The 461,373-nt window shown below is 41.3% G+C and carries 341 protein-coding genes and 1 tRNA gene (1 of these 342 running past the window's edge); 132 read left to right on the top strand and 210 right to left on the bottom strand.

Annotated features, from left to right (window positions below):
* Positions 1-43: 43 nt before the first annotated feature.
* The 6 genes from ACK8HY_RS02450 to ACK8HY_RS02425 form a co-directional block, all read right to left on the bottom strand.
* Positions 44-793: a YoaK family protein gene (locus ACK8HY_RS02450; RefSeq protein ID WP_077436723.1), complete on the bottom strand. Its 750-nt coding sequence runs from the start codon at positions 791-793 to the stop codon at positions 44-46.
* Positions 777-1,277, bottom strand: coding sequence for a hypothetical protein (locus ACK8HY_RS02445; RefSeq protein WP_416132667.1), 501 nt, complete (start codon positions 1,275-1,277; stop codon positions 777-779). The genes ACK8HY_RS02450 and ACK8HY_RS02445 overlap by 17 nt, the downstream gene beginning before the upstream one ends.
* A complete protein-coding gene (locus ACK8HY_RS02440; RefSeq protein WP_416132666.1) occupies positions 1,264-1,782 on the bottom strand; it encodes a hypothetical protein in 519 nt (172 codons plus the stop codon). The genes ACK8HY_RS02445 and ACK8HY_RS02440 overlap by 14 nt, the downstream gene beginning before the upstream one ends.
* A gap of 129 nt (positions 1,783-1,911) precedes the next feature.
* Entirely contained in the window at positions 1,912-3,270 is a 1,359-nt protein-coding gene (locus ACK8HY_RS02435; protein ID WP_416132665.1) for an ATP-binding protein, read from the bottom strand.
* Between the two features lie 28 nt (positions 3,271-3,298).
* Positions 3,299-4,024, bottom strand: coding sequence for a response regulator transcription factor (locus ACK8HY_RS02430; RefSeq protein WP_416132664.1), 726 nt, complete (start codon positions 4,022-4,024; stop codon positions 3,299-3,301).
* A gap of 141 nt (positions 4,025-4,165) precedes the next feature.
* Positions 4,166-5,155 carry a helix-turn-helix transcriptional regulator gene (locus ACK8HY_RS02425; protein ID WP_077436719.1) on the bottom strand — a complete coding sequence of 330 codons (990 nt, stop codon included), beginning with the start codon at positions 5,153-5,155 and terminating at the stop codon, positions 4,166-4,168.
* A gap of 141 nt (positions 5,156-5,296) precedes the next feature.
* Here ACK8HY_RS02425 and ACK8HY_RS02420 point away from each other — a divergent pair, with 141 nt between their 5' ends.
* Positions 5,297-5,617 (top strand): ABC transporter ATP-binding protein/permease, encoded by a 321-nt coding sequence (locus ACK8HY_RS02420; RefSeq protein ID WP_077436718.1) that lies wholly within the window; start codon positions 5,297-5,299, stop codon positions 5,615-5,617.
* Positions 5,618-6,089: 472 nt separating this feature from the next.
* Here the strand turns inward: ACK8HY_RS02420 and ACK8HY_RS02415 are convergent, their stop codons facing one another.
* The 6 genes from ACK8HY_RS02415 to ACK8HY_RS02390 all read right to left on the bottom strand — a co-directional run bounded on the left by ACK8HY_RS02415 (position 6,090) and on the right by ACK8HY_RS02390 (position 18,495).
* Positions 6,090-7,220 carry a cytochrome-c peroxidase gene (locus ACK8HY_RS02415; RefSeq protein WP_416132663.1) on the bottom strand — a complete coding sequence of 377 codons (1,131 nt, stop codon included), beginning with the start codon at positions 7,218-7,220 and terminating at the stop codon, positions 6,090-6,092.
* Positions 7,221-7,285: 65 nt separating this feature from the next.
* Positions 7,286-8,842 carry a DUF6850 family outer membrane beta-barrel protein gene (locus tag ACK8HY_RS02410; protein WP_416132662.1) on the bottom strand — a complete coding sequence of 519 codons (1,557 nt, stop codon included), beginning with the start codon at positions 8,840-8,842 and terminating at the stop codon, positions 7,286-7,288.
* 141 nt (positions 8,843-8,983) lie between these two features.
* Entirely contained in the window at positions 8,984-10,300 is a 1,317-nt protein-coding gene (locus ACK8HY_RS02405; RefSeq protein ID WP_416132661.1) for a DUF4876 domain-containing protein, read from the bottom strand.
* An 18-nt stretch (positions 10,301-10,318) separates the two neighbouring features.
* The gene (locus ACK8HY_RS02400) at positions 10,319-13,084 is read right to left on the bottom strand and encodes a TonB-dependent receptor domain-containing protein (RefSeq protein ID WP_416132660.1); all 2,766 of its coding nucleotides are present in this window, start codon (positions 13,082-13,084) and stop codon (positions 10,319-10,321) included.
* Between the two features lie 391 nt (positions 13,085-13,475).
* A complete protein-coding gene (locus tag ACK8HY_RS02395) occupies positions 13,476-15,224 on the bottom strand; it encodes a RagB/SusD family nutrient uptake outer membrane protein (protein WP_077436714.1) in 1,749 nt (582 codons plus the stop codon).
* Positions 15,225-15,228: 4 nt separating this feature from the next.
* On the bottom strand, positions 15,229-18,495 hold the full coding sequence (locus ACK8HY_RS02390) for a SusC/RagA family TonB-linked outer membrane protein (RefSeq protein ID WP_077436713.1): 3,267 nt from the start codon (positions 18,493-18,495) through the stop codon (positions 15,229-15,231).
* 391 nt (positions 18,496-18,886) lie between these two features.
* On the opposite strand from ACK8HY_RS02390, the gene ACK8HY_RS02385 reads away from it, so the two are divergent.
* On the top strand, positions 18,887-19,147 hold the full coding sequence (locus ACK8HY_RS02385; protein ID WP_077436712.1) for a hypothetical protein: 261 nt from the start codon (positions 18,887-18,889) through the stop codon (positions 19,145-19,147).
* A gap of 86 nt (positions 19,148-19,233) precedes the next feature.
* On the opposite strand, the gene ACK8HY_RS02380 is transcribed toward ACK8HY_RS02385, so the two are convergent.
* Both ACK8HY_RS02380 and ACK8HY_RS02375 read right to left on the bottom strand, forming a co-directional pair.
* Positions 19,234-20,118, bottom strand: a complete 885-nt coding sequence (locus tag ACK8HY_RS02380) for an SPL family radical SAM protein (RefSeq protein WP_416132659.1) — start codon at positions 20,116-20,118, stop codon at positions 19,234-19,236.
* A gap of 15 nt (positions 20,119-20,133) precedes the next feature.
* On the bottom strand, positions 20,134-20,547 hold the full coding sequence (locus ACK8HY_RS02375) for a GNAT family N-acetyltransferase (protein WP_416132658.1): 414 nt from the start codon (positions 20,545-20,547) through the stop codon (positions 20,134-20,136).
* Positions 20,548-20,847: 300 nt separating this feature from the next.
* Between ACK8HY_RS02375 and ACK8HY_RS02370 the strand changes: the two genes are divergently transcribed.
* Positions 20,848-21,684 carry a cold-shock protein gene (locus ACK8HY_RS02370; protein ID WP_416132657.1) on the top strand — a complete coding sequence of 279 codons (837 nt, stop codon included), beginning with the start codon at positions 20,848-20,850 and terminating at the stop codon, positions 21,682-21,684.
* Between the two features lie 165 nt (positions 21,685-21,849).
* On the opposite strand, the gene ACK8HY_RS02365 is transcribed toward ACK8HY_RS02370, so the two are convergent.
* The 3 genes from ACK8HY_RS02365 to ACK8HY_RS02355 form a co-directional block, all read right to left on the bottom strand.
* Positions 21,850-23,616 (bottom strand): alpha-L-fucosidase, encoded by a 1,767-nt coding sequence (locus ACK8HY_RS02365; protein ID WP_217700069.1) that lies wholly within the window; start codon positions 23,614-23,616, stop codon positions 21,850-21,852.
* 33 nt (positions 23,617-23,649) lie between these two features.
* Positions 23,650-24,933 (bottom strand): Gfo/Idh/MocA family protein, encoded by a 1,284-nt coding sequence (locus ACK8HY_RS02360; RefSeq protein WP_077436708.1) that lies wholly within the window; start codon positions 24,931-24,933, stop codon positions 23,650-23,652.
* A gap of 174 nt (positions 24,934-25,107) precedes the next feature.
* Positions 25,108-26,784, bottom strand: coding sequence for an FAD-binding dehydrogenase (locus tag ACK8HY_RS02355; RefSeq protein ID WP_416132656.1), 1,677 nt, complete (start codon positions 26,782-26,784; stop codon positions 25,108-25,110).
* Positions 26,785-27,081: 297 nt separating this feature from the next.
* Between ACK8HY_RS02355 and ACK8HY_RS02350 the strand changes: the two genes are divergently transcribed.
* Both ACK8HY_RS02350 and ACK8HY_RS02345 read left to right on the top strand, forming a co-directional pair.
* Positions 27,082-28,065 carry an aldo/keto reductase gene (locus tag ACK8HY_RS02350; RefSeq protein WP_077436706.1) on the top strand — a complete coding sequence of 328 codons (984 nt, stop codon included), beginning with the start codon at positions 27,082-27,084 and terminating at the stop codon, positions 28,063-28,065.
* A gap of 8 nt (positions 28,066-28,073) precedes the next feature.
* Positions 28,074-29,051 (top strand): cyclase family protein, encoded by a 978-nt coding sequence (locus ACK8HY_RS02345; protein ID WP_416132655.1) that lies wholly within the window; start codon positions 28,074-28,076, stop codon positions 29,049-29,051.
* Positions 29,052-29,065: 14 nt separating this feature from the next.
* Here the strand turns inward: ACK8HY_RS02345 and ACK8HY_RS02340 are convergent, their stop codons facing one another.
* From ACK8HY_RS02340 to ACK8HY_RS02330, 3 genes are read right to left on the bottom strand one after another with little or no spacing between them, the layout of a single operon-like run.
* Complete coding sequence (locus ACK8HY_RS02340; RefSeq protein WP_416132654.1) at positions 29,066-30,127, bottom strand: Gfo/Idh/MocA family protein; 1,062 nt, start codon at positions 30,125-30,127, stop codon at positions 29,066-29,068.
* On the bottom strand, positions 30,111-30,596 hold the full coding sequence (locus ACK8HY_RS02335; protein ID WP_416132653.1) for a YdeI/OmpD-associated family protein: 486 nt from the start codon (positions 30,594-30,596) through the stop codon (positions 30,111-30,113). Before ACK8HY_RS02335 ends, ACK8HY_RS02340 begins: the two co-directional genes overlap by 17 nt.
* A gap of 32 nt (positions 30,597-30,628) precedes the next feature.
* Complete coding sequence (locus tag ACK8HY_RS02330) at positions 30,629-31,588, bottom strand: aldo/keto reductase (RefSeq protein ID WP_416132962.1); 960 nt, start codon at positions 31,586-31,588, stop codon at positions 30,629-30,631.
* A 233-nt stretch (positions 31,589-31,821) separates the two neighbouring features.
* Between ACK8HY_RS02330 and ACK8HY_RS02325 the strand changes: the two genes are divergently transcribed.
* The 3 genes from ACK8HY_RS02325 (at position 31,822) to ACK8HY_RS02315 (ending at position 36,231) form a co-directional block, all read left to right on the top strand.
* Positions 31,822-32,862, top strand: coding sequence for a sensor histidine kinase (locus ACK8HY_RS02325; protein WP_416132652.1), 1,041 nt, complete (start codon positions 31,822-31,824; stop codon positions 32,860-32,862).
* Positions 32,852-33,577, top strand: a complete 726-nt coding sequence (locus ACK8HY_RS02320) for a LytR/AlgR family response regulator transcription factor (RefSeq protein ID WP_416132651.1) — start codon at positions 32,852-32,854, stop codon at positions 33,575-33,577. The genes ACK8HY_RS02325 and ACK8HY_RS02320 overlap by 11 nt, the downstream gene beginning before the upstream one ends.
* Positions 33,578-33,702: 125 nt before the next feature.
* The gene (locus ACK8HY_RS02315) at positions 33,703-36,231 is read left to right on the top strand and encodes a TonB-dependent receptor domain-containing protein (protein WP_416132650.1); all 2,529 of its coding nucleotides are present in this window, start codon (positions 33,703-33,705) and stop codon (positions 36,229-36,231) included.
* 92 nt (positions 36,232-36,323) lie between these two features.
* Here ACK8HY_RS02315 and ACK8HY_RS02310 read toward each other — a convergent pair whose 3' ends face one another.
* The 3 genes from ACK8HY_RS02310 to ACK8HY_RS02300 all read right to left on the bottom strand — a co-directional run bounded on the left by ACK8HY_RS02310 (position 36,324) and on the right by ACK8HY_RS02300 (position 38,205).
* On the bottom strand, positions 36,324-37,034 hold the full coding sequence (locus ACK8HY_RS02310) for an HAD hydrolase-like protein (RefSeq protein ID WP_077436699.1): 711 nt from the start codon (positions 37,032-37,034) through the stop codon (positions 36,324-36,326).
* 100 nt (positions 37,035-37,134) lie between these two features.
* Positions 37,135-37,584: a hypothetical protein gene (locus ACK8HY_RS02305; RefSeq protein WP_416132649.1), complete on the bottom strand. Its 450-nt coding sequence runs from the start codon at positions 37,582-37,584 to the stop codon at positions 37,135-37,137.
* Between the two features lie 54 nt (positions 37,585-37,638).
* Entirely contained in the window at positions 37,639-38,205 is a 567-nt protein-coding gene (locus tag ACK8HY_RS02300; protein WP_416132648.1) for a Crp/Fnr family transcriptional regulator, read from the bottom strand.
* A 93-nt stretch (positions 38,206-38,298) separates the two neighbouring features.
* Between ACK8HY_RS02300 and ACK8HY_RS02295 the strand changes: the two genes are divergently transcribed.
* Positions 38,299-39,129, top strand: coding sequence for a helix-turn-helix domain-containing protein (locus tag ACK8HY_RS02295; protein ID WP_416132647.1), 831 nt, complete (start codon positions 38,299-38,301; stop codon positions 39,127-39,129).
* 83 nt (positions 39,130-39,212) lie between these two features.
* On the opposite strand, the gene ACK8HY_RS02290 is transcribed toward ACK8HY_RS02295, so the two are convergent.
* From ACK8HY_RS02290 to ACK8HY_RS02255, 8 genes are all read right to left on the bottom strand, one after another.
* Positions 39,213-40,799: a glycoside hydrolase family 16 protein gene (locus ACK8HY_RS02290; RefSeq protein WP_416132646.1), complete on the bottom strand. Its 1,587-nt coding sequence runs from the start codon at positions 40,797-40,799 to the stop codon at positions 39,213-39,215.
* Positions 40,800-40,960: 161 nt separating this feature from the next.
* Positions 40,961-42,481 carry a hypothetical protein gene (locus ACK8HY_RS02285; RefSeq protein WP_416132645.1) on the bottom strand — a complete coding sequence of 507 codons (1,521 nt, stop codon included), beginning with the start codon at positions 42,479-42,481 and terminating at the stop codon, positions 40,961-40,963.
* Between the two features lie 72 nt (positions 42,482-42,553).
* The gene (locus tag ACK8HY_RS02280) at positions 42,554-44,200 is read right to left on the bottom strand and encodes a RagB/SusD family nutrient uptake outer membrane protein (protein WP_416132644.1); all 1,647 of its coding nucleotides are present in this window, start codon (positions 44,198-44,200) and stop codon (positions 42,554-42,556) included.
* A 12-nt stretch (positions 44,201-44,212) separates the two neighbouring features.
* A complete protein-coding gene (locus tag ACK8HY_RS02275; protein ID WP_416132643.1) occupies positions 44,213-47,548 on the bottom strand; it encodes a SusC/RagA family TonB-linked outer membrane protein in 3,336 nt (1,111 codons plus the stop codon).
* 109 nt (positions 47,549-47,657) lie between these two features.
* Positions 47,658-48,719 carry a FecR family protein gene (locus ACK8HY_RS02270; RefSeq protein WP_416132642.1) on the bottom strand — a complete coding sequence of 354 codons (1,062 nt, stop codon included), beginning with the start codon at positions 48,717-48,719 and terminating at the stop codon, positions 47,658-47,660.
* A gap of 60 nt (positions 48,720-48,779) precedes the next feature.
* Complete coding sequence (locus ACK8HY_RS02265) at positions 48,780-49,328, bottom strand: sigma-70 family RNA polymerase sigma factor (RefSeq protein WP_416132641.1); 549 nt, start codon at positions 49,326-49,328, stop codon at positions 48,780-48,782.
* A 228-nt stretch (positions 49,329-49,556) separates the two neighbouring features.
* Positions 49,557-50,759, bottom strand: coding sequence for a transglutaminase-like domain-containing protein (locus tag ACK8HY_RS02260; protein WP_416132640.1), 1,203 nt, complete (start codon positions 50,757-50,759; stop codon positions 49,557-49,559).
* A gap of 255 nt (positions 50,760-51,014) precedes the next feature.
* Positions 51,015-52,013 (bottom strand): hypothetical protein, encoded by a 999-nt coding sequence (locus tag ACK8HY_RS02255; protein WP_416132639.1) that lies wholly within the window; start codon positions 52,011-52,013, stop codon positions 51,015-51,017.
* 578 nt (positions 52,014-52,591) lie between these two features.
* Here ACK8HY_RS02255 and ACK8HY_RS02250 point away from each other — a divergent pair.
* Positions 52,592-55,129, top strand: coding sequence for a TonB-dependent siderophore receptor (locus tag ACK8HY_RS02250; RefSeq protein ID WP_416132638.1), 2,538 nt, complete (start codon positions 52,592-52,594; stop codon positions 55,127-55,129).
* Between the two features lie 97 nt (positions 55,130-55,226).
* Here ACK8HY_RS02250 and ACK8HY_RS02245 read toward each other — a convergent pair whose 3' ends face one another.
* Positions 55,227-55,415, bottom strand: coding sequence for a hypothetical protein (locus ACK8HY_RS02245; RefSeq protein WP_077436693.1), 189 nt, complete (start codon positions 55,413-55,415; stop codon positions 55,227-55,229).
* 342 nt (positions 55,416-55,757) lie between these two features.
* Here ACK8HY_RS02245 and ACK8HY_RS02240 point away from each other — a divergent pair, with 342 nt between their 5' ends.
* Positions 55,758-56,498: a hypothetical protein gene (locus ACK8HY_RS02240; protein ID WP_416132637.1), complete on the top strand. Its 741-nt coding sequence runs from the start codon at positions 55,758-55,760 to the stop codon at positions 56,496-56,498.
* Between the two features lie 164 nt (positions 56,499-56,662).
* Positions 56,663-58,438 (top strand): family 43 glycosylhydrolase, encoded by a 1,776-nt coding sequence (locus ACK8HY_RS02235; RefSeq protein WP_416132636.1) that lies wholly within the window; start codon positions 56,663-56,665, stop codon positions 58,436-58,438.
* Positions 58,439-58,860: 422 nt separating this feature from the next.
* On the opposite strand, the gene galB is transcribed toward ACK8HY_RS02235, so the two are convergent.
* The 6 genes from galB to ACK8HY_RS02205 form a co-directional block, all read right to left on the bottom strand.
* Positions 58,861-61,377, bottom strand: a complete 2,517-nt coding sequence (gene galB / locus ACK8HY_RS02230; protein ID WP_416132635.1) for a beta-galactosidase GalB — start codon at positions 61,375-61,377, stop codon at positions 58,861-58,863.
* A 65-nt stretch (positions 61,378-61,442) separates the two neighbouring features.
* Positions 61,443-63,674 carry a glycoside hydrolase family 3 C-terminal domain-containing protein gene (locus ACK8HY_RS02225; RefSeq protein WP_416132634.1) on the bottom strand — a complete coding sequence of 744 codons (2,232 nt, stop codon included), beginning with the start codon at positions 63,672-63,674 and terminating at the stop codon, positions 61,443-61,445.
* A 73-nt stretch (positions 63,675-63,747) separates the two neighbouring features.
* The gene (locus ACK8HY_RS02220; protein WP_416132633.1) at positions 63,748-65,934 is read right to left on the bottom strand and encodes a glycosyl hydrolase family 95 catalytic domain-containing protein; all 2,187 of its coding nucleotides are present in this window, start codon (positions 65,932-65,934) and stop codon (positions 63,748-63,750) included.
* 589 nt (positions 65,935-66,523) lie between these two features.
* Entirely contained in the window at positions 66,524-68,452 is a 1,929-nt protein-coding gene (locus tag ACK8HY_RS02215; protein WP_416132632.1) for a right-handed parallel beta-helix repeat-containing protein, read from the bottom strand.
* A 58-nt stretch (positions 68,453-68,510) separates the two neighbouring features.
* On the bottom strand, positions 68,511-70,790 hold the full coding sequence (locus ACK8HY_RS02210) for a hypothetical protein (RefSeq protein WP_416132631.1): 2,280 nt from the start codon (positions 70,788-70,790) through the stop codon (positions 68,511-68,513).
* A gap of 37 nt (positions 70,791-70,827) precedes the next feature.
* Positions 70,828-73,056 (bottom strand): hypothetical protein, encoded by a 2,229-nt coding sequence (locus ACK8HY_RS02205; protein WP_416132630.1) that lies wholly within the window; start codon positions 73,054-73,056, stop codon positions 70,828-70,830.
* A gap of 450 nt (positions 73,057-73,506) precedes the next feature.
* Between ACK8HY_RS02205 and ACK8HY_RS02200 the strand changes: the two genes are divergently transcribed.
* The gene (locus tag ACK8HY_RS02200) at positions 73,507-74,388 is read left to right on the top strand and encodes an AraC family transcriptional regulator (protein WP_416132629.1); all 882 of its coding nucleotides are present in this window, start codon (positions 73,507-73,509) and stop codon (positions 74,386-74,388) included.
* Here the strand turns inward: ACK8HY_RS02200 and ACK8HY_RS02195 are convergent.
* The 16 genes from ACK8HY_RS02195 to ACK8HY_RS02120 all read right to left on the bottom strand — a co-directional run bounded on the left by ACK8HY_RS02195 (position 74,375) and on the right by ACK8HY_RS02120 (position 102,581).
* Positions 74,375-74,770, bottom strand: a complete 396-nt coding sequence (locus ACK8HY_RS02195; protein WP_416132628.1) for an L-rhamnose mutarotase — start codon at positions 74,768-74,770, stop codon at positions 74,375-74,377. The genes ACK8HY_RS02200 and ACK8HY_RS02195 overlap by 14 nt on opposite strands.
* A 139-nt stretch (positions 74,771-74,909) precedes the next feature.
* Complete coding sequence (locus tag ACK8HY_RS02190) at positions 74,910-76,469, bottom strand: SLC5 family protein (protein WP_416132627.1); 1,560 nt, start codon at positions 76,467-76,469, stop codon at positions 74,910-74,912.
* 23 nt (positions 76,470-76,492) lie between these two features.
* Entirely contained in the window at positions 76,493-77,665 is a 1,173-nt protein-coding gene (locus ACK8HY_RS02185) for an enolase C-terminal domain-like protein (protein WP_416132626.1), read from the bottom strand.
* Positions 77,662-78,558: an aldo/keto reductase gene (locus tag ACK8HY_RS02180; RefSeq protein ID WP_416132625.1), complete on the bottom strand. Its 897-nt coding sequence runs from the start codon at positions 78,556-78,558 to the stop codon at positions 77,662-77,664. Before ACK8HY_RS02180 ends, ACK8HY_RS02185 begins: the two co-directional genes overlap by 4 nt.
* Before the next feature lie 32 nt (positions 78,559-78,590).
* The gene (locus ACK8HY_RS02175; protein WP_416132624.1) at positions 78,591-79,127 is read right to left on the bottom strand and encodes an RNA polymerase sigma-70 factor; all 537 of its coding nucleotides are present in this window, start codon (positions 79,125-79,127) and stop codon (positions 78,591-78,593) included.
* Between the two features lie 261 nt (positions 79,128-79,388).
* A complete protein-coding gene (locus ACK8HY_RS02170; protein WP_416132623.1) occupies positions 79,389-81,233 on the bottom strand; it encodes a glycoside hydrolase family 97 catalytic domain-containing protein in 1,845 nt (614 codons plus the stop codon).
* Positions 81,234-81,346: 113 nt separating this feature from the next.
* Positions 81,347-82,960, bottom strand: coding sequence for a glycoside hydrolase 43 family protein (locus tag ACK8HY_RS02165; RefSeq protein WP_416132622.1), 1,614 nt, complete (start codon positions 82,958-82,960; stop codon positions 81,347-81,349).
* A gap of 24 nt (positions 82,961-82,984) precedes the next feature.
* A complete protein-coding gene (locus ACK8HY_RS02160; RefSeq protein WP_416132621.1) occupies positions 82,985-85,909 on the bottom strand; it encodes a glycoside hydrolase family 2 TIM barrel-domain containing protein in 2,925 nt (974 codons plus the stop codon).
* Positions 85,910-85,925: 16 nt separating this feature from the next.
* Complete coding sequence (locus ACK8HY_RS02155) at positions 85,926-88,451, bottom strand: beta-galactosidase (RefSeq protein ID WP_416132620.1); 2,526 nt, start codon at positions 88,449-88,451, stop codon at positions 85,926-85,928.
* 134 nt (positions 88,452-88,585) lie between these two features.
* Positions 88,586-90,943 (bottom strand): glycosyl hydrolase family 95 catalytic domain-containing protein, encoded by a 2,358-nt coding sequence (locus ACK8HY_RS02150; RefSeq protein WP_416132619.1) that lies wholly within the window; start codon positions 90,941-90,943, stop codon positions 88,586-88,588.
* Positions 90,944-91,114: 171 nt separating this feature from the next.
* On the bottom strand, positions 91,115-92,734 hold the full coding sequence (locus tag ACK8HY_RS02145; protein ID WP_416132618.1) for a RagB/SusD family nutrient uptake outer membrane protein: 1,620 nt from the start codon (positions 92,732-92,734) through the stop codon (positions 91,115-91,117).
* Positions 92,735-92,751: 17 nt separating this feature from the next.
* Complete coding sequence (locus tag ACK8HY_RS02140; RefSeq protein WP_416132617.1) at positions 92,752-96,093, bottom strand: TonB-dependent receptor; 3,342 nt, start codon at positions 96,091-96,093, stop codon at positions 92,752-92,754.
* Between the two features lie 128 nt (positions 96,094-96,221).
* Positions 96,222-97,319, bottom strand: coding sequence for a FecR family protein (locus tag ACK8HY_RS02135; RefSeq protein ID WP_416132616.1), 1,098 nt, complete (start codon positions 97,317-97,319; stop codon positions 96,222-96,224).
* 73 nt (positions 97,320-97,392) lie between these two features.
* Positions 97,393-97,971 carry a sigma-70 family RNA polymerase sigma factor gene (locus tag ACK8HY_RS02130; RefSeq protein ID WP_416132615.1) on the bottom strand — a complete coding sequence of 193 codons (579 nt, stop codon included), beginning with the start codon at positions 97,969-97,971 and terminating at the stop codon, positions 97,393-97,395.
* 124 nt (positions 97,972-98,095) lie between these two features.
* Entirely contained in the window at positions 98,096-100,543 is a 2,448-nt protein-coding gene (locus ACK8HY_RS02125) for a hypothetical protein (protein WP_416132614.1), read from the bottom strand.
* Between the two features lie 46 nt (positions 100,544-100,589).
* Positions 100,590-102,581, bottom strand: coding sequence for a DUF5054 domain-containing protein (locus ACK8HY_RS02120; RefSeq protein WP_416132613.1), 1,992 nt, complete (start codon positions 102,579-102,581; stop codon positions 100,590-100,592).
* A 303-nt stretch (positions 102,582-102,884) separates the two neighbouring features.
* Here ACK8HY_RS02120 and ACK8HY_RS02115 point away from each other — a divergent pair, with 303 nt between their 5' ends.
* Positions 102,885-104,975 carry a hypothetical protein gene (locus tag ACK8HY_RS02115; protein ID WP_416132612.1) on the top strand — a complete coding sequence of 697 codons (2,091 nt, stop codon included), beginning with the start codon at positions 102,885-102,887 and terminating at the stop codon, positions 104,973-104,975.
* 163 nt (positions 104,976-105,138) lie between these two features.
* Here the strand turns inward: ACK8HY_RS02115 and ACK8HY_RS02110 are convergent, their stop codons facing one another.
* The 5 genes from ACK8HY_RS02110 to ACK8HY_RS02090 form a co-directional block, all read right to left on the bottom strand.
* On the bottom strand, positions 105,139-107,004 hold the full coding sequence (locus ACK8HY_RS02110) for a RagB/SusD family nutrient uptake outer membrane protein (protein WP_416132611.1): 1,866 nt from the start codon (positions 107,002-107,004) through the stop codon (positions 105,139-105,141).
* A gap of 26 nt (positions 107,005-107,030) precedes the next feature.
* Positions 107,031-110,192, bottom strand: coding sequence for a SusC/RagA family TonB-linked outer membrane protein (locus ACK8HY_RS02105; RefSeq protein ID WP_416132610.1), 3,162 nt, complete (start codon positions 110,190-110,192; stop codon positions 107,031-107,033).
* 238 nt (positions 110,193-110,430) lie between these two features.
* On the bottom strand, positions 110,431-111,279 hold the full coding sequence (locus ACK8HY_RS02100) for a metallophosphoesterase family protein (RefSeq protein WP_416132609.1): 849 nt from the start codon (positions 111,277-111,279) through the stop codon (positions 110,431-110,433).
* Positions 111,280-111,302: 23 nt separating this feature from the next.
* Positions 111,303-113,054, bottom strand: a complete 1,752-nt coding sequence (locus ACK8HY_RS02095) for a RagB/SusD family nutrient uptake outer membrane protein (RefSeq protein WP_416132608.1) — start codon at positions 113,052-113,054, stop codon at positions 111,303-111,305.
* A 76-nt stretch (positions 113,055-113,130) separates the two neighbouring features.
* A complete protein-coding gene (locus ACK8HY_RS02090) occupies positions 113,131-116,385 on the bottom strand; it encodes a SusC/RagA family TonB-linked outer membrane protein (protein ID WP_416132607.1) in 3,255 nt (1,084 codons plus the stop codon).
* 618 nt (positions 116,386-117,003) lie between these two features.
* Between ACK8HY_RS02090 and ACK8HY_RS02085 the strand changes: the two genes are divergently transcribed.
* The 3 genes from ACK8HY_RS02085 to ACK8HY_RS02075 all read left to right on the top strand — a co-directional run bounded on the left by ACK8HY_RS02085 (position 117,004) and on the right by ACK8HY_RS02075 (position 119,821).
* A complete protein-coding gene (locus ACK8HY_RS02085; RefSeq protein WP_416132606.1) occupies positions 117,004-117,579 on the top strand; it encodes a Crp/Fnr family transcriptional regulator in 576 nt (191 codons plus the stop codon).
* Between the two features lie 115 nt (positions 117,580-117,694).
* Positions 117,695-118,390: a type 1 glutamine amidotransferase domain-containing protein gene (locus tag ACK8HY_RS02080; protein WP_416132605.1), complete on the top strand. Its 696-nt coding sequence runs from the start codon at positions 117,695-117,697 to the stop codon at positions 118,388-118,390.
* Positions 118,391-119,053: 663 nt separating this feature from the next.
* On the top strand, positions 119,054-119,821 hold the full coding sequence (locus tag ACK8HY_RS02075) for a DUF4382 domain-containing protein (RefSeq protein WP_416132604.1): 768 nt from the start codon (positions 119,054-119,056) through the stop codon (positions 119,819-119,821).
* 63 nt (positions 119,822-119,884) lie between these two features.
* Here the strand turns inward: ACK8HY_RS02075 and ACK8HY_RS02070 are convergent, their stop codons facing one another.
* Complete coding sequence (locus tag ACK8HY_RS02070; RefSeq protein ID WP_416132603.1) at positions 119,885-122,380, bottom strand: PIG-L family deacetylase; 2,496 nt, start codon at positions 122,378-122,380, stop codon at positions 119,885-119,887.
* A gap of 302 nt (positions 122,381-122,682) precedes the next feature.
* Between ACK8HY_RS02070 and ACK8HY_RS02065 the strand changes: the two genes are divergently transcribed.
* The 12 genes from ACK8HY_RS02065 (at position 122,683) to ACK8HY_RS02010 (ending at position 137,502) form a co-directional block, all read left to right on the top strand.
* Positions 122,683-123,714: a fatty acid desaturase gene (locus ACK8HY_RS02065; RefSeq protein ID WP_416132602.1), complete on the top strand. Its 1,032-nt coding sequence runs from the start codon at positions 122,683-122,685 to the stop codon at positions 123,712-123,714.
* Positions 123,715-124,066: 352 nt separating this feature from the next.
* Complete coding sequence (locus ACK8HY_RS02060) at positions 124,067-124,801, top strand: PP2C family protein-serine/threonine phosphatase (RefSeq protein WP_416132601.1); 735 nt, start codon at positions 124,067-124,069, stop codon at positions 124,799-124,801.
* A gap of 20 nt (positions 124,802-124,821) precedes the next feature.
* Positions 124,822-126,615, top strand: coding sequence for a serine/threonine-protein kinase (locus ACK8HY_RS02055; protein WP_416132600.1), 1,794 nt, complete (start codon positions 124,822-124,824; stop codon positions 126,613-126,615).
* A 35-nt stretch (positions 126,616-126,650) separates the two neighbouring features.
* Positions 126,651-128,378 (top strand): hypothetical protein, encoded by a 1,728-nt coding sequence (locus ACK8HY_RS02050; protein ID WP_416132599.1) that lies wholly within the window; start codon positions 126,651-126,653, stop codon positions 128,376-128,378.
* Positions 128,379-128,391: 13 nt separating this feature from the next.
* Entirely contained in the window at positions 128,392-130,293 is a 1,902-nt protein-coding gene (locus ACK8HY_RS02045; protein ID WP_416132598.1) for a hypothetical protein, read from the top strand.
* 13 nt (positions 130,294-130,306) lie between these two features.
* Positions 130,307-130,993 carry an FHA domain-containing protein gene (locus tag ACK8HY_RS02040; protein ID WP_416132597.1) on the top strand — a complete coding sequence of 229 codons (687 nt, stop codon included), beginning with the start codon at positions 130,307-130,309 and terminating at the stop codon, positions 130,991-130,993.
* A 4-nt stretch (positions 130,994-130,997) separates the two neighbouring features.
* Positions 130,998-132,719, top strand: a complete 1,722-nt coding sequence (locus tag ACK8HY_RS02035) for a hypothetical protein (RefSeq protein WP_416132596.1) — start codon at positions 130,998-131,000, stop codon at positions 132,717-132,719.
* 3 nt (positions 132,720-132,722) lie between these two features.
* Entirely contained in the window at positions 132,723-134,246 is a 1,524-nt protein-coding gene (locus tag ACK8HY_RS02030) for an Hsp70 family protein (RefSeq protein WP_416132595.1), read from the top strand.
* 155 nt (positions 134,247-134,401) lie between these two features.
* Complete coding sequence (locus ACK8HY_RS02025) at positions 134,402-135,373, top strand: hypothetical protein (protein WP_416132594.1); 972 nt, start codon at positions 134,402-134,404, stop codon at positions 135,371-135,373.
* Between the two features lie 7 nt (positions 135,374-135,380).
* On the top strand, positions 135,381-136,334 hold the full coding sequence (locus ACK8HY_RS02020) for a hypothetical protein (RefSeq protein ID WP_416132593.1): 954 nt from the start codon (positions 135,381-135,383) through the stop codon (positions 136,332-136,334).
* A 223-nt stretch (positions 136,335-136,557) separates the two neighbouring features.
* Positions 136,558-136,854 (top strand): hypothetical protein, encoded by a 297-nt coding sequence (locus ACK8HY_RS02015; RefSeq protein WP_416132592.1) that lies wholly within the window; start codon positions 136,558-136,560, stop codon positions 136,852-136,854.
* Positions 136,855-137,034: 180 nt separating this feature from the next.
* On the top strand, positions 137,035-137,502 hold the full coding sequence (locus ACK8HY_RS02010) for a ferritin-like domain-containing protein (RefSeq protein WP_416132591.1): 468 nt from the start codon (positions 137,035-137,037) through the stop codon (positions 137,500-137,502).
* A 96-nt stretch (positions 137,503-137,598) separates the two neighbouring features.
* Here the strand turns inward: ACK8HY_RS02010 and ACK8HY_RS02005 are convergent, their stop codons facing one another.
* A complete protein-coding gene (locus ACK8HY_RS02005; RefSeq protein WP_416132590.1) occupies positions 137,599-137,856 on the bottom strand; it encodes a hypothetical protein in 258 nt (85 codons plus the stop codon).
* A gap of 141 nt (positions 137,857-137,997) precedes the next feature.
* Positions 137,998-138,993 carry a hypothetical protein gene (locus ACK8HY_RS02000; protein ID WP_416132589.1) on the bottom strand — a complete coding sequence of 332 codons (996 nt, stop codon included), beginning with the start codon at positions 138,991-138,993 and terminating at the stop codon, positions 137,998-138,000.
* 158 nt (positions 138,994-139,151) lie between these two features.
* Between ACK8HY_RS02000 and ACK8HY_RS01995 the strand changes: the two genes are divergently transcribed.
* Both ACK8HY_RS01995 and ACK8HY_RS01990 read left to right on the top strand, forming a co-directional pair.
* Positions 139,152-139,838: a class I SAM-dependent methyltransferase gene (locus ACK8HY_RS01995; RefSeq protein WP_416132588.1), complete on the top strand. Its 687-nt coding sequence runs from the start codon at positions 139,152-139,154 to the stop codon at positions 139,836-139,838.
* 191 nt (positions 139,839-140,029) lie between these two features.
* On the top strand, positions 140,030-142,501 hold the full coding sequence (locus ACK8HY_RS01990) for a mechanosensitive ion channel family protein (RefSeq protein WP_416132587.1): 2,472 nt from the start codon (positions 140,030-140,032) through the stop codon (positions 142,499-142,501).
* Positions 142,502-142,541: 40 nt separating this feature from the next.
* On the opposite strand, the gene ACK8HY_RS01985 is transcribed toward ACK8HY_RS01990, so the two are convergent.
* Positions 142,542-142,928 (bottom strand): hypothetical protein, encoded by a 387-nt coding sequence (locus ACK8HY_RS01985; protein ID WP_416132586.1) that lies wholly within the window; start codon positions 142,926-142,928, stop codon positions 142,542-142,544.
* 124 nt (positions 142,929-143,052) lie between these two features.
* Between ACK8HY_RS01985 and ACK8HY_RS01980 the strand changes: the two genes are divergently transcribed.
* Entirely contained in the window at positions 143,053-144,306 is a 1,254-nt protein-coding gene (locus tag ACK8HY_RS01980) for a putative DNA modification/repair radical SAM protein (RefSeq protein WP_416132585.1), read from the top strand.
* On the top strand, positions 144,306-145,064 hold the full coding sequence (locus ACK8HY_RS01975; protein WP_416132584.1) for a TIGR03915 family putative DNA repair protein: 759 nt from the start codon (positions 144,306-144,308) through the stop codon (positions 145,062-145,064). The genes ACK8HY_RS01980 and ACK8HY_RS01975 overlap by 1 nt, the downstream gene beginning before the upstream one ends.
* Before the next feature lie 41 nt (positions 145,065-145,105).
* Here ACK8HY_RS01975 and ACK8HY_RS01970 read toward each other — a convergent pair whose 3' ends face one another.
* On the bottom strand, positions 145,106-146,302 hold the full coding sequence (locus ACK8HY_RS01970; RefSeq protein WP_416132583.1) for a GTP-binding protein: 1,197 nt from the start codon (positions 146,300-146,302) through the stop codon (positions 145,106-145,108).
* Positions 146,303-146,625: 323 nt separating this feature from the next.
* Here ACK8HY_RS01970 and ACK8HY_RS01965 point away from each other — a divergent pair, with 323 nt between their 5' ends.
* From ACK8HY_RS01965 to ACK8HY_RS01955, 3 genes are all read left to right on the top strand, one after another.
* Complete coding sequence (locus ACK8HY_RS01965; RefSeq protein WP_416132582.1) at positions 146,626-147,222, top strand: porin family protein; 597 nt, start codon at positions 146,626-146,628, stop codon at positions 147,220-147,222.
* A gap of 85 nt (positions 147,223-147,307) precedes the next feature.
* Positions 147,308-148,348, top strand: coding sequence for a sensor histidine kinase (locus tag ACK8HY_RS01960; protein WP_416132581.1), 1,041 nt, complete (start codon positions 147,308-147,310; stop codon positions 148,346-148,348).
* Positions 148,349-148,354: 6 nt separating this feature from the next.
* A complete protein-coding gene (locus ACK8HY_RS01955) occupies positions 148,355-149,083 on the top strand; it encodes a LytR/AlgR family response regulator transcription factor (RefSeq protein WP_416132580.1) in 729 nt (242 codons plus the stop codon).
* Here the strand turns inward: ACK8HY_RS01955 and ACK8HY_RS01950 are convergent.
* A complete protein-coding gene (locus ACK8HY_RS01950) occupies positions 149,080-149,991 on the bottom strand; it encodes a DUF6268 family outer membrane beta-barrel protein (RefSeq protein ID WP_416132579.1) in 912 nt (303 codons plus the stop codon). The genes ACK8HY_RS01955 and ACK8HY_RS01950 overlap by 4 nt on opposite strands.
* Positions 149,992-150,261: 270 nt before the next feature.
* Between ACK8HY_RS01950 and ACK8HY_RS01945 the strand changes: the two genes are divergently transcribed.
* Positions 150,262-151,497, top strand: a complete 1,236-nt coding sequence (locus ACK8HY_RS01945) for a hypothetical protein (RefSeq protein WP_416132578.1) — start codon at positions 150,262-150,264, stop codon at positions 151,495-151,497.
* A gap of 149 nt (positions 151,498-151,646) precedes the next feature.
* Here ACK8HY_RS01945 and ACK8HY_RS01940 read toward each other — a convergent pair whose 3' ends face one another.
* Complete coding sequence (locus ACK8HY_RS01940) at positions 151,647-152,594, bottom strand: hypothetical protein (protein WP_416132577.1); 948 nt, start codon at positions 152,592-152,594, stop codon at positions 151,647-151,649.
* Positions 152,595-152,627: 33 nt separating this feature from the next.
* Entirely contained in the window at positions 152,628-153,035 is a 408-nt protein-coding gene (locus ACK8HY_RS01935; RefSeq protein WP_416132576.1) for a hypothetical protein, read from the bottom strand.
* A gap of 485 nt (positions 153,036-153,520) precedes the next feature.
* On the opposite strand from ACK8HY_RS01935, the gene ACK8HY_RS01930 reads away from it, so the two are divergent.
* The 12 genes from ACK8HY_RS01930 (at position 153,521) to ACK8HY_RS01875 (ending at position 164,690) form a co-directional block, all read left to right on the top strand.
* Positions 153,521-153,853, top strand: coding sequence for an ArsR/SmtB family transcription factor (locus ACK8HY_RS01930; protein ID WP_077436641.1), 333 nt, complete (start codon positions 153,521-153,523; stop codon positions 153,851-153,853).
* Positions 153,854-153,927: 74 nt separating this feature from the next.
* Positions 153,928-154,401, top strand: a complete 474-nt coding sequence (locus tag ACK8HY_RS01925) for a DUF6428 family protein (protein ID WP_416132575.1) — start codon at positions 153,928-153,930, stop codon at positions 154,399-154,401.
* A 19-nt stretch (positions 154,402-154,420) separates the two neighbouring features.
* Positions 154,421-155,035 (top strand): low molecular weight phosphatase family protein, encoded by a 615-nt coding sequence (locus ACK8HY_RS01920; protein WP_416132574.1) that lies wholly within the window; start codon positions 154,421-154,423, stop codon positions 155,033-155,035.
* A gap of 3 nt (positions 155,036-155,038) precedes the next feature.
* The gene (gene arsB, locus ACK8HY_RS01915) at positions 155,039-156,085 is read left to right on the top strand and encodes an ACR3 family arsenite efflux transporter (protein ID WP_416132573.1); all 1,047 of its coding nucleotides are present in this window, start codon (positions 155,039-155,041) and stop codon (positions 156,083-156,085) included.
* Between the two features lie 458 nt (positions 156,086-156,543).
* Positions 156,544-156,687, top strand: a complete 144-nt coding sequence (locus ACK8HY_RS01910; RefSeq protein ID WP_343561748.1) for a hypothetical protein — start codon at positions 156,544-156,546, stop codon at positions 156,685-156,687.
* 100 nt (positions 156,688-156,787) lie between these two features.
* On the top strand, positions 156,788-157,171 hold the full coding sequence (locus tag ACK8HY_RS01905) for a hypothetical protein (RefSeq protein WP_416132572.1): 384 nt from the start codon (positions 156,788-156,790) through the stop codon (positions 157,169-157,171).
* Complete coding sequence (kdpF, locus tag ACK8HY_RS01900) at positions 157,168-157,245, top strand: K(+)-transporting ATPase subunit F (protein WP_077436998.1); 78 nt, start codon at positions 157,168-157,170, stop codon at positions 157,243-157,245. Before ACK8HY_RS01905 ends, kdpF begins: the two co-directional genes overlap by 4 nt.
* A gap of 92 nt (positions 157,246-157,337) precedes the next feature.
* Positions 157,338-159,026 carry a potassium-transporting ATPase subunit KdpA gene (gene kdpA, locus ACK8HY_RS01895; protein WP_416132571.1) on the top strand — a complete coding sequence of 563 codons (1,689 nt, stop codon included), beginning with the start codon at positions 157,338-157,340 and terminating at the stop codon, positions 159,024-159,026.
* Between the two features lie 22 nt (positions 159,027-159,048).
* A complete protein-coding gene (gene kdpB / locus ACK8HY_RS01890) occupies positions 159,049-161,058 on the top strand; it encodes a potassium-transporting ATPase subunit KdpB (protein WP_343561741.1) in 2,010 nt (669 codons plus the stop codon).
* A gap of 73 nt (positions 161,059-161,131) precedes the next feature.
* Positions 161,132-161,698 carry a K(+)-transporting ATPase subunit C gene (locus ACK8HY_RS01885; protein WP_343561739.1) on the top strand — a complete coding sequence of 189 codons (567 nt, stop codon included), beginning with the start codon at positions 161,132-161,134 and terminating at the stop codon, positions 161,696-161,698.
* A 129-nt stretch (positions 161,699-161,827) separates the two neighbouring features.
* Complete coding sequence (locus tag ACK8HY_RS01880; RefSeq protein ID WP_416132570.1) at positions 161,828-162,949, top strand: sensor protein KdpD; 1,122 nt, start codon at positions 161,828-161,830, stop codon at positions 162,947-162,949.
* Between the two features lies 1 nt (position 162,950).
* The gene (locus ACK8HY_RS01875) at positions 162,951-164,690 is read left to right on the top strand and encodes an ATP-binding protein (RefSeq protein ID WP_416132569.1); all 1,740 of its coding nucleotides are present in this window, start codon (positions 162,951-162,953) and stop codon (positions 164,688-164,690) included.
* A gap of 226 nt (positions 164,691-164,916) precedes the next feature.
* Here ACK8HY_RS01875 and ACK8HY_RS01870 read toward each other — a convergent pair whose 3' ends face one another.
* Complete coding sequence (locus ACK8HY_RS01870) at positions 164,917-165,837, bottom strand: helix-turn-helix domain-containing protein (RefSeq protein ID WP_416132568.1); 921 nt, start codon at positions 165,835-165,837, stop codon at positions 164,917-164,919.
* A gap of 411 nt (positions 165,838-166,248) precedes the next feature.
* Here ACK8HY_RS01870 and ACK8HY_RS01865 point away from each other — a divergent pair, with 411 nt between their 5' ends.
* The 3 genes from ACK8HY_RS01865 (at position 166,249) to ACK8HY_RS01855 (ending at position 170,097) form a co-directional block, all read left to right on the top strand.
* Positions 166,249-166,563, top strand: coding sequence for a hypothetical protein (locus tag ACK8HY_RS01865; protein WP_416132567.1), 315 nt, complete (start codon positions 166,249-166,251; stop codon positions 166,561-166,563).
* Positions 166,564-166,646: 83 nt separating this feature from the next.
* Positions 166,647-167,423: a GLPGLI family protein gene (locus ACK8HY_RS01860; RefSeq protein ID WP_416132566.1), complete on the top strand. Its 777-nt coding sequence runs from the start codon at positions 166,647-166,649 to the stop codon at positions 167,421-167,423.
* A complete protein-coding gene (locus ACK8HY_RS01855) occupies positions 167,404-170,097 on the top strand; it encodes a hypothetical protein (RefSeq protein ID WP_416132565.1) in 2,694 nt (897 codons plus the stop codon). Before ACK8HY_RS01860 ends, ACK8HY_RS01855 begins: the two co-directional genes overlap by 20 nt.
* 448 nt (positions 170,098-170,545) lie before the next feature.
* Here the strand turns inward: ACK8HY_RS01855 and ACK8HY_RS01850 are convergent, their stop codons facing one another.
* From ACK8HY_RS01850 to ACK8HY_RS01820, 7 genes are all read right to left on the bottom strand, one after another.
* Positions 170,546-172,072 carry a hypothetical protein gene (locus ACK8HY_RS01850; RefSeq protein ID WP_416132564.1) on the bottom strand — a complete coding sequence of 509 codons (1,527 nt, stop codon included), beginning with the start codon at positions 172,070-172,072 and terminating at the stop codon, positions 170,546-170,548.
* Between the two features lie 345 nt (positions 172,073-172,417).
* The gene (locus ACK8HY_RS01845; RefSeq protein ID WP_416132563.1) at positions 172,418-172,798 is read right to left on the bottom strand and encodes a response regulator; all 381 of its coding nucleotides are present in this window, start codon (positions 172,796-172,798) and stop codon (positions 172,418-172,420) included.
* 280 nt (positions 172,799-173,078) lie between these two features.
* Positions 173,079-175,121 carry a hypothetical protein gene (locus ACK8HY_RS01840; RefSeq protein ID WP_416132562.1) on the bottom strand — a complete coding sequence of 681 codons (2,043 nt, stop codon included), beginning with the start codon at positions 175,119-175,121 and terminating at the stop codon, positions 173,079-173,081.
* 11 nt (positions 175,122-175,132) lie between these two features.
* Positions 175,133-175,315, bottom strand: coding sequence for a hypothetical protein (locus ACK8HY_RS01835; RefSeq protein ID WP_346084839.1), 183 nt, complete (start codon positions 175,313-175,315; stop codon positions 175,133-175,135).
* Between the two features lie 346 nt (positions 175,316-175,661).
* Positions 175,662-176,012, bottom strand: a complete 351-nt coding sequence (locus ACK8HY_RS01830; protein ID WP_346084840.1) for a hypothetical protein — start codon at positions 176,010-176,012, stop codon at positions 175,662-175,664.
* A 709-nt stretch (positions 176,013-176,721) separates the two neighbouring features.
* Positions 176,722-176,895, bottom strand: a complete 174-nt coding sequence (locus ACK8HY_RS01825) for a hypothetical protein (RefSeq protein WP_175992046.1) — start codon at positions 176,893-176,895, stop codon at positions 176,722-176,724.
* A 52-nt stretch (positions 176,896-176,947) separates the two neighbouring features.
* Positions 176,948-178,510 (bottom strand): hypothetical protein, encoded by a 1,563-nt coding sequence (locus tag ACK8HY_RS01820; protein WP_416132561.1) that lies wholly within the window; start codon positions 178,508-178,510, stop codon positions 176,948-176,950.
* Positions 178,511-179,124: 614 nt separating this feature from the next.
* On the opposite strand from ACK8HY_RS01820, the gene ACK8HY_RS01815 reads away from it, so the two are divergent.
* The 3 genes from ACK8HY_RS01815 to ACK8HY_RS01805 all read left to right on the top strand — a co-directional run bounded on the left by ACK8HY_RS01815 (position 179,125) and on the right by ACK8HY_RS01805 (position 181,690).
* Positions 179,125-179,319, top strand: coding sequence for a hypothetical protein (locus ACK8HY_RS01815; RefSeq protein ID WP_346084844.1), 195 nt, complete (start codon positions 179,125-179,127; stop codon positions 179,317-179,319).
* A 25-nt stretch (positions 179,320-179,344) separates the two neighbouring features.
* Positions 179,345-181,096: a hypothetical protein gene (locus ACK8HY_RS01810; RefSeq protein ID WP_416132560.1), complete on the top strand. Its 1,752-nt coding sequence runs from the start codon at positions 179,345-179,347 to the stop codon at positions 181,094-181,096.
* Positions 181,097-181,330: 234 nt separating this feature from the next.
* Positions 181,331-181,690 carry a helix-turn-helix domain-containing protein gene (locus ACK8HY_RS01805; protein WP_416132559.1) on the top strand — a complete coding sequence of 120 codons (360 nt, stop codon included), beginning with the start codon at positions 181,331-181,333 and terminating at the stop codon, positions 181,688-181,690.
* 78 nt (positions 181,691-181,768) lie between these two features.
* On the opposite strand, the gene ACK8HY_RS01800 is transcribed toward ACK8HY_RS01805, so the two are convergent.
* The 18 genes from ACK8HY_RS01800 to ACK8HY_RS01715 form a co-directional block, all read right to left on the bottom strand.
* A complete protein-coding gene (locus ACK8HY_RS01800; RefSeq protein WP_416132558.1) occupies positions 181,769-182,974 on the bottom strand; it encodes a DUF4369 domain-containing protein in 1,206 nt (401 codons plus the stop codon).
* 43 nt (positions 182,975-183,017) lie between these two features.
* Positions 183,018-184,505, bottom strand: coding sequence for a RagB/SusD family nutrient uptake outer membrane protein (locus ACK8HY_RS01795; protein ID WP_416132557.1), 1,488 nt, complete (start codon positions 184,503-184,505; stop codon positions 183,018-183,020).
* 10 nt (positions 184,506-184,515) lie between these two features.
* On the bottom strand, positions 184,516-187,950 hold the full coding sequence (locus tag ACK8HY_RS01790; protein WP_416132556.1) for a SusC/RagA family TonB-linked outer membrane protein: 3,435 nt from the start codon (positions 187,948-187,950) through the stop codon (positions 184,516-184,518).
* 239 nt (positions 187,951-188,189) lie between these two features.
* Positions 188,190-189,371 carry a FecR family protein gene (locus tag ACK8HY_RS01785; protein ID WP_416132555.1) on the bottom strand — a complete coding sequence of 394 codons (1,182 nt, stop codon included), beginning with the start codon at positions 189,369-189,371 and terminating at the stop codon, positions 188,190-188,192.
* A gap of 126 nt (positions 189,372-189,497) precedes the next feature.
* Positions 189,498-190,124, bottom strand: a complete 627-nt coding sequence (locus tag ACK8HY_RS01780; protein ID WP_416132554.1) for an RNA polymerase sigma factor — start codon at positions 190,122-190,124, stop codon at positions 189,498-189,500.
* 134 nt (positions 190,125-190,258) lie between these two features.
* Positions 190,259-192,655 (bottom strand): PQQ-binding-like beta-propeller repeat protein, encoded by a 2,397-nt coding sequence (locus ACK8HY_RS01775; protein ID WP_416132553.1) that lies wholly within the window; start codon positions 192,653-192,655, stop codon positions 190,259-190,261.
* Between the two features lie 111 nt (positions 192,656-192,766).
* The gene (locus tag ACK8HY_RS01770) at positions 192,767-194,581 is read right to left on the bottom strand and encodes a RagB/SusD family nutrient uptake outer membrane protein (RefSeq protein ID WP_416132552.1); all 1,815 of its coding nucleotides are present in this window, start codon (positions 194,579-194,581) and stop codon (positions 192,767-192,769) included.
* Between the two features lie 13 nt (positions 194,582-194,594).
* The gene (locus ACK8HY_RS01765; protein ID WP_416132551.1) at positions 194,595-197,957 is read right to left on the bottom strand and encodes a SusC/RagA family TonB-linked outer membrane protein; all 3,363 of its coding nucleotides are present in this window, start codon (positions 197,955-197,957) and stop codon (positions 194,595-194,597) included.
* 254 nt (positions 197,958-198,211) lie between these two features.
* Positions 198,212-199,312, bottom strand: a complete 1,101-nt coding sequence (locus ACK8HY_RS01760) for a FecR family protein (protein WP_416132550.1) — start codon at positions 199,310-199,312, stop codon at positions 198,212-198,214.
* A 51-nt stretch (positions 199,313-199,363) separates the two neighbouring features.
* Positions 199,364-199,909 carry an RNA polymerase sigma factor gene (locus ACK8HY_RS01755; protein WP_416132549.1) on the bottom strand — a complete coding sequence of 182 codons (546 nt, stop codon included), beginning with the start codon at positions 199,907-199,909 and terminating at the stop codon, positions 199,364-199,366.
* Between the two features lie 446 nt (positions 199,910-200,355).
* Complete coding sequence (locus tag ACK8HY_RS01750; protein WP_416132548.1) at positions 200,356-202,605, bottom strand: alpha-L-fucosidase; 2,250 nt, start codon at positions 202,603-202,605, stop codon at positions 200,356-200,358.
* Positions 202,606-202,816: 211 nt separating this feature from the next.
* Positions 202,817-203,695, bottom strand: coding sequence for an SMP-30/gluconolactonase/LRE family protein (locus ACK8HY_RS01745; protein ID WP_416132547.1), 879 nt, complete (start codon positions 203,693-203,695; stop codon positions 202,817-202,819).
* A 104-nt stretch (positions 203,696-203,799) separates the two neighbouring features.
* Entirely contained in the window at positions 203,800-204,591 is a 792-nt protein-coding gene (locus ACK8HY_RS01740) for an SDR family NAD(P)-dependent oxidoreductase (RefSeq protein ID WP_416132546.1), read from the bottom strand.
* A 12-nt stretch (positions 204,592-204,603) separates the two neighbouring features.
* Positions 204,604-205,770, bottom strand: a complete 1,167-nt coding sequence (locus tag ACK8HY_RS01735) for a mandelate racemase/muconate lactonizing enzyme family protein (protein WP_416132545.1) — start codon at positions 205,768-205,770, stop codon at positions 204,604-204,606.
* A gap of 12 nt (positions 205,771-205,782) precedes the next feature.
* A complete protein-coding gene (locus ACK8HY_RS01730) occupies positions 205,783-208,689 on the bottom strand; it encodes a glycoside hydrolase family 2 TIM barrel-domain containing protein (protein WP_416132544.1) in 2,907 nt (968 codons plus the stop codon).
* Entirely contained in the window at positions 208,676-209,383 is a 708-nt protein-coding gene (locus tag ACK8HY_RS01725; protein ID WP_217700062.1) for an RraA family protein, read from the bottom strand. Before ACK8HY_RS01725 ends, ACK8HY_RS01730 begins: the two co-directional genes overlap by 14 nt.
* 22 nt (positions 209,384-209,405) lie before the next feature.
* Positions 209,406-211,037: a sodium:solute symporter family transporter gene (locus ACK8HY_RS01720; protein WP_416132543.1), complete on the bottom strand. Its 1,632-nt coding sequence runs from the start codon at positions 211,035-211,037 to the stop codon at positions 209,406-209,408.
* A 10-nt stretch (positions 211,038-211,047) separates the two neighbouring features.
* A complete protein-coding gene (locus tag ACK8HY_RS01715) occupies positions 211,048-214,014 on the bottom strand; it encodes a glycoside hydrolase family 2 TIM barrel-domain containing protein (RefSeq protein ID WP_416132542.1) in 2,967 nt (988 codons plus the stop codon).
* A 215-nt stretch (positions 214,015-214,229) separates the two neighbouring features.
* On the opposite strand from ACK8HY_RS01715, the gene ACK8HY_RS01710 reads away from it, so the two are divergent.
* Complete coding sequence (locus tag ACK8HY_RS01710) at positions 214,230-215,108, top strand: AraC family transcriptional regulator (RefSeq protein WP_416132541.1); 879 nt, start codon at positions 214,230-214,232, stop codon at positions 215,106-215,108.
* Between the two features lie 78 nt (positions 215,109-215,186).
* Here ACK8HY_RS01710 and ACK8HY_RS01705 read toward each other — a convergent pair whose 3' ends face one another.
* The 13 genes from ACK8HY_RS01705 to ACK8HY_RS01645 form a co-directional block, all read right to left on the bottom strand.
* Positions 215,187-215,738 (bottom strand): DUF5018-related domain-containing protein, encoded by a 552-nt coding sequence (locus tag ACK8HY_RS01705; protein WP_182331089.1) that lies wholly within the window; start codon positions 215,736-215,738, stop codon positions 215,187-215,189.
* Between the two features lie 31 nt (positions 215,739-215,769).
* Positions 215,770-217,638 carry a RagB/SusD family nutrient uptake outer membrane protein gene (locus ACK8HY_RS01700; protein ID WP_416132540.1) on the bottom strand — a complete coding sequence of 623 codons (1,869 nt, stop codon included), beginning with the start codon at positions 217,636-217,638 and terminating at the stop codon, positions 215,770-215,772.
* A gap of 13 nt (positions 217,639-217,651) precedes the next feature.
* Positions 217,652-220,837, bottom strand: a complete 3,186-nt coding sequence (locus ACK8HY_RS01695) for a SusC/RagA family TonB-linked outer membrane protein (RefSeq protein WP_416132539.1) — start codon at positions 220,835-220,837, stop codon at positions 217,652-217,654.
* A 253-nt stretch (positions 220,838-221,090) separates the two neighbouring features.
* Positions 221,091-221,753: a hypothetical protein gene (locus tag ACK8HY_RS01690; RefSeq protein ID WP_416132538.1), complete on the bottom strand. Its 663-nt coding sequence runs from the start codon at positions 221,751-221,753 to the stop codon at positions 221,091-221,093.
* A 254-nt stretch (positions 221,754-222,007) separates the two neighbouring features.
* Positions 222,008-224,404, bottom strand: coding sequence for a glycosyl hydrolase family 95 catalytic domain-containing protein (locus ACK8HY_RS01685; RefSeq protein WP_416132537.1), 2,397 nt, complete (start codon positions 224,402-224,404; stop codon positions 222,008-222,010).
* A gap of 45 nt (positions 224,405-224,449) precedes the next feature.
* A complete protein-coding gene (locus ACK8HY_RS01680) occupies positions 224,450-226,267 on the bottom strand; it encodes a right-handed parallel beta-helix repeat-containing protein (protein ID WP_416132536.1) in 1,818 nt (605 codons plus the stop codon).
* Between the two features lie 155 nt (positions 226,268-226,422).
* A complete protein-coding gene (locus ACK8HY_RS01675; RefSeq protein ID WP_416132535.1) occupies positions 226,423-229,089 on the bottom strand; it encodes a beta-galactosidase in 2,667 nt (888 codons plus the stop codon).
* Positions 229,090-229,106: 17 nt separating this feature from the next.
* Positions 229,107-230,507: a Gfo/Idh/MocA family protein gene (locus ACK8HY_RS01670; RefSeq protein ID WP_416132534.1), complete on the bottom strand. Its 1,401-nt coding sequence runs from the start codon at positions 230,505-230,507 to the stop codon at positions 229,107-229,109.
* Positions 230,508-230,644: 137 nt separating this feature from the next.
* Positions 230,645-231,112 (bottom strand): DUF5018-related domain-containing protein, encoded by a 468-nt coding sequence (locus ACK8HY_RS01665; RefSeq protein WP_416132533.1) that lies wholly within the window; start codon positions 231,110-231,112, stop codon positions 230,645-230,647.
* Between the two features lie 23 nt (positions 231,113-231,135).
* Complete coding sequence (locus tag ACK8HY_RS01660) at positions 231,136-233,007, bottom strand: RagB/SusD family nutrient uptake outer membrane protein (protein ID WP_416132532.1); 1,872 nt, start codon at positions 233,005-233,007, stop codon at positions 231,136-231,138.
* Positions 233,008-233,020: 13 nt separating this feature from the next.
* Positions 233,021-236,407 (bottom strand): SusC/RagA family TonB-linked outer membrane protein, encoded by a 3,387-nt coding sequence (locus ACK8HY_RS01655; RefSeq protein ID WP_416132531.1) that lies wholly within the window; start codon positions 236,405-236,407, stop codon positions 233,021-233,023.
* A 124-nt stretch (positions 236,408-236,531) separates the two neighbouring features.
* Entirely contained in the window at positions 236,532-237,725 is a 1,194-nt protein-coding gene (locus ACK8HY_RS01650) for a FecR family protein (RefSeq protein WP_416132530.1), read from the bottom strand.
* A gap of 53 nt (positions 237,726-237,778) precedes the next feature.
* Positions 237,779-238,360 carry an RNA polymerase sigma factor gene (locus ACK8HY_RS01645; protein WP_416132529.1) on the bottom strand — a complete coding sequence of 194 codons (582 nt, stop codon included), beginning with the start codon at positions 238,358-238,360 and terminating at the stop codon, positions 237,779-237,781.
* A gap of 417 nt (positions 238,361-238,777) precedes the next feature.
* On the opposite strand from ACK8HY_RS01645, the gene ACK8HY_RS01640 reads away from it, so the two are divergent.
* From ACK8HY_RS01640 to ACK8HY_RS01615, 6 genes are all read left to right on the top strand, one after another.
* Complete coding sequence (locus ACK8HY_RS01640) at positions 238,778-239,128, top strand: lipocalin-like domain-containing protein (protein WP_416132528.1); 351 nt, start codon at positions 238,778-238,780, stop codon at positions 239,126-239,128.
* 24 nt (positions 239,129-239,152) lie between these two features.
* The gene (locus ACK8HY_RS01635; RefSeq protein ID WP_416132527.1) at positions 239,153-239,491 is read left to right on the top strand and encodes a hypothetical protein; all 339 of its coding nucleotides are present in this window, start codon (positions 239,153-239,155) and stop codon (positions 239,489-239,491) included.
* Positions 239,492-239,927: 436 nt separating this feature from the next.
* Positions 239,928-241,022: a zinc-binding dehydrogenase gene (locus ACK8HY_RS01630; RefSeq protein ID WP_416132526.1), complete on the top strand. Its 1,095-nt coding sequence runs from the start codon at positions 239,928-239,930 to the stop codon at positions 241,020-241,022.
* Positions 241,022-242,272, top strand: a complete 1,251-nt coding sequence (locus ACK8HY_RS01625) for an MFS transporter (protein WP_416132525.1) — start codon at positions 241,022-241,024, stop codon at positions 242,270-242,272. The genes ACK8HY_RS01630 and ACK8HY_RS01625 overlap by 1 nt, the downstream gene beginning before the upstream one ends.
* Before the next feature lie 16 nt (positions 242,273-242,288).
* A complete protein-coding gene (locus tag ACK8HY_RS01620) occupies positions 242,289-242,993 on the top strand; it encodes an HAD hydrolase-like protein (protein WP_416132524.1) in 705 nt (234 codons plus the stop codon).
* 135 nt (positions 242,994-243,128) lie between these two features.
* Entirely contained in the window at positions 243,129-244,025 is an 897-nt protein-coding gene (locus ACK8HY_RS01615; protein ID WP_416132523.1) for an alkaline phosphatase family protein, read from the top strand.
* 99 nt (positions 244,026-244,124) lie between these two features.
* On the opposite strand, the gene ACK8HY_RS01610 is transcribed toward ACK8HY_RS01615, so the two are convergent.
* Positions 244,125-247,355 carry a sugar-binding domain-containing protein gene (locus ACK8HY_RS01610; protein WP_416132522.1) on the bottom strand — a complete coding sequence of 1,077 codons (3,231 nt, stop codon included), beginning with the start codon at positions 247,353-247,355 and terminating at the stop codon, positions 244,125-244,127.
* Positions 247,356-247,743: 388 nt separating this feature from the next.
* On the opposite strand from ACK8HY_RS01610, the gene ACK8HY_RS01605 reads away from it, so the two are divergent.
* A complete protein-coding gene (locus ACK8HY_RS01605; RefSeq protein ID WP_416132521.1) occupies positions 247,744-248,115 on the top strand; it encodes a nuclear transport factor 2 family protein in 372 nt (123 codons plus the stop codon).
* A gap of 123 nt (positions 248,116-248,238) precedes the next feature.
* Here the strand turns inward: ACK8HY_RS01605 and ACK8HY_RS01600 are convergent, their stop codons facing one another.
* From ACK8HY_RS01600 to ACK8HY_RS01555, 10 genes are all read right to left on the bottom strand, one after another.
* On the bottom strand, positions 248,239-249,273 hold the full coding sequence (locus ACK8HY_RS01600; protein WP_416132520.1) for an alpha/beta hydrolase: 1,035 nt from the start codon (positions 249,271-249,273) through the stop codon (positions 248,239-248,241).
* A 253-nt stretch (positions 249,274-249,526) separates the two neighbouring features.
* Positions 249,527-250,000, bottom strand: a complete 474-nt coding sequence (locus ACK8HY_RS01595) for a hypothetical protein (protein ID WP_416132519.1) — start codon at positions 249,998-250,000, stop codon at positions 249,527-249,529.
* 14 nt (positions 250,001-250,014) lie between these two features.
* A complete protein-coding gene (locus ACK8HY_RS01590; protein ID WP_416132518.1) occupies positions 250,015-250,638 on the bottom strand; it encodes a hypothetical protein in 624 nt (207 codons plus the stop codon).
* Positions 250,557-250,943 (bottom strand): hypothetical protein, encoded by a 387-nt coding sequence (locus ACK8HY_RS01585; protein ID WP_416132517.1) that lies wholly within the window; start codon positions 250,941-250,943, stop codon positions 250,557-250,559. The genes ACK8HY_RS01590 and ACK8HY_RS01585 overlap by 82 nt, the downstream gene beginning before the upstream one ends.
* Positions 250,944-251,006: 63 nt before the next feature.
* Positions 251,007-251,648 (bottom strand): DUF6266 family protein, encoded by a 642-nt coding sequence (locus tag ACK8HY_RS01580; protein WP_416132516.1) that lies wholly within the window; start codon positions 251,646-251,648, stop codon positions 251,007-251,009.
* A 403-nt stretch (positions 251,649-252,051) separates the two neighbouring features.
* Complete coding sequence (locus tag ACK8HY_RS01575) at positions 252,052-252,351, bottom strand: helix-turn-helix domain-containing protein (RefSeq protein WP_416132515.1); 300 nt, start codon at positions 252,349-252,351, stop codon at positions 252,052-252,054.
* A 64-nt stretch (positions 252,352-252,415) separates the two neighbouring features.
* Positions 252,416-253,180, bottom strand: a complete 765-nt coding sequence (locus tag ACK8HY_RS01570) for a LytR/AlgR family response regulator transcription factor (protein ID WP_416132514.1) — start codon at positions 253,178-253,180, stop codon at positions 252,416-252,418.
* Entirely contained in the window at positions 253,170-254,231 is a 1,062-nt protein-coding gene (locus ACK8HY_RS01565; RefSeq protein WP_416132513.1) for a histidine kinase, read from the bottom strand. The genes ACK8HY_RS01570 and ACK8HY_RS01565 overlap by 11 nt, the downstream gene beginning before the upstream one ends.
* Before the next feature lie 67 nt (positions 254,232-254,298).
* Positions 254,299-255,165, bottom strand: a complete 867-nt coding sequence (locus ACK8HY_RS01560; protein WP_416132512.1) for a hypothetical protein — start codon at positions 255,163-255,165, stop codon at positions 254,299-254,301.
* A 66-nt stretch (positions 255,166-255,231) separates the two neighbouring features.
* On the bottom strand, positions 255,232-255,372 hold the full coding sequence (locus ACK8HY_RS01555) for a hypothetical protein (protein ID WP_416132511.1): 141 nt from the start codon (positions 255,370-255,372) through the stop codon (positions 255,232-255,234).
* A 276-nt stretch (positions 255,373-255,648) separates the two neighbouring features.
* Between ACK8HY_RS01555 and ACK8HY_RS01550 the strand changes: the two genes are divergently transcribed.
* The 3 genes from ACK8HY_RS01550 (at position 255,649) to ACK8HY_RS01540 (ending at position 257,837) form a co-directional block, all read left to right on the top strand.
* A complete protein-coding gene (locus ACK8HY_RS01550; protein WP_416132510.1) occupies positions 255,649-256,593 on the top strand; it encodes a hypothetical protein in 945 nt (314 codons plus the stop codon).
* Between the two features lie 161 nt (positions 256,594-256,754).
* Complete coding sequence (locus ACK8HY_RS01545) at positions 256,755-257,327, top strand: MauE/DoxX family redox-associated membrane protein (RefSeq protein ID WP_416132509.1); 573 nt, start codon at positions 256,755-256,757, stop codon at positions 257,325-257,327.
* 213 nt (positions 257,328-257,540) lie between these two features.
* Positions 257,541-257,837, top strand: coding sequence for a hypothetical protein (locus ACK8HY_RS01540; protein WP_416132508.1), 297 nt, complete (start codon positions 257,541-257,543; stop codon positions 257,835-257,837).
* A gap of 39 nt (positions 257,838-257,876) precedes the next feature.
* On the opposite strand, the gene ACK8HY_RS01535 is transcribed toward ACK8HY_RS01540, so the two are convergent.
* Genes ACK8HY_RS01535 through ACK8HY_RS01525 form a run of 3 tightly spaced genes read right to left on the bottom strand, consistent with a single transcriptional unit; the run spans position 257,877 to position 263,789 of the window.
* Positions 257,877-259,244: a RagB/SusD family nutrient uptake outer membrane protein gene (locus ACK8HY_RS01535; protein WP_416132507.1), complete on the bottom strand. Its 1,368-nt coding sequence runs from the start codon at positions 259,242-259,244 to the stop codon at positions 257,877-257,879.
* A gap of 8 nt (positions 259,245-259,252) precedes the next feature.
* Positions 259,253-262,447, bottom strand: coding sequence for a SusC/RagA family TonB-linked outer membrane protein (locus tag ACK8HY_RS01530; RefSeq protein WP_416132506.1), 3,195 nt, complete (start codon positions 262,445-262,447; stop codon positions 259,253-259,255).
* Complete coding sequence (locus ACK8HY_RS01525) at positions 262,437-263,789, bottom strand: TlpA family protein disulfide reductase (RefSeq protein ID WP_416132505.1); 1,353 nt, start codon at positions 263,787-263,789, stop codon at positions 262,437-262,439. Before ACK8HY_RS01525 ends, ACK8HY_RS01530 begins: the two co-directional genes overlap by 11 nt.
* 997 nt (positions 263,790-264,786) lie before the next feature.
* On the opposite strand from ACK8HY_RS01525, the gene ACK8HY_RS01520 reads away from it, so the two are divergent.
* The 4 genes from ACK8HY_RS01520 (at position 264,787) to ACK8HY_RS01505 (ending at position 266,998) form a co-directional block, all read left to right on the top strand.
* A complete protein-coding gene (locus tag ACK8HY_RS01520; RefSeq protein WP_416132504.1) occupies positions 264,787-265,485 on the top strand; it encodes a hypothetical protein in 699 nt (232 codons plus the stop codon).
* A 154-nt stretch (positions 265,486-265,639) separates the two neighbouring features.
* Entirely contained in the window at positions 265,640-265,963 is a 324-nt protein-coding gene (locus ACK8HY_RS01515; RefSeq protein WP_416132503.1) for a hypothetical protein, read from the top strand.
* Between the two features lie 66 nt (positions 265,964-266,029).
* Complete coding sequence (locus ACK8HY_RS01510; RefSeq protein WP_416132502.1) at positions 266,030-266,746, top strand: hypothetical protein; 717 nt, start codon at positions 266,030-266,032, stop codon at positions 266,744-266,746.
* 99 nt (positions 266,747-266,845) lie between these two features.
* Complete coding sequence (locus ACK8HY_RS01505) at positions 266,846-266,998, top strand: hypothetical protein (RefSeq protein WP_416132501.1); 153 nt, start codon at positions 266,846-266,848, stop codon at positions 266,996-266,998.
* Positions 266,999-267,120: 122 nt separating this feature from the next.
* Here ACK8HY_RS01505 and ACK8HY_RS01500 read toward each other — a convergent pair whose 3' ends face one another.
* Together ACK8HY_RS01500 and surE are read right to left on the bottom strand one after the other, a co-directional pair.
* Positions 267,121-269,607, bottom strand: a complete 2,487-nt coding sequence (locus ACK8HY_RS01500) for a hypothetical protein (RefSeq protein WP_416132500.1) — start codon at positions 269,605-269,607, stop codon at positions 267,121-267,123.
* Positions 269,608-269,902: 295 nt separating this feature from the next.
* The gene (surE, locus tag ACK8HY_RS01495) at positions 269,903-270,646 is read right to left on the bottom strand and encodes a 5'/3'-nucleotidase SurE (RefSeq protein WP_416132499.1); all 744 of its coding nucleotides are present in this window, start codon (positions 270,644-270,646) and stop codon (positions 269,903-269,905) included.
* Positions 270,647-270,701: 55 nt separating this feature from the next.
* Here surE and ACK8HY_RS01490 point away from each other — a divergent pair, with 55 nt between their 5' ends.
* The 5 genes from ACK8HY_RS01490 to ACK8HY_RS01470 all read left to right on the top strand — a co-directional run bounded on the left by ACK8HY_RS01490 (position 270,702) and on the right by ACK8HY_RS01470 (position 276,519).
* Complete coding sequence (locus ACK8HY_RS01490) at positions 270,702-271,610, top strand: diacylglycerol/lipid kinase family protein (protein ID WP_416132498.1); 909 nt, start codon at positions 270,702-270,704, stop codon at positions 271,608-271,610.
* 147 nt (positions 271,611-271,757) lie between these two features.
* Positions 271,758-273,641 carry a serine hydrolase domain-containing protein gene (locus ACK8HY_RS01485; RefSeq protein WP_416132497.1) on the top strand — a complete coding sequence of 628 codons (1,884 nt, stop codon included), beginning with the start codon at positions 271,758-271,760 and terminating at the stop codon, positions 273,639-273,641.
* Between the two features lie 55 nt (positions 273,642-273,696).
* Positions 273,697-274,809: a helix-turn-helix domain-containing protein gene (locus ACK8HY_RS01480; RefSeq protein WP_416132496.1), complete on the top strand. Its 1,113-nt coding sequence runs from the start codon at positions 273,697-273,699 to the stop codon at positions 274,807-274,809.
* 90 nt (positions 274,810-274,899) lie between these two features.
* Positions 274,900-275,592, top strand: coding sequence for a hypothetical protein (locus ACK8HY_RS01475; protein ID WP_416132495.1), 693 nt, complete (start codon positions 274,900-274,902; stop codon positions 275,590-275,592).
* A gap of 21 nt (positions 275,593-275,613) precedes the next feature.
* Positions 275,614-276,519 carry a hypothetical protein gene (locus ACK8HY_RS01470; RefSeq protein ID WP_416132494.1) on the top strand — a complete coding sequence of 302 codons (906 nt, stop codon included), beginning with the start codon at positions 275,614-275,616 and terminating at the stop codon, positions 276,517-276,519.
* A 58-nt stretch (positions 276,520-276,577) separates the two neighbouring features.
* On the opposite strand, the gene ACK8HY_RS01465 is transcribed toward ACK8HY_RS01470, so the two are convergent.
* The 3 genes from ACK8HY_RS01465 to ACK8HY_RS01455 form a co-directional block, all read right to left on the bottom strand.
* Positions 276,578-276,910 (bottom strand): hypothetical protein, encoded by a 333-nt coding sequence (locus tag ACK8HY_RS01465; RefSeq protein WP_416132493.1) that lies wholly within the window; start codon positions 276,908-276,910, stop codon positions 276,578-276,580.
* 123 nt (positions 276,911-277,033) lie between these two features.
* Positions 277,034-277,462, bottom strand: a complete 429-nt coding sequence (locus tag ACK8HY_RS01460) for a hypothetical protein (RefSeq protein ID WP_416132492.1) — start codon at positions 277,460-277,462, stop codon at positions 277,034-277,036.
* A complete protein-coding gene (locus tag ACK8HY_RS01455) occupies positions 277,463-277,834 on the bottom strand; it encodes a hypothetical protein (RefSeq protein WP_416132491.1) in 372 nt (123 codons plus the stop codon). It abuts the gene before it with no gap.
* 349 nt (positions 277,835-278,183) lie between these two features.
* On the opposite strand from ACK8HY_RS01455, the gene ACK8HY_RS01450 reads away from it, so the two are divergent.
* Positions 278,184-278,414 (top strand): hypothetical protein, encoded by a 231-nt coding sequence (locus ACK8HY_RS01450; RefSeq protein WP_416132490.1) that lies wholly within the window; start codon positions 278,184-278,186, stop codon positions 278,412-278,414.
* A gap of 692 nt (positions 278,415-279,106) precedes the next feature.
* The gene (locus ACK8HY_RS01445; protein WP_416132489.1) at positions 279,107-280,168 is read left to right on the top strand and encodes a fatty acid desaturase family protein; all 1,062 of its coding nucleotides are present in this window, start codon (positions 279,107-279,109) and stop codon (positions 280,166-280,168) included.
* A 342-nt stretch (positions 280,169-280,510) separates the two neighbouring features.
* Here the strand turns inward: ACK8HY_RS01445 and ACK8HY_RS01440 are convergent, their stop codons facing one another.
* Positions 280,511-280,876, bottom strand: a complete 366-nt coding sequence (locus ACK8HY_RS01440; protein ID WP_416132488.1) for a response regulator — start codon at positions 280,874-280,876, stop codon at positions 280,511-280,513.
* Between the two features lie 1,109 nt (positions 280,877-281,985).
* Between ACK8HY_RS01440 and ACK8HY_RS01435 the strand changes: the two genes are divergently transcribed.
* A complete protein-coding gene (locus ACK8HY_RS01435) occupies positions 281,986-282,177 on the top strand; it encodes a cold-shock protein (RefSeq protein WP_416132487.1) in 192 nt (63 codons plus the stop codon).
* Positions 282,178-282,426: 249 nt separating this feature from the next.
* On the opposite strand, the gene ACK8HY_RS01430 is transcribed toward ACK8HY_RS01435, so the two are convergent.
* From ACK8HY_RS01430 to ACK8HY_RS01405, 6 genes are all read right to left on the bottom strand, one after another.
* The gene (locus ACK8HY_RS01430) at positions 282,427-282,549 is read right to left on the bottom strand and encodes a hypothetical protein (protein ID WP_416132486.1); all 123 of its coding nucleotides are present in this window, start codon (positions 282,547-282,549) and stop codon (positions 282,427-282,429) included.
* A gap of 278 nt (positions 282,550-282,827) precedes the next feature.
* Positions 282,828-285,050 carry a glycosyltransferase gene (locus ACK8HY_RS01425; protein WP_416132485.1) on the bottom strand — a complete coding sequence of 741 codons (2,223 nt, stop codon included), beginning with the start codon at positions 285,048-285,050 and terminating at the stop codon, positions 282,828-282,830.
* Between the two features lie 555 nt (positions 285,051-285,605).
* A complete protein-coding gene (locus ACK8HY_RS01420; protein ID WP_416132484.1) occupies positions 285,606-286,142 on the bottom strand; it encodes a cysteine hydrolase family protein in 537 nt (178 codons plus the stop codon).
* Positions 286,143-286,418: 276 nt separating this feature from the next.
* Entirely contained in the window at positions 286,419-287,831 is a 1,413-nt protein-coding gene (locus ACK8HY_RS01415; protein ID WP_416132483.1) for a DUF4932 domain-containing protein, read from the bottom strand.
* A gap of 361 nt (positions 287,832-288,192) precedes the next feature.
* Positions 288,193-288,960, bottom strand: coding sequence for a leucine-rich repeat domain-containing protein (locus ACK8HY_RS01410; protein WP_416132482.1), 768 nt, complete (start codon positions 288,958-288,960; stop codon positions 288,193-288,195).
* 89 nt (positions 288,961-289,049) lie between these two features.
* The gene (locus tag ACK8HY_RS01405) at positions 289,050-290,216 is read right to left on the bottom strand and encodes an ATP-binding protein (protein WP_416132481.1); all 1,167 of its coding nucleotides are present in this window, start codon (positions 290,214-290,216) and stop codon (positions 289,050-289,052) included.
* 100 nt (positions 290,217-290,316) lie between these two features.
* Between ACK8HY_RS01405 and ACK8HY_RS01400 the strand changes: the two genes are divergently transcribed.
* On the top strand, positions 290,317-290,670 hold the full coding sequence (locus ACK8HY_RS01400) for a hypothetical protein (protein ID WP_416132480.1): 354 nt from the start codon (positions 290,317-290,319) through the stop codon (positions 290,668-290,670).
* Between the two features lie 73 nt (positions 290,671-290,743).
* On the opposite strand, the gene ACK8HY_RS01395 is transcribed toward ACK8HY_RS01400, so the two are convergent.
* From ACK8HY_RS01395 to ACK8HY_RS01375, 5 genes are all read right to left on the bottom strand, one after another.
* Entirely contained in the window at positions 290,744-292,432 is a 1,689-nt protein-coding gene (locus ACK8HY_RS01395) for a discoidin domain-containing protein (RefSeq protein WP_416132479.1), read from the bottom strand.
* 32 nt (positions 292,433-292,464) lie between these two features.
* The gene (locus ACK8HY_RS01390) at positions 292,465-294,300 is read right to left on the bottom strand and encodes a RagB/SusD family nutrient uptake outer membrane protein (RefSeq protein WP_416132478.1); all 1,836 of its coding nucleotides are present in this window, start codon (positions 294,298-294,300) and stop codon (positions 292,465-292,467) included.
* Positions 294,301-294,316: 16 nt separating this feature from the next.
* Positions 294,317-297,640 (bottom strand): SusC/RagA family TonB-linked outer membrane protein, encoded by a 3,324-nt coding sequence (locus ACK8HY_RS01385; RefSeq protein ID WP_416132477.1) that lies wholly within the window; start codon positions 297,638-297,640, stop codon positions 294,317-294,319.
* 201 nt (positions 297,641-297,841) lie between these two features.
* Positions 297,842-299,017 carry a FecR family protein gene (locus ACK8HY_RS01380; RefSeq protein WP_416132476.1) on the bottom strand — a complete coding sequence of 392 codons (1,176 nt, stop codon included), beginning with the start codon at positions 299,015-299,017 and terminating at the stop codon, positions 297,842-297,844.
* Positions 299,018-299,101: 84 nt separating this feature from the next.
* A complete protein-coding gene (locus ACK8HY_RS01375; RefSeq protein ID WP_416132475.1) occupies positions 299,102-299,611 on the bottom strand; it encodes a sigma-70 family RNA polymerase sigma factor in 510 nt (169 codons plus the stop codon).
* 260 nt (positions 299,612-299,871) lie between these two features.
* On the opposite strand from ACK8HY_RS01375, the gene ACK8HY_RS01370 reads away from it, so the two are divergent.
* Complete coding sequence (locus ACK8HY_RS01370; protein WP_416132474.1) at positions 299,872-300,240, top strand: winged helix-turn-helix transcriptional regulator; 369 nt, start codon at positions 299,872-299,874, stop codon at positions 300,238-300,240.
* Positions 300,241-300,380: 140 nt separating this feature from the next.
* Here ACK8HY_RS01370 and ACK8HY_RS01365 read toward each other — a convergent pair whose 3' ends face one another.
* Both ACK8HY_RS01365 and ACK8HY_RS01360 read right to left on the bottom strand, forming a co-directional pair.
* A complete protein-coding gene (locus ACK8HY_RS01365) occupies positions 300,381-300,953 on the bottom strand; it encodes an isochorismatase family protein (RefSeq protein ID WP_416132473.1) in 573 nt (190 codons plus the stop codon).
* 68 nt (positions 300,954-301,021) lie between these two features.
* The gene (locus ACK8HY_RS01360; protein ID WP_416132472.1) at positions 301,022-301,669 is read right to left on the bottom strand and encodes an NAD(P)-dependent oxidoreductase; all 648 of its coding nucleotides are present in this window, start codon (positions 301,667-301,669) and stop codon (positions 301,022-301,024) included.
* Positions 301,670-301,878: 209 nt separating this feature from the next.
* Here ACK8HY_RS01360 and ACK8HY_RS01355 point away from each other — a divergent pair, with 209 nt between their 5' ends.
* Positions 301,879-302,340: a VOC family protein gene (locus ACK8HY_RS01355; RefSeq protein ID WP_416132471.1), complete on the top strand. Its 462-nt coding sequence runs from the start codon at positions 301,879-301,881 to the stop codon at positions 302,338-302,340.
* A gap of 142 nt (positions 302,341-302,482) precedes the next feature.
* On the opposite strand, the gene ACK8HY_RS01350 is transcribed toward ACK8HY_RS01355, so the two are convergent.
* A complete protein-coding gene (locus ACK8HY_RS01350; RefSeq protein ID WP_416132470.1) occupies positions 302,483-303,904 on the bottom strand; it encodes a serine hydrolase domain-containing protein in 1,422 nt (473 codons plus the stop codon).
* Between the two features lie 477 nt (positions 303,905-304,381).
* On the opposite strand from ACK8HY_RS01350, the gene ACK8HY_RS01345 reads away from it, so the two are divergent.
* Complete coding sequence (locus tag ACK8HY_RS01345) at positions 304,382-304,654, top strand: hypothetical protein (protein ID WP_416132469.1); 273 nt, start codon at positions 304,382-304,384, stop codon at positions 304,652-304,654.
* Between the two features lie 110 nt (positions 304,655-304,764).
* On the opposite strand, the gene ACK8HY_RS01340 is transcribed toward ACK8HY_RS01345, so the two are convergent.
* A complete protein-coding gene (locus ACK8HY_RS01340) occupies positions 304,765-305,661 on the bottom strand; it encodes a CorA family divalent cation transporter (protein ID WP_416132468.1) in 897 nt (298 codons plus the stop codon).
* Positions 305,662-305,920: 259 nt separating this feature from the next.
* Between ACK8HY_RS01340 and ACK8HY_RS01335 the strand changes: the two genes are divergently transcribed.
* Together ACK8HY_RS01335 and ACK8HY_RS01330 are read left to right on the top strand one after the other, a co-directional pair.
* Positions 305,921-306,700, top strand: a complete 780-nt coding sequence (locus ACK8HY_RS01335; RefSeq protein WP_416132467.1) for a TerC family protein — start codon at positions 305,921-305,923, stop codon at positions 306,698-306,700.
* Positions 306,701-306,842: 142 nt separating this feature from the next.
* Positions 306,843-307,151 (top strand): zf-TFIIB domain-containing protein, encoded by a 309-nt coding sequence (locus ACK8HY_RS01330; protein ID WP_416132466.1) that lies wholly within the window; start codon positions 306,843-306,845, stop codon positions 307,149-307,151.
* A 92-nt stretch (positions 307,152-307,243) separates the two neighbouring features.
* On the opposite strand, the gene ACK8HY_RS01325 is transcribed toward ACK8HY_RS01330, so the two are convergent.
* From ACK8HY_RS01325 to ACK8HY_RS01310, 4 genes are read right to left on the bottom strand one after another with little or no spacing between them, the layout of a single operon-like run.
* Positions 307,244-307,942 carry an ABC transporter ATP-binding protein gene (locus ACK8HY_RS01325; RefSeq protein ID WP_416132465.1) on the bottom strand — a complete coding sequence of 233 codons (699 nt, stop codon included), beginning with the start codon at positions 307,940-307,942 and terminating at the stop codon, positions 307,244-307,246.
* A gap of 5 nt (positions 307,943-307,947) precedes the next feature.
* Positions 307,948-310,122: a TonB-dependent siderophore receptor gene (locus tag ACK8HY_RS01320; RefSeq protein WP_416132464.1), complete on the bottom strand. Its 2,175-nt coding sequence runs from the start codon at positions 310,120-310,122 to the stop codon at positions 307,948-307,950.
* 27 nt (positions 310,123-310,149) lie between these two features.
* Positions 310,150-311,583 (bottom strand): DUF3526 domain-containing protein, encoded by a 1,434-nt coding sequence (locus ACK8HY_RS01315; RefSeq protein WP_416132463.1) that lies wholly within the window; start codon positions 311,581-311,583, stop codon positions 310,150-310,152.
* Positions 311,584-311,586: 3 nt separating this feature from the next.
* A complete protein-coding gene (locus ACK8HY_RS01310; RefSeq protein ID WP_416132462.1) occupies positions 311,587-313,002 on the bottom strand; it encodes an ABC transporter permease subunit in 1,416 nt (471 codons plus the stop codon).
* A 93-nt stretch (positions 313,003-313,095) separates the two neighbouring features.
* On the opposite strand from ACK8HY_RS01310, the gene ACK8HY_RS01305 reads away from it, so the two are divergent.
* The 4 genes from ACK8HY_RS01305 (at position 313,096) to ACK8HY_RS01290 (ending at position 320,809) form a co-directional block, all read left to right on the top strand.
* Positions 313,096-315,300 carry a peptidase domain-containing ABC transporter gene (locus ACK8HY_RS01305; protein WP_416132461.1) on the top strand — a complete coding sequence of 735 codons (2,205 nt, stop codon included), beginning with the start codon at positions 313,096-313,098 and terminating at the stop codon, positions 315,298-315,300.
* A gap of 200 nt (positions 315,301-315,500) precedes the next feature.
* On the top strand, positions 315,501-318,008 hold the full coding sequence (locus ACK8HY_RS01300; RefSeq protein ID WP_416132961.1) for a lantibiotic dehydratase: 2,508 nt from the start codon (positions 315,501-315,503) through the stop codon (positions 318,006-318,008).
* 9 nt (positions 318,009-318,017) lie between these two features.
* The gene (locus tag ACK8HY_RS01295) at positions 318,018-318,863 is read left to right on the top strand and encodes a thiopeptide-type bacteriocin biosynthesis protein (RefSeq protein WP_416132460.1); all 846 of its coding nucleotides are present in this window, start codon (positions 318,018-318,020) and stop codon (positions 318,861-318,863) included.
* Positions 318,863-320,809 carry a lanthionine synthetase LanC family protein gene (locus tag ACK8HY_RS01290; protein WP_416132459.1) on the top strand — a complete coding sequence of 649 codons (1,947 nt, stop codon included), beginning with the start codon at positions 318,863-318,865 and terminating at the stop codon, positions 320,807-320,809. The genes ACK8HY_RS01295 and ACK8HY_RS01290 overlap by 1 nt, the downstream gene beginning before the upstream one ends.
* A 48-nt stretch (positions 320,810-320,857) precedes the next feature.
* Here the strand turns inward: ACK8HY_RS01290 and ACK8HY_RS01285 are convergent, their stop codons facing one another.
* The gene (locus ACK8HY_RS01285) at positions 320,858-321,049 is read right to left on the bottom strand and encodes a pinensin family lanthipeptide (protein ID WP_120258748.1); all 192 of its coding nucleotides are present in this window, start codon (positions 321,047-321,049) and stop codon (positions 320,858-320,860) included.
* A gap of 655 nt (positions 321,050-321,704) precedes the next feature.
* On the opposite strand from ACK8HY_RS01285, the gene ACK8HY_RS01280 reads away from it, so the two are divergent.
* A complete protein-coding gene (locus ACK8HY_RS01280; protein WP_416132458.1) occupies positions 321,705-323,336 on the top strand; it encodes a hypothetical protein in 1,632 nt (543 codons plus the stop codon).
* Positions 323,337-323,471: 135 nt separating this feature from the next.
* On the opposite strand, the gene ACK8HY_RS01275 is transcribed toward ACK8HY_RS01280, so the two are convergent.
* From ACK8HY_RS01275 to ACK8HY_RS01255, 5 genes are all read right to left on the bottom strand, one after another.
* Positions 323,472-324,053 (bottom strand): hypothetical protein, encoded by a 582-nt coding sequence (locus ACK8HY_RS01275; RefSeq protein WP_416132457.1) that lies wholly within the window; start codon positions 324,051-324,053, stop codon positions 323,472-323,474.
* Complete coding sequence (locus tag ACK8HY_RS01270; RefSeq protein WP_416132456.1) at positions 324,050-326,761, bottom strand: GH116 family glycosyl hydrolase; 2,712 nt, start codon at positions 326,759-326,761, stop codon at positions 324,050-324,052. The genes ACK8HY_RS01275 and ACK8HY_RS01270 overlap by 4 nt, the downstream gene beginning before the upstream one ends.
* A gap of 13 nt (positions 326,762-326,774) precedes the next feature.
* Entirely contained in the window at positions 326,775-328,418 is a 1,644-nt protein-coding gene (locus tag ACK8HY_RS01265) for a RagB/SusD family nutrient uptake outer membrane protein (RefSeq protein WP_416132455.1), read from the bottom strand.
* Between the two features lie 4 nt (positions 328,419-328,422).
* Complete coding sequence (locus ACK8HY_RS01260; RefSeq protein WP_416132454.1) at positions 328,423-331,677, bottom strand: SusC/RagA family TonB-linked outer membrane protein; 3,255 nt, start codon at positions 331,675-331,677, stop codon at positions 328,423-328,425.
* Positions 331,678-331,765: 88 nt separating this feature from the next.
* Positions 331,766-332,794 (bottom strand): FecR family protein, encoded by a 1,029-nt coding sequence (locus ACK8HY_RS01255; RefSeq protein WP_416132453.1) that lies wholly within the window; start codon positions 332,792-332,794, stop codon positions 331,766-331,768.
* A gap of 367 nt (positions 332,795-333,161) precedes the next feature.
* Between ACK8HY_RS01255 and ACK8HY_RS01250 the strand changes: the two genes are divergently transcribed.
* Positions 333,162-333,758 carry an RNA polymerase sigma factor gene (locus ACK8HY_RS01250; RefSeq protein WP_416132452.1) on the top strand — a complete coding sequence of 199 codons (597 nt, stop codon included), beginning with the start codon at positions 333,162-333,164 and terminating at the stop codon, positions 333,756-333,758.
* A 157-nt stretch (positions 333,759-333,915) separates the two neighbouring features.
* Here ACK8HY_RS01250 and ACK8HY_RS01245 read toward each other — a convergent pair whose 3' ends face one another.
* The 4 genes from ACK8HY_RS01245 to ACK8HY_RS01230 all read right to left on the bottom strand — a co-directional run bounded on the left by ACK8HY_RS01245 (position 333,916) and on the right by ACK8HY_RS01230 (position 337,000).
* Positions 333,916-334,866, bottom strand: coding sequence for a bestrophin family protein (locus tag ACK8HY_RS01245; protein WP_416132451.1), 951 nt, complete (start codon positions 334,864-334,866; stop codon positions 333,916-333,918).
* Positions 334,867-335,288: 422 nt separating this feature from the next.
* Entirely contained in the window at positions 335,289-335,645 is a 357-nt protein-coding gene (locus ACK8HY_RS01240; protein WP_416132450.1) for a hypothetical protein, read from the bottom strand.
* Between the two features lie 149 nt (positions 335,646-335,794).
* Positions 335,795-336,550, bottom strand: a complete 756-nt coding sequence (locus ACK8HY_RS01235; RefSeq protein WP_416132449.1) for an SDR family oxidoreductase — start codon at positions 336,548-336,550, stop codon at positions 335,795-335,797.
* Between the two features lie 72 nt (positions 336,551-336,622).
* Positions 336,623-337,000 carry a helix-turn-helix domain-containing protein gene (locus ACK8HY_RS01230; protein ID WP_416132448.1) on the bottom strand — a complete coding sequence of 126 codons (378 nt, stop codon included), beginning with the start codon at positions 336,998-337,000 and terminating at the stop codon, positions 336,623-336,625.
* A 253-nt stretch (positions 337,001-337,253) separates the two neighbouring features.
* Here ACK8HY_RS01230 and ACK8HY_RS01225 point away from each other — a divergent pair, with 253 nt between their 5' ends.
* From ACK8HY_RS01225 to ACK8HY_RS01195, 7 genes are all read left to right on the top strand, one after another.
* Complete coding sequence (locus ACK8HY_RS01225; RefSeq protein ID WP_416132447.1) at positions 337,254-337,829, top strand: Crp/Fnr family transcriptional regulator; 576 nt, start codon at positions 337,254-337,256, stop codon at positions 337,827-337,829.
* Between the two features lie 64 nt (positions 337,830-337,893).
* On the top strand, positions 337,894-338,907 hold the full coding sequence (locus ACK8HY_RS01220; RefSeq protein ID WP_416132446.1) for an NAD-dependent epimerase/dehydratase family protein: 1,014 nt from the start codon (positions 337,894-337,896) through the stop codon (positions 338,905-338,907).
* A 526-nt stretch (positions 338,908-339,433) separates the two neighbouring features.
* Positions 339,434-339,997 carry an RNA polymerase sigma factor gene (locus tag ACK8HY_RS01215; protein WP_416132445.1) on the top strand — a complete coding sequence of 188 codons (564 nt, stop codon included), beginning with the start codon at positions 339,434-339,436 and terminating at the stop codon, positions 339,995-339,997.
* A gap of 88 nt (positions 339,998-340,085) precedes the next feature.
* Positions 340,086-341,192 carry a FecR family protein gene (locus ACK8HY_RS01210; protein ID WP_416132444.1) on the top strand — a complete coding sequence of 369 codons (1,107 nt, stop codon included), beginning with the start codon at positions 340,086-340,088 and terminating at the stop codon, positions 341,190-341,192.
* Positions 341,193-341,222: 30 nt separating this feature from the next.
* Positions 341,223-344,723 (top strand): SusC/RagA family TonB-linked outer membrane protein, encoded by a 3,501-nt coding sequence (locus ACK8HY_RS01205; protein WP_416132443.1) that lies wholly within the window; start codon positions 341,223-341,225, stop codon positions 344,721-344,723.
* 12 nt (positions 344,724-344,735) lie between these two features.
* Positions 344,736-346,139 carry a RagB/SusD family nutrient uptake outer membrane protein gene (locus ACK8HY_RS01200; protein ID WP_416132442.1) on the top strand — a complete coding sequence of 468 codons (1,404 nt, stop codon included), beginning with the start codon at positions 344,736-344,738 and terminating at the stop codon, positions 346,137-346,139.
* A gap of 10 nt (positions 346,140-346,149) precedes the next feature.
* Positions 346,150-347,622, top strand: a complete 1,473-nt coding sequence (locus ACK8HY_RS01195) for a TlpA family protein disulfide reductase (RefSeq protein ID WP_416132441.1) — start codon at positions 346,150-346,152, stop codon at positions 347,620-347,622.
* Between the two features lie 74 nt (positions 347,623-347,696).
* Here ACK8HY_RS01195 and ACK8HY_RS01190 read toward each other — a convergent pair whose 3' ends face one another.
* From ACK8HY_RS01190 to ACK8HY_RS01145, 10 genes are all read right to left on the bottom strand, one after another.
* Positions 347,697-348,716, bottom strand: a complete 1,020-nt coding sequence (locus tag ACK8HY_RS01190) for a hypothetical protein (protein WP_416132440.1) — start codon at positions 348,714-348,716, stop codon at positions 347,697-347,699.
* A gap of 31 nt (positions 348,717-348,747) precedes the next feature.
* Positions 348,748-349,452 (bottom strand): hypothetical protein, encoded by a 705-nt coding sequence (locus ACK8HY_RS01185; protein WP_416132439.1) that lies wholly within the window; start codon positions 349,450-349,452, stop codon positions 348,748-348,750.
* 33 nt (positions 349,453-349,485) lie between these two features.
* The gene (locus ACK8HY_RS01180; RefSeq protein WP_416132438.1) at positions 349,486-351,108 is read right to left on the bottom strand and encodes a RagB/SusD family nutrient uptake outer membrane protein; all 1,623 of its coding nucleotides are present in this window, start codon (positions 351,106-351,108) and stop codon (positions 349,486-349,488) included.
* Positions 351,109-351,118: 10 nt separating this feature from the next.
* Positions 351,119-354,256, bottom strand: coding sequence for a SusC/RagA family TonB-linked outer membrane protein (locus tag ACK8HY_RS01175; protein ID WP_416132437.1), 3,138 nt, complete (start codon positions 354,254-354,256; stop codon positions 351,119-351,121).
* Positions 354,257-354,445: 189 nt separating this feature from the next.
* On the bottom strand, positions 354,446-357,505 hold the full coding sequence (locus tag ACK8HY_RS01170) for a beta-L-arabinofuranosidase domain-containing protein (RefSeq protein ID WP_416132436.1): 3,060 nt from the start codon (positions 357,503-357,505) through the stop codon (positions 354,446-354,448).
* Between the two features lie 40 nt (positions 357,506-357,545).
* Positions 357,546-359,789, bottom strand: a complete 2,244-nt coding sequence (locus ACK8HY_RS01165; RefSeq protein ID WP_416132435.1) for a prolyl oligopeptidase family serine peptidase — start codon at positions 359,787-359,789, stop codon at positions 357,546-357,548.
* A 73-nt stretch (positions 359,790-359,862) separates the two neighbouring features.
* On the bottom strand, positions 359,863-361,284 hold the full coding sequence (locus ACK8HY_RS01160; RefSeq protein WP_077436376.1) for an APC family permease: 1,422 nt from the start codon (positions 361,282-361,284) through the stop codon (positions 359,863-359,865).
* Positions 361,285-361,304: 20 nt separating this feature from the next.
* Positions 361,305-363,077: a DUF885 family protein gene (locus ACK8HY_RS01155; protein WP_416132434.1), complete on the bottom strand. Its 1,773-nt coding sequence runs from the start codon at positions 363,075-363,077 to the stop codon at positions 361,305-361,307.
* Between the two features lie 38 nt (positions 363,078-363,115).
* Positions 363,116-363,313: a hypothetical protein gene (locus ACK8HY_RS01150; protein ID WP_416132433.1), complete on the bottom strand. Its 198-nt coding sequence runs from the start codon at positions 363,311-363,313 to the stop codon at positions 363,116-363,118.
* Between the two features lie 98 nt (positions 363,314-363,411).
* On the bottom strand, positions 363,412-364,275 hold the full coding sequence (locus ACK8HY_RS01145) for an AraC family transcriptional regulator (protein ID WP_077436372.1): 864 nt from the start codon (positions 364,273-364,275) through the stop codon (positions 363,412-363,414).
* Positions 364,276-364,494: 219 nt separating this feature from the next.
* Between ACK8HY_RS01145 and ACK8HY_RS01140 the strand changes: the two genes are divergently transcribed.
* The gene (locus ACK8HY_RS01140; protein WP_416132432.1) at positions 364,495-367,221 is read left to right on the top strand and encodes a DUF5695 domain-containing protein; all 2,727 of its coding nucleotides are present in this window, start codon (positions 364,495-364,497) and stop codon (positions 367,219-367,221) included.
* Between the two features lie 311 nt (positions 367,222-367,532).
* Here ACK8HY_RS01140 and ACK8HY_RS01135 read toward each other — a convergent pair whose 3' ends face one another.
* Positions 367,533-370,358, bottom strand: coding sequence for a PAS domain S-box protein (locus ACK8HY_RS01135; RefSeq protein ID WP_416132431.1), 2,826 nt, complete (start codon positions 370,356-370,358; stop codon positions 367,533-367,535).
* A 524-nt stretch (positions 370,359-370,882) separates the two neighbouring features.
* Here ACK8HY_RS01135 and ACK8HY_RS01130 point away from each other — a divergent pair.
* A complete protein-coding gene (locus ACK8HY_RS01130; RefSeq protein ID WP_139351123.1) occupies positions 370,883-372,052 on the top strand; it encodes a sensor histidine kinase in 1,170 nt (389 codons plus the stop codon).
* A 254-nt stretch (positions 372,053-372,306) separates the two neighbouring features.
* Here the strand turns inward: ACK8HY_RS01130 and ACK8HY_RS01125 are convergent, their stop codons facing one another.
* Together ACK8HY_RS01125 and ACK8HY_RS01120 are read right to left on the bottom strand one after the other, a co-directional pair.
* A complete protein-coding gene (locus ACK8HY_RS01125) occupies positions 372,307-373,431 on the bottom strand; it encodes an aldo/keto reductase (RefSeq protein WP_077436366.1) in 1,125 nt (374 codons plus the stop codon).
* Positions 373,432-373,733: 302 nt separating this feature from the next.
* The gene (locus ACK8HY_RS01120; protein WP_416132430.1) at positions 373,734-374,099 is read right to left on the bottom strand and encodes a hypothetical protein; all 366 of its coding nucleotides are present in this window, start codon (positions 374,097-374,099) and stop codon (positions 373,734-373,736) included.
* 194 nt (positions 374,100-374,293) lie between these two features.
* On the opposite strand from ACK8HY_RS01120, the gene ACK8HY_RS01115 reads away from it, so the two are divergent.
* The 7 genes from ACK8HY_RS01115 to ACK8HY_RS01085 all read left to right on the top strand — a co-directional run bounded on the left by ACK8HY_RS01115 (position 374,294) and on the right by ACK8HY_RS01085 (position 380,087).
* Positions 374,294-375,076 (top strand): NIPSNAP family protein, encoded by a 783-nt coding sequence (locus tag ACK8HY_RS01115; protein WP_416132429.1) that lies wholly within the window; start codon positions 374,294-374,296, stop codon positions 375,074-375,076.
* 94 nt (positions 375,077-375,170) lie between these two features.
* Positions 375,171-375,764: a hypothetical protein gene (locus ACK8HY_RS01110; RefSeq protein WP_416132428.1), complete on the top strand. Its 594-nt coding sequence runs from the start codon at positions 375,171-375,173 to the stop codon at positions 375,762-375,764.
* Positions 375,765-375,820: 56 nt separating this feature from the next.
* Entirely contained in the window at positions 375,821-376,141 is a 321-nt protein-coding gene (locus ACK8HY_RS01105; RefSeq protein ID WP_416132427.1) for a hypothetical protein, read from the top strand.
* Positions 376,142-376,153: 12 nt separating this feature from the next.
* Positions 376,154-377,011: a hypothetical protein gene (locus ACK8HY_RS01100; protein WP_416132426.1), complete on the top strand. Its 858-nt coding sequence runs from the start codon at positions 376,154-376,156 to the stop codon at positions 377,009-377,011.
* Between the two features lie 21 nt (positions 377,012-377,032).
* On the top strand, positions 377,033-377,710 hold the full coding sequence (locus tag ACK8HY_RS01095; RefSeq protein ID WP_416132425.1) for a response regulator transcription factor: 678 nt from the start codon (positions 377,033-377,035) through the stop codon (positions 377,708-377,710).
* Complete coding sequence (locus ACK8HY_RS01090; protein WP_416132424.1) at positions 377,707-379,032, top strand: sensor histidine kinase; 1,326 nt, start codon at positions 377,707-377,709, stop codon at positions 379,030-379,032. Before ACK8HY_RS01095 ends, ACK8HY_RS01090 begins: the two co-directional genes overlap by 4 nt.
* Positions 379,033-379,412: 380 nt before the next feature.
* Positions 379,413-380,087: a hypothetical protein gene (locus tag ACK8HY_RS01085; protein WP_416132423.1), complete on the top strand. Its 675-nt coding sequence runs from the start codon at positions 379,413-379,415 to the stop codon at positions 380,085-380,087.
* Positions 380,088-380,156: 69 nt separating this feature from the next.
* Here the strand turns inward: ACK8HY_RS01085 and ACK8HY_RS01080 are convergent, their stop codons facing one another.
* The 10 genes from ACK8HY_RS01080 to ACK8HY_RS01035 form a co-directional block, all read right to left on the bottom strand.
* Positions 380,157-381,608 carry an arylsulfatase gene (locus ACK8HY_RS01080; protein ID WP_416132422.1) on the bottom strand — a complete coding sequence of 484 codons (1,452 nt, stop codon included), beginning with the start codon at positions 381,606-381,608 and terminating at the stop codon, positions 380,157-380,159.
* Positions 381,609-381,652: 44 nt separating this feature from the next.
* A complete protein-coding gene (locus ACK8HY_RS01075; protein ID WP_416132421.1) occupies positions 381,653-383,434 on the bottom strand; it encodes a RagB/SusD family nutrient uptake outer membrane protein in 1,782 nt (593 codons plus the stop codon).
* Between the two features lie 23 nt (positions 383,435-383,457).
* Positions 383,458-386,919: a SusC/RagA family TonB-linked outer membrane protein gene (locus tag ACK8HY_RS01070; protein WP_416132420.1), complete on the bottom strand. Its 3,462-nt coding sequence runs from the start codon at positions 386,917-386,919 to the stop codon at positions 383,458-383,460.
* A gap of 142 nt (positions 386,920-387,061) precedes the next feature.
* Positions 387,062-388,099 carry a FecR family protein gene (locus tag ACK8HY_RS01065; RefSeq protein WP_077436346.1) on the bottom strand — a complete coding sequence of 346 codons (1,038 nt, stop codon included), beginning with the start codon at positions 388,097-388,099 and terminating at the stop codon, positions 387,062-387,064.
* Positions 388,100-388,184: 85 nt separating this feature from the next.
* A complete protein-coding gene (locus ACK8HY_RS01060; protein ID WP_077436344.1) occupies positions 388,185-388,751 on the bottom strand; it encodes an RNA polymerase sigma factor in 567 nt (188 codons plus the stop codon).
* A gap of 78 nt (positions 388,752-388,829) precedes the next feature.
* Positions 388,830-389,531 carry a lycopene cyclase domain-containing protein gene (locus tag ACK8HY_RS01055; RefSeq protein WP_416132419.1) on the bottom strand — a complete coding sequence of 234 codons (702 nt, stop codon included), beginning with the start codon at positions 389,529-389,531 and terminating at the stop codon, positions 388,830-388,832.
* On the bottom strand, positions 389,528-389,986 hold the full coding sequence (locus tag ACK8HY_RS01050) for a sterol desaturase family protein (RefSeq protein ID WP_077436340.1): 459 nt from the start codon (positions 389,984-389,986) through the stop codon (positions 389,528-389,530). The genes ACK8HY_RS01055 and ACK8HY_RS01050 overlap by 4 nt, the downstream gene beginning before the upstream one ends.
* A 20-nt stretch (positions 389,987-390,006) precedes the next feature.
* Positions 390,007-390,843 carry a phytoene/squalene synthase family protein gene (locus tag ACK8HY_RS01045; protein ID WP_077436338.1) on the bottom strand — a complete coding sequence of 279 codons (837 nt, stop codon included), beginning with the start codon at positions 390,841-390,843 and terminating at the stop codon, positions 390,007-390,009.
* A gap of 4 nt (positions 390,844-390,847) precedes the next feature.
* Positions 390,848-392,359 carry a phytoene desaturase family protein gene (locus ACK8HY_RS01040; RefSeq protein WP_416132960.1) on the bottom strand — a complete coding sequence of 504 codons (1,512 nt, stop codon included), beginning with the start codon at positions 392,357-392,359 and terminating at the stop codon, positions 390,848-390,850.
* 201 nt (positions 392,360-392,560) lie between these two features.
* The gene (locus tag ACK8HY_RS01035) at positions 392,561-393,202 is read right to left on the bottom strand and encodes a MarR family winged helix-turn-helix transcriptional regulator (RefSeq protein ID WP_077436334.1); all 642 of its coding nucleotides are present in this window, start codon (positions 393,200-393,202) and stop codon (positions 392,561-392,563) included.
* 296 nt (positions 393,203-393,498) lie between these two features.
* Between ACK8HY_RS01035 and ACK8HY_RS01030 the strand changes: the two genes are divergently transcribed.
* Positions 393,499-394,308, top strand: coding sequence for an AraC family transcriptional regulator (locus ACK8HY_RS01030; RefSeq protein WP_416132418.1), 810 nt, complete (start codon positions 393,499-393,501; stop codon positions 394,306-394,308).
* On the opposite strand, the gene ACK8HY_RS01025 is transcribed toward ACK8HY_RS01030, so the two are convergent.
* Complete coding sequence (locus tag ACK8HY_RS01025) at positions 394,305-396,749, bottom strand: TonB-dependent receptor (protein ID WP_416132417.1); 2,445 nt, start codon at positions 396,747-396,749, stop codon at positions 394,305-394,307. The genes ACK8HY_RS01030 and ACK8HY_RS01025 overlap by 4 nt on opposite strands.
* Positions 396,750-397,042: 293 nt before the next feature.
* Between ACK8HY_RS01025 and ACK8HY_RS01020 the strand changes: the two genes are divergently transcribed.
* Entirely contained in the window at positions 397,043-397,933 is an 891-nt protein-coding gene (locus ACK8HY_RS01020; RefSeq protein ID WP_416132416.1) for a flavin reductase family protein, read from the top strand.
* Positions 397,934-398,214: 281 nt separating this feature from the next.
* Complete coding sequence (locus ACK8HY_RS01015; RefSeq protein ID WP_416132415.1) at positions 398,215-398,592, top strand: nuclear transport factor 2 family protein; 378 nt, start codon at positions 398,215-398,217, stop codon at positions 398,590-398,592.
* A gap of 286 nt (positions 398,593-398,878) precedes the next feature.
* On the opposite strand, the gene ACK8HY_RS01010 is transcribed toward ACK8HY_RS01015, so the two are convergent.
* Positions 398,879-399,244, bottom strand: a complete 366-nt coding sequence (locus ACK8HY_RS01010) for a hypothetical protein (protein WP_416132414.1) — start codon at positions 399,242-399,244, stop codon at positions 398,879-398,881.
* Between the two features lie 348 nt (positions 399,245-399,592).
* On the opposite strand from ACK8HY_RS01010, the gene ACK8HY_RS01005 reads away from it, so the two are divergent.
* Together ACK8HY_RS01005 and ACK8HY_RS01000 are read left to right on the top strand one after the other, a co-directional pair.
* Positions 399,593-400,315 carry a ferritin-like domain-containing protein gene (locus ACK8HY_RS01005; RefSeq protein WP_077436314.1) on the top strand — a complete coding sequence of 241 codons (723 nt, stop codon included), beginning with the start codon at positions 399,593-399,595 and terminating at the stop codon, positions 400,313-400,315.
* Positions 400,316-400,336: 21 nt separating this feature from the next.
* Positions 400,337-401,170: a ferritin-like domain-containing protein gene (locus ACK8HY_RS01000; protein ID WP_077436312.1), complete on the top strand. Its 834-nt coding sequence runs from the start codon at positions 400,337-400,339 to the stop codon at positions 401,168-401,170.
* Between the two features lie 62 nt (positions 401,171-401,232).
* Here ACK8HY_RS01000 and ACK8HY_RS00995 read toward each other — a convergent pair whose 3' ends face one another.
* Positions 401,233-402,018 carry an anti-sigma factor domain-containing protein gene (locus tag ACK8HY_RS00995; protein WP_254846221.1) on the bottom strand — a complete coding sequence of 262 codons (786 nt, stop codon included), beginning with the start codon at positions 402,016-402,018 and terminating at the stop codon, positions 401,233-401,235.
* 50 nt (positions 402,019-402,068) lie between these two features.
* Positions 402,069-402,635 carry an RNA polymerase sigma factor gene (locus ACK8HY_RS00990; protein WP_077436308.1) on the bottom strand — a complete coding sequence of 189 codons (567 nt, stop codon included), beginning with the start codon at positions 402,633-402,635 and terminating at the stop codon, positions 402,069-402,071.
* 192 nt (positions 402,636-402,827) lie between these two features.
* Here ACK8HY_RS00990 and ACK8HY_RS00985 point away from each other — a divergent pair, with 192 nt between their 5' ends.
* Positions 402,828-403,313 (top strand): hypothetical protein, encoded by a 486-nt coding sequence (locus tag ACK8HY_RS00985; protein WP_416132413.1) that lies wholly within the window; start codon positions 402,828-402,830, stop codon positions 403,311-403,313.
* Between the two features lie 139 nt (positions 403,314-403,452).
* Here the strand turns inward: ACK8HY_RS00985 and ACK8HY_RS00980 are convergent, their stop codons facing one another.
* Together ACK8HY_RS00980 and ppsA are read right to left on the bottom strand one after the other, a co-directional pair.
* Positions 403,453-404,259, bottom strand: a complete 807-nt coding sequence (locus ACK8HY_RS00980; RefSeq protein WP_077436304.1) for a 3-keto-disaccharide hydrolase — start codon at positions 404,257-404,259, stop codon at positions 403,453-403,455.
* Between the two features lie 341 nt (positions 404,260-404,600).
* Positions 404,601-407,033, bottom strand: a complete 2,433-nt coding sequence (ppsA, locus tag ACK8HY_RS00975) for a phosphoenolpyruvate synthase (RefSeq protein ID WP_416132412.1) — start codon at positions 407,031-407,033, stop codon at positions 404,601-404,603.
* Positions 407,034-407,159: 126 nt separating this feature from the next.
* Between ppsA and ACK8HY_RS00970 the strand changes: the two genes are divergently transcribed.
* From ACK8HY_RS00970 to ACK8HY_RS00960, 3 genes are all read left to right on the top strand, one after another.
* Positions 407,160-408,077 (top strand): AraC family transcriptional regulator, encoded by a 918-nt coding sequence (locus ACK8HY_RS00970; protein WP_416132411.1) that lies wholly within the window; start codon positions 407,160-407,162, stop codon positions 408,075-408,077.
* A 117-nt stretch (positions 408,078-408,194) separates the two neighbouring features.
* Positions 408,195-408,276 (top strand) — tRNA-Leu (locus tag ACK8HY_RS00965).
* Positions 408,277-408,606: 330 nt separating this feature from the next.
* A complete protein-coding gene (locus ACK8HY_RS00960) occupies positions 408,607-409,053 on the top strand; it encodes a VOC family protein (RefSeq protein WP_077436298.1) in 447 nt (148 codons plus the stop codon).
* Between the two features lie 194 nt (positions 409,054-409,247).
* Here ACK8HY_RS00960 and ACK8HY_RS00955 read toward each other — a convergent pair whose 3' ends face one another.
* The 5 genes from ACK8HY_RS00955 to ACK8HY_RS00935 form a co-directional block, all read right to left on the bottom strand.
* Entirely contained in the window at positions 409,248-409,631 is a 384-nt protein-coding gene (locus ACK8HY_RS00955; RefSeq protein ID WP_077436296.1) for a hypothetical protein, read from the bottom strand.
* A gap of 179 nt (positions 409,632-409,810) precedes the next feature.
* The gene (locus ACK8HY_RS00950; RefSeq protein WP_077436294.1) at positions 409,811-410,779 is read right to left on the bottom strand and encodes an ROK family protein; all 969 of its coding nucleotides are present in this window, start codon (positions 410,777-410,779) and stop codon (positions 409,811-409,813) included.
* Between the two features lie 97 nt (positions 410,780-410,876).
* Positions 410,877-411,617, bottom strand: a complete 741-nt coding sequence (locus tag ACK8HY_RS00945) for an SDR family NAD(P)-dependent oxidoreductase (protein WP_416132410.1) — start codon at positions 411,615-411,617, stop codon at positions 410,877-410,879.
* Between the two features lie 166 nt (positions 411,618-411,783).
* Entirely contained in the window at positions 411,784-412,242 is a 459-nt protein-coding gene (locus ACK8HY_RS00940; RefSeq protein ID WP_077436290.1) for a hypothetical protein, read from the bottom strand.
* A gap of 184 nt (positions 412,243-412,426) precedes the next feature.
* The gene (locus ACK8HY_RS00935) at positions 412,427-412,864 is read right to left on the bottom strand and encodes a GNAT family N-acetyltransferase (RefSeq protein WP_077436288.1); all 438 of its coding nucleotides are present in this window, start codon (positions 412,862-412,864) and stop codon (positions 412,427-412,429) included.
* Between the two features lie 197 nt (positions 412,865-413,061).
* Between ACK8HY_RS00935 and ACK8HY_RS00930 the strand changes: the two genes are divergently transcribed.
* Positions 413,062-413,691, top strand: a complete 630-nt coding sequence (locus ACK8HY_RS00930; protein ID WP_416132409.1) for a hypothetical protein — start codon at positions 413,062-413,064, stop codon at positions 413,689-413,691.
* Positions 413,692-414,262: 571 nt separating this feature from the next.
* Here ACK8HY_RS00930 and ACK8HY_RS00925 read toward each other — a convergent pair.
* On the bottom strand, positions 414,263-415,516 hold the full coding sequence (locus ACK8HY_RS00925) for an outer membrane beta-barrel protein (protein ID WP_416132408.1): 1,254 nt from the start codon (positions 415,514-415,516) through the stop codon (positions 414,263-414,265).
* A complete protein-coding gene (locus tag ACK8HY_RS00920) occupies positions 415,513-416,091 on the bottom strand; it encodes an RNA polymerase sigma factor (RefSeq protein WP_416132407.1) in 579 nt (192 codons plus the stop codon). Before ACK8HY_RS00920 ends, ACK8HY_RS00925 begins: the two co-directional genes overlap by 4 nt.
* Positions 416,092-416,254: 163 nt before the next feature.
* On the opposite strand from ACK8HY_RS00920, the gene ACK8HY_RS00915 reads away from it, so the two are divergent.
* The 4 genes from ACK8HY_RS00915 (at position 416,255) to ACK8HY_RS00900 (ending at position 419,162) form a co-directional block, all read left to right on the top strand.
* Positions 416,255-417,103 (top strand): hypothetical protein, encoded by an 849-nt coding sequence (locus tag ACK8HY_RS00915; RefSeq protein ID WP_416132406.1) that lies wholly within the window; start codon positions 416,255-416,257, stop codon positions 417,101-417,103.
* 150 nt (positions 417,104-417,253) lie between these two features.
* Positions 417,254-417,649 (top strand): c-type cytochrome, encoded by a 396-nt coding sequence (locus tag ACK8HY_RS00910; protein ID WP_416132405.1) that lies wholly within the window; start codon positions 417,254-417,256, stop codon positions 417,647-417,649.
* Positions 417,650-417,661: 12 nt separating this feature from the next.
* Positions 417,662-418,210: a YceI family protein gene (locus ACK8HY_RS00905; protein WP_416132404.1), complete on the top strand. Its 549-nt coding sequence runs from the start codon at positions 417,662-417,664 to the stop codon at positions 418,208-418,210.
* 13 nt (positions 418,211-418,223) lie between these two features.
* A complete protein-coding gene (locus ACK8HY_RS00900) occupies positions 418,224-419,162 on the top strand; it encodes a DUF5777 family beta-barrel protein (RefSeq protein WP_416132403.1) in 939 nt (312 codons plus the stop codon).
* A 145-nt stretch (positions 419,163-419,307) separates the two neighbouring features.
* On the opposite strand, the gene ACK8HY_RS00895 is transcribed toward ACK8HY_RS00900, so the two are convergent.
* The 13 genes from ACK8HY_RS00895 to ACK8HY_RS00835 all read right to left on the bottom strand — a co-directional run bounded on the left by ACK8HY_RS00895 (position 419,308) and on the right by ACK8HY_RS00835 (position 442,104).
* Complete coding sequence (locus tag ACK8HY_RS00895; RefSeq protein WP_416132402.1) at positions 419,308-421,638, bottom strand: glycosyl hydrolase family 95 catalytic domain-containing protein; 2,331 nt, start codon at positions 421,636-421,638, stop codon at positions 419,308-419,310.
* Positions 421,639-421,682: 44 nt separating this feature from the next.
* A complete protein-coding gene (locus ACK8HY_RS00890) occupies positions 421,683-424,040 on the bottom strand; it encodes a discoidin domain-containing protein (RefSeq protein ID WP_416132401.1) in 2,358 nt (785 codons plus the stop codon).
* Between the two features lie 104 nt (positions 424,041-424,144).
* A complete protein-coding gene (locus tag ACK8HY_RS00885) occupies positions 424,145-425,353 on the bottom strand; it encodes a DUF4998 domain-containing protein (RefSeq protein WP_175992029.1) in 1,209 nt (402 codons plus the stop codon).
* 33 nt (positions 425,354-425,386) lie between these two features.
* Positions 425,387-426,565 (bottom strand): DUF5000 domain-containing lipoprotein, encoded by a 1,179-nt coding sequence (locus tag ACK8HY_RS00880; protein WP_077436266.1) that lies wholly within the window; start codon positions 426,563-426,565, stop codon positions 425,387-425,389.
* Between the two features lie 51 nt (positions 426,566-426,616).
* Positions 426,617-428,530 carry a RagB/SusD family nutrient uptake outer membrane protein gene (locus tag ACK8HY_RS00875; protein WP_416132400.1) on the bottom strand — a complete coding sequence of 638 codons (1,914 nt, stop codon included), beginning with the start codon at positions 428,528-428,530 and terminating at the stop codon, positions 426,617-426,619.
* 19 nt (positions 428,531-428,549) lie between these two features.
* The gene (locus ACK8HY_RS00870; RefSeq protein WP_077436264.1) at positions 428,550-431,912 is read right to left on the bottom strand and encodes a TonB-dependent receptor; all 3,363 of its coding nucleotides are present in this window, start codon (positions 431,910-431,912) and stop codon (positions 428,550-428,552) included.
* Between the two features lie 191 nt (positions 431,913-432,103).
* Complete coding sequence (locus ACK8HY_RS00865; RefSeq protein ID WP_416132399.1) at positions 432,104-433,279, bottom strand: FecR family protein; 1,176 nt, start codon at positions 433,277-433,279, stop codon at positions 432,104-432,106.
* A gap of 241 nt (positions 433,280-433,520) precedes the next feature.
* Positions 433,521-434,120: an RNA polymerase sigma factor gene (locus tag ACK8HY_RS00860; protein ID WP_175992028.1), complete on the bottom strand. Its 600-nt coding sequence runs from the start codon at positions 434,118-434,120 to the stop codon at positions 433,521-433,523.
* A gap of 475 nt (positions 434,121-434,595) precedes the next feature.
* Positions 434,596-435,945 carry a Gfo/Idh/MocA family protein gene (locus ACK8HY_RS00855; RefSeq protein ID WP_416132398.1) on the bottom strand — a complete coding sequence of 450 codons (1,350 nt, stop codon included), beginning with the start codon at positions 435,943-435,945 and terminating at the stop codon, positions 434,596-434,598.
* Positions 435,946-436,061: 116 nt separating this feature from the next.
* Positions 436,062-436,637 carry a fasciclin domain-containing protein gene (locus tag ACK8HY_RS00850; protein WP_416132397.1) on the bottom strand — a complete coding sequence of 192 codons (576 nt, stop codon included), beginning with the start codon at positions 436,635-436,637 and terminating at the stop codon, positions 436,062-436,064.
* 4 nt (positions 436,638-436,641) lie between these two features.
* Positions 436,642-438,015 carry a RagB/SusD family nutrient uptake outer membrane protein gene (locus tag ACK8HY_RS00845; protein ID WP_416132396.1) on the bottom strand — a complete coding sequence of 458 codons (1,374 nt, stop codon included), beginning with the start codon at positions 438,013-438,015 and terminating at the stop codon, positions 436,642-436,644.
* A gap of 9 nt (positions 438,016-438,024) precedes the next feature.
* Positions 438,025-441,117, bottom strand: coding sequence for a SusC/RagA family TonB-linked outer membrane protein (locus ACK8HY_RS00840; RefSeq protein ID WP_416132395.1), 3,093 nt, complete (start codon positions 441,115-441,117; stop codon positions 438,025-438,027).
* Between the two features lie 537 nt (positions 441,118-441,654).
* Positions 441,655-442,104, bottom strand: a complete 450-nt coding sequence (locus ACK8HY_RS00835; RefSeq protein WP_077436250.1) for a protein-disulfide reductase DsbD N-terminal domain-containing protein — start codon at positions 442,102-442,104, stop codon at positions 441,655-441,657.
* A 620-nt stretch (positions 442,105-442,724) separates the two neighbouring features.
* Between ACK8HY_RS00835 and ACK8HY_RS00830 the strand changes: the two genes are divergently transcribed.
* The 6 genes from ACK8HY_RS00830 (at position 442,725) to ACK8HY_RS00805 (ending at position 449,869) form a co-directional block, all read left to right on the top strand.
* A complete protein-coding gene (locus tag ACK8HY_RS00830) occupies positions 442,725-443,222 on the top strand; it encodes a DinB family protein (RefSeq protein WP_077436248.1) in 498 nt (165 codons plus the stop codon).
* Positions 443,223-443,825: 603 nt separating this feature from the next.
* The gene (locus tag ACK8HY_RS00825; RefSeq protein WP_416132394.1) at positions 443,826-445,361 is read left to right on the top strand and encodes a glycosyltransferase family 39 protein; all 1,536 of its coding nucleotides are present in this window, start codon (positions 443,826-443,828) and stop codon (positions 445,359-445,361) included.
* Between the two features lie 20 nt (positions 445,362-445,381).
* The gene (locus ACK8HY_RS00820; RefSeq protein ID WP_077436246.1) at positions 445,382-445,933 is read left to right on the top strand and encodes a putative glycolipid-binding domain-containing protein; all 552 of its coding nucleotides are present in this window, start codon (positions 445,382-445,384) and stop codon (positions 445,931-445,933) included.
* 263 nt (positions 445,934-446,196) lie between these two features.
* Positions 446,197-448,485: a family 20 glycosylhydrolase gene (locus ACK8HY_RS00815; protein ID WP_416132393.1), complete on the top strand. Its 2,289-nt coding sequence runs from the start codon at positions 446,197-446,199 to the stop codon at positions 448,483-448,485.
* A gap of 286 nt (positions 448,486-448,771) precedes the next feature.
* Positions 448,772-449,329, top strand: coding sequence for a hypothetical protein (locus tag ACK8HY_RS00810; RefSeq protein WP_416132392.1), 558 nt, complete (start codon positions 448,772-448,774; stop codon positions 449,327-449,329).
* A gap of 27 nt (positions 449,330-449,356) precedes the next feature.
* Positions 449,357-449,869 (top strand): GNAT family N-acetyltransferase, encoded by a 513-nt coding sequence (locus ACK8HY_RS00805; protein WP_416132391.1) that lies wholly within the window; start codon positions 449,357-449,359, stop codon positions 449,867-449,869.
* Between the two features lie 84 nt (positions 449,870-449,953).
* Here the strand turns inward: ACK8HY_RS00805 and ACK8HY_RS00800 are convergent, their stop codons facing one another.
* Positions 449,954-450,337, bottom strand: a complete 384-nt coding sequence (locus ACK8HY_RS00800; protein ID WP_416132390.1) for a winged helix-turn-helix transcriptional regulator — start codon at positions 450,335-450,337, stop codon at positions 449,954-449,956.
* A 210-nt stretch (positions 450,338-450,547) separates the two neighbouring features.
* Between ACK8HY_RS00800 and ACK8HY_RS00795 the strand changes: the two genes are divergently transcribed.
* Positions 450,548-451,231 (top strand): YceI family protein, encoded by a 684-nt coding sequence (locus tag ACK8HY_RS00795; RefSeq protein ID WP_077436238.1) that lies wholly within the window; start codon positions 450,548-450,550, stop codon positions 451,229-451,231.
* Between the two features lie 166 nt (positions 451,232-451,397).
* Here ACK8HY_RS00795 and ACK8HY_RS00790 read toward each other — a convergent pair whose 3' ends face one another.
* Positions 451,398-453,122 carry a tetratricopeptide repeat protein gene (locus ACK8HY_RS00790; protein ID WP_416132389.1) on the bottom strand — a complete coding sequence of 575 codons (1,725 nt, stop codon included), beginning with the start codon at positions 453,120-453,122 and terminating at the stop codon, positions 451,398-451,400.
* A gap of 310 nt (positions 453,123-453,432) precedes the next feature.
* On the bottom strand, positions 453,433-454,962 hold the full coding sequence (locus tag ACK8HY_RS00785; protein WP_416132388.1) for a DUF2931 family protein: 1,530 nt from the start codon (positions 454,960-454,962) through the stop codon (positions 453,433-453,435).
* Positions 454,963-455,163: 201 nt separating this feature from the next.
* Between ACK8HY_RS00785 and ACK8HY_RS00780 the strand changes: the two genes are divergently transcribed.
* Positions 455,164-455,733, top strand: a complete 570-nt coding sequence (locus ACK8HY_RS00780; RefSeq protein WP_077436232.1) for a GNAT family N-acetyltransferase — start codon at positions 455,164-455,166, stop codon at positions 455,731-455,733.
* Between the two features lie 205 nt (positions 455,734-455,938).
* On the top strand, positions 455,939-456,556 hold the full coding sequence (locus tag ACK8HY_RS00775) for an HPP family protein (RefSeq protein ID WP_077436230.1): 618 nt from the start codon (positions 455,939-455,941) through the stop codon (positions 456,554-456,556).
* A gap of 148 nt (positions 456,557-456,704) precedes the next feature.
* Here the strand turns inward: ACK8HY_RS00775 and ACK8HY_RS00770 are convergent, their stop codons facing one another.
* A complete protein-coding gene (locus ACK8HY_RS00770) occupies positions 456,705-457,109 on the bottom strand; it encodes a VOC family protein (RefSeq protein ID WP_416132387.1) in 405 nt (134 codons plus the stop codon).
* Positions 457,110-457,229: 120 nt separating this feature from the next.
* Complete coding sequence (locus tag ACK8HY_RS00765) at positions 457,230-457,658, bottom strand: hypothetical protein (protein ID WP_416132386.1); 429 nt, start codon at positions 457,656-457,658, stop codon at positions 457,230-457,232.
* A gap of 180 nt (positions 457,659-457,838) precedes the next feature.
* Between ACK8HY_RS00765 and ACK8HY_RS00760 the strand changes: the two genes are divergently transcribed.
* On the top strand, positions 457,839-458,222 hold the full coding sequence (locus tag ACK8HY_RS00760; RefSeq protein ID WP_416132385.1) for a hypothetical protein: 384 nt from the start codon (positions 457,839-457,841) through the stop codon (positions 458,220-458,222).
* Between the two features lie 11 nt (positions 458,223-458,233).
* Here the strand turns inward: ACK8HY_RS00760 and ACK8HY_RS00755 are convergent, their stop codons facing one another.
* A complete protein-coding gene (locus tag ACK8HY_RS00755; protein ID WP_139351118.1) occupies positions 458,234-458,755 on the bottom strand; it encodes a hypothetical protein in 522 nt (173 codons plus the stop codon).
* A gap of 310 nt (positions 458,756-459,065) precedes the next feature.
* On the opposite strand from ACK8HY_RS00755, the gene ACK8HY_RS00750 reads away from it, so the two are divergent.
* Together ACK8HY_RS00750 and ACK8HY_RS00745 are read left to right on the top strand one after the other, a co-directional pair.
* Entirely contained in the window at positions 459,066-459,809 is a 744-nt protein-coding gene (locus tag ACK8HY_RS00750) for a LytR/AlgR family response regulator transcription factor (RefSeq protein WP_416132384.1), read from the top strand.
* Positions 459,806-461,373, top strand: the 5' portion of a protein-coding gene (locus tag ACK8HY_RS00745; RefSeq protein ID WP_416132383.1) for a histidine kinase. Its footprint extends 352 nt past the window's final position; 1,568 of the gene's 1,920 nt are visible here — the first part of the coding sequence; its start codon is at positions 459,806-459,808; its stop codon lies beyond the right edge, outside the window. Before ACK8HY_RS00750 ends, ACK8HY_RS00745 begins: the two co-directional genes overlap by 4 nt.

Here is a 461,373-nt window from a genome sequence, read left to right as displayed (position 1 = left end):
ATACGCTGTTATGGTGGAGCTTGTTTTATTATCGTCAAGAGAGTTAGGCAACCAACTCCTCGCGATGACGTTTTACAAATTGTTTTTTAAGCAGATATAGTTTATAATGATCATATAAACCTATGATAAGCAAAACAAAACAAACTACATAAAATGTTTTATTAGACAAGTAATTAAAGGATATTCCACTGAGTAGTCCTCCCATTAAATAACTTGTGACAATGGTCAGTAACAAATGAAACTTATCCACTAAATCTTTATTGCTTCTATTGGCTTCTTTTGTGAACATGGATATTAGTATCGCTAGATCGGTCGTCAATCCAGTCAAATGGGTGGTTTTCACAACAGAATTGGATATACTTGCAGTAAGTCCATTTTGTAAGCCCATCGCAAATAATAATGCCCCAACCAATATTTCAGTCTCCTTAAGTGAATCTTCGTAGAACACGTCGAGATATATCCCGACAAACAAAATACTTAATATCTCCAGCACCAAGGGTATAGAATGGGTCAGGTATGCGCTGAACTTTCCCTTACCATGAATGATAATCAGGTTGGAAAACATGCTTCCAATGAGGAACAACAATATCCAAAACAAAACGACAGCACCTTGATACCAGTTTCCTTTCGCGATCTCCTGTGCAAAAACAGCATAATATCCTGTTACATTAGATGTAAAGGAAAAAAATACAATAACTGAAGCGACGTTGACCATACCGGCAGAAAATGCCGTTAGTCCGCCTAGTTTTATATTGTCTTGAATTGTCCTATGATTGCTATATTTTCTTAGCATATTCTTCCTTTCCTCCTTTTTTCAGTACGATACGTGCTATTCCCTTGGTCTGCATATCCAGATTGAGATGTAGAACCAGCTGATTTTTGTTCAGTTTCTGTATAACAAAACTTTCCACGAGTTCATTATTTTTTCGCAGCTCAAGGATATGTCCCCTTCCTTTCAAAAACCAGTTATACTGCTTATCCTTGTGGTGGGCCACCAAATTCTTTTGGCCTAATTTTTCAAAATGCCATAGGCCATCCTGTAATGGCGGCAAATGCGCGATGGCGGCATCTTTGATTCCTTCATGGATAATCGCCTGTTTTTTGAAGGTTGGTGATTTCTCCACCTTTTCAAAGTACCAGCCCTGTTCTTCCCACTCTCCCTCTAAAAGGCGTTCGGGGTTTTCATAAAGCATGACCATCGCTGATGCCCCAAAAAGCAACAATGCTAAAAAGACAAAGTTGAATCTTGCCAGTATTTTTCTTTTAATAGTTAACATCCCATTGTTTGTTAAAAAATAAATCCGCTAAGACATTTCCTCCGGTTTTGTGCGTTGCCGGTTTTTCGACAATGGCGACATGTTTACGCTTACTTTCATTGAGCCGTAACAAAGCCTGTCCAACATCAAAGAAATGTCTTGTTCTTTTTTCAAATTGATAATCTGTTGGAATCTTGATCTCGTCAATTCGCGCTCCACGCAGATAATGATGTAAATAATTGGAATTGTCGGCACCGATAATATCTGCATAGATATTCAGTTTACGGTTTTCATATCGGTGGCAGATCATTTGGCAAGCTTTCAAAAAATCCTCTGACTGAAGGTCATTGAGTTGATCCTCTAGTGTGATTCCCAATAATTCACTGATTGAAGTGCTACTTTTATTTCCATAAACCAAAATGACGTCAAGCTGCTCAGCTGTTGATTGCTCAATACTATGGATTACAAAAAAAAGTGAATCGATTGTAAAATCACTTGGAATCAATATTCGTTTCGCTTTTGCCATGCCCAATTATTTTTTAACAAAGTTAATGGGCGCACATGGCAACGGAATGAAGCTAGAATTAGCTTTTCATTAGAATTTTAAGAGACTTATTAAAATGGGATTAAAAATAACATGGAAATTAAAATGGCATTAAAACCGAATGTAGGTTGGCAATTCAATCTCTACCGTTGTGCCTTCCCCAACGACGGAATTGACTTTCAATGTCCCACCGTGGAGCTTAATAATATTTCTTGCTAAGGGCAGGCCAATGCCGTATCCGTCTATTCCATTGGTATTGGAGGCTCGAAAATAAGGATCATAAATATATCCTAATTCGTTTGACGGGATCCCAATACCTTTATCTTTTATAAGGATAAACACTTTATTGTTTAATGCGCCCAAGGCAATATATGCAGTCCTATTGGAGGAGTACTTACAGGCATTACTAATAATGTTGGATAACGCAAGCTGGAGTAAAATAGCATTTCCATTGACTTTGAGTCGCATACTGTCATCGGGCAGCAAACTAAAATCTGTCGTAATTTTAAATTTGTCATTGATGGCTTTAACAGTCAACTCAGCATCCATAACAATCTGGTCTATACGAACAGGATTAAATGTTGTCGAATTGCTCACAAAACCAGTGCGGGCCAACATCAAAAGCGCCTTGGTCTTTTTTTCTAAATGTTCCGCAGATTCTATAATTTTACATAAGGTACGTTGATACTCCTCAACTGTTCTTTCTTTGGACAGCGCTAAGTCAGCCTGCCCTATTATTGAGGTCAGGGGAGTATTCAATTCGTGTGAAGCATTGCTGATAAAATTTTTCTGGGTTTCAAAAGAGGTTTCTAAACGTGTCAACATGCTGTTGAATGTAAACGCAAGATCATGAAGTTCACCCTTATATTTTTCTTCATCCAGGCGTTTATCGAGATTCTCAGAACCAATCTGTTGAACCTCCTTCATCATGGTCAGAATAGGTTTTAGAAATGAACGTTTCATAAAGACAGAAACCACCAAAATAAAAAGAATACCCAAAATCAGACTAATAATAAGCAGATTACGCAAATAGGCCAGATGATGGGTATAGAAATAATTTTCCGCCGATGCACCGACGATATAATGCTTGTTGTTTTTTGTAAAATACTTTGTCGAATAAAATTGGTGACCTGCTTTAAAATTTGATGTTCCGGTCTTGTTTATTTTATCCCACAATTCAGTATAGAAGCCCTGGCTCTGAACAATTTTTCCATTCTTATCAAATTCCACCAAAAATTCATGCTGATTGTTCAGATTTTCTATAAAATCCAGGCTCCATTGATCTGTTTGCGAAGCAGATTTACTATTAAGGAACTTTTCTGCCGCAATATTTCTTCGCAGATCCAGCCGTTTATAAAAATCGGTGAATGCAAAGTTTGTGATGGAGTAAAAGATAAAGCCTACGAAACAGCTGACATATATTACTAAAATTGTTATGAGATAGATGAGCTTCCTATTGTAATTATTCATTTTAACCTATTCAGTATTCTTAATCTATTCAATCTTCGATTTTTAACACATACCCCATTCCGATAACGGTATGAATGGCTTTTTTGCTCGTTACCTTCTCGATCTTCTTCCGCAGGTAATTAACATATACATCAACGACATTTGATCCGATATCAAAATTAATTCCCCATATTTTATCCAGGAGCTCACTGCGCTCAAATACTTTCTTGGGGCTTTGGATAAATAATAAAAGTAAACGATACTCTGTGCTGGTCAGGTTAAGTTCCTCACCTTCACAATAGGCAACTTTCTTATAATCATCAATGGTTAGAAATCCATAACTGAATGTATCTTTTGGAGGTTGTGCTTCACGTTGGGCCGCCTGAACAATGGATTGCTGTCTACGGATCAATGAACGTATTCTGGCTTTGAGTTCGATTAATTTAAATGGTTTAGAAAGGTAATCATCAGCGCCATTGTCAAGACCAAGAACAACGTTTTCAGGGGTTCCGAGTGCAGTAAGCATCATAACAGGTAGATCAGTATAGCCCCATTGTCTGATCTGTTTACAGATGTCTAGTCCATTGGTCCCGGGCAAAAGAATATCCAAAAGAACAAGCGCTACATCTTGTTTGGCCAATAGTTGCTCAAGTCCTTCGGCACGCCCCAAATGAATGACCTTATAACCCTCTTCGCCCAATCCCTGTAAGATCAAATCCGCAACGTCTTGCTCATCTTCAACCAGAATAATTTTATGCTCCTCCATATTCATCATAATGTGTATTTCCCGTTATCGCGCATCGCCAAAGCATAAAAATACTGTTTTGATCCTACAGACACAAATCTCCGGTCTACGATAAACAGAATATATGCCAGATAAATCCGGATATCATAGGGGTCATGCAGGTCGGATAAACTAGCTGTATGTCTTTTTTAATTTACTTGGTGGAAATCCAAATTTCCGCCTAAAAGCATCTGAAAAATGACGCTGATTTTTATACCCAATGGCATCAGAGACTTCACCAATGGTCATGTTTTTGTCTAAAATGAGTTTTTTGGCATGTTCCATTTTTGCATCATTCCAAAAACCGAAAACTGTCGTACCAAACAACTCCTTAAAACCCTTCTTTAATGTAAACTCATTTGTTCCGACCAGATGGGCCAGGTTGACAAGCGTATTGTTTGAATCCATATTATCCAATAAAAATTCACGGACCGCATAGATTTTATCAACATCAGGCTTTCTGAGGGTCGTGTTCGAAACGCTATTGTCAGCTAACTGCTCCAACTGAAGCAGCAATAACTCCATGATCTTGGCTTCAAGATATATTTTTTTAAAAACACCCTTCCGTTCACAATGCATGATACTATCAATAAGAGCATACATTTCGGGGGTAATTCTTCTATTACTTTCCGCCATTAGGCCAGATTTCCCCTTTTCAATACTATTTCTAAAGTCATTAAATAAGATGAAATTATCGGGTAGAAATTTCTTAAAAAAATCTGGTGATAAATTGATCTCACATAACTGGAATTCTTCACGTTCCCATTGCATCTGGCCACAGATCGAATTGCCATAAAGGATATTGTGCTGGCAAGTTTCAAAATCTATGGTAGCGGCTAATGTCTCCCCAGCTGCCCGGCTTCTACCCTTCAATGCAAAATGCATTTCGACCGTCTCAAAGTCACTTTCAAAACGAAACAGTATCCGTTCATACAGATTTGCATGACCAAAGCCAATATGAATTCCATCAAAAAAGATCTCTTTGTAATAGCCATCACCAAATGGAGCACCCAACTGTGTGACACATTCCTGGATACCGGCATCGATTGAAAAGAAAGTCTGTGGATAGTTTTTTTCCAACAATAAACTAGCCGAATCAATATCATAAAGTCTTAATCCCATTCCATATTTCTTTAAGGTTCAACTATTCCTTCTCACGGACTTTTTACTCCTTATTACATACCCAACAATGGCACGATAGCTATTATCTTTGGCTAAATTACAAATTTATTTAGAATGATTCTTAATTATTTAAATAAGCACATGCAAAAGAAAAAAACTGAAACCAAGCTGTCATTAATTCAGGATATAGACAGCCACTTGCTCCCAGATAGCATTTATAATAATATCAAAATGGGCAATCCCCTCGCCAGTAAGTTGGATATTATACTCGCCGCAGAGAAAGCCATGGTACTGGACTTTGCTTGGGAGTTTCCGCATGGTATGGACACCTTTGTTCATGATGAGCGTTACCCACTTTCGGACGATCAAAAGCAACGTATCAATTTGGCCCGCATAATTTTAAGAAATATACGAAACACGACATCTGAAGCTAATATTTCGAGTTCTGATGTATTGCAGTGATCTAGCCGTTAGGAATCGAAAAGGATCTTACAACAAAACTAAACAGACTGGTTTTAGACCGTGGTTTGGGTTTCCTATAAATTAAAAAAAGCACATAAACGCAAGCACATTCAAACTCGTATAAAAGCCTCCTTATATGCCATTATTATACTCATAAAGCACATTTCGTTTTGTAACAAATTAGTACTTTATCTGTGCTTTATCTGTACTTAGCTCGTACTATATCTGTACTGGGGAATTGCTTCGTCAAACAGGGAATAATTTGATAATTTAGAAAATATTACAATAACTATAAGAACTATTTTTTTACCAAAATAGAACAGCAAAATTTAGCCCTATCTGAAAAGTCAAATGGGGTTAAATAAACCCTTTAAAGCTCAGGTCTATTCGGAGATTTTTAGCGGGAAGCGACGGCCAACCTACGACGACAGTCCATCTTATGATTCTTAATTACATTAAGCGCCTGTAGGCACTACCGAGGCAGGCTTTCGGGACGGCGCATTCGAAAAGATGTCGCTGTGATGGCATGTAAAAATGCTTCGATATCTTTTATTTCCTCTTTACTAAGATTCAAAGGGCGCATTAATGGATCTGTAACTGGATAAAGTGGATCTTTGGCCTTCTGATCTGGCTTCGCAGAGTTCATTTGCATCCCACTGTTATACATGTTCAACAATCCCGTCATATTCCAGAATAATCCATTGTGCATCCACGGATCGGTATTCATTACGTCCCGCAGTGATGGCGTCCTAAAACGTCCTACGTCAGCTGGATCTTTGGTAACCTCATACCTACCCAGATCTTGATATTTACGCTTGTAATAAGTCAGTCCGATGTTATGATACGCATCATCCGTAAAAAACTGGCCATTGTGACAATTCATACATCTCGCTTTTGTACGGAAGAGATGCAGTCCGCGTACCTCCTGCTCGGACAACACCTTATAATTACCATCCAAAAACTCGTCAAAGCGGCTACGTCTACTTGTCAAAGTCCGTTGGAAAGCACCTAAAGCCTTTAAAACTTCCGGCATGGAATAGTCTTCCTCACCAAAGGCTGCTAAAAACAGCTTGTTATAGGCCGGGATAGCTTTCAATTTTGGAATCAATTTGGTCAGCTCCATATTCATTTCATGATGTGCTTCAATAGGACCGAGCGCCTGCTCTTCCAGCGACTTGGATCTTCCATCCCAGAACAATTCTTTCCGCGCATACACATTCAGTAGTGATGGTGTATTACGCGTCCCCTCCAAATGATCATTGCCAACCGGAACCGTCAATTTATCAGCCCATGATGTTTGGGGATTGTGACAGCTGCTACAGGAAATCTGATTACTACCTGACAGTATCGGATCAAAGAAAAGATATTTTCCCAACTTGACATCCGGCTTTTCCATCAAAGAAAAATAACTTGAGTCAACCTTGGGCAGTGACTTAAATTCCTTCCAGCTGACACCAGCATCAATCGTCGGTTTAGGCCACTCGCTTATCGGTCTTCGATAAAGCAACTGCAGTTCTTCATAGAATGCTTTTTGTTGATCTTTCATAGATAATAAACCAACAAGTCCAATGATACTGACCAATACTGCAAAATGTTTTTTCATGATTATACAACCTTAAATATGCTCAAAAAATGCCTGCTGTTCCTTCACTTGGGGGTATGATTGCATCAGAAAATATACGCAACACCCAATTTGCCTAGAAACCTATCTTTACCGGGTAAGGCAGACAAGTCATAATTCAATGACATCAGATCGCCCCGGTGCTGATAATCCAACTGAAACTGTACACTCCAGTCTGTTTTGTCCCGATGGGTCATCCATACCCATGATGTTGTCCAAGTGCTGCTTGAAGCGCTCTCATAAAGGTAATCCCGATAAAGAATCTGCTTCGCAAAATTACCTGTATTCAAATCCGATACACTTAAATCGTTCGCGGGAGACCATTGCCTGAGATAATAGACAGAACCCAATAGATCAGATCGCTCATTTATCCGTAATCTGCGGTTTAGACCAATCCCTGCTTTGATCTGATCGACATCCATTGCATTGCCCGTCACTCCATCTTTTTTTCCAATAGTTCGTAGCGCTATACTCCCTTCGGTCTGAAACTGACGAAAACCAAACAAGCCCTTGATTTGCATCTGATTTTGCTGATAGGTATAATTATTGGATAAATAGGTATAGTTAAAATCTTTCCCTTCTTCAATCCGCCCCGTTAATGCCAGTTTCAATGATTTTTGGTTCTGCATCTGACGGCTCCATAAAAAATCTATTGAGCTGATATCCTTTGTATAATCATTTAGCAATAAATAAGTCTGTTTAGAATTATCATTTCTTCTGAAAGATTGCTTTTCATTTATATAGCGTCCGTTTAGGTAGATCTTATCCGCTCCATTAGGTTTTAGCAGCAGATGTCCGCCAATTCCAGTCCGATTGATGATATCATTGTAGTTGATCTCGCTTATCCTTTCGTGAGCATTTCCAAAACCGTTCATTATCCAATTGACATACAATGGATCTTCGGTATTTTTGGTATATTTTTCATTTTTATAGCCTACATTTACCCGTTCAGAACCGTAGCCCCAAATACCCGAAAGATGATAAGAAATCTTTGAGAGATTGTGTCCTACACTCAGTTCAAACTGTAAATTCATGTCTTTAACATCACCCCTCGGATCATTATTGGAGTAATGAGAACCTAACCTATAATCAATCGCCAAGGAAATGGGTAGCCGATTATTTAAGAATGGATGCTGAATCCCGGCATCCAATTTATATGTTTCCCGATTATATTTGTTTTTTTTCAGGGAGCCAAAATAAACCGGAGCGTCTTCATTCCATCGGGATTGATGACGCATGGCAGTGCTATCCTCCGAACTCCGGTCGTAGGAAAATCGTCCCCAAAAATTAGTCTTTTGCCATTGTGTTTTCCCTTCTGTATAAATGCCGGTCTGTTTTAGTTCATTGGCGCCCTGAGCAGGCTGAAAACTTCCTTTGGCAACCATCTGTTGAATCCCCAGTATAGAAGACTTATTCTTCATTTCCTCAGAAATCCACACCCTATTTCGGGCGGCCATATCATGAGATAGAATAGATGAAGGTTGGTACCAGTAAAGTGTCGCTGTCAATGAATCCACCGCTGCACTTGATTTCATCTGTCCTTGCACAGCAAAGGAGCTAAGGAAAAATACGATAGCGGAAGTAATAGTTTGAATACTTTTCATCTATTTCATTGTTTTATTGATGACCTTTTCAAGCTATAAGTGAGCGTTTAGATGGAAAATCATCTGGAACGGTCATCAGCTATTAGTTCAAATTCCATCCGCTTGACAGTAAGCAGATGGAATAGAATTGCATCGCACATTTTAATCCCCAAATCCGAATGGGTTTGCTTTTATGACAACAAAATCCGCTGTAGAATTATTCGTATCCTTCAACTTTCGAACGCCATTAGTGGTTTTATCGGTTTTTCGAATCACGGATTGTGATGAGTAACCGCCGAGTGTTACGAATGTAAAGCCTGCATCTAAAGCTGGTGGTAGTTTTTTAGGGATTCTTTCATCTGTAGTATTGGGTTGCACATCCACGGCATCCATAATCCAATTGACAGGCAACTGTCTATATTTTTTTACTGTAGCACCTGGTGGATTTATGGACGGTTCAGGGTAGCTAGGAAGATTCGTTACTGCGGCGCGATCAGCATGTTTAAATATCACGTAAGCATCCCGTCCTAAATTATCTAAAATCCAATCGTTGCCCACATAATCTAAAATTTGCACATTAGGGACCTTTAGGTTGTCAATATCAGACGCGAATGGTTTATTCCCTGGAATATCACCATAATATACTTCGAAGCTTGCGTTGCTCAGATCAACTGTCAGTTCAGGTCTTTTAATGGTCACTTCTTTTCCGTTATTTCCGACAAACGGTACTTTATGGTTTAAAGCATTCTGCGCAATCACAATACTTTTACCAGGTTCTACAGGATAACTTTTCCCATTTCCCGGAATCATAAACAGATCTCTTAAATAGACATAGTCTGTATTCGCGGTTTCGCCGACAGTCATCCCCATTGATTTACTCCAATCCAATTGTCCATTGTTCTGATAGTAAACAGCTTCGTTTGTATTCCGTTGTCTTCCCCACAGACGGCCAAAATAAAGGCTATCAGCATATAAAACCCGGTCGGTATTATTATAAACTTCAAAAAACTGATCTCTATAAAGAGCACCATCTTTATTATCTGATCCGGCATAATAGATCTGTTTTATAACAAAATTGCCCAGAAGGCCGGCAATTAGTTCAAGATCCAAACTCGAGGAGCTGGTTAGGTTCACTTTTTTTATCGCCGCATTAAATGTGACATCCTCAAAAATTGCTTCCCCCGTTGAGTTAAAATATTGGTCTTTTGGGATTGTAATGGAAGCATCTATATCGTATTCGCCTGACATAATGGATACCAGATTAACCACCCCTTGGGTCGGCGAATAGGTCATACTGGTCTTTGTCGACAGATTGGTCACTTTAACAACCACCTTGCTCAGATCTAACTTGCCATTTAGTTCCGCTGATGCGTATTTTAAATTTAATTTAATATCTAAGGGTTGTACACCGGGTGTATTATCTTTTTTACAAGATATAAAAGGCAAAAATAAAAGAGGAATCAAATAACGTGTTTTCATATTGTTTAGTTTTTGAGTTTAGAATTTATAGGTAACCTGCGCGCCATAGTTCGGCGACGAATTGGGGGCCTTTACTCCGGTCGCCCCTTCTCTGTAAAACCTCGGCTGATAATCCAGGAAATTATACACATTAAAAGAGAGATAGATATTCTTGCCTATCTCCTTGGCCATATTGAGATTAAAGTTCCAATACACATAATTATTATCGGCATTGACACGATCCGCGTCGACTTTTCTTTTCTCATAGAGTTCGAAATGTTTTGGATTCGTTATATCAAATTGATCAATCACATGATATTCATAGTCGCGGGTATAATATCCTACGGGTATAATATCCCTATAGGCAGTTTTGCTATAATTATACAATTCACAGTCGGCACTCAATTCGATAATCATTCGCAGCGCCGGAAAATGCGTTGAGCTCCGGAGCTGCGCTCTGCTCAAATAACTTTTAGTAGATGTAGCCGGAAAAAAACCGATTACAATATCATCCAATGCTGTGCTTTCGGAATTAAACGGTACACTGTTTAATGTCGAAGAACTTGCATTCGCAAACGTAAATGCAGCTGTTGCCGAAAAAGTTGTCATGAGAGATGAAATGCGAGGAGTTGAATACATGACCTCAGCACCAAAGTTGGATGAACTATTCCTATTGTCAAAGTATAAATTGGACAACAGATACCGCTTTGTCCCGGTCTCCCTGATAATTGGTTTAGCGCCCGGAACCGGGGTTGCCGAATATGCAGGTAAGTCTTTCACTTCATATTCAGTAGCGGTATTGATACTACGTGCATTTTTTTTATAGAAAAGATTAGTTCGTAAATAATGTCCATTTTTGTTCCAGGACAAGGAAGACTCTAAGGTCTGTCCCATACTGCTTTTCAAGTTGCTATTATCTTTTTCATACCGTCTCAGATAAATCCAAGCGGTACTCTCATCCTCCCTTCCATTATAAGCATTCAACAGAACAATCTCATCAAATGTAGGTCCGGGATACAATTGAGCTAATGCAGGAGATTTAAAAGACAGACCATAAGCCAGTCCAATGTGCGTGGATTTGGAAAGCGCGTAATTGATATTCGTTCGGGGGGAAAATGAAGAATGCCCATTCATTAGGTCCCAGCGAAGCCCCGCTCTTATGGTTAGCTCTTTATCAAATAATTTCGTGCGTGTAGCATCCTCAGCATAGAAACCGAAATTTTGTAGGGCATGCAACAACGAGAAGTCGTAATATCGATCTGATCTGCTTCCTAGGTCCTTTTTTGGCATAGAAGGATCCGCCAGACGCCCCCTGCCCCGATTAATATCGTAGCTATAATTTGCCCCAAAATTTATTTTGTGTGTCATATGCCCTGTGATTGCAAAAGCATTCGCTTCGAGCCTCCCATTTAAATTTAAAGGTCTATTGTCCACAGCATCTACTGCAGTGTATTGCCCTGGTGCATATTGTCCTTCCACAATTCCTGTTCGGACAGAATCGGTATAGAGCACAATGGCATCATTATAATAATGTTCCCTATAGGTGTTCTGTTGGCTGGAACTTATGCCTGCATTAAAATTGATGTTTTTGAGAAATCCATCATCCAATTTGTAACTTGTACGGCTAGCTGCATTCCATCCCCAACCACCAAATGAAATTGCATTGGACTGTGGATCATCCGGATCTTTGTTCACCCGGTCAATCACTTTATTGTAAGATCCTGAAAAAGTTTGTTTTAACCTTTTTTCGGTCCCAAAGTAATTTGTCCAGATCAATGTCCCATTCACACGGTCATATTGCTTCAACTTATCCCTATTATCCGCATAGGATTTGACATAACCTATATCCGTATTGATCGTCCCCAAGTTCTTCCCGAGGCTCATACCTTTGGATAATCCATAGGAGGTGGCATTACTACGAACCTGAAGCCGGAAAAAAGCAGGGGTCTTTCCTGCCTGCCTTTCAATGATTACAGCTCCGTTGGATAAATCACCATAACGTGCCGGTGCGACCCCCGATATTACCTCTAGGCGCTCGATATTTTCTACAGGGATCTGACGTAGGTCCACACCGCCAAAAACATTCTCACCGGAATAAGATTTTGTCGTTCCCGGACGCCCTGTCAATCCATAATCTGAAGGTTTGATCGAATTGGTTGCTCCTGACATTCCAAATATACCGGGGTTACGTCCTTGTATATTTCCATTATTTCCAAGGGTAATATCATCCATAACGATTGCAACTCCAAAAGCATTATTGAGTTCATCTGCATTCCGTGTGCCGCCAATAGTTTCTTTAAAGGCACCACGCAAAGTCAGCATTTGCATGTCCTGTACGGAAGGTGCTGTGTTTTTGCGGTTAGGAAGGCGGTTTAATAAATCATTTACACTTAAGGCGGGATACCTTTCGATCATTTCGCGGTCAAATACTAAGGAAGAATTACTTAGTTCCCCCTTTTTCGCCTGTACAGCCACCTCATCGAGCGCAAGGCTCATGTCTTGCAAGACAAAATTCTCAACCTTTTTTACTGAGTCCAATAAAATTGTCCGCTCTATCCCCTTTTTCCCTAAATAAGAGACCGATAAAATAATCGATTTCCCAAACTGCTCGGTTGGAATTTTTAGACTATACTCGCCTCGATTATTAGTTATGCTAGACAGATCCAGTTGATTCAACATTACGGTGCTTCCCGATAATAGACTTTTCCTACTATCGGTAACTTTTCCCTGAATTAAAACGGATTGCCCATACACATCCATAACAAGACAAAGCGAGGCAAAAAGAGTCCAATATTCCTTTTTCATAAGCACGAACAAAAACGCATTAAAAAATACGCTTGTTTAAAATCGTTCTAAACAGATGCAAATATATGCTATTTAAACGCACTTATTCAAATTATTTTTAATAAATCTAAATTACATAACACAATTTAAACCACAAACAAATACAAAAACGCATAAAAACGAACACACCAGCTGAACTATTCACTAATAGTTTATAAATGGATAATCGAAGGTAAATTAACGGGGGAGATTCAGTATTAAAGAAAGTCTTTTTGATGACAAAAGCAATCCGAAAACTTTGGCAAGAAAAAAATACCATTAAAAACGGGGACATCACAGGAAAAACACGATATACTTATCATCAAGTTAAAAAATAGGGTTGCTGATCAGCAACCCTAAAATATGGATATTCTTAATTCCCCCAGCCTGGGTTCTGCTTTAAGTTTGTATTCAATTGAAGTTCCTGTACAGGTATCGGATATAAATAGTCCTTATTTTCATCAAATACCTTTTTAATCAGCGGGTTGACAATCACATTTCCGCTATTTCCAAATTCCAGCGAAATCTCTGACCCAAGTTTCAGCAATTGTACTCCCGGAGCAGTAGGCTTTTCCCCTTCATAGATCCAGATATCATCTTTGCCATCATTATCCAAATCAAATTTGCCTGTCCCCGGAAAGTACATTCCTTTAAACTGCCTTGTCACTAATTTTCCGCTTTTCCAACGTAAGATATCATCCCAACGAAAAGATTCCATGACCAATTCTATACGGCGTTCCCTTCTTATTTCAAGTATCACACCTTTCAGATTACCACTTACATTTTTGTAATCTTCTTCCAAAAATGGGTCCGGTTTTAAATTAGCCTGTTCCATGTTCATGTTAGGCATACCCACCCGGTCACGTAGCAACTTGATTGACATATCTAAGTCGCTTTGGTTCAATTTCCCCAGTTCCGCTTTAGCTTCAGCATAGTTTAACAGCACCTCTGCATATCGAAATATAGGCATATCGTTTTCAGACCGGTTAAAATTATCGTATTTGACATCCCCTACAAATTTAATCAGTTGATAACCCGTAACCGAATTTCCAAAACTAGGTGCGACTGGTGCCGCACCACCGATACGTTTATATCCCGGAGTACGTATAGTCTGGCTCAAACGAGGATCGCGATTTTGCACTTCCTCTTTAAAGGTCATCGTCCGATAATTTGGTTTATCGGTGAATCTACTTCCATCATTCATCAGATAGGAATCCACTAAATTTTTATCTAGTCCCGGCTTTCCATAGGAAGCAGTAATCGTATAATAGTTGACATTATGCCAAATCTGCAAAGCATCCGAAAACTTTCGAGCAAGGATGATTTCGCTGGGAATACTATTCACACTATTGAACAGTGCGCCATAAGAATTCGTACCGGCACCATTATAAATACTATATTGTCCGCTTTTTATCACCTCCAATGCGGCATCTGCAGCTATTTCCAGTAATCCATTCGCCCCGGGCAAATTAAATTCAGTATGGTATTTTCTAAAGGTACCTTCAAAAAGAGCTACCCGGGATTTTAATGCCAGCGCAGTCCACTTCGTTGCCCGTTCCGTATTTGAATCTTTCTTTTCAAAGGGTAAATATTTAATAGCGTAGTCTAAATCTGCAATAATATTGTCAACGATCAGTGCCCGGGGATCACGGGGTTTCTTGAGTTGTTCCTCATCATCTTTATCTATGACCTTATCATACCAGGGTACATCACCAAAACGCTTCAATTTATCGAAATAGAAATAAGCCCGAAAAAACCTAGCTTCTGCGGCATAAGGCGCTGCAGCAGCCTCAGGAACAGTATTAAAACAGTTTTCCAAAAAATAATTAATGTTTCGAAGATTAGTCCAGGTCCATCCGCCGCCACTGATAGGTACCTGCCTTTTTCCTGTCAATTCGTCGTCCAATGTTGTTTTAACAATATTATCAACCGACTCATTATAAACCCCTTCGGCCGATGGCAGTGCATCGTAAAATGATTTTGTAAATAATGCCAGATCTTTTTCTGTTTTAAACGAATCTTCGGGCCGCACAGCAGACTCGGGTAAACGTTGCAGATAATCTTTCGTACAGGCTGTCATGCCTATACCCAACAAGATGTATATAAAAAATATTTTTTTCATGATATTAAAAAGTTAAATCTAGACCAAAAGAAAATGTTTTAGAGACAGGATAGGATCTGCCATTTGCTTCCTGTGCAGACTGTTCAGGATCTATGTATTTGGAGCGAAGCTTAGTTGCAGTCCAGATATTTTCACCCGAGACATAGATTCGTGCGTTGGCTAATTTCACACGTTTCAACCAAGCTTGGGGTACGGTATACCCTACTGTTAAGTTCTTGAGACGGATATAAGCCAAATCCTGCAAGTAGCGATCTGATTTTACATTTAGAGAGCCGCGATCATTCAAAGCGATATAACCCCTTAACAATGGAAAGTACGCATCCGTATTCTCAGGCGTCCATACATCATTTTCAAAGTCTTTAGGCACAAAAGAGTAATAAGGCCTAGAATAGGGTCCCCAGAATTTGTCTGCATTGGCACCAGGCCACCAATGCTGCCTGCCGATTCCCTGAAAGAATGCCGACACATCAAAACCCTGCCAATTTGCTCCCAGATTAAAACCAAAATTATAACGTGCCCTGCTGTTACCTATGATCACCTGATCCCCTGGATTCATCAGGGTGTTGTCACCTGCATCCACTTTGCCATCCGGAACACCGTCTTTACCCGAGATATCCAAAAACCTCAGGTCCCCGGGATGTAATTTCACCCAGTCTCCCGGTGCTGCTAACCTTTGTTTATCAACGTAGTCTTGATTGACCTTCCAACTATCAATTTCTGATTGGGACTGGAAGAAACCATCTGTTTTATAGCCCCAAATATCACCCAATGTCTGACCAACATAATAATTGCTCAATAGCATTTCTTTATTATCAAAGCGTGTGATCTTTGCTTTGGAATCAGACAGACCGATTCCGATATTATATCCAAAAGGTTTACCATCCAGTTCAACCTGATCTCGCCAGGCCACGGCCAGCTCCCAGCCCTTATTCCTTAAATCTCCGGCATTTGTTTTTGGCGACGCGGAACCATACACCGCAGGCAACGTTTTGCCCGGAATTAACATATCCAATGTATTTCGGATAAAATAATCCGCAGAAACCGTCAGCTTACTTTTAAAGAACTCTAGATCGGTACCGAAATTCAATGTATTTGTTCGCTCCCATGTCAAATCTGGCGAGATCGGCGTAGGCGCACTCAGATACTGTGTTTTCGTACCATTGGTTATATAATTGGATAGCCCTGAATTCAACAACAAGATGTAACCATATTCTGCTGCCTCCTGCGCATTTCCAAGCGCTCCATAGGATACCCTAAATTTTGCTTCGTTCAAAACCGGCTTCAAACCCTCCATAAAACTCTCTTCTGACAAACGCCAACCGCCGGAAAAAGATGGAAAAAATCCGTAACGCTGATTCGAAGGAAATTTAGAGGTACCATCATAACGACCATTAACCTCCAGTAGATACTTTCCTTTATAATTATAATTTAACCGTCCAAAAAAACCACGTAATGCCCATGTATTTGCTCCGCCGAGTAATTGCATTTGCCCGGTTCCCAGCGCGAAATCATTCAAATCTTCCAAAAGCAAATTATTGTGCGTCCCACCAATGCGTTTATAACCGGTAGTCTCCTGATTAAAGCCCAATGTAGCACCCAACTGATGATCGCCCAATTGTTTATTATAATTGGCAAAAAGATTCAGCGAATGTTTGGGCTTGTTTATTATGGTTTCGGTATATGTATCATTACCCAAGTAATCAATTTTGCCGGGAAAAATTGACCATGGTGCCACTGTTCTTCTATTCCAATTATGAATGGGATTGTGGGTGAAGGTGTAGTTTCCGGTGACTGTCAAATCCCTTGTCAGCTGAAATACGGCTTCAAACATGTTGATAAACTCATATTTATCCTCTCCCCCTTTTGATTTCCCATGCAATAAGTCTGCATATATTCCATCACCGATATTATAATTATTCAACTCGGTCCGGTACGTTGCTGTACCATCCGGATTCATCGGCACATAGGATGGCAGCGCATGCACCGTCGTTGAAATAAAATTATTGTTATTATCCGGATTAGTAGCCCAGCCTGGATAAGTATAATTTTGATAATTAAGCTGTGTATTGGCACTGACCTTTAACCAAGGTGTAACTTGTGCATTTATTCTCGACCGCACGTTGTAGGCATCAAATTTATCCTGATTTATTTTCATCAGCCCACCTTTTTCATAGAGTCGTCCGGAAATGTAATAATCAATTTTTTCAGTACCGCCTGAGAAGTTTAACGAATGCTCCATCGACGCCTGTGTCTTACGGTACATCTCGTTCCACCAGTCTGTATTTCCGTAGTATACATATTGATCTTTGCCCTTTCTGTTCTGAATCACAACAGAAGGCAAGGATGGATCGGTTTTCCTCTTTAACAGTTCTGCATAATCCTCTTCGGTATATCCAGTATAGCTATTACCTGTAGCCCGGATGAAAGCCTCGTCATTTAATCTGGCAGCGTCGTATCCACTAGTGATAAAATCGGTCCTGACAGTAAGTCCCGACCAACCGAAATTATTGCTATAATTGATATTCATTTTCCCAGCCTTTCCTCTTTTCGTTGTCACCAGCATGACACCGAATGCGCCTCTTGCACCGTAAATTGCCGCTGCGGACGCATCCTTTAAGACGGAAATTGATTCGATGTCCCTGGGATTGATGGTGTTGATGTTACCCGGCACCCCATCAATAAGAATAAGTGGCTGTGCATTCGCCGAATTGATCGAAGCGAAACCACGGATATTTACATTTCCTTCACCACCAGGTCTTCCGTTCGTAAATGTAATGTTCAAATTCGGAATTGCCCCCTGCAAGGCTTGCGTTGCATTCGCAACAGGTCGATTTTCAAGTATCTTTGAATCAATTTGTGTCACAGCACCCGTGAGGTTGACTTTCTTCTGTCTACCGTAGCCCACAACGATCACTTCGTCTAGCGATTGATCCGTCGATACCATTTTTATCGTCAATGCCGTTGATTCGATTTTCAGTTGCTGCGTTTCAAATCCGACGATTGATACTTTTAAAAGTTGTCCAATTTTTCCTTGAATTATAAAGGCACCACTAGCGTCTGTCTGGGTAGATTTTCCCGTAGACGTGTTCAATATTGAAGCTCCAGCGATAGGTTCGCCCGCTCCATTTTGTACAAGTCCACGGATAGACTCTTGAAATTTAGTGGGAATTTCGGCCGGAGGAAAAGCTGTCAGGAGGAGAGGCCTGCTCTTCGCCCATCCACTCAAAGACATTCCGATCATTACCGGAAGTAATAAATGTTTCGTTTTCATGGTTTTGGTTTTGTTTTTCTTCGGTTACAAAGAAAGGTTATTTAATATTTGTAAATTATTAATAAAGTATTACTAAACAATTAAATGACAACTGGTTATGTAAATGTTAAGATAATATATTTTTAACACAAAAAAGAGTACTACTTTTTATTTATCTCGATAAAATTTACCTAAAACAGTTAATAAAAAATATAATCACCTTAAAAACAGACACATAATTAAAATAGAATTCACAACTTAATAGCCGATGGATTCAAAATAAAATGTAACATATTTGACACAAAAAGAAATAAATACAAATAAAAAACAAACAAACCCGAAGCTATTAAAAATATTAAACAGGAAATTTAATAACATATTTATTTATTAACTTAGAATAGATAATCAAATTATGGACAAGTTCTTATTTGTGTTTACTCTCCCGCTTCTTGCAATCAGCAATAATTATGGCCAAAATATTCGGTTAAAATTTAAAGTTTATGCGGATACCTTACCCACATATAGTTACCTATTGATGGATGAGGATGTCTTCAAAACGGGAATTAAAAATGAAACTGGCGAGTTTGTAATAAACAAGATTCTTGATGAAAGGCATTACAATTCTGCACAATTAGCTCCTTCGCACAGCAGTACGATCCAATTTTCAGATTGATCAACTGCGTGCTATCTTAAATACGTTGTAGCTATAGTTATAGGAAACAGTAAAAAATGGAAAGCAAACTATAATAAAGTAGATTATCAAAACAGACTATCCCGTAATCCATATTGCAAACACAGCGATTTAGCTTTTTCTGCAAAAGCTTGCCGATAATAGTCCGGTAAATGGCCATCTGAGCCAAATAGTCGCTGATATTTTGGCAATAAATGTGGATAATGCCTTTCAATTGCCCGCATGACCAAGGCTCTGTTGTCCGCCGGATCACTTCCGTACAATGAAAGGGTGGCCGGAAAGATATAGCTGGCACCGATAGTCTGAAAAGTCTGAAATAGCAGTTCCAGGTTCGCTCCGGTATCCGATATATAGGGCAACAGTGGCATCAGACTAACTCCGCTATGGAGCCCCTGTTCACGTGCTTGCGCTAATGCTTTCAATCGCAGGGAGGGCGATGGAGCTCCAGGTTCAAAAATTCGCGCGACATGATCGTCTATTGTGGAAAATGAAAAGGTGACAAAGGTCTTATGTGTTAATTTTGAATGGAGATCTTCAGGAAGTATTGCTTCTGTATCAATCCGTTTCAACAAATCAAAATCTCGGGTAACTAAATCCGATTTCGTAATAATATGTACTGGGAAACGATAATATAGGATTACTTCCAATAATTGCCTGGTGAGCAATTCAGTACGTTCCATTTGGAGATAAGGATCTGTTACAGAAGAAAGAACAATAATGCCATACTGCTTTTTTCGCCCACGCAATGCGAGCTGTTTTTCCAGCAATTCGACAGCATTGCTCTTCATACTTAGCTTTTCAGCCATGTTGATCCCATACTTGCTTCCCCTGATATAGCAATATAAACAATTAAAAGAGCAACCACTATAAGGATTCAACGTATAATCTTCAAGAAACCAAGGATCTCTTCGTTTGGTCTTATTGAGGATTGATTTCGTAATTATACGGTGCATAATAGCCTATTCATTTTAAAACTTTCTACCCATACCTCTCGATGCGGGCCACACTTCTTTAAAACCATATTGCGCATAGAGCTTGAAAGCCGGACCATCAGCAATCAAACTGACAAAACAACTATCTGGCAGGTTCGAATTCATGTATTCATCAAGTTTCTGCATAATCAGTTTTCCAAGCCCCTTTTTCTGATGTTTGGGGAGCACACAGATGTCAACAACCTGACAATGGCAAGCCCCATCGCCAACGATCCTACCCATACCTCCTATTTCATTATCGTTGTCCTCATCCAAAATAGCCACACAGCATAGGGAATTTTCCATTCCTAGACGTGCAGCTTCCTCCGTTTTTGGAGATAACCCTGACTGTTCTCTTAAAAATTGATAGCGTTTATAATCTATCTTCTGATATACGGCTTGATAAGGCATAGTAGAATGATGAGTTTATTTGTTATGAAATTATTCATAATAATACATTTTTCAAAACCACATTGATGATACACTAACAAAAGACACATACATAGCTTTTGTAAAACTCGAATTCCAGTCAGGGATCAACAAGCTATTTGTCCATAAATCAATCAATTGACTTGTTTTGCTGTATTCTAACCGCCAGAAAATCATTTTAGATGAGCTAATGCCCTAAAAAATCTCTTTATTCATCGGATAATCGCAAATATTTAATTTTCAATGCCTAATAAATATTTTTAATTCACTACCTTTATAACATTGAAACAAAACTCAACATCAGCCATGTTTATCGGCGCTGTCAAATGGTTCGACAATAACAAAGGATTTGGTACCCTTGCGTTACCTTCCGGAGAAGAACTCTTTGTGCATATACGCAGGTTTAAAATTCCTCCAGAGCATATTATCCAGCCCGGTGAGGTTATAGTCGGAGACAAGAAACCAGATCCCAAACGGAATGGTTACTTAGCCCATAACTGTAAAATCCTCAAAAGGCCTGAAGACTGGAAATTTGTCATCTCCCTTCTTGAACAGGATCATATCATACTCATCCCCGATAGCCACGGGCACGAACAAAAACACAACCTCACCTCATTAGCAGCAAGACAATTACTACGAACCCAAGGCAGAGACAACGTAGTTTCTATGTTGACTTCTCACTTTGATTTCCGATTCAACTGTTCCGTATTCATGGCTTACGCCGAATTACTTGACAAAAGCATTTCAGGTACCTTCGAAAAAGAAACAGCAGCTATGCTTCTTTCTCAAGTATATAAATACTTCGGAGACCACGTCTCCCATCAGATTCTATTTCAGGTATGGAAGGAAAGAATGTTTAGATATATAGGCTATCCAGCTGATGGTGACTATGAGATCCCAGAAGAAGTGTTGAACCTGAATGCAACAGAAATCAACTATGATGATTTAGCACGAATCAAAGACTACAGTTTTGGTAAATCCTTCTGTAACGAATTTGTCGAAGCATTATTTGATGATTTAGAAACAATGGACAAAGAAGATATTGAGCCGCTGATTCCTTATATTGATTTTCTGGAAAACGAAGACTCTATTGAGAAGATCAATCTGATCTTGCAATAATAAAATTGAATTAAAGCAGCAATAATACGGCTATTCTAGCTGGCATTGGCCTAGGGTTTATTTTTTGGTACAGACTTAGGTTTACTTACCTTTAAAAACCATGGCTGGACTAATCCGGTCTTCGACGAGTAAGTACCGAAAGTAATACCCATCTCCGCCCTCTTCCTATTCTACATATTTAAACCGAAGCGCAGTCAGGCTCGCCTTATCACCATTGCCTTCGATCAACGAAACAGTTATTTTATATCTTCCAGCCTTCTCAAATTTCATCCAGCCCCAGGGATACCAGTTATAGACATGGGCCGACTCTTGTTGGTTTTGAACAAGCTCGCCCGCAGAATTTTCAATACGCCATACCATCCTTCCTTCGCCTGCATAATTCATGTCTACTTGATAATAGCCAGGCTTTTTGACAGCTATTTCATAGGAGAACTTACTTTTTTCTGTCCAATTACTGACCTGAACAACATGTTTCCATTCACCAAATTTCTCCATCCACGATTTTCCATCTTTATTACAGCCCTCCACCTCTCCAAAATCAACAGGGATAACGGTTTCCAGTGCTGGATCAACCCCCAGCATTTTTTCGACCTGAGGCGTACCGTTTAACTTAACCTCGATGACAGATACCATCTTTTCGGGGGCAATTTTCGGAATATCAATTTTAAGCCAGTCCTTTTCAAGTGTATAATTCAATTTTCCTTGCTCTTTCGAACCCCGGAGTTTAATCGACTGAACCCCTTTGGTCAAGCCCGGAACGTATAAGGTTCCATCTGCAGGCCAATGATAGACCAGTAAGGAAATGCGATCCCCTTGTATGGTAGCATCTCCCCAAGGCAAAGCATGCTTCCATGGTGAGGCTTGCGCACCATAAACCGTTTCGGGATAACGCTTGATCCAAGCACCTGCATTGCGCAGAGCCAAACCTGCCTGATCCGGAATAGAACCATCCGGCTTAGGTCCCACATTCAGCATATATGTTCCCCCACGTGCAACAGTTGACAGTGTGCGTTGCAGTATCTCCTGGCTACTCTTCCAATTGTTGTCATACCAGGCGTAGCCCCAGGAATCATTGGTCACATCAACAGTTTCCCAAATGCCATCCACATTCTCCCGAGGTACTTCCATGTCCCCGAGTGTAGAATAATCTCCCAACCCATGCCCTACCCTTCCAGATACATATGCTCCCGGTTGATTTTTATGCACCAGTTCAACAAGCTTCTGTGCATATTTTTTATCCATTCCACCCGGCGTATCAAACCATACCAGTTCGATAGGACCATAGCCTGTTGTAATTTGCTGTACCTCAGGATAGCATTTCTCCCAAAAGTAATCGTCAAAAGATTTCGCTTTACCCTGTGCATCAACCTTTGGCCCACCGTTTCCACCGGGATAAGTCCAATCCTGGTTTTGAGAATAATAAAATCCAAAACCGATGCCGCCTTCTTTACAAGCTTGCGCCAATTCAATCATTGGATCGCGTTTAAAATCCGTCGCATCGACAATATTGAAGGGGTTTACTTTCGAATGAAACATCGAAAATCCGTCATGGTGTTTACTGGTAATAACGATATAACGCATTCCGGCATCTTTTGCCAGCTTTACGACCGCTTTGGCATCAAAGTGATCCGGATGAAAGGAAGATGCTGCCAACTTATATTCTGTAGGTGGAATATTTGCCATGCTCTTGTTCATAAGCCATTCTCCGATTCCATAAAAGGTTTTTCCCTGCCATTTATTTGCTAATTGGGAATAGATCCCCCAATGAATAAATAGGGCATATTTTCCCTCTCGAAATAGCTTTCCCCTATTTTGTGAAACAGCACTTTTCCCGCCAGCACCATCCCACATCTCTTCCATGCCTTGCGCAAGGGCCTCATGCGCGCATAGCGCACTTATCACAGCCCCCAATACGACCGTTTTAAAACTCATTTATAAAAGCTTTTGATACATCCTGTTATGAGGTTACACTTTAGGCATGCTATACCCATTTTGATAACTTTTAGCCAGATAGCTGTCGGCATCCCTATCGTTGAAAGTTCGCTTATTTTTATCCCAGAATAATTTCTTCTTGCTGCGATAAGCTATATTACCCATTTGGGAGAAAATGGCAATGTGGGCACCTGCTTCGATCGGCGCGTGCAGCCCTTCACTGGATTTATTTCGAACTGCCGTTATAAAATTGACCATATGCTTATCGAGCCCATTATCTTTTGAAGGTTGGAAAGCAACAGCTTCCATACGTCCTTTTTCAGGAATGACCTCCCAACCTTCACGATTAACGACTAATGTACCGTTATTACCGATAAAAGCGACACCATGTGTTTTTTGATAGGGACCTAGATCTATTCCTGTTGCCTGCTCCCATTGCACATTGAATCCATCAAACTCATACACTGTGGTTAAACTATCCGGTGTTTCGGCTGCATCATCGGGATAAGCAAACTTTCCTCCGGCAGCCATAATGGATACCGGATCAGAAACCTTCATCCCGATCAAGGCATAATCCAACATATGGACTCCCCAATCTGTCATCAAGCCACCTGCGTAGTCCCAGTACCACCTAAAATTGAAATGAAAACGATTGGGATTGAAAGACCGCTTTGGTGCAGGTCCGAGCCACTTATCATAATGAACACCTGCAGGCACCGCAGCATCTGCCAACACAGGAATACTCTTCATCCAACCTTGATAAGCCCAAGCTTTGACCAAACGGATTTTACCCAGTTTTCCACCATGTACAAATGCCATTGCATCTCTGAAATGCTGTTGACTACGTTGCCATTGCCCCACCTGTACAACACGATTATATTTTTTCGCAGCGGCAACCATGACTTCACATTCCCGAATGGAGTTTCCAATAGGTTTTTCAACATATACGTCCTTGCCTGCTGCAACAGCATCTACCATCTGCAAGCAATGCCAATGGTCGGGTGTGGCTATGATCACAACATCCACATCATTCGCCCGGAGTAAATCTTTGTAATCAATATAGGTTTTGACTGTAATATTTCGTTTTTTTAATTCCTCCACTCGGTTGCTGAGTATATTTTCATCTACGTCACAAAGTGCTGTACATTGGACACCGGGGACTTTCAATATCGCATTTAGATTGGACCAGCCCATACCGTTTACACCAATCAGTCCAACACGGATAAGTTCAGATTGAAAACCGAAAACACGTGTATTGGCAAATAATGTTGAGGCAGTAAGAATCCCTGCATTACGGATAAAATCTTTTCTTTTCATTGCTTAGTTTGGTTTATTTTGATTTTGCTCTATTATCTTTTTAGTAAAGACGATTCATGCAGCACTTTCCCTAGAAATAACTAATATAAGATTTAATCTTGAAGATTAGGCAAAATAACGACAATCCTTGTTTCATCGTTAAGGTTTTGACGGCATTAACGAGAAACTACTGGGTTATGGGCGATTGGCTTTACCAGCAATATGTCTCCCCGCTTTCATGCCCGAAAAAATGCAACCACCTAAAAATGTCCCTTCCAGTGCTCTGTACCCGTGCATACCACCGCCTCCAAAACCTGCTACCTCGCCTACAGCATACAATCCCTTGATAGGATTGTCATCGACTGTCAAAACCTGCGCGTCAAGATTGGTTTTAAGTCCGCCTAACGTTTTACGCGTCAGCACATGGAGCCGTACGGCAATCAATGGTCCATTTTTCGGATCCAATATTTTGTGCGGAGCTGAAACCCGTCCGAGTCTATCGCCAAGATATTTCCGCGTACTACGGATATAATTGACCTGCGTATCTTTAGAGAATTTGTTATCCAATTCACTATCTCTCGCTACGATCTGTGATTCAATAGATTCATAATTTAACAGATCGTCACCGGAGAGGAGGTTCATCTTGCGTATCAATTCCGATAATGTGTCAGAAACGATAAAATCCACACCATTCTCCTTGAAGGCTTCAACTGGGCCTGGCGCCTTTTTACCAAAAATTCGTTTGAGGAAGAGTTTATAATCTCTATTGGTGATATCTGGGTTTTGTTCGGAGCCAGAAAGTGCAAATTCTTTTTTAATGATTTTTTGTGTCAGAATAAACCAAGAATAGGAATATCCACTATCTTGGATATGCTTTAGGGTACCTAATGTGTCAAACCCAGGTAAGAATGGTGCTGGAAGTCTATTTCCTTTTGCGTCAAACCAAAGTGAGGACGGCCCAGGCAGGATACGGATACCATGATTCGGCCAAATCGGATTCCAGTTCTCAATCCCCTCTGTATAATGCCACATCCGGTCTTTATTGATCATATGTGCACCGACTTCTTCGGCTATACCGATCATCTTTCCATCCACATAGGCTGGCACGCCTGAAATCATATGTGCGGGTGCTTTCCCCAATCGTTCCGGCCAGTTCTTCCGAACTAGCTCGTGATTGGCTCCAAGTCCGCCCGAAGCAATGATAACATCTGGAGCACGGTACTCAAATGTGTTGACCACATTTCTATTGGTCGCTGCTCCACGTTCCTGATTATCATCTTCGAGAATATCACCAGACACTCCTGTTACAGTGTTATTTTCCGTTATTAGCTTCATAACACGATGCCTGAATTTAAACTGTAATAGCCCTTTTTTTTCTGCTGCATAAGCCTTTTCTATAAATGGTTTAACAACACCTGTACCTGTTCCCCAACTGACATGAAATCTAGGCACCGAATTACCATGGCCATGAGCAGTACCATCTCCTCGCTCAGCCCAGCCAACCATAAACATGAATTTAATACCCAACCTGGTTACATAGGCGTATTTCTCATCAGCCGCGAATTTCAAATAGGCTTCTGCCCATTGACGGGGCCAATAGTCTTCGGTTCGATCGAATTCAGCAGTGCCAAACCAATCTTGTTGCGCCAACTCCAAAGAATCTTTGATTCCCATACGACGTTGTTGCGGTGAATTGATGAGAAATAAACCGCCAAAGGACCAGAATGCCTGTCCTCCGATATTTTTTTCAGTCTCTTGATCCAATAGAAGTACCTTTTTTCCAGCATTGGTAATTTCCATTGCCGCAGTTAACCCTGCCAGACCAGTCCCGATAATGATGGCATCAGGTTTAAATTCTTCTTCTATCCACATAATTTATTTAACAATGGGTTCGATTTTTCTTTACTGCTTCTTGTGCCTAAGTTCACTTTTGGTCCCTTTAATTTACCTTTTATCTTCTGATATACAAAGGGAAATAAAATTCAAGCTAAGAAAAAGGAGTGTAAACTATAATAATTATTATACATAAATGCAATTTAACTTATTTTAATAATAGAAAGAACACTTCTACCTTTGTTGCAATCATTCAAATCATTGGATTGGGGAAGTCACTCCTTTTTATTTTTATAAAATATGCGGAGGATAAACCAAAAATTAAAATAATAAGAAATGGAATACAGAAAATTAGGAAAAACAGATTTAGAATTATCAGCAATTACTTATGGCGCTTTTGCCATTGGTGGAAATATGTGGGGTGGCAATGAGAAAAAAGACTCTATCGAGTCGGTACGAGCTTCCATAGATCATGGTGTTACCACGCTCGATACAGCTCCTTTCTACGGTTTCGGTTTAAGTGAGGAGATGATAGGCGAAGCGATAAAGGGTTACGATCGTTCTAAAATTCAGTTGCTAACCAAATTCGGACTGGTATGGGACGGAAGTAATCAAGGTAAAGGTGAATTTTTCTTTGATGCTGAGGAAAATGGAAAAACGATCCCTATTTACAAGTATGCATCCAAAGCGAGCGTGATCAAGGAAGTGGAAGACAGTCTAAGACGGCTACAAACAGACTATATTGATCTATTACAAATCCATTGGCCAGACAATACTACAGCTATTTCTGAAACAATGGAGGCATTAGATCTCCTTTTACAACAGGGGAAAATTCGTGCTGCAGGTGTGAGCAACTACAGTGTTGAACAGGTTTCGGAAGCTCAGCATTCAATCCAAATCGCAAGCAATCAGGTCGGTTACAGCATGCTAAACCGTGGCATTGAGCAAGATCTTGTGCCTTATGCACAACAGCATGATTTAGGCATTATTGTGTATAGCCCAATGGAACGTGGCCTGCTTACAGGTAAATACTTTAGTGAAGGTAAATTGAAAGAAAATGATCATCGCAATGGCTATTTCCAGCAATTTGATCTCGCCAAAGTAAAAACATTCTTAGATACCATTAGCCCTATTGCTGTCGACAAAGGTGTCACTCTTTCACAGCTTGTATTACGATGGACTAGCCTGCAGCCAGCAATTACCGTTGTATTGGCCGGTGCCAGAAACGCAGAACAGGCCATAGCAAATGCACAGGCTGCAGCAATCGATCTGGCTCCAAATGAATTGTCATTGATCAACGACGCCCTATCAAAAATCTAAAAAACAAGATGAAAAAAATAAATCAGATCACAGCATTCCTTTTAGGAATGCTGTCCATAGCAGCCTTGCAAGGCAAAGCTCAAAAACGCTCACTTCTCATAGACCCCAATGATCATAGTTGGTATGAATCTTTCTATGGCAAAAGCGATGAAATAGGTGCGGCAAATTTAATAAGCAACGCTTCCGTTCTTCAAGCGGTTAAACTTGTTAAAAAAGGGATTACAGTACCTCTAGCTGTACCTGTTAGTAAACAACTACCCGCTTTTCGTCACCGTAGTTTCAATTTGTACAATATACAACCCGGAGAACAGGCCGGCACGACATTGGGCCGCAATAAATTCAGTTTTAATGATGAATTGGTTAATGCCTGGACGGGAGTAGGAACCCAGCTAAACGGCATCGGACATATCGGTATCGACAATGTTTACTACAATGGAAATAAGGCCCAGGATTTTGTTTCAGTGGAAGGAGTGAAAAAACTAGGCATAGAAAAAGTTCCACCATTGGTGGCCCGCGCAGTTGTATTGGATATGACAACCTATTATGGACAGAAAATTGTGCCGGGTGGTACGGAATTTACAGTTTCTGATATTCAGGCCGTATTAAAAAAACAGGGAATCCGTATCGAAAGAGGTGATGTTGTGCTGTTCAATACAGGCTGGCTCGAACTCATCGGGCATGACAATAAACAATTTTTGGAAACTGAACCGGGTATTGGCATGGAGGCAGCAAAATGGTTAGCGGATCAAGGCATAATAGCATTCGGCGGAGACACTTGGGCATCGGAAGTATATCCTAACCCAAAAACCAATGAAGAATTTCCAATCAATCAATTCTTATTGGCCAAGTGCGGAATATACAATCTCGAGCTGATCGATACGAGGGCATTGGTAAAAGAAGGCGTATGGGAATTTCTATTTGTTTTGGGTCAGCCTCTTTATGTTGGTTCTACACAGGTAAACGTAAATCCCGTAGCCATCTACTAATGGCGTCCTTGCATTTATTTGCGCGTATGAAATGGCTTAATTTCTTTCTTTGAGAAACAATCCATTATTTCCATTAGGGTCAAAGCCTCCTCCATTGAGGCAGGATTTGGCCCTTTACCCTCAAAAAAGGCAACTGTACTCGCGATCATTGGATATTGGATATGCTCAGGATGATCAAATACGAATTCTTTTTCTCCCTGATCAGATCTTAACAAAATGGAATTGCCAAATATCGAAAAGGTGATTTTTCCCTCGCTACCCACAATTTCACAGCGATCTATGTTATCTTCTGATCGGACATTAAAACACCAGCTCCCATTAAAGATGATCTGATTCTCAAACAAGATGGTCCCAGTCGTGTGATCAACAACACTACTTGCCCCGTCCTGAACTTGGCTAAATCCATCATAAGAAAGCGGTGTACCAAAGAAATACAGCATCAGATCCAATTGGTGTGGAGCAAGATCAAAAAAATATCCGCCTCCAGAGATTGTTGGATCTGTACGCCAATCTGCTGCGCCTGTAGTCACCAGTTCTGGTGATCGGCTCTGCCATAGTCGAAGCTGCACAGTTCGGATAGCTCCAATCTGTCCGACCTTCAGCAATTCTTTTACTTTGAGAAACATGGGCAATTGTCTGCGGTAATGCGCAACAACGAGTTTGCCATTTGTTTTTATAACAGCCTCCGATAACAATCTAGCTTCCTCCGCATTTAATGTAACGGGTTTCTCAACATAGACATTTTTCCCAGCTTTTAGCGCCTTCAATGCGTAGTCAAAATGCGAAGATGGTGGGGTCGCAACATAAATGGCATTCAACGTTGGATTGTCCAACAAGTCTTCGACCTTCGAGTACCAATCAGGAACCTGATGCCTCTGGGCATAATCGGCGGCTTTAGCGGCGTCTCTGCGCATGACAGCAAGCAATTGACTATCTTTAACTTTATTGAACGCAGGTCCACTCTTTTTTTCTGTAACATCCCCACAGCCAATGATTCCCCATCTTACCTTTGCTTTTTCCATTTTATTTTTGTTGTTCCAATCTTCCAATAAATTCTTTTTATAAAGGTTTTTCACGCCCAATAAATCTGTTGTTACCAAGCAAAAATCCGATTGCCTTTTCAATATTTTTACGTCGGCTGTCATCGGTCTTTAAAAAAGAAATATAACGGATAATCTCTTTTCTTTTAGATGGTGCCAAACGGTCAAAGACTGTTTTAGCTTCTTCATTTTCTACTAATGCCTGCTCTAGTTCGGGATGCGGAAGCAGACTTCGGTCTTCCGGATCAAAAACAACAGATAACTCCAAGATTTCACCGATTCGTTTAGGTGAATTTGGCAATATCTCCGTATTGATATACAATCGCCAAGCTCCCTGATAACGCAATAAAGTCTGTTTGTAATCTTTTCCATTTACTGTTCCTTTAATAGGGATATATCCCTTGTCGACCCCAGCTTCTTCAAAGAGCAGATGCAATACATCATCGGGGACAAAAACAAAAGGATTGATTCCTATTAGCTCCAGTTTAGCTTTAAACACCGACATACACGTTGAAATTTACCATCCATCAAAAAAAATTAAGTTGTAGTAAGAATAGCTTCTATCCGCTTAAGCTCCTCCGGACTAAAGCTCAAATTGTCGAGCGACTTTAATGAATCAGTCAACTGTTCACTGTTTCGTGCTCCAACCAGAACCGAAGTCAGGCGTTTATCCTTCAATAACCATGCAATTGCCATTTGAGCCAGCGATTGTCCGCGTTGCAATGCCAGTTCGTTCAAAGCAGACAATTTTGTTATCAGATCCGACGTAATTGCAGTACTCTTTAAAAAGTGTTCTTTTGAGGCCCGGGAATCGGTTGGAATATTACCTTGCAAATATTTATTGGTCAGTAATCCCTGTGCCAAAGGAGAGAAAGCAATCATGCCTACCCCTTCCTCGTCCAGCACGTCCAACAGGCCCTCCTCCGGGTTACGCACCAACATCGAGTACTTTGGTTGATGGATCAGACAAGGGCATCTAAGATCCTGCAATATAGCAATTGCTTTCTTTGCTAAATCCGCAGGGTAGTTTGATAAACCGACATAGAGGGCTTTCCCCTGCCGTACAATATCACTTAATGCCCCCATCGTTTCTTCAAGTGCTGTATGTGGGTCAGGTCTATGATGATAGAAAATATCAATATAATCAAGTTTTAGACGTTTTAAGCTCTGATGAAGGCTTGCCATCAAATATTTACGGCTTCCCCAATCGCCATAAGGACCATCCCACATGGTGTATCCCGCTTTGGTCGACAACAAAAGTTCGTCCCGATGTCCAACAAAATCTGAGCTCAGTATAGCGCCAAAATTTCGCTCCGCACTACCGGGAGGTGGACCATAATTATTGGCGAGGTCAAAATGTGTGATACCATTGTCAAAAGCCGTACGTAGGGTCTGCCTAAACACTTCTTTTTGATCGATATCGCCAAAATTTTGCCATAATCCTAAGGAAATAGCCGGTAATAGGATCCCACTTTTCCCACATCGCCTATAAGGCATTATCGTATATCGGTTTGGATTGAATTTCACCTTATCAAGTTTATGTATGCAAAATACAAAACTATTTTGAAGAGTCTATACAAACGCAATAATCAATGTCCCTAAATATTTCGAGACATAACAATTTAAACTAAAATTTATACCATTCCCTGCCATCGATATCGTATTACTATCGCAAATATTTTTATACTTTTGATTACATTCCAATAATAGCACAAATTGAAGAGCGCATCATGATCAGTAAATTCTTAAGAAAATTCTATTTACACCTAGTGATATGGACCATCCTGCTATTACTCCCTTTTATTACTTATCTATATCAGCCCGATAAAATTGCAGATTTCAAAATCTACTCAGCGCTATCACATCTCAGCAATATCGTCTTCCTTGCAAGCAACTTTTATCTGCATTGTTATGTTGTTGCACCCAAGTACTTCTTTGGTCACCGAAAGATTTTTATCCTATTCATCGCACTAGGTTTTGTGGCCTACGTCATGCTCAATTATGCCATCGTTTATTTCAACCCAAACGGAGAATTAGCACATTTTAAAAAAGAGAATATCCTATTTGTGCGACTTGTAGTAGGTCCAGGTATTATCTACTCTCTATGTATGATCACTTCGTCCATGATCTTCCTTTATAATGAACAAGCTAGACAGAAGGAACTTAATAAGCAAATTGCGTTAGAGAAGACAACAGCTGAATTGACTATTTTGAAACTCCAAATTAGTCCACATTTTTTATTCAACACGCTCAACAATATCCGCTGGCTGATCCGCAAACAGTCACCCGAATCCGAGGGGACAATTGTCAAGCTGTCTGAAATGCTACGTTATATTCTTTATGAAGTTGATGGGCCAAAAATCGAACTATTCAAAGAAATTGACCACATGCACAACTTCATTGCCTTGCAGACATTAAGGCTTCCAATTGCTGGTGAAGTTGACCTGCAAACCGAAAGTACCCTTAAGAATAGAATGATCCCGCCTTTATTATTTATTCATTTTGTAGAAAATGCATTCAAATATGGTGTGAATAGTAAAGATGCACCCTATATAAAGTTTCAATTCATCGATATTCAAGGTGGACTAGTTTTTAAATCGGTTAATAAAATATTACAGCATACCAAGCCTCCAACCAATGAAGGTATTGGATTGGCAAACGTAAAACGACGATTACAGTTGCTTTATCCCAATCGCCATGATCTCTCCATCAAAAGGACTGCGGATGATTATTTTGAAGTTGCACTCAGATTAATGACAGATGAAGATTAAATGTATACTTATTGATGACGAACCATTCGCGCTTAATTTGCTGGAGGACGATCTATTGAGTTTTGATCAAATTGAAATTCTAAAGAAATTTCATTCCCCTGTGGAGGTTGCTGACTACCTAAAAAATCATTCGGTGGATCTCATTTTTCTGGACATCCAGATGCCAGAACAACTAGGAACACAATTTGTCAGGGATCTGAAAAACCCGCCTTTAATCATATTTACAACTGCCTACCATCAATATGCTGTTGAGGGGTTTGAATTAAATGCAGTAGATTATCTTTTGAAGCCTATTTCAAAAGAACGGCTCACGGCTGCGGTTCGAAAAGTAGAGGATATGATGACGCTACGAAACAAACACCATGTCGAAAAAGACCATATTGTTGTGCATGTAGAGTATAAAAAAACCAAGATCTTTCTCCAGGAAATCAGTTATATCGAAGGTCTAAAAGATTACGTAAAAATCTATTTGATTGACCGGCCGGCTCCCTTGTTAACCCGAAGCAATTTACGTGGAATGGAAAAATTGTTGCCAACGGGAAATTTCCTCCGAATACACAATTCATTTATCGTCAACAAAAATAGGATCGAGCATTGCACAGTTGCAAAACTTATATTACCTGAAGTAGAACTGCCGATTGGCAAAAAATATGTCAAAAATATGGAGCAATTTCAGACAAAAGGGCCTGCGGGCAAAGATAACAGCATTCGATAACAGCCATTCGTCTACACATTAGACCCGTCGGTCTACAGATAATTGTGTAGAATAAAAATCATTTACAAATTTGCTTGGGGTCAATTTGTCCAACAACAGCTATTGATCCGTATAACAAAGAAAAAATGAAAAAAATTATAGCAGCACTCTTATTGGCAACCGCTGTTGCCTCATTACATGCCCAAACAGCTCCCGGTGGCCGTCCCGGCAGTTTCTCCGTTGCAGAAGGTAAACTCTCCGGTCAACTGATAGACCTTCAGGGCAAACCAATCGCACAGGCTTCTGTCAATCTGCTACGGGTAATCCCGGATCAGCCTACGGGCAAAGAGCGGGAAATCTTATTCAAAAGCACGAGTTCACTTGAAAATGGAAAATTTAGTTTTACCGCACTATCCCCCAAAGACAAATGGAAATTAAAAATAAGCTCGGTAGGTTACACCCCTAAGGATATTGCAGTCGAGTATGGATCTGATAGCAAAGTGCTGGATAAGAACCTTGGCACAATCACCTTGGAGAATGATAATCGAAAGCTAGACGAAGTCACGGTCACTGGTCGTAAAGCTTTACTTGAAATGGATATCGACAAAAAAGTCTACAATGTAGAAAAGAATATTGTAGCAGCGGGTGGTACTGCTATCGATGTCATGCGCAATATGCCTTCTGTACAAGTCGATATTGATGGGAATGTCAAGCTCCGGAATGCCGCACCGACTATTTTTGTCGATGGCAAACCGACCACACTAACGCCTGACCAAATACCTGCTGACGTGATCGAAAAGATCGAAATTATCACCAACCCTTCCGCTAAATACGATGCTTCGGGGAGTATGGCCGGAATTTTAAACATTATCCTGAAAAAGAATAAAAAAACAGGTTACAATGGTATGCTTACCCTTGGAGCGGATCGTTTTGGCGGGACCAATTTTATGGGAAGTCTAAATTTGCGTCAAAACAAATTCAATATATCCCTAACGGGAATGAATATGCGCATGCGGACGAATACCGAAGGTGATAGCTATCGGGAAAGTACAATTGATGGCGTTAAATCTACCGTTAATCAGGATATCGAAGGTAAAACAAAAGGAATGATCAGCTTCGGTAGGCTCGGGGTAGACTATGACCTTAGTCCCCGTACAACTGTGTCTGTTGCTGGTGTCCTAGTTCAGGGCAAATTTCGCCCCAATGAAAACACCATGATAAAGACGGAATCACAAGGCAATAGCAATAGAATTTCAGAATCCGAACGTAGTTTCAAACCTAGAGGTTTACAGGCGGGCCTTGTTCAGAAATTCAAAACCGAAGGTGAAGAATTGACCGTAGACTTTAATTATTTCGGTGGAACAAACAAATCTAACGGAACCTACACTACTAATTATTTAGAAGATAATAATGGAATTATTGGTTCTCAGATCCAAAAGAACGTTGGATCTGGCGACAATAAATTTATGACCGTACAGGCTGATTATGTTAAACCATTCAAAAATGGGATGAAACTTGAGACCGGAGTTCGTGCACAGATCAACAAGCTCAAAAATCTGAATAGCAACACGCTTAAAGCCCGCGATGAAGATGAGTATAAAGATATCAGTGCTGCGTCAGCCAATTACGATAATAAAAATACGGTCTATGCCGCTTATGCCTCAATTGGTGGCGACTTCAAGGACTGGGTATCTTATAAAGTCGGTTTACGTGTAGAAAATTCCACCTATGACGGTGAGCTAATCAATACAAAGCAAAAATTTCATAATAAATACCCGCTCAGTCTCTTTCCATCCCTATTCCTGAGTAAGAAACTGACGGAGAAAGATCAGCTACAGATGAGTGTAACACGTCGTGTCAATCGTCCTAACTTCTTTCAGCTAATTCCATTTGTTGATTATACTGACAGCTTAAATATTACACGTGGTAATCCTGATCTCGTTCCAGAGTTTACAACCTCGGGCGAATTGTCTTATAGCCGGACACAGGGCAAAGGCACCTTCTTAGCCTCGGTCTATTACAAAAAAACCACTAATCTGATCACCCGGTACCTGACACAGGAACTCAATCCCATTACAGATAAAATGGATTTCATCAACACCTATATTAATGCAAATTCTAGCAGGAACTATGGGGCTGAGTTTACCTATACCAATAATTTAAAAACATGGTGGGATCTGACAGCAGATCTCAATTTCTACAATTCAAAAATTGAAATCGACGACAAGACAGCAACAGAAGGTATGTGGACCGTATTTGGGAAATTGAATAATACGTTCAATCTCAAAAAGAACTGGAACCTCCAACTCGCTTTTGAATACCAAGGAAAAACAAATATGCCGGTCACACAAAATCAAACCTTTGGTCCACCGATGAATCAGGCCCAAAGTTCCTCTCAGGGGTACATTAAGCCTTTTTATGGAATCGATTTTGCCATCAAGAAAAGTTTCTTGAAAAACCAGGCCGCTTCCGTGACATTGGCAGTAAACGATATCTTTAGAACCCGTGGAAATACCATAATCTCTTCGGGCGATGGTTTCTACCAAGAGTATTACCGTCTCTCCAATCCGCAGCTTGTCAAATTGAACCTATCTTATCGTTTTGGCAAAATGGATATGAATATGTTCAAGAAAAATAAAAACCAGAATTCCATGGAAGGTATACAAATGCAATAGATGATCAAATTTGGATCGATCTATTGAAGCAGAAAGAGACCGGTTATCCGGTCTCTTTCTGCTTTATTTCATTTTATCCTTTCTTCATTTCCTTAAACCACCTGACTTGAGATATTGTATTTTTCTATAATGGGTACAATTTCCAATAGATCATCTATGATGTAATCCGGATTAGCTGACTTTAGCTGATCGGCATGATGGGCTCCTGTCGTAATACCGATACTTAAAGCACAACCAGCATTCTGGCCTTCCTTTATATCAATAATCGAGTCTCCTATTTTCACCACACCTGGGGAGTCTGCCATTGCAAAATTTGCTCTTGCAAGATCAATCATATCCGGATATGGTCTATTTTTAGGCACATCGGATGCCGTAATCAATGCATCAATATCTCGTCCGACAACCCAATTAAGCTTTTTCAAAAGGGATTCCGCTGTTTTGCGATCATATCCCGTGTTTAATACCCGAAGTATATTCATTTCCTTCAAAATCGCAAAAAGTTCATTGGCATTTGAATTCGGATAAATGTCTGCTACCTCATAGGCGTTTTCAAGTGCTTGCAAAAATGATTGGAACATCTGCTCCGCCAATCGGTCGTCAACAATATTGAGGCAATTTTTTAGAACGGTTTTAATGGCCTGTAATTTCTCTTTACCTGCCCCATGCTCCAACACTTCAGTCAATGTAAGTTGATAGCCACCGACCTTATTTATCGCCTGCTGAAGGGTTTTATAAACTATATTATCCTCATTTACAGTAGTACCTGCCATATCAAATACCACCATCTTAATCGCTTCTCTCATTATTCACCTTTAAATGTTTAGCAAAAATAAAACATTGTTAAATAAAACTAAACATTCTAATATTAATTTATTGCTATCTTTAGGTTAAGAGTAGCGTAAATTAAGGTAAAACAAAATAAAAAGTCCAGCCGATCAATAGCAATTGAAAAGGAATCCTAAACCATAGATAAGCCGGACCTCTCCCATCAAAAGTTGCAGTTTCATAGTTCAGGTGCCTCATAGTCGCATATATATTTGTCGGTAGTATCAATATAAAAAAGACAATTAAAAGCATCCCCGTAAGACGACTTAAAGATGGTATAAATAAACCGAAAGCTGCCATGACCTCCAATAATCCGGTCGCATAGATTAATTCCTTCTTTAACGGGATGAAATCAGGGAGCATCAACACCATACCCTTTGTGTAGATGAGGTGTCCAAGGGAAGTAAACAGCAATGTTATGGCAAGGGCTATTTTTCCAGCCAAATAGTAATCCATATCGCCCTTAGACTGTCGTATAGCGAAATTGCTGATGAGAAATACTGTAAGTAAAACAAAAAGTGGTTTCATAATCTTTTTTATTTAAAGTTATGAGCCTTTCTATTCCCTATCAATGAACAATTGTTAAGAAATTTCCTTCCTGATTCTACTCAGCGATTGTGGTCTGATTCCAATATATGAGGCGAGGTATTTTAATGGAATATTTTTAATCAGTTCAGGCTGCTCCCGCATTAGATTGAGATATCTTGTTTTAGCGGAATCCTCCAATAAGGTAAATTCGCGTTTCATTTTTTTCAAAAAGATATCTTCGATTGCCTTCCGCCCGATAAAATTTCCCACCTGTGTCGTTTTATATACCGTATCCAGGTCATCAAACGATATCCGCCACAAAACGCAATCTGTAATCGCCTCAAGATTATAGGACGATGCTGTTTGGGTCAGAAATGAATCATAGGCGCTCACAAAGGAGTTTTCAAAGGCAAAACCAAATGTAAAATCATAATCCAATTTTGGAATATTGAACCGGACAATCCCTTTTTCAATAAAAGATAGATAACGTTCCGTTTTACCCATTTCTAAAATTAATGAACGTTTTGGGAAAGCCACTTTAGTAAGTTTTGAAGAAAAAATATCCCAGTCCTTCTCCTCCATCGCAGTAAGTGAAGCGAAGTACGCCTTGATTTTATCCATGCTGTTCATATTTCAAAACAAGACAAAAATTTCCGACTAAACAAGAAAATTTATATACTTGAACAACATATAACCATATTTAACCCTAAAATAATGTTTGATAAAGGTATCATCAGAAAAAGTGGGGGGCCCAGAAAGGATAACGAAACCCGCTATAACGAATGGGAGGGGTTATGCCATAGTACGAAAAAGCTCCAGAGCAATGACTTTATTATCACGCTGTCCAAATCAAAGGGAGGCGCTCACTGTATTAATTCGGACAACTATATCATGCGGGAGCATCAATTGCATCTTGTTTTTCCCGGACAGCAAAGTCATTTCAATATTTTGGATTATACAGTTATCTATCAACTAAGAATTTCCAAAATAAATTTTGACAAGATTTGTTGTGCATTGCGTTTTAGCCAACATTTATATAGAAAAAATCCCATCCAGAATCTGACACAAACAGAATTTGATATAATTCGCTATGAGTTAATGACTATTGGGAATGAATTGGAGATGGATCGACCGCTACTTGAAATTATTTGCTCAAGAGCAAGAGTTATTTTACAAGAAATCAGTAGGATTTTAGAGAAGCGTATTAACGATATTAGCTTATTTATAATGCCATCTGTTTTATCTGATTTTTTGCGACTTGTAGAACTCAATTATAATCGGGATCGAACTGTTACCTACTATGCAAAAAAATTAAATGTGTCCTCAGATTATCTGGCTAGTCTGACGCGACATTATCTAAATGTAACACCAAAGCAAATCATCAGAAACCACATATTGGTAGAATCCATGCGCCTACTTGCTGTTGTCCCCATGACCATCAAAGAAGCCATGTATCAACTTGGATTTCAAGATCATGTCACCTTTAACCATTTCTTTAAAAGCTTGACAGGCATGTCACCGAGTGAGTTTCAAAAGAGGCAATAACATTTTAACAAAAAAAGGCCCCTGTAACAATTTTTATTCATCTATAGGAGCCTTTTGTTATTACCCAGTATATAAGCCAGCTCTTATTTCCTCTTTAAGGTAATATTGTCTAAATATGCCATCTCTTTACCTGTATTTGTAAAGGCGATTCGCAGTATCTTTTTATTCGGTTTGATTTCCAGACCGGTCACAAAGCTTATTTCGTGCTTTTTACCCTGCTTACCTAAATACTGGCTCTGTTGCTTTAGAGTTGACAGTTTCCCAGTCACTACTGTCACATCGTCCACTGCTACCGCTATACGATCGCCTTTCCCCCAATAGGAAAGGTTAAATTGTTGCTGTGGATCTAGATAAACATATTGTTCTATCTTTTTTCCCGGAGCGAGCACGAGCGCCTTACTTCCCTTTTCACCTAAGCCGTCTCCAATCGTCCCTTCACCTTCCCAGGGCATAAGACCAGATTTTCCTTCAAAATCCGGGTTCGGAAGTTCATTCCCTTCTCGCAAAGGCCAGTTATAGGCACGAATATAATCGACCTCCATATTCACTCCACCTTCCGATCCATATGCACCCAAAAACACATTCATAAAGTGATTGGGGGAGTAAATCTGGTTTTTATTGTTGTATTCTTTAATTAAATCACCATTGATATAATGCTTAATACTCGTTGGAGTCCACAGCACCCCATGGGTCACCCACTGACCGACATGTTCATAGCCCTCAGCAATATGAGTGGCCAGATTCCGTTGAAATACACCTTTCGCATCAACATGACCATGAATGACAAATTGTGCCGTGATATATTCAAACACATCTATTTCAAACAGTTGCCCTTTTGGACGTATTCCTTTTATTCCATCCACCTCAGTCCCTTCCTGCAGATAGTAACGAATATCAGGTCCTGGCGAGTCAAACCAAAATGCAGTATTTGTTCCTTTCGGATTGCCCTGACGATTGCGTCGCACTTTTACCTCAAAATAACCACCTTTACTATTGTCCAACAGATTTTCATTCGTTTTCCAATCATAAGTCTGAATAGACGAAATCTTTTGATTTCCACCTTCCGTAAAAATTCGCTTTGGAATGGTATCGTTTACGTAAAGATTAATTGCAGATCCATTGAGCGTATAGGCAGGTTGAGGTAATTTATCCTGCAACATCTCCTGCTTTGATTTATCATTTAAATAGTTAAGCGATGAAAAGTAATTGGTAGTCCATTTATTCCTGTTCAGCAACTGGTCATTAAACTCATCCTGCCAAAAAATTTCCATGCCAGGAGGAACAACGCCTGAACTTGGATTTCTTTTTACTTCTTGGAGTTCAGCCTCATCTAATACCCAGCTTTTGGAGGTATATGACTTTCCTTGAGCCAAAGGCTTCCCTGCTGCAGATTCTACCCAAACATAATAGGTTGTCTCAGGATCCACATGCTGTATATAATAACGCTCAACGACGTCGCTCACGACCTCATTGGCTACTGCAGGCTTTTTATTAGTTTTCGACCAAAAAATCCTCGCTCCCGCAAGACCCTTGTCTCCATCTTTCATATCAACCCGGATCCAACTTCTGGTACCCAACAATTGTAGGGATACATCAGTTTTGGTCGTTTGTGCCGGCAATAATAGAACAGACAGCATTTGAGCCGCCGCAATTGATATATATCTTTTCACAGTTTATCTTATTTAATTACTCATTTACTATAGTATACGATAATAATGAGAATTATTAGCATTGACAACTCTGATCAAAACGCAACCGTTTGTTCAATTTATCACTCCATACAGGTTTGCCCTTGTTTCAAAAGTAGGTTTGATTTTCATGCTTTTCGCCTTTATTGGGTCGCAACAGTATACTGTTGCCCGCTCGTTATTTTTAAGTCGATATAGCTATAAACGACACCATTTTTTTCTAAAATGCTGCTTTTTACTTTCCTACCATTACAATAAAGATAAGGATGAGAACCAACAAATCCTGCCCGCCAGGACGACACATGCTTTCGTCCCGTATAGGATAAAATGGATTTATGTCTGCCCTCTTGTTCCAGCTCATAAATCAAATTACCAATTTTGACATTTGACACTTTAATATGGCTTATCTCTTCTGGTAAATGAGAACAGGTCTCAATTCCATTTCGGTCTGTTATCGGACTTATACCAGCCATATCCTGTACGATATTTGCGACTAAAACAAAAGCAACTTCGGGGTAATCACCATTAGTACCTGTCAATGCAGCCATAGCATGCACCGTGTTAATTTTTGAGATGATGTATTTCATCCATTTCCAGCCACGCTCATTCTGCCCATATTTAAAAAATAGCTCCGGGATATAAGTGATTGCTTCAATATTCTCCGGCAGTCCTTCGGCGGAACTCAACTGATCATCGATATAATCAAGGTAGTTGCGATGTCTGTCCGAATGTACATCGGTGATTTCCTTTAGTGGCAGAAACCAAGAATTCTCTTTTCCCCAGCCTGATACCGGCTGATGTTTTATATCATAGCCCCGGTTGTAAAGTGCTGTATTTGCTAAGACTCCCCAGTCTGTATTGAAGTAGTCCCACAATTGTGATGCTTTTTGCGTATATTTTTTTGCGAGCAGCCTCTCGCCATTTAACTTTGCGAGCTTGGCGAAAGCCAGATATGCCTGATATTGGCTCCCGATCCCATCTCCGGCTTCAATTAAAGTTTGATCACGATGTTCATTGTATGTCGCAGTACCTTTAAATATATTACCGGAGCCATCACTCTCAGCAACACCGTTCGTTTTCTTTAAGTCATGCCACATAACAAAGTCACTGACCACCTTAGCATTGAATTGTCTTAAAATCGGGTCTGTCAGATAGCGTTGATCTTTCGTCCACTCATAAAGTTGCGCGTTTTTTTCGACCAGTTCAAAAACCGCCGGAATTTCGCGGACAAAATTATCATCACTTTTATAATCTAAGGTATAGGGAGTTCCGTCAAAATTAATCGCCCATAAGGGGAACCATTTTCGGTGAGCGCCAGCACTCGCGGCAAATGCACGAAGCATGGTAAAATTTTCTGCTTCCAGTCCCAATAAATGAGCTCCAATTGCCTGATGACAAAAATCACGTGAATAAAATGCCGTACGCAATGGATAACCAGCCCAATAACTAGGTACATAAGCAACCATCGCTGATTCCTGGTTTTTTTTGTGAACATTGACTGGACCTGTTTTTCCTGTAACAACAAAAGAACGCGCTTTTCGCTTGGCCCACACAAATATGTCGTTTAATGCTTTATGATCGGTATAGATGGAAATATCTTTTGTTTGCGCGAATAAGCTTACAGCATATAAGGTTTGTAGCGTAAGTAACAAGATCGTTTTCATTTGGAAAGCTTTTTTTTGGAACCCGGGATCCGCAAACGCAGATCCCGGGTAGTAAAATTGATTGTAGAATATCTATTTGGCACCAACCGGTGTATCGTAACCCGGATTTTGTTCCAACAGCGAATTACGCTGAATCTCACTTCGTGGAATCGGGAGTAAGTAATGCTGTGGAAAAAATTTTCGCTCCTGTATCAACTCAATCTTATAGGTTTTCTTTTTGGTCTGATCATCGCGGACGATTGTAATCTTCCTTGCTGGATTATTTTCGGTCTGTTGCGCTATTTTCCAACGTCTTACATCAAAAAAACGATGGTCTTCAAACGCAAGCTCGATCCTCCGTTCCTGTTGTATTTTAGCCAAAAGCTCCGGTCCACTACTGGTTATTGCTGGAAGCACGTTTGTCTTTCCGCCCCTCGCTCTTTCCCGGATCTTATTTAGATAGGTGCGAGCGATTTCTTCATTTTTCAACTTAAACTGCGCCTCAGCATAGTTAAGATAGATTTCGCCTAGACGAATGTAGATCCAAGGTTGTGCCCCCTTATCATTCCAGGGATTTCGAAGACTTTCATCCATAAACTTACGAATTGTATAATGCGTTTTTGATGCATTCCAGTCGTCTATACCAAATTCGCTATCCTTGCCACTATTCGCTTTGCTACCAGTGGAAGACACATAAAACTCAATCTCCCTTCCTCTAAATTGCTGACCATCACAAACGATGGATGCGTAGAAACGAGGTTCGCGATTTTGCCAAGGGTTGCCATCCACATATTGCTGTGGGGTAGGCATCGACCCATCTTCCATTTCATAGGCGTCAACCATATCTTGTAGCACACAGGTTCGCGACCAACCGGTGAAACCATTTGGGGAGTCAGTCCAATCAAATGAGTGGCCAAATTCCGAATTAAATTGCTTCATAAAGATGATTTCAGCACTCTTATTGCTGGTAAAAATCTGTTTGTAATTGGGATCTAACTGATATTGGTTCAAGTCTATGACTGCCTTTGCCGCATCCGCAGCTTTCTGCCATTTCACTTTATCATCAGTAGGATTCCACAAAGGGCTGGCGGCATATAGTGTCACCCGGGATTTTAGAGCCAGGGCTGCCCCTTTCGTTGCACGGCCAAAGTTTTTACCCTCATAACGCAATGGAAGTAAGTCGGCCGCCTTATCCAACTCTTTTACAATAAAATCAATACATTCGTCGTATGTATTTCTCGAAACCATCATATCACTGTTCAGGTCAAAGGTTTTTGTGATAAGTGGGACACCACCAAATCGCGCAACGAGGTCCGCATAAAAAAATGCTCTCAAAAAAGTCATTTCTCCAACCAACCGGTCTATCTGACCTTTTTCGGCTTTGAGCTGACCAATATTCTCAAAGAAAATATTGCAGTTCTTGATTCCTTCATAATACGCGTTCCAAGTTGAATGATCGCCAAATTGATCTGGCGTTAGCTCCCCCCGATTATAGAGGTAAGGATTTCCTGAGTTAAAGTTATGATATGCCTCGTCCGAAATATAGCGCAAACCAAAATTTCCAAACCCATCCCTTAATTCCGTATATCGCTTGTTTACATAGGCTTCCGTTAAATTGAAATCCGAAAATACAGCCTCTCCTGTAAAAGAGTCTAGAGGCTTGACATCCAAATAATCAGTGCATGATGTAAAACAAGCCGTAAAAAAAATCGCTATATATAGCTTTATCGTTGTTTTCATGTAATCTATCAATTAAAAACTTAAATTCATACCCACACTGTAAATCCGCTGTTGTGGATAATACATACCTCCGGCTTGTGTTCCCTCTGGATCCTGGATCTTGATTTGATCAATTGAAAACAGATTGAAGCCACTGATAAAGACACGCAGATTTTTCATCTTGATCTTTTCCAGCACTTTTGGTGACAGCGTGTAAGCCAGTTCAACATTTTTGAGTCTCAAAAAGGAAGCATTTTTCAACCAGAATGTTGAATTCATGGAATTAAACGTATCATCACGGTCAAAAGCTCTAGGGTATAAGGCGTTCGGTGTTTCCGTTTCGGATATCCATCTGTTTTCAAAATACGTCACATCTCGATTATAGCTCCCCGGTTTGATGATCTGCTTCGCCCGGCCTTGTCCAGACCATAGGATATTTAAATCAAAATTTCTCCATTTCGCCCCCATCGTAACACCATAGGTAATTTCGGGTATTGGGCTTTCGTAAATCCGAACCATATCATTACTAGTAATCTTTTTATCTCCATCCACGTCAATATACTTGATATCACCTGGTTTGGTGTTCAGCAAATGGGGCGAATCATCTATTTCGGCTTGATTCTGATAGATGCCATCGGCCTTATAAACCAGCCATGAATCTATGCTGTGATTTGTCCTACGCTGCCATTCCGGTGTATTTTGTGCTTCATCAAAGAAATGAATCTTGTTTCGTACAAAAGTGAAATTTCCACCAATAGAATAACTGAAATCATCAATCTTGTTGCGATATAGCAGACTGCTTTCTATACCTCTGTTTGAAATCTCGCCGATATTCTGATCCGGCAAAGTCAATCCTGTATATTTCGGTACCGAGGCTTGCTTCGGAGTTAGAATATCTGTCCGCATCGAATAAAAATATTGTAGGTCAAAACTTAGCGTATTTTTGAAAAAAACGGACTCAAAACCGATGTTTTTTGTATCTACTTTTTCCCAGGTGATATTCGGGTTAGCTAGTCTACCTACGGTAAAGCCTTTCCCACGCTTAGGGTCAACACCAAACATTGCTCCATCACCAAGGACATAGGTACTGATATATTGAAAGGGGTTTACACGGTCATTTCCCAATTTTCCCCAGGACGCTTTAATCTTCAATTCATTGACAAACGGAATATTTTCCTTAAAAAAATCCTCCTGAGAGATACGCCACCCTGCTGAAACACCGGGAAACCAACCCCAACGTGCAACATTGCTAAAGTTTTGCGAACCATCTCTTCTCAAGGTAAAATCAGCCAGATATTTATCTTTGAATCCGTAGCTTACACGACCAAAATAATTCTGACGTGCCGAAATCGTTGCTTTCCCGTCGTTATTTTTTTGATTGTCGCTTCCTGCAAAAAGATAGTCCACAGCATCACTTAGGAAATCGCGACGATAAGCAGAAAACCAGTCCCCTCTGTTCTTGCTCTGCTCATAGGCAATAAAGGCATTAATACTATGTGCGTCAAACTTTTTATCATAACCGATTTTGAAATTCCAGGTTTCGATGCGGTCATTGTCATTTCTTTCAGAAAGGTTTATGTTAACATCACCTGTTGTCTCCCGGATATTGTCATATCCTTTGGTTGCCGGGTTATAGCGATAAGCATCCCACATATTGTTCAGCTTCTTGTCATGTCGATATCTTGAATCAAATGCAGCATATCCTGAAAAGCTTAACCCATCCAACAACCAAGGAGTTTTAAGGTCGAAGCCTGCTTTCGTATTTATAAAATTATCTTTTATATGTTGATAACCAGTCTTTCCTGCAGCCAGGATGGTCAGATTATTCCCCCAAGACAGTCCTGGCCCCGGTAATCCATTGGGATAGTAGTCCGGTAAAAACGGATAAGCATGAAATGCTTCCCAAAAGAAGGTATTCATATCATAATTCGAATTATTGCGATTTTCCTGTCTTGTGGCAACTTCAATCAACACCGACAGATCTTTGCTGATCTTAGCATCGAGATTGGAGCGAAACTGTACAGTCCTGAAATTCAGTGCTGTATTTTTAAAACCTGGTTTCTGGTATAAGTATCCTCCCGATACATAATAGCGTACTTTTTCATCACCGCCGCGCAATGAGAGCGAATGCTGCGTCTGCGGAGCCGTTTTAAATACCGCCTTCATCCAGTCAGTATTTGCGTAAAGCAGCGGATCTATACTACCGTCCAGATACTTTCCTTTAATATCTTTATATTTTTCAACCCGACCAAAATGTGCATTGATTTCATCATCATAAACCATAAATTGGTAAGAATCCATCAACTTAGGGGTACGTGTATGCTGCGATAGTCCATAACTACCATCATAAGAAATTGTCGGTTTATCACCGTTTCCTCGCTTAGTTGTCACCAAAATCACACCATTGGCGGCCTGTGCACCATAGATTGCAGCGGAAGCATCTTTTAGTACCGAGATGCTTTCAATATCGCTCGGATTCAATCGTTCGATGCCACCCCGGTTAGCTACCCCGTCAATTACATATAGCGGACTATTATCGCCCAAAGAGCCCTTCCCACGAATAAATATTTCCGAATGATCACTACCGGGCTGACCAGAACGGTTGTTCGCCACTACACCAGGCATTCTCCCTGCAAGGGAGTTTGACAAATTAGGTGCTGGTGAGCGTTGTAGCTCGCTTCCGGAAACCTGACTGACCGAGCCCGTCAACGTTGCTTTCTTTTGAGTTCCATATCCGATAACAACCACTTCCTCCAATTGAGCAAGATCTTCCTGTAACACAATTGACATCCCCTGCCGTTGATAGGGAATTTCCTGAGAGAGATAGCCCAAGTAGGAAAATAATAACATATTACTTTCATTATCAACAACAAGCGAAAATTGTCCATCGCTGTTAGACTGTGTCATCTTATCTGTTCCTTTTACTTTTACTGATACACCCGCTAATGGTTTTCCCTGGCTATCTTTGACGGTACCTGATGCAATCTTGTCCTGTAATCTGACCGTCGAACGGATAATAATGCGATTTTCGCTTACGATATCCATCTCCAGCGATTCCTTTGCTAAAATCGGTAACAATAGCTCTGTCCATTTTTTGTTACGTACATCAATACGCTTTATTTTAATATTTTGAATACTATTGTCATTATAAATAAAGTTAACCTTAGTTTGCTCTTCAATAGAGATCAATAGATTTTTGAGTCGAACCTCTTCAAATCGTAAAGAAACCGTTTTCTGCGCTTTAGATTCTTTTGCCAAACCGGTTGCAACACATACGAATAAGAAAATGATTAAAAATTTGGCCATTAACAACCATTTTAGGTAATACGAGATAGGCACATGATAAAGTACATGTGATTTTTTTTTCATAATTTTGGTATTTAAGAATAATCGATTGGCATCTTACTTTCCTAGGGTCCGATGCCATTGGTTAGAACGTATGGGTATTGCTCACTATGAGGGATACCCTTTTTTTATTTTACTTTACATAAAGCGTATCATTTAGGGTATAGTAATTTAATTTTATGCCAGTTCGCTTGATCATATCCAAAAACTCTTCGCTGGTTGTTTCTTCAAATATCCCCGTGACATGCTGCTCGGCCAGTCGCTCTGTTTTGAGGACGACAGGTTTTCCAAACCAACGTTCCATCTTTCGGGCCACAACATTAAAATCGTCACCTTTAAGCACCAGCCGGTTCTTCATCCAGAGCGTTTCCGTAACCTCAGTATCGACTATATCTAACTTTTCAAAAGCGACCTGTTGTGGCTGCACAGCAGCAGCATTCTTATTCTTATAATGATTTGGCACAACAACCGGATTAATCACAGAGATTTTATTTCCCGGCAAGAGCTCATAGGTTTTTATTTGCTTATTCTCCACGACTTTCAGTCGTACCTTTCCTTCAATTAGAGAGGTAGTTGTGATATTTTCATCTGGAATCGCGCGGAGATTAAATTTAGTCCCCAATACCATGACTTCAGCATGAGCAGTCTTAATCGTCAAAGGCAAATTGGGATTTTTCGCGATCGAAAAATAACCTTCCCCTGCTAATTGAAGTACGCGGTCAGTTTTTCCAAATCCGTTTTTCAATCGCAGGGTGCTTTCATTATTGAGCCAAACTTCAGAACCATCACTTAATTTAATCGATTTACGTTCCCCCTTTCCCGTAGCAATGGTCTGCCATTCTGAATCCACTTTTTCTTCTTTAGCTGTCTTGACAGTCCAAAAGATAAGTGAGCCACATACCATCAAAATACTGGCTGCAATGGATATTATTTTTATCTTTTTATGATTAGGAAGTGGATGAACAATGGATTCCCTATCAGCGGTAAATCCTATCGGTTTTGATTTTTCGTAAATGACTTCAGCTTCAAGATCCTGCTGATCCTCTGGGTTATTTTCCAAAAAAGTGATCAGCTGCCTTCTGTTTTCATCAACACGCATTAAGTCATCTAAAATGCTGCGCTCCTCCGCTGTGAGTGTTCCCTCCAGTAGTCTATTGGCTAAAAATAAGAAGTACTCTTCATCAGATGAAAACATGTGCATTCGGTGTATTTGGGGTAGAGACACCGTGAGAATGCAAAATCCCCAATAAAAAAATTATTTTTTTTCTTTAATACAGGCCCATAGTTTTCCAAGGGCTATTTGAATATGTCTATCTACAGTCTTTTTAGATATTCCCATCCTTTCTGCAGTTTCCAAGTACGTTTTCTTTTCTTCCTTCACCAATTTAAAAGCTTCTTTTGTTTTGGGCGGCAAATCCTCTACTGCCTGCTGTATGCGTTGGATGCTTTCAGTAGATATCAAAATATCCTCAGGCGTGTTTCGATCGATTAATGTATCCTCATACGCCGTACTATCGCTCAACACCAACTGACGGATACGGAGTAAATTCAGACATTTATTTTTGATCGCCCGAAGGAGGTAACTTTCAACACTCGCAATATTCATCAGGTCTGGTCCTAAGTACCAGATTTTCCAAAGTACTTCCGAAACCACATCTTCGGCCAATTGTTTATCTTTAATAAAAGAGAATGCATTGTTCTTTAACAGTCCATAATTCGCCAAAAAATAAGCCTTAAAAGAGTTTTCATCTCGATTAATAGCAATATTCCTCTTATTTTCTTCGGATAAAGGTTTCAAATACATTGGTTGTGTCACAATTCGATTGGCAATTTAAACAAATTCAGTTTAAGATTGCAAAAAAAAAGTTACATAAAACGGATGTTCTCAGCTTTATTCGCAATTATACGGCTGTTTTTGTCCCAAAGAAAATACCAAAAATAATTCTTAGATAAAAAAACTCGCTCTCTTATCGGATGACCTTTTGATCTGATAAGAGAGCGAGTGCAATCTATAATTAAAAAGATTTTCTCTTTATTCAAGGAAAATAGTTACTGTCGTGGGCTCATTGTCTACTTTCACCTGCTTTTCCACTGTTCCTTGTTTATTATTATATTTAAGCGTATATATTTTGTTTTTTTCCACTGCAAACTGCAACCTGTCGTTTGCATCTTGTCTTGCATCTTTGGTTGAACCTCCCCCTATTTGATCCTTTCCTTGAAAAATATCAACATTACACTTTTTCCTATCTTCCGGTGTCGTTTTGTCCTTACTCTCATAAGCTATAACATAAATTGCCGTATGTTTATTATCTATGTTGATTTGTTGTTGTTGCTCCTTATACAAAGCTTTATAAGTAGGTGTTACATTTACTCCATTCACATATTTCAAGTTTGTATCCCAAGCTAATGGAAAGTACGTTTCTGCCGCTTTGAAAGAAGAAGCATAAATAGCATGCTCGCGATTACTTGCATCCGCTTTGCCGGCATCTGCCAAGAACCAAGAACGATTCAACTCTTTATCGGGATAATATTCTGTAAAATACCATTTCCCATCTATCCAGACCTCACACCAGTTGTGGTTTCCACGATTGTCAAACCAATTTAGAGTTCCAGCGACCCGGGAAGGGATACCGACCGCGCGAAAGGCGTCAGTCAACAGAATTGACAGGCCGCTACAGGAAGCCATTCCTTGGTCAATGGATTCGGAAGGAGATTGATCGGGTCGTTTTCTTTGCGTATTATAATCCACCCTGACTTCGTCACGAATATTTTTATTAACAGCGGCAATAGCCTCACGGAGCGTCTTACAAGACTCCACATACTTCGAAAACCTATTAAAGAGTTCTTCACGCCATTCATCCCGGTTTTCGTTAAGTACGGCATACGGCAATACCTCATTTAAAAAAATCGAATCCGGCAGTTGTTTTGTCCAGGGGAACTTCTCCTTTGCCCGATAAGCGAATTCGATATTACGCAATAAGAAATCACTACTCAAGGATTCCAAATCCCGTTGTGGCATATAGGAAATTAAGAAGACTGCACCTTCCTTCATATTTTCGGGCACGTCTTTGAGCACTTTTTCCAATGAAGCCCTATTTTTCCCCGCTTTGGAAAGGGCTATTTCAAGAAGTTTGTCATCCTGTTTAGCATTGGCACGCGTATCTGCAGACTGGGCTAGACATAAGTTAAACAGCGATACCGATAAGGCAAAAAATAAAGCGCGTAGTTTCATCATGATTCAAAAAAATAAAGCTACTAATTTTTACGGAGCTATTGTAATTCACAAACGTTTTAAAAATGGAACGAAATCTAAGTACGTTGTTGCCAACATCATAGGGAAGTAGTTCAGTATAACCAAGGAACGAAGACAGCAAAGCGGTTCAATAAATTATAAAAAAAACGATTCAGAAAAACAAGTAAGAAGTACTCCAAATCAAAAGGATAACATTATGGGAAACTGGGCAAAATAAAATTTTTGGACTTCGCTTTACTAATTGCCTTTTTCCTCACGAACAAGAAAATCATAGGAATACCAAAATTTCAAAAGTGAAAAATCCGTTAAACTTCTGAGCGAATAGCTAATTGGGAAATCAAATGAATTACTTTGTTTTTCAAACTCTTTTTTAAATTCTGCTATCAGATTCGTTATTCCTTGCAGCCCACTTTCGCGTCTGATAAAACTTTCCCTTTTACCACCACGGAGGTAGATAAGCAGATCCGAGGCGCTCAAGATAGATTCTTCTTTTTCAGTCAATGGTTTACCGTCCAACAATTTATCGATCGCATTCTTGAAATCGATCCGAGGATAATCGCTTTCTCCCATCATAATCAAATGCGTACCGTAATTCACGATATTGGTATAATAGGGTTTAAACCCAGCTTGTTTTAGCTGCGCCAAATCTTTGCCATCAAAGGCGGAAGAAAACTCATTGAATTGTGCAGTTAATGAAAATGCTATATCTTCACTACGCATCAAACAGCTATATGTCCTTTTGATTGTTGTTGAATCATGATGTTCAACAAGCTTTAAAACACTATCTACGTCCGAGCTATTATTGAGATGATAACGGATAGATTCATAATCAAAGAAATCAGTTATGGAAAAACCTGACATCGTGCGTTCAGTACTTTTATTTTTACGGGCATACGAACGAATACCGTCAAAACTTGGAAGGATCTTCGTATTTGAAACTGTGGAAGTAGTCGGTACAATTGTAATTTTAAACGGTCTATAATGCTTACGTAACGACATTAGTTGCACGGTAGGTAAAGTATCTTTTAATCCCCATACTGTCCCTAGATAAAAACTTTTGTCTATAGATTGATCCACATAGATCTGATTGACCGAAAAACCTACGGAACGACCAATAAATTGAAACTTCTTCGCTGCTGCAGTACCATCCATCTCCAAAGCATCTGGATCAGCTTCTTCCTTGTCACAACTGGACAATAAGAGTAGACCGAGCAATAGTGCAAAAAGATATTTCATAATTCAAAAATTACCCGTTCCCCAAAAGTTGATATCTCCAAGTTAATGGTGGAAGGCTAAAGGCTTTTGGTTCTATATCAAAGATAAAGAAAAATACCTTTCCAACCTATATAAAATTCAGAATAACAACGCAATAAAATAAGATGATCATTATTGGAGCATCGGGGCAGTACTGGTACTGCGTGCTCGGTAATAAAAAGGTTGATTTGCTTATTAATGGATAAAAAGCAAAAGCCGTTGGAATGGGGAATTCCTAACGGCTTTCTTCTAACCTAATGAAAAACAGCTATACCCTGATGGGTACATGTGTTGATCTCCTAATTCCAAATATATTAAGTCAATTTCTTCAGTATATCATCCATTTACAATCCGTACTTATAATTTACGATTCGTGAAGATATATAAAGCTGTAAAGGACCTAACGATACGCCCAAAATAACGTCATCTTGCAGTGACCTTAGTTCAACAAGGATTATATAAAAATTAAGGTGTTATTTTTTATTTTAAATGAGTCTAAATAACTGAAAATAATTGTATGTTTGCAGCGATAAATAATTTAGACTAATTCAATATTAACAATGAAAAGATCTTTTCTGGGACTTATTTTAAGTCTGGGATTGGTGGGAGCTACACATTTAGATGTTTCAGCTCAAAACAAAGGGGTATATGGTCGTGTCAAAACCAAAGATGGCGCTGCAATCGAGTCAGCTACAGTAACGATTCCTACACTAGGTAGATCTACGTCAACTTCCCACGATGGCAGTTTTCATTTCTCCAATCTTCCCGATGGGACCTATACCATTCGAATCAAAAGCATAGGCAACGCTGTTGAAGAACAAACAATAACTGTTAAAGATGGTAAAGCGCAAACAGTTATCGTAGCGATGAATATTTCAGAGTCGCAATTGGAGCAGGTTGAAGTATTTGGGTATAATTCCCATAATAATAAAACAGTCAATGTTGGCAAAGCTGGCATTATAGATAAAGACTTGCCACAAAGCGTACAAATTATTAATAAACAGATTATCACAGATCAACAAGTCAACAGATTGAGCGATGCACTCAAAAATGCGAACGGTGTGGCGATGGGCGCAAATCGTGGTGGTGTAAATGAAAACTTCTATGCGAGAGGTTACAGCTTGGGGGCAAACAATATTTTTAAGAATGGTGCACGCACAAACAATGGCGGTTCCATAGAAGCCAGTACCTTGGAATCCGTTGAAATTCTTAAAGGAAGTGCTGCTTTACTATATGGTGGTGTATCCGGCGGTGCGGTAGTTAATCTGGTTACTAAAAAGCCAAAGTTCTACTACGGTGGAGAAGCTTCAATGCGTGTAGGCAGCTATGACTTCTACAAACCTACAGTCGATGTTTATGGACCGATTTCAAATAAAGTTGCATTTCGCATGATAGGCACTTATGAAAAAGCTGGAAGCTTTAGAGATCAGGTAAAGTCAAAACGAACCTATGTAAACCCATCGGTATTGTACAAAATTTCTGAGCAAACAGATCTAAACTTCACATTTGATTACCTGAAAAGTGATTTTACGCCAGACTTTGGAATAGGCACCGTAGATGGCAAATTAAATCAATCTGTCGGAAGAAATACATTCTTAAATGTACCTTGGGCTTATAATAATACAAATACTTCAAATGGGCAGGTCAATTTCAACCATAGATTTAACGAATCCTGGAATTTAAATGCGATCGCAAGTTATCAAACCTATGATCGTGACTATTACGGATCCGATCGGATCCAGGCTGACAAAAATGGTATTGCACCAAGAAATTTGACAAGATCCAAATCAAACGAATTTACGGCCAACCAGCAGTTAAATCTAACAGGCACCGTAAAAACCGGTGCTATTAAACACAAGATTCTAGTCGGTGCCGATGCTGACCAATCACATGCAAATGCGTACGCATTTTTTATGGAAGGGATCAATTATTACGATAACAAAAATGTCTTAAAGGCGAATGCCTATGATTCGATTTACGTTTTCAATCCGGGCCAAACAGCACAGCATATGCCGACGGGCAAGGGATTGAGAACTGATATCCCTGAAGCTAATTTGTTGACAAAAACCACGACAGATATTTATCGGTACGGCGTGTTTTTGCAGGATTTAATTGAACTGAATGAGAAGTTTAAAGTTTTGGCCGGAATACGCTATTCGTACCAACGTACACCTAATTCAGAGCGATTGACTTACGCGGAAAATAAAACCGAAGAAGTTATTACAAAAGATGGTCAAGGGAATCCAATGGGAGCCAAAGTTGATAAAGCATGGTCACCGAAATTCGGCTTGATTTATCAACCGATACCTTCATCCAGCATATACATAACTTATGCGAATAATTTTACCTCAAACGCCGGTTACGATAGCAACTATCAACCTTTGGCGCCGTCCATCATCGATCAATATGAAGCCGGTATAAAGAATGATTTTTTCAATGGTCGTCTATCAGCAAATCTTGCCTGGTATAGAATCAATAACAATAAATTCGCTCAGCAGCTGCTATTGAAACCCGACGGCAGCGAAAACGGTGATGCCAACATGAAGGAGTTCTCCGGAAAAACAGCTTCTGATGGTGTCGAAGCTGAGCTAACAGGAACTTTATTACCTGGCCTGAATGTGACAGCTGGTTATTCGTATAACTATATGCGCTATACACATACAAATCCCATTTCGAGCTATACAACAACAACTGGGAATGAAACAAAAGTTGTTGAAATTTCAGGAAATGAGGAAAACGTACGCTTGGTGGGAACCACTGCACATACCGCAAATGGAACAGTATTTTATACCTTTCAACATGGAACTGTCAAAGGATTAAAACTGGGCTTCTCTTCTTTTTACACAGGCAGACGTAACGCAGGATGGAACAATAGCAAAATTAATGTTCGAGACGGTGTAAATCGTCTGATTTCCGTCAGTCCATTTACCACAATTGACTTTTCGGCTGGATACAGCTATAAAAATTGGAGCATACTTGGAAAATTGTCCAATATCAACAATGCATTTAATTACTATATCCATGAAAACTATAGTGTAAACCCTATCCCACCCCGCAGTTTTATGGCAACGCTTTCGTATAAATTCGAAAAAAGATAAGGTGAATTGTCCTATTTACACCAAAAAGGGAGCTTTTGGATAATAAAGCTCCCTTTTTCGCTCCTTCTAAAACGGTCTAATTTACATCTATTTTGTATTAAGCTTCATTTTTTCTATTTTTCGTCAGATCCCCCGATAGTAAAGCGGTAATAGTTGCTGCAATTAATGCCGAAATCCCCATATTCATCGTGCTAATTAACAGGTTATCAGCAAGGGAATGCTTGATGCTATAATAAGTAATCACGTAAGTAAGCAGATAAGTGATAAATGTTTTAATAATTTCCATAAATTAATACGTGGGATACAGCTAAAATAATTTCTATATACAAATATATAGTACCGCTTATAGCTGTCTTTCTACCTCTTACAATTCGTCACAACTGATTTATGATTCGTTGTTCTATCAGGATTTATTGCATTTAATTTTAACCTTACGAGTAAATAATATAAAATATAATACCTATTTTCAACTTAAATTAGAAACAAAACGATGACGTCATTCAAACATCAATATTCTCTTTTGTTATTGCTGTTAGCATTTGGTATGACTGCACTTTCTCAGAGCCGTTAGAGACAGTCCTATTTGTTGGCTGGCCAGAGAAAAAGGAAGGGAAATAAATTAATGAAAATGATACGAAAAAAGTTACTTCTGCTTGCGCTGATATCATTGACAACTTTCTGCTATTGTCAACGACAGCTTGAAGATGGGGGATTAGATGTGGAAAAGGTAAATTTTAATAGTTTTAACACAAAAAGTTTTTATGGAAATGCCTTAAAAGCCGAATGGTCAGATTATCATAAAAAGAGAAATGCCGGTGTAAAACCGATTTATTTTTTTAGGGCGGAAACGGATACCATAGACCGGACAGGACAAAACTTTAACATTGATACTGCATTTGCAATTCAATACCGACAAACTGGTATTGGTAGAAGTGACTGGGAAAAGGATTATACTGTGGGTTTTTTCCGAAATTTAAAGTTCAAGGAAATAAATGCCATTACAGACCTCGACAATAAGCTGCTGCTTTTGTCCGGGACAACAGACAGGATAGAACCCGAAAAATTGAACAGCTTTATCGTCGAATTAAATAAAGCATTTGGAAACGCATATTTAACAGATTTGTCAAAGGGCCTTTCTTCCTATCAACTACGAAAATGGGAACTTGGAGATCGCATCATCGTATTGGCCTCTGCTGGTGTAATAGATTACAAAGGGCTTGTCTTAACAGAGAAAGAGAAGGCATTTATAAAAAGTATCGAAAATGACAACTTACTATCCGCTACCCTTTTCAGCTGTAGAAAAGATGTCTACGATACTTTCAAACAGATGAGTATGCGTACTGGATTTATGACTTCCTTTGAAAAATGAAGAAGATTAGCAAATACGTCTTTTATATTTTCGTTTGATCGTTTTGATAAAAAGACTTTAGGGATAAAATACCAAAGATAGCCATCTTAAGAGATGGCTATCTTTGGTATTGGGAGATTTAGGGAAAGCCCCCTTTCAATCGACTTTATTAGAAAAGGAAAATTATGCGAAAGCCAGAATATCTTCCCATGCAATATCTAATTGCATCTCAGAATAAAAATAAGTTCAACAAGATTATCAGATCAGTACTTCTCCTTCTATTCTTTTGGTCTGGGCTTATCTACGGGCAACAATCCTCAAAAATCACCATCAATCCCCTAGCGCTCGAGTACCGTTTCATGCCAGAAAGTCCAAGCCGACGTGAAGCAGCAGACCCTGTCGTCCAACTCTATAAAGGTCAATACTATCTATTTGCTTCCAAATCTGGTGGATATTGGCGCTCTTCAGACCTAAAAGACTGGATTTACATTTCATGTAAAACTATCAAAAGCATAGAAGCTTATGCACCAACGGTACTGAGTTATGATGGTGCGCTTTACTTTCTTGCGTCAGGAGGAAAACCTCAGATCTATAAAACAGTCAATCCGGATGAGGATCAATGGGAACCTGTACCCACCAAATTTACCATAGGAATGACTGACCCCGCCTTTTTCATGGATGACAACCAAAAAGTCTATCTATACTGGGGATGTTCCAACGTAGATCCCATTATGGGTGTGGAGGTCGATCCAAAAGATGGGTTCAAACCCATTGGTGAGCCAAAAGTATTGATCCAACATCATGAAAAACAATATGGATGGGAAGTACAGGGGGAGCATAACGAACTAGGGACTCCAGGCTGGAATGAAGGTCCCTCAGTAATTAAATACAAAGGCATATACTATCTCCAATATGCATCTCCTGGGACTCAATTCAGGAGTTATGCCGATGGTGTCTATACATCGACATCACCCTTAGGACCTTTTCGCTACGAAACGAATAGTCCCTTCTCCTATAAACCGGGGGGATTTATTGCTGGAGCAGGTCACGGTCATACATTTCAAGACAAACTTGGCAATTTTTGGCACGTTGCAACCATGAAAATTTCGGTACGGGACTGGTTCGAACGGCGTATCGGTCTTTTTCCGGCATTTTTTGACAAGGAAGGTAAACTTTACGCACAAACAGTATATACTGATCTCCCCTTTCAGATTCCCAATACTAAAGTTAATCTCGAAAAGAAGGACCTTTCTCTTCCGTATAACCTGTTATCTCGCAATAAGCCCATTATCGTATCCAGTGCATTAAGTAAATTTCCACAAGGCAATGCGAATGATGAGCGTGTAGAGAGTTGGTGGTCAGCAAGATCAGGAGCCATCGGTGAGTACCTTCAAATCGACCTCGAGAAGAAAATGGCCATCAACGCCCTTCAGGTTAATTTTGCCGATCAGGACTTCGAACTTAAAGCTCCACAATCTTATAGTTATCAATATTTGATCGAATACTCCCTAGATGGAAAAAAATGGTCTCCCCTCATTGACCAGCGAAAAAACACAAAAGATCACCCACATGAATTGTTCTGCTTGGATCACAAAATTCTTGCACGTTACGTACGTATCACCAATAAGAAAAAGATCCCCGGAAAATTTTCACTCTATGATTTCCGCATTTTTGGCAATGGCCTTGGACAAAAACCAACAGCGATCAATGGCTTAGAAGGACAACGGGATACAAAGGATCCTCGTCGGATAACCTTACAATGGCAAGCAAGCCCAAATGCTAAAGGCTATATCCTACGTTGGGGCGTTACTGCCGAAAAATTATATAATGCCACCGTGATCTACGACAACAGATTTGAAGGACGTATTTTCAATAGCGCTCAGGACTACTATTTTTCAGTCGAGGCTTTCAATGAAAATGGGCATTCAAAGCAGAGTAAAAAATTGCTCCATATTGAATAACATATAGACCAAAATATCCCATTAAGTAGACGTCAAAAGAAATCCGAGAAGATAAGGTGCTGGAATCTTTTCAATCATGCACAGGTACACAACAAGCAGCAAATAAGGCTGGGGGCAAAACAGAGGAGTCTTCTCACCAGCATGACGAGAAGACTCCTTAAAAATTAAAATCTCGATCCGAGACCTTTACCAGACGGCTTACTTAATCACAAGCCAAGTTTGACTCTTCACCGGTATATGACCTCAAAATTGCTTCTGATGTGGCATTTAATGCTACTGTCCTACTATTTTGATCCTGTTCCAGCACTTCCACATTTCCTTTCGGGCTGCTATAGTATAAGTTGGGCTTGATTTTTCACTTTATCTGTCCTACCATCGGCTAGGCACAGGAAATAGATCTTCTTTTTAAGTATTTTGTCTTTTTATTTTGACAATACATTTACGGACGCGACTTTCAACCCCTTGCTTGATGCCTTGATCCGGATTGCACCCTGCTCTCCTTTTTTTGCCTTTACGATGACCAATGCCATTCCATTATATGCTTTACGCGAATGACTTTGGAACGAAGTAAAATCAATCGCATTCCCATTATCGGTAGAAACAATTTCACCCGCACCTTCGACCGAAAAATCAATCAACGCGTCCGATTGAGGCACTAAGGTTCCTTTTTTATCAGTCACTTTTACCGAGACAAAAACTAGCTCCGACCGTCCGCCATCGATTGTAGCACGATCCGCTTCCATCTGGAGCTTTTCGGCCTTTCCAGCGGTTTGAATTTCTGCTTTGGACCATTCCTTGCCGTCCTTATAAGCAATTACCTTTACCGTTCCCGGTTCGTAGCGCACACTATCCCATTGCAATCGAAAATCCTGTCCCGCAACCTTCTTCTTACGTCCTCGACTTTTTCCATTGACGAACAGTTCTGCTTCCGTACCCGAAGTATACACATGCACCGGTGTAATCTCCCCTTTTCTGCTTGCCCAGGTCCAATGTGGCAGGATATGCGTCACTGGCAATTCAGGTCGCCAATGGGATTGATATAGGTAGAACCGATCTTTTGGAAAACCGGCAAGGTCGATAATACCAAAATAGCTGCTTCTTGAAGGCGGATTCTTCTTCTTCAATTCTTCCAATGCAGCTTCCAGTTCAGCACGTTTTGCGGGATCCGTTCTAAAATTCAACAAATTGGTCTCCGCTGAATTATACGGTGTCGGTTCGCCCAGATAATCAAAACCTGTCCAAACGTATTCTCCCAGCAGATTTGGATATTGAGCCAATATCCGGAACTGTGCATCCGGTGAGCAGCCCCATCCCGGAGCAGCACGATCGTAAGAGGTGACCTGCCAGCCATCGTAATCGGTTCCAAAAAAATATTCTCCACGGGAAGAAACACAGGAAGAAGTTTCGCTACCAATCGTCGGCATGTTCCGATAACGCGCATCTTTATCCCAACGACCTTGTTGACTGAAGAAATAATTTACACCCATGATATCCAAAGCAGTTGCAGCCCCCGATTCGCGGCCGCCATCCGGGTCATTATAACCATTGGAAACTGGTCGTGTTGGATCTGCCCGGCGAATAATATCGGCCAGATGCCGAGTCATGTTGACATCCTGTTGTTCAAGCACCTCATTACCAATGGACCAAATGAATACCGACGGATGATTTCGGTCGCGATGCACCATAGCCAATAGATCGCGCTCATGCCACTCATCGTATAATTTATTGTAATCTTTTGCGCGCTTACCTGTTTGCCAAGCGTCAAAAGCCTCGTCCCAAATCAAAATCCCCATTTTATCAGCCAATTCCAATAGTTCCGGTGCTGGTGGATTATGTGATGTACGCAGGGAATTCATCCCCATGGTCTGTAACATTTTGAGCTGACGTTCCAAGGCTGTTTTATTAAAAGCAGCCCCTAATGATCCTAAATCATGATGGTTACATACCCCCTTTATGTCTACACGACGGCCGTTTAACTTGAAGCCCTCGTTCGCTGTAAACTCGATTGTACGAACACCGAAAGGACTATAATAAGTATCGCTAAGTTGACCGTCAACGATGACTTCAATTTTTTCTACATAACGGTTGGGCGATAGAATATCCCAGTGCTTCGGTTGATTGATACGCGTTTCAAGATTGAGTTTGCCACTTGCATTGGCGTGCAGATCAACAAATCCACGGGCAGTAGCCACCTGTTTTCTAGGCTTATCTTGCGCATCCACCTCGAAATAAGTAGCTTTAACCTCAGCGTGTACCGGAAGAAAACGGAAGTTATCCAATGTTACTTCATTCTTAATCGTTGCGTATTGGTCGTTGATCACCGGAGTTGTAATCGAGGTTCCCCAATGTGCGACATGTACTGCAGAAGTACGAACCATCCATACATGACGATAAATTCCGGCTCCGCTATACCATCTTGATTCCCAATTTTCCGTATCCAAACGTACCGCCAAAACATTCTCAGCATCTTTTTTTAGATGGGGCGTCAAGTCCATACGAAAGGAACTATACCCATATGGCCAAGTGCCCACATAGCGGCCATTTAACCAAATTTTGGCATTCGCCATGGCGCCATCAAAATCCAGATAAACCCGTTCTCCGGCTTGAAGATTTTCCAGTTTAAAATGCTTTCTATACCAACCTATCCCTTTATAGGGCAGCTTTCCAGATTCACTGGCCAATTCAATACGGAATGGTCCCTCAATAGCCCAATCATGCGGCAGATCTAATTTACGCCAGGAATCATCAGTAAACTCGGTCTTATACACGTCATTCGGTTCAGCCAATTGATTACCGTCCGCTTGCAAACCAAAGCGGAAAAACTTCCAATCCCGATCAAAAAGTTCAACACGCGCATTTCCCATGCGTGTAATTTCCTGCTGTTGTCCAAATAAAGAGAGGGATAACATGGCTAGGATCATTCCAAAAAGTACTTTCATTTAGTATTGTTTATTCGTTGATTAAATAAAGTTATGAATCTATACAAGCCTTTTTCTATTTTGTCTTAATAAGGTCGATACGCTGTTCCATGCATTGTAATTTCACGCTCGACACCCACAGATTTCCCTGGCTGACCACCACCAACATATATTTTGACAGTCCCACCTTTTTGTATCAGCTCCCCCTTTTCACTCACTAGGGCAAGATCTTCAGGTGTCAGTGTAAAAGTTATCTTTTGAGAACGTCCTTTTTTAAAAAATACACGCTGAAAACCTTTTAATGCACTATTAGGCACCTTATAGTTTCCTTCTTTTGGATGAACAACATACAATTGAACGACCTCATCACCATCACGCTCGCCGCTATTTGTCACCTGTACCGTGACCTCAAAGTCAGTGCCTGTTTCGACGGTCGTAGGTGCCTGCAATTGTTTATATTCAAAATTTGTATAGCTTAGTCCATAACCAAATGGATAACGTACCTCACCCGTAAAATAACGATAAGTCCGGTTTGCCATGGAGTAATCCTCAAAATCGGGTAAGTCTGCATCTCGTTTATACGTTGTCAACGGCATACGTCCTGCAGGATTATAGCGACCAAATAGCACATCTGTAATAGCATCTCCAGCCGCCTGTCCGCCATACCATGCCTGTAATAGGGCATCTACATGCTGGGATTCCCAGTCGAAACTCATCACCGACCCCGACATATTGATCAAAACAAGTGGTTTCCCTACTTTTTTCAACTCTTTCAGCAATGCGGTCTGTACTTCCGGAGAGGCCATCGTCGAACGGTCGCCATTGACAAACGCACCATAACCTGCCGCTCCGGCATCGCCCGCTTCACCTTCGTAGTCTGCCGTTATCCCACCAACGAAAACAATAACATCTGCTACCGCAGCCTTTTTAACAATTTCTTCAAATGAAGGGCCGCCATCAATTTTTTTCATGATTTCTGTTCCCGGAAGATAGTCTATCGCGATTTGCTTTCCATAACGTTTCTGTAAGCTGCTCAGCGGTGTGACAATTTCTGAGGGCGTACCAAAATAATTTGCTAACTGCGCATGTCCATTATTGGCATTGGGGCCGATCAAAGCAATTCTTTTTATTTTATTGGGATCCAGGGGCAGAATGGCATGCTCATTTTTCAACAGCACCATAGATTCCTGCGCCATTTTATAAGCATGGGCCTTATGCGATTTACTTTCGATCACTTCGCGACCTATCTTTGCATAAGGTACCAGTTCTTGTGGATCGAACATGCCCAATTGAAACCAGATTTGCAAAAGTCGGGCTAGCGAAACATCTATTTCCTTTTCGGATAATGTCCCTTGTTTTACCCCCTGTTCCAGCAATTGATAGAGATTACCACATTCCAGATCTGTTCCGGCCAAAACTGCCGCACCGACGGCCGCTGTATTATCCGGATGTGTATTATGTCCGCTAGCAAAATCATTGATACCCCCGCAGTCCGAAGTTACATAGCCTTTAAACCCCCATTGCTGCCTCAAAATATTATTAAGTAGCACATTATTCCCACAACATGGCATCCCTTCCAAACGGTTGTAGGCACACATGATCCCATGCACTTTAGCCTTGGTTACCAATTGCCGAAATGCAGGGAGATAGGTATCCCAAAGGTCATAAGCTGATACTTCCGCGTTAAAAGAATGTCGATTATGCTCGGGACCACTGTGCACAGCGTAGTGCTTGGCTGCTGCTACTGCTTTCAAATACTGCGGATCATCACCTTCTAGTCCGCGTACGATAGCTGTTCCAATCTGACCTGTCAAATAAGGGTCTTCACCATAAGTCTCCTGCCCCCTTCCCCAACGTGGATCGCGAAAGATATTGACATTCGGAGTCCAATAGGTCAGGCCCCGGTAACGTTTACCTGTTTTTCCAGCTTTGAGATCTTCATTGAATAATGCGCGACCTTCTGTTGCCGTGAAGTCCCCCATCTGTCTGACCGCAGCCGTATTAAAAGTAGCCGCCATTCCTATTGCCTGTGGATATACCGTGACTTTTTCTTCTGTCCTTGCAACACCATGCAGCGCTTCATTCCACCAATCGTATGCCGGAATGCCCAATCGTGGAATGCCCTTAAACTCGTGCTTCATCATCTGCACTTTCTCCGATAAGGTCAATCGCGCAATCAAATCTTGAATACGTTCTTCCCGGCTTCTTTTCACATCGCGAAAAGCGTAATCTTTATTTTGAGCTGTCCCCTGTTTTCCTCCACAAACAAACAGCAGAAGAAGAACATTCAGCCTCAAAAAACATCGGTTAACTTTCATTTCTATATTTATTTTTATCAGGTATATTTTCTATATCCAAACTTCATCTTGGCCAATAGCCTGTTATAATCTTTTAAACGCCAGCAACCAAGTAAACACGGTCGCCCTTTGTTGTCTTGATATGCAGACGATTTCCCTGCATTGTTTCCTTCATTTTACCATTCTTACGACAAGATACCTTTTGTCCAGGCCAAGGATTATCCAAGATCAAATTGCGGCCCTGTTCGCTTAAAATTTCAACATAAGCAACAGCTCCATTTTCAAGTTTTGAGGAGACTAAAAAAGCACCATCTACACGCAGATTGGCGAATTGTGCAGCTTGCTGTTTGTTCCATACCGGAAATAATTTTATCACCTGATGATGGACACCACACAGCATCTGGTTGATGGTTGTCGGTACAGTACTACAATTTTCTATACCATGTGGGTTATTCAGTTGAAATCCATTCGGGTAAGTATGCCGACTATATTGGTTCAAATGATACAAAATACTATCTACGTTATAACCTACGCGAACCGCTGCCGGGAAAAAACTATTGGTACCATTATTATCAGTCCAGCGCCCCATTTGACTGATCGTATTACGCGCAATGTCAATCCAATATTGGTCACTGCCGAGGTCAAGCTGCATCGCCGGAAAGATATGTTGTATACCCAGTGAATTATCGTTCCACCAAGCAGGCCCCTTTTCAGTATAACGGAAGACTGGTTGACCATCTCTTTCCTGAACCGGAAAAGTGGCAAGATTCTCCTTTACCTGTATCCAATTCGCCGCCAACTGACGGTCCAAATCCAAATAGTCACTCAAATCGGCAGCCAGCTGCAGTGTCTGCCTTACCAGTCCAAGACTTAGAATTGGATTACTATCCCCAACAGTACCTTCATGAATTGCATCGTTAAAAATCACATAACGCCCTTTTGCGTCTTTCTTTACATAATTGCTCCAAAACACAGCTGCGCCGCGCACATAAAGGTATATTTTTTGTGCATAATTGCGATCATAAGTCGTGTAAAACGCCGTTGCCATATTGGTTACACCATAAGACACATTACTTTTTTGACCAAAGAACAAACCTTTATGCTCCACCTGTCCTCCTTGGATATAACCACCAAATGCACTTTCCATGATGGCATTTTGACGGGTTGTTTCCATTCCTTTCGGACCTATTCCCACTGGATACAGCAATCCATCCGAAATCCCAGTTATTTCTTTTGAATAGAACTTTCCGCGTTCCATGAAATCGAGCAAAGGTTGCTCATACGAACCTGCTGCACCAAGATGATTGGAAGAGTAAAGTCCATAGTAAGGCGCCATATAGTTATAATTCAAATGATAATCACCATTCCAATTGGGAATCTCCTGGGTAATCCATGTTCCAAAAATGGGTGGGGCAAATTGCGGATCGCGGCTACAGGATCCCATCACATAGTGAGACAGGTAATATTGTTTTTCGATCACTTTATCAGGAATTTCAATATAAGACTCGGCCCAAAAATCTGCCCACCATTTTTTATGTTCGCGTTCGAGCAGTTTTACATTTTTTAGATCTAAACTAGCTATGGTCTTAAGCACCTTTTCTACACAATCTTTATTTTTGAAATTGGAAGATAAAGCACATACATAGGTTAGCGATTCGCCTGCATCTAAGTTGAAAGCAGGTTGCTGCTGTGTGATTATTTTTCCAGCGGCAGCAGCCTTTGTCGGAATATCTACCAACTCCTCAAAGCCCCTACTGATCAATATTGTTCCATTTCCTCTCGTCTCCTGCTGAGTGACAGCTGGAAACAGTGATTCAGCTGGTGGATTATTTTTAAATTGTTCATCGGCTGGGAGAAGCAGATTTATCTGCCCACTGATTTGTTGCTTCCCTTTGTTTTGAAATTGTAAAATCAAGCAGTCATCTTTAGCGGAAACAAAGGATCTGATCTCCATCAATGTATCTCCCGCCTGAAAGGTCGAGGTTGCAATTGCTGTATAAAGATCCACATCAACCTGATAACTCGTCTTCTTTAACATTGGAATAGCAACTTCTACTTTACCTAATACGGCAGGATAAGACTCATTAAATCCAGATTTTAAACGCCAAAAATCATTTCTTGCCAGGTAGTAGGTCTGCCTATCCGAAGTACCACCAATGGCAACTCCTGTACTGCCGTTCCCCAACAAAGGGGCATCCACAGCTGCTTGGGATGGTATCCGTACCGCTGGTCGATCGAATTTAGCAACATATTGCGATACGATAGCTTTACTTTTTTGCAATAATACTTGTTGTACGGCGTTTTGCTGAGCCTGACCTGGTAAATAAGAACTAAAACCAAGGAAACAGGTAAAAAAAACTAGCTTAAGATTTGGCGATTTCATCATGATGCTTTTATTAAAAGACGACTCACTACCACCGTTCCCTAGAACAATTGTAAGAAAATGATTCGGCCAGCTTTTTAGAAGAAATAAAAGTAATTCGGCTTAATCTACTACCGCACAACAGTTATTTTTTTGTTACATAAACGCAGTTCCTCCCTATTTCTCTTTTTAATTTTTAGTGGCAGCAAATTGGAATCAAAGAATAACCAAATTCGTCTTCTTGACATTACTTGTTCAGTGCTCGTTCAGTGTTTGTTCAGTGATGACTCAGTAACAACTGAATAACTAGTGACTGATTACTGTCTAATAATTGATTGAAAATTGTAATTAGATCAAAATTGGTATTAGGATGTTTCCCTTTTAATGTTTATCTTGATTATTTGTTATCTTCTGTTGGACTATCTAACTGTCTTGCCCATATCCGGACAAAACGCAAAAAAGGATGCTCAACAGCATCCCACACGACTTTAATTGTATTATTAGATTTCTATTCATAAATCAATGTTATTTTTTTATTCTTTTTCCCAGTATATTCAAACGGACCTGGCGACGGATTGGATTTTTTTCGAGCATGACCGAAATAGTCCCGGTCAATCCGCAAAGGTTGCCCATTTCGATCTTCAAATGGCAGACTTGGTATAGCAGTAGCTTGCAATGATCGTGATGTCACCAAATCTCTACTATGTTGCAACCAATTTGCTTGAAACGGAAAATCCAAATAGACCTTACCTTGCTTTTCCACTAAATTGACCAGAACAGCCTGGTTCGTATCAATCAATGCTTGTTGTTCCACCGCTCCTTTCACGACATAGGCTTTCATACGCTGTTCGGCATCGGCATGTACCTCGCCCATACGCGCATTCTCCTTGTGTGCTGAAATGCCGACACTACCTTTTAAGTAAACATTGCCATTCAACAATACCGGTAAATAGGCCTTACTATAATCACTAACATCCCCCCCTTTTGCAAAAATATTATTGATAAACTGTACATCTCCACCCGGATTATCCTTTAATGCCGTAATCCTTGTTCCATGCGGTTTCAAATAGGGTGTCAATCGGCTATCGTAGGCAACTACATCTATTTTTCCAGCAAAAAGGTTATGGGCAAAAGCAGCCCCCTGCGCGTTCATTAACAAACTTTTAGGAGAAAGCATAATATTATTGGCAACGAATGCTGGCCCATGTGTCACTTCAAGAAATACATCAAGATCGTTCTGATATAACAAGTTGCCCATAACCTCTGCTCCCTGAGCCATCCAGTCCAACCAAATTGCCTTATCTGTGCGAAAGATTCGATTATTTCGAATGCTAACATCTACAGCGCCATGAAATTTAATCCCTGCCATTTCCGCTCCTGTAAACAGGCGCTCGATATGGATATCATGGATGGTATTCTTGTCTATCGTACTGAAAGAACAGCCCATACTGCCCACAATTCCGGCCTGCTCACAATAGGCAACCTTATTGTTGCCCACATAATGACTACCGATGCTGTCCTTGTTCCATCCGAAAGCCAAGGCTCTCTTTATCGTACCGACATAACCTTCAGCTGACTCCGTATCTTTATTATCATAGGCATCACCATATTTTCCAAGCGAAATCCCGACACATTTGGAATATTGTATGGTATTGTTAATAATTCGCCACCCCTTACTCCAATGTGTTCCTAAGAGTCCTTCCTGCTCTGCAGTCGGTGGAGCCCAATTGGTCGCTGCCTGTTCCATGACGAAACCATCGATCGTGATAAAATTGACAAATGGACGATCGGGATAGAAAACCCTGCGCCGTACATTGATTTCGACATGTTCCTGATTGGGGTTGACCTGTGGGAATCGCGCCCATATAAAGGTATTTTCTTTGTCTACCGAAGCCCACCACCCTCCTTTTGGGGAACGGTCGGCCAACAACTGCTCTTTAGATGCAGCTTCCATTAGCCAATGACCATTTAGATAGACCGCGCCACGATGATATTTCCTTTCTTTAGGAGTCGGCCAAAACCAATCCCCACGGATCTCCTCAGCATAGGGATTGAATGTGCCAAAGAAAGAATTAGGCAGCTCCAACTGCCAAATATCGTCATGCATTAGCTTCCAGCCCTTTACTTCTTCCGACCCTTTGACAACTACTTTTTCACCTTTTGCTGCACGATAGGTGATGGGCTGTTTTACCGAAACGCCACCGCGTGGCGGAACAACACTTTCCCGGTACACCCCCTCATGGACTGTAATAATATCACCGGGCATCGCAAGCTTTGCTGCAGCCATAATGCTACGGAGTGGTTTTGCTGGAGTGCCGGCCTGCGTATCACTTCCAGTGATCGCGACATGATATTCCCTAGGCTTCGATTTCATCTGTGCCGACAAGGGTCCAAATCCCAAAAAGAAAATACAGGTTAGAAAAAAAGTAATTTTCATTTTAATCAATTTAATGCCATAAAAACTATATCCGGCCTAAATGGGCCGGATATAGTTTTTAATATCCTTTTGCTCTTGTCAATTTTGTTAATAGTTGCTTACCCGAACCATCTTTGTTGATCCGATAAAGATTCCAATGATCTTTATCCAATTCTTCGAGTCTAAAACTCTGCATAGGATCCACTAGATATTCTTTCACCCATCGCGGGAATGCATTTGCCGCACGGGCGTTTTCCCAAGTGCGAATTGCCTTAAAAATAGCATCTTTCTGCGGACAGCTTTCCACCTGTTTTTGATTCAGTTTTAAGCTGTAGGTCGATCCCGTACCCACGGACATGGCCTGGATATGTTCATATTCCTCAACAGTAGACTTTTCTGTAATAGGGAAATTCCCACCCATTCCTACAGGAAAGAAATTGGCTTGGCACACATCCCTTAGATCCTTCCCTTGACTTGTTGTACTACCCCATTCTCTTGTTTGCGCATCATATAAGTTTTTTCCCCCACCTACATTCCAGATACTTTGATAATGCCATGACCCCTCGGACAAAGTAGCCCCTGTAAATCGAATGTCAGCTAGCCCATGCTGCTTCGCGCGATCAAACATCTTGCGGAAAAAGCGTTTGGCCGAATAGTAACCATGACCATTATTGAACAAGAATTCCTGACCGTCAAAATCATAGTAGCCCAAACCATTGATTGCGCACACATCGGCGTAATATTCGGCAATTTTATCCTGCAACTGTATATTCGGAATCAGGCCATCATAACCATAGTCAATGGTAACCTGTAGTTTGTACAAAGTATCCTGTGCCTTATGTGCACTAGCTGTCGTTTTCCAATATCCTCTTTTCACGTTCAATAAGTGATAAGGTTTTGTGTCACTTACCCCGAGATAATGGATCAACTCCTTTCCAATTTTAATGATATTTAAACTCTTAACGTGTCCTTCCCAACTGCCAATTTCTTCCAGATGCGTCGGATCATCCACATAGATCAATGTATCCGTAGCACTGATTGCCTTAGCTAGCAAACGTTTTTGTTGATACCAGATACTATCGCTTGGAACCGGACTTGCATCTTTCGTGCCCGGAGCCAGGGCATTCGTTATCGGGGTACGACCGATAACAAGATTGTGCTTGGCTGCCAGCACCGCATATTCCTTATGAGAAAGTGCTTTCCCATCGGAGAATTTCAGCGGTTTATGCTCAAAGTTTTTACCGTCAATATAGCCTGCATTTCCGCGATCAGGCCGTAAAAATCCTTGGTCATACAAGCTGATAGCCTTAAATCCCAACAGGTCAGCATATCCTATCATATTGTCATATTGTCCACCCTCGGTCAATACATCAGGTACAAAGGCTGCTGGATCTTTGATCCATTTTCCATTGACGGTCGGATATGGCAAGCCCTCTTTTAGGACAATATCTTGAATCACATCCATCAAAGCCGTACTATCGGGACTTCCCCAAAGAGCTATCGACGAACCGATATAATCGACACCGGGCAAGGGTTGAACCTGCAAATGGTTTGGCTTGTTTGATGGCATATTGGGAATCAACGAATAATACACCTCACGCGGACTTCTACGGTCCCGAGATTGGTAGGTAATGGATATCCGTCCATTTTTATCCACCTCAGCTGCATTGCCGTACATAATCCGATAATAAGGTTCTTTGTGCGCATAGAAGGCAACATCGCTGATACCATTTCCACCTAAAGTAAATATTTGACCTTCATGCAGGTCATTTGGCAATGGAAAACGCGCAGCGTCCGGTGAATGGATAATATACTGAAATGGTGCTGCATCGCCTTGAATATCTGCTGTTCCGCCCAATGTATTGTCATTGAGTGCCAGCATACCAATCGCGTAGTTGACTGCCTTGCTCGTATCCCGGCTGACACCAATAATCTCGCCCAGTAAATTGGTTATATTGGTATGATATGATCCCCATTGTATAGCCTCAATTTCTTTCGAGTTTGTCAAAGAAAGAAGTTTCATCTTGAAGTACTTCGCCTGAGGTAAGATGCTTATGCGTGCAGTGGAACCGTTAGGATAAGCCAGAGTCATGATTTTATCGCTTGCAGAGTAGTTCGCCCGATTTGGGTAGGTATACAGCCTTTTCTTCGCATTATATAGTACCATCAACGGGGATGGTTTATCAGCGGGACTAAATTCCGGATTCGATTTTTTTGTAATGTTCTGCATGCTCGTGATGTACCCTTTTTGGTCGATCACAATTTTAAAATAATTGGTCTTTAATGTCGTTTGGCCATACCCCATCGTTGACAAGGCAGTCAATCCGAGACATAGCAGTTTAGCTTTTAGAAATTTCATTCCCTTTAATTTTAAACGTATCGTATTTAGTTCTCATTTATAGGTCAACAGCCAGGGATTCCCCTGCTTTTATGTTGACCTTGTTCTTCCAATCCCAAAAAGCATTCTCTCCCAGAGGCCGAGCAGCTTGGGCAGCATCTTCTGCCAATATTGTGATATGAGCGTCGTAGGCAGTTGGATTGTGAAGTGTCAAAGACAAGCCCCGAGCTGTTTTCTTTATCGTCTTGATAACAATATGATCAAAGGCATAAGCTGTCCCTTTGTCCTTGCGGACGTAAAGTCCAGGTATCTCTAGCGCCATCAATGCGCCATTGGTTTCATTCCATCCTGTTTTACCACCATCGCCACGTGATCCCCGACTATCTGCATCACAGTAGGTCAGACGTTCGGTGATCTTACCATTGGGTTGTACACCTTCGGCATGCGCATGGATAACGTCACGCATCAGGTCAGCATACAAGCTTACGCCGGTTTCCCGGAACAACTTGAAGAGGACGTCGCCAGACTGCGTACAGAATCCCGGGGCACCATGTTTGTTTTGTGTACTCGCCCAAACTGCCCCTGTGAGGTTGGCACCCAATTTTACCAAGGCTGTATTTTCAGGCAGCCGATACGGAAAAGAGACTGTCCAGGACGCCGTATAATTCGCTAGATTTCTAGCCTGATCCAAGTATTCGCGTTTGCCTGTTTGTTCAAAAAGTGTCATTAATGAAGTTGTCAATGCAATTGCAGTTTCGGAATCTGCATTCTGCAAAATATCACCACAGGCTCCCGAAGTAAATCCAACAAGCGCAAACTCATCATAATATTTTTTTGCAGCCTGCTTTGCAATTGCTAGATAATTATCATTACGAAAATAGGAAGCGGCCAATGTCAAACCAGCAACAGCCATCGCTCCGCCTGTTGTATTATAAGCTGCAACTTTACCTGATTCAACAGCCAAATAATTACCCCAGGTTCCTTCTTCTTGCCAAGTCTTTACAAATGCATCCGCAAGTTGTCGGGTTGAGTTTTCCCATTCTTGGGAAATCAAAGAAGATTTGCCCTGTTTTTTCAATAACATAAACTGTTTCACCATCCAGTACAGTACATCAGCATTTTTACGCGTCAATCCGATCCCTGGATTTAGTTTGGCACCATCGCGGTAAATAACCTGGCCATCTGCTCCCAATACATCATAGTAGTATCCGCTTGCTCCGCGCCCCTGTGGCAAAGCAAAGTTAAACGTATGACTTACGCGATTGAAATGGGCAGTATCTGCCAAAGCCAACATAGGATAGGTATTGATCAATCCGCCTACCCAACCATAAGACATCCAATCGGCATTTTCAGGACAGTAAAACCCAACCCCATCTTTTGCATAATAGCGTTCATCAATATTTTTTGCCATACGCTTAAAAACCTCGCTCATGGGCATCAGATTACGCGGAGTTGCTTCCATGACATGCGATTTTCGTTCTTGCATAAAACGTGTGTACAACTGTGAAACATCAGCTGCTTGAAACTCAATTCTTGTCACTCGAATCTGTAATTCATCCCCCCTAGCTACAGATATCCCGCGATCGGGACTTTCACTAAATCCAATAAACTCGGGCTTACGTGACCTTACTCCGGGAGCGCTAATGACAAAGCTGGCAAGACTCCGATCTCTGCTCTCTTCAATAATGAGTGCATGATCTTTCACTTCATTCTTCCATGTAATCCCTTGATCGGTAAAAAGAAAAACTCCCTTTTGGTGCTTCCGATCTAAATAGGCCATCAGTGGTGTGCTGGTATTACTGATGTTTACTTCTAATCGAGAATTCGCACCAAATTCCGGAGAAAGCTGTGGTATGGGGTTAGACGTAAGGGCCAGATCTTTGCGGTAATAATCTGTTTTGTCCAAACCCGTTGCATATTCCCGATTAACGATCCGTTGGCGATTGCCATTATAAACAACTGCGGGGATCATCACAAAGTTATCGCTCGACCAATCATAAGCATCAAACGCAACAGCCACTCCCACATCTTTCATGGCCTTTTTCGCCTTAAAAGTAAATCGATAGGTCACCTCATTGATCCCCTTCTTTTTTAGTACCTCCTGCTTAACATCCCAATTGTCCGAATTCGCTCCTATAGCAGAGCTACGCGTCAATTTCGCGCCCTCGTATTGGCAATCCAACAGGCGGAATAGAGATTTCCTATCCCGACGCTCTGGGAGCCAATCCTGCGAAAAGCTATTCAAAGCCAGTACACAAAGTAGAAAACTTCCTACTATTTTTTTCATTCCTTTACTATTTTACTTTTTCCATTGAATAGAAGAGTTGGACTGCTTAGACAGCCCAACTTTCACCACATTTAACAAATACACTAAATCACACTATGAATAAATCTAATTATTATTTTAAAGGTCAAAGGTTACATCCATTCTCCTATGCACTCAATTTTTGAATTCCCTTTCATCACTTGCTTTCTATAGGCATCCGCACTGTTTAACACGAAATTTGTTCATTAAGCTTCTCTATTATTTATAATTGATGGCAGGAATAAATTTCAACATTATAAAAATAGATAACCACCAGTAATTTGCTCTTTTGTAATGTTTTTTTGCATTAAACATTTTACATACAAGATGCGCCAATTTTATACTTTCATATTTTTTTTTCTTACCTTTAACTACATTATGCAACCGGTTGCTACAATATTATGATTTTTAAACCTATTTAAGGCTTTTATTATGATGCAGCATATTTATGAAAACTTTACTTTCCCACCGGATCAGTCGTTTACTGTCCGTAGTGAAGAATTGGAAATCAAAAAATACACTTCATTAAAGTCACATCTCAACTTTGAGATTGTCTTACTGGGCAACTGTATGGGGAAACGGTTTATAGGCGATCACATTGAGGATTTTGAAGGTGATGAATTGGTATTGTTAGGAAGCTATCTTCCGCATTGCTGGCAATATTACAATACAATCGATAAGGATAAGCCCGCTACGGCATCCATCGTGCATTTTTATCCTGATTTTTTGGGTAAAGATTTTCTGACCAAACCCGAAGCAATTCTTCTGAATCAATTGTTTATCAATGCTGCAAAAGGAGTGCTATTTTCTGGACCAATAGTTAGACAGGCGAAAGATATTCTCAATGAGATGTTGGTTGCCACCGGGCTATCCCGCGCAGTATTGATGCTACAGCTCCTAGACAAACTTGCCTTATCCAATTCCTATAGGACATTATCTTCACCATCTTTCAATATCATTGAAAATTCGACAGATGCCAATCGTATTAACCGGGTTTTCGACTATATATTCAAGCATTTTAGAGAGGATATAACGCTACAAGATGTAGCCTCTATAGTGCCTATGTCTTCCTCAGCCTTTTGTAGGTTCTTCAAAATGCAAACCAACAGGACCTTAGTGGATTTTATCAAAGAAATACGCATTGGTCATGCGGCAAAATTATTGATGGAAGGAAAGTACAATATTACAGAGACCTGCTACAAAAGTGGTTACAATAATATTTCAAATTTCAACAAACATTTTAAAGATGTTAAGGGGAGTTCACCCCGGGATTTTCTAAAGCAATATCGCACACCAGAAGCTATTTATGTTTAAATTCATAAAATAGATTCGTTTCGGCCCATTTTTGTCCGGCTGCGGCACCGCTGACACCTTGTTGATAGGTATCCATCAACGCGTTCCATTCGGCGCATTTAGGACTGTAGGATTCTGCAAGCTTACCCATCTGATCAAGGTTGGCACCCACTGGGGCACGAACTGTCATGACAATGAGCTTATCGAAACGATATAATGCGATCCGTTCATAGCCTGCTTTCTTAAAACCTGCCTCTACTTCTGGCCAAACATGACTGTGGTAAGTCAGATATTTCTTTAATTTTTCTGGATTGTCGACAATATTGACAACAAAGACATGCTCTTCATATTGCGGCGGTACATTGGGTTTTGACCCCTCCCCTTTGCACCTAACAAATGCCATTGAAGTGCATAATATAATTAAGCGAACCAACATTTTCATCTTCACTTTCGTTTAATATTTTTACTAAATGAGCTTTCTTCCATTCAATCTTTACTTCGCTATGTTATTCATTGGCTAGTGAAATTTTCCACGAATAAGGTCAATTAAAATAAATATAAATCATGATCATGACGAAGGCCAGTCCAGCCCAAGTCAACCAAACTGAGCGAGATTGACCAGACTCTTTTGCATTCGATCCATCGAATAAGGTCGGCAGCTCCGAATTTACAGTGGATTTGGTCAAGAAAGATACCACCACAATGATCAGACTCAAAGCTACAAAAATATAAAAAGAAAGCATCAGAAAATGTGGCCAGAAGCCTCGGTATGGATAATTTAGGACATGGCAAACACCCAGAATCAAACAAATTAGACCACCTCCATATAAGACAACTTCGGCTGCTGTCCCGTTAATTCCACGCCAGATCACTCCCCATAAAAAAACGACGGCCAAGGGTGGAGCCAAAATGGAAACCAAACCTTGTGTTAAGTCAAAAAAACCTTTTCCAGAATAAGAAAATAGCATCGCTATGCCAATTCCCACCAGCGCAATTATGACAGTCACCCATTTTCCCATACGTCGCTGCTGATTATTATCCAACACTTTAAATTGCGGAACAACATCTAACGTAAACACGGTACAAAATGAATTCAGACTTGATGATACCGTATCGACTAAAGACGCAATCAGCGCTGCTATGCTCAATCCCAAAAGACCATGTGGCATCAATTGTTTGATCATAGTAATGTAGGCATTATCCGGAGCAGTATCCTTAAATAATACGAAACACATGATACCTGGCAAAATAAATATAATCGGCATGATAATCTTAAGTGCACCGATAAATAAAGCGCCATATTGGCCCTCCTTTAAATCCTTCGCAGCTAAAACCTTCTGTACGATCGTCTGGTCAGCACACCAATAATATATGGCTACGACGGGATAGCCCAACACGATGCCAACCCATGAATATTCGGGATTTGAAGCAGGTAGAAATAATTTCCAATACGATGCTGGAGTTTGGTTGATCAACGCATCAAGATGACCAATCTTCTGAAAACCAAGGAAGGTCAAAATGATCGAGGATACAATAATGATAATGGACTGGAAGACACCTGTACGGACAACAGCTTTCAATCCGCCTATTGCAGTAAAACTTGTTGCAACGATACCAATAATGACGATTGCCGTAAATAACTGACAGCCGAAAATACCTGAGATAAGCAGCCCTCCCGCGTACAGGGCACTGCCCAGCCACACGACTAAAATGGAAATCAGACTATAGACGATCAGAAAATTATAAGACCTTTTGCCAAAACGGATCAATAAAAACTGCGGTATAGTACTAATCTTGGTTTTTAGATAATAAGGCAAGAAAACCATGGCCAATAACATCAGAAAGATCCAAGCCAATAATTCGAAGTTACTCGCAACAATTCCATGCGAAAAACCGATGCTGGCAAATCCGATTAACATCGTTGGTCCAGCATTAGCTCCAAAAATAGAGAATCCAATCTGCCACCATTTTAAGGAACGCCCCCCCAGAAATATATCCTGTTGATTTTTCTCTTTTCTTGAAAAACGAAAACCTACATATAAAAGAACTAAGGCATATATTGTTAAAACCAGGTAATCAATATAATTAAATGTTAAATTCATAATCAGGTTCGCTTTTTATTGTATTACATACTGACCAAAGGATTGTATCCCGGGACATCCTGCTTTAACCAAACCTGCTCCCTAAGCACCTTATTTTCCTTTAGGCAATAATCCCAATTGATACGTACGGGCAAACCATCCGATTCTGGTAAATGAAACTGTCCATTTTTCAACGATGGACGAATCAAAAAATACTTTTCCAAGCCATACATCAGTGAATAAAGGTATTCTATCATGCCGGTTTCTTTGGCTGTAGTCATTAAAAAGCTCGAATATAAGGAATAACCGCCAGAAGATAACTGCAAATTGCGATCCGCACATAAATCCCGTACCTCCATCCATTCTTTTATTCCACCAAATTGCGTCGGAACAGGCTGTAAATGTTTAATGCCGCAATTGGCCAGCATCGGAAATATTTTAGAGGTCCGCTCAGATTCGCCATAAGCTACGGGAACTGACGTACGCTTGCAAAGCTCTTCAATCTGATCATAGGCCGCTGAATGTAACGGTTCTTCGAGCCAAGCCAATTCATCCTCACCAATAGCATCCAAAAATCTAAATACCTCTTTGCAAGACCATATCTGATTGACATCCACCGCTACCCGCATGTCTTTTCCCGCCATTTTGCGCACATGTTTTACACGTTCGATGTCAGCCGCCAAATTTGTACCGAAGTCCTTTCCAATCTTCATCTTAAAGCAATCCACTCCAGCATCCAAAAAGAGCGCAACTTCCTTTTCCAGTTCCTGTAATGTATAGTTAGTTCCACCACCACTTCCATAGATTTTTACGCGGTTCCGATTGCCACCGATATAACGATATAATGGTAGATTACGACGCCTGGCTGCCAAATCATATAAAGCCATATCCACCTGTCCTAAAAGAGCTGATGCCGCACCTTTAAACCCTTCATTTCGAATAGACCAGTACAACTTAGGAAAGAATTCTGCATAGGTTAAACCTTCACAATGGAACAATATGGGAAATAGGCAGGTTTCCAAGATATTGGTATAACTATTATAAACAGGTGCTTCTCCTACAAATCCCTCAGCATCTTCGATGCGAATAACAGATATGCCAAAACTTGGAAATGGCCCCATCGTTGCATCCTGAAAAGGAGTTATGTTGGCTACAGGTTCCAAAACTCGAATACTGACTTTTTGGATATTAAAAATCTCCTGATCTATTCTATTCATTTATTATCATTAAACGTTTGAAGGATTTCGTTATAAATATTGACTGGCAGCATGCCTTGTTTGATTGCGTCTAAAGAATTCTGCAGTTGTTGCCTGTTAGCTGCCCCCAGGACTATTTTGAATACAGCATTCATATTCAATAAAAACCGTAATGCGAGCACTTCCAATGGTAAATTATGCCGTTCTGCAATAGCCTGAATTCGTCGCGCTTGCTCAACCGTCCCAACGTCGAGCCATTCAGGTATGCGCTGTGAAAACTCCTGAAACTTACAGCCTAAAAGCCCCATATTCAGCGGACTCGCCGCATAATATTCCGTTTGGGTCTGTCCGCATATCGGTATACTATTTTGGAGCGCCTCCATACTACATGCGTTCAGCTTATTATACTCCATCAGAATATCAAATCGACCTTCTTTCAGAAATGGTAGGAACCAACTAGGGGGATTTCCGCCGATGCCAATTTTTTTGGCCAATCCTTGTTCTTTAAAATGCTCTATAGCTGAAATTACCCTTTCAGCGTTATCTACCGTCAATACAGCAGGTTCATGTAAAAAAAGGACATCAACAGTTGATACCCCAAGTGTCTTTAAACTTTCGTCAACACTACGCTGCATGCCAGCAGTGGAGTAATCGTATTTGGCTTCGGTAGCGACATAACTTTTTAATCGGCCAACTTTTGTGCTAATTAAAGGTCTTTCACCAGTCCACAACTGTAGAACCTGCCCAACTATGGACTCCGCATCTCCATAAGCCGGCGCCGTATCCAAAGCGCGTATACCATGAGATAATGCTTCATGAATTGCCTGTATAGATTCTTCAGGATCTACGCCCCCCCATACACCACCCAATCCCGCTGTACCTAATATTATTTTATCTATTCCCAGATTACCCATCGCATTTTAGTTGTATTATAAGATCTAAATTACTAAGAAGCAACCATATAATCTTTAAGATTTACAGTGAGCACTTTTAGTGCTTTCGTAATATGATATTCCACCCCTTTTAGCGAAATTCCCATTTGTCGAGCAATATCTTTACCACTGATGTATTGATGCCGGCTCAGTTCAAAGACTTCCCGGGTCTTAATGGGCATTGTGTCCAACGCCTGCTCCGTTATTTTCTTAATTTCTTTCAGAAAAATTCGCTCTTCATTTATTTCATTGAGATTATCGATCTGCAATTGCAGCTCCCACTCGTTCCAACTATCTAATGGTTCTATCAGTTGACGATGGATTCGTTGGTGTTTCAAATAGTCTAAGGCCTTATTTTTTATGACTTTTAACAAGAAACATCTCGGAGAGAACAATGTTTCTTCTTGCATACGTTCCCATGTTGCCATTAAGGCATCAGCTGTAATATCTTCCGCAACAGCATCAATGCGAACAAAAGATTTGGCAAACAAAAAGGATCGTTGATGATACTCTTTAAATAATTGATCAAAATGCTGTACTATCTGTTTCATTACATAATTAGATAATAGGAAAAGTCAAATCATTTCCCATCTATTTTTATGTAAAGTTTAAAATCTACCAGCGACACAACTAGGTCAAATTTGACCATTATCGGTGTTTTATTTGCAAGGCTATTCTTCCATACGAGTTTCGATGAACAATACTCCTCCTACAAATATCACATCCATTCCAAAGAATAGGTAATGAAACAAAAACAGCTGCGAACGATAAAGTCCACAGCTGTTTTAGGTTGTTAAAGGTTGTAGGTTTTACTACATTTTATCCAGAATCAATACAGCACCTGCATTTGGTTCTAATGTCGTTGTAAAAACCTTGGACTTAAGTCCAAATTCTTTCTTATCAACCACATTTTTTCTGAGTCCCGGTACGTCCTGACCCCACAACTGCGCTTTGAAACGATCAGCTGTCTCAATAAAGGAAAGGTCTATCTTGATATCCTGTTTTACTTTTGCCCCAAGCATGGCAATATACCAGCGATTACCCGATCGACGTGCAATAACACCGCATTCACCAATGTCCGATTTTAGTACCTTTGTTTCGTCCCAAGTGACAGGTAGACCACGGTAGAATGCTACTGCATTTTCAGATTCGTCGATCAACGTTTCGTGCTCACCACCAGCGCCACCAGCTTTATGTGGCGCATCTAACGGACGATCGTACCAATAGATAAACTGCCAGGGACTATACAACATCACTGCTTTGGCCATCTGGGCAGCCTTTCCTCCCATTTTGGTATATACACGAACAGCGTGGTAACAGTTGGTGTAATCGCCTGCGCCTGCAATAGCACGTGTAAACATGGTGATCAGACTCTGTTCAGAACTCGGTGACTCTTCATCACCTCGAATACCTTCTTGGGTGATGAGATTGGGGAAAGTGCGTGAATAGCCCGTAGGGCGGTATTCATCGTGTACATCTACCATCAACTTATATTTGGCAGCCTTGCGGATCGCCTCGTGCAACCAAGCTGTAGCCTGTTGACTTCCCACATCGACAAATCCAAATTTAAGTCCTTTGATCCCCCATTTCTGATAGATCGGTAAGATTTGGTCCAATTGCGTTTCCAAAGCTTTTTTATTCACATACAGTAAGATGCCTATATTTTTCTTACCAGCATAGTCAATAATATGCTGCAGATCCAGCGGTCCTTTTGAACGTGCCGGATCAACATTTACGCCAGAAGCATCAGATGATATCGATTCTTCGGGCCCATACCATCCCGCATCAAACTCAACGTATTCAATCTGATTTCGGGCAGCGAAGTCAACGGCAGCAACCCCACCGGCAGTCGTTAATGTTACTTCACGTAACACTTTACCCGGTTTTATCCAAGAAGTATCTGCGATTTCGTTGGGCTTATTTAAATTAAGGATGAAGTAGTTGTTTTCAAGCAGTTCCCCCGCTGTCTTTCCAACCATAATATAACGCCATGGGCTCTCATAACCTGCTTTATCCAAGGCTACGGGTCCGGATAATGCAGATTGAACGGTATAACTTTTCGGATCACCTCTATAAGTAAATTTCATACGCGAAAAATCAACCAAAGCTGCTTCCCCAATCGCCATAAATAAATTTGGTGCTGGATTAACCACTAAAGGTCTTTCAAACTCTCCTTTAAGCTGGCTTAATGTCGTTTTTGTGTAAGCGCTTTGCGCTGCGCCAGCGATCCAAGTTGTGGCGTCACTGCCAAATTGGAAAGCCGTTTGTTCAGATCTGATAACAAATCCAGCAAAATCATCGGCGTCAAAGCCGTATCTTAATGCAATTCCTTCGTCGTACAAGCGAATATAGAGCTGCATTTTTTTATGATTTCCACTGGACTGTAATTGTAACTCAAGTTCATTATAGTTGTCTTTGATAGCGTTGCGTTCACCAAAAAGAGGTTTCCATTGATGACTTACAGTCCGTTTATCGCTCTTGATCAGCTGCCAGTTACCTTGAACTATATCTTCGGTCCAGTCAAAATTTAAGATCTTGATGTCCGTCAACCTTTGGGAGGCTGAAGATAAATGTATCTTATTGTTACCCGAAGCAAGATGGATCTCGGCCGATAGAACCTTATTCGGGCTTTCCAATCTTAATTTTTGACCTTGCACAATTATAGTACAGGATATAAATAAGGTTATTAAAATAAATCTAAACATACAATAGCATTGAATATATTGATGTACATTTCTAATAATAAAAGATTCTTCGTGTTAAGACATATTTACTTATTGGTAAATCTAAACCAATTAAAATCAGCATAACCATCTACTCCTTCTGCCGTTTTACTATAGTTGAACAATGCAAAACGATTTGCTGTCCAAGGTAGTCCTAACTGCATCTTTAAATCATTTCCAATAGCATAAAAGTTCTCTCCATCGGTGCTATAATAGAATTTTGCTATAAACCCCTTATCAGTAACACGTGCCCTTACCCACAGCTTATCACCTTCAAAGTTCTCTTTACTCTCGATAATCCTATCATCATTACTCATGATAATTTTACGTTTACCGTTGACCTGCTCCACAGCCACAAAAGCATATGGGAATTCAAAAACACCAAATCCAGCCACATTGCCATTTTTTAATCCTTTCAAATCGATTTCAACAGTGCCTTCGGAACTTGGTCCCTGCACCCGTTGTGACAAGGTATTGCGAGCAGTTTTTAAAGAATCTGCTCGAGAAGCGTGTAAACGCATATACCCTTTCCGTTCCTGAAGGGACCACTTGCTATTGTCAGGGTTGTGGTTCCATTGCCATTGTAAGCCCAGTTTTGTCCCATTGAACTCATCAGTCGTAGCCGGAGTTTTTATTGGGTAAGTCTTTCCGACATTTGGTTTCTTGTAGGTAATCACGTCCTTATTACCGGTTCCCAGCATTGGCCATCCATCCTCCCACTTGACAGGCAAAAGATGGGGAACCCGACCTATCGCACCACGATCTTGCATAATAATAAACCACCAGTCCCCGTTTTTCAGCTGTACCATACCACCCTGATGTAGACCGTTGTCAGGATAAGAACTGTTATCATTGAGAATCAATTTATGCTCATAAGGTCCATAGATATTATCTGAGCGTAAGCAGATCTGCCAGCCCTGTGTTCCACCTGCTGGACAGGTGATATAGTATTTGCCATTGATTTTGTACATATGCGCTCCTTCCATTCCAAAATGACCACCAAGTTCGTTCGCATTCTTGAAGCTGCCTTGCCAGATTTTGACTTTATCACTCTTGACCGATTTAACATCTGCATTCAGCTCTGTTAGGTATAATGTACCTTGACCATGTACCACATAAACTTTACCGTTATCATCAAAGAACAAACCCGGGTCATACAGATATTCAGGAAAGATTGTCCGCTTCCATGGCCCCTCAGGTTTATCCGCTTCGCAGATCGAGAAATTCCCCTTTTCACGTCCCCAACCATACGGCGTACAGAATCCAGCATAGAATTTCCCATTGTGATGCTTTAAGGTTGCTGCCCATGAACCATTGAGATACAATGTACCGCCCTCCATATTGTAGCGCGGATCTTCATCATAATGATTCACAGCATAACCGACCATTTCCCAGTTAACCAAATCTTTGGATTTCACAATCGGAGCTCCAGGCACATAATGCATACTCGTCGAGATCATATAAAAGTCGTCGCCCACACGGATTACATCGGGATCTGGCCAATCGCCCCAAAGCAAGGGATTGGTAAAGGTTCCATTACCATTATCAGGGCTCCATACCTGCTGTGCCGACGCCTGCCCCAAAAGTGATAGTGTCAATGCCAATGTAAGTCCCAATTTCATTGCTGACTTACGGTAGTGTTTCATTATAATCGTATTCATCTTAATTTAATTTCTTTTTATTTTTTATTGAAATAGGGTCACTTCAGCCAATCCTGCGCGCCCTTCCGAAACCTCCAAAATACTGACCCGTATAAATTTCAGCACCTTATCCAATTTCACGGGTTTAAACTCCCATCCCGTACATTCTTTTTCATACAAATCTTCCCATGTTGTTCCATCTAACGACCCTTCAACTTTATAGCGATATTTTGAGCTATCTTTCTGCAAACGGATACGAGTACCAAGCACTTTGGTTGCTTGGTCCAATTCAAAGGTGACAACCTGCGGAAGCTTATCCTGATCCGCAATCCACCACGAATAGTCGTCGCCGTCGGTCACCTGAGTGACTGGAAAATCAGGATGTGCTGACGTTGCTGTCACCTTTTTGAATTTTACCTTTGGTCGGGCCAACAGTTCTTTATCCCATTTTGTGGGTTTAATAACCGCATGATCTTCTTCCTTTCCGAGAAAGACCGCGTGATCACCATCAGGGATTTCGTTGGATGCAGGTCGGATCGATCTGACACCTTTGCTTCCGCTTTCCAAGCCTACAGCTGATGCACTGATATGAATTGTCCCGCTTTTTTTGCTGGTACGCACAAAAGCAAATCCAATACCGCCTTCAACAACCTGTGGGTTCACTGCGATACGCGCCGAACCATCCCCAATTAAGTATCCTTCACCTTTAACCTGAATACGGATCACTGTCTGTGCATCATGCAGCAGATTGCCCTCTTTGTCACAGATTTTAAAATATACTGGAATCATATCGGATCCATCCGCAACTGGCTGAATACTATATTCCGGTATCAGGACTTCAATATGATGAGCTGCACCGGCTGTATGCACGGCATGTTGTGCAACCACTTTACCTTTTACATAGGCTAATGCCTTCAGTTCACCGGCTTCATATCCACCTGCATCGAAAACAAAACTTGGACTTCCGCCTTTTTCCACGATGTACGGGTAGACCTTAGCCCGTTCATCACGGGTTTGCCGTCCGATGAATTTTCCATTCCGATAGAGTTCGACAGCTTCACAATTTGAGTAAACCGTAATCTCTGTACTTGATGTTTTCAGTTTTTCTGGCGAATTATAAGAGGCAATAGATACCATGGGACCTTTGAAAATCCCCTTTTGATCCAGCTGATAAGGACGCATACTTTGCATCATGTAATAGGCAAACTTAGGATATCGGTTTACATCGACCACACCAGAATACATCGTCTCTTCCTCGGCACCACGGGTATAATCGTTATAACTCCACATAAAGTGCCCACCCATACGCGGGTTGGCATCCAACATACACCAATCGAAATAGCCATTTCCATTCAGTTGATGTAATCGGCTGCGTCCCTGCCGCATCTGCTCATATTCGTTTTCGGTGAGACTTACCCTTGGCTTTTCCCCTACACCATCGCCCCATTCCCGGGTCAATAAGGATTTGACCGCGATTTGGTCCTCTAGATAATTACTCATCACATTACCATCTTTAGGGTATTTGGAAACCTGTTTGTAGAAAACATCATAATAAGGTTCTGTTTCTTCGTGACTAAAATAATCACCTGCAGTATAAAACTGATCTCCAGGGTATTCAGCATGTGCTGCTTCGGCAATGCGCTTCACCACCGACAGAGGGTAACTGGTTTCATTTAATGCGGTCTCCCAAAGAACAACAGAAGGTCGATTTCGGTCACGGCGGATCATACTACGCGTGATGGCTTCCAAACGATCTGCAAATTCGGGAGCCTTATTAAAATACTGCCATCCCGGTACACATTCGACAACCAAGAGACCGTGGCGGTCACAAGCTTCCAAAAATGCAGGGTCGTGTGGATAATGTGCTGCCCGAACGGCATTATACCCACCGCGTTTCATATCGATCACTTCCCGTTCCTGTACGGAATTAGATGCTGCATCACCGACATAGGGATAGGCTTGATGTCGGTTGGCTCCAACCATATAAAAATGTTCGCCATTAATAAAAAAACCACCATCTTTGGTATACCGAATCTGGCGGATACCAACCTGCTCGGTACGGCGATCCACTTCGACACCATCGGCAAGGTACACCCGATTTTCCAGGTTATAGCAGATAGGACGATAGGGATGCCACAATTGAGGATTTTTGACTTCTATCTGTTGGTCTATCCGCCGACGTTCTTGCGGTTTCAGCTCAAATGATACGCGCTGCTGACCCACAACTTTCCCTTTGGTATCTTTCAATAAGGTCAAGAGATACCCCTTCTTAGCCTTTTTATCCTCATTTTTTAACTCCGTATGTACAGCGACCGTGGCCTTGCTTTTATCCACCTTGGGATAATGTACAAAAACACCCGAGTTCTGGGTCGCATCCGGTTCCAGTTCATCGGTAATGCGCAAGGGATCGGAAACAATCAATTTGGCATCCCGATAGATTCCGCTATAATAATAAAAGTCAAGTCTATCTTGTGGCTTACCCGGAGGTGTCAATGGATCGTACTCAGCCGACACCCGAACAGTGATCACGTTATTTGTCTGATCAAAATGGAGCTGATCCGTGATATCCAACGTAAAGCCAACATATCCACCACGGTGCTTACCAACACTTTTTCCATTGACAAACACCTCACAACTGTTCATCACCCCTTCAAACTGCACAAAGACCTTCTTACCATGATACTGATCCGAGAGCTTGAAATAACGTCGATACCAACCTATCCCGTCATAGATAGCATCACCACCGTTGTGCTTCTTTTCAAGCTGCATCACATGTGGCAATACTGCCGGGATCCATTTGGAGTCATCCAAACCAATACTTTCACCACCCTTAATATCGCCGCGATAAAAGGCCCAATTCGTGTTTAATTGATACTCAATACGGCTCGTTGGCTTTTTCCCAAAGCTCTGGAGACAAGGTCCCCATACCAATAAAAGCAGGATTGTTAATGCTCTTAAAAACTCATTCATTCTTCATAAGTATTGATTATTTACTTTTTCTTACCTCAGCAGTATTAGGATAAGGTACGATCTCCAATGCGTGTAAAAGTGCTCCGTTTTCTGTCTGCCTCAGCCCAAAAGTGAGTACATTTTTCTTCGCACCAAAATTCAGCCAACATTCCGGAAGAAAAAATTCACGTTGAGGTCCTGTCTCCCAATGCCGTCCGATATTGTGTCCATTGAGCCACATATAACCGTTGCCCGAAGCATTAACTTTAGCCATCCAGGGCACCCATTGATTTTTAGGCAGTTTGTCCAGATTGAATTCAACACGATACCAGGTAACTAGACCGTCCTGTTTACCTTTAGGCTGTACCTGATTTCCCTTGCGTGGAATTTCATTCTTTGTTTCCAGAGAAACTGTAGCCCAGCTTGTATCATCAAAATCGGGTAAGTTCCAGCCTTGCTGCACACCGGCAAGATCTGTCGAAAACTCCCATTCCAAAGGATGCGTAAGCGCTGTTTCACTTAAGGAGAGTCCCGCTTGACGAATTCCTGCCAACTCTTCCATCGGTACATAACCATGTGCGTGCCCCAGGTTTTCATAAGCCACAACAATCTCATTTTCTCCAGCTTTCAATAGGCCGGCAACATCAAACCGGTTGTCGTATTCGTCCGCGCGAATACGCTCAAAGGCGTTGCGCGTTGTCCAGCTTTGCGCGTCGGCACGGTCTGGAAAAAGCCGCTTGGCAGGCTTTCCATTAACGAGTACCGATACAATATCCCGGGTAAACATATTGAACAGTAAATAATGTTCGCGTTCAGCTTGTTTCGCCGTCAGAACCACATGGCTGCGATAGCTACTATATCTAAAATCGTTGATGTCCATATCGGAAAGACTGACCAACTGTGGCATCGTGTTCCAATCGGCCTGCCCGATAGCGTCCTCAGCCTTACGGGCTGTACTGACACGAACTCCCGCCGGTATTTTGGAAGGTCGTTCAATAGCAGCAGCCTTCTTGGGCCACCAATCGCCCTTATTTGCCGATTGCCCTTTTGCCACAACCAATATTTTTGATTCCAAACCTGCAAGATCATAATCTACTTCAATTTTCTCCATTTGCTGAACCTGATTGACCAGCTGATCATCGGTTTTGATCAGTACTTTCTCGCCATTTTGATTGACATTATAGATCGGATCTTTCACAAGATTGACGCTGTTTGGCAATAGGGTTACTTTTCCCTTGATTGCTTGTTTAGGGTCCGTATTGTGCAGGAATATAAACTTTGTACCATCACTGGCCACTCTCACTCCTCCAAATAATGATTTTGGAGCACCTTGCAGTTCACAGGGTCCTCCTTCCGTGCGGACGAGTTTGGATTCAAATTTTTGGATGAATGCACCTATTTCTTTAGCAGCAAGGTATTTAGGGCCAATGGCTCCGCTTTCATGAATCGCTGCATTATAGTCATAACTTGTAGTCATACCACGTGCTCCCCAGCCATCTAAATGCGTCCCACCGAAAAACATGTAGTAATTGATTCCTGTTCCACCTCCTAACATGGTCATTAAACCAATAGCCTTGAAATGTCGATCGTCGGAATAATGCTCTTCACTCAATCTCCCCGTGACCAGCGAAAACCATCCACCTTGTAGTTCAGTCACAAACCCCGGAGCATCAGGTTGCTTTTTGCGTAGATCCATCATGCGATAAGCGCAGCTTGGCGCATCCGATGGGCCGCTTACATAGTAATTATCACAATCGAAAACCTGCGATAATTCAGGATCTTTGCTCCCTCTTGTTTCACTGGTCAAGCAGGTGAAAACCGGAATATCCATCCCACTTTTATGCACCGATTCATTGAGGGCCTTCAGCACTTTATCCTTTCCGGGACTCCAATGTGCATCATATTCATTTTCAATCTGGATCATGATAATCCCTTTTTTACCCTTTTCCTTACGTGTGATCTGCTCGGGGACCAGCTCTTTGCATACTGCATTAAACCAATGCTGCGACCATGCAATATGCTGTTCGTCATTGCCTCGCAACCAAAAACCTTCCAGATTGTTTGGACGGTATTTGGCCAACCATCTTGGGTAACCACCGCCAGAAAATTCAGCACAAATAAAAGGACCAGGACGAACAATAGTATAAAAACCAAACTCTTCCTGCGCCATTTTTAACCATCTTTTGAGGTCGGAAAAATCAAATTTGGATTGATCTTGCATATCCCTTGGAATATGACGTTCATGCCAATTCCAGGGCACATAAGTTTCTACCGTATTGAAACCTGCTTCCTTTATTTTTTGAAAACGATCACGCCACAATTCCTCTGGACAACGGAAGTAATGGAAGGCAGCACTATAAACATAAACATCCTTCCCCTCGATAGTCATACAGGAGCCGTCATAACGAATTCGTTCAGGATGGGTAAATTTCTTTATCGGCCTCGCCTTATCTCTATCTTGGGCAAGTACGATCGAAGTATAAAAAATAATGCAGCAGAAAAGTATATGACCTGTAAATAAAACCCCATACTTCCTCCTAAAAACTAACTTGAATATATTCATCTCTAATATAATACGTCTCTTTTAATGCTCATATGGAAAAGCCACATGAGTTTATTCTTAATTCCATTAGCATCGCATGGTTTGAACAGCGCTATTTTCTTTTTAAAGCACATCACTACCAAATATTCAATGGCTTATAAACGATTTAGAATTAATGGCTTCTTACCACCTAGTTTTACTTTTTTAATATGATCCTTGTACCGCAATTTGACTGTTGTATCCTCATCTGCAGTTAAGGTGACTGAAATTAAATTTCCCTGACTCCACTTCAGGTCAACGGTTAGTCCTTGACGGGCACGCAAACCTCTAATTTCACCATCGGACCAAATTAGCGGTAAAGCAGGCAATATATGCACCTCTTTATTATGGCTTTGGATCAACATCTCAGCAATTCCCGCGGTACCACCAAAATTTCCGTCAATCTGAAACGGTGGATGTGTATTGAATAAGTTGTTCAATGTTGTTTTGGCAAGCAATGCTTGCACATTTTTACCCGCTTCTTCGCTATCGAACAATCGTGCATAAAAATTAATCATCCAAGCCCTGCTCCATCCTGTATAAGAGCCATTGCGGTTATTTTCGTTTTCATTATAGAACCGACGGCGGGCAATCGTTTTTCGCGCGGCTTCAAACAGTTCCTTTTTATCCGAAGTAATCGACTTCCCCGGATAAAGCCCAAAAAGATGCGAGATATGACGGTGCCCCGGTTCGACCTCTTCGTAATCTTCAATCCACTCCTGTATTGTCTGATACCGTGGGCTAATTCGGATTGGGGGTAATTTAGCTAACACATGTTTCAGTTTTTTAGCAAAATCCGTTTCCTCTCCAACCATTGTGCCTGCTGTTAGACAAGCCTCAAATAATTCACGAATAATCTCGATATCCATGGTTGCACCGTAAGTCAATTGAAATTCTTTTCCATCGGCCATTCGATACCTGTTCTCAGGAGAATTGGATGGAGCAGTAACAAGGTAGCCCTTATGATCTTCCACGAGATAACCCAAAATAAATTCAGCAGCTTCTCTCATGGAGGGATAAGCTTCCTGTTTCAGGTAACGCTTATCGTTGGTAAATAAATAATGATCCCATTGATGAAGTACCAGCCATGCTGCGGCAATAGGAAATGTTCCCCAGCCGACACCATCTGCAATTGCTGTACGTCCAAATGGGTCCGTTAGGTGGTTCATCGTCCAGCCCGAGGAGTTGTAGGTTTTGCGGGCTGTTACTCGACCTGGTTCACGCAAAGCTGTTATCAAATTTGAGAATGGGACAACCGTCTCCGGGAGGTTACAGACTTCGGCCGGCCAATAGTTCATTTGGATGTTGATATTCGTATGAAAATCGGAACTCCAGGCGGCATTCATGTCCTTGTTCCAGATCCCTTGTAAATTGGCGGGAAGTACTCCTGGACTACGCGAAGAACCCATCAACAAATAGCGTCCATACTGAAAATAAAGACTGATCAAAGAAAGATCCTGGCCGCCTTCTTTTACTTTTTTCAGACGTTGGTCAGTTGGTAAATCCGAAGGCTGTCCCATATTGAAGACCAAACGGTCAAAAAGTTGACGATGATCGGCAATATGCCTGGAAAGAATCTGTTCATAATGCTGTTTTTGAGCCTGATCCAATAGTGCCCGACAGCGAGCCAACGGATCAATACGATGATCAAAGTTCAATTTTGACACATCATAATCTGTGGCTGCCGTAAAGTAAAAAAGGACTTCATCCGCATCTTTGACAAAAAAAGAATTTGCATTGGTTATCATGCTTCCGCCTCTGTGACTCCCCTGGACTAGTCCTGCAAATTTCATATGTGCACCTATCTCACCACCATCTTCCATTGGTAGATCCACCACCTGTCCCTGAATTTTCAGCTCATGGTCAGATAAGGGCGTCGCAACCGCATCCTGTTCACGTGAATAGGAGAACCGAAAGGTTAGCTTTCCGGGCTTATCTGCCGATAGACGAATCACAATCATATTGTCGGGTGCCGAGGCAAATACTTCCCTTGTATATTTTACGCCATTGATACGATAGCTCGTTGTTGCTAATCCGGTCTGTAAATCAAGATCACGACGATAGTCTATGACCTGTTCCCGCCAGAAGCCTTCTGTTCCAAAATCGATGCGAAAATTCCCGAACGATTGATAGGATCGTATACGCAGGGGATTGCTCTTGAGCTCCTTTTCGGAAAGCGCTGCAGCCTTTTCGATCTCTCCGGCAACAAGTAAGCGTTGAATTTCAGGTATCTTACTAGCGGCATCCGCATTGGCATCCACCTTGGTTCCACCCCATAGGCTTTCTTCATTGACCTGAATATTCTCCTTATTCCAGTCGCCATATACCATAGCTCCCAATCGTCCATTACCAACAGGAAGGGCTTCTTCCCAAACTTTCGCCGGTTCACGGTACCATAAAACGTGATCCTGATGCTGGGCTTTCAATTGCATCCCAAAGAGTACCATTAGACAGCCCAATAAATATACTTTCATTTACAAATCTATTATTAGTGTTTATGCTCCGCTACACAAATGTGCCTTCACCCCGTTTATTTGAATCATCATCATTCAGGTTTTTTAAGCCTAAATTCTGCTTAAAATTGATAGTAAGCACTTTAACAAAGTTTTACATCTTTTGATCGATGTAAAACTTTGCTTTAAAAATTAATTGTATCCAGGTGTTTGTGTCAGGTTCTTATTGAGATCAATCTGCTGCTGGCTAATTGGCAAATATCGATTGAATGGTTGAAATTGTCTCGTCTCCACTGAGATAGGTTCTCCAATCTGTGTTAATCGCTTGTCCTCATTGGGTTCGTTTGCGTTAACAACTCCCATCCAACTACCCTCGGCCTTGCCGTTCAGTACATTTTTAGCAAGATCCCAACGGATAATATCGGCTCTTCTCAATCCTTCAAAAGCAAGCTCTACGCGACGTTCACGACGTACCAATTCTCTTAATTTTTCTTTTGAAGCATATTTGATACGATTAACTTTAGGCATACCTGCACGCTCACGAACCATATCTAAACTTTGGTACATTTCCTCATCTAGCCTACCCAATTCGATCTTAGCTTCCGCAATGGTCAATAAAACCTCCGCATATCTGCTCACAATTAAATTCATACTTGTATTCCAAGGATCATCATATTGTGAAATCGGAGCCGTGTACTTTTTGAAAGAAAACCCTGTTTTAGATGCATTATTAGCACCATTAAAATAATCAGGATTGCTGACTTCTTTTCCATCCTCATTGATATTTTTTGCCAGCGGGTCAAAGACACGTCCATTCCAGTCCTGTCCTGGATAGAGAATAGACATCTTCAAACGTGGATCTCTATTGAGAAACGGGTATCTGGTATCGTATTCACCGGTTAATTTTGCTTCTTCGACCGTACTACCATCTTTCATCTCATAGGCATCGACCAAAGCCTTGATAGGCACAATCGATGACCAGCCTCCGTCGCCATTCGGGAACAAAGCTGCGATAAGCCAGTTCTCTAGATCATTTGCTTTATACTGAACATCAAGGATAACTTCTTTATTGTTCACATTAGCCAATTGAAAGGTTCCATCATATGTTGGAAACAATTGATATACATTAGATGCTTTGATCGCTGTAGCATCAGCCAAAGCAGCCTCATAGTTCCCCAGATAAAGATTAAAACGCATACGGATGGCCAAAGCGGCTCCTTTCGTAATATGCCCAACTTCGGCAGAACTATATTTTTCGGGAAGGACCGCAGCAACGGCTTTCAATTCCTCTAGAATAAATTTTTCTACATCCGCCTTTGGCGTACGTGTCAATCGTGCCTCTTCAATAGTCGCAAATGTTTTTGTTGTAAGTGGCACATCTCCATAATTGTTTATCAACAAGAAATATCGGTAAGCCCGGAGGAAACGGACTTCAGCCTTGTAACGCTCCTTTAAGTTTGTATCCTTAAAATTGACCGCATCAATATGTTCCAAAAAATCATTGCAACGATTGATCGTTGTGTAATCATACAATTCGGAACCAGGATCTGCAGAGCTCATACCGCCATTTCCGATCACTTGCCATCCCTCGTGCTTGTGGAAACTATAAGCGTTGTCAGATGCACAATCGCGATATAAAATTTCTTCTGATTCCCAACCCCGATAACAGCCTACTAAAGCAAGTTTGGCATCGGCTTCTGTTTTCCAAAATGTCTCCGGTGTCAATGCATCGCCGGGAAATTTGTCCAGGAAATCCGAGCATGACTGTAAACTAGCTGTCGCCAGCATAATTAATAAATATATCTTTTTCATTTGTATAACGCTCTAAACTAAAATGTAATATTCAATCCGACAGTATTTACCTTAACCTGAGGATAATAAGAACCAGAGCCAGCAGGCATTTCCGGATCGTAACCTTTCAAGAATTTGGTTATCGTCAATAAATTCTGTCCACTATAAAATAATTTGACCTTTGACGCTCCAATTCGGTGTGCCCAAACATCAGGAAAAGTATAACCAACTTGAAGATTTTTCAAACGTATATATTGTGCATTTTGTACCCAGTAATCCGAAACAATTCGATTTGGGCTACTTATTCCATTATTATTCTGAATACGCGGTACTGTGCTTGTTGGATTGTCTGGTGTCCAACGATTGAGCCAAAAACGTAATGGGCTTCCTGTATCACCGCTGAATTCGCCTATCCCCGACGATTCGACATAACCGTACACGCCCGATGCACCTTGGAAAAATGCCTGAATATCAAAACCACGGTATGCTGCACTGAGGTTTAATCCAAAAGTATATTTTGGGTCAGTAGACCCTAATATTGTACGGTCATCAGCGGTTACATTCTTATCTCCATTGCGATCAACGTAGCGCAGATCACCGGGCAATACTTTATTGCTTGCCATTTTATACTGTGCCCAGCTTTGGATATCTTCTGTACTTTGAAACAGTCCCGCTGTCTGATAACCATAGAATGAATTGATTGGCGCTCCAACTTGCTTGATTTTCCAACTTCCGTCCAAAAGGTAGGGATCCCCACCGAGATCAAGAATACGGTTTTTGTTGTAAGAAAAATTCGCTGTTGCACTAAAATCAACTGCACCTAAACGTTTTCGGTAGGTCGCAATAGCCTCGAAACCTTTATTTTGCATACGGCCTACATTATCAACATATCCACTTAGCCCATATGTCGCTGGAGCTAAAACCTCCATGAGGATATCCGTTGTTAAACGGTCATAATAATCAAAGGTAAGTGTTAGATTATTTCCGATACCAAGATCCAATCCGAGATCCCATGTACGCGTCTTTTCCCAAGTGATGCTGCGTTTATTGGCTTTTTTTAGTGTCGCTCCCGGATAAATCACGTTATTAAACGGATAGGCGTAATCTTTGCCTAAACCAATTACAGGTATTGAAGGATAGTATTCTAAAGCGCTCTGGTTCCCCAGACGCCCCCAAGATCCCCTAATTTTAATATTGCTAAAAGTCGATTTTGCAAATTCCATAAAGGATTCCTCTGAAAGTCGCCAACCTGCTGAAAAGGATGGAAATGTACCCCAACGATAACCTTCGGAAAAACGGCTCGAAGCATCGCGGCGAACATTCGCTTCGAAAAGATAAATACCTTTATAATCATAATTAATACGGCCAAAATAAGAAAGCATATTCAGATGTTTCGTATCACCTTTATTGGTTTGTCCATTTGTATCGCCGGCATCGATATCTGTGAGGTCGTTATTTGGAAAATTCTGCCGATACATCTCTCCATATTTGTAATCATATTGCTCGGCATGATAACCTGCCAATGCACCGATGTGATGATTCGCAAATGTACGGTCAAAATTTAAGGTAATGTCAGCGGTATACATGGTCGATATCGTTGTCTTCTCGAAGAGCTTATTTGGTCCCTGATATTTCGTGGGATTATACCAAATGTCTTTTCTAAATTCATGCGAATCATCCGTTGACGGCCTATAAGATCCCTGTGCTTTCAGAGACAGACCATCGATAAATTTATATTGTACACTACCAATCGCATTAAAGCGGCGTTGTACCTCATCGGTAGTTGCGCCCTGCTCCATCCATGCAATTGGATTTCCGTCACTGATTGTACCGTAATTGCCATTTGCATCTTTATAAGGAATCCATGGGGCCATCTGATTGGCTAGACGAAAGTATTGCCCCATACCACCAACATAGGGATTGGTAGGCTCTTGAAGTTTCCGATTCGATAGGTACATTGACAAACCGATATCCAGATTTTTTATTGGAGTCATATCCAAATTTGTACGAGCATTAAATTGCTTTTTTGAAGTCAACTTAATAATACCATCCTGACCCTGATAGCCTACGCTTCCCATATAACGCACTTTCTCGGCACCACCAGAAATATTGAGATTATGCTGGTGCTGGAAACCCGATCCCTTCAAAAGTAAATCATGCCAATTTGTATTTGGATATTTATAAGGGTCGCTTCCATCTTTAAAAGCCTTGATATCCTCTGCCGTAAAACGCTCCTTCTTTCCATCTAGTCGCAGGCCTTCATTGTACAACTCTGCATATTCCCACGAGTTCAGGCGTTCCGCCATATTCGTCGCATTTTGTTTTCCGAAGAAATTGCTATAGTTTATCGTGGTTTTTCCTTCTTTTCCTCTTTTTGTCGTAACAAGGATTACACCATTCGCTGCCTTAGAACCATAGATGGATGCCGAAGCAGCGTCTTTCAGTACAGATATCGATTCGACATCATTGGGATCGACATTTTCCATCGACGATTCTATTCCATCGACTAATACCATCGGATTGGAATTATTCAAAGTCCCAACCCCACGAACGCGAATTGTACCATTATCTTTTCCCGGTTGACCACTTCCCTGCGTGATTGTCATTCCCGGGACCAAACCTTGAAGTCCCGCAGACAGGGAACTAATAGGTCTATTTTCCAATTGTTTTGGAGAAATTGTCGCTACAGCACCTGTTAAGTTTACTTTCCGCTGTGTTCCATAGCCAACGACAACAACCTCCTGTAGATCCCCTATTTTTTCCGATAAGGTTACTTGATATACATTGCGATTGTCTATGGTAGTTACGTATTGGCCATAACCGATCAAATCAAACTGAATTTGATCTCCCTCCCTGGCTTGGATTTCAAATTCCCCTTTTTCATCCGTTGCTGTTGCCGTACCATTAACGACTTTTACCGTAACACCCGACAGTTTATTTCCTTTATTATCAGAAACCGTCCCCTTGACTATACGTTTCTGAATTTTGATAGCTTCATTGTCAGGCTTTAACACAGAACGATTTAGCCTTTCAACAATAATTCTATTATCGCGAATCATATAAGTTAATCCATTCTCCACCAACACTTTGTCAAGTGCTTGTTTTAATGAAACGTTCTCCAGTTTTAGTGAAATCTTATTTGCACTTACTTTAAGGTCTTCTTCTAAATACAAAAAGTGATAACCTGATTGTTTACTAATTTTAGCAAAGACTTCCTTCAATGAGGCCGTCTTTGTCGTAAGGCTAACCCGTTGTCCAAAAACATTGGCATTTACCTGACTGCTCATTAACAGCATGGTAAGCACGGTGACCTTAGTCTTATTGAGATACTTTAAAGCACAGTCATACCGATTGAAATATGTCCTATATTTTTTATTCATTTGATTTAGTTATTAATAATAATTAATTGGTTTTTAAAACTTTAAAATCGTCACAGTCCGTATAATAAAGGGAATATTCACGCTTGAATTCTACATCATCTGATCGATTTATGAAATAAGGAATTGTATTAGTTTATAATCTGCACCTCCTTTCCATTTATTTTAAACTCTATCCCACTGAGGAGCGTCAAATCTTTCAAAAAATCTACCAATTGGACATTTTTAGGAAATGTTCCGCCTATTTTTTTATTCTTGATCGGTACTTTCGCAACCACAGATATATTATACCAACGGGATACAGCCTTCATAACATCCACAAGATCCATGTTATCAAACACGAAATATCCTTCTTTCCATGACAGTAGCTTATTGGGATCAAATGATTGATAGGTTAATTTTTTGCTTTTGGTATCGGCGACAACCTCAACGCCCGGAGCCAATTTGTGTTCCTTCTGATCCACACAGAAAGTTACGATCCCTTCGATCAGCGAGGTCTTAACGACCTGATCTCCTTCGAAAGCATGTACATTGAATTTGGTTCCCGTGACTTTAACCTCCGTTCCTCCGACAAGTACAAGAAATGGATGCCTCTTGTCTGAAGCAACTTCAAAGTAACCTTCCCCATCGAGCACCACCTTTCTTGTTATCTGTTTATCCAGTGTCGTAGGAAATTTTAAGGTAGATCCGGCATTCAGCCAGACCACCGTTCCATCCTCTAGGATTAACTTAAACTGTTTTTGAGATGGAACTTTCAGGGTTATATTATTTTCTAAAGCAAGAGGATTTATGCTTTCTAATCCCAAATTATTCTTCAAATGCACAAAAGAGGCCGTATCCTGTAACTGTAATTGTTTTCCATTCGGTAAAATCATTAGGACTTTATCGCTCGTATAGGTTCTTGCTTGGGCAACGGGATAAAACGGACCATCTGCGTTCGGAGTTAAATAAAGATAAAGGAAGATAAAGAAACAGATCAACGTCGCCGCTATCGCTACAGCAATTCGGATATTAATCCATCTAATTTTTGCCTTTGCAGCACTATCTGCTTCAATCCCCGCTTTGATCCGTTCCTTCATAGAATCCCTGTGGGCACCATCTTTCCAGTCCCAAGGTTCGCCCGGAGGATGTTTTAGAATTAAGTGTTCTAGTTTTTTTGTTTCTCTTACAGACAGACGTCCTGCCGCATAGTCCGATAGAACTTTTTTAAGTTGTTCGTCTTTATTCATGATCTCTTCTGTCAGATTTTTTAGGTCTATATAGAAAAGAGCCTTGAACTTGCTTTAGGTAGTAGGGTAAAAATTAAAAAAGTAGATCTGTCAATAAAACAGCCAAAAGAAGAGGCTGGTATTCTTTGTCCACCTTGAGACGAATAAGCTTCAACGCATTACTAATCTGCTTTTTAACCGTTTTGTCAGATATATTTAATTTTTTTGCGATCTCCAGATGGGACATTTCAAAATGACGGCTGAGAATAAAAATTTCTTTCATTTTATTGGGCAGCTTTTCGATTTCTTTCTCAATCAGATCATCCAATTCTTTAAATACAACCCATTCTTCAATGAAGGAAGACGTTTCTTTATATTGACTGACATAAAACTCACGATAAGTATCGCTTACAAGTTTTCTTCTAAGTTTTTTAAAAGCCAAATTCCTTCCCATGATAAAAAGAAAAGATTTGACCGATTTGATTTCGGGAATCTTTTCTTTCATTTCAAGAAGATCCAAAAATGTCTGTTGCACTACGTCAGCAGCTTCATCCTCATCCAGGAGAATGCGCATGATTTGTTTGAAAAGGCTTTCCCAGTAATCGTTATAGAGTGCTGAGATGTCCAGTTCAACAGTTTCTTTGGCATTATCGGGAATGGTAGATATACGCATGCTGCGAATGAAATTTGTCGGTTATGTCACAATCTTAGCAAACTAAACGATCATTTCAAAATCAATTTTCATATTGGCCACTTAGAATCCTTCCCTCACCTACACCTTATTTTCATTCAAGCCTCTACTTTTTAACTAAATTCAATGTTTCCCCTTTCATACGCGTATTATATCGCACAATAACTTCGGGTTTTTCATCGCTATTTGTGTCACAAGAAAATGCTACTGCCGAGCCACCTTTTGGTAAAACCGCCGTTCCCTCTACAGATAAAACAGCTATTAAACGATAATTTTTATCCGTCAATATTGCATTTCCCTTATGATCTAATAAGATGTATTGATCCTTTTTCAGTTTACCAAGGATTTTGACAATTCCCTTATCCGTTTTAAAAGAGGGATTTTCAATGGTACCATCTCCTTCAATTTTCATACGTAAGGCAAAAGTGCTTTCTTCTGGCGACTCCCATGACCAATCTGCTCCCCCCGGTTGTCCCGGCTGCATCGAAGATAGGTCACAATGGTATTTTTTAGAGACAAATAATGGATATAACATAAATTTCGTCTCGTCAATCTTCTCCAAATGCCATTCGGTCTTTGGATCCTTCAACCTGAGTTTTTGTTCAGCCGTAAAAACATCGGCAAGCCGCAATTGATCCCAATTCTTCATGCTTTCTAATAACAGGTCTATCTGTCCATGTTGTTGCAAAGTCTTCATATCAATACTCATGGCGTATCCTGAGTCAAAACCTGCAGATTCGGAGAGCGCCCATTCGAGATCCTCGAGGGAAGTTGCCTCAAATTTACGATCCGCTAAACGTACCAAAAACCAACCCAGCATTCGCGGAAACAGATTCCGCTGAAAGTAATCCTGATTCTTGATTCGATTTTCCACCTGCCCTGCGCGCATTTCTTCTCCCCATGGCTCCCCCCAGTTCATTCGCGTATGAATATGCCATAGGTAATGATCGAGACGACTGGCATCGTTGATCAGATCAGCCTTGTTATCAAGTCCTCTATAAAAATCAGAAACAAATTTCCCCGTTGCATAGTAGTCCTGCCCCGTATACATACAACCTTCAAGACCATCAAACGAAATCTGTTTAATACCCGTTTTATTGAAAATAGCGGCTAATCGTTTAGCGTATTCATCTTGAAGCGTCAAATCAGGGAATAAAGTCTTATAGGGATAGTCCCACAATTTATAAACGACTTTTTCCACCCCATGACTTGCCTTATGGGTACCGAAAGCACCACGTACACAGTTGGTCAATACCCATTTTTCGCCTTTCTTCTCGGCCTTACCATATGTAATCAGCTCGTCTTCTATCTGAAGTGTATTGAGTGTCAAGGGCAGCGAAAATAACTCGGTATTCTCCACGATAATCTGCTGTTGGTTCTCGTCCAATGCAGCCGTAAGCTTTAATTCGCCTTGTTTAAGCAGATGCTTACTTGGGACTGGAGTCACATAAGGATCGTTTGTTGTCGTAAAATTTGACAAAGTATGGATACCGATATTGATGCCCTGTTGCCCGGCCCTATCCACCAGCTTTTTCATACCTGCGTCAGCCTCGGCACTTAATTCTTTGCGCCATTCAAAATGCCCCCAGTTCACGAAGGGATCGGGATGGTAGAGATTTTTAAATCCCGCACGTTTTGTTTTTTCCAATGCAAAATCCAGATTGTCAGCTGAGAAATTGGTGATCAGGTATGAACGCATGGCATTACGTGATACCTTAGCCCATTCACCGGCAATCATTGGATGAGGTAAACCCTGCTCAACTTCTACTCTTCCTATACGCGTTAAGATCTGGCTTCTTTTATCTCCGAAAAGCGCCACTTTGGCCCCTGCGATCAACCCATCGGCACCTTCGACAGGCAAAGTTACCATATGATTTAGGCCTTTGACATTTTGCACTTCTTTGGTATTTCGGATCTTGGCCGACAGCTGAAACACTGCTCCGTTCCCCGCATCCACAGCAGCAAAATGACCAAAAGAAATACTAGCTACCGAAAGATTACTATTCTGCCCTTGATAGTTGAATGCTTTACTATATGCTCCTATATAATCCTCCGGTATACCCGCAACAGTCTTTACATGCAGCGCCTGCATACCAAATGCGAGATCCTCTCCCTGCGCGACACCCACCACTTCACCCACTACCTCATGAAGTTTGATCTTAACCGGTCCAAACACCAACAACTTATAGGCAGGAGACAACTTGAGGACTTCATATGTTATGGCCTCCTTTTGTTGGCCCACCTTCAATTCCACAGCTTGTCCATCTTCCATCGTGAGGGAAAAACGATCACCATTAACCTTTAGCGCTTTCGGTTGTATAATTTTTTGGTCCTTATAAACTGATACGATTGGATATCGGCCCGATTCCAACAGCTCTTTGCCATCTACTTTGATCGAGGTATAAAAGCCTTGTTGATCAAAGCGCACTTGTGTTAAACTCGTTTTTAGATCCTGTGCCCATGTAGCGTTTCCAAATCCCGAAATCAATAGGCCAACTATACAGGCAATAGTTTTCATTGGGTATAATTTGATTGTATTTAAATTTCTATTCATTCATTTAATTTCCATTGGATGCATACTATCCTTTTACTTGACCTTCCTATGGAATCAACTCAACATCGAACCGATAGGTAACTGTCCCACCAAACCACATGCTAAAGTTTGTTCCCCAAACATTGTTATATAGACAAAAATGCAGGCCTTCACGTAAATCAGGTTGATCTGTGGAATAATTCAACAAATCCCGTTTGCCGATTGCTACCAGCAGCGCATCTTTGCTACGGATGCGAATTTTACCTGCGTTTGTTACAATATCCACATAGTGATCCAAGCCATGCAGCTGTCGATTACCACCTTCAACCACATCCAACACCCGAACGGGCTGCCCCAGCTTCTCAACAAGTATGTCCACAACCTGCTCCGGATAGAAACTTAACCAATAGGCTTCCGGAAGACGATTGGCCGGTTTGTCCACCAAGGTATAACTTAACTGAATATGATTCGTTTTTTCATTAACGTGATAAGTGCTATGGACATGTTTGGGCAGTACTGCCTGTTCAATCTTCCCTAGAGCAGTTAAGTCTAGTTGGCTATGGATTTCATTTTTGCTTTTAATATATTTAGACTTTTCAAGAGAGGCCACTAGCGTACGGCTTTCGGACATTTCGGGTGTTAAACCCGGTTTTCCAAAATCCCGAATTGCCCAGTCCACTTTTTGAGTGATATAGGAATCCCTAAAACGTTCAAAATCCTCAGTCGAAAAGCTTTGATAACTAAGTTCTCCCATTTTCATTCGAAAACCCTTTTTATTCAGCTGGAATGTCCCATCTTTACCAAGTTGTTGCGCAGCATCCACCCCTTCAAAATTAGGTTTAGGAATCGATGCCAATTGTTGTAAAACGTTCTCGGCCTCAGTACGCAGGTCTTTAGGCAGAAACTGTAACGATTCATTTATATGGGCTTCTTTTTCCGCCCATGACGCTTCTATTTTTTTAAATTCAGGTAAATTTAGGGCCTGATTGAAATCAGCAAAGCGATAAGTATCCCAATGTTGGAGGTGAGTTTTCACGTCCAGTCCCCAGGTATGTTCTGCCACCAGACCAAGATTAATGGCAAATCGAATAGCAGCATCGCTATTGGGATTGATACGTCCATCCTTAACCCAGGTTTCGTAACATCTAGACAACGCTCTAAAACGAGCCATCATCAAGGGTGAACTTCCAAAGCCATGAATCCATGTATCGCCAATTTCCTGTGTCATCAAAGGAAGTTTGTCCCTCATTGGACGCAATACATTAGCAACATCACTCAGCGTAGAAGCATGTAATGTAGCATTTGGATAACGCTTCTGAATCGATGCATAAATTTCCTTAACTTGTTGTACCGTATGTGGCCCATGATTATCTCCAGTAAAGGCAATGACCATGGCAGTCTTTCCGTCGGGCAGGATCATATCGCTACCATAATCTTTTTGGTACATTAATGTCACTTCACTGCCATCGGGACTCTTCCAACGACATAGTGCAGGGACATTAGGAACTTTACTTGCAGGGTTCACACCGATCTGTAGAAAGTCAATGCCATTATCCTTCAGTAAAGGAACAATGCCTCTTGTATGACCAGGGACATCAGTCATCTTCGCAGCCTTGGTTTGTTTACCAAACTGACGGTCCAATTTTCGTGACAGCTGCAACATTGTTCCAAAAAGAGCTTTGTTTAAGGATTCCGATTCAACAGTGTAAGGGATTGCATTCCACACAATATCTCCACGGCGGATTGCAGCTTCCAATTTCATCTTATTTTCTGGACTCGCCCGCTCCAGATAGGTGGCGATCAACCAAGAGCCCGTTGTCCAGACATAACGCTCTTTGGCTCCTGAATTTCGAAGCTCCTCAGCAACTGCGATGGCCTTTGGAATAAATTCGTGGATATAACGTTGTTCCACAACGGAACTAAGTTCGGTAAATCCAATATCCAGGTGCGTTTTAAAGATCAGGTGTACCTTTTGGACAGCATCATTTTGCAGCTGCCCAAAAGCAAAAAAAGAAGTCAGCACCAAGAGACAGGAACAATAAAATTTTCTATGTTTCATGGATAATAGTAGGTTTCTCTTATGTCAAATTATCGATTATTTTACTATGAAGACGATTGAACGCAGTGTATCCCTAAAAAGAAAATTAGAATAATAAAAAATACAACTTTTTCTATTGCAAATTATAGCTTCCCTAGGGATACACAGCACTCAAACGACTTAGTATATAAGCTTTAATATGAAAACAATCCTGGTATAAATCATTATGACACGCATCAAAATCTTATTTTTCTTATTTTTTTTTTGTGCCTTTTTAAGGCTAACGCACAAAGGCCTCCCCTGCACAAATTTCGTACAAAGTATATGGACTTGACCATTGATGAACAGGGCTACATTGTTAACATCATTGGGAAAACCACAAAAAAAGACTACGCCGTAAAAAAACATCCATCCCCTTTACTCACATTGGACAAACATGGGAAAAATCTGTTGCCTACGACCGCAAGCTATGCAGCTGCAAAAGGTTTACTCACATTAAACTATCCCGGAGCCTACACCGCAATTCTTAAGGTTGACCAAAAGGGCGATTATTTAAAATTCAAACTTCAATCGTTAAACCCTTCGGCAGATATCGATAATATTATATGGGGGCCTTATCAGACAAATATCCATAAAACTATCGGTGAGATTATTTCTGTCGCACGGGACGATGAATATGCCGTAGGAATCATGGCACTGGATGACAATACGACGAGTGGGCCTCCAGTAGCTGGAGATATGGGACAAGGTTCTTACATCATCCATACACCAGATCCCGTTAAATTTCCTATTCCAGCTTCACTGAAACCTGGCCAACGATTTCGTATCGGCGGCGATGGCATCAATGATGTAGCTTTCTATTCCCATCCCGAAGAATACTATCGGTTTATGAACGGTAACGGTGCGGAATATATCCCCGAATACGGTATCTCACTCACCTTACATGCGCGAAACCGACGTAAAAAACAGACTATCCTCTTCCCGCATTTCAACGATTTTCCGTCTATAAAAGCACCAAGACATATGGATGTTGACCCCATACCGGTTGATTTTAACAATTCAGGTATCGCCTTTTACGCTTGCCCTGATAAAAAAGGATTGGATGTGATCGAACAGATTGTATTGAATGAGGGGCTCCCTTACGTAACACGCAATGGAAATTGGATCCGCCGGCCGGAGAACTTCAAAGTTGATATCGCTTGGTTTGGCAAGCATGATAGTCTAGTTTCCTATACCAATCAATTAAATCTCAAAGCGGTGCAAGATGAAGGTTTGGGTGAATATTATGTCAATCCAGCTGATCCTTGGGCAGGCAAAAAAGTAACCCTATCCGGTAGAAAACAACCTATTACAGCTTTAACTGCGTTAACCAATCCGCATGGTATTGCCTATGGTTTGCATACATTAACAGAATTTATCCAACCACACAGCAGCGACGTGCATCCGTATGCCAATGATAGCCTCTGTACGGTACTTAAAACAACATTGACTGTTGATATTGGTGCTCATGATAGTTTAATCATCGTCAAAGATACCTCCTATCTCAATGAGCACGGTAGTTGGGACGATAATGGCACTAACGTACTAAAGATCGGTAAAGAACTATTGAAATACAAAGGAGTAACCCAGCATCCACCTTATAAGCTGATCGGAGTGGAGCGTGGTGCATACAAAAGCGTTGCGGCCGCACATCAACAGGGTGATACAATTGCCAAATTACAAGTTAACTGTTATTCCGGATTTATTCCCGACATGCGGCTCCAAGACCAGTATGCGTACTTTTATGCCAAACTGCTTCGCGATGGTGGCATGAACTATATCGACTTTGATGGTTTTGAGAGCTTCGTCTACACTGGACATGGGCAATACGCTTTCAAACGATTTATGCGTAAACTGTTCGACGATTTTAAATCTTTGGGCGGTGACTATCTTCAGGTCATGGGATCCTGTGTGTTTGAAGGTAACTGGCATTACATGACGACCTGTAATATTGGCGGTGGCGACCACATGTTCAACCCCCGTACCAACAAATGGGGAATTGAAGGGAAAGATATCCGGTATTCATGGGCGTCCAATTATTTTCCGCCGACTTTCGGCATCCAATACCTTAAACCAGATTGGACGGTACAGATGGTCGAAAACCTACAGGCAAAAGCCATCGCCTGGGATGCGACTTATATGTTTGGGATCAGTGAGGAGGTTGTCGAAAAAAATCCGCATAAAAAAGAGATTTTTACGGCATTCCGAGCATGGGAAAATGCACGTGAAGCAAACGTTTTTTCTCAAAAGCTTAAACTAGAAATGCAGAATGAGGAAAACCAATATCACTTGGAGCAGATTGGTGCCAAGGCATGGAAATTGTATTTAATCCTACCCGAAGGAAAAAAGCAATTTATTCAAACCTTAAAAAGGTAAATTTTAAATCGGAATTGCTATCGCTAGAACAGCTTTTAAAACGAAGATATTGAAATAAAGAAGGGCTTGCACAACTACCATGTACAAGCCCATTATTATTTTAAAATTTGATTTCTATGAAGCGATATCGAACATGTTCAAATTCACAAAAGATAAACCGTTGCTATTGTAATGGGTCAAAGGTTCCACCCCATTCTTTATTTTGCGGCAACTGATCTGGTTCAATCGAAATCTGTGCTGGGTTTAGCGAATTGAACCAATGATTGAGGCTAAGCTTATAGGATTGATTCGTAGAGCCCGTTTTATCCAAGTTTTGAATAAGGACGGCTGAGAACTTCGCTCGCACAGCAGCGTTCATAATGTTATCGGTGTTCCCCGGTAGCGCCTCCCCCTTATTTAACATCAATAATAGTCCTTTTCTCGTATTCTGGGCATTCAAAATGTCATAACGTTTCCATCGTCTCAAATCACTGTATCTAAACCCTTCAAAGGCAAGTTCAACTTGACGTTCATTGATAATTGCATTACGGATGTCACCTTGCCCAATTGCACTGATTCCATAATTTGTAGCTGCTCCCGGAGCAATTCCCGCCCGTTTACGAATAGCATACAATGCGTTTAAAGCTTCATTACTACGTCCCGTCTCGTTTGCCGTCTCAGCGAGGTTGAGTAGAAGCTCAGCATATCGCATTGGTGAAAACCAGCTTTTGGCGTTAGCAGCTACTCCAACAAGTGCATTTCTGTCCAATAGCGTATCTAAGCCTTTGCGTTGGAAAAATCCGGTTACACCATTTTCATCACCATTTTGAACCAATGGTGAAATTCCTGAAAACACATTCACATCTCTAGCTGGAAGCACCGTATTGGGTGTTGCTGTCGACTTCCAAGTCCAGGCTTGCCAATAGGTGCGCGATCGAGGTGCAGTCATTCCAAGCACATTAACGTCAGGAGTAGGGTACACGGTACCACCACACCAAATCGTCGCATAAAAACGGTCATCACGATTGGTATAAAAATCTGTTAAAAATTGCTTATTATAGGCTGGATCTGACAATTGATTTTGATCAAACTGCATTGGGCTACCATCTCTTTTGGGATAAGCAATCAATAGCGGTAATATAGGTTGATCATTATTCGTACTGCCATTCGTAAATGAGATAGGTCTAATTGGAGCAAAGTTCATGTAGTTATCTGGATAATAATACTGTTTGGTCATGATCTGCTCCTTATTTCGCGAATACCAAATTAGCCTATAATTCTCAAACAAACCAAAACCTGCGGCATCAGCTGCTTGCACGGCCGCTTTAGCCGCATTATAGGCATTGGTCCATCTCCCTTGATCATTTGTCGCATTAAATAATGGACTAGCGTACCATAAAAGAACTCTCGCTTTAAGCCCCAATGCTGCCGCACGGTTGATTCGTCCATAGTCTGCACCACTATAGCTGGGCGGAAGTACTGTAGCAGCCTCGTCAAGATCTTTTATAATTTGTGCCACACACTCAGATGTCTTACTACGCGGCACACGTAGTGAATTAATATCACTGCCGTCTTGGGTATGCAGAATCAAAGGTACCCCCCCTATTGAGCTGACCATTTCCCAATATTTCCAAGCCCTCCAAAATTTAGCTTCACCGGTCAGCCTGTTTTTTGTTGATGGGTTGAGGACTGACTCCGGCAAATCAACTAATTGATCCATAAAGTAATTAGCTTTATCAATATAGGTATAATCCAAGTTCGTAAAATTGGTTGCAACGTCGACTATACCCTGCTGAAAGCTACCTAGGTTGCCTCCAGATCCATTAATACCTTCGTCCGCACGGGCTCCACTTCCCAGTTGCCACCCCGGCATAAGACCGCCATAGATGTCATTCAAATAAGCTTTAATTAAAACAGAATCTGTCCATACATTTTTGGGATTTATAGCCCCTGTATTCTCATAATCCAGTCCCTTTGTACAAGAAGAAGCGCCTAAAGTAACCAGTAGAGCTCCATAAAAGACTGATTTAAATTTATTGATATATTTCATTTTGATTTCCTTTTTAGTGTTAAAATTTAGAATGTTACACTGACACCGGCATTGAATGATTTAACAATCGGAAAAGAAGTCCCTCCATCCATTTCAGGATCATAGAATTTCTTATTGAATTTACTGATCACAAAAAGGTTGGAACCCGACACATAGAATCGAATCTTATCCGCATACTTTTTATACCAATGTTGTGGAAGATTGTAGGCGATATTCAAAAATTTCAAGCGGACAAAACTTGCATCAGCCAACCAAAAATTACTTCCACTTGTGTTGACAGTCCTTACGTCATCATTTGCGCTATAACGATAAGGCAACCAAGCCTCTGTATTTTCAGGGCTCCAAGACTCATCTGCCCAGGGACGCCACATCCGGTTCCATTCTACGCCGCCACTCAAATTGTTAAACGACTTTTTATAACCCAATGAACCATTAAAATTAGCGGTAATACTTAGGCCTTTCCAATCCGCACTCAGATTTAGTCCAAACACTTTAGGATTATTGCTTTTATTCAATACCGTAATATCATTCTCGTTAATGGTATTATCTCCATTAAAATCTTTGTAGGCAAATTGCCCAGGTTTAGGAGCATTACCCTTAAAATTATATCCTGGATGAGCAGCTAACAATGCATCAACATCAGCCTGTGTCCGGAGCATATGATCTACTGTATAACCAGTAATCATATTTGCCGATCGACCATTACCGATCAAATTCTGATAGTCGTACGTTATATTTAAGTCTCGTATTGTATACCAAGAATTTCCATATGTAAAATTTAGCCCAACATTATAATTTAGATCTCCTGTCTGGTTAAAATAGTTTAAACTAAGATCTACACCATTGGCTTTCATTTCCCCATAATTGACGGACGGTAGCGGTCGACTGAATGTTGGTGGAGTAGACTGGATTCTTGTGCTTAGAATATCATAGGTACGCGTAGCCCAATATTCAGCCGTGGCATTGAAATGTTTTAAGAAACTAATATCAATACCGAAGTTTTTGTTCAGGTATTTCTCCCAAGTAATATCTACATTTGGCAGAACATCATATCTTATGCCGGGATTAAGTGTCGGTGTTTCACCGAAAAAAGCACTGTTTCCACTCACATATTTATCTTCATATTGCCAACGTTTGGCATTTGCATCATCTCTTCCTCCATTTGGGTCAATTGCGACGAAATCATTCCCCGTCAATCCGACCGAAGCCCTTAATTTCAAAGATTCAATACCGTTGACCTTACTAAAGAAATTTTCCTTGGAAATCACCCAAGCTGCAGAAACAGAAGGGAAAAATCCCCAACGTTTATCTTTTGGAAAATTGGCCGAGCCATCATAACGATAGGCAAAATTAGCGACATACTTATCTGCATAATCGTAGGCAAATTGTCCGATATAGGATTTACGTCCCACTGTCGGCAAAAAACCATACGTGTTACTAATACTCTTGGTAGCAGTACCATTTACAACTCCCGATCCCCCAGTAGAAGCCCACCATTGATCCGTCCTATAGATTGGAAAACCGTTGATGGATGCATTTATACCATCATAACTTCTTTCCTGGCGTTCATAAACCAAAGCTGCGTTAACATGGTGTTTTCCAAAATCCCTTTCAAAATTCAGTTGTAAGTTTGTCTGCTCCTCCTGATTCCAGGCAGCCAGCTTTTGTATACTCGCCGTATGATAGGTAAGGCGCTCCCCGACAATCTTATTTAAATCCCAAACAACAGGTTCTATTTGTGCCAACTGGTAATAGGTAAACGGATGAGAGTATATTTTTTGATTACTGTTATTGAAAGTTTTGATATATCCTACTTTAGCACTTAAACCTTCAAGAAACGGCATTTTATAAGTTAGGTTCAAATTTGCTATCGCTTTCAAGCTTTCTGATCTATTATACCCTGAAAGGCCTTGGGCCTCGCCAGATTTATTGGAAATCCAGAAGTAGTCTACCGGCAAACCAGTCGCAGTAAAGGAAGGCATATAGGGTTGCCATAACAATAATTTAGGAAACATATCTCCAGACCAATCTCCTTCAGGAGCATTGAATTTATTATTATTTAAACTTAAGCCTGCAAAAACTGAAAGATTTTTGGTCAGATTTCCGGTAATATTACTTCTGACATTGTATTTTTTTTCGTTTGTATTCTTAATAAAAGTTTCTTGATTTACGTAGGAGGCTCCAATAAAATATTGAAGTTTGTCAGTCCCTCCTGTGGCACTTAAGTTATGCGTTGTCGTAGAAGGATTTACATAGACATCTTTTAAGTGATCAAAACCATATCCCACACCGCCGCCAAAATCCGTATCCTTAAAATAGGCTTTTGCAGTTTCGGTCCAAGGAGTATTTGCTGGACCACCGGCTTCACCCCAGATTCTATTTTGAATCTGTCCCCATTCCATGATGCTGGTTAATTCCATATTTTTTCCGCGAACATCCTTACCAGTATTGACGGAATAATTAATGGCAACTCTCCCCGCTTTACCACGCTTGGTCGTCACTAACACCACCCCCGCACCTGCACGAGCACCGTATGCTGCTGTTGTTGCTGCGTCTTTTAAAATAGAAATCTCCTCTATTTCATTGGGACTTAGGTTATTGAATTCAGCAGCATCAATGGTTACTTTCCCATCAATCACATAGAGTGTTGGTGAGGCATTCCATGAACTCGCTGTTCTAATACGGATATTCGGCTGTTCTCCAGGTTTACCACTCGGTGTAGATACATATAAACCGGCCATACGTCCGGCCAATAAGTTTCCTACCGATGTTGTCGGAATCTCCGCATCTGTTTCCTTAAATTTAACGGAAGCCACCGATCCCGACAAAAGTCCTTTCTTTTGGGTTGTGTAACCCACAACTACCGTCTCATTTAATTCAATAGTAGATGCAACCATTTCAATAACGACACCTTGTCGGGCCGTCACTATAAGTTCCTGATAGCCAAGCATGGTTGTTTTGAGACTTTCGCCATCATTTACAGCGATTGTAAATTTGCCGGAAGCATCAGTTTTGACCGAACTACTGCTTTTCCCGACATTAGTAACCGTAGCGCCGACAAGAGGAGTTTTTAATTGAGAATCTACCACTATACCCGATATTCTAACTTGAGAAAGAACATGAAGGGATTGTAGTAACATGAAGACAATTCCGAGCAGCCGTAGATGCTTTTTGAAGTTTTCTTTCATAATTTTTAGTTTTTGGTTTTATCGGTCCATATTTCATAATATGTCCATCAAAACAAAGAAAGGCTGAATCTCTTTCCTAAACCACGCTAATCTTATCAAAGACCTATGTTTTTTTACCTACCATAATGCACACTATAAGCAGCACAATCAGTTTTGCAGGTGTTGTATAAAAAACGCCCACCACACATTAAAGTGGGCGGGCGATCATTTTAAACTACCTATCTAATATGATATCTTTTTATTTCCCTTTCACCGTCCAACCGTAATCGATGTATTCCCATTTAAACTGGTCGCCGTTGATATCAACCTTTAGGTAACCTTCCTGGGTACCGTTGAAGGCGCCGCCCCACCAACTTGCACAGATCGCTCCCGCGGTAATAAACTGTACACCTTTCACTTTGATTTCTTCATAGAGATGCTGATGTCCTTGCAAGACAAGCTTCAAATTGTGCCCGGCAAATAGATCCAGAATAGCTTTTTGATTGGTAAATGTATCGGCATCGGTATAGTATCCATCCAATACAGGATAATACAAAGACAAGAACGGCACGTGCGCAACAATAACTATAGGTTGCGTTTTTGGCGTTTCATCAAGCACCTGTTTCAGCCAGGCCTGCTGTTCCTCACTCACACAGTATTTGCCATTACATATTTCCGTAGAGTTTAACACAATAAAACGCCATCCCTTATGCACAAAGCTATGGTAGCTCTTTCCAAAAACCGATTCAAAAAGGCCGGCTCCATCTTTTCCGTCATAATGCCAGAAACGATCGTGATTGCCAATAGCATAATACCATTTCAGCTTAGATGCATCCACTTGGTCCTTATACTTTTGAAACATGCTCTTTGCTAAAGGCAATTGTTCGGCCTTATAAGCATCGACATCCACATTGTCTCCACCGTTTAGCACGAAGTCTACTTTTTTGCTTTTGGCATTTTGAATAGCTTTATCCAGTCCTTCAAAACAATGTGTTTCCGCACTGGTATTAAGGTGTAGATCTGTAAAGAATGCAAATGAAAATTTCTGTTGAGCATGTACTAAGACTGTTGTAACGAACAGACTTATTGTTAAAATAATTGATTTCATGTATATTATATGTTATTTATATATTACTTCCACCCAAATACCTGTTTTAGATTTGGATTGAGAATGATCTGCTTTGCTGGAACCGGACGATAATAATACATCGGTTCTACAAATCTACGGACATTGACATCTGTTACCATTGTTCCACCATTGACACCATTTTTAAGATAAACACCGGCATTACCACCAAAATTTCCAATGGTATAGTAGACAAGCGGTACGCCAAGTGAATTCTTTTCTCGATCGGTAGGAATGGTCTGTCCATCAGGAATCAATTTGATATCGGCAACACCATCCCCTGTCATGTCATAATTACCCACTCCCGGAAAATACATTCCTTCCGGAATACGTTCAAGCAGTTTACCCACATTCCAGCGCATAAGGTCATCATAACGTGAATTTTCAAAGGCAAACTCTACACGTCGTTCGCGTCTAATTTCAAAAATCACCCCCCGGAAGGCTCCCTTCACATTCGGGTAATCAGCGGCCAATTTAGGATCAGGATTTGCATTTGCAACATCCATTTTTAGATCGGGCATTCCTACTCTTCTTCGCAATAGATTAACGGACTTGTCGAGATCAGCTTGTGTCAGTGTTCCTAGTTCAGCCTTTGCTTCAGCATACATCAATAGAACCTCAGCGTAACGGTGCACTGGAAAATCAACTCCATTCATAATAATTTGATCAGATGAATTGACATAGCCTTTCAACTGGTGATAACCAGAAAAGTTTTTGTTCAGCTTTTGCACATAATTTGATTTATCAGGCTGTCTCAACCATTGCGGATAGACCAAGGTCTGCATCAGACGAGGATCACGATTTTCAAATTCCTGAACGTAAAGTTTCTTATCGTAATTAGGAATATCCGTAAAACGTGAACCATCTTTCATCAAATAGGTCTGTATCAAGTCACGTGAAGGCGATTGTTCATAGTCACCAAAAACATAACCGTTAAGCGCCTGTCCCCTATTTTTATTTTGATCAAAGGCATTCAACAAGATTACTTCTTTATTCTGGGAAAGATCCTGTGATTCAAATAATGCGGCATAGTCCTCATTGGGTTTACCGGTAGAATATATACTATATTTATTATTAGCGATGATTTGTGAAGTTGCTTTCTCTACAATGTCAAAGTAATTCTTCGCCGTTTTGTCCAAATCTAACTCACTGTGATACAATCGATACGTCCCTTCATGCAATGCAATCTTAGCCTGCATCAACAATACTGCATCTCTACCTGGTGTTCCGAGCGCAACTTGCTCTTTAACATTTTTTGTCGCGAAGTCCAAATCTGCCATTATGCTGTCAACAACCAATGTACGAGGAGATTGCCCGTCACGTAAAGCTTCGTCACTTGGGGTTAATGTTTTGCTATACCAAGGTACATCCGAATACTGCTTTACCATACCATGGTAAAAAATAGCGCGATAGTAACGTGCCAAACCTGCGTAGTGATTTTTAACATCCGCTGCTACATTTGCACGCTGATAGTTTTCTAAAAAGTAATTTATTGTACGTAAACGGCCCCAAGACCAATCTCCTCCAGCTGTTTCCGATGTTGGCTCTGTTTTGCTGGTCATCATTGTCTTAAGCGTTACCGCAGCTGTTGTGGCTGCATTGTCTGAACTCTGATCTCCTACATAAGTCCAACGATCATTCATACTCAGCATCCCATTGATATACAGTGAAAGATCCTCTTCGGTATTAAAGAAAACCTCAGGGGTAATCGAAGTTTGGGGAAATCGATCCAAAAAATCCTTCTGGCAAGCTGTCATTGTTAATATAAAACCGCCGCTTATAAGTCCCAATATTATTTTTGATTTGACATTCATCTCTGTGTACTGCTAATTGTTAAAAATCTAAGTTTAAACCAACTGAAAACTTACGTTGGAACGGGTAGGCCCAAGCGCTACCATCGGTTCCGTTGTTGATCGCTTCGGGATCAACATATTTTTTGATCTGTGAGAATTCAAATAGATTTTCTCCCGAAAAGAAAATACGCAAACGTTGAATTTTCCATTTTTCCAATAACGTATATGGTAAGGTGTATCCGAAAGTGATATTTTTCAAACGGATATAAGAACCGTTCAGCATATACTGCGTATTGGGAATAGCCAATCCTTTACCATCATTCACATCGGCCAACCAAGATTGCAATACAGGATATGCTGCATCATGATTAGCATCCGCCAAACCTGCATTCAAGTACGCCTGGGAGTGTTTTGCACGTTCTTCTGGTGTATCACTGGTTTCTCTATAAAAATCCAAATGCCATGGGTATATGTTTGCGTAAGGTTGCTGATAAGGTCCCCAGAACAAATAATGACGTGGATAGAAATCACGCTTTAATACCCCCTGTAGAAATACCGAGGCATCAAATCCGCCCCAGTTCATGTTAAGGTTAAAACCGATACGATAACGATCTGCAGAATTACCAATTACCTGAAGATCTTTCAAATTCGTTTCAGTCAGTCCTCTTTCAATTTTACCATTTCCGTCGATATCCTTAAATTTTGGCCAGCCATTCACAATATTCAACGCTCCCCAAGGTACTATACCTGATTCATCCAATGCTTTGATTTCATCAGCACTTTTAAAAAGCCCATCACCCTGCAAGCCGTAAATTGTGCCGAACTCATAACCGTTGAAATAAGTCGAAAGAAGACGTTCATCATTTTTGAATTTTGTAATCTTAGCACGGGAATCAGACAAAACTACCTTTGCATCAAAAGAAAAAGGTTTGTCAGCTAGTTCAAATTGATCCTTATAAGTCACCGAAAGTTCCCAACCTTTTGTACGCAAATCAGCTGCGTTCTGTCTTGGTACACTAGTTCCCAATACGCCTGGAAGTTCCTGGCCGGCAGTCAACATCCCTGTCGTATTACGAATGTAGTTATCATAACTAAAGAAGAGCTTATCATTGAATAAGCCTAAGTCAGCCCCGAAGTTCAATGTAGACACATTTTCCCAGGTATAAGAACTTGGATCAATCGTCAATGGGGGAGCTCCAGTTACGACGTATTGTTGATTTCCGTTGATAAGGTAACCGGATAGACTGGTTCCCATCGTTTGGATATAGGAGAAGTCGCCCACGCTCTGGTTTCCAAGACTACCATAAGAAGCCCGTAATTTCAGATTAGACACCTTAGGTTTCAACGCGTCGAAAAAAGATTCATTGCTCATTATCCAAGCACCGGAAACGGATGGAAAGAATCCCCAGCGACTTGCCTTAGGAAAACGGGATGAGCCATCGTAACGCCCTGTACCCTCTAAAATATAACGCTCATTAAATGTATAATTCAATCGCCCAAAATAACTTCGTGTTGCATAAGAACTATAACCCGCGTTAAGTGTCATTTCTCCAGTCGTCAATCCTAAATACGGCAATGTAGAAGAAATTAGATTATTTCGGTTGACATAAGTAGATGAATAAATATATTCTTCTTGATTATAGCCCACCATGGCACCAAAATTATGCTTACCTATTGTCTTATTGTAATTTGCATATAGATTAAACACCGTATTATTCAAATCAGTACGCGACTCATTCACATATCCCGTTCCTCCTTCTTCGCGAATATCATTAGGCCCAAAACCGATCTTAAACTTTTTAGCATAGCCATTGCTTTTGTAATACTCCCGCTTGACACTTGCATCTGCCGAAACTTTTAGGTCACCATTTAAGAATGTTCCAACTGCATTAAATGTATTTTGGAACCCAAAAGTATCCCCGTTGCTCTTTCCACCGTCGGACAAACGAGCTGCCAATCGCCCTGCATCGGTATTTGCCCAGGTACCATCTGGATTTTTCGCAACTTGAATAGGTGTTAAATAATAGATATCTGTTAAGCTCGCAGCTGGACTTTCACGGTGTGTATTATATAAGCTGGTGTTATTGTCCAGTTGGAGCCATTTGAACGGTGCAATATTGATCCGCCCACGCATGCCTTTACGAGTCCAATAATCGGTCGCTAATTTGCTTAAACCATTCTCTTTGGTATAATCACCTGACAAATAATATTTAAAAGGTAGTTCATTTACTTTAGCTCCACCCGAGAAGGTCAAATTATACGATTGGGAATGTGCAGAGTTATTTAAAAAGTACTTATTCCAGTTGTTGTTTCCCATATAAGCCCATCGCTTTGGATCTTTAGGATCTATGCGTACGTCCTCTAAACTTGGATTGTCCGAACGTTCCTTCGCCCATTGATAGTGCTCATCACTGTAATTGACATAATCCCAAGGAGTATTATTTGTCGATAATTCGAGGAGCTTCGAAAAGATATAGGGATCTATCACAGGGTCAGGCATTTCTGTTGGTTTTCCCCAAGCCGAATTCGTATTAAACGACACGGATTGCTTTCCAAGTTTGCCCGATTTTGTCGTAATCAAAATGACGCCGTAAGTTGCTCTTGCCCCATAAATTGCAGATGATGCTGCATCACGCAAGACCGTGTATGATTCGATGTCTGTAGGGTTTAAACGAATTAGATCATTTGCATCAGTCGCTGGAATACCGTCGATGACAAACAATGGGGATCCACCATTGATGGAAGTCGTCCCGCGTATATTAATATTTGGAATCCCTCCTGGTCTACCATTACCGTAAGTAATATTCAAGCCAGGGCTTACCCCTTGCAGACCTTGCATCACATTAGAAATAGGCCTAGATTCCAATACTTTGCCCGAGATCTGATCAACAGCACCTGTCAGGTTTTTCTTTTGCTTTGTCCCGAAACCAACCACAACAACCTCGTCCAAATTAGCCAAATCTTCTTCTAATTGTACATTCAGTTCTTTCTGCCCTTGATAGGTTAACTCTATACTTTTGTAACCAACTGAAGTAAATAACAGCACTTGATTTTTTTTGAGTTTACTCAACTCGTAGGTTCCTTTGTTTGACGTCGACATACCCGAATTCGGTGTGCCTTTAATGGAAATCGTCACTCCTCGAATGGGCTCTCCCTTTTGATCCGTTACCTTACCATGCGTTTCAAGGTCCTGTGCATGAACCACACCTGCAAAGCAAACCGATCCAACTACCAGCCCCAGCCGATACCTGAAATTGCGATTCCTCCCTAAGGATTGAAATTGTTGTTTTTTCATAAATACTTGTTATTATTAATTGAAAAGCAAAATAAATATACTAATATTAAATTAATATTAATCAAAGGTTATATATTGGTTTAAATTTAGTTTTCTACAGGTTATATTTAGTAGATCGACACCCGGGTCTACCTTCCTTAATTGAGTAGACGACTGAAGGACTGGCATCCCTAATCCGTTTTGTATTTATTTTTTTGTGTGACATACAAAAGAGTCCAGCAACGCTGTTCAAAAAATAGATGAACTACGCCGAATTCGTCCCAAAGAAAAAGGATGGGGTTATTTGTTGTTGAAATTATTTGGAGCTGTTCTAGGATCGTGGAGAAGATAAAAAACAATAAAAAAACACCCGATAGCATGGGGTACTCCGGGTGTTTTAGCCATATTATTAACCTATTTTATGAAAAGTGCCCTTGAATGGGCAACACTAAAATAGAAAATAACTTTGTATAAACAAAATAAAATTAAAAAAAATCAGATTTTTACTCTTCGCTAAACCGGTTAAACATCAATCTGACCAGATCATCTTATCTTCTCTACGCCTGCCAAGGCAGGTACCTAAATTAGGTTTAGATTAGGAGATTTTCCTTAATTTTAGACTATTAAATAAGATAAACTATGACCGGTCGCGAAATTCTTAGACAACATATCGATAAAACCATTCAGCTGAATGATGAACAATTTGATTATTTCTTTTCCTTTTTCAGACCGGTATCTTTTAAAAAGAAACAATCGATTATCACTGTTGGTGATACGGTAGACTGCGAATATTTTGTCCTCAATGGCTGCTTAAAAACTTTTGTGGTCAACGACGAACAAAAAATGCATATTCTGCAGTTTGCGACACAAACCCGGTGGGCATCGGATTATAATGCCTTACTTAACCATACGAAAGCGACGGTCAACCTGGATTGCATAAGTAATGCGGATACGCTTTGTCTATTTGATGAGGACCGTGAACGTGTATGTAAGGAAATCCACGAGGTTGAAACATTTTTAAGATGGCGTTCAAATAGAGGTTATATCGGCTTACAAAAACGGATTCTGTCTCTGCTCAACAATGACGCCCGCAGTCGTTATGAGGAACTGATGCTGCAATATCCCGAACTTTATAACCTTGTCCCCAAACATTTGATCGCAGCCTATCTCGGGGTCTCCAGAGAAACACTCAGCCGGCTCTATCATAGCAAATAATGTGATCTATATCACCAAAACAAACCATTCCTTAAAATGTGATGTATATCACATAAGGGTCTAATGATTTATACCCTACTTTGTGTTATCATTTAAACAGCTAATTTTTTTTAAAATGAAAAAAGAGAATTTAAAAGTATTGGTCGTTTTGACATCACATGACCAACTGGGAGATACAGGAGCTAAAACAGGTTTTTGGGTTGAAGAGTTTGCAGCTCCGTACTATGTTATGGCCGATGCAGGCATTGACATCACCATCGCTTCCCCAAAAGGCGGGCAACCACCTATAGATCCCAAAAGCGCACTTCCTGATTTTCAGACAGCGGCCACAAGACGCTTCGATGCAGATACGGAACTTCAGAACAAACTGGCAAATAGCCTGCTCCTAAGCACCGTTAAAGAGCAAGATTATGACGCGATATTCTACCCCGGTGGCCATGGCCCGCTTTGGGACCTTGCCAATGACAAAACTTCGATTGCATTGATTGAATCATTCTGGAAATACAATAAGCCTGTAGCAGCAGTGTGTCACGCGCCAGGTGTTTTCCGGTTTGTCAAGAATACCGATGGCAGTCCTTTTGTACAGGGCAAAAAAGTAACGGGCTTTTCCAATTCGGAGGAAGAAGCTGTACAGCTGACAGACGTCGTCCCTTTCCTAGTGGAAGATGAACTGGTCAGACTTGGTGGACACTACAGTAAAGGTGAAGATTGGAGCAGTCATGTAGTCAAAGATGGTAAACTGATCACAGGTCAAAATCCCGGCTCATCGGAAGAGACCGCAAAAGAACTATTGGCCCTATTGGAGCAATAACGCGCTATCAATTAATCCAATTTTGCCTTTTTAAGAGCTATAAAGCACTATTAGCTTATAGCTTATGCAGGTAACATAATTTGAAAATCCCATTTTTAGCTTATACAACGCCTAAAAATGGGATTTTTGCCTACGATCATTTCTTCCCATCACTTCGGAATATGAAATCATAAGCCGTTACATGAAGCATCAGTCACAAGACGACCAATATCTATCTAATGACCACCTTAAATTAAGTACCAATTCCCCCCCTTATTCCCAGGATTAAAACAGCGATAGCCATAGACAACCAAAATAGGGATAAGAAAAGCGCTAAATAGCCAACCCTTTTAAAGGTATATTTACTGTCGTCCCATGTAAATTATTTATAATTATGTTCTTCCAGTTCTATTGTTTTTATCTGGGACACCCCAGTTTTTAAAATTATTTATGATCATAAATAAAAATAACAATAGCCCAGTATTACAGCCCATTTAAAATCTGATAACACCATTTAATATTCGCAAAGATTAAGACAATTTATCAAACAGACGCCGCTCTTAGCCCCTCTCCCGGTCAACAGTTAATACATGTCCGATAGCCCCGAAGGACATAAGGTTTACTAATGTGGCATAACCTTTGTAAAGGCAGTTTATATAAAGTATATGTAATAAGTTACTAACTATGAAATCAAATTCAATTTTTGTTGCTTTGGTAGCCATAGGGCTACTAGGCAGCTGCAGTAAAGACGACAATCAGTCTACGCAAACGACCCCTGTAACCATCAAAATGACCGATGCCCCAGGTTATTATGATGCAATTCATTTAAACATCGATGAAATAGAGATTCGTACGAGCTCAGGTGTTGAGAGCCTGGACGTTGATGGTGACCCATTCAACATTCTGGAATATACAATGGGAAAAGATACTGTGATTGCAGGCGATGATGTTCCTTCAGGTATGATCCAGGAAATTAGACTGAAACTTGAAGATGAAGGCAATGAAATCTGGGTTGATGGCGTGCGTCATTCACTTAAAACGCCAAGTGGTCAATCTTCGGGTGTAAAAATCAAGGTACAAGATGAGCTAATCCCGAATGTTGCCTATACCCTTTTGCTTGATTTTGATGCATCGAAATCAATCGTACAAACTGGTAACGGTCAATACTTACTTAAACCTGTTATCCGTGCAATTCCGGTAGCAACCTCAGGAGCAATTACTGGTACCGTTACCCCAGCAGCCTCATTGGCTCATGTATTTGCGATCAATGGCGTAGATACCGTTGGAACTTTGGCAAATTCCGTTGGAAAATTCTATTTCCCGGGCATGTCTGAAGGCAGCTATAAAATAGTTGTTCAACCTTCGGTTGCCGGCTATCTGGACAAAACCATTGAAGACGTTCAGGTCGTAAAAGGAAGCGTTAAGGACGTAGGTACTATCTCCGTACAATAACTAACTTTGGTAAAAGAAGGAGCATAGCGAATATGCTCCTTTTTTATATAGCTATATTAAATCTTACAACACATCTTCTCTTACCGAAACATCTTCTCTTACCGAAATCTCCGATACACCTATTGAAAGCATATTGGCAAAAAGGCGATAGGCACCGGACACTGCAGCAGGAAGCTGTCTGAATAAGGAGAGACTGCTGTAAATGTAGTATCCCTTTCCTTTTCTACTGATAAGCAATAAGCCGTCCTCATCTCCTCTGTCGAAATTTTGGATACGTAAAACGGGCTTAAATTCACTATTCCAGGATTTAGGCAAAAACAGTGCACGGTCCTGTACCCAATTGGCGAAATCATGCTGTCTTATTTTATTTGGATAATTCAAGATCCGATGGTCGGGCTCCAGAAAGCTAACAACAGAATCCACATCCGTAATCCGTTCGCCACTCAGCGTTAAAGGATAAGCGCCCAACTCCTCTACAGATAAATCATAGGGTGTATTATACTGGGTGATCAGGACGCCACCAGCTTCAACATAGTTACGCAATTGTGTATGGAAATTCACCAGCTGCGGATCAGTATTGTAAATCCGGATACCCAATACCACAGCATCAAAAGCCGAAAGATCTGTATCTTTCAAGGCTGACACAGCTATAAGTTCGAGCTCATCCACCAGTTGTTCCAGTCCTGTTACCAGTTCATCCTTTTTATTGGCGATATAGGCGATTTTCCTGGCATTGTTAACAACCGAACTATTTAAAACGCGTAAACCGGCCTTAGGAAAATATAAAATATCCTCAATATGGGGATAGCTAAGCGATTTTGAACTCCATTGATGCACACCATAAGTACTTTCTATCTCAAAGCCAATCTGTTGTATTTGTTCAACGGGGGCTACGGAAGTTAGCTGAAAATGAATTTTTTCAGAAGCATTGCCCTGTAAGGTCAATGACTGTACTTCGGGAAACAGCTTTAACCCATCTGATCCCTTGATCCGTACCGTAACGGTTTCGGCAGTCGCTACATGGGATTGTAGGTCGATCGAGACAGAACGGCTGGGAGAATCTGTCAGAACAATAATATCGGTATGAAAGGTTCCTGTAATAGCAGGAGAAATAGTAACAGGCCTATGATTATTCAATACAGGTACATTGATCGCTATGGATAAACCTCCAAACTGTAATTGTAACTGTGCTCCGATCGGATGATCATTTTGGGCGAGTACAATATCGCTGAATGATTGTGGGGAATAATTACCGGAATCTCCTTCCTCCTTTAACCAGGCAGGAAATGAGGGTTCAATAGCCGGACTGAGCCGACCGGTAATCGGTATCCGTTCCGTATGTGCTAATTGAAGCTGTTGCTGATATACTGTTTCAAAAAAAGGAATTGTCACATGAGTCAATACCAGATCCGAATCTTGAGGTATATTTACCTGCAAAAATAAGTGTACATCAGTGCCGGGCACCCAACGGTCAACAGGTGAATTTATTTCAAAGGATACTGCAAGTGAGCGAAGCAAGAGAAGTTCGAGGTCAGCACGTTTTTCATGTATTATACTACTTGCGGGTACCGTCCTCATCCAGATCAAAACTGTCGCGATCGCCAATGAAAATTCACGGTTCCCCCCTTGTGCCTGTTTCAGAAGAAAACCGTCAACAAGTTTCTTGAAAACAGGAATATACAGATCTTCGGTTTCAGTTGAAGTAAACAGCAAATCAACAGTCTTGGCGTCAACAGGTTTTCCCTTCAATAATTCAAAATATTCAGGCGTAGGCTTATGTTGTGTTAAACTGGCCATCGCCTGAGAACGGTGTTTATTACGGCTTTCAGCCGCAATCTCACCATGATGTAAGCCCGAATAACGATTATATATGGGAATATTTACCGAAAAATGATGCGGCAAAGGCTTTACTTGCCCGCCGATATCTTTGACACCGCTCTCCTGATAAACATTCCAAAATAAGCGCTGCGTCTGCCAGACAGCTAATTCCTCCAATTGTTCAGGATAGGCCTGCGGATCCGCAGCAAGGTCATAGGCCTTTTGCGCCAGGATTGCTGAACTCTGGTGATGTCCATGAAGATCGGGAATATCCGGTGAAAACCGCGTGATCATAATATCTGGCCGAAAGTAGCGGATGGCCCATACGATATCGCCAAGCACTGCCTGTTCATCCCAACGGAGCATAGTTTCAGTTGCAGACTCTACAAATCCAAAATCTTTGGCACGTGTAAAAAATTGTTTTGTCCCCTCCGTCTTGCGGGCAGATAAGGATTCCTGTACGCGAAGGACACCAAGGTCGGCACCTTTTTCTGTACCTATAAAATTCTGCCCCCCTTCACCGCGCGTAAGCGACAAATAGGCGGTATCAACAAGCTGATCCTGGGCTAAAAAGGTCAATAACTTATTGTTCTCATCATCTGGATGGGCGCCTACGTACAAAATCCGGCCAAAAACCTTCAACTTGCATAATTCGCGCATAAAACCGTCGTGGTTATTTTGCGTTGAAATGCCGTTTATGAGTTGTTGCGGGGATGATTGTGCGAGAAATCTTAATGCCATATCCATTTGTTTTAATACCTGAAACGGTCAAATATAGCAATAATTTTCAAAAGACTACTAATTCTATAGATATTATTACAAACATAAAGATTCAAGCTTAAGATAAATCAGCCTGGCGGGTATTGATCGGGAACGTACAATTAGAAAGCCGATCCACTATTTCGTTACATTTGCCTTTCTTGAGCAGACTAGTCATAGTAGCGAAAGACTTGGGATTATATGTTAAACTTTTGGAATTAACACTTTTTAACCGATATATACCGTAGCTTAGCGCTTTATCAACAATTAGATCAACCCACAGAATGCCCTTTTTAGATCATGTACTCCAAAAACCCAGCTACGGATGGAAAGACGACAATGGAGACCTTATTAAACCCAGCTCAAAACAAATATTCAGCGAGTTTTTCAAAAGATTGAATGTTTTTAAGGACCAACGCAACTGGTTACCTTTTTTTAGCTGGCTGAAAGTAGCTTGTCTTATCCCTTTTTTCTTTGTCTTTCTATTTGCTCACCTTAGCTGGTGGACAGTGCTGGCTGCTTTTATCTACAGTATGATCGTTATGGGGACACATGGGACCATCTGGCACCATCGTTTTTCCACCCATGGTGCTTTTAAGTTCAGCAATCCCTTCTGGCGTTTTTTCACACAAAACCTTACGATCAATGTGATACCCGAAGAGATATATGTCATTTCGCATCACGTACACCATGCAAAATCAGATCAGCCCGGAGACCCATACAATGCGCAGGCTGGATTTCTGTATTGTTTTTTGGCCGATGTCAACCATCAACCTATAGCCAAAGATCTGACTGAAAACTCTTACAACCGCGTCAAGTTACTTATGAAGCATACCGGCGTTACTGCCAATACATATACACAATATCAAAAATGGGGTTCCTATGTTAATCCCACCCATGCAATCTTATCCTGGATATTAAATTGGTCATTTTGGTATGTTGTATTCTTTCTGATTGGTGGCCATGCCCTAGCCTGCTGTCTGTTTGGTGCGGCTGGTTTCTGGGCCATAGGTGTACGTACATTTAACTATGAAGGTCATGCCAAGGGCGAAGATAAACAACGGGAAGGAATAGATTTTAATGAAAAAGATAAATCTATTAATCAATTGTGGCCCGGTATTGTCGCTGGCGAATGGCACAACAACCATCATCTCTATCCCAAAAGTGCGCGAAGTGGATTCAAGCCTTATCAGATTGACCTTGCTTGGTGTTATATCAAAATGATGCACAAGTTAGGCGCTGTCAGTAGTTATCGCGATGACAAAAAACGGTTCGATGAACAATATCATAAGCCTTATCTTGATGCGAAAAAATAAACAGGGAATTTGATTCCTCAAATCAAACCAAATTGGTTATACAGTAAACAAAAAAAATAGCTAGTACTAGCTATTTTTTTTTGTTTTGGAACAAGTTATTTTAGCAACGCGTCCGAAAGAAAAAACTTTCATAAAGGTGCCTTGATAGTAAAAACTCACCAATAAATATAATATAATAGTCTATTGAGACTAATATTTAAATAAAAGTACAGAACAAAAAAACAAAAACTTATTTCACACGTTGTACAGGAAATTGGCAATTCGGGCAATCGAAAAGTATTGCACCTAAATTGCCTTTGAAAATCTAAGCATTTAGATTTAACCAGCTACCTATAATTTAAACATAACCAAGATGAACGCAATTTCAGCCATATATGCGCTCATAGAAAAGGGCAAAAGACAAAAGGTCGAGGACTATATCTTCCCTAGGCTCGGTACAGCTTTATTGACCGATCGTTTTTTTATTGTTTGCGACGGTGTTGGCGGCAATAGTAAGGGCGAGGTGGCGAGCCAGATTGTTGCGGAAACCCTTGGTAATGAATTGAAACAATCTCATTGCCCGTCCACGGTTCAAGCAATCCATCATGCGGTTTTGCGCGCAAGGACCAACCTACAAAACTTCGTCAATTTGCATCCTGAGGCTGAAAAAATGAGCACAACCCTCACTTTAGCTATTTTCGAAGGTAATAATGTCCAACTAGCCTGGTGCGGCGATAGCAAAATCTATCATATCCGTAAGGATCAAATCCGCTGGAAAAGCAAAGACCATAGCCTGGTCCAGCACCTGGTCGATACCGGTGAGATCGGTCCAGAAGAGATGTATACACACCCCAACAGAAATGTTATTCTACGGAGTGTCTCTATACGGGTCGAGACAGAAGATATCAGTTTGCATCATCTTGCCGGTCTTGAAAAAGGAGATTATATCCTGCTCGCTACAGACGGAATTTTTGAACATATTGACGATGAGATAATTATCACTATTCTTAACAACCATCAAACAGACAAATCCAACTTATTCTACCAGTATTGCGAAGGAAAGACAAACGATAATTATTCCATGTATCTCCTGCAGATTGATCAATAAACTATTAATCAAACAAGGCCATGCAATTTCAAGATCGCTATAAATACAATCCGCAGACTGACCTACTCGGTAAAGGCGGTTTCGCCCGGGTATACCGGGCCACAGATACCTTATTGGACCGCGTTGTCGCTGTCAAAGTATTCAACACGGCCGATAGCGGACATTATACCGTGTTGGAAGAAATTAAAAAGGTTATCAAATATGATCACTCCAATCTGCTCCGTTACTACGATGTCGCCATTCTCGAAAACACCAACGCATTTGGCGAAAAAGAAGTGTTACAGGTGGGGATTATGGAGTATGCAAATGCGGGTGATTTAAAGACCTTTGCCCAGAAAAACCCCGACTCTCCTATTCTTTATCAACTGCTGCAACAGGTCCTTAATGGTTTATATTTTTTGCATAATAAAGGAATTATCCACCGCGACCTTAAACCCCAAAACATCCTATTGAAAGAGGAGAACGGCATATTGACTGCAAAGATCTCTGACTTTGGAATCAGTCGGCTAATTGATTCCCAGACCAATAGTGCTTCCCTGACCATTGGAACCATAGAGTATATGGCTCCGGAGCAGTTCAGTCCAAACAAGTATGGTATTGAGGGCAAGATCTCATCGAACGTAGATCTTTGGAGTTTCGGTATTATGGTACATGAACTGCTTACCAACAAACCGCCTTTTGGACATCGCAGCGGAGATACCACCGCCGAACAGATTATGACCTCTATCCTTTCTGCAGACCTGCCCAAGGAGGTTGACGATATCCCCCAACCTTATCAATCTGTTATCAAGAAATGTCTGGTTGCAGATGCCCGGCAACGGATCAAAACCGCCAATGAACTTATCAGGTATTTCGAAGTGACAAATGATGGAGGTGCCGAAACCCAAGTTTTTGACCTATCGTCAAAAAATACTCCGACGGAATCTACTACAAACCAAAAGGATAACTGTAAAACACTGCCCCCAAACGATGAAGAAACCCGCGTGTTGGAAAAATTGCCCTCAGCAGCAGAAACACAGGTACTGGAGAAAAAGCCGATGCCCGAAAAACCAGTCGCTGCCACAAGGGATCGTCAAAAACAGCCGGTATCTGTATCAAATTCCTCAAAGAGTAACAAAATTAAACCCTTTAAACTTATTGGCATTATAGCCTGTGCGGTAATCGCTATGATTATCTTCGCCAATAAATATTATCCCCACTCTAATCCAAAAGATAGCCCTGAAGCTAAATTCTACACCAATGTCGAGCGCTTATACATCGAACATAAGCCCGATAGCATGCTCCATGAACTAAAAGATTCGGCCAATCTTCAATTACCTCAAGTCTCAGGTAAAGCGGTACGTTATTACACCCTTGCACTGATTGAAAAAGCGGATACAACGGCCTTGGTTCCTTACCTGCTGAAGACCCAGGAAATGGAGCTTCAGGAATTTTCCTATTTGATGGGCGAACTTTATTATGTTGGAAAATATGTGAAACAGGATTACCAAAAAGCGCGAACACTCTTTGAGCGCAACCCATATGATCCTCAGTCACAGACTATGCTTGGCCACATATTCTTTATGGGACTTGGGACAGAGAAAAACTATCCTAAAGCGATTGAATATTATAAAAGTGCATCTCAGCAGGAAAATACAGTTGCAATGTACGCGTTGGGTTATGCTTATGCCACTGGAGAAGGTGTGCCCAAAGATTTTGAAGCAGCCAAGCAACTGTTAAATGACGTAATCCGGAGAAACGATAATTATGACCTGGTCCAGGCTGCTGAAAGAACATTATTGGATTATGATCCCCGAGCTGTAGCTGCTCCTTAGTTGAAACAAAATTATTCACCTTAATACAGATAGCCATGTCTCAAACCCATGAAGAAGTATTAGCTGAATTGCAGCTGATCATGACAGAAGCAACAGAAATAAAAGATCGCATCCTCGCTATCTTACCTCAGACCATAGATGCACAAAATAACGTTTCTACATTCGAAATGCTGCTTAACGGCTATGCATCGGAGGCCAAGAGCAATGCTGATATTGCCAAACAAGCTGCTTTGGATGCTAAAAATGATGCCCAAGCCATCGAACAGAGCCGTCAAGATAGCTTGCAGGATGCTCAAGTTATAGAGAAAGCCAAACAGGATGCCCTACAAGATGCTGAGGCGACCGAAAAGGCTAAACAGGAGGCCCTACAAGATGCCGAAGCCACCGAAAAAGCTAAGGAGGAGGCCCTACAAGATGCCGAAGCGACTGAAAAAGCAAAGCAGGATGCCTTACAAGATGCCGAAGCGACCGAAAAAGCCAAACAGGATGCCTTGCAAGATGCCGAAGCGACTGAGAAAGCTAAACAGAACGCTTTACAGGATGCCGAAGTGACCGAAAAAGCAAAGCAGGAGGCTCTTGAGGATGCCCAGGCAACCGAAAAGGCCAAACAGGAGGCTCTTGAGGATGCCCAGGCAACTGAGAAAGCAAAACAGGACGCCCTTGAGGATGCCCAGGCAACCGAAAAGGCCAAACAGGACGCTCTTGAGGATGCCCAGGCAACTGAGAAAGCAAAACAGGACGCCCTTGAGGATGCCCAGGCAACCGAGAAAGCGAAGCAGGATGCCCTCGAAGACGCACAGGCAACCGAAAAGGCTAAACAGGATGCTCTTGAAGATGCCCAGGCAGCCGAGAAAGCGAAGCAGGATACCCTCGAAGACGCACAGGCAACCGAAAAGGCTAAACAGGATGCTTTTGAAGATGCACAGGCAACCGGAAAGGCTAAACAGGAGGCCATTGAAGATGCACAAGCAACCGAAAAGGCTAAACAGGAGGCCATTGAAGATGCACAGGCTACTGAAAAGGCTAAACAGGAGGCCATTGAAGATGCACAGGCAACCGAAAAGGCCAAACAGGACGCCTTGCTCCATGTAGAGGCTGCCGAAAAAGCTAAACAGGAGGCCATACAGGATGCACAAGCAACCGAAAAAGCCAAACAGGAAATCTTACAGGACGTAGATGCTACAGAGAAAGCCAAGCAAGAGGCTCTCAAAGATGCCGAAGCTGCTGAAAAAGCCAGACAGGACGCACAACAGGATGCAGATGCTACAGAGAAAGCCAAACAGGACGCACAACAGGATGCTGCCGCAGCTGAGCAAGCCAAGGTTGATGCCAAGCAAGATGCCACGGCGGCCGAGGAAGCAAAGAACAAGGCCAATAATGAATTAAAAGAAGCCGAGGATGCAAGCAATAAGGCGCAGCAAAGTGCCAAGGAAGCAGAACAGGCTGCAACTGAAGCACAAAAGTATGCCGCTGACGCAAAAGCCAGTGCCGACAATGCGGCAGCAAGTGCCTCCAGGTCCGAGCAGGAAGCCAATTTGGCGCGTGATAGGGCACAGGAAGCAAGTGCAGATGCCAATCAGGCCGAAACGTTGAAAAATGATGCACAGACAAGATACAATAGTGTCTCCGATATGATTGAGGATATTAAGGACTATGCACAGGAAGCCGCTGATAACGCCAGAGTAGCGGAAACAGCGGCCAAGGAAGCACAAGATTTTGCACAGGACGCCAGAACCTGCATGAATAGAGCATGTGGTTATTAAAAACGGATAGATTATGCCTACGCTGATACAACAATTAAATACCGCCAAGGATATACTCGAACGACTAAGAATTATCGAAAGTGAGCTTGCGGTCACCATAGCGGATAATCCCTTAAATCATCTGATTGATTACTACATTCAGTCAAAACAGGAGATGATAATTGCCCGACAGTTTGCACAACAAACAGAGCAGTTCCGGCAAGATGTTCTCCAGGATATACAACTGATTGAGCAAACTAAGCAGGAAGTACTTCGGGATACTGAAACGATTGAAAAAACCAAACAGGATAGTTTACAGGACGCCGAAGCAACTGAAAAGGCTAAACAGGAGGCGCTGCAAGATGCCGAAGCCACCGAAAAGGCAAAACAAGACGCACTGCAGGATGCGCAGGTAACTGAAAAAGCCAAACAGGACGCCATTGAAGATGCTCAGGCAACCGAGAAAGCAAAACAGGACGCTCTCGAAGATGCGCAGGCTACCGAAAAAGCCAAGCAGGACGCTCTCGAAGATGCGCAGGCTACTGAAAAAGCCAAACAGGATACCTTGCAAGACGCACAGGCAACTGAAAAAGCCAAACAGGATGCCAAACAGGATGTTCAGGAAACTGAAAAAGCAAAACAGGACGCCTTACAGGATGCTCAGGAAACTGAAAAAGCAAAACAGGACGCCTTACAGGATGCTCAGGAAACTGAAAAAGCAAAACAGGACGCCTTACAGGATGCTCAGGAAACTGAAAAAGCAAAACAGGACGCCTTACAGGATGCTCAGGAAACTGAAAAAGCAAAACAGGACGCCTTACAGGATGCTCAGGAAACTGAAAAAGCAAAACAGGACGCCTTACAGGATGCACAGGCAACCGAGAAAGCAAAACACGACGCTATCGAGGACGCGCAGGCTACTGAAAAGGCCAAGCAGGACGCCCTTGAAGACGCACAGGCTACCGAAAAGGCCAAGCAGGACGCTCTCGAAGATGCACAGACTGCCGAAAAGGCCAAGCAGAACGCTCTCGAAGACGCACAGGCTACCGAAAAGGCTAAACAGGAGGCACTACAAGATGCTCAGGCTACCGAGAAAGCGAAACAGGATGCCTTGCAGGATACACAAGCAAGCGAAAAAGCCAAACAGGATGCCCTACAGGCTGTACAAACAATTGAGAATATAAAACAGGATGTGCTAAAGGATGTTCAGGCAGCCGAAAAGGCCAAACAGGAAGTCCTACAGGACGCAGAAGCCACTGAGAAAATAAAACAGGATGTAATACAGGATGGCGCTGCTGTAGAAAAAGCAAAGCAACAAGTCCTACAGGATGTGCAAGAGATCGAAAAAGCTGTCCAAATAGCGCAACAGCAGGCTGAATCGGCCGAAAAGGCCAAACAGGATGCCCTGCAAAATGCACAGGAAGCCGCAGCAAAAAGACAAACTGCTGTTCAGGCGGCGAGTGAAGCGGGTAAAGCGAGTTCAGATGCTCAAGCTGATGCTACTGAAGCCCAAAATGCGGCCGAAAAGGCCAAGGCTTGTGTGCCTGAAGCTCAAAAAGCCGAAGACGCCGCGAGACAGTCCCTCGCTGAAGCAAAACGATATGCTGCTGAGGCCGATACCGAGGAGAGCAATGCCAAGGAGGCTGAAACGAAAGCAAGTATGCATGCCGACCAAGCCAGCAACGCCGCCCATCAGGCTAACATTGCTGTAGAAAAAGCGAGAACTGCTCTCACCGATCTTGAGCGAATCGAACAGGATACACGGCCGAAGCATACACAGGCCAATATGGAAAACGAGCGATGCCGAAATTATATGGTACAGGCAGATCAATATGAAAGCTACGCAGCGATAGCGCGGGATAATGCCTGCTCCGATGCATCTGATGCTGAGATCTGTCGATTATACCCCAAGAATAACTATTCTAATAATGGATAATATCTAATATATCATGAACAACCTCACCGCATATTTGGATTTTTTGGAACTGCCTTCCAATGCGACTCATGAAATGATTCTACAACGGGTCCAGGAGAAAGAGCATTTGTTTGCACAGCTTTTGTCAAATGCACCGAATGATTACCTCAAAAATATACATACACGCAATATCAATAAATTGGAAGAAATTAAAACCCTGATTAATCAAGGTTATGCCCGACAAGAAGAGCAGTCTGCCAATAAGAGTTATACCCCTCCAAACAGTCCAAGTATTCAGGTCAATGATAACGTTCGTACAGGACAGACAACGAAAACCGCGGCATGGCTTATTCTACATACGGAAAACAGGTCTCCAAAATCGTTCCCTTTGTTCAGTGGGAAAAACTTTATCGGCCGGATTAGTAGCCATCAGCAACACGAGATCCTGATTGATGATGACATCTATATCATCCGTAGCCATGCTTTTATTGAGGTGAAAAACGATAGTTGCATGATTGTAGATCAGGGCAGTAAAAATGGAACATATATCAATGGGCGGGATCAACGTATCAGCAGTAGTCCCCTCAAAGATTCTGATACCATTCAACTAGGAAATACCAAGCTTGTTTTTAAGACGGAAATCCACAAAACAATCGATCATTTGGTCGATGAAGTCGACCGTTCGGAGTATATGAAAACAATAGTCATTGATATCTTATAGCGCTATGGGAAATTATACCTTTATAACGGACAAATTTAGCCAGATCCAACGCGAAATCGGCATGACCAATTTTACGGGATTTTTTGAGATGGCTATCAATGGCCTTCCTAGCATTACGGAGCAGACCAAGCTTTCCATTGATGTATATCATGCTCACACCGCTTTGCCTGAGATCCGAAAAGCGGCCAAATCGCTTTCCAATAATGCACATTATATCATCAATAACATTGACGATCCCGCCCAGATTAGTATTGGTTCATTTCCCACACTACAGGCCGCTGTGGCATTACTCTTTATCGACGAAGATTTTCTGGAAGCTAATTTTCTGGAAGCCATACAGCTTTATAAAAAAGCCGACTATCGCCTTATTTTGTTTCGCAATTATAGTAATGACCCTGATAATGAAACTTTGTTAGCCCGATATTTTCCCGCTCCTATCCAGCTCGTTAATCTCGGAATCTTTGCCGATCAAAACGACGATCTGATGCTACAAATCGAGCAGGGTCTGAATACTGGCAATTATACATTCGCCAAGCTGCTTGATATTTCGATCGGCCAGAGTATTATACCCTTAGTCGAGGCATTACGAGAAATCATTGCAACAGAATCAAAAATTGCAGCCACCCAAAAACAACTGACAGTTCAGGACAATATCATTTTACGCAAAGAAGAACCCGGTTCGCTCAGTAATGAAATTAGTACAAGCACCCGTCAGATTCTTCAGAAAAATATCCTCGATACCGAAAAAGGCTTTAAAGCCAAATATGAAGAGAAAAACAAAGCCAACATCGGCGAGTTCTATCTGCAATCGGACATTTTTGCCAGTATGTTGTCTTTTGAGGATCTCCAACAACAGGATATCGCCGAAAAAAGTGAAAAGATCGAAACACAGATCAAGGAAAGTAAACTCACCGATTATAAAAAATCGATAGCTGCCAACCTGAGTTCGGAAATGCAACAGGATCTCGCCTTTTTAGACACCTCGGCCACAGAAACCATCGCAAAGGTTAATCGCATTCTACAGGACAAAGGGTTGAAAGCAATCGACCCTAACAATCTGATCAATCCAAGTATAGAAATAGAAAAAACAATTAGTGCTAATAACTACTTCCAACGCGGTTACATTGGCGAAGTAACAAAAAAAGGTGTGATGGAATACTTTGTTGCTTTACGGGATTACACCGGGATTATCATGGTTGTCGTAGGACTATTTGGTCCCTTGACCATGCTTTCATCAGTTCCGACCGATGAGAAAGAAGGTATATGGGCATTTCTGAGTGCTGCCAGTCTTTATCTAAAACAAGCCAAAACCTTTATCCAGGTCTTTACGATTATCACCATTTTCTTTATGATCATTTATGGAATCTTTGACCTGCGAAAAAGAATCCCTAGAAAACGACAGGAAGAAAAAGAAAGGGAGCTGAAAAAAGCCAGAGAAAACCTGATCCAGGAGGGTAAAAGAATATACACCGACAGCTCCCGTGATTGGGTAACGGCATTGGCAAACTATATTCGCGAATTTGCGCAGAATATTAGCAACGAAGTAGAGCAAATTCTCAAAGGTTCAGTAGCTGCCAAACAACAGGCCTTATCGGACAAAAGAAATGAATTTCAGATCAATCAACAGAGCATAGATCTCAAAAATCGGAATATTCAATTTGCGGAAAAAGAATACGACCTGCTTTATCGTAGACTCATGGAAACAAACAATAAATTAACCAGTTAAATCATGGTATTAGGCATAGATCTTGGTTCGAGCAACACAGTTGTTGCAACCATAGCAAAAGATGGAACACCAGTTATTGTCCCTGATTTTAACAGTAAAAGTGAGCAGTCCACCCCAAGTATGGTGATGCTCGAAAATAACAAGGCATTCGTGGGTACGATAGCGCAAAATCTATTTGAGCTCTATCCCGACCGGGAATTGCTCAGATTTTTCAAGCGAAGGTTTGGGACACAGTTACCCATCTGTACGGCCCTACAGCATAGCCCTTTTTTTAGTGAAACCGCTGCTGCTATGATATTGAAGAAAATTATCTTCGATGCCAAGCTTTTTGTCAACGAACCTATTGAGAAATGCGTTATTACTATTCCCTCTCATTTTAACGACGCCCAACGTCGTTCTGTACTAGAGGCTGCAAAATTAGCAGACCTAGAACTAACAACAATTTTGGATGAACCGATTGCGGCTGCTATACTCTATCGACAACAACTGCACAGCACAGCTGATGAGCTCATTATGGTTTACGACCTTGGCGGGGGCACTTTTGACCTCACTATCCTGACTAATGCCAATGATAGCATCCATGTAATTGCCAAAGGTGGCATCAGTAATCTGGGTGGAAAAGAATTTGACGAGATTATTGAAAGAAAGATCATAGATACCTATCATCTGTTATATGGCGAAAATATGAGAGACAACAATCTCAATAAAAACAAACTAAAATCCATCTCAGAGGAAATCAAAATTAAATTAAACGTCATGGATCAAGCAGGTTTTAGTACCTGGATCTACCTTGACAACCGTTTTTTTAAGTTATTTTTCGATAAAGCAGCCTATGCTGCACTTGCGAAAGCATTGATTGAGAAGACCGAGCAGGCAGTCAATAAATCACTGCGTTCACTCGGTTTGCAGTTGGCTGATGTCCACAAAATTGTTCTCATCGGTGGTGCCAGCAGCAGTCCACTGGTATATGATTACTGGAAACAAAAGATCGACACAGACAGGCAGACCATTATTTATCATCAGCCACTGACCAGCGTCGCCAAAGGAGCAGCGCTCTATGCCAATAGCATTTCCAAAAGTGCCGCCGGTTTTCAATCTTCGATCGAATTGAATAATGTCAGTACTTATCACATTGCACTGCAGGATATGAACACTGGTGAAACCGAAGTAATCGTCAGCAAGAATCTCCCGCTTCCCGTTACCGGCATCAAGCGGATTTATATCGCTCCGCAACAACATGTCGAGCAATATCAATTTATGCTAGTTCAGTTTTTTGATCAGAGCGAGGAAGTTCAGGAATTAGGCCTGATCAGTATCACCGAGATGCCCGTAAAAACGGCAGGTTATCAGTTGGAGATTATGGTCGAGAATAAGATTAACGGTACATTGGGGCTAAAGGTAAAGGATAGCCAAACCCAACAAAATATCAAATTTGAATTTACAAAAAAAAGCCAGTTGCATGAATACAATTTTGATGAGCAGTACAAACTGATCAATAGTTATTACATCAATAATATTTCGTCATGATAAAGCACCCAACCGTCTTTCCATTCGTTGTGATAATAGCGTACAGAAGCAATGCGCAAGACAAATCTCCAGCGAAAATCAATACTGGTCAAGTAGATCACTATCTGCTACCAGATGGTCCAAAACCCCGCAATATATGAACTATGGTGGCAGCTATGATCAAATATCTAACAGGTTGCATCCTTGTTATTAGCGCAATGACGATGAGCAACGCACAGGTTCTACCGAACTTTAAGAAAGCGGAACAGCAAAAAAAGGTTACTGTGTTGACTTCGAAACAGAAAAACACAGAAAATCGATCTGTCCACATACCAGAGAAAAAGGTATTTGTTACCAATGGTTATGTAAAGCATTATCCAATTAAAGATGATTCGGGTTATAAAATTTATTATACAGGTAATTTAGAAAACGGCCTTCCACATGGAAAGGGAAAATCCTATTTCCAAAATGGTATCCCCATATTTGAAGGCACGTTCGTTAACGGTGGCTATGATACCGGAACCTTTTATTTCCAATACGATGGTAGCAAATTAAAAACGGGGACATTTAGGAATAATAAACTGATAGAAGGTATTTACTATCAGGCTTCCCCCCCCGCTGGAAGAAAATGGAAAGAGGGTACGTTTAATGAGAACGAACAACTTCAAGGTTATGGAAAAATGTATGATGATGAAGGGAAGCTAAATTTGGAAGGAACTTTTCAGAATGGGGGACTTAATGGTACCGGAAAACAGTACTGGGATGATGGAATGTACGAAGGCGAATTTAAAAACAGTCGATCCCACGGTAAAGGTGTGTCAAAGTCCTTTTCCCATGGAAGTATATGGACTGGTGAATTCTACGATGGAGGTTGGCAATCTGGAGAAATACTATTTAAAGATGGCTCCAAATATGTAGGGCGATATATCGTATATATGAAGTCGGCCAATACAGGGCATACTGGAATATATTACTTTGCAAACGGAGACCGGTATGAGGGCGAATTCTGGCGTACCAAGATGCAGGGTAAGGGCACCTATACCTGGAAGGACGGCAGCAGTTATTCCGGTACATTTGACGCAAACCAAATCGAGGGCAATTCAAAACGGCCACTTCAAACGCCATTTATCGATCTTTTAAAAGAATAATAATCTAATGACAAAATTTTCAATCTCTTTCATATTTGCCATGACAATGGCGTATATGAGCAGCGCACAGGTTCTTCCGAACTTTAAGAAAGCGGAACAGTCAAAACAGAAGGTGGAAACAACAAACCGATCAACACAAAAAAAAGTAGAAAACGAATACAATAAACCAAAGAAGAAAAAAATATTAAATGGATATGTCAAAAATTATCCATGGAAACATTTAGGCTTAAGGGATGAAATTTATAGCGGCGAAATCGTAAATGGTATCCCCAATGGGAAAGGTGAATCAATTACATTAGATTCAATTTTCAAATTTGAGGGTCATTTTGTTAATAGTCGATTTATGTCGGGGACAATTTATAGATATTATCGTCACCATTTCAACAAATGGCAGGAAGGAACTTTCAACGAGGTATATAAACTTGAAGGCTACGGAATTGAATACGACTATATTCTTGACGGATTTATAAAGTACAAAGGACAGTTTGTGAATGGGATTACAAAAGGCTTAGGTACGTATTATGGAAGTTCGTCCCCATATAGGTATGAAGGATTATTTGACACTGCCTTTATAGAAGGCAGCATCTACTTTGATAATGGATGCAGATACGTAGGCAAACTTCAAGAACTCAAATATTCAACAGGCAAAGGGGCGACTGGGATCTATTATTTTACCAATAACGACAGTTATAAAGGAGACTTTCATAAACAGACTCCTAATGGACAAGGAATATATACATGGGCAAATGGCTCAAAATACAGCGGCAGCTTCGAATTTGGCAAAATAAACGGTCGGGGCGAATTGTTTAACGGATCTACGACCTATCGAGGGACATTTAAGACACTGCCGGATGGACGCTTAAATTTTGATGAAGAAGGCACAAAAAAACACCTCACGTTTAGCAAAACCGATGGTTCGGTTCCATTTCCGATTCAAAAAACAAAAATTTACGACCTCTAGTGGTAGCTGTAATCAGGTCATCAATACTGGCATCTTAGCGATGCCATTCTTCCCACAGCGCAAAAAAACGTTGTTTTGCGTGATATCTTGATTGGTGTTATCGCTGTTCCGATCGCGATATGATCTCGTACCGCAGTATTGTTAGGTAGAAATGCGAGAAATTAGGTATTACTTCGGTCAACCTTAAGCTGGCACGTTGGGTTCTATCTAAAAAGTCAATTGTATGAAAACACCCCATAAACAAAAAGATTTAGGTCCGGGAATACTCCTCTTTGTTATTTCTGCTATTCCCAATCCAGACCCGCGGGAACCGAGTCCCGATCTTACGAGATCGGATGAGGACGCTCTTTCTTCCGATGAAGACGATCTTCCATTGGATACGCGTGAAGATAACGAAGATCCTAATACGGATCTGTCGGGTATTAAAGACGACCGCACCCATGATCCCGAAGAAGCGCTGGACGAGCAACGGAAAAAAGATGATGATAAACCCGATCTCTCAGGCGATATTAACGTTTAAAATAGCAACTATGCAGCAGAATGAGTAATCAGAACTCGTATTAGCGTATGCCCTTTTTTAAATCTTCCGAATTTCCATCGGTAAAAATACGCACCATAGATTAAATACCTGAATCACATTTATAACAAACGAAGCAATCCATCGGACTGTTTCCTAGTTAGAAAACAAATCAAATTGAATATGGAAAATAACATCAATGATCCCGCAGTTATCAATGACATTATCAAAATCAATAACGATAGAATTGAAGGTTATAATAAAGCGATCGAACTTGCGCACAACCACGGTCTGCATGAACTGGAAGCGGATTTCAGAAAATATATCGAACAATCCGAATCCTTCATTACCGAGCTGACTCCGTACGTGAAATTGGAAGGAGAAGAGCCTACAGACAGTACCATGCTTAGTGGTAAACTATTTAGAACATGGATGGGTATCAAGGTAACGATCGCTGGCAATGATAAAAAGAGTCTACTGGAAAGCTGCGAAAAAGGTGAGGATGCCTTTAAAGCTACCTATAAAAAGATTTTGGAAGACGATGATGATACACTCTCGCCCAGTGTAAAAAATGTTTTAACCATCCAATTAAACAAGCAGCTTGAAGCGCATGACCATATTAAAATGTTGCGCGACAATGCTTCATTATAAATAAACAAAGCTGATATGCGCTATTGTCTTGTATATTCTTGACAATTTAAAAACCGGGAGCTTTCAGGTCCCGGTTTTGTTTTAAATGCACAAAAACTATTTTTCATTCAGGTTTCTGGATTTCAACTCATTGTCAAGGGCTTCATCCGTTTTCCGCCAGCGTGTAAAAGCCCAAGCTCCCAGCACGATAAGCATAAATGTAAAAACAGTAAACCCTTTATTTACAACACCATAAATTACAATCCCAGCACAAAACCCCACTAGTACAGCATTGATTAATTTACTGCTTTTTTGCTGCTTTTTTCTATCCAACAGCTCCTGATCGGTTAATTCGGTTAGTTCCTTTTCTTTCATAGTTTTAATATTTGGTCAGTTTAATATGGAGCTAATATACAAGCTAAAAAATGTAATTTGTAACGATTACATAAATGTATTGAAATATATATTATAAAATCACTGATATAACCGCGAGCAATCATAGCAATGGCAACAGTGTCAGATCTTGTCAAGTGCCAGCATAAGTGCTTTAAGATCCTGTTTCATCAGTGTAATGCTGGACTCCAGTTGGTCATACATATCCGCCCGGTTTTCCAGTTCATCTGTTGAGTACTTCCCGCCTTCACCAAAAAAGAGCGGTACAGATGATTTCTTCGGATCCAGGTTGATCTGACCAAGATTGGTCCATTTTTCTACGATCTGTTCTCTTAGCGATTTATTCTGACCAATAGATGGATTCTTGTAGTTGAGGTAATACCATACCAACGGCGGAAAGATTGCGGAAGTCTCCACATTGTCCCATACATCTTTTAAGGCATTTCGTTTGTGATAAAATTCGACAGATTCCTTATTAAAAAGCATCATCAATCCCAGGCCCGCTTCGCCAATACCCGCTGTAATCCCAATGGTATTGCTTACGCCCTCATTTTTAATCGCACCACCGGCAAGGATGGCACCGAGTGCTCCCACAACAATAGCTCCTTTTGTCAATTTGGACTCCCGATCTCCCTGTCTTCCTTTGAGGTAGTTGGCGACCTGACTTACTCTTTCCTCCTCACAGTCCATCTCCGAAGAAACGGCAGAAATCTCGATCGAGGCCGCATTTATCCGATGGTCGATATCCTGCTTGAGCTCCAACATACGTATTCGGCCATCCACACTGGTACTATCTCGCCTTGTTCGCAACTGCATATATTTATCCATCAGATTCAATATGCCTATGGCATTGGCCATATTAAGTGTATTATGGTCAAATTTTTCTGTGAGGCGCTTTGACAGCTGCTGTTGGTGCAGTGCCACCGGAAGTTGATCAGCTGTATAGCTATATAGGTTTCGTTGATTGCAAGTGCTATTGTATAGGGCATCCCGTATACCGGGATCTTTGATGCTCCGGCAGGAGCCCATTAAAACCACTCCAATCAGCAATATCCAAACGAACGGCTTCTGACCTATAGCCGGAACGACAAAACGCTCCCGATGAATTACTTTATTCATATACTTAAGTTGTCATGGTTTAAAATTTGCCTGGTTTATTTTTTCAGTGCAACTGATCCCTATCCTCTAATTTATGAAAAAATATATTTGTCTTGACATAAATTCAATCCTTTGTTCGGGATAATATGGATAAATTTGCAGCTACTAAAAGTAGCGAGATGATTGAAAGAATAGCAACTTATTGGAATGGAAGAAGTGCTTCCTGGCTTAAGGAAAGAAAAGAAGCCTGGTCTCATCCGGAGACAGAGCGATGGCTCGAGTTTTTTAAATCAATCCGGCAACTGGCGGTTGGCAATCGTGTTTTGGAGGTAGGTACTGCAACCGGATATTTTGCGAATATCCTGACACTCGCTGGTTTTGAGGTGACAGCCATTGATCTTTCACCGCAGATGATCGAAGCCGCAGCCCGTGTGAGTGAGGAACTAAAGCTAAACGTGAATTATCGTGTCATGGATGCCCAGTCCCTGCAATTCGAGGACAATAGCTTCGATCTCGTGTTTACACGTCTAATGACCTGGACTATCCCTGATCTGGAAAAATGCTACCGAGAAATGCAACGCGTGTTAAAGCCTGGCGGCAAACTGATTAATCTAGACGCAGATTTCGGAAAAACAGTTTTTAGCACAGACAGGCACGATGAATGCCCATCCGGAGCCATTGAAGAGGTAAACGCAATCAAATCGGCTTTAGAAATCAGCCGACACGAACGTCCAGCCAAAGACATCGACATACTGCAAATAATCGGATTCGATTCCGTTGAAGTCGACATCCATGCGCAAAACCGTATTCTAGGACTTCCCTTGACTACTGAAGGGCTTTTTATGTTGGAAGCAACAAAAAAATAAGTAGCTCCTCTGTCGAAGCAAATGCGACATGAACTAAAAAAAGCCGTATCAACCCCAGTAGTTCGATATGGCTTTTTATATAGCCACCATTGCACCTTTTGAAAATAATCTATTCATTTCTCTATTAATGAAACTATAAAACCTCCTGCTTTTTTGTTATTTTTACCCCTATCGAAACCCAATTTACTAGTATGAAAAGAAGGCATGCATTATTATACATTCCATTGATTATTTTGTGCTGTCTTAGGCCTATATTATCCATTGCTCTTACGGAACAAAGCGCTGCTGCTGATACAGTGAAAGGAAATTATGTATCCCGTATGCGGGACTTTTTTAGCAGATCAGCCAAGCAGAGTGTCATTGACTTTGAACAGGATCGTGCATCAATAAGGCGAAATCAGGTCTTTGAACAGTTAAAAACAGTATCTAGGCATGCAGGAGCTTTTTTAAAGAAAGGATTTGATACCGCAGCAGTCCGTACGGAATTAAAGGAGATCGTTCGTTGGCATCAACTATCAAAAGACGGTGTATTTAACAACCAGGGTTCCGCCCATTCTTCCAGAAATTTAACAACCACCTTTAATATTCTAAATACACTGACTACCGAAGTATCAACCTACAAAAGACGAGTAGACAGATATCAGGAGCAATTGATCAATTACCGCTTACAAATAGACTCACTCACGATGGATAAATCCCTCTTTGTGGTTTCAGAAGATTCTCTACAGCTGAGTCAGTACATGGGCAGGCTACATGTTTTATCCAGAGAAATATCGCCAGTGAGCAAGCAGCTTACAAAAAATATAGGTATTATTCAGACACTTCAAAATGAGCTGAATCTCGAACTAATGGCCTTGGACAATGATACGGAGGAGATACGCTATTATCAGCAACAGATTGCTGAAAAAACGTTTGACAAGGAGTTTGCACCGCTTTGGGAAGAAAGCACTTACAACAGGCCAATAGAGGAGATTATACAGCTCTCTGTCATCAAGGCAAAACTAGCACTTACCTACTACCTAAAAGGAAACTGGGGAAAGCTTTTATTATTAATCGCTGCAGTAACTTTGGCTGTTTATTATCTATCCGCATTGAAAAAAAGTTTAAAAGATCAGGGGCATATGCTTTCCGAATCCATTATGCTATTAACTCGACCCATCGTTTCGGGAACGGTCATTGCGCTAAGTGTTGTACAGTTTTTGTTTATCAATCCACCTTTTATATTTTCTACAATCTTTATTATTACCCAGGCCATACTCATCAGCATTATACTCCGCAAACATATTTCACGTTATTGGATGACGATCTGGCTGAGCTTATTGGGGCTATATTTCTTAGCTGCAGTGGATAATATGTTGCTGCAGGCCTCACGGTCAGAACGATGGTGTATGGTATTTATTGCATCATCGGCTTTTTCGCTGGGTATATTTTCATTATTAAACAGATCCCGTCATACCGAATTACGTGAGCGCTGGATACTGTTCCCTATCGGATTGATGACATTCATGGAACTACTGTCCCTCGGGCTCAACCTTGGCGGCAGTTTTAATATTGCCAAAGTACTGCTGATCGCAGGTCTATTGAATGTAGTGGTGACGATTATTTTTTTATGGGTCCTGCGTTTGGTTAATGAAGGGCTCACCTATGCTTCTTTGGTCTATAAGAAGCAAGAAAGAAGGCTCTTTTATATCAACTACGACCGTGTCGGCAAACGGGCGCCTTTATTTTTCTACCTTATCCTTATTGTAGGCTGGTTTGTATTATTCGGGCGCAATTTTTACGAATTTAGGTTATTGGCAGATCCCATACACGATTTCTTCTACAACACGCACAAATTGGGCAGTTATAGCTTTACAGTCATTAACATCGTTGTTTTTGTCCTGATCATGGTCTGTTCAACCATACTTTCCAAGATTGTCTCCTTTTTTGCCTCTGGACCTCAACCCCACCATACCGAACGCGACGGATCACAATTCCATCTTGGGAGCTGGTTATTGTTAATTCGCATTACAATTATTTTTTCTGGCTTTTTTCTGGCTTTTGCTGCTGCTGGCATCCCCATTCAGCAAATCACACTAATTATTGGTGCATTAGGCGTAGGCATAGGTTTTGGTCTACAGACACTGGTCAATAATTTGGTCAGTGGTCTAATTATCGCCTTTGAAAAACCGGTCAATGTAGATGACACGATTGAAGTCGGTGGACAATCCGGCCGTGTCAAATCCATCGGATTTCGGAGTAGTGTCATCGTGACTCCAGAGGGTGCAAGCCTAATTATGCCCAACGGTGACCTGCTGAGTTCACGTGTCATCAACTGGAGCCAGGGAACTGCCCGCAAGCGCCTAAGCGGCCATATTGAAGTCAAATATGGAACCGATCTAGACAAAGTAAAAAGCTTGCTGCTTGCAATTACGGAAAAGAATGAGCAGATCCTTAGCATCCCAGCGCCTATTGTACAATTTACCTCCGTATCTGCGCAGTCTGTTGCAATAGAATTCTTTTTCTGGGTCAAGACAAGCAAAGATACAGGTCAGATCAAAAGTGATATCTTGGTCGCTATTGACAATACACTTCGAAAAGAACATATTGAACTCGCATTACCAACACAGCAGCTGATCCTCAATAAAGAAGAGTCAGGTAGACAAACTAATCCAACAGACTAATCCAACAAGTCCCTATGTCAATAGCTTAGGCATCAAATAACTATTGACAATTCGGTATAGCGGTTAATACATCCAATGACATATCCATCGCTTTTTTGGACCATTTCTTTAAACTTTCCAAATCCGAAGTTTTCAATGCCTTGTTACCAAATGTAACGGCATTTAAAGCATAATTTTTAGCATTGGCACAATTGCAGTCAGGGAGAATACTGTAAGCAGCGGTTTCTTTGGCCTTGCTCACCGCATCTTTCAAAAAAGACTTAGCGTCATCGAGCGATTCCGCTTTGTACGCTTTTTTGAAACTGGCAAAAGCCATTTCTGCATAAGTTGACACCATCGCACAGCCATTTACTTTCTTTGTTTCTTGGGCCATGACCGAGAACACCATATTAGCCAGAATTACAATTAAAAAATATGTTCTTTTCATATCGTTATAACTTATGGATAGAAACATATACCGGTAAAAATAGTTTTCGATAGATCGGATAATTTTTAATACTATATTTACTAATAAAAATAGTAAATTTACATAATTTACTAAGATATTGATCATGATTGGATTTGATGATAAGTTGAAGATCTTAGCTGATGCAGCGAAATATGATGTCAGCTGTAGCTCCAGTGGCGGAAAACGAAAAAATACGAATGGCATTGGTGATGCATCAGCGAGTGGGATTTGCCATACCTATACAGAGGATGGTCGATGTGTCTCTTTGCTGAAAATTTTAATGACCAACTATTGTATCTATGATTGTTCATTTTGTGTCAGCAGACGTAGCAATGATGTTCAACGGGCGGCATTTTCAGTGAAGGAAGTCGTTGATCTAACGATGAACTTCTATCGCCGTAATTATATCGAAGGCCTATTTTTAAGTTCCGGTATTTTTAAATCCGCGGATTATACCATGGAAAGGTTGATGCTCGTCGTAAAAAAGCTTCGCACCGAAGAAAGATTTAATGGCTATATTCATTTAAAAGCTATTCCCGGAGCCAGCGAGTCACTATTAAAGCAGGCCGGCCTATACGTTGATAGGATGAGCGTCAATCTGGAAATCCCTACGGAGGAAGGTTTAAAACTTGTTGCGCCAGAAAAAGATCATCAATCCGTCCGCGAACCTTTGGCGATTATCAAAAACGAAATCCTTAACGTTCAGCAGCATAAAAAGATGGTTAAAAAACTTCCATTGTTTGTCCCCGCAGGCCAAAGTACACAGATGGTCATTGGAGCCACGCCGGAGACAGACCTACAGATTATGCAGACCGCGCATGAATTCTATAAAGTTTATAAGCTCAAGCGCGTTTACTATTCAGGTTACATCCCCATAAACGCCAACGATAGCATGCTTCCACAAATCGGTACCACTCCGCCGCTTGTGCGTGAAAATAGACTTTATCAAACAGACTGGTTATTGCGGTTCTACGGGTTCTCCTTGCATGAAATCCTAAATACCCAACATCAACAGCTTGAACTGGATATAGACCCCAAGCTCGCTTGGGCTTTACGTAATCCGCAGTTTTTTCCGATCGATATCAATACAGCGGATTACAGTTCAATTATTCGAATTCCCGGAATTGGTAGACAGTCCGCAAACAAAATCGTGCACGCACGTCAATACGGAAAATTAAAGGAATACCAATTGCGTAAGCTGGGGATCGCATTTAATAGAGCAAAATACTTCATGATTTGCCTAGATACTGTCATCAGTGCCGGGTTCCATTATCCGGAACAGATTCGGAAGTCTCTTCTGGGACATCAGCCCGGCACCAAATCAAACAGCATTCAAACCCAGTTAACATTATTTTGATGAACTATATTTTCGACGGGAGTTACCATGGCTATTTATGCTGCGTTTTCGAGGCCTTTGAACGAAAAGAATTTGACGCTATTCCAACAACTTCACAGCAGCTGGAAATCAATATCTTTTCACAGAAACGTCAGATCTATACAGATAAACTTAAAGCCATCCGTATTCTGACCGCGATGAATAAGCTAATAGGATTACAAAATGCCAAGATCTTTTACCACAATTTTCTAAGCGACAGTCCATCCGAATGGGCCAACGGATTCCGTCTGATCGTCGAGCTTTTCAAATCCGGAAAAATGGATATGCAGAACTACGGGCGACCTGATCTGTTGCGTATGCATCAAATGATAAAGAAAGTGAGCCGCGAAAGACATCGGATGAAAGCCTTTATACGCTTTGTTAAATCCAATACCGGTCTGTATACAGCTATTGTGGAACCCGATTTTAATGTCCTCCCATTGGTCATTGATTTTTTTAAGAACCGCTTTACTGACCAACAGTGGCTGATCTACGATATCCGACGAAATTACGGATTTTATTATGATTGCCACCACGTAGAAGAAGTAGCTAGCTGTGCTGAAAATGAACTTCATACCCACCAACGTTTGGAAATAGATCTGGACCCAAAGGAAAAAGAGTTCCAGCATCTCTGGAAAACCTATTTTAAAAGCACAACGATCGAATCCCGGAAGAATTTAAAACTTCACTTGCGACATGTTCCCAAGCGATATTGGAAATACTTGACCGAAAAACAATAGGAATAATCTTGCCGATCGTACGGCAATCGCTAAGGATTTGTTTAAAGATTCTTAGGAAACTCGTCTTTCCACCAGGTAAAGCGCCAATCATCGCTTTCCTCCTCCGTCAATAGGCAAGATTCCAATTCATCCAAATATTGCTCCTTGTTCAAATGCTGTCCAATAAAGACCAGTTCATTCTTCCGGTCCCCCCATTCACTGTGCCAGCGCATCAACAAATCGTCCTTCACTTCCGCATACATCGGATACTGCTTGCGAGTCGATTCAGGCATACTGCTCCACCAGACCCCAGCGCTTTCCATCCGCACACTTCCCCCCGCCTGACTAAAGCTAATCGCAACATCCGGACGGGAAGCCAACCAGAGAAGTCCCTTTGCCCTGATGATATTTGGTGGATATTGTTCATTTAAATAAGCGTGCAAACGCTGTGGATGGAAAGGGCGTTGTGACCGGAAAACGAACGAAGATATACCATATTCTTCTGTCTCTGGAGTATGCTCCGTATCGAGCTCACGTATCCAGCCAGCAGAAGCTGAGGCCTCCTCAAAGTTAAATGCACCAGTCCCCATAATCGCTTCCGGATTTACCTGCCCAAATTGTGTACGGATCAACTTTGCTCCCGGATTAAGCTTACCAATAGCGGACTCAAGAGTACCTATTGTCTCTTCGGCAACGAGATCCACTTTATTGAGTATGATAACATTGGCAAATTCGACCTGATCTGTTAAAAGATTGACAATAGCCCGGTTGTCACGATCATCGTCCGTCAATTCCCTATCCCACAAAGTCTCAGCACTGCCGAAGTCCTTCCCAAAATTCAAACAATCGACTACGGTAACCATTGTATCAATATAACTAAATGCGGATAGATCAATATTGTTGTTAGCATCCATGTAACTGAATGTCTGCGCTACTGGAATTGGCTCCGAAATTCCTGTACTTTCGATCAGGAGGTAATCAAAGCGATCTTCCTTCGCCAAACGTTCAACTTCGACCATAAGATCCTCCCGTAGCGTACAACAAATACACCCATTACTCATCTCCACCAGCCTTTCCTCTGTTCGCGACAATACATTTTCCCGTTCTACAGCCTGCACATCGATATTTACTTCACTCATATCATTGACAATAACGGCAACTTTCTTACCGTTCTTATTGTGTAGAATATGATTCAATAATGATGTTTTTCCTGCCCCTAAAAAGCCACTCAAAACCGTTACAGGTAGTTTTTTTCTCATCTTGATTGCTATTTAAATTTAAATTTTCGATCTATTCTCCTCTTTGGGTGCCAACTCACGCTAATCTCCACCCGCTCCCTCATCTCGACATTGTATTGACATTGTCTTGAACAAAACTAATAATACTATTTAATAAATGCAACATAGTTGCTTTATTAAATAGATCTATTTTATGTCAAAAGACATCCTACATCATTGAAATAGTCGTTAACACCATGGCTCCTCTTCATTTTTACTTTCGTCACTGCGAGTATACCGTTCGTCAAAGACTTTTCTGTATCAGCGTCGGCCTTCGTTTTTTTGTGCATATCAAAACAATAAAAATGAGCAGAAAAGCAATTTTATCATGCGTTGTACTCTTCGCAATGATGTTAAGCAAAATGGTATTTGCACAGGAACAACCCCTTATTCAGATCGGTATCAAAGGTGGAAGCAGCATCAACAAACTCAATACCGATCTGGCAGACCTGGACGACAAATATGCGCTGGGGCTCCATGTGGGTGGTATGGCCCGGGTCAATCTCGGAAGGGCATACCTTCAAGGAGAAGCACTTTTCAGTAAACGTAAGGCAGCAATTAAACCGCAGGGGCAAACCGAAACCAAACTCAAATGGAATGCTGTTGATATTCCAGTGATGGTCGGTTATAAAATCTACCAACAACAGGACATGAACTTTCGAGTATTTGCCGGAGCGGTGTATAATTATACACTGAATGACAACTTATCACCTTTAAAGGCCATCAAAGAGGGAGTCAAACATTTCGATAAGTCGAATGTACAGTTTACAGGTGGTCTTGGGATCGATATCCAAAAATTCAGTATTGATGTTCGCTACGAACGTGGGTTTTCGGACTTATCCAAATCTTTTAAATCCAAACCACAGGCCTTTTCCATTGGCGTAGGTTACTTTATATTCTAATACAACCCTTAACACAAAACACCTTTGAAGGCAATCCCGTGTTTGCTTTCAAAGGTTTTGTTATATATTTGATTATTTTTGTTCCATGTTGCTCAAAAAAAACTACGTCCATCGGCACCTCTTTCTCACACTCTTCTGGCTTGTCCTCTGGTTTGCCGTCTGGATACAAGTGAAGCAGGATATGGACACCATCAATGCGCTGATTCATAGTTCATCGGTCATGATCTGTTCCATCAGCATCTCGCAACTTCTGAGCGATAGTATTCTACCAAAAGCCATTAAGACACAGAAAATGAAGCCCTTTGTTTTCAAAGCCATCTTTTTTGTGCTTATTTTGGCCGTTCTGATCGGCGCAATAGATGCCTACTTTATTCTCCATAGCCAAGTTCTGTCGGAGGAAGATCGGGCCACGCTTTTGTTTGTGCAGAGCTATAAAGCTATTCCCTCTTCCGTTCTGATCAATGGTACTGCCTGTGGCATCCGGTTTTATCAGGAACATGCCAATATTCAGCAGGACCATAGCCAGTTGCAACAAAACTTTCTGGAAAGCCAGCTCAAAATCTTACAGGATCAGGTCAATCCGCACTTTATGTTCAATGTATTGAACCATATCCATATCCTGATGAAAAAAAATGTGGACATGGCCGATTTTTTACTGTTAAAATTCTCAGATATCCTACGCTACCAGCTCTATGAATGCAACCAATCGTTCGTATTGCTGAGCCGTGAACTGCAATATTTACAGAATTTTATCACGATTGAACAAATGCGCTGGGGAGACGAGCTGGAGGTTGACTGCAGCTGGTCGCAGTCAACAGAAGATCTACATATTGCACCGCTGATGCTCATCTGTTTTGTGGAAAATGCCTTCAAACATGTGGATCGGCTTCCGGATCAAAAAGGCAAAATCAGCGTCAAATGCGCTGAGAAAGACGGCTATTTTCAGTTTTATATCAGAAATAGTTATCAGACTTATCCCCTGCCGGCTTCAACAAGACACTCTGGCATTGGGCTGGAAAATGTCAAAAAGAGGCTTGAGCTACAGTATGAAAATCAGTACACGTTAACCATTGACAAGCAAGACGACAGCTTCTGCGTCAACCTGACAATCAATCTTAACTGCTAAACAAGTATGGAACAGACAAAGATGAAATGTATCATCGTAGACGATGAACCCCTATTACGGCAGCATATTGCCGAGATGACCGAACAGGTTGATTTTTTGGAGCTCGTCGCAACTTTTCCGTCAGCACTGGCGGCAACCTCCAGATTGCAACAAGGCGATATTGACCTTATTTTTTTAGATATCAATATGCCCTATCTCAATGGCATCGATTTTTTGGAATCACTTGAAAATCCCCCCTTATGCATCTTCATTACAGCTTATTCGGAGTATGCCCTGGAAGGATTCCGTCTCCAGGCCGTGGATTATCTGCTAAAACCGATTGTATTTCCGCGCTTTTTCCAGGCGGCAACCAAAGCCTTTCAGCAATTTGTACAGCGTAACAAATCGACACAGGAACCCAGTACCAACGATACCATGCTTTTTGTCCGGCAGGGGGACGCTTTCGTCAAAATCTCCTGGACTGATCTGCTCTACGCTGAAAGCATGCAAAATTATACCAAGCTACATTTTAAAGAACGGATTCTTACCATTCACCAGACCATGCTGGCGCTGGAAGTCGCTTTACCGGATAGCCATTTTTTTCGTATCCACAAATCCTATCTGGTCAACGTCAATCACATCGATATGATCTCGGGCGGAAGAGTATATATTGCAGCGCAAGAATTGCCCATATCTCGTACAAAAAGAGAGGAGCTTCTTCAAAACGTGGTTTTTAAGAAGCTCCTGAGCCGCTAGTAGGGCATATTCCATTTAAATGCTACTGAGGTGTAGAAGGTCGGTGAAAAGCGTGGGTCGGCCTGTTTCTTATCCTTGAAGAAGCTCTTTAACGATCGGTCATTTTCAACATACATCCTTGCGAGTGTGCTTCCCCCCGTTAGTTGCAATTTAAGGTTCTTACCGAGGTTAAATTGGGGTTGAAGACCAGCCGTCAACAACATAAATCCACCGAGTGTGGACTTGCCGTTCTTCTCCCGTTCGGCCGTCATCCCATCCAGATTGACTACCGCACGGAGATCCATGAACTTGTTGACCTGATAAGCAGCGGCAAGACCTTGTGGGAAGTTTACATTGAATTTGACCTTTCCATTGGTCTTCCAGTCAAAATATAGTCCCGGCAGGATCATAGGTACACCGAAACTATTGCTCAATACTGGTCCAAATCCGAAGGCCAGATTCGGTTTAAACCGTTTGATAAAAAGAGCTCCCCCCTGTCCCAGTACATCCTTACCGTTGACTTTGACCAGATCAGAATAGATGCCGACCGAAGCAAATGTCAGTAGCGACCAGTTTTTCTTCAAGGAAGTCAAATATTGCAGTCCAACCTCAGCGTTCAACATCTCGGTCGGAAAAAGCTGCTGTTCATAATCGCGGTTTTGCATCTTTGCGTATGCAGCTCCCATTTTCCAGGACCAGCGTTTGATATTACCCGCGGAATCCACTTTGGTCGATAAAGGTATTTCAAGATTGAATTGTATCCTCTTGAAATCACTTTTAGACCCAGTCTTTACACTGTCTTCCGGTCGGATATAGTTTGACAGGGGGACGTAATCGACAACAACCTGTCCGGATACTGCATTTTGGGCTTGCGCTGTCAGCGTCGCTAAGCTGCTGAACAGGATTGCACATAAAACTTGTTTCTTCATGTTTTTTCTGCAAAGGAAACCCTTGATTCCTTGAAGCAGCAAACATTTTGACGTACCGCTACTATCCATTGACCAAATGCAAAGCTATTGCGATCTTAAAAAAAATCGGAACAACTTTTCTTCGGATCATAAAAGATCTTACACGGATTGTAAATAGGTTTATTTTCTGTTTTATTTAATGAATAATTTAGTAATCAATGGGACTATCCAATTGGAATTGATAGTCGCCTGTTTCTGAAGGATAAACTGTAAGAACATTTTAACAGATATATGAGCAAAATATTTAAGATTGTTTTCACCATTTTGTTGATCACCAACAACAGCTGTTCCAATGGACAATCCAAGCAGGATTGTCAGGATATGCTGGACGATAACCTTGCTTTGCTTGAGTATCTTTTGAATAACGATAAAAATGTTGCCACAGATTTCAAAGAAATGCAGGCTGCCTTCAACAATCAACCCTATAAAAAAGAAAATAAGACCAAATTTGACGAAAGCTATCATTTTCGCCGAGGATATCCGCCCATAACGGAATATATCTATCCAAACACCTATATTAAATTAAAGTTCGACAGATTTAATATTGCCTATACATTAGACAGTGATTATCCTTTTACAATGGATTTTATCAATAATATTGATCAGGCGATATTTAAGTTGAAAAAAATCTACTTTATGGATGGAACAATCCAGGACCAAGAAATTAAAGTTATTGATAAAATCGTGTCAGCGGAGTTTGGCGACCAGACCCTAATTCTCCCGGGCACAAAGCCTATCAAGAGTTTCGACTATAGCATGGAAACCCATCTAAACAAAGAGGTGAGCTATGAAATTACCCAGGTGGGACAACGTATAGAGACCTCGGCGGGTCGCATTGAAGTGATACACTGTGGTGATGGATATGTTCGCATTAAAACTGCTGGGCCCATGCGGCATCTCGTAAAAATTTTGGCAATGGATGAAAAGGGACGCTTATTAACAACGGTATCAAACGAACAACGCAGTGCTTATAAAAAAGAAGACTTACGCATGCTTATCGCAAACATGGAGCAGGCTAAAGTTCTTTTGGACAAAGGCGAAATTACCGCTACGGAAGTCCATCAGCAGTTTTCATCCAAAAAACTGAATGCCGAGCTTGCGGGACTCACCGATTCGTTATTTCTGACCCAATATTTCGTCGCTGATTTCAAAAAAGCATCCATCGTATTTTGGGACAATGCCAAAGAGGTCAAACAAGTGTACGAACGAAATTCTGCAGACCAATCCCCCTCAAGACCTGAAGACTTTTACGAAGCATGCTCCTGTGCAATCGCCCAGGATAAAAAATCCGAACTGTACGGTCTGATTGGCTTGGATGGAAACTGGATTATCGAACCTAGATTTTTAGAGCTTAAAGCACAATGGGGAACTAACGGTCTTTTTTGGGCCCTTACTGATGCTGATGAGAAGTGGATTGAATATGTATTTGACAAGGAAAATAAAAAGCTTATAAAAACGCGCGAATAGCAAAAATGGTACCTGTTCCAGCAATTTTCGCTTTCTCCTCTCACATGACCGCATAGCATTGTGATTACTTTTGGGCTTGGCTTTATCATTTTTTTGGATCGGTCCGAGAGATTGGGCTTAACCTTCTGATCTGTTCTTTTCTGCGCTCGCTAGCAGGGAGACCACCAGTGTATAGATTGTGCTTTACCATCTTTAAAGTACATTCTAATATGACCATCCACAACTCCTTCATTGTCCTCCCGCAGTCTGATTACCCACAATCTTCCGGCTTTATCCATCCCCTGTCGTTCATTCACAGCTGTAGGGAAAAGCTGTTGTATATCTTCAAGGGTTGTATTGGCATCTATACGAATGCCATTGTAGCTGATAAAATTTCCATTCAGAAACCAGAAGTCTTCTATAGCGACACTATCCCCACTGGTTTCAAAGCGTGAACCACTTTTGTACAGGTATTTATCATCTGGCGCTTCGGTATCAAAAAGAGTGATACAGGGGGCTTCATCTTTCAACAGGTGGATACTATCGGGCCGGCCGAAAACCTTATCAAATTCACTGCGCATAAAAAACCTATCCAACTTACCGTTAAACTTGATATCTTTTTCCAGCATAACATCTCTTAATGCATATCCGTTGCCCGGTTTGTCATGGATAGTTGAAGCCCTACATAATGTAAAAAGATTATGTCCTTGGACTATCCCCTTGTCGTAGCGTAAGTTCACAGGATGTTCAGGATCGTTGGTTATATCTAGGAGCTGCCCGGTTCTCTGATAAAATTCCAGCCAGCCAACAGCATGTTCCACCAGTCTTTTTTCTGCGGCTGTTTCCGAAATGTCGTTGATCACATACAACTTGATGGTCAGCTTGTCCGGTTTTAGGTATGCTACCCGGGCTTGGACAAGCGAATCGCTAAATTGACTAAACGCGATCGCATTGCTCGACTTCACCAGCTGCGCAATCAGCTGCTCACAAGAAATAGTCTCATTGTCTGTAACAACAGCTGTAGCCCCAACAGTATCTACCTTCGGTTGTGCCTGTCTGTCCGAGTGTCTCTGGCACGAGAAAAGAGCTAGCGCAAAGAAGACGATTATTCTTGACATATTATCTATTAAATTTAGTTTGCAGCGGGATCCCTAATACTGGTCGGGAATACGTTTAAAAAATGTGGTCTCTACATTTCCTTTTTGCAAAATATTTCCATCGTTATCCCAAGTAATCCATCTCGCTCTTAAGTTCAATTTCCCTTTGACGACCTCCAGTTCTATCTCGTCATTAATACCCTGCTTGGCCGGAATAAACAATACCATTCCTTTCACCTGCGCCCGAAAAGTTCGTGGTGGAGCTTCTCCGCTGCCGATATCTTTAAAACTGGCATAATCTTTACCAGGTTCAAACCAAATGACGACAGTATTGGTTTGGAACCTGGTCTTATATCCCCAGGTCCCAGTAAAAGTAGATTTGATACGATCCGGGATCTCCTGGACCTGCGCTTCCGAACGTCCGATGAAGAGCAGGAATATGATAAATAAAATCGGTCTCATGTCTTGTTTCAGGCTAATTTAGTTTTCTTTAGTTATATGGCATCTCTACCGCAAGATCAATTTGATATTAACCTTTGCTGCTGTGTGATCTTATGGCGCATCCCCCCCTTTGACTTCCTAATCCGCATTACCTTAACAAAATTTCTGCCAAAAAAAAACAGCTTACAAACTATCGAATGTTCCAACTCCCTACCGATCCCAGCAAGGGCCTTGCAAGGCATGTACGGGCCAATTCGTTCACACTTTTTATTTTTATGAACAGATTTTTACAATACGTTCTACCGGCTTTGGAAAGGATAACAATGCATGTGTTGTCACCGGGACATTCGAAAACTTTCCAACAGCATGATTTGGTTCATGGATGATCCCTCCCTATTTAGGTTCCTATACAATTACCTATATATCATGTCTGATTGAAAATTTTACACAGATATTTGGATATTCAAAATTATCATCGTAATATTGCAATATAATATTAGCTCAATATGGGACTTACAAAGACAGAAATTTTCGCTGATGAACAGAATAAGCTTGCTGTAGCATTTAAAGTCTTAGGACACCCTGCACGTATAGCCATTCTTCAATATATCATAGACAAGAAAGCATGTATTTGCAATGACCTGGTTGATGAATTGGGTCTTGCACAGGCGACCATTTCCCAGCACCTCAAGGAACTAAAAAATACAGGAATAATCCAGGGGACAATTGAGGGCAAATCCGTCTGTTACTGCATTAATGAAATGGTCTGGAAACAAATGCAACAGGAGTTTAATGCATTTTTCAATCAGGATGTAAACATATCGAGTTGCTGTAAGTAGTTTTTTTTACACACATCAATCGTAATATTGCAATATATAGTTACATATAAATAAATAATAAAAATTAGTTTTTTATGAAATTATCAGAAATCAAAGAAATTTTAGCAACACTGGATCGTGTTGAGTTTCAATTGGAGAATGGCTCATTTGTTCCCGAGCACTTCCATGTCACTGAGGTAGGTCAGATCTCAAAAAGTTTTATTGACTGCGGCGGGGTCATCCGACACGAGAAAGTCGTCAACTTTCAGCTCTGGAATGCAGATGACTATGAACACCGACTAAAACCGGGCAAGCTATTACATATCATTAATTTATCCGAAGAGAAATTGGGCATAGAAGATGGGGAAATAGAAGTGGAATATCAAAGCAATACAATCGGCAAATATGATCTAGATTTCAATGGTAAAACCTTTGTATTGAAAAACAAGACCACAGCTTGCCTCGCTCAGGATGCCTGTGGAGTACCATCCCAAAAACCAAAGATCAATCTGTCCACATTGCCAGTTAACGGATCCTCTTGCTGCACCCCAGGTTCTGGATGCTGCTAATCATTTAATGCCCAATACGATGTATCAGAAAATAAAAGAAATATTCAACGCGATTACCAATGAATGGGATTTGACTGAAGAACGTAAGAAGCTATTGGTTCCGCTGATTCAATTTATTCAGGATAAGGTAGACCGCGGTCAGGTCGTGAACCTCAATTTTATCTGTACGCACAATTCCCGAAGAAGCCATTTCGCTCAGATTTGGGCTCAAGTGGCTGCATACTTTCACAATATTCCAGCAGTGAATTGTTATTCAGGAGGTACAGAAGAGACAGCTCTATTCCCCAAGGTAGCCGAGACACTGACTGCACAGGGATTTGATATTTTTAAAATAGCAGATACAGCTAATCCCATCTATGCGATCAAATATGGCGACAATATTCCGCCGCTTATCGGTTTTTCAAAAAAATACGATAGTCCGTTCAATCCAGCCTCTGCGTTTGCTGCAGTTATGACCTGCTCCCAGGCCGATGGAGGATGTCCTTTTATTTCTGGTGCCGAAAAAAGAATACCACTTACTTTTGAAGACCCCAAGATTACAGATGGCACCCCCGAACAGACTAGGGTATATAAAGAACGTAGTTTAGAAATCGCAGCCGAGATGTTTTATGTTTTTTCACATATTAAAAAATAGTCCATGCAATCGAAACTAAAATTTCTGGATCGCTACCTCACCTTATGGATTTTTCTGGCCATGGTTCTTGGTATTTCTTTCGGCAATTTCTTTCCCGATTCTGCAATCTGGATCAATAGCTACAACAGCGGTACAACAAATATACCACTTGCTATAGGGTTGGTTCTCATGATGTATCCACCATTGGCCAAGGTGCGGTATGAACAGATTGGAAGGGTTTTCCGAAATTTAAAGGTTCTCGGCACTTCCTTGGTCCTAAACTGGATCATAGGACCGGTTTTAATGTTTGTACTGGCGCTTTTATTTCTGAACGGATACCCAGAATATATGACTGGACTGATCTTGATCGGACTTGCCCGCTGCATTGCAATGGTGGTGGTATGGAATGAACTCGCAGACGGAAATAGAGAATATGCGGCTGGGTTAATTGCACTGAACAGTATTTTTCAGGTCCTACTCTATAGTGTTTATGCCTATATTTTTATTACCGTATTGCCGCCTCTTTTTGGTGTGAAAGGACTTTCGGTCAATATTTCCATTGCCGAGATCGCAAAAAGTGTCGCCATTTATCTGGGTATTCCTTTTCTTGCCGGAATCTTGAGCAGGTATGGGCTAATCGCTTTAAAGGGTGAAAACTGGTTTCAGAACCGTTTTGTACCTTTGATCTCTCCGCTGACTTTGATAGCGCTGCTCTTTACGATTACGGTGATGTTCAGCCTCAAGGGTGAAATGATCCTGCAATTGCCTATGGATGTATTCCGTATAGCAGTTCCTTTGATTATCTACTTTGCATTGATGTTTATTGTCAGTTTTTTCGCCGGCAAACGTGTAGGAGCAGACTATACACAAAGTACGGCCATCGCTTTTACTGCAGCAGGCAATAATTTTGAGCTGGCTATCGCAGTTGCAATAGGTGTATTTGGCATCAATAGTGGGCAGGCTTTTGTCGGGGTGATCGGGCCATTGGTTGAGGTACCCGCACTGATCGCTCTGGTCAATCTGGCATTCTGGATCAGAAAAAAATATTACCTAAAAGAACTTTCAGCGTAAATCTAGCTTGACAAGTAATGCAAAAAGCCATGTTAAACAGCATGGCTTTTTGCATTTCCAACAGATTCACACGAAAAATAGCCGCCGCCACAATTCTTCTTAATAATTTCCAACCAGATCCAATGGCCTTTCTTGGCTTTATTTAGCTTGTCACCGATCAGTACAGACCTTACATTCAAAATATCCCCCCAATTTTCATCATCGATGGGACAAATTTACTAGTTCGAGGTCCGAGCCGATCCCCGGCAGCGGCCCAAACCCCGTATTCGGTGCTGTTCAGCTCCACATTTGATAAAAACGGGAACCTCTCATTTTGATAATCCACCTTATCAAAATGAGAGGTTATTTGGATCCCAGCAGCACGGACAAAATAAGAAAAACACTTAAAATCAATTAATTATAATCGCAAAAAAGCTATTGGAATACATTTTGGCATATCGGATATAAAATAAATAAACATGAGCAAGACAGCTTTTAAATCGCAACAGGAACAAGAGACACGGTCCTTTCCAAAATGGTTAAAGCCCTATCACCTATTGTTCTTTGCAACAACGGTGGTATTGATTTTCGGTGCATTGATAAAACACTTTAGTACAATCTAATACATAGGAAAATGGTAACATGCATATTAACACTGGCCGGCCTAGCCTGCTTTGGCCTATTCATCAAATCAATAGACTTTTTTGATAAAATCTGATCGCAATGAATAAAATAAATGAACAGTCGGCAAGTCAATATCTTGCCGATCATTATGGTGAAATAAAAGAAGAAATCAACGATCTATCATCCCGAAGAAATTTTGCCGGAATCTTTCAGGCCATTGTAAATCATATCAATTATTTGCTTTCCAATGGTCAGGTCGAAAAAATCGGCAGCCGGTTAAAATATATGGGATGGCTTTACAGAAGAGGAAATGAACAGGTACGCAACATCATTGAAAATCTCTTTGTACGTTCCTTCCGGGGAATGAAAAGAAGATGCACCTCCGAAGAATGGATCTATATGTATCAGCAGATTCCTAAAAATCTTAAACAGATTTATCTGTTACAGAGCAACAACTATATCACTCAACAATCCTTTATATGACAGCACTATTTGTGGTAGCTATCGGTGTATTTATTTACATCTGCTACGTACTGCTAAAACCTGAGAAATTTTAAATCACTAGAGTCGATGAAAGATATTCCAACCTATAGAGGCAGGAGGATTTCATCAGACGGTTTTTAGAGACATTAAGTAATAATCAACAGAAATGAATACAGAAATTTTAGGAATAATCGTAATGTTCGTCTTAACAGTATTGCTTGCAATACCCTTGGGCAAATACATTGCAAAAGTCTATGGCGGTGAAAAAACACTGCTTGATCCGATTTTTAATCCCCTGGAACGGATCTTTTATAAAGTCAGCGGTATCAATCCACAGACGGAAATGAACTGGAAACAACAGATGGTGGCGATGATCAGTATCAATATGATCTGGTTTTTGTTGGGTATGCTCATTCTAATGACACAGGGCAGCCTACCCTTGAACCCCGATAATAATCCGAGTATGTCTGCAGACCTCGCGTTCAACACCGTCATTTCATTTGTCGTTAACTGTAATCTACAACACTATTCTGGTGAGACCGGACTCAGTTATCTGGGACAATACTGGCTGATGTTCCTACAATTTGTAAGTGCAGGTATCGGTATGGCGGCCGCTGTACTTGTATTCAGGGCATTCCGTGATCGTACAGCAAATACGTTGGGAAATTTTTACAACTATTTTGTAAAATCATGTACACGTATTTTGCTTCCCCTATCCTTGGTGGTGGCCATTATCCTTGCTTTTGAGGGAACGCCGATGACCTTCGAAGGAAAAGATACCATTACAACACTGCAAGGTGATACTGTAGCTGTATCAAGGGGCCCTGCGGCTGCCTTTGTAGCGATCAAACATATCGGAACAAACGGCGGTGGTTTTTTTGGTGCAAACTCCGTCCACCCTTTTGAAAATCCTTCCTACCTGTCCAACATGGTCGAAATGGTCGCCCAGATGATCATCCCTATAGCCATGATCTTCGCGCTCGGGATTTTTATCAAGCGGCGCAAGCTCTCATGGATGATATTTGGTGTCATGACAGCCGGTTTCCTTTTGCTCGTCATCCCTAATATTATGATGGAAACAAAAGGTAACCCCGCTATCGCAGCGATGGGAGTTGATCATACGCTCGGAGCCATGGAAGGAAAAGAGATCCGATTTGGAGCACCCGCATCCGGTTTTTGGAGTATCGTGACCACAGTAATCTCGACAGGCTCGATTAATGCCATGCACGACAGTACCATGCCCCTATCGGGTATGAACGAATTGCTTGCTATGATGATAAATGCCTTCTATGGGGGCTGTGGCGTCGGTATATTGAACTTCTTTATCTTCATCATCCTCGCTGTATTCATCAGTGGGCTTATGGTTGGCCGAACACCGGAATTTTTAGGAAAGAAAGTCGAAGCCAGAGAAATGAAAATTGCCATGATCATCGCGCTGCTCCATCCTTTTCTCATCCTTGTGGGAACAGCGCTTGCGGCAGCAGTTCCGCAATATACAGGCGCTACGCTCAATAATCCCGGATTTCATGGCTTTACTGAAATGCTTTATGAATACACTTCGTCGGCAGCAAATAATGGTAGCGGTTTTGAAGGCTTAGGCGACAACAGCCTATGGTGGAATATCAGTACAGGTTTTGTCCTCATACTGTCCCGCTTCCTGCCGATCATTGGCCCAGTGGCCATAGCAGGCCTGCTCGCAGAAAAGAAATATATTCCTGAGGGAGATGGGACACTAAAAACAGATACCGCAACTTTCGGCCTAATGGTATTTGCCGTGATCGCCATAGTAGCCGCATTATCTTTTTTCCCAGCATTGGCTCTGGGCCCTATTGCAGAATACTTTTCCCTTTATTAAACATTGATTAAAGACATTAGAAATGAATAAAAATACATCACTGTTTCAAAAAGACATGGTACAGGAAGCACTGAAACAGTCTTTTGTGAAACTAAACCCGAAAACAATGTTCCGCAATCCGGTGATGTTTACCGTATGGATCGGAACCCTGGTCATGCTTATTGTCAGTTTATGGACTTTGGCTGGCGCACAGGGACAGGGAAGTTTTGCCTATAATTTCGTCGTATTCGTCATATTATTGCTCACACTGTTGTTTGCCAACTTTGCTGAGGCTATTGCCGAAGCAAGGGGAAAAGCGCAGGCGGACAGCCTGCGCAAAACAAGAGAAGAAACTCCGGCCAAACTTAAAAATGGCCAGACCATCTCTTCTGCCCAGTTAAAAAAAGGTGATATTTTTGTCTGCGAAGCCGGCGATATTATCCCCTCAGACGGCGAAATCATGGAAGGACTTGCAACAATTGATGAAAGTGCCATCACCGGCGAATCTGCTCCCGTCATTCGGGAGGCAGGAGGTGACAAAAGCTCCGTGACCGGAGGTACAAAGGTCCTTTCCGATAAAATAGTCGTACAGGTCACCACACAGCCAGGTGAGAGTTTTCTTGATAAAATGATTGCGTTAGTCGAAGGTGCTTCAAGACAAAAGACCCCAAATGAAATCGCATTGACCATCTTACTGGCTGGTTTTACATTGGTATTTATTATCGTCTGTGTAACATTAAAACCATTTGCAGATCATGCCAATGTCGGTATCACCATCGCATCCTTTATCTCCTTATTTGTCTGCCTCATCCCGACCACCATTGGCGGACTGCTTTCAGCAATAGGTATCGCTGGAATGGACCGAGCCCTACGTGCTAATGTCATTACCAAAAGTGGTAAAGCCGTGGAAACCGCAGGCGATATAGATGTATTGTTGTTGGATAAAACCGGGACAATAACCATCGGTAACCGGAAGGCTACCCAGTTTCATCCAGCACAGGGGATTGATGAGCAGCAATTAATAAAAGCTGCAGTACTGAGCTCCATGGCTGACGAAACGCCAGAAGGTAAATCTATTATAGAACTGGCCGGTATCAACCCGATGAGTTATGAGATAAAAAATCCCGAATTCATCAAGTTTACGGCAGAAACACGAAGTTCAGGTGTAGACTATGACAACGTACGTATCCGAAAAGGAGCCACTGATGCGATTAAAAATCTTGTTACAGGAGCGGGCAACAGATTTCCGGAAGAGGTCGAAGAAAGCGTTAAGGCCATCTCCCAAAATGGAGGAACACCCTTGGTGGTTTCTGAAAATGAGATTGCACTCGGTGTAATCGAACTGCAGGACATCATCAAACCCGGTATCCATGAACGGTTTGAACGTCTTCGCAAAATGGGGATCAAAACAGTGATGGTCACTGGCGATAATCCATTGACTGCCAAGTTTATTGCCGATAAAGCTGGTGTAGACGATTTTATCGCTGAGGCCAAACCGGAAGATAAAATGAATTATATCAAAAAAGAGCAATCCGAAGGGCGTTTGGTGGCCATGATGGGAGACGGAACAAATGATGCTCCGGCTTTGGCTCAGGCCGATGTGGGTGTGGCCATGAATTCAGGTACTCAGGCGGCAAAAGAAGCGGGAAATATGGTGGATCTTGACAATGATCCAACAAAATTGATCGAGGTGGTCGAGATCGGCAAGCAATTATTAATGACCAGGGGGACATTAACCACCTTTAGTATCGCCAATGACGTTGCTAAATATTTTGCGATTATTCCGGCTCTTTTTATCAGTGCTATCCCAGCATTACAGGGGCTCAATATCATGAAATTGCACAGCCCCGAAAGCGCTATTCTGTCAGCCGTTATTTTCAATGCCATCATTATTCCGATGCTGATTCCGCTGGCGCTCAAAGGTGTCGCCTATAAACCGATCGGAGCAAGTGCTTTGCTGCGCCGAAATCTATTCATATTTGGATTAGGTGGAGTTGCCGTTCCTTTCTTAGGTATCAAGGTAATCGACATGCTCGTTGCTATATTCTTTTAATCCATAAATCAAAGGCACTGGATCCGGAGGAACTTGTTCCCCCCGATTTTATCGCCATAAAAATATAAATAAAATGAAAAAACACATTCTGCCAGCAATAAAGCTGACCATCATCCTGATTCTGTTCTTTACAGTTATCTATCCATTAACGGTCTGGGGGCTGGCCCAATTTTCCTCCAACGCGGGGAAGGGAAAAATAGTTGCATATGATGGTAAAAAATACTACGCGAATATTGGTCAGGCATTTACCGCCGACAAATATTTCTGGTCGAGGCCTTCCGCTGTAAATTACAATGCGGCCGGCTCGGGAGGCAGCAACAAAGGCCCTTCCAACGAAGAATACCTCAGCCAGGTGCAGGCACGTATTGATACCTTTTTAGTGCACAACCCCGGTATCAAAAAGTCCGAAATTCCTGTCGATCTGATTACAGCAAGTGGAAGTGGATTAGATCCAAATTTTTCTGTGCAGGCAGCCAAAGTTCAGGTCAAACGTATAGCAGCTGTGCGGGGGCTCGAAGAACAGAAAATAAATCAATTGATCGAAGACAATACCGAAGGTCCTTTATGGGGAATTTTTGGCCCTCAAAAAATCAATGTGTTAAAACTCAACATTGCCCTGGACAGGGCCTCTAGCAAATAAAAGGCGCTAGGCGTAACCTATCGAGTACTGTTTAAGGGTATTTTGGCTAAATAGAGCGGATCGATTAATAATTCCCCTTGACAATTTGTTTAAGGGGAATTTGTAAGTTTATAAAAGTTATCACATGCTATGGATGAAAGAAAAAGTGCAGCACATTTTTTAACTCTGATTCAGAAATCCCGAAGAGGTAAATTCAAGCTTTATATCGGGATGAGTGCCGGAGTGGGTAAGACCTTCCGTATGCTTCAGGAAGCACATGCGCTTTTACAGAGTGGTATCGATGTCAAGGTCGGCTATATCGAAACACACCAGCGTATCGAGACCCATGCATTGTTGGCAGGTCTGCCCTTTATCCCGAGGCGGACTTTGTTTTACAAAGGCAAGGAGCTTGAGGAGATGGATGTACAGGCTATTTTAAATCTCAGCCCGGAGGTGGTTATTGTCGATGAACTGGCACATACAAATATAGAAGGCAGCAAAAACGAAAAAAGGTGGCAGGATGTCATGGATATCCTTGATGCGGGCATCAATGTGATCAGCGCAGTCAATATCCAACATATTGAGAGCCTCAATGATGAGGTCCGGGCGATCACGGGTATTGACGTGCAGGAACGTGTTCCCGACAGCGTGGTTGCACAGGCCGATGAAGTGGTCAATATAGACTTGACGGCGGAGGAACTCATCAACAGACTGAAAGAGGGAAAAATTTATGAACGCTCAAAAGTAGCTTCGGCCCTCAACAATTTTTTCAAAAGTGAACATATTCTGCAGCTACGGGAACTCGCGTTAAAAGAAGTAGCCTCGCAGGTGCAGAGAAAGGTAGAAACGGAAGTTGTGCTCAGCCGAAATGTGCGAAAAGAACGTTTTCTGGCCTGTATCAGCTCAAACGAACAAACGGCCAAAAATGTGATCCGGAAAACCGCCCGCCTGGCCAACTATTATAACAGCAAGTGGTATGTCATGTATGTACAGGTCCCCAAAGAAAGTGTAGACCGGATCGCCCTGGATAAACAGCGGCATCTCATCAATAACTTTAAGCTGGCCACGGAGCTGGGCGCTGAAATTATTAAAGTGAAAGCCAACAACGCCACAAAAGCCATTATTAAAGAGTGTGAAGAACGTATGATCACGACAGTATGTATCGGTAAACCACATATCAATCTGATAAAAATCATACTCGCAACTGATACATTCAACACATTATTGAATAAATTGTCCCGGGAAAATATTGATCTCGTAATATTGTCATAAAATGAAAATCAAAGCAAAATTAACGTTTGGAGTAGGGCTCCTATTTATCTTGATAGTTGCCTTAGCTGTTATCAGCGGATGGTATGTTAATCAGCTCAAAAGAGATACGAATAATATACTTGTTGCAAATTACAACACCCTGCTCTATTCCCGGAATATGCTGCTCGCACTCGAAGATATCGGCAAGGATGCTGCGGCAATTGATACTTTTCAGCATAATTTAACCCTACAAATGGGCAACGTCACTGAAATCGGCGAGATCGAAACGACAAACCTGATTGTCAGACATTTCAGTTCACTAAAAAATAAACCCGGTGATGCTCAGCTAAGCTCATCCATCCGTAAAGATATTACCGAATTGATGCGGTTAAATATGGATGCGATCAGCAGAAAAAGTAATATTGCGGATGATACCGCACGCAGGGCAATACTCATTATCTCCTTTACGGGAGCCTTGTGTTTTCTGATCGCTGTCATACTGCTGATCAATCTGCCTTCCAATATTGCCAACCCCATCCGGGAGCTGACCGAAAGTATCAAGGAAATTGCGAGTCAAAATTATTCAAAACGTGTCAACTTCGGTGGACACAACGAATTTGGGGATCTGGCCAGATCGTTCAATACCATGGCCGAGAAGCTGGAAGAATACTCGGACAGCAAATTAGAAAAAATCCTCAAGGGGAAAAAGCGGATCGAGACCCTGATCGATAATATGCATGATCCCGTTATTGGAATCGATGAAAATAAAAAGGTACTGTTTGCCAACGACGAAGCCCTGAACATTTCAGGATTAAGGAAAGAAGATTTCATTGGAAAGGCTGTTCAGGATATCGCCGTAACCAATGATCTGATTCGGGATATTATAAAAGATATCTTTCTCCCACAGGCAAAGACAAACAAAGCAGAACAGCTAAAAATCTATGCCGATGGCAAAGAAAGTTATTTTGAGAAGGAAGTCATTGACATCAATATCGTACCAACCGGTGAAACAGATATAAAATTTATCGGTCAGGTGATCCTATTGCGTAATATCACGCCTTTCAAAGAACTCGATCTCGCCAAAACAAATTTCATGGGGACAGTATCCCATGAATTTAAAACACCGATTTCATCCATTCAGATGGGCGTACAGCTCTTGGAAAATGAAAAGCTAGGACAGTTAAACGGCGAGCAGAAAGAGCTGATTAACGGGATAAAGGACGACACACAGCGCTTATTGAAGATAACGGGCGAACTCCTCAACATCACACAGGTCGAAAGCGGTTCCATACAGATCAATCTGTTGCCGGCTGCGATCAAACCGATCATCGAATATGCGGTCAATGCGAATAAGTCTGCCGCTGACAATAAAAACATACAGATCGAGATTGAAATGACCGAGGATGCATTAACTGCTGTGACCGATAGCGAAAAATCAGCCTGGGTACTGACCAACCTTATTTCCAATGCCATACGTTACTCCTATGAACATGCCAAAATACAGATCAAAACAGAACTGGAAAATAATCGGGTCAAATTTTCAGTCTCGGATACCGGACAGGGCATACAGCCACAATATTTAAGAAAGATCTTTGAACGGTATTTCCGTATTCCGGGCACCAAAAAAGAAGGTACGGGTTTAGGCCTGAGCATCAGTAAAGAATTCATTGAGGCACAAGGCGGCGAAATCTGGGTAGAAAGCGAATACGGTGCCGGAAGTACGTTCTACTTTACACTTAATATAGATAAGAAAACGGTATAATCCGATCGGCAGGGATTATTTGACAATTAAGGCAGCGCGAAAGCTGTATCTACACATATCCGGTTTAGCACTTACTCTAAGACCTGGCCTATTTTAAATAAACGGGGCAGTCCTATCTTTTGAACTACCTCGTTTATTATTTATTTCAATGGTTTATCGGATACGCTGCCCGCTCTTTTCAACTATAAAATACCAGGCATTCGCTGATTTTTTCTGGTCGGCCGACTTATTCCTCGATCAGCGTTATCCCCGTTAAATTTGCTTCGTTATTCTTCAAGAAGGCGTAGGTCAGCCTGTCAACTTTACAATCCAAAAACTCCACTTTTTTAAATTTGCTATTGTATTTAAAAAAGGTATTCAAGATGGTGGCGCCCTGAAATTTGACTTTATAAAACCCACAACCCTCAAAATGACAATCTTCGATCCTGCCTTCAAAAATAACATCACTGATTCCCGTATTTTTAAATGCGGTGCCTTTTAAGACTGTATTGGTCATCTCATTGCTCTCAAAACAGCCAGTATCAAATCTGGCACCTGTAAAATCCGCACCGGAAAAATTACACTTTCCGATATTGCTTTTCGAAAAATCAGTATCGATGAACGAGCAATGGGCAAACTGATTTTTGAGTAGATTAGAAGAGCTTATTTTACTGCTTTTCAGGTCTGAATAAGAGAAGTCGCATAATTCAATATTGTTTTTACCCAGAATCAAGCCCGAAAGATCCGAGTTAGTAAACTTGCAATTTCTGATATTGGAAGAACTGAACTGCTCACCCAGATTCTTTAAGCCGGAGAAATCAGCATTTTCCCAATTGCCTTTTGACATATCCCAGCTGCGACCAGACTGATTTTCAGCCCTAGGCTCCCTATCAGCGTGATAAGCTTGTTCGTCGGATTCGTCGGATTCGTATGTCATTGCATTGACAGGCTCCTTATGAAAACTATCGGAAAAGTAATTAAGATCCACGGCGAGTATTTCTGCGAGCCTGTTTAAGGTCATGATATCCGGCATGGATTCACCCCGCTCCCATTTACCTACCGCCTGTGGACTGATTGAAACCTGCTGGGCAAGTTCGGCCTGTGAAAGATTTGTTTTCTTTCTTGCTTCAGCAATCTTATTGCCGATCGATTTAGAATTTAGCATCATGTTTTTATATTTTTTTGATACCACAAAGTTATTTTGCAGGCCCACTTGACTGCAAATAAACCGCGCTACCCTTAGTTGTATTTACGCTACTTATTGTTGTATTTGACAACAGCGGGTTGTATTTCTCCCTTTTAATAAAATACAGGCCTATTTTCCTATCATACTATCCCTGCAAATCAGTGATGATGCATACACGCCCACTGCGTTTGACCCCTACTAGTATCATTATTGTTGTCCTATGCTGCCCGATGTCCTAGCGAATAATAAGCCATGGGCTACGGATAATGAACGAGCTGATACGGATACCAAGTCAGTGTTTAACGAATTAAAACTGTCGGCTATTTTTACCGGCATACAATAACAGCATGCTTCAAAAACATGCTATGATTTAACACAAAATAATAAAAAACAATGAAAAAATTAATGATGAGTCTGGTGGCCCTAGCGGTGCTATCTACTGCAGCTTCAGCTAAGACAACGGAAAATGCATCCCACAAAAATGCAACAGCTAAAACTTCAACTTACCGCCTTCCAAAAACGAACACCAAGGTAAAGGTTACCGAAGAGGTAACAGAAATGCAGGGCGGGCTTAAACGCTGTGTTTTTGTGCTGACTTTTTTAAGTTCTGATGATCTACACGTTGTAGGTACACATACTTCAGAGACCTATACCAATGGTAGCTGTGGCGAATTCTTCAGAGCTTGCCGTCAATGGTGGGGTGTTTAATGGTGGTTTTTAAGGTCTAATCAGTGTTGGTAAACAGCTACTGAAGCGGAGGGCAGTCCTCCGCTTCTCCAAAACAAAATAACATGCATAAAAATTATATATTCTTTCTGTTTTTGTTCCTTTCAGGATCCTCTTTTGCGCAACGGCTTCATGCGGTATATGAATATATACCATCGGCTATGGCTACATTTAAGGAACAGGTTTATTATGACGGAACGGTCAAGATAGCCGTCCGTGATTCGCTGCCCAAGCGCAATCAAGATATCAACCAGGACGTCGATGGTGAGGTCGCATCCACATTTTCGATGACCATCGGCTCGGGCAAGATTTATAACAAGGTAGTGATCCAACAAAATAATGCTGCCGAGCAGCTCGAGACCGGCTCCATTGAAGGTGTCAATTACCTTGTAACGGACAAATTTCCGCCGCTGGTCTGGAATACCAACTATAATGATGTCGATACCTTGGGCAAATATGTGTGTCAAAAAGCGACAGCAGTTTACCGCGGCACCACCTTGGTCGCTTATTATACCAACGATATTCCCGTGCCCGTAGGGCCATCAAAATTTGGAGGATTGCCGGGACTTATTGTGATGCTTTACAACGAAAGTGCCAATCCCAACTACTGGTATCTGAAAGAGGTAAACTATCCTTTCGAAGGCACTTCACCCATCAATGACAGCTATATCCATTCTTTGCCTAAGCTGACACTGGAGGAATTCGTCAAGAAAAATGACCGCATTACCGAAGAGCAAATGCGCGTTTTGTATAGCAAAATACCTGTGATGGAAGGTGTGAGTGTAGCAGGAAAAAAAGTCCGTGGCGGTGTAGAACAAGTCTATGAATGGGAACATCAATAAGCGGATACTGGCCCTATTGGGGTTTTGTCTGCTCTGTGTAGCTGCTCAGGCACAGGTTGCGGTCCATGGAAAAGTCAGCTCCAATGGAAAAGCATTGGGTGGTGTGCGGATTGATTTAAAGCGCGACTCCGATGCCAAAATGCTGGCCTATACCTTTAGCGATGGCGAAGGGAATTATCACTTGCAAACAGCGCAAGGCGGCAAATTTACCATACTGTACAAAGCACTCAGCTTCGAGCCGGTCGCCCTGCCACTGACAGCGACACAGACGGATACGCTGATCAATGTGCAGTTGATGGCCGGCGGTGTGGAACGGTTGCAGGAAGTCATTGTCCATTCCAAACAGCCCTACCGTCGTGGTAGAGACACCATCGAACTGAGCGTGAAATCCTTTTTACAAGGCGACGAACGCTCGGTAGAGGATCTGCTCCGCAAGATTCCCGGCATCAATGTCGGTACGGACGGCAGCATCAAAATAGGCGATAAGGAAGTCGAAAAGGTCATGGTAGAAGGCGATGATTTTTTCGAAAAAGGTTATCGCCTATTGACACAGAATATGTCTGTTCAGCCCCTGGAAAAAATTCAGGTGCTGCAGCGCTATTCCAACAACAAACAGTTGAAAGGCATTGAAAACTCAAAAAAAGTCGCTCTAAACCTGCAGTTGAAGGAGGATAGCAAAGCACAATGGCTAGGTTCGGTAGACCTGCAGGGCACTCCCGTAGGCGCCGACAAATATTACCAGGCCAATGCCAACCTGATGAATTTCGGAAAGAAAAACAAATATTATCTCTTGGGCAGCGCCAATAACAATGGGGTCGATGCCGTGAGCAGCATCAATCACCTGATCCAGTCCGGTTCGGCCGATGAGCCCGGACAGATCGGTGTGGGAATAACCACCCCCACTTTGATTGACAATACCCCGAGCCTACCCGGATTTGACTATAGGAGAACCAACTTCAACAACGACAAATTACTGTCTCTCAATACGATTTTAAATCCAGCATCGACATTTAAAATCAAATGGCTGGGCTTTGCAAATCCAACAAAGAAATCATTCTACCGCAATACGGTACAAAGCTACCAGCTGCAGGATATTCAATTCTCCAATACCGAAGACTATCAGTTTACCCGCAATATTGATAATTATTTCACCAAACTGGAATTGCAGTATGAACCCAATGCGCACACTACGCTGAACTACACCGGGACACTGGGTTCGCTCGGGCAAAATGACCTAGGTGCCCTCCTCTTTAATGGTGACCGGAGTCAGGAGCTGACCAAAAGCAAGGGCTACCTGACCAACCACAACCTTAGCTATAGCCGCAAATTTTCGGAGCGGGAAGCGCTGGTCAGTTCCATCCGCTGGATAGATCAACAGTCCCCTATTGACTACAGTATCGATCGGTACTATTACGAAGATCTGTTCGGGAAAAAAGATATCGCAGCGGTAAAACAACATATTGAAAATAACCTGCACTACCTAGGGGCTACGACCCACTATCTAAACCGGCAAAAAAATGGCGACTTTTTTGAACTCGCCCTGACCGCGGCCTATCAACAGCAGCAACTGAACAGCCAATTGATGCTACAGGCCGAGCAAGAAAAGATTGGAGAGAGCGACAGCTATCCTGAGGGATTTTCCAATGAAATGGACCTGTCAGTATTCCAGACCAATCTTATTTTCAAATATACCTTTAAAGGAAATAAATGGGAATGGACTCCCCGTTTACAGATCGGTGTTGTGCAAAACAAGCTAACAGATTTTGGCAAACGCAGCCGTAAAAATACCCTGCAGTTTACGCCAGGCCTAGTCGGCAGATGGGCCCTCCACCGCAAAGGACGAATCGAAACGGAACTTTATTTTCAGCAGCAGAACGCTGGGCTCACTGAGCTCATCCCTCATTACTATAGCACAGGTGTTCGAAATTTTATAAAAGGAATGGCTGATATGGCCACTTTAAACAGCTCGGGTGCAACCCTGACATACACCTATGGCAGTATGACCGACCGTTTTTTTGCCAACCTCCACATCGGACATCAGGTTCTATTCGATTATGTAGGTACGGAGAACAGTCCGAATCCCAATTTCAATCTCGCACAGCAGGTACTGCTCAAAAACAAAAAAAGCAGTTTTTATAAAACCGACCTGAATTATTACCTGAAAGTATTCGGCGGAAATTTCCGACTGGACCTGGGGGCCAATAGTTCAGATTACGAAACGGTTGTGACCGGATTGGGCAACCGGCAGATCCATACAGAAACCTACGATTATGGATTATCGTTCCGAAGTGCGTGGAAATCCCGTTTAAATATTTATACCGGATATACAATACAGTCGATTACTTATCGCTCAGAAAACAAGAATACCCTAAAAAATAGCCAGGGATTCCTGAATATTTTTTTAAACATGGGTAAAAATATACAATGCAATCTAAAGAACGAGTCCTATCGTTTTGGCAGTATTATGGGACAAGATTCCAAAACCTATTATTTTTCAGATTTCTCCCTCTTCTATGAACTTCAACAGCAGCGGATGAGATTTAATATGACTGCAAAAAATATTTTTAATACCCGCTTTTTCAGAAATGCGGAACTGACCGATCTCTACAGTAGCAGCACAACGTATAGACTATTGCCAGGCTATATTAGCTTTGGTGTAGATTATAGCTTCTAGCATTTTATTCAGGGACTATAATCTGCTTTTTCACTTTCCGACCACAAGGTATTGTTTTCCCTAACTGAAGGTGGACTTACGCGCTGTGTTTTTTGCTCAGTTTTTATGATTATGATACCGCACAACTGCTTGGCATACACTTCAGAGACCTATACCAATGGTAGTTGCGGATCATTCTTCAAAGTCTGTCACGCATGCTGGGGTGATTAATTCCGATAGGTGGTTTTCAGACCGGTCAGGTTGAAACATTTTTTACACTTGGTCACTATATGAATTTGAGGAGTCTAAAAAGAGAGGTAAGTTTTCTGAGCATTAAATAACGATGCATCGGCAAACAAGAGCGTACAGTTATAACTAGCAAAAAACAGGGAGCTACCGTAAAAGGATAGCTCTCTGTTTTATAAGGATTTACAAAGGCAATCCTCAATTCGCTAGAAGAAATCTATTCCTAGCCGATGCCCTGAGCTTGATCCGAATAATCAGCCAAACCACGCATCCAATTATTAAAATCTGCATCCGAGGGAATATCAAATTTTTTGCGCAACCTATTTTTGCGGACCTGTACCGCCCTGACCGTCACAAAGGTATATTCAGCTATATTTTTTGTTGAAAAGTTGAGAAAAGCCATCGCGCAAAACTCCAGTTCGGTGCTTCTGAGATTTGAGTCACGTGATTTTAAGGCCTGGATAAAATCAGGATAGAGTTCGGTGAATAAAGCCAGAAATTCCGGATTATTACTTTTGGCCAGCTCGATCAGGTTATTGAATTTATTTTCGCCGATCTGCTCGGTCAGTTCCTTATTGATTATTTCGGTTTCCTGTAAAGCCTCTTGTTTCTGATCTAGAATCTTACGATTATGTCTGGATCGCCATACAAAAAATGAGATCGCGACAAGGAGCAACAATAAAGTAAATATTGAAATCCGAACTGATTTTGACACTTTAGCCTCTGATTCCTTATCTTTTTCGTTTAAAACTTGGTTGAGGACAACATCGATCATCTTTCTATTTTCCTCTTCCAAAGAATCATTAAGTAAAACGTATGCTAGTTCATATTCTTTTGTTTTTTCATTTCCTAGCTTATAAGTTCGACAATAATCAGCTAAAAACTTATAATCTTTCCTAATCTCTTCCCTATTCCCTACATCTTTGGCATTAGCCAAGCCTTTTTCATAATAATATAAGGCTTTTTCGGGTTTAAGTTTCTTTTCTTCCAAATTACCTAAAAAAGTATAGGTATTATAAAATATAGAAATGTTAAATTTTTCAATAAGCTCCAACGATTGATTAAGGTAATATTCCGCTTTCCCAAAATCGCGCTTCCTCGTATATAAATCCCCTAATGCGTTATACAACCCGAGGTACATGTACTTTTCTTCCTTTTTATCAAAATCTGATAAATATTCTAATTGAAATTGACAATATTTTTGCATTGAATCAAGCTGTTCCAGTTGATCAAAAGCAGTAATTAAATTTGCATAAGTATTCAGATTAGTTCTCTTTTGATGCATCTTATTCTCCAAATGCTTAGTACAAGCCAACTGCAAATAAAACTCACGGATTGCTTGCTGAGGTAATCCGAGCTTTAAATAAGTCCTGCCCCTAACCCAATGTATCTCGGTTTGCATGAGTACGTTTTCGTTATAATACTCTGTGGACTCAATACTTTTAAGATGCTTAAAGCCTTCTTTAAATAATCCTATATTTACGAGCGCATCAGCTGCAAAAAAATGAGCTTTTGCTATTCCTGTATCGTATTTCGAAGAATTAGCTATTTCGAGAGCCTTCAGGGATGTTTCCAACTGCGGTACAAATTCAGCTTGCTGGTGAAATTCTCTTATTTTAACCAAAAGTGAATCCACCATCTGCTGCTGACGATTCTGCGCAATTGTCCCAAAACTAAATAATAGTAAAATTATAAATAAAAGATGTTTTTTCATCAGTAGATAATCAGCTGTAATAGGTTTTTTGTTCATCAAATTTGCTCGAGACTCTCACAAGCCCAAAACATTTCATGCAAAAATAAATATTCTAAACTATTTAACTCCTATTAAATAATTTACAAATTGATCTTTTAGCTACTAACGCCTTAAGATTAATTAATAAATATCAATAAAAATTGCTTCTTCATTAAGTAGAACCTCGATAACTAGCGCGTTCCAAAGGTTATGTTCCATCGACGTTCTGTCAAGATATACCCACGCCAAATCTAACTATAATAAAAATGACCGAGCGATATAAAATTGCCTTTAAGCTATTTATACATCACCTATATCTACTATTGGTACAGCTTTAATTATGTTTAGATCGCAAAAATACTTTCATAATATCTGTTTAGAGTCGGAATTCAATACTTTATTTACAACAGCCAATAGTTCATTTATCTCAAAAGGTTTAGGCAGGAAATAGTCAGCTCCCGCACCCATAGCAATATCCCTGCCCGCATCGAAAGCTGAAATGCATAGGATAAAGAGATTATCAAATTCTTTGTGTGAACGAACCTGTTTGATAAGGCTTTCACCATTTAGTCCGGGCATCTGTAAGTCACAGATAAAAATATCAGGCTTTTCATTTATAATGTAGTTTAAAGCTTTAGAACTTTTACTTTCACTTACAACCTTAGCATCGGTGATACTCAGTATCAATTCTAAAGCCTCCAAAATGACCAGATTGTCATCACATAAAAAAATCTTTTTCTTCATTTTCTATAAACTATCCTAAAAATCTACCATAGCAATATTTCATTTCGTCCTGAATCACTGCACAACGAATCACTGATCTACTATTTCAGCAAAAAGTCACTTTTCGTTCAAAATCAATATCTTGATCATTACGAATACATGACAAAATAAGATTAGCATAAAAAATGAGATCAGGTAGTACGAACTGTATTACCTGATCTACTGTAAATAACAAGATTACAAAAGCAAGCACAATGGTTATGGTTAATAACTATGCCGTGATTGCTTACACTGTTATTTATTAAGGTGTTAATGGTGCAGGCGCATATTTCCAAGTACCAAAACCATCAAATTCAGAACGTTTTACTGCCCAATAAACTGCATTACCAAACAGATTGCTATTCCAGGCGTAATCTTGTCTTGTTGTATAACCATTTCCGGCAGTTCCATACAACCTAGGCTTTGGCCTGTTATCGTCATCTGTCCCAAAAGGACAGCGGTTGGCATCGTTAAAATTGTCCGGATTTGAAGTAAGCGCTCTTGGGTTAGAAATAAACCCACCGTCACCCACAAAGAACAACCCCTTCGTTTTATGCTTAAACATCGTTACATAATTATCATAAGCGGCAGTAGGCGTTCTGTTAATACCCCTACCGGAAGAGTAGACCTCAATCTGAGATAAAGTGGCAGGAGACATATTTCCCAACACCATTGTCTCTCCAAAATCTTCCCCCCAAAGCTTACCACGCAAATCTCCAAATACGCCATTGATGATTTCATCATTAACATTGTTAATACGGTACATTGTTCCGCCGCTACCGTAACCACTCTGTGCAGCTGTGATACCATTATCATTGAAGAATTGTCTCATAAAAGACTGAACAGAAGGTGCGTTGTCAGAGCGTTCGATCATCATTATAACCACACCCTTTCTATTGATATAATCTATTAACGCTGTCTGTGTGGAAGCAGACTCTATACCGGCGTTGTAGCCTATGATCACAACATCGGGATTTTCTGCCAATTTAGTACGGAATTCAGCTTGCGTATTTGCATAATTTGCGGATCCTGCGTTCGTAGATGTAGCCGTTGTACCATACCATGGTTTTTGTACCCTAAGTAAGCTATTTGCCGCTGTTCCAAAATTATTATCCGCATTGATAAATTTCCATCCTTCACCAGATTGTGCAGCATAGCCATATCCATTCGTTAAAGCTGTTGTTGTATAGTGCAGTATTCTCCTTTGCGTAGCTGTATAAGAAAGATTGGCCAATCCCAAAAGCCGTTGACCGGCAGCAGGAGAGGTAAAGTTAAAATTGAAAATAATGTTTGGTGCGGGCATCGTTGCATTGCTGTATGTCGCCAAGTTGCGGTTTGCCATACTTGGGTCTACATTATTAAATGTTACTGGCAAATCGGTAACTTTCACTTGAAATGAAGTTAGGGCCGCTGGATCAGCAGTATAGTAATTCGCTTCCCAAATATTTGTTGGAGAGGTTGTCGTGAAAATAGCTGTAGTAGGGACGACCTGAAGATTTCCCATGCTATTTCCTTTGATATCGAATGTTCCCTTTTTTAGATAATCATCTTGAACAAAATTCACCTTAATACCATTTATGGTGGCATATTTTGCTAATATACTGGCGTCAATCTTAACACTTACCTGCGCCATTTTATGCCGAAATGTTATCGCAATAGGATACACATGATGCTCGCCACTCGGCGTTACAGGAATACTTGTTTCGCCAGTAGCATACAATAAATCCTTATTCACAGGTGCATCAATAGACGGATTCGCCATGTTTGCTGGTTCTGGAAGAGTTTCTGCGTTATTGTATGAGTATGCATACCAAATGTAATTACTACCTTTTTCTACATCCAATTGAACCTCTGTCCCAGCTACAGCCTGAACCGTTTTCCATAATACACCGGTCTCCTTGTTATAGACCAAAATACGGTACGTAAAGTCTTGCGTCATAGGCTGCGTAGCTGCCATAGCCCCACTATTCCCCAATTTGGTTGCTACAGATTTAGCTAGGTTATTAGCAACACCTAGAGATCCTATAGCAGTTTGCTCCGCCATTGCCTCTACTGTAAAGCCACCTGCATGCTGCTTTAAGGATAGACCTGCCTGATTATTATTACCAACCGAAGCTGCCGCTTTAGTACTGATACCCTGGCCAATATCTGTTCCCAAGATCCCATTAACTTTTATAACCATTTTAGTACCATTCACTTCTGCCGCAATATTATTCTTGTCTTTTGAACATGAAATCACTAGAGATATAATTAATATGGAAATTATAGTGAAAGCACTTTTAGTATTAAAATATTTGTTATTCATAATTTCTAATTTTAAAAATCCCAAGTTTGCTGATCATTTGACTCAACGAAATCTTCAACTAATGGGGTGCCGCCTGCACCTCCTGGAGTAACCTGTGCAGAACCGGCAGCTATTCCTTCTTCCATTTCTACAATTGTAATTCTCAAAGTTGGAGGGATATAACCTTCCTTTTTCTTTTGATCTTTTGTTTTCATGACTATTAATTTTCTGTTAGTTTTTTATTTGGAACAAATCTTTCCAATCGCTGTTACGCTAGATTATTAACTTATTAAACCTTCACCCTACATCACTGTAAGCAATGGCAAGATCATTTTAACTATTGGAAACAAAGATTAACATTTTAAAAAACAAAAAGTGCACATACACCTATCACAGATATATCACAAAAAAAATAAACACTTATCTATCAGTCAATTATTTTCCATTCTATCTAGATAGAATGGAAATATTGGATTATTATTGCCTTTAAATTGTCTCTATGGTATGCTCTATTTTAATTTATGCCTTAAATTTTCTATAAACCTCTAATCAAGAATTTTACTATATACTCTCATCGGGGCTTTGCTCCTTTCCAGCCAGAGGATTTCTTTGAATCTGCTCACGCATCCAATTGTTGAAATCGATGTCAGAAGCGATATTTAGTTTTTTGCGCAATCTATTTTTGCGTACCTGTACAGCGCGTACTGTGACAAAAGTGTACTGAGCAATATTTTTAGTCGAAAAATTCAGAAAGGTCATCGCACAAAATTCCAGTTCGCTGCTCCGGATTTTAGGATTTATTGTCTTCAATGAGGCGACAAACTCGGGATAGATTTCATTGAACAAGGCCAAAAATTCAGCATTATTGTTCTTCGCTAAAGCAATTAAATGATTAAAGTCATTCCTTTCCATTGTATATCGTTTTTCAGTAAGTTTTATTCTTATATTCCGCTCCTTGAGCGAAATCTTTTCACTCAAAAGCCGATAATTATTTTTGCTTTCCAGAAGAAATGGGCCGTCTTTTTAATTTAAACCCGATAGGGCTCCATCTGCCCTATCGAGTAAATCCAAATATATTATCACGGACTTTTACGCATTAATCCGAGGATAATTCAATACGGCCAACAGTTAAAGGTGATAAGACAGTAGATTTGTGCTGTACTTTAATCCGGCAGCCTAGCTACTGGATGTCCGACCTAATTCTGCTTGACAAATATTTGCATTAAAAGAAAGAAACGAAAAAAAGCACCTTTCACATTAATATCACACTTTTTAAAAATCTGAAAAACAAGACATTACTATTACAAAATAAACACACCCTATGAAAACCTATAAACTAGAGATAAGTCGCATGTGCGTAAAATAAGAGACCGTATTGTAGAAAAAGACCGCTTATATTTCTTTTTTTCAATTAATGGTACCCCTAATTTGAAAGCGATCTATGTCGCCTGCTGCTTGCAAACTCTTGTTCTGAACACATGCTTTCAATATGCACGATAGTATTATATAATTTAACTTCTGGCGTTGAACAAAAAATCGATGCCATAAAAAACCCGACAGGAATTAATTTAAAACCTGTCGGGCGAACTCAGATGAATCAAACAATTTTGAACTGGAGGGATTACCAGTTGATTAAACGATTATCATCATCGGCATTATCCCAGGACTCCTGCGGGTCATTACTAATCGTATTTCCGGGAGCAGCAGAACCTGCTGCAATACCTTGCTCCAATTCGACATTCATCGCCTCTATCTTTGGGCTGACATATATATTTTTTGACTGATTTGTTTTCATATCTTATATTCTTATTAAATACGATTTCTATGCATTTAAAATTTGGTACTGATTATTGCGTACAGGCAACTTTCTTTCTTCCGCTTCCGGCACCAACCATTTTGGTTGCTCCTTGGACAACTTGAGTAATTTTGACATTATTGGTCGTAGAGCTCCAAGGCACCGTGTTGAAAGAACCTTGCGTCAATACCAAAGGATACAATTCGCCGCCATTGGCTTTGCTACCATACATAGACACTTCACCTGAGCGGCTAATCACCACACGAATTACCGGGTTTGCCGAAGTACCGGTCAAACTGTACACCTGAGGAACGGTGCCACCTTCTGTATTGGTTCCACCATAGAGACTGCCGTCCGCAAATTGAACATTTCGTGGCGCGATGGCAATACCTGCTTCAAATTGAATCTCCTGCGTTGCCAATTTAACGCCGTTTACCTCCATGTTAAAGGAATTGTCCAGTTGTTGGATATCAAACACGAATCCATAATCAGCTCCCGGAGCAGTAAGATCTTTGGTCACGACATATCCTGCCGGTTGGGCTGTTCCATCAACAACAGCGCCGGATCCAGAAGCAGGATAGCTCCAGTTTAGATCTGCTCCACCTGTTACGGGTTGTGTACAGGTTTTGAAGTTCAGGTTGAGGTTATAACGTTGTCCCGGAATAATATTTAAACCTGCTACAGATACGTTATTCTTTGTCTCACCGTCAATCGTGATCGATCCAAAGCTAAATACCCCATTTGTTGCACCCGGATGGATCAATAGGGTCGGATTACTTGAAACCGAACGTAAACCTGCACCTAAAGCCGGGAATTGTACCGCAGTACTTGTGGTATTGCCATTATACGTTATTGTACCATCCGCCAATTTTAGATTTGCACTCGGATGTGTAGGATCTATTGTTGGCGAAACCAAGCTTGTGATAGCTCCTGTCATTTCAGTTGCCATGCTCAGGTTGGTCGTCACTTCACTATACTGATGTTTTAACACAACAGCCAGATTGTTGTCTCCCGGCTGAACCGCTAAATCCTTCTTAAAATACATCAGATCCGCACTGATATTGTCCAGGCTGGCATTTGCGATATCAGCTTGTGCTGTTACTGCAGGAACAGTCGCGGTACTATTGACCGAATAAGCGACAAAAGTATAAGTCTGTCCCGCATCCAATGCGATTGCAGTAGTGTTGTCAACTGTATTGGTATAGGTCTTTTCTGTTACATAATCACCGTCGGCATTGTACACCACGATTTTATACTTGATGTTCGCTGCCAATGGCGTTCTTTCTTCGGTCACCGCAGCACGGCTTCCGGACGAGGCCCGCAACAGGTTGCCACTTGTTACGGACGGCTCGTTCGTTAATGTCGCCTCAAAAGAACTTGAGTTTGTCAAAGGAACCACTACAGTCTGGGCTGTCCCAGTAGCGTTACCGCCCTTACCTGCTTTCTTTGTGGTCACTATTGGATTTTCTACCCCCAATAGCTGAATATTCACGCTTGCCTTACCGCTCGCAGCTACACTGTCTTTGCTTTCCTTACAGGAATACAACGATCCACACACTAAAGCCGATAGAACGAATGCTCTCCAGCTTACCTTTGTCTGTGTTTGTAAAATCATTTTTTTAATTGTTTTTGTGATGATTAATAAACATTTTAATTAATTCGTCGCAAATATTGAAATATTTTCCTGAAAAGAAACAATAAGTACATATCACACATATATCACATATTAAAATCCATTCCGAACCTTAACAAACTACAAAAATGAAATATATTATCATTATAGAATAATAATGTTGTAACACACAAAAAAAAAACATAGATAGATGCAGTTTATTGGGTCAATAATTTTGATCGAAACTCAAAAAGATCACACAAAACACTGTTTATCAAAAAATTAATAATAAAAGTGAAATATAAGTGATACTTGTGTGATACATATGTGGTATATCTATTCTTTTTTTCTCAATTATCTTTGAAGCAACAATTAGGATCTATTTTAATGGATCGAGCTATATATCCTGAAATAATCACTTTTGTACGGCTAATTATTTAAATGAAGAGAAATTACATAGACAACAATAATATATTCATTAGACAAAAACAGTACTACAATTGGAATCCGACTAACAAAAAGCATTTATTTCCTTTATCCAGCGGCTTTATCCAGGATTAAACGCTGTGCTATGCCTAATAAATGTTAAGTATAAACCAAATAATAAATAAGATAACATGAAAAAGAGAACTGAAAAAAAGATTTACGTGAAACCCGTAATCGAGCAGTTACAGGTGGTTATGGAGGAAGGGATAGCTGCAGGATCGGTTGGATCAGGCCAGCCCGGAGGCGGAAGTGGCGTCAACGAAAATGAATGGAATAATGGTGGAACAGAAACCAAAGATCCGGATGGCGGAGAATGGTGGAACTAGCAACAATCAAAATTTATTTATGACAATGATGAAAACAATAACACAGATCACAAAGATAAAACTAGCCTTGATTGTTCTTGTAACACTAGCCGTTTCCTGTAGTAAGGAGAAAGCTGAACATACGGTTGGAACCAATCAAGCTGGTATCAAACTGGCTTTAACAGAAGCGCAATTTAGTGGAACTGACATTACTACAGCGAAAGCCTCCACAAAGGCCGGCGCGACTCAACCCCTTGCCTTAACGCAGGAAGTTCAGGCCGGACCATTTACGGTTACCGCAGAACTGACAGAAAATATAGCGGGCGGTACCGGACTTAAAGCATCCAACAGCAAAAAGGCCGCCTCAAAATTACTTTCACTAAGAGGTGCTGTAACTTATCGGGTAGTCGCTTATGAAACAGATGGTACTTATATCGACCAAGCTGTCGGAGACGCTGCGGATTCAACACAAGTATTTTTCGGGGATAAATTGATCGCAGGTAATAAATATACCTTTGTCATCTATTCATTAGGTTCTACAACAACCCCTCCACCTGCTGCTCCGGCGACAAATTTATATAGTGCAGGTGCAGTAAATTTCGATTTTACCGGCTTTGAAGAGAATGGAAGCGATTTGATGTACGCCATTGAAAAAGATGTCACTATCCTTGGTAACAATACACCAACGCCATTAACGGCCCCATTACAACATATGTTTACCCGTGTCACACTTCTTGTCGACAATAGCGATGCAACGGGCACATTTGGTACTGCCAACTACCTAAAAGGAGGATATCTTTCAGAGGTTCCGGTTCAGGCTGACTGGGTTTCACCTTTCGCTGACGCCACGTTCGATCTCGGTACCGGTGAAGTCCTAGCGGTTGTTAATGAGAGCAACGTCCCTCCTATTTCAAACCTCAATGCAACAGCCCGCACTTTTATCGTCAACCAGAATCGGTCAAACAGCTTTGCAATTGCGCTAAGCATACCAAGCGGTCAGATCAAAATCGGCCATGATGTCAATGCACAGGCGGTCAACTTTAATTTCTCCAATGCCGGTTTAGGTTTGAAACCAGGATACTCCTATACGATGAAATTGCGTTTTAACAGTGACCGCTATGTCAACGCGTCGAATGTTACCCGAAGTGCCACTGCTGCCGATGCACGCTATGCGGTCATCGCCGGCCACCGATGGGATCGTTATAATCTTGGTGTAACCGATGTAAATCCTACGACCAATAATCCGGATGCCAATCCTTCGGTACAGGCCTTATATGGAAACTACTATCAATGGGGCCGTCAATTGCCTGTCGCAAATGCTTATAGTGGCGATGGTGCGATTGCTGGATGGAATAATACACCTGCTCCAGATGGTTCCTGGAATAGTGGTACGGCTACCGTGCCTGTGAAAGCGCCATTAGATCCTTGTGGTACAGGAGACCGGGTGCCTAGCCCAGCTGAATATACACGTTTAGGAAATTACACCCGCCATACGTCGATCGGCAACTGGACGACTTTCACCGGCAATACAACCGTTGGACTATCAGACTTTACTGCGGCACATATTATGACCAGTAGAAAAAGCAGTGATATCAAATTAAGCTTCCCTGCGGCAGGTCATAGAAATCCGACAACTGGCGCCCAACTTATCAGACAAAGTTCAGCAATCTATTGGCTAAATATGGAAGTTGGCGGCAATAATAATGCACGACAAGGACGAGGTTTCCAAAGCTCCTGGGACACATCAACTTATCTTAAATATGCGGGCTATCCCGTACGTTGTATCCAGGATAAATAGCTGATAACTTATATTTTTATTTTATAGTTTTCATAAGTATCCCTACTTACTTAACAACACCTATCGGAAACAATAGGTATTTAAAGCTCGGCATGGTTTCCATCGCCGAGCTTTTCTTGCTCCTATCAATTCGGATAAGATCACCCGACCGGGATGGCATGTCCATTCCATTCATGCACAGCCGACCGGATATAGGATAGATAAGTCAGCATCAGAATAAATCCCCCATAAGCTATGAAAGCAGAAAAAAGAGCCACCCAGATCACGGATCAATATTTATTATTGTTAGACAAACACATTGAGGACCTGATACAAGGCCGTACGACAGCGTTTATGGAGATTAACCGGATCGCCAGTGAGCTGGCCATTTCACACAAACATCTTATTTATACGGTTCAAAAAGAAAAAGGAAATCATCCCAGTTATTTTTACAACCAGAAAATCATCGCCAAAGCAAAAGAATTGCTGATCCATTCGCCTTTATCCATCGCAAAAATTGCGTTTCTACTGACCTACGACGCTTCCAATTTCTCTAAGTTCTTTAAAAAATGGACCGGGGAGACACCAGGAAACTTTAGGAAGAAAATAAAATAAGACTAATCTCACGACTAGTCTTATTACTTTTTAGCGAGCCCTTTCAAACGCGCTTATAAAAAACATTCAAATCTACTGTTATCCGCCAAATAGCTCCGCCAGCTTTTTATCCAACTCGGTATCCGTTTCGGCTCCGCTTGCGTAGCGGCCAACAATAACACCTTCCGGATTGATCAGGATCTTGGTCGGTAAGGTACTGATCCCAAAGTGGACAGAGATGGATTTGGACCTATCGAATTCGCCGTTCTCATATTTCAGTCCGTTCAGTACATGTCTCCAGATACCGATTTTATCCTGGTCCACCGCTTTGCGCCAGGCAGCCTCGCTTCGGTCATCGTCTGCTACGCCGATAATTTCGAAACCCTTGCTTTTGTATTTTGTATACAGGTCTATCAGGTGCGGATTACCTTTGCGGCAGGGCACACACCAGCTGGCCCAGAAATCCAGCAATACATATTTCCCCTTGAATTCCGCCAGCGTAATGGCCTTGTCATTGATATCGGTGGCCTCAAATCCGAATGCTTTGCTCCCCGGCGAACCGTTTTTGATGCCCTGGATCTTTTCGGCGATCTCCCGGCCGTAACCACTGTTCTTGACACGCTCAGATAAACTGTTATATAAACCTTCCACTTTATTCAGGTCGCCTCCGGTTGTCATAAATTGCATCAGATAAGAGCTCGCATAGGAATCTGGATTTTTTTGGATAAATTCCACATCCAGTTTGCTCATGCGATCATTAAATGGTGTAAAATTTTCCCGGTAATCATAGGCTTCTTCTTTCAGCTTCTTTACTTTAGCTTCCAACTGCTTGAGTTCGGCATCCGCATCCATATAGCGCTTGTTTAAACGGCCATATTCCTCCAGCACCGGCGCCATTTCCTTCCGGATGACTTTCTTCTCCCGATCAAGTTTTGCCCATTCCTCCTGTGTCTTTGAACCTTTGATCAGGGCCTCTTTAAATTTGTCCTTTTCGAGACGGATGCTCATGTTCCTGGGCTCGAGATAGAAACTCAGTGCATTCGGGTCATCCACGCTCCTGCTGTTACGGTCCAGATAGAGATAGACCATGACCGGTTCCTCGATTTTACCCTTAAAAACAAACCTGTTATTTTCAATTTTTGCACTGTCCAGGATAGATTTACCCGCACCCTGGCTGCGATAAGCCATGTAGACCTGGGGCGATGTAATGTTTACGGTTTCACCCTTCAGTACAAAAGGCTGCTGCGCTAGGGCAAGCGACGATAAACCGGTCAACAATAGGGAACTTAAAATGTATTTTTTCATTTGCTATTCAATTTTAGAAAGATTAAAACCACTATTTATTCACTTAATTCTGAACCAGATTTGGATTCGCAATGATCTCTTCTTCCGGTACCTGCATGATTATTTTTTTGTCTGTAGGACCGATATTCAGTTCAGCCGAACCGCCCGATTTATAATTCCGGACCATAGGCAGCCCATTGCGGAATTCGTCGTAACTGGCATGTCCTTCAAAGGCCAGTTCAAGCTTGCGCTGTTTGAGGATTTCATTGATCAGCGCCCGGCCTTCAAGTCCCGCCAATGCAGTCAGTCCGGCCCGCTGGCGGATTATATTGAAATCACTTAAGGCATCAGCGGCCTTATTTAGCTTTGCATAAGCCTCTGCCCGGTTGAGATACATTTCGGCCAGACGTAGGTAACGGAAAGGTGAATTGCTGTAAAGTGACTGATACCGGATCATATATTTTGAAACCGCCCGGGTATCATCAGGATAGCCCGGTGTCACATTGTTGACATAAAAGCTATTCCGTTTGTCACCGGCCTCCAGCAAGGACAGCAAATAAGGGGAAGGCCGGTATAATCCGCCGGTGTAGTTGATCTGTGTGGGCATCGCAAAATAATTGCTGATCAGCCCCTGCGAATAATCTACATTCACCGCAAAGATGTCCTCTTTATTGTTGATATTGTTGGTCTTATAATAATCGATGTACGCCTGATCCTGCAGAAGCTGATAACCACCTTCTTTGATCACTTTGTCCGCATAGTCAGCCGCTTTCTGATTGGCATTTGCTACCGGATTTTCCACAGTGCCGCCCATGTACAGGTATACCCTTGACAATAGCGCATAAGCCGCATATTTGCTGCCATAGCTATTCGATTTCTTTTGCGTAAATAGCGGAGCCGCTGTTTCCAGGTCATTCACAATCTGGCTGTACACCTGTTGCACCGAAGCTCTTTTCGGTGCCAGTTCCGGGCTGACTTTGTCATCTAGCACAAGCATTACCCCCAGCGATTCTCCTGGGGATTGATGATAAGGTTTGCCATACAGACGGACCAGGTTAAAATAGACGTAGGCGCGCAGAAATAGCGCTTCGGCTTTTGCCTGCAAGATTTCAGGGTTGGTTTCACCTGCTTTCACATGGCCCAGGATCTTGTTGAGATGCAGCAGCACCGTGTAGCTGCCACGCCAAAACTCGTAGGTATGCGAACGGTCTTTGGTGCCAGAATTGATATAATTGAACACATCCGTATTCTTGTTGACCTCCGCATCCAGGGCCCTGATGGTATTGCCTTTTGCCTCTGAGAGGAAGATCAACATATCATTATAATTAAAGGAAGTTGCTACCGCACCACCAGCCACCAGGGTGTAAGCGCCTACCACTGCCTTGCTATAGCCTTCGGGACGTTCAAACTGAATATCCTCAAAAATAACATTATGCGGACGAAGCTCATCCAGCTGCTTGTTACAGCTGCTTGCCAATCCAGCGACAAGCATGCTGACCAGAAAATAAAGGCTTCGCTTGCTATGATATCGGTATATAGATCTGATTTTCATATGTAAAGATTTAAAACGTAACTTGAACACCCACTAAAAAACGTCGCGGATTGGCGAATCCAGTGCCTACACCGCCATAAGCGGTAGCACCGAGCACAGCCCCTTCCGGATCTGCACCGACAAAATCCTTGTCTTTAATGAGCAGCAGGTTGTCGCCGCTTATATAGACCGTCGCATTTGCCACTTTTACGGTTTTGAGCATGTGCTCTGGTAATTTATAGGCCAATCGTACATTGCGCAATCGGGCATGACTGCCATTTCCCCATATTCTGGAGGAGCGGTAGCTCAGTGCAGACCAGGCATTGGGATCCGTACTGAATACATCCGGATAGTTTGCCTCCGTATCGCCCGGTCCTTTCCAGACTTGCTGGTTGTCGCCAAACACGATATTGTTACGCCCCAGTCTTGGTGAAGTCGGACTCTGGAAATTATTGACAATACTCATCATCAGATAATTGCCATACTGAAACCACCATTCGGCACTGAGCGTAAAGGCCTTGTATTGAAACGTATTGGTAAAACCGCCAAAAAACTTCGGTGTTGCCGAACCAACGGTTTGCCAGTTGCGCAGGTCACTCGTGGTGCCGAGCCCCTGTACAATTGTTTTTTCACCATTGACAAAGTTGTAATGCTGCATATTACCGTTGTCTGGATTGATACCGGCGTATTCCACCGCCTTGATGACGTTGATATCCTCACCGATCTTGCGGTAGTAGGCACCCGAATAACTATCCAATAGCGAATCCTGGTATAATTTGGTGAGCTTATTTTTATTGAAGCTAAAATTAAGGCTGCTATGCCAGTTAAAATCTTTGGATTTGATTATATGCGCGTTGAGAATCAATTCAAGCCCCTTATTGACAATCTGTCCTACATTCTGATATTGTGCCAGCGACCCCTGTGCAGAGGGCAACAGTACATTCTGCAGCAGTCCGTCGCTACGCTTATGATAGATATCGAAGGTGATTCCCAGACGGCTAAATAATAGGGCATCCACCCCGATATTGGTATTGTATAGTGTTTCCCATGAAATCAGGGGATTTGCCAGTTGCGAAATGCGGACACCGGTATTGCCTTCCTGCTCGTACCGAAAGAGGCTGCTTCCTATTCCTGTCGCATAGAAGGTGGTATTCAGATAGCCATCCCCGAGGTCGCGCCCCGACGTTCCATACGAAGCGCGCAATTTAAGGGAATTGATCGCTTTGACATCTTTTAGAAAATCTTCCGCTGACAACATCCAGCCCCCGCTGAGGGAATAAAAAGTACCATACCTTTTGTCGCGTCCAAAATTGGTCGTTGCATCCGTCCGTACCGATGCTGAAGCCAGATATTTCTGTCTATAGGCATAATCCGCCTGCCCGAATACCGAAAAGGTCGCTCTTTCCCGATAGGCTCCCGTAGGCGAATATGGCAGTGAATATGCTAAATTTATCGCTGTGCCAAACCTTTTTGCCGCGCCCATATTCCGTTCGCCGGCAAGCATATCGTTCAAGCTGATACTGGATATCTCGGTGGTACGCTTGCCCCACTCCTGCCCGACCAGGACCGATAGATTATGCGGCCCCAGATTTTTTCGGTAGTTCAGCGTATTGGATGTCAGATAATCGACCATTTTTGTATCGTCCAGATCCAGGGTTCCATTGGGTACAGCCATCCCTGGCCGGAATAAATAGGGGAAGCCGCCGTACCGTCCCGAAAATGATCTTGGATCATAATAAGAATTGATATTGGTGCCCATGTAATTGATTGAGTTGGTACTCTGAATGCTCAGTTCCGGCAAGATATCATAGCGCAGGCGCAGGCTACCGAGGTGATTTTGCACATTCGTCAGGCGCGTATTGTCATAGTCCTTTTCGGCAAGGAAATTCTGCGTCCAGCTTGTCGTGGCCGGGCCATAGTTGTTCGACTGTCTTACGGGCAAGCTATCCAGCAAATTACCCTGCTCATCATAGGGCGACATAAAAGGCTGGATCATATACAGCTCGGGTATACCATTGCGTTTTGAGGTACGGTCCACGATGGTACTCAGGTTCAGGCTTGTGTGAAATTTGCGCGATACCGCATGGTCAATATTCACCCGTAGGCTCTTCCGGTCAAAAGAATTGTCATATAAAGCCCCGTTCTCTTTAAACCAGCCTATGCCGGCATAGAATTTTGTCTTATCGTTGCCGTTTCGGACACTGACCTCCGTATTCCGCAGATTACCCTTGCTATAAATCGCGTCTTCCCAGTTAAAATTGCGCGAGCGGTCTGCGTCGGTATACACGCGGCGTTCACGGATAAAATCATTGACATCCGGAAAAGTCTTGCGGATAGATTCGGTCTGTTCCCAGTAGCGGCGCATCTGCTGATCCATAAAACCGATCAGCTCGGTTGTATTCATAAAGCGCAGGTCGCGTTTTGGCTGAATCGTCCCATATTGGATATGGACGTCGACCATGCTCCTGCCCGACTGCCCCCGTTTTGTGGTCACGACGATCACGCCCTGTGCTGCCCGCGAACCATATATGGCTGTCGAGGAAGCATCTTTCAATATCGAAATATTTTCCACATCGGCCGGGTTGACCGCATCCTGCACGGCCTGATAATTGGTGATCACCCCGTCCACCACGATCAGCGGTCCCAGATAGTTGTTGGTAGGGGTAGTCATCGAAGACTGCCCACGTTCAACCACCTGGCCTTTGGCACCGGATTCGCCGGATGTCTCCGTGATATACAGGCCCGCGGTTTTACCCTTTAACATGGACAGCACGTTGGATGAGGTCACACTGCTGCGCAGAACGTCTCCGCTGACCTGCTGTACGGCACCCGTTACTTCCGAAGCTTTCTTATTTAGGTAGCCCACCACGACCAGCTCATCCAGGTATTGGCTCTGCTGCCGTAAGCGCAGTGTTCCAATATTTTCGGCTGCTTTAATCCGTTGGGGCAGATAGCCCAGCAAGGAAAATTCCAGGTAGCTCTGCTCGGGGACATGCTCGATGTAAATATCGCCGTTGCCGTTGCTGCTGGCATATTTCAGGATTTTGAGATCCGCCGAAAGCACTTTAACGGTCACTCCCAAAAGACCATTATTCAGCGAATCGGTCACCCGCCCCCGGACGGTCATACCCTCCTGCGCCAGCTGCCGTTTTCTTTCGGCTGCTACCGGCTGTTCTTTGATAATGATCAGCTTGCCGTCAAGTTCATAGGTCAGCGGCAATCCCTGTATAATGGATTGAATAGCTTCGCGCAGGGGCTGATTTTTAATGTTGACGGTGATGCTCCTGTTGCTTTCTACTTGCTGAGCGGACCAGATATAGTGGTAGCCGGTCTGCTTGTTGATTTCTTTAAAAGCGTCTTTGAGCGTAATTTTTGTTTGCCTGAGCGTCACCATCTGCGCCACCGTCCTGGCGCTGATATGGACCAAAAACAAACTGCAGATCATAGCGGTAATTGCTGTTTTCATAATACACGTTCTGGTTAGGTTAGGTAACCAATGTACATCTTTCCTGTTTATTTTATACATTTGTGTTGGTTGGTTAGGTATTAAAATGTGTTTTTCAAGAGCGTTTTGATCAGGGCCGACAATTGGATCGGGGGCGCCGCAAACGTCCCTGATTATTGCCTTTTTCGTCCCCTATCATTTTTCTTCTGTTGTTTTATTTCATAGGCCAGTTGTTTTTTGGGTTTATTTTCTATTCGGGTTTATTTTTTCCTGACATGCAGCAGCCTGCCTTTGAGTTCAAACCTGACCTCGCCGGTCTTTTCCAAAATTTTCAGCAATGCACCCAGATTGTCATAGCGGGGCACGATGCCCTCAAACTTCAGTTTCTTTAAACTGGGGTCAGCAAAGTCCACATCGATATCGTACCAGCGTGCCGCCTGGTTCAGGATCATATCAAGCGATTCATCCGAAAAGTTAAATGTGCCCTCTTTCCAGGAGACATAGTCCGAACTTTCGACATCTGCAATTGTGATCGTCCTTCCACGGACAACAGCCTGCTGGTTGGGTTTAAGATATTGCCGGTTCGATCCATCCGGTAGCGAGAGTTCGACCTTGCCTTCAAGCAGGGTTGTGCAATCCGGCTCACCACGGTATGTTGTGACGTTAAAGGAGGTGCCCAGCACCCTGATGGTCTGGTCGGCGGTATGTACCACAAAAGGCTGCAGCATTTTTTCCCTGCCTTTCGTTATATAGCGATGCGCGACCTCGAAATAAGCCTCTCCTTGCAGCTCCAGTTGTCGCGTTTCGGCCGCCCGATCCCCGATATACCGCAGCCGCGAATCCGCGTTGAGCCAGACTTTTGTGCCATCCGGAAGTACAATATTATAGGTTCCCCCTTTTGGGACATCAATCACTAGGTTTTGGCCGCCAAGCTGTTCAACGGGCAGTCCCTGCACAGCAGAACCGTCCGCATAGGTCAGCTGTTCGCCCAGTACGATTCCCGACTGCTTTTCGCTCAGGTTGACGCTTGTACCATCCTCCAGTCTGATTGTTGCTTTATTACCTCCCGGCGGCAGATTGACCTGTTTCGGTGCATTTATGTTGTTATTGCTCAGATAGCGTACTGCCAGCCCCAGTCCGGCCATAAGCAGCAATACGCCCACTAGCCGGATCCACTTTCGATGGAAGCTGACTATTTTTGCCGGTCTTGATTTTCGGATCGTCTGCAAGACCTTTTGCTCCAGCCCTTCCCATCCATCAACATTGGCATCAGGCTGCTGCTGGGCTGTGGGCTCATGTTTAAACTCCAGCCCGATCAGCTGGCGCAGCTGTTCATCATTTTGTTGATCCGCGATCAATTGCTCCAGCTCCAGCATTTCTTTTGGAGTCAGCGTATTCGCCAGATAGCCTTTAAACAATTCGGAAAAACGGGAATTTTGCATCGCTCTTTTTATTAGTAATACGAACGCAACGAAAAAACCAATGAAGCGATTTGAAAAAAAAGAAAAAAAAATGCTGGTGAAAGACGAGATCAGGACCAAAAACGGCAAAATCCTTCAAAAAGAATATTAAAATAGGCCAGATTTGATTGTATCGGGAGCAATATTCGCGAATAAAAATACAGTCAGTACCATGGAAGCCAATTCGGGATGCTGTATAAAATACGCTTTGATCGAAGCGTTGGCATTGGTGATATGGGAATTTACCGTGGCGACCGAAATGGACAAAAGCTGGCTGACCTCTTCATAGCTCTTGCCCTCTATTTTGCAGAGCTCAAACACCTTTCGGCGCTGTTCGGGCAATTGCTGTATACCGTGTTGCAGCACCTCGAGCATTTCCTTGCCAAAGATTCCCTCTTCGATATGGGAATAGGCTTCAATAATATGGGTGAAATAGTCTACCGACAGCCGTTTCTCACGTGCAGCTTTGCGCAAGCGGTCGTAAACCAGATTTTCTGCAATCTTATACATATAGCCCAGGTAGCGTTCGGTATCGAGGTTGGCCCTATTTTTCCAGATCCGCAAAAACAGTTCCTGCAGCAGCTCTTCGATATCCTCGCGCGACTTGATCAGACGCGACATGGATTGCGCAAGCGGGGCTTTATACCGTTGCATCAGTTCCTCCAATGCCAGTTCATCTCCTGCTTTCAGGCGAAGCAGCATCTCAGACTCGGTTTTATAAGCTGTGTTTTTCAAGTAAATGATCACGTTAGGGTTGCCTGCCCTAAAGTTAGCAATAACAACTTAAATTACCCTAAACTTTTATTCGGGTGTCCGCTCGCTTCGGACACCCGATAAAAAGTTCAATACGATAGTCGGGATTTATCTGTTCAGATTTTAGTCATGTTAAAACAATACACATTGCCTGCAAAATCCGCAACATAGACCTCATTCCCCTGAATAGTGACCTCGGCCAAAATCGGCGTACCGAGATTAATCTTTTGCACTAAAGTTCCATCCGGATTCAGGATATATAAGTAACCATCCGATCCACCAAAAAACAATTTTCCAGCCGCATAGCGAATGCTCGATTCAACAGTACTTACTTTTTTATGCTGATCCGGACTTGAGTAGGCAGAGGTATAGATCAGCGCTTCCCCGCTGCGAAAATTCCATTTTTCGGTTAAATTGCTGCGATCGAAGGCTTTTATTCCATTGGTTGCTGTCGGCATAATCAGCAATTCTTCGGTCAGGAGTGGTGAAGCCATCACCTTAAAATCATCCTGGCTCTGTGTCTTGTTGATTACGGCTCCGGTCTTTTGATCCAATTGAAAAAGGTTGTTGAGACCAGCCACATAAAAAGAAGTGTTATCAGCACTGGCTCCACCCGTTCTAAACCGCAAACCGTCCTCATTTTTCTTCCAAAGGAGTTTGCCAGTCCTGCGATCATGGACAAATAAGCTATTCCAGTTTGCGCCAGTAATGAGATAGTCGTTTTTGATGAGCAGTTCCCCGGGCATGCCTTCACCGCCATTCCAATCCTTATTTTGCCAGATGATGGTACCGTCGTCCGCTTTTATTGCTGACAGATAACTCCCCGCACCGGTGTAATAAATGCCGTCATGAACGACGCCAGCACTTACATATCCCGGGAGCCTACCGCCACTCAGATCCTTCTTCCACACGAGTTTACCATCTTCTTCGCTGATCGCATAGACCGTTCCCCCCATATCCGTCGCCAGGATCAATCCCTTACTATAGGCGAGTTTCTGTTTTACCGAATTTTGGGTCTGAAAGGTCCAGACGGTTTCTCCCGATTTTTTTGTCAGCGCCTGAATTTTACTTTTACCACCGATAGCATCATCCATACTGGCCACATACACCCGTTGTCCCTGTACCAGAGGAGAACTCTTCCATATATTCGCACCTATATTTTTTGACCAGGTCAATTGGAGCAGATCTGTCGAGGCAGGCTCCTTATTCCAGTCAAACTTCTTCAATGCCTGTGTACCATCGCCATAGTTGACTTCCAGCATAATAGCCCGCTTTTGATCGATATGAGCTGCGGCTGTCATCGTACCACGCCAGTTCCAGTCACTGGCCGGACTCAACTTCACAGTTTTTAACATAGTGCCCTGTTGATTTATCAGCGTAGCATATACTGAAACAATACGCTTTTCGGAGTGATATACACTAGCGCTAATTTCCAGTTTTTGCCCACTTGTAAGCTGTATCTGCTTAGTCTGCGGATAAATCAATGCGATGTGTTCCGCCAAATAAGGGTATTTGGGTGTTATTTTGCTTACCCCGTTTTTATCCACATCAATGACCATAAATTGCGCCACAGAATTGTCTATCCCACCTTTATTGGGCGCATTAGTGGATATAACCGCTACCCCATCCCTGCTACCAAAACTGTAATTATTGTGCCAGTGGCCATACAGGTATCCTTTTAGATTATACTGTTTTAAATCGATGGAATCGGTTTTGCCTTTCATGACAAAATCCTTTCCTACAATCAGGTCGTGATTGATAAAAACAAGTGGTTTTTCTTTCGCTTTCAGGGCTAGGTCCTTTTTGAGCCAGGCGATCACCTGATCCTGGTTGTAACTCGGCGCATAGTCACCACCGGGCATCGGTGTAACGACAAAGTGTGCTGGTCCGGCCTCAAAAGAATAATATACCGGGCCAAATAAATCTTCAAATAGCTTTTCGCCGTATTCACCTTTGACGAGATCATGATTCCCTACGGCGTAATAAGTCGGCACACCCATCAGTTCGCTGTTGACCTGTCGGGCATGAAACTGCATGCCCGGTTCGTAGCAGATATCGCCCGTATGCATAATCAGCGCCGCCTGCTGTTGTTGCGAAAATTTACGGATATTAGCTATCCATTCGCCATATAAGGGCGTTTCGGTATCTGTAATCTGGATAAAACGAAGCTTATCCCCTTGCTGCTTTTCATCCTGTGTCAGGCCAAAATCATAACGTTCCAATTTGGGGTCAATCTTTATATAATGGGTACCGCTCGCTTTATAGCCTGCCGGGATACGCACGAAGAGGAATTTTGCGTTCTCATTCCCCTTGAGGCTGAAGCTGCCATCAGCAGCAGTCGACAAGACTTCATATCCATCGGATATGACAACACCCGCCATTCCTTTTTCATTTTGCTCCATCTTTTTGTTCTTATCAAGATCCAAAAAGACATGTCCCTTATACTGTGCATACATCGTATTACCACATAGCAGTAAGAATGGGAGTATTATTTTTTGTATCGGTTGTCTCATGTCAAAATACTATCTATTCAAAATACACTATCTACTATAAAAGGAAAGATAGGATCATTCCGCTGATGGGATTCACCTATCTTTACCTTTATTGTCAAAAAAATCTATCAATTACCAGAAATTTGTCTGCACCAATTTGCTGCCATCCAACACCATTTGGCTATTGGCGATCGGATAATAGTAATACTTAGGTTTTTCAAATGTCTTCTTTTTATCTCTTGCTACCGTGAACATAATATGGCCACTGTTTCCATTTTCAAGATAGATGGACGTATTGTTACCGTTGGCATCCTTTAAATAATACAAGGAAATATTCTTCTTTTCCTCTTCGGTCAGATCTTTGATCGGAGCGGTATCTTTTGCGGATTCCAGTATGGCGATATCCACTTTTCCATCGCCGGTCACGTCCATTGCTCCCAACGCTTTTACATACATCCCCTGCTGTTGGTCAGCTAGGCGTTCGCCCACTTCCCATCGAAAGACATCTCTGTATCGTTGGCCTTCACAAGCCAGTTCGACACGTCTCTCTCTTCGGATCTCGAGGATAAGTCCCACATTGCCACCTTTTACATTTGAGTAGTAAGCTTGCAATACCGGGTCCACATTGGCATTCGCTTCTCCCAGCTGCATGGCCGGCATTCCCACACGTGCCCGCAAGAGGTTGATCGATTTGTCAAGATCAGCCTGGCTCGTGAGAATTCCCAGCTCAGCTTTTGCCTCCGCAAAGATTAATAGGATTTCGGCATAACGAAATACAAAAGCATCTGTATAGGCTGCTTCCCAGCTAATCATATCCGCTATTTCAGGATAAAACTTGATCTGATTATAGCCCCCCAATGTTGGTTTCAGGCGTTGTGGAGCTGATGCATTCACCGGCTGAAATCCGGGCTTCATAAAAGTCTGTTCGAGACGCGGATCACGGTCAACGAATACTTGGTCAATATTTTTCGTTTTATAACCTGCCTGAGCTGTAAAACGCTTTCCGTCTTTCATCAGATAAGTTTCCATCAGCGTTTGGCTAAGCGCCCATTCATAGTCCAATACCGTATGCGCATTGCGTCTTCTTCCCAGATCCTTATCGTAATCTATAAACAAGATGGTTTCGGGATTGGTCTGCAGGTTGAGGCTGATAAATAGATCCCGATAGGCACGATTGACACCACCGGCATTGCTGATCGAAAATTTGGACGATTTCATAATATCTTCGGCGGCAGAAACAGCCCGTTGAAGAAAGGTATTGGCCGATCCACTCAAGTTCAGATAAGTGTGATATTTACGGAACGTACCCTCCTGCAGGGCGAACTGCGCCAATTGCGCTAAAGCTCCCCACTTGGTGACGGTCGATTTGTGGCCGTCCGGTTTGATATTGGCAGCCGCAAATTCGAGATCCGCCATAATGGAATCCACCACGAGCGTCCGGCTGTCCTGCTTCTTGTTCAATAGTTCAAGATCTGAAGTCCCCATGGTCTTACCATACCAGGGCACATCACTATACTGATTGACTTTATCGATGTAAAACCGTGCCCGAAAGAATCTGGCGATACCGATATAATGGTTTACATCCGCGGCACTGGCACCTTTTACACGACCGGCATTTTCAAGAAAGAAATTGATATTTCGCAGGGCAGACCAGCTCCATACCGCTGCATTCTGAGGGCTTATTCCACCCCGCATGATCTCATCAATCGTGCTGCCCGAATTGTGATGTGCCAGGTTATCTGTTCCCAGATCCGCTATCGGTGAACTCAAACTACCATAAAAACCGTCTGTATATGTTTTCAGATCATTTACATTGCTAAAAAACACTTCCGGTGTAACCGATGTAGTGGGATACCGCTCCATGAAATCATCGTTACAGCTCATGATCAGGAATAAGGTCCCCAGCAACGCTCCAATCTTGCCAATTTGTCTTTTTATATTTTGCATGATAATAGTCATTTTAGAAATTAAAGTTTAAGCCAAACGAATAGGTCCTTTGGAAAGGATATGCCGTCCGGTCGCCGACAATTTCAGGATCGAGATAATCCATGAGTTTGGTAAACTCAAAGAGGTTTTCACCGCTGACGAACAGGCGCAACCGGTCTATTCCCCATCTATCTGTGATCAGTTTGGGAAGTGTGTAACCCAGGGTCACATTCTTCACCCTTAAATAGCCCGCATTCTGCAAATACTTGGTCTGTGTAGCAGCCAGTTCGATCCCACTTTGCTCAGCTACATAAGACTTGGGCCTTGGTAAATACGCATTTGGATTTTCAGGTGTCCAATGGTCCAGATTGAACTTGGTCAGACTCGCCCATGGCTGCGCATAAATACCCCAAAAATAATGGTCGCCCCCCGAAGGGTAGTAATTTCTTTTTCCGACACCTTGCAGGAAGACACGCAGATCAATGCCGTTCCAGCTTGAATTCAGATCTATACCGTAACTGTAACGCTGTCTGGAGTTACCAATAATCTTATAATCCCCATGATTGTCCAGGGTCCAGTCGCCACGGTTGATTTTTCCGTCGCCATTGATATCGGCAAACTTGAGGTCGCCCGGTTCCAAGCCTCTTGTGCCGGGATACGAAGTGACGTCATATTGATTGGCGTGCGCCTTGATCTCTTCCTGCGACTGGAAGAATCCCAAGGTCGTCAGTCCCCACATCTCACCCAATTCCTGGCCGACGTAATAATCGTTTAAGTTATTTTTGGGATTACTGTATTTGGTAATATACGCCCTGCTATCTGCGAGATTGATCCTTGCCGAAAATGAAAGCGGCTTACTGGCCACCATAAATTCTTTGTTGTAACCAAGAGTCAATTCCCAGCCGTTGGTTTTCAGGTTAGCTGCATTTTCCAATGGTACACCTGTACCGAGCACGATCGGCAGTGTCCGACCTGCTGTCAGCATATCTTTTGTATCACGGCGATAGATGTCAAATGAGCCAAAAAACTGATTCTTAAACAAACCGATATCCACCCCGAAATTGGATTGCGTAATAGTCTCCCAGGTCAGGGTCGAGGACACTAAGCCCGGACTGCCCACAATGGGCACGATCTTTCCATCCAAGATCGCTCCGCTTCCCTTGGACATATTGGCAATATAAGGGTAATAGTTGTCCCTGAGATCCTGGTTTGCCAAGGAACCGTACGATCCCCGTAGTTTAAAATTGGATACCGTTTCCTTCAGAGGTTGAAAGAAGTTTTCCTGCGAAACTACCCAAGCAGCGGATACCGAAGGATTGAATGCGAATCGATCTTTTTTAGGGAATCTTGATGAGCCATCGTAGCGGAGATTGGATTCAAGGATATACCTGTCTTTATACGAATAATTCAATCTGGCAAAAGCCCCCCGAACAGACCAGGCATAGTCAGATGCCCCTACAGAAGGCGTTTGACCTGTCGCGAGTCCTATTGTCGGCAGCGAATTGGAAATCAACTGATCCCGGGATGCCGAAAAAGATTCATAGATCCGTTCTTCCTGGTTGAAACCCAACATCACTGAAAAATAGTGATCGTTAAGTGTACGTTGATATTGCGAGTAGATGTTGTATACATTATAACGCGTTTCGTTACTTCCATTGGAGGCATAACTATTAAAGTTTTGCTTATTCATCACATTTGGACCTGTACTGTAGGCAAGCGGCAGCTGAAAGAAATGCGATTTTCCTGAAATCCTTCTGAAGGTTGCGTCACCGTTTAAGGTCCATACATTTTTGATGAAATCGATCTTTGCGCCGAAGCTCGTTTGAAAATCATTATTTCGGCTGATGCTGCGGCCACCTTCGGCTACAGCACCGATCATGTTTACCCCGGCCTCGGTATAGGTACCGTCCGGATTATAAACGGTATTTAGTGATGGCTGGCGGTTGACATTATGCCAATAGAGGTAGCCCTGATCGATTGCTGAAGGCTGATCATATTTATTATTTGTAAAGGTGGTGTTATTGGATAAGGTAAACCAGTCCGTGATTTTATAATCACCTTTTACCCTGAAGTTATAGCGATCATACGTATCCGGGCTGATGCGCAGCATACCATTTTGTCGATAATATTCGCCCGAAAGATAAAACGAGGAACGTTCATTCTTTTGAGAAATGCTGATATTGTTGGTATAGGAAGGCTGTATATCTTTATAAACTTCCTTAAACCAGTCCGTAGATCCCAGATAGATATAAGCATTTGGATTTTGTGGATCTACAATCACACGCGGCAATGATGGATTTTCGCTCAGCTGTTTGCCATATTCGAGCATTTTCTCATCATAAAGGTTGTACCAGGGTGCGGACATGATATTTCTGTATTTCATGACCTGATAAGGATCGTCCTCGATTTCTACCGTTCGGGTGATCGCCTTGGCACCAAAAATAGAGTTGGCAGTCACCTTGATATCCTTTGTTGTACCCGATTTGGTGGTTACCAATACAACACCAAAAGCTGCGCGGCTACCATAAATGGCTGCCGATGCGGCATCTTTTAATACCGTCACGCTGGCGATATCCATGGGGTTCATCCGGTTGAGTTCATCGTTGGTGGCTGGCACCCCATCGATCACGATCAGCGGCCCGCCCCCTGAGAGTGAGGTGTAACCACGCACATTGATTCCCGGCGAGCTATTCGCTCTTCCCGATGTCGGTGTAATGTTTAGATTCGCCATGGCACCCTGCAAAGCCGTTCCAACATTGGTAATGGGTCTACTTTCCAGAAACTTTTCGCCGATCTGGTCTACAGCCCCCGAGAGATTGATCTTCTTCTGTGTACCGTAGCCGACCACAATAACCTCTTCCAGGTGAGACTCCGCGGTTTCCATCGTTACATCCGCGCTATTTTTGTCCGAGACATTGACTTCGGCATCTTTATAACCCATAAAACGAAACAGGAGGATGGCCTTCTCCGGAACGCGAATGCTGTACCGACCATCCCGATCGGTCCTTGTTGATATTCCAGCTACCCCCAACACAGTCACATTCACTCCCGCCATAGGTCCGGAAGCATCCCTGACAATACCTGAGATCTCCCGATCCGTCTGCTTCTTTTCTTTAATGACGATGGTACTTCCCATGATATCAAAGACCAGGTTGCGTCCACGTAATGTTTTCGTCAGGGCGGCCCGCACATCGGATCCAGCCACAGAAATATCTACGCGCGAAGCATTTTCAAATAATCTTTCGTCGTAAAACAGCCGTAACCTTGTTTGATTGGAAATCTCTTTAAGAACAGTTTCAATCGTAGCATTTTTCAAGGATAGATTTACTTGTTGCGCATATCCTGATGCTCTAGCACCAATCGTAAATGCCAGCAGCAGTACACAAATCAACTTCATAGTCAATATGACTTTAATGCTTAGGGTATAAGAATGACTTCTCCGGTCCCCCCATGCTATTAATGGAGAAAAAAATTTCATAACTTTGAATTGTTAAGGGTTTAATAATCTATAGAATTCGCACTTCAATAAATTTGGCTCTTTACAACAGGGGATGCGTCAACATCCCCTTTACTATTGTATTGGACCTTTTGGTTAATTCGTCTGGTTATATCATATTTTATAAATTTAAATTGATAAAAAAATTAATTGTATTAATGAATGACTATACGCCGTCCATCGATCTCAAACTTTCGGTTTGTTGTGTACGACAGAATTTTCAAGACCTCCGAAAGTCTGGATTCCCTACTGAGTGTCCCATTAAACCGATTGTCTAGACCAATGCTCTCGGCATTGACAAAATCCACATTATACCATCGCGAAATCTGATTGATAATCTCTTCGAAGCTACTTCCATCCAATAAAAACTCACCGCGTTGCCAGGCCGTATTCTTTTGTATGTCTGCAGGCTGAACCCGTATTTTATCTAGACTGATGATCGCTTCATTTCCTGGAGAAAGATAAGCCTCGTGCCCGTGGCTTATAATTTTCACCTTACCTTCCACCAATGAGGTGCTGATTTCCTCTTGGTAGGCATTTACGTTAAAACTCGTCCCCAGTACTTCGATAACGGATTTTTCCACTTCGATGCGAAAAGGCTTGCTGGCATCTTTGGCCACCTGGAAAAAGGCCTCACCTACCAGTTTCACCCTGCGTTCGTCACCAGCAAATTGATCCGGATATTCTAGTTTAGAAGCAGCGTTCAGCCAGACTGTTGTTCCGTCACTGAGCACGACACTATAAGTGCCTGCGGCCGGAACCTCCAATGTGAGATTCCCTTTAAATGCATCGGATTTTACATTTTCGGGTTGCGTTTCTTTTCCCAATAACTGTGTTTCTCCACGTTCATTGGATAGTTTAGCAAAACGCCCCCCCGGAAGGATATCGTTTTTAAACATTCCGGAAGTATCTGCGGTAATTGCGGCAAGCTGTGTTACAGGATTTGTTTGTTTTTTTTGTTGTAGCAGTAGAAACGTTGTCGTTAATGCAAAGAGAATTGAAGCTGCAACAGCTATTGGTTTCCAGATAAACCTTCTTTGGGGCTTTACCTTATTTATCTCACCTTCAAGTGTGTGCATCAGCACATTTTTGGAGCGTGCCAATGCCGCCTCTTTTTCCGTGACTGGAACTGCTGGTTCTTTATCGAATGAAAAGAACCATTCGGTTACCAACTGTTCCTCATCCGGATTACATTCTCCCCTGAGATATTTCTTCAGTAATTTTTGAGCCTGCTCTCTTTGGTTATCTTCTGTCATATATTTATATAACCCCAGATAAACTGTAGAAGTACCGAAAAAAAATGATTTTTATTTTGTTTTTAGCTTTAAGCGACTTAATGCCAAGGAGATATTATTTTTAACGGTCTGTTCGGAGATGGAGAGACGGAAAGCGATTTCCTTGATGCTCAGACCTTCCACACGACTGAGATTGAATGCCGACTGCATGGTTGTAGGCATTTTGGCGATTTCATGATCCAACATACATGATAGCTCCTGCACCATGAGTTTCTCATCGCTATTACTTGCGCCGACGGGTTCATTTTCTAACGGCAGCACAAGCCGTTCGAAATGCGTGATCCGCTTTTGATCCTGGACCATCCAGTCAATTACCTCGTATTTGGCCGCCTTGAAAAGATAAGGATAGATTGAATCTTCGATTTCAATTTTATGGCGCCGGTTCCACAAGGAGGCAAAAACGTCCTGAAGGATATCTTCCGCATCTGAAATTGAGCCAATCCGTTTTAAGATAAAGCTTAGTAATGTATTGCCATAGCGATCAAACAACACCGAAAACGCCTGTGTATTGTCATCTTTTACAATATCAAAAAGTTCCTTATCAGACAGTTCTTTCATGACGCATTGATTATATGTCCGCGATATCGGATTTCCAAAGGATTTATGCAAAGTTATAATTGTGATGTTAATATAACATTAAATTGTACATCGTGCAAGATCAAGGAAAAATCTATTTTTCCACAGGACAGGGCTTTTAACAAAACCTTCGGGTTGCATGGCATTGAATTGAATGCGCAGTTATATCCGTTGATAAAGTCCGACTTGAGAGTACAGTTCACGAAACAGCCTTCGTATGCAATAGAAAAAGGCCAGAGCAATTTTGCTCCGGCCTCCAAAAAAACTATCCTTTAATTAACCTACTAATTCTTATCCATCTTTATATCTATTCAACCTACGAACAAGGCTGATCGGAAAATAGTTTTAATTATTTTTCTCCGGATAATATTCCAGTCGCAAGTTCTTCAGTTGGCCTACCAGCACTTTCAAAACGCTCCTACTCAAAATCAAGGCTTGAAAAAATCAAGCTCCGCTATGGCTAAGGATTTACCGTTTCCGGCAATCACCGTAGATGCTATTTTTACAAAACGTGCATTTTTTACACTTCTAAACCGGTATGTGCGTGTAGACGGATCATTGATCAAATTACCAAACTCGAAGCTCTCTGTATCTTCCCAATGCGTACCATCCCGGCTAACCGATATCGCTCCCGATTGCATCATACCTTCGGCATTTTTGCGTTGCGGTGTATAGCTAAATGCAGCTATGGAATAATCTGCCCCCAAATCGACCACCAGTTCTTGTGAGGGGCCAGTCGCCTTTGATAGCCAATAGGTATCGTCCTGCTCGTCAAAGGCTTCACGGCCGTTCTTGCCATCCATTGTACTACTTACCGACTGCAGTTGCCAAGCTAGTTTGGGAATCCCAAGTTCTTTCTGTGCAATTGCTCCTTTTTCTCCATCCTTATCAATTGCGACAGCTTTAATTAGATGCCCATTGCTTTCAAATTCAGCCATATATTTGTGCGAAGCTGCTGAAGGCACCGTACCATCCTCTGTATAGTAAATCTCAAAGGTGCTATTGAGGTTTTTGAGAACGTCCTCATGATGTGGTTTCCAGCCAAATTCACTTTTCGCAGGTGTTATAGCTATTTTACCTGCCTTATTCCTAGCGATGTGCAGTTCGGGCGGTCGTGTAGGCACATAATAAGCCCCTAGACTGCCCAACACTGGATTGGCGCGGCTCCCTAGCACGCGGAGTCGGATCCGACTTGTCTCTTGTGTCGGAAACCGCAAAATTCGTTTATATCCGACATTCGTGGCTGTCACGATCTGCTGCCAATGACCATCCTGCCAGATATCAAGCGCATGCTGTTCTATCCGTTCGCCACTGCTATGTACAGCCTCTTGAATCACAAACCGATTCAATTTAATTTGATGTGGCAACGAAATTATAAGCTCCCCAGTCGCCGCATGAAATATTTTATTTGTTTTATCATTATTATCCAAAAGAGATTTGTCGAGGTCGCTCCCACGGAGCAAGTTGTCTTTATAGCTCGATTGAATTCGCTCGCCCACGGCTTTCAATACGTTTACATCTTCATCCGAGAAACGTCCCTCACGATTGGGTGGAATATTTAGGAGAAAAGTCGAATTGCCACCTACCGAACGTTCATAGATATCAAATACATCATCTGCCGATCGTACTTTCTGAAAAACATCATCGCGATAAAACCAACCTTCTCGGATCGATGTATTGGTTTCGGCTTGTTGGTAATGTAAAAACTTCGCGTCAAACAATTTTTCCCTACTGCCTAGATCCTCCTCTGTCAGATCACGAAAACCTTCCATTTTAATGGGGTCTGCATCAAATGGAATCACATTCCATTCGGTACTGCGTGTTTTACCGGACTCATTGCCACACCAACGAATATCTTCTTTACCAAAAACAACCGCTTTAGGTGCCAAATTGGAAATCAAATCTCGCCAAGCCGCATAATTATATTGTTGACCACCCTTTGTTTTTGGATGCGCACCATCGAACCAGACTTCATGAATAGGTCCATATTCAGTTAATAATTCAAAGAGTTGATTCAGAAAATAGGCATTATAATCGTCCGCCTTATAGCGAAAGGTTCGCTTGTCTTTAAAGGGCCTGCCCGCTACCGGAGTTGGAAAAGTACGCTCCGTATAAGCACTTTGATTACCATAGAGCCCTTTCGCATCTTCAATCTGATAAAGATCGGCAGGAGAAAGATATACGCCCAGTTTAAGCCCATATTTTTTGCATGATTGTGAAAGCTCCCTTAAAATATCACCCCTACCATGCTGAAATCCCGTAGACATAATACCGTGCTTCGTATAGCGGCTTTGCCAAAGAACAAATCCATCATGGTGTTTAGCTGTGAAGATCACTTTCTTCATGCCAGCAGATTTCATAGCAGCGCACCATTGATCCGTATCCAGATTTTTGAGATCAAATATCTTGGGATCTTCCTTTCCACTCCCCCATTCCATTTTCGTAAATGTATTGGGGCCAAAATGTATGAAGGCGATAAATTCATCTTTCAACGCCTCATATTGTTTATCCGTCGGCACAATATGCACCGCCTTGGCGATAATATCGTTGGGACCATCATGGGGATTTATAGCATAAGTATTTTTAAACACTAGCGCAGGCGATTCGACTCGTTTCTGTGCGAAGACAGGTGTAAGAAAGCTACTTACACAAATTGCAAACATCAATTTCTCTTTCATAATTCAGTAATTAAATCTATATCATCTTCAAAAACAACTAATTGCCTATTGAAAAACCATAAATGAGTCAATGTTTTCAAAGATTACTATATGTTTAAAATAAATAAACTTTTGTTTACAGCTATACTAATTGGCGTAAAAATTTAGGATGTTGTGTAGCATAAAAAGAGAATTAGCTACTAATAATTGAACATTATCGACACTTATTAGACTATTTTCCCTCGCTTAAATTAAAATGAAATACTTTTCCACTGTCAGGAAAGGATTCCAATTGTTCGTTAGTCAGCCCCTCTCTAGCTGTGCTTATAAACACATCGCTACCTGTAGGGCCGCCAAAACAACAGGAAGTCACATGAGGTGCATCCACCTCTATTTTATTCAGCAATTCGCCCGTCTCAATATGCCATTTGCAGACTGCGAAACCGCCCCAATGCGCTATCCAAAGATGTCCATCAGGGCCTATACACATGCCATCCGGCATGCCTAGTTCCTCGGGCACCCGTAGTAAGGTGCTGAATGTGTTGCCCACTTTCCTAATCGTGTCAAGTGCGGAAGGCCGAGCATAACGACGTATTTCTCGCGTATAGGTATCTATAAAGTAAAAATAAGGGCTATTGTTGGGCCATACGATGCCGTTGGGAATCGTTACTTCCGGAATAACAGTCTCCAAGGTACCGTTGCGGAAACGCATCAGTTTTCCCTGACCGGACAGCGCTTGCATATGCATCGTTCCGAACCAAAAATTGCCCTCGGGATCTATTCCACCGTCGTTGGTACGAATTTGACCGTCCCTTGAATCCAGCTCGGCTACGACTGTCAAATCTTGCGTTTCCTTTGTCCAAACAGCCAGTCCCCGCTGCATGGCCACAAGAAATTTACCCGATCCGTCCGGCCAGGGTACAATCTTACTCACATAACTGGGCAAATCCCAACAGGCCGACTCTTTACTTTCCAAATGATAAGAATGGATACGCTTGTGCAAAATATCCACCCAATACAAACATCTTTCCCTCTTACTCCACATCATTCCTTCTCCCAGCTGGCAGGGAATATCCAATAAGACCCTTGCTTCTTTTAAATTCTTTTCCATCACCATTCTGTTATGCCTGACCTTATCGGCAATTTATTCTTGAGGTTTATCTTCTTGTATCAAAGCATCGCCACCATCTATAAGATCGGCGAGTTCACTTGGAGTTAATCTTCCTGCATCAATGCACTTCGTCCACCATCAATTAAGTAGGTAGTTCCACTTGCAAAGGAAGCATAGGTACTGGAAAGAAAAACACACCAGCCGCCAATCTCCTCGGGTGTTCCGAGTCTCTTGACGGGATGTCTGCCCACCGTCTTTTGTCTTTCGACATCAGCATCCGGAAAGCTGTCAAACCATTTTTGATTGCCGGGAGTGTCTATAAAGCCCGGCGCAAGCCCTACGGTACGAATAGTTGGGCCCCATTCGATCGCCATAGCCCTAACAAGTGAAAGGAGCGCTCCTTTGGTTACGTTATAAGGAAAACAACCTGGGATGGAGGCGTAAGCATGGTTGGAAGCCATGATAATAATCACTCCCGGTGAAGCTTGTGCCAGTAACGGTTTTAGCGCTCTCGCCAACAACCAATGAGATGCTAGGTTCAAACTGCTGTTCTGGTTCCAATCCGCTAGCGTGCAATTATCCAGTCCCTTAAAGATATTCTGTCCGGCATTCGATACAAGTATATCCAAACGGCCGTGCTCCTGTTGAAGGAGCACGACCAGTTCTTTAAGAGCTGTCTCGTTGGACACATCGGCTTTATAATAAAATGTACGTTGCCGATAAGGTTCCATTACCGAAACAAATGAAACCACAGCCTGATCATCGGCCGCCAATTCAGCACAGGCTATGACGGTCGCACCCGCCGCTGCAAATTGCAGGCTCGCCCCTAGCCCAATGCCCGAAATCCCACCTGTGATCAGGACAACCTTGCCTGTTAAATCAATTGTAAATGCCATTTAACATTAAATTTACACATAAAACCCCGGTCTAGGTTCCAATACCCCAGGATGTTTTAACATTTCTTCTTCGATCAAATCTACACCTAATCCCGGTCTTTCGCTCAAGACCAGGTGGCCATTTTTCACCATATCTTTAATCGAATGATCAATGACTTCGTCGCGCCAGGGCACATCATTGAACATAAATTCCTGTCTGAAGAAATTTGGTACTGAAGCACAGACATGCGCACTGGCCAAGGTGGAAAGTGGCCCATTGGGGTTATGTGGTGCCAATAATACATTATATGCTTCCATCATTGTTGCCATACGCTTCATTTCCGAAGGCCCACCGCAACGTGTAATATCAGGCATCATAATGTCACAGATATTTTTTTCCAATACCGGTCTAATCCCATGGCGGGTATAATGTCTTTCTCCTACGCAAATTGACACATTCGAGGGAATACGCTCCCTCATGGCACGCAAGTTATCCGCATTTTCGGGTCCTGCTGGTTCCTCATACCAGGTAATATTCAGCTCCGAGAGGCGCTGCGCCATTTGTACAGCTACACGGTAATTTAACATGGCATGTGTCTCGATCATAATGTCAAAATTGGGGCCTACCCCCTCACGAACAGCTTTACTCACTTCAAAAGCGAGATCTTGCTGTTCGGCAGTCAGGGTCAGATTTGCTGCCAGATCTTCCCCATAAAGGTAGTTTGTATGCGCAAAAGGATCAAATTTTAATCCTGTAAAACCGGCTTCTTTGACTGCTCGTGCTTGTCGCGCATAGTCTTCGGGATTATGTCCACCACCAGTAAACCAATAGTTGGCATACAACAAAATCTCTTTACGGAAAGCGCCCCCCAACAGTTCGTAACAAGGTACCCCAAGCACCTTACCTTTCAAATCCAATAAGGCCATGTCAATACCCGAAATGGCACACATACTTGCACCATAGGGTCCGATCCAATTGAGATCGCGGTAGAGTTTGGTCCAGATAAAATCTGTTTTCATCGGATCCAAGCCAACAATCCGCTGCCCCACATGTTTGGCCGCTTCATAAACTATTGGACTACCAGGCCAGTTGGTCGCTTCACCAACACCAGTATGCCCTGTATCGGTATAAATCTTTACTAAAGTCCAATTGTATTTTACGCCTTCAACCAACCAGACTTTAACGTCTATAATCTTCATTGCTCTACTATTTTATTTTATCTTAAGAATAATCTGTCCGCTTAACTTGTCGCCTTTTTTTAGCTTTTTACGCCCATAACTGTGTGGTGAGCCATAAAAAGGCTCTGAGCCATTATTCGAATAATTAGCTATCAACCATTGAATATGCTGATCCTGCTTCCAGGCCCGTGTATGCTGATGTCCATTAGATATCACTTTGATCTCTGCCATAGGGCTTTTCAAACTTGCCCAGTAAATATTGGTTTTAGTCGACCTAAAGTCGTTTGAACCCAATATATTGGCATCATCTTTCCAATCTTTCGCCTGAGGCTTGCCGTGCTCTTCCACTTCATACAGCGCTGCTGCGTGCAATGTCGCTTCGCCTTCATTACGTCCGATATGGTTGGCAGGATAGGTCGAAAATGTTCCATTCCGAGCCCAGGCGAGTTTATCATAAGATAAAGGCAGTTCCATCATCAATCCGGATTGATAGAGATCCATTTCTTTCCCCTGTTGATAGTTCATCTCATATTCCACCCGTAAAAGGCCATTTTTAAGGAAAATAAATTTTTGCTTTCCTGTTCCATTTTGGTAGGTTAGATCCACAACAACGCTTACGCTGTCGCCTGCCTGTTTGGCCTCTATGGCATTCGCAAATAATGTATATTGCTCATATTGTTTCAATGGGGCTATGTTATTCTGATACGTTTCCCCCGCCACGTTTGGTTTACCACCATCCTCGGCATTGGCTTCAATAAGTGCAACCGAAGGCCCTTTTGTCAAAATCAGCTCGCCATTTTTTCGGACGGCGAGTAATTTGCCATAGGTTCGGCTGAATGTATAATCTACCTTACCTTGCTTGACATAAATATACGCCGAATCTTGTTTGAGCTGTAGTTCCGTTGCCGAAAACTTTTCCTGATTTTTGACAACTTTCTCAAATAGCTCATTTTCAACCTCATTTTGCTGATTGTCCATAGCAATAATCCGCAATGAACTATATTCAGCTTGAATCGGTAATATTACCTCTCCACTTGTTCGCGGTTTGATTGGGGCCTTGAAAGGAATCTGTTTACCATCCACGATGGCAAACAGTTTGAGCTGATCAAGCGAAAGAAAATCGTATCTGTTTTCAATAGTGACCACTACTTTCCCATCCTTCAGTTTCGGTGTGCTGATCTTGACGGGCGAATAGGCCTTTTTCATGCCAAAATATTCAGGTTTAGGTCTACGCCAACCATCGATTGGACCCCAAGGGCCATACCCAACAATACGTCCGTCGGGAAGGTGAAAGCTATCATCGATACCGCTCCATATTGCGCCACCCAAGTTGGCCGAATGTTTATAGATTGAATCAACAAAAGTGACCAGGGGTGCATTATAAGCCTCACGGATACCGGGGTCGGTCAGCAGTTCACGCCTGTTGTAAGTGGACAAATGAGCGTATTCACCAAATAAAGTCGGTCTTGTCATGGTATCTGTCGCCTTAGGTCCGTTAATGCCGGGATAGTGGTAATTGGCGATATCAGCTTTACTCCCACCATTGTTAAATCCGCCCCAAGTCTGGTCATGAAAACTCGTCGGACGCGTTGGATCTAAGGCTTTCACACGCGCATTGACTTCGGCCCATAATGGGCTCCAATGCGATTCGTTGCCCAAAGACCAAAATAATATCGAGGGATGATTGCGGTTGCCCAGCACATTATCGATATTTGCGCCAAGCATGACAGGCAAGAAACGCTTGTCTTTATAATCCCATTTGCGCCAGATTGGTGAGGCATGATGCTGGATCCAGCTCAATGCCGCCTCACTCTCCACATACATACCTAACTCGTCCGCTGCATTCAAAAACTCTTCCGATGGTGGATAGTGCGAGGTTCGGATATAATTGACATTCGCCTGTTTAAAAAGAACGACATCCTGCCGATCAATTGCTGGATCAGAAGCCCTACCGTTCAACGGATGTACAGCATGCCTATTCACTCCTCTCAATTTGACGGGTTTACCATTCACCATCAACTGATTTTTGAGCACTTCAATTTCCCGAAATCCAACTTTTTGTATATTGGTCTGTACCCTCTTGCCATCCACCATCAGCGCTGTTTCCAAAACATAGAGATAAGGCGTTTCGGCCGACCATTGCATCGGTTTTTTCACTGCCAATAGACTTTCGATCTGTTTATGACTCCCTGCTCCAAGCTGAATCTCGCCCGACGATTTTTCAATAACTATTTTTCCATTGCCATCTTTAAGCACATAACGGAGTGAAACCTGTTGCTTCTGGTTAGAACTGTTTTGAACCAAGCCTGCAAGTCTGAGCGTTGCATGAATATATTTTGAGTCAAAATCTGTGACGGCCTGCGCATCCGAAATATGCACCTTAGGAACGGTAAACAAAGTCGCTTTGCGCAAAATTCCACCCACAGTATGTGCCGCATACTGAGATACACAGGAGAGAATATCACTGATGGTATTGGCCTGAATTTCTACAGTCAGTTTATTTTTACCCTTCTTAACTTTTCCGGTCAGATCGACCTGAAAAGCTACAAATCCCCCTTCATGTTCACCGACCAGCTGATCGTTAACTTTCACAAGCGCATGTGAACTGACACCGTCAAAGCGGATATATACTGGATTGCCCTCCCAATCATCAGGCATGTCAAATGAGCGTTCATACACTGCGGTTTCGCCCGGAGCAACATGTTGGCCTTGCATTTCCCATTCTCCAGGTACCTGAATGGCCACGGGTTTAGCGTCGGCCACCTTAAAATGCCATTGTCCATTCAAAAGAATGCGGCTGGTTTTAGTCATGGCCAATTGATCAGGCAAGGGCATCAAAAATTGTCCACCTTGTTGCGCAGATAGATTTCCTAAGCTGGAACAGGCCAACAACAGCGCCAACCAGCTTCCTTTGGATAATTTGACCTTACATAATTCCATATTTTTCAAATGCTTCTTTGGCACCCATGCCTTCCATAACCTTGTTCAATACTACTTTTTCAGCTCTGGCTTTTTCAAATGCCCGAGCGAAAACCTCCTGTTCATATTCGCGCGGTACCACGCAGACACCATCAATATCGCCGATCAGCATATCGCCATCCTTGATCAGGACATTTCCAAATCGGATTGGTACACGCCAGTCAATAACCTTGCCTCGCGGTGCCTGATCCTGCGCATAACAGCCCATGGAAAAACAAGGAAAATCCAACGCCAAGATCCCGACGGTGTCTCTTGAGTAGCCATTGACAATCGCGCCATGCGCACCCAATGCTTTTGCTCTTGCACTCATGATTTCACCCCAAAGCGCATAGTCCGGCGAAGAGCCGCTGCAAATGTAAACCTCGCCCGGGCGCAGATCATCCAAGGCTTCAAGCATAAATCCAAATGATTTTGACAGCACCGGATTTTTCGATTGCTCCTCAGCATTCCCGCAGACATCAGCTTCCAATACCGTCATTGCTCTGCCTATTAAAAACAGATCGGATTTTAGCGGTCTTATACTGGGTGGTAGAAATTGATGGAACAATCCCATTTTATCCATGACGTCCCCAATGACAGCTGTAAAAAGTTCCTTACGGATCAGCTCAAAGAGCTCCTCATCATTTGCCCATTCCACCAGATAGTTTTCTTTCATTTTTTATATCAATTAAATCATGTTACCACAAAAAGGCATACAGGGCTACCAATACGCCCAGGATGAATAAACTCACTAATTTGAAACCACTGGAGGTCACAAAAAGACTTCTATTCACGATTACTGTATCATTACGATAGTTTCGATTACCCAGCAGGCTGACCAATGCCATCGTTGCTACCGTACATACAAACACCACAAGAATGCGATTCATAAAGGGACTTTGATCTAACCAGAAATTTTTAAAGAGCAAAGAATAGGCAAATGTAGCAATGGCGCCAGCAAAGGCTGCGTTAGGTGTTGTCCACGTTGTGAAGATACCCATTAGAAAAATCGCCAATACGCCTGGTGTGATAAAACCGGTAAACTCCTGAATAAACTGAAAGCCCTGATCCAGATGCTGCAATAGCGGAGCCAAGGAGGCACCAATGACCAAGGCGATCAATACCGTTGATTTACCCAGCTTCACCAAGGCTGTATCGCTCACTGCGTCACCTTTTAAATTTTTATAGAGATCCAAAGACACAATCGTTGCTATACTGTTGACCTTTCCAGCCAGCGAGGCCACGATAGCAGCCGTTAAAGCAGCAAAAGCCAATCCTTTGAAGCCCGTGGGTAGAATCGAGAGTAACAGCGGATAAGCTTTATCGGGCTTCACGGTACTATCTTCAAGCATCCCTTGTGCAAAACTGAGATTCGAACCTTCTTTGTATAAATAATAAGCGGCAATGCCGGGCAACACCACAATCAAGGGCATAAACAGCTTCATCACGGCTGCAAACAACATCCCATTTTGGGCTGTTTTTAGATTTTTGGCTCCCAGTGCACGCTGGGTAATATATTGATTACATCCCCAATACGATAGATTGATCACCCACATGCCACCCAATAGAACCGACCATCCGGGCAGATCCATATAAGCATCGGTACCATCGGGTTTTATCATCTGTCCTTTTTCGATAAAGAGATGAAAATGCTGAGGCACCTCCGTTTTCAAGATAAGGAGTCCGTCCAGCCAATGTCCCATGCCCTTTGTATGCGCCACGAGATCGAGGGCGATATAGGTCGTCGTGAGCCCGCCTATAATCAACAAGACCACCTGAATCACGTCGGTGTAACCAATCACTTTCATCCCACCTAAAGCGATAATCAAGGCCAATACCGCCAACAGCCAAACAGCTACAAACAGGGGAATCCCCGCAATCGACTGAATGGCCAAACCACCCAGATAAAGTATCGAGGTCAAATTGACAAAAACATAGACCAAGACCCAGAATACAGCCATTACCATACTTACCCGTGGATCGAAACGCTTACGCAGAAACCCAGGCATGGTGAAAATCTTATTCTTCAGATAAATGGGTAAAAACACGACCGCTACAATAATTAATCCGATAGCAGCCATCCATTCATAGGATGCAATGGCCAGTCCCAGCGCAAAACCCGAGCCCGACATCCCTATAAATTGCTCTGCAGAGATATTCGAAGCAATAATAGAAGCCCCGATTGCCCACCAGCTTAAGGAACCTTCCGCAAGAAAATAGTCGTGCGGCAGTGAACCCGAACTGTGTTTGCGTCGATAAATGTAATAGCCATAACCACCCACAACAATAAAATAAAGCAGATAAATGAGTTGATCAATCCAAGCCAACATAGCGATATCATTAGAATTTTAAGGTAATAGCTCCCTGACAGGGTGAAGCTTCCAAGGTCTTGCAATAATTGCCCCAGGCAATTTCAGGATAATCCCATTTGTTGTTTACATACAAAACCAACTGTTCATTTTCCAGGCGATCCATACGACAAGCATTGTCGCCCAATGGAGAAACCACATGCATCAGGTTCTTTGCGCCACTACCCAAGGAGTAGTAGTATATATTCTCTTTCATTCCCTTCGCCTGCTGCGTTAGTGGATGCTGACTGCGTGCACCTTTATCTGCCCAATAGTAATAGTTGTGCGTATCCATGTACCATGGCTGCTTAGGCTCTTGGCCATACTGTGCGTTACCTACATAAGACAAGCTAGCCGACCCTTCATTGCCCGCAAATGATTCTTGAGGATAATCGTTCCAATAACCATTTCTGCTCCAGGTAATACGATCGAGTTCATTGCTGAGATAATACTTAATTCCGATCTCGCGCAGGTAGCCATTGGGCTCCCCCTGGGTATGATATAAAGTCTTCATTTCTCCTTTACCATCTATAGTTAGATCGAACTGGATGGATAAACTGCCATTTTTTCCCGTAATCGATACCAGGGCCAAATTGTCTTTGATGCGTACATCCAACTTGCTCAATTGCCAATTTTTATCTTCGAGCAGGTATTTGCTTGCACTTTTGCGGACTTCAGCACCAGTCAGATGATTGAGGTTAATGTCCATGTTTAAGAAAGGACCTTTTTGTATCACTACTTTACCGCCAATTGTTGCATTTTCAATCAAACCTGTTGTTTTTGAAATCGGGAAGTTAAAATCCTTGCCTTTAATCAGATAACGACCAGAATCTTCAACAAGCTGAATACCTCCATTTTGAGTCGATTCAGGCATTTTAACAGTGTGCTCTCCCAAATGATAACGGTAGCTATCCAGTATCATCCCTTTGCTATCCACAAAGCGCAAAGCCAGTTGTTCCCCCCGTTGCCAAGCTAAACCAGGTAGTTGAATATATCCTTTCTGATGCGGCGCAATATCCGGTAATCCTAGGGTATAGGTCTTTCCGTCATAGGTGTATTCCAATTTAATTTCCTGAAGCGAAGTATGATCAAATCGATTGTATACGGGAATCGTCAGTGGCTGAAAGCGGGCAAAATCAGGTATTATCTTTCCTTTCAACGTGACCAACACTGGAGATTGCGCTTTTTTTGTTGACCAAAATTCAGGTTTCTTGCGCCGCCAGACATCGACGATCCCCCATTCACCGTAACCTACCGCCTGTCCCTGAAAATCTTCAGGTTTGGCGGTACGGGAAAATTCCTTCCAAAAAGCAGTCCCTTTCTTCAGCTGCTGTGGAATCATAAATACCTCATCCACATAGCCCCATATTGCACCACCAAGGCCCCCTTGCTTCGGAAACAACCCGCCCCACATCATGTCCATGGAGATTCCCCAAAATTCACGGATATTCGGATCATCCTGTAAGGTTTTATACGTATAACAGGCCGGATGAGCCCATTCATCAAATAAAGCTGGGATGCCATGTCCCTCAAAGTTACGCGTGGTCTTGCCAAACTGAGTCAAGTTACCATACACGTCCTGATAATGCATGCTCAGGATTTCATAAATCTTAGGTTCGGTGGTTTGCGAGCCCGGATAACTCCAGATAATGGGTCTTGTCGGATCCATACGCTTCACCAAGTCGTGACTTTGCTTAAAATTGTCGCCATAGATTGATTCATTGCCGATGGACCAAAAAAGTACAGCCGGATGGCTTTTAAAGGTATTGACCATCTCGCGCGATTGGCTTAGGTATTGGTCCGTCTTTTTCGGATCGTTTTGTGAGGCGCCGGGTGCATAATTTTTTTGCCTGTAAGTATCCACAAAACAGATCGCAGTCTCTACTTCCACATAGATACCGTACTGGTTGCAATATTCGACGAAACGTTCTGTCGGCGGATAATGCGAGGTACGGATAAAATTAATATTGGCTTCTTTAAACAATTGAACGTCTAGGCTATCGTAATAGGCCGAAGCACTGCGTCCTAAGGTCGGGTGCATATCGTGCCGATTGGCGCCACGTAGCTTAACAGGATTGCCGTTTACCATAAGCTGGTCTTTAACCACTTTTACTTCGCGGAAACCGACCGATTTATGAAAGGCATACGTAGACCTCCCCTGCTCTTTCACTTCCACATCCAAGCGATAAAGATTTGGATGTTCGGCATCCCATTTTAGCGGTGCAGCTACACGGAACACATGGTTGTTAACTCCATCTACAATTGGTTTTTCAGGATTATCCAAGATAATACTTTTGCCGTTCGGATCAGTCAATGTATATTTAATCTCAGCCCCTTTGCCCACAAAACCGCCAAAATCCAATTTTAGCTGCGCATCGGTATACGACGCGTCAAAGGCTGTTTCGATGTTAAAGTCGGTCACAGGATTTGCCGCTGTTGCAAATAAAGTCACATCCCGCAAGATCCCACCTATCGGATGGTGTGCATAGCCCGATGCATACGAAATATCATCCAGTTGATCCTGTATTTCAAGCTCAATTTCATTCTGCTTTCCGAAAATCACATAAGGTGTAATATCTACTTCCCAACGTGTAAATCCACCATGATGACTTGTCACCGCTTTACCATTGATGCTCAGTTTGGCAAAGCTATACACACCATCAAAACGGATGATCGTCTTTTTTCCCTTATACTGACTGGGTACCAAAAATTTGCGTCTATAAAAAAAAGATTGGTCGTATTGAATACCATAGCCCTGCATGACAGCTTCCCCGGGAACCTGAATATTTTCCCAAGCCGAACCGCGATCAAATTTGAAATTCCATTGGCCATTTAAGGATTGTACAGGAGCTTTCAGACCAGTCACTTTAGCCGGCAACTGATAAGCGGTCTGCTGTGCCATTGCCCAGCTCCCCATTACCCCCAAAAAGGCCAACAACAGCAATTTTAGTTTTTTCATATCATAATAGGTTGTAATTCCACCCGATTGGAACGCAATATCACATTGTTACATTCTTTGTCAAAGATAGCGGCTCTTACACGGTAATACTACAACTGGTTATACAAAAACTAAAACTATTTACACCCTAATTACAACCATTAAAATATTATTAAGTGAATATTGTTTGATATCCCAGTAAATACGTATTTTTGCATTAACCAATGTAGCTATGTATGAACAAATTATCCAAACCTCAATTTATTGAGCTTACTCCACCCAGCGAAAAGACAATCCATGTCAAATTGGTCGATCAGGAATTTTTAAGCAATCCATTACACTTTCACGAGCTCTGTGAACTGGTGCTGATTGTGGAAAGTTTCGGCAAGCGCATTGTGGGCAACAATGTGGCGACCTTTACAGAAGGAGACCTGGTCTTGATGGGGCCCAATATTCCACATATCTGGCGCAACGACGACTTATTTCTGCAGCAGAGCAATGAATTGCGTGCCCGTGCCATAGTTGTCTATTTTCCGGCCGATTTCTTACTTCGCCTGACTGACGAACATCAAACCATCCAGGCCATGCAGCAATTTATACGCAAGGCCCAACGTGGACTTCGTTTTTATGGTGAAACACTCGATAAGGCACAGGTCTTATTGGAAAAACTCAGTGATAAGGAAGGGTTTCCAAAAATCATCGAATTCCTCAACCTTATTCAGTTGCTACAGGAAACCGATGAATTTGAAAGTTTAGCTTCTGAGGGTTATCGTCCCACTTTCAGTGAGCAGGAGACCCAGCGCATCAATAAGGTTTACCTTTATGTGATGAGCAACTTTAAGGAGGAGGTTAATCTACAAGCTGCCAGCGACATGCTCAACATGACGCCCAACGCCTTTTGTCGTTTTTTCAAACGCCATACCCAAAAACCCTTTTCTCGCTTTGTTAATGAGATGCGTATAGGTCATGCCTGTAAACTGCTGATGGACCGGACGCTTAGCATATCAGAGATTTGCTACGAATGCGGTTATCAGAATCTGACCAACTTCAATAAATTTTTTAAATCCATTATGAACAAAACACCACGCGAGTTTCGTAAAGAGATGGATCTGTAGGGCGTATAACCTTATCAAAAAGAAAGGCTGTACAAAAGTACAGCCCACTCCTACCAATTTACTGAAACTAACACCTGTTTAAAAACCCTTGATTGTTTTCAACGTATAATCTTGAGCGTCACCATTCGCTGCTGTCACCCGATACATTCTATCCTGTGAAAAATCGCCTGGTTTACCCAGTACCGGAGCTCCATTGAGCGGCGAAACCACCGAAACGTCCGACACAGTGATCGTAACCCACAGGTTAGCAAGTTGGTCTTTTTGAATCCGTTTTTTAAACTCATCAAACAACATCTGCTTGGTGACAGATCCCGAAGGCCCCGCCTTCTTAACCGAGTTGATATCGTACGAAATCGTAGACGTATATCCTTTTTGTCCATTCGTATCAAAAGCTACCGCGGTATTCTTAAAAACGACCTCACAGACCCGGTCAAGCTCAATCTCCTGCATTGGAGTTCCTTTCTGTATGGTATCATTATATAGAAAGCGGTATGAATAACTTACTGCAGTCAGTTTGTTGTCAGGCGAATTTGGCAGCTCTTCATAGCCCTTTTTTAGACAGCTTCCCATCGCAATGAGCGTTAGTGCGCCGAGCAAAATACGCCCTATTTTGTGATTTATTCTATGCATAATCAATTTCATTATATCTGTATTCCAATTTTTATTCCCATCCCGGATTTTGCTTCACGCCCGATTTCAAGCGGAATGTTTCGTTGATTGGCATCAAGTACCTTTTGGCAGAGAATCGAGCTTCCCCAACGACATTATTGTCTTCAAAAAAAGAATAGGATTTACCATCTCTCGAAATTCGAATTCCCCGTAAGCTGCCCTGCAATTCAGGAATAACAAATCCAGATCCTACATAAGCTCCATCACGCAGACCACCCGATGTGCGCATGCCCCAGCGTAACAGCGACCAATACCGATCGTTATTTTCGTAAACCATCTCCACATTCCGTTCTCTTTTATAGGCTTCAAAAAGTGAGTTTCCCCAATTGTTGCCCGAAAGTGTATTTAGATATTGGTTGACGCTACTTTCAGAAAAACCACCATGACGTACCATGGTCGGCAGCATGTATTTTTTTGCATTGGCAAAGTCTCCTTTCATGAGATAAGCTTCAGCCATATTGAGATAAGCCTCACCATAACGGAGCACCGAAAACACATAGTCCAATTTTTGGTCAGATGGTGAAGGCAGGCTCACAATGTTATCGTAAAAATACTTCACCATCGCATAGCCCGTACTGGAATTATAATTTTCGGTATTTCCTGACTGGTACCCATATTCCTGTACCGAACCTTCGTTAATCTTGCTATTGGCATTGCTCACATTTCCGTCCCTTCTAAAAAACACACGTACCTGATTGTTGAAATACATGCAGCTATCATAGAGTATCGTTGCATAAAAGCGTTGATCTCTTTTCTTGCTGTTGGAGAAATACATTTTCTCATCCACATTTTTACCTGTCGTGACATAACTGGCATTATTCCAGGTTTTCAACTGTCCATCTACATCCGAGACCAAATAGTCATCGACCAGGTCTTGCGTCGGCCATGAACCGCCATCCATTCCCCAAAAATTCATCGTGACGTTGATTGGAAAGTTAGCTTTCGCATAGGACGAAAACTTACCTGTGGACCAAAGTCCCTGATATTGCATAGGCACATCATAGAGGGAAGTATTTGTTTTGTTACGCTCACGGGTGAGAATAAACTCAGTGGCCGCAACTGCAGTTTCATAGGATCTAAACATATTGTAATAAGGACTAAGCTGTGTCCCGCCATTACTGAGCCCTAGGGCTTCTCCCGACTGTATTACCTTATCGTAGTAGCTGCTATTTGCAGTCCCGCCATCCAGATATGCAGCGGCCTGCAATCCTACACGCATGATTAAGGCATTTGCCGCATTCGATGTGGCTCTTCCTCTTTCAGAAGTCGCTGGAAGAGAAGAAGCTGCCCTTTGCAAATCTGCGAGAATAAAATCGTAAGTTTCCTTGGCTGAACTTCTCGGAATCTGAAGATCATCATCCAGTGTCAAGACTTTGTCAATCAATTGCAGTCCACCATACAGTTTGGCATACACAAAGTAGTGTGCAGCTCTTAAAAAATATAACTCCCCTAAACTCCTGTTCTTAAATTCACTCGAAAAAGTCGTGCTTGCTTCAATATTGGCAATTGCCGAATTAATACGCCACAAAAGTGAATAATTTAACCAACCATAATTATCTGATTTTAGCATGAGCTCGGCTCTTTCTTTTGTCCAAAAGGCACCGTTCAGCGTACCCACCATCACATTTTTAGTGGTTCCTTCCGACCTTGCCGAATAAGGATGTGCATATCCCGACATCCAGGCATCGGTACCCAATACATCAGCATATACCTGGTAAATATAGGCTGTTGTCAAATTTTCACTATTCCAGGTCTGCTCACCAGTAATCTTATCGTATGGCGTCGTTTCCAAAAACTTTTTACAGGAAGAGAAGAACATCACCGTCATGCCCAACATCCCTATTATCAAACGTTTTTTCATAATTTTTTTTTAATTAAAATCCCAATAAAAATCCTGCGGAGTAGGTTCGCATCATTGGATATGCGTAACCATCAAAAGTGTTGGATTCTGGATCAGCATATTTGACTGATGGACCAAATGCCAACAAGTTTACACCCGACACAAAAAGGGTCAAGTTGTTCATCCATTGCTGCGACTTCATGATCGAATGTTTAAAATCATATGATAGGGTTAAGGATTTCAATCGAACATAATAGGTCTTGCGGGCCCAGAAGTCTGAGGACGAATAGTTATTGTTATTGTTCAAACTCGCGTTGCCCGGTCTTGGCATCGTCGCATTAGGATTAGATGGCGACCAATTGTCGTTCTGAAACTGAAAGTCCAGGCGTCGTTCGCCTTCGGAGCCCATGGCCACATTGGAAAAGTAATTTTGTTTCATCCCTGTTCCCTGTATGGTAGATTGTACACTGAAGCCTTTGTAGCTTGCACCCAAGTCTACGCCATAAACGAATGTCGGGCTCGAATTATGTCCATAGCGCACTTGATCCTGCCCATCAATCTTACCGTCACCATTGACATCCTGGTACCAGAGATCTCCAGGTCTGAGGTCTGTAGAAGTTTCTCGTTTGGGATTATTCAGAATATCCTGTGGGTTCGTATAGAACTGCGCCCCCACATAACCAGTACCCACGTAGCCATAGTAATTACCCTGTTGACGAATCCGCGGATTAGCCAGAGTGACACTGTCCTCATTAGTTTTAAAGGCAAACGATTTATAATAGGTAAAGTTAAAACCGGCATTAAAATCGACGTTGCCAATCTTGTCTTTGTATTTGATAAAACCATCAAGTCCTTCTTTCCGGTCCTCGGCATCGGTCACCACCAGCGGAAGCGTATACCCGATGGGATCTGTATAGCGATAGGAATTATCGGCGGCGAGATAACCTTTGGTCTTTTCAAAGAAATAGTCCAATGCAGCATCGACCTTATTTCCAAATAGGGAAAAATCTGCTCCTATATTGTATTTCGAACGCGTATACCAGGTCATATTGATACTTGGCTGCGCACCAGGAGTAACCGTATTGACCAACTTCCCGTCCACCACATACCCATTTGTATTGTAGTTGTAGGTGGCGAGATAAGCATATGCCCAGTGATCCGCATCATTGAGGCCAATTTGCCCGTAAGAGCCCCTCAATTTCAAATAAGTCAAGACATTTTTGGCCTTTATATCTTTGAAGAAGTTTTCCTCAGAAAGCGCCCAACCAGCAGAGAATGAAGGGAAGAAGCCCCATCTTTTGGTTGATATAAAATTGTCCGAACCGTCATAACGTCCGGCAAAATCAAAAATATAGCGCTGTTTATAATCATAGTGAAACTTACCCACATAACCCATCCACGCCTGTTTGCCTTCGGTATTGCTCGCTGTGATCAACTCTGCATCACCTTTTTGGATCTGCTTGATCGCAGTGGTATAGAATCCTCGGGAGCCGGCATTTAAGGCATTACTATAATACTGACGCATGTTTTGAACCAGGGTTGCTTCCACATTGTGGCCATCACCAAATGTCCGCCGATAATCGGCTCTGAAATTGACGTCAAAATTTTGGGTCATATAAGAAGAGCGTCCGACACTAATGTTTGTAGGATCTTCTTTTGTTGCATTTCCCTGTTCATCGTAATAGGTAGCCGTTTCGACCCAGTCTACACGATCCTGAGATTCGATGTTAAAATTCCCATTAAATCCGAGGCTTAACCCTTCGATCCATGGCACGTTCCAATTGAGTGCCCCCGATAGTTGATTATACACCGTCTTTAACTTGATATAACCCGGGCTCAGCAAGGCCAATGCAGGGTTGTCAAACTGGTTTGATATCTGGCCGCTGGATGTAAAAGGTTTTTCAAATGGATTACGATCGCGCAGCCTACTATAGATCGTATAGGCACTTGCCGGAGGATAATCCTCATTTCGGATATATCCATTGACATTGAAATCGAGTTTCAGTCCGATTTTATCGAAGTTGCTCGACACATTGCTCCGATAGGTATACCGGTGATAATTCAGTGATTTGGCTTTATAAATACCCTCTTGACTAAATGCATTGAGGCTACCAAAGAAACGCAGTTTTTCACTACCCCCATTCAGTGAAAGCGTATGATCCTGTTGCGGTACAAACCTCCGCGTCAACTCTTTTTCCCAGTTGGTAAAGTTACTGAGATTGTTTTTGATATCCTCCATTTCTTCAGTCGTCTTGAAGGAGTTAATTCCCATTCCCAAAGCCTGATTAAGGTTGTTGATCGCTGTGGCATACTGATAGGCATCCATGCGTTTGGTTTGGTATGAAGGCGTATTAAAGCCAAAGTTTGCCTGGTAGTTGACATTGAGTTTACCCGAATCGCCCTGTTTGGTGGTAATCAGCACAACCCCATTTCCGGCATTCATCCCATACACTGCTGTTGAGGCCGCATCTTTCAAAATCGTCATCGATTTGATATCCGCTTTATTGAGGCTAAAAAACTGCTGTTGTGTAGAGATAAATCCATCAATTACATAAAGCGGTGTACCATTGCCACGAATGGAAATACTGGCGCCATTTTGTCCTGGTTCGGCCGAGCCTTGCTGCACGATCACTCCGGGAATTCTTCCCTGCAAAGCCGATCCCATGTCTCCAAAGGGTAAGTTTTCAATTGTTTTCGCATCAAAAGAAGCGATGGCAGTAGAGTTTTTCTTCACACTGGTCGTACCAAAACCAACCACAACGACCTGATCCAAGGCGATATCATTATCATCCAGAACAATTTCTACATTCTTTTGCGTCCCATGGACAGTGAATTCCTGATTTCTATAATTTACATGGCGAACAATCAAGGTCGAACGATCAGCCACCCGGATGGAAAAATGGCCCTCATCGTCAGTTTTTGTTCCGATTTTACTATCCTCTTTAGACAATATCGTTACACCAGCCAGTCGCTCGCCTTTTTTATTCCGCACGGTTCCTTCGATCAGAACCGGTTCTGCCTTTTGTGTTTTGCTATTCAGTCCGCCTTTGTAAGACCATTGGATGGTAAACATCTTTTCACTTTCGGGCCGCCCCTTGGCAAATGAATCCTGTCCATAGCAAATAGACATGGCAAGTATCCCTACTCCCATTCCAGCCTTCAACAGGTCAAAATTGCCCATACGATCCCTAGGCTTTTTATTGGTCAACAGTTCTTTCATAAATAATAATAAGTTAGTTTATAATTCAGCATCGGTAAACGACGGCACCATGGATTCGCCTCGGTCTACAGCGCTATTATTAACCAAAATTATTACAGATCGAATCGAGAAACTAAAACTTGGAAATCAATTATTAAAACTATTTTATCCCATATAAGATTCAGGTATCCAATAAAATACAGCAACAAAAAGCCACATCAAGCTTTGTTGATGTGGCTTTTTGTTTAGCCAAAGGAAGCGATGACTCTAGCCGCTATTTACTGTTTGCTTTCAGTATAAAATCTATAATCGGACTAGGATCTACCAGACAATGCGGATGATGTCCGACCTCGGGTTTATGGATGATCTCAATGCTGCCACCCGCGCGACGAATCTCCTCCGCAAATGGCAAGGCGTTTTCGGCGATAGGAACTACATCGTCCTTATCACCGACAACATGGAGCAATGGTATCATTCCTTCCATAGCCGATTTTTTGTTGAGCCCACCATCCTGTAACTTTCGGTAAAACCCATCCCAGATTGTCAATGCTTCTTCATTTCCAAAAAGCTCGGCGACATCACAGTATACCACGTGATAGCCATGCTCGAGCAGACCTATGTCTACCTGCGGTTCATGGCCCCAAAAGCGGGAGCGCCATACCCAGGGGTGTCCAACTGCTGTGACTTTTGGACGGATAATCTTGGCCTCACGTCCATGAAACGAAAAACTATAGCCCTCAAATCCGTGAAAATCTAAGTTTGAACCACCCAATTTCATATTTTGAGCTAAGTTAAAATCACTAGCTCCATTTTTTTCCAAGGTGACCCGGTCGGTACTCGCTTTGCGCTGCCCCATACCCGGCCCAGCGATAGTCGATAATAAAATAAATAAGCCGTACTGCAGGATACAGCTTAGGTAAGAAATTTTATATTTCATTTTTTTTTCAGGCTTATTTTAGGTTCCTAAAAAGTTCAATACCGTTGATTCCCTAAATTTAATTAAATTTGAGCGTTATCGATCCGTTCACCTGATCATTTCTTTTAAGCGGCCTATAATCTAATTCGGCATGCGAACTCAAAAAACCTTCTCTACCTGCAAGAACATAATCGGCAACCAAGCGTTTATTGGCGTCCGCATGGACATCCAGCCATGTACGAAGATGCTATTAGATGTCAAGGGCTAGCATTTTTTTAGAACGTCAACACATAACTTTTCCCCACTTGTGTACGGACTGTTTTCACTTGATCCTTATACTTGAGTTCGCAGGTTCCTCCTTTCCGGGCAAGTAGTTTTACCTCTTTTAACTGCCCCTTGTCCCAAGTAAAGTCAAGCACAAAATTACCCCGTGCCACAAAACCTTTGACTGCACCTGTCTGCCATTCCTCAGGAAGTGCCGGCAACAGCTCAATATAACCCTGATGACTTTGAAGCAACATCTCAGAGATACCTGCTCCACCACCAAAATTTCCGTCAATCTGGAAAGGTGGATGTGCACCAAATAAATTAGCGTAAACGCCCCCTCCGCCGTATTTAATGGCGGCATCTTTACCAACAAAGCGCATCAGCTTTTTAACAGCATCGTAAGCACGTTCGCCATTCTGCATCCTCGCCCACAAATTAATTCTCCAGGTGATTGCCCAGCCCGTTCCTTCGTTGGTCCTTAATTCAAGGGATTTACGTACCGCATCGGCTAACTTAGGCGTTTCCGCTGTTGTAATTGTGTAGCCTGGATACGCTGCAAACAGATGGGACAAATGCCTATGATGGGGTTCTTTATCCGTCCAGTCATGATACCATTCCTGCAAATTGCCAGCCTTTCCGATCTGATAAGGATATATTTTGGCCAAAGCCTGCTTTACTAGGGCCTGTAGCTTATGATCGATGTTTAATATTGTCGCTGATTTTAAATAGTCAGCAAATAGCTCCCTTATCATTGCCAGATCAGCGGTACTGCCATATAAGGTCTGTCCAACATAGCCCTTATCGGTGATATATACATTTTCCGGAGAGGTGGACGGTGCGGTAACCAAATAATCTTGTTTATCTGCGATCAAAAAGTCGAGGCAAAACTGTACCGCACCTTTCATTAATGGATAAGCCCGGTCCCGTAGGAAAACTTCATCTTTTGTAAAGGCGTAGTGCTCCCACAGATGAGTGCTCAACCAGACACCGCCCATCGGCCAATTGGCCCAGCAAGGATCCCCCTCGCCACTATTTCCCACCGGATTGGTCATCGCCCACATATCGCTGTTGTGATGGGCTGCCCAACCACTGGCATTATAGAAGTTGTGCGCAGTAATATGCCCCGGTTTTACCAATCTGGCGATAAAATCAAATAATGGCCGATGCATTTCCGGAAGGTTCGCGGCCTCCGCTCCCCAATAGTTCATTTCGGCATTGATATTTGTCGTGTAGTTACTGCTCCAGGGTGGACGTACCGATTCGTTCCAGATTCCCTGCAAATTAGCAGGAAGGCCTCCATCGCGTGAAGAACTGATCAAAAGGTATCGACTATACTGATAAAAAAGAGCGATCAGACTATTGTCGGTTTGCCCCGCAGCAAAGCGATTGAGCCTGTCTATGGTCGACAGTTTCTCGTTTTCAGTGTCACCTAGCGCTAGGGATACCCGATTAAAATATTTCCCAAAGTCAGCACAATGGGCTTTTTTTAAACTTTGATAATCAGGATTGCCGATTTCTGAAAGATAACCAGCCGCCAGTTTAGCCTCGGCTACCCCCTCCTTGCCCGGATTTTTATCAATACCGTTGTAGCTGGTCGCCATTGACAAGGCCAGCACAACTTCCGTAGCACCACTGACACTTAGCGTAGAATCTCGCAGCTGTTGTTTACCATCCGTTTTCAATACTTTGAGCATGGAAACAAAACGCATGGCATTTGTCGTATCATTGACAATCGCATTTGCAATATTCCCCCTATAGTTTGGTTCGGTATGCACTGGAGCCCAACCTTTCATCTGCAGCATCCCTTGCTTGACCAAACTTTTAGACAGCAATTTACTATCAAAATGACAGGAGAAATTGAGTTTATCCTTTCCTTGCGCAGTTAAGCGAAAAATAATCAGCTGTTGGGGGTGAGAGACAAAGGTCTCCCGGGTATAGCTGGTCTCTCCAATGCGGTAGCTCACCGTTGAAATAGCCTGCTGAATATCCAGCTCTCGGCGGTAATCGCTTACCTCGCCTTTGTTGGCAAAGCTGAAAAACAGATTACCCAATGGCATAAAGGCCTCCGAATAAGGCCCCTGCATAAAGTGTGCTAAGGAATCTGCTTTTTTATAATCTTCGGCAAATAATGCTTCCCGGATGGGCTGCAAATATTGCTTTGCATTAGGATTTACCTTCGCGGCGTCAATCGGGCCTCCGGACCACAAGGTGGCTTCATTCAAAGATATACGTTCTTTATCAGTTCCGCCGTAAACCATTGCCCCCAAGCGGCCATTTCCCAGCGGCATAGCCTCTTCAAACTGTGTTGCCGGTTTGGTATACCATAATTTCAGGGCATTGTTTTCCTGTGCCGTGGCAACAGTATAAACACATGCAATAAGCGCAGTAAAAAAAACTCTCATCATTAATTTAGTTATTCTATAAAAATCTGAATAAAAATCAGGAACTTCTTAGTTTAAATTTGGTATTTCAAATTTGATATCCGATTTCATATCTTCCTTCGCCATTCCGCGCACACGTATTTCAGGCTTATCTCCTTCAAATTTATTTCCCTTAATCTGTACGCGCGTACAATCGATGAGATTGAACGCTGGCCTTACTTCGCCACCAGAAGCACTATTCGATTTTTCTACCCGGTTATTGGCAACGAGCAAACCCATGGTACTTTTTGCGGACAACAGCGGCGAAGCCTCCAGTTTAAAGAAATTATTCACTATCCGGATGTTCTTGTGAACATAATAGTTTTTGATCCGTTCGCTATTTTCCGGATTGATCTTAATAGCATAGCTCTCGGGTGCGCTGTTATATCCACATGCTATAAACTGATTGTTACGAATCGTGACGTCGCTCACCGGACCCGACTCATACCAGCCCATGGCATCATTTTCTATCAGGATAGCATGCATGCCCGTACGATAGTACACATTGTTTTCGATCAGGACTTTTCGTCGTGTGGTGACCAGCGTTCCCCTGGAGATTGTACGTTCAAACCGGGAATTGGTTAGCGTAAGTGCAGGTGTCCAGCTGATATTTTCCAGTGCATCGTCCAGTTGAAGTTGGCTGGGGACAGGTTTTTCCAATTCGATCAGCATTTCACGGTCATTGACCAACTTAGCGGCCTTGATGACCCCTTGGCCGTAGATCTGCAAAGCCTTTGCATGCAAAAAAGCGACTGTATCACCTCTGGAAAATGCCATAAAACCATAACTTTGGTGATGCATAAATCGCAATGTCAATTGCGTTGGTGATATCATTTCCTTTACTTTTAGATGCGTACCATGCACATTGATCGGGTCGTCATGTAAACCGCTAAACCGGCAATTATTAATGGTAATCTGGCCTTTACAGCCCGAAAAATGCATCCCGTCAGCAGATGAAGCAATCACCCTGCCGCTGCCTTTCGCAGGTTCGACGTAGACACTGTCATAGTATAAATTTTCACAAAATTGAGATACGATACCCAAACCATGCATATTATTCATATGCACATTGTGCAGGCTGATATTTTTGCTGCGATTTTGAAACACCCCCACATAGTCCCGTATAGCATCGCGAAGTGTAAGAACATCCGCCGTATCCGCCTTAAATTTGGAAAAATCGCCTGTAAATTTAATTCCAAAGGATCCAATTTTTTCGGCTTTGCTCGCTTGAAAAGGAGCCCAGTTACTGTAAAAAATCTTATCCTGATAGGGATTTACCCGGGCCAAAAAGAAACCTTTGGGGTTCGGTATCCATTGCTCACCGTACCACTGTACCTTTCCGTCAATTAGCGTGAATTTGCTATCGGGATGGACAGCAACAATCACCTGTGTAGGGGATATTGATCGGATGGTCATTTCAGACATCCCCGGACGCTCATAATCCACCGTATAATTGCGCAGGCTTATATTTTCACAACTATCCAGCACCCAACTAATCATTTTACCATGAAATACAAAGATAGACCCGTTCCCCTCGAGCTTAAGGTTTTTAAGGTCTTTAAACAATAAACCCACACGTTGCCTTTTTACAGGGAATTCACTTTCCGACGAACTATTCGAAATAAAATAATTGGTTTCGGTAGCATGATCGGGCCAAAAATCATACCTCCCCTTAGGGAAATTTAAAATCACATCCGATTTTCCTTTGGCTGCTTCAATCGCCTTTTTTAGGGGCACAGTTGCATCAACAAGACTATTCGGACTGGCTCCAAACTCGGTCACATCAATGGTCTGCGCCTTCACCCAAAAATTTATCATTGCCAATAGGATCAAAATTACTATCCTCATCTTTTTCTGTTGAAAGTTTTATCAAATATTTACAATTATCTGCATTTTTTAGTACGCTATATTAGCTATTTAGACCACTATCTTGGCTTTTTTGTACATGCTAGGATCCGCATAAGGCAGAGTATATAAGCCTTAATCATTGTCAGGCTAATAGGTCAGTCAACTATATACGTATAGTTTTTTAGTATATTGACGGTCTTAATTGCTGGGTATTGGCTTTTTATCCGATCCACATTATCCTCCAAAAAAATATTTTGCGTATCCGCCCCAAATCCTGTGATGCGTACGATCAACTTATTCGTATTCAGTTCTTCCTTTTTACGGCTAACACCCAGTAGCCAAGGCGCGCCGTTGTTGTAGGTATCTGTAAATGGTTCATTGCCGATATAGGCCGTTGCTTTATCACCAAAGTAACTTAGCTGCAAACGCACATCGTCTTTGAATTGCATCAGATCAGGCAGATCAAAGACAAATAGCCCCAATCTTTCCTCGGCAGAATAATGAGCAGGCTTTGCTTTGCCACCATTGGCTCCCACTGGTTTATTTTCCTCGTTTAACCAGGTATCGTCCGTATTCCATACCTTGCGAACACCATTTTTGTAGAGGATTTCTACGCTTGCAATGAGATTCGCATCATTTCCCTCCGATTCAAAACGGATTTCATTGCTTCCCGAAAGGATATGAGCTTTAACATCGGCTTTTGCATACTCCCCGACAGATTTCGCGGAAACTTCTTTGCCATTCCAGCGCAGCTTCACATCTTTGTCCGAACTAAAACGCAATGTCGCTTCCGATACATTGGCCAAAGAAGTTCCATCAAATGTTTTCTTCAATACAGTACCTGTTTTCGTATGTATCCAACTGGCTTGATCCATTGGCCCCAATACCGTGACTGCCGCCTGCAACTGAGCTAACTTTTGTCCCTGATACAGTTTATTTTCAAAAGCTTTTAGCTTTAAGGGACGATATAAGCTAATTTGTTGGCTTGCCTCGTCTCCCGTTATTAATATCTTGTTGTCATCCACGGTCAGGCTTGAACTGGTCAATGCAACAAAATCCTTTTGCCCGTGCTTACCTTTCCAGAAGTCGTCAGATTGCTTTTCGGTAAGTGTCACTAGCTTGACCTGTTCCCCATTATTCCTTGTAATGGTAATCACAGACTCTTTTCCGGCCACAATACCAGAAACAAAATACCGATTCTTTTCTTTGGACACTTTTGCTCCTTGCCCATGAATTGTTTTGATACCCAACGCATCAATTAAATATTCTGCTGAAATTCCATCATCTTCAAAGAAAAAATAACTGGTTATTTTACCCTCACGATGACTTGTTATCGGCTGTACTGTGCCATATTTCAAATTGACACCGGCCATATCCAGGTTAAAAGGCCATAAGAAATAGGATTTATTAACGATATCGACCGGTTTTCTTGGAAAGGCCAGTTCTTCGTCCCTGAGTTGCAATTTAAATTGTACCTTCTCGTATGTTGGTCTGTCGTAGCGGTAAAGGTAATTGGATACAAAAAGAAAACCTGATTTTCCATCCGAACGCACAGCCCATTGCAAGTTGTCTTTGTTCTTGTTGCTCAGTGGCAGATACGCGAGCATGGGCGCTAATTGGGTTCCAAAATCATTTATGAAGTAATTGAGTTTTTTGGTCTCTTTCATCACGCCCCCCAATGTTCCAAACTCGCGGATTGGCGCCTGATAATCGTAACCGAAATAGGGTCCATTCCCGTAGGTATTCTTTTCACCACGTGGATTGGTACCTCCAACATACATATAGTAGCCCATGAGATTCACCCCTGTCCCCAGGCGCAGATTGATATTTTCGCCGGCCATTTCCTCAGGAACAACAGCCCTACGATGATAAAAAGTAGGTGCCCCTACCCCTACCTCGCAGGTAAAAAATGGAGAATCGTTTTTTGATCCGTCGAAAGATTCCACATTCCCTTCGACCTTGATGATATCTGTGCCAATATTATCCGATAGCCTATTGTACGTAAAGTACTCAAAATTTGTAGGTGGTGTAATTTTACCATTGTTGGTGACCCAAGGTGTTTCAATATAAAAGCCACCATAGGGTACGACCTCCCCTTTGGGGTATTCGCTATCCATCCAGTGTGTCATGGTATACAAAGGCACATCAAAGCCAGCATCTCTTGCCAGCTTTTTTAAGTTCATCAAATGAGAGACCACAAGACCTTTCTTAACGAATTCATTTTCCAGCTGTAAAGCCACAATTGGCCCGCCGTCTTTGTAAAGCAGTCCCCTGACTTGTTTATAAACTGACTGATACCATTTTTTAGAATAATTGAGGTACAAAGGATCATTGCTTCGGATCACCAATGCTTTATTATTTACAATCCACTCAGGCAATGCTCCATGCTGCATTTCGGCGTTGCAATAGGGGCCGGCACGAAGATGTACTTTGAGATCAAGTTCGGCACACAGCTCAACAAACCGTCTCAGGTCGTAATTGCCTGACCAATTTTGTTTCCCTTCGGTTTCTTCATGGAGGCTCCACATGACATAAGTTGCGACCATATTGATGCCCGATGCTTTCATTTTGAGCAGTGCATCGCGCCAATAACGATGATCCATACGCACATAGTGAAATTCCCCCATCACGGGAAGGACAGGTTTCCCGCCTTCTTCCATATAAATATTATTAATACGAATTTCTTTTCCTTTCGGTCCGATGCCCACTTTATTGAGATAGCTTAAAGGAACTTTTCCAGCATTTTTCAAATTCATTTCGTATTGTCCATGAACAGCAGTAGCATATAACAAACAAGCAAGGGCTATACAACTATATTTCATTTTTACTTTTTAAAATTTTATTTCATTCCAGTATTTCCGCCGCCTTTTAAGGTAAGCTCAATTTTAGGATTGCTGGCCCAAGCCCCTCTTGTAAAATCAGGGATGTCTACGCTATTCGACCTATTTTTAACGGAACGTTCACTCAGCGGAGCGATGACGCTCCACAGCGCAGCATCGTAGACATCTTGATCCAATGGCAAACCATTGCGAAGGCAATCAATCAGTCTCCAGTCCATCATAAAGTCCATTCCACCGTGGCCACCTACCTTTTTGGCCATCTCGCCTACTTTCAGTACAATCTCCGGTGTATATTGCTGTTCGAGCTTTTTCATCTCTTCGGCGGAGATCCAGTCATGACCAAAAGCAATCCTTTCGGGCTCGGGCCATTTTTGGGCCATTCCCTTGGTGCCACTAACCAGGTGTATACGTGAATAGGGTCTTGGGCTAGAGACGTCATGCTGCAACATAATGGTCCTGCCTTTCTGCGTACGAATAGTCGTTGTATTCATATTTCCGCGGAAGCTTCTGCCCGCATAGGGTTTATAAAAAGGATCATTGGCAGCCAATTCAAGGGCTTTGGCATGCATACTGAAATCATTGGACGACATCGAAGTCAAATAGCTCATTTTATCTCCGCGATTGATATCCATCAACTGAGCGATAGGCCCCAGACCATGCGTAGGATACAAATTGCCATTACGATAGTTTTCTTTGAGTCTCCACATATCATAATAGCTATCTTTTGCAAAATTGCTATCTAAGAGATCGTGCAAATATGCCCCTTCCCCATGCAGGATTTCACCAAATAAACCCTGCCTGGCCATATTCAAAGTCAAGAGCTCGAAAAAATCATAACAGCAATTTTCAAGCATCATACAATGCTTTTTGGTCGCCTCGGAGGTCTCTACCAGTTGCCAGCATTCATCCACGGTCGTTGCAATGGGCACCTCTACAGCGACATGTTTTCCGGCTTTCATCGCATAGAGCGCCATGGGCGTATGTAGATGCCAAGGGGTACAAATATAGACCAGATCAATATCAGATCGATCACATAATTTTTTCCATTCCTCTTCCTTGTCGGCATAAATAATGGGTGCTTCCCCTTTGACATATTTAGCTGCGCGTTCGGCGACCCCACGACGGATATCACTGATTGCTTTCACTTGCACTCCATCAATGTGCGCAATTCGGTATACCGCCGAAGTGCCTCTATTGCCGACACCGATAAACCCGATGCGTACCTTATCCATTCGGGGAGCGGCATAGCCACACATATTAAACTTTTGTTTTGGGGTCTCAAAACGATCTACAGCTTCAGGTGCTGATACCTGTTGAGACTTTGCGAATATTCCACTGGACAACACACTTAAACTGGAAAGTCCTGCCAGTTTCAAAAAACTTCTTCTTTTTGGATTCATTTAGCTCATCTTATAATTTATAAACGTGAAAGTTACCGCATCTGCAGCAGCGTTCTTACAGCATGCTCAGTTCTTAAAATATCGGATTATGCCTTCCCTAGTATCATAAAGGCATAATCCAATTTTTTTATAAAATTTTAATTTTTAAAGGTTATCACCTTGATGACCCAATCTTTCTTATTACCGTTTGCTGCAGTTACCTGATAACGAAGTTCTTTATTTAGGTCTGCCGGATCCCCCAGTTTTGGCGTATCTCCGATAGGAGCAATTTTAGCCGCCGTAGAAATATCGGTATACACCCAAAGGTAATTCTGTTGGACTTTCTTTCGAATTTCTTCGGTGAAAGAGCCCGAAGCAGCCGGTACTTGGATGTTCAATTCAATGCTGTTGTTGGAAGTATTGACTTTTTTCTCTACATCCAATCGTTTGTATTCGATGACGGGTTGACCATTCATTATTTTCCCACCTTCGTATCGGTACTCCACATAAACATTATCAATGTTATTCAGATCCCAGTTTTCATAATCAGGAAGATCTTTTTTCAAACAGCTGTTCATCGATACCACAAACAGTGGCAGCAATGCAATAAGTAGTAATCTTTTCATTTTAAATCGTTTCATAATCTTAATTACCATCCTGGATTTTGAGGGCCAAATTTGCTATTTCGGTCAAGATAACTTTGCGCTATCGGAAAGAGGTATCTCCGTTTAGCATCAAACTCCCGGATGTCATTGGATGAGAAAAAGGCACCCTGTACAACCGAAAAATGTTTTCTGTCTTTACTGATATCCATCACTTTAGGTAGCGTTGTCAATTCCGGAATGGTACCACCTGATGGGTTTCCGTGATTCGCATCACCACCATATCTGCCCCAGCGCAGCAAACTCCAGTAATAATCATTTTCCAATACAAGGTCAACTCTCCGTTCGCGTTTGTAATCGGTCCATGCTGCTGCAAGATCAGCTGCCTGACTCGGTGGAAGCTGACCATGTACCACTCTGGTTTTGTTCATCAACTCCAAAGCCTTAGCCAGATTTTTCTGCAAAAGGTAAGCTTCCGCCATATTGAGGTATACCCGTCCCAATCTGGTAATCACATAATGGTAATCGGTGGGAACGCCAACGTAAATTCGGGGATTCACATTATTGTAAACACTTTTCCGCCAGTACATATTCGTCAGGGATGTATAATAAGCAAAACCGTTCAATTTGAGCCAGCGCCCGGAGTTACCTTTCACATCCGTAGTAAGGGTTTCACCATAAAAAACGGCCGAAGAGTCGCTTAAAACGCTAGCATTCCAACGTGCGTCGCGATTTTGGTTGGTCAAACTCCAAATCGTTGCATTGCTACCGACCTTTATCGTCCCGCGATTTAACTCTTTTTCCCCGCTTGCTCGAGGAATTATGGTTGTGGCGATGGTAGCCTGTTCGTCAACGGCCTTTTTAAACTGCGAAGTTTTGTCCCAGCGTAGCGCCGTCTGCGGGTTCTCCGCATCAACGACAAGATAGTCATCGGCCAAATCCTGAGAAGGTCCATGATCGCCCCATGCTTCAAAAATCTTGATCGGAGATTTCAACAGTGGACTTCCCCCTGCCTGTTTTATATTGTCATTATTCAAGTTCGGAATCATCACCTGCATCGGTGTGCCATCACAAGAAGTATTGATTGCTTTCCGGTAAATTCCATAAATCGTTTCTTTTGAATAGGGCTTGGCTTCGTTAAATATTCCGCCATAATCTGCTTCCAGCTGATAGCCTCCGGATTGGACCAGTTCACCATATTCTAGCACCTTTTTCAACAGTGGGTTGGAGGGGTTGACAGTAATTGGTTTGGGATAATTTTCATATGCCAGTGCTTGTAGGCAAACTTCTGTTAACAATGCAGCCGCCACATACTTATTGGTTCTACCACCGATTTTTTCCGTAGAAAGACCGGCCACGGCTTCTTCAAGATCTTTAATGATATATTGGTAAGATTCACTTGGCGTAGCTGTACTTGGCAGGAGAAGCTCATCATCGGGCGTCAGTACTTTATCTATCCAAACAATACGACCAACTTTTCGCGCAATGTTGTAATACGACATACCCCGAAGGAACTTGGCTTCAGCAATTAGCTCCTTTTTGTCAGCTTCTGTAATCCCTGCTGAGCTTGTTACTTTAGCGATAATGACATTGCATCGTCTTATTTCAGCCCAATTATTAAAGCCCATATCCGATGTGCGATCAAGGCGCTCCGTGAAAACACCGTTCGCGCCGTTATAGGTACCGTCCATGCTGATCAGGTTCATCGTCCATGCGTCAGTAGCAGGTCCACCGGCGAAACTGTTCATGATGCCATAAGTACTATAGATAAAGGTTTCGGCATTGGCACGGCTGTTCCAGATGACATCTTCGCCGATTTTATCATAAGGCTGCGTATCCAAAACATCTTTACAAGCTGTAAAGGTACCTGCCACCATTAATCCAAAGGCTATATAGGAGAGTTTATTTAATTTTTTCATTTTTACTATCTACTTAAAATCCAACATTTACACCCAAAGAAATCGTACGTTGAATGGGATAATTCTCATTGTTCTGATCAGACTCAGGATCTACAAAAAATTTCTTTGTATTCGAGAAGGTCAATAAATTGGTACCGCTGGCGAACACACGGAATTGTTTGAATTTGGTGTTTTTTAATAGCTGAGCCTTTAAGTCGTAGCCAAGTTGGAAATATTTGAGTCTGACGAAGCGTGAAGGCAAAATCCAGAAATCGCTGGTTACGAAGTTATTGTTGCCGTTCACACCTGTTGTGGATACTTGTCTAGGAAATAATGCATCCGTATTATCCAAACGCCAATAGTCTTGCTGAAAACCATAAATCAATATATTTTGAGCACTTGATCCCTGAATCATGCTACCAAGGTAACGGTCACGATTGCCCGATCCCATAATCACCGCAGATAGGCTCCAAGCCTTATATCCCAAGTCGAAGGTTGTACCATAATTAATCCGGGGAAAGGAATTACTTCCAACACGGACCTGATCAGCACCATCCAGCTTACCGTCGCCATTGAAATCTTCATAACGCAGATCTCCGGCGATCACATTGATTGAGCTGATCCTTCGCGGGCCATACAGCAGGTCTCCATTGTTTTGATAATATCCCTGATTAATATAGCCACGTACTATCCCCAAATCAACAATACCGGTTTCCCTTGTATAAGGGTTTTTCACGGCAGCTTCGTCTTCAGCTGGATTACGTTCCCATAATTGATTGAAATAAGTAAAGTTTATGCCCACTTTATAGGTAAAATCTCCTTTTCTATCATTCCATGTTAAGTTAAATTCAGCGCCATGTCGACGGAAAGCCCCTGCGTCAAAATTTATTGGTGGGAGACCTATCCCCAAGGTTGCGGCATAGCGAGTGTCGGCAACAACATAGCCCGTCGTTCGTTTGTAGAAGTAATCGAATGTACCTGTGAGTCGGTTACTTAGGGAGGCAAAGTCCAGTCCAAAATTCCGTTCGCGTATGCTATACCAAGAGAAATTGGTACTTGGCAAACTGCCTGGTTCAGAGGATCCTTGCACGGGCTTGTCTTCTACAACCCATGTATTGGCGTTAATGCTATAGCCAGGCACGTATGAAAAAGGAGAAATACCTTCTGCACTCCCCACTAAACCATAGGACCCACGCAGACGGAGGTAATTTAAAATATTACGTTCGCGCAACGATTGGAAAAAGGATTCCTCCGAGATTGCATAACCACCGGAGAGCGCATAAAATGTTCCCCATTGTCTTTGCTTCGGAAATAGATCCAAACCGTCGTAACGAAGTGATCCGTCGAAAAAATATTTGGATTTGTAATTATAAGATAGACGACCTACATAGCCGGCGCGACCACTTTCAGATTCCGAACCACTCGCCAATTGATTAACTGTTGGCCCGGCTATAAACTGGTCAAATAAGATCTGATATTGTTGTCGAGTTGCAGAAACGGAGCTACTCAGATTTTTTGCCTGTTCATAAACCCCCGTAAAATCAAAGGAATGGTCACCGAATTTTTTATTATACAGCAAATATCCTTGCAATAATAAGGTACTCCCTTCTCCACGTGTTGCTGTCAGATTTGGTGGATTGCCCAAAATGGGCGTGGTACTATTATTTGCATAGGAAGGAGCGGTTAAATTCCACAGCTTATTTTTGGAGTTCCACATATTATAATTCCCATTGGCTTTTAAGGTCAGACCATCGAGAAACGGCGCATCGTATTCAAACGAAAGTATACTATTAAATATGCGGGAATTGGACTTATTGTAACCCGAGGCATCTGACAGTTCGACGGCAGGGTTATCGGTCGTATTGGAAGATGGAAGTCCAAATTCGTTATAAGCTAATTGCGAAGACCGCTTTTGTTGTATATGTTGATAAAATGCCGCATACGAAGATGCAGTAGAAGAACTCGGAAGAACATTATCTTCAATATAGCCATCCAACCCTGCCGTAACTTTTAAATGTACCTCTTTAAAGTTGCTAACTGTATTTAACCGATACGTAATGCGCTTGTTGTTATTATTATCAGTTCTTAGATTACTATTTTGGTTGTAATAAGATCCCGATGCATAATACGTTAACCGTTCAGATCCTGAAGTGATCGCCAAATCATGTCTTTGTTCAGTGGCATAATCTTTTAATCCTACTTTTTGCCAATCTGTATTGGGGTATTCATATGGTTTTTCCTGCGTCCTGTAATACTCCAATATATTATCTGGCGTCGGCTGTTGCAAGCCTTCAAACTTATACACCTCATTGATGGCTTTTAAGTTTTCATAGGAGCTGAGTTTCTTGGGGAAAATGGTCGGTTGGGAGAAGGTCTGATTAAAGGTATAATTGATATCCATAGCGCCCTCCTTTCCCCTTTTCGTTGTTACCAGGATAACACCATTTCCACCCTGCGCGCCATAAAGTGCTGTTGCTGCAGCATCTTTTAACACCGAATAGTTTTCGATATCGTTGGGATTGATATTTAAGAAATCATTCTGGGAGCGGATCACGTTGTCAATAACGTACAAAGGGGTACCTGCTCCGCGAATAGATACTGAACTTTTAGCCCCGGGCGCACCAGAGCTACTCGTTACGATTACCCCCTGAATCCTACCTGCGATACCATCGTTAATAGATTGGACAGGGATTTTAGCCACATTTCCCATATCCAATGTACTCACAGCACTATTGATATTACGCTTATTGCTTTGGCCATAACCGACCACGACAACTTCATCCAGGGATGCCACGTCTTTGGATAAACGAATGTTTAAGAAGTCACCATTGGACATTACCTCCTGAGCGACATATCCAAGGATCTTAATGGATAAGGTCGCTCCGACCTTGCTATCCTTTAAACTGAACTCTCCGGAGGCATCGGTTGTTGTTCCGTTTTTAGTTCCTTTTTCAACAATGGTAACCCCGGACAAAGGATTTCCCTCCTCGTCCGTTACTTTACCTTTGACCATGCGTTGTGGTACCGAATTTCCTGCTTTAGGAAATAAAGTAATCATATTTGCTTTGATTTTGTAATCAATAGGAAGGCGCTGACTCAGACTTTCCATGGCCTTTTCGAGCTCCATGTTTTCCAGTTTTACATCCAGTTTGCCCAGTTTTTCGACAAAATCGATGTTGTAAAACAGGTCGTACTTAGACTGTTGGCCGATCTGATCCAAAACCTCCTTTAAAGTTGCGCTTTTCAGATTGAGATTGATTCTTTGTGCATATACGGCAGCGTACGTATTCAACGTTCCCATCGCTGTCAATAAGACAATTAGTTTCATAAGCAGGATACCATAAATCAGGGGTCTACGCTTAATTTTTTTAAATCGGTAGACAAGGCAATACAATTGCTTGTATTGAATTTTAAAATTCATACTTTTGTCATGTTAGGTTCTTAGAAAATTTGTTTTTTACTCCTAGCAACGATCGGATGTGCTGGTACCACGTCCGATTTTGCTTTTTCCTCAGCCTGGTTTTTCTTTGTTTCTCATAAATTTATTATTGAATGGTTATTAGGTTATTCCTTTTGTATAATTTGATATTTGCTGTCTGGTTAATGAGTTCTATAATCTGATCCAAAGCAAAATCCTGTGGAATTGTACCCTGGAATCTCAGCTCTGGTATTTTATCCCAATCAATCAGAATATCAAAATCATGCGAGAGATCACGTAGTATAGTCTTTAATGCAACTCCATTATAATACCGCCGTCCGGTGATCCAGCCCCTGATTTCTTTGTCATTTTCTATTTCTGCTTTTTCGTTGCTGTGGCTATTCTTTGCCAATAGTAATTTTTTACCTGGCGTCAAGAAATCAGCCCTACCATAGGCATCTCCATGTCGCTTGCGAACGGATACCTTTCCTTCAAATAAAGCTGTACTGACGATATTTTCATCCGGATATTCGCGGACATTAAATTTGGTACCATAAACCTGGACCAGCTGTGTCGGTGTCTTGACGAAAAATGGTTTTTGTGGATTGTGTGCTATTTCAAAATAGCCTTCACCCAAGAGCTCCGTTTTCCGCTCTTGCGCAGCAAATTCCAAAGGAAATGTAAAGTGGGATGTGGAATTGAGCATTACCAAACTGCCATCTGCAAAACAGAGCTGCATACGTTTACCTTTGGCTATTTTCAATTCGAGCAGTTCATTTGTGAGTAGGCCACTACCCTTACCTATTATTTCGAGCCGGCTACCCGTTTTTTGCAGCAATTGAACTTGATCTTTTTCAAACAATAATTGGGGTGTTTTAATTTCCGAGGCTAAAAAGATAAGCTCACCATTGGGCAATTTTATTTCGGCCTGATTATCGGTCTTATTATTCACCAGGATGCTGGAAGGCTCCTTAAAAGGTGATTCTTGCCATTTTTGCCATCCGAGGAAGATTGCGCCAGACAGCAGTATGCTGGCAGCGACATAAGGCAGCCATTTTAAATAAGCAATTTTATGAGTTTTGGCAGGTTGTAAGATCTTTTTAGCGAGAAAATCATCCGTTTTTTCAAAAGCAATCTGCATCTGTTCCCTGAACTCTGTTGTCCAAAGTTCCTCTTCAACATCATGTTGACGCATCAGGTCAAACAAAAACTCTTCATTCTTTTTGTTACGAACAAATTGAAAGAAAGTATCGAGCTCTTCTGACGTACAATTTCCCGCTATATATTTTTCAAATAATTTTTTTAAATCTTCTTGATTCACCTGGTTTTTCTAATTGATTATCACCAGCACTACGAATCGTAAAGGAAAACCAACTATTGAAAAATATAAAAAAATAAAAAAAGATAGAAAACATCTGATTTCCAATTACTTTTAATTATACTCGTCGCTTTAACAATGTGATTATTTACGGTTGCGATGGAGATATTAAGCAATTTGGCGACTTCCTGATAACTTCTGCCCTCCAATTTACAGAGCACATACACCTGCCGGCATTTTTCCGGGATCATGGCGAGGATAGTATCCAGGTGATCCCGGACTTCTTTAAAACCAAGCATCTCCTCGATATTATTTTCGGATGCGGTGGCGTAAAACAATTTAAACGTTTCCAGTTTATTTCGATCTGAAGCTACTTTTTTATAATAGTCGTACACGAGATTTTGGGCAATCGTATAAAGGTAGCTTCGCACAGACTGTTCCGCATCAATCTGTTCGCGCTGCTTCCAGAGCCGGATGAAGATATCCTGAAATATCTCCTGGCTGACTTCGTGTGAACGGACAAGTTTAAATACATATCCATAGAGCTGAGGACGATAAAAGCTATAGAATAATTCAAAAGCTTTTTTGTCGCCCTGAATTAATGCTAACAACTTCTCCTTTTCTTCCGCTATATTCATTATGAATGGTACTTAACAAGAACAGCAGTAATTCCCATACAAAGGAGACGGGCATTACCAGCCAATTGATTTATTATTGTAAATTGGTTCAAGATATAAAAAAGAAATGTATATACAAATGTATAATGGTGACAAATACATGTAAAATATTATGAACACAGATATCGTATATATAAACTTTGTTTAGTTATAAAAACCAAGAAAAAGGTCGGACATAACAATTATTGCTTACAATACGATGAGTAATTGAATCTGGTTTAAAAAAACACTCCTGAAATACACCTCATTATACGATGTCAATTACAAATTAGTTTATGATAATTAATATCTCGATCACAGAGGTCAAACTTTAAATAAATCTTATTTGTACTGATTATTGCGAATACTCCGTAATTTTAGAAATATAAATCAAGCAAGATGAAAATAGCAGCAACACTTATTCTACTCCTTTGCACTTTTGCAGGTTACAGCCAAACCGCCAAAGAGCTTATCGGGAAATGGAAACTAGTCAAACAGACGAACGTTAATGGACAAGTTACGACTCCGAAAGATACCTATCAGGTTTTTATGGAGGACGGAAAATTTCAGGGCATCCACAATGGTGATTCCCGTAATGGAAAATGGAAATTGTCAGAGGACAATAAAACACTCACCATTAAAGTAAGTATTATCTCAATCAAATTTAAGGTAGAGTCTTTCGACGACAAAAAACGCGTTATCAGCAGCGATAAAACTGGTATTTTAGAATACGAAAAAGTCGCAGAATAGCTGGCTTACTTTAAACTGTTATTCATGTTAAAATTAAAATATGCTTTCCTAACAGCCTCCTTAGGAATTTTTGTAAGTTGCGGTAATGTCAATAAATCAGATGTTCAACAAAACTTGGATAGCAAGCGCGACTCCGGTCCAATCGATTCGACAAACTCGATTTCTTCAAAACCACAGGATACCGCCTATCTGAAGGAGACAAGCAATGCCATTTCTGCCAAAAGTTTAGCAGCTGTTTTACAGTCCTACCTTAAAGATGACATCAAAACTTTGCCAGCAGCTGACCGCAGCTTTTCATTTTATGAAATTGACCTCAATAGCGACAAGCAGAATGAGTATTTGATCAAGCTTCCGGATAAGTAACTTATCCACCGATCTACGTTGGCACAGCTGGCGATAGCGGCTGGAAAACACTGATTCTAAAAGGGAAGAACGCAAATAAATTTATTCACTTAAAGTGGAATAGCCAAACGAAGAAGTATCCATCCAACCCATCTCTTGTGGCAGAAAGTAATGAAGCTCCTACCCGAGATGCCTATATTATGTGGCAAGATGTAAAAAAAGTAAAAACATTCCAATTTTAATATTAAGACGGTAAAGGCTAGTTATAAGCTAGCCTTTATCTACAAAGGAAGTTCTTTGCAAACATTGGGATACCTCTCAAGCCTGTCTCCCCCCAGCCAAAAGACCTTTTAGGACGCTCATCCCGCCTATATTCTTTACAAAAACTTAATACCTAAAAAATATAGTATAAATAAACTTTGTTTAGTATTGTAAAACAAATGTATATTTATATCTGATGAAAAAGCTGGCAACATACTACGTATTTAACAGTGCTAATACTCCGCTGACTAAAGTGGATAAACTTCTCCCTGCATTAGGTGAAGGTGAAATTTTGGTAAACATCCGCTACACGACATTGTGCGGTAGCGACCTTCATACATACTGTGGTTTACGTAACGAACCCTGTCCCACCATTCTTGGCCATGAAATTGTAGGTACAATTGAAGAAATCTCCCCTAGTCATTGCGGCTTGGATGCGCAGGGCAACGAACTTCGTGTTGGAGATCTGGTTACTTGGACCGTGTTTTCAAGCGATCCAAGTACTCCAAGCTATCAGCCTGAAACTCCACAAAAAAACGAGCGGCTATACAAATACGGACATCGGCAGATTACAGCGCAGGACGACTTTCACGGTGGTTTGGCCACACATATTATCCTGCGTCCACATACATGTATCCGCATACTTCCAAAGAACATTTCCTTAGCCGTAGCAGCTACAATCAATTGTGCGGTTGCGACGTCTGCAGGTGCGCTTCGGCTTGCGGAAACGATAACAGCTAAAAATGTTCACATCGCAGGTATCGGACTATTGGGCCTAGTGACCATTGCGATGTGCCGCGAATTAGGTGCCAAGGACATTATTGCATCAGATATCAATCCCATACGTTTGCAACTGGCTAAGAGTTTCGGAGCAACACATGTACTCAACCTTAGCGAGAGCAAAAAGAATACTTTGCTCCAAGATATCGTAATCGACAGATTCATCGATATGAGCGGCTCACCCGAAGCGATGGAACTTGGCATCGAGACTTTGGGGTTGCATGGACACGCTGTCCTTGTAGGCGCAGTATTTAATCAGCGCCTTACGGGTATAGATGCAGAAAAAGTGATCCGTAAAATGCTCTCTATAAAAGGGCTCCACAATTACAACTATACAGACTTTTCGACCGCTGTAGATTTTATCATTACCAACTGGCAGAAATATCCCTTTGAGTCACTTATAGAGCGTGAATTTCCGCTCACAGAAGTCAATGCTGCCATAGATTATGCAATAAATCATAAACCCATTCGGGCAGGCGTATACATTCAACCTTCAACAGAACAGATCTAATGGAAAAGCATTTCAGAAGAGATCAGTGGAAGATGCTGTTTGTTACCATGTTTTGCTACCTATTTTTTTACACGGGTCGTCACAATTTTGGGTGGGCAGCCCGGGGTATTGCCAAAGAGCTCGACATCAGCTTTCAGCAGGTAGGCTGGATTAGTTTTGCCATGCTGATGGGCTATGCCATCGGTCAGCTGATCAACGGGAACCTTGCAGATCGTTGGAGCCCCAAAATGATGATTGTCACCGGCGGCGGATTTTCTATTTTATGTAATCTATCCATCAGCTTTGCGAATTCCTATATCGCTATTCTTGTCCTTTGGACATTAAACGGTTATTTTCAATCCATGGCCTGGGGCTCTGGCGGCAAGCTGATTGCCAACTGGTGGAACAGTTCTGAACGCGGTAAAGCCTTTGGATTTTATACCATGGCCGCAGGGAGCTCCTCGGTCTTAACCTTTTTCATGGCGTTGATCCTCGTCCAACAGGAGCAAAGCTGGCGTACACTATTCAGATATCCCATTTTATTTCTCGCCTTCGCCTTGCTGATTTTTCTGCTTGTTGCCTATAGCTCACCAGCAAAAAAAGGATATGCGAAGCAGGACGAGGAGGTATCTCCTCAAAAACAAAGTAACTGGAAAAAATCCTATCAACAGGTCTTTCAGAACCGCAACTTTATGATCGCGTCTTTTGCCATCGGATTCCAAAGCATGGCACGTTATGGTTTGATCTTTTGGGTACCCATCCACTTTCTAGGCAACAACTACAAAGACTCTGCTGGCAATATGTGGCTTACGCTCCTTATTCCAATAGGTATGGCTTTGGGTGCGGTTTCTTTTGGCTACATCTCCGATCTCCTTTTCAATAAAAACAGAAGTAAGTCCATTGCCACAGGTATGATCACCAGTAGCTTTATCGCCATCCTAATCTATTGCATACCTATTCATAACCATCTTTTGATTGGTATACTCATGTTTATTTCAGGTTTCGTCGTGTATGGTCCGCAAGCTAATTTCTGGACTTTATGTCCGGACCTATTGGGAACAAAACTCGTGGGAACAGGCATTGGCGTGATGAATATGTTTGCTTATGTATTTGCAGCCATCGGCGAACCCCTATTCGGTAAACTAATCGATTACACTGGCAATACAGCCAATATATTTCTATTTGTTGCCTTGATATGCGCCATATGTGCAACAATCATAAGCTTTGTCAAAACAAACAATTCTATAATTAATTGTAATGAGTTAAATTAAATTAGCCATTTTCGATATGGCCGGGACAACCGTCCAAGATAACCGTGAAGTTAAAAAATGTTTTTACGAAGCAATAGTCGCCACCAACCTAAGTATTTCTTCAGAGAAGATCAATAGTATGATGGGCTGGTCCAAAATATTGGTATTCGAAACGATCTGGAAAGATGAAATTGGTGAAAGCCATCCTTATTATCAAAATAAAGTGCAAGAGTCTTATCAATATTTCTGCAAGATATTAGAGGACCATTATCGTGCGCGTGGAGCCAAACCTTACGAAGGTGTATTGGATGTTTTTGAATTTTGTAGATCAAATGATATCAAAGTAGCGCTGACAACAGGCTTTTATCGCAAAGTAACGGATATCATCCTCCATAAACTGGGTTGGGATAATGGACTAAACAGCGATTATGTCAATCTGGATAAAACAGGAAACCATATCATCAACTGCTCTGTAACAAGTTCAGATGTGATCAACGGCCGTCCATCACCGGAAATGATTCATCTCGCCATGCAAAAGTGTGGTATCTCTGATTCCAAAGAGGTAATCAATTTAGGGGATACCCCTTCTGATCTGCAATCCGGGTACAGCGCAAAGGTGTATTGCAACGTCGGGTCATTATATGGTTCACACAATGAACAGGAATTGAGCGTATTGCCGCACGACAAATTGATCAAAGAACCGAAAGAAATTATCGAAATTATCCAACATATCCATTTATAAAAAATTAAATAACACAGCTACTGTCTACGCAGATATATTCGTCGACTAGGCTATATGTATCCATGGGTTTCAACAAAAAAATCAACTTAAACTATCCATCGCAATTATTAAAAACAAACATTTAATAACCTAAAAATGATAAAACTAAAATCTCTACTCTCGCTATTCTTGCTCGCTGTATGCTTGCATGTAAACGCCCAACGTATTATTGTCATCGGTTTGGATGGTTTCAGTACAGAAGGGTTTAATGGATCCAAACATCCCAATATTGATAGGCTTTTTGAAAAGGGACTGATCACCCTCAGCAGTAGACCTGTGATCCCCTCAGTGACCTTGCCCAACTGGACAAGTCATCTTACGGGGCAAGGTCCCGAAGAGCATGGAATCACAGCCAACAATTGGACCTTGGCGAAGCATCCCCTCAAAGCAATAGAAACTGACGCCAATGGTTATACCCCTTCTATATTTAAGGTACTGAAAGATAAACAGCCAAAAGCCAAGACTGCATTCTATTACAATTGGGCAGAACTCATCAATCCAATCAACACAAAATATCTTGACGAAGTTTCCTTTGAAGAAAATGACAAATATCAAAACAACTACGCAAAAGCATTAAAATTTATCAGCGACAATAAGAATGATCCCACTTTGGTCTTTTTATACAGTGTTCACGTCGACCATGCTGGCCACCAGCATGGTTGGATGTCACCGCAATACATTGCCGCGATAGAAGAAGTTGATGTCGAAATTGGTCGTTTTGTCCAACAGCTAAAAGACGATCATCTGTATGAGAACAGCTATTTCCTGTTGCTTTCAGATCATGGTGGTATTGCCAAAGGCCACGGCGGAGTGACAATGAACGAGATGCAAGTCCCTTTTGGTATCACAGGCAAAAAGATAAAAAACCTGGGCAATACAGCTGCTTTTTTTAACAGTAACCGAAATACCTCGTGGATCTTAGCTAAAATCTTTGGCCTCAAAAATATCCCTAAATCATGGACTGGTATCGCCCCTCCTGAAATTTTCAAATAAAAATAGCGCGAACAAATTGTTGTCGTACATATTTTTAATATTTCTACCGTTGCTGTGAACGGTAGAAATTTTAAATTCTTGCCAGATCTATATATTTTCTTAATCTACTTCCTCCGTCAAGGCTATCTTCGAAATCATTGTATTGGGTCCTTTTAAGGTATTCACTTTTAACTTTAATACCCCATCATTGGAATCTTCGCGCATCACATGCAATTTGATCCACTGACCATCTTTGTCGTGTCGGCCTAAGGTATACGGCCGTCCTTCAAATTCAATATCTGCCTGACGTCCCAAGTTATTCCAGTCATGGAAAAAGACGTAAAAAGTACCGATCATACCTTGTGGCACATGCATGGTCACTTCCATTTGTTTGCCCTGCCAGGCTGAAGAAACCTCGTCTTTCCAGACACCCTCTGCTTTGACGCTATAAGTCGTCGATTTATTCGCTTCATTCAAATCCACGGCAGAGGACCAATCGACATTTCGGTCAGTAGCTTGGGATTTTTTGCCGGCTTCGACATACAGCAGTGAATTTTTAAAGGCTTTTGGTACAACACTTTTTAGAGGCTCCACGAAGACAAACATTTTTCGTAATGAATCCAAATTTGGTTGGTAATCGGGATCGAAGTCATCAGAAACCATATACTTTTGGAGACTAGCTTTCAGCTGCTGGCTTACTGGATTTTTCTCATCTTGTATGTTAAAACCAGTCACCAATAACTTGCCTTTTCCAACCTTTAATTCAAAAATAGAAGCCAGCTTGTTGTTGCGATGAAAATCGTCTATTGGCTGTGCTATGGGCCTATAGTCCGCCGGAAAATTATTGATATAAAAGCCTTTTGCACCTTTGTAGATTGCTTGCCATTGCCAGTTGCTGTATGCATCTGTTGGAAATTCCTTGAATGCCGGATGTTTGTCGCGCAGTAATAGGCCTATCGTATTGATTCCCTGCCCCGGAAAAAAAGTAAGTGACCAATACAATGGGTAGAAGCTAATCATATCTGCCGTTTTCACATTGCCCAGATCAGAAGCATCCAACAAGACCTTTCCGCCGGCATTTAAAACTTGCTCTGCCTTAGCGTCAAACCGCTCTGTTACATACACCTCTTTTTCATGAACATTGACTGGTGGATATACCCAGATCTCCCAGCGATTTTTATTGGGCCGATCTTTCAATCCAACCTCCACGGTTAGCCTTGTAGCTCTTTTGACCTTGGAAAAATCACTGGTAAAGGATCCTATAATTTCTGAGCTCCCAGCCTGAAAAGTTTGGTTCGTAAAATCACCAGCGGAGAGCACTTTTGCTGTTTCATCATAAATCTTCCAGTACACCCCATCTTGGATATCAGCCTTACCGTAATGGGCAACCTGCACTTTGGCCTTGAAAGGCTCTTCTGTTTTCCATACAAATTTTGGAAGACGTAACAGCATCACTGTGGTATCATGGTGCATCTTGAATTTTTCCGGGGTAGTAATCCCTTTGCTATCATAAAAAGCATCCAGCCAACCTATTAGCGCTTCCCCTTGCCCTTGATAGTCCTGCATACTTAACAGTTGTATGCCTGCTGCCGAAGGTGTTCGAAGAAAGGATTCTATCTCATTTTTATACATCAGCTGGTTGAGTGCGCCAGAAGCCTGCACGAAAGCTTCATTTTGTGATTCGAGGTTGTTTTTTCTGGCTTGTTCGCGAAAAAGTTCAAGGTTTCTGGCTTTCAGTACGCCAGTGTATTTTTTTATTTCATCCCATCTTGGGTATACGGGCCATTGCCCAATTTCATGTGCGATAACGGGGATATTGGATTGACTATACACCTTTTCAAAATCCCAATCCGTTGTCGCACCACGTAGCCCTCTGGTCCCTCCTAATTTGTCAATATAATGTGTTGCGATAAACTGATCCAGCGCTGTTATCTTCCGTGCTGAAGAAACAGCATATAATCTTCTTGAATCTTTTGCTTTATAAGGTTTTAGCCAGGATTCCATGACGTCAAAGTCTGAATTCCCCAATTCATTGCCGATGGCCATTGTTACAAAAGAAGCATGGTTTCCATAACTGGCCAACATGGTAGCAATCTCTTTTTGTGCAAATGAATCCGCCGACGCATTGTGACCTAGCCCCTTCGGCCTGCCCTTTGTGTTCATTTCTTCACGTCCCGGATTGTCAACTGCCATCCACCAATCCAGCCAGATGACTTCAGGCTGAAGATAAAGCCCTATTCGATCTGCGGCAACAAATGCCGCTTCTGGTGGACACCAGGAATGAAAGCGCACATGGTTCAATCCATAAGCTTTATAGATACGAAAGATCCGTTCCCACTCTTCAACATCCATCGCCGGATAACCGGTTAATGGAAAATGGACGCAATCCAAATTTCCACGTAGAAAAACAGGGCGTTTGTTTACTAAAATCTTCGATTTGGAAGCGCTGATTTCACGAAAACCTATTTCCATCTCCTTCACTTCCAATTCGCGATCCTTATCATCCGATAACCTCAGCGTCAATGTATATAGATTCGGATTGATATCGTCCCACAATTGAACTAAATCAGTTACATTTTCAGTAATATCAATAGGTTGTTTTGCCGATAATAAAGTAAACTTCCGCTTTCCAAGAAACAGCTCGTTCCCACTCTTACGTTCCCGTAAGGAATAGGCTAGCGTTACGGAGCTTTTCTTGCCACTATTATTCAATAAAGTATCCTTGAGCTGAAAAGCCTTGGGTGCAATTGATGTGAAAACTTGTGGATTTAAAAAATGGATTGGATTCTTTGCTATGAGTTCAATTTTGCCGACTATACCATTCCAGATACTCTGAGTGTACTCTGTGTAAGCATGACCTTTGTCACCAATGTTGTAGATCATGTCATTGTTTATACGGATTGTCAGCCGATGTTTGCCCGGGCTAAGCGTCCCTAGTGCATACAGATGTGGCGAGTTTAATGCATCCTGCGACGTAAATTGTCGGCCATCCACGAAAAGCATAGATTGCCACATCACGCGTTCCAGGTTCAGGAAAATCTGTTTGCCTTTCCAGTCGGTTGGCACGGTAATTTCCCGCTGGTACCAAGCAGGTCCATAATATTTATATGCTCGGGTTAGGATACCAAAGTCAGATCCAGTTGTTTTTGTCCCATAGCTGGCTTCATCTGTCGTCCCCGGTAATTGGATTGTTTGGGCAAGATCACGTTCAAACCACTTTTCTTTCAGTCCACGGTTATTCTCGTCCAGACTAAAGCGCCAGGTTCCGTCCAACATATGTTTGTTCTGTGCAAATGAGTAAGTTGAGATAATCCAAAAGAAAACTCCGATAGAAAAAGATAACAGCTTCATAAATAATGTGGTATTAAAGTATTATTCAAAGAAACTCTTATTAACGGTATCCAAGATGTAGAAAAATAGTAAAAACATGTAAAATATGCCTTTTTGCTTTAACAAAAACAGGAGAACCCAACGTTCGCAAGAGCTTTTTAAATATTAAAATAAAATAGGCTAGGAAATCAACACCTAGCCTATAAAAATACAATAATCTAACCTGCCTGTGGTATTTGAATAACCATTTGCGACGCAAGAAGGTTTTGAAAATTAGCATATCCCATTTAACTTTAATTTTCTCCTGGTCTTTTAAAACCAAATGTTCCTGTCTACCGTTCCTATAGACCAGTCCATTCCAATTGATATTGGAAATTGAGTTGGAATTTTTACACAAAATTAGATTACCATGGAAACGCAAATTATTGAACTTGAAAAAGAATATTGGCGGGCAATGGAACATCGCGACTTTGAGACCATTAAACGTCTGACCCGTTTTCCCTGTATTGTGGCCGGGAAAAACGGTATACGCCAAGTTGATGAAGCCAGCTTTAAAAAAATGTTTGACTCCAGCGAAGGCATGCAATTAAAGGTTCAGGAAATTTTCTCCATCGAGTCAGAGGTCATTCAAGGGCATACGGGTATTATAGCCTATCGGATCACCATGGAGTATGTGGCCAAGGAGGGCAAAACAGCCCTTAACTGTGCCTGCACATCCACCTGGATCAAAGAAAATGATCAATGGGTCTGTGCCATGCATACTGAAACGGAATTGGTCTAGCCCAGTACTTGCGATTGTTCGGAAGTATCCAGTCCACACATCCAATTGTCGAAATCTGCTCCGAAGAGATTTACAATCCTGACCGCCCTCTGTTTAGTTAGCAGCATTTTTTTTGTAACAGCACTATTGCGGGTAATAGTGCTGCTGTATTGCCTTTAGCTGATCGACGATCAGTGTTGAGCTCCTTTCATTGGCAATGGACATCATTTTCTGAAAGAAAAGCTGCGTCGGGCGAAATTCGTGTCCCAGCTCAGCGGAGACCCTATCAAAATGCTGACGAATGACGGCAGGATCTTTTAAGGCATCCCGAAAGTTCCAACGATAAGACCCAAATATAAAGCGCAGGCCGTCGTTGTTGCCCGGTAGCGGTACGGTACCATGATCATCTTCTTCGTAGAAAGCATATTTCCATAGAAGATTTTTAAGCTTTTCTTTTTCCAGTAGGGTTTTAAATTTGGCGATCGCGATTTCATGTTCATCAACGCTCACATTCCGAAGGCGGGCATTATTGGCTTGCGCCAAAAAGAGGCGGATGCCTTTAAAGTCTTGTTGTGTCGCTTCGCTTTTTTTGATCAACAACTCATTATCCCACCAGAGGCTGGGGTCATTGGCAATGTAAGCGTTAAACAATGGATTTGTCACTAAGTTATTGATGGCAGTCAGCCCCCCAAAAGAATGGCCCACCAGCACTTTATAGCCATTGGAGCGATATGTCTTTTCGATAAAAGGAAACAGTTCCTTGCCTATAAAATCCATAAAGGCAGGATTTCCACCGCTGCGCTCAAAGCCCCGGGCACGTTTCCCAGAGTGCGCATTCGATCCCGAAACTGCAGTAGGTGTCAGATCCCGTGTGCGGTCCGTATTGGCAATGCCCACCAGAATAGCCGGTGGCAGAATGCCCGAGGGCTCACGGCTCAGATAATGGTATAAGCTGGCAAGATACTTAAAGTTGGTCTCGCCATCCAGTATATAGATGACAGGATATCGGGTTGCGGAATAAGTTTGGTAGCCTTCCGGTACCGATATTAGAATGGGACGGTCTTCGTTGACAATATGCGATCTGATGCTGGTCTCGACTCCGATAGTGACTTGTTGTCCCGCAACCCTGCCAAGGGGTAACAGCAGCAATAAACAAACAATAAAAGAATTAAATTTCATGTGATGAGCTAGTAAATGATTAAAAACAGTAAATACCTTTCAAACTTGCTATTAAATTCGCCATCAAATATACTATTATTTATATTAATTCTAAATAGCAAACACCTACAAAGTCTACTCGTCACCTCGTAATGAAAAATAATGGTATTCGGCTAGTACATTACTATTTATTTAAAGCAAGTGAACTTGAATAAAATGCCAGCTATTTCGCAACAGCTGGCCTCAACAAATAAATGTAAATAGACTGCTGCAGCTATTTTCGGGTTCCACTGCGCAGCGTAAAAATCCTTTTTAAAATTAGGCGGCACAGCAGTACAAGAATCATTAAGAGGAACAAACCCAGCAGCCATTTACTGGAAGCCGAAAACAAGCTTCTTTTTTCTTTTTTTTCGGTATCCAGGGTTTGCACATTGATATTGTTGACTGCGGTCGATGCTTCGTTTTGTACATGTGTACTTACACGGGCTTGATGATTAAGTAGCATGCCCGACTTTGCGACTAGACCACTATCCGGATGAAAGCGAAAGGTACTATCCGACCAAAAGAGCCAATACCCCGACTGACTGTCGCGCCGCATAACAAAGTGCAGATCCAGCTGATTGCTCTGCTGCTCTATTTTGTTATTCAGAACCCGGCTTTCTCGAACCCGGGGCTGGAAGATCTGGCAAGCTCCGGCAAACAGTACAAGAGCAGTCAGGATCGCTATATATTTCAGACAGGTTCCCATATCCCTCCTCCTTTTCAGTCCAACCAGTTTGAAAATGCATGGATTGTCGCTAAATGGCGTCGTTTACTAAGCACGCGATTATTCACGTTGCCCTCGACCGTCAGCAGCCAATTGCCCCCCCTTTTCCGTGCGATCCCCACATGGTTGATCCGCCCCAGCCTTGGGTTATAGATGGCAAATAGATCTGCTTCTCGGACAGCATCCTGCTCGACCTGTTCCTTTTTATAGCGCCGAACCATCGGAAAGAGCGCCGGACTCCAGGCATTGCGCGGTGCCGTCAGTCCCGCTTGGCTATAACACCAAGATACAAAAGCCGCACACCAAGCATGCCCTTTACCTAATCCTGTGTAAACCAGATATTCCTCTACTCTCGGGCCATCATTGTGCCCTGTGGCTTCCTGTACACCGATCTCTTGTACGGCAATGTCCACAATGCGTTGGCGCAAGTCTACTGATTGCACTTGAATTGCCTGCTGAACCGGATTTTCAAGTCGAAATTCAAGAGATGTAGTCCCACAAGTTGAACATCCGAACTGGTTTTCCTCCACGTCCCATGCTACAAGACAATTGCCAAAACTGCCAAGAAGGAGGATAACAACAGAAAGAATACCGAAAAGTAAATAATGCATTGTTGCCATGATGTCAATTGATTAAAGTGATCACTAAAATTTTCACGAAAGAATTTAAAAGGCTGCCAGAGGATGTCCTGCAACCAGTAGCAGCAGTAAATGGCCAGTATTCCGGCCAATACCCCAAAGAGCAATACCGAAAGGACACCGATGTCCAATATCCCCGCGGTTGGATCAATAACCTGTAATAATAGACCGGCTGAAATAAAAAATATAAGTAGACAGGCCAGTACGATGCCCAGCACCTGTCTGCTTGTTAAGGGCCAATAGATATCCTCGATACGATAGACCAGTTGTTTTTGTAATGTGTTCATTTTTGATATATTGAAAATAAGCTACAGTAGTAACAATCATTACTACCGTAGCTATTCATGTTATTAACTCAATGTAAGTTCACCAATGAATTCACTTGATGAGGTTTTAACACCATCGCGGTGCCCTGTAAATACCCATCCCACGATTGTATCTCCGGCATATACAGAAGGAAAAGTCAACGTTAATGTCTCGTCATCTCTTGTTGCCGATTCCATCAAATTAAAATATTTCTTATCTTTATTGTAGATCAGAAGAATTACAGAGTCATCGTTGTATCCCATTAGGTCGCTTGTCGATTTCATCCACGTCAACGTAATTTCCTGTGGGGCACTTTCGGTCCATTGTGGCACAAAAAGATTTGCCAATGCACCTCTACTAATACGAACTTTGCTGTAATCGATCTCGAAGTCAGGATACATTCCAGTGATTGCAAATTTGAGCACGTCACGCAATGCTTGGTTATAACCTGTCGATCTACCCTGTTGTACATCAGAGTATCCCAGGTTTAGAAGCTCCTTTAGGGGGCCTAAAAAAGCAGTTGATAATGCAAACTTCTCACGCTGTGCAAGTTGCTTTAAAGAAGCAGGTTTATTAGTTGGCCTCGCTACAGATCTAACATAATCAACTGACCGCCAATTACTTCCTATAATATTTCCCACTTTACCGCTATATGCGCCGTGGATTCCTTTTAAAAATGTTGCCATAATTACTATCTTTTAATTTTGTTTATACAATGTCCGCATGCAGGACTACTATGATATATCATTGGCTAAACTAATGCAGTTATCAGGCAACTAAAATTAAAGGGATAAATCGGGATAATTTGGGATATAAAAGGATAAGAAATGGGATAATAACCGTAACTTTCTTCGGGCGCTGTTCGGGAGTTTTTCGAGCTGTGTTTCCATCTCCTTCGAGACTGCTGCGGGAGCGGTTCGAGTATTGTTCGACTGTGCTTCGGCTACGCTTCGAGTCGTTCCCGAAGCACAGTCGAAGCGCTCCCACAGGATTGTCGAAGCTGTCCCGAAGCAGTCTGGGAGAAGTCCCGAAGGACAGTCGAATCCTTTCCGAAGGACTGGGGAAGAAAAATAGCATTAGGTGAGCGTTTTATAGTTTATCTAGACCACCACGTTCCCGATATTTCCGTTTTTCCAAAAGAGATTGGATATCATCCCGGCGGTGATAATGCTTTCCACCAATAATAATCGGGTCTAACCACTTGCGGTCGATCCAACGATAGTAGGTACTGTGTACTATCCCGAAAAGAGATTGTACTTCTTTGGATGTCAGTAGGTCTTCCGCCCGCAGTTTTTCTTCGTGGGGTGAATGGGCTCCATTTAAGAGCTTTTCCAAGATATTTTTAATCGTTTCAATTAGGAGTAATAATCGGTCAAATCTTTTCATCATACATTCAGATTAATTACTAAAACCGTATCGATTATTGTACTGCAACTGTCCGAAAGCTAATTCATCAGCATCTGTTCTTTTTACGGTATTTGTCGATATTTGCTTTAAAGCGTTTCCGATAAGTTTTCCCGATGGGCACAAATACATCGGTACTTTTGATCACAATATGATCTAAGGAATAGTGCTCTACATACGCCATATTCACCAAATAACTTCGGTGTACCCGTACAAATTGTTCTTTATCCAACAGACTTTCCAGCAAGTCCATCGTAATATTTCCATTTTTCGTAAAATACATTTTGTTGCCCACTCGGTTTGTATTCTCCTTGTAAAAGCACATTGTTTTATCCTCAATAACAGCTAACATCATACGCTCGGTATTTACCTGAATATGATAACCGGCAGATTTTGAGGTTTTTATATCTAAAATATTGTCATTCAGATCAACGAAATCTTGGGGGACATCGACAAATGCCTTGATCCGCTCCATCGTTTCATTAAAGGCCGCTCTTCCGATTGTTTTACGGATAAATGCCGATTGATAAGGTGATGTTTCATACACATATTCCGGGTGATTGGAACAGACGATGACTTGTGGCATTACCTTTAATGCTTCCAGGAGCTGTACCCCATTCAATGGCTGCATGTTCATATCCAATAAAAGTATATCTATTTCCTGCTGCTCCATCAGGCTTAATGCCTGAACCGGATCAGAAGTGCAGAAAACAATCTTTAAGCTGGAATCATCTGCTATGTATCGTTGGATCAGAAGCAGTTCGTCCAATTGATCATCAACTATTCCTATGCGGTATACCATGCTAGTTTCCATCCTGATCAAATTTATGCTGAACAAGACGCACAATAAATTCATTATCCGATTCTTCGATATGGAGTACACCGTATCCTTCCTCTTTGCACAGGCGTTGCTGCAAATTGCTCAGGCCAAAATTGGAGGACTTCATCATCGCGCGCTGCACAGGATCGAAAAAATTTCGGCATTCGAATACAAATCCGTAACGGCTCAAGACCAATCTAATAACGAGCGCTCCTTTAGATTGGAAAACAGCATACTTGATCGCGTTTTCCAGGATCGTCACCAGAGACATCGGAATAATCTGATGATGACATTTTTCCCAATCCATATCCACATACAACTCCACTATCGTATCTCCATATTTCCATTGCAGGATATCGGTCAAGTCAATCAAATAATCCCATTCTATTTTTAATGGAATCGTTTTCATACCAGCAATATCCTGATCCAATACATAGCGCAGCACCTGGTTAAAACGAATTAACATATCAACGCTTTCCCTACCTTCTCCCATTAAAGATCTGCCAATACCCGTGGATAAGATACTTTCAACAAAATGTGGATTGATATCACGCAACGAGAGCTGATAACGCAAATTGTCAATTTCATTTTTTGCATTATTATTATCAGCTTCCAATAAAGATTGCTGGCGTTTGCGTTTCCTAAAAAAGCCATTGCCTACTGTGAACAATAAGACGGAACTAAAGCTTGAGCCCACTCTTAATTTGAACTGTACCGTATCGAAATCTGAATTTATCTTAAAAAGAAAAATCCCGATATGTGGATAGAAATCATAAATGACCCATTTTGAAAAAGGGATATAAGTAAACAAAATAAAAAGGAACATCAATACCCCCACACCACGCTTAGACCAGGCTGAACTAATGACCATCCGGAGATTAAAGTCTAACAGCTTAAAATAGAAGACAAATAATAACATAATACCAATGATCTGCATGACATTTATTAACCGTTGATTACGTAGTAGATTGCCGATGATCAGGATGAGAACAACGCTGAAAAATAATATAATTGGCGATCGATATCTCTTTAAAACTTCAATCATAATCGGTTAAAGTATGGTTGTAATCATTAAATTACAAGTATTTTATTTAATAAATACAATTATAACCTTAAATAACAAAAATATTATAATTCAACCTATCTAGAATAAAAGTTTTCGATCCTTTCGTAAAAGCAAATGTATGCTCAGGGCTCAGCAAATCCCCCAATATATCCGCAGATTCTATTAAACATAACATTCCATTACGGTGTAGGTAATCCCAACAGGCCCAATCTGCCCATCGGTCGTTTAACCTATCCGACAATATATCAAAAAGTTGTTGCATGCATTGCTGGATGTAATCTGTGCGTGCTATTTCAAAAGAGGGGCAAATAGGCTGTTGAATATCTATCTTGACAATATCCGACGATAACTCATCCAGTATTGGATATACCGGCACCTTAAGCAAATGAGACATAAAAGCTATTCCTCGTCTTACGTACAGCAGTTCTTTAAAAAACGATACAGGGACAAGTAAGCCATCTGAATCATCGGCCCCCATATTACCATCCGCAAACAGCAGGATGTGCCTACCCGAATACAATGATCTCCTTATACGCAATAGCGTATGCCTATCTTCGGCAAAGAGAAAATTGAAATGTCGATCCGATACACCAAAAGCAGCCCTGTGTAAATTCAAACTATGTTGATACTTTTGATAAACCTTTTTACTGATCAAAATATCAAAGTCTATCCCCGCCCGAGCGAGATAAAGAGGCAAGAGCTCATGCTGGCCCAAGTGAAAGCCCGTCAGTATACCAGCCTGCGATAGCGTATTCAATCCCGCTATTGTAGGAGTATAATTCTCCGGGTTGCGCGCTATATGATACCTTTTAAATATTGAATACAGCTTATTGTGATCCTCCCAAGGTATCGCAGGTACATAGTGATGTAAATTGGCGCTGAAAAACGCAAAGTTCATTTGGCTATTTGTCATATCAAGTGGATTAAAAGCAATCCCCGGTCTAGTGACCGGAGATTGCAAGGTTAGTAGTTGCAGTTGTCAGAAGGCCCAGATTTCGCACTTGTCTTCGGCTTCATCCGTCCCGATTACAGAAAAGATGGCCAGAAAATCTGCCAATCTCACGACTTGCAGTTCTGTGCTATTCAGGACCAAAATTTTATTCGATACTATTTCAGTCATTGTTTACAATTTTTCAATTCTAAAAGTCCAAAGATCGCAGGGTTGGAAATCCCAGACTCTTGTCGACAGAGCTTGCTGAATCAGTACTACGAATATCCAATCGAACACACTGAAAAGTCGAATAAAAGTGTACTCAGCCTATTTTTGCGTAAACTTTCCTATTCGCGCCAGTTTTGCCATTCGCGCGACGTTCGCGCAAAAAATCGGCTGTCTACGATTAAATTCTTCCTATTGTTAGCTCTATTCCGATATTGCTCTTTTTATTAAAATTTGACCATGCAAAAGAGCCTATTTATTGCACTAGAGGAGCACTATACACCGATCAGCGGTACAGCGTTAAACCATATATTAGGCATTCAGCTTATGAAGATCGCTAAAGCCTCCTATTTCCAGAACGAAAACGGCGATGAGGCCTTGCTACAGGAATTCGATGGACTTCTTAGTTATTTGACTTCCTTACATCTCTTTGGGCAAAAGCGAAGTCTCATAAGGCTACAGATCGAACGAGGGGACCTGCATGCTTTCTATGTATTAGAGTCAGCCGGGCCTATTTTATTGCTAAAAGGTCATCAGCAGTTTGAGCTTCACCCCAAGCGAGGTTGTTATTGTTACCTTCCGCCGGGAGAATACATCTTGGAATTTCCTGAAGGACGTACCCAATTGTTTTCCTTTTACTTTCGTGGCAAAATGTTCCGCAAGAACCATGAGCGGCATTTTAAGTTTTTACAAGAGCTAGTAGAAGCTTTCCGCAATAAAACTGGTTTAGTGGTGCAAAGCATAGATTTCAGGATCGGTCCACGTACTCGAGTACTGATCGCACGCCTGCTCGAACATTTGCAGTTTATCGATCTGGATACCGAGCTATTTCTCCATCGTCAGATTCTCGAATTGCTCAAGCTTAGCAAAGAAAAAATTTTTGAGGAGTATGAAAAAGTATATGACGGTAGTATTTTAGCGCTCCAGGTACGGGAAGAAATACGGCGAAGCATAGCGATAGATGGTCAGGAATTTAGACTAGATGAGTTGCCTTCATTATTCAAAAAAAGCCAACAATATCTTGCGCGGGTGTACAAAGCTGTGTTTGGCCATACCATGAAGCAATGTCGCAAGGACTTTTTACTGGAACTGGCACAGGAAAACTTGTTAAAGCTATCCAACAGCACACAGGCGGCCTATGCCTGCGGATTTAATAGTGTGCAACAGTTCGACAAGTTTTTTTAAGAACGCCAGTGGGATGACACCCACTGATTACCTCAATAAGATCCGGGAAGAATAGCAAAGGTTTCGTTTTTGACAACAGTACTGTTTCCGGTTTGACACCCCTAAGCTCTTTTGCTGACCTAACTTTGCTTTACACAGTATATAAGTAAAAAAATAGCAACATGAACAGCACAGCAAAATATATCACTACACAAATCATCCGCATCTCTCTGATGGTATTTTGGTTGTATGTGGCTGTCGACAAACTACTCGATCTGAATGCTTTCCATTCAGCCTTACAACGCCAACCACTTACTCCGTTTGTAATTGACACATTTTATTGGCTTTTACCCTTTATTGAGCTACTTATTGGCTTGTTGTTTACCGGAAGATATAAACGTTACGCTTACCTGCTGTCAGCATTTCTATTACTCGCGTTTAGTATTTACATCGCTCTGGGACTCGTGGGTTTCTATCCCAAACGCCCATGTGGCTGTGCTTCCGTCTTTAGCAGCCTATCCTGGCCTTGGCATTTGGCAGTAAATCTTATCCTGTTGAGCCTGTCCATACTGGGATGGTACTTGACTGGCCCAACCAGCCCCATGCACAAAGAGGAACAACACGATAAAGAAAACGCCAGAGCTCCCCTCTTTTCTCTCCCGCTTTTGGTACCACTGTACCACTTCCTAATGGTGGTGAGGAAGCGATTTCCAGAGAAATTTGCTTTGTTCCCGGCTTGGCCGGTATCGCTTTAAATTATGATACGTGAGCTGTGCCACGTAAAAAGCACAGCCGAGATACGAATTGATCGGGACATCTCGTTAAAGCAAAGTACTGATCGCTATATATTAACACAAAGTTTTTTGAGGTAACCTTTTTTTGATCAAAACGCAATTTTTAAAAAACTCAATTGCGTAAAATAAAAGGCCATAAAAATGAGAACTATTCAGCTTATAAAAGATAACGCAATGCTTTTGATCGCAGGCTTAGCGATCGTAGGTTTCAGTTCATTTAAAATGATAGACAAGTTCGAGACTAAATCGGGTGCAGTTACAAAATGGTATCCCGTGGCTGCCAATGGTCAAACTATCGACACATCGAACCCGCAAGATGATCCACCTGCTGACAGTGAATGTCAAGAATCAAATCTTGGTAATACCTGTTTTATCAAGATGACTACGACAGCGTCCGTTCCGACATCAGTGAATGCTGCATTATCAGATCCTACAGTTTCTGATATTGAACAATATCATCGCGATGAATAATAAAAATGTGAAAGGCCCGATCAAACTCGGGCCTTTTGCTTATCGTTCATTTTGTGCTATTCCTGTTATCCGAACCACCTCATTCGGAATCGGAAACACATAACGCCTACTCTGAGGTGCCAATGTATAATCTTTTCCATCAATAGACCTTTCTAACACGATCTGCGTGTCGCTATGCCGATTATATCGTTTAAGATCCATCCATCTAATACCTCGAAAGAGCAGTTCCCGACGTCTTTCATCCCTTAGATAAGCTAAAAGATTGTCCTTTGATGCCGGAATATCCTGCTCATTTTTGAACCGAAATTTCGCAAATTGCTTAAAAGTCTTAATTGCATCCTGGAGCTTACCCTGCTGTGCCAAAGCTTCAGCCTTATTGAGCCAAACTTCGTCTACCGCAAGCCCTGTAAAAAAAGCGGCCGAACCATTATATGAACCTTTATATTTAAAGTCACCATCAGAAGCTTTAAAAAAGAGGTCCTTTCTTAGGTCATCTCCTTTATATAGCGCATGAAGTTCTTTTGACACATTCAGTCTGGTAGCGTTCAAAATCGCATAAATACTCATACTCGTATGGAAAATAACTTCCTTATTGAACAATCCAAAAGAATAATTCAACGAAGTAGAGAGGGAAGCATAGTCAAGGAGATCAGATTGCAACGCGAGACTTTCCGATGCCATTTTTTCTGACTGAGGATAGTTCTCCATGAACAGGTAAAACCGGGAAAGAAAGGCCAATGCAGCAGCTTTTGATGGTCGTGTTTTCACTTGAGGCAGCCCCTGCAAGAGATCTACGCTTTCCTTCATGTCGTTTTCGATCTGTGTCAACGTTTCCCGTACCGTACTTCTAGTTGTAGGTAAAGTAATGTCAGAGACCAATCTTAAGGGAATACCCAATTCACTCTCCCATGTGGATGGATCGTACAGTGCACCAAAACAATTGTATAATTCCCAAAAAGACCAAGCACGTATAAATAATGCGCTTCCCTTGATGTCATTAAATTCCTGAACATCATAAGGTTGTGTCACAGCCTTCAGACGCTCCAATACCAAATTACAATATAAGATACGCTGATAAGGAGCATTCCAATCGTCTATTCCCTCAAAATTCCCATAGATATCCCCAGCCCATGTATACATATTTTTTTGTTCAGGTCGAGATAGAGCCGTCCAAATATTCAGATTGACATAGTAGTCATCCGTTGACATCTCCGGCATACCATATCCTGCCAGTTTACTGATAATGGATGAGTTGTCCAATAGCGCCCTCAAATCCGCAAGGGTTGAAGGGATCGATCGGGCGCGATCTGGAATTGCATCCAAAAAATCCTTTTTACAGGCATTTGTTATTAAAGTGAGCAAGCCAAACATGGCGCAGCGAAAAATACATTTTATATATTTCATCATTCAAATCATTAAAAATCAACCCTTAAAAGCATTGACGCCTGTAAGGGGCGTGCATAAAAACTCAATGGCATATCCGGATCGATATGTTCCTTGGATTTGGACCAGAGGATTCCCAAATTTTTCACATTGAAACTTAAATCTACCTTTTTAAACAGCCTGTTTTTCCAGGGAAAAGTATAAGCAAACTGTATATCCTCCATACGAATATTTGCGGCTGATGTTATTGTCTGTTCACTCATCTGATAGACCATATCCCGCTGTGCCATCGACGCCAAGTCTTTAGGCATTCCCGGAACTGATGTGTGATTTTCGTCTCCCACTTGCTGCCAACGATCCTGCATCTCCATGTGTCCCATCCAGTTGTTCAGTAAGCTATAGTAAGATAGTGAAGGCCGGCGATACACATAGCCCGCTTTAAAGCTCAGCAGAAAACTGATGTTGAACCTATCAGTAATATTAAATGTGTTTCGCCACGAACCGAACCAAGTAGGCACTGTACTGCCTGCATACACAAGATCCGACAACTCCAATCCCTGCAGGTAAGCTGCATAATTTTTGGAAACCGTACCATCTTTCAAATAAACAACCGGATCCCCCTCGTTATCCAAGCCATTCCACTTGTAGCTGTACAGATAATTTTGAGGCTTACCGACTTGAGGGGGCGAAAACACCTGTTCCTGACCAAGATAGGAAGCAATAGCCCAGCCGTTCTGACCATCATCATATTGTGTAACTTTATTATTTACATAGCCGAGAATCACATTGCTCGTCCAACTGAATTGATTACGTTTGACCGCCTGTACAGTCAGGTCAACATCAAGACCTCTGGTCAAAGCATTCGCATAATTAATCCGGTTGCGTAAAATTTGATTATCAATCCCAGTTGTTGGATCCACTACCGCATCAGCGATCAGGTCACGCCCCCATTTATTGTAAAATTCAATCTGACCAACAATCCTGTTGTTGAAAAGGCCGAAATCCAGACCCAAATTGAGTGTCCTTATTTTCTCCCACTGCAGAGACGGATTACCTGTATTGGCTAGCGTTCCCCTCGTGAGGCCGTTAAAGGAATCATTGCTGTACGTAGCAATTGGATATGCCGTTAATGTCTTGTCCACATTGCCATTTTCGCCAATTGTAGCTCGTAGTTTCAAAGCTGATAGCAGATCGCCTCTGAACCAATGCTCTGCTTTCACATTCCATAGTAGGCCAGCCGACCAGAGAGGAACGCGCTTTTGATTGAAGTTTACACCAAACAGATTACTTTGGTCGACACGTATACTCGCAGTAGCCGTATACCGATGATCAAAGGTATAGCCCATATTTGCATAGTAGGCCTCATAACGGTCAGTTTTCAGCACCGATCTACTATCCGGGGCAGGGATATACCCCCAATTTCCCTGCGGGCTCATCTGTACCGGATTTTTATAATCAATTGATGACGCTCCCACCAATGTTTGATCATTGATACCGTACACTGTTATTGTCGGATTGCCCTCAATGATATTTTCATTTCTTTCCACTCCAGCAAACAGGTTCAGTTGGTGCAAGTCGCCGAAATTACGGTCAAATGAGAGAAAGAACCTGGTAGCATACCCCCTTTGCGAATCACCCGATACATTAGACAGACCACCTTTCGGTATCGCTCGCACACCATCAGGTGAAGTATACTGATTGACCAGATTTCTGCTCTCATAAGAATTGGACAAATAATACTTTCTCGAAGCAGAGCTGCCCACCGTATATAACTGTTTCAATCCGATATCCAGGCCGAAAGGAAATTTATAGCGCAAGCCGCCATTAAACCGGAATGAAAAGTCGCGGTCCCTGTTTTCCCGCCATTGATATTCCTGTTGCGGATAAAAGCGCCAATCCAGATAACCATTTGATTCTGCCGATTCAATATATCGTAGACTATAACGTCTCGGGATACCATATTCATCTCCAAAAGAAGCGTATGGCAGCAAGTAGGATTTACCCGTGGCAATGATGTTGCTCATACCCATGCCATCCGTTTTCATGACACTATGCATCACTTGGGTTTCGATATCCAGCGTCAGTGCACTGGTCAATCGGTAATCCATATTGGCTACGACATTGGTTTTCGCATTCGAATTATGACGGATGGTAGTTTGGTCTGACTGATGGGCAACTGAAAAGTAATAAGAGCCTTTCGCAAAGCCACCGGAGCTATTAACGCCATAACGCAACAAGACTGGCGTTTGATACAATTCCTTCCGCATTTCATTGATAAAATCCCGTTGCCGCATCACTGTAGCCCATGAGCTTAAATCCGTTTCGGATATTTTTCCATTTTTGAGATCAAATAGCCGATCTACATAAGGCGAATTCAGCGTCCAGTCATTTTGCTCATACCATCCGTTATCAAAGAAGGTCTTTTCCATATCCATAAATCTACCCGCATCAATATGATAAGGGGATCTTGTAAAGTCTGGTTTTGAAGCCACTTCAAGTCCTGTATAAAACTGGAAAGTCTGCGGTTTCTGACTACCTTTTTTAGTAGTCAATACAATCACACCGTTTCCGGCTCTCGCGCCCCAGATACTTGCGGCTGAGGCATCACGCAACACCGACACAGTGGCGATATCTTCCGGATTGATATCTGCAATACTTCCATTAAAAGGAAAATTATCGAGGATGATCAGTGGCGAGCCATCACCAAATATGGTGGTCATTCCCCGCAATCTCAGCTTGGGAGTACCGTCTCCCTCCCCGTTATTGTCCTTACGTATAAAGGCCAGTCCTGTCGTTATATTTTCCAGTCTATTAAGCAGATTGGCCGAATTGGAGCGCTCCAGCTGCTCCTTTCCCAATACCTGAAATGAACCTGCCGAACGTTCTTTGGAAATCGACTGATAACCAGTCTGTACCAATACCTCTTCGATCTTTCTGACAAGTGATTGAAGCACGATGGTCTTGTCCGCCAATAGCTGATTACCCGTAAGCGTATCCGTACGATAGTTTAAATGAGATACAACATAGCGATCAGCAGCCGCCACGGTTATTGTAGCGATCCCAGACTGGTCGGACAATACAGCAGAATGACTTCCTAATATTTTTAAAGAAGCCCCTCTTACCGGCCTTGCTTCATCATCTGTGATACGAATATTTAGCTTAGTCTGTGCAATACTACCTAAGAAAACTATTTGCAGGAGCAAAAAGACGATAGTCTTAATTTTCATCTGACACCTCCCTTCTTACCGTTGCAGATTGCGTGAGATAAACACTCAGCAAGGGGCGCTCACAAAGCCCTACCTGGATACCATGCTTTTTTAGGATAGCAAATACGCTGGGTAGGTCTTGCAGCGAACAGTCAAAGTCGATACTGTAAAGCTGATCAGTAAAGGCTTTATCCCAGACGATCGGTATAGGATTACGCTTGTTTTGCTCTGCAATAATGCCAAGGATATTTTCCAGTGAAATATTGACAAATCGGGCTTTTCGTGTGTTGGGATCGAAAAAATTTTCTGTTTTTAATCCTTCCACATTAAAAGCCTTATGGGATGACGATACAGTAATGAAATATTGTTTTCGCAGCAGGGGCTTCAAGGAGAAATCCACGCCAAAGTTATCCGATAAAAATGAACGCAGATCTTCCCGGAATATCGTCTTTGGATCAAGATCTGCAGTACTATCCAGATTAATAAATTCATAACAATAATAATGATCCTGTTTCCATTGATAATTCCACTTCGACCGCTCTGCGATCGGCATGCTGGCAAACTTCTCGTAATCGTAGCACAGGAGCTTCTTGACGGAATCAGGAATATCAAACACCAATCTGTTAAATCGGCCATAATGAGGTATATCTTTACTATAGAGATCGTAAAGCATATTTTCTATAGCCCCATTAAGATACCGTAAGTAAGATTTAGTTATTTTCAACCGCCCTATATGCCAATCGAAAGAGCGATAAAAAGCTCTATTTGAATCATATTTGGCGATGACATTAGCCTTAAGGAAATCCTGTAGTTTTATGCTGTCCTGATAATCGACTAATTCAGTTTTCTTAAATTCCTCTATAGGTTTCCCCTGAATAGCATTCAGTATATTACCATCTGTAATATAATCACTTGTGTTGGACATCAGGAGCTTACCATCCGCTATCCATATCGAATGCGGTAAGGAGTGACGCGGAAAGTACTTCTTTATAGTCTGATCCTCGTATACAGTAGATACTGGGCTATTGCTTCGGGCACTAAAGCTCTGTATCCTTTCTCTGGTTTCATCTGTTACAGCAAGTATCGCGATGTCCTGACCATACTTGGCACGATATTGATCCAGTTTGGGAAGCATCTTAATACAGGGGGCGCACCATGTCGCCCAAAAATCAAGAATAATTAGTTTTTTGCTTTTGAAGTCGGCAAGCTTAATCGTATTCTTTCCTTTGAGATCTTTTATAACAGCCAAGGGCAAGTCCCAAAGTGCTTCGGGAACCTTATCTCCTACCTTCAACGCTTTGATCATTTGAAGCCCATCGGCCCCGCTGTCCTTGCGGGGCGTCTGAGCTGATAAACTAAACATAGAAAACAAATAAGTAAGGACAAGCAAGGCTTGCGTATTCTTTATTACCTTTAAAAAACAATTAATAATATTCACCAATATATTGGGTCGGAAAAGGACATACCTCTCCCATTTGCATAAATTTTGCATTCAAAAAAGCGTTAAACAAAGACTAAGTTTAATCTCTGCGGTATACTAAAAAAATAAAATGCTTCCGAAGGCTGTCTCTAACTGGTTACAAGGCATCTACTAGGGGACATTATGACGCTTCTTATCGGAAAAAGAAAAAACTCGACATGCTTTTATTGTCTTACAACAAAAGGTTTATCTGCACTTATTTGAAAAGCCTGCTTTTATTTGCTAATTTTAGGTTTCGAATCAGTATTAACAAATTAAAAACAACAAGGCATTAAGTGTTCAAGCAGTCCATGGCGAGAAAACTATTAGGAATTAATGAACAATCTTATAACAATAGTGTAGCTTACTATCTTTCTGCTAAAGATTAGGCATTATCCGCTTTCTGTTTTTTTTGGATTTTAATAGTCGTTATTCTGGTGGCGATATAACGTTTTGGTATTGAAATAGAAGAAATCCCCATAGCACTAGATCATTAATCTTGCTGAGGAATTCATTGATGGTTGTAATTTTTGTTTTCATAATCTTTTTTGGTTTATGAAAACGAAAATCACTCGATTAAAGCAAGCGCTCTTTTGCTATTTAAACAATAGAGCGAATACCAATGCTTTGACTGTGGCACCGCAAAGAGCCCCCAAGACAGAGTCTTGGTTCCACAAAGACTAACATGGTATCCGCTCTATTGGAATATGTACAAAGATACATTAAATCCAATAGAAAGCGAATCCACGATCATCTCATGCGGAATTTTTGCGGTTTTCAGTCATGAGTGATTTCGTTTTTTGAGTGGTTATTGACACTCAACATTTCGCAATCATAATATTTACAATACAAATATAACAAATAAAAGTAAATAAAAGGACTACTTTTTTTAAAATAAATTATGGGACGAAAAAAGCTTGATGAGGTAATTAAAATTAATAGAATATCTGACGAACTTAAAAGATTAAAAATTTCCAATTTTCTAATCTCAATTTGGACAGGTGTTCATATTAAAACTGTCAGCTATTGGCGAAGTAATAATATCCAACCCAGTGAAGAAAATCTAAATCAGCTGGGAGAACTATTTGAAAGAGAAAATGCGCTATTAAAAGTAACAGGCCAAACCAGAAGAAATACCGGTCTTGCCAAGGCATTGGATCAAGAACTAAAACGCCTAATGAAAATCGAGAAAATCCCATTTGAAGTTGAGGTTGATAAAGAGGTCAAAAAAGGTGAAGCCAAATCTGAAAGCGATGCTGGAGCAGATGATACACAAAGTAAGAAGTCAACAAAAACCATTAACCCACTTCTGGTAAAGAAAATTAAAGCCTTTGCTGAGGAGTATAAAAAGAACAATCCTCCGGCGTTATTGACCTATTTTAATAAGCCCCTATCGAAAATTACCAAGGATGAATTAAAAGGTTTAGATTTATTTATATGCAATGCTACAAATAAACCTAGTTCAGTAGAACTAGCTTATCAAGTCTTACACTCTGTGAAAGATCAACCTCAAGTGATTGCCTGCTTTACCACACTCGCAGATGCCAAAAACTATGTTGATTTAATTCAGCGGGGCTATATTGAGTTGAGCGAGGAATAGATAAACAAAATTAAAACTGGCTCAGGCAAGATGAATTTATTTCAAAATTACATTACTAATAGCTATTTAGAAAATGAAATCAAATTGCTTCCGATAGATGTAAATGTGGCACCAAGTAACTCCAAACGAGGTATTTAATTACATTGACAAATGTATGACGGAATATGATGATTTCCAAGAAGTAATTATAGACGAATTAACATCTGAAATAGCTAGTATCAGTGGAAATACAGAATCTCTTAAAACCGATTTCAAAAAGGAATCCTACGACGCATTAAAAAAATATTACGACATCCATAAAATCAATAAAGCCTTTTCAAAAAGGAAATACAAAAATATACGAAAAATGGAAGTAAAATTTTTTGAACCTCGAAAAGGTCATACTCTTGAAACAGCGATAAGGCAGTTTATGCACTGGTATGAATTGGATCAGCATTCAAATCAAACACAACCTGAAGAGGAAACGATGACAGATTGATGTGGTTTATTTGATTTTAATTGAAATAAACTCAATATTAACTTGCAGAACTAATTTATGCTTATTATGGAAAACATCAATAAATGCAAAGAGCTCATTGGAAAAATATATGTGTTATATATCAAAAGTAAAATTGGATTAGCCCAAGCCCATATAACAAGAAGTCCGAAATTCTATTTTGAGAAGTTCAATATTCAAAATGACCCTAAAATTAATATCGAAATATTAGATTATCTCGTCACGAGTGAGTCGCCAGTCTACGCAGAGCTATCAAGAAAAAGCTGGGTACTCTTTGTTCTCGAAATAACGAAAATATTATCCAGATCAAAGGGTGAAAAATTTGGTATTGGAAAGCTTTATAATAAACTTTTAAACAAAGAATTCAAAGAAAACATTTCATTAGATTGCTTCAATGAGGTTCTAAAGGTGATCGAAGATAACGATCAAGATTCAACACTTAACAAGTTAAAATTGCTACGTGATAAATTTTACGCTCATACGGATAGCCAAATCAATATTATGACACAAGATCTGTTTCCCACCTACAATGAAGTTTGGGAATTAATGGATGTCATAGAGCGATTTTTAGTAGCAATCTACTCGGAATACGACGCTGGTATAGATTTACGAATTGATAGATTCTTGAATAAGTATGCAAGAGAGTTTGAAAAGACTTACAAATATTATCAATATACAACAGATTTGGCAGAGGTTTACCGCTTAGAAAGACATTTCAGTAAATTGGAAATTGAGGTTTTTAGAAAAAAACATCAGCATAAATAGGTTTATATATTTTCCAAATTAATTAACAAATCTATTTATTACAGGATACCATAAAAGATGTATTTCATCAAATCTTATTTTAGATAAAAACATTTTAAGATGGGAACAATTACAGCAATCAAACCAGGACCAAAGCCTAAGAAACAAGATGGCACTCCCGACAGAAGACAACGGGTAACACCCGACACTAAACCGAAGCATCCGGATCTGAAACCACACAAGCATAAACCATGGGATTCGAAGTTGGGTTAAAAAAGTTCAGCTATCTTGTTATAGCTGAACTCTTTCTTATTTTTAAGATTGACAATGCCCCCTATTAGAAACTCTCCTAAAGCCGAGAGAGCCGAATATCCTAACTTTAGTTTTACTTTCCCCTACCGAATAATATCCCCATTCTCATCTTTCAAAATCAGATAAAAATTATTGGACTGCGGGTCATAACAACTAAACCGAGCATATAAAGCTCCATCTGGAATAGCTATTTCCTGATTGCTGATAACCATATCCGTCTGCGGATAAGCTGATAGAAAGGCCGCAGCACCATTATTGCTATAAAATGCAATCCTACTGCCCTGATTACCAAATCGGCCATTGTAAAGGATCTTCTTCGCCCCCATCAGATCCACATAGCTACTGACACCCCAAAGGGCTGTTGCTGCTGAAGTAGTTCCCGACGCATTAATAATCGCAGACATTGTCAAAGAAGGGATCACCTTCGAAGGGCTCTTGTCAGCTGTCAATAAAACTTCTATATCTATAACCCGATCCGCATCAAAGGAATTAATAGAAAGCTCTTTGGTCTGAGCATTAAAAGCGATAGATCCCACTGGAGCAATATCCCCCAGCCTATTTACCAAAACACCCGATTTGATCTCACCGATATATTGACCATTGGCAGATTTTGAAGTTACAATAGCATTATGATCACCAATATTAAGCACTGAATTGGCAGTTTTACTTGGCCTCCAAGATTTAAGTGAACAAAGAGATACCAGTCCATCTTTTTGATTTGTGACAAAGAATTGCGCATTTGTCCCGTTTTCCTGAAAAGTTACTGTAGACTGATCCTTAAATCTGAACCCATCGACCGCAACAAGTGCAAGTCCGATAGCATTCGTTTTAAATGTATCCTGAATAGAAACAGACTGTGATTGTTTATTGAGTTCAGCCGCTAAAGCCGGATCGATAAAACCTGAGGCATGCTCAAGCACAGAGGTAGCCGTATTACCTGCCGCATGGAAATTTTTGATCCCCCGATAGTAATAAGGTGATTTATCCTGACGCTGGCTGTTGTCTACACTACAATTGATAATATTAACACCATTGGCGATGTAATCAGCTTTTGTATAGCCCGTCCAGCTATTCTTTACTTCGCCCGTTTCACTTCCGGTGCGCAAGATGGTTCCATTGACTTTATTTCGGTAGACCGAAAAACTACAGTTTTCGATATTGATATTTTTATAGACTTCCCAAGATCCGGCGACAGGCTCTTCTGGCAATGCCATCCGCATAAAACCAACAGCCATAGGTGTCCCGATATGCTGTACGTTTTTGATATACACATTCTCGGCATAGCCTCGAATACTACCAAATTCTTTTAACAGGGCTTTCGAAGCGGAAGATTGATTGATGATCTTGACATCCTCAATCCAGATATTCTTGACATAATACAATTGTGTATGCGACATAAATTTCCGCAGGTCGGCATATTCATCGGTGATAACCCAGGTGGTATTTTTGACTCTGATATTTTCTACAAGCTTATCATTGTCATAGCCCACAAACTTAAATCCATCTCCATTGACCGAATAAAGATTTTCGGCATAGACGTGGCTTGCCTGTACATAGATACACCGCTCAATAGGATTGATAGCACGGATATTGGTATACGTGGTAAAGCTCCCTGAACTCAGGACACAGTCCATTCCATAAGGCTCTGGAATGGTGGGTATATCCTTCTGGACAAAATTGGCACTTTGCTCCTGGGTATTGATCAATTCGATATTCTGGAGATAGCTATTCCAGGTATTATTTACCACACCCGAAGCCGCGTTGTAGAATTTGCAGTCTGTAATCAGCAATCCCTTGGAAAGCGACAGATTACCGCCAACATTTCGGTCAGTCGTTATGCTTGAATGGATGTTGTAGGTGATAATATTGCTGATCTCGCCACCCATTATGCCAGACTCTTCAATCAGTCCCATTGCACGATATGTCCCGTTCTCTTCGGGAACAATCGCCCGACAAATAATATTACGGTAATAGATGTAACGGTCAGCCTTTGCTCCAGTGGAATAAAATAGGGTGCGGCAGTTGTGCGCGGTGGTATTGGTACCCCAGTTATTCCGCAGTTCAATCTCAAGGTCGGTCATATGCAGGCGTTTGACATTGGTCGTATTGATCTGAACATTACCATCAACGATCAGTTTTGCCCCATTGATCGCCCTGAGCGAAGATCCGCCCATTGTAGCACGAGATCCTGTTGCCTGGACCAATGTATCGCGACTGAGTATCACTTCTTTTTGATATTTTCCGCCATAGACATTGGCAAAGTAAAATGCATCAAGGTCGTTGGTCAGCCCATCACAATAGGCTCCAAAATATAAAATATCAACTCCTTCGGTAAAATGATGAACAAGTTTATTGCCACTGACTACAATAACACTTCCTCCATCTTCCCCTCCTTGTTCGGTAGTCGACAGATAATAGATAATCGGCCTTGGAGTATCTCCTTTTTTGTAATAGCCCAATAGCTTTACCCCTGAATAGATGGTTGTGGTTCCCTGTAGTCCTGCTATTTCTTCTGCGGAGAGGTTCCTCATCTCCTGCATGGTGTTCTTAATTAAAATCTGATTTGCCATAGTTCTTTTTTCCTTAAAAGTGTATAGCAAAAGTAGGCGGGTTATTGGTGCTATCTGAGGGAAATAAGGTGTATGTAAGCGGTAACGGGCAGATACCGAAAAGTCTCTTTATTGCCATGCAAATGAATTTGACGATAGCTGAATATTTTTAGGAAGGATTATTTCCGGAGTCACAGGCGCTAGCATGTCGACCGCAATAGGTTTCCACTTTAATTGTTACCATTTTATATTCTGTTAACCTGCACCCGCAAGGGCTGTCTCTGCTAAAAATTTCCTTCTTTTCATATACCTGATGCTATCGGTCTAATTTCCGCCCGCTTTTTAGTCTGGTAGAAAGTTCATCATGTGCAGTCAAATCCAGCCGTAGCGGCGTAATGGATACCAGTTTATTTTCTACCGCCCAGCGATCTGTCCCTTCCTCCGCCGGTTCAAGTGGTATTACCGTGATCCAATAGTTTTTTCTTCCCACAGGATCCTGACCAGGTACTACATTGCCATCATAGAGCCGCACCGATTGCCTTGTCCATACAACTCCCTCTGGTTTTGGAGGAAAATTCACATTATATAGTGCAGGGCCTTTATCATTGAGCAAGATCTTGAGTACATCGGCGATCCATGGAGATAGTCCTTCAAAATCTGGCTCCGTCTTGCCGACTGGGGTACTCAGCGCGATACCGGTAATACCCAGGAGCATGGCCTGCTTTGCCGCAGCAAGTGTGCCTGAATGCCACATGGAATTACCAAGGTTGGGGCCCATGTTAATGCCTGAAAGCACAACCTGCGTATCGGGAAACATATGCAAGCCCAGCGTCACGCAGTCCGCAGGTGTCCCATTCACCCGAAAGGCATCAATTCCCTCAAATGAAATGGGGGAACTACGATAGCTCAGGGGGCGAGAATGAGTAATGGCATGTCCCATGGACGACTGCTCGACATCTGGCGCAACAATCCTAACGGTACCAAACTGCCTCGCGGTCTTTGCTAAAGCTGCAATGCCCGGCGAATAGATACCGTCGTCATTGGTGATAAGTATATTCATAATAATTGTACCTTTTCTATGAAAACCAATCTCACGCAGGCTTTGTTCAGCTGATATGAAAGAACATGGCAAAAAAGTAAGATTAGTACACAATCCAGCTGCGGGGGATGAAGACAATGGGGACAAAGACGAACTTTGTCAGCTTATTGAAGAACTGGGACACCATTGCACAGTAGTCGCTAAAAAAGATGCCGTCAAAAAGATCGATCCAGAGACCGACCTAATTGCCTTAGCAGGCGGTGATGGCACCATAAAAATGACTATTATGGCGCTCTTAGAAAAAAAGCTACGATTTAAAAGACCGATAGCAATCTTGCCCCAAGGGACAGCAAACAACATTGCCATTTCTTTGGGTATTCCTTTGGACTGTAAACAGGCTATGGGTCTATGGAGTCATTTCCAGCTTAAAAAATTCGATGTCGGGATGGTAACAGGTCTAGGACGCAAACCTCTACATTTCGTCGAATCGATTGGTTTCGGTGTATTCCCTTTACTGATGGAGAAAATGGATAAAAAAAACACGAATGCCGCCAGTGCAGAAGATGAAATTAGGATCGCCCTCGAACAGCTTCGAAAACTAGCACTTACATTTCCAGCCAAAGTGCTCAAACTCGTAACTGCTACGGGTAGCATTGAAAAAGAATGCATTATGGTCGAAGTCATGAACATATCCCGCATGGGGCCTAGATTGGTGCTCGCTTCGGACGCTGATCCGGGAGATGGACAATTTGATATCATCGTCGTCACCGCTGATCAACGCCAGGAACTGGTTGCTTATATAGATGGGTTATTGAAGAAAAAGAATGTGACATTTAATATTAAGCCTATTAGAGCAAGCCGCTTAGCGATGGAGTGGCAGGGAACAGAATTTCACATCGATGACGAGTGCAAAGGTTATACTGGGCAACGACTAAAGATTTCATTGCTCGATAGCTTGATAGAAATTATTGTAGAAGGGAATTGACGGTGTATTTAGGCGGTAGTGGCGAGATACTGAAAAGTCGGGGATTTTATGGCTTTTGTGATCATTTACGCAATTCATCAATCCGTCTGGATGGAGACGGACTGATTCAGCAAAGATCATTGCTAATTTGCAAAAAAGAAAAAGCTTATGATCAACTTAAAAACTTTCTATATCGCAATACTCATTGCAGTAAGTTATTTTACCGTAGCAGCACAGGTAAACTCCAAAACAATTTCCAATATCACCATAGCCCAGTTGCATAAACAGCTCGATACTATTATACGAAAGGAAAATATCCCAGGTCTGATGGTCTCGATTGTCAAAAAAGATAGCATGCTATACGTTGGCGGACTGGGCTATGCTGACCTTCAGAAACATCGTGCTGTAGATCAGCTCACCCAATTTCACTTCGCCTCTGTTACAAAATTTTTCGTGGCAATGGGGATCCAGCAACTAGTCGCCAAAGGAAGGCTTAAACTCAGCGACCGCATTCGCGATATAGCACCTGAAATTCCTTTTAACAATCGTTGGGAAGATACAAATCCGGTGAGGCTGATTCACCTTTTGGAACACACCGCTGGATTTGATGATGTACAGCTCAACAGTATGGTAAATAGCGGTGAAAAGCCTCTACTTGGTATCGAAGCGATCAAGGCCGTAAGCAATTCGCTGACCGTCCGCTGGAAGCCAGGAACGATGATGTCCTACTCCAACCCGGGTTATAATGTACTCGGTTATATCATCGAAAAAGTGACGGACATGCCTTGGGATAAATATTTAGAACAGCATATTTTTTTACCACTAAATATGAGTAATAGCTTATTTGACCGCAATGGAATACGTAGGCCTAACTTCGCCACAGGTTATGATTTTCAAGATGGTGAATTCAGGCCTATGCCGTTCTATCAGCCGGGCAGCAACGGAGCTAGCAGCGCATTGGTATCAAATGCCCATGATATGGCCAAATTTATGCTTTATCTGCTCAATGGCAGTGCCAACAGCGCACTACCAAATAATGCCTATTTAAAGGAAATGGAGACTATCCACAGTACCCTTGCCAGCCAGGCGGGATTACAGACTGGCTATGCACTGGGAAATGATCTATTTCCGAATAATAAAAAGGTTAGCCTGCGAGGCCATAACGGCAAAGGGGAAGGTTTTGTATCCTGGCTATTTTTTAATCGCGAAGCTGGTATAGCTTATGCCATAGCAGCGAACAGTGTAGTCAATATGTGGCCGATCTCGCAAGCAATCGAAGACTTTCTGACTAAAAACATATCCACGCCGAAATTGACCAGCTTACCGATAGATGAACAAAAAATAAAACCGCTATTAGGCTACTACCAATTTATGAATCCCAAAAATGACCGTTGGGAATTCTATAGGCGGATCTTTGGCAGTATTGAATTAAGGGGGATCAGCAGGGATCGGCTTCTCGTCAAAAAAGAAAACGGACAGGTGGATTCACTGATCCACATCGGCAATGGCTTATTCCGCGCAAAAGAGGATATTATTCCTTCCTTTGTATTAGCCAAAGATTCCATGGGCCAACCTTTCTTTCAGGGTTATGGCAATAGTTTCTATCGAAAAGTTCCTCGGGCTTCCATACTCATACAGAAAATCCCCATCTATCTAGGAATTAGTGCCATTTCGATTTATATGATTTTTAGTCTGGTAGGAATAGTGCTTACACTCTTTGGAAAAATGAAGCTGATGGACCTCGGAATTCCTTTATTGCCAACAGTAGGAACCTGTTGTTTTATTGCAGCCTATCGGCTCATGGGATTGACAGATGCCAGTCACAAGGAGTTGTTTACGTCTTGTAATGCAACAAGTTTTTCTATTTTCCTGGGCATGCTCTTATTTGCAATATTTGTTATCGTCAGTAGTTTGCTCCTCTATAAGCGTTGGTTTCAATTAACTCCGAGATGGTTGCGTCTTCTCTTAGCATGCTGTAATTTCTTTTTATGCTACTTGGTTGCGCTGCTGTCTCTAAATGGCTGGATCGGCGTGCCGATCTGGATGATGTAACTCATTTGGCCAATTATGTTTAAATTCACAGAACAAAGATAGGTTAATATAAACCATGGTCAACATACTCTATACTTTTCACGCTTTTTCAGCTGGTGCACTTTGGTTGCTCGGGACTTTAATCTTTATGGGGGTCAACAAAACAGGTCTCCAGGCTGACCGCTGGCTGGGCACATACTATTTTCTGTTGGCATGCTTATTTACCCAGCTCTTTCTCGAAGGTTTTCATATCGACAACGGAGCTTTGATCCATGTTCTTGAACTACCCCGCTGGGCCACCCTCCCCTGCTTTTATCTTGCTGTTCATCACATGGTCAAACCAACGACGCCGATTCGGTATTGGGGATTACATTTTGTGCCTTTCTTGGCTTTTCTGCTTTTTTCTGCTATTTACTTGATACCGGGACTTTTTAATAATTACATCCATCCCCCAAAATTACCGCAGTGGATCATATTTGCAGTTAAATATTTATTCTTTGCACAATGTATCTTTTACTGGATTGCCTGTTACAGACTCTTCAAAATACATCAAAAAAACATTCGCCAGCTGTCTTCCTATATGGAGAAGATCAACATGATCTGGTTGAAATATCTATTGATCGCACTATTATTTATGATCCTTGTCCGTTTGCTGGCGTTGGCTCATTTTGTATTTAACTCCTTTGCACCAATCCTATATTTTATGGGCTCATTGGCACTTGGGTACGCAACTTTAACACAGCGGTCAATATATGCTGTTGAATCTACCGATAATCTGATTGATGAAAGTGACCAACCAAAGAAAATTAAAACCGAGGAGCGGTTGACAGAACAACAGGTAGACACATTAAAAGAAAAAATCGTACAGAAAACAACAGCTGAGAAGTTATATCTGGATCCGGGCCTAACCCTCTCATCCCTCGCAGACCATATCGGCATCAATCCGCATGATCTTTCTTATATCATAAACAATGGCTTGGAGAAAAATTTTTACCAGTTTATCAACGAATTGCGCACGGAGGAAGCGAAAAGACTATTATTATCCGAAGAGGCCAAGCGACTTGATATGTTTGGGGTAGCGATAAGTGCAGGTTTCAATTCAAGAACAACTTTTTACAGCAGCTTCAAAAAGGCAACTGGTATTACGCCGACAGAATATATGAAAGCCCATAGTAAACAATCAACTTAAGGAGGAAAGTGAAGTTTGTTCGATTGCATCCATTCGGACGGTTAACCTATCGAAAAGACCTAATCTTGTATCATATCAACAAAAAAAATTATGATACAACAAATTAAACCAAGTATTCGCGCAAAAGCGATAAGCAAAATTTCCAAAGCAACATACGGTCTTCTAGTGGGAGCATGTTGCCTTTTAGCCTCGTATGATACACTTGCGCAGACCACCTCCCCAAGTGCCTCCCTCCAGCAAAATCAGACTCCGCTGAAATCATTTCAGGGCTATTACCAGCTCCCCAACAAAGTAGCTTTCATTGCTTTCGACGAGCAAGATAATACGCTGCATGCAACACAGCTATGGGATCAGAAAAAAAGATTTCAGCTCGTCCGCAAAGATGATACGCATTTTGAATCCAAAAACGAAGGCTATGCGATAGAATTCTTAAAAAATAGCGCTGGAGATTTTAGCCAAGCCAAGATCCTGGGCAGAATTGTATGCGAACGTGTACCGTTTGACCCCAATAAAATTGCGAATCTTACCGAATCTCAACTGAAACAACTTGCCGGAACTTACCTCATGGCCAACGACAACAATCTTAAAATTACCATTGAACCTTTGGCACAAGGCATAATCCTTAAACAAATGTGGGATAACAAAACAATTTCATTTACCCCTCGCTCTGAACTTTTCTTCCTCAACGAAGATGGGACCTTTCCTTTGACATTTTCTGTTGCCAATGGCAAAGTGGAGCAGATGACCTGTTTTGAAAAGGATCTTTGGTTGAAGGCTGATTAATAATCCTAGTAAAAAAATAGTATGAAAAGAATGATTGTCTGCTTATACTTTATTCTCCTGAGTATAGTGCAACTAAAGGCGCAGCAGGTAGCTGACGAACAGTTTCATTATCCCATTGCCGATCCGCACCATCGGATCGGTGATGGACCACTGCTCCTATTTGACGAGGCACACAACAATCCAGTTACTTTGAGAGGAACTTATGCCGCATTTTCAACTCTTCTGCAAGCGGACGGATATAGGCTTCGCAGTGCCAAAGAAAAAATTAATTTGGATAGATTAAAAGAAGCAAAAATATATATCAGTGTAAATGCAATATATGATCCAGAAAACTGGAGCTTGCCTGCCCGTTCGGCTTTTACTGATAAGGAAATAGAACTCCTTCGGCAATGGGTAAACGACGGCGGAAACTTATTTTTGGTCACAGATCACATGCCCTGTGGCGGATCGGTACAGGCTCTTGCCGCGGTATTCGGCATTCATGTTATGAATGGTTTTGCACTACGCAAAGATGGGCGGCCCGAAATTTTTTCAAGAGATAGAAAATCGCTTTTGCCCAATGAAATTACAGCTGGATCAAGTACAGAAATAGACAGTATCATGTGCTGGGGCGGCACCGGATTTACAGTCCCAGCAACCGCACAGGTTATTTCTTTGTTGGACGATGAATATGAAATTTATTTACCTACTGATGCTAATCTGATAAAAAGGCCTATACCAGACGATATACCCCGATTGCCGGGCAAAGGATTTGCAAATGGTGCATACCTTCGATTTGGGAAGGGAAGAATTGTGATATTCGGAGATGGCGCTCCTTTTTCTGCGCAACTCCATGGCATTAAAAGTGAAAAAAGGGGAATGAATCATCCTTCTGCTTACCAAAATGCGCAGTTTCTGCTTAATATCGTTCATTGGCTCGACCAATGAACGATTAGCAAATACCAGTAACACAATTTTCTAAGATCATTCATAAATAGAAGTCTTATCAACCTCGGTAATAAGATGGCAATCCTTCATAATCAAACACCGTTTTAACTGTACCTATTTTTGAGCAGGCATTTTCAAAATAGCCGTCATCCAGTGCCTCCTGAATAGCTTTACGTATCGTCAAATGGGATAAATCCGGCACGATAATCATATCGGGAGCCCAGAAATAGGAAGCCTCGTCACGTCGCATCAACATGGCAATATTGTTTAACGTAAATAAAGTAGCAACATATACGTCGTCATTACTTAGTATAATATGAATATCGATATTGTCATTAAAAATATCCGCTACTTGCTGAGTAAAAAATAATTTAAATTGCATTTCTCTCATAATGGTTATTGTCAATTTAGCTATCAAAAAATGAGGGTTAGTGTTTGTCTAATTTCAATAAATTATCAATTCAAGCCAAATTTAAAATAGAACTGATAGCAACGATTTACTTACATGATCATTCTACAACTCAACGATTAACGAGGCTGCAAATACCTTTAATTCAATCCCGCTATAAAAACCTATATAGTACAGCGATCGCACAGAGCCATCAAACTCAGCTAGCGCAGTTTCATTTTCAAACCGACCTCGATACATCAGGTCAATAGTCTTAAACTCATTGGAAACATCCTCCTCAAGAACAAATAAGCATTTCTCCATGACCGCATCAATAAATACGAGATCAACTAGACCATAGTTAGCGTCAGTTGCCAGATTGATTCGTTTAAATGTAAGACGAAATTCGTTATAGGCTGCCTTGTATGCCAATCGAATGCAGTCATAGTCATTATGTAGATCAAGATAAATACCATCCAGATCTATAGCTACAATATCTTTAAATAACTCAGATTGTGGTAAGCTAATCTTTCTCTTTATTCTTTCGCTAGCCATTTACCTGGTATTTAATTTTTTGGACTTGTACTCTTCCTGAATCATTCCTACAGCGGTATATTTAAGAGGAGACGCTTTGTATGTCACTTCTGCAAATTCCAACGCTTCAGAAATTGAAGAGAAAGTATTTATCACACCAAATGGCTCATCTGGATCAACCAACGAAAACGCATAGATGTCTAAGAAATCTTCATTTCCCTCATCAAAGGATTCAAAATAAGCCACAGAAAAGATTTCGTCGCTTTCCTTATCAATGCTCAACCATCTGAGTATGGTATAACCTGTTTCCTGAACAACACCCAACCATTGCTCCACAGATTTCCCAAGTCTCAATCTGGTTCTGATTTGATCGTCCGCTAAATACTTTGCCATAAAAATATCGTAATACATGAATTTAGTAAATTGCATTATGGAAAATAAAACATTTTGACATCATCTTTTAAATCATTCGTGCTATTTTATGAAAGTATACTTCAGTTCCCGCCTTCCAAGGCGGTGTTGAGGGATTTCATATCCAAATACTGATAGGTATATAACCTTCCAAACAGTTAGCCAGTCCCTTTTCGATAAACAAAAATCAATTTAGCTAGGCTGTACCATTAATTTTTTCCCTTTACCTTTTGTAAATACAGTTCGTATCTAGGAGATTTTGTATAAGACGGATTATATTATAAGAAGATCCATAATTTATTCCTATATTTATAAGAAAAAATGTCTAGAAATGAGCAATTTTAAAGTAAGAGGAACTGAAATAAAAATACAGCATTGTAACAGAGATAAAAAGGACGATGAGTATATTGAGATTGAATTCACTAAAATTTATACCTCTAAAGGAGATCTAGATAAATTTATGAATTCAAATGGTTCAATTAATGAAACTCTTTTAATAGAAACGTTTTACCAAAAAATGATCGATCCAAACGTAATGAATAAGGATGATTTAAACATTTAAAAATAAAGTTTGAGATACTTTTCCAGTCACAAAATCACAACATCGATTAATATAAAATCAGAGAAAAATTAACGTAGTATTGATAATTACATCGATATTAATGGGTTTAGTCCTGATCTATTTCCCAGTAAAATATCTAGCCATGGTAATTCAACACAATCAGCCCCAGGCTATCCAATGGCAATGTTTATAATGAAACCTTATGCGTAGTTGATACTATTTCAAAATTCAATAAGCATAATGAACTGAAAGTCAATTATTATCCTTACCTTTAACCGAAAGTTCTGCCACTTTTTTAACTCTATTCAGCAGATCACACTTGAAATAGAACATGTTGTTTTATCCTGAAATTTTTTAGATTGCCCTGTCACGATCCCTTCTTTTTAAAGCAAATAACATTTTTCAAATAACAAGGCAGATTATTGGCCTGTCTAATGTAGGGCCCATTCTGCTAACTGCCGATCATAGGAAATGACTGGCAAACAATTAAAACGAACAGTATGAAGTACACCTACAATGAGTAAAGATCAAAAAAAAAGCAAAAAGTACGAAAGAGAAGTCACAGTCTTACTATCAACAGGAAAAAGATTCGACTTCAAAAGAAACAACACCAAATGTGCTCAGCAAGAAAAAGAAATAAGCTCATAAACTGAGCTGTTCTTATCTTTTTTAGCACTCTTAACAATTCCACAATGTCACCATCTATAAAATTCAGCAATGTAAATACATTCTTTTCAAAATCGCTCAGAGTAAGGGTAAACGAATATTTTAAGGTTAGCGGTAAATCTAAAACAGGCGATTGGAGGGTAGGTTTAAAGGCAGCCATTCTATTTACTTCATTTATAATCCTTTACACGCTACTTGTATTTATACAACCTTATTGGCCAATCAGCATCCTATTGTGTTTGTTCCTTGGCGTCAATTTTGCAGCAATCGGCTTCAATATCATGCACGATGCCGGTCACAATTCTTTTTCACGCAATACGAAGATCAACACCATACTCTCGTACTCGTTGAACCTTGTCGGGGGCAATATATACTTCTGGAAACTTAAGCATAACATCGCGCACCACACGTATACCAATATCGAGGGAGAGGACCATGATATTGAGATCAAGTTCATGCGTGTGCACCCCAATCAGGCACTCAAAGGTTATCACAAGTGCCAGCGATACTACTTTATCTTCCTATATGGCTTATCTTACCTCGCTTGGATTTTCTATCAGGACTATGAAAAGTACTTTCGGCAAAAGCTTGGTAAAAACTCCGAAAGATTTGCTTTTCCGCTTAAAGAGAAAGTTATCTTTTGGATCAGTAAAGTGTTCCATTTCGGTATATTTATAGTCATACCTGTGATCGTTGTCGGATGGTTGCCGACCTTGATCGGTCTATCGGTGACGGGATTATTATGCGGAATCTTCTTGGCAACCGTCTTCCAGCTTGCACACGTGGTAGAAGAAACGGAATTCAAGTCCATAGGAACCAACAAGCTAGAGGAAGAATGGATGGTACATCAGGTGCAGTCGACAGCTAATTTTGCCACTAGGAATAAGGTCTTGACCTGGCTGCTCGGTGGATTGAATTTTCAGGTGGAGCACCATCTTTTCCCAAAAATCTGCCACGTGCATTATCCTGCAATCAACAGGATCGTAAAGGAGACCTGCAGAGAGCTCGGTATCAAGAATGTGGAATATGAGACCTTTCGGGAGGCATTCAGATCCCATATCCAGGTAATCCATAGCATGTCCCGTTAGAAATCCTTCAATTCCGGCTACTCAGGAGAAGAAAGTTATGGTCCAATTGAGGTCTGCTTGCCGATCGGCTGATTAAGTATAACAAGTGTTTCAAGATTGAACCTCCTCTTACTTTTTCTTTTCCAAGAACCCAAGCTAAGGTAAGGAAAGAGATCGTCATCTTTACATCGTTTAGACAAAAGCTTTCCTGAATAGATAAGCTCCATTGGCTAGTAATCCATCATATTGCAACATCTAAAAAATAGGGTATCCATAGCTAAACGAGATTACCATCCATACTTTGAGTTATTATAAAAAGTAATACATCTTTCGGATCGCTTCCACCCGAATTCGATATTAAGACTAACTTTCATAAACAAATCTTCGTATATAGTTTTCCACGTCGGAAAGATCTAAAGGTTTAGCTAAAAAACCGTCAGCTCCGCATTCCACTGAAATACTCCGTCCATCGATATGACCTGAAATCACGATGACAGGCAACTTATCGTGTTTGGGTGAACTCCTGAGATCACGCAGTACTTGGTTTCCGTTCCGAGCGGGCATATGTATGTCCAAAAAGAGTATATCAGCAACTATACTATCCAACACTTCTATCAGAACTAAGCTGTTCGCTACAGTTATAACTATCGTATCTTGATCCTCCAATAGCATAGAAAATGCATTTAGTATTTCTATATCATTATCACACACCACAATTTTCTTTTTCATCTTGAGTCTTTTTTTAATTTTATCGATCTGAGATACATTTTCGGAGATCATCATTTATAAAAATGGATGTTACAGAAATAGGATCCATCCGTTTTTTTGTTTAGTGGCTCTGAATTAGCTTTTTAATCGAGGATGGTATTCACCATGGTAGTTAAATCAGAATCACATTTCTTTTTCTCTGCAGAGTTTCATGTAAAAGCAGAATGGCCTCATTGTATTTCAAGACTTTAGCGAATGCCAAATCGGATGCGATATATTTTTTTTGTATGGTCTGTGGATTGTCTGGTCACCGTTCCATTTCCTGAACTTTCACTTGCGCCACTTTTAGTTGTTGTTGCCATGTTTAGAAAGTTTTATTGCACTAGAACTTTTGAATTGGAACATCCATCGAACATTATTAGTTCTACTGGTAAAGCAATCACTTGTATTTCACGTGTATATTCCAACGAAGACGTATAAAAACGTCTTTGCGTATTGAAAATCAAAGTTTTTTTTAACGGAATAAGTGTCTCCGATTAGGATTCACCTCTCTCTCACGCGATAAGATTCTAAAAACTGATAAACATAAGCGTCTATTTTCAATAATCTATTTACCCCCCCTGTTGGAAGAAAATAACAGAAAGAAGGTGGCTGGGATTGGTTCTTTATATTTCAAAACAGATAATCACCCCACGTAAGGGTGAATCGTGTAAAATGCCTTGGTGGAAAGATGATATTCACTCTTTGGATCCCAATACAATGATATTTTGATCATAAATTGCATAACTATTTTTGAAGAACGGATATTTTTATACTGCTTATCTAAAATAAGAGAAAAATAAAAATATAAATCTGCTATATTCCATTATATTATACTTACATTTGATTAATAATCAGGCTCCGCCTTTGCTCTTCTGAATCGTTAAGCATTTTCTTTTCCCTCAGTTTTAGCATTTCAGAAGCTTATTTTGTTGTCAAAACAATAGGTGCAGTATCGTTAAACTTGATCCCATCAATCCTCTTTAATATACAAATACATCTTTATGCTAACAAATAGATTACTAGCGTACTGGTTATAATACCATTACTATAGATATAACGTATCAATACTTTAAATAAATAATAATACAATGCAAGAAGGAACAGTAAAATTCTTTAATCAAACCAAAGGTTTCGGTTTTATTACACCAGCAAATGGTGGTGACGATATTTTCGTCCACGTAACTGGTTTGTTAAATGATGTGCGTGAAAACGACAGCGTGACATTCGATCTAGAGGATGGAAAAAAAGGCGTTAATGCAACTAACGTACGTAAGGCATAATTAAGTAGAATAGTCTATTTTGGAAGATGACTTGTCTATCTTCCAAAGAGCATAACAGGAAACTGTTATGCTTTTTTTGTGAGAATTCTTGACAACTGTACCTGATATAGGTACAATATCTTATACTCCAACTCAGTTTTGTTAAAGAAAAAAGCGGGCAAAAAACTGGTCTAATAATCCAGCCTTCATACCCGCCCCAAATTAATCTACCTTAGTGCAAGTGCATATTATAAGCTATTTTTAAATCGCCTATTTTCTTTTTTTACGGAAGACATTATCCGTTAAATCTTTAGAGACAGTATCCTTTTCTTTTTGATAGGATGATTGCGTTTTCTCTTTTGTGCTTTTTTCCTTTTTTGTGTCTTTACTCATGATGTATGGATTTTATAGTGTGTATGATCCTTTCTCCTTTTCAATGTTTATTCTTGATCTGGAGGAATAATATTAAGCCAAAACGTTTTTCTCCCTGAGGTACGCTAGCTGCTAGTTGTTGAACTAAAAATTTCCGAGATATATTGTGGATAATTTAAAGATAAAACAAGTGTTTTTATCATATTGGATCTACGGAATGAGGTTATATGAAATAGTAGATCCTAGTATTAAATATACAAATAATAATTGACAATGAAACATTTACTATTCAAAAGAAACTATCTCACAGGTTCTTGTGTGTAATCCTTCATCTTAAGCCTTGCCATTAAATAGCTTATGGTAGATTCCGCTCCTTGATTGATATTGACAGCATGCTCTTCTAGACCATCAAAACAGCCTCCGGTAATGGGATTATAAACGATCTGTCTAATATGATTCCGTCCCAAGAACCAGTCGAATACTATTCGGATAGTCTTCTTATATTGCTCATCTTTTGTAAACTTATAGAATCTATCTAGTGCAATAATGGTATAAGCAACATCAATGGGCTGCTCTCCGCCCCTTGACTGGGTTCTCAACTGGCCACGCTGTGCCCACCCTTTGTTGGAAATCACATGAATCTCATCATCGACAATAATCCTGTTCAACAAGAAATCAAAGGATTGATAGCCGATATCTCTATATCTGTTATCCCCAGTTGTCTCATAGGCGATCAACATGGCTTCTGGGATAACACTATTGCCATAGGTCATGTAAGATTCATACCAATGCCAATCTGTAGAGTTTTCATGTTCAAACATGGCTGCCAAACGATCTGCTAGGACTTCTATGATAGCTTTATAATTTTTGCCCTTCATAAAACTCAGGCCCTTAATGGTAAAGGCCATCGATCTTGTCGAATAATACACTAATGCATGCTTAGATGCCCGCTCCAAAAGCTCTATCGCAAGTATTACTATCCTTTCAGGTAAAAGATTGGCCATGCCCACTACTTCACCCAGAGCCCAGACAGCTCGGCCATTGGCATCTTCAAGATTCTCCTGTTTATTTTGTATCGTAAAATTGCCGTCCCTGTCTACATAATTCAGAAATGTACCATCTCCTTGCATACAATAACCTATAAAATCCAAGTATTTCTGGATCAGATCAATGGTTTCATAAGATTCATATATTTTGTAGTGATGTAACATGGCTATAAGCGCTCTTGCATTGTCATCCAACGCATAACCGCTTGCAAGGTCCGGCATGGAAATATCCGCAAATTGAACAAATCCACGCCCCTCAGACATCCGAAAAATATGATCCAGGTTGAGGGGGGGAACTGAGTATCTCATTTCTCTCTTTTTATCTATCAGAAGCTCAAAAAGATAAACATGGGCTATAGCAACATTTTGCCAGGAGGTTTTGACCATCTCTTGAAGATTCACACGGTGGATTTCGCTTAATTTAAGTTCATCATCCAAAATTTGATTGACTGCAGCCGCAAGCTGCTCAGAATCTTCAAAATCAACTATGGTCCCCATATCTTCCTTTAATACCTCTTTCACATGAGGGATTGGCGTCGACACAATGGGGCAGCCAGAGCTCAACGCATAAGAAAATGTCCCACTAACCGCCTGTAAGGGGTCTTTTGACGTAAAAAGATACACATCGGTGATCGATAGATAGGCCAATAAGTTTTCTGTTGAAAGAAATTCATTAACAAAGCGGACATGATCTGAAATGTGATATTGATCTATTATTGTCTCAAGTTTGTTTCTATAGGTCTCTCCTTCATATCGTAAAAGATTGGGATGTGTCATCCCTAAAATAAGAAACATTACATTTGGATTCTGTTCGATAATAGCGGGCAGTGCATAGAGTGAAGTCTCTATGCTCTTGCTAGGCCCCAGTAAACCGAATGTACTGAGAATTTTCTTGCCCACGAGACTATACCGCTCAAGAATGGTGTGTTTATCCGTCGCCGGAGCTAAATGCGTGCCATGCGCAATTACGGTTATTTTACTGGTAGGAATTTTATAAGTACCTGTAAGGATATCGGCGGACCCTTGTGTCATCACGATAATTTGCGAACAATTATAAGCAATAGCATATACATTTTCAAGCATCGTGCAATCTGGCGCTGGGAGCACCGTATGGAAAGTCAGGACAATAGCAAGTTGTGCTGCATTAAGATCCTTGAGAAAAGTTATGAACTTAGTTTCTTGACCAACGAAAAGGCCAAACTCATGTTCGATACAGATCAATTTAATATCCTGATCAAACAGAATATTTTCAAGAATAGTATCGAAAGAACATGGGTTTGCTATATCTAGTTTCCCTAGTGGGCCATCTTCTTGAGACGTATTATCATCTATGATCGGTATAGGAATTAGTCGATAAGACTCTTCAAATTTACTCGAAATAGCCTTCATCAGATCTGTAGTGTAGGTTGCAATACCGCAGGCGCGTGGAGGATAAGTGGATAGGAACGCTATTCCTCTTTTTGTTGCTGAAATCATTGTTGGTTGTTTAAGTGAAGTCCTTGCATACGATCTTCCTGTATCTTTGACAAGGTGCTGCACGTAGGGAGGTTTATAAATATACAAAAATAAATTGAAAGAAAATTATTATTCTGAAGATAACAAGAGTGATATATACCCGATAATTCAGAGATATTAGAATTTAACATACTGGAAACAGCCATGTGGAGCTGTACATACTACCTGTTTTTTAATAAAAACATGACGCAGGTAGGTAGACGTTACGATCAATGATATGGGGATTGTATCTTCCTAGAGTGAATCCTTCTTATTTATAGGTTGTTGAACTTTGGAGACTCTGGATTACTCCATTAACATTTGCTTATTTTTCCATTTCATAAGATCTGAATCCTCTTTTAATCCAACTGTAGTCTCTTGGATAACTCGGATAGCTATATTTTCGACATTTTCCGCGGCTATTTATTATTAGTGGTTTTCAGTTGACGACTTGGAACAAAAAAGTAAGCACAAGTAATTGCCCGAATGATAATTTTTTTTCTGCAGCGTACTACAGAGAGTATATTCACTCAATACTTAAGTCTCTAAAATAGCTTGACAGGATTTAACGTTGATCATCCCTTGCGTCGCTGTTATTTCTGACCATAACCAATTGAAATAGGTTATCACCTGCTTAGCGGGGATCATTGGTCTGTCAGCGGTGGTATGCCCATCCGAAGCTATGGTGATAGAATAATCTCTTGCTATCGCTGATTTTATCGTAGCATCCACACAGAAATCTGTAGCACATCCGGTCACAATCAGTTCCTTCACTCCCCTACGCTGTAATATCGTCTGAAGATCAGTTTTATAAAATGAATCATTCGCTGTCTTAGAAACAAATATATCTTCAGAACCTCTGACCAATTCGGGCAATAATGCCCAATCTTCTGTACCGGGAAGGAAACAGTTCTCCTTTGTGCTGTCATGTTGTATAAAAATAACCGGGGCACCGCTCTTTCTGAACTGTTGAGAAAGTCCATTGATCCGATCAATGACACCCTTGGTGTCATACCGTAGTGTATAGGGCCTAAAACTGCCCTGCTGCATATCTATAATTAATAAGGCCTTCATCCTAAGTTCACCTAGTGATAATCTGATGGATAAATATAACGAATGTTTATTATCAAACAGCGGCTATCTCGCTGATGATCCCCTGTAAAGACTAGGCTGAAATAGACTACTACTTTAAGTAGGATTTGGAGCAATATGTCCATTTCAGTTAGGAAGTAGCATTGCCACCTTTATTATTGATATATCAACAATACGGGTGAATTTGATAATCTGCTACAATGCTGCTCATAATCACGAATCTTTCCATGCAAATACATTTTATAAGACAACGGTAAATTACTTTGTACTGAATTTTAGATAATGGTCTTTCATCGGTATCCCATCTGCGGTCCGGAAGGCATTCCCTGTGATGAAGATCTCATAGGTTTTGTTTGGTTCAAGGTCCCAATCTATGATAACAGATTTCTTATCTGGGGAATACCGATGTCCTTTTATCATCGGAAAACTTTCTTTGGAGATTCCCCTAAATGACCGCCCCTGTCCTAATAGCGGCTTATCGAAATTTATCTTCAACTGCCCTATTGTGCTGTTGACAGTGTTTTGTCCATCCTCGATTCCCTCAAAAGAAATAATTTTTGGTCTTTTTTCGTCAAAGGCCGCATCTAAAGAAAAAATATCAGCAGCATAGGATTGATAAGCCTTGGCAAGGACAGGCATATAGTTTTCCAAAGTGGGATATCTGTCGCGCTGACGGTCAAAGTTATCAAGTTCATCAACGAGTTTTTCAATCCAAAGAAATCCCCTATCTAACTGTTCATTGGTTTCCCTTGAAATCTCTTCGGAGCTGAAATTATGATCTTTTTGATATTTAATAACCGCAGCTCGAACCAATGCCTCATTCAGCGTCGTTTGCCAGCTCCCATATGCCTGCCGGTTCATTTTTTCCTTTACGACGCTATATAATTTTTCGCCACTATCTCTAAAAATTATGGTGTCTTTTTCTAATAAATAATTAACAAAGGAGTGATTAAACTCGTGAAGTAAGGTGGGGAAATAGCTCTGTAAAGGAAATTCAGCCATACCAAGACTATCCATACTCCATGTCCCCATAATAGCGTAGACTTCTTTATATCCCCGCGGATTTTTAATGGATACCCCATAATTACCACCACCATTCCCCAATCCGTTCACAATCAAAAACTTTTCGGATGGTTCCTTACCATAGAATTTAGGGTACCAGCCCAAGTCAATATGCTCATAAATTGGAAGAAAGCGTTTTTGTACCTCGTTGTACAGTGCCTGGTTTTTCTGAAAAAACCGTTTACTATTACTGTCCCTGTAAAACTTCTGTAACAGTGTTGCAAACTGAACCGCATTATCTTTACTCCATCTTTTGTCTAGTGTTTCTTCGCTATTTTTTTGTTTAAGATTGAACTTGTCATCCAGATGTATGGCCATACTCATTACGGCATCATAACCTATACCATTTTCATTTTTAACCTTTTTGACAAAGGTGATCAGTTCGTGTTCTTTAAAGGGACCATAGTGTTCATTGACCCGATCAATGTAGCGCTTAAAAACATCTGAGTTGTATTCTTGATTGCCGGCTAGCCTAAATACTATACTAAGGATCTCGATACGCTCGTCAACTTTGGGTCTATCCATAATTTGAGTACGCTGTCCATAGGTAAACATTAATGACAAGTTGAATAGGACAATCAATACATATTTAGAAATTTTTTCGAACATAGCGGAAATAGGTTTTATTATCTTTAATTCGTTCTATACTTTTAATGGAGCTACCAAATGTTTTGCCAAAAAAATAACATCCTATTTGACAGTGAAATACAAAAAAAATCCTCTTTGAATACTGACCGTTATCGAACACCAGCGTTCAGTATTGAACAGGATGCCAGCTGTTTTGTATGTTCTTATTCGCTCGTATTAGTGATAGCACGACATCCAATAGACACACAATGGCACTAGAATCAATACCTGCAATCCAGATCTAGCTACAATATCTTTAAATAACTCAGATTGTGGTAAACTTATCTTCCTCTTTATTTTCGTAAACTCGAAAGCGCGGTTTGGCAAATCCTTGTTCGACGTATTATTTTTTAATTGTAATTTCTTTCCCATTCACATTATAATGCATTGTTTTGTCAATAAGCCAATCTTTAATTTCTTCGAATACTTCTTTTCTGCAACCAATTTGGTTAAGGCTTGGAAGCTTTTTTAATACATCATAATTGTTAGTACCACAATCTATGTCCCAAATACATTTTAGTTTTTTTAACTCGGATAAGAAATTTAGATTTTCAATATCATTACCACGAATGTCGATTAGTGTAAGATTTTTAAGTTTTGAAACTGTTTCTAAATCAATTGGTTTTTTACAGTAGAATGTATAAAGTTTAGAGAGTTTGTGTATGCTAGTTAACGGTTTCCAGTCTTCAATATCTGTTTCCGATATATTAAGTTCAGTGAGTGAAGGTAAACTAAGCAATGGCTCAATATTCTTGATCTTTGTTTTACTTATACTCAGTTTTTTCAGCTTTTTCAGAGAAGTAATCCAGTTCAGATTGTCAATATCTGTATTAGCTAATCCTAACTCTTTTAAATTCTCACATTTACTTAGGCTTGTATAGTCTATATTTACCCTACCAGACAAAAATAAAGCTTCTAAATTGGGAAGGTGTAATAATGGTTCTAGATTAGAGTGCTGACATAAATACAAAAGTTTTACCTTATTAAGTTCTTCAAATGATACCGGAATTTTGCCCCGTAGAGAATAATCATTACCTAGTCCGTGAGATAGATCAGCTTTCCAAAGTTGGCTTAAGTCATTCCAAAAATCTTCAAAATCAGTATTTTTCATTTAGCAGCAGTTTGGTTGGATATATGTCGGATAACGTTTCGGGGCTTTGCGTTCGGGCGGGATTTGGAAGCCGAAACATAGTACTAATACTAAAATACAAATTTAAATAGCAATACAAAACTTGAATATTGTACTTCAACACAGCTGAAATATTCACGAAAATTGTATGATTTACATTTCCTTCTGATCAGCTTCAACAGGATTTTTATCTCTGTTCCCTGACCGGGTTCGCTAATTATATTAATCTTTCCACCTGCCTGTGTAACTATCGTGTTCACCAAATATAGGCCTACACCAGAACCATCGACCAATTTGGTAGCCCTCCGAAATTTTTCAAAAATTGTTGCCCGATCTTCGGCCTTCATACCGATCCCATTATCCTTCACGGAAATAGCAAGATAACCGTCTTCTTTGAACGAGCAGATCAAAATTTCTGGGCGGCGTGATTCAGGTGTATATTTGATCGCATTATTAATCAAATTATAGAGCACGCTACGCAACTTACGGCGTACAAAAGTAAATTCAGAAACCTTTAAATCTTGCTTAATAATTGCATCAGTTTCGATCAGCTGGGGAGCTAAACTCAAGCGTACGTCCTCCAGAATATTTGGAAGATCTATCAGTTCAATGGATGCCTGATATTTTTGCTTTCCCCAACGGCTTTCCGTAAGATCATCTATTATCTTTTTTATTTCCACCAAACTTTTCTCATGATTCTGCATCAAGGGCAAGAACTTAGCTGAATTTTTATCCTTTAAATCTTTCATTAAATCAAATGAAAGATTAAGGGCCAATAAGGGATTTTTGATATCATGAGCTAATGTATCAAGCAGCAATTCATGTTCCAGCACAAGCTTCTCTTGTTCTTTAAGATCCTTCACCCTGGGCGTAATATCCACAAATGTAACGATGACACCATTCGTACGGTTTTCATTACGGACGTGATAAGGAAGTATATTCATCTGATACCACCTTAAATCCGTTGTCTGTATTTCTTTTTCCAGAATTTTACCTGTTGCGATCACTGTATTTATATTACTGATAAACGTAGGAAATCTAAAATTTTCCTTGATCTCGTCCAGGGGCTTTCCTATGAACTCGTCCTTAAGGTCAAACTGCTTCATCGCCGGCGGCGTAAACTTTCTCAATATGAAGTTGGCATCCACAAATAACTGCGGAATGATCGTATTGCTAAAGTAATTTTCTAGGTCTTCGTTGAGTTGAGTTAAATCACTTATTTGCTCATCTTTATTCATAGAGGGATACAGTATTTAATTATAAAAACAAGATAAAATAAACATTGTTTTGAAGATTAAAATCTTCAACAAAGCTCAGCGTTCAGATGAGAAATGACTGGTGAGAAATCGCAATACCATTGAACTCTTAGGTTTTTGGAAAAGTATTCAAAACCCTAATTCTAAACCTCTCGAATTCGAGGGGTTTAGAAAACAAGCTGGTCTCAATAGTTTTGTGATGCCCCCTGGATTGACAACAAAAGAATGGAGAGATTCAAATCCTGATAAGAAAGGTAATATTCGAGACTATACTAATATAGAACCATTGGTGGTATTAAGCAACATGGAAAGTATAAATGCGCTATTAATACAACAAGGTTTATCTCAAAATGAAAGACTTAAGCAACTCAATAAGCTTGCTACGACACAAATGAGATCACTCATAGAAAATAAGGCTGTTAAGAAATTGAAATAAAAAAGCTAGGTGCCCCATTAATTAAATAGAAAGGCCACCCAAAAGGAGCATTAGGTGGCCAAAATTTTAAAAATTAATAAGTAGCGATCTCAGCCAAAGAACAGTTATTTTCATTGGTTCCATACGAAGATAGAACAACTACTTTTAGATAACGCGCTTGGAAGGTCGTACCGAATCCCACATTTTGTTGTGCCCCTACACTAGCCAGGGTGGTAGTTTTGGTCAGTGACCAATTTTGATTATCTGTACTCGTGTAAATCTCTATATTCTTGGAATTTCCGGCAGATGTGCCTTGGCGCTGCCACAAGCTCACTCCGTGCAGTGTGCGACTAATGCCAAGATCAATGGCAATAAAATGTGGATGTGAGGATGCCGGCTGTTGCGACCAGTTCGAATGCCAGTATGTATTGATATTACCATCAATAGCTCGAACAGCATATCCGGGATAGGTAGCACTGATCTCCTGGCTACTAAAACCGACGACCTGCCAGTTGCTCTTATCATGGAATGTCTTATCGCCAAAATCTATTTGGGGTGTCCCATTTTGAAATTGGTAAAGATAGGGGTATTCTTTAACGACTCCGTTGGCATGAACAAATTTAAGCTTTGCTTCGTAGGTCATTCCATCCGACTTCTCTACCAATTCGTTAATAGGCATTTCGATATAAAAACTATCGACCCCAACTGGTTTTGTCGCCCAGGCGATAGCATTGTAATCCTTATTTACACCAGTGCCTTCATTGTTTACATTCGGATCATTAAAGCACAATACATTGGTAACGACTATGTCGGAAGCGTATTTTCCACTCAGGACAATAGCCGCTTTCGTCTGATCATAAACCGCATTTAATCGTTGCAGCGTAGTATTCACGCTTCCGTAATATATTCCATTGTCACTATTGAAAACCTGATTTGCATTCAAAACCGCTGCGTCAGCTCCTGTTAGAAATGTTGGTGAAAGACCTAGCGTAGAATTACCAGCCCACATCAGCGCCATTCCTTTTTGGGGATCATTACCTTCCGAAACTTTCTGTCTATTATGGGGAAGATTTAATCCATGCCCCAATTCATGTACCAATCCTCCAAACCAGGTAATGAATGCCTGGCCAAGTGCTGTCTGATTCGTCCCCATATGCATGATATCCAAATCAGCATAATCCAGCGCAAAACAATTTCTACCCAGTCCATAAAATGGAGGACCGATCGGACCGCCTCCGGGAACACCATTAGACTGTGTATAAAAGCTTGGAAGAATAATCAGGTTATGATCTCCAGTTTTTAACTGCGGATTGGCCGTATAAAATTCGTTTATCTCGGCAATCACATTGGATGATCCATTGTTGTAATCATATTGGGTCTTATCTTTCTTACCGAATATAATATTAAAACGTACATTGTCACCCGCCGCATTTGTAAAAAGCCCAAAGGTCTTATTCGGATACCCATTGGCTGTCATCTGCTGTTTATACCAATTTTGGGTCCATAACATCAGTTCGCTCAATCGCTTTTGGAAGTTTGCAGCTGGCTGTACATCATTTGGAATAAAATAGACAATATTTAAATTGTATTTCTGTGCACTTTGAAAGTAACCTGCGGATGCGCCCGAAATTCTGTTTGCTAGATTTACATTTTGGATACTATCATAATAAGCCACACTATCAATTTGAGGTAACGTGACAACCTCTTCATTCGATAAGCTCTTGCTACAAGAGGTAGCGCATGCAAATAGCAATGCGATATACAGATATAATATTGTTCTCATATGAATTAAGTTTTATTTTTTAAGTATTAAATTTACCAGCCTGGATTTTGGACCAAGTTGTGGTTAACATTGATATAATCTTGCTTTATCGGGGATAAGTAACTTTTTTTCTCGAAAAAGAAAGGTCTTCCGACAAGTATGTAATCTTTATAAAATTCATCCGCTGTCTTACCTTGTGAATATAGTCCCCGCATACCATTTTTGTCTGCTGCAAAATATCTTTCACCTTGTTTCCAACGTTTAATATCATACAGTGAATGCCCCTCGAACATAAACTCGATTAATTTTTCCCGATGGACGACTTCAATCAGCTCACCTCCACCAAGACTACCAAATGATTGGCTCAGGCTCGGTATTCCGGCACGGCTTCTGACCGCGTTGATATATCTTGTCGCATCGGCATCCAATGTTCCACTATATTCAGCGCAAGCTTCCGCATAATTTAAATAAAGTTCTGCCAATCGTATGATCGGGAAAGGATATGCGACCACTGTAAACTGCGTCGACGTAACGTTTGAATTCGGGTGTATTCCCTTTTTGATCGCATAGCCAGAATAAAGCTGGTCGCTATTGAGGTTGACCATACCATTGAGTTCGCCAGCCCGTAACATCAGCTTCTTAGTCACTCCTCCAATTTCATAGTCTCCTCGATCATAACCAATATAGGCGTAAAATCGAGGCTCACGATTACGGTGTAATTTGATAGTTTCGTCTCCATCCGCGATCTTAAACCGGTTGTTCCAGTCAAACGACGGATCTTTTTCCGGAGGGAGTCCGTTTTTTGAATAAAATCTTTCTACAGCAGACAAGGTGGCTCCTACCCCACCATATGGAGCTCCTGTTTTCCAACCCCTAGGAATCGCATGCGCTTGAAAGGAATTGCCCCAAGATGCGGTTTCTTTTGTACCCGTATAACCCCAAATCAATTCCGAATTTATGGGATCAACCATTTGCCAGCGTGTATTCATCACCGCCTGTGTAAAAGGATCCTGGATAGCTGTCTTTGTATAGGTATATAATTTACCGCCACCGGATTCGAAAAACTCGATGGCCTTTTTTGTTTCGTCCATTGCCTTTTTCCATCTCTCTTTATCGAAGTTCTGCGGAATAAGAACAGTACCATCTTTATTGACAAAGTCAGCATAAAACTCTTTATTGCCATTAAAAAGTGGACTTGCTGCAAAGAGATACATACGTGCCTTTAGCGCTTGTGCAGCAGCTTTGGTCGGTTTGCCCTGTTCGGAGGCAGGATAGGAAAGCGGCAAATCTTGCTGCGATTGGTCAAACATCCCCGCTATAAATGCTACACATTCATCATAGGGTCTTCTTGCAGCAAACATCTGATCGCCAGATGCATTGGAAGGAATTTCTTCCTTCACCAAAACAATAGGGCCATAATTTTGCAATAGGACAAAATGAAAGTAGCCGATCAGGAACTTTGCTTCAGCAATCCATCCCTTTTTCTTAGTGGCAAATTCCGACTCGCTTATGGTTAACGGCTTAACTGATTCAATGTTTTTCAGAAAAGTATGACACTGACGGATACCTTTATAACACTGTTGCCAGATATCCAAAACAGGCTCGGAAGCACTGTACATACCTTGCTGCACACGTAAGAAAGAAAAATACTGCACACCCCAATGATATGACCCTACCGTTTCATTGGACATTAGCCACGAAAAATTGGTACGGGCGTCATTGACTACGGGGATATAACTATAGCAAGAATATAAATATCCCTCAGCTGTGTTCTCATTCTTGAATGCATCATCCAGTTTTGGGACATCAGCAGGTACCACTTCAAGGTATTTACTACAGCTGCTGGCAATAAATACAAACATGATATAAAATATAATCTTTTTCATCATTTAGTCGTTATCGAATTTAAAACTGAAATTGTAGACCAACGGATCCTACGCGTAAATTGGGATAGCTCAAGCCGCTTCCACCTCCAAGCTCTGGATCCCATAATTTGAATTTAGAAAAGGTTAGGAGGTTCTGACCTGACAGATAAATTCTTGCAAATTTGTAAGTAAAGCCCAACTCCACATTTTTTAGGCGGATAAATGACCCATCACGCATCCAAAAGGTAGAAGTCTTAAAGTTATTGTGTTGGTTGACACTGCTGATAAGACGGGGATAAGCTGCATCCGTATTTTCTGGCGTCCAGTAATCCTGTGCGATAAAATCCAGCAGACTCGATTGATCAGAGTTAAAAGGATGAATGCCAGAGATAACTAAACTTGTCTTCGCAACTCCCTGAAAGAAGAACGAAAAATCAAACTTCTTATATTGAGACGATATCCCAAAACCGTAAACTATCTGCGGTACAGAAGGGTTACCGAACTGCATCCTGTCGTTATCATCAATTTTATTGTCACCGTTTAGGTCACGATATTTAATATCTCCCGGTTTGAGATCATTGTTGAAAGTTGATTGTGGGCTATTTGCTACATCCGCTTCGGATTGGTATAAACCGTCGGCGATCAATCCGAAAGCACGGTTTAAGGGCTTTCGAAGTTCAGAGAGGTATGCATAGGGAAGCTGAGGCTCATCTCTGTCCAGAAGGCTATTTTTGGTATAGGTGAAAGTTCCTCTAAAATTAAGATAGAAGTGGGGGCTAAACTGCTGTTGATAACTTAGTTCCCCATCGAATCCACTATTTTTCACTTTACCAATATTGGCATAGGGATTGGTCCCTACTATACCAGATTCTGCAGCAATCACCCGACGTTGCATAAAAATCTTCTCGCGGGTTTCGGAGAAATAGTCTAAGGTTAAATTTAGTTTTTTCAAAAGGCCAAGATCTATACCTAGATTATATTTACGTCCTTCCTCCCAAGTAGCTCCTCTGGCTCCAAAGCGTGTGATATTGGCCCCTGTAGCGGAGGTCTGCCATTCGTTTCCAAAAGTGTAACTTCCGGTAGCCAGATTAACTTCATCCAGATAGGGAAAGCGTGCTCCGGAAATCTGGTCATTTCCGACAATACCCCAAGATCCCCTGATCTTTAAGCTATTGATAATCGGGGCTATAGGCTTCCAAAAATCCTCATTTGAAATCATATACCCAGCAGCAAGGGACGGAAAAAAGCCAAACCGATGTTTACTTTCGAAGTTATCTGAACCATTGTATCCAAAATTTCCTTCGAAGAAATAGCGTGATTTATAAGCATAGGTCACCCTTCCGGCAAGGCCTTGGTTACGAAAAGGTAATAAAGGGAATATGGCGGTTCCTCCAGCATTGGTGGTGTAATCCCGGGACAAATAAGCTAGCATAGCGGAAACGTCGTGATTACCAAAAGATTTCAACCAATCAGCCACTAAGTTGATTGTCATTAATCGATCTCCACTGGAACTCGAAGTAGTAGCCAAAGCTGTCGTTCCACGAGTTATTGATTTGTATTCATATTCATACTGCTTATTATCATTGACACGAAACGAATTCACACCATAGTAAAATGGGGTAAAAGATCTGGCAATCGAATTTGTTGAGTAATTTTTATAAGATATCAAACCTTTTAGGCTTAACCCATCGAGGAGGAATTTCATATTTTGGTTCAACTCAAAACTTGCGGTATTAGTGACACTGAAGCGGTTAGTATAGCCGCTTACCATGCGGGCATAGGGATTTTCATAGATCCCATCTCCGGAAGTCTGGGGTATCGGTCCGCCCGCCATATTGCCAAAAAGGATATGATCCTGCTGAATGGCACTCGGCAATACAGGAGCAAACAAGGCTGGTGGAGCATAAAAAATTGAATTATAAATGGTGCCCGTACTGGAAGATGAGCCCGAATAATCTGCCAGTTGGGAATTGATCCGTACCACGGCCTTCGTAAAATTGGAAAGGTTGACCCCTACGTTTGCAATAACATTATACTCTCGTTGGCGAATATTATTGTTGAACTTGTTCAGGGGGTCTTTACGAAGCATTCCATTATCATTATTAAAGGTTCCACTGATAAAATAATCTGCCTTCTTACCGCCTCCGGTCACATTTATATTGCCATATTGGTTTGTTGCAAAATCTTTGAAAAGATAATCCTGCCAATCTACATCTGGATATGCGATCGGATCTAGACGATCCCTCGTCCCTTGAATTTTTTCTTCTGAAAAACGTGGAGAAGCATTTGGTAGCCTATTTAGAATTGCGTAATTATAGGCTGTCATGTAATCTACGGCTCCTGCCATTTTCACCAATTTAGTCGGTGTGGAAAATGTATTGTCCAAGCGAACGTTGATCCGGGCTTTATCCATGTCTCCGCCCCGCTTTGTTGTGATCAGCATCACACCATTTGCCCCACGGGCACCATAAAGCGCTGTAGCAGAAGCATCTTTTAAAACCGAAAAATTATCGATTACCTCCGGAGCTAGATTATTCATATCTCCAATGCTCGACTCAATCCCATCGATAAATATCAATGGATTTGTCCCGCCCGTGAAAGTAGAAATTCCACGTATCCAAAAGTTCGAACCATCAGCACCGGGCTCACCACCACGCTGTACAGCGATAACACCAGCAATTCTTCCTGCAAAAGCATTGCTCAATGTGCTCGTCGGCACTTTTAGCGCTTTGGGTGATATGGATGATATCGCCCCTACTACACTTGCCTTTTTCTGTTTACCAAAACCGACGACGACCACCTCGTCCATCTCTGCAGCGTCAGTTTCCAATGTAACGACCTGTTCTGTCGCAGTGTAAGGAACATCAACAGACTTAAATCCGACGGTAGAGAACCTTATTTTGGAATTTAGCATAGAGACTTTCAAAACAAATGCACCTGCTTCATTGGTTTGTGTCTGATTACTTGTACCTAATTCACTAACGGTGACGCCCGGTAATGGGTCACCTTCACTACTGACCACCTTTCCCCGAAAAACGTGATCTTGTCTGCTCATGGTAACTGGGATATTGACTTTTCTCTTAATTACAGTAGTATTCTGGAATATTTTATATTCGAATTCACTTGTGTTAAAGAGTCTATCGAGCACGTTCTTCAAACTTTCCTCCTTAGCCGAAAATGAAACTTTTCGATTTGAGAACATTCGTTTCTCGTAGACAAACTGTGTTCCCGTCTGCTCGGTAATTTTTTTTAACACGGTCTCTATTTCCGTATTACGCGCATGAAGGCTAATTTTATTTTGTGCCAAAGTTGATGCAGATGCTCCAAAAAAAGATAGGATGATCAGAAAACATGCTATTTTCATAATAAGTAGGATCTTCAAAGCATTTTTTGGCCATAAAGGGCACAACAAACCCTTTGAATAAAAAAAATTATTCATAAATTGGGACTGAATTAATGGTTAGTAAAACGTTAATTTATTTTCTGCAGAGGTATGCCAGTACCTCTGCTATTTTTCTCATAATGTTAGGTTTATTTTAATTCATAGTAGGTTCTCCTTTCCTCTTTATTTTGGTTTTACAATGAGTTTGTTTTGTTCTATCACATACTTATAGCCCGTCAGATATGAAAGCGCCTCACATAAACTGGCCAGTGATACATCTTTTTTCATCCCCCCGTCATATTGTCGCTGCGCGTTTACCCCTTTTTCAACAACAACAGTGATACCATACCAACGCTCTATTTCATCCAGCGTCTGCTTCAGATCCTTGTTACCTAAATAGAAATACCCATTTTTCCAAGCCGTGATTTCTTCCATATCCCGTATCTCATAAACCGACAAGCGTTTATTTTCCAATCGAACCTCTTTACCCGCCAGTATGACTATATCTTGATCAGAGGAGGAAATTTTGAGTTTTCCTTCCGTTAGTGCTACTCTGGAATTGTTTTGATAGCTGTTGACATTAAATTCTGTCCCCAAAGCCTGCAATCTCAGTCCGGCACTTTCAACTATAAAAGGTCTTACGGCATCGTGCGCGATATCAAAATATGCCTCGCCTTTCAAATGTACCCGGCGCTCTTTTTCATCAAAATTGGGATGATATTCTAGCTCCGATTCGGAGTTCAGCCACACACGGGTTCCATCCGAGAGTCGTACCTGAAAGATCGCACGCGATGGAATCACTAATTTATGTTGAGTCATATCTTCAGATTGGATGGAAGAGCCATAGACCAACTGGTTATTTGCGACGTTTACCCCTTTAAGGTCAACCGTAGGATGTAGGGAATCCAGCAGTACCTGCCGTCCGTCACCTAATTGCAAAATAGCAGCATTGCTTCCTGGCAGTACATCGTTCAATTGTCCGTAGTACTTATCTTTAACAATATAAGCCGGTTGATTTCCATTGAAATATAACGTCCAAAATGTATAGAAGCCCACTAAAAACAGAAGCGATGCGGCCACCCCAATCAACCACGGTCTAAACATCAGGGTCTTTTTGCCTTGTATACCAGAATGACGGATGTGCTGAAATGCAGTCCATTGGTCATCAGTATTAAATTCTGCCCAGTTTATATTGGATTGAATCTTTCCTTCATCCAATAACTTATGAAACAAAAGCTTAGCCTCCGGATATTTATGCAATAGCGCTTTTAGCTGCATATCCTCCTCTATGGTTAGCTCTTGCCCCCGAATTAGGGCAGCGATTAATTCGCCCAAAAGTATCTCTTCTGTATTGATCATAATTTCTCTTTAGTCGTCCGAAAATTAAAAAAGGGTGACAAGGTTTAAAAAAAATAATTAAAACCCTGTAAATTAAGAATATATTTATATAAGAATGGAAAAAAGTAGACTCAAAAACTTGTCCCGCAAAGCTTTAATGGCTCTCTGCCGCTGTGTCTTGACGGTGTTAATACTTATATTCAGTTCCTTCGCAACTTCCTCATATTTTTTTTCCTGAATATAAATGAGTTCGCAAATGTTCTTACAGGCCTCAGGTAATTTATTTAATTCCTTATGCAGTTCACCTACGATCTCCGCGCGAATGAGCGTTTCGAGATAATTGCTTTCATCAGCTGCATCTGCCGTATCCTCGGTTGCTTTTATTTCCCGCAGTTTAGAATAACGATAGGCATCAATACTTTTATTTTTGACTGTCGTGTACAGAAAGCTCTTGATCACAGGAAATGGTTTTTCCAGAAGATCAGGTTTCTCGATCAGGACCAAAAAAGCATCCTGTACAACATCCTTTGACATTTCGTCCGACCTTGTCCATTGGTAGGCAAACTCACATAATTTCACAAAATTATCTTTGAACAAAGATTCGAATGTTTTCATAAGTTATCAGAAGCCGCTATAATCAGGCTAACAATTGTTGGGACAATTTAGGAAAATAATTTCTTTCCCAACAAAATAACAATTTATTGTGAGCCATTTAAACCAATTCGCCAGCTATTTTCAATTTCTAAATTTGCATGCTTGAAGTCGTCCTATATTGAATGTCGTCAAAATGTATGATATAATTTAATGCTCTTCAGTTACCAATTGGTAATTGCGTAAAAGATAAAATCAAGAATTTGTTTTGTAATTTTATCTGGATGAGAAAACAAGGTATTCCAATTGATAAAGATTGCCGGTCGCAAATTCAGGGTATACGAGATACAATGGATATTTTAAGTGGTAAATGGAAACCGCATATTATAACTGCACTTTATAACAATGGATGTTTCAGATTTATGGATCTTGTCAGACATATTGATGGAATTGCGCCAAAAGTATTATCCAAGGAATTGAAAGATCTTGAAATAGATAAAATTATTGATAGGACCGTACTCAGTACGATGCCACTGACCGTCGAATATGAACTCACAAAAATTGGAGAAAGCCTCTATATCTTACTTAGAAGTATGTCAGAATGGGGCATCGATTATCGGCAAAATGTTTATAAAAGCCGTAATCAGATTTAGACCAATAATAGCTCATCCGATTTTATTTGCATGTAAATTTAGAAATACTACAAACCGGTAGTTAAAATTGACCGTTAACTCTTTGCAGGAATAACGGCCAACACTTAAACTAATTAATATGTTTAGTTTAATTATACATTTTAATTATCCAAAAAACGGCCTAACGTACGAAACATTAATGCGAACCTTGGATCATCTGTAGTTGGAAGTAAACTACTTAAGAAGACTGCAACACTTGATAAAGTAACGCCAACCCCCTCCAGCTGTTTAAATGTTGCCTTTTCGGTTCTTTCACTCAAACCACCACATACATCTGTAAGTAGATGGACATCATAGCCAAGCCTACGGGCTTCCAACGCTGACTGAACAACAACCAATTCGGACGCTACTCCCCCGAGAATAATCGTAGACCTCGTTTGGGCGGAAAATTTTTCGAGGCTGGGGCCATCGTCAAATACATTAGAAGTGGAACGAATTGTAGGTACGTACATGCTAATTTCATCTATAACGTTTGGATAAAGATCGGGGTGCAAAGACACTACTGATATAAAAACAGGGATATCTAGAATCTCCGCCCCTTCTACCAATATTGATACGGATTTACGCAAATCCTTCTCAGCTAATGTTCGATTAGCCGAAGCAATTATTTCTGGTTGCAAATCGGCCAAGACAATGGTGATATCATTGACATTTAATCTTTCTAGAGTTTTCATACTATATTGTTGTGTTAAATATTATCTAATTGAAAACATATTTTGAATCTCGATATATGATCACATTATTAGTAGGCTGCTGTAAATCTGTTTTTAGAAAATGTCTTATTTTCTATCTCATCTGCTATAACTACCGCCAGATCTTCAACAGACAAGACACTTCTATTACTTTCGTTGTAAACTGGCGTGCTATTCCCCAGACGATATTTACCAGTTCTACCTATTGTAATACCTTTATGCATTTCAAATGGAGGGCAAAATACAACCCAGTCTAAGTTCTTTTCTTTTTCCAAAATTTTATAGTAATCTCTAGCTGCTAATGCTCCATTATAAAACTCTTTAGGAAAATCAGGAGTATCAACAGCTTGTACCCCATCTGAAACATAAAGGCTACCAGCACCGCCTATAACGATAAAACGATTGATACCTGCCGTTTTTACAGCTTCTTGGACTGCTTTTGATCCTGAAAGAAAATCCTCATAAAGATTCGGGTTATCCCAACCAGCGTTAAATGCACTTATTACTATTTCACAATCTTTTAGTGCTTTTGTTAGCTCCGCTAAATTTAAAATATCAACTTTGATATAGGATAAATGTTCCTCATGTGAGATTTTAATTTCCTTTGAAATTCCTATCACATCATAATCACGTGATAAGAGTTCGTTTGTTATATGGGATCCAACAAATCCCGAAGTTCCAATTACAGCTATTTTCATTGTATTCAATATATTATACACCAAAAGTATGCACTTTTAAGTATAAAAAACACCTATTAAACTCATGGGTAACTAGTTACCAATAGGTAATGAATAAAATTCATTTCTTACCCTATGCCAAGTCGATCGAAGAACAAATCTTTTAAATTTGAAAGACAGTAAATTACCAAATTCAAATAAGGTGACAATAACCAAAAAAATATAAAGCTATGCAAAAGATAATTCCAAACCTTTGGTTTGACAGAAACGCGAAGGAAGCCGCGGAATATTACCTATCGGTTTTCAAAGATGGCACAATCATCAATATCACGTATTACCCAAATTCAGAAGCCGAAGGACTGGCTGATTTCCAGCAGGATTTTGCCGGAAAAGTGCTTACCGTAGAATTTGAGATTCTAGGAATGCGTTTCATCGGGATTAATGCCGGACCGGAATTCAAATTTAATGAAGCTATTTCCTTGATGATCCCCTGCAAAGACCAGGCTGAAATTGACTACTACTGGGAAACACTTACATCGGATGGAGGACAGGAGAGCGTCTGTGGATGGCTGAAAGACAAATACGGATTAAGCTGGCAGGTTTGTCCTGAAAATTGGGCGGAACTCAACAAAAGACCCGGCGCATTCAAAAAAATGATGGGAATGAAAAAGATCATTATTGCTGATTTCTAAAACAAGGTAATGACCAAGTCCATGTCCCAACACTGGTGTAAACCGGAAAAAGTAAATGTCCCGAATCATTGTTTGGCAAAGCAGCAATGGTCGGGACATTTCAACCCAAGGTGCCTATATGTCAATATAGGGTCTAGTTACACTATAAGCAATCTTCAAATATCGAAAATCCAATAGCAGTGACATCTAAGGCAGCATTGGACAGAATAACAATGGCTTTTTGGGATCTATCATCAAATGCAACAAAAGACCTAAATCCACCTGTACCTCCAGAATGATGAAATATATTCTTATTTCCTGCTTTTTTAATACGCCAGCCCAATGCCATAGTTTGATCTTCATCTGCAAAAGTTATCTGATGAGTCAATTGGATGGCTTTTGTCAGTTTATTTTTGGAACCTAACTGTGCCTTCATAAAAAGGATCATATCGTCCAACGTAGATCTAATGGCGCCAGATCCCGCCAAAGATGCTAGATGCCAATACGACGTAGGCCTGCCTTTTTCATTGTACCCTTGTACCAACCCGACATCTTCTAGTGAAGTATTTTTCATTCCTAAGGGCAAGCAAATATTGTCAATGACCAACTGTTCAAAACTTTTGTTATTACGGCGTTCTAATGCCCCCCCCAACACGCCCGCTCCTAAATTTGAATAAGAGAACTTGACACCGGTCTGAGACGGAACTTTATATTTTTTCAGATAATGGAAGAGTGAATCGACCTTATAATGGCGATATGGATCCGCCAGAACGGCATCAGTCGTAAAAATATTCTCCGGGAGCCGAGGAAATCCAGCGGTATGATTTGATAATTGCATAAGTGAAATGGGATGAGCATGCCACGCTAAACGAGGAATAGAATCGGGCAAATATTTGCTGACCGGATCCGCTAAGTGCATATTGCCACCAACGACTTCCTTGGCCAATAAAAGAGAAGTGAAAATTTTTGTCACTGAACCAATCTCAAAAATACTTTTGGAAGCGTTTGGAAGTTGCTTACTTGTCTTGGCAATCGAGCCATAACTATATTTTCTCTGCTGCTTTCCATCGATTATCGCTAACATAATGCCCGCGGTAGCACCCTTTTGAATATATGGCCTGACGAATTTTTCCACCAGTAAATCTATAGAGTCTTTTAATGGATTATTGCTTTCTACTTTGAAATCCTTATCTGCTATGAAAAATGGTAATTCCTTAAAATTCATTCTTAGAACCTGTTTCTCATGATCAAGCAGAACAGAAAATAATTGGTCGGAGTTTTCAAATTTAATGTTATAATTATATCCACTGGTAGTCGAATCAACAAAAGAAAAAAGTTGCATTAATCCCACATTTGCAACAAACTTCCGCATACCCAGCGAAAACTTTTCTTTTGAAATTTTTGCTTGATAGACGGCGGACGATCTTCCGTAAATTGCATCCGATTTTTTCTCATTAAAGAGTCTTTGAAACTCCTTCATAAAATAATCGTAATCGGAACGGACAGCCTGGGCAGGTAAGTACCGAACTGAGAACAGAAATAAAACGAGGAGACTGTAAAACTTATAATTCAGTTTAATTATCATTTTTATGTATTTCGGGTCTTATGCCATGATCAAAGAATCATTTAATCTGAATTTCTGATGAAACACTCCCCCCTATCAGCAATCTTTTCTGTTTATTCCACTAAACCTCTCTCTTTGAGGTTCTGAAATTCAATTTAGATATAATCTCTTGACATGGTAGTTAGACAAAAACAACTTACTTTACTCAACCAATTCATTAACCAAAAATATAAAAAACTTATAATGAACAAATTAAATATATTAGAAATGTTCAAAATCGTACAACTTATGTTCATTTATGAACAAGCTAAACATACTTGGATAGCGTCGCCATCCCAACTGATCACTAGGCTCAACGGTATCGTTAATTCCTAGTCAATATCTTCTTCGACATGCTTAGGAAGACCCAACGATTCATAAATCTTATCAAGCGAATTGTAAATCCATTCATAAACAAATCCAGACCGCTATATATTTGAGATTAAATTAAAGACGACTATGTTGAGCAATTACCAATTTAGTAAAAATCCATTACATTATATTTATGCCCTGATCTGGTTGGGTGTATTCGCTACCTTTGCTTTTTACCTTTTCACAGGGGCGATGTTCAAGCCGGAAAACGGCAAGATTCATATCGTAGCAATTCTGATCGCTTGGGTGGTGGAATATCTTGGTCTTACACTGACTTGCCTGATCATACTGCTTTTAGGGATATACAAAGCATTGCGAACTGTGATGGATAAAAAAGAAATTGAATCTGTAAAACCATAAAAATTATTATGATCCCCTTTCAACTATAAAATAATAACCCATTTTAGCGTTACTTGGCTTTCCTTACATACGCAAAGCCGGATTTAATTGAGGTGACAGAAGAAGAATTATTATAGCCAATTCTTCTTCTTAAACCACAGATAGATCACCACAGTGACGACAATCATGACTACCATTACTGCTGGATACCCATATATCCATTTCAATTCCGGCATGTACTCGAAATTCATTCCGTAGATCCCCACAATAAAGGTTAAAGGCATAAAAAATACAGAGAAAATGGTTAATATACGCATCGTCTCATTAGTCCGCTGGGATGTTGTTGAAAAATAGATATTCAATAAATTGTGACTATTCTCCGAGAGATAAGATGACAAGTTTTTGAGTCTTATAAAAAGGTCTTTTGTATCTCTTGTATATACATTTCCTGAATTAGTGTCTAACGCATCAATTATTTCCTGAGAAAGCTCAACCATCCTTTTTATCAGGTCAACTTTCCGTTTCATATGGTAGAGCCCCTTAAGCAAGGGTATATTTTTGGGACGAAGAAATATAACAGACTCATAATAATCAATCTCTGCAGACAACTTAGATAATGCAGGCTGATAGGTATCCAGACATTCAGCAACAAGAGAATTGACAAGCATCATGACATTTTTGTAGGGCTTATTCTCTCCCATGGCAATAATACGATCGACTAATGGCTGTTTATGACGGTGGATTGTGATAACAAATGTTTCGCTATAAAATATCGCAACCTTGTGTGTTAACTCTTGTACGGTGTCAACATTTTTTAGATTACTTTCGCTATGCACCCTAAAAATAATAAAGGAGTAGTTTTCCATCTCTTCATGTTTAGGTAGGTGATCAGGTTGGAGGCAATCCTTTATAAGCACGGGGTGTATCTTATATCTTTCGGCAACTTCCTGCAATTCCTCGCTCGCAGGAGCATATACATCCAGCCATGTGAAACCTGGCGTTATCTGTCCATTAACTTCGATTGTCATAATTATCCTTTCTAATTTATGGATTCTAAAATAGAGAAAAATATACTTTTTCTCCCGCATATTCTGCGAAACGCACAATAGCAAAATAAAACTACAGCTGTCTGTTAAATCGTAGCAAAGGATGCAATTTTGTCAGCAAATAGGTCTGAGACCATACGTGTTGAATTTTATAAAAACCAAAACATTCTGTGTATGATTCTGCTTATAGATATAATCGCCGACTTTTATTGAAATTAATAAAATAAAAAAATCATCAACTATGGAATGGATTACTGACCCACAAATTTGGATCTCATTTTTTACTTTAACTGTGCTGGAAATTGTTCTGGGCATTGACAACATCGTATTTATTTCAATACAAAGTAGTAAGCTTCCGGTCGAACAACAAAAAAAGGCTCGGCAGTTAGGCCTCGCATTGGCATTGGTGATGCGCGTAGCGCTCTTATTTTCGATTAAATGGGTCATGGGCCTAACCGCTACAATAGTGGATATTGCAGGCTGGTTCAACACGGATAATCCGGCAATAATCAGATACCTTTCGCTTTCAGGACGGGATCTCATATTGTTTTTTGGAGGGATGTTCCTTATTTATAAATCCACAACCGAAATCCACCATCGTGTCGAAGGGCATATCGAAACCGGCACGACAAAACTCAAAAAGGTAACTTTCGCTAACATTATTATCCAAATACTTATCCTTGATCTTGTATTCTCCCTCGATTCGGTGATCACAGCAGTAGGAATGGTCGATCGAATCGGTGTTATGATCGCCGCAGTAATCGTAGCTGTAGCGATTATGATGTTCTCGGCAGAACCTATTAGCAGATTTGTAAATAACCATCCATCGGTTAAAATGCTGGCTTTAGCATTTCTACTGCTTATAGGTGTTTCTTTAACAGCAGAAGCCTTCGACCAGCATATTCCAAAAGGTTACATCTATTTTGCGATGGCATTTTCTGTCCTGGTTGAATTTTTAAATATACGATCGGAAAATAAGGCATTAAAGAAAATTTCAGATTCAAACCCTACTAACATATAAATCTGATATGATTGTTCATAATTATATAATTCCGAAAATTGACGACTGAAATCATTACGTTAAAATTTGCTAAATAATAAGGGGACGAGGTAAGTGGTTCTATAATTTTAATTATATTGTAAATTCATTAATATTCAAAAATATGAAATGTCCAAACTGTAACGAAACCCTACTGATGACGGAACGTCACCGAATTGAAATAGATTATTGCCCAAACTGCAGAGGGGTATGGCTGGATAAAGGTGAACTGGATAAATTACTGGAACAAGCCAGCAATAATATCGACAGTAGCCAAGCGCACAATAACGATAGGGATTACAATAAGTACGAAAGAGAAAACCATCAAACACAGCAGCACTACCGTGATCATGACCGCTACACGGACAATCACAAATATCCACATGGGCGAAAAAAGAAATCTTTTCTCTCCGACCTCTTTGATTTTGATTAATGACAGTCTAAAAGAGTTTTAAAATAAGAAGCCTGATCTGCATCAGGCTTTTTGTTTAGTTATCACTTTAGAGTGCCCAGCGCGCTGGGCGGTCAGCTTCGCATGATGGCTAAATAGATCTTTTCAAGCTCGCTGGCCGAAACCTCATCTGCGCAAAGCGTATGCACCAGACTTCCCTGCTCCATGATGCCGATACGTGCACCGCTGTGGACAGCACTATAAATATCGTGCGTGGCCATTAAAATCGCCTTTCCGGCCTCCCGCATCGCGTTCACATTTTCATTAAATTCATGCATCGCCTGTGGATCCAGTCCGCTGGTGGGCTCATCCATCAATATCACTTTCGCATTTTTAGCCATGGCAATTGCAATCCCGACCTTTTGTCGCATGCCTTTACTCTGCAGCCCCAATCTTTTTTCAAAAGCCTCCGGCTGCAGTCCCGCCTGCCGCAGGTAATTACAGAGCTCCTCTTTCGTATACCTGAAGCCCGCAAGCCGACTAAAAAAATCCAGATTTTCCAGGCTGCTCAAATACGGATAGAGCGTCACCACTTCGGGAATATAGGCGACATTCGTCTCCCTTAGTCCGGGGGACACCAATTTCCCGTCAACCCTGGCCTCCCCAGAGCTGGCCGCAATAAAACCAAGGAATAAATTAAGAGTTGTGGTCTTTCCAGCGCCATTCTGGCCCATGAGGCAGAATACCTCACCTGATTCCACCTGCAAGTTGAGGTGATCCAACACGATATGGTCGCCATATTGTTTTGTTAATTCAACTGCTTCTAACATCATATTCGTTAAAATTTAAAACCTACTACTGCCCTGATATTAAAGGGATCGCCATCGATGTAGTAATAATTACGTCCTTCATAAGGGTATGATGAAATGATATCCCCAGATGCCATATAGCGTCGATTGGTCAGGTTATCCGCAATAAGCTGGACCGAAAACTTATTGTGCATGTAGTTTAATCCAGCATCAAATTTGGTAAAATCAGGAATAAACAGATCTTTTTCGGAGGTGCTGCGTTTGATAAGCGTACTTTGGCCGACGCTAAGCTTCAGTACAGCATTATTTTTCAAGGAAAAACCATATTGTATCCAAGTATTTATGATCTGCTGTGGCGTCTGCGGCAGCTGTTTGCCAATCAGGCTTTCATCGCTATTTTTAGTGACCACTGCATCTACAAATGTATAATTCGCAACTAGGGACAGCGCGTCCGTAACATGACCGATCAGGTCAAGTTCGATCCCTTTGCTGACTACCTGACCAAGTTCTTTGACAAAGCCCTCATGCTCGAGGTCAGTGATAATACCGTTGCGTTTGACCGTTCGAAACATGCTCAAGCCTGTATACAGCCGCGAATTGAAAAAATTGCGCTTCACTCCCAGTTCCATATTTGTTCCATATTCGGGATTGACAGCTTCAGAGCCCACCACTTCATTCCCTTCATTTACAATCGCTTTTTGCCCCGTCTGCGGGATAAATGTTTCATCATAGAGCAAGTAAAAGGTTGTAGCCTTATCCATCAGATAAGTCAATGCCACACGTGGCGATAAAGCCTTCTGATGGTATGTATTGGCACGAACAACCCCTTTGGCATTGATGGATTCCTGACCGCTTTTGTACCAGGTATATCGCGCGCCGAGTGTGAGTCGAAATTTTTCCAGCAGATCAATATTATCATAGGCATAAACCGATTTGAGGAAGGTATTTCGATCGAGACGCGAAGCCCTTAGCGTCTTACGCACTGCCGTTGCATCGACCTGATTATCCGGTTTGCTTTTGAGGTAGACAAACTGCTCCGTTCCATTGTTGAGGGACAGGGAATCCTTACTATTGATGTAATCGGCTCCAAATACAAGCTGATGTTTTATTACTCCTGTTGTGACCGTTCCATTGGCAAATAACTGGGTGGAGAAGGTCTTCCCCGCACCCATTGTCAGCGAACTACGCCGGCGTGTGGTATCGCCATCCCTAAAATTAACCAGACTTCCTGCAGATGTCATATTCCAGGATTTATAAGGCGACCAGAGAAAGGAAGACTGGGAAGTCAGCTGCCAGGATTTATTGAATTTATGAACACCAAACAACCGTGCGGTCTGATTCTGGGCATAACTTCGTGGCAGACCAAGCCCCGCACTGTAATTCAAAGCAATCGGTCCTTTGAGTTTATCTGCTTCATTACGTACTTTGACAATTGCTGTTCCATTTTTTGTTTCACCACGCACCAGATTATATTCCGCCAGCATATAGGTATTGGGGCTGAAATTGTATTGGATTACCGGAGCCAGGGTATATTTATTTGTTTTTAAATAGTCGAGGTAAGAATTACGGTGCTGATAAGCCAGGTTTAAACGATATGAAAGCCCTTTATCTTTTACCGCAGACCCCAGATCGGCCGTGGTACGGAAGAAGTTAAAGCTACCCAGTGACTGACTCACATTCAACAGTTTATGTTTGGGCGTTTTGGTCACAATATTGACCGAACCGCCGGGCTCACCAAAAGAATTCAAAAAACCGGCCGGCCCTTTGACGATTTCAATGTTTTCGATCAGCGCTTCATCGTCGATTGCAGCACCATAGTTAAAACGTCGGGACATTCCATTCAGGGTCGTATATCCCATAAAACCCCGCATCTGCACGGTTGCCGAATTATCGAATGGTGTACTGTTGTAACCAAAGTAGACGCCACTTACATTCCGTGCCACGTCCTTCAGTTCGAGCGCTCCCTGGCTTTGTAGTAATCCCGAAGAGATGCTGATGATATTTTGGGGAATTTCCAATAGTGGCAGCTGCAGCTTCAGGCTATTGGACAAGGTATCTGATTTTACTTTCGTGTTGAGCAACTGCTGGATGCGCACCTCTTTTAGGTTGTAGCTCCGGAATATAGTATCTTGCTTTATCGTTTGCGCATAGCCAGCAAGCTGATACAGTGCGAAAAATGCGAAGAGGGAGTGCTTTATTTTCATGTTTATTTTTATTGAAATGGTTTGTTATTAATCGTTTTTTCCAATCGGTCGCATCGTAACTGCAGCGCCCGAGACAAATAAGGTGAGTAAGAGTATACTTCCTATTTTCCAGCCAATTAAGCGCAGTCTTCCCGAGTCAGCTGATCTAGAAAATTGTGGAAGTACTTTGAGATCTTCTTTGGAAAGTTTGGCATCACGCAGCAAAAAGCCATTCATATGCAGTACCCAGCGATGCTGAAAATGAGCGACGTCGCGCTGATAATGCAGGTAGCTGGCTAATCCCGTTTGGGCAATTTCATTGAGCAAGGATTGCATCTGGGTGACAGGATTGAACCAACCTGTCCTATCGAGCAAGTGCTGATGCAGCTGGACCCCTTGCTGGTAAATGCGGATATTTTTATCCATTCTTCGTCCCAGAAGGTCGTAGTAGGCTACAAATCTTTTATTTCCATATCGTGCGGTATCCGTCGGTTTGCGCAACTGTACATACTGCGGATTATTGCTGTAAAACTGTTCGATAAGCTCAGGTATGGGCATCTCCCAGGTCTCGAGCATCGTCGCTCTCTGCTTGGAAACCAATTCTGTACGCAGGGGCAAAGGCTGTCTTAGCCCGACCAACCGATTGCAAAGTGCAGGTAGCACAATCGTCAGTCCCAACCAGCAGCCCAGTAGTAGCAGCGCGCTTTTGCGGGATGAACTTCCATAAAGTATCATCAACCAGGCCAGTGCACACCAAAAAAGCAGATAGCTCAAGGTCGCCAAGTTCCAGAGCAGAAAATCAGTCCCATCATTTGGTATGCCCCTAGGTGCCATCATAAAGCCTATACCGTTCAATGCCGTTAGCAACAGGCACAGCAGTCCGAACCGGAAAAGGAGCTTATACAAAAGAATACGCCGCAGGCTTCCTCCATGCAGACGCAACAAGCGATCTGTCTGTTGTTCCTTTTCCCGGGCAAATAGGTCGTAGGAAAGTACAATGATTAGCAGTGGGATCAAGTAGACCAGTACAAAAGAAAGATCGAAATTGCCTGCAGCCAATTTTTCGGGATTGGCAATGGCTGTATTTGGAGGAGTAAAAAAGTCCCTTTTGCTATTGACCACATCATAATATGGTAGGATATCCCGTTGTCCGATGGCCATCATCGCCAGTGCAGACGGGGGATTTGTCGCAACTGGTGATGCCCGGTATTCGACCACTTGTGGTAGCCCGGCCTGCGCAGCCAGATTTTTGCCTGTCACACTATTGGTATCACTTTCAAACCGCTCCATCAATTCGAGGCGCTGCCGCTGCTGATTTCGTTGTAGGGTATCTAGCCCCCTGCATTGCTGCTGCACAAAATGCTTCCCGGTATACAGGCTGTATCCTCCGAGCAACAGAAAGAAAAATAGTAGTGCAAGTTGCAGGGGCTGCGCAATAAACTGCTTCCATTCAAAACGAAATATAAGTTTAAGGAGATTCATAGCCTAATTTTTAAGAAATTTCAGACAGAAGACCAATAAAAAGGCCAAGAGCCATGGCCAAATAAGGAGCGCAAAAAGAGGGGTCGCCTCCCGCCACAACAGCAGGGAAAGCGTCGGAAAGCGGTAGTGAAAAGCAGGGAGCAGCGTCGCAGCTGAGCTCATGTGCAGTTCCGGCTGTTTCGTTCTTTGGGCGACTTCTGTATTTAACCGGCGGATAAAGGTATTTCGATAATCCTTGGCCTGTTGGAAAAACTGCTGATGGTGAAAAAAATCCGTTCCCGACAGTGCCATAGACAACCTCTTCAAAGCGACAAAAGGGTTCAAAAGTGCCATACCGGACAAGCTTTGCTGCTGCTGGTCAATTATTTTTTCGACGTTGGCATAGTAATAGTCAAATACTTTTTGCTGATAATTCTCATTGTACTGCAAAACCAGGCCATCTACGTTCAGAGGCAGGTCTTCTAATTTTTTGACGCCATATTGGCTGCATACCCGGTCGAGATATTTTTCCACACGCAATCGGCTGTCACCGTCCCCATTGATCCCCTTGAGGTAGCCCTGGCGGACCTGATGATTGAATTCGGCCCTTGATATCAAAGGATAGCGCTGATCAATGAGCGTTGTTCCGATCTTTGGCAAAACGATAGCTCCCAGCAGCCAGATTCCCAGAACAATCTGTATCGCTGCGCGCGATGAACGACTATACAAAGACACCAGTGCAGCGATCAGGGTCAAGGAAAAATAAAAAACCAGATAAGCCAGCAACAATAGACCATACCTCCCCAGCATCAGATTCCCAGAGTCAAAGAAGCACAATAATACCAGCATGCCTATAAAGACCGGCAACAGCCAGAGGACGGCAAACATATAGTAAGCGATAATTTTTGACCATAGCAGCCTGGAAAGACTGGTACCATGTGTCAGCAACATCTTGAGTGTTCCCTGCTCACGCTCCTGTGTCAGCATCGTGCAGCAAATCGTTAGGTAGAGCAAGGGAAGCAATACCTGTAAAATCAACGTAAGGGTTAGGCTTCCAAAACGCAATTGTGTATCGGTACCCTCGGCATTGCTATAGTCCACTTCATGTTGTACATGTGCTTCCACCCGGTAGCTCGTTCCGAAATAATCATTTAGTCCGGGATCAAAAAACGTCAGCGGGCTCAAGGGTTTGAAAAGGTAAGTACCATAATGAGCCACATCATGTGCATCCGCATGAAATGCCCGCAGCTCGCTGCTGAATTTTTTATTGCTCTGCTGACGGCTCTGAGCATCCTGTTGGTATTGCAGTATCCCCAAAAGACCACTTAAGCTCAGCAATACAAATACGATGCACGTAAAAATGAAGATCGTCCGATCGCGGTAAGCAACCTGAAATTCCTTTTTGATCAATATAAAGCGAAGAGCGAATGACTTATTCATCGTAATTAATCAATTTATTAATGCATCAAAGTTGCAAATAAATAATAATATTTGCAACTTTGATGCATTAACACTTAATAAAACTGTTGATTTATGATCCTGTCCTTTCGACCAAAGCGTAGATTTCCATTTTATAAGCAGCCTGACGCCATGGATTGTGGTCCTACCTGCCTCAAGATCATCACAAAATATTTTGGAAAAACATTTCCTCTGTCCCATTTCCGAAGTCTGTGCCGCATCGGCAAGCAGGGCACGAGTTTTCATCAGCTAACGGAGGCAGCGCAGCAGCTCGGTTTCAAAACTTTGCCCGCATCACTTTCTTACCAGGTACTGAGTCAGCAGGCACCACTCCCCTGCATACTGCACTGGGAGCGTGAACATTATGTGGTACTTTATCGAATCACGGACAAATATGCCTACCTTGCAGACCCTGCCATGAACGGTAAGGTAAAGATCAAAACGGTGGACTTCCTTCGTTCGTGGGAGACCGTAGCAGGTACAGGAACCGGTCGGGCCCTGCTGCTGGAAACGACCTCCGATTTTGAAGCTCAGAAGGACATTCCCGATCCATCCACATCCATTTGGTCCCTGCTTCCCCTGCTTAAAGAGCATCGCAAAAAAATGATCCCCATCGTTATCAGCTTACTGATTGCCAGTCTGATCTCCCTTTCAGTCCCCTTTTTGACACAGCTCACGGTAGACAAAGGCATCGCCTATAAAAACACCCATCTGCTGCTTTTAATTTGCCTGGGGCAGCTGATGTTATTCTGCGGCAAAATGCTCATGGATTACCTTCGGGCGAGACTCCTGTTTGCTATCGGCGCCCGGACGAGCATCAAGATGCTCAAGGAGTTTCTCGCCAAACTGATGGAACTTCCCTTTTCATTTTTTGACAACAGGCAGGCCGGCGACAATATGCAACGCATCAATGACAATCAGCGTGTCGAAGATTTTCTGACCAATTCACTGATCAATTTTATGCTATCTGCCATCACGCTGCTGGTTTTTGGCTCCGTTCTTTTTTACTACAACTGGAAGATTTTTACCATCTTTCTGATCGGTGCGCTGCTGAGCGTACTCTGGTCCAATTCCTTCCAGCATAAAAGAAAGGTGATCGACCAGCGTAAGTTTAAAGTGCTCTCCGCCAATCAGCAATTGCTGTTGGAAATCTTTTATGCAATGCAAGAGATCAAGCTGACGGGCAGTGAGCAGGAGAAACAGCAGCTCTGGGCCAATATACAAGATCAGTCCTACGGTTTGAAAATGGAATCCCTACAGTTGGACCAGCTCATGCAGGGTGTCGGCTTTTTTCTCAACGAGATCAAAAATGTACTGATCACCTATGCGGCAGCAATGCTGGTGATTGAGGGGCAGGTAACCCTCGGTGGCATGCTGGCCATCACTTACATCTGCGGCCAGTTAAATGGACCCGTAACCCAGCTGATCGAATTTGCCCGCGTGTCTCAGAACACCAAATTCAGCTTGCAGCGCATGGCCGAAGTACATCAGGAGAACGCCGAAGATCAGGATATTCCCAAAAAACCTATTGCTGCCAATCCGCAGCCCATCTACATTAACAATCTAAATTTTCAGTATGATACGGACAAAACAGAGGCTGTGCTCAAAGATATCAACCTTCATATTCCCGCCGGCAAAATCACGGCCATTGTAGGGACCAGCGGCAGCGGTAAAACAACGCTTATCAAGCTGCTGCTCAAATTTTACCGAACCGCCCCGGGATCCATCATCATTGGCGATACCCCACTTGACCGGCTACATGCCAAGGCCTGGCGAGACCGTTGTGGTGTTGTCATGCAAGACGGCTACATCTTTATGGACACCATTGCCAACAACATTTACGCCGGCGCGGCGGTCAAAGATGATAAACGCCTGCATGAGGTCGCACAATTGGTCAATATGCACCATTTCATCCAAACAATGCCTTTCGGCTATCAGACCATTATAGGTCGGGACGGTTACGGACTGAGCAGCGGCCAGAAGCAGCGTTTACTGATTGCCAGGATGATCTACCGCAATCCACCCTATATTTTCCTCGATGAGGCGACAAATTCACTTGATGCCCACAATGAGCTCCGGATTGTCAATAACCTGAACAATTTTTTCGCGGAAAAGACCGTAGTGATCGTGGCCCATCGCCTCAGCACCGTAAAAAATGCCCATCAGATAATCGTGCTGGATCAAGGAAGCCTTGTCGAACAAGGCAGCCATCAAGAGCTGATCCAGCAGAGGGGCAACTACTATGAACTGATCAAAAATCAGCTTGAGTTAACAAATTGACCCTCGTCACAATTTTACTAAATCCATGCATCATGATTGAAATCCTTCCCTATTCCCTCGTCCGTTATGCGAGTCTGCCCGTCGTTACTTTTGCCCCATTTCAGCTGACAGACCTGGAGCAGCGCCTTCAACGTATGCGCGCCATGCAACTTGGGCGTTCGCTGCTGCAGACGGCCATCTGCGATAGCCTGTACGAATTGGTGCAGACGGCGCCAGGCGATGCCGAACGTGTCAATCTGATCCGGCTCAAACGGATGATCTATAACAACAAAACCATTGATGATCGATTACTGGCCGACTGTAGCCCACTGCTGCCGCCGGCATTACAGGCAAAACTAAGCAGGCTCTTTGATCTGATGACCGCTATAAATATTGCCGAAAATGACCAAGAAACACATTACCAACAACATCTTAGCAACAGCCATCGCCACCTCCAACAGCTGGCAGGCAACCCCTTATTACAAAATGGACTCCTGTTGTCCAGTCCGGTGCTTTACAGCCAGCTGCCCGACTATATCACCAAAGATCCCAAAGAATTTGGCCCGAAGGAATGGCGGCTGATCTTCAGCCTGCTGCGTTACCTGACACGAATGGTCTTTAAAACCTCGCCATTTAGCAGCTTCACCTATACTGGACAGGCACAGTTTACCGGCCCTGACAACGAAGCTTTCGGCAGCGAAGCCCCTTCGATCCGATCTGGCATCCGCCTCCATAATGGATTATTTGAATACATTAAATCCGTCCTTCACCAGCATCCGGTCCTCAACGAATATCTGCTCGTGCAACTCAACAGTACCGTTAGGTTAGAAGAAAATAAGCTCTCCTTTTTGTTTAACCACCATAATATCGAATCCTTCCAAAAACTTCCTGCTGCAGGGCTGCAGCGCTACATTTTTGAACAGCTGCGGACCGCGGGCACTTGCAATATGACTTTTTCCGCGTTGATTCAGACACTGGAATCTGTGGTTGCTCATGCAGACCGGCCCCAGTTAAAGCAACACCTTATGCAATTGGTGGATACAGGTTTTCTGGAACTAAGTACCGACATCTCGGCGATGGACCACCGTTGGAGCCAGGCCCTGCTGCGTTTTCTAACGGCGACAAACTGCGACCACCCCGATCTACAGCTGCTTATCCAGCTGCTCAACAACCTTGCTGAGGTTCTGGCAGCCTACCCCGATGCCAATGTAAAGCGAAGAAAAGATCTGCTGGAAGCCGCGGAAAAAGAAGTCAACAGCGCGCTTAAACAGCTCCAGGTTGAAACAGGAGCCCCCGACACAGCGATTACTGCCAACAGGGCAACAACGCCATTCAAAAAAACAAATCCCGGCCCTTTACATTTTTCGGGACGACAGCTTATTTACGAGGATTGCTACACCGACACAATAGACAGCCTTTCGGAAGCCCCTGTCCGCCAGTTTATCGAAAAAACAGATGCACTGCTGCAGTACCTTCAACCCATTGAGGCCATGGCTCCTGAAAGAGAAAAAATGCTTTCCTTTTTCAAACAGCATTATCCTGTCGGGGCCAGCGTCAATCTGCTGGATTTCTATTTCGACTATTACTCCACTGTCAAAAAGCAGGAAAAAGAGGCCGGCCCATCGCAGGCTATAAGTTCCAGTCCATGGATAGAAAACCTTGACCGGCACCTCAAAGAAATTGTGGTTCCCGGCCAGGATAACCTCAATCTTGATGCGCATTTTTTCGACACCTTGCCCCAACCTCAAAATGGCAATCAAAAAAAAGGATACTCGCGTGCTGTATTCGTCCAGTTTAACACGGAGTCTGGAGATCGCGCTTCCCAGAGCCCCCTTACTGGAGTGATCAATGCCGTCTTACCCGGGATGGGAAAAGTCAGTGGCCGCTTTCTGCACCTATTCCCCCCTGCCATGAGCGATAGCATCCGCAGGCATAATGAGCGGCTCCATCCTGCCGTGCTGAAAGCCGAACTGAGCGATGGTTCATTTTTTAACGCCAACATCCATCCCCCCTTGCTATTCCAGGAATGCAGCCTTTCGGACGAACATCGACATTATCCCCCAGAAAGACAGATTCCTGTACACGAGTTAGCTGTTTGCCATATCGAAGGAAAAGATTTTCTATCCTTGTTCTATCAAGAGCAGGAAGTATTTGCTTACGACCTTTGTCTGGAATCGTTTTACAACCGATCCAATTTCTATCAGCTCATGGCACATTTTAACAGCGAAGACAAAGTCTACCTGCAGCCTTTTATAAACTGCGTCGACCGATATTATCTCCCTGAGGATCCTACCACCAAGCCCGTGATTCTGCTGCCACGTATGGTGTATGCCAAAACAGTCGTTATCCGGCGCAAAACCTGGTGCATCCAACGGCAAGCCATCCCTGTACCTCAAGGTAGGGAAACCGCCGCACAGTATTTTTTACGGCTCAACAGCTGGCGAGCGGATGCCGGCATACCCGCTGTTGTCTTTTTATTTTTACGGAAAAGGGCCTTTGTGCTTGACGAAGTCGTCTCCGCCCAAAACGCCCAGAAACTTTCGCCCGACGATTACAAGCCCCAGTACATCTCGTTTGAGCAACCGATCCTGGTCGATCTTTTCATCCGTTTACTGGCCCGTGCCGGCCAGTACCTTATCCTTGAAGAAGTGCTTCCTGACCTCGGTCCGACAGCAGAGTCAGCACAGGATCAGGTTAAAGAATATCTTATCCAATGGTATAACTACTAACAAAAAACAATGAAAAGCCAATGGTTATCTGTACACCTTTATAGTGCTGTGGACCTGGACCTGCTCCTGCTCCATATTGTCAGGCCCTTTCTAGCACGCTATTTTGCTCCTTCCTCCGGAAATTGTTTTTTCTTTATACGTTATTGGGATGAAGGAAGCCATATCCGTTTGCGCATGAAGGTGCCTCCCGTTATGGAGTCTGTTCTTCTTTCCGCACTCAACCAGCAGATCCGGTCAGTGCCATCACTGGGCTGCAGGCTCAAGGCCGTTGCTTACGAACCCGAAATAGACCGCTACGGCAATGTGGATACGATCCATTTTGCCGAGCAATATTTTTTCCTTTCCTCCCGCTATATTTTAGCCCATATTGTACCAAAACCGCAGCGTGGCTCCCCTTTGCCTGCGGCCATAGAGCTACAACTGATCCTGCTCAAGGCACTCGGTTGGGAAATCCCCCAGCTAAGCCAATTGCTCGATCATTTTATCGCCGGATGGATACGCCGCCTGTTCGATCCCTTACAGGATCCCGAGGAAGAACATCGGTTTTGGTCAGCCCAGTTCGAAAAAAACTTCAGTCGCAAGGCTGCAGCCTTTAGATCCACTATCGCTCAGCTCTGGAGCGATCTCGACCGTAAAGACAAACTTGATGACAGGACGGACTTCTTAACTACAAGTGCACAGCTGCTCCGTACCTATATGGCAGCTGTCGATCATCCCCAAAAAAGGATTGCTATATGTGCTAGCCTGATTCACATGAACAACAACAGAGTTGGCCTGTCCAATCTGGATGAGGCCTATGCTTCCTATTGTCTTCGGCATTCTTTACATACTATTTTATCTTCCCAAAACCCCTGATGAAAATGCTTTTTCACAACCTCCAGCGGCAACGGCTGAACGAACATCTTGAACAGGTAACCCAAGATATCCTCCAGGCCTGCCATCAGCATGAAAAGGGACTGTATTGGTTGAGTCCATATTATACCAGTGCAACGACCTACGATTTTAAAGTCACCACCGACCTTTTTCAGGGCAATAGCGGTATTGCCCTTTTCTTCCTCGCCCGCTATGCTTATAGCGGGTCCCAAGCCGATCTGCATATCGCCCAACGGACGATGGATTTTGTCACTGATCACCTCGCGCAAAACAGCCCGCAGGCCTTTGGTCTATTTACAGGACTTTCGGGAGTAATCTATACCTATATCCGATTGTTCGAACTGGGGAGCGACCCTCAGTATCTGGATCGGGCCCATGCGCTAGCCCTGACCTATCAGGATCAACTTGTGCGGCAGACCATTAAAGCCGATCTGCTCAGTGGCTACTCGGGCAGCCTATTTGTGTTTACCCTGCTACAGCATTATCGTCCCGAACCTGCACTGATCCAGTTGATCCAGCAACTGATCGATCGCCTGGTCCAGGAAGCACGTCCGTCCGAAAAAGGCTTAAAATGGGACTACAACCAATCCAAATCCGCTTACGATAGCCTTACCGGATTTTCCCATGGAGCCTCAGGCATCGCTTACATGCTATTGCAAGTAGCCGAATATTTTGATAATAAGGCCCTGTTGTACCTTGCTGAAGAGGCACTACTCTACGAAATGCAATATTTCCATGCTGATTTTGACAACTGGCTCGATCTACGTCTCGGAAGTCATCGGCTCCAAAGCGCCAATGTACAGCAATGGGAACTAAAAAACTTTCTTCCCCACATTCAGGAGCTCAATTCCTGGGCACATGGTGCCGCCGGAATCGGTCTGGCCCGGCTCGCAGCCTGGCGGGCAACGGGTAAGGCAGCATATCTGGATCAATGCCGCAGCATCGCCAAAAAATGCAGCGCCGATATCCTCCGGGGTGACCGACAGGACTATACCGTTTGCAGTGGGTACACCGGTCTGCTGTCCTATATGCTCCACTATCCCCATACCACACAGGAATACAGTGGTGAGCTATTCCTGCATGTCATTGATAAAGCGCAGCAGCAGTACCAGACTACCGGCAGTTACAACAGCTATATTTCTGCTGGCCGTGAAGACTATGGCCTGCTTTCGGGCGCGGCCGGCATCGGGTACAGTATTCTGCAGCTGCTCAACGACAGGATGTCCACCGTCCTCTGTCCGCGTCTACCAGCCGCCCCGAAATCGGCTCAACAAGCCTTTCAATTAAGCCTTTCAGAGCTGCAGCGCGGGCTTTTGGAAAAGTACTACCCCATGACCCTACAACAGTTAGAGGAGCAACCCGCCATGCGCAAGATCCTTGATCAGGTGAACGGCATCAACGATTTTGAAAATAGCTTGAACGAGCTACTGCTGCAGGCCGGTCAAGCCCCTAAATTGTGGGCCGTTTTCGCACTGGAACAGGCCAGAAATAAAAAATGGAAAAAACATAAGGGCCACCTGTGTTACAGTAGAAAAAATGCCTATATCAAAAGTAAGATCCAGCAGTTAGCCCGCTCCAACGTCTCTGATCTGGCTGAGCATTACTTTGTACTGGCCGACCACGTCAGCCTATATCTACTTAACGAAGACCTACGGAAAGTACTGGCGCTCAATGCAGACAGGCTGGCGGTTCTATTTATAGCTGACGAATGGGGTGTCAGCAGCACCTACATTGGAATGATCAGTACACTGCTTGTACAAGAGGTGGAAGACAGCCCCTTAATAGGATCCGAATTGAATGATCGGGTCAGCAACAAGCTAAGATCCCGGATAGGCAAACAAAATGATTATAGTTCCCTGCAGGCCCACATATCCGCTCAGATCCGACTGCTGTTTGAAAGTGGTATACTGATCACGACAGAACTATAAGCAAGGAAGTCAGGTACTCGACCTGACTTCACTATCCTTATAATTGCATTAACAGATTACCGTAGTACATCTAACCGGAGGGTTATGATGATCGTCTGTGGGCTCGGTATGAGTCGGTTCGGACACATTACCCAAACCACCGGACAGGCGTTTTGCCACCTCGCTATCGATACTTGTTACAAAACTTTCTAATTGGAGATCCTCCAGATTTAATTTGATTTTTTCTACTGAATCTTTCATGACTACTAAGTTTAATTGTAATGCCTACTATGATAACGGGTTTTCAGCTTATCCCCGGTTGCAACAGTACTAAGTTAATACTATTGCAACATAGTTGCAAATAATTTTAAGATCAAATTATTTTCTTTGAAAACGTTAGATACTGGCTTAAGATTCTAAGAAGCACATCAGTAGATTCACCCAACAATTTTTGCCCCATTGTCGAAAAAAGGACGGGCCTATTTGTAGCGATACAGCTACAGTAATCTTACTTAAACTTAAATACAATAATTTTCAATATAATTTCCTTTAAATTTGTTTTACAAGCCATTAAATTAAACTCCAATTAAATAAAAATTAACACAAAATTAACAATCACAACATGGACAAGAAAAACAACAAGCCGACACCAACCTGTAATTCAACTACTTATGAACCACCTCGCCTCCAAGTGCAACAACTCGCCTTAGAGCACAGTATTTCCGCTGGCTCAGTTCAGAATACGGTTACCGAGTCCTGGGAAACCGAAAAGCAGATAAAGGAATTGGAATGGTAGCAGCTTATAGGGGATCCTGCCATTTAACGAAACAGCAGCTGTCTTGGAAAGGGCTGCAATTGGTTTAAACTGGATATAAAGTAGTAGAATTTAAGATTGTTTTTTAAGAAAAGTAGAAATATGAAAAGTAACCTAAGGTATAGTTGTATTAGCCTTTTATTTGTTTTGGTTATACTAATCAATGCCTGTAATAAAAAGAATTCAGATATTACCGGAACAAACGGTTCCACGGTACGATTAAATATAGGACAGACCTTTGCTTTGCAGAGTGGTAATAGCAAGGCCGCTGCAACGGAACGAGGCATCAGCGAGGCATCGCAGTCTAGAGAAATTCCTTATAATGACCAATATACACTCGTCGCTACGCTAAGGGAGGTAGGAATTGCCAGTTCCTCTTCCAAAGCTTCCAAAACCAAAGCAGAAGTACGCGCGACAAGTGAACAGAAAGCACTAAAAGAAGGCACTTCTTATTATGTAGCAATTTTCGATGCTTCAGGTGAATACCTAGAAACAAAATCATTTAAACAGGGTGAAGGCGCTAAGGATTTTACAATAGACAACGGTAAATATACCTTCATCATCTATGCTTCTGGGACAAATACTCCCTTGCCCTACTTAAATTCGGGAGCTACATTGAATACCGCAAAGTTTGAACAGCTGAGCGCCGATCATGACCTGATGATCGATCGGATTCCTTTTGAGGTAAAGGATGGCCAGAATGAACTTAATGCAACATTAGCTCACCTTTTTACGCAAGTGACGTTGAAGTTGGATGCTTCAGCGGTTGGCGAGATCAGTATTGGCGGTGGAGCAATAAGCCCTTCACATGCCAAAGGATCCATTGATGTCGCACTTGCCGAAAGAACCGTCTCTTATCGTGGAGCCGTAGCGTCAGTACCCCTCGTATTCCAAAACAAGAGCGGCAAAGTTATTTATTCAGATTCGACATTTATTGCAGCTGCTGCAACAGTAGATGGCACAATCAAACTAAGTAACCTATCTGTCAATGGCAGTACCCCTAAAGATGTGGTTCAAGCTGGCTGGAATCTCCGTCCAGGGGTAAAGTACGAGTTAGCGATTAATCTGAAGGCACCAGTTGCTCCCGTTATAACAGTAGCAGGCACCGATTGGAGCATAGGCGATCTAATGTACAGCGATGGGGTCTATCAATTCGCAGCGCCCAGTGACGAAAGTATTTACTATACTTGGTCGCCATCACCGGAAGATCAGACTGAAGCTTTTTGGTATATGGATTTTGACGATAGCGTCAAAGGCATGCGGATGTACCGTGTAAACGGGTCCTATGCACAAGAGCCTCTAGCGGTAGCCAATCAGGATCCCTGTACATCAGTAAAACCATTAAATTCTTGGCGACTGCCTACCAGTGACGAAATCGTTAGACTGATGTCCGGCAATACCAAAATATATCACGCACGATATGATACACAAACTAATAGTTATCTGCATACAGGTCTGTTTTTTGGTATTGACTATCAGCCTGAAAAGTCCGAAATGGATAAGTACCTATATTTTCGTTCTTTCTACTTTATATCCGCTGGGATGTATCGTTTTGCACCAACGCCACAAAGTGCCTACCTGCTGGCAGGAAAAAAATACCTCTCCTTTCAGCAGCCTTATAGCGACGACAAGCGGACGACTTTAGGTGATTATGAGATCAAGCCACTGACTTTTAGGCCGAGCGTATCAGCCCCTAGCGAAGCTGTTAGAATACGTTGTGTTAAAAATAAATAGTTCAAAAATGAGGCGCTTTTACAAAGAAGCGCCTCAAACTAACAAAACCACCCAATTTATGTCAATTTATACATAACTCCATTAGCAGTGCTACCAGTTCTGGGGTGAACAAGTGGCTGTTGCACTTAACAAGGATTAATTATTTTTTGCATTTGCCATCCGCTCCCGCAAAATTTTCTCGCGACTGGCATCCCAGTATTTACAGTCTAGTTCAATAAAGACTGAGCTATACGGTATCAAGGATTCCGTTTTCAACACAATAACCTGAAAAAGGGAGGCTGCTTGATCCATTTTGCGAAAAACTTCCTCATGGATCAATGGCTGCGGTTTAATGTGATTAAATAGGGTATCCAAGCTAGCTTTATAATCTTTTAGGCCTGGTGCAATATTTTCATCTAAGTACTGCAATTCTTTATCAGCATAGAAAATAGGGCTGACATGAGCTTGCTGATTGATCAATCCGACAACCCCACCCAGGACTTCCGCCATTGGTTTTTCTGTGTCAATAACAATCATATTTTCTCCTGCTGGAGCTGGATAGGCTTTGTCCACAACCAACACCCAATTGCGGTGGCCCAGCAAGGGGAGCTTTTGCGAAAATGCTTCATACCAGTCTTGCTTTGGAACCGGATCCCCTAAATGACGGGAAGATGACTTACAGCCAATAAGCATACAGAGAGAAAAAATCAAGAATAAATTACCTAGCTTTATTTTCATAACCATTGTATTTTTAATTTATCGCCTTTATTCATCGTCAGCTTATCCTTGAAAATAACAACCAAACGTTCGTTTGTACGTTTTAACTCGGCAACAGCAATGGACTTGTCGTTCTGCAAAACCTCTACCTTTTTCTTATCCGTAGCCAGATCAGCGGAATCTCCTAAATGGAATTCGTTGAGGACCAACTGTCCATAATGTAATGTCAACTGACACTCACACTTACCAGCTTGTTTTTGTTGCGAATAAGTTCCCCAGCCCATGGCTGTTGTAAAAGGTGCTTTAAAGTCAGCTGCCCCAATTTTGGGCGCAAAACCAATCCGCCCTTTCGGGCCATGGTAAATGAAACCACAGGCGTTGATAAATGTACCATAACTTGCCATGGCCCGTGCATAATGATCACTGCATTCTATTTCATTAAAAGGGTTTCGTTTTGCTGCATGATAGCGGTCATGTATTACTCTTGTCAATACAAGACTTTCATCAATCATACCCTCCGCCATCATATGCGCGGCAACCTGATGCTCAAATCCACTCATACATTCGTGGAAATAGCCCAGTTGCCAAGTGGTATTATCACCATAGGCTTTTTCCTCATTTTTAGGATTAGTGTTCATCACCATTCCTCCCTCCCCAGCAACTGCATAAGGTCTGCCACCAAGATGTGTCTTAATATATGGCCCCACGTCCATTGTAAAATTATATTTCCATAGCGCTTTTAATGCGGAACGTGTTTTTTCCTTATTATTGATACGTGGCATATCAACCTGAAAGCACCAAGCCTGCCCATATACCTGATCGATGTGACAAGTATTATACGACCCTAATTTCTTCCTTCCGAGCACAGCGTCCGGACGATGGATATAGTACTCGCCATTAAAGAGCTCCTTATCCATATTTGCTGATCCTTTTTTGACATAATCCAAACAGGTCTGCTCAAATTTTTTATCGCCTACTTCATTAGCCATATACGCAGCGGACTGTACGGCCGCTAGACAAAGGCCCACAATCCAGGCAATTTCACCTTCCCAAACCGCATCCAAGGTATTTTCTATTGGTGTATCAGTCATTCCATCAGCATTCTTATCCTGATTAAGAATAAACTGGACGGCCTGCTTCAGCTTCGGCCAGTTCCGTTGTAAAAACGTACTGTCCTTGCTGGTTTGATGATCCCGATAAAAACGCAGGATAACGCCAGCCTGCCCATCGATGGCGGGTCTTTTTTCGTATTCTGCCCGGAAGATAATTGCACCGGTTTCTGCCTGAAAGCCCACTCCCAGATCGGTTACTTCGCGTAAATTGCGCTCAATATCAGGAAATATACGTCCCATAGACTGTCCATACTGCCAGACATGGGTACAGGTGCCCGCGCAAGCGCCGACACCCTCCCAGCCCCAAAATCTTCCGGAAGCAAAACGCATGGTATTTGCCGTAGCCAGCGTACCAATATTGACAAATGTTCGATCCATAAACCAATGGGGCAGTGTTGTATTATTCCAGGTCTGTTGCCAAGCCAACGTTTCTGCATCAAGTTTTCCCTTATTTGCGAGATAATATGCTATCACCGCCGCTGCATCTTTAAATTTTGTACCATACCAATAGCCATCTTTAGCATCTTTGATATGTTGCTGCAATTTTGGATGAGGATTATTAAAGTGCCAGGAAATGGCAAAGGAAATCTGACTATTTTCTTTCACCTTAAGTGTACGCTTTACGGTAAAAGCACCTACCTGAAAATCCGAAAAGTCCACCACTGAATCATTATTGTCAGGTTGTAAGTTTTGCGGTGCAATTGGCCAGTCCTTGAGTCTCGTCACGGCTTCGGCCCGAGGGTCTATACAGGTAAAGGCCATTGTCCCGTAATCTCCCGCCTGTTTGGCACTATCAGGGACTTGATCGCAACTGTAGCTGAGCACTTTAAAGACCGATTTTTCTACGACTTGTGACACTTTTTTTACCGCATTAAAATCTTTCCGCCCTTTGTGTACCCCATTTTCCATCCATCCCGTAAGGACGACTTCAATGGCTGTCTCGACTTTGTTGCGCAGTTCGACGTGCAAAGTTGTCAGGGGTAAGGAAGAATTGTCTTGATCCAGAGGAATAAACGGTGAATAAGCGGTGAGCACAACATCCACAGGGAAGTCAGCACTCATGTAGGTTATACGACAGGTCGGATAAGTAGGTTCGAAAAGAACTTCGTCCCAATGATTTTCTCGCAATTCTTTGACGACATGTTTGCCGTTCAAAAGAACGGAAACAGCAAATCCTTGTTCCATACTACGGAGGTTGTCCGCAATAGCTGGCTCAACATAGGCCGAACCGTCGCGTGGCCGAACACGCACAAGCTCCTTGCCGTTATTCCATAGCACATTTTTAGGCTCGATACCCTCCTGTTCACCGTCATAAGCTGTATTAAATAGCTGCCATAACCATAAACGCCCATCGCCGCCGATATAAACTGTGCCTGCATGCAGACCACCTATAGGCATACCAATATATCGTAACTCGTTTTTACTCTTTTTGTAGACAATCTTCTCGCCTCTTTCATATAAAGAGGCGAGCCATTTTTTATCAATATTTTTTTCCTCCGGAATGTTATGTATGGGATTATCCCAGGCAAACATGGAGTTTGACCATACCGGAAACCTACTCGCTATCACAGCTAAGCCAAGCAAGCCGGTTTTTTTAAAAAAGCTTCTTCTATCCATTTGTTCTATTGAATTACCATCCAGGATTCTGCGGAAGTAAATTTTTGTTTCTGTCTATTGCACTCTGTGGAATTGGCCACAGATAATTTTTATTTTTATCAAATACGCGTTTCTGTGCGAGGAAACGCGGTTTCGTCCAGTCTCCAATGGCATCGTTCTGATTGCTGTTGATTCCTTCAGCCGGCTTGCTCAGAATATCTTCGGCTATTTTCCAGCGTAAGATATCAAAATATCGTTTATGTTCAGCAACGAATTCATGCCGCCGTTCCTCTCGGATCAATTGACGCATTTGGACTTGATTTCCCAGTTCGGCCGCAGTCACAGCGGGTAATCCTGCCCGTTTCCGAACTTGGTCAACAGCAGCCTTGATCTGCACGTCGCCAGGACTAAATTCATTCAAGGCTTCCGCTACGATCAACAAAGCCTCTGCATAGCGATAAATCGGCCAATTAGCAAATCCCTCACTCGGTTTTGTATATTCCGGCTCGTTAAATTTTAAATACATATATCCTGTAATTCCGCCTCCTTCACTATTGATTTTTTCACTTTTATTAAAAGCCGGATGTGGTTGATAGGCTACATATTGCCCATTTGGACGCAGTACGGGAACACCAGGTAACATAAAAGTCTTTTTCAACCTAAGATCACGTTTCTCCCAGGGATTAGCAGGATCGTACTGTGACGATTCACGGATACCTTTTCCATCTGTACACAGGTAAGAATCAACAAGATCCCTTGTTGGGCAAAAACTCGCCCAACCATTTCCGGTAATCCCCGTCCCTGAAGGTGAAGCCAATACAGGGGTCATATGGGTAATCTTATCTGCCACATATTGGCGCGCAAGAATTACTTCGGTCGTATTTGCATTATTCGCCTGTTTAAATACTTCGGCATAATCGTCTACCAATGAATAGCCCAATTTTTGTACCTCCACAGCCGCCTCATAAGCCTGCCGCCAAAGCGCTGTTGCCGGTCCGTTTTCATGAAACTGTTTGATACTGGCTTGATACAGGTAGATATTTGCTTTTAGCAAATAGGCTGCGGCCTTATTGATTCTTCCTTGATCGGCTCCCGTAAATCGTGTCGGTAAATGATCAATGGCAAACTGCACGTTTTCGAGTGCATATTTCAAAACTTCTTCTTTATCAGTTCTCGGCAAAGCACTTTCGTCAATGGCAACTGGACTTTCTTTAATTAGGGGAATATTACCAAAGTGCTGTACCATACGCAGGTATTTCATGCTCAGGACGAACCTTGCCTCAGCTTCAAAACGTTCTTTTTTTGCTTGATCAAAGCTCATTCCTCGCAACCTTTCCAAAAAATAGAGGCATTTACGAATATCATCATAACGCCATTCTTCGGAAATATATCCCGTAGCTGCATTGTGATTTCCCATGCTGATATAGCCTAATCCATTCTCGCCCCAAGCGTTAGTCATTGCTGAATTATCACTTTGACAATCCCGCCAAAAATCCCGTGCAGTCGGCAATGCAGTATATACTGCATTTAATCCGACCAATGCATCATTTTCCGTCTTCCAATAAGTGGTTTCGGAGGCTTGAGAAAGCGGCTCGCGTTCAATAAATTTTTCGCAGGCAGAGGCACTGAAGAGAATGCCCAAGCATACAGCTGATCTAAATATATATTTGTTAAACATTGTATTAAAATTTAAGATTTACACCAAAAGAGAATGTCCTTGAAATCGGGTAATACGATCCTTCTGGATCAAAGCCCTTATAATCAGTAATCGTGGCTAAGTTTTGTGCCGACACAAAAGCACGCAATCCTGCAATTTTCAAACTCGACAACAAATTGGTGGGAAACGTATAGCCAATCTGTGCATTCTGAATCTTTAAATAATTGGCTTTCCGTAACCAATAATCGGAATATTGAGTGTCGTTTGACGTATATTGCAACGAAAGACGAGGATAACTTGCATTTGGATTATCTGGAGTCCAATTATCCAAATGCATTGGCCTGGCGTTCTGTGTCAGGAAAAAGGCCCAACCTTCATAGCCGCTGATGTATCTTGCATTCTGTAGGGCACCGTACATATTGACTGATATATCGAGGTTTTTCCAGCCCAAGCCCAAGTTTAACCCGTAACGGATAACCGGTTTATCGCGCAAGATTACTCGATCGCTACCGTTTATGACACCATCGTCATTTTGATCTTTATATTTGATGTTGCCAGGAAAAACATTTGCTCCCTGTGAAGCACTATTCTTAATTTCATCGTCGGATTGGAATAAGCCCTCCGCTTGGTATCCATAGGGTAAATTATAAGTATAACCTACATCTGTAATTGTCTGGCTGCCAATCCATGGTCCAGTGCCAGCAAGATCTTTCACCTTATTTGTTGAAAAAGAAGCATTTGCGTCAATAGACCAATACCAGTCATTTTTACGATCATTATAAGCAACCAAAAATTCCATCCCTTTACTCCGCATGCTCAGTAAATTAGCTAACGGTCCAGCCAGACCAAATTCTGTCGGAACTGGTGGAGCATATAAAATATTATCACGGTTATTGACAAAATATTCGGCCGTAATATTGATTTTATTGATTAAGCCCAGATCAACGGCAAAATTGGTCTGTTTGGATTCTTCCCAACTGATAGTTGGGTTGATCGAAACATTATTCCAGGCACCAGGAACAACTACACCATTAAATCCGTACATGGCCGGGTCATAGGTCAAGACCGCGGCCGTAGCATAGTAGCCTACCTTTTCAGCATCTCCTAAAACACCCCAGGATCCTCTTAACTTAAATGTGGTTAAAAAATCGGAACTAAAGAACTCCTCCTGATGGATATTCCATCCGGCGGAGAAAGACGGAAAGACGCCCCACCGATTGCCTTTGGCAAATCGGGAAGAACCATCTGCCCGAACATTCGCCTGAAATAAATATTTACCTCTATAGTCGTAATTCAAACGGGAAAAATAAGACTTGATCGCTACGTCACTTGCATCACCTGTGGAGCGCATATTGGTTTGCGCACCGCTATTAAGCACGTCGATTGTCGGAAAAGGTAAATTATCGCGGAAAGCCGTAAACCCAGATGTATTAAAATATTCTTGGGAATAACCGCCCAATAACTTGAGATGATGATCGCCAATAGTTTTTGAATAGGTTCCTGTAAATTGTAACATATTACGGTAATTGCTACTCGCTCCGTCTGTTAAATTTGTTACCCGATTTTGCACTGATACTATATTTCCTTGATCGTCGTAAAGGTTGTAGCTAAGCACGCGATTTTTACTCCAGTTATCAAAAGTATAGCGGGAAAAGCTTCCTTTAAATTCTAAATCAGAAATTGGCTTATAAGTCAACTCAAAAATACCCAGCAGCTCTTTGTACTTTTGTCTATTAAACCCCGATTCATAGACTCCGGCAATGGGGTTATTGACCATGGAAGAACCAGGCCCAAATTGGCCCAATTTGTTTCTTATAAAATATATTGGAGCTACACGGGTAGCCTGGCTTTGCCAAACCTCTGTTCCCCCTTGCGGCGCATCGATATAGGTTTCTGTAAATTGAATATTGGCTCGGGCATCAATCTTTTCTGAGATATGGAATGTCATATCCGGTTTTAAAATAATGCGATTATACTTATTATTGGGTAAGGTACCATTTTGAAAATCATGGGAGGCAGAAAACCGATATTTCAGGCGTTCGTTGTTTCCTGAAAAGGATAGATAATTATTATTGATAATTCTATTTTTCTTATAGATTTCCTCGTACCATTTTACATTAGCATATTTTCCATCTCTTAAGTCCTGAAGTCCTTTTCCTCCATACAGAGCCTGCTTTCCATCATTCGTAAGTGCCTGATCCCATAGTTTCATAAAATCTTCGGAACCAACAAAATCAATATGTTGCTGTGGGGCCTGAATACCGATACCTGTATTGATTTCAATTGCCAATTTATCTGATGCCTGGCCACTCTTGGTAGTGATTAGAATAACGCCGTTTGCTGCCCTGGACCCGTAAATAGAAGCAGATGATGCATCTTTGAGCGTAGAAATACTTTCGATATCATTTGGATTAAGCGTATTGATATTTCCTGGGACTCCATCAATAAGGACGAGGGCACCGGAACTTCCGCCAATTGTTGAGGTACCTCGTATATTTATTGAAGCACCACTCCCTACTGCACCGCTTCCTTTGGTCACATTTAGTCCGGGAATTGTTCCCGCCAAAAGTTCCTGAACATTCGTTACAGGCCTTGATTTTAAAGATTTACCAACATCAACTATCCCCACTGATCCGGTCAGATCGGATTTTTTCTGGGTACCATAACCAACAACAACGACTTCTTCCAAATTAGTTATTCCTGTAACGAGCTGAATAGCCATAACCTCCTCCGACTCCACCTCTTTTGTGACTGTCTGATATCCCAGTAGGTTGAATTGGAGCATAGTTCCTATAGGAACGTCAATACTAAACTTCCCATTTTCATCTGTTCTGACAGCGGACTGTCCGTTCGTGGTTTTTACAGTTACTCCAGATAGTGGTTTGCCAGCTGAATCCGTAACTGTTCCCTGTATGACCGATTGATTTGGAGAATGCTGGCTATTGGATTGCTTTCCCTCATCAGCAAGGGCTGCATTTCGCGCTATTTTTTCAATTACATACTGCCTGTCTGAAATCTTTACCATTCGAAGGTTAGCCTTAGCTAGGATTTTAGGCAATGAGCTCAATTGTACTGCATGGGGGTTTATCTCTTCAATAGAAATTTTTTCGATGATCTTGTCTGCATAGGCAAAATAGATTTTTTCCTGTTTGGAGACGATTCGTAGAACTTCGGCCACCCGCATAGCGCGTACTGCGATCCTGTCCTTCTGTTGGCTAATAGACAATGCTGCAAATTTCGTGTTCAAGCTCAATTCTGAAGCTAAAATAGTATTGCTCATTGAACACGATGACAAACCTAGCCCTGCCCAAGCTAGTTGTCGGATCCATTTGTTTTTCATAATCTAGAGGTATAAGTATAATTGTTATTTATTTCAGCGTTGAAATTTCAAAGTGATCTTTTTGTTCCGAAATACGGATATGGTATAGGTTTCCCAATGATTTTAATACATTTTGTCGCTCGGACAGATCAATCTGCCCACTCACCGTTGAATCCATTACATCGGAAGGCAACTTGCCGACAATATTCATCCGGTAGGTAAATTGCAACCAGATCAAAATCTCATTTAAAGAAGTTTTATTTAAATCTAAAACTCCCGTTTGCCAGCTATTGACTAAATCAGACTGAATTGGCAACCTTTTCAATACGCCTCGGTCGACGTTGACAACCTCGCCAGGCTTCATCAGCATATTCCGACCTTCATAAGCCGCTCGTACACGCCCTTCATCCAAAGCAACCAATTTAGTTTTGGCGGTATTAATTATATTAAAACGCGTTCCCAACACTTCTACTTTTAAACCATCGTGTTCAACGATGAATGGCCTTTTTCGACCATTGTTAATCTGTTTTGTGACATGCAGATATCCCTCACCTCTTAGATCCAGTCTGCGGCCGGAAGCATCTTCCTGATAATTTGCTGTACTATATTTATTGAGCCATAACTTACTTCCATCGGGTAAAGTAAACTCCTGTTTGCTCGTGGAGGTGGCGTAACTTTCCCCAAATACTTTTGTCGTTTGTGCCAAATAAATCCACAAACCGAATGCACAGGCAGCAATAAAAATTGCCGCATATTGTAACCATTGCTGAATTTTTATTCCTCCCAATCCACGTCGGGCAGCTTTATCTGGATGACTGTCCAAATGCGCTACAATTCCTTCCCAAACTTCTGAACGATATCCTTCTGTTACAGAGGTTGTAGATTCGAAGTACTTCAATTCATAAAGTTTTCTAGCGATCAAGCTGACTTCTTGAAATCTCGGATATTTATCAAACCAAGAGAGCCATTGCGTTTCGTCTACTAAACCCTCCTGCGCAGTTAACTGGATAAAAGAGGGGTTGCTAAACAATTCCTGCAAAAGCTGGTCATCCCCATACATTTCGGTGTGTGTAGTCATCTAAAAATAATTCGGTTTACTTATTCTAAAGACACGGTTTTCTAATTTTGTCACCCATCTAAAAATATAAAAAAACCACAAACACCTGATAATGAGACAAAAAAAATTAAATTACTACCACATTCCCATTTATTGTCAGCGCAAATTTCCTCAATCATTCTGACACCAATAAGCCGGAGCAAATGTCAGCATCCTGAGTCTCCGTAAAATTTAAGTATGCGCAAAAGTCGAGCATAGATATTCAATTTTTCCCCCATGAAAAACCGGAAATTCAGGGATATTTTTATCGAAATAGAAAATGTTTTTTGTTTTTTTGAAGAAAAAAAGTTTAGCTTTACAAACATTATTGATAGCCAGTCATATCTAGATGCATAAGAAAATTGAAATAGATTGGAAAAAGTTTTTGGCGGGAGACAGAGATTCTTTTCAAAATATTTATAATGCCAATTTTAAAAACCTATTCCTGTATGCACTTCGTTTTTCCAAGGACGAAGAGACCATCAAAGACGTAATCCACAATGTTTTTATAAACTTTTGGGAAAAGAGAGCTTCAATTAAAAACGAGAAAAACCTGTTAGTTTACTTACTCCGTTCTACTCGAAATGAATTACTGAATTTAAAAAGGCAGCATAACAAATATCAACACAGCAATTTAGAAGAGGATACCTATTCGTTTAGCTTCGAATTGCCGGTTGAAGCTAATATTATTGAAAAGGAAGTATTAAAAGAGAATCGCAGCCGTTTAAATTTGGCATTTGCCCACTTAACTGACCGTCAGAAAGAAATTTTATACCTCAAATATGTAAAAGGCTTGTCTTTCGAAGAGATTGCTCAAACCATAGGTGTCACATTAAAAGCATCTTACAAATTACATGCTAGAGCTATTCAATCCATTAGAAATAATTTTGGCAATACAGGTTATTCCATTGCATTCCTCATTTGCCTTTATTTTACGAAAGCATAACATTGAAATAGGGGGACCGCGCCGAGTGTGATCGCGCATCTTTCAAATTTACCCGAGCTGCCTTCTTTGTAGCCGCGCTATTTATAGGCATCCCTGTCGTGATCATAAGTAGTTGGTTAACAGCATCAATAGTTCCATAATTTACTCGTATTAATATTTACATCAAAATATTATTCTGCGCCACAATTGCGGGCGGGAGATCCTTTTCTCCCAACATTTCGCGAAGGTCGATTTCTATATTTCTGCTTATCTGTGTAATCGGAATATCGTTTGCATTTCCCTCAAATGGGTTTTCCGTACTTTCGCCGATCTGTTCCAGAACCAAAAACACCCAGCCCAGTAATACACTAAAGGGAATAGCAAGCCAAATTATGCTATCACCGAATCTTTCGGTCATCTTGGAGAATTCCCCTATAAAACCCAATGGCATTAGAAAACACAGCGCATTGGTGAAATATAAGTTGATACTCGAAAACTGTCTCGGATAAGGGAAATTCTTTAGACGCTCACATTTCCCCTGTTGGTCATACAATTCTTTGAGTTGATTCTCCAATGCAGTATAATTATAGTCTGCTATTTTATTGTCCTCATTCAGTTTTTTTAGCTGGAAGGATTGCGAACTTATAATTTGTGTTGCACGGTTTTTTGTTGATAAAATGAATTGAAGCTCTTCTTTACCCATAAATTCCGCCAGTTCTTTATCCAAACTGCTTTCCCACTCCGGAACCTTGTAATATTGAAGATATTTGCGATTATAACTTTTAGTTTTCACGTTCTCCCAACTTTTAATTTCCCTGAGTTGAAACCGTAGCGCAGTGAGCCAGGCAAAATGACGATAAATAATTTCCTGATGCAGTTGTTTTTCAAGAATCTTATCCTCTGAGCGGATAAAATCTTTTACCATAATTCCAAAAGTCCGGCTATTGTTAATAATAGCACCATACACTTGTCGCGCCTCCCAGGTACGATTGTAGGTCTGGGTATTTTTGAACCCTGATATGAAAGCTGTAGCCGTTCCCAGCAAAGCAACCGGAACCCAGGGAATTGCCAGCCACTTCCAGTCTAGAAAATAAAACAACATTGTCGGAATGATACTTAATAAAAGCATTTTATATATTTTAGAGCTTGTCCAGGGAATAAAATGCTTAAGCTTATAATGAGAGCTTATATTCATATTGATTTAATTTTTTGAGGAAAATTTACTGATAATACCTACCAAAACTACCGTATAAAACTGGCCTGCAATACCTATAAATGCTGTTAGTAATTTGGTGGTAGTTATTTGCCTGTCCTATTTCCTACCTGTAAATTTTGCCGTCTGAATCAATGCTAAACTTAAAATAGGTTTTAAAATCCCCCCATCTTTCTGTATGGAAATTTCCAGTAACATCTTTTCCGTTATTTTCCACCTTTTCTATCGCGGTAAATCTTTCATGTCCACAGGCTTCTTGGACAAAGCTTTGGAAATTGCGGGACTACCGTCATCATAAAGCTTTGCATCCGGTAATCTCATCATTGACAATTTACTGTTTATAATAAGCTTTCTTTCAACGGATGCTGCAAATAAATAATGATAAGATTCAGCAAAAGAAATGGCAATTCTATTGCCATGCCTTTCAAATCTCTATCAAGCAGGTGAAGGCAGATGATCATTAAAATACCAGCTGCCATTAAGAAATTTCCCCAAATAAAGGTTTTTGGAAAAATAATAAGCAGTGCACTTAGCATCGTTGCAGCTCCGATAACCATCAATCCTGTTTTTCCGATGTTCCATTTGCTAAACATCGCAATCATTTCTGATTTGCCGGAAAGCATTGCCCATCCTTGTTTAAGCCCCATAAATATGGCCATAATCATCAGTGCAGCATTAATAATTTTTAGTGTCATATTGTATTTTCTAAATGGTTAATTTTGTGGTTATAAGATAAGGATTCATAATCCAGTAGATTAATTTGCATACCAATAATACAGCAGTATAATCAATGGTAAAATAAAAAAACCAGCGGTATTTTTATAAACAGCTGGTTTTTCATTGACTACCTAGTGGTATAACCACCGTTTGCGAAAATTGTTTGACCTGTGATCCACCAGCCATCAGTAACCAAAAATTCGACTAGTGGGGCGATATCTTCTATTTTTGTTAATCCACCGAGAGCGGATGCTGATTTATGATACGCTACAGCATCTGGAGTTTCCTGACCATAGAAGAAAGGAGTATCCATCGGGCCAGGCGCAACAGCCGTAACAGAAATCCCTCTTGATCCAAATTCTTTAGACGCAGCTCTTGTAAAATGTTCAACAGGAGCTTTGGCACCTGCATAAGTAGAATATAATCCTGTATATGCAGCCAATAAAGATGTAACTATCGTACAGATCTTGCCATTGTCATTTAATTTTTTACCAGCTTCCTGAAGGAAAAAATAGGCTGATTTTGAATTGATACCAAACATGATATCATATTCTTCTTCTGTAGTTTCAGTAAACGGCTTTTTTAATACCATTCCAACCGTATTAATTGCGATATCAATTCCTCCAAATTTAGCTATTGCCGCATCGAAAAAATGACTTACATTTTCAACTTTCGTTAGATCGCCCTGATATAAAAATGCCTCTGCTCCTAGACTTTGAACTTCTGCCAAAGTTTTTTCGCTTTCCGCCTTTGAGCTTTCGCTGTTGTAATGTATTGCTAGCTTTGCTCCTTTTGAAGCAAAATCCCTGCTTAATAGTCCTCCAAGGTTCTTACCGCCACCAGCGATCAAAACAACCTTTCCTTTTAAATCATGTGTTGACATAGTAAAATTTTAAGATTACAATACAAAATTCAATATTCGGGTTGATATCTATATGGTGAACTTTTCGGAAGATTAGCTTTCCAAAAAATTATTTTGCCTAAAATCCCCAGGCGTCATGCCAGTCCATTTTTTGAAGAATTTGGAGAAATTAGATGGATCATAGGTTAATGCCGCTGCAATTTTTGCAATGGGCAACTGACTGTGAACAAGCATTTCTTTTGCCCTTTCAATAATCTTTAGATCGTAGAAATAACATGGATGATTTCCCATCTCCAGTTTTACGACATCTGTCAAGTGGGTATGTGATATGGCCAATTCTGATGCAATCTCATTGATTTCTAAAAATTCTATTTTACGACCGGCTATCACATCGTTGATGTGATTGTCCAAGAAGACCAGGTAATTTTTACAAATTTCCTTGTTTCGTGTGATATTGTCTTCGGTATACATATTCCATTACATTAATAGACTTAAAAGTACAAATATTATTTTTCTTTAGTTCAGCCCTAAATGCAAAATAATTCATTCAAACATTAATAAAACAATATATGGTGATAAAAATTTTATTTACAATACTGCAATAGCGCTGTGTAATCTATTCGATAAAAATCTTTAGGGTCCTTATAGCGAACCCACAATAAGCAGACTATTTTTAAGGTTGGATGCCATGAACTTGTGTAGCAATATTTTTTATATTTGCAGTATGCACAATCGGCTTATCCAGCTAATTACACAGAGCACTGTACTTTCTGATCTAGAAAGAGATATGTGCATAAGCTATTTTGATCCTGTGCCATATCCAAAGAACAGGATATTGGAAGAAGAAGGAAAAATTCCTGCATATCTGTATTTTGTTGTATCAGGTTTCGTTAGGCTGTTCCATTACAATGATAAGGGTGATGAAGTAACCACACACATCAATTGTCCACCAGGCTTTATTACTTCTTATACAAATTTTGTCAATCAGACCAAATCAGAGGAAAATCTCGAGTCTATTACTGAATGTGAACTTTTACGCATCTCGAAAACAAACCTTGATTTGCTGATCCAGCAAAGTCCTGCATTTAAAGAATTCAGCTTTCGGGTATTTCAACAATCATTATCATATAATGAAAAACGGTCTAAAGAATTGGCTACGCTTAGTGCGGAACAGCGATATTTGAAACTCATGAGTGAATATCCCCAAATCCTCCACAATGCCCCCATGCAGTATATTGCATCTTTTCTCGGAATGAATCCTAAAAGTTTGAGCCGTATCCGTAAACAGGTCATTAGGTAACATTTGTGAAGTGGTTTTGATTGAATAAGGCTGAACTTTGCCCTATCATTTAAAATCAACGGATATGGCAAATAAAAATTTAGTATTGGTGTCTGGTGCAAACGGACATTTGGGTAATAATCTTGTAAGGTTACTAATCAAAAAGGGATTTCGGGTCAGGGCTTCTGTACGCAGTATCAAAAATAAAGAATGTTTCAAAGACTTGGACTGTGAAGTCGTTCATGCAGATATTACGGATAAGACTTCATTCCTTAAAGCTTTGCAGGGAGTAGAAACATTTTATGCAGTAGGCGCAGCCTTCAAATTATGGGCAAAAAATCCCAAAGAGGAAATCTACGACGTAAATATGGACGGAACACGTAACACCATAGAAGCTGGGGCAGAAGCTGGCGTGAAAAGAATCGTCTATGTGAGCTCCATCGCGGCACTAGATTATACGTGTCTTCCGACAAAAGAAAGCAACGGTTACAATCCCGACCGAAGAGATATGTATTACAATTCTAAAAATGATGGCGAAAAACTAGCTTTTCAGCTGGCTAAAGAATTGGGGATTGAACTTGTATCGGTGATGCCCGGAGCAATGATTGGCAGTGAGGCATTTCTACCTTTGAATGTTTCCTTCGGAGTTCTCAAAATGATCTTGAAAAAGGAAATTCCGGTAGACACCAAGATAACACTCAATTGGGTAGACGTAAAAGATGTAGCTGAAGGTTGTTACCTGGCCGCAGAGAGAGGACGCTCTGGCGAACGTTACATTCTTGCAAACGAAAAATGTATGACCATCACGGATACGACCAAACTGGCTCAAAAACTTTATCCAGAACTAAAACTCAAAATACCTAGCTCTGTTCCCAAATTTCTTCTGTATGCTATTGCTGGACTTATGGAATTTTCAACGAAGTTAAGTGGTAAACCACCCGTATTGTCAAAAAAGGAAATTGCAATGTTCTCTGGATTACAGCAGGATTTTGATATCTCCAAATCAAAAAAAGAATTAGGTTTTAATCCAAAAAAACCAGTACAAACAGTTAAAGAAGCCCTGGATTACTTGATGAAAAACAGGAATTTACTAGAATAACTGCCTAAATCTTTAAATAAGCAGCGACGCTGTCTTTTCTATGGCTACATACATAAGGTTAGTGATTAATATAATCCCGCTATGAAGATTTTATGCGTTATAAAGATGTGTATCTAATATCGCACTGTTGTTATAGAATTAAATGGATCTGTAGAAGGAAAGACTCTTTAAATGCTACTTTAGTCATATATTTTAAGGATAGACTCCACATAGTCGTTATCCAAATTCTGTAATTTCTTTGTAGATCCCCTTCGGTATAATGATATCCAAAACTTACAACCGTCACCAGAAATGTAAATACAAGACCGACAAAAACCATTCGTTAGAAAACTGGACGCCAGGAAGAATCGAACATACCGACAATGTACCCATTCCCACATAACCCAAGCAATATAAAAAGACAATTCTCTTTCTTTTGTGTACAGCATTGGTACTGTTGAAGCAAGCGGGTGTTGAACTTTCGTTTTTTATTTTTGCGAACAATGTCCTAAATTAGCTTTACAAACTAATAACAAATCAACGCCGGGTGCAATACGATTACCACAATTTAAAAGAAGAAACCCTCTTCCAACTTGTAAAGACTAACGACGCGTTAGCCTACAAGGAATTGTTTGATCGTTATAAAGAACTGCTGTTTCGCCATGCCTATCGCATGACACAGGACAGCGAGCTAAGTCAGGATATTGTTCAGGACGTTTTCCTTGTCCTCTGGAATAAAAGGGCAATTATAGAAATCAGCCAATCGCTCGAACCGTATTTGATCAAATCCATCCGCAATAAAATACTGGACTATTTTAGCCATCAGGAAGTGGTAGAAAAATACCGGGAGGATGTTTTATCCTTTGTCGAGGAGGGTGTCCGTTATACGGACGACTTGCTGTTGGAAAAAGAACTTGCTGCCATGATCGAACACGAAAAGAGCAAACTGTCGCCCCGTACAAGGGAAGTTTTTGAACTCAATCGCGAGCAGGGACACAGTTATAAAGAGATCAGTGCGCTCTTATCCACTTCCGAAAAAACAATTAAAAAACAGGTCCATAACGCCTTACGCATATTGCGCACGAAATTTGGCTCCTTCTTTTTTTTCTAATCATTTTTTTATTTTTTTTAATACTCCCTTTTCCCTGTTCGACCGTCATTACTATTAGATAGCCTTCTTATGGCTATCAGCCTAAAGAATGGAGAAAGACACATTACAGGAACTATTCCAAAAATATAAAGCGGGGACAGCGTCTCCAGAAGAACTGCGGATCATTCATAGCTTCTATCTGCATAAAGCAAAGCGTGCATCCACGGAGCTGGACGATCAATTTATCCAGGAGCAGCTCAATGCAATGGATCGGAATTTATTTCCGCGAAAAGCCAACTATATTTCGATATGGAAATATGCTGCAGCAGCGATCGTCATTTTCAGCGTAGCATTTGGACTCTATCAGTATTCACAGCAGCAGCGTGCTGAAAAGGATGCTCAACAGGCGACCGAACTGTTTGCTGCCATAAAACCAGGGCATGACCAGGCTACACTTCGCCTGCCCAATGGCGAGGTCATCGCATTGGGTCAACAGGACAAACTGATCAATAAGAATGGCTTCGTGCAGCTGAATACAGGCAATATCGATCTCAGCAAAGCTGGGGGTAATCAACTGATCACGCTGGAAACACCGCGTGGTGGACAATTTCAGGTACAGCTCGAAGATGGAACCAAAGTATGGCTGAACGCCGGTTCGACCATCAGCTATCCAGCCCAATTTGTCGGTAACGAACGGTCCGTCGTTTTAAAGGGTGAAGCTTATTTTGAAGTCGCACACAATGCGAAGAAACCATTTAAGGTTAACGTCGGAAACGATGAAATCCAGGTGCTGGGCACAGGATTTAACATTCAGAGCTACGCAGACAACGCCACACCAATCACCACACTGGTCCATGGAAAGGTAAAAGTGACCCGCAAAAATAAGCTGCAGCAATCACTGATCCTACAGCCTGGACAGCAAACCTTAGCACAAGCAAATCTACAAAAGGCAAATACGGATATAAGCGGTATTACTGCCTGGAAAAATGGACTTTTCAGCTTCAGACGGAGTTCGGTAAAAAATATTGTCCGCGAATTGGAACGCTGGTATAATATTGATTTTGTCGTTGACCAAACCGCAGCCGAAAATCGCCTGATCACAGGAGAGATCCCTAGAAACGTCAATCTTGACGATGTCATGCAGATCCTTTCTTATTTTGACATCCAAGGCCACATGAAAAACAATAAAGTGTATTTAACCATCAAAAAACAATAGCATAAACAGATAACTTAACCCAATACCTATATGAAACAATCCTATTCGTCCAGGCTGAACAAAAAAGCCAGGGCCGTGCTACTCTATGGCTTTTCGGTACTGTGCAGCTCCTACAGTTTTGGCCAGATTAACATCCAGGCCAACAACGAATCAGCACTTGCTGTCATGAAACAGATCGAAAGACAATCGACCTATCATTTTGTTTATGACGAGGCACAGCTGACAATTCCCAAAGTTAAACTTCATCTCAAAGATGTAACGCTCAAAGAAGCACTGGATGCGACCTTTACCGCCAATAACATCCAGTACAAGATTGTCAAAAACACCATTTTGCTGAAAAATGCAGCTACCGGAAGATCTACTTCCACAGCGCCCTCAGCGCCCAGCCAACAATACAAATTGCGTGGCAATATTTCCGATGCCGAAGGGAAGGCATTGAACGGTGCCACCGTCACTATTAAAAACAGCAGTACCTCTACAAAGTCTGATCAAAATGGACAATTTGAATTGACTTCCCCTACACGTGGCGCCGTGCTGACCGTTTCCTTCTTGGGTTACGAAACCCTTGAATTTAATGCCAATGATGAACCTGCTCTGATCGTACTCAAGCCAAGCAATACCAGTCTTGCGGCAGTTGATGTGACCATCAATACGGGTTATCAGACCATTGCCAAAGAACGTGCTACAGGAGCCTTTTCGAGTCTATCGAAAAACAGCCTGCAACAGCAGCGGCTCAACAACTTAGAGAACTTGCTCGAAGGCCGCATTGCGGGATATCATGATGGCTTGCTTCGCGGGACAACCTCCATGAGAGGAGTAACCTCGCCCTTGTACGTGATCGACGGTTTCCCGGTAGATAATGCAACCATGGATTTCAATGGTCGTGTAGTTGAAAATCTGCCGGACCTCAATCTGGAAGATATTGAATCTGTTACCGTCCTAAAAGATGCGGCTGCAGCCTCCATTTACGGTGCCCGCGCGGCCAATGGGGTTGTCGTTATCGTCACCAAAAAAGGAAAAAATAAAGGCACTGAAATCAATGTATCAGCTACTTTGACGCATACGCCTTATTATTTTAACACCGACCGCTTAGCATCGGCCGCGGACATGATCGCCATCGAAAGGGAATGGGCAGCGAAAAACCCTAATTTGAAAACAATGACAGCCGAGCAGGCAAAAAGTACTTTAAACGATATGTCTTACCAAAGTCTCGGTATCCGCAGCATCCTTAAAAAATATGCCGGTCTGATCGATGAATCCGAAATGAATGCCGAGCTGGACCAACTCTCCCAGCAAGGCTATCGTTTTTATGAGGATATCGCCAAGTATGCCAAGCGCAATCCCTTTTCACAACAGTACAACCTGAACCTTTCCAACGGTACGGAAAAAAGTAAATTCTATTTTTCGACGACCTATAAAAAGGATCTACTGGAAGACCGTTTCAGTAAAAACCAGAATCTCGGCATCAACCTACGCAATATCACCCAGGTCAACAAGTGGTTAACAGTCGAGATGAGCTCATTTCTCAATTATGTCGATAATGACAGGCAAACCTATGATGTGCTAAAACCCGGTTTTTCTTTTCTGCCTTACAATAGGCTAAAAAATGACGACGGCAATAATTATACGGCGTATATGGCCGATTATATGAGCCTGGCAAATATCAACACGATTAAACAATATGGCCTGAATACACTGGACATCACGCCATTGGACGAGATAAAAAACAATATCGAACAGTCAAATGGTTTTTCGAACCGAAGTTTCCTAAAATTGAATGCGAAGATTGCAGACTGGCTCAGCTATTCGGCCTCTTTTCAGTATGAAATCAGCAATAAAAAGTTTGAGCTTCTCTATGGTAAAAATTCGTATTATACACGATCGAGAGTCAATCAGTTTGCATTAATTGCTGATGGAAAAGCCAAACTGATGATGCCCAATGGGAATATCAATAAAACAACAGATCTCAAGAATAATGCGTTCAATTTTAGGCAACAGGTCAATATCGACAAGGATTTTGGCGAAAAGCATAGCCTAAACGCCATATTGGGCAGCGAGCTTAAAAACAACCGCATGCGTTCTCAACTTCAAAATCTCTATAATTTTGATCCCGATGCGCTTACCTATACCATGCTAGATCCAGCCATAGGAACTGTGGGTTCTTTCAACCAAAATTATGATAATGCCAGTCAGTACGAATCCATCAACCGTTTTGTTTCCTTTTATGGGAATGTCGGCTATGCCTATTCGAAGAAATACCTCCTTACCGGAAGCTTGCGCTGGGATAGGTCCAATTTATGGGGAACAAGTTCAAAATATCAGAACAAGCCAATCTGGTCCATCGGTGCCGGATGGAATCTGCATGAGGAAAATTTCGTGCAGCTGGACTGGCTAGATCAGCTTAAGCTACGCACTTCCTACGGTATCGGTGGAAACATATTGCAGAATGTAGCCCCCTTTATGACAGCTTATTATAACACGAACTCGCATGTAGGGGGAACCCAAGGCACGGTCTCGGACCGCCCCAACCCATCACTTTCCTGGGAAAAAACAACGACCACAAATATCGGATTGGATTTTGGTTTGTTTAGAAACCGTATTTCGGGGAGCTTGGATTATTATAGAAAACAAGGAAAAGACCTCTTTGCCTCCACTATGGGCGTACCTACCGAAGGCTTCGGCTATTCCACCTACGCCATAAACAACGGAGAGATGACCAACCATGGCCTGGAACTGACGCTGAACGCCAATATCCTCCAGAAAAATGATTTTAGCTGGAACAGCAGTGTCCTATATGCCTATAATAAAAACAAGGTGACGTATGTCAATGTCAAAGCGCCATTTTATATCTTACAATTGGATTACCCTGACGCGTACCCCCGCATAGGAAATCCATACCAGGCGATTTATGCCTACAAATGGGCTGGACTCGATCAGCAGGGCATACCACAGGTATATGATGAAAATGGGAACAAAAGCACGCAAACGCCAACAACATTGGAGTCCATTGTCTATGCAGGAACAAAAGTGCCTACGCATACCCTTTCGTGGACAAATAGCCTCTCCTACAAAAACTTCGATTTTTCGATGATGCTCACGTACGAAGGCGGACATAAAATCAGAAATAAGGATCTGCCTTATATGGGGATCGGCAACTATCTGACATTCACGACCCTTGCTCCGATGAACAAAGACATCCGTAACCGTTGGCAACAGGAAGGCGATGAATCGAGAACCGATATCCCCCGTCTCGTGTTTCCTGAAGAGACAAATCTTTACAACTCGGCAAGTGGCACCGTCTACCAATACGCCGATATCAATGTGCTCGATGCGCGCAATGTACGCATCCGTAATATCAGCCTTGCCTATCGGCTACCGTCCGACTGGATAAAAAAGATGCGACTGGCCCAAGCACGGTTGCAGTTCAATGCTGAAAATGTGGCCATGTTTACCAAATCCAGCAATGCAAAATTTATGCTGGAAGGCTATCGTGCACCGAATTATGTTTTTGGCGCTTACCTCACTTTCTAATTTAAAATTCTTATGAAAAAAATAATTTACCTCCTTGCGATCACTCCCCTGCTGTTCTTCGCATCCTGCAATAAATATTTGGACATATTGCCCAAAGGAAAGAAAATCCCACAGACCTATGCGGATTTCGAAGCGCTTTTGCGCGATGAAGCAACTGTTCATCAGGTTCCTATCCCCCAGGCTATTATTTTGCCCAACGATCGTTTTGTTTCCACAGCGAACCTTAACTATTATAAATTATGGGATATAAACTATAACTGGAAGGAACAGGAAGACCGCAAAATCTATAACAATGCCGATGAAAGCACCTATTACAATGCCTATTCGAGCATATCTGTCTGCAATCTGTTTCTGGAGCATGGGCCGGCAATGACCGAGGCCACAGCCCAACAAAGGGATGAATTGATGGCTACCGCCAAGGTACTCCGGGCCATCAGTTATTTTACCTTAGCAAATTATTATGCGGCGGATTATGACCCTAAAACGGCAGGCCAATTGCTATCGGTTCCATGGATTGAAAGTGCTGATATCGGTGCCCCTTCAAAACAGGTTACGATTGCCGAAATATATGACTATATGATCAAGGATATCAAAGACGCGCTCCCAAACCTGCCTACGACAGGACTAACTATCCTGCATCCGGGCAAAGGAGCAGCTCATGCGCTGTTGGCACGTATCTACCTCCAAATGGATAACTATCCGGATGCATTGGAAAATAGTGAAAAAGCACTGGGATACAACGATAAACTATACGACTGGACTGCCTACTATACGGCCAATAAATCACAGATCGAAGATCCGAATAATTATACCTTGAAGAGGACACCCATGGATTTTACCTATGTCGAAAACTACTACTTCAGACATGGTCAATCGCCAAACTACACCGCTGCGGAATTATCCCTGCCGGTAGAACGGGCAGCTCGATTTGAAAAAGGGGACAGTAAATTCGCCTCACGCTGGAAATTGCGTACCGTCGTGCCCAACACCTATTTTGCGAGCACAATGACCGGATTCTATAATAGCCAGGGCTTGACGACTGTTGAAGTCTATCTGATTGCTGCAGAATGTCAGGCAAGACAGGGAAATATCCAAAAGGCAATGGATCTCGTCAACAAGGTCCGTAAGACAAGGATCCTGGCTGCAGACTATGCCGACCTGACCGCACAAAATGCCACGGATGCCATCAAAAAAATACAACAGCTCAAACAGAATGAACTGATTCATTCCATTATTCCCTTTACAGATTACAAACGCCTCAATCAAGAAAGTGCTTTTGCGAAAACACTGACAAAGACGATCGAGGACAAGACGATCCAGTTGAGCCCAACATCACATCTCTGGATTATGCCTTTTCCATTAGGAGCAACCGAGAATCCTGGCAACGGAACCATCAAACAGAATGTCGAAAAATAAAAACAAAATAATGAAAGTAAAAGCTTTAACACTAGCACTGCTACTGGCAAGTACGGTCAGTTATGCGCAACAGCAAACCGCGAATAGATACCAACAATACCTTCCAATTATTGAGAAAGGCACATTGGCACAAAAAGACTCTTTGGCCAAAGCATTAGTCACAGAAATAAAAACCTACAAAACGGAAGCGGACTATCGTGAGACAATCAATATCCTCCGTTCACTGGGCAAAGAAGAGGAAATGACCAGCGTCGAAAATAGCGCCAAGAAAAAATACCCAAAGGGCACATTAATGCGGGATGCCTTTATTACGAATGTCTTCTACAATGCAGAAACGTCAACGGCGAAAGAAAAAGCCTATACGGAACTGATCAAAAAATGGCCCGTCAAAAATTTCAGCGAAGAACCACTGACTTATGATTACGTTTTAGGGAGTTTAGCGGTGAGTTTTGCCAATGAAGGAAATGCCCAAAAGGCTGTTCATTACCTGGGTGAAATGAAAGAACGGTTTTGGCGTGGCAATGGTTATATTCCAGTTGGTCAAGCCCTTTTGCAAGCAGGTGACACGACGACTGCTGCACCACTTCTGAAGGCTGCCATGGATGATAGTTATTATTACCTCACGCTGCCTGAAGAACAGAAGGACAATAAGGCCCGCTTTGCAGCCATGGGCTTTGCCAGTTCGATGTCAGCCTATGTGAATATCCTTGTTGCGCAGAAAAAATATGCTGAAGCACTTGGTTATATTGAGAATGCCCTGAAAGCAGCACCGGAACAAGCGGATGGACTTGCAATGGTTTATTATAAATCGCTGCTCGGAACAGGCAGAAAGCTTGAAGCGTACAATATATTGACAAGATTATATGCTAAAGGGCAGTTTGCGATCGAAAAAGATCTGAAAAAATTATACACAGAATTGAACATTTCAGCTCAGGGCTATGAGAACTTTAATGCTTCCCTAAAAACGGAGTTAACCCAAAACATCCGCAATCACATCAAGGATATGGCAACCTTCAAACCAGCGCCCAACTTTGAATTGTTCAACCTAAAGGGTGAAAAAATATCCTTGGCGAGTTTAAAGGGAAAAGTTGTTGTCCTCGATTTCTGGGCGACCTGGTGCCAGCCTTGCGTACGCTCATTCCCGGGAATGAAAGCTGCACAGGAATCGTATGCAAATGATAAAGACGTCCAATTCCTGTTTATGAATACCTGGGAGCGCGATAAGAACTACAAAGAGAATGTCGTTTCTTTCCTTGCAAAAAACAACTACCCGTTTGAGGTGCTTTACGACGATCAAAAAGATCCGCAAACCGGGGAAGTCATGGCAGCCAAATATGGTGTAAAAGGTATCCCGGCTAAATTCGTCATCGACAAGGAAGGAAATATCCGCTATTTTCTAACTGGATCCTCGCCAAATGTGGACTATATCAAATTAGAAATGAAAGAGCTCATAGAAGCCGCTAAAAAACCTTATAAAGGTTAATGGTACTAATCAATGCTAGAAAGTCTGCCTCTGGGTCGAGGCAGACTTTATTCCCTATCTTTCGTTATACCTATTTACAGTCCTGTTGCTGGTGGTCCGGATGAGTTTATTGCAGCCACATTTGTCAGCTTTACTTCGACCTCAAATGTGCCCTCCATCAGTACCCGAAAGCCAAAAACAGGGTTGATATTGTGATTGGGGTGGCCATCCATTGCTGCAAAACGCATCGGTATACGATAGTAAATATTGTAATCCCAATTTGTCTTTCCGTCATTAAATTTTGTTAGCGGAAAGGGGGCCACTTCATAATCGCAAACCAATGCTGTGTTTGTGGCGACGACCGGATTAAAACGTACATGTGATTCAAAGGTCGGACGATCACCACGTTTAATTACCTCCCCCGCTTTGGGATCCCATGCCCGGCCATTTTTGTCGACAATTTTCAGGATCACACGCGCCCCCTCATCAGAAACTTTGGTGCAGGTCAGTTTAATATTACTATTGTACGCTGGCGTAAAAGTCTCGGCAGCATTAGACCCAGTCAATGAAGCATAGGTCAACTCGAAGACATCCTCCAAAAAAGGTTCGATGACATGAATCTCCGCAAATGAGGGATATATTTTCGTTCCCTTGCGGTTCGTTGCCTGCAAATCAAAGGTATAGATCCCCAGTGGCAAATTTGCAGATGCCCGATTAAAACTAATCTGGCCACTGACCGCGTTAAATTCCATGGGCATGACCTGCTTAGTTTCGCGCTTTGCTTTCAGCAACGCAACCGTGGTGTCTGTTGCCGCATTGAACGTCATGCCTTCCTTAAAAACTTCAATTTCATACATTTTTGTGAATTCCTCAGGCGCAGGCTCACCCGTCAGCTTGTTCCGCAGGTTTAACATCTTAAATTCGAATGGCGGAGTCGATCCATCTGCATTTATCCGATCCGAAAGGGTGAGTGTCATCCCTCGTTTACAATAGATTACACTGTCACGATAGCGAATGGTATCACTTAAAAAACCTTCCTCAATTTTTTCACAGGCGGATAGGATTACACCGATCACTATTCCTAATAGTACCGTGTAAGTGGTTATAATATTCATTTTCATTAGCGTATATTTTCTTGACTCCCTATCAATTAGAAGCCATTTTCTCCTTATTAAAAAATAAACGATGATCACCGTGCAGCACATGTATGACGCCAGTAGTCGTGATAATTCCTGAGGTCTGTACGTCTACCCGCGCATCCCGCTCCGCTTCCGGGATCGCATTTTGGTTTGGTTCTTCCGAATCCAGCGTTCCATTGACTTTCGTGTAATACAAATAATCAACATAATCGACGTAGGAACTATAATCTCGCGTTCGTCTCAGCCCCAATTGAAATCGAACCCAAGGGATAGAACCAAACAAACTGCTAAAGTATGCCCCATTCAGATCCAGCTTATCCCGTTCTACTTTTCCTTTGAACATATATATCTTTAAAGAATCCAGTCTTTTCGGATCAATATCATCAATGTCAAAGGAAATATTTTCATCACCGACCTCCGCAATACGCTGTTGTTTTTTGGCACTCACATAATCTGCAACACCCCAATTTGTTGTCGCATAAAAAGTGATATCACTGTTCACCAGCTCTTTTAAATTGGCACGATCAATGATCCGCACCAAAGAATCAAACTTTGGATGCGAAGCCAGATAATCATAGGTTGTCATATTTACTTTTGCTTGATGGACGCCGCCATCGTTGATATAATCGTTTTTCGAGCATGAGGTCAGTAGCTGAAAAAACAGCAGGGCAAATAAGGGATATGCACCGGCTTTTTTTATGATTGTAGTCATTTTTTCTAAGAATTTAAGTTGCTAACGATGTCATTAAATCTTTCCACGCCAGTATTCGGTTTGAACTAAAAGTCTATTCTCACTAAATAAACGCGGGTCTACCGGCCAGAAAAAGCCACCTTGCTTAAACCGGGCCTCGCTTAGCCAAGCGATATGGTCCGAATATGTGCGTGTGCGGATCATGTCAAAAAACAGATGACCCTCCAGATAGAGTTCTTTTCCACGTTCGATCATATATTCTTTCATCACTTCTGTTTTGGTCAAGCCAGGTTGTAACAGGCTTGAAGGATCAGCACCGTAGCGCGTCCTTGAGGCATTGATGATACTGATTGCACGACTGGGATTATTTTGGTAGAGGGCTATTTCGGCCTGTAATAATTTGATATCGCTCAATCGAAACAAAATCAAATTATTGCTATTATAGGGTTCAAGCTGCTGGCCTGGATTCCGAAAGACGATGTTGCTATATTTAATACATACGGGTTTATCCGACGTATAATTAACAAAATTATTTTTGAAACGGATGTCCAACGTATCAAGTCCCCGGGATTGTACTGTTTCCCAGACCCATTGCCTGATATCTTCATGCCAGACCCAATCTTCCTTCTCTTCGATCTTGTAAAAGTGACTACTTAGGTAAGCCGGTTTGGTAAAAAAGTCAGCAGTTGCGGCATAGGTTGGAATATAGCTACTATTCAAAAATTTCATCCCAATATGGGCACTTGATCCTTCTAAAGTATTTTCACTGACATTTAATTCAAAAATTCCTTCGCTCGATCTTCCTTTAAAAACATCCGCATATTTGGCGGTATCTGCCAGTGTATAGCCCCCTTGCGCGAGCAAGGTGTTGATGGTCGTGTCAGCACGCGTGATATCATCCATGATCGGTGTATTTGTGGTTAGGTCCGTAGTCGTTCCCCGCCATAGGTACAGGTGTGCCAAGAGCGCATACGCCGATCCTCTGTTGGCTGTGACAGCACGTTCTGCAACTGTTTTATACCCCCAACTCAATAAGTTTATCGCATGTTGGCAATCCTCCTCGATCTGTTTCATGACCGCAATGCGGGAGGTGCGTCCCAGATGAGGCGCATTAATCGGATCATCATAGGCCTCGGTAACGAGGGGCACATCACCCCAGATTTTGGTCAGCATGAAATAAGAGAAAGCCCGAATAAAATAGGCTTGTCCCATAATTTTTTTGCGAAAAGCCTCGGGATCCGTCTGTTCTAAAACCAAGATATCATCCGAAACCAAAGGCATTTCTTTAAGAATGATATTGGACATCGCTATGGTTTTATAAAATACGGTCCAATTGCCATAAGACTGTGCAAAATAATTGCTGGTCCAATTGCCTTTACCTATTTCTGGATGACTGTAGCTATCCCGGTTGATCCCGATATAAATATCCGGTGTCATGTCCCCGTAAATGTAGTAGCGGTTTCCAACGCCATAAAAACCATCCATCAGGGCATTCCTCAACAGCGCATAATTACCTGCGATAGCACTTTCTCCGGCTTTTGGATCTTTCCAATAGACCTCCTTATAGGTGGAGTTTCGAGGCTCCTCTTCCAAAAATTTGTTGCACGACGCGGTACTCAAGCCGATAGCCACGAGAAGTACCCACTTCCAATAATTGATTATAAATAATGTTTTCATGATGCACTAATTAAAATTGTAATTCAACACCAAAGGTGAACTTTCTGGGGATCGGATAACCATTCCCTTCATATTCACCATAATAATTTACAGCCTCGGCATCTGGCAATCTTTTCGAACGCTGGAACATCAGTAGATTATCCAGGATACCGTACATGCGGATGCTTCTCATCCCCCAACCTGTTACCAGGCGGTTGGGCAGACTATAAGAAAGGCTCACACTTTTCACCCGGAAATAATCTCCCTGATCTAAGAAAAAGGTCTGGCCAGCAACGGTATAGTAGCGCCAAGACCCCAAAGGATAGGCTGGATAATCGGCACGGTCACCCGGTTGGCGCCAGATATTGATCTTACTAAAATCGGGTGTCGCATACCGCGCAAAATCATAGGTTGAATTGGTCGCAGCACCATTCTCAAAGAGATCGGATTGATAGAGATTGAGCACATCCCTATCGAACAAAAAGGTGAAGAGTACGCCCAGATTGAAATTCTTCCAGGTCACATTATTTGTCCAGCCACCCGTAAATTTAGGATTTGGATCACCGATAGGTAGTTTGTCCGGATTGATACCATCATTGAACGGATCGATCATGTAATCTCCATCTACATCCCTAATCCACATATCTCCAGGTGCATAAGGGCTTCCACCAGCATTGTAGCGGTCACCTGTCAGGGGATTGATCGGAATATCGTTCAGTGTTGAATAAATGCCTAAGGTTTGGTATAAATAGAACGTATTGATCGGGCTTCCCACCGATAGGATATGGGCTTTATCAAAACGGGAACCGGCAACCACTAGATCGCGACCCGAATTGGGAAGATTCATTATTTTATTTCGCACATAGGAGACATTCAGGCGGCTAAACCACTGCACCGGGCTTGTCTTTGGAAGCGGATTGGCCATTAACACGACCTCAGCACCATAATTACGGACACCCACCGAATTGGTCAAAGCGCGGTCATATCCGGTGGTCACAGGCAGCGCCACATCAAATAAAGATTGTTTATTTTCCTTGTTAAAAACGTCAAAGGCAAAAGAAAAGCGACCGTTGGCAATCTCGCCATCCAGACCGATATTCCATTGCATCGAACGCTCCCAGCTGATATTCGGTTGCGCCACCCCATCCACGAGATTCGGAGTTATGGCGGTGACGCCGTTGTACGAAGTGGCGTTGTCATTTCCCCAAAAATTTCCGGCATTGACCCGGTAGAGATTGTACTGTAGGTAATTATTGCCCGGCAATCCACCGGTTGTGCCTAGACTGGCCCGAAGTTTTAACATAGAAAATGGGGACTGGCCCTCTTTCATAAACGATTCTTCGGAAACGAGCCATGCCACTGAGGCAGCAGGAAAATAGCCCCATTTATTACCCACCCCAAAACGAGATGAACCATCTCCGCGTATGCTGGCTGATACCAAGTACCGGGAATCATAATCATAGGCTAACCGCGAATAAAAAGAAGCCATACTATAAGCCTGATAATCGGAAAAAGCAGTAAGATAACGTTGCTGAAATCCCTGTATGACTTTGATCTGGTCCGAAGCACCATTGGAAGCTCCCGCCCCTACGGAACGGTATTGATTATATTCCAGGTCACTTCCCAAGATCATGCTCAGATTATGTTTATTAAATTCTTTATTATAACTGAAATAATTAGAAGACAAAACGTTGACCTGGTTGTCTGAAAAGACGTCTTGTCTGTTACCGGTAAAATTAGCCACTGAAGAAGGTGTGCTTACATCCCGTCTGCTGTTGGAATAGATATAAGAAGTCTGAGACGTAAATTTTAACGCTTTTGAAAAGTCGTACCCTAGATTCAGGTTGAATGTAAATTGATTTCCCGTATTTACATCGGAATCATCGTTATACATCCCAAGGAGATAATTTTTTCGCGTCTCGCTCAGGTTGAAATAAGATGCGGGCGTATATCTTGCCGTGACCCCGACTCCACCACCGCCAGCCCGGGTACGTTCCGTGCGCGAATAGGCTACTATCGGATTGATCATCAAACGTTCTTTCAGCGCTTTGGACATGAGGTTCAACCGTGTTGAATAGCGCTTGAAGCCCGTCGCTTTGACAATTCCCTGCTCATCGTATAATCCCGCACTGAAACGATAATTGGATCCCCCTGGGCCGCCCCCACTCAGGCTCAGATCCGCATTGTTCACCATACCTTTGCGGTAGTACATGTCCTGCCAATCGGTTGATCCGTTAAAAGCCGGATTTAAACTGTCGGTCAGCAAAAAAGATATATTCCTATTTTCAATATCAGGACGATATTGCTGTAACTCTTCCAAGAGGCGCATCTTTTGCCTACGTTCTTCAGCCCCCAAAGCCACATCGCGCAACTCTGGCCGTTGTGTCAACCCGGTATAGGCCGAAACCATCACCTGTGGCTCCCGGCTGATGCCTTTTTTGGTCGTAATCAGGATCACACCACTCGAAGCTCTTGATCCATAGATGGCAGCAGCAGAGGCATCTTTCAGCACATCAATGCTTTCGATGTCCTGCGGATTTATTCCAGCTATAAAATTTGTACCTGTTCCCGTTACTGGGGAAGTGTACTGTTGTGGTGGCTGCGGAACGCCATCAACGACATATAATGGGGCATTTCCTACACTAAATTCATCGTACTCCCGGTTTAAGCTAGTGTTTCCGCGCACTTGAACAGTAGGTGTTGCTCCAGGCTCGCCGGTAAAGTTCTGTACATTAACCCCCGATAAACGTCCTTGCAGAAGCTGGTCAAAACTTGCCGCTGGCAGATTCGCCAGTTCTTTTCCTGAAATACTGGAAATCGCTGCGGTGGCTTTCTTTCGGGAGATTTTTTGATAACCGATGACAACGGTTTCGTCCAACGTGGAAAATGTGGCGTTCAATTGAAAATTAAGCCGCGATTCCGAACCCACCGTTAGCCGCTTTGATTCATAGCCAAGCAAGCTTGCTTCGATAACGTCGCCTGATTTTGCTACCATCGTAAACTCACCTTTGCCATTCGTTTGCGCACTTATCTGCGTAGACAAATTTCGTAGCGTAGCTCCTACCATTACACTCCCCGAACCATCCTGCACTACGCCTGTTACCTGTTGCGCAAATAAATCGAATGAAAGGAGAACCACTAGGACTATTAAAAGACCTGCGTTTTTCATAACTGATTAATTTGGTTAATTGATATTAGTTGTTAATAGATAACCGAAGTTAGCTTAGAATCAGGTCTGATTTCAATCCGAATTTAACCAATCGCGCTTCGATTGTGACCAAAACCCAGCATTGGAAGAAAATAATAAAGGGGTACTTTGCTTGACAAAGTACCCCTTTATTGTTGGCCTATCGTACCGTTATTTTAAAGTAACATCCAGGTAAACGGAGTGTCGTCCGTAGCTATCATAGAATGGCTTAAAATCAACTCCATCAATCTTGAAAGCCAAGCGTTGCGGATCACCTGTGATAGATTTGCTGATATCTTGCGCGTCAAGCGTCACTTTACGCCAGTCTTTTCTAGCCTCAGGCTCTTGAGCAGCCAATAAGATCGGTCCATAAAATAAACTTGCAATATTTTGTTGATCCATGACCGGATCCAGGTGAAACTGAAATGGCATTTTGAGCCTAATACGATCGCCATTCTTCCAATTGCGACTCAGTTTCAAATACGTACCGGGCTGCGCCTGTACCTGCTGGTCTTTCCCATTAATAGTCACATAAAATCCCTTGGTTGCCCAGCTGGGCACCCGAACATGCAGATCAAATTTGCCATTCCCCTTTATGGTCAGCTCCGTCTCGTCTTGCTTTGGAAAGCTAGTAGTCTGCTGCACAGTCAGCTTACGTTCTGTCCATTCCAAGGTTGAGGGAATAAATAGATTGACGTATAAAGCCTGATCATCCCGGCTTTTAAAATAAATACTATGCTGCAATTTGGTGCTACTCTCAATTGCGGTACCGTTACAACAGGTAAAGCCAGTCATATTGGGATTTCCAAATTGCTTTATTGCTCCAGGCCGCAGTGGTACATGGTAGGTATTAGCCGGCGTATTTTCAGCAACCGAAGCTAAAATATGGTTATACAAACCGCGTTCGTAGTAATCCATATATTCGGCGCGTTGATCAAAAAGAAACAGGTCGCTTGTTAATTTCAGCATATTGTAAGTTGCACAAGTTTCATTCTGTCCACCTTCAGAAAAACCATTTTCATATAGGGTCGCTGGTTCTGCCGTAAAAACCTCTGCATTGGCGGGATTGCGTGCCCCCGCTACACCGCCAATGCTATACATGTAATCATTGACTGCTTTATACCAGAAATTGTCTGCCACCCGGTAGTATTCCGGCAGATTGGAAACCTGGTAGAGCTCGATGCTGCCCACTACCTGTGGAATATGCTGATTGGCATGCAATCCACGAAATGTATCGACATTCTTGGCCAATCCATGTTCATGATTCGCATTACCAAAGAACATATCGATGTTATCAAACAACTGTGCGGTTTTCAAATAATGTTCCTTTCGGGTGATGCGGTAGAGATGTGCCATCGCCTCATTCATTCCGCCAAATTCGCCAGCAATATATGTGTTCCACATTTGTATCAGCGTTTCCTTGGGCAGCCGGCTAAGGCGTGCATGCACCCAGTCTGCCATCCCTGTGGCTACCTGTAACGCCTTTTGATTACCGCTCACTTCGTAAATATCAATTAATCCGGCCAAAATTTTATGCAAGGTATAATAAGGCGCCCAAACCTGGGTTTTCTGTCCACCATACTTCGCTCCTTTTTCCAGCATAATAAATTGATCTGGCGGATAAGCGCTGATATAACCGACACCCCAATTCCAATAATCCGTCCGGATCCCTTCGCGGCTCAGATCCGAGTCATAAGCTGATTTGCCGGGTCCATAAGGTACGGCAGTTGGATCAGCTGTAGCCACAGCACTTGCTTGCTGCGGTTTACCCGACAATTGAGCCAGTTCGTACAAGGTATTCACCATGTAGGTCATTTTCTCGGCAAAATTAGCCTGCAACGTTTTATCATAGCTTGTACTCGCATAAGCCTGCGCGATCGCAGTCAGATAATGCCCCGTTGCGTGGCCCCGGAGCTTGGTGTCCTGACTATCCCATACCCCCAAAGGCTGGGCTCCTTCGGGCTGCGGTTTCCCAAATGCATCGCGAAACATATATAGAAACGAGTTGGGGTCAGTCTTTGCTAAGGTGTTGATAAACTTATCGCGATTTTCAATAAATTTTGTTTGCTGGTTATCTGCGTCTGCTTGTAAGGAGACCTGATTCAGTGCAAAAGCCGCCAACTTCAGCGCCGGTGCCGAGGGGGCCTTGCTGGCCTTTACAGTCACGATTGCTTTAGGCTGTATAGCTGTTCCCGGAACCCGGCCTGTAATGGTATACCGTCCAGCTTCCAGGACGGTACTGTTATCATGGGGCGAAGGCCACAATACCCGCACTTTGGGTCCAACAATATTCTCTTGATATATTCCCGGCACATAACTTGGTAAGCGCGGTAAATCGCCTAATGCCGTTTCCACCTGCAAGTCTGGCACCGCCACTAAGTAAGCATTATAGAGTTGCGCCCGGGTAATTGGAAACTCTGGCAAATTATCCTCCACCTTGGTTACATTTACAGCCCGATTACTAACGCCGCGCTGCGAATTGGTATAAATTCCAGTCAGCTGATTTTTAGTCAGCGGAACACGGTAGATCCGAAAATCATGCAACATGCCATCCAATGTCGATGATCCCGTCAGCAGTGATTTTCCGATATATAATTTGTTTTTTTCGCCAGCAGTTCCAAAAACTTCTGTCAACTCACGCGGGATCTGTTGCGATTCTGCGACAGGTATAGCATCTACATAAGTCCGCATCGTTTTAGCCGGAATATCCACCACAATGGTCAGATAAACCCACTTATTCAATTGCAATGATGGAGCAACAGCTCCTTTTTGATTATTTTTACCTGTAGTCATTAAACTTTGGAAGCCAGCCTGCGTGCTCGTCCCGAAAGGAGCGGCAAAGAAATGTTTATGCCCATCCTTTCCAAAGTCAAAAAAAACCTGATCCTTTTTTTCCGAACGCAGGTAAATCCAGCCCGATATACTCAAGGATTCCATATCGGTCAATGCATCAGCAGGTATCTGAACAAAATCATTTTTTTCACCCGATAATGACAATACTTTGCCAAAGCGCTTATCGTTGATAAATGTCGCATTTTGGCCAGCTGTAGCGTGCAGGTTGTTGCGCGACCAATCTTTCAGATCGCCATTAAAGACATATCGCGCGATCATGCCCGTCTCGCCGATTCCATCCAATATTTGATCCCCGCTTTGTGCCTGTAACTGGCTCAGCCCCTTCGTTAGGACCATGGCCATGAGGATAATACGTAAAAGAACTCTGTAACTTTTCATCTCTATCTCTTTATGAGCTCAAAAGCTCGATTATTGTTCGTTAATAAGCATTCCATGCTGGTGGTTCGACACCAAGTAGGTGTTTGACAAAATAATCGCGACGTTTCTTTTCTCCGAAATCACCACCGGAAGCATGTCCCATACCCGGAACCATAATAAAGTCGTGATCTTTACCATGCTTGATCAGCTGATTGACAAATTGATAGGTCGAAGCAGGATCCACATTATCATCCAGCTCCCCCACGATCAACAGCAGCTTGCCTTCCAGTCGATATGCGTTTTCGATGTTAGAACAGGCAGCATATTCAGGCCCGATCGGCCAGCCCATCCATTGTTCATTCCACCATATTTTGTCCATCCGGTTATCATGACAGCCACAGGAGGAAACTCCGACCTTATAAAATTCGGGATGAAACAACAGGGCTCCGGCAGCGGACTGTCCACCCGCAGAAGTCCCGAATATGCCAACTTTTTCAATGTCCATATAGGGATATTGAAGTGCTGCAGCCTTCATCCAGGCAATACGGTCTGGAAAACCAGCATCTTTTAGGTTTTTCCAGGCGACATCCTGAAATGCCTTCGAGCGGTTGGACGTGCCCATGCCGTCAATCTGAACAACGATAAAACCCAGTTCAGCCAGCTCGACAAGCCCTGCCGGATTAGCAGAAAATGATTTCGGGACAAAGGCGCTATGTGGACCGGCATAGATATACTCAATTACCGGATATTTTTTGTTCGGGTCAAAATTTCTCGGCCGCACAATGATGCCCCAAATATCGGTTTTACCATCCCTACCCAGCGACTTAAACACCTCAGGCTTGCGCCATCCGCTAGCTTCCAGATCCGAGATATCCGCCTGTTCCAGCTTCATGATGATCTGTCCATCTGTCACCCGACGTAATACCGCCTGTGGAGCTTGGTCCACACGAGAGTAGAGATCGACAAATAAGGAATGATCCGAATTGAATGTTGCCTGGTGATTAGCTGCTTCTGGAGTAAGTTCTTTCAAGCCCTTCCCATCAAGACCAATCGTATAATAATGGATTAGATACGGGTCCTCGCCCTTGTGCATGCCACTGGCTTCAAAAATAATATTTTTGTTATCCTCATCCACATGGACGACCTTACGCACCACCCAATTCCCCTTTGTAATCTGACGCTTCAAAGCACCAGTTTTGGCATCGAACAGATACAGATGGTTCCATCCATCGCGTTCCGAAGCCCAGATAATATCCGCCGATTTTTTAAGATCATAGCGATATTTTTTTCCGCTATAATCAATAAATGTGGCGCTTCGCTCGGAGATAATTGCTTGTGTTTTGCCGTCTATGGCACTGAGTTCCATAACGTCGTAACGTTGGTGACCACGCTGATTATATTCAAAGGTGATCCCGCTATTGTCCGATTTCCAGACGGGTCCAGACAGTGAAAACTGATTGGCGACCTGGGCAGGATCTACCGACATCAGCCGCCCATCTACTACATCAATAATAGTTGGATAATATTGAGACAATGCATCGCCCGGTTTATTATAATCCCGAGTTTGTAACTTAGGCTGTAATTGATCGGTTGGCGAAGATTCCAATAAGGTCAACTGTCTGATTTCAGCCTTTCTCACTTTTGACACCGCCAACCTTTTTGAATCATTGGACCATAAGATACGTGCACTATAATACTCTCCGGGGCTTCCATCAAAGGTCAACTGCCGCTCAGTTTTTGCATCCGATTTTTTACTGCTGTATACATTATTATTTTTGATATAGGCTGTATAGACTTTATCGGGCGACTCTACCGGTTCACCTTTACTATCATCCCAGCGCGCTCCCCAATAGCCCCCCGATCTACGGTCTGTGCCCGTTGAAGGAATATCCCGCAATTTGCTCAACTTATTTTCCACAGTATTCCACTTCCAGACCGCTTTCTCTTCCGTGAATTCCACTTCGTTCGCCGTCAGGACTTTCAAATCCCTTCCCCACAAAACTCCCAATTCTACCGCTTTGCCTGACAGATCTGACAGCTGCTTTTCAATGGCAGCAACATCAGTTTCTATTGTTTTCTTCGTCGCTACATCCACTAGATATAAGCTTCGTTTCCCATCTTTGCGATTCACGCGATACGAAAAGCGATCTCCTTTTTCAGACCAGATCACCTGTTGTGGCACCTGATACACCTTAGCAAACGAACTTCTGATCTCTTTGGCACGTTTATAATCCTCCACTGTCCCCTGCGCCATCCCTGTAAGCTGCAATAGCAGTAATAAAACAGCCGTAAATGTTGACTTCATATGTATTGTTTTTTATATCGTATATATTAATCTGCCGTTCATCGCACCCAGGCAGCATTGAAAATCAGCGAGCTTACGTCTTCAGGTTTTTCTGTTTCACAACATAATAGAGTGGTATCCCCAATAGCGTGATGATAATACCGGGCCAGGTAAACTGCGGTTTATAGATCACCAACAAAATAATAAACGAGATGCCCATCACAATATAGATGGCCGGAATAAAGGGATAGCCAAAAGCCCGATAAGGCCGCGGTACATCCGGACGTTTATGTCTTAACCAAAAGATGCCGATGATACAGAGCACATAGAACATCACCACCACACAGGTAATCATATCCAGCAGGTCACCGTATTTACCGGTCAGACACCATATCGATGCAACGACTGCCTGCAACCACAGGGCGTAAGCTGGTACCGCATGCTTATTTAACCTTGCTGTTTTCTTAAAAAACAAACCATCCTTAGCCATGGAATAATAGATCCTTGCACCAGCGAGGATAAGTCCGTTATTGCAGCCAAAAGTGCTGACCATAATCATAATCGCCAGGACGGCTATGCCCAGGGGACCAAAAATTTCCTGCGCTACCAGCATGGCCACGCGGTCTTTTGGTGCGCTGGCCATCTGCTCGATTGTTAATACACCCGTATACATCAGATTGGTCAAAATATAGATCACTGTTACAACCAGTGTACCCAGCGCCAGGCTCAATCCAATGTTGCGTTGCGGATTCTTGATCTCGCCTGCTACCGCAGCAGAGGAATGCCAGGAGTCACTGCTGAACAATGCCCCGACCAATGCAGCAGATACGGCGCCAAATGCACCAAAAGTGGCATAAGCGGCTGTCGATCCGTCCACATTTAAATGCTGTAGATCCCATCTGTTCGATGTGGACCAATTTTGGTTCCATACCTCCAGATCGAAAGCCGCAAAACCGAATATGACCAATAAAACTAAACTTAATATTTTGATCAATGTCAGCACCGTCTGAATTGTTTTACCATGCTTTACACCGCCGGTGTTGATACGGGTGAGCAGTAAAATAACAGCGATAGCCAACAGCTGCGCCGATGAAATATGATAGTCACCGATGAGCAACAGGTAAACATCCTCATCAAGTACAGGAAACAAATAAGCTGTAAACTTGGCAAAAGCTACTCCCACAGCTGCAATCGTCGCCGTCTGGATGACCGCAAAAAAAGTCCATCCAAACGTAAAACTGACCACTGGACCGTAGGCTTCTTTGAGATAAATATACTGCCCACCGGCTTTCGGAAACATGGCACTGAGTTCGCCATAACTCAAGGCTGCAGCTAGGGTCATAAATCCGCAGATCACCCATACCAACATCAGCCAGCCGGCAGAGCCCGTATTTCTGGCGATATCCGACGATACAATAAAGATTCCCGAGCCGATCATACTGCCGGCAACGAGCATTGTGGCATCCAACAGTCCCAATGACTTTTTGAATTCCTGCCTATTTTGTTGACTACGCATAATTTAGGGTTAGGTTGCGCTTACTTAAAATTGTAGAATTTCCAAGTTGCCTGATGGTTAGGTTCGAGCTTTTGGTCTGTTAAGATGGCCCTTAGCATCTCCATGGGCAAGTAATTTTCCTTGATGACCCGGTCATGAAATTCGCTGTAGGACATTTTACCCGATCCCACCAATTCATCACTGATACTCAGTAACTGCAAACCGCCGATCAAATAAGCCAATTGATATAAGGGGTCGTAAGCACCTTCGAAAGACCGCTTCACTTCACCATGTGCGTTTGCAGGCTCATGGCCGACCTGATCAACTAGATAATCAATACATTGCTGGGGTGTCCATTCACCCAAATGAAATTTGATACTGAAGGTGATCCGCGCACAACGGTGCATCCTCCAAAATAACATACCGATACGTTCTTCGGCTGTCTTTGCAAATCCCATCCGATAGAGCAGCAATTCCCAATATAAGGTCCAGCCTTCGGTCCAGAATGGCGTATTGAAATTTTGCTCGCGGTAAGGCTTGTAGCGTTTGTTCATAAAGTACTGCAGATGATGCCCCGGATTGAGTTCGTGCTGCACTGTACCTAACGAAAAATGCGGATTATTCCCTCGCATACTCATCATCTTCTGCTCATAGGTCATCGTGTTGGTCGGATAGGAAATACTGATCTCACGTCCGCCCGTAAAAAAAGGATTGACTAATTGCCGTTCAGGCGTCATCATGATCATTCCCCAGGTTTCATCCGCCAGTTCCGGAATATCGATCAGATCATGCTGTTTGATGAATGTCTGGGCCCGGTCATATAATGCATTGATCAGAGCGGGCTGCTGGCCTTCGGGTACATAGGTATTTTTAACTTTTTCCTGCGCTGCTTTCCAATCGTTGCCAAACCCCATCTCATGGGAAGCTTTTAACAGCTCCGACAGGCACCATGCCCACTCCTTGTCAGCAATGCGCAATAACTCATCCGCATCATAAGCGATCATTTCCTCGCGCAATTTTTTATTGAGCGCCACTTTTCCAATCGGCTGCCCACCAATATTACTACCATCATTAAACACTTTCCAGTTGCTCTTTGCCTGCAATACGTCTTTGTATTGGATCAACTTTTCGTTTAAATGTTCATAAGATTTGGGCACCCACCAGGTAAACAAGGGGTCATAGCCATTATAAAAATCGTACGCGCTCTCCAGACGTAACCGCAATGACTCCACCATGTTGACCAGAAAATTGACATCCGTTGATTCGATCGCAGCAACATTGGCTAACTTTTGGGTCGCCGCATCCACCTGCTCTGCCGTTTTCTCGAGTATGATAGCAACATCCTTTCCCACAACAGTGGCACCTCTACGACGTTGCTGTTCAAATTGAAAGATATTGTCGGCAAAGGGCAAGTAGAGTTTTAGTCGATTGTAAGAAGCTAATGCTTCTTTGAGTTCATCCTGATGTCGCCGCACTTTTTGGTTGAGCAGAATATAATCGACCTGGCCATTGGTATTTAAACGTGTATAGTCAAATTTTTTAAGTTCGGCCAGGTAACCATCGTCTATCTTGACTAGCCTATTGATCTGCTCGGGCGAGGCTGCCGACTGCTGAAATCCCCAGTTTTTAGGCATCGGGCCGTAAAAATAATTGACCGCTTCCAAGTCTTGGCGATACTGGATGATATAAGGTTCAATAGGTGTTGTGTGTTGATACAAATCCATATTTTGGGCATCTGTTAGCGAAGAAGCCGTGCAAAGCACGCCAATGACTATAAATTTCTTTACGTTAGGGTCAGTGTTGTTTCTCTTCATCTTTTCGATTTATTGTTGACTATTGAAACCAATCTGTACTAAATGCCGAGATATTTGCTGTTCAAATCCATTTCACTCCTTACGCTACCGGATGCTGCCAATCGGGTAAAATGACTCCGCACGATCATTCCTACATTGTCATAGGAACAATTGTTCTGTCTGTCAGCCTGCTCTGAAATCTGAACTTCCCGGCCATCCTGTAAGAGGTAATACGTGCTGCAATAGTTGGTCTTCAATTGAGTAATTTATAATTTTCTTATTCAAAGAAAGCAACTCTACAAACAGCAAACTAACCAGCTTTTAATCATTACTTACTGGATATTGACATTTACAATTATTCGTAAAGTAAATGCCTGTAATTAGCGATATACATCTTGGGTGAGATGCCGAGAATGCTTCTAAAAACCCGGTTAAAATTAGTGACACTATTAAATCCCGAACTATAAGCAACTCTTGAAATACTATCATAATCTTCCTTGCCCAATAAGCGACAGGCTTCTCTTACCCGCAATTCGTTTACATACGAAACGAAAGTTTTACCGGTACTTTTCTTGAAATATCGGCAGAATGCCTGGGGGGTAAGATTAGCCTTTTCGGCGATTTCATTTAAACTAATATGCTCCTTATAGTTGTTATCCAGAAAATCACATAACGATGTTATCCTAAAGGAGCTTCCAGTTCCAAAATCAGCAGTCGCCACTCCTGTAAGAGGTTTAAGTTTGAACGAAAGCCGGTTTAACGATTTCAACAGGTAAAAGAAACTTACGAGCTGACCTAAACTATCCGCATTCTTCAGCGATTCTATCCTCCGGCTTACCTGAGCCAGATATGTTTTAGGAACCTGAAAACCACGACCATTTTTATCGATAAAATCCAGTAGCATACTTAATTCAGGCAAATTTAAAATCCCCGATAAAGTGCCTTTTAAATTGAAGAAGACAGAAACAGATTGTACAAACCTATCCATAGAATCATTTTTAAAGACGTGAGCCTGATTCGAACCTAATAAGAAAATATCGCCATGTTCAAAACAATGCACATTATCATCGACCAATAGCTGCCCTGAGCCCTCCTTAATCCAAATCAACTGATACTCCTCGTGACGATGCATATAAGGATAAAATTTATCCAACAAATCCTCCTGAATAAAAACAGTCCTATCCTTAGGAATAGGAACTTGGTATTGAATTGGTTTCATAAATTAGAATCGTTAAGTTGAAATGATTTTCAATAAAGTGTCATTTATACATTAAATTTACTATTTAGCTATTTACAAAACAATCCGTTCATGTAAAATATCAAAAATGTATTAGCTTAGGTTAAAATCTGGCAATTAATAGAGATCCTAATCAATCAAATTTGTAGTAATTCACTTTATAGTCCTATTATAGAATTATAAATTGCTAAACCTGACAATATGAATTTAAAAAATAGTTACTATATCCTCATTACCTTACTTTATATCCTACTGACCAATGCTGCATTTAGCCAACAGGAGGAGCACCCCGTATGGAAAGCTACTAAAAACCAGCCGGCGACTTTGGGTATTGATCAAGGAACTAAAAGCTTCACTTTAGCGCAGCTGAAAATAAAGGTATTCAATCACTCACAGACGCTATCAGCCTTTCAACAGGTCGATGGCGATGCTGCTTTCGACTATACACCGGTGGAAATGTTAGCCAAGCGCGACCGTAACGGTTTCTTTCATATCGGTGACATCAACATCAGCTTGAGACGTCGCGGAGAAATGCAATGGTCGAGTTATTCTTCGGCTAAAGACCGCAAAAAGGTCATCGCATTGCCTCAGTCCAAAACGATCTTGGCTGCTGCTGACATCAGTCCAACATTAGGGGACATTCCCTTACAGGTCAAGCGCAGTTGGGAGAATGTAGGGGGTGATCTTGTCCTGAAATTTCAACTCAGTAATCCGACCGATCAAGCGATTGAAATCGGGGCTTTGGGAATTCCACTTCCATTCAATAATAATATGGACCGGAAGGATCTGAATCAGGCACATGCACAAAATGTATTTTTCGATCCCTATATCGGAAAAGATGCGGGCTATCTCCAAGTAAACCATCTGCATGGAAATGGACCAAGCTTATTGGTAATCCCTTACAGCAATGCCGGATTTGAAGCCTACAACCCTTTACTTGATGACCCTACGCCCAGAAGTATTACTTTCGAAGGCTTCCATGAGTGGATGATCCATAGCAAAGCACTTGCCGAAACGTCCTGGAAGGGCATAGAACAGTGGAATATCCCGACCTCGACGCTCCTACAACCAAAACAATCCAAAACTTTTGCCCTCAAGTTTGTCTTGGCTCCGGGCATTAAAGAAATTGAGCGTACCCTGTTAAAGAATCATAGACCTGTGGCCATTGGTGCTCCCGGCTATGTCGTTCCCTTGGATAATCCGGTTAAATTGTTTATAAAACATAACAAGGCGATTAAAAACATTGCGGTCTATCCGGAAGGCGCTCTAAGCGTTAGCAAGCTAAAAGACAGCCCACAGCAATGGCATCACTTTGAGATCAAAGGTCAGCGGTGGGGACGTGCACGTCTGACTATTACCTATCAGGATGGCATCGAACAAAGCATTCATTACAAAGTCATTAAGTCCGAAAAAGATGTGGTCAATGATCTTGGACATTTCTTGACGACTACCCAATGGTTCGAAAATGACAAGGACCTGTTTGGCAGGTCACCCGCTGTGATTAGCTACGATTATGAAGAAAAGAAATTAGTCACCCAAGAGCCACGCGCTTGGTATGCCGGTTTGAGCGATGAAGCCGGGGCTGCCAGCTGGCTAGCAGCCATCATGAAGCAGATCTTGCAGCCCAATCGCACCGAGATCGCAAAATTGAAACGCTTTGTGCATGAAACGATGTATGGCCGAATCCAGCACAAGAAAGGTGATCAAAAATACGGCGTTGTCAAAAGCTTATTTTATTACGAGCCTGATTCCATGCCGGCAGGCACCTACCAAACAGACATCAACTGGAAGACCTGGTCGGCATGGCCTAAAAAAGAGGCGGATAACATCGGTCGTTCGTATAACTATCCACATGTCGCTGCTGCCCATTGGGTCATGTACCGACTCGCCCGCGATTATCAGGATCTTATCCGGGAAGAGCGATGGAATGTTTATCTAGACCGTGCTTTTCAAACCAGTATGGCGATGATCGAGAAAGCACCTTATTATGCACAATTTGGCCAAATGGAAGGCAGCATTTTTTTGCTTATCCTCCATGATTTGCGCCGTGAGGGAATGACAGCTGAAGCGAATCAATTGGAAGCAGTGATGCGCAAACGGGCCGAACATTGGAAAAGCCTCGCTTATCCCTTTGGAAGTGAAATGCCCTGGGACTCTACTGGACAAGAAGAAGTCTATTTATGGTCCCGGTATTTTGGTTTTGACGACAAAACCCGGGTTACCTTAAATGCCATCCTCGCCTATATGCCTACCGTCCCCCATTGGGGATACAATGGTAGTGCCCGCCGCTACTGGGATTTTGTCTATGGCGGAAAATTATCCCGGATCGAGCGTCAGCTGCATCATTATGGTTCAGCCTTAAACGCAATCCCGGTATTGACGGAATACCGTGACCATCCAGATGATTTCTATCTGCTTCGTGTAGGCCATGCTGGTATGATGGGCGCATTAGCCAATGTGACTGCAGACGGCTTTGGCCCGGCTGCCTTCCATTCTTACCCATCTACCCTAGCCAACGATGGTATTTCGGGCGACTACGGCACTGGATTTTATGGATATGCTGTCAATTCAGGCACCTATATCGTCGACCATCCAGAATTTGGCTGGTTGGCATTTAGTGGAAATCTTAAAGAAAATCGGGATACCATCGAAGTGGATATAAAAACAGCTTCTAAAGGCCGTATTTTCTTAGCAAAAGAAAATTTGTGGCTGACCACGGATGCCGGAGAAATCGAAACCCTGACCTACAATCAAAAGGATAAAAGCATAGTCTTACAATTTAATCAATCCGTACTCCTACCCCATATATTGCTCAATATCAATCCAGAGAGTGGGTATATCGTTGAAGGCCTCGAAAACAAAGACAGATTCAACCGATATGAAGTTCCATCTTCCACAAGCAGTCTAATCCTTAGAAAAACAAAATAACGTATACTTCTTGTGATTCCTACTTCCTCATCTTTAAAAATGCCCTTCTGGTCGAACAAAACCCATATCGCGGAGCATATCAGCTACCGTAGGATCCAAAGGGCATTACCATTGTCTCCATGTTAAAGACATTGGCATTCAACGTGCGCTCTAATTCAGTCGGATAGACTAAGTCCAAACTGCTGCAGTTCAGAACTAAACTCCTCCAGCTCGGATAATTAGGATTACAGCCAAACATTAACGTGATAGACCGTAAGGCATCGAAGGAGGAATTACTTATTCGAGTTGGCACTTAAACTATTTTCACTTAGCTACTTTGGTAATTGCTCCCTGTGAATATCGGTCAGTACCTGATAAAGATCCTCAGGTTTAACAGGTTTTAATAACCATTGCTTAATTTCCAATGACTCACAAACAGCGACAACATTGCTCTCCTGTGGATCAAATATGGGAATAATAGGCTGTATATATTTTTCATTAAAAATCTTTTCCCGAATCTTCTTTATCGTGTCTATGCCACTCATAATAGGCAAGTCGTTCATCATGAGAATTGCTCCATAGCGGCTGCCGCGCATCAAAAGTTGCAAGACTTCGAACCCATTCTTTGCCTGTAGCACAGCGATATTTTTTTTTGTCAATAGCTGGACCAAGCTTTCCCCTTCCCATTCATCATCGGCAACGACCAGGACAGTGCCAATAGATGCCAGCTCCTTCCAATCTTCTGTTTCCCAAATAGAACGTAAGTCAAGGTCGAAAAAGAAATGGCTTCCGACAGTAACCGTACTTTCCAACTGCAGTTCACTGCCCATCATTTTTAGCAGGCGATTGGAAATCGTGAGCCCCAGACCTGTACCCCCATAGCGTTTGGTCATTGAAGTATCCTCCTGCGAAAAGGCTTCAAAGATCTTTGCCTGCTTATCTTCGGGTATACCTATGCCGGTATCCCGAACGCTGAAACGCAGTACAGCAGTTTCGGCCTTACGGGACAGAACGGAGATTTTAAATGTAATGTTTCCTTTCGCGGTAAATTTGATGGCATTGCTCATTAGGTTCATCAGCACTTGTTTGATACGAAGTGCGTCTGTCCAAATATAACTTGGCACCTCGGGTGCGATATCTAAATAGAATTCCAGGCCTTTGCCTGCGATCTGAACATTAAAAAGTTTATTCAGCTGATTGATAAGTTCATTAAGGTCGGTTTGCTCAATTTCCAATTCCATTTTACCGGCTTCAATTTTGGAGAAATCCAGTATATCATTGATAATGCCTAACAATAATCCGATCGACTGTTCGACCATCCCTAAATACTCGCGCTGTGTCGCATCGAGATTGGTTCTGGTCAATAAATCGGTAAAGCCTACTATTCCATTCAGGGGAGTGCGTATTTCGTGGCTCATATTGGCCAAAAACTCGGACTTTGCCATACTTGCCTGCTCAGCAAGTCCTTTTGCCCTTTCAAGCTCTTTATGCTGTTGAATAATTTTGCTGATATCTGTAGCTACACCAAGATATCCGATGACCTTCTCCTCGATGTTTCTGATAATGGTCACGGCTAAAGAAACAAACAATTGAGAGCCGTCTTTGCGGATGTAAGTCCATTCACGTTGCTCCGAACCATACAGTTCAGCTTTTTCCACAAAAACCCTGAATCCTTTGACAGGGTATCCCAGCTCTGTGGATAGCTCAGTTTCCCTTGATGCTAACTCGCTCTGTAAATGAAAATGTACCGGACTTAATTTACCGATTATTTCTTCGCTGGCATAGCCCAAAAGATTTTCGGCACCTTTATTAAACAACGTTATTGTGCCTTCGATATCTGTGGCGATAATGGCAACCGCAGAAGTGGCCTCGAGGATATCCTCAAATAGTTTTTTTGAATTTGACGACTCCGCTTCCATTCTTTTACGTCTGTCAATATCCTGGAAGGTACCATAAAGCCGTACACAGACACCGTTTTCAAAATCAGCATTGCCCAATGCACGTATCCAAAGTGCATGCCCTTTAAAGGTGATAATTTCCAGTTCAAGATCCCAGGGCTCTCCAGTGGAAATAGCCTGCTCAATGGCCTGCTGGATTTTATTCCGGTGCACTCCTTCCTTGTAAAAATTCAGCGAGCTTGCAAGATCAGGCTCATAATCCTTTTCGACTTCATGGATCTCTTTGGTAATCTCGGACCAGATAATTTTTCCATTCTTCAGATTGTACTCCCAGCCACCGACCCGGGCAACCCGACCAGTCCTTGTCAACATTGCTTGGGTATGTTTTAGATCCTTCTCCAAATAATGCTGCTCAGTGATATCAACCGCATTACCAATTACATAAGCCTTCTTATTTCCGTTGGCCTGGAGAATATTATTAAACATCCAAATACGCATGCCCCCAGCACGTGTGACCGTACGCATTTCGCCTTTGACAATTCCTTTTTTTACAATTTCAACCAGGTAATCCCTAAGATTTAAATGGCCTTCCGCTGGCACAATATCAAAAAGCGAAAGCTTTTCTATTTCCTCTTTTTCATAGCCTAACAATCTGGCTCCAGCCTCATTCACGGTAATAAAATTGCCCTCGAGATCATGAGTACACATGAGACTCTGCGAGTGATCAAAAAAAGCTTTCAGCTTCTGCTCATTTTCTTTATATTTCTCCTTTTCTCGTCGATTGGTAATAAGCGTAACCACCTCATCCCGTAGCAGGGATAGGATGTGTTTCTGGTTTTCGTCGAGTTGCCTGGGCACCCTGTCAATAACGCATAACGCACCCAAAGAAAATCCATTGGCATCAACCAAGGGTAATCCAACGTAGTACCGGATATGAGGATCCGCCGTTACGAGCGAATTGAACTTAAACCGCTCATCTTCAGCAGCGTCCCGAACCTCCAATAATCGATCTTCTGTAAACGTATATTGACAAAAAGATAAATCGCGTGGCGTCTCTTCCACGTCGAGTCCAACGCGTGATTTAAACCATTGCCTTTCTTTGTCTACCAATGAAATTAAAGAGATAGGCATATCACAAACGCGTGAGGCGATCTCCGTGATACGATCGAATTCTGCTTCCGCAGCAGTGTCCAGAATTTCATATTCGTGCAGTGCCTGAATCCGTTGCGACTCATTCTTTGTCGGTGATTTTCCATCCATAAAATCACAAATAAAATTTATAAAAACAAGTTAAATTTCTACACCTTCATAACAAAAACACCAACAATCCTCCTCTCCCATCGGCAATTTACAATAACAGACAGTATAGACTAAACTCTAAACTAATATCGATTAATATATATAATATAGTGACTAACAAATGGTAGATAAAAATAGTTTATTAAAAAATAATGTTTCTTGAAACATAAGAACTAAGTAACGCAAAATGGACACTCGCTAAAACAAAAAAGTTTTCATTAAAACACATTTTTAACTACTTAAAAAATACAAGCTAAAGACGATTGATCACATAAAAATTACTTATTCCATTATAAATATAAAATTATGAAACGATCTGGGTCTATTTATTGTTGTTCAACATAATTGCTATCAACAAGAATATTATAAGAGATTTATTGAACATAATCACAATCTTATTTAATACACATTTGGGTAATTAGCATTCGTCATCATAACCATCAGGTAGCATAAGCGCTTGTCGAACAAATAAAACAACACAAGAAATGACATTCCAGAATAAGGTAAATCAAGGGAACAAAAAATATAATGACATGGGCGGGATTAATCCTAACCAAAGAATTCTGGAAACGATGTGTAGTCATATCCAAATGAGGTATGGGTTGATACGCAAAAAAAAAGGTAATAAATGGGATAATTATTGTTTTTATGACTACCAGGCTCAACAGATCATCGTTCAGGATAGTAACACCTATGTAAAAATATATCGGGAAATAAGAAAAGGTTTTGAACCAATTTATATTGACAATATAGACCGATGTACAAAACAGCAATGGGGCGAGCTTCTTCAGGAATTTGGATTAAAAAGCTATATTTCCTATCCCATACTTAATAAAAACAACACTATTATTGGCCACTTAAGTTTTATGAATGATGAACCGGTTAAGTTTGACCAGCCTAAATTGGAAACGCTATTCCCATTCTGCAGTGATCTTATTGCTACTGACTTTAGCACAACAACTGAAACGCTGCATCTCCAAAATATACTCGAGCAGGAACGCATTTATTCCAAAAACAGAGATCTTATTTTATTTTCTTTGGCCCATGACTTAAACAATCCAGTTAGTATAATTAAGCTGTTATCTCAATATCTAGGACAGAGTCTAAATGGAGCGCAACAAGTTCTGGCAAAAAAAATAGAAAATGCTTCTAGCCGGATGAAGGGTGTAATCGATGATATTTTAGATTTTAGCAATACCCGGTTTGGACGTGAGGCTGAAAGTTATACAGACCTTGTGAATATGGAGCCGTTAATCAAACAGGTTTTGTCCGAATTTGAAGTGATACATGACAGAAAAGTCTTAACACATATGAGGCTTCCCCTCAATGTGCATTGCGACAAAGCCAAAATGGGAAGAGCCTTTGTTAACCTGATCAGTAATGCGATAAAGCATGGGGAACCGCATCAAGAAATTGAAATAAATGCTTTTATAGAAAAGGACAATTTTATATTCAGTGTAACAAATCAGCTCTCTGCTGCCCATCTATTAAATACTTCGGATCTATTTAAGCCATTTGTTCGTGGCTCGGGTAGCAAGGGGCTCGGTCTGGGACTGTATGTGACCAAAGAAATAGCGAAGTCCCATCAAGGGGATATAGAAGTAGTAATAGAAGACAGGAAAATTACGTTCAAACTCTTGATACCTATAAACTAGTATATTTCTTTTTAATGTTGCTCCAGTAGTACTGAATGTTGATTCAGAAAGTTCACTTTCCTTATCATAGGTATCCTCGCTCCTGCCTGCTTGTGAGCCGAGTCCTGATTTCATAAAAGAGCAAGAAAACGGCACATCGACCGAAGAAAATGAAGATTCAAATACGGACTTATCACGTATAAAGAATGACGGTCCAGACGACACGGAAGAAGGACAGGCTAACGTGAAGAAAGATGTTGAGGATGAAATAACTATTATGCTTTTGGTACCGGTGCATTCGCTGCAATTAATTTTTCATGCTTTAATTCTTCCCAAAAATCAGCGGGAATTTTAGCCTTGAGAGACTCGGCATTTTGTACCGCCTGCGCGACCGTATGTGCTCCGGGTATAACCCCTGAAACTTCACTTGGTGCAGCAGCAAATTGTAATGCTGCTGTCCGTAGGTCTACGGCATGATCGTCTGCCACTCTTTGTAAAGCATTTAATTTTTCTTTAACCCCAGCAGGAAACTTGCCATCATACAGATAGCGGTCTTTGCCTGACAGAAATCCAGCACACAGGGGTGCACCTACAACAATGGACAAGCCTCTTTCAGCGATTTTTGGGAATACCTTATTCAGATCATCATCATGTTTGATTAATGAATATTGGCAGGCTGAGAGAAAAATATCGGGATCCGCCACATCCAATGTTTGCAATATCGGTTCGATGGTATTGACACCTAGCCCCCACCCTTTTATTATCCCCTCCTGCCTCATTTTAGTCAGCTCAGGCATGGCTCCTTTCGCCGCTTGCTCGAAATAACTAGCATAGCTATCTTTCATATCGCCATTGTCGGGTGAAAGATCATGGATATATACGATATCTATGGATGATACACCCAGGCGCTGTAAGCTATCCTCTACGCTTTTTCTGACACCGGCAGCACTGTAATCATATCGATAACTAAAATTCATTTTACCCTTCCATAACAACTGCTCCATTGTAAAACCCTCTTTAGGTGACAAGAGTCGTCCTACTTTAGTCGAGAGCGTAAAACTGTCCCGTGGCTGATCTTTTAAAAATAAGCCCATCCTACGTTCGCTGATGCCCAATCCGTACCATGGAGAAGTATCAAATAATCGTACCCCTGCATTCCAAGCCGCTTCCACTGCTTGGAGGCATTCAAGATCTGAGTGTTGCTGAAAACCGTTTCCTAATGCCACACCGCCAAAGCCGGCTTTTTCATTGGGACGAAACCTCTTATGTTGATCTAAATTTTCAGGTTTTACCATCTTATGTTCTTTAATTGTTGTTGTCAAAATATCTGGTGCTGCTGCGCTCAAGATTAACCCCGATCCTGCAAGGCCTGTCTGCACTAAAAATTTTCTTCTTTTCATACGTTCAACCTTATCTAAATTCCCTTGCCTGTGATAAAGTTTTTTTGTTACGGCCAGCTAGATCAAAAATTTAGCGTGAACAGTACCATCAGGAATCTTGCATAAAAAACCAATCTCAAACCTACTTTGTTTTAAAAGATCAGTAGTGGAACAGCAAGCGCTTCAGCTATTACCCGAATTCGATCCTATCCGCCATACTTGATGCTATATTTTGGTCGAAAATGGCGAATCGGGTCACGGCGAAGAGAAAGTGTATGCCCCTAATCATATCTCAGGTGAGCGTTAATGATAGACAGTCCAACTTAATCTAAGGCGGGTTCATATTCAATGCCATTTATTCCATCAAGAACACCATAATTGATTTTGGCAGTAATCGTGCAAATTTCGTTAAATCTATTTTTCACTTGTAGATCAATGTATACCTTGGTCAGAAAACGCCCATTGACATCCCTAAAACTCCAATAATCCTTCAACCAGTGTTTTCTATGTTCAAAATTGCCTAATGACCGGTTTAAAACCTGATGTGCTAACAACTCGAGCTTTTGCTGTTCTAAATCAAAGCTTATGTATTCGTTCATCGCAATACGAACAATTTTCTTTCGCTGAAAATGGCCGTAAACCGACCAAGTCCCTGCTGTAATAGCCAAGAAAAAAACTAATATGTCCATAATCCGTCGTATAGATGATAGGACGAAAGGTAGCAAATTGTATGATAGAAAAAGAAAACACTGGTTTTATTTTTTGAAAGTGTATTTCTGGTTCGAACATCTATATTATAAAAAAATCTTATTTTTAATCTGTATTTTTCTAATGATAAGAAAACAAAAAATATAATCTAAATCTATAAAACTAAATGTTAAACATGATCAAGCCTATGAATCCGGGACAGTGGATGTTAATTCTGTTGATTTTTATAAGTAGTCAATCCAGCAGTTTTGCCCACGCAGCAACCACTTATTTTCAATTAAAAGTTTATCACTTCCAAACCACAGAACAAGAACAGGTGATCGATCGTTTTCTTGAAAAAGCCTATTTGCCGGCAATGCATAAATTAGGATTTAAAGAGATTGCCGTATTCAAACCGATTGACAATAAGGATAAAGCGGATAAATTGGTTTACGTCTTCAGTTCATCAACTAAACTTGAAAAATATGTAAGTCTTGATGTCGATATCTTAAAAGATAAACGGTATTTAGAATCGGGAAAGGAATACCTCGATGCCGCACATACCCATCCGCCTTACTCAAGGATTGAAACGATTTTAATGAAAGCCTTTGAGGGTATGCCATTTCTTACTCTCCCCAAATTAAACGGGGATAAAAGTGAACGCGTTTACGAATTGAGAAGCTATGAAGCTCCAACCGAAAAGTTATCTGCAAATAAAATCTCCATGTTCAACAATGGTGAGATCGATATCTTCAACAAGTTAAATTTTAATGCCGTTTTCTATGGTCAGGTTATTGCAGGCAGCACGATGCCTAATTTGATTTATCTTACGACCTTCGAAAACATGAACGAACGGGACGCGCATTGGAAAGCGTTTGGCCCTTTATATAAACCAATGGCGGAGCTGCCCCAATACCAAAATAATGTTTCTAAAAACGTAACTACCCTTTGTCGGCCAACACAGTATTCAGATATTTAATCAAATTGAGTCCCACTGAGATTTTTTGTTCAGATTAAAGATTTCATTTTTTTTTCATAATCGGCGTTTAGCTTTGATAAACAAATTATAAAAAATGAAAATTTTGGGATTATTAGCCATCGGCTTGTTGCTAGGTACAACAGGGATGGCACAGGAAACAAAATCTAAAGTTCATTCATCGCAAAGCGCAGAAACTACCTTGAAGAACAATAAATCAAAAAAAACTGCAACGTTGAAAGCGGAAGGAAATGGGGTGGTCGAACAAGAAATCAGGGGCAAACAAGAAGTTGCTCAATCAATAGATGCTGCTGAATCAAAAGGCAAAACAGCGGTAAGCCAATTGACAAAAACGGTATCCGGAGCTGAAACAGGCAAAGCTGTCAGCGAATTAGCCACAGCTGGTAAAATAGATGCAAAAACCGAGCATCCGGATAATCATGGTGCTGCTGTAAGCACTGTCGCTAAATCAGATATTGCATCAGATGTTAAAGGAAGTACAGTAAGCACTGTCGCCTCTTCCGTAGGGCAGGCTCACGCTGCAGTAAAAACAGTGGATGTTGCTACACAAGCGGCGGTCAAAAGTACCCCCAATGTAAAGGCAAACGTCAATGCCAAAACAAAAATTGACGTAAACTCAACCAATGTGCGTACAAATACGAAAATTCGTACCGGCGTGGGTATTAAATAAGCAGATAAAATCTAACTTTGAGCTGAAGTCATTAGTTCAAAGTTAGATTGATCAGAATGAGCAGTATGTTTCACAAGGCATGGTTTACAGCTTTACTAATTTTCGCTATACGGATCGGCGTCGCTACAGCAGCTATCCCACAGGATACTATTGCACAGTCGGCATCCTCAAAACAAAAGCACGAGGAAGTTAATCGGCCATCAAGTCAGGCTAAAGAAACTGTTAGCCAAACAAAGGAAAAAGTGATAAAGTCTGTACCTAAAGCGCGCAATCAACAGATTCCCCGCCCTGTTATACCTCGAATTAATTCTGTGAACCCTGATGTTCGGGTAAAAGTGAAAACAAAGATCAACACAAACATTAGAATAAAACTTTAAGCATCTATTTCCATGAAAACGCTATATTTTTTGATAGCAGCTTTTGCCAGTACTCAACTATTCTGCAGCGTAGCTTGTTTTGCCCAAGAGCCTGACAGTACAGCCCAGAAAACGACGTTTACCTGGACTACATTGCTGAGCAACAATGCCAATTACTATGGCCAAACCGCATCGGAAAAACTTCCCTTTGCTTATACAGACCTGCGTATGCTAACGACTTCGGGGTGGCATATTTCCGCAGGTGGCTACCAGCTGCTGAAAGAAAACTCCGCTCCTTCCGAGCTTCATGTGGGGACTGGATTTGAATTTAAACTGAACAAAGCCTTGTCCCTGGACATTGGTTATACGCGTTCTTTTTATCAGAAAGAGTCTCCCCTGCTACAAGCCTCCAATCCGAACAATGTTTCAGCTGAACTGGGATTCAGCCATCTCTTTCAGACCGATCTGGAAGGTGATTACAATTTTGGTAAAGAAAACGATGTATTCGTAACGCTGACCAATAGCAAAATCGTGAATATCCATAGTTTTACGTCAAAAGATCTCCTCTATATCAAACCGAATATCGCCTTGACCACCGGTACACAACGTTATTATACGACATATCTGGAGGAGAAAGAAAGGAGGCTTGGTCTTCCAGGATTTTTGGATGACAAATTACCACCTGTCAATCAAAAGCCGGAATATGAGGAAACGACTGTTGAGTCAACCGGGTTCAAAATGCTGTCTTATAATTTTCAGCTTCCCTTGATCTGGCAATATGGCAATGGTGCATTCTTACTCTCCTATCAACTCTCGGTACTGGGAAAGAATGCCGCGGCGGAGCAAAAACATAATTCGTTTTTTAATGTGGGATATTTTTATCAATTTTAATTGAAGCTATTTGCAAAGGGTATGAAGGTACTTATCGTAGAGGACGAACCGGAATTGGCCCGGGAAATTACCGATTTTCTCCGGCTTGAACAATACGATTGTCAGGTTTGCTCAACCCTAGCAGATGCGATACGCGTACTTAGGGATCGTTTCTTTGATGCCATAGTCCTTGATCTAAGCCTGCCGGATGGAGATGGCATGAACCTATTGGATATGATCAGAACGGATCACCTGGATAGCGCTGTCGTGATTGCCTCCGCGCGTGGTGCTCTTGAAGACCGCATACTGGGATTAAAAAATGGTGCAGACGACTACCTTCCCAAACCTTTCTCCTTGGCCGAACTGCACATACGCCTATTCGCTATCTATCGACGCCGTTTGGGCCATACCGCTCAGCCACTACAGGTGGGTGAATTTAGTATTGATATTGAAAACAGGGCTGTTTATTACCAGGATCAAGAAATCGTCCTCTTCAAAAAGGAATTTGATATCCTGACCTATCTTCTACTAAACAAGAATCGCCCCTTGAGCCGCTCGCAATTGTACGAGCATGTGTGGGGAGACCTGAGCTTTCCGAATACGGACTCAAATTACATTGATGTCCATATCAAAAATATCAGGAAAAAAATGTCGGTGTTTGCACCTGTCCCCTGGCTACAGTCGGTTCGGGGAATCGGCTATAAAATTGTATTGCCGTGAAACTGAACACTAAATTTACGCTCTATTTTGCTTTTTCGAAACTGCTGATCTTTGGCTTTTTCTTATGCATCTTGCCGATAGTCTTCAGTTGGTATACGCAATACTCCATCGATAGATTCCTACATGGCCAAGAGACCAAAGTATTTGACAAGATCCGTGAAAACGGCATGGAATACTATCTGCAAGGGGAACAGAACTACGGCAGTTATACCATGCTCAAAGAAGATTATATTGCCATTCAGACGGCCAGGGCTGACTCTTCCGATTTAGGCCCGTCACATATAGACAATCAGCGGCGCATTGTGGAAAGCGACACCTTAAACTACCGGATTTTGCATCGCTTTTTTGAAGCGGATGGAAAAATGTACTTATTGGAAATTGGTAGATCGCAACATAGCATCTCACTTTATGCGGCTATCCTGCAACAGGTCGCACTCGTTATTTTAATGGTATTGTTTTTACTGACCATCTCCGTGGATTATTTTTATGGACGCCATCTGTTGAGCCCGTTACAACGAATTATTCGCTATCGGCTTTCCGAACAACAGTTTCCATTTGACCTGGAATTTAAAGCAATCCCAACGACGACAACAGACTTCCGCCTGCTGGATGAACACCTTTGCGACCTTATGCAAAGGGCTACACACGCTTATACACGTGAAAAGGATTTTACCGCCAATGCTTCTCACGAACTGCTGACACCAATCAGCATCCTGCGAGGTAAAATAGAGAATATGCTGATCCAGCCGGACCTTAACATGGAATTGCAAGAAAAGCTACTTTCATCGCTACAAACACTGGATCGCCTGAATGGAATCGTCAAAACACTGCTCTTTTTGGCCCGGGTCGATAGTGGCCAGTACCAGCGTACTCAGGAAGTTTTTATCAGGCCTTTGCTAACAAAAGTAACGGAGGAGCTTGAACCACTTATGGCCGAAAAACAGATTCACCTGTCTATTGATGTCCCTAAAGATCTTGCCTTAGGCCATCAACACGAAGAGCTTCTTTTCCATTTGTTCCATAATTTGGTCAATAATGCTATTATATATAACCGTCCACAAGGCAGGATCAGCATTACGCATAATTTTGATGGAACAAATCATCAAATAATAATTTCGGATAGTGGAATGGGAATGACTGCGACCGAATTAGAGAATCTTTTCCAACGTTTCAGGAGTAAATACTCAAAAGGAAATGGACTGGGCATGTCGATCGTAAAAAGCATTGCGGATTTCTTGCAGATCAACATACAAATAAATTCTACCCCTCAGGAAGGCACCAAAGTCTATCTTCACTTTCCTTCAAAAGAACGAATCGATTAAATTTCCTCAATAACAAACTTATCCGCGTCTGGAAAATTATCATTTTTATCCTGATCCACTGGAATGTGAACCTTATTGGCTATATGGGAGCAAAAAAGGATATTTATGCCTTAACATATTCACAATAGAAGTAAATTTTAAGCTAGATTACGATGATCCATCACAATTTACAAAAGTTTAAATAGGTTTATAAGTTGGCTGCACAAAATAATGGATATTAAAACAAGATCAGATACAAGGAAAATACCTAGTGCTAGGTATTTTTTTTTGATCAAGGCCTAGATAAATTTGCTTTATCAATACGAAGCTATAAGAAAGGGTTTGTGCCAATCTCGAGAATATACAAATTCATCATACGTTAACCCTAAAAAATTAATCCTATGAAAAAAGTATTATATCTATCGTTAGTAGCTATCTTAGCAGTGGTAGCGCTATATGCTTGCACACGCGAGGACGTAGTGGAAGAAAACAATACAGGAACAGTTTCCTTTTTTACAAAGAGCGATCTGGGTAATATAGATATATTTCTCGAGGGGAAAAAAGTAGGTACCATCAGACATTATCACTCTGGAGGTGTTACCTGTGGGCAAGCCGATGTAAACGTCAAAGAGTATGAAGGTACCCGTTCTTTTACCGCTACATCTACCAATGGAACCACTTGGGCAAGCAGCGTAACATTTACTGCCGGTGTTTGTAACACCATGGAACTCACCGGTAGCAATGGTGGAGGCGGTGGTGGAGGCAACACCAATTGCAAACAATATAGTCTGGTAGGCAAATGGCTAAGAACCAATTCATCAACACATCCCGAGTGTGTTAGAAATGAAGTGACAACTTTTGATGGTTCAACAGGTACAATCACATCGTCAACAGGATGCTGCTTCCCTGTGGGAGAGGTAAAATGGAAAAGCTATGACCCCAACAATTGTACTATCTACACATTTAGCAGAGGCATAACAGATTGCTCAGCGGGCAGTTATAGTCAAAAATCCGTTATTTTTTCAGGCAATAATTATGTCGCTATCGGAGAAGTTGGTTATACAAGAGTACCATAGATAACAAGGAATGAAAAATGAAAGAAATTGGGGCCGTATCAAAACACCTATTTTGACACGGCCCCTTAACTAGCGTTTATCCACCTTACTGGTTAACGGGAAAATAGGACTTTCAACATGTGCCTGATCAATCAAACGCCCCAATTCCTTTACTTTTCTGGGATTAGCTTCCGCAATATTATGCTGCTCTTTTGGATCTTGTTTAAGATTATACAACTCTGTTGTAGGGGATCCGCTCCTAACTTTCTGCAAAATAAGTTTCCAGTCTCCTCTACGAACAGCCTGACGTCCACCATCCTCATGGAATTCCCAATAGAGATAATCATGTTGTTTTTGCTTTTTATTTTTGCCTAACAGGGTCGGAACAAAGGAAATTCCATCTGTATATCTTGGCTTATCAGCCTTTGCCAGTTCGACCATCGTTGGCATGATATCCCAAAAAGCGCCCAGATAACTGGATGTTTTACCTCCGGTGATCTTACCCGGCCAGTACGCGATGAACGGAGTCTTTATCCCCCCTTCATAAAGGTCACGTTTTGTCCCTCGCAATCCGCCCGAACTATTGAAAAAGCCGGGATCTGCTCCGCCTTCCTTATGCGCCCCATTATCGCTGGTAAATATAATAATGGTATTATCGAGCAAGTTATTTTGTCGTAATCGCTCGACAATCTGACCGACATACGCATCCATCCGACTTACCATACTGGCGTACATCGCGTGGGGCTTTTCGACACTGGCGTACCCGGGAACTGTTGCCCGTGGACCGTAATCGTTCCCCCGATAAGGTTTTTCATCAAACTTGTGGGCATATTGTTTGTAATACTCATCCTCCGGTCCAGCGAGTTCAGCATGTGGTAGTACCGTGGGGACAAAAAGAAAGAAGGGTTTATCTTTGTGGGCATCGATAAACGCAAGGGTTTTCTCCTGAATCAATGCCGGAGCATACTGGCCCCGCGCCATCAATCCATTACCATCAAGTTCTATCTTTTCCTTATTATGCCAAAGGTGTGTAGGATAATAACGATGGGATTGACGCTGACAATTGTATCCATAAAATTCGTCAAATCCCTTTTGGTCGGGCGCACCTGTCGTATGAACCATGCCCAGTCCCCATTTGCCAAATGCGCCGGTGGTATAGCCAGCCTTCTGCAACAGCATCGCGATAGTCTGTACTGAATCGGCTAATGGTTCTTGCCCCTCGGGTTCGATTTCTTTATTGCCTCTGACGTGGGTGTGTCCTGTATGCTGTCCTGTCATCAGTGATGAACGTGATGGTGCGCATACAGAAGTACCTGCATAAAAGTTATCAAACTTCATACCCGCACGAGCCAATGAATCTATATGCTTGGTTTCAATCTTGGTCTGTCCATAAGCGCCCAAATCCCCATAACCAAGGTCATCGGCCATAATAAAGACAATATTCGGTCTTTTATTCCCACTCTGGGCAAAAATGCTCGTTGTTGCGAATAGAAGAGCAGCCAAGACTGCTCGTTTTAGTACGATCAATTGTGATGCTTTCATATGTTCTAAATTACTGCTAAAAAAGGAAGATTAGTACGATGTGACTACCATCCTTCATTCTGTTTTAAGTTTTTATTCTGTACCAATTCTGCCGCTGGTATTGGATATAAATAATAATATTCAGGAAACGGAGATGGTGCTTTGCCTTCGTAAGCAATATAACCTTTTGCCTGTCCATTTTCGACCGGTATAGGGGCATTCGAAGGAACGTCTACGCCCTTGGTAATATACCGACCTAATTTCTGAGCGACAGCATAATCCATTTTTTTCCATCTTCTGAGGTCGTCAAACCGGAATCCTTCGCCCATCAATTCAATAGTACGTTCCCGACGAATTTCCCATAGCGCCGGGCTTACAGCCTGATCACGGGTAGGATCCTGCGGGATAGCGGTCAGCTGCAGCGGAGCCACTCCGCCGCGTGCTCTCAATCTATTTACCGTTTGATCTATAATTTGTTGGTTGATTTCCCCAAGTTCATATTTTGCTTCTGCATATCCCACCAACATTTCCCCAAGTCTGAATATCGGAGCATCGTTAATATCCACATTTTGGATCCGATTGATCTTATTGCTGAATTTGTAAAACCTGTAGCCTGTATAGCTCACACTAAAAGGTTGTCCATTGGTGAAATCTACATAATGTGGTTCCTCTTTCAATATCAGACCTTCCCAGTTCATCCACGGTAAAGTTTTATGTTTCTCATCTGAAAGTGTAGCCATCAGATCGATATATTCCCGATCCTTGGGCTCATCCGTAAACTCCCAAAGCATATTTGTTTTTCCCATTTTAACTTTATAGGGCGGGGAAATCGTAAAATATAAACGGGTATCCCGATTCCGGAATTCATCGTATGCATTTTGATCTCCATCAAATGTCGAACTTATCCAACGCGTTTTTCCATCTTTCATCAGGTACATATCCACAGCTTTCTTTGTGAGATCCCATCTGCCGGATGAATTACGAGCCAGAGATGCTAAACTATGGGTAATCTGATTCAATTCATACTGTTTGTAAAGAAAAACTTCGGCGACATTCGCCAATGATTCACTGTTGAACAATAAGTCATAATTACTCAATAACGGTATCGTACTGGATAGAATTTTTTCGGCCGCTGCTGTTGACAATCTTAGGTATTTTTCGGCGTCTTTAAGTTGGTGATATTTTCGCCATGTCCCCTCCCGCAAGCCAAACCGAGCGGTCAGCGCCAAGACGACTTTACGATTTATGGTATTGGGGCCGTCACCGTTTTCCTTGATATTTTCTCCGGCATAGCTGAGCATTTCTGTGATGTGTGTGGCGATCTCGTCACGGCTAGCCGGAGTGCCGTACAAAATATCGGTGTCTCCGTCGTTAATGGTGCGTTCTACCCAGATCGCCTGACCAAATTTGTTCAGGAGATCCATATATTGGTAGGCCTTAAAAAAGTAGCCAATACTACGGATATGCTTCTTTTCCGGCTCAGACAATTGGCCTGCCTGCTCAATATTATCCAAAAGTACATTGATAGCGCGTATCTGCACAAATGGATTGCTGTAATCGCTACTTGTTGAGGGAACTACTATCCGCTGCCAAGCCCAGTCAGAAGTGGCGTTTGCCTGCGCTTTGGCAAATAGGTCGCTGTGAACCTCAGCATCCGGCACAGCATTGCTGTAGCCTGGAAACGTACCATAGAATTGCCAAGCATAGGAAATAAAGTTATTATAGTTTGTGAACGTACTTTGTTCGGTCAATGTGCCTTCCGGATCGAGATCCAGTAAATTGCTGCAGCCTGTTAGCGATGTGGCTAGCCCTAGGCAAAGGATATAGTGGATAAATTTCTTTTTCATGATATTCTGCGGTTTTTGAAGATTTAAAACGTGACATTAACGCCGAAACTGTATTTTTTCAGGAACGGATAAATACCTCCCGACCCTATGTTTTCACCATCGGCTTCCATCCCTCTCGGCATATGATCAGCTTTAAATAAATTCTCACCCGAAACAAATACCTTGATGTTGTCAATCACTTTGCTCCGTAAGGTTTTATTGTCAACAGTATATCCCAATGTAATGTTCCGTACCCGAAGATACGAGCCATCAGAAAGATATTTGGTCTGTGTTCTTCGATTTGAGGCGGTATTTAAGCCTGCGTTGGCATATACCCTTGCGTAAGTAGCATCCGTATTGTCTGGAGTCCAGTAGTCCAGATTATTCTTATAGATCGTACCAAATTCGTTATTATACGGCCACATCAAGAAATTGCTCAACCATAGATCCCGCTTTCCCACGCCTTGGATAAATACGCTCAAGTCAATATTCTTATACGAGAAATTACTATTCAGACCAAACTGAAACCGTCTATTACTATTGCCTATAACCTTCATATCGCCAGGATCGGATACGGTACCCGTGCCACTGAAAATAATACCGTCAGCATTTAAATCAGCATATTTAATATCTCCTGGATTCTGCGCTACACCTTTAAAATACGGAATTCCCTCTTTTAGCTTCCCGTTTTGCAAATTGGGATTTAAACTATTTTCCTGAAAATCATCTATCGTATAATAACGGTCTGTGACATATCCCCATATTTCGCCGAGTTCTTTTCCTTTGTAAAAACCATCGATCAACCCAGCACTATTATTGATTTTGGTAATGAAACCTCTATTATCTGAAAGATTGAATGTAAATGAATATTTAAAATCTTTGATCTTGTGTCTCCAGGAAAGTTCCAGCTCCCATCCTTTTGATTCAAGATCCGTAATATTCTGGAATGGAGGTTGAGCACCCAGAACAGCTGGTAAGTCAGCGCCCTGGTAGAGCATCCCTACGGTCTGCCGTCTAAACCAATCAAAACTTCCGTTCAATTTGCTATTGAACAATGCGATGTCAACTCCAATATTTAAAGTACGCGCTTTCTCCCAGGAAAAAGTAGAACTGATTAAATTAGGCGGATTGATTGTCAGATAGCGGATACCAGTATTCGGATCAATCCAATTGGCATTTCCCGCCCCCATTTGAGGTATTGCAGGAAAATAAACTTGATTTTTATTGGTATCAAATACGACCTGATTACCGATTTCCCCGTAAGATCCCCTGAATTTTAATAATGGAATACTGTTTTTTAGCCCCTCCATAAAATGCTCCTCGGTGATATTCCAACCAGCGGAAACTGATGGAAAAAAGCCAAACCTGCTCCCCTTGAGGAATCGGGAGGAACCGTCTAGCCGACCATTCAACTCCAATAGATAACGGTTCTTATAATCATAGTTAATCCTGCCGAAATAACCTAAAATAGCATATTGACTAAAACTGTCGGATGTATTTTGTGTTCCTGTACTTGTGCCCAGAGAAGGTGAACCCGGACTTAAAATTCCATATCTTGTTGCTGAAAATGATTCTGTATAACTTTTTTCATAATTTGTTCCCACGAGCATTTTTAGATTATGATCATCCAATGCCCGACTGTAACTTGTATACAGGTTTAAAGCATTATAGTCGGTTAGGGAATTTGATCGGGTATAAAAATCTTGATTGAACAGGTATTCGGTATTAAAGTTATTCGGATTCATATACCGATTTCTGTTCTGTGCATTTTTATTGTTTAGATTATTCTTACTAAAGGTATATTCTGCAGTAATATTCCAGCCCGGTAAAGGATTATATTCCAATTTTCCAAAGAGCCTCAGATTTTCCTCATACCTGCGTGAAGCATCTTCATATTTCAGATAATTGTTTGGCGTGCCGTAAGGAATGGATTTTCCGTCGCTATCCGTAGTTTCCCCGGGATTAAGGTATGAACCGAAGGTCAGTGCCCGATAAAACATCTCACCCATATTGGCGGGAGTCAAACGATTATCTTTTTTATAAAAGACATTGACACTCGCATTAAAGTTCTTGAACAATTCGGCATTCACATAGGCATTGAAATTATATCTACTATAGCTATCTTTTTTGGTAATCATAATACCATCTTCATTGCTATACATACCAGAAAGTCTATAGGCTATTTTTTCCGAACCACCTCTGATGGAAAGATTATGCAAGTGCTCAAATCCGGTCTGGAATACCTCATTATACAAATCGTATTCTTTAAGAGGATATTTGGTATTATTGACTTCAGCTATTCCATCGGCATACTTAGCCGGATCCGTCTGGTAGTCTTTTAATAGATCAAGCCAGGTATCCACATTTTGTCCTGCCCAATTTGAGGTATTGCCGAAGTCTTTTAATGCCTGTACAAACTCGAGGGGGCTCGCCTTCTCGGGAAGTGTAGATGGCCGGCTCCAAGTCAAATTACTGGAATAATTGATGCTGGTCGGTTGATTTCGAGATCCTTTTTTTGTGGTAATTAGGATAACACCAAATGCTGCTCTGGCACCGTATATAGAAGAGGCCGCAGCATCTTTCAGTACAGTGAGATTTAAGATATCTTTGGGATTGATATCGTCCATATTCATAGGGACGTTGTCTACCAATACCAACGGGCCGCCGCCATTGATGGAAGTGGCTCCACGAATGTTGAGTTCGGTGGAGGTTCCGGGACGCCCACCCCCAAATGTTACCTGTAAACCAGGCAAAGCCCCCTGCAAGGCCTGGGAGCTACTGCTTACAGGTCGATCTCCCAGCACTTTCTCCATATCAACGGAGGCAACGGATCCGGTAAGGTTTGCCTTTCGCTGTGTACCGTAACCAACAACGACGACTTCTTCTAGGGAAGTCAGATCCTCCTGTAGGATCACATTCATAAAGGTTTGACTAACCGGAATCTCCTGACTGATAAATCCCACATTACTGACAAGTAAAATCGCATTTGGACTGCTTACTTTCAAAGTAAACTCGCCTTTATCATTTGTACTTGTACCACGATCCTTATCCTTTTCAACCACCGTGACTCCTGACAAAGGTAAACCCTGACGGTCTAACACCCTTCCCTTAATATCAAGCCCTTGAACTTCTTTGTTATTCACGGTGATCACATAGGTGCTTCCATTCATATTTTCCATCCTGAGTTGAAATCTATTCAGCAATGGAACTAGGGCATTGTTCCAGTTTTGATTTTCAACAGAAATATAAGGAAGGCTTTTATTGGCTATTACATTGTCAAAATAGATGAATTTGACTTTTGTCTGCTTTTCAATCGTCTTTAAAATGGTCTTAAGATCGGTATTTTTTATTTTTAGTGATACCTTCTCCTGTGCTTTGGTACTTATTCCGAAGACCTTAACGGTAAATGCAAAAGTGAGCGCTAGGGTTAATTTTGTCATTAATGCATATTTAATGGTACCTGATTTTCGTGCAAAAAATACCTGACCATGTAAATTTTTTTTCATAGTTTTAAATTGATTATGGAACCATAGAGTGCTTTATCTTTCTCAGGGACTTCGCACTCTTATTTCATGAACTTGAAGGATACATCAGTAGGTGTATCCTTTTTTGGAATTTTAGGTATAGTCTTTCATCATCGTTTTAAGGTTAATATAAAATAATTGATTCGTTTTCTTCTCTGATATGTAGCGTAGGATTAGCTGTCAAAATGGTCTTTAAAGCCATCTCCAGGCTGTAATTCTCCATTGTCCCCGTAAAGGTGATTTTCTCCAATTCGGTATTATCGATTACGACATTTCTGTTATACCATTTACTAATTTTGGAAGCAACAATACTCATTGGATCAGCTTCAAAAGCAAGTTTGTTTTCCATCCATAACGCTTCGGAGGGCATTTTTTCTCCAGTCTGTACGGTAAGAGCTGTACGTTTTACCATAATTCTACCGATCTTGTCTTTCGCTGGGTGGACTATTCCGTTGCTTGCTATAGTGAGCTTCTCTCCAGGTACCATCCGATAGGTTTCGCCATTCTTTTTGCTTTTCAGTTCAATAGCACCCTCCACAAGTGAGGTTTGTGTTTTGTTCTCATCCTGATACGCTCTGATATTGAATTTAGTACCCAATACCTTTACCTCTGAATCATTATACGATACGATAAATGGATGTTGTTTATTTTTAGCGACAGCAAAGAATCCCTCCCCCACTAATTTGACCCTACGCTCCTTTTTATTAAAATCTGCTGCCAAATAGAGTTTACTGTCTCCGTTTAACCACACGGTACTACCATCGGGTAAATTGAGGATACGTTTCTCCCCTTTACCACTACTGTATTGTATTTTATATTCAATACTACTCTCGCGGGATGAATACCACCATATGCCTGCAAGAAAGAAAATCATCAGACTGGCAGCTAGTAAATAAAGGTGATAGCGACCCTTAATGGCGTCTCTTTTTGGGACAGGACCTGAAGCATCTGTATCTTCTAGCTTATGCCATAGCTGATCAAATGCCTTATCGGCTTTTTCGTTGGTAGATGGCTGAGTTCGATACTTATTTCTGATAAAATGATAAAGGACTCCGTTATCAGGATTGTCAGTGGTCAACCGCTCCAAAAGTAACCTCTCTTCGGCGGTCAGTGTTCCCTGAATCTCTTTATTTAATAATTTTAGAAATTGATCTTGATCCATCTTAATTTTGAGTCTTTAAAATAAGAGCCAAGAACCGACAAATATCACCAATGGAAAGCAGAAATAAAAAACAATAAACTGATTACTAGTTATTTATTTTTTTTAGAATTATAGAATCTCTCAAACGTCGGAGGGCCAATTGTATATGTCGGTCGACAGTATTTGTAGAAATCTCCATAATGGCAGCTGTTTCATGATAGGTACAGCCTAATTCCTTTACTAAAGTAAAAGCCATCTTACATTTGGAAGGTAATTCCTCAATAACCTGCTGAATCATCTTTAGTTTTTCACTAGAAATGTATTCTTGTTCTACGCTAGGATATTGATAGTTAAAGTCAATAATTTCTGAAATATCAACATGGGCATGTTGCCTTTCAAGATATTTTATGGCATTATTTCTCACAGACCTAAAAAGATAGGTCTTAATATTCTCTATTTCCATTAACTTATCTTCCAATAACCACAATTTCATAAAAATCTCGGAGATAATATCTTCCACAGGTTCGGCCGACTTAATAATTGCGTAGCCAAATTCATATAAATCGGAGTAAAATGTTTTGAACAAAGTTTTAAATGCCAGCTGGTCCCGATTGAATACAATTGCGTAGCGCAATTCAATCCATAAAAAGGGTTCTTGATCCAACTTTTGCATTTATATAAATCTATGAAATGGTCTATTAGAAATAAAGATATCAATTTTTGCAAAAATATAAGAATTTTAAAAATCGCATTACGACCCGAGCCTGTGTCGCTTGCTTTGAAATTTTTTAAAAAAGTAAAGAACCAGCAGAAATTGTGTATATCCATAAACTGCATCTTCCACTGGAATCGTAAGTATCCTGATTCCCATAAATTCAGTTGGATTGTAGTTGACTATCGCTGACTCCAATCCTGTACCGGTGAGTAAACCATTGACAGGCAAAAACCCTAACATAAGCAAGGTAAAGACTAAAGAGGCCTGCGTAATCCATTGTACCCGGAGAACAAAGTGGAACAGCACGAGTGTCACGATGGTCACCGTTGCGGTGAGGACTGTATAGATTCTGTCCGCATAGCGAAGTGCTACCACAGCACATACGATGATACTCACAAAGACTACGATATTGTTAAAAGCGGAAAGAGACTGTAATCTGAAAAATTTATCGATACAGAAGTAAGTAAATATACAGGAAAAAGGGATGAAGAAAAAGAACAGCCACTCTTCCAATGGCAATCCTGCCACAAGCAGCCCCAAAGTATATCGTGTATCAAACCACCATACCCCCTTACTGGTAAACCAGACATCCCAGGCGATAAAAAATAGGGCAACAAGCGCCGCTGCCTTTAAGAAAGGAACAAACTCACGGTCGAATCGTAGCCGCTTGTCGAAGGATGCGACAAAACAGATTATGACCGTAAAAAATAAGATAAGCGAATAAGTATATTGCATCATTTTTTGTCATTGTTATTATACATTTTAAAATACTTCATCGGAACATATAAAAAGCCGAAACATTCGCCCTCGTCCTTGCCCAAATGTTTATGATGTTGTTTGTGGGCACGGCGAAGCGCCAAAAAATAACGATTATTTGTTTTGCTCAGTAATTTGAACCGCTGGTGAATAAATATATCATGTACAAAAAAATAGGCCATGCCATAAAGCATAATCCCTAAACCAATGTAAAACAAATAATTGTAATCCCTTAACGAGCCGAAATACATCAACGCAATGGTGGGTAGGGCAAAAATGACGAAAAAGTAATCGTTCTTTTCCAAAAATCCCTCGTTGCTATGATCATGGTGATCTCTATGCAAGATCCAAAGGAAGCCATGCATAATATATTTATGAATCAGCCAGGTAGCGCCTTCCATGGCGATAAATGTAAACAGTATAATAATTAAGTTCATATCATGTAAAGCTGAGCAAGTTATAGATAAGCTGTTTTATAGCGCAGATAGCTTTTAAATGCGACATAAGCTTTCTGGATATTGGGTATTCTGATCCTATTTTCCAGAATTTCCTTGGAAGATTTCTTCCGGATCTGTTCAAACAGGGAGAGGTAATATTTATACGCTAAATAAACGCCAAACTTAGCCGATGCTGGTAACTTTTTGATGCCCAGCAATGCTTCCCTAAATTCGTCATGAATTTCATCTTCAATCCGGCGTTTCATTGTATTATCAAAGCGGGTCATATCCAGGTTTGGAAAATAAGTACGTCCAAGTACCTGATAATCGTCTTTAAGGTCCCGCAAAAAGTTGATTTTTTGAAAAGCTGAACCGAGTTTCATCGCATAGGGCTTTAACTCTTCATAACGCTGACGGTTGCCTTCGGTAAACACCTGTAAACACATCAAGCCCACGACCTCTGCGGAACCATAGATATATTCTTTATAGCGTTCAGAATCGTACTCAATCTTATTGAGGTCCATTTCCATGCTATGAAGAAATTGATTAATAAGAGCAAGGTCGATATGATATTTATGTACGGTTTCCTGAAAGGCCTGCAAGATCGGATTTAATGAGATACCTTCTTCTAATGCACTGTTGGTTTCCAGGTAGAGACGCCCCAATAACCGTTGCCTATCATAGCCGTGAAAACTATCTACAATTTCATCAGCCAGCCGCACATAGCCGTAGATCGCATAAATACTGGCCCGAATGCTGGGCTTGAGTGCCAAAATACCGAGCGAAAAACTTGTACTATACTTTTCAGTTGTTTTTTTGCTTACTTCATAAGCGAGTTCATCAAATAGCTTTTTCATGGTCTTATGTTTTACGATATAATTCAATGGCTTCTTTGGCAACAATTTTACCCGATATAATGGATGGCGGTACCCCGGGACCAGGTACGGTCAGTTGCCCCGAATAAAAAAGATTCGGAATTTTATTGTTTCTGATCTTGGGTTTCAATACCGCTGTTTGTTTTAAAGTATTTGCTAATCCATAAGCATTTCCTCCATAAGCATTATAATCGCTAATAAAATCGCGCACGCAGTAACTTCTTTTGTATGCAATCTGTTCGTATAGATTTTGCGTACCGGTATGCTTTTCCAGACGTTTTAACATGTGGATCAGATATTCCTCACGTGTTTCTTCGTCATCTCCAATACCTGTTGCCAGGGGCATCAACAAGAAAAGGTTCTCACCGTCTGAAGGAGCCACCTGAGGATCTGTTTTGGATGGACAACAGGCGTAAAACAAGGGATTTTGCGGCCATTTTTTTTCACCATAGATGCAGTCAATATGATCGTCCAGTGAGTGCTCAAAGAACAGTGAATGATGTGTCAAATTAGGAATGGATGATTTCATACCTAGGTAATATATCAAACTGGAGGGGGCAAAGGTTCTGGTCTTCCAATAGTCTTCATCGTAGTTTCGCAGTTCCTGAGCTAATAATGTTTCGATATGGTGATAGTCGGCTGATGCGACCACAAGATCAAACGCATGATAGGCGCCATTAATCTGGAGTGAAGTGATCCTATTCTTTTCAATATTGAATGCCTCCACATTATTATCGAAATGGAAAGTGGCACCTTGCTTCTCAGCAACCTGCTGCATAGCCAGCACCAATTGATAAAATCCTCCTTTCGGATAATAGGTACCCAGTGCATAACCGCCATAGTTCATCAGGCTATATAATGCAGGGATATCTTTGGGTGAAGCGCCCAAAAATATAACGGGAAACTCCATCAGCGTCCGTAACCTTTGATCCTTAAAGTATTTTGCGACATAGGATCTGAAATTGGAAAGTAAATCTAGCTTAAAAGCGCTAAATGCAATCTTTGGAGAAAGAAATTCACTCCAATTGTGACAGGGTTTATTGACAAAATCGCGCATACCAACTTCATACTTGAATTTTGCTGATTCCATAAACCGATCCAATTGTTTACCAGCCCCAGGTTCGATCTGTTCGAATAATTGTTTCAATTCCTGATAGGATTCAGGTATACAGATCCTTTCGGAATTAAATATCATTTCGAATTGTGGATTGAGCGAAACGAGCTCAAAAAAATCGGCTGTACTGCATCCAAAATCCACGAAAAATGACTCAATAATGTCAGGCATCCAGTACCAACTAGGCCCCATATCAAATTTAAATCCCTCGGTTGTGGTAAACTGCCTCGCCCTCCCTCCGGGCTGCGCATGTTTTTCAAAAACATGTACATCATATCCTGCCTGCGCGAGATAGGCCGCCGCTGAAAGCCCCGAAAAACCTGCACCAATAACCGCTACCTTTTTTTTCATTTTTGTTGATTTAGCTACTTCTATATGAGTAATCCTACGATGTATTTATCCTGACGTTTTCCCGTCTGCTCTTTCCTTACGGCATTGTGCTGAAATCCATTTTTACAGATCAGGTTGAACATCTAGGGCTAGGCTACATCTAGCCAAGTTCAAAATATGGCCACACAATTGATCATCAGATTTCGCCAATACAGTCAATCCACAAAGCTGTTTTCTTTTACCCAATTGTGTCAATTATAATTTAACTTCCGCCAACAATTTATCCGGTGTGACATTTCTATCATAGATTGCCTGATGAAATTTGCTTAATTTATCCAATAGACCGATCAGTGTTATTTTTTCACTGTAGGTCAGATCACCCGAAACAATCTGTGTAGCATGCCGTATTTTACCCATCTGCCGATCCAATGCCAATAAGCCTTTTTCGGTAATATAAAGCACCTTACTTCGCCGATCCGATTTTGAACCTTGTTGACCGATCCATCCTTGTTTGATTAAACGGTTTATAATAGCCATTCCGGCTGGCTTTTCATGAATATTCCTTCTGATCAATTCCATTTTTGTCATCTCACCAAATGACCGTAGTGTAATAAGATAGATAAACTCCTCTTGTGTGGAAAAATCAGATTCCCAAATAGCAGCTTTTGAATAACTTTTTGCAAACCTATTCATATGCACTATTAAAGTGCTGATGACACTCTCCGCACTACGACCATTCTCCTTGCCTTCCCAGGAAGGTTCAACGCAACTGCCGGTTTCCTTTGTTACTATCCAACGTTTAAATCCATCGACGTCCGCACTATGGCTACCGCCCAGGTTATCCCGCTCATACTGCTCCAGCAATCCGATGACTTCTTTTAAAAGCTCATACTTCATATTTCTAAATTAGAACATAAATATACCATATAAAGTTTTATTTATTTTAAAAAAGGATAAATTTAGTATAAAAATAAACAATAAAAAGGATTAACATTACTATTTAGCCTATGCAAACTTGAATCAACTGTACAGCAGTTAGTATTTTACTTCACCTTCAGTAGAGCTCACTGACATAGAACTATTTCATTCACTTCAATGTACCATCTTTACTACAATCAAATAATTTAACTAACCATTAGTTTGTCTGTCCATTACCAGGATTTATTTTATTTTTACTTCTCTAAAGTACTTACATGGACAGCAAAACAATCGCAATAAAGAATAAACTCGAGCCAAAGAAATTGTTAAAGGTCGCGGCATTTGACAATTCAAAAGCTGTAACCAAACCGCATCGACACAATGGATACCTTGAGCTTGTATTTTTGTCGGATACATCTGGAAAGCACGTAATTGATGGTAATGAAAGTCCTGTCAGAACGCCATGTGTTCTGATCATTCGAAAGGATTCTGTACATCATTGGGAATTGGCTGTCCCCATAGCGGGATTTGTCCTCCTAGTCAAAAAATCATTTATAGATCAGAGCTTAGATCTTGAAATCGCCAGGATGATCGATGAGATCAGTAAATCAGATACCATATATTTACAAGAGAATGGGATAATACCAGTCCTCCTCGAGCTATTGGCTCAAGAAGAAAACAAAATATGTCAGGAGGGATTGTTTAGATCATTATTGGCGAAGATACTCGAAAATACAGATAAGATGGAGCAATCCTCCTCGATATCCAATGACCTATATTTCCGATTTATCGAATTGTTAAACACAGAATCAAAAATCGTAAATAATGTCGCTTACTATGCAAATCTGCTACATACGAGCCCTCAAAATTTGAGTGCAGCCTGCAAGAGAAACGCTAATAATACAGCCTCTCAGATACTGGCTGCCTATATTATAAAAGAAGCGAAAAGACTTATTTTCTATACCAACAACTCGATCGCTGAAATTGCTTTTTCATTGGGTTTTTCCGATAAATCGAATTTTTCCAGATACTTTAAACGGTATACAGCCTTCACCCCTTCTGAATTCAAGAAGCAACAGGGCTAAAATTCCTTCTCGCCAAACTCACTCTTAGGTAGTTTAGAAGATTGATTTAGCTTGTGCATATTAAAATTGAGGTTGAGCATCAATACATTTTTTTCGTAAATATAGTTGGTCGTTGTAAAAAAGTCAGTTGCTGATGTCGTAATACGCTGCTCATTGACTCCCCAATTACCAAGTTCGATAAACTGCCATTGAAGCTGCGCTTTGATCGCGCCTTTCAAAAAGCTCTTACTCAAATTGAAATGAGGGGTTACAAAGCGGGAATCCTTCCCTTGTACAGTAGGCCTTGCAGAGAGGTAGTTTACCTGTAAACCCGTACTCCAATCTCTGGCGAAATCGGCCTGAATCCCAGCGTTCAGGGAATAGACCCAATCGCTGTTTGTATTTGTTTCTTCATATGTCAATACCTGTCCTGATATTTTATAACGATACAGGTTCAGTCCACCATTCATTTTTAGCCAAGGGAGGATCTTCCCTTCCCCACCTATTTCGCTCCCCCATCGAGTTGCATAATCTGCATTGGTGAATACCCGATTGAGGATAGTATCTGCATATACTGAATTAACGCGTTGAATCGGGTTTTTAAGATGTTGGTAATAGCTATTAAAAAATACACTTCCCTTGTTGAACTTTTTCACGACACCGGTCTCGATATTGGTTGTAAACTCTGGTAATAAGGTTGGGTCTCCCTGTTCCAAGGTCTCTGAGTGCTCTCGCTCGGGTATAGGATTTAGCTCAAAGTTATTATTTCGTTGAACCCGCCGGGAAGCAGCGAACTTCCAGGACCAGTCCTCGCTCAGCTGATGCATCAAATTGAATGTAGGATACAATTGATGAACCGAGTATGGATATTCTACTCCAGTATTGAGCAAAAGGACATCCCGTTGATAATATTCGTAACGAAGCCCAAGTGAAAATTGGGTTCGTTCAAGTTTATGATCATATTGGCTAAAAATAGCATGCACCGTATTATTTGCATTTAACTTTCCTGTAAATTCGGGAATAAGTTTCATCGCTTCACCCGGCTTCTCGGTGGCGAAATATTCAAAGTTGCCTTTCTGCCGGTCATTTCTCAATTGGTAACCGCTCAACAGCTCGCCCTGTGGCAATTTCCATTGGTGTTGGACCGAAATCCGTAGTCCACGTAAGGGGTTGGTATAATTATTATTTGTCCATTGAACAGTATCGGTCCCTCGTTCGATATTCGCATTTTTGGTCGATCCATATATATTGGCATATTCATAAATTGCAGCAGCCTGCAATAAATGCGCTTCGCTGAGCTTATATTGATAATTGAAATCGATAAGATAGAATTCCCCTTGCTTATTCTGAAGATTAGAGTTAAAATAATTTATTGCTGAAAGCTCCCTGCCTGACGAAGGCTGGATCGTGCGGTTTGTATAATAGATATCCGCTAGACGGTCTTGAAATTTCCGCGACGCCAGCAGCCCCAAATTAATCTGCTGTTTCTTTGACAGTGCATAAGCACCGTTCAATCTGATCCCAAAATTGTACTTGTCGAAACTCCTTTCGCCTTTGGATGGAAAGAACGTCTGCCGGTCTCCAATAATGGTATAGACATCACCTTCCCGAAATCCTGCATTGTCATTACGCAGATAATTGGCCGAGCCGTTCAATTCAAGTTTATTTTTTTTGAGCTGGAAAGAAATATCTCCACCAAAACGCTTTTGACTCTTATGATTTCCATAATCATCTATACTGGGCAATCCTCCCTGAAGATTGAGTATCCATGCAAAACCATTCGATACAGCTTTTTTTGTCCTAAGATTGATAATTCCCCCTTTACCATCAGGATCATATTGGGCCGAAGGGCTGGTAATATACTCGACGTCCGTCACATCGTTCGCTGCAATCTGGCTTAAAATTGTCGCAGGGTCTAAAAAGGAAGGCTTTCCGTTAATAAGTACTATAATGCCTGTATTTCCCCGCATACTAATATTACCATTTCCATCAACAGAAGCTGAAGGTAGATTTTTCACAATATCCAAAGCGGTACCACCGACCGCATTCCTATACTGACTTGCTTGATAACGCTGCCTGTCACCACTATGTTTCTGCGCCGAGGGCTCTCCGGTTACCGCCACCTCATTCAACCGCTGATCCGTGCTCACAAGCGCAATTTCAGCTAGATTGATCTGACTTCTGCCATCGAAATCCACGGCAACCTTTTTTTGGCGATAACCGATAAATTTAACCACAAGAGAATAGCGCCCTTTTTTCAGATCGAAAAAACGAAAACTACCGACCGAATCTGCAACCATACCATCGATAACACCACCCTGCGGATTGAGGATAGCAACGCTCGCAAAAGAGATCGGCGAACCTGTGATGGAATCCTTTATACTTCCAAAGAGTGTAGATTTTTGCGCATGCAGCGTTGTTAATATTAATAAAAGGTAGAGTAGGGTAAAAAGTCTTTTCACTAGGATCTAAGTTTATCCAAAAATAGCAAAGTTAATTACTATCCCATATTTACGTTGAAATTATACCACAGTATTTTCAAATCGACCATTATAGATTCGTCTATTCTTTTGCGGTCTGCATCCGTTAAGTATGTTATCCATAGCAGTGGAATATCAAATCTAAATAATCAACATGTATTCAAGTAACAATGAAGAATGTTTACAAAAATTTCTGTAATTTCATCGATAGAAGGCAAGCCGCCCCCTACTCTTTACACTTTTCTTAATCCGAACTCACATAAATAAAAAATTGAATGAGCTTAAAAACAATTGATATATCATCGGCAACAGCATCCGAAATACAGGGTTATCTACATGCCGCCATTGCGCCACGACCGATATGTTTTGCATCCACGATCGATAAAAACGGAACAGTCAATTTAAGTCCATTTAGTTTTTTTAATGTGGTCAGTGTCAATCCACCGATATGTGTTTTTTCGCCTACAACCAGGGCACAGGATAACAGCACGAAACATACGCTTGAAAACGTCCTGGAAATACCTGAATGTGTAATTAATATCATTAGCTATGAGATGGTTCAACAAGCATATTTAACAAGCGCAGATTATCCAAAAGAAGTAAACGAGTTCTCGAAAGGCGGATTTACTGAATTGGCATCGGAGACGATAAGACCACCTCGGGTAGCGGAATCGCGCATTCAATTGGAATGTGTAGTAAATGACGTAATATCACTGGGAAAAAACGGTGGAGCTGGAAATTTGATTATAGCAGAAGTGAAACGGATGCATATCAATGAAGCTATTTTGGATAACAATGGCAAAATAGATCCGCATAAACTAGATCTAGTGGCACGTCTGGGTGGCGACTGGTACTGCAGGGTGACGAGTGATAATTTATTTAAGATTGCTAAACCGGCAGAAAAGTCTGGAATAGGTATCGGTATAGATGCTTTTCCTGGTGAAGTCAGACACTCCACTGTATTAACCGGAAATAATCTAGGACTATTGGCTCTTGTTCATGCGCTACCCTCCAATGAAGAAATAGAAGCCTTTCGTAATACTGAAGAGATAAAAGAACTTCTTGATCCAAGAATCGAAAACCGCATTACGCAACTGCATTTAAAAGCAAAGGATCTGTTAGAACATGGCCGCGTGATGGATGCATGGAAGGTGCTGTTGATGTAGCTTGCCAGTAGTTGCCTTTCTTAAATTGGACATTTAAGAAAGATAACCCGCAAAAAAACTGTTTAATGTCGTCTTCGCGAGCCCGCCAAATACCTCAATATAATTCAACAAATATCACTATGCTATACCATTCATTATCTGAAGAATAGCTATCATTTGATATTAAAGCGAGATACTGTCTTGATTGGGGCTAGCTTTCAAAAAAGAATTTGTAAAATTGACATAAACCAATAATGATTTATTATTTTTAAAGTAAATGTTATTCATAATAGAATCAGAACATGAACAAAATCACTAAAGAAGACGTCGCCGAAGCGGAAAATCAGCTTTTCCTTGCCCAAAAGACAAGCAATGTGGATACACTTGACCAGCTCTTATACGATAATCTCATAGCGGTGACCCCGACAGGAGAAATGCTAACGAAAGAAATGGATTTGAATGCACATCGGTCGAAATCCATGATTATAGATGAAGCTTCAACACAAATTGACGATATAAACATTATTGGAGATACTGCACTTTCTGTTGTTACGATGACTGCAAAAGGCAAAGTCATGGGAACACCATTAGCAGGAAAATTCAGATATTTTAGAGTCTGGAAGCATATTGACGGTTCACTAAAAGTTGTTGGCGCGAGTTTCATGCAATTGCCTGCATAAAAAAACATTTACAGGCCGGAGCGTCCTGTGGATAACCGAGCAAGTCCGGAAATAATACAGCATCTTCGATGCTCTCACTTAGGAATAATACACAATTATTACATTTTGGATAGAATCGATTGGATATTGAAAAGTTTCAATTGTCCGAGGGACTTTCGACGATTTACTTCGAAAGTCCTGTATAATATTTAAATGTGGAGGTTGGCTTAATGCATTGAACTATCCGTAGTTGTTATGAAATTCCATATAGAAACATCAAAATCCAAGTGCAAGAAAGGCACTGAGACTAATTCCTAAGTAGCATATTGTACGTAGCTGAATAATAATCATCAATCAACTGCAAAATCAAATTATCTTTTTTGCTGTCTATAGCAAAACCTACCCAGTTTTTGGTCGGGAGATACTTACTTCGGATCCATTGAACTGGCAGCTCCTCCTGTTTTTCTGTGCGCAACCACTCCAATCCGCTCTCGTTAAAATAAATCTTTTCGTTGGATAAATCCATAACGATAAATGGTCTTCTCTTAAAATAAAAAATACTCATATCGAGATCAGCGAACTCATTGATGCTGATATATTTTTTTAGATGCATATAGGCATTGATTTCAGTTAACATAATGGTCTGTTTGTCTTTATTGGTTCTTAAAATCATCCATAGACTTCCATCAGCGATCACATTTGATTGATTGATTCATCAGTACAAATTAACCGCTGGTTTCGTTCTTGGAACTTGGTTTATATTTCAGTTATGAGTCAAATCTACTAGAATATGCGCTCGAGGTTGGGGTAAATTTTGGTCTATTAGGTGGAAAAATAGTTATTCTATTCAATTAATTAATATCAAGTATAAAGCGCGAACTGGATTTTTGATTAAAATGGTGATATTCTTTAATTCAATTTTTCAGGATTAAAAAAAATATAAATTTCCGCAATCCAAGCAATCGAAAAAGTCGTAAATGCTTATAAGTACAGAAAAATTATAAACTAAAAAATTTTTGTTATGAAAAAGATAACATCAAAAACCGCCTTAACATCAATCTCCGATAGCGAAATTGAAAAAAAGGATTTCAGACGAAGAGACTTTCTGAAATTAACAGGTGCTAGCATAGCATCAATTGCCATACTTGGTATGACAAGCTGTAAAAAAGACCATGATAATGACATGGACAATAGTGGTAAAGGCATGTATTTTGGCAGTGGAGATATTGCCATATTAAATTATGCATATGCATTGGAACAACTTGAAGCTGCATTTTACATCCACTTAGTCAATAATCCTTATTCCGGTATTTCGGAAATGGAAAAAGCTTTCTTTACAGATCTCCGCGATCACGAGATTGCTCATCGCGAGTTTTTTAAAATGGCCTTAGGGGCGAAAGCTATATCTAGTCTTGAATTCAACTTATCAGGTATTAATTTTAGCAGTCGAGCGTCAGTCTTGGCCACCGCCAAAACATTTGAAGACCTGGGTGTTTCAGCCTATAACGGTGCGGGATGGTTAATTAAAGATCCAAACTATCTGTTGTTGGCGGGCAAAATCGTTTCGGTCGAAGCCCGGCACGCCGCCTGGGTCAGGGATATGATCGACAATGGTAGTTTTGCGAATCAGGAAGTTGTCGATTCCAATGGACTAGATCTAGCCAAGAGCCCAAGCGTTGTTTTGAGTGCTGCGGCACCATTTATTAAATCAAAAATAGATGTTAAGGATCTACCAACTTATTAATTCACCTAAAATCTGACAATCATGAATCTTTTAAACGTTTTTGAACAAATAAATACTGTAGATCCTGAATTTAGCGATCGAATCAGTCCTCGTCGTGAAGCTATTAAAAATCTTGCTTCTATAAGCAAAAAAATCACTTTCGCGACGCTCCCTTTTTTTGTTAGCGAGCTCTTTAAAAAGGCTTACGGTGCTACTGCACCCACTGACGTCAATGGCGTGTTAAATTACGCGTTGACGTTGGAATATCTCGAAGCGGAATACTATACAATGGGGGTAGCTAAAGCGGGCCTTATTCCATCAGGAAAGCCCCTTGGTGCCATCACCAACATTCGAGACCACGAAATTGCCCATGTCAATTTCCTCAAACAGGTGCTCGGTAATAAAGCCGTCTCTAAACCCACATTTGATTTTACTGCTGGTGGCACTTTTGGTAATGTCTTTAGTAATTACGACACGTTTTTAGCTGTAGCGCAAGCATTTGAAGATACTGGCGTGCGGGCATACAAAGGACAGGCTGGAATACTCCTTGGCAATCGGGTCGTACTTACAGCAGCCTTACAGATTCATTCGGTCGAAGCGAGACATGCCTCACACATCCGTCAGATGCGACGTGCCCGCGGAGGCGCCGCAGCTGATCAAAAACCGTGGATCACAGGAAGCAACGACACCGGTATTGGTGCAGTTGTAGACCCTATATATGCTGGTGAAAACAATATTATCCAAGCTGGAGTGGATATCACAAGCCTCTCTGGTCATATGGGAAAAATTTCATCAAATGCCGCTACTCAAGCATTTGACGAACCACTTGCTGCAGAAGCTGTACTTAATATTGCAGGTTTATTTATTAAAGCATAACAAAAAAACGTAGTTTATCTGTTTAGCATGTCCTGATTTGTTTATCGAATCAGGGCATTTTTTTAGATCCCGCCCATGACACAAAGTTCACTAAGCGTAGGCACATCTTTGCCACCTTCATCCTCGAGTGTAATCGCAAAAGCTTGCGCTTTGGGGATGTCTAGCATTTTGCTTGCACCATCTGTTTTTGCATCCAATGGAAATACACCAGCATTCACCGGCTTACCGTCTACCATCGCCCACAATTGATATTGCTTACCTTTTGGTGCGGTAGGCATCTGCTCAAGACTTAGGTAAACTGTTTTGGAGACCTGGTCCCAAAATACCAATGCTTGGAGATTAGGTTTATTTTCGACTCCTTTTAGCGGGATTGTTTTGATGGCAGGATTTTGTACTAGACGCCATTTATCCTGTAAGATAGCTAAGTTTGCTTGCTGTTGGTCAAACGACAAATTTGTTTGAGTCAATTGGTCCTTCACCTCATTAGTTTGCCGATAAAACAGTACATTCACACCAACACTGAGCACAAGTAATACACTTGCAGCGATTGCCCATCTATAGGACTTCAAATGTAATGTTTTATTTCCCTGTGCATTGCTGACCAGCCGTTCAGTGTTATTGTCCAATCCGTTTTCCTGTCCCTCTGAAGAACCATCGGGAGCAACTAGATTTTCTGCATTTAGCCTATTCCAGATATCCTGTTTTAAAGATGCAGGCATAGTCATCGCTTGGATATCAGCCAAATCTTCAAGCGTTTTCTCCGCTTCGGCGATGGCCTGTTCCACTTCGACATTATTTTTTCGAATACAGTTCAAGATGCTCACTTCCTCTTCCGATGCAAGCCCCAAAACATATGATTCAATAATCCCTGACGATATGTATGCTTTAATATCCAAAACTAACGATACTCCTTTAATAATTGTTGTAGCTGTAAAAATGCAGCTCTGGTACGTGTTTTGACCGTTCCTAAAGGGACGTCAAGCTGTTCGGCAATTTCCTGTTGCGTATAGCCTTCATAGTATGCCATTTCAATTAAGATACGCCATTCAGGCCTTAATTTATCCAAAATATTTCTGAATCCAATAAAATCTGCTTTGACATTTTGTTCGATTTGAGTCTGATCCAGTTCTTCCTTACTATTTACGATATTTGAAAGCGGTTGGTTTTTCTGTTCGTTTAGCACAGCCTTGGATTTTCGGTAGTCTAATGCAGTATTTCGGGCGATATTGATCATCCAGGTATAGAGCCTACCTTTTTCAGCATCAAAAAGATCAACGTGTTTCCAAACCTTTACAAATACATCCTGTATGACTTCCTCCGCATGTTCAGCCGAAGTTACAATACGGCACACAACTCCATAGAGTGCTTCTGAATAGTTATCATAAAGATAACTAAAAGCCTGTTGGTTCTTTTTTTTCAATAAAAGAATCAGTGTCTCTTCGGGAAGGTTATGTAATGGACTCAAATTTTACGTTTATAACTTAATAAAGATGGAAATTATAAGTTTAAAAATCAAGCGATTCAGATAAAACAAGTTAAAATACCTGATGAGCCAAATAAATACCTAATCCATGTCCTGCTTTTAAGATTTATTGATCTCCGATTGGGCAGTGTGTACGACGAATACTTTTCAAAATATTATTTAAAATCGCCTTATTTGAATAATAATTACTCAACTTTGTATAAGTTGAATTCAAAAAAGAAAATGATGTTACATAAAATTCTTATTTTGAGCTTAGGAATCTACAGTCTGATAAGTTGTACTTCGCAAAAGAATATTAAAACAAATGATAAAGCTGCCGAGCGTATAGAGCTATCTGAAGGCCAACAAAAAATGTTGAAAGGATATCCTTTGCAAGTTAAGTTCAATGGTATTTTAGAAGAAAGCCGTTGCCCTAAAGGGGTAGACTGTATATGGGCAGGTGTTGCAGTTGCCGAAATTGAAATATCGGAAAAGGCTACCAAGCCTGTAATCCTGAGTCTTGCGACAACAGATATGCAAGCCAGAGGATACCAGAAGGAGACTAACGTCAACGGGCATACCGTTGCATTACAAAATGTATCTCCTTACCCTACAGCAAAACATGGAGCAAAAGAACTGAAAGGGAATTATAAGATTGTTATCACAGTACAAAAAAAGTAAAAAAGACGTGTTTCACACCATATGGTGAATCAACTAGTTCTATATTTCTTAAGAGTTCACTGATAAGCATCCTTCTAAGGGATATACATCCTGCGATCATTGGAATACATGATTGATAAACTCATCCAGCAGATGGAGATCACTTCCTCGCTGATCCGGGCAGTTCTTTGATCCAGATATTCCGAAAGTCTACTGGTTGGCCTTCGCTCTGTAAGGCGATAAAGCCACTGCTCAACAACTTACCGTCAATTTTCATTTTAGGGTCGTAACCGTTCGCAACCCCGCCTCCGATTTGCGGTTTTGAATATTCAAGAACAGTGTCACCATTAATGATGTGTTTGATCAGTGAATCGCCCAATACAATTAATTCGCCTTTAACCCACTGATCACCATCATAAGTTTTGGAAGTCGAATTTAAACAATGTGAGGCGGCTATCTTACCTTGATAAACAACATTTGTCCCAGGCGAACACATATTACCCGTAGGTCGAGGCTGGCCATCACCCAATCCACCCAAAAGTTGCATTTCTACAGAGATGGGCCAATCTTGTTCTTTCAGCATCGTTCGGGGATCTTGTGAATGAAACATAATACCACTATTGCGTAGCGTGTAGGAAGGAGCTCCCTTATGAAGGTCTCCTACAAACCTATACTCAAATTTTAAGTGATAATACGAAAAGGGCGTTTTATAATATAAATGACCAAACTGATCATTGAAATCATCGTATTGATCGTACCTGATCTTGATAATCCCATCTTCAACCCTAAAAGTATTACCAAAGTTAACACCTACTTCATGGTGATGAATTTTGACAAACCAATCTTTAATATCCTTACCATCGAATAATGGTTTCCAACCTTCGTTACTATCCCGATTCCCTTTTATTCCTATGCAGCCCTCCAATAACAGAATAACTGCTGAGATTATATAGATCAGTCTTCTCATTTAATACTTATTTGGTTTAAATTGTATAGCAAGATACGATATATTCCATTAAGCTTCATCGTTAAATTGTTAATTACTATGAGCAATAGCACAGAAAACTTCGAATGCCATTTTCATTCGGGAAAGTCTTTTTATAAAAAGCAGTGATAGTCTCATAATTTAGAACAATGCTGTAGCTGAGCACCTGTCAGGATCATCGCTGTTCGATCAACCGATTAGGTCGCTTCAATTTAACAAAGATTGTAAATCTAGAAGGCTCCTTGAAACATTGAAAGAATTCGCTGCAGAATATTTTCTACATAAAAATGCTCCCGAGATTATAATCCCGGGAGTTTTTTGCATTAATAGGCGACCAATCTTTCTTCGATCTCTTTGACAGCTTTCACAGTTTTCATAAAGGAATCGGGGGTAACGGAAATTGAATCTATCCCTTCTTCGACCAGAAACTGGGCAAAATCTGGATAATCGGATGGGCCTTGACCGCAGATGCCTACCTTGACTCCTTGCCTCTTTGCCGTGCGAATAAGGTTCGCAATCATGATTTTTACCGCAGCATTGCGTTCATTATATAGACCGGAAACCAAGGCTGAATCGCGATCCAACCCAAGTACCAGCTGGGTAAGGTCATTCGACCCGATGGAGAAACCGTCAATATGACGAGCAAACTCTTCAGCGAGGATAATGTTCGAAGGAACCTCCGCCATCAGATACACTTCCAGTCCGTTTTGCCCTCGTCTGAGACCATGTTCCTCCATCACCTGATAGACCCGTAGCAACTCATCTACCGTACGGCAAAATGGTATCATAACCACCACATTGTCGAGTCCCATTTTTTCCCGCACTTTTTTTATCGCTTTACACTCCATCCCAAAGGCCTCTCTATAGGCCGCTGAGTAATATCTCGAAGCTCCCCTCCAACCGATCATCGGATTTTCCTCTCCGGGTTCAAAGTACTTTCCACCGGGCATATTATAATACTCGTTGGTTTTAAAATCTGAGAAACGAACGATTACCTTATTCGGATAATATGCGGAAGCGATTTTTCCTATTCCATAGGATAGTTTTTCAATAAAATATTGTTCTTCGTCCCCGTAACCGGCAATAAGCGAACTAATGTAGTTGCTCAATTCCATATCATTCAGTTCCCGATGTTTTAAGAGCGCCATCGGATGAATCTTGATATAGTTGTTGATAATAAATTCTTCCCGCGCCAAACCTACTCCTTTTGCAGGATACTCTGCATATTGAAAGGCAATGTCCGGCGATCCGATATTCATCATTATTGGCGTCCCCACATCCGGTAAGTCCGAGAGATCATGCTCATGCTTACTATACGGAATTATTCCTTTATAAATTATCCCTGTATCACCTTCAGCACATGAAACAGTTATTTCCTGTCCTGTAAGCAATGTTTCGGTCGCTCTATCACAGCCCACGATAGCCGGTACCCCCAGTTCACGGGCAACAATAGCGGCATGACATGTCCGCCCACCTTTGTTGGTAATTATTGCAGCTGCCTTTTTCATAATCGGTTCCCAATCGGGATCGGTTATCTCTGCAACCATAATATCACCTGTATTAAAGTTGATCTCTTGTATATTTTGTTTATCGATACCTTTGAAATTATGAACTCTCCCCGAAGCAACCTTGTCTCCCACCGCGGTACCCTTAAGTAGAATCTGAGATGATCTGTTTTTTGCATTGATCCTATATTCTGTGATGCAGCTGGATCTTTTTAATGAATGAATAGTTTCAGGTCTGGCCTGAACGATGTATAGATCACCTTTCAGACCGTCAAGGGCCCATTCTATATCCATAGGACACCATTTTCCTTTGAGTGCTGTATAATACTCTTCAATTATACACACCCATTTGGATAACAGAAGAATCTGCGCATCACTTAGACAAAACCGTTTTGCGCTTTCCTCTGGCGTATCGATCACTTTCACCTTCTCCCCTTGCGAAGTACTGTAGATCATCTGTAACTGTTTTCCTCCCAGTTTCTTTTCTACAATCGATGCATAACCTCTTTTCAGCAAGGGTTTATATACAATAAATTCATCCGGATTCACTACGCCCTGAACAAGGAGTTCTCCCAAGCCATAAGATCCATTTATAATCACGGCTTCTTTGAAACCACTTTCTGTATCAATAGAAAAAGCGACTCCCGAACTCCCCAAGTCGGAGCGCACCATCTGTTGTATGCATACAGAGAGACCTATATTAAAATGGCCAAAGTTAAATGCTTCCCGATAACTGATCGCCCTGTCAGTGAATAGCGATGCAAAACAATTTTTAATCGCCATCAACAGATCTTGTTGCCCCCTAATGTTTAAGTAGGTATCCTGTTGGCCAGCAAATGAGGCGTCAGGCAGATCTTCTGCGGTGGCAGACGAACGCACCGCGACACCGAAGTCGTATTCATTCTCTAAGCCGATAAGCTTTTCGTAAGCTGCCAGAATTTCCTTTTCCATTGCTATCGAGAAAACACCTTGCTGAATCAATGTTCTTATCCTCTCCCCACAACTGGTCAGCTCACGTAGGTTTGTACTGTCAACACCCTGCAGTATGTCCTTGATCTTCTGATCGAGTTGATTTTCCGTGATAAATTGAAAGTAGGCCTTACTGGTCACAATAAATCCATCCGGAATATTTACCCCTAAAGGTTTCAAATGCTGTAACATTTCGCCTAGAGAAGCACTCTTCCCTCCTACCAGATCAATATCCCCTATAGAGGCTTCAATCAGGCGCATTGTAAATCTGTTGTCGTTCATTATACAATAATTTTACACGAAGTTAGGCCTCATTTTTTGAAGTCATTTGTTAAATATTAAGACAAACTGATATTATTTTAATAATTTTATTTACAACACAATCATATTCGTATTTATATTATATAAATGGAAAACTACTTCGGACAGACAATCCTAACGAAAAACTCAATCTTCACCTTGGCAACCGCCGATGTTTATCATGCTTCTAACAGCTTCCATAGCCATCGGGAACTTGAGCTGATTTATATCGTCTCCGGACAGGGAACTTTTTCGATAGGTCAGTCTTCCAAAAGAATTGCTAGTGGAACAATAATCCTCATTGGGGCTAATACGCCGCATATGTTCAAATTCGAAACGAACCGCTATTATGATTATGCAATGAAGCACGGCAGAACGCCAGTTCCTCTCAAACTATTAACCTTACATTTTGATCCTTACAAATTAGGGCAAGATTTTCTCAATCTTCCTGAAAACAACCCGCTCAGTAAGTTGCTAACAGCTTCAAAGGTTGGATTACAGTTAGAAGGGCGAACAAAAACAAGCGCGATAAGGAAGCTCAAACGGTTAGAAAGCTGCGAAAGCTACGAACAGCTCCCCTTGTTGCTATTGCTCATCAATGAAATCAGTGCCAGCCAGAATATACCCCACAGTGATGCAAGTGATGATATTAAACCTTTTAAGAAAATAGACGAGACACGCCTGAGCAGAATCTATCTGTACACAATGGACAATTTTTACAAAGACATCAAATTAAGTGACATCGCGGGCATTGTCTATATGGTTCCAAATGCATTTTGCCATTATTTCAAATCGCGTACTGGACGAAGTTACTTCGATTTTCTTATTGAAGTCAGAATTGAGCATGCCTGCAAGCTCCTACGGGACGGAAATGAAACTGTCTCCGCTATCTGCTCAAGCTCAGGGTTCAATAATATCTCGAATTTCAACCGCTACTTTAAACAGTTAACAGGAAAATCCCCGATCGTCTATCGGCAGGAACACAGGCCTTCCGATTCGTCTAGCTTTTACCCATTAAATGGATAAAAGGAGCTATTTTGAAAATATCTAGCTCATAATGTGCCCCGTACAACGAATATCGACAGAATATTTGCAAGATAACGGTTAGGTTTATATATTTGCGACATCAAAAGAAATCCTAATGCGGAAGTGGCGTAATTGGTAGCCGCACCAGACTTAGGATCTGGCGCCGCGAGGCGTGGGGGTTCGAGTCCCTTCTTCCGCACTGAGATCCTCCTGAGCTTAAAATCGCAGGAGGATTTTTTATATCCCCATTAAACGAGCATTTCGAATGACAAAAAGGAAAGGATAAATTATTCAGTAATGCTTAGTCAATTATATACGCTAATCTTTATCACCAACAAATAGTTTCACAAATAACAAAAAACATCTTTTGCTAGCCGTTGTTTTCTTTTTGAAGGTTATAGGCTTCATATAGCAGCTGACCGAGACGAAAAGGCCACAAGCATGTTGATCATAACTATTTTAGAGCTATTGACAGACAGCTGTCATCGTCGAATTTATCTTTGGGGTATTCAACTAAAATTATATAATTATGGCACTATTGCACGCGTATCTAAATTTCAATGGTAACTGCGAAGAAGCATTTGACTTCTACAAAACAGTTTTTAACACGCCACTAATCGGCGTTCATCGTTTCGGCGACATGCCTGCGGATCCCGAACATCCTATTGCAGAAGCTGATAAGGATAAAATTATGCATACTGCACTCAATATTAACAATTCGGTTATGCTAATGGGCTCAGACTGTCTGGAGAGTTTCGGCCAGAAAGCGACCTTTGGAACTGGCAGTTATCTGATGTTGGATGCACAATCTGCGACAGAGGCCACAGAACTTTACAATAAGCTTTCAGTGGGCGCCCAAAATATAGAAATGCCTTTGGGCGAACAGTTTTTTGCTGAATTATTTGCATCCTTTCAGGATAAATTTGGCATTGCATGGATGATCCATTTTGAAGGCAATAAAAAAATGAAAGGGTAACATCCGCTCCGCTTACAGGAAACGATGGAACAGCTATTTTACACATGCAGTGGGATGAAAGCCCTTTTCGGATATTGATATGCAGACGGAATAAATCTTGAAACGGGTCTTGGCACTTCGCAAAAAAGGTCAGCACGGATCTTCCATGCTGACCTTTTTTGTAGCGATTAACAAATTCGAGATTGCTGTATCACCTAAACCGACCAATCAAATGGTTTGGTACAGGGATCGCACTCAAATTTTAATACCTTGCCTAAACTTTTTGCTTTATTGCCTTTTTTCACAAACACATAGGCTAGATCTAAATATTCTTCGACATCCTTTCCATTTTCATCTCTACCCTTTAATATGACAGAATAATATTTCCCATCATTATCTTTTTTAAAAAACACCTCATTAACAGTGACTTTTTTGGGAGTCTCATTATCACAACAGCTGCACCATAAAATAACAACCGCTTCTTTTTTAAGATACCCAACGGCTTTCTCTGCCTGTGCCTGAGTTAACGCTTGGAGCTGATCTGCTTTTGAAAAAAAAGCTGTACAGAGCAATACAAAAAGTAAAATAACCTTTTTCATCTATTTAAATTTGTTTTTTAATTGTTCAGAACTATTCAATTTTTAAAGATTACGTTCAGCAAATACTATGCCTTTTGATTGCGTTTCCCATACCTCCTGCAACAAATTAAAAAATACTGTTCCAATCACGGACCTATTGACTCGCCATCTCCCACTCTAAATCCTCCGCATTTACCCACTTACTTTTCCCAAACCAAAGCACTCGCTCCAAGAATAGCGGCATCCGCTTCTTCCAGTTCACTGAAAACCAGTTTTACCTTATTTCTGAATAATGGAAAGAGATTTCTTTCCATATGTAATTTCGCAGGTTTTAAAATGAAATCACCCGCCTTTATTACCCCTCCAAAGAGGAGAATAGCTTCGGGAGAAGAGAACATGACAAAATTTGCCAATGCCTCACCTAATTTTTGTCCTGTATAACGAAAAACTTCAATAGCTATCGGATCACCCTGTACCGCACATTCATGAACAGTTTTTGAATTAATGGCATCTTCGGGATACTGATTTAGCATCGATTCAGGAAATTCAGCTCTCATTTTTTTTGCTGTAATTGTGATCCCTGTCGCAGAAGCATATGCTTCCAAACTTCCCTCCGAACCTGTACTCCAATGTTTCCTTCCTCCAGGTTTAACAATCGTATGGCCTAATTCCCCAGCAAACCCATCATGTCCATAAATGAGTTTTCCACCGGCGACAATACCACTTCCTACACCTGTTCCCAGAGTGATCATAATAAAATCCTTCATTCCCCGTGCTGCGCCAAAAAGCATCTCACCATAAGCCGCCGCATTCGCATCGTTGGTAATGGTACAAGGAATATTAAACTTAGTAGTCATTAAATCACTAAAGTAAATCACACCTTTCCATGGAAGATTGGGAGCGTGATCTATTGTTCCCGTATAGTAATTTGCATCGGGAGCTCCCACACCGATTCCATCAAAGTTCTCTTCACCACCAAACCTTCTGATCAAAGGATAAGCTTTTTCATGCAAAGCATCAATGAAATCTTCAACATGCTCATAATCATCTGTTCTTAAACTTCCTTTTTCAAGAACCTCACCCCGATGATTGACCACTCCAAATTTCGTATTGGTACCCCCAATATCTATTCCTAGCGCTACGCGTTTTGATAAATCTATTAATGACATTGTTATTCCTTGTTTCTTAGTTCTAATTTTATAAAAAAGATACTGTTTTATGAGGAATTAAACAAGAGATCAATATCAGTTTACATATTAAATAACTTTAGTTGGTATTGTCGGCATAGTATAAATCTGAAAAAATCTTTGCTAATTTCGAGGGATCTTCGCTCCAGGCCTTGTACATCCCCTGTCCCATTACATCAGGAACAATATCAAGCATACCCTCCGATACATATCCCAAAATTTTCAGAACTGTGCTATCCGCATCCGGCATATCCCAATCACTTCCTTTGTTCATATCCGTATCAATTGCACCTGGATTCACTGCATAAACAGCAACTCTATCTTTAGCCAGTTCTATTCGAACAGATTGTGTTGCAGAAAAAAGTGCTGCCTTTGAAGCTGCATATCCGGCGATAGAGGGTAAAGGTGAATAAGCTGCAATTGAAACAATATTAATCAATTTTGACGGTTTATTTTTTTTCAGAATAGGTTTAAACGCGCGCATCATTTTTATTGTTCCAAAATAATTTACATGCATATCATTCTCCATTCCTGTCAGGTCCCCCTCCAAAATATTTCCCGCGCTTAAAGCTCCCGCATTATTGATCAATATTTCAGTGTCCTGCGCGATCGACGCAATCATTGAGATCTGCTTGTCGTCGGTAATATCAAGAGGCAAAATAACGACTCTATTGTCATCAAATGTGGGTATCGTATTCAAATTTCTACAGGTAGCATAGATTTTTTTTGCACCATTGTTCAATAGAGCTTTTACAAATGCTTGGCCTATACCTCTATTGGCACCCGTAATGAGGATGACTTTATCTTTAAAAATCTGCATATCGCTTAATGTTTTAGTTAACACAAAGCTATCTGAAGAGAGGAAAAGATAAAATCCGAAACTTGCTACATTTGTCACTCTTTATTTGAGGTCATAGAAATTTTCCCAAGAAAAATCGAGCATTAAAGATCACCGCACCTGTATTGGTTATCAGCATTTTGCGTCCCTATTTTTTAAAGGTCCATACCTGTGTTTTTGTATCGTATTGTCCCGCTTTATCATTTTGCCTCAATTCCTTTAGTTTATAGTCTCTACAGGGATCACTTTCGTCGATTTTTGCTGTATAGCTTATTCTATCAATCACATCTGATTTGAGCCGTATATAGAATGTTCCATTTTCCATTTTTTCTAAATTAACAGCAATAAATTTTTGCGAGCTGTTTATTGTAAAAGAAAGCGGAATATGTTGGTCATTTGGCGCTATTTTATATATTTCGATTCCTTCCACCGGATAAAGTGGATTGTCACTAAATATCAAATCCTTTCCATTTTCATTTACATAATTTATATTACTTACCATTGGAATATAAATCTCGGCACAAAACACATTATCATCGTTGCTTTTACAGGCTCCAACAGCAATAAAAATAACGGAAAGGGCAAATAATTTAAAGTAATTTATCATAATCTACCTATTTGATTAGCATAACATTAAACGGAAGTCCCATTTGATTCGCTACAACATCAAACGGGGGATGGATTTGCACGGTCAATAGAAATGTTCGAAATAAAGTTGATAGGAAAGACATCTTAGAAGACGAAGTCGGTTGGGTCTATTAACTTCGCAGATAAAACAACAGAACTGTAACTTAGTAGCTATTTGCTTCCAATCCCATATGTAAGATCGGATATTCTTTACCCTGTCCGTCCAATGGGGACCTTTTAAGCACTTTAAATCCGATATGCTTGTAGAAATCCACAGCTTGGATATTTTGTTCATTTACATCTACATTAGTCACTTTCAAATATTTTATAGCATGGTAAATAAGTTGTTTTCCAATTCCTTTACCACGATAATCATTGTGAATGAATAACATCTCAAGGTTTTCTCCAGAAATTCCCATAAACGCTACTAATACGCCATTTTCCTCATAGCCCAACAACACCACATGTTCAAAATAGGTTGGAATTTGCTCCTTATAATAATTAAAATCCGCCTCTTTCAGAAAATCGTGCGTGTTCAATACGGAACTCTCCCATATTAGAATCAGATTTTGATAATCGCTCGTCTCAATTTTTCTAATCATTGCCGTAAATTTTAAAAGACAAAAGTCTGATTTTATTTGCACATTATATTGCACAAGTAAAAAAATCAACCAGTTTGTCGAATTGTAAAAGGGTTACCACGGATTGTAAATACAAAGGATTTAATCTTACAGTAGTCATTAATTTTAGATGGATAAAGGCTGATGTTATTTGTTCAGCCCCTTAGACCTTAGACAAAATGACAACAGCAAACAACGTTCAGACAATTGCAGAAAAAGTTAAATCTTTCGCGATGGGATTTATTGGCGCATTTTTTTTGGCTCTTGGAGTCAGTTATTTCAGTGAACAATCATCTTATAGGGTCCCAAGGATATTACTTCCTGTCTATGAATTTTTAGGAAATATAGGTTTAGCGATCGGTTTGCTTATATTGGGAGGTATACTTTTATATTATGCTTACATCAAATTTAAAAAATATGGTGGTAGACCAGTTATTATGCTGATTGTTCTACCCTTGTTTACACTACTAGCTTTTGGCATAAATACATTGTTCAACAATAATCAGTCTGGCAAAAGTGCGCAAAATAGACAAGCAACAGAACAGGTTGGAAATGCAAATCGTCCCGAGTTAAACAACGAGAAAGCTGAAAAATATTTGGATAAACTGGAAAACCTATTCGCTGAAATGACCAAGGCTAAAGAGCGTGCTGATGAAAATAGGTTTAAGCTTCTTGAAACACAGTTTTTAGATTTGGGAACTGAATTAGCCATTATTATCCCAGAATTGGCTAAAACAGATCAATATCCAAGTTTCATAGAGTATAACGCCTATGTTTCCAACAAAATCCAAAAAATGCGAATAAACTAACAGACTCCAGCATAACAATCGAAACGGATAGTCTTCCCAACAAGGGTCCTAGCGCTTTCAGTTGAAGAATAACATTTCCCTATGCTCCCGAAAAGGATAAGAGAAATGTGCTACACATCGCATTCATTTCTGTTCTTATTATAAATAAAAGGGCCTTACATTAAAATTAGAGCCAGCGTAGGATTTTTTTCGCTAAATAGAATTGAAAGAAAAGTAGACAATGAAATTGATTATTAAGCAAACAGTACATAAACAAAAAAGGTTTTCAAACGGGGAGGATGAAAACCTTTAAATAACCAATTATAAACCTAAATTATGATAGGACAAATATAAACATTTAAAAGTATAAAAGCAAAAATATCTACCAAAATAATAGACTTTTTTTACTTTATTTCTGCACATGTCAATTTTGAACAGCCGCCCTGCTCAGGCATTCATAGATATACTTCCCAAATACGTCCAAAGCTCCCATTATTTTTAATCCGACGATAGAAGCTCAACCCCGCTCCCGATAGGATGGTTCAGCTGTAAACATGAACAGCTTGATACTCGATTGTATATGCTGATCGTATCATAAACTCAGCCCCAGTGTAACCGCTACACCTTTTGACTGTAGGTCCACATTCCCATATCCTATTCCTGTCAGAGGTATCTTAACAAAGGGCTTTACCCCGATATTGACCTTGTTGCTGATTTTCTTTTCAACTGATATTGAAAAATCTGCTACACCAAAAATATGCTGGTTCTCTCCATTGACCTCATAGGTTGCACTTTTTTTATCTCCATAACTTCCTTTGGGTTCATAGACTGCCCCCTTTTTACCGCCATGGCTGCTTTCGGCTTCATAGTCAAACGTATATTTTTCTTTCAGCATAAAATAACTGGACAGACCAGCGCTGACATTAAATTTTACTTTTTTACTTTTCAATACCGTATAATTTGCTGTCAAGGGGACATCGATCACATCGCAAACGGCACTGACTTGGCTAGGCAATTGTGTCGATTGGGGAGGATTTGAAGGCGCATAAAAGCTGTATGCTGACTTATAATTCTTCTTGGCATAGATCGCACCAACAGAGACACTCAACCCTTTAGTCAGTGGATAGGAATACGCCAGACCAATGTTCTGGCTTAAGGAAGATTTGCCGGCGCCCTTTACACTCGTTAGGTCGGGTCCTGCTAAAAGTGTTAACACCGACGGCTCCCTTTTTTGTACACGGAGCTCCTCAACTTGCTTTTGATTATACAACGCGGCTAAGCGATCTCCTGTTGTTTCAACCGGATCTATGGATAAGTTAAAACCTGGTAGTTGCCCAACTTTAGTTTTCATTTTCGGAACGGTAAAATCGGTTTTTGTTTCAATACGTCGCAGGATACCACTATTTGCTTTTGGAAGCGCTCCTATTGTACTATTTTGTATCAGCTCCCCACCAGTTTTTTCCCCAAGACTAAAGTCAACATCCTCTTTCAACGCGGATTTTATATTTTCCGTTTTCCTTTGCGGTGTTACTCGTGAAAGGTCATCTTGAATGATCGTATCACCTACCTGCTTCTCAGACCTATTTATAGCAGCGGATTCACCAGAATTATCCATTTTTTTGCTTCCTACCGGCACATCCTTATCCCAAATAAAGAAAAGAGCGAGAACTGCAGCTGCTGCCATAGATAATGCTGTAAGGAAATACAATGTTGACTTTCTTTTATTCCGATCATTGTTCAATCGAGACTCCATCTCCTCCCAATGCGATTCCTGAAAGTCAAAATTGGCTTCATCGAGACCTTCTCTAAAGATCTCATCAATCTTGTTCTTGTCCTTTTCCATCATGTATTCTCCCCAGTTTTACCTTTTGTCTCCTCTTGGTTTTTCACCATTTCAGCTAGCCGTCCGCGGGCTTTATGCAAATTGGACTTTGAAGTTCCAACGGCAATACCCAACATATCACTGATCTCCTCATGTCCGTAGCCATCAATCGCATAAAGATTAAACACTGTACGATAGGCCGGCGGAAGCCGATGTATCATCCCTAGCAAATCCTCGTAATTCAGTTTTTGAGTTATCGTGTCGTGATCGGCAATAGCATGTTCAACCACAGCAATATCCACCAGATAACCCTGCCTAATTTTAGCGCGATAAAAATCTATTGCCGTGTTTGTCATGATTTTTTTGATCCAGGCAGATAATGGCTTCTGATAATCATATTTGATTATATTCTTAAATACTTTAAAAAATCCCTCATTTAAAATACCTATTGCGTCTTCTTTATTATCGGCATATCGTAAACATATACCCAGTGCCAGCGCATAATATGTGGTATAAAGATCTTTTTGGGATCTCCGGTCCTCATTTATGCATCCCTTAATAATATGGATAGATTTTTCGTCAACTTCTGTTATCGCCACTCGATATTGTTGCTTTTCTTTTGATAAATATAGTATAAAATGTCGTACGATGAGCTAACAAAAAAGGTTGCCTGCAATGAAAAAAAAAATTTTTTTTCATTGCAGGCAACCTTTTCCAGAACATGTCCGTAATGGCTAATATCAACAATTAAAACTCAATATTATGGAACTCAACAAAAAAAATGTAAAAACAGCCCTAATGGCCTTCTTCATGTTATCCCTATTGATATCTTGTTCTAAAGATGAGGATAAAGCTCCTGAAGATAAAAAGAAAGGAATACAAACAGCATCAAATGTTCAATTTGGTACTATCCTAACGGATGCCAATGGAAAAACGCTCTATTTCTTCTCGAACGATACAAAAGGTGTGTCTACATGTACGGGAAATTGTTTAGCAACCTGGCCGATTTATCATACCAATGAGACTAGTTCCGATATGAAGATCGACAAAAGTCTTCTGGGCGAAATTACGAGAGCCGATGGTAGCAAACAAAGTACCTACAAAGGTTGGCCCTTATATTATTATGCCGGAGACAGCCAATCTGATCCTGTAAAAGGAGATGCCGTAAATAAAATTTGGTATGTGGCGAAGCCCGATTATCTACTGATGGTTGTCAATGCACAACTTGTCGGGCATGATGGGAAAAACTATTTGGGAGATTACACAGAAGGTACGGGCAGCACCTTGTATTTAACCGACGACAAAGGTAGGACGCTCTATGCCTTTGCACCTGATAAATTCAATAAAAATACCTTTACCAAACCTGATTTCAGCAATGATAACGTCTGGCCGATCTATCAAATGGACAAAGGAGCCTTACCATCCCTCGTAAAATCGGCAGATATTTCGGTGATCGATGTTTTTGGTAAAAAACAATTGACTTTCAAAGGATGGCCTATGTACTATTTTGGCCAGGATCAACAACGTGGTGACAACAAAGGAATTAGCTTCCCCCGCCCTGGTGTTTGGCCAATCTTGAACGACAAAACAGCTACCGCACCTACCAGCTAAATTATCGTTTAGGAAGCTATCGTGACTTATTCCCATACACGACCCACTGCAACCTGAAACTTTTAAACCAGGTCCCGATCAGTGATCACTAATAAAAATGTGCAAAAATAAAGCTGATAGCTTCATCCACTTCGAGAAAAAATAATACAGATGAAAAAACTAAAAATAGCTAGACCGCTCGTCCCGAACAATAAGTTCATGTTGACTATTATTGTAATAGCGATTGCACTTACAGGATGTACAAAAAAACAAGCAGCGGAACTATCTCCTGAACCTTCGGGGCCAGAAGAAGTTACCGTAAAAAATGTATCCTATACAAATTTTGCAAAAGCACTTTTTGAAACCAAATGCAGTTCATGCCATACCGCTGGACGACCTGCCAGTGCGCGCTGGGAATTTAACGGATATAACTCTGTCAAAAATCATATAACAAGAATTAACAACGTCGTATTGGTAACCAAGACGATGCCCATCGGGGGCACGCTGACAGCGAAAGAAATTGAATTGTTGGATGCCTGGATCAAACGCAATACGCCGGAAAACTAATGCAAAACTCATATGAATAAGATACATATCTATAGTATACTCCTGTTATTGCTCGGGAGTAAAGCGACGTTCGCTCAACAGACAAATTCTTTAGTCTCCAAAGCTGCAAGCATTTCTTTTTTCAGCAGCGCCCCTTTGGAAGATATAGAAGCAAAAAGCAGCTTAGCAGGGTCTGCCCTAAATATCAAAACAGGAGAGATTATCTTTCGGGTAAAAATTACCTCATTCCAATTTGACAAAAAACTGATGCAGGAGCATTTTAACGAAAACTATATGGAGAGCGATAAATATCCGCTTTCTGAATTTAAAGGTAAGATCGAAGACTGTGAAAAACTAACCAAAGATGGTACCTACAAATTGAATGTTTCAGGTACTTTACAAATCCACGGTGTCGGTAAACCCTATTCTACTGCTGCAACTTTCAATGTAAAAAACGGTACAATAAAAGCTATAGCAGCATTTGACGTCAGACTTGCAGACCATAAAATCAGTATCCCCTCAATCGTCGGAAAGAAAATTGCGGAGGTCGTGAAAGTAAAAATAGAAGCTGCTTATAACTAATAATTATTCAATTATGAAAAGTATACTAGGCATAATGCTATCTATTATTTCGCTGAAAGTAGTTGCACAGGAAGATCTCGATAAAATGATCAAGCTTGATGGGCCAAAGAACGAAAAAGTTACGGCGACATTTAAATCAGGCAACTTGATCAATCTCAAAACCACCGAAACCATTCATCGAAATGAAATGGACTTCAGGGTGGATCACAGGTTTGGTGATATTGGAGGAAGTGCCGGTGGAGCAAAAAATTTCTTCGGTCTTGACAATTCGACAGATATCAGGATCGGTTTTGATTATGGTTTAACGGATAATATCAACATTGGAATCGCTAGAGCGAAAGGTGCCACAGAAGTCAGACAACTCTATGAAGGTAATATCAAATACCGCTTTGTTGAACAAACAATAGACAACAGTGTACCTGTTTCGATCGCCTTTTTTGGAAGCACAGTCGTGTCGGCAATGAAGGCTTCGGAAGAAAAACATTCAGCGGCAAGTTTCGAAGGGTTCAGCGACCGTCTGACCTATGTGACACAATTGATTATTGCCAGAAAATTCAGTTCGAGTTTTTCTCTTACTGTTGTCCCTTCCTATCTTCACCGTAATTATACAGCCTATAATGACCAGAATAACATGTTTGCTATCGGTATTGGTGGTAGGGCGAAAGTCAGTAAAAGGATAGCACTCGTTGCCGACTATTTCCTTCCCTTCCGTCAATCCTCGAAAAAGAAATACCGCGAAGAGCTAACTGGCCAGCGCTACTACAATGCGCTGGGAGTTGGTTTGGAAATGGATACCGGTGGGCATATATTTCATCTCAATTTTACAAATGCAACAGCGACACAAGAATCACAGTTTATCAGTGAGACCAACAGTTCATGGGGAAAAGGGCAATTTAGATGGGGATTCAGTATTGCAAGACGTTTTAATTTTAACAAAAAAGATAAAGGATAAAATCAGTAAACACACGGTGCTTATTGGTTTGATATCAATGATATTAATCGTTTAAAGCTGAACTATTATCCCCTCACCTTTATCGGTAAGGGAGATAATAGTATTTTTTAAAATGCACATGAGAGGCATTTTTTCAAACAGCTACTTAAATATTCTTAACTGTGGTATACCACTGGTAGCCACCATTTAGTCTGATTTTTATTTTCTCCGGCTTCGCGGAGCGTATGGTATATTTGATCAATTTACCGTCTTTCCATTTCATGTCGACCGTATAATTGCCCCTCGCTTTGAGGCCTTTCACCTCGCCATTTTTCCATGCATCAGGTAGAGCAGGCAACAGATCTATACAGCCATCATGACTCTGCAACAGCATTTCTGCAATACCCGCTGTAGCACCGAAATTGCCATCGATCTGAAATGGGGGATGTGCGGAAAATAGATTTGGATAAACACCACCACCACCGCCCATATTATTGGGATCAGCTACCGGTTTCAACATTTCCCGGATCAATTTGAACGCTCTGTTTCCATTATGAAGTCTTGCCCAAAACAAGGTTTTATAAGCAATAGACCAACTCGTACTATTATCTCCCCTCACTTCAAGTGTCTTCTTTGCAGCTTCCGCAAGGTCGGGAGTAGATAAAGGTGTGATTAATGGAGCCGGATAAACCCCATATAAATGAGAAACGTGACGGTGGGTAGGTTCGATTTCTTTATAATCTTCCAACCATTCCTGTATACGTCCATCTTTGCTGATCACTCCAGCCGGAGGTATCGTTTGCAGCAAATGCTCCAAATCCTGTCTAAATGCGTTATCAATTCTCAGCTTTTTGGAGGCGGTGATCACATTAGTAAACAGCTCCCGCACAATCTGATTATCGATGGTAGGTCCCATACAGATACTTGCGGTCTTTCCGTTAGCCATAAAGAACGTATTCTCCGGCGAAACTGAGGGGGAAGTAACCATCCAGCCTGTTTTAGAGTCTTTCACTAATACACTTTTATAAAATTCAGCCGAACCTTTCAGCACAGGATAGATATCCTTTAGATAGTTTAAATCATTGGTAAAAGCATAATGATCCCATAAATTGCTACAGAGCCATCCAGAGCCCGCATTTGATGCTCCCCATGATGCATTCTCGCCGGGCTCTGTAAATCCCCAGACATTGGTAATGACATGTGCTATCCAACCATCAGCATTATAGTAAGCCTTAGCCGTTTTCGTTCCCGGTTCAACAAGACCTTTCACCAATTCCGCAAGTGGCAAATTAAGTTCAGATAGATTGACCACCTCCAGAGGCCAATGATTCATCTGTACATTCACATCCAGGTGATAATCCCCATTCCAGGGTGTGTTGATCTCCTGCGCCCAAAGGCCCTGCAAATTTGGAGGCAACAGTCCTACCCGCGTGCTGCTGATGCTCAGGTATCTCCCATACTGAAAAAACAACGTAGCGAGTGACGGATCGTTATTGAAATTATTGTAGAAATTGGCGATCCGGCGGTCTGTTGGTAAATCTGCTGCTGTCCCTTCTCCAAGATCAATATAAGCACGTTTAAAGAGCTTGCTGAATGCAGCTATATGATTGCGTTTTTGCAGATCATAACTTTTTTTCATCGCCGCAGACAACAATTGACCTGTCTTTTCTTCAAAGTCAAAGCCCTTGAAATCAGTTCCAGCAGAAACGTAAATCAATACCTCAGTAGCATCTTCAATAACCAGCTTATTATTTTCCGGACGGATAGTCCCATCCTTCAATTCCGCCTGTACCCGAGCCAGATATTTCATGCCATTACCATCGGTACCGTTATTGAGTTGGCCAGACATCTGCAGTTCGTTGCCCACCGTTTTGACCTGATAACGTTCAGGCCTATTCATCGCAATACGACAATTGAGCTGCCCTGGCTTATCTGCTGTCAACCGAATAACATCGACATCATCGTCAAAACTTGTAAAATACTCTCGTTTATAATTTACACCATTACGTGTAAATGTACAATTCGCAATGGCTTGGTCCAATAGAAGCTCGCGACGGTAGTTTTTAACTTTTTGACCATCTCCCTGATCCTCCTTATAGGTGAAATCGATTTGCAATGCACCCATGGTTTGGAATTTACCCCACCTTTCTCCCGCTGAGCCTTCACCTTTACAGACAAAATTGCTGTTTACCAATGCTTGTGCTTCATCATTTTTACCTTCTAAAATAAGTTTCCGAATGGCCGGAAGGCTTTTATAAGCCTCATAGTTATTGGCATCCTGTGGACTTCCAGACCATAAAGTAATATCATTCAGGACAATGCGCTCCTTTAAGATGCCGCCATCGGGTGTCATTCCCAATCGGCCATTGCCCAGCGGTAATGTGGCCTCCCAAATTTCCGCTGGTTTGTCATACCACAATTTTAAGGGTTTTTGCTGGGCAGATACAGTTGTAAGAGCGAAGCAGCAAAAATAAAATACAGTTAACAGTTTCTTCATGATATATCGTGTTTCAAATCCCTCATTATATTGTGGAAAGCTAGTTAATCTCCATAAACTTTAAATTCATAGATATTGGCAATAGTCTTATCTTTTGCAGGTAACACTGTCAATCGTACCCATCTTGCGTTGGCATTGCCCTCATCAGCAAAACATGGAATTGATATTTTAGCGTTGTTGGTTTTATCTGCAAAAACAGACCATTTTACATTGTCGGCGGAATACTCAATTTTGTATTGTGCTCCTTTATCCACAAAATCCGTAAAGGTTTCACATCTTTTGATTTTCTGTACAGAACCAAGATCCACGACCAGATGCTGCTCGTTACCATCAGCTTTTGGACTCCATTTGGAAAGGCTATTGCCATCAAATGCACCAATCAAGCTATGTCCCACGGGATCAGCTGGAGAGGTAGCTGGTTTCCATGCGGACAACAATTGACCTGAAGCTGGCGTGTAGTTAAGGACAAGATTGTCGAATCCAGCAAAATTAAAGCCCGATACGTAACCGGCTGCGCCAATTGAATAGGTATCATCCTGTACATCGACAACGAGTTGACCATCTATATAACCTTTGATATTGTTTCCTTTGCCGGTCAACTTTAGTTTATGCCATTTGCTGGCATCCACATTTCCACTTGCAAGTATATTTTTCTTTGTCTGAAGTTTCCATGTACCATCTTTATAGATATTAAAGCGATAGCCGAAAGGAATATTTGATTGATTGGCTTTATCATAGGCGCCTCTCAAAATTAGTCCGGCATAGCCAACTCCATTAAAGGCGTCGTTTTCGACAAAAACATCAGAAGAAATCTCGCCCTGCTCCCATTCTGTATTTTGCGCAACGAAAGTATATGCACATTCATCCGGAATCCAGTGGGTGATATCGTTTACGAGCAATTGTCTTAAGTATTTATTATTCCCTTCGGATTGTGCTAATTCAAAAGCTCCCGAGTTGTCATAAAAATATTTTGGCGAAAGCGGCGCTCTTTCTAAGGAGTAATTATCAAAATTATCACTGTATTTTGTTGGGAAGGCTTTTTCTTTAGGGATATTGTGCGCTCCCTTTTGCTGACCTGTCGTTGTCGTAATCGTATAAATACTCTCCGGATCAACAGCTAATGTAACTTCTCCGTTGACTACAGAAACATCTTCCTGTTGTACAAATTGGCTTTTACTGTCCGACTTCCACACATGCAACTTATCTTTAGGAAGATCAGCGATATTGAATGTTAATTTCTGCCCCTCTGAACCACTGACCACCACAATACTATAATCATTGCTGCCATCCATGTTTTTATAAGTACAGTAAGCACCGTCACCACTGAATTCCCCACAGCCACTATCGAGGTACTTCCACCCCGGTTTGGCAAACTGGTTAAAATGCGCTACCGCCCAGATCGTTGGCCACACCTCATAATATCCCGACCAGGGCGTAGTCCCTTTCATCAAGCCTACATTCGAAAAACAGGAAATATCGGGCATTGAAGCAATCGGACACCACATGTTTACTTTCACTATTTTCCATTTGATGTAACACTTTAGAATGTTCTTGGCTAGATAGGTCGTGTTTCTCCAGGATGCTCCAGGCAATGAAAAATCCTCACCAGACCATAGAGGTAATTCTGTCAAAACAGAATTTGGGTTTGGTTCTTCACCTCTATATCCCCACATATAGGAGTCCGGATAATGATAGCTGATCGATGAAATTGTGTTTCTGAATACAGAGTCTTTAACCAGCAAATCGCTGATTTCCCATGCTTTGCCAGCCCCTTCGGGTGCATTTATTTTAATGTCTTTAAAGCCATTTCGATCGAGTGTAGGTCTTAACACATTGACAATCCAATCCCTGTTATAATCGCGTTCATTCCAACAACCTGAAATATACTTCATCTTGAGTCCCCAGTGTTTTGCACCTTCAATAAACTTGACCAGGTAGTCAGCGTTATCCTGTGACCATACCCCTTTAAACCATCCGGGCATGCTCCATTCCAGGGCATCAAGTTCGATATTCGGATTTCTATTTGCGGCTTCACGCATCAGCCAGTACTCAAATCCACGATTGTAATGAGGTTTTTCCATTTCTGCCCTTGTTCGCGCAAAACTTGGTTCCGAACCACAGGTGGTATTACCATCCCCCCCAATTTCAGTCTTAAGGTAAGTAAAGCCCGCACCAAAGTTCGGTTTGAACAGGTAATCTAAAATATCGCTTCTGGATTTATCGGCATAATCTATCAATAATCTTGATGAAGAGCCTGCACTCACAGCGCCGACCCCGTCAAAAAGCCGTCCGCTACCATTTCCGTCGATCTTAATTAGTTTAGATGAACCAGCATTTGTCTGCGCGAAAGCCGCACTGACTGCAAGAGCTAAGTAAAGTGTTGTAATTGTGTTTTTAAACATAGTTGATTTCATTATATATACCTGTTTGAATTTTGCATAAATTTCAGGGTAAAAATCAGACGGTTTTACCCTGAATATTCTTTTAGCGGGTACCAAAATGGTTTTTATTTTACGATCCGATCACTTGTCCAGAAAGTCAGTTCTCCCATGGTGATAAATGTACCTCCACCCCAAGTTTCCAGCACTTTAACTCGGATATACCTCGTTTTAGGCGTTCCCGGAGGAAGTACAAATTCTTCGCCCGCTTTTGCGTAGTTGATGTCTGCGTCTGTTGTTTGTCCGACCGGTAATCCCGAAGGTTTTATGGACTGACATTCGGCCAATTTTGTCCAGCTTGCCCAAGAACCATCTGGAGCCGGATTATTACTGCCCCAGATTTCGAATTTCTTCACATTCTCAGCTTTAAAGATACGGTCAGCAGCCTGCCAGGTTTTAAACCTGCTAATAGAAACAGATTCCCCCATATCAAAAGTAAACCATTGCGAAGACCCTTCAGTGGAAGCAAAGCCTTTGCCGTCATAATCTTTATTCCAAAGATATTCCATCAGCCAACCCCAATTATCCCGAACATCTGTTGGAAGCGAATATACCTTAAAGTTTGCCTTATCCACTTCGCGCTCGAATGCTGGAAGTGCGACCTCACTCGGTGCTACTGAGAACTCATCTATGGCCTTGGGTTCAGGTAAAAATATAGATTTGTAAATAAGCTTAGTACTGCTCTTAAAGCCCGAAATCTCCGTTTTCAAACTTCCACCGGGAACCACTATGGTTTGGGTAGTACCAGTTTCAGTAGTATATTTTAATTCGATGGACTTTTCACCCTCCAATGGAGAATTCCAGTCAATAAAGAGCTTGCTTCCATCCAATGAGTAAGTTAAAGTCTTCACCGTACGGTTAGATAATACCTTTAGATAATTATCCCCATACACCATACCAGTTCCTTGTTTTACTATTGATTTAGCTTTAGACCCGGTATACGTATATACATCAAAAGAATAGGTGCCTTGAGAAAGATTATTGATTAGCATATCAACAGTATCTCTGCCAGTTGTTTTTACAACGTCAACTTCGGCTGAGTCAGCATAATTATTCCAAAATGCCTTAACTTTGGTTATCAATGGATCGTTTCCCAAAACAACCTGTAATTTAATTCTATTATTACCACCATGGACGAATACTGTATCCGCTCGACCTGGGTAATAAATTTCGCCATCCTTTGTTATTTTTTTATACTCATCTTCTTTGGTACAGGAATTCATATATAATCCTACGGTGACAAGGAAGAAACAGGTCAGATATTTAGTCATTTTCATATTTTCACTATTAATTATCATTATAATAAATTCCTATTGTGGGTTTCCCCACACAGCTAATTCAGTGAAATTCACATAAACTCCATCTGACCAATTGCGCAATGTTTTAAATCGGATATACCTTACTGCGGGAGCATCCACGGGGATATTTACGGTCTCTCCTTCTAGCGCCGCTTCAATATCAGCATTAGAATTTTGCCCTGGAGGCAACCCCGATGGTTTAATCTGCTCGTGTTCGGCCAATAATATCCAATTAGTGAAACTACCGTCCGGGCTCGGATTGTTTGAACCCCATATTTCCACTTTTCTCGGATTATGAAGATGAAAATACCACCCTTGTCTCATAAACCAGACTAAACGGCTCAACTTAGCAGTTTGCCCCATATCAAAGGTAAACCATTGGGGCATACTTACCGGATCAATGGTATGATAAGCTGTTTTATTACTTACATCACCATCAAAAAGATATTCCACTTCATTTCCAGGATAATTCTTCGCATCTGTACCATTTATATTTATTCCTTTCATTTTTGTTCTATCCAATTGTGCTTCAAAGAAAGGCTTTAAAGTCACATAAGTAGTATCAGATAAATTACCCCAGCGATCCCGTACCATCAGTCCAAATCGGGTTTCTACTGAAGCGAGATTTCTTGCACCGAAAGTCCCCGTTTTTAGCTTGGTATTCAGCGTTTTCAATGGCACAAAATTGCCAAGTTTATCATTTGCTAAAATAACTATGGCGACATCCGATTCAGTTACATTCTGATAACCAACATCCAAGCCGCCAAAAGCGGCACTAGCGACTAGTTTTTGTTTAACAAGCTCAAAAGGCGGTGTTTTGGGTTGTACTTTGACTACTAATGGGACAGAAACATTTTCACTTTTATCCACAGCATATAGCCTTGCCTCGTAAACATCTGTATCGGCAAAACCCTGTAAAACAACACTATCCAAATACCTACTAACCTTTGTGTTCCTAACGACCCCTTGTTTCGTGGTATACTCAGCCCTTATATACAATAAGTCATCATCTTGTGGTAAGCTATAGGTTATTTTGGCGGCTCCATTTAAATTCTCAACCTTGGCATTGCTCACAGGTCCCGGAGCCTGCGTATCACTTTTGTCTATTGTCCCTACCTCCGTTTTACGACAGGAACCGATTGTTCCGACGAACAACAGTCCTACATACAACATATATATTAATCGTTTCATTTTTGTTCTTTTCTAATGATTGATTTTGAATACTAAGTTTTATCTAGCTTTTTACCAGCCTCCATTTTGAACCAGATTCGGATTTACTAAGATATTATCGTCTTTTATCGGCCAAAAATAATCCCTCGGACTGTTAAAACTTTGATTGAATAATAATATCCTTCGGTTATAATCGACATATTCTGACCGAATCACATCCCAGCCATAAATAGGCTGATTCAGGATCTCTCCAGCTTTTTTCCAGCGTCTGAGATCCCAAAAACGGCTGCCTTCAAAGGCCATTTCAATTAAACGTTCCTGCTGTATAATCTCTCTTAAACCATTTTTATCGGTATATTTATTTGGATTCTTAGAAAAGTTAGCCCACGAAGACTCAACGGATTTAAGCCCTGCCCGATCTCTTACCTTATTCACATATTCCAACGCCAGAGTCTTATTATCCGTTTCGTTTAATGCTTCTGCATACAGCAAATAAAGATCTCCTAGTCGCACCACAGGCCAAGGGTAGCGCTCAACAACTACATTTATCGGTGTTGCGACCATTTTCCAGTTCACCAGTTTCTTGGTATAGTAACCTGTTACTGAATATATACGAGTTTGCTTTTTCCCGGAATGCTGTCCCGATTTGGCCTTAATGTTAAAATTCCCATTTTCCATATACCATGTCGACCCATCAAATGCCATATCCGCATAGAAGCGCGGCTCTCTGTCAAAGTGCAGTCCAACTGACTGATAGCCATTCTGTATCCCATGATCCGCAGCTGTTGCAGTCCGCAGCTGAAATCTATTGACATAGTCCCAAGTTTTATCCTCTGTAATAGGAACACCATTTTTTGTATAGAATAATTCAGCCATTTTCAAGGTAGGTGCCAGCTGCCCCTTTAAGCTCGGATTGGCTACATTCGGATCAAGCTGTGGACTAGCATAAAGTTGCAAGGTCCAGGTGTCGTCCGGCTTGGTGGTTGTCCCCCAGATCAGCTCTGTATTCCATTTTTCACATACGGCATTTCGGATGCTCATTTCCGTTTTCGTGAAATCATCAACGGGGTTCCCTGGTGAATTAAAGCGATACAAACCGATATTGGCTTTTTCGGCGGCAGTGATGGCTAGTTTACATGCCTCTACGGCTCTATCCCATTTTTTTTGATCATAAGTTGCATTAAATAATGTTTTTCCATCGCGGTTCTTAATATTTGCAAAATCCGGATTTCCATTGAACAAGGGACTTGCAGCAGTAACCAGTATTCTGGCCTTAATTGCCAAAGCAATCGGTTTGGTTATTCTCCCAAGCTCTGTACTTTGGTCCAATATTTTTTCTGGTAAACCAACACTTCCCTCACCGGCAGCGGCTTCATCGAGTAGACCAACGATATAATTTACAACATAATCGGTAGACTGACGACTTACCTTTACTTCGTCAGGCGAGGCATTAATTGGCAAATTTTTATCAACAACAGGTATAGGGCCATACATTCTGAATAAATACCAATGAAAATAAGCCTTCAAAAATTTTGCTTCAGCAATCCAACGATCTTTCATATAAGGTTCAACATCTTTGACTCGATCGATATTTTCAAGGAATATATTACAGTTCCGAATTCCATTCCACATAGACTTCCCGTCAAAACTATCCCAATAATTCATTTCTGGCTGGTTTCTATTTTGAAGTCCCCTGGCAATATTATACGGAGATAGGGTCGAATAATCTTCACTGCTATGCATTGGCCAATAAATCCAAAACTCATCGCCCGTGTTCATACCCGGATTCATCTCCGGATGTCCCTCTCTAGGCAAGCCGTCATAACAGGTAAACAAAAACTTCTCAGCTTCATTCCGGTTTGAAAAAGCATGGTCGATGGTAGAGACATTGTCCGGAACCACATCTAGAAAATTTTTCTTACAGGAATTCATCATAAATAGCAGCAAGGCCGCCGAAAGGGTCAAACGAATCGTATATCTTTTCATATTGAATTTCTTTTTTGTATTAGAATTGGACATTTAATCCGAAATTGTAGACTTTTTGAAGCGGGTATCTGAGGCCATTACCGCCCATCTCCGGATCCCAGAGATTAAAGCTACTTTTAACGAACAGGTTACTGGCATTTAAATAAAGTCTGATTGGCCCTACCCCCATTTTATCAAGCATTTTGCTCGAGAGGTTATAGCCCAATTCCACTGTTTTTAACCGTAAAAATGAGCCGTTACGCATCCACCAACTGGAAGATTCAAGATTATTCCGGTTCAGATTCGGACTCAAGCGAGGCCAGAACGCATAAATGTTCCCGTTCTCTTCTGACCAATGATCGTCGGCAATGGCTTGTAGTAAACCATGCTGATAGGGGCCATTCATAACAAAAGGACTTGTTTTATCCGGGTCAATCCAGAATGATGACCTGCCAGAGCCCTGAAAGAATCCACTAAGATCAAATTGCTTATAACCGACAGATAGTCCAAAACCGTAGATAATTTCAGGTACTGTAGGCAGCCCCAACGGAACATAATCCTGTGATGTAATTACGCCATCTCCATTCATATCTCGATATTTAATATCACCTCCCATGACCTCCCCAAAATTCTGAACCGGAGAGTTTTTCACCTCTTCATTATCGACAAATAGCCGTTCGGCGATCAGTCCATAGCCCTGACTAAGCGAACGACCGATTCTGGAAAGGTATGCTAAATTGGATGGGTAATTAGGTTCTTCATTGACAAGTAATTTACTCGTCGCGTAGGTAAACGTTCCTCTTGCCTGGATCCACATATCGCCAAAATTCTTATTATAATCTACGGAGAGGTCTACACCTTTTCCTTCGGCCTCGCCCACATTAGCCCGTATACCAGCTGATAAGCCCATTGTTGTAGGAATATAAGACCGGTTCATTAGAATATTTTTTCTATGCGTTTTATATGCATCCAGAATAATATTGACACTATTAAACAGGCTAAGATCCATCCCCAGATTGACAGTCGATGCTTGTTCCCAGGTAATCGCTTCATTTGCATATCTAGAAATCGTCACCCCAGGTTTGCTGTAGATATAATTGGTACCAAAAGACGATCCGTGAGCACCATCTTTCAGATTTACATCCGATAAATAAAAGAAACGGTCATTGCGATCACCTATCTGGTCATTACCGATCAATCCATAAGTTGCTCTGAATTTTAGCTTTGTTATTGCCTGTCTTAATGGTCTAAAAAACTCCTCATTGGAAGCATTCCAGGCCACACCGATCGAAGGGAAGAAGCCATAACGATGATTTTTCGCAAAACGTTCAGAGCCATTTAATCCAAAATTTGCTTCGAGCAGATATCTACCGTCATAACCATAAGTAAACCTTCCCGAAAGTCCCTGATTTCTATAAGGCAGCGAATTTTGAAGCTTATCTGCATCACCTGATACAAAACTCCGCAGTTGGGTAACTAACAAACCACCGACACTATGTTTTTCTGAGAAAGTGTGATTATAGTTAACCGCGGCCTCTAGATAGGAAACTGTATTTGCAACCTTCGTTCCAGGCTTAAAATCCAAATACTCTGTTGCATCTTTCTCATTCAACAACTCCAAAGTATATTTATCACCCTCCGTGCTGGTTGCGTTTGCACGATAATAAAAAGGAGTATATCTCCTACGCACATCAAAATAAGAATAGCGTTGTGTATAAGCCATAACTCTTGCACTCAGGCCCTCTGTCAGGAATTTAAAATCCTGCTTAACTTCGAGCTGTACATTTAATGTCGAGGAATTTGATTGCTGAAATCCTGAAACCATCTCCGCATAGGGATTGAAATACATCGCCTCTGTCTGTCCGTTAATTCTGGCGTTTCCAAATAAAGGATGTTCAGCAAAAGGCATATCAGATGCCGGAAAAACAGCTGGAAAATTAACAGGATTTGCCGCTATTGCGCCCTGAAAGATATTCCCCCCACCGCCAATTGGTCCTTGATAATCATCAAAACTCCCCGAAGTTCTCACAATCCCTTCTGTTGTAGGTGTCAGTTTAACATTGACATTCGAACGGATCTGATAGCTTTTCAGGTTAATATTGTTATCGAACTTGTTTTTATGGTCGGACTTTAACACTCCATTATCTACATTATAGGTTCCCGCAATATAAAACTGTGCATTTTTCCCGCCCCCGCTCATATTCATATTAAATCGCTGATTGATCGTATAATCTTTGATCAACAAATCGATCCAATCATTATTAGGATAAAGAAAAGGGTTATCTCCTGCTATAGTACGATCAATCTTATTCTGACTGTAAGGTAAGTCTTCAAGCGCATTTCTAGTCAGTACAGCTTCATTCGCCAATTTCATATACGTAATGTTATCGGCCAATTTGAAATTTTGTGTATTCGATGAAATCGAATTCTCTGCACGTACATTGAACTTTGTTTTGCCTGTTACGCCGGATTTTGTGGTCACTAATACGACTCCATTCGCCCCCCTGGCTCCATAAAGCGAGGATGCCGCCGCATCTTTTAAGACGGAAAAACCGGAGATATCATCAGGTTGCAACCTTGCCAAATCGTTAGATGTGGATTCCATTCCATCAATCAAAATCAATGGATCTACCTTCCCACTTCCAAATGTTGTGATCCCACGGATAAAAAACTGTGCATTATCGGCGCCAGGTTCACCACTCCGCTGAAAGGCAACGACCCCAGAAAGTCTTCCTGCAAGCATCGTCGTCAGATTGCTGGTCGGCCCCTTCAATTCTTTCGGATTGATTGTTGTAATGGAACTGACCATACTCTCTTTTTTCTGCTGTCCATAAGCGACAACGACCACCTCATCCAATTCGCTCTTATCCTCCGTTAATTGTACATCTATCTGTTGAAGCCCATCAATCGGCACTTCTTTTCTCGCATAACCAACAATAGAAAAGATAAGAACTCCCCTAGGGTTGGATACTTTGATACTATAATTTCCATCAACATCTGTTGTCGTTCCATTGCTTGTCCCTTTTTCCACAACAGATACACCCTGTAATTTTTTATCTCCTTCTCCGGAAACTGTACCTTTGATCGAATGTTGAATGATCCGGTTCTCTTTTCTTTTGGAGATGATAATCATTCTATCTTCTATCGCATACGCTAGACCTAAATTAGTTGTAACTTCCTTCAACGCATCCTCAAGTGTAGCGTTCTTCACTCGAAAATTTGTCTTTTTCAAGGGGCTGATCAGATCGATATTATAGAACATATCATAGCCCGATTGTTTCTTGATCTCTTTCAGCACAGATTCTACCGCTGCATTTTTCAACTCGATATTGATACGTTGGCCATAGCCTTCCGCAAATGCCGAAATTGAACATAAAAATGTAATTACAAATGTTAGCTTCATTATGATTAGATGCTTGCGAGTACATATTGCAGGCCAAAATAGGCGCTGTAATAAACAATACAAATGCTTGTATTGAACTTTTAAATTCATACTTTTGTGATGTTAGGTTTTTAGAAAATTTTGTATTACCCTAATGTGTGCCGACGGTATGGCAGTACTGTCGGCTTCTTTGCTTAAGTTTTTTTCCCCATCTATTTTTCAAATTTTAGTGTAGTTCCAATTCGGTTAATCTTGATATTTGCTGTTCGCGCAATAACATTCAGCGCTCTGTCCAGTTCATAATTTCTAGGTATAGTTCCACTAAATGTAAGTGCTGGAAGGGATTCCAGATCCACCTCAATGTTATACCATCTAGCAAAATCGCGCATAATTTCTTTTAATGTCGCGTTATCATAAACAAACACGCCGTTTTTCCATCCCAATACCTGCTCCTCGTTTTCAGTCTTATCTTGTATTAAAGCTTTGGATTTTTTATCGAGGACAATCTGTTCACCCGGTTTAAGGATGTATTCTTTCTGTGGAGATGATCCAATCAGATTCTGGACAGACACTTTACCGTGAAATAATGTGGTTTTGGTTGTCTGTTCATTTTCATAATTATTTACATTAAACTTGGTTCCGTATACTTTGATACGTTGATCGTGCGTTTTAACGATAAAGGGCTTATGCTTGTTGGATTCTACGTCGAAAAATCCTTCTCCCTGAAGTTCGACCTCCCGTTGACCTTCAGCATAGAAAAGTGGGAATTTGAGCTGTGAATCAGAATTTAAAACCACAGCACTACCATCGGTAAGATAAATACGTGATTGTTTGCCCTTGGCTGTCCGGATGGTTTGATAAATAATTTGACGTTTAAGACCTGATAGACTATCCAGTGTTTTAACATGGATATCTCCTAAACTATCCTGTAAAATCACTGCACCATTTTCCCGCAATAATTCAATGTTGGAGGTACCATCAAGCTTTATCTCTTTACCATTACTTGTTATCAGCGTGCTTTGATTTTCCGTTATTCCCACAGGCTCAGATTCATTATCACCATGAGTGTACCATAATACCGAAATTGCACAGATTATTGAAGCTGCAGCTGCGATTGATAGCCACGGGAATAATCTCCTACTACTCTTTTTCCGATTCTGATGAAAATATTCACGATCGAAATATTCATCAAGCCGCTGAATAGCCATTCTGGCATCTTCATCTAACTCGATTTCATCTTCAAGCTGCAAATCTTCCAAGATCAGTTCCTTGAAAAGCTTTGTATGCTCCTTTTGTCGCATATAATGCATGAGCAGATGGATCTCCTCATCTGTACATTGTTTAGCGATGTATCTTCTATATAAGCTTATTAATTTGGTTTGTTCCACAGTATAATTGGTCTTACTTTACCTCTTATACGTAAGCAAAAAAAATATCAACTATGCCGAATCGAAAAAAAATAATAATTATCTGCAAACACATGAGCTGTTGGGCTCTCTCCTGAATTATTAAAGCATATTTTATTGAGTTGAATAGTATGAAGGGCAGAATCACTTTCATGACCTAAATAAAAATATCGAGTGGTATTCTTTAAAAAAAATCGCAAGAAAAACAGCGACGATTAAAGCGCTAGGTAAGAAATATCGGATGATAATCTGCAAACAACATCATAAGAAAGCAACAGTAATTCCAATTCCAATGTGATTTAATAATACTCGACGCTTTAACCATATGATTGTTGATGGTTGCTGTAGAAATATTCAAAAGTTTGGACACCTCGTCATAGCTCCTGCCCTCGAGTTTGCAGAGTACATAGACTTCCCGGCATCGCTCGGGAATAATATCCAATATATCATTGAGGTATTTCTCCATTTCTTTATAAGAGACTCCATCTTCAATATTATTTGAACATGTGCCCCTCGATAGAATCATCAATTGATCGCATTTAGCTTGGTCTGAAGCTATTTTCCGAAAATAATCGTAGACTGTACTTTGTGCAATTGTATAGAGATAGGATTTAAAATTTTTTGAAACATCTATCTGCGCTCTATTCTGCCAGACCTTTACAAATACATCCTGAACGATATCCTGCGCAAACTCCACCGATCTGACCTGCTTTAATATTCTGCCAAAAATCTGAGTTCTATAGTTATAATAGAGCTTTTCGAATGCCTTTTGATTCCCCTCAGCCAATTGTAAGAGCAATATTGCGTTGTCCTCTAGACTCATAATTCTATTTCTATCGAAGTTCAATAATCCATGGTTTTTCAATTGCATTACGATGTGCGGGAAAATAACTACTTTCTGCACATCTGCTTTTCTAGGTACTTGACGAGTTGAAAAAGCAGCAAAATTTCCTTAGGCCGCCTGACAGTCGCTTGACAATTGATCTTTAAACAAAAGAAATAATATAAATTAGATCCGAGATGTATAAAACGCGTAAAAACATGTAAAATATTACGATGTAATCGATACGAGCATATTTAAAAGGGAAATCTCAGACCATTGGTTTCACAACCAAAAAAACAGGATCATTTGCTCCTACGAGGAGGGGAGACTTTTGGAGTAGCATCATACAGGCAGGCGAGTTAGGGAGCGGGCTGCTCAAAATGACGACATAAAAAATTCAAAACTGGCAGCACCACAATGGTCAATAAAGATCATGTGAAATCGACATACTAAACCACCATATCATAATTTATTACTAGGACAGATAAGGATGTTGCCAGGGCATTCGATAAGGTCTTTTCAACAACTTGGTTGCTTCGGGATCATCTGTGCATATTTTTTTCAATGGATCATATCGCAATGGTCTATTTAATTGCATAGCAATATTGGCAAGTATACAACAGGCTGTCGATATATAGCCCTCTTCGATATCAGCTACAGGCAATCGATCATGTTCTATTGCAGACAATAGATCCAATAGATGTTGTCGTGTAGCAGGAGCGGTGTGCAGTTCAATCCTAGGCTCCTCCAGATCAGCCGGAAATTTTTCCTTTTCATAAACCACGTCTTTTTTAATCGGAGTACCTTTACCTACTGGAATAAACTCATATTTCATCACACTTCCTTTTAGCGTTCCTTTATCTCCATAGATAATAAACGCCCAGGGATATTCTGGATCCACAGGATTACCCCACGTACGGTGTTGCCATATACAATTAAGGTCATCATATTCAAATACAGCTGTCTGTGTATCCGCAATAGTCGACTTTCCCTCTTTTTGCACATAGATTCCACCCGTTGCACTAATTTTCGTTGGCCATTTGAGTTGTAATAACCAGCGGACAGTGTCAAACATATGCATACCCATATCACCTGTGATACCATTTCCATATTCCATAAAAGTTCGCCACCAGCCCCCGTGAGGTAAGCCGTCGTAAGGTCGTAAAGGAGCTGGTCCAGTCCATAGTTCATAATCAAGAAAGTCCGGGACAGGCTCCGATGCCGGATTACCGTTCCTTCTCATATGATAATAACAGCACATTTCCACATGCGATATCTTACCAAGTAAACCTTGGTCTATAATCTGCTTCTTTGCATCAATCAAATGCGCTGTACTCCGCCTTTGTGTTCCTACCTGTACTTTTTTATTATATTTTCGTGCATATCGTAGTATTGCTTCCCCTTCAAGTACATCAACACTAACAGGTTTTTGCAAATAGATATGTGCTCCCGAACGTATCGCATCTATGGCCTGTCTCGCATGCCAATGATCAGGCGTGCCAATCAGAATGAGATCGAATTGATTATCGGCAAGCATCTTCCTATAATCTTTGTAAAGCTTTGGAATCTGCCCTGAGCGTTGGCGTTCTCCGACCAATCGCCCGGCCTCCTCCAAATGACGGCTATCCACATCGCAAATCGCCACTACATTGACATCGCAGACCTGCATTAGCCTAAATAGATCGCTTTTTCCATACCAACCCGCCCCGATCAGTCCGACCTTGATAGTTTTCGCTAGAGGTTCAAGGGACAATCCTTTAGCTTCTAAAGCGGATAAAGTAACAAAAGCACTTGCACCCAGAAGGAAGTTTCTTCGGTTTAGCATATAATCACCCATAATTTACTGGCCTATTGTTTAGTTTGTTATAAGACAAAACAATAAACTCTAGATAATGTTTTCCACACAAACATTGTGGAGAAAACAGATCATCAATATGCTCATTACGTCTTCTCGGATAAAAATACGATGTGATCAACGATATGGATGACACCATTATCCGGAACTAAATTAGATGTGCGGATTTGCCATTGGTTGTTGGTCCCTTCATTGATCAGCCCCACATAAGTACTGGTATGGGACAAGTACATCGTTTGACCTTTTTCAGTCGTATAAGCAATTGGTTTGTTACTCGGAGCCAAGGCAGGATCGCTAAAATTCACGAACGCCTTTACAATATGGTAACGCAAAATATCCTTTAATATCGGTACCGGAATAGCGGCAATATTGTCGTATTTATTTTCTTTTAGATATGCCGTAAAAGCTTGATTCGTGGGCAGAATAAAGGTCGCTTTTTCCTTACGTTCATACAATGCTTCATCCTTACATTGCAAGATAGCCTGTTTCAGTAAGGATAATGAATCCTTCCCCTGAATATATGTCCATGCTGACATATTCAGTTTACTATTGTCTTCTGCGTAGTCATATTCAAAGCTTTCCTGTATTTCGCAACTAGAAAACAATGACAGTGTACCAAAACCGCATAGAAAAAAAATAACAATATATTTTATCTTCTTCATAAGATTATCTATAAAATTCATTTTGTTGCAAATTTGGGTTTTTATGAAGTTCACCTTCATGTATTGGCCACAGCAAATTTCGTTTATCGGAGAGACCATTGATCGGTTTCATTGTCGAAATAGCAATTTCATTTCGCAGGAGATCAAACCAACGGTGTCCCTCAAAACAAAGTTCTACAGATCTTTCATGCAAAATACTGCCAACTAAACTTCCGAATTGGCTTTGCGCCTTATTTTGATCCAAAACTGGAAGTCCCGCACGAGTACGGATACGGTTCAGTAGGTCCAATGCTTCAACAGGCTGATTTAAATTGGCATGTGCCTCAGCCTTTAGCAGAAGGATATCAGCTAATCGCGTTAATACAATATTGCCTGCGGAAGGTTCTGGACTCTCGTCATTAAATCCTTGCCCAAAAAACTTCCATATCTTACGGGGCTGAACTTGGGACACATCGTAAATACGAGGTTTGCGAAGATCGTGAGGTTCGATTGATGCGATAAAACCCGCACTTGGGACATAATCACTATCCGATCCATTGGCATACCATCCACGAAGATTATTGGGTTGCACTTCATTGTACCCGACCTCAAAAATACTCTCGGTACTGCTTCCTTTTACAAAGATGTTATTCCAATCCTCAATGGGCACCAAGGCATACTGCGGGTCCGCAAGTACTTTTTCAGCCATTTCTAGCGCTTGTGCATACTTTTTTTGCCACATATAGAGCTGTGTCAGAAAAGCATAAGCCGCCCCTTTGGTAATCATCACGCGGTTTCTGGCACCTGAATAACTTGAAGCACAATTCTCCGTCGCCAAGATTAGATCTGCTTCCACCTTAGTCAATACCTCCGCCTCAGTGTTCTTCTTGACAAACAGATCTTGATCCAATCCCTCGTATGGTTCCGTAACCAAGGGTACTTGCCCCCATATCCGAACCAAGTAAAAATAAGCTAATGCTCTTAACGCATGAGCCTGCCCAAGTAATTGCCTTTTTTGTTCGCTATCTTCGGTTCCAAATGCCTGTGGAATATATTTGATCGCATAATTGGCACGGGATATAACTGTATAAAAATTATCCCAGCGCGCCGAATTGATAACCGGAGTCAATGTGTTCTGTTGCAGCGCAGCAGGATCACCGGCATGGCGGGTCACAATATTATCAGCCCGCCCCTCGCCCCAGTAAGCAAAGTTCTGACGGAATAGAGCTTGAAGACCATTATAGATCCCATTAACGCCAGCCTGAGCATCACTAGGCTTTTTATAGTAGCCCTGTCCAGAAACATTGCTAATAGGCTCCTTATCCAGTAACGAGTTCGAACAACCGCTAACGGATAAAAATAAAAGAGAATAAAAGGTATATTTTAACAAATTTTTCATCACGATTTATTAAAGACCAAGGATTAAACCAAGCATAAATGTGCGGCTCTGTGGGTAAGAGCCCTCATCCAACCCCACTCGGAGACCAGAATAGGAATTGACATCGGGATCAAAACCGGTATACTTTGTCCAGGTAATCAGATTTGTAGCCGTAACAAAAGCATCAAGCTTACGTAGACCAATACGTTTACTCCAGCTGGGATCGAAAGAATATTTTAAATTGACATTTTTTAATTTCAGATAAGATCCATCTTCAACCCATCTACTCTGCACCCGACTATCCGACTGTTTGGGATCATCCCGAATCAACCGCGGAAAGTCCGTCTGATCTCCCTGTTCCCGCCAGCGATTGAGCGCGTCCGTGGACAGATTATTGTAACGAACAATTGAATTGCGCTGATGATTCAATTCGCTATAAATCTGATTACCAACAGAATATTGGAAAAACACATTCAAATGGAAGTTCATATAGCTAAAATCATTGGAGATTCCTCCAAAATACTTTGGCTCCGCGTAGCCAATAATCTCGCGATCGTTTTGATCGATCATATTATCATTGTTGATATCCTTCCAAATGGGATCTCCACCAACGAATGCAGGACCGTTTGCTCCATTTGTTAGCCCACTTGTATTGTCTTCATCACGTGCATACACACCAAGGAAACGCCAACCATAAAATACACCGATAGGCAAGCCTTCCTGTAGAATGTGGAAAGCCCCATTTTGAATATGACCGCCAGTCAGGAGATTCTTAGGCAAGGACGTAACTTTATTTCTATTTAAACTAACGTTTATATTTGTGTTCCAGCTAAAAGCCCCCTCCAGATTACGGGTCTGTAGGCTAAACTCTAATCCTCGATTCTCAATTGACCCTATATTTTGTGTAATAAATTCAAATCCGGTGGTTCCGGGAATAGGCACGTTGTAAAGCAGATCTTTCGTTTTCTTCAAGTAAGCGTCGGTAGAAAACAGAATTCTGTTTTTAAAAAAGCCAAGCTCCAGACCAAGGTTATATTGACGTGTTGTTTCCCAGGTAAGGCTTGGGTTAGGCATTACTGTTGGTGCCGCTCCCGAAAAATCCAGATAATTCGTTCCCAAAGTAAACTCACCTCTTGAGGTATAGTCGCCGATCGCCTCGTTTCCGGTACTTCCAAGACTAAAACGCAGCTTACCATCACTTAGCCAACCCAAGTCCTTGATCCCTTTTTCCTCAACAAAACGCCAACCCGCCGACGCTGATGGAAAGAATCCGAACCGTCGGTTACGACCAAAACGGGAAGAGCCGTCCGTACGAAGGTTGAATTCCAACAAATATTTACCTAAATAATCATAGGTTACCCGACCGAAATAAGAAAGCATGGCATGTTCAGAAGCAATATTAACACCTTGATTTGAAATGATAGATGCTCCATTCAATGTTCGGATATCATCACTTGGAAAGTATTCGCCATCGAGGCCTGTCCGGTCATAACGCCATTTCTGAAAACTCATACCCAATACCGCCCCAATATTGTGTGCATTAGCTATATTTTTAGCATAGGTAAAATAACTCTCATTGCCCCAAGTAAGGTTTCCTGAAGATCGTACAGCCCCTTTATTATATCCCTCACGGTAATCCAATATGGACGGCATAAATTCGTCTTCTTTCATTGAAATATAATCCAAATTTACATTACTTCGGAACTTAAGATCCTTATATAGATCTATTTCCACATACTGGCTACCAACGATCCGGTTACTCTTATTCAAATTGGTCGAAAACAAAGCCATCCCAACAGGATTCCGCTGCCCGATCATATAACCATTCAGTGATCCATTGGGTAGATACATTGACATAATAGGTGGCCGTATCAATAAACTCCGGATGATACTCAGGTTCCCTGAGCCCGCGGCATTTGTCCGGTTGTTCACTGCATTAGTATAGGAAATACTTTGTCCAATCCTAATCCGATCTGAAATTGTAAAGTCTACATTCAATCGGGAGGTAAATCGCTTGTAATTGGAATTCAAGATCACACCATCCTGATCCAAATAAGATGAACTCCAAGCATATTTTGTCCCTTGGTTCCCGCCTCGTACAGAGAGATCCAGCTTATATTGCTTTGCTGAACGCATCAACTCATCCTGCCAGTCCACATCACCACTGTTCATGGGGTTGAGCGAATCTATAATTGTATAAAATGGTTCCTCAGGTTTGGCCATCCCTCGATAGGAATCCAAAACTGCTTCCCGGTATTGCCGTGCGTTCAAAACACTAAGTTTGCGAGTCAGGGAACTCACTCCTGCTGTTGTATTTAATATCACCTCGGGTTTACCTTCAGCACCTCGTTTCGTTGTAATCATCACGACTCCATTGGCAGCTCTAGACCCATAAATCGCAGTAGAGGCCGCATCTTTAAGAATCTCGATTGAAGCGATATCATTTGGATTGATATCCGTCATCGGGTTTAGCCCAGAATTTTCAGTACCGTTTAAAGAAGAAATGGAATTGGATTCGAGCGGAATACCATCTACAACAAAAAGTGGATTATTACCCGAGTTCAATGAGGAACTCCCCCGGACACGAATACTCATCTCACCACCTGGTGCTCCAGAATTGGACGAAACCTGCACGCCCGCAGCCCGTCCCTGCAAAATTGAAATGGGATCCTGCAATGTTGTTTTGGCAATTTCTGAAGCACCTACCGAAACGATAGATCCTGTTAGGTTCCGTTTTTTCTGACGCCCGTATCCTACCACAACAGTCTCTTCCATCAGATTGGAAACGGCAACTAGTGCGATCGTATAGCTTGAACGTGAATCTATTTTTATCGTCTGAGTCGAATAGCCCACAAATGAAAAAGTAATGGATTGCCCTATTGTTACATCGTCCAATACAAAGCCTCCTCTTTGATCCGTACTCACTGTCACATTTTTTGTGTCGCTGAGCTTTACGGTGACTCCAAGTAAAGGCGACTTGGTGGTCGCGTCAATCACCCTACCGGTGACGGTCTTTTGCTGGGCGACCACTATTGCGGGAAAAATTAAATTGCTGCACAAAAAAAATAAGGATAGAACATAATACAGTCCTTTCAGGTTACATTGGTTAGCACTAGATTTCATATGAAAACTTTAAGTATATATCACCTATTAACTATCGATAATGATTAATAAAAAATATTTTAATGAAAACATTTACATTAAAACGTTAAGCATTACCAAATAATTAACGTTTTAAAAAAAATAATAGTATGCACGAAGTTAATTTTAGTAACATTTATGTGACGTAACCACTTTCAAGAAACATTATATTGCCGCACTATCTATTTCATAAAAACTGTTTTCTTTTCCAACCTAATCAATAAAAACTCCCAATGTGCTCTTCGAAAATTGGATATACTCCCAACCTGCGAACCACCTTGCTCGCAGAAATTATTAATCTCGAATAGAAGGCAAAAAAAATAGGTCATAAAAAAGCCCTAGAGCGGGGAACTCTAGGGTCTTAGCCATATATTAACCTATTTTATGAAAAGTATTTGCATTATTAACGCAGTATTGTGCAACTTATTTTGTGCTATATTGAAAAAAATTAATAATTATAAAAAATCCCATCTATAACGCTATAAATGGGATTTTTACGGGATAAAAAAATATATTTTGTTATTTGATCGTTACTGCAAAAGCATATTCATCCGGCGGAAGACATTGTGATGCATCACATGCCTGCCATTCCACGCTACCTTTCACAGTTGCTGTTCCTTTTTTCAACGTTACCTTTTGTTGGAAGATCACCTCATTTGTAAAATATCCCACATCCATTTTAAAAACCTCTTCGTGTTTTACTTTCGGTTTTGGCTCAGCAGTCTTTCCTGCCAATACATAATCGGTCGCATTAGCAAATGTGAATGAAGTCGGAATAGGTCCGCCATCCTTTACGTTTTGCGAATAAATATGCCAGCCGTTTTGAATGGTCGCTTTTACATAGACGATTGCCTCTTTGTTGTTCAGCTTTTTGCTAGCTACAGTCCATTTTACCGGTTTGTGAATCTGAGCAAAAGCGGCAGTTATCATAAAAATAACCGCAGTCATTAACAATACTAGTTTTTTCATTTTTTTATATTTATTTTGGTTTATTACACAATATTCATCCTCCTACCTTCATATCATCCCCCTCTTTTTGTCAGTATGACGATATGGAAAGACAAAAAACGCTACAACAATATTCGCCATAAACAATATAAAACACAACAACAGGTTGATAAAACCATAAATTTTATTGAAAACAACATAAAAAACAATATTATTCACATTTAGCAGTGCTTTTTCATTGCTCTCGCCTTATTTTTTTGCGTCTTAATAATGAAAAGCAAAGCGATATCACGCGGACTATATCACCCAAAGTCTGCCCGTTATCCACTTAAACCAAAAACAATAGATTTGTTACGTTACAGCACCTGTCAAAAATGATCTTTGGCACAGAAATCGCATGATATAAAACTCATAATTTAGGTTAATAATTGGTTAGGTTAGACCGCTTGAAGTTCCCTGCTTCAAGCGGTTTTTTTTGTAAAAATCTCTTTCCTCCGAATCCATACTGACATATAGCTGTCAATATCCAAACTTATCTTTGACGTAGCATACAAAAAACAGAATGACTGATTCTTTGTTTAAAAGGATGGAAAAAAAAAGATGAATACATCAAAAATTAAACTAATATATTCCCAAACAAGATGAACACACTTCAACAACTAAAATCTGAACTTGAGAATGAGTACCAGATCACCAAAAATTTTATTGAACTTTTTCCAGAAGGCAAAAATGACTATGCCCCACATGAAAAAAGCATGAAAATAATGCCCTTAGCTACGCATTTAGTGGAGGTGTTTGAATGGCCAAGTACAATTTTAAAAACAACTGAACTCGACTTTGCTGATGGAGGTTATACACCCACTATCCTATCAACGCGTGAAGAATTGCTCCAGAAATTAGACCAAGACTATGAAGCGGGCAAAATAGCCTTGGAAAATGCAGTCGAAGATGATTTAAATCCAAGTTGGACGATCAAGAATGCGGGGCAAAAACTGGCAAGCTGGACAAAATATGAGGCAATCCGTCACTCTTTAAATCAGATCACACATCACAGGGCACAACTAGGTGTCTACTATAGGCTGAATAATATTCCTTTACCATCAAGTTACGGCCCTTCTGCCGATTCACAGAATTTTTAGACTATACTATCATTTTTTTAATAAATATGCATACAAACAGTCCCATGGTCAACCATCGCTTATGATCTAAGACTGTTTTTATGCAGTTTCGTAATGCCTCCTATCCCCACCTGCAACATGCTTCAATCGGGACAGCCGCAGGATGAATCCCTGGTGTTTCCGGAGTGAGTCCGTGCTGAGTCCGTGTTATACTTGCTAAAACCACGTTCACATCCTAGCCAGATCACCCTCACAATTGCCCTCGGACATGTTTAAAGAGCGATTCAGGTAGGAATGGTTCTCGAATGGTTACCGAAAATAGGCTAAATACTCGGACTCACTTATCGGAAACGCAGTTTTTTGATGAATAACCTTTCTGCATCCATCAAGCGCACTGAGCGTCAATATCATGGCATAATATTTAAAAAAAATTGTCGACAAGCCAATTAAATGGTATACAAAATGGGCTAAAGAACCCGTAAGCCAAAATATAGCGTATATTTAAACCTTGAATCTGATTATTTTCGGAAGCGCGGGCAGAAGTGACCAAAATGAAAGATGACAATCGGACATCAACGATCGAAAGAAAATAGAACTGGAGCTTATGGATAAATCCGTTCCCAAATGAAAAAACATCTTATTCTTGTAGGACTTATCCTGCTAAAGTTTATTATTCAATATCAATTGATAAGTCCAATATATGATTTACATCGGGATGAGTTTTTACATTTAGATCAGGCCAATCACTTGGCTTGGGGATATTTGTCCGTTCCGCCGTTGACATCTTGGCTTTCCTACCTCATCAAGATTTTAGGAAACTCAGTATTCTGGATCAAATTTTTCCCTGCACTGTTCGGAGCGCTAACCATTCTAGTCGTCTGGAAAACCATTGAAGAACTCAAAGGAAATCTCTTTGCCTTGCTATTTGGTACATGTTGTGTTATTTTTTCGGTCTTATTTCGTTTAAACACGCTGTATCAACCCAATTCTTTTGATGTTCTGTCATGGACATTGATCTATTATTTTATCATAAAGTATCTCAACAGCGAACATCCTAAATGGCTATACATTATTGCGGTAGCCTTTGGCCTGGGATTTTTAAACAAATATAATATCGCCTTTTTGATCCTAGGGCTTATACCAGCCATTATAGCTGTTCCAGAACGTAAAATATTATGCAATAGCAAACTTTATTATAGTATGCTAATTGCTTTTTTGATCATCCTTCCTAATTTAATCTGGCAATACATGAACAATTTCCCTGTTTTTTATCATTTCAAAGAACTTGCGGAAACCCAGCTCATCAATGTCAACAGATGGAGCTTTCTCCGATCTCAATTTCTATTTTTTTTCGGAACTTTTCCTGTTATTGGCTTTGGATTATATGCTTTATTATGTTATCCCGCATTTCGAAAATATCGGCTATTCTTTTTGTCTTTTTTTATTACAATTGGTGTTTTTCTATTTTTAAAAGCCAAAGATTATTACGCAATCGGTATATATCCCATTTATTTTGCTTTTGGTGCAGTCTATATCTCAACACTTTTAGAGAATAAGGCTGGAAGAATTTTAAGCCCCCTTTTAATTGCACTACCTCCTGTTTTCTTTATTCCTGCTTATTTGCTGACATTCCCCAACAAGAGCCCACAATATATTGCGAACCATCCCGAAAAATACCGCAAAATTGGCATGTTGACCTGGGAGGATGGTAAAGACCATCAACTTCCGCAAGATTTTGCGGATATGCTGGGCTGGCAGGAGCTCGCCAAAAAAGTCGATGACATTTATAGCAAAATTCCCAATCCACAAAATACGCTCATACTTTGTGATAACTATGGTCAGGCGGGCGCTATAAATTATTATTCCAAACTTGGAATCCGTGCAGTTACCTTCAACGCTGATTATATCAATTGGTTTGATTTCAGCCATGAATTTCGCAACTTGATTCGCATAAAAAATTCATGGGAAAACCAATCTGAAATGAACGAAACCGCGCCTTATTTTGTACAATCTATACGGTCAGACTCCATTACAAACAAGTATGCAAGAGAATATGGAGCTGTGATTTTCACATTCATCAATGCAAAAATCAATATCAACCAACGAGTCCGGAAGGAAGTCGAACAAGAACAACGTCAACATATGTTGCCTGTTAAATAATTACTTAATATAGCGATCAGATGAAAACAATATTATGGCGAGGAGTTGCTTTCAACTCCCTGGAATATTTCAACATACAGGAAAAGCAGGATCATCATATCGTGGTCTCAAGAATTATAGGTTACTATCAGGAAAAAATTTATTCAGCAACTTATCAACTGACTATAAACAAACAGTGGGAGATCGAGGAGTTTTTTATTGATTCCGAGGTCGATATGATCAAAAATACCCTAACTGGAAAAAAAACAGGTATCAATTGGGAAATCAATCATTTCGATAATCCTAGCTTCAAAGGTTTTCTTTATATAGATATCTCTTTAACTCCCTTTACAAACACGCTACCAATAAACAATCTACAGCTTAAAATTGGTGATTCAAAAGAAATAGATATCATCTATATCGATCTGATCAACAACCAAATCACACCTGTTCGACAACGTTATACAAGGACAGATTTCAACGAATATCTATACGAAAATATCGTCAGTGATTTTACAGCTCATATTCAGGTGGATGAGAATGGACTGGTCCTAAACTATCCCGGATTATTTGAAAAGATAGCTGGAAACTAGTTTCAATTTTCCCGAAATAAAACCATCTCAAATCCCACCCTCCCGCTTGCCCTAATAATGCCTTCCGATCCAAAAAATAAATCGACATGCGTATAGGTTTTATAACGATGTCATTAGATAACAGTACTTCTAGCATATATTTTTTATTACCTCCGTTTACATAAAATATTTCTATATTGGTTCCGAGTTTTTCATGCTAAACCGACAAATTCTATTTGGTAAGATCACAAACACGTAATTATTAAGAAATCACAAAAAACTTTATGTCTAAAGCTATTTCACTGCTCCTGCTATTATCCGCTTTCTATTGGCCTAGTACAAGTTATGCGCAAGAAAAAAATCATCCTCCCCAGCTGATCCCTTTTCCCCAACAACTGGAATCATCTACGGGTTTCTTTCAAATAGCCAAGGGAGAACTCTCTTATACCATTGATCCCGACATCTCCTCAAACGCCTTAGACCAATGGATACGTCAAGCGTTATTTGGAAATATTTCCAAAAAGAAGGTGACACATGCTAGTGCAACGTTACGATTGATTAAAAAAAATGGCCTTTCCAAGGAAGGTTATGAATTAACAATTGACAAAAAAGGAATACAAATTTCAGCGTCCTCGGATCAGGGGATATTTTATGGATTACAAACCGTACAGCAGCTTTATCTCCTAGCTAAATCCAGTGGTATTATTCGTTTGCCCTATCTGTCAATTAAAGATCAGCCAGCATTTCAATGGCGTGGTGTAGAACTAGATGTAGCGCGACACTTCTTCTCAAAAGACTATTTATACAAGTTTATCGATCTCTTATCGTCCTATAAATTCAACAAGCTTCATTTGCATCTTACAGATGATCAAGGCTGGCGTATCGAGATAAAAAAATACCCAAAACTTACTTCAGAAGGTGCGTGGAGAACCTATAATAACCAAGATTCAGCATGTCTTGCCAAAGCAAAAGACAACCCCGATTTCAATCTTCCCAGCGAACACAAGCGCATCCATAATGGACAAGAGGAGTATGGTGGATTTTACACGCAACAGGATATCAGGGATATCGTCGCCTATGCATCGAGCAGACATATCGAGATTATACCTGAGATCGATATGCCCGGTCACATGATGGTCGCTACCAAAGCTTATCCCGAGCTACTCCTGGATAGCGAGACTGCAGGCTGGGGAAAACAGTTCTCCGTACCAATCAGTCCCTGGAAGGAAAGCAGTTATACGTTCATAGAAAACGTACTTAGCGAGGTTATCGAGCTTTTCCCTTCCACTTATATTCATATTGGTGCTGACGAAGTCGAAAAAGATTCCTGGTCAAATTCAGCTATAGCCAAAGCATTTATGAAGGAGAAAGGCATAGCAAATTTACATGACCTACAGAGCTATTTTGTAAAACGGGTTAATAATTTCATACGTTCTAAAAACAAACGCAGCATTGGTTGGGATGAAATACTTGATGGTGGTTCGGATACATCGATGACAGTTATGTATTGGCGGGGGTGGGTAAAAAACGCTCCTCGTGAGGCAGTTAACCGTGGTCATCAACTCATCATGACACCTACCAACCCCTTGTATTTTGACTACCTTCCCAATAGTAGCAGTTTGGATGCGGTATATAATATGTCTGTCATACCTTCTGATATTCTAAGCAACAAATCAAATTTAGTTCAGGGCGCACAGGCAAATATATGGACAGAAATGATCCCATCCACGGCCCGGTTAGAATTTATGATTCTGCCAAGATTGAGCGCATTGGCAGAACGGGTCTGGACCAACAAATCACTATATGAGAGTTATAGAAATAGATTAATCGCCCACTTTGGGCTCTGGAACAAAATGGGACTGCGTTACCGGATGCCGGATTTAAATGGTTTTGCCGATAATCAGGTTATCATTGATGGACGATCCACGCTAAAAATTGAGAATGAACTTCCAGAAAATGCAATTCATTATACTAGGGATGGTAGTCTACCAACGCAGAAAAGCCCGGTGCTAAGCGATTCACTTATTGTCAAAGACGAAGGAACCATACGTTTCGCAACGATATCTTCTTCAGGAGCGAAAAGCGAATTGTACCAAGTGAATTTCAAGAAAGACACCTGGAAAAAAAGTGTTACCGAAGATGTGAAGAATATGCAACCGGGATTGACCGCAACGCTATTTAATGGAACATTTGCAAATACAGCTGCAATAACAGGCACGGCGGTACGGCAGGAGATTATTAAGAATATCCATCTGAGCGACACGATTAAAATGCCTTCATTTGGCGCAAAAATTAATGGCTATCTATACGTGAAAGAAAAGGGTATCTATAATTTTTATTTCACTTGCGATGACGGCGGAGTTTTGCGCATACATGATCAGGTGGTCGTAGACAACGACGGACAGCATGCCCCAATTATGAAAAGCGGACAGATCGCTTTAGAAAAAGGATATCATCCGATTAGCATCGATTTTATAGAAGCGGGGGGTGGTTTTACCTTGAAACTTCAATATCGTGTTAACGGTTCTAAAATGACCGACATACCCGAAGAAAATCTATTCCGAAAAAATTAAACATAATGGCTGTCCCTTCTATAAAAAAGGGACAGCCTACATCATACCTTTCGTTCCATTATTCTCCCCTATTCTCCCTTCTATAGAAATTGAAAAAGATTCAGCATCGGATCCGCATCAAAATCTTTGGATATTATCTATCGTTGCCCTGTTGCACAATCAAAACTTTTGCTATCTTTATTTTACTTAGCCTGAGTTGTGATAACGACAAATAAAGTACCATTTGGCTGAACCAGATGCAACCAAGATAATTTGTTAGATCGGCTCAAAAATATATTAACACAAGATGAGCTTTTTAAATTTCTTAAAAGGACAACATAGATTGAAGCAGATTGATGTCAGTGAAGACCAGGACTTTGTTGATCTGCAACTAACGATAACCAAAAACTGGAATGATGAAAACTTAAATCATATTATCCAGGCAAAGGGTCTTTGGGGAAAAGAAACGGTTGGTATACAAGTCTCATTTCGACGCGATATGAAATTAGGTATCGTCAATACTGAAGTAGACAAGAAAAGATTTTATCGAGAAGGGGTCAACTTCTATTCCATAGGAGAATTGAGTGACAATTTCGCTAAGGCTGTAAGTACCTTGTTTAAAACTGAGGCCAGCTCTTTCAAGATGCTCGACACCATAAGCTCCACAGCATTTGTACTTAGTGGCCAGCCAGAGTATTTTGACGAAGATTATATAAAAACCAAAATTTTCTTCGATGATACAAACGAAAAGGATCGTTATGCAGAATGGTATGTGAATATTGACCTCAAAAATAGAATTCTTGAATTAAGGGAAAAAGATCAGGAATATCGAAAAAACATCATTAATGTGTTGACAAATAACTAGTTTTTTCGATAATTTAGCGATTACTACATGTGTTTTCAACCTTTAAAACTTGATTCTGCCCCCTATTCTATTCGTCAGTTATTGGAAAGCGAATTTGAATATTATAAATCAATTCGTCTGGAAGCAATTCAAACGGAGCCCACCTTATTTCGATGGAGCGATCCGGCAGAAAGCGATCTCTCCGATTTGGACTGGCAAGAGCGTATAAAATATCCGCGGATTGTCTTTGGACTTTTCAAAAAAGACGAACTAATCGGTATGACCAGCATGCTATTATTAAACGATTCTGAAGCCTATTTTGGGCAATCTTTTATTCGTCCTAAATATCGCGGACAAGGGCTTTCAAATCTTTTATACAAAATTAGAATGGCCTGGGTCGATGCACAACAGATCAAACGGCTCGTCATCAGTCATCGGGAAATCAACACGGTTTCAAAAAAAGCGATCCAACGTGCGGGGTTCGAATATAGTCACCGGGAAATCGTGCATTGGCTGGATGGCACAACTGGATACTCATTGTACTACCGCTTAGAACTTTAATACAAATCTGATCTGATTTCGAAAATAAGCATCACAGTAATTATTTTACTCAAGTGAAAAACTTATTGTAAATAGAAAGCCCCCCTATATAGCAGCTGAGTTAGTCCCGTTTTTTTGATAAAGTGTGCTTCTGTAAGTAATACCCCATTTAGCTATTTCATCAATTATGGGTCCCAATGTTTTACCACAATCAGTAAGCTCATACTCCACAGTAAGCGGCTTGGTATTCAAGACGGTTCTTCTGATAAGACGGTTCATTTCCAGATCTTGCAGCTCTTTGGACAGCATTTTTGCCCCAATCCCATCAACTTCTCTTAACAATTCCATAAACCGTAACTTTTCAAACAACATTAATGTCCCAATAATGTGGAATTTCCATTTACCTGCCAAAATCTCCATGCTATCATTTATCGCCAATATCCGCGTTTTACAAGCAGTGGAGGAACTTGATAGTGCTTCCTTTTTCATTTTACTTGATCTCCTTCTATTGAGTACAAAAATACTGAATTACAGCTACACAGCCCACTATCTTTTTGGAAAGTAGTTTCTTTAAGGAAACTAATACCAAAAATAAACTATCTATAATCTACCTTTGTAATCATAAATTAAAATGGCATGATTGATGCCAACGTTACAGAACAATACAAACATCTTATTAAAAAATAAAACGATAAAAAAATGAAAAAACAATTAATCTCAGGTTTAGCACTTATTCTGTTATTCGCTTCTTGTCAGAATACAGGTGGAGACAAAGCAAAAACAACATCAGCACAAGAGGTGACTGAACAAAAAGGACAGACCTATACTGTAGAGGCAGACAAAAGCACAGTAAAATGGACTGGTTACCACAAAGGTGGTTTGAATCCAAGATACGGTGTATTAAAAAGTGAGGGTACACTTTCGGCTGAAAACAATGCTGTTACTGGTGGATCGTTTACTATTGATATCAATTCAATTGTAACAGATAGCGCTTCTGTAGACCCTACTACCGCAGGTGGCAAAAAATCAACAGATTTGGATGCACACTTAAAAAGTGCTGATTTCTTCGATACGGCTAAATATCCAACAGCGAAGTTTGAAATCACCAAAGTTGCTCCATTTGATGCTGCGCAAGGAAAAAGTGTTGTTGCCGATGCTACAAACACAGTCAGTGGAAACTTGACAATCAAAGACAAAACAGTAAATGTGACATTTCCTGCTAAAATCACTTTCAATGGTGAAGAGGTTACATTCTATTCTAAATTTACGATCCAAAGACAAGATTGGGGACTTACTTATGGTACAGAAGGTAATCCACAAGATTGGATGATCGCACAAAATGTCGACATTGAACTTAATGTTACAGCGAAAAACGCAAAATAGATTTCTAATGGCTGATACAGCCTCCTAGATTTCCAGCTATAATCAAGTTGGCTTACAGAAGAGCCAACTTGATTATTCTTTATCCTAATCGCATCCTTAACCTACCAAATCCCTATTATTTCCCATCCTGACCAGGTACATATCGTTAAATTAGTACGGATTCATTTTAATCACCCACTTCCATCTTTTTCTTTAGACGTTGTTTTGCTTTTTTTATTGCTTCATTAGACACACAGAGGAGCTCACTCATACTGCTGTTGTTAAGTTCCAATTTTTGCAATGCAAGTATGCGCAGGTCGTTATCTGTAATTTTTGAATAATTTTGTTTCATTTGTGATAAATAACCTGGATACACTTTATCAAAAACATGCCTGAACTTTAACCATCGTTCATCAGTCATAATATGTGTCTGCAACATGGCATTTAAAGTATCAGAAACTTGGGCCATATACGCTGGGCTTTGTTCGGATACCTTCACAATCTCCTGCCGAAGCTCTTGAATAGTTGTATCATTTTGTTTGATTGTATCGGTAAATTCGCTAAGAGAATCTTTTAAGATCAAAAGCTCCTGATCGAGTAATTGCCGCTCGTAACCTAGCTTGAGCTGGTCTTTTTCAAGAAGAGTATTTCTCATTTTGATTTTTGCTTTGGACCTGTTGATTAAGAGCAATACGATCGCAAACACTAAAATCAAACAGAGCCCTATAAATTGATAGATCCGTTTGGTATGGAGTCTTTTTTCCTCGGCAGATTGAATCGCTCGATGATATCGTTCGGTTTCCCTTTGCCAAAGGGCCCTTTGTATCTCTTTATCATTTATTCTTTTTTCTAATGAGTCTTTTAAAAGCAGATAGACATGTAAATATTTAAGTTCATCTCCTTTTTGATTTAATCCCTGGGCAATAGCAGACAATAATTTTGAGGCTTCCATCTTATATTGCAGAAAATAGGGTTTTTCTTCCATTAGGTTCATGCTGGTTACAACATGCTGTCGGGCCAGTGCCCACTTTTTTAGGACGATATACCAATTAGCCAAATTGAGATTTGCCCGCATGGCATCTTTTCGCTCATTAAATTGCATAGAAAGCGCTATGTTCTTTTGAATTAAAGCAATTGCTTTTTGTTTATTGCCAGCTTTCCATGCCTGATCAGCTAGATTCCCAGAAATAATGCCAATCCACACGGAATCTTTGGCCAATTTTGCTTCCGACATCGCGCGGTTGAAATAAGTAACAGCTTGATGATTAAGCGAATCCTTGGTTAGATAAACCGCAATGGCATTGATAAGGTCAACACGTTCTCTTGATGCTGCTTTCGAAAAAGGTAATGCCTCCTGCAAGTAATCAACGGCGATACTATGATCTCCAATATAACTATAAAAATTTGCGATGAATTGGTAGTGCTTAACGACCAATGGTATTTTTTTGATGTCAATTCTGGATTTTAAATCATTTGCACGCAAGAAGAATGGAAATGCTTCCTTTACTTTTCGATAGACAAAGTTATAGTAGCCCTGCCTCGCATAGCCTATCATTTCCAATTCAATACTAGGATACTTTTGAAGCAATTGCTCCGCAAGCCGATAGTACTGATCAGAAACAGCATTAGTCCGATCAAACGCAATCGAATATCCATCTGCCATACGCATATAGTATCCCCATTTCAGTATATTATTATGTTTCCTATCGGCGAACGTTAGAACAGGAGCCAACGTATTTTTTAATGCAACAGTATCCTTCCCAAAGTTAGCTGGAAATTGGAGGACAGCTTCCAATTGACGAACCGGATCTTCAATATGTGTTATTTTTTCTATAGATTGTCCAAGGGCTATACTCGTAGTTTTTATTGTCAGAATAGCTAAGAACAACATACAAAATAAATAAACTTTCATTTTTAAAAAGGTCAAATTTTTATTAAAATGGCTAATGGTAACAGGTCAACTCGTAATAGATTTAATTTCCAGATCTGCCCTCTTAAAATCAGACATTCCCCATAAACAGTTGGATTCCCCAATAGTATTGGAATGACTTTTTTAATTATTTAGCAAAATGGTTAATATAGACTAATAAAACGAGGGTAAAGGCCCTGATTCGTTGTCGTAAATATACAATTTATCCAACTAAGAAATCAGTCTCTTTTGTTAAAAAATTGTTAGCTCGAGCAGCAAAAGACTTTTTAACACCGACGCGTCCACCCGAAGATCAAAACTTCTCGCCATATGCTATGATTTGGGTTTCCATCAGCAAAAGCTCATGTTCAGCATTTTTTAATCGGGCAGTCGCCCTGCCATTTTGGGTATCTAAGCTAATTTCCAACTCAACCTTTATATTTTTATCGCGATCAAAAAAAGCCTTGAATTTGTTAAAAATATCCGTTTCATCAAATTCAAAATTTACAGCACAACGGTTTTGATTTTTATCATACCATTTGACATATATATGCTTTGGGATTCCCCTTTTTTCAGCAACTATATTTTGTGCCCTTTCGTCGAAAGCAAAACGTTCAGCATTAAAATACCGAAAAATAGCATCATACGTTTTTATTTCTGGAGCGACCCCAAACTTTGGGTTCCAGGTGTAAGCTGCGCCCAGTTTTTTCCAATAATCATTAGGAATAGGCTGATTTTTTTTTGCCATTTGTATGGCCAAAGGAATAATCATCGTATCTGTCAAGACCTTATTGCGCCACTCCTGATTAAATAAATCGCCATACACCATCTCCTTACTGTCAGAAACCTTCCGACCAATATCGATTTTCTTCGCTTGATACTGACCTATTTCAACTTGGCGATACCCAGATCCTCCAGCCCATACCACGAGTCCTCCACCGGGAGCAAACCCGAAAATAATCTTGTTATAATGTTCCTCAACATCACTGTTTATTCTTCTTTCGATATAAGGCTGCTTAAAAAGTGTAAGCAATTTGTTGTAATCTATTGTGTCATGGAATTGATAGAAAGTATTCTCTGAAAACGAATACCAAGTTACATCAATTGCCTTTGGCAATGACATTATACGTTTATAGGTTTCAGCACCTGCCTCTCCCCATTTCCCGTGATAATTCACAGTATTTCCTTCACTAAATGTAAACTCATAATTCTTATCTTTCGGGAAGATGAATGTCCCTTTGTAGAGTTGTACCGGATAACCTGCTGGATTACTCATTGCGGCAGCCCATTCAAATCGACCCTCTTTTAAATTATCTGCCTGATCTTGCCGCTCCCGTTCAGCTTCCCGAACCTCACGGCCAACAGTCGAAAAAATAGAGACAAGTACAGTGAATAAAATACAGGCCAAAAACGTCAGTATCAATGCTGTCCAAGATTTTAGGCCCCAAACAAAGGTAATGCTACTAAATAAACTCAAAAAAATACTCAAAATTAAAATCAGCGGGAACATCTCAGAAATTACTCCCCCCAGATCAGCGTATATCTTGTGCTCATATGCGTCACCTAGTGTACCGACAAAAAGCAACACCGGTAACAATGTGGAAAATATAAAATAATATAAAAAACTGTAAATACCCTCAAAGACAATACTGGGCTTCTCAAAGACATTACATCGTTTCCGAAGCTTATTAAAATGAAAGTAAATAAGGGTAATTACAAGAAAATAAGGCGAAACACAAAATGCACCATAAACCAAGTCCATATCAGCATCTTGTGTTAACAACATTGCCAATAATCCCAAAACAGTCACAATGAAGGCCGAAACCGTAGCTTTAAGAACCATATATAGGTTTTATTATTTATTGATACAACTTTACCCAAAAGTAATAAGAAATGGATGCATTGGGATACAACAATTCATATTCAGTGCAATTCGTTATATATTCGTTCTATTTATTCACCCCACTTAAGAAACCAATATCGCAACATTTAAAAGAAAACAGATCATTTTATTAACTTAGCTCCTATACAGCAAATACGAATTATGCATTTGACGATTAGACCAGCACAACAAGATGATGCCGCCGTTGTACCTGAAATCATGTTACAGGCGATGGAAGATATTATCTTTCGTTTTATACAAAAAGAGGACAAAAAAGAAGCAGTATATTTTTTAACAGATCTTTTTCAGCAAAGTAAAAATCTATATAGTCATGAAAATACTTTTGTTGCTGTAGATCCCGAAGGCAATATTATGGGATCATTGACTGGATATGATGCCGATCATTTTATTGCACTACGACAACCGATACTGGAGGTCATGCAAAAACAATACGCCAATGATCTAATCCCTGAACCTGAGACAACAGGCCAGGAATTTTATATAGATTCTGTTGCGGTATCCCCCGCTGCAAGAGGTAAGGGCGTAGGCACTGAATTATTGAGACATGCGATCAAACATGCCAAAACAGACGGTTTTAAACAAATAGGTTTATTGGTTGACCTAGATAATCCTAATGCCAAGAAGCTTTATGAACGGCTTGGCTTCACATTAGGGAACAAAATGCCTTTCATCGGTGGCGAATACTATCATATGTATATTCGGCTTGTTTAGGTGAAATTATAACGTCAAATTCGTGAAAAACCTTAACTTTCCTATTCAAATGTTCTTTTTCAAAACTAAAATCGTTAACTCCATAAATTCGTTAAAATAGAATTTAGGACAACATATTGTCTAGCTTATTTATAAATACCACAAAAATTGATATAAAAGATATAAAAATGAAATCTTAAAAATCCCTATTTTTGCGCAGATCAACATGAAAAATCAACTTCATCGGCAACTCCGCATTTACAGATATGTTATCTATCGGGAAACATTAATTGATCCCTGGGAACATTTTTGGTCTTTTATCGGTGCATTTGTAGGTATATTTATTATCGCTTTTATTCAATCACTTCATTTTCCTCCCTTGGAGAATATATTCCTGATCGGATCATTTGGAGCTTCCTCTGTTCTTGTTTATGGAGCCATACAAAGCCCGCTTGCACAACCTCGAAACTTAATCGGAGGTCATGTGGTTTCAGCAATAGCTGGAGTTACCGTAGCACAGCTACTTCCCGATATCATCTGGCTCACTGCCCCCTTTGCAGTAGCCTTGTCTATTGTATGCATGCAACATACCCGCACATTACACCCTCCAGGGGGAGCGACGGCGCTAATTGCTGTCAGTAGTGGAACCAAAATTTCTTCCTTAGGGTATTGGTATGTATTGAGTCCCGTACTCTCCGGCTGCCTGATTTTATTTGTAGTAGCACTTATTTTTAATAATATTACCAAAAACCGGCATTACCCTGTCAAAAGATCACGTTTACGGCGTTCACGGCGACAACATCTAAAATCACGATTTCAACGAACCAAAGCGACATCCGCCTAATTTGATCTTTCGAGCTACTTCACTACCATAGCACAAACTTATATAAACGTAAAATCGTATATTTCAATGCTCATTCCTAGATACAATCGAAGCATACGATCTACAAAATGTTGAATCTTATCATGCAATTTCCGTAGTATAAAGCCTATTAAGCACCTGGAAATTTACTCATATCCATATAAAATATTTCCCAGGTATGACCATCATAGTCTTCCAACTTTCTTAACTGCATAAAACCATGATCCATCATTGGCATTGGTTCAGTTCCTCCCGCGGCCAGCCCTTTATCAACAATTTCATTTACGCGATCCAGACTTTCCACAGAGAGGGCAAATAGCCCAGCAATATGATTTTTTGTATCGGCTAGAGGCTTATTCGTAAAGGATTTAAATTTATCATGTGTCATGATCATAACAAATATATGCTCACTCCAGACCATACATTTAGCATCATCATCACAAAATTGTAGATTTACTTCAAAGCCCAACTGAGTATAAAAATCCATTGATCTGTTTACATCCGCCACGGCGAGATTGATAAATACCTGTTTCATCTTTTTAAATTTTTAATTGCTATTGATAACACAAACTTGCGCATTAGGATTTAAAAAAATCTTGGCATATGCCAAGATTTTTGTGAATCCTGCGAATATGTTCTGCATTGAATCTTTGCTTTAACACTTTTCTAATTTAACTGTAATAAATTGTTCCCAATCACCGTTTGCTGAAAGCAAATACCAATTCCCAACCAGCACCGAGTAGTCATTATTCATCTGCCCATTAAACTTTATTCCATCTCCCTCAATAGTAAAGATAGTATGGGTTAAATTTCCTGTCATTATTCCACTTTCCCCCTTCGAATTGGCATATTGCATCTTCACTTTATCCCCTGGTAGCATGGTGATCATTTCAAATGTTTCACTATGTTCGCTCCCTATGTGGACATCCGCCTTATGCAAAATACAGTTGTCATTGAGTATAAACTCATAAGAATCAATACCGACTAAAGGCAGTTTTTTTGCACCAACCCGCACTTCTCCCGAGGTTCTCCATTTACCAATAAATTTATGATAATTGCTATCTTTAATGTTATTCGTAGTCATATAATTTAAGACTTTAAGACACGCTATTGATACAAAAATAATCTTTACATCGTTATCGACTCTTAGCATAAGACAATAAACTTCGTACCTGATCAAAATCCTATATCAGTTGGCAGAAAGAAACTGCAAAAGCTATATTTGTCTAAGTATTAATCTAATGTTATCATTTAATTCTTAAATATGATCATCAAAAATACTTTCGGTTTTATTTTGCTAGTGCTAGGTTTATTTCTCGCATACGGACTGTCCAAAGACAGCCGACTGATGCTCTTTGGCAGCAAAATTAAAGCCGATGTCATTGGGATAGACAGTGTAAAAAGCAAGCGTTTTGGATACGTACATTATCCCATCCTTCAATTCAAGTATAAGCAAAAACAAGTTCGTCTGGTGAACGATTTAAGTAGCATTAAACCCCAAAAAGTGCCTACTCATATGGAAATATATTACGAAGAAGGTATCGGTATAAGTAATGGCTTTACCACTGTATATGCTGTATTTTCTATTATGAGCATCATCATGATACTCTTCGGGATCACCGCCATTCGCACCAAACACCTCCGCTAACTTATATCTGCTTATTTGGAAAGTTCGGCAAGTTCTTTCTGCGAGAATATATGCTCCCCCTTAAGATAGCTATTTGCCTCCTTCAGGTAGACATAAATTATTTTTCTAGCTTCGGGATTAGGCAACTTGTACAGGTTCTGCACCAAAAATTTTTTATCCCGCAATCGGTCTTTACTGTAATTCAAAAAAGATGGCGCATGTGTCTGCACACTCCAACGGATAAAACGTAAATCAATATTATCAGGATATTTGATGATAACCGATTCCAATAATTTCTTACCTTTTTTAAATTGGCCCAACTTCGAAAAGGGATTCCCCATATGCTTTGCCCAAAGAATCTCATAAGCAGCAAGATATCCTTTCTCCGTTGCTGTATTTGCCGCTGCTTCCAAAGTCTTTAAATTGGCTTCACATAGTTTTTTATCTTTAACAGCTGCGGCATAATCGGCTCGCATTTTGTCTACATTGACTTGACCAAAACAATAAATTGTACTTAATATAAAAGAGAAACAAACAAAAAATCGTACTACCATCCCAAATTTAATTAAATAAAACCACACATTATGCCGATGAATTTAACATAAAATATATCATCCTATCAACCGAACAGATTGTTTTTATTCCTATCAAATTCATCCTCGTGCCATACCCCAATCTTATTCTAGTTCATATAACAATGGTTTAAGCGCAACAGTTTTCTTATTTTTCTTTTAAGCAGTTTTAGCTGTTGGAATTTAAAAATGACCGATCGCTATCGGAAATCGAAAGGAATAGCGGAAATTCTAAATGAATGAGATTTTTTTACTTACAATTATTATTTTTACCGAACAGAAAAGTAAAAAAATGATAACAGTAGCGATAATAGAAGATGAACCCGCTGTCCGTAAGGAAATCAGTTACCTTATAGAAGAGGAAACCGACACAGCACTAATTGGTTGGAGCGACAGTGTCAGAACTGCTGCAAAACTAATTGAAGAAAAGAAACCGGACGTAATCCTAATGGATATTCAGCTAAAGGATGGTACAGCTTTCGATCTTCTAAAAAAACTCAATGTTATCCCACAAAACGTCATATTTATAACCGCCTATAATCATTTTGCCATCAAGGCGATCAAGTATGGTGCTCTGGACTACTTGTTAAAACCTGTTGACCAAACGGAGTTAAAAGAGGCATTAGAACGCTACCGTCGTCGCAGCGATAATAATCCGCAATGGATGCAGCAGCTAAATATGGCGCATGGTGCCATGCAACATGGCGATTTACCAGAAAGTATTGCTTTGACATCCATTCATAATGTGCGTATCGTTGCTGTTCATGACATCGTTTACTGTAAAGGTGATGGTCCATATACTTTTTTCTTTCTGAGTGATGGTTCCAAGGAGCTTATATCCAAACCACTGAAATATTATGAGGAATTGTTGCCCGCCCCATACTTCCTACGCACCCATCAATCCTATCTGGTCAACCGTAAGTACATAACCGGTGTCAACCGCTCGGAGTATATCGTATTGAAAAACAAGGAAGAAATCCCCATTTCATCGCGGCGGAAGAACATCATTTTAACCCAGCTTTTCCCAGAGAAATGAGACATCTATTACACAGTATTTTCGTTTTGCTGCTTATTTTACATATTGTAGCTTGCGGCGAAAGACCGACTTTTTCCGCTCAGGGGCATGAGGCTATTTTAAAGCAGATAAAGGAGCTCGAAGATACGAGGTTAACCCGCACGAACGGTGACTCGCTCAAGAAAGCCTGGCGGCAACTTGGCGAAAATCCTGATGTAAGAAAAGACACCGTGTTCTTTGCAAAAGTTAAATACAATACCGCCCGCTTATATGCCATGCTTCAGCAGGATTCTGCTGGCTTTTTTGTGGAGCAGGCACTCGAATTGATCGAACCCACAAGCGGTAATCTAAAATACAAAGCGCTTATCTACAATGGCATTGGCAATATCCGAAGTGTCGAAGCAAAAGAACGTGAAGCCGGCTATTACTACAACAAAGCAGCTGCGATCGTTCTCTCGGACAGCACTGCTGGACTTTCTGCCGAAGCGAAATCGGCCATATTGCTCTCCGCAGCACAGAATAACCTGAGTTCGTTTCAGTACAACCTTGCCGAAAAGATGAACCGGGCGGCGCTCCCACTTTCAGATTCGCTTCCAGCAGGACATATCAATCGCCAGCGGGTATTCGTACAAATGATTCAGGTACTAAATGCCTTGCAGAAACCTGCAAAAGAAATCCTTCCCTATCTCCAAAAACTAGAAGATCTACACCGTGCATCTCCTGATAAATATAATATCAGTTTTTTATACGATTCGAAAATACAGTACTTTGAAACAACAAAACAGCAAGATTCTTTATTACATTATCAGCTGCTTAAAATAGAAATTGATGAAAGCTCGGGCAATATAAAGGAGTCTACGGTATTGATGAACAATCTATTTGTTAATTACTGCAATGTTGCAGCAATTTATGTATTATTTAAAAATCCGAAACAGGCAGTACATTATATAGTTAAAGCAAAAGAGCTTAGAACACAATTCCCTAAATTGATCTTTCCCCATAATGAAATACTCTTTCAAAAGAGCTTAGCCGAGCTGTACCGTCTACAAGGTAAAAAAGAAGAAGCCATAGCTGTCCTAAATCATATTGTGCAATTACAGAAAAATGTCTATCATTCGGAAAACACACAAGCTATTGCCGAAATGAATGCCTTGTATCAACTACAAGCAAAGGACCAGTCCATTCGAACCTTGAATGAAAGCATTAAGATCAATAAATTACAGTTACAGCAAAATCGCCTGTGGCTGGTAATATCCTCTTTGGGTCTTATCTTATTGGTCATTATATTGTTCTTTCTATACTATAGTTTCCATCAGCGACGCCTAAGTCAGGAGAAAGAAAAAGTCCTGCTGCAGCAACAATTACTACGCACACAGATGGAACCACATTTTATCTTCAATACCTTAGCAGCGGTACAGAGTTTTGTGCGATTAGATAAGAAAGAAAGTGCCATCAAGTATCTCAATCGCTTTAGTCGTTTGTTGCGGAGCAATCTGGAGTTAAGCCGGGAGAATCTCGTCCCTCTAAATGAAGAGATCGAAACACTGGAAAACTATCTGAACTTACAACAAATGCGTTTTGAAGA

The sequence above is a fragment of the Sphingobacterium sp. NGMCC 1.201703 genome (assembly GCF_047784615.1).
Taxonomy (GTDB): Bacteria; Bacteroidota; Bacteroidia; order Sphingobacteriales; family Sphingobacteriaceae; genus Sphingobacterium.
The sequence above is the reverse complement of the archived record's forward strand: the minus strand, read 5'-3'. Positions and strand labels throughout refer to the sequence as shown.

Coding starts and splice junctions, on each gene's coding strand:
- ACK8HY_RS01960 (WP_416132581.1), top strand. CDS start 147,308: ATGTTGCTCAAAAAAAACTACGTCCATCGGCACCTCTTTCTCACACTC.
- ACK8HY_RS00790 (WP_416132389.1), bottom strand. CDS start 453,122: ATGAAAGTTTATTTATTTTGTATGTTGTTCTTAGCTATTCTGACAATA.
- ACK8HY_RS01425 (WP_416132485.1), bottom strand. CDS start 285,050: ATGATTTCAGCAACAAAAAGAGGAATAGCGTTCCTATCCACTTATCCT.
- ACK8HY_RS01835 (WP_346084839.1), bottom strand. CDS start 175,315: ATGAAAACAAAAGATCAAAAGAAAAAGGAAGGTTATATCCCTCCAACT.
- ACK8HY_RS01405 (WP_416132481.1), bottom strand. CDS start 290,216: ATGAATAAAGATGAGCAAATAAGTGATTTAACTCAACTCAACGAAGAC.
- ACK8HY_RS00800 (WP_416132390.1), bottom strand. CDS start 450,337: ATGAAAAAGGAAGCACTATCAAGTTCCTCCACTGCTTGTAAAACGCGG.
- ACK8HY_RS01905 (WP_416132572.1), top strand. CDS start 156,788: ATGAATAAAATAAATGAACAGTCGGCAAGTCAATATCTTGCCGATCAT.
- ACK8HY_RS01355 (WP_416132471.1), top strand. CDS start 301,879: ATGCAAAAGATAATTCCAAACCTTTGGTTTGACAGAAACGCGAAGGAA.
- ACK8HY_RS02325 (WP_416132652.1), top strand. CDS start 31,822: ATGATCAGTAAATTCTTAAGAAAATTCTATTTACACCTAGTGATATGG.
- ACK8HY_RS02140 (WP_416132617.1), bottom strand. CDS start 96,093: ATGAATAAAAAATATAGGACATATTTCAATCGGTATGACTGTGCTTTA.
- ACK8HY_RS01535 (WP_416132507.1), bottom strand. CDS start 259,244: ATGATGAAATATATAAAATGTATTTTTCGCTGCGCCATGTTTGGCTTG.
- ACK8HY_RS01990 (WP_416132587.1), top strand. CDS start 140,030: ATGAAAAGAAGGCATGCATTATTATACATTCCATTGATTATTTTGTGC.
- galB (WP_416132635.1), bottom strand. CDS start 61,377: ATGAAAGTACTTTTTGGAATGATCCTAGCCATGTTATCCCTCTCTTTA.
- ACK8HY_RS01545 (WP_416132509.1), top strand. CDS start 256,755: ATGAACAGCACAGCAAAATATATCACTACACAAATCATCCGCATCTCT.
- ACK8HY_RS01775 (WP_416132553.1), bottom strand. CDS start 192,655: ATGAGACAACCGATACAAAAAATAATACTCCCATTCTTACTGCTATGT.
- ACK8HY_RS01855 (WP_416132565.1), top strand. CDS start 167,404: ATGAATGGGAACATCAATAAGCGGATACTGGCCCTATTGGGGTTTTGT.
- ACK8HY_RS00855 (WP_416132398.1), bottom strand. CDS start 435,945: ATGCTAAACCGAAGAAACTTCCTTCTGGGTGCAAGTGCTTTTGTTACT.
- ACK8HY_RS02235 (WP_416132636.1), top strand. CDS start 56,663: ATGCGAAAGCCAGAATATCTTCCCATGCAATATCTAATTGCATCTCAG.
- ACK8HY_RS01360 (WP_416132472.1), bottom strand. CDS start 301,669: ATGAAAATAGCTGTAATTGGAACTTCGGGATTTGTTGGATCCCATATA.
- ACK8HY_RS01730 (WP_416132544.1), bottom strand. CDS start 208,689: ATGGAATTATGTAAGGTCAAATTATCCAAAGGAAGCTGGTTGGCGCTG.
- ACK8HY_RS01675 (WP_416132535.1), bottom strand. CDS start 229,089: ATGAAATATAGTTGTATAGCCCTTGCTTGTTTGTTATATGCTACTGCT.
- ACK8HY_RS00895 (WP_416132402.1), bottom strand. CDS start 421,638: ATGAAGAAACTGTTAACTGTATTTTATTTTTGCTGCTTCGCTCTTACA.
- ACK8HY_RS01655 (WP_416132531.1), bottom strand. CDS start 236,407: ATGAATTTTAAAATTCAATACAAGCAATTGTATTGCCTTGTCTACCGA.
- ACK8HY_RS01700 (WP_416132540.1), bottom strand. CDS start 217,638: ATGAAAAAACGTTTGATAATAGGGATGTTGGGCATGACGGTGATGTTC.
- ACK8HY_RS01250 (WP_416132452.1), top strand. CDS start 333,162: ATGCATAAGAAAATTGAAATAGATTGGAAAAAGTTTTTGGCGGGAGAC.
- ACK8HY_RS01165 (WP_416132435.1), bottom strand. CDS start 359,789: ATGAAGTCAACATTTACGGCTGTTTTATTACTGCTATTGCAGCTTACA.
- ACK8HY_RS02330 (WP_416132962.1), bottom strand. CDS start 31,588: ATGCCTTATAGGCGATGTGGGAAAAGTGGGATCCTATTACCGGCTATT.
- ACK8HY_RS02285 (WP_416132645.1), bottom strand. CDS start 42,481: ATGAAAACGATCTTGTTACTTACGCTACAAACCTTATATGCTGTAAGC.
- ACK8HY_RS01345 (WP_416132469.1), top strand. CDS start 304,382: ATGTTGAGCAATTACCAATTTAGTAAAAATCCATTACATTATATTTAT.
- ACK8HY_RS01230 (WP_416132448.1), bottom strand. CDS start 337,000: ATGTATACCGAAGACAATATCACACGAAACAAGGAAATTTGTAAAAAT.
- ACK8HY_RS02100 (WP_416132609.1), bottom strand. CDS start 111,279: ATGAAATCAATTATTTTAACAATAAGTCTGTTCGTTACAACAGTCTTA.
- ACK8HY_RS02200 (WP_416132629.1), top strand. CDS start 73,507: ATGATGCAGCATATTTATGAAAACTTTACTTTCCCACCGGATCAGTCG.
- ACK8HY_RS02150 (WP_416132619.1), bottom strand. CDS start 90,943: ATGAAAGTATATTTATTGGGCTGTCTAATGGTACTCTTTGGGATGCAA.
- ACK8HY_RS01220 (WP_416132446.1), top strand. CDS start 337,894: ATGGCAAATAAAAATTTAGTATTGGTGTCTGGTGCAAACGGACATTTG.
- ACK8HY_RS01100 (WP_416132426.1), top strand. CDS start 376,154: ATGAAAACGCTATATTTTTTGATAGCAGCTTTTGCCAGTACTCAACTA.
- ACK8HY_RS01555 (WP_416132511.1), bottom strand. CDS start 255,372: ATGACTGAAATAGTATCGAATAAAATTTTGGTCCTGAATAGCACAGAA.
- ACK8HY_RS00825 (WP_416132394.1), top strand. CDS start 443,826: ATGAAAAAACATCTTATTCTTGTAGGACTTATCCTGCTAAAGTTTATT.
- ACK8HY_RS01005 (WP_077436314.1), top strand. CDS start 399,593: ATGAAAAAGATAACATCAAAAACCGCCTTAACATCAATCTCCGATAGC.
- ACK8HY_RS02255 (WP_416132639.1), bottom strand. CDS start 52,013: ATGAAATATCTTTTTGCACTATTGCTCGGTCTACTCTTATTGTCCAGT.
- ACK8HY_RS01395 (WP_416132479.1), bottom strand. CDS start 292,432: ATGAGAACAATATTATATCTGTATATCGCATTGCTATTTGCATGCGCT.
- ACK8HY_RS01770 (WP_416132552.1), bottom strand. CDS start 194,581: ATGCAAAATATAAAAAGACAAATTGGCAAGATTGGAGCGTTGCTGGGG.
- ACK8HY_RS01105 (WP_416132427.1), top strand. CDS start 375,821: ATGAGCAGTATGTTTCACAAGGCATGGTTTACAGCTTTACTAATTTTC.
- ACK8HY_RS01175 (WP_416132437.1), bottom strand. CDS start 354,256: ATGAAAAACGCAGGTCTTTTAATAGTCCTAGTGGTTCTCCTTTCATTC.
- ACK8HY_RS01190 (WP_416132440.1), bottom strand. CDS start 348,716: ATGAATATTATAACCACTTACACGGTACTATTAGGAATAGTGATCGGT.
- ACK8HY_RS02305 (WP_416132649.1), bottom strand. CDS start 37,584: ATGAAACCACTTTTTGTTTTACTTACAGTATTTCTCATCAGCAATTTC.
- ACK8HY_RS02395 (WP_077436714.1), bottom strand. CDS start 15,224: ATGAAAAAAATATTTTTTATATACATCTTGTTGGGTATAGGCATGACA.
- ACK8HY_RS01370 (WP_416132474.1), top strand. CDS start 299,872: ATGAGAAAACAAGGTATTCCAATTGATAAAGATTGCCGGTCGCAAATT.
- ACK8HY_RS01765 (WP_416132551.1), bottom strand. CDS start 197,957: ATGAAGTTGATTTGTGTACTGCTGCTGGCATTTACGATTGGTGCTAGA.
- ACK8HY_RS00785 (WP_416132388.1), bottom strand. CDS start 454,962: ATGGTTCTTAAAGCTACGGTTTCGGCCTTCATTGTGACTGTTTTGGGA.
- ACK8HY_RS02375 (WP_416132658.1), bottom strand. CDS start 20,547: ATGCCTTATCAAGCCGTATATCAGAAGATAGATTATAAACGCTATCAA.
- ACK8HY_RS01630 (WP_416132526.1), top strand. CDS start 239,928: ATGAAAAAGCTGGCAACATACTACGTATTTAACAGTGCTAATACTCCG.
- ACK8HY_RS01315 (WP_416132463.1), bottom strand. CDS start 311,583: ATGAATCTCCTTAAACTTATATTTCGTTTTGAATGGAAGCAGTTTATT.
- ACK8HY_RS00860 (WP_175992028.1), bottom strand. CDS start 434,120: ATGAGTCTAGAGGACAACGCAATATTGCTCTTACAATTGGCTGAGGGG.
- ACK8HY_RS02090 (WP_416132607.1), bottom strand. CDS start 116,385: ATGAAAAAACAACAATTTCAATCCTTAGGGAGGAATCGCAATTTCAGG.
- ACK8HY_RS02415 (WP_416132663.1), bottom strand. CDS start 7,220: ATGAAAAAACATTTTGCAGTATTGGTCAGTATCATTGGACTTGTTGGT.
- ACK8HY_RS01365 (WP_416132473.1), bottom strand. CDS start 300,953: ATGAAAACTCTAGAAAGATTAAATGTCAATGATATCACCATTGTCTTG.
- ACK8HY_RS00885 (WP_175992029.1), bottom strand. CDS start 425,353: ATGAAAATGACTAAATATCTGACCTGTTTCTTCCTTGTCACCGTAGGA.
- ACK8HY_RS00890 (WP_416132401.1), bottom strand. CDS start 424,040: ATGTTTAAAAACACAATTACAACACTTTACTTAGCTCTTGCAGTCAGT.
- ACK8HY_RS02365 (WP_217700069.1), bottom strand. CDS start 23,616: ATGAGTTTTAAAACGGTCGTATTGGGGGCTGTGATAAGTGCGCTATGC.
- ACK8HY_RS02445 (WP_416132667.1), bottom strand. CDS start 1,277: ATGTTAACTATTAAAAGAAAAATACTGGCAAGATTCAACTTTGTCTTT.
- ACK8HY_RS00930 (WP_416132409.1), top strand. CDS start 413,062: ATGACAACAGCAAACAACGTTCAGACAATTGCAGAAAAAGTTAAATCT.
- ACK8HY_RS01695 (WP_416132539.1), bottom strand. CDS start 220,837: ATGAAAGAACTGTTGACCAATAAAAAGCCTAGGGATCGTATGGGCAAT.
- ACK8HY_RS02040 (WP_416132597.1), top strand. CDS start 130,307: ATGAACAACCTCACCGCATATTTGGATTTTTTGGAACTGCCTTCCAAT.
- ACK8HY_RS02275 (WP_416132643.1), bottom strand. CDS start 47,548: ATGAAAAAAAAATCACATGTACTTTATCATGTGCCTATCTCGTATTAC.
- ACK8HY_RS02355 (WP_416132656.1), bottom strand. CDS start 26,784: ATGTGGATAGAAGAAGAATTTAAACCTGATGCCATCATTATCGGGACT.
- ACK8HY_RS02175 (WP_416132624.1), bottom strand. CDS start 79,127: ATGAAACAGATAGTACAGCATTTTGATCAATTATTTAAAGAGTATCAT.
- ACK8HY_RS02295 (WP_416132647.1), top strand. CDS start 38,299: ATGTTTGATAAAGGTATCATCAGAAAAAGTGGGGGGCCCAGAAAGGAT.
- kdpF (WP_077436998.1), top strand. CDS start 157,168: ATGACAGCACTATTTGTGGTAGCTATCGGTGTATTTATTTACATCTGC.
- ACK8HY_RS00960 (WP_077436298.1), top strand. CDS start 408,607: ATGGCACTATTGCACGCGTATCTAAATTTCAATGGTAACTGCGAAGAA.
- ACK8HY_RS02180 (WP_416132625.1), bottom strand. CDS start 78,558: ATGGGTAATCTGGGAATAGATAAAATAATATTAGGTACAGCGGGATTG.
- ACK8HY_RS01515 (WP_416132503.1), top strand. CDS start 265,640: ATGACGGAATATGATGATTTCCAAGAAGTAATTATAGACGAATTAACA.
- ACK8HY_RS01010 (WP_416132414.1), bottom strand. CDS start 399,244: ATGATTTTAAGAACCAATAAAGACAAACAGACCATTATGTTAACTGAA.
- ACK8HY_RS00760 (WP_416132385.1), top strand. CDS start 457,839: ATGATCATCAAAAATACTTTCGGTTTTATTTTGCTAGTGCTAGGTTTA.
- ACK8HY_RS00830 (WP_077436248.1), top strand. CDS start 442,725: ATGAACACACTTCAACAACTAAAATCTGAACTTGAGAATGAGTACCAG.
- ACK8HY_RS01585 (WP_416132517.1), bottom strand. CDS start 250,943: ATGAACACATTACAAAAACAACTGGTCTATCGTATCGAGGATATCTAT.
- ACK8HY_RS00970 (WP_416132411.1), top strand. CDS start 407,160: ATGGAAAACTACTTCGGACAGACAATCCTAACGAAAAACTCAATCTTC.
- ACK8HY_RS01950 (WP_416132579.1), bottom strand. CDS start 149,991: ATGAAGAAACAAGTTTTATGTGCAATCCTGTTCAGCAGCTTAGCGACG.
- ACK8HY_RS02350 (WP_077436706.1), top strand. CDS start 27,082: ATGGAATACAGAAAATTAGGAAAAACAGATTTAGAATTATCAGCAATT.
- ACK8HY_RS02320 (WP_416132651.1), top strand. CDS start 32,852: ATGAAGATTAAATGTATACTTATTGATGACGAACCATTCGCGCTTAAT.
- ACK8HY_RS01465 (WP_416132493.1), bottom strand. CDS start 276,910: ATGAGAGAAATGCAATTTAAATTATTTTTTACTCAGCAAGTAGCGGAT.
- ACK8HY_RS02105 (WP_416132610.1), bottom strand. CDS start 110,192: ATGAAAGAAAACTTCAAAAAGCATCTACGGCTGCTCGGAATTGTCTTC.
- ACK8HY_RS01715 (WP_416132542.1), bottom strand. CDS start 214,014: ATGAAAAAACTAAAATTGCTGTTGTTGGCCTTTTTGGGGGTAATGGGG.
- ACK8HY_RS01570 (WP_416132514.1), bottom strand. CDS start 253,180: ATGGAAACTAGCATGGTATACCGCATAGGAATAGTTGATGATCAATTG.
- ACK8HY_RS02115 (WP_416132612.1), top strand. CDS start 102,885: ATGGACTTGACCATTGATGAACAGGGCTACATTGTTAACATCATTGGG.
- ACK8HY_RS01200 (WP_416132442.1), top strand. CDS start 344,736: ATGAAAAAAATAATTTACCTCCTTGCGATCACTCCCCTGCTGTTCTTC.
- surE (WP_416132499.1), bottom strand. CDS start 270,646: ATGAATATACTTATCACCAATGACGACGGTATCTATTCGCCGGGCATT.
- ACK8HY_RS00845 (WP_416132396.1), bottom strand. CDS start 438,015: ATGAAAAATTTGTTAAAATATACCTTTTATTCTCTTTTATTTTTATCC.
- ACK8HY_RS01350 (WP_416132470.1), bottom strand. CDS start 303,904: ATGATAATTAAACTGAATTATAAGTTTTACAGTCTCCTCGTTTTATTT.
- ACK8HY_RS00835 (WP_077436250.1), bottom strand. CDS start 442,104: ATGAAAAAACTAGTATTGTTAATGACTGCGGTTATTTTTATGATAACT.
- ACK8HY_RS01080 (WP_416132422.1), bottom strand. CDS start 381,608: ATGAAAGCATCACAATTGATCGTACTAAAACGAGCAGTCTTGGCTGCT.
- ACK8HY_RS01035 (WP_077436334.1), bottom strand. CDS start 393,202: ATGAAGTATGAGCTTTTAAAAGAAGTCATCGGATTGCTGGAGCAGTAT.
- ACK8HY_RS02250 (WP_416132638.1), top strand. CDS start 52,592: ATGAAAAGATCTTTTCTGGGACTTATTTTAAGTCTGGGATTGGTGGGA.
- ACK8HY_RS02380 (WP_416132659.1), bottom strand. CDS start 20,118: ATGCACCGTATAATTACGAAATCAATCCTCAATAAGACCAAACGAAGA.
- ACK8HY_RS01745 (WP_416132547.1), bottom strand. CDS start 203,695: ATGGAAAAGAATTTAAAAGAAGCAAGGGTCTTATTGGATATTCCCTGC.
- ACK8HY_RS01985 (WP_416132586.1), bottom strand. CDS start 142,928: ATGAAAAGAACATATTTTTTAATTGTAATTCTGGCTAATATGGTGTTC.
- ACK8HY_RS02130 (WP_416132615.1), bottom strand. CDS start 97,971: ATGCGTATATCTACCATTCCCGATAATGCCAAAGAAACTGTTGAACTG.
- ACK8HY_RS00795 (WP_077436238.1), top strand. CDS start 450,548: ATGAAAAAACAATTAATCTCAGGTTTAGCACTTATTCTGTTATTCGCT.
- ACK8HY_RS01210 (WP_416132444.1), top strand. CDS start 340,086: ATGGAGAAAGACACATTACAGGAACTATTCCAAAAATATAAAGCGGGG.
- ACK8HY_RS00955 (WP_077436296.1), bottom strand. CDS start 409,631: ATGAAAAAGGTTATTTTACTTTTTGTATTGCTCTGTACAGCTTTTTTT.
- ACK8HY_RS01520 (WP_416132504.1), top strand. CDS start 264,787: ATGGGACGAAAAAAGCTTGATGAGGTAATTAAAATTAATAGAATATCT.
- ACK8HY_RS00950 (WP_077436294.1), bottom strand. CDS start 410,779: ATGTCATTAATAGATTTATCAAAACGCGTAGCGCTAGGAATAGATATT.
- ACK8HY_RS01880 (WP_416132570.1), top strand. CDS start 161,828: ATGGATGAAAGAAAAAGTGCAGCACATTTTTTAACTCTGATTCAGAAA.
- ACK8HY_RS01805 (WP_416132559.1), top strand. CDS start 181,331: ATGAAAGCAGAAAAAAGAGCCACCCAGATCACGGATCAATATTTATTA.
- ACK8HY_RS00915 (WP_416132406.1), top strand. CDS start 416,255: ATGGAACTCAACAAAAAAAATGTAAAAACAGCCCTAATGGCCTTCTTC.
- ACK8HY_RS02065 (WP_416132602.1), top strand. CDS start 122,683: ATGCCCTTTTTAGATCATGTACTCCAAAAACCCAGCTACGGATGGAAA.
- ACK8HY_RS00775 (WP_077436230.1), top strand. CDS start 455,939: ATGAAAAATCAACTTCATCGGCAACTCCGCATTTACAGATATGTTATC.
- ACK8HY_RS01240 (WP_416132450.1), bottom strand. CDS start 335,645: ATGACACTAAAAATTATTAATGCTGCACTGATGATTATGGCCATATTT.
- ACK8HY_RS01550 (WP_416132510.1), top strand. CDS start 255,649: ATGCAAAAGAGCCTATTTATTGCACTAGAGGAGCACTATACACCGATC.
- ACK8HY_RS02195 (WP_416132628.1), bottom strand. CDS start 74,770: ATGGCATTTGTTAGGTGCAAAGGGGAGGGGTCAAAACCCAATGTACCG.
- ACK8HY_RS01155 (WP_416132434.1), bottom strand. CDS start 363,077: ATGAAGAGAAACAACACTGACCCTAACGTAAAGAAATTTATAGTCATT.
- ACK8HY_RS01305 (WP_416132461.1), top strand. CDS start 313,096: ATGATCCTGTCCTTTCGACCAAAGCGTAGATTTCCATTTTATAAGCAG.
- ACK8HY_RS01085 (WP_416132423.1), top strand. CDS start 379,413: ATGAAAAAAGTATTATATCTATCGTTAGTAGCTATCTTAGCAGTGGTA.
- ACK8HY_RS01500 (WP_416132500.1), bottom strand. CDS start 269,607: ATGGCAAATCAGATTTTAATTAAGAACACCATGCAGGAGATGAGGAAC.
- ACK8HY_RS02385 (WP_077436712.1), top strand. CDS start 18,887: ATGGACAAGTTCTTATTTGTGTTTACTCTCCCGCTTCTTGCAATCAGC.
- ACK8HY_RS01245 (WP_416132451.1), bottom strand. CDS start 334,866: ATGCTTTTATTAAGTATCATTCCGACAATGTTGTTTTATTTTCTAGAC.
- ACK8HY_RS01865 (WP_416132567.1), top strand. CDS start 166,249: ATGAAAAAATTAATGATGAGTCTGGTGGCCCTAGCGGTGCTATCTACT.
- ACK8HY_RS01955 (WP_416132580.1), top strand. CDS start 148,355: ATGGAACAGACAAAGATGAAATGTATCATCGTAGACGATGAACCCCTA.
- ACK8HY_RS01690 (WP_416132538.1), bottom strand. CDS start 221,753: ATGAAATATAAAATTTCTTACCTAAGCTGTATCCTGCAGTACGGCTTA.
- ACK8HY_RS01530 (WP_416132506.1), bottom strand. CDS start 262,447: ATGAAAATTAAGACTATCGTCTTTTTGCTCCTGCAAATAGTTTTCTTA.
- ACK8HY_RS01750 (WP_416132548.1), bottom strand. CDS start 202,605: ATGAAAGAGAAATTGATGTTTGCAATTTGTGTAAGTAGCTTTCTTACA.
- ACK8HY_RS02405 (WP_416132661.1), bottom strand. CDS start 10,300: ATGAAAACACGTTATTTGATTCCTCTTTTATTTTTGCCTTTTATATCT.
- ACK8HY_RS01310 (WP_416132462.1), bottom strand. CDS start 313,002: ATGAATAAGTCATTCGCTCTTCGCTTTATATTGATCAAAAAGGAATTT.
- ACK8HY_RS01540 (WP_416132508.1), top strand. CDS start 257,541: ATGCTTTTGATCGCAGGCTTAGCGATCGTAGGTTTCAGTTCATTTAAA.
- ACK8HY_RS02410 (WP_416132662.1), bottom strand. CDS start 8,842: ATGAAAAGTATTCAAACTATTACTTCCGCTATCGTATTTTTCCTTAGC.
- ACK8HY_RS00900 (WP_416132403.1), top strand. CDS start 418,224: ATGAAAAGTATACTAGGCATAATGCTATCTATTATTTCGCTGAAAGTA.
- ACK8HY_RS01135 (WP_416132431.1), bottom strand. CDS start 370,358: ATGGATGGAAAATCACCGACAAAGAATGAGTCGCAACGGATTCAGGCA.
- ACK8HY_RS00905 (WP_416132404.1), top strand. CDS start 417,662: ATGAATAAGATACATATCTATAGTATACTCCTGTTATTGCTCGGGAGT.
- ACK8HY_RS01260 (WP_416132454.1), bottom strand. CDS start 331,677: ATGAGCAATACTATTTTAGCTTCAGAATTGAGCTTGAACACGAAATTT.
- ACK8HY_RS02450 (WP_077436723.1), bottom strand. CDS start 793: ATGCTAAGAAAATATAGCAATCATAGGACAATTCAAGACAATATAAAA.
- ACK8HY_RS00940 (WP_077436290.1), bottom strand. CDS start 412,242: ATGATAAATTACTTTAAATTATTTGCCCTTTCCGTTATTTTTATTGCT.
- ACK8HY_RS00765 (WP_416132386.1), bottom strand. CDS start 457,658: ATGACTACGAATAACATTAAAGATAGCAATTATCATAAATTTATTGGT.
- ACK8HY_RS02060 (WP_416132601.1), top strand. CDS start 124,067: ATGAACGCAATTTCAGCCATATATGCGCTCATAGAAAAGGGCAAAAGA.
- ACK8HY_RS01945 (WP_416132578.1), top strand. CDS start 150,262: ATGAGCAAAATATTTAAGATTGTTTTCACCATTTTGTTGATCACCAAC.
- ACK8HY_RS02225 (WP_416132634.1), bottom strand. CDS start 63,674: ATGAAAGTTAACCGATGTTTTTTGAGGCTGAATGTTCTTCTTCTGCTG.
- ACK8HY_RS01735 (WP_416132545.1), bottom strand. CDS start 205,770: ATGAAGATTATAGACGTTAAAGTCTGGTTGGTTGAAGGCGTAAAATAC.
- ACK8HY_RS01060 (WP_077436344.1), bottom strand. CDS start 388,751: ATGCAAAAGTTGGATCAAGAACCCTTTTTATGGATTGAATTGCGCTAC.
- kdpB (WP_343561741.1), top strand. CDS start 159,049: ATGAATAAAAATACATCACTGTTTCAAAAAGACATGGTACAGGAAGCA.
- ACK8HY_RS01330 (WP_416132466.1), top strand. CDS start 306,843: ATGAAATGTCCAAACTGTAACGAAACCCTACTGATGACGGAACGTCAC.
- ACK8HY_RS01720 (WP_416132543.1), bottom strand. CDS start 211,037: ATGTTGGCTTGGATTGATCAACTCATTTATCTGCTTTATTTTATTGTT.
- ACK8HY_RS00980 (WP_077436304.1), bottom strand. CDS start 404,259: ATGAGAAGACTGATCTATATAATCTCAGCAGTTATTCTGTTATTGGAG.
- ACK8HY_RS00925 (WP_416132408.1), bottom strand. CDS start 415,516: ATGATGGAAAAGGACAAGAACAAGATTGATGAGATCTTTAGAGAAGGT.
- ACK8HY_RS02035 (WP_416132596.1), top strand. CDS start 130,998: ATGGGAAATTATACCTTTATAACGGACAAATTTAGCCAGATCCAACGC.
- ACK8HY_RS01455 (WP_416132491.1), bottom strand. CDS start 277,834: ATGGCAAAGTATTTAGCGGACGATCAAATCAGAACCAGATTGAGACTT.
- ACK8HY_RS01020 (WP_416132416.1), top strand. CDS start 397,043: ATGAGCTTAAAAACAATTGATATATCATCGGCAACAGCATCCGAAATA.
- ACK8HY_RS01815 (WP_346084844.1), top strand. CDS start 179,125: ATGAAAAAGAGAACTGAAAAAAAGATTTACGTGAAACCCGTAATCGAG.
- ACK8HY_RS01160 (WP_077436376.1), bottom strand. CDS start 361,284: ATGCGTAGTCAACAAAATAGGCAGGAATTCAAAAAGTCATTGGGACTG.
- ACK8HY_RS01340 (WP_416132468.1), bottom strand. CDS start 305,661: ATGACAATCGAAGTTAATGGACAGATAACGCCAGGTTTCACATGGCTG.
- ACK8HY_RS01380 (WP_416132476.1), bottom strand. CDS start 299,017: ATGATCAATACAGAAGAGATACTTTTGGGCGAATTAATCGCTGCCCTA.
- ACK8HY_RS01075 (WP_416132421.1), bottom strand. CDS start 383,434: ATGAAAAAGAAATTTATCCACTATATCCTTTGCCTAGGGCTAGCCACA.
- ACK8HY_RS01810 (WP_416132560.1), top strand. CDS start 179,345: ATGATGAAAACAATAACACAGATCACAAAGATAAAACTAGCCTTGATT.
- ACK8HY_RS01505 (WP_416132501.1), top strand. CDS start 266,846: ATGGGAACAATTACAGCAATCAAACCAGGACCAAAGCCTAAGAAACAA.
- ACK8HY_RS01115 (WP_416132429.1), top strand. CDS start 374,294: ATGATCAAGCCTATGAATCCGGGACAGTGGATGTTAATTCTGTTGATT.
- ACK8HY_RS00810 (WP_416132392.1), top strand. CDS start 448,772: ATGAGCTTTTTAAATTTCTTAAAAGGACAACATAGATTGAAGCAGATT.
- ACK8HY_RS01580 (WP_416132516.1), bottom strand. CDS start 251,648: ATGGCAACATTTTTAAAAGGAATCCACGGCGCATATAGCGGTAAAGTG.
- ACK8HY_RS02020 (WP_416132593.1), top strand. CDS start 135,381: ATGACAAAATTTTCAATCTCTTTCATATTTGCCATGACAATGGCGTAT.
- ACK8HY_RS01920 (WP_416132574.1), top strand. CDS start 154,421: ATGTATCAGAAAATAAAAGAAATATTCAACGCGATTACCAATGAATGG.
- ACK8HY_RS01565 (WP_416132513.1), bottom strand. CDS start 254,231: ATGATTGAAGTTTTAAAGAGATATCGATCGCCAATTATATTATTTTTC.
- ACK8HY_RS01635 (WP_416132527.1), top strand. CDS start 239,153: ATGTTAAAATTAAAATATGCTTTCCTAACAGCCTCCTTAGGAATTTTT.
- ACK8HY_RS02390 (WP_077436713.1), bottom strand. CDS start 18,495: ATGAAAACGAAACATTTATTACTTCCGGTAATGATCGGAATGTCTTTG.
- ACK8HY_RS00815 (WP_416132393.1), top strand. CDS start 446,197: ATGTCTAAAGCTATTTCACTGCTCCTGCTATTATCCGCTTTCTATTGG.
- ACK8HY_RS01050 (WP_077436340.1), bottom strand. CDS start 389,986: ATGAACTTAATTATTATACTGTTTACATTTATCGCCATGGAAGGCGCT.
- ACK8HY_RS02315 (WP_416132650.1), top strand. CDS start 33,703: ATGAAAAAAATTATAGCAGCACTCTTATTGGCAACCGCTGTTGCCTCA.
- ACK8HY_RS02400 (WP_416132660.1), bottom strand. CDS start 13,084: ATGAAAAAGGAATATTGGACTCTTTTTGCCTCGCTTTGTCTTGTTATG.
- ACK8HY_RS00750 (WP_416132384.1), top strand. CDS start 459,066: ATGATAACAGTAGCGATAATAGAAGATGAACCCGCTGTCCGTAAGGAA.
- ACK8HY_RS00875 (WP_416132400.1), bottom strand. CDS start 428,530: ATGAAAAGATATACGATTCGTTTGACCCTTTCGGCGGCCTTGCTGCTA.
- ACK8HY_RS01755 (WP_416132549.1), bottom strand. CDS start 199,909: ATGAAAGAACTGTCTGATAAGGAACTTTTTGATATTGTAAAAGATGAC.
- ACK8HY_RS02280 (WP_416132644.1), bottom strand. CDS start 44,200: ATGAAAACAACGATAAAGCTATATATAGCGATTTTTTTTACGGCTTGT.
- ACK8HY_RS01180 (WP_416132438.1), bottom strand. CDS start 351,108: ATGAAAACATTATTTATAATCAATTATTGGAAGTGGGTACTTCTCGTG.
- ACK8HY_RS01610 (WP_416132522.1), bottom strand. CDS start 247,355: ATGAAGCTGTTATCTTTTTCTATCGGAGTTTTCTTTTGGATTATCTCA.
- ACK8HY_RS00770 (WP_416132387.1), bottom strand. CDS start 457,109: ATGAAACAGGTATTTATCAATCTCGCCGTGGCGGATGTAAACAGATCA.
- ACK8HY_RS01645 (WP_416132529.1), bottom strand. CDS start 238,360: ATGAATATAGCGGAAGAAAAGGAGAAGTTGTTAGCATTAATTCAGGGC.
- ACK8HY_RS01065 (WP_077436346.1), bottom strand. CDS start 388,099: ATGGATCAAGATCAATTTCTAAAATTATTAAATAAAGAGATTCAGGGA.
- ACK8HY_RS01875 (WP_416132569.1), top strand. CDS start 162,951: ATGAAAATCAAAGCAAAATTAACGTTTGGAGTAGGGCTCCTATTTATC.
- ACK8HY_RS01930 (WP_077436641.1), top strand. CDS start 153,521: ATGGGACTTACAAAGACAGAAATTTTCGCTGATGAACAGAATAAGCTT.
- kdpA (WP_416132571.1), top strand. CDS start 157,338: ATGAATACAGAAATTTTAGGAATAATCGTAATGTTCGTCTTAACAGTA.
- ACK8HY_RS02005 (WP_416132590.1), bottom strand. CDS start 137,856: ATGAAAGAAAAGGAACTAACCGAATTAACCGATCAGGAGCTGTTGGAT.
- ACK8HY_RS01795 (WP_416132557.1), bottom strand. CDS start 184,505: ATGAAAATCAGATCTATATACCGATATCATAGCAAGCGAAGCCTTTAT.
- ACK8HY_RS01640 (WP_416132528.1), top strand. CDS start 238,778: ATGAAAATAGCAGCAACACTTATTCTACTCCTTTGCACTTTTGCAGGT.
- ACK8HY_RS02045 (WP_416132598.1), top strand. CDS start 128,392: ATGCCTACGCTGATACAACAATTAAATACCGCCAAGGATATACTCGAA.
- ACK8HY_RS00805 (WP_416132391.1), top strand. CDS start 449,357: ATGTGTTTTCAACCTTTAAAACTTGATTCTGCCCCCTATTCTATTCGT.
- ACK8HY_RS01970 (WP_416132583.1), bottom strand. CDS start 146,302: ATGAGAAAAAAACTACCTGTAACGGTTTTGAGTGGCTTTTTAGGGGCA.
- ACK8HY_RS01590 (WP_416132518.1), bottom strand. CDS start 250,638: ATGGCAACAATGCATTATTTACTTTTCGGTATTCTTTCTGTTGTTATC.
- ACK8HY_RS01825 (WP_175992046.1), bottom strand. CDS start 176,895: ATGAAAACAAATCAGTCAAAAAATATATATGTCAGCCCAAAGATAGAG.
- ACK8HY_RS01510 (WP_416132502.1), top strand. CDS start 266,030: ATGGAAAACATCAATAAATGCAAAGAGCTCATTGGAAAAATATATGTG.
- ACK8HY_RS01000 (WP_077436312.1), top strand. CDS start 400,337: ATGAATCTTTTAAACGTTTTTGAACAAATAAATACTGTAGATCCTGAA.
- ACK8HY_RS02440 (WP_416132666.1), bottom strand. CDS start 1,782: ATGGCAAAAGCGAAACGAATATTGATTCCAAGTGATTTTACAATCGAT.
- ACK8HY_RS01605 (WP_416132521.1), top strand. CDS start 247,744: ATGGAAACGCAAATTATTGAACTTGAAAAAGAATATTGGCGGGCAATG.
- ACK8HY_RS02030 (WP_416132595.1), top strand. CDS start 132,723: ATGGTATTAGGCATAGATCTTGGTTCGAGCAACACAGTTGTTGCAACC.
- ACK8HY_RS01965 (WP_416132582.1), top strand. CDS start 146,626: ATGAGCAGAAAAGCAATTTTATCATGCGTTGTACTCTTCGCAATGATG.
- ACK8HY_RS01710 (WP_416132541.1), top strand. CDS start 214,230: ATGAACAAATTATCCAAACCTCAATTTATTGAGCTTACTCCACCCAGC.
- ACK8HY_RS01525 (WP_416132505.1), bottom strand. CDS start 263,789: ATGTTTAGTTTATCAGCTCAGACGCCCCGCAAGGACAGCGGGGCCGAT.
- ACK8HY_RS01295 (WP_416132460.1), top strand. CDS start 318,018: ATGAAAAGCCAATGGTTATCTGTACACCTTTATAGTGCTGTGGACCTG.
- ACK8HY_RS01255 (WP_416132453.1), bottom strand. CDS start 332,794: ATGACTACACACACCGAAATGTATGGGGATGACCAGCTTTTGCAGGAA.
- ACK8HY_RS01125 (WP_077436366.1), bottom strand. CDS start 373,431: ATGAAAAGAAGAAAATTTTTAGTGCAGACAGGCCTTGCAGGATCGGGG.
- ACK8HY_RS02050 (WP_416132599.1), top strand. CDS start 126,651: ATGTCTCAAACCCATGAAGAAGTATTAGCTGAATTGCAGCTGATCATG.
- ACK8HY_RS01615 (WP_416132523.1), top strand. CDS start 243,129: ATGATAAAACTAAAATCTCTACTCTCGCTATTCTTGCTCGCTGTATGC.
- ACK8HY_RS02215 (WP_416132632.1), bottom strand. CDS start 68,452: ATGAAAATTACTTTTTTTCTAACCTGTATTTTCTTTTTGGGATTTGGA.
- ACK8HY_RS01790 (WP_416132556.1), bottom strand. CDS start 187,950: ATGAAAACAGCAATTACCGCTATGATCTGCAGTTTGTTTTTGGTCCAT.
- ACK8HY_RS01910 (WP_343561748.1), top strand. CDS start 156,544: ATGAGCAAGACAGCTTTTAAATCGCAACAGGAACAAGAGACACGGTCC.
- ACK8HY_RS01480 (WP_416132496.1), top strand. CDS start 273,697: ATGGTCAACATACTCTATACTTTTCACGCTTTTTCAGCTGGTGCACTT.
- ACK8HY_RS01055 (WP_416132419.1), bottom strand. CDS start 389,531: ATGATGCAATATACTTATTCGCTTATCTTATTTTTTACGGTCATAATC.
- ACK8HY_RS01325 (WP_416132465.1), bottom strand. CDS start 307,942: ATGATGTTAGAAGCAGTTGAATTAACAAAACAATATGGCGACCATATC.
- ACK8HY_RS01270 (WP_416132456.1), bottom strand. CDS start 326,761: ATGGATAGAAGAAGCTTTTTTAAAAAAACCGGCTTGCTTGGCTTAGCT.
- ACK8HY_RS01850 (WP_416132564.1), bottom strand. CDS start 172,072: ATGAACAAAAAACCTATTACAGCTGATTATCTACTGATGAAAAAACAT.
- ACK8HY_RS01235 (WP_416132449.1), bottom strand. CDS start 336,550: ATGTCAACACATGATTTAAAAGGAAAGGTTGTTTTGATCGCTGGTGGC.
- ACK8HY_RS02270 (WP_416132642.1), bottom strand. CDS start 48,719: ATGTTTTCATCTGATGAAGAGTACTTCTTATTTTTAGCCAATAGACTA.
- ACK8HY_RS02260 (WP_416132640.1), bottom strand. CDS start 50,759: ATGATGAAACTACGCGCTTTATTTTTTGCCTTATCGGTATCGCTGTTT.
- ACK8HY_RS01120 (WP_416132430.1), bottom strand. CDS start 374,099: ATGGACATATTAGTTTTTTTCTTGGCTATTACAGCAGGGACTTGGTCG.
- ACK8HY_RS01870 (WP_416132568.1), bottom strand. CDS start 165,837: ATGATGCTAAATTCTAAATCGATCGGCAATAAGATTGCTGAAGCAAGA.
- ACK8HY_RS02335 (WP_416132653.1), bottom strand. CDS start 30,596: ATGTCGGTGTTTAAAGCTAAACTGGAGCTAATAGGAATCAATCCTTTT.
- ACK8HY_RS01015 (WP_416132415.1), top strand. CDS start 398,215: ATGAACAAAATCACTAAAGAAGACGTCGCCGAAGCGGAAAATCAGCTT.
- ACK8HY_RS01475 (WP_416132495.1), top strand. CDS start 274,900: ATGATACAACAAATTAAACCAAGTATTCGCGCAAAAGCGATAAGCAAA.
- ACK8HY_RS01185 (WP_416132439.1), bottom strand. CDS start 349,452: ATGACTACAATCATAAAAAAAGCCGGTGCATATCCCTTATTTGCCCTG.
- ACK8HY_RS01490 (WP_416132498.1), top strand. CDS start 270,702: ATGAAAGAACATGGCAAAAAAGTAAGATTAGTACACAATCCAGCTGCG.
- ACK8HY_RS01820 (WP_416132561.1), bottom strand. CDS start 178,510: ATGATTTTACAAACACAGACAAAGGTAAGCTGGAGAGCATTCGTTCTA.
- ACK8HY_RS02135 (WP_416132616.1), bottom strand. CDS start 97,319: ATGAATAAAGACGAACAACTTAAAAAAGTTCTATCGGACTATGCGGCA.
- ACK8HY_RS01975 (WP_416132584.1), top strand. CDS start 144,306: ATGAACTATATTTTCGACGGGAGTTACCATGGCTATTTATGCTGCGTT.
- ACK8HY_RS02120 (WP_416132613.1), bottom strand. CDS start 102,581: ATGAAACATAGAAAATTTTATTGTTCCTGTCTCTTGGTGCTGACTTCT.
- ACK8HY_RS01130 (WP_139351123.1), top strand. CDS start 370,883: ATGACATTCCAGAATAAGGTAAATCAAGGGAACAAAAAATATAATGAC.
- ACK8HY_RS01275 (WP_416132457.1), bottom strand. CDS start 324,053: ATGAAAATAAAGCTAGGTAATTTATTCTTGATTTTTTCTCTCTGTATG.
- ACK8HY_RS01170 (WP_416132436.1), bottom strand. CDS start 357,505: ATGAAAAGTTACAGAGTTCTTTTACGTATTATCCTCATGGCCATGGTC.
- ACK8HY_RS02080 (WP_416132605.1), top strand. CDS start 117,695: ATGAAAAAAGAGAATTTAAAAGTATTGGTCGTTTTGACATCACATGAC.
- ACK8HY_RS01140 (WP_416132432.1), top strand. CDS start 364,495: ATGAATTTAAAAAATAGTTACTATATCCTCATTACCTTACTTTATATC.
- ACK8HY_RS01575 (WP_416132515.1), bottom strand. CDS start 252,351: ATGATGAAAAGATTTGACCGATTATTACTCCTAATTGAAACGATTAAA.
- ACK8HY_RS01740 (WP_416132546.1), bottom strand. CDS start 204,591: ATGGCATTTACAATTGATTTAACAGGCAAGGTTGTCCTGATCACAGGT.
- ACK8HY_RS01145 (WP_077436372.1), bottom strand. CDS start 364,275: ATGAAACCAATTCAATACCAAGTTCCTATTCCTAAGGATAGGACTGTT.
- ACK8HY_RS01375 (WP_416132475.1), bottom strand. CDS start 299,611: ATGAAAACATTCGAATCTTTGTTCAAAGATAATTTTGTGAAATTATGT.
- ACK8HY_RS01670 (WP_416132534.1), bottom strand. CDS start 230,507: ATGAATCCAAAAAGAAGAAGTTTTTTGAAACTGGCAGGACTTTCCAGT.
- ACK8HY_RS01095 (WP_416132425.1), top strand. CDS start 377,033: ATGAAGGTACTTATCGTAGAGGACGAACCGGAATTGGCCCGGGAAATT.
- ACK8HY_RS00840 (WP_416132395.1), bottom strand. CDS start 441,117: ATGAAATCTAGTGCTAACCAATGTAACCTGAAAGGACTGTATTATGTT.
- ACK8HY_RS01435 (WP_416132487.1), top strand. CDS start 281,986: ATGCAAGAAGGAACAGTAAAATTCTTTAATCAAACCAAAGGTTTCGGT.
- ACK8HY_RS02210 (WP_416132631.1), bottom strand. CDS start 70,790: ATGAAATTTCTAAAAGCTAAACTGCTATGTCTCGGATTGACTGCCTTG.
- ACK8HY_RS01845 (WP_416132563.1), bottom strand. CDS start 172,798: ATGAAGAAAAAGATTTTTTTATGTGATGACAATCTGGTCATTTTGGAG.
- ACK8HY_RS01195 (WP_416132441.1), top strand. CDS start 346,150: ATGAAAGTAAAAGCTTTAACACTAGCACTGCTACTGGCAAGTACGGTC.
- ACK8HY_RS01830 (WP_346084840.1), bottom strand. CDS start 176,012: ATGGAAAGGAATGACTTTAATCATTTAATTGCTTTAGCGAAGAACAAT.
- ACK8HY_RS02110 (WP_416132611.1), bottom strand. CDS start 107,004: ATGAAATATATCAATAAATTTAAATCAGTCTTTTATGGAGCTCTACTG.
- ACK8HY_RS01925 (WP_416132575.1), top strand. CDS start 153,928: ATGAAATTATCAGAAATCAAAGAAATTTTAGCAACACTGGATCGTGTT.
- ACK8HY_RS01485 (WP_416132497.1), top strand. CDS start 271,758: ATGATCAACTTAAAAACTTTCTATATCGCAATACTCATTGCAGTAAGT.
- ACK8HY_RS02165 (WP_416132622.1), bottom strand. CDS start 82,960: ATGAATACGATTATAATGAAACACTACCGTAAGTCAGCAATGAAATTG.
- ACK8HY_RS01045 (WP_077436338.1), bottom strand. CDS start 390,843: ATGAAAAAGCTATTTGATGAACTCGCTTATGAAGTAAGCAAAAAAACA.
- ACK8HY_RS02360 (WP_077436708.1), bottom strand. CDS start 24,933: ATGAAAAGAAAAGATTTTATCCGTAATGCAGGGATTCTTACTGCCTCA.
- ACK8HY_RS01280 (WP_416132458.1), top strand. CDS start 321,705: ATGAAAAGTAACCTAAGGTATAGTTGTATTAGCCTTTTATTTGTTTTG.
- ACK8HY_RS01625 (WP_416132525.1), top strand. CDS start 241,022: ATGGAAAAGCATTTCAGAAGAGATCAGTGGAAGATGCTGTTTGTTACC.
- ACK8HY_RS00850 (WP_416132397.1), bottom strand. CDS start 436,637: ATGAAGAAGATAAAATATATTGTTATTTTTTTTCTATGCGGTTTTGGT.
- ACK8HY_RS02010 (WP_416132591.1), top strand. CDS start 137,035: ATGGAAAATAACATCAATGATCCCGCAGTTATCAATGACATTATCAAA.
- ACK8HY_RS01705 (WP_182331089.1), bottom strand. CDS start 215,738: ATGCATAGAATAAATCACAAAATAGGGCGTATTTTGCTCGGCGCACTA.
- ACK8HY_RS02085 (WP_416132606.1), top strand. CDS start 117,004: ATGACCGGTCGCGAAATTCTTAGACAACATATCGATAAAACCATTCAG.
- ACK8HY_RS02430 (WP_416132664.1), bottom strand. CDS start 4,024: ATGATGAATATGGAGGAGCATAAAATTATTCTGGTTGAAGATGAGCAA.
- ACK8HY_RS01410 (WP_416132482.1), bottom strand. CDS start 288,960: ATGAAAAATACTGATTTTGAAGATTTTTGGAATGACTTAAGCCAACTT.
- ACK8HY_RS01385 (WP_416132477.1), bottom strand. CDS start 297,640: ATGAAAATAGCATGTTTTCTGATCATCCTATCTTTTTTTGGAGCATCT.
- ACK8HY_RS01110 (WP_416132428.1), top strand. CDS start 375,171: ATGAAAATTTTGGGATTATTAGCCATCGGCTTGTTGCTAGGTACAACA.
- ACK8HY_RS01205 (WP_416132443.1), top strand. CDS start 341,223: ATGAAACAATCCTATTCGTCCAGGCTGAACAAAAAAGCCAGGGCCGTG.
- ACK8HY_RS00880 (WP_077436266.1), bottom strand. CDS start 426,565: ATGAAACGATTAATATATATGTTGTATGTAGGACTGTTGTTCGTCGGA.
- ACK8HY_RS02055 (WP_416132600.1), top strand. CDS start 124,822: ATGCAATTTCAAGATCGCTATAAATACAATCCGCAGACTGACCTACTC.
- ACK8HY_RS02310 (WP_077436699.1), bottom strand. CDS start 37,034: ATGAGAGAAGCGATTAAGATGGTGGTATTTGATATGGCAGGTACTACT.
- ACK8HY_RS01430 (WP_416132486.1), bottom strand. CDS start 282,549: ATGAGTAAAGACACAAAAAAGGAAAAAAGCACAAAAGAGAAAACGCAA.
- ACK8HY_RS01450 (WP_416132490.1), top strand. CDS start 278,184: ATGAGCAATTTTAAAGTAAGAGGAACTGAAATAAAAATACAGCATTGT.
- ACK8HY_RS02420 (WP_077436718.1), top strand. CDS start 5,297: ATGCAAAAGAAAAAAACTGAAACCAAGCTGTCATTAATTCAGGATATA.
- ppsA (WP_416132412.1), bottom strand. CDS start 407,033: ATGAACGACAACAGATTTACAATGCGCCTGATTGAAGCCTCTATAGGG.
- ACK8HY_RS01995 (WP_416132588.1), top strand. CDS start 139,152: ATGATTGAAAGAATAGCAACTTATTGGAATGGAAGAAGTGCTTCCTGG.
- ACK8HY_RS01600 (WP_416132520.1), bottom strand. CDS start 249,273: ATGAAATTTAATTCTTTTATTGTTTGTTTATTGCTGCTGTTACCCCTT.
- ACK8HY_RS01070 (WP_416132420.1), bottom strand. CDS start 386,919: ATGAAAAAAAATTTACATGGTCAGGTATTTTTTGCACGAAAATCAGGT.
- ACK8HY_RS01320 (WP_416132464.1), bottom strand. CDS start 310,122: ATGAAAATAAAGCACTCCCTCTTCGCATTTTTCGCACTGTATCAGCTT.
- ACK8HY_RS02265 (WP_416132641.1), bottom strand. CDS start 49,328: ATGTATTTGAAACCTTTATCCGAAGAAAATAAGAGGAATATTGCTATT.
- ACK8HY_RS01415 (WP_416132483.1), bottom strand. CDS start 287,831: ATGTTCGAAAAAATTTCTAAATATGTATTGATTGTCCTATTCAACTTG.
- ACK8HY_RS00945 (WP_416132410.1), bottom strand. CDS start 411,617: ATGCAGATTTTTAAAGATAAAGTCATCCTCATTACGGGTGCCAATAGA.
- ACK8HY_RS01885 (WP_343561739.1), top strand. CDS start 161,132: ATGAAAAAACACATTCTGCCAGCAATAAAGCTGACCATCATCCTGATT.
- ACK8HY_RS01460 (WP_416132492.1), bottom strand. CDS start 277,462: ATGGCTAGCGAAAGAATAAAGAGAAAGATTAGCTTACCACAATCTGAG.
- ACK8HY_RS02070 (WP_416132603.1), bottom strand. CDS start 122,380: ATGGCATTAAGATTTCTCGCACAATCATCCCCGCAACAACTCATAAAC.
- ACK8HY_RS01285 (WP_120258748.1), bottom strand. CDS start 321,049: ATGAAAGATTCAGTAGAAAAAATCAAATTAAATCTGGAGGATCTCCAA.
- ACK8HY_RS02245 (WP_077436693.1), bottom strand. CDS start 55,415: ATGGAAATTATTAAAACATTTATCACTTATCTGCTTACTTACGTGATT.
- ACK8HY_RS01685 (WP_416132537.1), bottom strand. CDS start 224,404: ATGATGAGAGTTTTTTTTACTGCGCTTATTGCATGTGTTTATACTGTT.
- ACK8HY_RS01290 (WP_416132459.1), top strand. CDS start 318,863: ATGAAAATGCTTTTTCACAACCTCCAGCGGCAACGGCTGAACGAACAT.
- ACK8HY_RS01440 (WP_416132488.1), bottom strand. CDS start 280,876: ATGAAAAAGAAAATTGTGGTGTGTGATAATGATATAGAAATACTAAAT.
- ACK8HY_RS00870 (WP_077436264.1), bottom strand. CDS start 431,912: ATGAAGCTAACATTTGTAATTACATTTTTATGTTCAATTTCGGCATTT.
- ACK8HY_RS02190 (WP_416132627.1), bottom strand. CDS start 76,469: ATGAATTTAACATTTAATTATATTGATTACCTGGTTTTAACAATATAT.
- ACK8HY_RS02185 (WP_416132626.1), bottom strand. CDS start 77,665: ATGAATAGAATAGATCAGGAGATTTTTAATATCCAAAAAGTCAGTATT.
- ACK8HY_RS00820 (WP_077436246.1), top strand. CDS start 445,382: ATGAAAACAATATTATGGCGAGGAGTTGCTTTCAACTCCCTGGAATAT.
- ACK8HY_RS02000 (WP_416132589.1), bottom strand. CDS start 138,993: ATGAATAAAGTAATTCATCGGGAGCGTTTTGTCGTTCCGGCTATAGGT.
- ACK8HY_RS01265 (WP_416132455.1), bottom strand. CDS start 328,418: ATGTTTAACAAATATATATTTAGATCAGCTGTATGCTTGGGCATTCTC.
- ACK8HY_RS02205 (WP_416132630.1), bottom strand. CDS start 73,056: ATGAAAAAAATAGTAGGAAGTTTTCTACTTTGTGTACTGGCTTTGAAT.
- ACK8HY_RS02075 (WP_416132604.1), top strand. CDS start 119,054: ATGAAATCAAATTCAATTTTTGTTGCTTTGGTAGCCATAGGGCTACTA.
- ACK8HY_RS02160 (WP_416132621.1), bottom strand. CDS start 85,909: ATGAATGAGTTTTTAAGAGCATTAACAATCCTGCTTTTATTGGTATGG.
- ACK8HY_RS01420 (WP_416132484.1), bottom strand. CDS start 286,142: ATGAAGGCCTTATTAATTATAGATATGCAGCAGGGCAGTTTTAGGCCC.
- ACK8HY_RS00755 (WP_139351118.1), bottom strand. CDS start 458,755: ATGGTAGTACGATTTTTTGTTTGTTTCTCTTTTATATTAAGTACAATT.
- ACK8HY_RS01980 (WP_416132585.1), top strand. CDS start 143,053: ATGATTGGATTTGATGATAAGTTGAAGATCTTAGCTGATGCAGCGAAA.
- ACK8HY_RS01225 (WP_416132447.1), top strand. CDS start 337,254: ATGCACAATCGGCTTATCCAGCTAATTACACAGAGCACTGTACTTTCT.
- ACK8HY_RS02155 (WP_416132620.1), bottom strand. CDS start 88,451: ATGAATATATTCAAGTTAGTTTTTAGGAGGAAGTATGGGGTTTTATTT.
- ACK8HY_RS01030 (WP_416132418.1), top strand. CDS start 393,499: ATGGACAGCAAAACAATCGCAATAAAGAATAAACTCGAGCCAAAGAAA.
- ACK8HY_RS01445 (WP_416132489.1), top strand. CDS start 279,107: ATGTCACCATCTATAAAATTCAGCAATGTAAATACATTCTTTTCAAAA.
- arsB (WP_416132573.1), top strand. CDS start 155,039: ATGCAATCGAAACTAAAATTTCTGGATCGCTACCTCACCTTATGGATT.
- ACK8HY_RS02425 (WP_077436719.1), bottom strand. CDS start 5,155: ATGGGATTAAGACTTTATGATATTGATTCGGCTAGTTTATTGTTGGAA.
- ACK8HY_RS01335 (WP_416132467.1), top strand. CDS start 305,921: ATGGAATGGATTACTGACCCACAAATTTGGATCTCATTTTTTACTTTA.
- ACK8HY_RS01785 (WP_416132555.1), bottom strand. CDS start 189,371: ATGCAAAATTCCCGTTTTTCCGAATTGTTTAAAGGCTATCTGGCGAAT.
- ACK8HY_RS02125 (WP_416132614.1), bottom strand. CDS start 100,543: ATGAATAGAAATTTAAATACAATCAAATTATACCCAATGAAAACTATT.
- ACK8HY_RS01560 (WP_416132512.1), bottom strand. CDS start 255,165: ATGACAAATAGCCAAATGAACTTTGCGTTTTTCAGCGCCAATTTACAT.
- ACK8HY_RS02015 (WP_416132592.1), top strand. CDS start 136,558: ATGAAAACACCCCATAAACAAAAAGATTTAGGTCCGGGAATACTCCTC.
- ACK8HY_RS02345 (WP_416132655.1), top strand. CDS start 28,074: ATGAAAAAAATAAATCAGATCACAGCATTCCTTTTAGGAATGCTGTCC.
- ACK8HY_RS00935 (WP_077436288.1), bottom strand. CDS start 412,864: ATGATTAGAAAAATTGAGACGAGCGATTATCAAAATCTGATTCTAATA.
- ACK8HY_RS01935 (WP_416132576.1), bottom strand. CDS start 153,035: ATGAGACCGATTTTATTTATCATATTCCTGCTCTTCATCGGACGTTCG.
- ACK8HY_RS01760 (WP_416132550.1), bottom strand. CDS start 199,312: ATGACAGAAGATAACCAAAGAGAGCAGGCTCAAAAATTACTGAAGAAA.
- ACK8HY_RS00780 (WP_077436232.1), top strand. CDS start 455,164: ATGCATTTGACGATTAGACCAGCACAACAAGATGATGCCGCCGTTGTA.
- ACK8HY_RS01860 (WP_416132566.1), top strand. CDS start 166,647: ATGCATAAAAATTATATATTCTTTCTGTTTTTGTTCCTTTCAGGATCC.
- ACK8HY_RS01725 (WP_217700062.1), bottom strand. CDS start 209,383: ATGAAAGAAAACTATCTGGTGGAATGGGCAAATGATGAGGAGCTCTTT.
- ACK8HY_RS01665 (WP_416132533.1), bottom strand. CDS start 231,112: ATGAAAAGATTACTACTTATTGCATTGCTGCCACTGTTTGTGGTATCG.
- ACK8HY_RS01680 (WP_416132536.1), bottom strand. CDS start 226,267: ATGAGGATAGTAATTTTGATCCTATTGGCAATGATAAATTTTTGGGTG.
- ACK8HY_RS00910 (WP_416132405.1), top strand. CDS start 417,254: ATGAAAAAACTAAAAATAGCTAGACCGCTCGTCCCGAACAATAAGTTC.
- ACK8HY_RS02300 (WP_416132648.1), bottom strand. CDS start 38,205: ATGGATAAAATCAAGGCGTACTTCGCTTCACTTACTGCGATGGAGGAG.
- ACK8HY_RS02025 (WP_416132594.1), top strand. CDS start 134,402: ATGATCAAATATCTAACAGGTTGCATCCTTGTTATTAGCGCAATGACG.
- ACK8HY_RS01390 (WP_416132478.1), bottom strand. CDS start 294,300: ATGATGAAAAAGATTATATTTTATATCATGTTTGTATTTATTGCCAGC.
- ACK8HY_RS02240 (WP_416132637.1), top strand. CDS start 55,758: ATGATACGAAAAAAGTTACTTCTGCTTGCGCTGATATCATTGACAACT.
- ACK8HY_RS01595 (WP_416132519.1), bottom strand. CDS start 250,000: ATGGGAACCTGTCTGAAATATATAGCGATCCTGACTGCTCTTGTACTG.
- ACK8HY_RS01800 (WP_416132558.1), bottom strand. CDS start 182,974: ATGAAAAAATACATTTTAAGTTCCCTATTGTTGACCGGTTTATCGTCG.
- ACK8HY_RS01840 (WP_416132562.1), bottom strand. CDS start 175,121: ATGAATAACAAATATTTTAATACTAAAAGTGCTTTCACTATAATTTCC.
- ACK8HY_RS01940 (WP_416132577.1), bottom strand. CDS start 152,594: ATGTCAAGAATAATCGTCTTCTTTGCGCTAGCTCTTTTCTCGTGCCAG.
- ACK8HY_RS02095 (WP_416132608.1), bottom strand. CDS start 113,054: ATGACAGCTTGCCAGAAGGATTTTTTGGATCGATTTCCCCAAACTTCG.
- ACK8HY_RS01620 (WP_416132524.1), top strand. CDS start 242,289: ATGGCCGGGACAACCGTCCAAGATAACCGTGAAGTTAAAAAATGTTTT.
- ACK8HY_RS02145 (WP_416132618.1), bottom strand. CDS start 92,734: ATGAAAAAGATATATTTATTAATTATGCTGGCGACAGCTAGTTTACAG.
- ACK8HY_RS01660 (WP_416132532.1), bottom strand. CDS start 233,007: ATGAAAAAATTAAATAAACTCTCCTATATAGCCTTTGGATTAATGGTG.
- ACK8HY_RS02435 (WP_416132665.1), bottom strand. CDS start 3,270: ATGAATAATTACAATAGGAAGCTCATCTATCTCATAACAATTTTAGTA.
- ACK8HY_RS01470 (WP_416132494.1), top strand. CDS start 275,614: ATGAAAAGAATGATTGTCTGCTTATACTTTATTCTCCTGAGTATAGTG.